This is a genomic window from Flavobacterium terrae (assembly GCF_900142035.1).
Classification (GTDB): Bacteria; Bacteroidota; Bacteroidia; order Flavobacteriales; family Flavobacteriaceae; genus Flavobacterium; species Flavobacterium terrae.
Map to the genome: position 1 here is coordinate 1 of NZ_FQZI01000003.1, position 461,373 is coordinate 461,373.

Consider the following 461,373-nt stretch of genomic DNA (forward strand, 5'->3'; position numbering starts at 1 on the left):
GCAGTGAATGTAGGCGCAATGTTATCCAGTACTGTAATAGTTTGCGTTTGTGTAGCGGCTTGATTACCACAATTGTCTACTAATGACCAAGTTCTAGTAATAATGTGAGATCCTTGACAAGCCCCATCGGCTACCGAATCAGTATAAGTTGCTTGTAAACCAGTTGAGCAATTATCTGCTTCATCAGTTACATCGCCCACTACTTGTACCGAAGCATCGTAGTTACATTGTGCGTCTGCATATATTGTAGTATTAGCAGGAGCAGTAAATGTAGGCGCGATGTTATCCAGTACTGTAATAGTTTGCGTTTGTGTAGCGGCTTGATTACCACAATTGTCTACTAAAGCCCAAGTTCTAGTAATAATGTGTGATCCTTGACAAGCCCCATCGGCTACCGAATCAGTATAAGTTGCTTGTAAACCAGTTGAGCAATTATCTGCTTCATCAGTTACATCACCCACTACTTGTACCGAAGCATCGTAGTTACATTGTGCGTCTGCATATATTGTAGTATTAGCAGGAGCAGTAAATGTAGGCGCGATGTTATCCAGTACTGTAATAGTTTGCGTTTGTGTAGCGGCTTGATTACCACAATTGTCTACTAATGACCAAGTTCTAGTAATGATGTGTGATCCTTGACAAGCACCATCGGCTACCGAATCAGTATAAGTTGCTTGTAAACCAGTTGAGCAATTATCTGCTTCATCAGTTACATCGCCCACTACTTGTACCGAAGCATCGTAGTTACATTGTGCGTCTGCATATATTGTAGTATTAGCAGGAGCAGTAAATGTAGGCGCGATGTTATCCAGTACTGTAATAGTTTGCGTTTGTGTAGCGGCTTGATTACCACAATTGTCTACTAAAGCCCAAGTTCTAGTAATAATGTGTGATCCTTGACAAGCACCATCGGCTACCGAATCAGTATAAGTTGCTTGTAAACCAGTTGAGCAATTATCTGCTTCATCAGTTACATCGCCCACTACTTGTACCGAAGCATCGTAATTACATTGTGCGTCTGCATATATTGTAGTATTAGCAGGAGCAGTGAATGTAGGTGGAGTATTGTCGTTAATTTTTATGTTCTGAACACAAGTTTGAAAAGGAACACCATCGTAGTATAATGTATATGTTCTATTAAAGTCAGCTCCATTACCATCTCCACAAACTATTAAATCACCACTATCACTACTAGTTATAGTAGCAATTTTTCCACAAGATTCAAATGTAAATACATCTAGTGGATTAGTAAATGCAGGTGGAATTGAGCAACTATTTGCCACAATTGGAGATAAATTACAAGTTGCAGATGGAACACAACATGATCCAACATTTATTACCTGTGTATTAGTACTTACTGTTGGAGGAGAGTTGCTATCAGTTACTTGTAATGTCACAGAATATGAACCAGCCCCTCCTAAATTTGAAAAATCAAGTGTAAGAAGTGATCCTGAAAAAGGTGATCCTGGTATAGGATTTCCATTTTTGGTAATAATCCAGCTGTAGCTGTATGGAGTTACTCCTCCACTTGTAGTTGAACCATTAAAAACATAGGTTTGAGCAAAATTATTTGGTGGACATGAACCAACAGCTGTGAAATTTACACTCAAAGGAGTAATTACAACAAAGTTGGTATCTATGTTATATTTAAAACAGTGAGGCCCAACATCACAATTTCCGAGGTTACAAACATTATTGCCAGCGGAATTTCCCCATCCAATAAAAATATTTCTTAAAGATAGTGATGTGCCACATGTCCAAGAAATGGGACTGCCAACAAGTGGAATGTAAAGATTATAAGTGCCAGAATTAAAAGTGTTACAAGTTTCGAAATTGATAGGTGAATTATATACCCCATTAACATAGATATCCGCACTTATTTGAATACCATATCGAGTTGTTGCATTTTGATCTAAAGTAACTTTTAAATAGCCATTCATAATATCTCCGCTATTACAAGTACTAGGAAGGGGAAGATAACCCCCATTTCCATCGGATGTCGCAGAAACCAATTCAACTTTCTGTATACTAATATCATTAGAAGAACAGTTGTTACAGTTGTATGGATTTTGCGAAAAAGCAATGGTTGTGCATAATAGCACAAAGAACAGGAAGAAATTTTGCTTGCGGTTTGGTGTCGTTTGCAAAAAAGTAAAATTTTCCATAAACATCGCGTTTTAGTTAAAAAAATAGATAACGAGTCGGTTATAGCTGAAATAAGCTATAACAGAACAAATCAGTAATAAATCTGTAAAGGATTTTGGATTAAAATGAAATTGTAAATTCCGCGATGTGGTATTGTGAATTTACTATTTTAGGAAATCTGTTAAAGCATTTTTATTATCTTTAACAATGCTAAATTATTACTTTAAATAAAATAGTGTTCATCGCTTTTGCTTTTTTCGATAAAATCACAAATATTATCCATGAAGTAACAGTTTTTTTATAAAAGATATATTTATATAGCTTTTTTAAGTGTTTAACTTATAACTATTTAAAGTTAGAGTATGAAATCATTAATTTTAGTTAGACATGCAAAGTCTAGTTGGGAATTTGGAGTGTCAGATAAACAAAGACCCTTAGAAGAAAAAGGAATTATAGCTATTCAAAAAGTGGCACAAGAGGTTGTGGGTATTTTACCTAATGATTTAGTGTTTTGGTCTAGTACAGCTTTAAGAGCATCAAGCACATCAATAATTTTTTGTAAAACAATAAATATAGATACTTCAAAAATCAATTTTATTGATAAGTTATATACATTCGACGAGAGCCAATTAGAATTTGAAATCAAGAAATGTGACGATAAAATAAATAATTTAATTCTTTTTGGACATAATGAGGCTATTACAAATTTTGTCAATAAATTTGGAAATAAATATATTGAGAATGTTCCTACGGCTGGATTTGTATACTTAGAATTTGAGCAAAGTAGTTGGAAAAATATTAACAAAGGAAAAACGATTAAGACAATTTTCCCCAAAGAAATTTAATGAATGTCATTTACGGAAAACCGATATATAGATAGAGAGAAGAGCTGGTTAGCATTTAATTTTAGAGTATTACAAGAAGCTGCAGATGAAAAAGTACCTTTACTTGATAGAATGAGGTTTTTAGGTATTTTTTCAAATAATTTAGATGAATTTTTTAGAGTAAGATATGCTGCAATACGTCGTTTAAATATGACAGGAAATACAAATGAAGATTTGTTAGGAGGTATTTCTTCTCAAAAGCTTTTGAAAGATATTACAGAAACGGTAATTGATCAACAATCTGAAAGTTTACGTATACTAAGCATTATTGAAAAAGAACTAGAAAACGAGGGAATTTATATTATTAACGAAAATGATGTTAATAAGGAGCAACAGATTTTTTTAAAAGAGTTTTTTAATCAAAAAGTAAGTCCAGAGCTAGTTACTATTATCTTGAATGACCTTGATGAATTTCCCTTATTAAAAGACACTTCTGGATACTTGGCAGTAAAACTTGTTATGACTCCAACTGAAAATTCTTCTTTATTAGAGAAAATTAAAGTAAAAAAAGATATACGATATGCTGTTATAGAAATTCCAAAAACAATCAACAGGTTTGTTGTTTTACCTTCTAATAATGATAAACAACATATTATATTGCTTGATGATGTTATTAGATATAATCTACATAAAATCTTTAATATTTTCGATTATGAGAGTATTTCTGCTCACATGATTAAAATTACAAGAGATGCTCAGTTAGAGTTAGATAGTGATTTAAATAAAAGTTTTATCGAAAAAATTTCTTCAAGTGTAAAAGATAGAAGAATTGGAGAGCCTGTGAGATTTATTTATGACCAAACTATAGATAAAGATACACTTAAATTCTTTCTTCGTAAGATGGGAATTGATTCAAAAGATAGTATTATTCCCGGAGGTCGTTATCATAACAGAAGAGATTACATGGACTTTCCTAATCTAGGAAGGTATGACCTGCTTTATAAAGTTAATGCTCCTCTTCCAGTAGATGGATTAAATCTTGATGGTAGTATTCTTAAAATGATTGATAAAAGAGACTATCTTGTCAATGCACCATATCAATCATTTTCTTATATCATCAAGTTTTTGCGTGAAGCAGCTTTAGATCCAAGGGTAACAGCCATTAAGATAACATTATATCGTTTAGCTAAGAACTCTCAAATTGTAAGTTCATTGATAAATGCTGCAAAAAACGGAAAAAAAGTAACTGTACAAATAGAACTCCAAGCCCGTTTTGATGAAGCAAGTAACATTTCTTATGCAGAAATGATGCAAACTGAAGGTATTGAGTTAATTTTTGGCGTGAAAGGATTAAAAGTTCACAGTAAAATATGTTTAATTGAGAGAATTAATGAAGAAGGTAAATTACGCAGATACGGATTTATTTCTACTGGAAATTTTAATGAATCCACTGCAAAAGTATATACCGATGTAACATTATTGACGGCTCATCAGCAAATTTTAAAAGAGGCTTCTAAAGTTTTTGAATTTTTCCAAATCAATTACAGAGTTCATAGATATAAACATTTAATTATATCTCCACACTATACACGTAGTCGTTTTTATAAGTTGATTGATCGCGAGATTTTAAATGCGTCATTGGGTAAGCCAGCGTATATTAAACTTAAAATGAATAGTTTGTCCGATTATAAAATGATCGATAAACTATATGATGCAAGTAGAGCAGGAGTTAAAGTACAGCTTATAATTAGAGGAATTTGTTCTTTAATTCCCGGAGTAAAAGGGATGAGTGAAAATATAGAAGCGATTTCAATTGTCGATGCTTATTTAGAACATTCTAGAGTCTATATTTTCTGCAATAACGATAATCCAGATATTTATATTTCATCGGCAGATTTTATGACAAGAAATTTAGATAGTAGAGTAGAAGTAACTTGTCCAATTTATGATGAAAATATAAGAAAAGAGTTGCTTGAAACTTTTGATATAGGTTGGAAAGCGAATGTGAAAGCACGTTATCATTCAGAAAAATTAGATAACAAGTATAGAGTCCGTGGAGATAATCCAGTTTTTAGAGCACAACACGAAATGTACAAGTACTATCAAAATAAAATTGAAGTTATAACCGAAAAGCAACTGTAGTTTTTTATACGATTAATGATTTATGATTACAATTAAAAAATATGCCGCAATCGATATTGGATCAAATGCAATGCGTTTGTTGGTAACTAATGTTGTTGAACAAGAAGGTAAGGAAACACAGTTTAATAAAAGTGCTTTATTTAGAGTACCTATTCGTCTTGGACAAGATGCTTTCACCGTTGGCGAAATTACAGAAGAGAATATTGATCGTATGATTGATGCGATGAAAGCTTTTAAACTTTTAATGAAAGTATATAAGGTTGAACGTTATATGGCTTGCGCAACTTCTGCTATGAGAGAGGCTTATAATGGAAAAGAAGTTACAGATATTATAAAAAAGAAAGCCGAAATTAAAATTGAGATCATCGACGGAAAAAAAGAAGCGGCAATTATTGCTGCATCAGATTTGAATCATTTTATAAAAACAGATGCAACTTATTTGTATGTTGATGTTGGAGGGGGTAGTACTGAGTTTTCTTTATTTAGTGAAGGAAAAATGATTGCTTCAAAATCATTCAAGAATGGTACAGTTCGTTTATTGAATAATATGGTTAATGATGTGGTCTGGGTTGAAATTGAAAAATGGATAAAAACCCATACTGAAGATTATGACAATATTACTTTAATAGGTTCTGGCGGAAACATCAATAAAATATTCAAATTGTCTGGCAAAATGCAAGATAAGCCTTTGTCTTACATTTATCTTAATACTCAATATCAGTATTTGAATTCTCTAACTTATGAGCAGCGAATTGCTGAATTAGCTCTGAATACTGACCGTGCTGACGTTATTATTCATGCATTACGTATTTATTTGAATGCTATGAAATGGAGTAAAGCAAATAAAATCTATGTTCCTAAAATTGGACTTTCAGACGGTATTGTAAAAGCAATGTATTACGATAAAATATGATGTTTTTCTAATTTGATTTATAAATCCAAATCAAACATTTTTTTAAGAAGTTCTAGAGCGGGATTTATTTCTTTTAAGCGATTGTATTTTTCTTCAACTGTGAATGCTTTTTTGCTTTCAATAGCTTCATTAATAATAATTTCTATTGTAATGTTGTGGTTGTGAAGTTTACCTCTTAAGTAACCTAATAAATCATGCTTTTCACCATCAAAGTCAATTTTTGAGCTTTCATTTGGTAATTCATGGTAAATTGTTGTGCCTTCAAGTTTAGGATCATTTATCAATAACAAAGATTCTAAAATTTTATATCCTTTGTTGCCTAATTTTTGAGCATACTTTATCCATTGCTCCTGCATTTGAGTTTCAGTAAATGGCTCAGTAGGTAAATCTTCGTGATGTTTTTGTTCAGGTTTTAATTGTGCTTCAAGCTCTCTCTTTGCACGAATACTTGATAATGACAGTGCAGAAACCTTTGGCTGATTTGAAACAGGAGCTTGATTTATAGGGGTTTCAACTGGTTTTTGTACAACTTCGTTTTTTGTTGGAATTTCTGATTTTTCATCAACTATTGTAACTTCAGCATTATTTTGAGTTTGTGTTGTTACAGTTGAAGGTTGAGTTTTTACTTCAGTAATTGAATAGCCTGAATTCCTAAAATACGTTGGAGGAATTATAAAGGACTTAGCTTTTTTTTTTCTCCATCAAAAGTGATAGAGGCAAGTTGCATTAAACATAATTCAACTAATAATCGTTGATTTTGTGAAGCTTTATATTTTAAGTCGCAATCGTTTGCTAAATCAATTCCTTGTAATAAAAACTCTTGAGAAGCTTTTTGTGATTGTTCACCATATAATTTTTGAGCATGTTCTCCAGCTTCAAGTAAGGATAAAGTTGCAGGGTTTTTACAAACTAATAAATCTCTAAAGTGTGAAGCTAGTCCTGCAATAAAATGATGTCCATCAAACCCTTTAGCCAAAATATCATTGTAAGCTAAAAGCAAATCAGGTATTTTATTTTCAAGAATTAGATTAGTAACATTTATATAGTAATCAAAATCTAAAACATTTAAATTTTCGGTTACCGCTTGTCTTGTCAAGTTATTACCACAATATGAAACAACTCTATCAAAAATAGATAAAGCATCACGCATTGCACCATCAGCTTTTTGAGCAATAATGTGTAAAGCATCATCTTCAAAAGAAACTCCTTGGCTTTGTGCTACTTCAGCAAGGTGTTCTTTAGCATCTTTAACTGTAATTCTTTTAAAATCAAAAATTTGACAACGTGATAAAATCGTCGGTATAATTTTATGTTTTTCGGTAGTTGCTAATATAAAAATAGCATGTCTTGGTGGTTCTTCTAATGTTTTTAAAAATGCATTAAAAGCAGCTTGAGACAACATATGTACCTCATCAATTATATATACTTTGTATTTACCTGTTTGAGGCGGAATTCTAACTTGATCAATTAGATTTCGAATATCGTCAACAGAGTTATTTGATGCAGCATCTAATTCAAAAACATTAAATGCAAAATCCTCATTTGGATCATCATAACCTTCTTGATTGATTTTACGAGCTAAAATACGTGCGCAAGTTGTTTTTCCAACTCCACGAGGCCCAGTAAATAATAAAGCTTGTGCTAGATGATTGTTTTCAATGGCGTTTAATAAGGTATTGGTAATAGCTTGCTGTCCCACAACATCTTTAAATGTTTGTGGACGGTATTTACGTGCCGATACTATAAACTGTTCCATAAATTGTAATCAAGTACAAATATAGAAGTTGGAATATCAAAACACAAACCGCTATGTAGAAATAAAAGAAAAGTTATTCACAAAAGGAATTTTACTTATTACAATTCTTTTCTCCCTTTTATTGAAAGTCCAATAAGAAATCTAGCTGAATCACATTCTGAATTAGCAGAATATCCAGATACAAAAACTCCTTTTTGCCCAGATTTTGATTTGATCCCATATACAGTAGCCTCATCATCTGCACTTGAATCTCCTTCATATCTAAAAATGTGAACTATCTCAAAATCATGTGGGTTAGATATAAAATCCTTTTTATTTATATTGTAATCTATATCAAAACCTAAAATTTTAAGTTCCTCAAGAGCATTCGAAACACTTTCGTAATTATATGTGTGTATCATAATTTATTGATAATTAATCAAATATAAATTTACGAAAAATATACTGCATGTTATCGTATTTGTAGAAATTAACATTCAAGAATTATTGTACCTTTGACACGCAGACCGCCTTATCGTCCAATCTTTAAGTTTGGGAGGAAAGTCCGGACACCACAGAGTAAGCATAGCGGGTAACGCCCGTCCGTCGTGAGGCGAGGACAAGTGCAACAGAAAGTATGTACAGGTAATGCTGTAGTGAAACCAGGTAAACTCTATGCGGTGAAATGCCATGTATATCAGCAGTTAAGAGTTACTCGCTCGTTGCTGAGGGGTAGGCAGCTCGATCTTACAAGTAATTGTAAGGCTAGATAAATGATAAGGCTACATTTTTATGTAGACAGAATCCGGCTTATAGGTCTGCTTTTTTATTATATTTTTTTTAAATTAGAGCTTTATATTCTTTAATGTTTATGAAGCTGAACTTAGTAGAAATTCCTAGGGTTAAATCCATTTCCAAAGAAGATTTTTATAAAAACTATGTCAAAAAGCAAAAGCCTTTAGTGATTGAAGAGCTTACTGCCGATTGGCCTGCTTTCTACAAATGGAAACTTGAGTATATCAAGGAAATTGCAGGTGATAAAATTGTACCGTTGTACGATGATAGACCAGTTTCTCATAAAGATGGTTTTAATGAAGCGCATGCTCAAATGAAAATGAGTGATTATATCAATTTGCTTCAAAAAGAACCAACGAACTATCGCATTTTTTTATATAATTTAATGAAGGAAGTTCCTATTTTAAGGGATGATTTCAAATGGCCCGATATTGGCTTAAAACTAATAAAACAACTTCCAATGCTTTTTTTTGGAGGAACAAATGCAAAGGTTTTTATTCACTACGATATTGATTATTCTAATATTTTACATTTTCATTTTCACGGCGAAAAGCAATGTGTTTTATTTGGCCCAGACCAAACTCCATATTTATACAAAGTGCCACATTCCTTAATATCTAGAGAAGATATTGATTATGATAATCCTGATTTTGAAAAGTTTCCAGCACTAAAACAAGCACAAGGATTTGTTTGTAATTTAAAACATGGCGAAATGTTATATATGCCTGAAGGATATTGGCATTATATGAAATATATAACGCCAGGATTTTCAATGAGTTTAAGAGCCTACCCTATGCGAATAAGTAGTTTGTTTAAAGCAGGATACAATTTATTGATAATGCGTCATTTTGATGTAATGATGCGAAAATGGAAAGGACAAGCTTGGATTAATTATAAAAACGAAAAAGCTATTACAGATACACACAGAAAAGTTAAAATTTAAATTTCGTTATTTTTCTGAATTGTTAATGGCTCTATTACTTTTTCAGAATTTCCATCTTTTATACTGAATAATATCTTTTCCAAGTTTGAATAATCATAAATTACTTTTATAGTTACTAGAGCTAATGGGATAGATATCATAGTGCTTATCATACTCAATTTGTTACTTTCTAGTAATTCTGGTATTGATTCTGCTTCTATTGTTTTTCTGAAATAAATCCTTCCTAATATGTTTGAAACGATCCAAAGTGTCCACCATGTGCCAACAAAAAAGGAGTAGTATTTCGATTCAATTTCCTTATTATTTTCTTCAATAAAATCAACAGTTTCAACATACAATTCTTTCATTATTTGATAAGGTCTGTATAGATTTACAAATGGAATAAACCAGCTTCCTGCTGCCCACCCTTCACTGTGATTTAAAGGTTCAACTTTTGTGTGTAAGTTATAATATGCTCTTCTAAACCATCTTATAAAAAAGACTGCTGATGTTAGATAAATTATGATATATAATATACCTAAAACAGCTTGTCTTAAATCATTGTTTTCTGCTTCTTCAATAGTATTTATTCCAAAATCAGACGTTAGAAGTAAATATTCTAAATAATCAAAAAGTAAAGAAAATAAGTCTAAAATAAATATTAAAGCAATAAAAACTATTGCATATTTTGCTCTTAAAAAGTTTGGTTTCAATTTGTTTTAGTTAAGGATTTTTATTTTAATCTTCTTCAGTTTCAGCTTCTTCATCATATTCATATTCAAAAAATGAAAAAACAGAACCACCATAGTTTTTAGCATAGGAGAAATTTTCCATATGTTCTAATGAAGTGTATTTTGAATGCTCAATAATCATCATTCCATCTTTTTCTAAAAGCTCATTTTCGCAGATGATTTCTATGATTTTTTCAAAATCTTTTTGATCCATATCATACGGCGGATCAGCAAAAATGATGTCATAACTTCCTTTACTTTTCTCAAGAAATTTAAAAACATCACTTTTTATTGCAGTGATATCAAAATCAAACTCTTTTGCTGTTTTTTTGATAAAGTTTACACAACCCATGTCTCCATCAACACTAATAATAGGTTCACTACCTCTAGAAGCAAATTCATAGCTTATGCTCCCCGTTCCAGAAAATAAATCTAATATTTTTAAGCCAGAAAAATTGAAATTATTGTTTAGAATATTAAATAGCGCTTCTTTACACATATCTGTCGTAGGACGAACAGGTAAGTTCTTAGGAGGATTAATTCTTCTGCCTTTGTATTTACCAGAAATTATTCGCATGCGTGTATAAGAATGAAATTATTTAAATAATCTTGTTGTGATATTTTATTTTCTATGTCGTTATGATCAAAGAACAAACTAACATTGCGTACATATTTGTAGGCAATTTTATATAGTTCATCGTTTTTAGAAATCTTTCCAAAAAGTTTCAATTGAAAAGTTTCGGGATTTAATTGCAATTGTTCTGCTGTAAAAAGTAAATAGTATAAAAAGTCTTCTTTTGTTTGGTATTCAAATGAATTAAACAACAAAAGCTTTTGATTTTTTACTGCAATAATTTGAAAATTATTATCCTGACAATGAACGTATATTTGAGATTCGTCAATGTTCTTACTCAAATCTAATATTTTTTTGGCAAGAATAGAATAGGAATGTTTGTAATTAAAGTTTCCGAAACAATCTATTAATGAATTGTTTAAATTAACAAAGGGAATGTAAACACAATTCATTTCGTAGTTTTGAATTTCATCAAAAGAAATAAAATCGGAACTAAATACTTTTACATTGTATTGCAAATAACTACTCAATAAATTTTCGTCAAATAAAACTTGAGGAACAAATGTGCTCAGGTTATTATTATGTAATACCAACACTTCGTCAAATTTTGACTGAAGTATTGGCGTTTGTTTTATAAAATTAAGAATTGAATTTTCTGTATCAGATAAGTTTGAATTTTTTTCTAACACAAAATTTCCAAGTGTAGAAACCTTGTTTGACAGCGTGTCAACAATACAAAACGAAATTTCAGAGAGTGAAATTTGCAAAATCAGTTTGCTGTATTTTTTGTCTAAAATTGATGCGTTCGAAACTTGCATTGCCTGTTTTTAGGTTATCTGGCAAATCTACAATTTTTTTTCAACTATATTATGTTGCGAACTATTACTACGTATATTTGGCTTTCAATTTCATTCCAAATAAAAAATGAGCTCTCAATTGTTTTACAGTGTTTTACAAAAAAAATTCCCTTTTCAACCTACTGTAAAGCAAGATATTTTTTTTTCTAAAATTGCCGAATTTGTCACAAGTCCTATCCAAAATGAAATTTTTGTCCTTAAAGGATATGCAGGAACTGGTAAAACCACAGTAATTTCCACAATTGTAAATAATCTTGTTGAAGTTAAAAAAAAGTACGTTTTATTAGCTCCAACAGGAAGAGCGGCAAAGGTCATTGCAAATTATTCTGGTAAGACTGCTTTTACTATTCACAAGAAAATTTATTTTCCCAAAAAAGCAAAAGCAGGTGGTGTTAGTTTCACTATGCAAACAAATAAACACACAAATACTATTTTTATAGTTGATGAATCTTCAATGATTTCAGATGTTGATTCGGATTCAAAAATGTATGCTAATGGGTCACTTCTGGATGACTTAATTTCTTATGTTTATTCAGGTAAAAATTGTAAAATGATTTTGTTAGGTGATACGGCTCAATTACCTCCAGTTCAATTGGATATATCTCCAGCATTAAATACAGATACACTTAGTTTGAATTACGACAAAGAAGTGATTTCAATAGAATTTGATGAAGTAATGCGTCAAGAAGAAAACTCTGGAATTCTATTTAACGCAACACAACTTAGAGAGTTATTAAAAGATAGTTTTATAACCGATTTTCAGTTTAAACTAAAAGGATTCAAAGATATTATCAGACTTGTTGATGGTTATGAAATTCAGGATGCGATAAATCAATCGTATAGTAATTATAGTATTGAAGATACTTGTTTTATAGTTCGTTCTAACAAGAGGGCAAATCAATACAACCAACAAATTAGGGCTAAGATATTAGGAAAGGAAAGTGAACTTTCGGCTGGAGACTTATTGATGGTGGTGAAAAACAATTATTTTTGGCTAAAAGAAACAGATGAAGCCGGTTTTATTGCCAATGGTGATATCGTTGAAGTTCTCGAAATTAGATCAATAAAAGAATTATACGGTTTTAGATTTGCTGTAGTAAAAATTAGAATGGTTGATTATCCAAATCAAAGACCTTTTGATACGATTTTGCTATTGGATACTATTACCAGTGAATCTCCATCATTAACATATGAAGAATCTAACAAGTTGTATCAAGAAGTGATGAAAGATTATGATAATGAAACTGCATCTTATCGTAAGTTATTGAAAATAAAAAATAACGAGTATTTCAATGCACTACAGGTCAAGTTTTCATATGCCATAACATGTCATAAATCGCAAGGTGGACAGTGGAATACTGTTTTTATTGAACAACCATATTTACCTAACGGAATTGACAGAGATTACATTAGATGGCTATACACAGCAATCACAAGAGCAAAAGATAAATTATATTTAATAGGTTTTAAAAACGAATATTTTGAAAATTAATTCAATATGGATCTTCAAACTATACTTAGTATTTTCCTAGGAATTGGACTCGCAGCATCTGCTGGGTTTAGAGTTTTTTTGCCTTTGTTTGCGTTAAGCCTTGCTACATATTTTAATATTATTCCATTAAACGAAAGTTGGGCATGGGTTGGTGGTTTTCCTGCATTAATAGCTTTGGGAATTGCCATGATTGCTGAGATATTTGCGTACTATATTCCTTTTGTAGATAATCTGTTAGATGTTATTGCGACACCATTAGCAGCTATTGCAGGAACAGCTGTAATGGCTTCTACATTGATAGATTTAGATCCAATGCTAACTTGGGGATTGGCAATTATTGCTGGAGGAGGTACCGCAACGGCAATGCAAGGAATGACAAGTGTAACTAGATTGGCTTCTTCAGTAAAAACAGGAGGTTTAGGAAATCCTGTAGTCTCAACTGCCGAAACAGGAACAGCAATTACATTGAGTACTTTATCAATATTTGTTCCTATTTTAGCTTTAATCATAGTTGTTTTTATTTTTGTGATTGTTTTTTGGATGTATAGAAAGTTTAGAAAATAAATAAGATATAAATTAATGAAAATAATAGCCGTAATACCAGCACGATACGCCTCAACACGATTTCCAGCGAAGTTAATGCAAGACTTAGGAGGAAAAACAGTCATACTTCGTACTTATGAAGCAGCATTAGAAACTCAATTGTTTGATGATGTTTTTGTGGTTACTGATTCTGATTTGATTTTTGAAGAAATTACATCAAATGGAGGTAAAGCCATCATGAGCATCAAGGAGCATGAAAGTGGTAGTGATCGTATTGCCGAGGCGGTTGAAACTATGGATGTTGATATTGTAATTAATGTGCAAGGAGATGAGCCATTCATCAATAAAAAGCCATTAGAACAAGTTATAGAAATCTTCAAAAATGATACCGATAAGAAAGTTGATTTAGCTTCTTTAATGTTTGAAATAAAAGACAAAGAAGATATAAAAAGTCCTAATAATGTAAAAGTCATAACTGACCAACAAGGTTTTGCGTTGTATTTTTCACGTTCGGTTATCCCGTATCCAAGAGAAGAAAATGTAGGTGTTCGTTATATGAAACACATTGGTATTTATGCTTTTAGGAAAGAAGCTTTGATGGATTTTTACCGTTTACCAATGTTATCTCTTGAAGCTTCGGAAAAACTAGAACAACTTAGGTATTTAGAATACGGAAAACGTATCAAAATGGTTGAAACAGATCATGGAAGTATTGGTATTGATACTCCAGAAGATCTTGAAAAAGCAAGATTATTACTTTAAATATTAGCTTTCGTTATCGTGATCAAAGTATCCTTTCGTTTTCATTTTTGCTGAGAAGAAATTCAAAAACAAGATGATGAAAGATAGAAAGAACATGGATTGAATACTTACTAAAACTTTTCCAAATAATGTTACTGGATAATAATCACCATATCCAATTGAGTTTGAAGTAATGATACTAAAATAAATAGGTTCAAACCAATGATTAAATGATTTGTTCATTTGGCTACCAATTGTATAAAGAACAGAAAAAGCTAATATCATTTCTAAATAATTAAAAAATAACAAAAGCATTGAACGTCTATAAGAGCGAGGTTTTGAAAATGAATCTGAAGCAAAAATTAATGTAGGTATATAAAAGAAAGTTTCAAATAATAAATAGACCATCAAAACAATTAAAAAAGTTGAACCTTGTTGACTATTCAATAAAATTATAAACGGAAAAATCACTTTAGATAAAACATATAAATCCATAGCAATATCATCATATTCTGCTCCAATATTATAGGCTAGTTGTTTTATGTATATCCCTGGAAATAATAGTTGCGAAGAGGAAAGTAATAAACGAACAATTTTTTCTATTCCATTATCATCTTGATGATCATTATTCCAAATAGCTTTAATGTTTAGAATACGCTTTTTTAGAGGACCATGAATTGAACGATCTCTTTTATAATTTTTTCCTAAGAGTAATTTTTTAAAAAATGATTTCATCTCTTATAATAAATAATTCGTTGTTGCCTTCTACTTTGATTATTTTTTTAACATAAGAAAATTGATTCTTCAAATCTAATTCAAGTTTTTTATTTCGTTCATAATCAATGCTTCTTTCAGCTATTGTGTTGAATAAAATAGACCCTCGACTAACTAAGATAAATTTTAATTTGTTGATAAAAGTTTCTTCAAATAAAAAATCAGGCATAATACTATCTTGAAAGACATCAATAATGATTAAATCATATTTGTCTTTTGTTTTAATTACATAATTTTCTGCATCATCATTAATGATGTTAACATTAGTATACTTGTCTAAACCAAAATAAGTGTTGGCAATTTCAATAGTTTTTTTATCTAATTCAATACCGGTTATATTACCAGTAAAATCAAACTCCTCTTTTAGTGTTTTTATCACACTTCCACCAGCTACTCCCAATATTAAAGCCGATTTATAGTTTTTTACTAGATCACTACCAATATGAGCTAAACCAATTCGCATTACTCTTTGTAGGCTACCATAAGAAAAATTTGTATTTTTAGAATCTAAAACTAATTGACCATTATTCCAGGTTACTTCTAAAGATTTATTAATTTCAGAATCAATTTCATACTCTTTAATAGGTATAAAATAACTCAGAATGCGTTTTAAATTCATTGTTCAGATTTTCTATTAGTAAATATAATGCTATTTTTGACCAAATATTTATCATGAAAAAGAAAATTTACCAATTCATATTTTTTAAATTAATGGGGTGGAAGCTCCTAGGGAATTTTGATACTTCGATTAAAAAAAGTGTTGTAATAGTAATTCCTCATACAAGTTGGCATGACTTTTACATTGGCGTTTTTACTAGAGGAGTATTGGGGATAAATATAAATTTTGTTGGTAAAAAGGAATTATTCATTTTTCCATTTGGGTATTATTTTAGATGGATGGGAGGAGCTGCATTAAATAGATTCAAAAATGAAAATAAAGTGGATGCAATTGCAAAAATTTTTGAAGGAAGAGATGAATTTAGATTGGCCATAGCTCCAGAAGGAACTCGTAAGAAAGTAACAGAATTAAGAACGGGATTTTATTACATAGCGATGAAAGCAAATGTGCCAATTATCCCAGTAGCTTTTGATTGGACAAAAAAACAAGTTACTATTTTTCCTGAGTTTTATCCAACAGGAAATAAAGATGCTGATTTCACTATTCTGGAACAAAACTTCGTTGGTATAGAAGGGAAAGTAAAAGAATATGGTTATGATATCGAAAAAAAATAAAAAATTTTAAAACCAAGAGAAAAGATTTTTCGTAAGTAAGTTTTATAACAAAAAAACTAAGCAATATGAAAAATCTTTTTTTAACTCTTTCGGTATTTACACTTACATTGGGAGCTTGTTCAGATGATGACAATAATTCACAAAATAATCCTTCAGCACCTGCAAGTGAATTAAAATTAATCACTGGTAGTAATACTTCCGGTAAAGTATCATTTACAAATTTATTAGAAACTTCTCCAACTGTTAAAAGTTTAACAGTTAGTGGATTAGATTCAGACGGTACTTATTATGATAGTACTAATGATCAGTTAATTGTTGCCTCTCGAACAAATAATAGACTGGAATTGTATACTGGTTTAAAAAATGCCATAGCCAATAATACAGATAATTTAACACTACAATTTTTTAGTACTTCAGATTTTAATAATGCTAGAGAAATAGCTGTAGTAGGAGATAAGGTGATTGTTACTCAAGATCAAAGCGCCGCTAATGGTAATGTAAATAAATTGGTTGTGTATCAAAAAACAGCAACTGGTTTTCAATTGTTGAATAGTTATACAGTAGACTTTAAAGTATGGGGTATTCATGTTGAGGGAACTACTTTCTACGCTGTTGCAGATTTAACTAGTGATATTGTTGTTTTTAATAATTTCTTTGCAAATTCTAATGGAGCAATAACTCCTTCAAAAAGAGTAACAATCGAAGGTTTGGTTAGAACACATGGTATTACAGTTTCAACATTAGATAATAGAATGGTACTTACAGATGTTGGTAGTGCAGCTTCTGATACAGATGGTGGTGTAATCGTAATTAATAATTTTTCTAGTGTGTTAGGTTCAACTGCGAATCTTGGAACGATTGCTTTAAGTAGTCAAGTAAGACTTTACGGGCCTAATTCTAAATTAGGTAATCCGGTTGATGTAGCTTATGATAATGTGACTAAAAATATATATGTTGCAGAAAGATTAAATGCAGGAGGGCAATTGTTAGTATTTGCTAATCCTTCATCAAATGGAGATGCAACGCCAATTAGTTCAAGAGCAGAGTTAGGTGTGGCATCTGTTTTCTTGATTAGAAAATAAGTCTTTTAAAAGAAAATCTTGTTAAATCAAATAGAATTGATTTTGTATTAATTTTTTCAGATGTTTCTAAAATCGCGTATTTGTAATTTTATTTTTAAAATTTTCAAATACGTGATTTTTCAATTTATATTTTTATTGTGAAAAACAGATCATAGGTTACATTTATTATTATTTCCCAATTAATAAAATAGATTCTTAATAATAATAAAACATATCTTATTTACTTTTGTATTGTGAAAAAAGCAATATGGATTTAAATAATATTTACTCAATTTATAAAGAGGTCAGACTAAAAGGAAGATATATAACTAATAAACATATCGAGCCAATTCTTAAAAGTTTACCAGACTTTTTCAACTTATCTGTTATTGGAAAATCAGTAAACGGGAAACCTATTTATTCAGTAAAAATTGGAACAGGAAACACTAAAGTTTTTATGTGGTCTCAAATGCATGGAAATGAATCTACTACCACAAAAGCCTTGTTTGATTTGTTTCTTTTTTTAAATGGTGATTCCAATGAAGCCAATCAAATTAGAAATGATTTTACTTTATTAATAATTCCTATCTTAAATCCTGATGGTGCAGAGGCTTATACTCGAGTTAATGCTAATGAAATAGATTTGAATAGAGATTCTGTGGACTTATCTCAGCCAGAAAGTAAGTTATTGCGTAAAACTTTTGAGGAATTTGAACCAGATTTCTGTTATAATTTACACGATCAAAGAACTATTTTTGCGGCTGGTGATAAAAATTACCCTGCAACTGTCTCATTTCTAGCGCCTTCATATAATAACGAAAAAGAGTACAATAAAAGTAGGCTAAAAGCAGTTAATGTTATTGCCGAAATGAATGAAGAACTTCAAAAATATATACCCAATCAGGTAGGTAGATTTGATGATTCCTTTAATATAAATTGTATAGGTGATATGTTTCAATCTTTAGGAGTTCCTACTATTTTGTTTGAAGCAGGACATTATCAAGACGATTATGAAAGAGAAGAAACAAGAAAATTTATTTTTATATCAATTCTTTCAAGTTTATTAAAAATGAAAGAAATCGATTTTCTTGTTAACAAACTTAACAATTATTTAAAGATTCCGCAAAATAAGATTAATTTTTACGACATCATTTACAAAAAAATCAAAATAAATGATGGTTCTTTAAAAAGAATTACTAATTTTGCCGCCCATTACAAAGAGGTGCTTATTGAAAATGATGTAATTTTTGAAGCGTTTGTAGTGGAAATAGGTGATGAAATAAGCCGATTTGGTCATTTGGAGTATGATTGTGAGGGATTAGAATATTCTGATAATTTTAACAATATTCCTGAAATTGATAGAAAAGCTGATTTTTATTTAGATAAAGACAAAAAATTTGTTAATGGTTTGAATAAAATGTAATATTTTTTCATTACTTTTAATTAAATATTAATTGAGTAAAGTAATTTTATAGAAGTTTTAAATTTAAATAACTAATTATGAGTAAGTTCCGTTTGGATGAAGTTGACCATCAAATCCTTGATATGTTAATTGATAATACGAGAATCCCATTTACAGACATTGCAAAAAAATTATTAATTTCTGCGGGAACGGTACATGTGAGAGTGAAAAAATTAGAAGATGCCGGAATTATTCAAGGGTCATCATTAACATTGGATTATGAAAAATTAGGTTATTCATTTATTGCTTATGTTGGAGTTTTCTTAAATAATACATCACAAACTAAATTCGTGTTAGAAAGAATTAATGAAATTCCTTATGTAACTGTAGCACACGTTACAACTGGAAAATTCAATATCTTTTGTAAAATTAGAGCGCGTGATACAAAACACGCTAAAGATGTAATCTACATGATTGATGATATTGATGGAGTTTACAGAACTGAAACTATGATATCTCTTGATGAAAGTATAAACGACAAAAAGAGATTAATGCATACAATTTTTAGAGAAATGTAACAAAAGAGACCTGATTCAGGTCTTTTTTTATGCTTATATTTGATTATGAAAAATCTGTTAGTAAATGAGTATCCAGAATATTTTGGAACTTACATAAATAAAGTAGAATCTGAAGATTTGATTGAAGCTTTAGAAGTAAATTTAGATGATTTTACAAATTTCATCGAAAATATTGTCCCAGATTCTAAATATGAGTTTCGTTATCAACCTGAAAAATGGTCAATTAAAGAGATTGTTCAGCATATTATTGATGCTGAAAGAATTTTTGCCTACAGAGCACTTCGAATGGCAAGATTTGATAAAACACCTTTGCCTGGTTTTGAAGAAAATGATTACGTGTCTGTTTCGGAATCAGACAAAAGGACTATGGATGATTTGATAAGAGAGTTTGTTTTGGTAAGGAAATCTACTATCGAATTGTTTGAAAGTTTTTCAGATGAAATGATGAAAAGTATAGGAGTTGCTTCAGGTAAAGAAGTATCTGTGAGAGCTATAGGTTATATAATTTCCGGACATTGTATACATCATCAGCAAGTTATAAAGGAAAGATATTTGTAAAATAAAAAGAGCAGCTTAAAGCTGCTCTTTTTATTTAGTAGATATTTTTTTAATTTCTTTCAGTATTGCTTTGTCTTCATAATTGATAACACTCAATTCAATAAACTGATTTTTTTCAGTTTTTCCTTCAATTACATAAAGCTTTCCGTTTTCTTTTTTAACATTACTTCTATCAAAATCAACATCTCCATAAGTTAATGTGTTTTTGATATCTAAGGTATCTATCCAATCTTCGGCTAAAACTTTAGAGGCTTCTGGAGAATAATGAAATGGTTTAGAAATTATATTGTTTAAAACTCTGTCGTTAGGAAAATAACTGCAACGTGTTTGTTTTTTATTTAAAAAGAAGAATAAAAAAACACATCCAAAAAGAAACCCTAATAAATAATAACTTAAGCGTTGATAAAATTTCATTGTAAAATATTTTGGCAAAAATAGGTAGAATAAAACTTAAAACACAATTAAATTAATATCTCTATGTGTTAAATCAAACCATTCGCCTATAGTCTTGTTGGTAAGAATTCCGTGATAAAAATAAACGCCATTTTTTAAACCCGCATCGCATCTTATAGCTGATTCAATTCCACCATCATCAGCAATTTGAAGTAGGTAAGGCGTTATAATGTTACTTATCGATAAAGAAGCTGTTTTAGAATATCTTGACGGTATATTAGGAACGCAATAGTGTATTACTCCATTTTTTACAAAAGTTGGATTCTCATGTGTTGTGATTTCTGATGTTTCAAAGCATCCGCCAGTGTCAATACTAACATCAACAATGATGGCTCCTTTTTTCATATGCGTTATCATGTCTTCGCTAACAACAATAGGAGTGCGGTATTTACCTCGCATAGCTCCAATGGCTACATCACATCTTCTTAATGATTTCAAAAGAGTTTTGTTTTGTATGGTAGAAGTAAATATTCTTTGATTTAAATTATTCTGAAGCCTTCTTAATTTGGTTATCGAATTGTCAAATACTTTTACTGAAGCTCCTAAGCCTAATGCCGTTTTAACTGCATATTCAGCTACAGTTCCAGCACCTAAGATTACTACTTCTGTGGGTCTAACTCCTGTAATATTTCCAAAAAGTAATCCGTTTCCAGAATTGCTTGTTGTCATTAATTCTGCAGCAACAAGTACAGAAGCGGTTCCAGCAATTTCACTTAATGATTTAACTGCTGGGAATGAATTGTCATCGTCTTTGATGTATTCGAAAGCTAGAGCAGTAATTTTTTTCTTTTTTAATGCCTCAAAGTATTCTTTTTTTCTGGTTTTTAATTGAATAGCAGAAATAATAATTGTTTGAGGTTTAATTAACTCAATTTCTGCAATGGTAGGTGGCTCAACTTTTAAAAGCATTGGACACTCAAAAACTTTTTTTGTATCACTAGTAATTTCTGCACCAGCATCGCTATAATCTTTGTCAGAATAGCTAGCGTGTTTTCCAGCACCAGATTCAATTAAAACTCGATGTCCGTGGCTAACAATTGAACTTACGGCATCTGGTGTAAGGCAGATACGACGTTCCTGATATGAAGTTTCTTTAGGAATTCCAATAAAAAGTTCACTTTTATGTTTAGCTACTTCTAGTTTTTCTTCTTGCGGAAGTAACTCTTGCTTGCTAAATGGTGTTATGCCCATGACCGAATTTTAATTGGTCCAAATTACAAAAAAATTTCTCACAATTATTTTAATTCTAACAATCTTTTACCGTTTGAAAGAACTGATATCGTTATGGTTGAATGATTTTCTGGAATTAAATCTTCAATTTTTTCTGCCCATTCAATAAAGCACCAATTTCCTGAATATAAATATTCGTCTATGCCCATGTCAAGAGCTTCATTTTGATTTTTTAACCTATACACATCAAAATGATAAACTAATTGATTGTTAGGTATTTCATATTCATTAACTAAACTAAAAGTTGGACTACTAGTTGGGTTTTCAACACCAAGATATTTGCAAATACTTTTAATGAATGTTGTTTTTCCAGCACCCATTTCTCCATTAAAAAGAATTACTTTTTCAGGATTGGAATCGATAACTTGTTTAGCAACATTATTTATTTCTTCTAAAGAAAATTCAATTTTCATTTCTATTTTTTAGGACTAAATACTAAAAATGGAACAATCATTTCTTCTAACGAAATACCTCCATGTTGGTAGGTATTTCTGTAATAACTCACATAATGATTGTAGTTATTTACATAAGCAAGAAAATAATCATTTTTTGCAAAAATATATGAACTTGTCATGTTTACAATAGGTAAACCAATTTTTTTAGGTTCTTTTACTGCATAAACATCTTTTTGTTCGTAAGTAAGGCTTCGGCCGGTTTTGTAACGCAAATTTAAACTTGTGTTTTTGTCTCCAATTACCTTTGATGGGTTTTTGCAGTTAATTGTGCCATGATCAGTAGTTAGAATTAATTTAAAACCTAACTTTTGTGCTTGCTGAATGATTTCAAGTAACGGAGAATTTTTAAACCAACTTAAGGTTAAAGAACGATAAGCCTTATCGTCAGAAGCTAATTCTTTAACTACTTCCATGTCAGTCTTAGCATGAGATAACATATCAACAAAATTGTAAACTACTGAAACTAGTTTTTTATCCTTCAATGCTTTGAAGTTTTCGGCTAATTTTTTTCCGTTATTAAAATTGGTGATTTTAAAATATTCATGTTGGATGTTAAGTCCTAGTCTTTTTATTTGTGCATCAAGAAATTCGGCTTCATACAGGTTTTTTCCTCCTTCATCGATGTCATTTTTCCAGTATTCTGGATGCATTTTTTCCATATCAAGTGGAGTAAGCCCTGAAAAAAGTGCATTTCTAGCATACTGAGTAGCGGTAGGTAAAATGGCAAAGTATGGAGTTTCTGCTTCCAGTTTGTAATGATTACTTACAACACTTTCAAAGGCTTTCCATTGGTCATAACGTAAGTTGTCGATTACAACGAATAAAACATTTTCTTCACCTTTTAACTCAGGAACTACAAGTTGTTTGAATACTTCATGAGATTGGACAGGCTTGTCAGCTTTTGGTTGGAACCAATCTTCGTAATTTTTTTCAATGAATTTTCCAAATTGAGAATTGGCTTCGGCTTTTTGTGACTCTAGAATTTGAAACATATTTTGATCATCAATATCCTCTAACTCTAATTCCCAAAACATCAGTTTTTTATATAGATCAACCCATTCCTCATAAGAGTTAACCATGGCCATTTCCATAGAGATTTTACGAAACTCTTTTTGATAATCAAGTGTAGTCTTTTCAGAAATTAATCTCGAATGGTCAAGATTTTTCTTTAAACTTAGTAGTATTTGATTCGGATTAACAGGTTTTATAAGATAATCAGCAATTTTAGAACCTATGGCTTCTTCCATAATATATTCTTCCTCACTCTTTGTAATCATGATTACAGGTACAGCTGATCTCTTTTCTTTGATTTCAGATAATGTTTCTAGTCCTGACATACCAGGCATGTTTTCATCTAGAAAAACTACGTCAAAATTTTCTTCCTGAAATAAATCTACAGCATCACGTCCATTGTTACATGTTTTTACAGTGTAATTTTTCTTTTCAAGGAATAATATGTGTGGTTTTAATAAGTCAATTTCGTCATCGACCCAAAGTATCTTAATGCTCATATAATTTGATTTCTGTTGCAATTTACTACTTATTAAACATCAGTTTCATAAAAATATTGTAAAATATTCACGTGTTTTTATTAATAATTTGTTTTCAATATATTTGGCATCAAACAAACTAAATAAAATATGAATTATTATAAAGTTGCACTCCTAGTTGCTGGGATTGCTTTGTTTGCGACAAGTTGCAAAAAAGAACAAGATTTTGATCCAAATGCTCCAGATGTTTTAGTAACAAATAGAGATACTTTAATAAACCCTTCTGATGACTTTTTTAGCCATGCAAATGGTGGATGGTTTAAAAAAAATCCAATCCCTGATTCTGAACGTAGTAATGGTATTTTTAGAACTATTGGAGATACTATCAACAGTCAAATCAAACAAATTTGTGAAAAATCAGCTGCAGAAAATGCTGATAAAGGTACAAATAAGCAAAAAATTGGGGATTTTTATGCCTCTGGTATGGATACGCTAACAATTGATAAGCAAGGTATCAATCCTTTAAAAAATGAGTTAGCAAAAATTGATGCAGTAAAAGATATTCCTACACTTCTTAACACTATTGCATATTTGCATACAATAGGTGCTAGCCCAGCTTTTGGTTTTTATGTTGGTCAAGATGATAAGATAAGTACAAAATATGCTTTGTTTTTTTACCAAGGAGGTTTAGGAATGGGTAATCGAGATTATTATTTCAATACTGATAAAGAAACTGTAGCAATTAGAACAGAGTATGTAAAACACCTTGAGGCAATATCAAAACTTATGGGTAGTGATGTGACATCTGCAAAAAAGAATGCTGAAGTTATTATGAAGCTTGAAACGGAATTGGCAAGTAATTCTAGAAAACTAGAAGCGCTTAGGGATCCTATCAAAAATTACAATAAAATGTCTTTGGCGCAATTTAATGGGACTACACCAAATATTGCTTGGGATAAATTACTCTCTACAATGAATGTTAAAAAAGCTGATACAGTTATTGTGGGCCAGCCAGAATTTTATAAAGCTTTAGATAAAACAATCAAGTCTTATTCAATTAATGATTGGAAAACATACTTGAAATGGGATTTAGTTAATAGTTATTCATCTTATTTAGGTAAAGATTTTGAAAAACAGAATTTTTACTTTTATTCAACAGTAATGAGTGGTGTTAAAGAGCAAAAGCCTCGTTGGAAAAGAGTTGTTGAGCAAACTGATAGTTCTTTAGGGGAATTAATAGGACAAGTTTATGTAGAAGAATATTTACCAAAAGGAACAAAAGAAAAGCTTTTGGAAATAGGAAACAATATTCGTGATGTTTATGCTGAAAGAATTAAAAAGTTGGATTGGATGAGTTCAGAGACAAAAAAGAAAGCGCTTAGTAAGCTTTCTAAAATTGTTATGAAAGTTGGTTACCCTGATAAATGGAAAGATATGTCATCAGTTTCGATAAGTAGAGATACGTATTGTGCTAATGTAATGGCTGTAAATAAATGGAGTTACAATGATATGGCTGCTAAGTTTGGCAAACCAGTTGATAGAACCGAATGGGGAATGTACCCTCAAACGTACAATGCTTATTATAGTCCAAGTAATAATGAAATATGTGTGCCAGCATGTAATATTATAGTGCCAGGATTTGAAGGAAGAATGCCAGATGATGCCATTTTATATGGAATTATTGGAGGTTCAACTTTTGGTCATGAAATTACACATGGATTTGATGATCAAGGTAGTCAGTATGATGAGAATGGAAATTTAAATAATTGGTGGACTGCTGAAGATTTAAAGAAATTCACTGCAAAGACAAAAGCTATTGTAAATCAGTATTCTAAATATGAAGCTTTACCTGGTAAGTTTGTTAATGGTGATGCAACTCAAGGAGAAAATATAGCAGATTTAGGTGGAGTAGTAATGGGTTACGAAGCATTTAAAAAGACAAATCAATTTAAAGAGAATCAAAAAATTGCAGGACTAAGCCCTAATCAGCGTTTCTTTTTAGCGTATGGTTACGCTTGGATGGTAAATATTAAGCCAGAATCTTTAGCTCAACAATTAATGACTGATGTTCATGCACCTGCTAAATATAGAATAAATGGTCCTTTAAGTAATATTGAAGAGTTTTATAAAACATTTAATATTAAAGAAGGAAGCAAAATGTTTATTCCTGCAAAAGACAGAATTGTAATCTGGTAAAAAATGAATTTAAAAGCCCTAATTGATACTTTCTAATTAGGGTTTTTATTTTTAAAATAGTCTTATATTTGTTAGCCTAAATAGTATTTTGTGAGTAATACAAACAAACTAAAAATCTTTAATGATCCTATATATGGTTTTATAACCATACCTAATCCTTTCATTTACGATTTAATACAGCATCAATATTTTCAACGTTTGAGAAGAATTTCTCAAATGGGATTGTCTTATTTGGTTTATCCTGGTGCTAATCATACAAGATTTCATCATGCATTAGGCTGTTTGCATATTATGCAAAAAGCTGTTAACGTATTGAGGTTTAAAAATGTGCAAATTTCAGAACAAGAAGAAAATGCTTTATATGTAGCGATTTTGCTTCACGATATTGGTCATGGTCCTTTTTCTCATGCCATGGAACACAGTATTGTTGAAGATGTTCATCATGAAGAAATTTCACTTCTTTTTATGAATAAACTAAATAAAGAGTTTGATGGACAATTAAGTTTGGCAATTCAGATTTTCAAAGGAGAGTATCACAGAAAATTCATGCTTCAGTTAATTTCTAGTCAATTAGACATGGATAGAATGGATTACCTAAAACGCGATAGCTTTTATAGCGGGGTGGAAGAAGGTAAAATTAATTCTGACCGATTAATTCAGATGATGAATGTTGTCGATGATGTTCTTGTTATTGAAGAGAAAGGAATTTATTCTGTAGAAAAATTTTTAATGGCCAGACGATTAATGTATTGGCAAGTGTATTTGCACAAGACAAGTTTAGTTGCCGAAGAAATTTTAACCAGAATCTTAAAAAGAGCAAAAGAATTATACCAAAAGGGTTTCGATGTTGATTGTAGTAAGCCTTTGCACTTCTTTATAGAAAATAAAATCACCTTTGATCAGTTTAACGATGAAATATTAGATGAATTTGCAAAATTAGATGATACAGATATAATTGGCGCTATCAAAAATTGGCAATATCATGAAGATTTTACGTTATCAACTTTAAGCAAAATGATCATTAATAGAGATTTACTTAAAATCAAAATGAGTAATGAAAAATTTACATCAGAAGAAATTCAAAATCTTTTAGATCAATTTTCTAAAGAAAGTAAATTGACAGCATTAGAATCAAAATATTTTGTTTTTAAGGGGAAAATTAAAAATCAAGCTTACAGCAAAATTGCTGAACCAATAAGAATTTTACAAAAAGATGGTGGTTTAGAAGACGTTGCGATATTATCGGATCAATTGTCATTGAATACATTGTCAAAACATGTAACGAAATACTACTTGTGTTATCCAAAACAACTTAATAAAAGTTAAAATTCACAAAAAATTTATACTTTTGCAAGAATATGAAATTTACGGCCGAGCAAATAGCAGGTATTTTAGAAGGAGAAGTAGTAGGTAATCCTAACGCAGAAGTTTCTAAGTTATCAAAAATTGAAGAAGGTACAGAAGGTTCGCTAACATTTTTAGCAAACCCTAAGTATGTCAATTATATATATGAAACAAAGGCAACAATTGCCATTGTGAATAAAACCTTTGTACCAGAAAACCCTGTACAAATTACTCTTATCAAAGTTGAAGATGCTTACAAAGCTTTTTCAAAACTACTAGAGTTTTATAATCAAATTAAATTAAATAAAACTGGAATTGAAGTACCTTGTGTATTGTCTGAAACTGCAATACATGGAGATAATTTTTATTTAGGAGCATTTAGTTATATTGGAGACAATGTTGTTATTGGGAAAAATGTAAAAATTTATCCTAATAGTTTTGTAGGAGATAATGTAGTTATTGGAGACAATACTATGATATTTGCTGGGGCTAAAATCTATTCAGAAACTATAATTGGTAGTAATTGTACTATTCACTCTGGTGCCATTGTTGGAGCCGATGGATTTGGTTTTGCTCCAAATGAAAATGGTGAGTATAGTAAAGTGCCACAAATTGGTAATGTTATTATTGAAGATAATGTTGATGTAGGAGCGGGAACTACAATAGATAGAGCTACTCTAGGATCAACAATAATACGTAAAGGAGTAAAGTTGGATAATCAAATTCAAATAGCTCACAATGTTGAAATAGGTGAAAATACAGTAATAGCTGCTCAAACAGGAGTTGCAGGATCTACTAAAATTGGTAAAAACTGTATGATTGGGGGCCAAGTAGGTATTGCAGGCCATTTAGTAGTAGGTAACAATGTACGTATACAGGCTCAAACAGGAGTTGGTAGAAATATTAAAGATAACGAAACATTACAGGGAAGCCCTGCATTGGGTTATAGTGATTACAACAAATCGTATGTACACTTTAAAAACCTTCCAAAAATTGTAGTTGAATTAGAAGAACTTAAAAAGAAAAATAATTAAATCATGGTTAAGCAAAAAACCATCAAATCAGAAATTACTCTTACTGGTGTAGGACTTCACACTGGAAGAGAAGTAACAATGACTTTTAAACCAGCACCTGTAAACAACGGTTTTACTTTTGTGCGTGTAGATTTAGAAGGACAACCTATAATCGAAGCAGATGCTGCTTATGTGGTAACAACACAGCGAGGGACTAATCTTGAAAAGTTAGGAGTTATGATTCAAACTCCTGAACATGTATTAGCGGCTATTGTAGGTTGTGATTTAGATAACGTAATTATAGAATTAAATGCTTCTGAATTGCCAATCATGGATGGTTCATCTAAGTATTTTGTTGAAGCAATCGAAAAAGTTGGTGTAGTTGAACAAGAGGCAGAAAGATGTGTCTTTGTAGTAAAAGATGTTATTTCTTATATTGATGAATCAACAGGAAGTGAAATAACAGTAATTCCTTCAGATGATTATCAAGTTACAGCAATGGTTGATTTTGGTACTAAAGTTTTAGGTACTCAAAATGCTAGCATGAAAAATATTTCTGAGTTTAAAAATGAAATTGCTGCCTGTCGTACATTCAGCTTTTTGCATGAACTAGAAATGCTGCTTGAAAATGGATTAATTAAAGGAGGTGATTTAAATAATGCTATTGTTTATGTTGATAAAGAACTATCCGCAGAAACAATGGAAAAATTAAAAGTTGCTTTTGGTAAAGATAAAATATCAGTAACTCCAAACGGAGTTTTAGATAACCTTACATTGCATTTTCCTAATGAAGCTGCTCGTCATAAACTACTTGATGTAGTTGGAGATTTAGCTTTAATAGGTACAAAAATTAAAGGTAAAGTTATTGCGAATAAACCAGGACATTTTGTGAATACTCAGTTTGCAAAAAAAATGTCTAAAATCATCAAGAATGAGCAACGCAATAACGTTCCTGTTTATGATTTAAATAAGGAACCGTTAATGGACATTCATAAAATTATGTCTATGTTGCCACATCGTCCACCTTTTTTATTGGTTGACAGAATTTTAGAAATGACGGATACTCAAGTAGTAGGACTTAAAAATGTAACTATGAATGAAGATTTCTTCGTAGGACATTTTCCTGGAGCTCCAGTTATGCCAGGAGTTTTAATTGTTGAAGCAATGGCACAAACGGGAGGTATTTTAATTTTAAGTACTGTTCCAGATCCAGAAAACTATTTGACTTATTTTATGAAAATCGATAATGTGAAATTCAAGCATAAAGTATTACCTGGAGACACATTAATTTTTAAATTAGATTTACTATCACCAATTCGTAGAGGTATTTGTCATATGCAAGCAAGCGCTTATGCAAATGGTAAATTAGTAGCCGAAGCAGAATTAATGGCTCAAATAGTAAAAAAACAATAAGAAAAGCATGAATCAACCTTTAGCATATGTTCACCCAGGAGCAAAAATTGCCAAAAATGTGGTGATTGAGCCTTTTACAACTATTCATAATAATGTTGTTATTGGTGACGGTACTTGGATAGGCTCTAACGTAACTATTATGGAAGGAGCTAGAATTGGCAAAAACTGTAATATTTTCCCCGGAGCTGTAATTTCAGCTGTGCCGCAAGATTTAAAATTTGGTGGTGAAGAATCACTTGCTGTAATAGGTGATAATACAACTATACGTGAGTGTGTTACAATAAATAGAGGAACTGTTGCTTCAGGGCAAACGGTTATTGGAAATAATTGTTTAATTATGGCTACAGCACACATTGCACACGATTGTCATATAGGTAATAATGCTATCGTTGTTAATGGAGTTGCATTAGCTGGACATGTTACTGTAGGAGACTTCGCTATTATTGGAGGTTTGGCAGCAGTTCATCAATTCATTTCGATAGGAGATCATGCAATGGTTTCTGGGGGATCTTTAGTAAGAAAAGATGTGCCACCTTTTACAAAAGCGGCAAAAGAACCTCTATCATATGTTGGGATTAATTCGGTTGGATTAAGAAGAAGAGGTTTCTCAACTGAAAAAATTAAAGAAATTCAAGACATATATAGAATTTTATACCAAAAAAATTATAATACATCACAAGCAATGGCTATTATCGAAGCTGAAATGCAAGCAACACCAGAGCGTGATGAAATTCTAGATTTTATCAGAAATTCATCAAGAGGTATTATGAAAGGTTATACAGGAGTTTAATTTTAAAGAATAAATAAATTATATAAAAATGGCAAGTACGGCAGACATTAGAAACGGATTATGTATTAAGTTTAATCATGATATCTACAAAATTGTAGAATTTTTACATGTTAAACCTGGGAAAGGTCCTGCTTTCGTTAGAACAAAATTAAAAAGTTTAACATCAGGAAAAGTTTTAGATAATACTTTCTCTGCAGGTCACAAGATAGACGTTGTTCGTGTTGAAACTCATACTTTTCAGTTTTTATATGCAGAAGGAAATGATTTCCACTTTATGAATTCTGAATCTTTTGAACAAATTACATTAAACAAAGACGTTCTTGATGCTCCAGATTTATTAAAAGAAGGAACTAATGTAATGGTTCAAATCAATACAGAAACAGATTTGCCATTAGCTGTAGATATGCCTGCTTCAATAGTTCTTGAAGTTACTTATGCTGAACCAGGGGTTAAAGGAAATACGGCTACAAATGCTACTAAACCTGCAACTGTAGAAACAGGTGCTACTGTAAATGTTCCTTTATTTATTAATGAGGGCGACAAAATCAAAATTGATACCGCTACTGGTAAATACATGGAAAGAGTATAATATGAAGTTTCCTCAAACACATAACCTAAAGCAAATAGCAGAAATAATAAACTGCAAATTTGTTGGAAATGAAGAATTTCCAGTTCTGGGTATGAACGAAATTCACGTTGTTGAACCTGGAGATATTGTGTTTGTTGATCATCCTAAATATTACGATAAAGCTTTGCAATCTGCGGCAACTATTATTTTGATTAACAAAGAAGTTGATTGCCCAGTAGGTAAAGCTTTATTGATTTCTGATGATCCTTTCAGAGATTTTAATAAGCTTACAAAGCATTTTAAACCTTTTCAACATTCTTCAAAATCTATATCAGATTCTGCAAAAATAGGAGAGGGTACAATTATACAACCAAATACTTTTGTTGGTAATAATGTAATAATAGGAAAGAATTGTTTAATTCATTCTAATGTTTCAATTTATGACAATACAGTTATTGGTGACAATGTAATTATACATTCAGGAACTATTTTAGGTGCGGATGCCTTTTATTACAAAAAGCGCCCAGAAGGTTTTGATCAATTACTGTCTGGCGGTAGAGTGGTCATTGAGGATAATGTAGGAATAGGTGCGCTTTGTACCATAGATAAAGGAGTAACAGGAGATACTACTATTGGTGAAGGAACTAAAATAGACAACCAAGTTCATGTGGGACACGATACCATAATTGGGAAAAAATGTTTAATTGCTTCACAAACTGGAATTGCTGGATGTGTGATAATAGAAGATGAAGTAACACTTTGGGGTCAAGTAGGTACCACTAGTGGAATTAAAATCGGTACAAAAGCTGTAGTAATGGGACAGACTGGAGTTACTAAATCTATTGAAGGAGGAAAGACTTATTTTGGAACTCCTGTAGAAGAATCACGTGAAAAACTTAAGCAATTAGCAAATCTTAAAAAAATCCCTGAAATACTTAATAAACTGAATCAAAATGAAGGTTAGAAAATTTATCAGAGAACTTTACGAATCTGATGCTTTATACAATGCCGATGTATTAGAGCAATTTATTCATCCTGAAATTACATTAGAGTGGTATAGTAGTAAAGGACTTCTTCAATTAAAAAAGAAAGAAATTTTATTATTAGCCAAAGAATTAGAACGAACTTACAAATCAATGCGTTCTGAAATTTATGATGTTTTGAAAGATGAAAATAAAGTAACAGTTCGTTATAAGCATTTTGGTAAAACTATCGAAAATCCTTTTGAAGAAACTTTATTAGCTTCATTTATAGTGATTTGGGAAATTAGAGATGAAAAACTTTTTAGAGGCTATCAAATGAGCCAATTATATTAAAAAAGTTTACTCAAAATCTAAACTCTTTTCATTACTTTTGCATCACAAATATTAAAAAATAACAAACAATACACATAATCATGAGTGTTTTAGTAAATAAAGATTCAAAAATTATCGTACAAGGTTTCACAGGAAGTGAAGGAACATTTCACGCATCTCAAATGATTGAGTACGGAACAAACGTAGTAGGTGGTGTAACGCCAGGAAAAGGTGGTACAACTCACTTAGATCGTCCAGTTTTCAATACAGTAAAAGATGCTGTTGTTCAAGCTGGTGCAGATACATCAATCATTTTCGTACCACCTGCATTTGCAGCTGATGCTATCATGGAAGCTGCTGATGCTGGAATCAAAGTAATCATTTGTATTACTGAAGGTATCCCTGTAGCTGATATGATTAAAGCATACGATTTCATTAAAGAAAAAGATTGTCGTTTAGTAGGTCCTAACTGTCCAGGTGTAATCACTCCAGAAGAAGCTAAAGTTGGTATTATGCCAGGTTTCGTTTTCAAAAAAGGAAAAGTAGGTATTGTTTCTAAATCAGGTACTTTAACATATGAAGCTGCTGATCAAGTAGTTCGTCAAGGTTTTGGTATTACTACGGCTATTGGAATTGGTGGAGACCCAATCATTGGAACTACTACTAAGGAAGCTGTTGAATTATTAATGAATGATCCAGAAACTGAATGTATCATCATGATTGGTGAAATTGGAGGTCAATTAGAAGCTGATGCTGCAAAATGGATCAAAGCTGATGGTAACCGTAAACCAGTTGTAGGTTTCATCGCTGGTGAAACTGCTCCAAAAGGACGTACAATGGGCCATGCTGGTGCTATTGTTGGTGGTGCTGATGATACTGCTGAGGCTAAAAAACGTATCATGAGAGAAAACGGAATTCACGTTGTAGATTCTCCAGCTGAAATTGGTAAAAAAGTAAAAGAAGTTTTAGGTTAATTCCTTATACTTTAAATATAAAATAAAAGCCTGCTAATCTAAGCAGGCTTTTTCATTAATGCTCTTAGTATTCTATGAGTATATTTTAGATAGTGATTGCATATTTAAAACATTATTTTTGTGTTATGATGAGTAAATGTCTTACTATTTAATGAATTTATACGTTTTTCTGTTTATAAAAAGTATCGATTGATTTTCGACACCTTGTTATTAAATAACTCACAAACTTTATTACTAACTAAATGAAAAATTTTTTCAACCTATTTGATTTATCTCAAAAAGTTAATCATAAAACTGAAATTTTAGCTGGTTTAACAGTAGCGATGACAATGATACCAGAATCTTTATCATTTGCAATTTTGGCCGGATTACCGCCGCTAGTAGGTTTGTATGGAGCTTTTTTAATGGGATTGATTACTGCAATTTTTGGAGGCAGGCCTGGTTTAATATCTGGTGGAGCAGGAGCAACAGTTATTGTGTTAATTGCTTTAATGAAATCACACGGTATAGAATATGTTTTTGCTGCAGTAGCATTAGCTGGGGTTGTTCAAATATTAGTTGGGCTATTTAAACTTGGAAAGTTTATAAGATTAGTTCCTCAACCCGTTATGTTTGGTTTTGTAAACGGATTAGCGATAATAATTTTTATGTCGCAAATTGAACAATTTAAAACTGTTATCAATGGTCAACCAGAATGGTTAAGTGGTACACCTTTTTTAATTATGACTGGTTTAGTGTTACTAACCATTGCTATAGTAGTCTTATTTCCTAAAATAACTAAAGTGGTACCTTCTTCGTTAATAGCAATTTTAGTTGTTTTTGGATTAGTAATGATTTTCAATATTGATACTAAACAAGTAGAAGATATAGCTTCTATTAGTGGTAGCCTACCACCTTTTCATATTCCAAATATTCCTTTAAATGTTAACTCAATCCAAATTATTTTTCCATATGCTTTAATTATGGCAGCAGTAGGTTTAACAGAAGGTTTGTTAACCTTGAACTTAGTTGATGAAATTACAGCCACAAAAGGAAATAGTAATAGAGAATGTTTAGCCCAAGGAAGCGCAAATCTTGTAAATGGTTTTTTCTTTGGAATGGGAGGATGTCCTATGATTGCACAAACATTAGTAAATCTTTCAGCTGGTTCTAGAGCAAGACTTTCGGGAATTGTAGCAGCATTAACCATTTTAGTAATTATTTTAGTTGGTGCTCCAGTAATTGGGAAATTGCCAATTGCTGCATTAACTGGTGTTATGATTATGGTCGCTATTGGAACTTTTGAATGGGCTAGCTTAAGAATTTTCAAGCGAATGCCTAAGTCAGATATCATTGTGATGATTATAGTTATGTTAATAACTGTTTTTCTTCACAACTTAGCCCTTGCAGTTTTTGTAGGTGTTATTATATCGGCATTGGTTTTTGCCTGGGATAATGCTAAGAGGATAAGAGCAAGAAAGCATATTGATGAAAACGGTGTGAAACATTATGAGATTTATGGACCTTTGTTTTTTGGATCTGTAAGCGGTTTTGCTGAAAAATTTGATGTTTTTAATGATCCAAAGGAAGTGATTATTGATTTTGCAGAAAGTAGAGTAGTGGATATGTCTGCTATCGAAGCTTTAAATGCAATTACGCATCGTTATCATAAAGAAGGGAAAATAGTTCATTTGAGACATTTAAGTCAAGATTGTAGAACACTACTTAAAAATGCTGAGGCTATAATTGATGTAAATATTATGGAAGACCCAATGTATTTAGTTGCTGATAAGCAGTAAAAAAATCATCTTACATTTATATTAACCCCTTTTAGGTATTTTGAATACTAATTTCAATTTTATTATTTAGTCAAGAGTAATATTAAGAAGTTCTATTATTTATTGAAATTATTAATTTTTCTTTTGTTTTTCTTCTAGTTCTGGAAGTTGCTTTTTATATTCTTTGGCATTCCAAATTATATTCCATCGTTTTACATAGTCAGCAAGTAAGCCAAGTCCCACATCAGCTCTTCGTTTGTCAACATTATCGGGGTCTTCAAGTGGTAAAACATAATTTGAATTTGTTACATTGTCGTAACCAATTTGACTACCGTAAATTTGTCTTTTTCCTTCTCTAAGAGCAATTCTGTCTTCAAGTAGTGCTAATGAACTTCCACTTGCATTATTGATTTTAACAGCATCTCTCATCATAGAAAGATATTTTTGTTGCTTTTTTAAATCAGAATGTTGAATCACTAAAAACAACGTTTGATTGGCTTGACCTCCAACTTTGTCAGGCCCAACCCATCCATATTTGTCTAAAATTTCAGTAACCTTTATCAGATTAATACTGTCTTTATATATCATAATTTTGCCCAAACTATCAACTTGTTTGCTCTGATATCCAAATTCTTTCTGAGCAGAAATGTATTGTTGTCTAATTGGTTGGTCGTCTTCAAATATTGCTAATAACTTAGCTTGCAATGGTTTGTCATAGTTTGCTTCTTTTTTATCAATTATAGATTGAAGTTCAGAAACGAGTTTGTTCCAATTCTTGTCTGTATGTAATGATGTTAAGTCTGTATCTTTTTTTAAATGTGTAATATTAGACCAACCATTTTTTATAGCTAGATGTAACCATGTAAAAGCTAATTTGTTTTCTCCTAATAACGCTGCAGAACAACCTGCATTATAAAAATCACTTCCGCTTTTTTGTTCAATTTTAAAGGCTTCTTTATACTTTTCTACAGATTCTTTATATTGCTTGTTGTCGTAAAAAGCACTAGCTTCAGCAATAGTAGATTTGTAATTTTGTCCAAAAGTAAATGTGCAGATAAATAATAATAATGTAGTGAAGGATAATCGCATTGTAATTGTTGTTTAAATTTAAACCAATGTTTAAAGGTCTTGTTAAGACAAATTTTTGATATTGTTTGAAGCAAATATATTGAAAAGAATATAAGAAAAAACTTCTTTTTTAAATAAGAAATACAAGTATTAAACATTCTAAAAAAACACCACCCCCAATTTCTTAAAAGCCGATGTTATAGTCTGGTTCTTTTTATTTTATCATCTATTAACATAATAATTTTTACATACGAATCTTCTCCAATTTCTTCATTTCCTAGTACGCATGATAATTGATTTCCTACATTTAAATCGAGGAAAATATTATCTTCAATTATTCGGTATGATTTAAATGCATCCCAATTATGCTTTCGTTGATAAAAACTCATGAATAGAATGAATGTCTAATTTAGACTTGTCAGTTGAAATGCAAAATTGATCTTTGTATGTAGTAAATTCTTTCATAGAAAGTTAGCCAAAAATTTTAGCGGGTGTTATGAGCTAGCTTGATTTTTTAGTTTTTTATATTCTCTGATTAACTCTTTAAGTTGTCGATTTGAGTTAACATCGATCTGTTTATCTGATAGAAAATGTTTGAATCTGAATTTACTATTATAATTTTTTGAAATTATTTCTTGGTCAACAACAAAGAGCTCATTTCTTAAATGTTGTTTTTGATTTTCGAGACTTTCCAAACTCACAAACTTATCTTTTAAATCTCTACGAAAAGTATTTGTATTGAAAGGAATAGAGTTTAAAATTTGCATTTGTTTTTTAGATTTAAAATCTAAACTCGCGATAATCTTAATAGCAATTTCTTCAATATCATTTTTTGATAAAGTGTCAATTTTTTTAGGAAGAAAAGATTCTAGTTTAGATTTTTTGGTTGTCATGTTTTTAGATAATTTTTTTAAGTTGACTCATAGTATTTGAACCCTTGGAGTAGTGTGTTATTAAGTGAAAGATTTATTTCCTGCTAAGATAAGATTTTCAAGAGGGAAATTAAACGTGAAATTAAGGTAAATGCAGTTATTGAACTAAACCTCTGTTGCCTACAGTGCGTTTTTCTTATTCAAGTCTAATATTACTTTCAATTTTTTGGACAAGCTCTGCCAATTTCTTAGGAAATCCATTATGATTTTCTCCACATAAAATACATTGAGGTTTTTCTGATTCGGCATTTATGTAAGGAAGCACGAATGAATCTAAATGAAATTTTATTAGTTCATTGAAATATTGTTTATCATTCGAATCAATGTTTACTTTGTTAAGTTGTTCAATAAATAAATTTTCCAGTCTAAAAATTGCGTTTAGTTCTGCCATTTTCCCTTTATCATATAAGGAATCATCATGAGCAAACTTTCTGTCAAGATTTGCTAGCTCTCTTGATAATTTTATAATACCGCCGTTTCCTTTTGCTTTATCATATTCAAAACTCTCAACTGTTTGAAGAAAATATTTATATAAATCAGAAATGTATGTTAATTGCTTTTTTGCTTTTTCATCTTTTTTCTGATCATCTATTTGTTCTTGAATGATTTCATTTGCACGTATTTGCGCTTTCAGTGCTAAATAAACTAATATTGAACCAATCAAACTTGTAATTGGTGCAGTTGTCCCGCCAATAGTATCACCAATTTGCCCTGTTGTCGTAAATTCTAATGTTCCGTTTCTTGTAAACAGGAAAGGAGCAATTAGAACTAATAATATTCCAATTATCAAAATTATTAGTGCTACTCGTGATAACTTCATGTTCTGTAATAGTTTGCTTAGCATTGCAGATAACTTATAAATAAACACAGTACGAATACTGTTAATTTTATAGTTTTCTTTATTTATGACTAATATAAGAAAAACAATACAAAAAGTACAATACGTATTTTTGAATTGTTTTCAATATAAAAAAACCTCCAGTTTTCTGGAGGCTTTATTTTTAAAAGTTAGGTGATAAATTGTATTTTTTGTAGAAGTTGTCAAGGGCTTCAACCACTTCTTCTTCGGTATCTACAATTTGTATCAAATCCATATCGCCTGGGCTTACGGTCTTTTCTTGATTAATCATGATTTCTTTTACCCAATCAATCAATCCTTTCCAAAACTGGCTTCCTACCAAGATAATAGGGAATTTGCCAATTTTTTTGGTTTGAATTAAAGTAATCGCTTCAAACAATTCATCTAAAGTTCCAAAGCCTCCTGGCATTACCACAAATCCTTGCGAGTATTTTACAAACATTACTTTACGCACAAAGAAGTAATCAAAGTTTAGGTTTTTATCTTTGTCAATATATGGGTTAAAGTGTTGCTCAAAAGGTAATTCAATGTTTAAGCCAACAGAAGTTCCTTCGCCACGATGCGCTCCTTTGTTACCAGCTTCCATGATTCCAGGACCACCACCAGTAATAACTCCATATCCAGCTTTACTAATTTTATAAGCAATTCGTTCTGCTAACTGGTAGTATTTATCTTCAGGTTTTGTTCTTGCCGAACCAAAAATGGAAACACATGGACCAATACGCGCCATAGTTTCATATCCGTTTACAAACTCAGACATGATTTTAAAAATCGCCCACGAGTCATTGGTTCTTATTTCGTTCCAAGTTTTTTGTTTTAACTTATCTTGAATTCTTTCGTCTTCATTTATAAATTCTTCTTTCATTCTATTCTAAGGTTATTATATGTTTTTTATAAATTTATTTATGCGATTCATTTTTCGTCAGTTCGAGTGATTTTCGTAGAAAATGGTATCGAGAACAAGAAAAATTCAATTGAAAACTATTCTCGATACTTTTTTATTACATAAAAAACTCGAATTGACGTTTTCAATTCCGCTTAGGCTTAAAAAAATCAGCCGACTAAAATAGTTCTTTTTTTAGAAATTGAGCGGTATAGCTCTTTTTATTTTTAATTAATTCCTCAGGAGTTCCTTTGGCAATGATTTCTCCACCGCCTTTTCCACCTTCATATCCTACATCAATGATATAATCGGCAAGTTTGATTACATCCATGTTGTGTTCGATAATCAAGACTGTATTTCCTTTGTCAACCAGCTTGTTAATCACATCCATTAACACACGAATATCTTCAAAATGCAAACCTGTGGTAGGTTCGTCCATGATGTAAAATGTATTTCCGGTGTCTTTTTTAGAAAGTTCAGTCGCTAGTTTAATACGTTGCGCTTCACCACCAGAAAGGGTAGTGCTTTGTTGTCCCAAAGTAATATAACCTAAACCTACATCTTGTATGGTTTTTATTTTTCGGTGTATTTTAGGGATATTTTCAAAAAATTCCACACCTTCGTCAACGGTCATATTCAATACATCCGAAATTGATTTTCCTTTGTAGCGAATCTCTAAAGTTTCTCTATTAAAACGTTTCCCTTGACACGTTTCACATTCTACATAGACATCAGGTAAGAAACTCATCTCGATAGTTCTCACACCACTTCCTTCACAAGTTTCACAGCGACCACCAGCCACATTAAAACTAAAGCGACCTGGTTTGTAACCACGAATTTGCGCCTCTGGTGTTTGAGTAAACAAACTTCTTATTTCCGAGAAAACTTCGGTATAAGTAGCAGGATTTGATCTTGGTGTACGTCCAATAGGACTCTGATCGATATCAATTACCTTATCGATATGTTCTAAGCCTTCAATTTTTTTATAGGGCTGTGGTTTTTTTACCGCGTTGAAGAAATGTTGGTTCAAAATAGGATAGAGGGTTTCGTTAATCAGAGTTGATTTCCCTGAACCTGAAACTCCCGTCACACAGATTAATTTTCCTAAAGGAAATTCTGCCGAAACATTTTTTAAGTTATTTCCAGTAGCACCCGAAATTTTCATCGTTTTTCCGTTTCCTTCGCGACGTTTTTTAGGAATTTCAATTTTCATTTTACCACTCATAAACTGAGCAGTAATAGTGTTTTCTTGAAGTAAAGCTTTAGGTGTTCCTTGACTAATTATTTGGCCTCCATACTTACCTGCTTTAGGTCCAATATCAATCACGTGATCAGCACGTTCAATCATATCTTTATCGTGTTCTACTACTAAAACGGAGTTTCCGATATCTCGTAGACTTTCCAGTGATTTGATTAATCGCTCGTTGTCTCTTTGATGTAAACCAATACTAGGTTCGTCCAAAATATAAAGCACACCAACCAATTGCGAACCAATTTGCGTAGCCAAGCGAATACGTTGGGCTTCTCCACCCGAAAGTGATTTTGAATTTCGGCTTAACGAAAGGTAATTCAACCCTACATCAACTAAAAATTGAAGGCGAGCTTTGATTTCTTTAACAACTTCACTGGCAATAACCTTTTGCTTTTCGGTTAAATTATTTTCTAATTCATTAAACCAAATACTCAAATCAGAAACATCGGTATTCGATAATTCTTGAATGTTTTTTTCATTGATTTTAAAGTATAATGCTTCTTTTTTTAAGCGTGATCCCCCACAAACAGGACAATCTACTTCATCCATAAAATCTTTTGCCCAACGCTTTATCGAAGTCGATTCGGTTTCATCGTGTTGGGTTTTGATGAAATTGGCAATTCCTTCAAATTCAATTTTATATTCTTTGGTTACACCAGCAGCTTTTGAACTAACGGCAAACTTTTCGTTACCACCATTTAAAATCATATCCATGGCTTCGGCAGAAATCTTTTCGATTGGATCAGTTAACTTGAAACCAAATTTTTCACCAATAGTTTCTAACTGTTTGAAAATCCATGATGATTTGTATTCGCCAATGGCCACAATTCCACCATTTTTGATGGAAACTTTAGGATCAGGAATAATTTTTTGAAGATTAATTTCATTGACAGTTCCTAATCCGTTGCAATTGTCACAAGCCCCTTTTGGCGAATTGAACGAAAATAAATTGGGTTCTGGATTTTGATACGAAATACCTGTTGAAGGACACATTAAATTACGACTGAAGTAGCGTACTTCGTTTGTATCTTGATCTAAAATCATCAATACATTTTCACCATGATACATAGCTGTTTTGATGCTTTCAGTAAGACGTTTTTCACTATCTTCTGAACTATCTATGGCTAAACGATCAATCACAATTTCGATATCATGCGTTTTGTAGCGATCGAGTTTCATTCCAACAACAATATCTTGAACTTCACCATTGACTCTAACCTTTAAAAAACCTTGCTTGGCAATTTGTTGGAACAATTCGGCATAATGTCCTTTACGTGCACGAATAACAGGAGCCAGAATATTAATTCGCTTGTCTTTGAAATTCTCGATAATTAAATCTTTGATTTGCTCATCAGAATACGAAACCATTTTCTCACCCGTATTGTAACTGTATGCATCGGCAGCACGCGCAAACAATAAACGAAGGAAATCGTAAATTTCAGTTATGGTTCCAACGGTTGAGCGAGGACTTTTGCTGGTTGTTTTTTGCTCAATAGCAATTACTGGAGAAAGTCCGTCGATTTTATCAACATCCGGACGTTCTAAGCCACCTAAAAACTGACGCGCATACGCAGAAAACGTTTCGATGTAACGACGCTGACCTTCGGCATAAATAGTGTCAAAAGCCAAGGATGATTTTCCTGAACCTGATAAACCTGTGATAACCACCAGTTTTTCACGCGGAATAGAAAGATCTATGTTTTTAAGATTATGAGCGCGAGCGCCTATGATTTCGATAGTTTCGTCAGTATGTTGCATAAATTTTGAGCAAAATACAAAGGTATTGTTTTTTTGGTGAAAAGTGATTAGTGAAAAGTTAAGAGTATTTGTAATACGGGAAAGAACTTATCACTAATTACTCGTTACTAATTACTTATTATCAATATCCAAGTCTCTAAATTTTGGCGAAGCAAAAGCAGTAGTTCCAACCACAACAAGTGTCATAATTCCTCCGAAAACCACAGCGTTTACTGTTCCCATTAATTTAGAAGTGAATCCGCTTTCGAAAGCCCCTAATTCGTTAGAAGATCCCACAAATATTGAATTCACTGAAGATACACGACCACGCATATTGTCAGGCGTATACAATTGTAAAATTGTTGAACGAATTACTACCGAAATTCCATCAGTCACACCACTCATAAATAAGGCAATTACTGAAATCCAAAAGTTAGTTGATAATCCAAAAATGATAATACAAATTCCGAAACCAAACACAGCAAATAGTAATTTTCTTCCTGCTTGATGATTTAAGTCAAAATGCGTTGCTACAACCATGGTTATTAATCCTCCTATTGCTGGTGCAGCACGCAAAATTCCAAACCCTTCCGAACCCACTTTTAGAATATCTTGAGCGAAAATAGGAAGTAACGCAACGGCTCCTCCAAATAAAACTGCAAACATATCTAATGAAATGGCATTTAAAATAGTTTTGTTTTCAAAAACAAAATTTATCCCACGTTTTAAACTTTGAAAAATAGGTTCGCCTAAATCTGGATTTAAAATAGGTTTCGGTTTTATTTGCATTAAAAAGAAGATACCAACTATTATTGCAAAGGTTACCAAGCACATAGAACCAAAAACACTAATCCAACCTATCAAAAAACCAGCTAATGCAGGACCAATAACTACAGCCACTTGCCATGTTGAACTACTCCAGGCAGCAGCATTTGGTTTTTCATTATTAGGAACAATTAATCCAAGTAAACTAAATATAGAGGGAATAATAAAGGCACGGATAATGCCACCTAAAAAAACTAATGCATAAAAACCTTTGACAATTAATGATTTTGATAAAGTATCATGAACAGCTGGGTATGTTAACACGCACATGCTTCCGCTAATTAATACTAGACCTATAAAGCATTTAATAAGCATCGATCGCTTTTCATTTTGGTCTACAAAATGACCTGCAAATAGAGCCATGCTTATGGCTGGAATTACTTCCATTAATCCAATTAAACCCAACGATAATGGATCTTTAGTTAACCTATATACTTCCCATTCAATTAATACAAATTGCATTGACCATGCAAGAACTATGGCAAGTCTCATGGCTAAAAACCAACGAAATTCTATTATTTTTAAAGATGAATACGGATCTTTTTTTACTATTTCATTCATTTTTCTAAGCTTTTAAATCTCTCATTTGAAGTTGGATAGTTGTATTTCCGTTCCACTCATTTTCTTCAATAGAGTAAACTAAATCAAAAGGTTTTCTGTCTCTTGCTATTTCAATTTTTTTACCAAGTCCAAAACCAATTGTTCCAAATCCTTCAGACTGTTCTTGTTTAACGAATAGTCTCAAATGTTCATTATCACTTCCTAACTGTTTTGGATAACCAGAATCGAAAACATTTTTAGTTAGAAAAATGGGTGTCATATTTTCTGGCCCAAAAGGTTCAAACTGTTTTAAAATTCGAAGTAATTTAGGATTTATGTCATCAAAATTTATTTCTAAATCAATAGAAATCTCTGGAGTTAATAAATCAGGATGTATAGTTTTTTGTACGAATTCTTCAAAAGCTTGCTTGAACGCTTGTAGATTTTCTTCTTTTATTGTCATACCTGCCGCATACATATGACCTCCAAATTGTTCTAGATGTTCTGCACATGCTTCTAAGGCATTGTAAATGTCAAAATCTTTAACAGATCGAGCAGAAGCAGCTAGTTTTTCACCGCTTTTTGTGAAGACTATTGTTGGGCGATAATAGTTTTCGACTAATCTAGAAGCTACGATACCAATAACACCTTTGTGCCAATCTTCTTGATATACTACTGTTGAAAATCTATCTTCTTCATTATTGTCAATAATTTGTGATAAGGCTTCTTTTGTAATTTGCTTATCCAAATTTTTTCTATCAGCATTAAAAGTTTCTATTTCTGCAGCAAATTGAATTACTTGACTTAAATCAAATTCAGTAAGTAATTCAACAGCATAATTTCCGTGTTTAATTCTTCCAGCGGCATTTATACGTGGAGCGATAATAAATACTACATCGGTAATAGATAATGTTGCCTTTTTTACGTTTTTTATCAATGCTTTTATTCCTGCTCTTGGGTTTGAATTGATTACTTCTAAACCAAATTTTGCTAAAACCCTGTTTTCACCTGTAATAGGAACAATATCAGCTGCAATAGCAGTAGCTACTAAATCAAGGTAAGGAACTAAATCATCAACAGATTGATTTTTTGTAGAAGCTAAAGCTTGTATTAATTTGAAACCTACACCACAACCACATAATTCTTTATAAGGATAATTGCAATCTTCTTGTTTAGGATCAAGAACAGCAACTGCATTTGGAACAGTATCGCCAGGTCTATGGTGGTCACAGATGATGAAGTCGATTCCTTTTTGTTTAGCGTAGTCAATATGTTCAATGGATTTAATTCCGCAGTCCAGAGCTATAATTAAGGAGAAATCATTATCATCTGCAAAGTCAATTCCGATATAAGAAATTCCATAACCCTCATTATATCTATCAGGAATATAAGTTGCAACGTTTGGATAAAAGCTTTTTAAATAACTTGAAACTAAAGAAACAGCAGTTGTCCCATCTACGTCATAATCTCCAAAAACCAATATGTTTTCTTGATTTTCAATTGCAGTTAGAATTCGTTTAACGGCTTTATCCATATCCTTCATTAGAAATGGATCATGCAAATCATCTAGTGTTGGTCTAAAAAATGTTTTAGCATCTTCATAGGATTCTATGCCTCTTTGAAGAAGTAATGTAGCTACAATTTCATCTATTTGTAATGCGTTTTGTAAAGTTTTTATTTTTTGATTATCTGGTTTAGATTTTAAATTCCAACGCATTTAATTATGACTATTTGAGGTATATTATAAAGAGTACGAATTTAGTAAAAAACGTTTGTATAGCTAAAAGAAATAATAACAAAACAATCAAAAATAGTTACATTTGAAGGCTAAAAAAAATAGAAATGCAAATTCAAGGTCAAATTGTTGATATCAAAAACAAAAGAATTTACTCTGGTGAAATCACTGTTGAAAATGGTAAAATTGTAAGTATCATTGAAAAAAATCATGACACCAAATCATATATATTACCGGGTTTTATAGATGCTCATATTCATATCGAAAGTTCGATGCTTGTTCCTTCAGAATTTGCAAGATTGGCAGTGCTTCATGGTACAGTAGGAACCATTTCTGATCCTCATGAAATTGCTAATGTTTTAGGTAAGGAAGGTGTTTATTACATGATTGAAAACAGCAAACAAGTTCCTTTAAAATTCCATTTTGGCGCACCTTCATGCGTGCCCGCAACTTCTTTTGAAACGGCTGGGGCTGTTATAGATTCTGAAGATATTAAAGAGTTATTGGCTTCGCCAGATATTCATTATCTAGCCGAAATGATGAATTATCCGGGTGTTTTATTTGATGATGAAGAAGTATTGAAGAAGATTGCTTGGGCAAAGCATTTTAATAAACCTGTTGATGGTCACGCACCTGGATTAAGAGGAGAACCAATAAAAAAATATATTTCCGCAGGAATTACTACCGATCATGAGTGTTTTACGTATGAAGAAGCTAAGGAAAAATTAGACTTAGGTATGAAAGTAATCATTCGTGAAGGAAGTGCAGCTAAAAACTTTAATTCTTTGATTGATTTATTGCCAGAATATTATGAAAACATGATGTTCTGTTCTGACGATAAACATCCCGATGATTTAATTGTAAGTCATATTAATGCATTGTGTGCAAGAGCAATTGCCAAAGGAATGGATTTGTTTAAAGTGCTTCAAGTGGCTTGTGTAAATCCAGTTCACCACTATAATATGAATGTAGGATTATTGAAAGAAAATGATGCGGCCGATTTTATTGTTGTAGAAGACTTAGTAGATTTCAAAGTAAAGAAAACCTTTATTGATGGAATTTTAGTTGCCGATAATGGAAAATCGTTGGTAGAAAAAATTTCTTTTGAAACACCCAACAACTTTAATACTGAAAAGAAAAGTGCTTCCGATTTTGAAGTTGTAAGTACTGCTCAAAACATTCGAGTAATTGAAGCATTAGAAGGCCAATTGATAACCAACGAAATTCATTGTAAATCATTAAAAAGTTCAGGAAAATTAGTGTCTGATGTTGAAAATGATGTGTTGAAAATGGCTGTAGTTAATAGATACAGTAATGAAAAACCAGCTGTAGCATTTATTAAAAATTTTGGTTTAAAACACGGAGCTATTGCCAGTTCTGTTGCTCATGATTGTCACAATATTGTAGTTGTAGGAACTTCTGATGAAGAGATTTGCAAGGCTGTAAATGTTTTGATTGAAAATAGAGGAGGAGTTTGCGCGGTGAATGGTAACCAATTTAAATCATTAGCTTTACCTGTTGCTGGAATTATGAGCGATCAAGACGGATGGACTGCCGGAAAATTATACCAAGAAATTGATGAAATGGCAAAACAGTTAGGCAGTGGCTTAAAAGCTCCATTTATGACTTTATCATTCATGGCTTTATTAGTAATTCCAGACCTTAAATTATCTGATAAAGGATTGTTTAGTGGTAAAAGTTTTGAATTTGTAAACCTACAATTAGATTGATTGTAAAGCTTCGCCATCAAATATAATTCCGTCCCAACCAAACTGCATGAAGTTGCGAATATTTTGATGATCCGTTGCTTCGGGTGTTTTTAAGACATCTTGGTAATGCTCACAAAAAAGTAACAGTGTTTCCTCTTTGGATAGATTATTCAATTTTGCAAAAGAAAACACTTTGCAAGAACCATTGTTTTGACCTGCTTCATTGTACTGATTCCCGTTTTTAAAACTGGTAGGAGTGAAGTGGTAGTTTTCGTCAATGAAAGCGATTACATCTTGAAAGGAAGGATTATTTAGAAGATGTTTCATATTTTGTTTTTTAATCAATTATCTTTTAAATTGGCTAATACTTTTAGAAATTATTCAAATTTTATTATTGGGAAATAAGGTTTCCAAACATTACCTAATTCTTTTTGACTAACCGCAAAACCAATATCACTAATTTTATTTTCTAACAATAAATTCATAAATCTTTCAGAAACATAAGTTCCCCATGAATAAAAAGGAATTTTAAACATATCAATTGAAGAATCAAAATTGTTATTAAAAGTTATAGATTTTGTCTCAAAAAAAAACGTCTTAAGATTTTTAGTTTTTTCTCTTTTTTCTTTGTCTGAAATTTTTAATGAATGAATCTCATTTATTTGTTTTGAAATTTTTTTGTTTTCTTCAATGTAAATAAATAATTCTTCATGAGATGATAAATTACAAACTTCAATACCATCTTTTAAAACTTTTATTTCACTTTTATTGAAATTAATCCAATTATAGCAAACTAAATCTTTAGGTTCAAGTAATGAAACTTTAAAGTATTCATATGATTTTGTAGTCTTTATTGGTCCAAGAATTTTTTCTTTTCTTTTCACAATGGCAGGAAATAAGTCATATGGAATAATATTACTTTTCTGAAACAGTTTTAAAGTTTTTTCATTTACTACGTATTCATCAGTTGTATGAAGAATATCATTTAATGAATTAAATTCTACATCATCGTATATTTTACAAATATGTGTTTTTTGACCATTAATTATTTTTTCATCATAATCTTCAATAGCACCTGAATCTTTAATATGTAAAGTATAATATTTCATTTTATAATTGAATATTGGAAGCTTATTTTTATTTTGAAGACTTCCCTGCCACACATATCACAATTTCTCCTTTAGGAGGTTTTGCTTCGAAGTGTTTTAAAACCTCATCTGCGGTACCACGAACGGTTTCTTCATGTAGTTTTGATAATTCTCTAGAAACAGAAACTTGTCTATCGGCACCAAAGTATTGTACAAATTCACCAAGTGTCTTAACCAATTTATGAGGAGAAACATATAAAATCATAGTACGTGTTTCTTCAGCTAAAGATAAATAACGAGTTTGGCGACCTTTTTTATCAGGTAGAAAACCTTCAAAAACAAACTTATCGTTAGGTAATCCGCTGTTTACAAGTGCTGGAACAAAGGCTGTAGCTCCTGGTAAACATTCTACATCAATTCCATTTTCGACACATGCACGAGTCAATAAAAATCCAGGATCAGAAATTGCTGGAGTTCCCGCATCACTAATTAAAGCAATAGTTTCACCAGCTTGTAAACGTTTAATAAGACCTTCAACAGTTTTATGTTCGTTATGCATGTGATGACTTTGCATGTGTGTAGCAATTTCGAAGTGTTTTAATAACTTTCCGCTATTGCGAGTATCCTCAGCAAGAATTAAATCAACTTCTTTAAGGACTTTAATGGCTCTAAAAGTCATGTCTTCGAGGTTTCCAATAGGAGTAGGGACAATGTATAATTTACCCATTTACGCAAATTTACCTTCAACAAGTTCCATAAATCGAGACACAAATTCGTCTTTACCTTCCCAGTTGTTATAATCTGGTTTTACCATTTCATCGATAAAGTTTTTAGCATCTTCTAAACTGTCTAAGGTGTTTAATTGAGAAATAACACGATTTAAGTCTTCACTGCTTCCGCCAAAAAGGTTTTTTTCAAAAGCAATTCTATCGTTTAACCCAATATTGAAGCCTTTGATTAGTTTGTCATTTAAGTTAGCGGCAGGTTTAGGTTCTTTTTTAGAAGCGGTACTTTTATCTTCAAAAGCAGTTTCAAGAACTGGCTCAGGTTTGATTTCAGTTTCTTTTTTTGCTTGTACTTTATCTATACGCTCAAAAATAGGTTCTGGTTGAATACCTCCTAATAATTCTTCAAATGAAATTTGTTTTTTATCAGTTTTTGGGGCTTCTTCAATTACAGCTTCATTTTTTGCTTTAACTTCAGTAATAGCCTCAGGTTCGATTACTGTTTCTTGTTGTGTTTCCACTGCAATTTCTTCTTGAGTTTCTATAACTTCTTCTTCAGCTTTTACCTCTTCAGTAGGAGTTTCTTCTTGTAGAATTTCTTCTTCTACAGAAGTTTCTTCTATAGGTTTTACATCAGTTTTAGTTTCAACAGATAATTCGTGATTTTCATCTTCTTTAATCTCAGCAACAACTATTTTTTCGTCAAAATCAAATGCTTTTTCCAATTTTGCTTCAATGTCATGTAGTCCAATAGTTGGCTTAACCTCATCAAAATTTTCTTCAACAAATAATAAAACCGATAATTTTTCATATAATTTTTGCGCTTCATGATGCAATTCCTTAACGTCATCTTTATTTTTCATTTTTAAGATTCGGTGGGCAATGCTAATTAATTCGGCTTCTAATTTCTTTTTCATTTGGTTACAGATATTATTTGATGTGACTTTAAAATTATTTATAACTTTTATTATTATAGTAACTAAAGCGTTTGTTTTTTAATAAATTTGTTCTGTTACAAAGTAATAAAAACTATTCTTTTTTATCGTTATAAAAATAAAAAATGTTTCTTGAAAATACAGTAAACCATAAAGAACAATTTGGCTGGATTGAAGTAATCTGTGGGTCAATGTTTTCTGGTAAAACAGAAGAATTAATACGCAGACTAAAAAGGGCTCAATTTGCTAAACAAAAGGTAGAAATCTTTAAACCATCTATAGATACTCGATATGACGACGAGATGGTAGTTTCTCATAATAAAAATGAAATACGATCTACTCCAGTTCCCGCTGCAGCAAATATTAGAATATTAGCGCAAGGTTGTGATGTGGTAGGTATTGATGAAGCTCAGTTTTTTGATGACGAGATAGTTTCTATTTGTAATGACTTGGCTAATTCAGGAATTAGAGTAATTGTGGCAGGTTTAGATATGGATTTTAAAGGCAACCCTTTTGGACCTATGCCAGCTCTTATGGCAACTGCCGAATATGTTACCAAAGTGCACGCGGTATGTACCAGAACAGGAAATTTGGCCAATTATAGTTTTAGAAAAACACAGAATGAAAACTTAGTTCTATTAGGTGAAACCGAGGAATATGAGCCTTTAAGCCGTGCAGCATACTACAATGCCATGAAAAAATTAGAAGAAGAAAAACAACAAAAAAGAAAATAAAAGAGTTGAGTATTCCAATACAAAATATTATTCCTGTTATAGAAGCTAAAGCTACTATTGAGTTAGTAGATGAAATTATAGAAAATGTTTCAATCGATAGCCGATCGCAACAAAATAATAATAAAACGTTGTTTTTTGCCCTAGTAGGGCCTAATCATGATGCTCATATTTACATTAATGATTTGATTGATAAAGGTGTAAATAACTTTGTCGTAAATTATATTCCAGACAACATCAATGATAAAGCAAATTTTTTAGTTGTTGACAACACACTTTTTGCTTTACAAAATTTTGCTTCATATTACAGAGCTCTATTTTCTTTTCCAGTGATAGGAGTTACAGGGAGTAACGGGAAGACAATAGTTAAAGAATGGCTTAATTTTTTATTAAGTCCTGATTACAATATTATAAGAAGTCCTAAGAGTTATAACTCACAAGTAGGAGTGCCATTATCTGTAATTGCAATAAATGAGCATCATAATCTTGGAATTTTTGAAGCAGGAATTTCGACAATTGGAGAAATGGTTCGATTGCAAAAAGTCATTCAGCCGACTATTGGAATTTTAACCAATATTGGTTCTGCACACGATGAAGGTTTTGTAGATATTTCTCAAAAAATAAAAGAAAAGTTAAAGCTGTTCTCAGATGTTGAAGTTTTAATACTTCATAAAAATAAAACAATTGAGGCATTTTTAAAATCAGAGATAAAAACTTTTACTTGGAGCTCCCAAGATCGCAGTGCTGATGTTTATTACCAAAAAAAATCTTTTGACAATCACTCAGTACTGAATATAACCTATAAAAATTTATGCTTTTCAATTTCGATTCCGTTTACTGATGATGCTTCTTTAGAAAACTGTATGCATTGTGTTTTAACAATGTTGTATATGGGTTACAATGATGAGATAATTCAATCTAGAGTTTCTGAACTTTTCCCTGTAGAAATGCGTTTAAAAGTCAAAAACGGAATCAATAATTGTACTTTAATTGATGATAGTTATAGTTCAGATTTTCAGTCACTTAAAATTGCTTTAGATTTTCTTGAACATCAAAAACAACATAAAAAAAGAACACTGATATTATCAGATATATTTCAGTCTGGTTTGTCAGATGATGAACTGTACGCTCGTGTTTCTCAGTTAATTATTTCGTATAAAATTAAAAGAGTAATATGTATAGGTGATACAGTTGTAAAGTTTAAACACAAATTTTTAAACTCTATTTCATTTCAATCAACTAAGGATTTTATTAAAGCATTTGAAAGTTTAGATTTTGATAATGAAACTATTCTCATTAAAGGTTCAAGACAATTTGAATTTGAAAATATTGTTTCATTACTAGAAGAAAAAACACACGAGACAGTTTTAGAGATTAACCTGAATTCCATAAGTCATAATTTAAACTATTTTAAATCAAAACTGAAGCCTAAAACCAAAGTAATGGTTATGGTTAAAGCTTTTGGCTATGGTAGCGGAAGCTATGAAATTGCGAGGTTATTAGCACATCATAAAGTAGATTATTTAGGCGTAGCGTTTGCTGATGAAGGAATTGAATTAAGAAAAGCAGGGATTGACTTGCCCATTATGGTCTTGAATCCAGAAATGACAAGCTTTAGTTCTATGATTCAGTACAATTTAGAACCTGAAATTTATAGTATTAGGCAATTGAAAGCTTTTTTAAAGATAGCTGATCAAAAAGAATTAACTAACTATCCTATTCATGTCAAAATCAATACAGGTATGAATCGTTTAGGTTTTGATACCGAGATTTTGCCTGAATTAGTTTCTATTTTGAAAGGGTTAACTTCTATAAAAGTTAAGAGTATTTTATCTCATTTAGCTTCAAGTGATGTACTTTCACATAATGAGTTTACATTAAAACAAATTTCAGATTTTGAAAAAGATTCTTCATTTCTAATGAAAGAGTTAAAAATAAATCCTATCCGTCATATATGTAATACTTCTGGTATTAGTAATTATCCAGAAGCGCAATATGATATGGTAAGGTTAGGAATTGGACTATATGGTGTTTCAAATGATGAGGATGAAATACATCTTCTAGAAAACGTAGGAACGCTAAAATCAGTCATTTCACAAATTAGAGAAATACATGAAGGTGAAAGCGTAGGCTACAGCAGAAGATTTATGGCTGAGGGAAAAACTAAAGTTGCTACGATTCCCATTGGCTATGCTGATGGTATTTCAAGAGCATGGGGAAATGGAGTAGGATATGTAGTTGTAAATAACCAACAAGCTCCAATCATAGGAAGTATATGTATGGACATGTTGATGGTTGATGTTACAGGGATTAATTGTACCGAAGGAACTTCAGTAATTATTTTTGGAAAAGATCCATCTGTTGTTACTATTGCAAAAGGTATCAAAACTATTCCTTATGAAATCCTTACGAGTATTTCTGAAAGAGTTAAAAGAGTTTTTTATAGAGAATAATTTGCACAATTTGTTTTTTCTGAATAAAATGTTAAATTAGCTTTTATTAGTAACTAAAATTAACTAAAAAACAAAATTATGGGATTTTTATCTGAGTTTAAAGAGTTTGCAATGAAAGGCAATTTAGTCGATATGGCAATTGCTTTTGTTATGGGGGGAGCATTTGGTAAAGTAGTAACTGCTTTTGTCGAGAAAATGTTTGCTCCTGTTGTTGGTCTATTAATGGGAGGTATTGACTTAAATGATAAAAAAGTAGTTATAGTTGATGCAGTCGCTGAAGTTAAAGATGCCTCAGGTACAGTTACTTCACCAGCAGTTGCTGAAGTAGCGATTCAATGGGGAGCATTTTTAACAGCTCTAATTGACTTTATCATTGTAGCTTTTGTTATGTTTTTGATTATTAAAGCTATAAATAAGATGAAAAAGCCTGAGCCAGTAGCTCCACCAGCAGGGCCAACTCAAGAAGAATTGCTAACACAAATTAGGGATTTATTAAAAAAATAATAGAAAAAGGAGAGTTTTAACTCTCCTTTTTTGTTTCTTCAAATATGAACCAGCTTTTTAAAGTGTTAGGAATTCCTAATGTGATGAGTAAAACTAATGGTAAACTCCAGTTGGCAGACCTTTCGATGAATTCAATAAATTCCATACCTGAAATAGGACGACTTAAAGCTGTTATAAATGCCCAAAAGAAAGCCCAAAATACTACAATTCTAATAGGAAAAATTAAAACAAAGAATGCTACAATAATATCTAATATCCCTATGTAAGGCATTATTGTTATGGCTTGTTCTTCCGAAAAACCAAAGCATGTAATTAATGGTATCCATTTTGGATTAATTCCAAGGGCTAGAATGCCATGTCCCAGAAATGTGCCAAAAACTCCTATTCTGGCACATTTTTCTACTATCTTTTTGCTGTAATTATTCACGAACTATGATTGAACTGTCTTTTTGATTGTCTATTTGTATTTCAAAAACATAAATTCCTTTTTGTAATGCTGATCCTGTATACTGATAAGTAAAATCAGTTTTAGTTTTTTCAGCCTTATCTGTCAATACTAAATTTCCTTTAATATCATAGATTTTTATTATTGCATTGCCAGTATTAGGTGAACTGTATTCGACTTTAAATGTCTCTTTTATAGGGTTTGGATATACTTTAATTGGATAAAAAATTTGTTTCTGTTGTTTTGTATTTAAATAAGGCTTGTCAATACAAAAATTATCAATCATCACATTTGTATCATCGTATACTTTTCCGCAAAGAGAAGTAGCAGTTACATCAAAAATAACATAATGGTAATCAGATTTAAAAGTTTGTAAAAGTGATGAACTTCCTGCTGTGTATAATGGAGCGCCAGCTCCACCACAAACAACTTGACATCTTCCTTCTGTTGGCAAACTTCCATAATTTGCAACAGAATTTGTTGTACTTACATTTCTATTAATAGGCTTGAATCTTTCATACATGTGATCATGACCTGTTAAAATTAAATCAACACCATAATCATCAAAAGCTTTAAACCAAGTGTTCCAATACGAATTCATTTCTCCAGCGTGAGGTCCCACGGTGTAAAATGGTTTATGGAAAGAAATAATCTTCCATTTTTTATTAGAATTTGCTGCTAATGTTGATTTTAGCCAATTGTATTGATTAACATCTCCAGGAGTTTCAGAATTTAAACAAATAAAAACGGCTTCTCCATATTCTACAGAATAATATAATTCAGTTTGGGCAGTATTGTTTTTTGGTAAGTCAAAAATATTTTGATAATAAGATGCTGAAGCCACATCATGATTCCCTTGTGCGTGTAGTATTAGTTTATTACTTACTAAATTTGTTCCATTGTCAAACCATGAATTCCATTGAGATGCAGAGCTGCCAGTATCGACAATATCTCCGTTAAAAACAACAAAAGCTGGATTTCTATTGTTTGTTAAAGTTGATATGTTATTCCAAACATTAACATTTGTTCTACTATCACCTATAGCCGCAAAAGTGAATGTATTAGTATTTAGTGCTGGTGTCGTTGTATATGTTTTTTGAGCACTCCATACACCCGAAACGGAATCGTATAGAGAATAATAAATAGTTGAGTTAGCGTTTAAAACACCTGGAAATGTAAAACTAAAAAATTTGTTCGTAGAAGATGAATATCCAGCTCTAGATGACACATTACTTGTTCCTTTTTCGTAAGATGTTGTATAACCCCATTTAATTTGATCAGTGGTTGCAGAAGTTGAGTTTGTCCAAGAAATAGTAAGTCCTTCTAAAGGATTTTTAGTTGTACCCCAACGAATGTGTTTTTGCGTAGTTGAAGCAGGAGCAGAAGTATTTCCAATTAATTCAAGATCAAAGCTAATGTCAGAACTATTTCCTGCGTTTTGATGTATTTCTACTGCGATTGTATTGTTTCCTGTTACAAAAGTATTTGCTGGCAAAGTTGTAGTTTGAAATGTACTACCATCATCACTTGCTAGTGAAGCTAAAGTAGTATAAGTGGCATTTGCTGCTAGATTATTTCTGTATACTTCATTTCCGTTCACATAGACAGCTACTCCGTCATCTCTTTTTACTTTTAGAGTGTAATTTAAATATTGTGAAGCGTTGGTGATTGAGAATGTTTTTCTAAAATAAGTTGTAACATATTTGTTAGATGAGCTAGAACCGTAACTTACTACAGTTGTTTCGTCTCCATCACCATATCCTAATTGTGCGTTGCCTTGTAACCAACCTGTTTCATTTATTGTAGTTGATTTCCATGTTGTTCCTTGATTTGACCCGTTGTCAAGATATTTCCAACTTGATCCAGCATTAATCAATGTGGTTTGAGCAAATAGCATTGTGGATATGCTTATACCCAGTAAAGTAAATAAAATTTTTTTCATAGTTTTTAGTTTAATAGGGACAAAAATATACAAATAAGAATTTTCTTATGTTTATGCTTAAGTTATTATTTTGTAAATCATCAGTTGATATTTTCGATTTATGTTAACTTATTGTTTATTAGTTATTTATTTTATTAAAATTTATTTTTATAACAATTTGTTAAATTTTGTAATTACGTATTTATAATGCAAATATTAATTACTTTTGTGGAGTCAAAATTTAAACACACACATTTAAGATGAAAGTAGCCGTAGTAGGTGCTACCGGTATGGTAGGTGAAGTAATGCTTCAAGTTTTAGCAGAAAGAAATTTTCCAATTACAGAATTAATTCCTGTTGCTTCTGAAAGATCTGTAGGGAATGAAATTGAATTTAAGGGAAATAAATATAAGGTCGTAGGAATGCAAACAGCTATAGATATGAAGCCTGCTATTGCAATTTTTTCAGCTGGTGGAGATACTTCTAAGGAATGGGCTCCAAAATTTGCAGAAGTAGGTACTACTGTAATTGATAATTCTTCAGCATGGAGAATGGATCCAACAAAAAAATTAGTAGTTCCAGAAATTAACGCTTCAGTTTTGACAATAGAAGATAAGATTATTGCAAACCCAAACTGTTCTACAATTCAAATGGTAATGGTTTTAGCGCCGTTGCACAAAGAATTTGATATAAAAAGAGTGGTGGTTTCGACCTATCAATCTATTACTGGTACAGGTGTAAAAGCGGTTCGACAATTAGAAAATGAATATCAAGGAGCTAAGGGTGAGATGGCTTATAAATATCAAATTCACCGCAATGCTATTCCTCAATGTGATGTCTTTGAAGAAAATGATTACACTAAAGAGGAAATGAAATTAGTGCGTGAAACACAAAAAATACTTGATGATAGAACAATTGCAGTTACTGCTACAGCTGTAAGAATTCCAGTTGTGGGAGGGCATAGTGAAGCAGTTAATGTAGAATTTGAAAAAGATTTTGAAGTGAGTACTATTCGCCAAATTTTGCATCAGACTCAAGGAGTGACTGTTCAAGATAATGTTGATACGTTTACTTTTCCAATGCCATTATATGCTCAAGGTAAAGACGATGTTTTTGTTGGAAGAATCCGTCGTGATGAAAGTCAGCCTAATACATTAAATATGTGGATTGTTGCTGATAATTTGCGTAAAGGAGCTGCTACAAATGCTGTTCAAATAGCTGAATATATAGTTGCTAATAATTTAGTTTAAAAAAATCATCTTAATTATATTAATCCGTTATGCTGTAGTATAACGGATTTCTTTTTTATATTTGTTACAAATGAAAAAGAAATTAATACTTCTTAACTACTCCCTGCTTGGCGCAATATTGTTTGCAGTATTGTTTCAATCTGGGCATTCATTTGAACATTTAGTAAAGCAGCTCACTACAGAGCATTGTCATCACAAGTACAATAAAGATAAAACCGAATTTTCTCACGCACACAATGATTTTGACGATTGTTTTGTTTGTGAGTATTCTTTTAGTAATTATTTACCAACAAAATTCTATTCATTTGAATTTAAAAATTTTGTTGTTAACTCTGACATAATATTTGGTTATAAAAAAGTAGAAATTAATTGTAATTCTACGGTTTATTATCTCAGAGGACCTCCCGTAAATGTTTAATATCCTGAATACATTGTATTACTATTATTAAACATTAAAATTTAACCAATGAAATATTTTTTTGTAACCCTATTTATAGGGTTTTCAATATTTACCCATGCACAAACATCACTAAAAGGAACAATTACTGATAAAAACAAAAATAAAATTAATGATGTTACTGTTTTAATTCCTGATTTACATAAAGAAGTTAAGTCAGATCAATCAGGGAATTATCAATTTAATAATCTTCCATCAGGAAATTTTACAATTATTTTTTCACATCCAGAATTTGATGCAGTTACTTCAACTATTACTTTAAATTCTTCTGAAGTTGTTCATGATGTAATTTTATCTGAAGAGCATTCACATCATATTGATGAAGTCATAGTGTCTACAGTTTTCAATAAAATTCAATCACAAAATGTAATGAAAGTTGAAAACAAAAAAATTAAAGAATTACAGCAATCTGGTGCAGCAACTTTAGCCGAAGGATTATCAAAAATACCTGGTGTCTCAAACATTTCAACAGGGACATCAATAGGGAAACCCGTGATTAGAGGTCTAAGCGGTAATAGAGTTTTAGTTTATTCACAAGGTGTTCGATTAGAAAATCAACAGTTTGGTGAAGAGCATGGATTAGGGCTTAATGATAGTGGAGTTGAAAGTGTTGAAGTTATCAAAGGTCCAGCCTCATTGCTTTATGGATCGGATGCTTTAGGAGGTGTACTTTATTTTAATCCTGAAAAATTTGCAAAATCAAATTCTTATTCAAGTGATTTCAGCCAAAAGTTCTTTTCAAATACCTTAGGAAGCAATACAAGCTTTGGGTTAAAAAGCTCCTCTGAAAACTGGAAATTTCTTTTAAGAGGCGGATATAATTTGCATTCAGATTATAAAATACCTGATGGTAATCGAGTAACAAATACTCGTTTTGAAGAGACAGATTTTAAAGCAGGTATAGGCTATAGTAATAATTCATTTTCAACAATTTTTCGCTATAACTTAAATAATCTAAATTTAGGTTTGCCAGAAGAAATAGGAGACAACACTATTAAAAAAGATCCAGATTACCCTAGGCAAGGAGTTCTAAATCATATTGCTAGTTTAGATAATACTATGTTCTTTAAAAATTCTAAACTAGATTTTGACTTAGGGTTTATTGCAAATGATAGAAATGAATATGAAGATTCTCAAATTCCAATATTAAAAATGGATTTGCAAACCTTTAATTATGATGTTAAGTATTACTTTCCTAAGTTTAAAAAAATTGAAACAATAATTGGTGTTCAAGGAATGAGTCAAACCAATAAAAACTATGGAGAAGAAATATTAATCCCTAACGCAAAAACTAATGATCTAGGTTTTTTAATTACATCTAATTATGAGTTTGGTAAAAATGTGCTTCAAGCAGGATTACGTTTTGATAATAGAAGTATAGAAACAGAAACACATGGAGAAATAGGAGAGGAAGGCTATTTTGAAGCAATTAATAAAAAGTTTCAAAGCTTCAATGCATCATTAGGTTATAAAACAAGTTTAATAGATAAGGTAACTTTAAGAGCTAATCTAGCTTCAGGTTTTAGAGCACCAAATCTAGCAGAATTAACTTCTAATGGAGTCCATGAAGGGAGTAATCGTTATGAGATAGGGAATTCAAATCTTAAAAATGAGCAAAACATTCAGGTCGATTTGAATATTGAATATGGGAATTCACATTTTGAATTCTTTGTAAACGGATTTTACAATCACATCAATAATTATATTTTTATTTCTCCAACTTCTGATTATATAGATGATAATTTAGTATTTAATTACACACAAGCAAATAGTGCTTTATATGGTGGAGAAGCTGGTATTCATTTGCATCCCCATCCTCTGGACTGGTTACATTTTACAAGTAGTTTTGAAAGTGTTACAGGGAAAATTGAAAACGGCGACAATTTGCCCTTAATTCCTGCTAATAAACTAAATAATACATTAAGGCTTGAGGTTAATTCTTTTGAATGGCTTAAAAAAATGTACTTTTCACTTAATTTAGAAACCTATTTAAAGCAAAATAAGATTAGTTCATTTGAAACAGCAACTAATGACTATTCATTATTAAATTTTGGATTAGGGGGAAATATTAATTTAAGTAAGATTAAATTTGAGCTTGTTGTAAGTGGAAACAATATATTAAATAAAGAGTATGTATCTCATTTATCTAGATTAAAGAATGATGGAATTCCTAATATTGGAAGAAATATAATGGTAGGAATTAATTTTAATCTTTAACATAAAAAAGCCTCTTTAAAAAGAGGCTTTTTTATTCAAGAAATCTAGCTTTTATCTCTGGGGTAGGCATCATGCATGATTCTTTTTTGCTTCTATCCTTGAAAATTAAAATGTAAAGTAAATCACTTGAACAATTCAAAACAATAATTAGAGGGTTTTGCGTGTATTGGCATTGCATAAATTGAATCTAATGCAGTTCGTATTTGATCTTCAGAATCATAGATTGAAACTTGTTCTCTTTTCCAATCAAATTGAGGCAATAACGGGTTTTGCAATTTATAATAACTTGTTGCAACTGCTAGTAACTTGGTTCTATTGTCAACTAATTCTTGGGTGTAGATATGTTCATTTAAAACTTGCTTAGCCGACAAAAATTCGAAATAAATGACACGTCTTTTTTTATTCTTTTGCAAAATATCTGAGCAATGTGCCAACATCATATCGTGAATAAGAATATCTCCTCGTTTCATAGGAACTTCTAAAGCTTCTTCTTGAGCTAGTTCACAAATCGTTTTTTTACTCAAATGACTTTTAGGTATTACTTTAAGAGCACCATCACCAGCATTAGCATCATCAATATAAATACCTACTGTAAAATTATTTCCTGTTTGTTCGTTTACCATATCTTGATGCCACAAAACAGGTAATTGATCACCAGAGTTTTTAATTACTGCAAATTCCTGTATAGCAAAAAAATCTTTTCCGCAAATGGTTTGAGCAATGTTTAGCAATAAAGGAGCCCCCAATAACTCTAAACAAGCTAAATTGTTTTTATAACACAACAACTCAATATTGGTAACAAACTTTTGCTCTCCAACAGTAATGGTTACCTTTTGATTATCCTCTTCATCAGCTATTACTTCATCAAAATAGACTTGTAATTTATTTAATAATTCAGCAGATATACAATTGGTTAATTTTAAAAAGCCTTCTTTATAAAACCCTTCTAACTGTGTTGCTGTTATAAATGAATTCATTTTCTAAATGTGGTCAATGTTAGTTACTTTCGTCCAAAAACTTCTTTTTCAACTCAGGAGTAGGAATCATGCACGACTCTTTTTTACCATACCATTTGTATCGGTTTTTGGCAACATAATCATAAATAAAATCGCGTAAAAATGAAGGGATTATTTTAAAAATGATTGCATAAGCATAAAATCCGCCTAAATTTTTAGCAATTTTTAGCGCAGCATGTGACTTATAATAATAAGCTTTTCCCGGCTCGTAAAAAACAATGCTATCAATATTTCTTTCTGAAATCCCTAAGTGTTTTAAAATTTTTTGACCTAACTCAGTCTGAATAGGGACAAATCTAAAAATATCATTTTTATCACGTTTAATAATATATTGAACGGTCGAATCACATAAATTACAGACACCGTCAAATAATATTATTTTTTTATTTTGCGGTACACCTTCCATATTATTTGGGTTGAATATATTCCAATTGATCTAAACTCACTTTTGATGTAAAAATACCATAATTTACGGTAGCTTTATTTTTTTCAATCGAATCAATTGTACCTATAGATTTACCATCTATCATTCTAACTCGGTCACCAACTTTAAGTATTACTTTAGGTTTATTTTCTTCTTCGATTTTTGCTTTAAGTTTTTTTTCTTTTTTCTCTTTTCGAATTTCTTCAACTTTAACTTTTACCTCTTCAATAACTTCTTTGACAATAATCTCTTTTTCCTTTTTCTCTTTGGCAGTAATCTTTTTTCTTTTTGAATTTTCAATCTCTACCATTTTTAAAAATTCACCAATGAGCTCTTTCTTATTTTTATTGTTGAAGTATTTTTCAGAAATATCATCAATTTTTTGTCCCATATAAACCAAACGTTGATTTGCGTCATATAATTCTTGGTAGCGTTCTAGTTTATCTTGAATTTTAGCATTAATGTTTTCAAGTTTTTTACTTTCTTCTCTGGCTTTAGTTTCTTCTTCTTTAAGGTTTTGAGAAGTTTTTTCAAGCTTAGAGCGTTCTTTTTGAAGATTTGCAATGGTTTTATCGAAACGTACTTTGCCACCCTCAATTTTCTTTTTAGCTCGGTTGATTAATCCATAAGGAATTCCGTTTTTTTGAGCTACTTCAAATGTAAAAGAACTACCAGCTTGTCCAAGAACTAATTTGTACATTGGTTCCAATGATTTTTCATCAAAAAGCATATTAGCATTCGTTGCAGAAGGTAACTCGTTGGCTAACATTTTTAAGTTAGAATAATGAGTGGTAATAATTCCGAATGCTTCTCTTTGATAAAATTCTTCAAGAAATACTTCTGCTAAAGCACCACCAAGTTCAGGGTCTGATCCTGTTCCAAATTCATCTATTAAAAATAAGGTTTTTGAATTACATTTTTTCAAAAAGTAATTCATGTTTTTTAATCTATAACTATATGTGCTTAAATGATTTTCAATAGATTGATTATCTCCTATATCGGTCATGATTCGATCAAATAAGCACGTTTCACTACGCTCATGAACAGGTATAAGCATTCCAGACTGAAGCATTAGTTGTAATAATCCAACAGTTTTCATGGATATTGTTTTCCCTCCAGCATTAGGTCCAGAAATTACAACAATCCTATTGTCATTATTAAAATCAAATGTTTGTGGATAAGTGATTTCTTTCTTCGCTTTATTTGTTAAATATAAAATAGGATGGTAAGCATCTCTGAAATATATTTTTCTTTCTTCGGTGATATTTGGTAATAAACCATTTATTTTTCGAGCATATTTAGCCTTAGCTGCAATTACATCTACATCACTTAAAAACTCTTGGTACTGTATAAGAAGCGGTAAAAAAGGTCTTATAGAATTGGTGAGTGTTTTCAAAATCTTAATGATTTCCTCTCGTTCTTCATATTCTAAATTAGCCAATTCTCTAGAGTAATGTAAAGTAGATTCGGGTTCTATGTAAGCAATACTTCCTGTTTTTGAGCTACCTAAAATTGAACCTTTTACTTTTCGGCGATACATAGCTAAAACCGCTAAAACTCTACGATTTTCAACAACAGTTTCTTTGATTTCGTCTAAGTATCCTAATCCGTTGTATTGACTTAAGGCCAATCCAAAGCTTTGATTTACTTTTCCTCGAACCGAGTTCATGTTTCTACGAATATCAAGTAAAGTTGGTGTAGCATCATCTTTTACTTCTCCATATTTGTCTAACACACTATCGATAAGTTTAGTTATCTCTTTAGTAATTTCAATTTCACTAGATTTCAAATACAAAGCAGGGTAGTAGTCTTGAAATTTTTTCAAGAATTGAAGTAAAATATTTGTGTTTTCAGAAATAGAATGGATTTTTTTGAAACTTTGTAATTCCAGAAAACTATCTTCTATACCTAAAAATTTTATTTCATTAGTTATTGGTTCAAACCCATGATTAGGCAAAGCGTTGTTATTGTCAAATGAGGCTCTATACTCAGAAGTTTGTAGTAAAGCTTGCATCAATTCCTCTTGATTTTTAAAAGGTTTGATGTTTAATGTTTTTTCGTTACCAATTTCAGTAACACAAAGTTCTGAAATGGTTTCTAAAACAGTTTGGAATTGTAAATCTTGTTGCGTTTTAGTATTTATTGAAATCATTTTTATTTTGCAAAAGCCCAAAGTTACAAAGATTCAAAGTAGCAAAGAATCAAAGTGATTATATTTGTATAAAAAACAAATAAATGCAATTAAATATTCATCCATCTTGGCAACCTTTTTTTGATTTGGAGACATCTAAGTCATATTTTACGGAACTTAATAAACAGGTTGATGAAGAATACCAAAATTTTATTTGTTTTCCTCCAAAAGATTTGATTTTTAATGCTTTTGACAAATGCTCCTTGCAAGAAGTAAAAGTGGTAATCATTGGTCAAGATCCTTATCATGGAGTAGGTGAGGCAAATGGTTTGTGTTTTTCGGTTAATGATGGTATTGCAATTCCCCCATCTTTAAAAAATATTTTAATTGAAATCAATAATGAATACGATCGAGTGTTTTTTTCAACTTCGGGAAATTTAGAACACTGGGCGAAACAAGGAGTTTTATTATTGAATGCTTCTTTAACAGTACGTAAAGATTTAGCCAATAGTCATAAGCATTTAAAGTGGAATGTTTTCACAGATTCAGTTATTCAATACATATCTGAAAATACTGAAAATGTTGTGTTCTTACTTTGGGGAAGTTTTGCTCAAAAAAAAGGAGCTAAAATCAATAGAGAAAAGCATTTGGTTCTAGAAAGTGGTCATCCTTCACCACTAAGTGCCAATAGAGGTTTTTGGTTTGGAAATAATCACTTTTTGAAAACGAATGAGTATTTGAAAAGTGTTAATAAAGAAATTATTGAGTGGTAGTTAATTATAAAGAGTCAACTCCCCAAGAATTTTTTCACTCATAAATTTTCCTCCAGGATAATATCCGGTATAATCTAGGTTCAGCCATATTTGACCATGTTCGTCAATATGATAATGAATGTCTTTGTTTTTGCTTTCTTCAACAAAAAGAACTTTTTTTATTAGAAAAATAATATTTTCTAAATCTCTTTTGTCTCCAATTAGCATTTCAGGATAGACATGCGCATCGGTATGTATAAGTCTAGGTGTTCCGCCTACAGCTTTAACACAAGCAGCCATAAGTACAGCATGATCATCACAATCACCTGAAAAATGTTCTAATGTTTCTGAAGCTGATGCTATATAATTGTTCCCAATAGGATCACTAACATAATTCCATCTAGATTTTATTTCTTTAAATACAGCGAAGCATTGGATTGTGGTTCTATAATAGCTATAGCCTTTTAGTTTTTTAGCTTCAGCAAAATGCTTTGTAGTGGCAAGCAATGCGAAGTTTCTCACTTTTGGATTTTGAAAATCAATAGAGCGTATAATCTTTGTTTTATTTGGAAAAGGTAATAGTTTGCTAACGATTAGATCTTGAGGATGGGCAGAATCTCCCATAGTATACATCATTGATCTATAATCATCATAAACACGATAAAAACTATACTCGCCAAATATGGTACCGTAGGTGAGGAAAAGAATATATACAAAAACAGAAATTAAAACTGTTTTTCTTAGTTTGAATAAAATAAACTGAAAAAGACCTAAGAGACCTAAGAATATTAGTATTCTATCAATGGGAACTTTGAGGTCTAATTCTTGAACATTTTGATGAATGATGATAAATACAGGAATTGTAAATAATATATTCAATAAAAAAATCACAATACTATCCCAAGGCTTTGGTAAAGAAAGCTTGTCTTTATAGGTGGTATAGTAATTTTTTAGGGCTGAAAACATTTTTATTAAAACGATAAAAATAACGAATTATTTAACTACCGCTTCAAAGGAAATTTTATTTTCAATTAAATTTAACTCATGTAGTTGATCTTGTACTTTTTCAAAAGTATTTTTATCTAATTTCTTTTGAGACCAACGAGTCAATTTTAACCATTCTTGTATATCTTTTAATTTTTGATTGTATCTAGAAGCAAGTGTTCTATCTATACTGGGGATTGATTTAAATTCAATGGTAGTATTATTTATAATTTCTAGGATTAATTCAACAGTTGAAACATTTTTTTCTAAAAATTCATTTCTTACTGCAATTACAAAACATGGCCAGGGAGTAGGACAGTCGGCAATTTTTCTGAAAGTTCCATTGTCTACTAATGGTTTGGTCATGAATCTTTCCCACATAAAATAATCGGCACTATTGTTTTTTAGAGCTTCAACAGCTCCATCAATGGTATTTACAATTTCAAATTTTAACTGAGATATATTCCAATTTTGCTGCTTCGCATTTACAAAACTCATTAAATGAGAACCTGAACCAATTCTTGAAATAGCAGATGTAGTATTTTCTAAATCAGTAAGTTGATTAAATTTAGAATTAGCATCAACATGAATTCCCCAGATTAATGGTGATTGTACATAAATCTGAACAATTGATGAATTATTTCCTGCTGATATATCTTTAATAATACCCTCTGTAAGAATTACGGCAATATCAGTTTCGTTATTTCGAAGCATTTGACACATTTTTCCTGTTCCTTCCGCAACATCAGTCCATTGTAAATCAATCCCAACTTCGTCAAATTCTCCATTTTCAATACATAATTGCCAAGGCAAATTAAAATGTTCGGGTACTCCTGCTATTTTTACAGTTTTCATTTTTAAACTTTGGATTATTATTTTTTAGCTTGCCACCAATTCCATTTTACGCCATCTTCGGCAGTGTATTCTTCCATGAAATTAAAGCCAACTTTCTTCAGCACTTGATTTGAAGCGCTATTTTCATAGTGTGTATATGCGTTCAGATTATCTACTTTCATTTCGTTTAAACCATAGTCTACCCAAAATTTTGTAGCTTCAGTTGCGTAACCTTTATTCCAAAATCTTTCATCAAGTCTATAACCATAATCAAAGAAATTAGTATTACCGTTTTCAACATGATCGTCTACAAATTTGATTCCCGTCCACCCAATAAAATCACCAGAATCTTTTAGAATAGTAGCAAAACGACCAATATGGTTTCTATTGTATTGGTCATTTACATAATTAATAACTTTTATTACCTCGTCAATTTCTTGAACTGGTTTTTGCCATAAATATTTATGAACAGAAGGATTTTTGTCCATTATAAACATTGCTTCTGCATCGCTAAGTTCAAGTGGTCTGAGAATTAGACGTTCTGTTTCAAATTTTAGATTCATGTTTGTTTTCTAATTGATACCAATTGTGTAAAGTGTTATTTACTAAGTAAGAATTAATGAATTGAAACCCTAATAGCTTAAGTAAATTGTTTGATGGAATATTTTCAGTTTCGGCACAAGCGTGGATTATTTTAAGTTGCATTTTGTTGAAACCATATTCAATCCATGCCGAAGCTGCTTCTTTTGCGTAACCTTTTCTCCAATATTCTTTAGAAAGACGATATCCGATGTCATAAAAATTTGCATAACCATTTTCTTCATTAGCTCTAAACTTCAGACCTGAAAACCCAATTAACTTGTTGTTTTCTTTTAGAATAACTCCAAATCTACCAATACCATTTTTTACGTATTCTGCTCTTATTTTTTTAATATAATTTTCAACATCCAACTTGTTAAGTAAAGGATTTCTCAAATACCTATTCACATTTGGATTGTTATTCATTTCAAAGAAATCGTCAATATCTTTGATCTCTAAGGGGCGAAGTATTAGACGTTCTGTTTCAAGAATCACTTTACTTTATTTTTTTTAAATCTCTAATTGTAAAAATCATAGAAGCAATAAGTAGAATATTGGATACTATACCTGAATAATTATTTTTACTTAAATCATTAAAATCTAAATTAATGATATTAATAATCATTAATAAAAAACTAACAATTAAAATTAGATAAGCAGCATTTATTCTTTTCATACTTTATTCTGTTAGCTTTTTCAATGTATAAGCAATTAATTCATCAACTGCCTTGTAAGGATCTGAACTAAAAGTACCATTTGCACGATTAGCAATGATGGCATTTAATGATAATGTTTCATGGCCTAATAATTTTCCAAGACCATAAATAGCGGCAGTTTCCATTTCAAGATTAGTCATTTGAGTACCGTTGAAATTGAAAGCATCCATTTTGCTATTTAAGTTTTCATCCTGGATGTTTAAACGTAATACACGACCTTGAGGTCCGTAGAATCCACCAGCAGTACCTGTAAAACCTTTATGAATTTGATCACTTTCTATAAATTTTTCTAATTTTTCTGAACAAGCTACAACATACGGTCTTCCTTTGCGTAAGTCCCAATTTGTTTGCGATATGAAAACTTCTTCAATATCTTTTTCAGAAATATCATCAATCAAATACGATCGTAACATATTGTCTAGGCCTAAACCATATTTAGACATTACAAAACTATCAACCGGAATATCTGCTTGCAGAGATCCTGAAGTTCCAATACGTATAATATTCAATTTTGTTAATGTTTCTTTTGGTTGACGCGTTTCTAAATCGATGTTTACTAAAGCATCAAGTTCATTCATCACAATATCAATATTATCAGGGCCAATTCCTGTTGACATTACAGTGATGCGCTTTCCTTTTAGTGTTCCTGTTTGTGTTTTAAACTCTCTTTTTTGAGTAGAGAATTCAACTGAGTCGAAGAATTTTGTGATTTTTTCTACTCTATTTTGATCACCTACAAAAATTATATCATGTGCAATATGCTCTGGTTTCAGATTTAAGTGATATACACTTCCATCAGGGTTCAGAATTAATTCTGAAGATTTTATTTCACTCATTTTATAAATATTTATCCGCCTACGCGTTTTACTTTAAATCCTTTTTCTTTTAAAATTGTCATAATCTTGTCACGATAATCACCTTGAATAATGATTTCTCCGTCTTTAAAACTACCGCCGACAGCTAGTTTGTTTTTAATTTCTTTGGCTAATAATTTAAAATCTTCGTCTTCACCTTCATATCCTGCGATAATTGTGGTTGGTTTTCCTTTTCTTTTTTCATACTTACAAATCATAGGTTCTTTTTGAACATATAACTCGTGTTCTGTTTCTTCTATTTCTTCAGGTTCATTAGAAGGAATATGATCAGGGAATAAGTTTTTTAATTGGTCTTGTAAATCCATGTCTGTAAAATTACAAAAAAAGAAAAAATCCCAAATTCCAATATTTCATGGAACTTGGAATTTTATATAATATAATAGAATTACTTCTTAATTAATCCTAAATCAACTAAACGTTCATATAAGAATTCCCCAGCTGTAATATCTTCATATAATTTAGGGTTATTCTCATCAATACATTCAGGTAAACAGTTAAGTGACATGTCACTTACTGGATGCATAAAGAAAGGAATTGAGTAACGAGAAGTTCCCCATAATTCTCTAGGTGGGTTTACCACTTGGTGAATGGTTGATTTTAATTTATTATTTGTGTGACGAGATAACATATCTCCCACATTAATCACTAATTCGTCTGGTTCTGCAATAGCATCAATCCATTGTCCATCATGATTTTGAACTTGCAATCCTTTTCCTTGAGCTCCCATTAATAAGGTAATCAAGTTAATGTCACCATGAGCAGCAGCTCTTACGGCTCCATCTTCAGGTTCACTAGTAATAGGAGGGTAGTGAATTGGTCTTAAAATACTGTTTCCATGATTAGCATATTGATCAAAATAAAACTCATCAAGTCCAATGTAAAGTGCTAAAGCTCTTAAAACATAAATACCTGTTTTTTCAAGCATTTGATAAGCTTCTTTTCCTACTTCATTAAAATGAGGTAATTCTTCCACAGTAACATTGGCAGGATATTCTGATGCATATTTAGAATCGGCATCAACATATTGGCCAAAATGCCAAAATTCTTTTAAATCTCCGGCTGAACGACCTTTAGCATGTTCTTTTCCAAAAGAAATGTAGCCTCTTTGTCCTCCAATTCCTGGAATTTCGTATTTCTCTTTAACTTCAAGTGGAAGTGAAAAGAAGTTACGAACTTCTGAATATAAGTCTTCAACTAATTTGTCATCTAAAAAATGACCTTTTAATGCTACGAAGCCTATTTCTTCGTATGCTTTTCCGATTTCATTTACAAATTTTTGTTTACGTACCGGGTCACCCGATAGGAAATCACGTAAGTCAACACTTGGAATGTTTTGCATTGTACTTAGTTTTTGTTAATAACTTAATTTCAAGGGAATGCCTTGATTTTACAAATGTATATATAAATTTAAATATTTAATTTCAAAAGTTATTAACATTTTAAAAAAATATAACAAAGCAAAGAGTTTCTGTTATTTTTTATTAATTTTGAAATCGATTTAAAAAACCATTTAGTAATGAATTTCGAAAGAAGGAACTTAACCAACGAACAGCTTTTAGATTTATATAAAAAGTTATTAAAACCTAGATTAATTGAAGAAAAAATGTTGATCCTTATCCGTCAAGGAAAAGTTTCTAAATGGTTTTCAGGAATTGGTCAAGAAGCAATATCTGTAGGTATTACATCCGTTTTAGATAAAGACGAATATATTTTACCAATGCACCGTAACTTAGGTGTCTTTACAACAAGAGAAATTCCATTACATCGTCTATTTTCTCAATGGCAAGGAAAAAGAAATGGATTTACAAAAGGACGCGATCGTTCATTCCATTTTGGAACTCAAGAATATAATATTATAGGAATGATTTCACATTTGGGTCCGCAGCTAGGAATAGCTGACGGAATCGCATTAGCCAATAAACTAAAACAAAACGGAAAAGTTACTGCTGTATTTACAGGAGAAGGTGCAACTTCGGAAGGAGATTTCCATGAGGCATTAAATGTTGCTTCTGTATGGGATTTACCAGTTTTATTTGTGATTGAAAATAATGGTTACGGATTGTCGACGCCAACTAACGAGCAATATCGTTGTAAGCAATTAGCTGATAGAGGTGTAGGTTACGGAATGGAAAGTCACGTAGTTGATGGTAATAATATTTTAGATGTTTATAATTTAATATCAGAATTAAAAGCCTCTATGATTGAAAATCCACGTCCGGTTTTACTTGAGTTTATGACTTTCCGTATGCGTGGTCATGAAGAGGCTAGTGGAACAAAGTACGTTCCTCAAGAGTTAATGGACATGTGGGCAATTAAAGATCCCGTTGAGAATTACAGAAATTATTTGAAAGCTACGGCCGTTTTATCTGATGAAGAAGATGAAGCTATTCGCGCTGAAATTAAAAAAGAGATTGACACTGATTGGGCAAAAGTGCAAGAGGAACCTGCTATTGTTGCAGATTTAGATGAAGAATTGAACGATGTATATTGCCCATGGGAATATGAGCAAATTGACCATTTTGATGAATTTGAAAACATCCGTGTGATTGATGCTATTTCGCAAGGATTAAGTCAATCTATGGAACGTCATCCTAACTTAGTGATTATGGGGCAAGATATTGCCGAATATGGAGGTGCTTTTAAAATCACTGATGGATTTGTAGATAAGTTTGGTAAAGACCGAGTTCGTAATACACCAATTTGCGAAAGCGTAATTGTTTCTGCTGCTAATGGATTATCTATTAATGGTCATAAAGCTGTAGTTGAAATGCAGTTTGCTGATTTTGTGTCGACTGGTTTCAATCCAATTGTTAACTTATTAGCAAAGCAACACTACCGTTGGCAAGAGAAATCAGATGTGGTAGTGCGTATGCCTTGTGGAGGTGGTACTCAAGCAGGACCTTTTCATTCGCAAACCAATGAAGCTTGGTTCACTAAAACTCCTGGATTAAAAGTGGTTTATCCAGCATTTCCGTATGATGCTAAAGGATTATTAAATACAGCGATTAATGATCCAAATCCTGTTATGTTCTTTGAACATAAACAATTGTATCGTAGTGTTTATCAGGATGTGCCTAAAGATTATTACACTTTGCCACTAGGTAAAGCTTCATTGCTTAAAGAAGGTAACGATGTAACTATTATTTCTTTTGGAGCTGGAGTACACTGGGCATTGGAAACATTGGCTAAAAATCAAGAAATTTCTGCTGATTTGTTAGACTTACGTTCATTGCAACCATTAGACTGGGAAGCAATCTATGCTTCAGTTAAAAAGACGAGTAGAGTTATTATCCTTCAAGAAGATACTTTATTTGGTGGAGTGGCAAGTGATATTTCGTCAATGATTATGGAAAATTGTTTTGAATATTTAGATGCTCCAGTAAAACGAGTAGGAAGTTTAGAATCTGCAATTCCATTTATGAAATCGCTAGAAGATCAATATTTACCAAAACAGCGTTTTGAAACTGAATTGTTAGAATTATTAAAATACTAAGTTAAAAATCCCCAGTATAAACTGGGGATTTTTTATAAAGAGGTTAAGTTTTAAAACTTTATTTTCTTAAAATCTTTTCCATAGATTTACCTTTTGCTAATTCATCAATTAATTTATCTAAGTAACGAACTTGTTGCATAATGGTGTCTTGAATATCTTCAACTCTGTAACCACAAATGACACCAGTAATTTTCGAAACATTGGGATTAATTAAAGGAGCTTTGGTAAAAAAATCTTCAAAATTGGTTTTGTTTTCTAGAATTTGGTGTAAATCAGTTTTGTTATAACCGGTTAGCCAAAAAATAATTTGATGTACTTCATCTTTTGTTCTTCCTTTCTTTTCTGCCTTTGTAATATAATGAGGATAAACGCTGGCAAAAGACATTTTATAAACTCGAGTGTTGTCCATATTTTTAAATTGAATTGTAAAGTTAAATAAATTTTAAAAAAGCATATTTGATTGTATTCATAACTTTAAAATAATGCAGTATTATTAAATCCAGTATTTCTACGCATTTTTATCTTTTTGAATTGGATTACATTTGGTAAACAAGCTTTATTTTGCTTTGTATAAGTGATGAAAAATAAGTTAAACAAAGTGGTGTTTTTATTTCTGCTTTTGTGGTCCATTGTTTTGTTTTCGCAAAATGAGCAATTAATCATTGGAAGAACAACAGGTACTTTGTCCATAAACAATAAAAAAAGCATCCGCACTTTTGGCTTTGTAAAATCTCTCTCTGGACAAGTTAAATTACCAGGCTGTACTATCAATGGTAAGGTTGGAGACAGTATACATCTTGATTTTTGGAATATTTCGCAAGGAAATCCTGTATCCTTGCATTGTAAGGAAATTGATTTTGTTCAAAAAGACATTAACCAAGAAGTAGTTTTAAAAAATGAACCAATACATCATATGGAACATGGCTATTATTCATTTATAGCTAAAAAACCAGGAACGTATTTGTATTATAGTCCCGAAAATTATCCTTTTAATCTTCAAGCTGGAATGTTTGGAATTATGATTATAAAGCCTCAAAGTATTGATTTACAGTTTAAAAAAACTATTGATGAGTTGCTTTGGTGTAGCCATGAAATAGATACTAAATGGCATACTGACTCACTCATGGGTACTGATTATAATCCTTCAAATAAACCAATTTCTATTCCTGATTATTTGCCAGATATTTTTTGTGTCAATGGAGAAAATATTAATAACCTAAAAGGATTGCAATCTAAAAAAAATAAAGAAAAAACAATTTTACTTCGTTTAGTAAATGCTGGTTTATATATACATGTAATAAATTTTCCTGCTAAAGTAAAACTTGAAGTGAATAATGATATTGGGTCAATTTACAAGATTAAAATTAAAGATAATATAGTTAGTCTTGCTACTGGAGAAACTATAGAATTGTTGGTCAATTTAGAAGATGTCACTGCCAAAGAAAGAATGATTTACCAATTTATAGAACCAAAAACTAAAAAACCAGCCTTTAAAACAACAATCCCGATTTTGTATAACTAAATGCCCAACAAGATTATGAAGACAAATTATTTTTACATGCTATTACTTTTTTCATTTGCAAGTTGTTTTGCGCAACAGTCACCTACTTTTTCGATAATAGGCAGCGATACCAATAAAGAAGTTTTGAAAAAAAATATGCGATTAGATATTTCTAAAATTAAAGTAGAAAATATTTCTAATAAACCTATTTATTTGGTTTGGGAAACTGTCTCGAATACCTTCCCTAAAGAATGGGATTGTTCTATGTGTCAGCATGGCGCTTGCCAAATAGGTATACCCAAAGGATCCTCTTTTAGTAAACTTAATCCTGATCAACAAGGTTTTATTGCTATTCATGTGATACCTGAAAATAAAACAGGAAACGGTATTGTTAAGTTTAAAATCTATGACAAGAATAATCCAAGTTATTTCAAGATTATGACTTTTGAAGTTCAAGTACTCTAAACAAATTAAACAATCAAATACTAACTAAAAACAAAACTAATAATGAAAAAAATCTTTCTTTTTTGTGCTTCAATTTTAATTGCAAGTACAAGTACAAGTTTTGCTCAAGACAAAACATTTGCAAAATACGTGCGACGTAATGCAAATTCACCTGAAGCAAAAGCCGATTTAGATGCAATGAACGTAGCATTTAAAAAAATGCGTGATATGGGATGTGATAAAGGCCTAGCATGGTATTACCAAGGAGCCATTCATAACATTCCCGGAGTTATTAATGGACAAAATAAATTATGTTCTCAGTACCAAACTAGTAAAGATAAATTATGGGCTTGGGGAGATTGTACGCACAATAGTTCTCAAAATGCGTCTATGAACTTTTTGTTTTGGCATAGAATGTACATTTGGTATTTAGAAAAAATTGTAAGAGACTTATCTGGTAAACAAGATTTTGCTTTGCCTTATTGGAATTATGGTAGCAAAGACGTTAATAATAATATTATGGCAGAAGCAATACGACTTAAAGATGGCTCATTGTTTGAACAGGCTCGTTGGAGTATTCTGAATGCTGGACAGCCAATTCCTTCAGAGCAGGTTGACCAAATTCAATTAGCAATTGAGGAATTAAAAACAAATCCTTCATTTGCAGGAAAAGCTGGATTCAGTAAGAGTTTAGAAATTGCACCACACGGTTTTATGCATGACTTAATTGGGGGAGAATATGCAGAACCAGCAGAAACGTATTATAATTCTATATATCAAACATACATGTCTGGTCTTATGGCAAATGTACCATCAGCAGGATTTGATCCAGTGTTTTGGTTGCATCACAGTATGATTGATAGAATTTGGGAATCTTGGGATCTTTCAACCTATGGACAGCGTCCAAGTTTAGATGATTTAAAAGCTAATCCTTGGCCATATGAATTTATTGCTCCTAATGGCGATAAAATTACTTATACTATGGAAGAAATGTATAACATTGTATTTAATTTAGATTATAAATACGATACATTGTTATACGGCTCTGATACTCCAGTTTTAGCTTCTAATGAAAATAAGGAAAAATCGATAAGTATTTCACAAGAAAAAAAAGAAAAAGTAATTTGGGAACAAAAAGTTGGAAAAGTAATTGGTGAAGATTCGTTTGTACATAAAGTAACCAAAAAACTTGCAGTTAATACTAATAAGTCTTTAAAGAGTCAACCCAATGCAAAAATGATTCTTAATTTAGAAGTAGCTGTTTATAAGGAACCTAAAGACTATTATACAGTATATCTTCGTTACCCAGGTCAAAACGACCAATATGTTGGTATCATGACTTTCTTTGGAGTAGCACATGATCATGGAACAGGCGAAAATCACGAAATAGGAGAGAGCGGTGTTCAATTGAAATATTCCTATTATATCTCTGATGATTTAATAAATACAGATTCAAATTTTGAAATAATTTTGAAAAAGAAAGGTATTGGTGATACTAAAGTAACCTTAGAAAAAATTAGCGTCATTCAATTAAATTAATGAATATAAATATAAAAGCGACATTCAATAAATGTCGCTTTTATATTTCATATATCTAGTAGGTAATTGTGGAGCTTAAAAAAATTATTTAGTATTTATGAGTTTTTCATTGTATAGTAAAGAAGTTCTGTTAATGATGGATTTAATTCGCTGTCTTAAACGTTCAGGTTTTAATACCTCTACACTTTCACCAAATCCTAAAATGATTCGTTCTAATTCGAAATTTTCAATTAAAAATAAATTAATAATGATACTTCCGTCTTCATTTTGTTGTATAATGCGTTGCGTATTGTGAATCGGTTTGGTAATAACATAAGGTGCATTATAGGCATCTACCCAAAGTTGAATTACTCTAGGTTGCATCCCATCATTGATAGTAACTCCAACCACATTTTTATAGTATTCTTCTGCATTGAAATTATGTTCTAGTGCAGGTGTATTGAAATCATAATCAATTTTTATAATTCGGTCCAATGCAAGATTACTTATAGGTTGACTACCTTTTTTTTTACCCACAACAAACCATCTATTATTAAATTCCTTTAAAATAAAAGGATGAAAATTAAAAGTTTGCTCATCTCTAGATTTGAATGACTTATAGGTAATTACTAAAACTACTTTTTTAATTATAGCTTGATAGATTTCGTCCAAAAAATGCAGTCCTTTTAGATTTTCATTTTTATCTAAATGAATTACAGGTTGTGTGTGTGATTTCTCTGCATAGATTTTATCTTCCAATCGCTGCAAAATATCTGAAACATCATTAAACAAAGAAAAATCCTTGAATTGCTTCAACATGGAAACCGTCTCTGTTAAAACATTAATATCGGTCTCTGTCAACGGAATATCAGTAATAGAGAAATCTTCTTCTGTATAATGATAGTATTTTTTATCGTAGACTTCAATAGGCGCATTATATCCTAATTTATCACTACGCATCATTTGGATATCCAATTGAATAGTACGCTTGCTTACAGAAGTCTCTTTTCCTTCGTATTCATTCAACGCTTGTGAACAAGCTTCGATTAGGTCTTCCAATGTCCATTGACGGTATTTATTTTGCAAACATTTGTCTATGGTTTTATAGCGGATGAGAGCGTTTTTGTTTTGAGCCACTTTTTAAATAAGATTTTTATAATAAATTGATTTCTTTTTGAATATTAGTTCTTGCGACTTCCTCATATAAACTTCTAAAAGTTTCAGTTTGATAAATATGTTCATCCTTCAAAAAATGTTCTAAAGCCTTTTTTCTACCAGGATTGTAGAGGAAATCGGGATAGATTTTATATTCTTTTCTAATTTGTTGATAATAGGATTTGTATTCTTCCCAATCTTTGGAAAGAATTTTTAAATCAAAATCGATTAACCAATTACAATCTACGTTTTCGTTGTGTTGGTGAAATTGTGTAGCCAGAATTAATTCAAAAACAAGTTGTTTGTTGAGTGGATGATTTGGTTTTAATAGTGCAATTGCGTGTTCAGCGCTTTTCAATTCGTTGTCTTTTCGCGTGACTTTGTACACATAATCGTGGTAAAAAATACTGTATAACACTTCGTTTGGTTGTTGAAGTTGCTCTTTGTATTTAAAGAACCAAAACACCATTTCTTTCAAATGGGTAAGATTGTGATAGTATCTTGATTTTTTGGAGTATGCTTTTTCTAAATCCAACCATAAACTATTGATTTCATCGACAGTAAAGCCTATTTCAAGCAATAGGTTTGAATATATTTCTTTGAGATTCATAAGCAGAATTTACTCAAAAATACAATTCCTTTTTTAGTACGCAAAATAATTGCGTAGAACTATAAAACCTTTGCTTCATCAAACAAAGGGAAATAAGCTGATGTATCGTTGGACATGCGTCAGGCAATCGAAAGAAATGAAATTCAAAAAAAATATAAATTTAACGTCATGGAAACTAAAATTAATGGAACCGATTTATTAGCATTAGGATATCCTGAAGGAAGCTTAATTGGAATTGCTTTAAAAACAAATATGAAAAGAACAGGCTTTTCTAAAGAAGAAATGTTATCTAATTATGTCTTGGTATTAGAAAATCCAGAAGTATTTTTAGAACATAAAATCTTTGGAAATTTAGCAAATGCTATTATAGAAAAAGCAAATGAAAAACCAGAAGATTTCATTTCTTTAAATCCAAATCCGTCAGAGTTTGCTTTGTATGGAGCTGATAAAATTGAAGAAGGTGCTATTAAACAAATGCAAGTTGCCATGCAATTGCCAGTTACTGTTGCTGGCGCTTTAATGCCTGATGCACATCAAGGTTATGGATTACCAATTGGTGGTGTTTTAGCTACGAATAATGCGGTGATTCCTTTTGGTGTTGGTATGGATATTGGATGCAGAATGGCATTGTCAATTTATGATATTCCAGAATTGTTCTATTATGAGAATGAAGCAAAATTCAAAAGAGAATTGGTTGCGCATTCTAAATTTGGAGCTGGACAAGGATTTCATGGACAATACAAATCGAATCATGAGGTTTTGGATAGAAATGAGTTTACAGAACACACTTTTATTAAAAACTTAAAAGATAAAGCTTGGTCGCAATTAGGTTCTTCTGGAGGTGGAAATCACTTTGTGGAATTTGGTATTATAGAATTTGCAACCGATGATGCTGCATTAAACATTCCGAAAGGAAAATATGTGGCTTTGTTAACGCATTCAGGTTCGAGAGGATTTGGAGCTACCATTGCAGGACATTATACTAAAATCGCTAAAGAAACTTGTAAACTTCCAGAAGTAGCTAGAAATTTAGCGTATTTGGATTTAGGTTCTGATTTAGGTCAAGAATATTGGATTGCGATGAATTTGGCAGGTGATTATGCTTCGGCTTGCCATGAAATTATTCATGCAAAAATGGAAAGAGCTTTGGGAGCAACTGTTTTAGCCAAAGTAGAAAACCATCATAATTTTGCTTGGAAAGAAATGTATAATGGAGAAGAAGTAATTGTGCATAGAAAAGGAGCTACTCCTGCAGCTAAAGGAGTGATGGGAATTATTCCAGGAAGTATGACAGCACCTGGATTTTTAGTGCGAGGAAAAGGAGAGGAGAACGCTATTAACTCAGCTTCACATGGAGCTGGAAGACAAATGAGTAGAACTCAAGCCATAAAAACCATTACTAAAAATGAAATGAAAGCTATTTTAAAAGATCATGGTGTAACGCTTATTGGCGCAGGAAAAGACGAAGCACCAATGGCTTACAAAGATATATATCAAGTAATGGCTGCTCAAGGTGAATTGGTTGACGTAGTCGCCAAGTTTACTCCAAAAATGGTGCGAATGGCAGATGATGGAAGTAGAGAGGATTAACTAAAAGACAGATTAAAGTCTGTCTTTTTCAGTTAAATCAATTTAAATACAAAATTTTAAAATCTTATTTGATTAGATTATTAATAATTTACATGAACAGCATTTTTCTTGTTAAAAAGCTGTTAAGTATAGTAGCTATTCTAATAGCAAGAGTAAATTTGTTGTAGAATCTTAATCAGTAAGATTAAATTTGAATAAACTAAACTTAAAAATGAAGAAATTTTTTTTACTATCGTTTGTAGCGATAGGGATGCATGTCTCGGCACAGAAAAAATCTACTTTTGCAGTAGAGAAACCACAATTTATTGGTTCCACTGAAGGAATAAAAGAATACAGCTTAAAAAATGGCCTAAAAATTCTTTTACTACCAGATGCAAGTCAAAGTAATATGATTGTAAATATTGTTTACAACGTTGGATCTAGACACGAAGGGTATGGAGAAAAAGGGATGGCACATTTATTAGAACATATGTTGTTTAAAAGCACCAAAAAGTTAGGAGATATCAAAAAGGAATTATCTTCAAAAGGAGGTCGTGCTAACGGTACTACTTGGCTTGATAGAACAAATTATTACGAAATTTTCCCTTCTTCAGACGAAAATCTAAAATGGAGCTTACAAATGGAGGCTGACAGAATGATAAATGCTACCATTTTACAAGAAGATTTAGACAAAGAATTTTCTGTAGTAAGAAATGAATTTGAAATTGGTGAAAATTCACCTGATGGAGTTCTTACAGAAAGACTAGTATCAACTGCTTTTTTATGGCATAACTATGGTAACAGTACTATTGGTTCTAAAGAAGATATCGAAAGAGTTAAAGCCAATACACTAAGAGTATTTTATGAAAAATATTATCAGCCAGATAATGCAACATTAATTGTTGGTGGTAATTTTAATACAGATAAAGCTTTAGAATATATTGCAACGTATTTTTCGACAATTAAAAGACCAACTCGTGCATTAGCTAAAACGTATACTGTTGAGCCTGCTCAAGATGGTGAGCGTTATGTAGAATTAAAAAGAAATGGTGATGTTCAATCGTTACAGGCTGTTTACCATACTGTTCCTTATGCACATAACGATTATGCAGCAATCGATGCTTTAGTAGAAATTCTAACAGCAGATCCTTCAGGTTATTTATATAAAGCTTTAGTTGAAAGCCAAAAAGCTTCTAGTTTATATGCTTACCAACCTCAAGTAAGAGATGCAAGTTATTTGTTGTTTAATGTTTCTGTGCCAAAAGATAAAAGCATGGCCGAAGCAAAAACAACTTTTTTATCTGAACTTGATAACATTAAAAATAAAACCTTTACACAAGCAGATGTTGAGAGAGCTAAAGCTAAAATTTTAAAAGCTTTAGAAAATGTTCAAAATAACACTGTTGATTTTACTATCTATTTAACAGAGATTATTGGTGCTGGTGATTACCGTCTTGGGTTTTTATACCGTGATGCTATTGAAAAACTTACATTAGCTGATATTGAAAGAGTAGCTAAAAAATACTTTGCTACAAATAATCGTACTTATGGTGTTTTTATTCCTTCAAAAGAAGAAGAGCGTGTAAAACCTGTTGAAATATCAGATAATTCAATTGCTGAATTAACAAAAACATATAAAGGTAAAACTGTGACAGAAGATAATGCCACTTTTGAAGCGTCAATATCTAATGTTAAAAATAATTTGATCGAGTATAAATTATCAACAGGTTTAAAATATGCAATCTTAAAAAAACCTATCAAAGGGAAAAAAGTAGTTGCTTCTTTTAAATTTATGGTAAGTAATGCTAAAGATTTAGCTGGTAAAGCATCTGTTGGACAAGTTGTAGCAAGAATGCTAAAATCGGGAACAAAAACGAGAACTAATGAACAAATCCAAGATGAATTAGACAAAATGAAAAGTGATGTTTCATTCTTCTTTACTGGACAAATGTTAATTGCCCGTATCAATACGTATGAAGAAAGCATCAAACCTACATTTGAGTTAATTCAAGATTTAATCACTAATTCAGTATTCCCTGAAGCCGAATTAACTAAAATAATTACTGAAGAGAAAACTCAAATCGAAGCTTACAGAAACGATCCTCAAAATGTTGCTTTTGAAGAAATAGAAAGAAGAGCAAATAAATATCCAAAAGATCATATCTTTTATTTGCCATCTGCAGATGAAAGAATTGCGGGCTTAAACGCTGTGAAAAGAGACCAATTAGTTGAATTTTACAATACTATTTTAGGAGCTAATAACGGACACGGAACGATTGTAGGTAATTTAAACAATACTGAAGTTAGTGATCTAGTAAGTAAAACTTTTGGCAATTGGATTTCTAAATCTGAGTATGCAAAAGTGAATCCAATACATTTTGAATTAGCAAAAGGGAATGATAAAATTGTTATAAAAGATAAAGAAAATGCTGCTGTAGTAGGTAGAATTAACTTTAAAATGGACAATAAAAACCCAGATTATCCAGCAATGGTAATGGCAAACGAAATGTTTGGTGGCGGATTTTTAACTTCAAGAATCCCTATGCGATTAAGAGAAAAAGAAGGAATTTCATACGGTGCAGGTTCTTATATTAATATCCCTACAGACAATGAAGTGGCTCAAATGGGTTTCTATGCCTTTTTTAATCCAACTAAATTAGCTAAAGTTGAGGAGGCTATGAATGATGAAATTCAAAAAGCAGTTTCAACTAATGGTTTCACACCAGCTGAATTACAAAGCGCAATTGTTACTTGGAAAAATTCAAGAAAAACAAGCTTAGGGACCGAAAATTATTTGATGAACTTAATCAACAACAAGCTTAATTTTGGTACTCCGCTTGAGGATTTTGATGCACTAGAGTCTAAAGTAGATCAATTAAAAGTTGAACAGATTAATGAAATAATCAAAAAGTACATAACATTAGACAAAGCAATGTTTATTTACTCAGGTGATTTTAAAAATTAATATAGACTACCATTTTATAAAGAGCTGCCATAGTGCAGCTCTTTTTATTTTAAAAAAAATCCCCAATAGTTTTATCTATTGAGGACTGCATACTAATAGAATATCTATTACATATCTGCTGCGCAAAATTGACCTATCACTTCCTCGCATGAGTTACCATGAGCAATAACTCTAGAGCCGTCAGGACAAGTACATGCTAATAAATCACCGCCTTTTCCTTTAATTTCTTTTTGTTCGTTTTTTGAAAGTGTACTAGCGCCTTCTAGTTTTAAAATTTTGTTTAACATAATTGTAAAGTTTAAAAGTTTGTTATTTAAAATAAATACCAAAGTACAAACATTCATCAAGATAATTAATTCATTTTGTGTTAAAATTCTTATATTTTTAAGAATGTAAATTGTAGAATTAATAACAATAATAGCATTACGCAAATTAATTGCGTATTGTATTTATTAATTTGAAATCAGGTATTTATACGGGGTTATAAATAAAACAATTTATTAAATTTGAGAAAGCATGAAACAAAACATACTAAACCAACTTAAACACATAGAACAAACTAAGGAAGTAGAGGTACTTTACGCTGTAGAATCAGGCAGTCGTGCGTGGGGATTTGCATCGCCAGATAGCGATTACGACATACGTTTTATCTACAAGCACGAGTTAGACTACTATCTTTCGTTATGGGATAAGCCTGATACTATCGAGTTCATGACCACAGACGATTTAGACGGTAGCGGTTGGGACTTACGGAAAACCCTAAAACTATTAGCAAAATCTAACGCACCTTTACTGGAATGGTTGTATTCCCCTGTGGTGTATTATGAAAACGAAACTTTTGCTACACAAATGCGTGCCTTGGCAAAAGACTGTTTTTCACCCATAGCGACACTACACCATTACTTAGGTACTACCAAAAAGTTTATGGAAGCATGCCAAGCTGATGAAGTAAAACTAAAAAGTTATTTCTATGCCCTGCGAACTGCACTAGCAGGCAAATGGATCATAGAAAGCAATAGTTTTCCTCCGGTAGATTTTATGAAATTGTTACCCATAGCACCACAAAACATACAAGAAAAAGTTATTGAACTTATGGCAATAAAGGCAAACCAAGACGAAAACTATTTACACCCAAAAGAGGAAATGATAACGAGTTTTTTAGAAGAAACAGTTACTTTTAATGAGCAACATGCGAGTGGGTTAGGGAGTGGAAAAAAAATGAATAAGGAGTTGGATGAGTTTTTTATGGAATTAATAAAATTATAAATTATGAATATTTTTAATCATACAGTAATTCAATTAGATAAGAAAGTAACACTCAACTTCATAAATGTTGAAAATTATTCAAAGGATTTTGTTAAATTAATTGAAGAAGAGATTGGTTTTATTAGAAATGGAATTGTAAATGATGAAGATATTAAGGACATAAAGAAAAGAATTAAGATATGGATTGATAGAAAAAAAAAGGATGAAAGAGCTAAGAATGGATTTGTTGCAGAATTTATTTGCCATTTATATTTACGATCTAGAAAATTTGAGCAATATTCTCTATTTAAAAACTTAGAAGAAAGAGGACCAAAGAAAGGATTTGATGGGCTATATATGCTGGATAATGAGATGTGGTTAGTAGAAAGTAAATCAACCACAGTACTAAAAAACACACACTTTAGTGAAATTAATAAAGCCTATTCTGATATTAAAATGAAAATAGAATCTAGTGAAGAAAATCTTGAAATAAATGATCCTTGGGAAAATGCAAAACATCATATTCAAATAGCAAATCCTAATAAAACTTTAACAGAGAATATGAAAAAATTAAGTTCGGATTTTATCAACAATAAAAAACATAAAATTAAAGAGTTTAATATAATACCATGTTCAACAATTTATCTTAAAGGAAGTTGGAAAAAAATTGACGATGATGAACTTAAAAAGATATTCGAAAAAGAAATAGTTAAAAAAGATGCTAAAAAATTAAATGTATTGTGTGTTAATAAAAAGAGTGTTGATGATTTTATAAAGTTTATAAATAATTAATAGTGGAAAAAGATATTGAACAATTACGTAGATTAAAAAATAATAAAAAGTTTAGAGACAATTTTGAAAATTTATGTCTAAACAGAGAATTATCTTTTGATGAAATCCAATTTCTTTTAAGTTGTTCTATATTGTTTTTTAAATTATATGATTCAGACAAAAGATATACCTCTTACTTTAAAATTGGTTATTATATTATTTTAAAGTATTCATTTTCTTATAATAAATATCAAGCATTATATGATATATCTATGCAATTAGGTTTTTATCCGCTTGTAGAATTTATACTTCGAAAAGAATTACTAAAATTAAATACAAAAAATATTATTGTAGATGCTTTTGCTTATAGTTTGTTCAAAAAGGGCTATGAAATTCGACAGGGTTATGTTGAATCATTGGAGCAAAATAATTCTAGAAAAAAGATCATAAGTTTTGAAGGAAATGAGATAGCCTATATTGCTCCAACTTCGTATGGAAAAAGTTCCATAGTTAAAGATTTTATTAAAATAAATAAGCCAAATAAAATTGCTGTTATTGTACCTACAAAATCATTATTAATTCAAACTTATCTAGATTTAAAAGAATTGTCAGGTGATTATAAGTTAGTTTTACATGATGAAATGTATTCAAATGAAAATAAATTTATTGGAATTTTAACACAAGAAAGGGCAACACGAATTTTAAATAGTAATAAAAAAAATTATTATGATGTTTTATTTGTGGATGAAGCTCATAATATTTTTAAAAGAGATTCAAGAAGTTTTATTTTAGCTAGATTATTACAATTAAATTACAAAAGAAATAATAATCAAAGAATTATTTACTTATCTCCATTAATTGGGGCAGTTCAAAACTTGAAATTAAAAAAAACTTTTCAAGGGGAAATTTCTGTTAAGAAAGTTAATCATGATTTTAAAAGTTTTGAAGCTTATTATTTTAATAATAACAAAAGCTATTTTTTTAATAGGTTTTCAGGAGAGACTTATCCTATAGATTTAAAAATCAAATACTTTGATTATATTACTGATAATTTAAAATCAAAGAATTTCTTTTACCAGAATAAGCCACCAATAATTGAGCTCTTTGCAGAAAGATTATATTATAATTTGAGAGATTCAAAAGAAGATAATTCGGAAATAAAAAAAATAATTTCTGTATTAAAAAAAGAAGTTCATAAAGATTTTAAGCTTGCTAAATTTCTAAGTAAAGGTGTTGTCTACTTGCATGGTAAAATACCAAACATAGTAAAAGAATATATAGAAAGTAAATATAGAGAAATTGATGAAATTAAATATTTGGTAGCAAATAAGGTTGTACTTGAAGGAATCAATATGCCAATTGAAACAATTTTTATTACAAATAATAGAGTTGGAAAAAGGAATATTTCTTATAATGATTTAATTAATTTAATAGGTAGAGCAAACAGATTAAATTTTATTTTTAATGATAAATCTTTGGATAGATTAATTTCAAAAATTCATTTTCTAGATCATGAAATATTTCAGGGAAAGAGATCAATGAAGAGCACAATGGAAAAGCTTAATCGTGAAAATGTAAAAGACATTATTGAAAATCCAATTGCTGAAAGCTATAATGTTGAGGAATTGAATCTTGCAAATGACGAAACAATCAAAAAACAAAGGCTGGAAGATAAAAAGATAAACGATTTCTCTGATTTTATTTTGGAAGAACCAAAAAATGAATTCGATAAAATTAAGAGATATTGTATTGAGAATTCTATCAGTAATTATTTTGAAAATTTAGAATTGGCTATTCAGATTATAATTGAAAATGTTAAAAAATATGTTTTCAACGAAAATGATAAAATTGTTGATATCATTAATGAAATTTTCGTCAACAACCAAGTTGATAATATAACTGATTTTGAAATTTCTCGTTTAAGCGAAGTAAAAGCTAGAAATTATTACAATAATTTTATTGAAGTAGTGCAACATATGCATTTGAATCAAAGAATAATCTCGACTAAGGAATATTTTGATAAAAAAGCAAAGACAGATGATCCATATTTATTTATTGGAACAAGTTATGGTCAATTAACGTCAAAAGAAGCAGGTAAAAAATCAAAATATGATGAGAATACTAAAAAATATGATAGTAAAGTTTATATTGATTTATCAGATAGTCAAGTAGATTTAATAAATATTGCAATAGTTAAATTAAAAATAGAAGAAGATTTTATTGGATATAAAATAACTCAATTGATTTCATTTCTTCATGATTTTGAAATTATTTCAAGAGATTATTATCTTCAAATAGTTTATGGAACAACTAATAATTCTATAATTGATTTAGTTCGATTTGGTTTAAGTGTAAGTACAATTTCTGAGCTTAAAAAAGATAATCAAATTTCAAATATTGAATTAGATAAAAATGGAAATCTAAAGGCTAAAAACAAAAAGAATTTTGAAATTTATTTAAAAACTAAACCTGAATTATTCAAATTTGAAATAGAAAAGTATCTAATTGATTAATAAAATTAGCCCCAATAGCTTGGATTTATAACCTGCTACGCAAAGTCTCCTGACTTTGTGTGATTCCAATAGCGCGGATTTACTTCGTCAGTTCGCTTCGCTCGGGTGTAAATCCGTGCTTAGCATTAAAATAAATAGCTAGTAACCATGCTAAAAATTAAATAATGGAAAAACTGGATTATCTAATAAGAAGACAATTTGAGAAAAGAGGATACATGGCTGGGCTTTCATTTTCTATAAAAACAACAGATAACCAAAGCAAAATCATATTTGAAGATAAAAACGCATTGAAGTATTATGTAGATATTGTGCAAAATGCTTTTACGAACTTTCAAAGAAATGTTTTTGATAAAAACAGTATATATTTCGAGATTATAATTCACGAAATTCATTGGTTTCCTGTTGATACAACTCCCGAGCTAATGAAATATACCGTCATTAGAATTTTAAGCAACTGTTTTTCATTAGATTTTTATCAATTCTTGAGTAAAGATGAGGCTAAACAATTTTATTTTTTAAATGATTTAAGTTTTGAACAGCTCGAAAAGAATCGCTATTTTTTACGTTAAATATCTTTATAAGTAAATGAAATCCAAACTTCGTACCATAACCATAGGAAACATTACCTACAAATATGTTGTAGAGATGTTTTCTTTAAAAATATTTAATCCTGCTAAAAATTCTAATAACGAGTTTGTTAAGGTCAGTTTTGATACCCGTGATGATTTATATGTTGGGAGTTTGATTTTTTCAGGTCATTTTAAAACCTACAAAAACGATGAAGAAATTATCCTTAATATCAATACGCCAAGTTTTGTTAAAGAAATAATTATTGCTATAAGTATGGAAAAATTTGATTTCACTATTCAAAAGCAATATCAAATTGATAATGGGCTTCAAATCCTTGAAGAATTTGGTTACGAAGTAACAGGATTAGAAAATAAGGTAAGAAAAAAAGGGTACTTGGAAGAAGATTTAAAACCAGAAACCGTTAATGAAGTTTTGCTTGCTTTAAAACAAAATCAAATGCCATTGGCTACGGCTTTAGTTTATGATAATTTAGATTGTACTTTATTAGATGCTAAACGTATCGCAGAAAATTTGAAAAGGAGAGTGTTATAACTTAAAAAGAGTGGCAGATTACTGATTACTTGATGAATTTTACTACTTTGCAGTTCTTTATACACAATTCATTTTCAATCTATTAATAAGAAATACACAACAACGCAAAATAATTGCGTAGCATCTTTTAAATTTTGTATCTTGAAATAGTAACGCAATCAAGATGACGATACAAGATTTAAAAAATAACAGCCTAATCCTTTTCGAAGTAGTCTCTGGAAGTAAATCTTTTGGGTTAGATACGCCAACATCGGATACAGATATAAAAGGGGTGTTTTACTTGCCCAAAGATCAGTTTTATGGTTTAGAGTACATACCGCAAATCAGCAATGAAACTAATGATGAAGTCTATTATGAAATTGGTCGTTTTGTAGAGCTATTGCTAAAAAACAATCCTAATATTTTAGAAATACTGGCAACTCCACAGGATTGTATTTTGTACAAGCATCCCATAATGGAACAATTGCGCTTAGAAGATTTTTTATCAAAGTTGTGTAAAGATACATTTGCTGGTTATGCCGTAACACAAATCAAAAAGGCTAGGGGACTCAAAAAGAAAATTGTAAACCCAATGGAAAAAGAACGCAAGTCTTTACTTGATTTTTGTTATATTTTACAAGGGCACAATGCAATTGAGTTAAAGCAATGGTTTAAGTTAAATAATTACCTTCAGGAAAATTGTGGCTTGGTTAATATTCCACATTCAAAAGGAATGTACGCTTTGTTTTATGTTGCCTCAAATAGCTTAAAGTACAAAGGCATAATCAAAAACGAAAACTCAAACGAAGTTTCACTTTCATCAATTCCAAAAGGAGAGAAGGAGTTGGCCTATCTTTTTTGCAACCAAGAAGCGTATTCAAGTTATTGTAAAGACTATAAGGAATATTGGGATTGGATAGAAAAACGTAACGAAGAACGTTTTAATACCAATCAGCAACATGGAAAAAACTATGATAGCAAAAACATGATGCATACCATAAGGTTGTTGCAATCGGCGCATCAAATAATAATAGAAGGCAAACTAGACATAAAAGTCAAAAATCGTGAAGAGTTATTATCTATAAAAGCTGGAGTAATGGATTATGATGCCCTATTAGAAAAAGCAGAAAATTTAATAGCCTGTATCGAGCATGAATACTTAAGTTCAACATTACCCGATTTTCCTAATAAACAAGAAGCTGAATTGCTATTGATAGAAATCAGGAAAGAATTGTATGATATCTAAGAATAATTTTATCTAAATTATCTGTTTTTCAGTTTGTTTTTCTATTTAAGAGAACAATAAAAAAAGGCCAATTTACTAATTGGCCTTGTTCTTTTTAACTGAATATAATTCCCCAATCTAATTCCAGTTTAAATTTCAACGGTTTTTTAAAACTTTTATTGCTTCATTTTTTTATTTTATATAAAAAATTAAAAACGCCCTATAAAAGGGCGTTCATAATCAATGTTTTAAAGTTTTACTTTAAGTTATTTTTTTGGTTTTTCACCAACACGTTGCGGTGGAGTAGGAAGTCCTTTTAATAATCCACTATATATATGACTTAAGTCGTCTGGTTTTAAACCATTATTATTTGAGTGACAAGAAAAACATGAACCAAAGGCATTGTATTTCTCTCCATTTTGAGCATAAGTTTCCATTGTTGAGTTGGCCAACTGACTAGCTCCAATAGCAACACCGTTCACTTTTAACGAATCTACTTTAGGGTTATAGCTATATCCATTAGGTCCTGTTCCGCTATTTGTCCAAGTTGCCCCAATGAATATATAGTTTTTGCGTACATCTTTTCCTTTAAGTTTAGACATGATCGCATTATTTATAGCTATGATTTCGCTATTTGATGCTGCAGGAGAAGCGTCTTCGGCATTAGGTTGAACATCTACTGCACTTCCCCAAGGTTTTGTTCTTACCGTATTACTAGGAGATATTGTAAATCCTTTATTGGCTTTGATAGAATCACCAGAAAATGTCATGTGTGAAACATTTGCTGTATCTTTAATATCTTTGTTTAATAGCCAATCATTTCCTTGATCAGCCAAAACTGTTTCAACTGAACCGTCTTTAGTAACATATTGATAAGCTGCATTAGGAGTATTTCTTTTGTGTTCAAAAGTTGCCCAAATTAATTCAGGATGTCCATTTGCACTTCCCACAATATGCATACCTACTAAAGCAAGTTTTGCTTTACGTTCGCCATTAATTGTCCACAATTGGTCACTTACTTTATTGTAAACAGGAATGGTTGCATCGATTACTACAAATTCATCAGTATTTTCAAATTTTGAAACATCTACCCAAGATGTTTTAATTTCTAAAGCTAAGGCATCAGGATTTTTAAGTGTAATGCCATTTTGTTTAGCAAATGCAAAAATACTGTCTCTTTCCGCTTTTGTAGTTGGGAACGTATTTCCAGGCATTTTCTTTTGGTTAACAGCATTTAAAAATTCTACATAAACATCATTTACCATAGAAATATAATACACTAAATTTCCATTGGCGTCCATTAAAACATCATCTGTTGCTTGACCTTCTTCACTAATGATTTTTCCTGTTTTATCAACGTTAGCAAAGGCTCTAAGTAATTGTCCTTCTTTGTGCGGAATTAAATTTCTTTGGCCATTAACTTTAGGAGAAACAGTATAAAATTCAGGTGATTCAAAAACCGTTTGATTACCTTCTTTAGAAGTCATCCATAAAAACATACGTTCAGACCATTTGTAAAAATCACAATTATTTTTATGACCAAAGTCTACACTATTAGCTGGAGTTACTTGGCCATTTTCTGTAACTGATCCATCTTTAAACCAAGTTGCAAATTCAGCATCGGTTACTTCACAAGTGGTTGCAACGTCTTTAGGTAATTTCCCATTTTCTAATTTACAGCTCACGGTAAGCGAACCCATAATTGCCAATAAAAGAAATTTTGTTACTGTTCTTTTTCTCATAATTGAAAGTTATTTTAGTTTGTTTTTAGATAAAGTAAAAATATACTTTTTATGAGTATTTTCCTTCGAGTAGAAATACCTGTTTTTAATATAAGTTGAAAAATATTCTAACCTCTTTGCTAGTTATAATAAAAGAATGTATATTGAAGATACTATTATTTAGTATAACTGTAAATAGAAAGTTATGAATGAGGCAAAAAACAATTTTGGAAGAAAACCGATAACTCCTAAAACAAAAAAACTGCATCCAAGAGTAGATCTAACCGCTATGGTTAGCGTTTCTTTTTTGTTAATAATCTTTTTTATGTTGACCTCTTTTTTGTCACGTTCTAATATGATGAATTTAGGAATGCCTGATAACACAAGATGCAGAGGTTATGGAGGTTCTAGTGGATGTATAGATGGTAGTAGGGTTTTAACAATTTTAATTGGAAAGAATAATAAAACGGTTGTTTATTCTGGAGAGCCAATATATTCATCTTTGCCTCCAAAAGTTTTAGGTTCTGAAAAATTAGCTTTGCGTAAAGAATTAATTAAAAAAAGTAATCAAATTTTAGAAGCAACTGGAGATCCTAAAAAAGGATTAATTGTAATCATCAAGCCAAGTAAAGATTCTAATTATGGTGATTTAGTTAATGTTTTAGACGAAATGGCTATAGTTAAAGTGCCAACGTATGCTGTTGTCGATATCACTCCAGAAGAAGAAGCACTATTGTCTAAATTATCTATGACGTAATAATTATTAAAAAATTTTTCTGTTCTATAAGAAATATCTTATTTATAATTTTCTCCTTTTAAAGGGCTTTTATTCATTAAAAAATGAATTTAAGTCCTTTTTTTTTGTTTTATATATAAATATAAATACTTGTTTTTCAATTATTTATGATTGAAAAACACTGTAAAATTTAAAAACAGGTAGTTTCACCTATAAACCCACTTTTCATTTTGTCTACTTTTGGATTGGTAGTACTACACAAACAAATTACAATTGTGAGATAAGCTTTAATCATAAGTGTAATTAATCAAATTTTGGGTAAAACTAGAGACGTCTATACTTTATCCATTTTTAAAAACAACAATCGAAGTTTATACTTCGGCAAGCAATCAATATTAATAACTAACAAATTAAAAAATGAGTACAACAGATATTTCTACAGCGGATGGAAAATTATTTTTTTCAAATCCACCTCATCCTGATAGTGCATTTCAACCACAAATGAAAGATTTAAACGACTTGACGGATTTTAAAATTGATACTTCTGCAGCAAAAGCAAGTAAATCTATGGCAGCTTTACCTCAAGTAGCTGTTTATACAGTAGCAGCCGATGTTGTTGTAACACCAGCTAATCCATTAATTATCTCTGGAAGTGGGCCAGTTCAGGTAAGTTATAATAAAGTGACTATTCAACCTGGGGGACAAATCAAAGTATTAACTACTGCAGATATTAGAATTGCTGAGTTAATCAAACAGTAATCAAATACATTAACAAACTAAAAAAAAGAAATCATGAGTGTTTTAAACGGAGATATTATAATTTCAGGTGCAGATGGCGTTGACGGAATTAATGGTCAAGGCTTTAATTCGCCAGCACCAAGTGGCAATAATGGGACTAATGCAAACTGTGACTGGGATTCAGTGTGCAGACCCAATTCAACTGCAGGAACTTCAGGAGGTAACGGAGCTGATGCTGGTAATGGAGCATCAGGAGGTAATGGCACAGATTGTCCTTCGGCTACAATTACTATTGGTCAGTTAACAGGTTCATTACTAGTTGCTGCTGCTGCTGGCGCAGGAGGTAATGGAGGTAATGGAGGTAATGGACAAACTGGTGGTAACGGTGGTGATGGAGGTAGAGCTTCTAGCTGTCCAGCTGGTTCTGATTGTTCTGGAAGTAATGGTGGTGCTGCAGGTAATGGTGGTAACGGCGGAAAAGGTGGTAATGGAGGTAACGGTGGTAATGGTAATACTATTGTTATACAGTATCACGGAGGAAATGTTATGACATCTACTCCAATCCCTAAAGGTGGTAATCCTGGAGTTGGTGGATCGGGAGGTAGTGCAGGTAAAGCAGGATCTCCAGGAGGAGCACCAGGTTCAGGAGGAAAATCTGATACTTCTTCTGCTGTCGGAGGAAATAATGGAACTCAAGCTCAAATTATTTTACAACAAGTATAGTAATGTAATGCTATGAATACGACTAAAGATTCAATTTTGTCAAACGTAGCAAAACTTTCCTCTTATGCATCCACACTTAGTTTGGCTTCGGCCAAACAAGTGCTGGATTTAAGAGATGAGTTGCTTGCTTTACCTGAAGAAAATGAAGTAACATTAGGAGGGAGGTCTGGTTTAAATATAGACGGTAGTCCTTTACAATATTGTATTAGTTCTTCAAGTGACGGTTTACATTCACGTTTTATAAGCGATCCTTCTTGTATAGCTGGTTCACCAGAAGAACGATTTAAATACAGTTATCAAGCTTTGCAAAAATTATACATTACAACGCAAACTGAAGAAATAAAGAGTGTTTGTGAGGAAATGTTAGATTTTCATTTGCCAGAATCTAAGGAAAACATGGAGGATTATCCTGATGGCGTTTTTTGGTTAGGTGCATCACCTGATAGTAAAGGTATGGCAATTTATATAGATGGTAGAAGAGGAGGAAAAGAGGAGTCTTGGGAAAGATTTAGAACATGGTTAAACCACTTAATGCCAAACAATACTGAAGTGGACAATTTTGTCAAAACCTTAAGTCCTTATGCTAATATAATGAGTATTGGTTTAGAAGGAAGTTCTTTAAAAAATTTAAGAGCTAAAATCTATTTTAGACTAACACATAAGCTTACAATCGAAGATTTAAAAGTACCTATATTACTCAACGAATCCGTTTCAAATTTCATGAACGATGTCATTGGTAATAAAGATGTAAACTTAGCAGGAATTGTTTTTAACGTTGGTTTTCACATTGCAAGTTCTAAATTATTTGATGCAAAAATTGATGTATGTGCCTGTCCTTCTTATGTAGAATTAAATCCTAGTGAATGGGTGAGTTTATTGGATCAAACAGCTTCTAAAAATAATGTTGTCAAATTCCCAATTACAGAGGAAACGTTGGAAAATGATTGTGCTGTTTCCTATTATGGATTAGGGATTGATATTATGGGGAACAAAAGACTTAATCTTTATTTGAAAAATAAAACTATATCTAATTAACTATTGATTATCAATATTTTGGATTTAGCTCCTCAATCCTTTTAACTAATTACGTATTACTCAAAATTACTATTGCAGAATGCTCATTGCATGCTGCGCTAAATCTTTATTACCTAATTCCTATGAAACAGAGTATAATTATTCCTAAGAATAAAATAGCTATTTATTATCAAGGGTATTGCGCAAAGTGTAGATTTTTATCTAAGATGGTGGTTGTTTTATCCATGTATATCATTGACAGAATACCTCTTGAGGTAGACGAAAGTATTCAGCTTTTTTTTGAAGATTATCCTAAAGCAAAGGGTTATCCCATACTATTTCTTGGGCAAACACCTATTTATAATTATTGGGTATTTCCAGCTGTTCCATTTGCAATTGTCTTGTCTTGGTTTTATAAACTGCAGACTTTGTTTACTCAAGACAATTGATTAATGTCTAATCATTTTATAAAATAATATGAGAAATGTTTTTAAAGATCCTATTCTCCAAAGAGAGTTTGAAGAAAAGGGATATGTAGTGATTGATTTTTTAAACCCTTCAGAGGTTGAATTATTACAACAATTATACAATCAATTAAATGCTCAACCTAAAGAAAGAGGTTTTTCGACATCTAATATGAGCATGGATGCTAATTATAGAAAAAATGTATCCGATGGCATCACAAATACTTTTGCAAAAGCTGTTGCTTCTCACTTAGATAATTTTAAGCTATTTTTTGGAATATTCACATCAAAACAACCCAATCAATCGGAAAGTATTTGTTCAATCCATCAAGATCCTGCTTACGTTGATGAATCAAAATACCAAGGTATTACTTTATGGGTACCACTTATAGATACTAATAAAATGAATGGAGCACTTGAAGTTATTGATGGAAGCCAAAAATTAAATGATGGTCCAAGAAGTACACTTCCAAAATTCCCATACAATGAATTAAGTCCTTATTTGATAGAAAATTATTTTAAACGCTTAGATATTAAAGCAGGTCAAGCTTACATAGGTAGTTCAAAGGTTTTTCATTGGTCACCATCTAATTATAGTGATACCGAAAGAGTAGCTGCTTTAGCATGGTTAGCAGAAGAAGAAAGTCAAATGCGCTGTTATTACCAAGATTTCAGAAATCCAACTGATGTGATGGAAGTGTTTGAATTAGAGCCAGACTATTATATAGAAACTCCGCTTTTTAGTAGACCAGATGAATCAAGAGCTAAAAAAATAGGAGAAGTAACATATCATTTTGATGTTCTTAATGAAGAAAAGATCAGACTGATTCTTGGAGAGTCAAGAAAAGAAAGTAATCAACCTGTTTAATGAAATCAACATATAAATACAGAGCACTTTTTAAAAATCCTGAACATCAATATTCTTTTGATAGAAACGGGTATGTAGTGGTTGACTTTTTAAGTTTGAAAGAAGTTAATTCACTTAAAATTACTTACGATGCTCTCGAAGGCGATCTTGGAGAGGCAGCTTTTGCTTCAACAATTATGAGTAAGAATGTAGTTTTTAGAAATGAAGTCTCAAAAGTGATTGATGAGTATTTTAAAACTGCAATGGAAAATATCTTTCATGACGTTACTTTCTTTTGGGGAAATTTTAATGTCAAATACCCAAGTACAAGTATTGGAACAGTACCGCTACATCAAGATCCTTCATTTTTAGACGAGCAATTTTTTCAACCTTTAGGTCTTTGGGTTCCGCTTATAGATACTAATGAAATAAATGGTGGATTGCAAGTGATTCCAGGAAGTCAGCATTTTTTAAACTTTCCACGATGTGGAGGTGAACCGTTTCCATATATAAGCTTACAAGAAGAACTTTTAGAAAAGTTTGGCGAATTACTATATATGAAAGCAGGTCAAGCTTACATAGGAAATCCAGCTGTATTTCATGCTTCACCAACAAATAAAAGTGAAGAGGCTAGAATTGTAGCTGCAGGTTTAGCAGGCCCTAAAGAATCTCTTTTACGATACCATTATCATAATACTTCTACTAAAACTGCAGAGGTATTTAATGTTGATCAAAAATATTATTTATCAGAACCTCTTTTTAGTAAGCCAAATCTAGAAGAATACAAACTTATTGAAACTATAAGCCTTGAGAAAGAAATAGAATCAAAAGAAAAACTATTTAATTATTTAAGCCAATTTAAAAAAGATTGTCATGTCACAAGTTTCTAGAGAAATAACAGATATTGATTTTTCAACTCAAAATAGCAAATTCTTTTGGAAAGAGCTCTTTGAAAAGGGTATTCAGCATTTACTTGATGAACAAAAAAAAGGGTTTAAAAACACCAAACACTCAATGGTCTTTTCAAAAGAAATTTTTCGGGTTGAAGAGGAATTACAGGTGACAGATATTTTTCAAAGAGCTTTAATACTTGATACTTTTATCTATGCAAATCAAAAAACTAATTTAAATCTTGATACTATTATTATTTCTGAATTAGACTATTTATATAATTCAAGAAGAAAAGACGAAATAGGTGCATGGAGTTATTTTCCAGATTTAATGGAATTGCCAGCAGATGTTGATGATTTAGCACAAATTTTACAAGCATATTGTCATTATTATCCTAAATCATTTTTCGATGATTTATTTGAAATTCCAATTCAAACTACTTTAAAACAACAAGCCAATGAAGATTTTGGTTGGGAATCTTGGATTCTACCAAAAGAGAATTTAACAAAAGAGCAACAATTACAATGCGAATGGATCCATAAAGGTTGGGGAACAGGGTCTGATGTAGATGTAGTTGCTAATTTTTTATATGCTTTGAATTTGTATGATAAAGAACGATTTGAAAATGATATTCAAAAAGGCTTACAATTTTTATACAATAAACAAGACCAAGGAGCCTGGGGAAGCACTTGGTATCATGGACTCAACTATGGAACTTTTATTAGTATAAAAGCAATAGCTCAAAATAATGGAAATAAAGAAGTTATAAATAATGCTTTAAACTTTTTATTTAAGTCAAGAAGACCTGACGGTGGATGGGGATTAGAAGATCAAGAATCAGATTCTTTACAAACTGCTTTAGCTTTACTTGGCGTTTCAATTGCTTCTAATTATTTGGAAAAAGAAATTGATTCTAAATGGCTAGACAAAAGCTTACAATTTCTAGCTAAACGATATACAGAAAACGAAGGATGGGAATCTTGCCCATTTATTAAAATGCCCATGGGAAGGCCTATTGGCTTTATACATACCATACTTACTTATGAAAGTCCACCAATAACCACAAGCTTTGTAACAAGAGCATGTGCTGCTTTCTTCTAAAAAACTAATAATCAAATAAACTACTAAAATGAACTCAAATAATGCAACTAATAATGACCAGAGTAAACCTCAGGTCACGACCTTTCAGTTTAATAACAAAACGGTAGGTCAAATAAAAGAAAGTGTCAATTTATTTACTGGTACTGCTAATATTCCAATCAATATAGCCACTTTTCAGGGGAGAAAAGGACTAGATGTAGATGTGAATATCATGTACACTAGTAATATAAAAAACTCTGTAGAAAACTGGAACCTTACAAATCCAACTGGAATTTTAGGTTTGGGATGGGACATGTCATTTGATAAAATTGTTGTTAATAAAAATGGCAGTGGCACTTCGTCATCTGATGATTATTTTTTAATAGAAAATGGTAGTTCAAATCCTTTGATTCAAGATGGTTTATTACCGGAAAATCCAGCAAGTTTATTATTGTTTCAACTTAGAAATTTTGAATTTTGGGACATACAATATGATCCATATAATGAAAAATGGACCATTATTAAAGAAGATGGAACCATCTATATTTATGGTGATAAAAATAGTGGTAGAAACACCGTGCAGCATGGAGTTCAGTGGGGTAACTGGATGGGGACTTCTAATGTTACAACTGGACAAGAAAACTATGTGACTGCTTGGAATCTATCTGAAGTTCGAAATACTTGGGATCAATCTGTTTTATATAAATACGATAACGTAAATGTTCCTGTAGGCAACTCAAATGGTTTAGTTCATACTCAAGCTTCTTATCTAAAACAAATTAAAGATAGTTTTCAAAGAACAATTACATTCTTTTATGGTGAAAAATATGGAGCTAATAATCCTAGTTCACAAAATATAGTAGAGTATCAAGCAATGCATACTAATCAAGTCGCTCCCAATGCATATCAGGATGGCTATGAAACACGCTTTTTAGACTATATCGAAGTAAGAAATAAGTTGAATCTATTACAGTTTAGTATTGTTTTTGAATATGATTTCATCAATTTAGGTTCTAATAGCCAAACAACAGTTTACCCACTAATGTGGAAAAGAGTTTTAAAAAGCTTTTGGCAAGTACAACCTAAAGGGAATACTTTGCCTGGAATGGAGTTTGAGTACTATGATAAAATGCAAGATACAAATGCGGGTGCCTTAAAAAGTATTTTATATCCGCAAGGTGCAAAAGCTATCTATACTTATAAAAATGAACCTTTAAATAGTTCTCGAAATATTAAAGTAACTAGTCCAATGACTAACGCCATACCAAGAGTGTGGTTTGGTACAGATTATACAGTAATAACATGGTATGATAAAGTCAATAAGAAATTAGTAGCAAAAGTACATTCATGGTCAGGAAATTGGTCGACTTATGAATTAAATTCAGATGTTCCTACAACACCATATTTTACGAATGTTGATTTTGATATCGATTCATTGGGCGTTATTGCAAAATCGGATTATATAGCACTTTATTTTACTGAAAAAACTAAAAAACAACTTCAGCTATTTTTATACAGAAGAAATCCAGAGAAGTTTGGAACGTTTAATTTGACTAATGGTGTTCAAAATTTTCCTTTAAAATCGGATACTTCAAAAGTTGGAGTAGAGTCTGGAAGAGATTTTGTAATAGTTTCAAGTAAAGAAATTACAACTACTCCAGTAACTATTTTTCAATGGAACTGGAAACAAAGAACATGGAATAGTTCTGCAAATCCTGTACAGGGAGGTATTTCTATATTAACTCCGTTACCTTCAGATATCGCAAATGCTTCTAATATTTTACTAAAAGCAAAAGATAATTATTACATCGCTTCTTTTTATAACTACAATACAAAAGTCTTACAGTTTCAATTATTTTATCATAACGGAAACAATATATGGACAAAGAGTAATCTTTACAGTACTTCAAATGTCAGTATTTATAAAGATTCAGACACTAATGATTTTCCTTTTAGCTTAACTTTAAGTAATTCTTTTGCCGTAGCAACCTATATTACTGCTCAAACTAATGATAAAATAAACTATAGTCTCAGAGTTCTACAATGGGATAAAAACTTCAATTTACTAGATGCAGGAAATCCTTTTGTTAAAAATTATGAAACACCAATTGTAGAGGGCAAATCACAATATCAATTATTTTCAACGATTTTAACTGATGCAATGGTTACTAATAATCCATTTGCAAATAGATATTTAGGAGGTATTGGAACTAGTAATAATGTTCAAAATTGGAAATCAACTGCATTCACAACAAAACCCGATGATAAAGTAAGCTTTGCAACGGGTATTGATGTGATTACAATGTCAAAAGTACAAGGGAATTCAAACATTAATCAATATTTTCAATTTAATCCAAATACAGGGGCTTGGGGTTCAATTCAGAATTTAGCTTCTTCTGATAAAAATATTACGTTTAGCGGTAATTACATGACTGTTGGTAAAGATGTGTATTACTTAAATACTAATGGAAGTTGGATAAAATTATCGCAGCAATTAAATAATCTTAATGCGCCCAATACTGTCCAAAATAGAGCCTCATCATACATAGCTTATCAAGACAATACAGATAGTAACGCACAAACCTATTTTGTAAATCCAAACAACGGAAATATCGATACACCCATAAAGCTTCCTATCACAGCAGAGGGCATTGGTCAAAAAATCGTTGTTGATTCAGAAAATATAAAACCTGGAACTTCACTAGCTGGTGCTGATACATTTGTTACTTATCCTTCAAATCAAGAGTTTGATAGTTGCAATTCTTTAGCTATTTATAAAGTTGTAGATGGAAAAGCAACTGATTCTGTAACCATAACTCCAATTTCTTATATCACAATTACAGATGAAGTAAATGAAGAACAAGCATATTATCAATCGTATGATTATGCTCGTTCAGCACAGTCAATAATTACTTATGATGGTCGTTCTGGCTTAGCTCAATTTCCCAAAGTAACTACATTTTTTGGAACTAAAATTCCAGATGTAAGCAAAACCACTAGTGGTATTTCGATTAGTTATTTTTCTAATGGTGTTTCGGCTCAAAACGAAATTCCTTATGATACCAATTGGATTTATAACTATAGTGCTTTATTAAATGGCGCATTATTGCAAAAGTTGCAATTTGACATAGAGGGTAAATTAGTCACTAAAGAAGTTAACTATTGGCAAATTTTCACAAATAATGTCAATCAAAAAAATTATTTGTATGGTGCATTTTATAGAATTAACAAGGTCTTATCACAACAAGATCGAGTTTCACAGCTCTCAACTGTAAATTATTATCAAGATTTAGGTTTACCAATGTCATCAGTTACATCGTATTATGATTCTGATGGAACATTAAAAACTCTTACAAACGAAAAAAAATATGCAATACAAATCGCAGAATATCAATCTGCTATGAAACAAAAGCATTTACTTAATGCTATTGCTCAGGAGTCAGTGTTTGTGAGTGATAAAAATAATCCTAAAAATTATGTTAGTGCTAAAGTTGTCACATGGAAAAATTGGTCAGAGAATAATGCTTGGAGATGGTCTCCATTTCAAAATTTTGAATGGTTAGGAAATGAAAACAATCAGCCTTCTTTTGATTTTACTTCTTCTCAAAACAATGAAGATTGGCTAAAAAAACAAGAAGTTGTTACTCGTGGAGAATTTGATACAATAAATGAGATGATGAATGTAGAAGGCGTACACTCTTCTTATATTTATAGTAATGATGCTCAATTTCAAATTGCCGAGTTTTTAACTGCAAGTAAATTAGGTAATGAAGTTTCATTTTATAGTTTCGAGTCTTATGAAAACGCTAATGGTTGGGTAATAACCTCTCATGCATCTATTATTCCTAATGAAAATGATGCTACTATAGATGCAAAATTTGGACAGTCTTCTTTAAAAATAAATAATGGAGTAGGTTTACAAAATAGCTTTACACCTCAAAATCAAGAACAGGACTACGTGTTTTCTAGCTATATAAAACTACCCGAAGGTTTTGATATAAGTAAAGGAAATGCAAAATGGATTTTATCATTTGTTCAAAACGGTAATCCAGTTGGGCAGGAAATTGTTTTACCATTTGGTGAGATAGTGGGTAGTTGGATTTATCTTTTTAAAGTGTTTAATTTGAGAGACATTGGTCTTACTAGTAATAGTATAACTTCAGTTGTTATTAAAGCTCAAAATGATAATACACAAAGCCTTGCTTTAATTGATTGTGTCCGATTTTCACCATTGCAAAGCATGATTTCATCAGTTTCAATTAATCAAGAAATTGATGTTGTAGAATCAACTTTAGGAAGTAACGGAGAAATCCAAACTAAGTTTTTTGATGATTATCAAAGAGTTGTAGCCAATACTAGTTTTGCAGATAAAACAGCAGCAATAGCAACAAATTATTTCTCAAGAACTGGAAATAATAATGCCTTTTCTTCCGAAGATCCTAATAGTAAATTAAAACTGTTAGCTGTTGATGGAGGTGATGCTATTCGTTTTACTCAAGGGAATGAATGGAAACAATATTGGACACCAATTCAAGAATCAGATTGGCAAGTTCAAAATGGAGCTTTAAATTATACTACTTCAAATAAAGAGGGAATCCTTGAATACAAAAGCGATAAACTCAATAATTACGGATTATTAGTACAATTAAGTCCTAAAGAAATAATCTCTAATTCATTGGGAATAAGAATAGGGGATATGCTATCAATTCAATGGAATCCTTCGACTAATCAATGGGAATTATTGGATAATAAAAGCCAAGTAATTACAAGTAAAAAACAAACTGTTGAATTAGATGAAACTACCCAAAAAAATAATGGACAGAGTAAATTATTAAGAAGAGGTTTGTATTCTAAAGTAATTAAAGAAGCAATTAAATCAAATCAAAAAGCAGTTTACGAATCAGAATTCGATAAATTTTACAATGTCAATTATAATACAAGAGAAGTAGAGGTTGGTAATCTTGCTGATCAATGGCTAGTCCTTGTTAATGAAAATAGTCTGTTGTTTTTTGCCGATGGAATGTTAATTTTCAATTATTGCTCTTCGGAAATCATATCAGGTAAACCAAGCTTATTTACAAGTAATAAGATTAGTATTGATTATTTATTGACTGCTTTTAGTACAATGGTAACGCAAACCTTTGTAAATGCTACAGGTAATGATTTGCAATCTCAGTTGTTAGATAATACTCGAATGACTGTGATGCAAAACATATTTAATACTCAAGGAAATGTAATTGCAAGTACGAAACCAGCTTTTATAGAAGCATCTTCAACTAATGAGCTTTTTAAGTTTTTACCAAATTTTGCTATTTATGATTGGCAGAGCCAACAAATGAGTGGTTTAATTTCTGAAAATTATCCTGATGATAACGGTTATCCATTTTTTGGATATTTATATGAAGCATCTCCATTGTCTAGAATTATTGAAAAATCAATGCCTGGTGTTGACTACAAACTAGGAGCTAATACGCAAAAATTCTATTACAATAGTAATAATGGTGATTTTGATTTACCTAAAGGTGAGTACTATCAATTGACTGTTGAAGATCAAAATGGTAATAAAACAACAACAATTTCTAATAAAAGAAATCAAGAAGTTCGAAAAATAAGTCAAAAAACACCAACTCAAAATATTGTTTCTGCTGTTTTTTATAATGATTTAGGTTATCCAATAAGAGCTTTGTCGCCCAATTATGTTGAAGGAGATGAAAATAATGAGAATTGGGTAAGTTATCAATCTTATAATTTCTTGGGACAATTAATGTCAACGACTTCTGCTAATGGAGGAACCACTGAAATGATTTATGATAAAGCAGATCGCTTACGTTTCCGTCAGGACGCTGAGGCAAAAAATCAAGGAACGTATCAGTATTACAAATACGATCTTTCAGGTAGAATAATAGAAAGTGGCTATGTATTGGGTACATGGAATAGAGACGCATTACAAGAAAAAGCCAACAATCAACCTAATTATCCAGAAAGTGTAAACACTTGGCGTTTAAAAACATATTATGATTTTGATGGATCAAATTTACCAAATCAAATTGGTCAGGTTGTTAGGACAGAAAACAACCATTCGGATAATGGTCAAGCTGATGTAATTGAAAATTTCGCATACGATGTTTACGGAAATGTAATTCAAAGAATACAAAAAGTAATCAATTTCGACTCTGAAGAATACACAACAGGTTTTCATTATAATAATTTAGGAGGAATTATCCAGATAGATTATCCTGTTCAAAAGAATTCTTCATCATATTCAGTGTATTACACGTATAATGTAATTGGCCAAATTGCAACCATTGGAACTGAAAAGGGGTTAAATGATATTGCTTCATATTCTTACAATCCAACTGGGAAATTGTTAGAGGAAACACTAAACCCAAATGCCACAAGTATAATTCGTAATTATGGCTATGATTCACCAGTTTGGTTAAATAATATGACTGATGTGAAACAGCAAGACAAGTCAGTTGTTTTTGAAGAAAATATTAAAACAGCTATTCCTAATGGTCAAGCGTATTATAACGGTCAGCCAGCGTCTATCAGTTTTGATTATCCTTCTGCTATGGATGCAGGTTCAACATTTGCTAATACGTATAATTCATTAAATGCTTTAGAAAATGTTACAGAAACAAAAGATCAACTAGTTAATAATAAAGCTTATCAGTTTGATAACAATGGAAACTTTGATACTATAACTATAAATTCTAAAACATATCAATTTGAAGCAGAATCAGGTAAAGGAGATCGACTTCAAAAAGTTGTAAATTCTGGTAATCAAAATCCTTTATTTAATTTTCAATACAATTTAAATGGATCTATAGGAAATTACCAAGCTACAGAAGAAGATGGTTATGCTGCTCAAAATCTACAATTTTCGTACGATTCTGGTACTCAAATGACAAATATGATTGATGATTTGACTCTAGATAAACAATATAAGTTTTTTTACAGTAGTTCAAGCGATCGAGTATTAAAGCAACAATTTTCTGGTGATTTACTTCAAGAAAGCACATTATACGTGAAAAGTCTGTCAGGAAATCCATTAGTACAAATTATGAAAACTGAAAATTCTGAAAACACTATCTATTTTGTATATGGACCTGTTGGTATTGTCTCATTTGTCAAAAATGAAAAGTCTTATTATACACTCAAAGATCATTTAGGTTCAATTAGAGTTATAATGGATAATAATGCAGAACCTGTGGCAGCTTATGAATATGATGTTTATGGTAATGTAAAAATCATAGCACAACCTGAAGCAGACTTTTTTCCTTATTTATTTACTAGTCAAGAATATGATTACGAATTAGGAATATATAATTATAAAGCAAGATTCTATTTCAGCCGAATTGGAAGATTTGGAGTTATGGATAGTTACAATCAATTCTTTAGTCCTTATATCTATGCAGGAAATAATCCTTTTGTATATATAGATCCATCTGGACATTTCTCTATTGGCAATTTCTTTTCGGCCATTGGAGGAGCAATAATTGGAGCAATCGAGATTCTTATAGGTGTTGTTATTGATGTTGTTGCAGGTGTTTTAGAGGTTGTAACAGGAGGACTCTCAACTCCAGCAAGCGTTGGACTTGCTTCTTTAGCTGGTGCATTTATAGGTGCAGGTGTTAGTGCAGTAACTTATTCTGCGGTCAGTTTAGTAACCAATGAATTTAGCTGGAAAGAATATGGTATCAATACAGCAGTAGGATTTGTTGCAGGTGCTATAACTGCTGGTTTTGGAGCTGCTGGATCTATTGCTGCCGAAGCTGCTACAGGAGTTAAAGCAGCGGCTGAAGCTGGTCAAGCAGTGAGCACATTAGCAAAAGTGGCCAATGCTGGTATTAAAGGAGCATTCGCTATTGGTGGAGCCGAATTAGCAGCTACTACTTCAAGTTTAATAGATAACGCTGCACACGGTAATAATTTGAGCGCAGGATTGGATGAAGCTTTAGTAAAAGGTGTTTTAAGTTCAACATTATCATGGGCAATACCGGGTATCGATTACAAATCGGGTTGGGGCAATTTATTTGCTAGAATGTCAGCTAGTGTTGCAAAATCAGAAGCCATAGATATTTCTATTCAGTTAGGTTCAAATGCCATTAACGGAAATAGCTTAGATACTGGAATATTGAATACTGTTGTTGGTGGAGTTGTAGGAGGAAGCATTGGAGGATTAGAAACCAATTCTTTTGCTCAAGAGAGAACAAAGCAAGAACTGAATTTTATGAATGTTCCAGTTGCTCAAAATCCAATGCCGGCTGACGGAATCATAAGGTTATAAACAAACATTAAAATTAATTTATGGAAACTACAAATAATCAAATTTTGGAAGGTTTTCCTCCAAATATTACCATTAAACAAGAAACATTTTCAAACTGGGCCAATGCTATAGTTGTCCCTAATGTTTGGACTTGTATTCCAGCAAATGAGGAAGATGTTATTGCAGTTAGCAATTGGGGAGCCACTAATGGTTGGACAGTTCGTGCTCGAGGGATTATGCATAATTGGTCTCCATTGGCTATTACACCTAATTTATCATCGTACGATAAAGTATTACTCATTGATACGACAGTGTCATTAAATCAAATGGAATTTATCTCTGATTTTGAAGGAAAAGGACCAGCTGTAAAAGTAAAAACAGGAGCTACGATGGGCAATCTTTTACAGTATTTAGAAAATGTTTCTGGTGGTAATGGTGCTGCTAGCGGATATAGTTTTCCACATGTTCCAGCTCCAGATCATTTGACAATAGGTGGCGTAATAACAATAAATGCTCATGGTACTGCTGTTCCAACAAGTCCAAATGACGACTTTAAAACTACATATGGTTCAATGAGTAATCGAATTTTATCTTTAACTGCAGTTGTTACTGATCCTGATAGTGAAAGTCCAAATAGTTATCAACTAAAAACTTTCAAGAGAGGTGATAAAGAAATGAATGCTTTAATGACTCAATTGGGACGTAGTCTAATTACCGAAGTAACTTTTCAAGTTGTAGAAAACTATAATTTAAGATGTCTCTCAATTACAGATATTGATGCTAAAACTTTATTTGTTCCATATACAGGTACAAATCCTCCTTTAAATAGTTGTGGTGATTTTCTGAACAAAAATGGTAGAATAGAGATTATTTGGTTTCCCTTTACAAATTATCCCTGGTTAAAAGTATGGACAGTAGAGCAAACAAAACCTTCAACTTCTAGAAAAGTAGACCAACCTAATAATTATCCTTTCTCTGATAATTTACCAGATTTTGTGGTAAAGATGATTGATATGATAATGAGTGTTGCTCCAAGTCTAACACCTGATTTCGGAAAATTAATGTACAAAATGACAAATGAAGGACTTGATGGAAAAATTTTAGGATTCCCAATTTATGATCAATCAAGAGATATTTGGGGACCATCAAAAAACACTCTTTTTTATGTTAAGGATACTACTTTAAGAGTGACTGCAAATGGATATGCAGTTTTAATGAACAAAAATAATGTGCAGCAAGCAATCTCAGATTTTGCAAAACAATTTGAAACTATGTTGGAGAAGTATAAGCAACAAGATAAGTTTCCTATTAATTCACCTCTAGAAATAAGAGTAACTGGTTTAGATAGCGGAGATAATATGCCTTCTTTTTCAAATAATCCAGCGGGAAGACCTGTCATATCAAGCTTGGCTACAGATGGAGAAACAGTTAAAAACGGATGGGATGTTGCTTTATGGTTAGATGTTTTAACTATTCCAGGAACAAACTATTCAGATGAGTTTTATACAGAATTAGAACAATGGTTCCTAGAACATTTTAAAGGCTCAAATGCAAAAGTAGTTCCTGAATGGTCTAAAGGTTGGGCCTATACCAATTCTGGAGCTTGGGCCAATACTGATTTTATGAACAAAGTTAAGTCAGGATTTACTATTTCAAGAGCTAGTGATGATAACTGGGACTGGGAAACTTCAGTTTTGGCAAAATATGATGCTCATAATATTTATCAAAGTAAACTAACAGAACAATTATTTAATAATTAATCATTTAAACACTAAAATTATGTCAAAATCAAAAACTTTCGAGAATGTTACTCCCGCTATTTGGGAATGTGTTAAAGCAACAAGTCTTAAAGAACATGGAACAGTTTATGCACCTCCAGGCGCTAATCAAGGAACAGCAACTACAAATTCAATTGTTGGAGATGTAGTCTTAAATTTTACTTTCAATCCAACAAACAATACTGTTGATTATACAATTACTAAAAAGCCTGGAATTGTATCTGAAAATCAAATTTGGAGTGGAATTTCAAGTACTATTAAAGGTTGTTCCAAGTAATTTAATTTAGTATAAAATATTTTATACTTTTGCATAGTAATGAAAATGACAAAACAACATATAGCATTAGAAAATAAATCTCAATCTCTAAGAGGTCGAGATAGTTTCCCTATGTCAAAAAATGGATGTTTTGTACTAAGTAATACAATGTTTATACGATTTTAAACTATAAATAGTAACAATAATAGCAAAGCGTCCTTCCAAAAAGGGCGCTTTTTTTTGTTTTTATAGAAATTTTTAAACAAAAAAATCAATCAATTGAATAGAAAAAAAGATCATAAATTAAATTTTTAGAAAAAAATAAAAAAATGTTTAATGCATAACCAAAATAGAATTTAAATAACCTTGAAAGTTAATCGAATGAGAGACAGTCATTTGACAAAATAGAGAGTATCCGTTGTAAACGGACAGGATTTTTACTGCCTGAATTTTATTTTAACTTACTGATAATCAATAATTTATTTTTAAAAAATATTTGGAAGTTATTTTTTTTTGACTTTATCTTTGCCATCGAAATAATGACTGAAAACAATCAGACAAAACATTTAAATAAAAATATAATGAAAGTACAATTTCAACATAAAGCACAATTAAGAAATGATCTAGTAATAACTAGACAAGATTTTCGCTCACTGCCGAGTGTGGATTACTATTGTACAATCAAGGGTGTAAATATTAGCAGGCATATATAATTATATATAGCAATTAGTATAACAGGCACCCACTAGGGTGCTTTTTTTATGCCCAAAAAATAGGAGAGTAGGGTTTATTTATCAATAACCATTAGTTATGTAAAGTGTTCAATTTTCTTACTCTCTTTTAAGATCTAATAGCTCAACTGGATAGAGTATTCGCCTACGAAGCGAAGGGTTTCAGGTTCGAATCCTGATTGGATCACAAAATAAGGTTCTATAATTCAATGGATAGAATGGCTGTCTTCTAAACAGCAGATACAAGTTCGAATCTTGTTAGAACCTCATATAAAGTTCTTTAGAAAGGGAACTGGCTCATTGTGGTAAAGGTTAACCTTCCCGACTGTCTCTCGGGAGCTACGAGTTCGATTCTCGTATGAGCCGCTAAATGGTGTTTTTAGTTTAATGGGTAAAACCTCAGAGTGTGAATCTGAAGAACAGGGTTCGAATCCCGAAAACACCCTAACACTGGGAAGATAACGATTGGTTGTTTGTCCTGCATTGGAGGCAGGAGGTTGCAGGTTCGAGCCCTGCTTCCCAGACATTTGATAATAAGAGGAGGATTGCCAGTGGCAGTAAGGTATAAAATGAATTGACAAATGATTTTCATTCTATATCTGATTCGATTCACTTAGTATAGGTTGGTACTCTATTTAAAAATAAAATTGATTTGTGATGTAATTGGTTAGCATAAGAGACTTTGACTCTCTTTGTTTAGGTTCGAGTCCTAACAAATCAACAATTGCAGGAATGGCGAAATGGTAAACGCGTCAGATTTAGAATCTGAATTTTGAGAATTTGAAATGCTTTGCATTCGTGAACACCTTTAAAAATCTATTTAAAAAAGGTGAACAATCTCTCTTTCCGTACAATGGATTAGTGGCGTACATGGTGTGCACGCCTGTCTGAAGAACAGGAGGTATTCGTTCGAGTCGAATCTAGTCCACAAGAGTAATAACAATTAAATTAATAATTATGAGACCAGACATTTTAAAAAGGTTTTTAACGAACACCGATGAGACAGGAAGATTTATTATGAAATCCCGTATAACTGGCATCACGTATTTTGTTGAGCCAATTTACAATGGCAAAACACCTGCCTGGGGCGACGTTGATCCAGCCACTAAGAAGTTAACAGGTAATTATGGCTCAAAATACACAGGTGCAGTGACTAAAAAGGAATCGCTTATTACCGAAGAAAACGGATTTAAAAATATAGGATTTTTCAAAGGTAGTCCTTTTGGAGCGATTGATGTTAGAGATAAAGAACATCAACTTAAGATGGGAATTATCGAATAAAAAAATCAATTCATCTATCAGGTTTTAAATACTTGATAGTTTAAAAAAAGAAAACATGGAATTTAGAAAATACAACTCAATAGAAAATACGTACCAAAAAACAGTTTTGGAACAAATTATCAAACACGAATTTGATGCGGTAGAATATGTCGTGCAAGAAAAAGTACACGGTGCCAACTTTGCTTTTTATACCAATGATATCCAAGTGAAAATAGCTAAACGTTCAGATTTTATTGAAGAAAACGATACGTTTTATAACGCTCATAAAGTAGCTCAAAAATACCATGCAAAAGTAAAGTCATTATTTTATGAAGTAAAAGAATTATTTCCAAATGTACAGTTTATTGCAGTCTTTGGTGAATTGTTTGGAGGTCATTACAACCATCCAGAAGTACCAACTGTTCAAGGCGCAATTAAGGTTCAAAAAGGTATTCATTACAGTCCAGAAAATGATTTTTACGCTTTTGATATTAAAGTGGACAATTCACACTATTTGAATGTTGACTTAGCTAATAAATTGTTTGAAAAAACAGACTTTTTCTATGCAAAGACCTTATTTAAAGGTAGTTTGGCTGATTGTTTGAAATACCCAAATGACTTTAATAGTTTAATTCCAGAATGGTTAGACTTACCTACTTTGGAAACCAACATTGTAGAAGGCGTGATTATTAGACCAGTTGAGGCTTTATTCTTTGGTAATGGAAGTCGTGTTTTGTTAAAAAACAAAAACGAAAAATGGGCTGAAAAAGCAAAATGTGATAAGTCTAAAAAAGATCTTGCACTAGTTGATTTCCCAATAGAGGCCAAACCCGTTTGGTCAAAGATTAAGGATTATGTAACCGTAAACCGTTTGTACAATGTATTGAGCAAAGAGGGCGAATTTTACCCAAAAATCATTGGCAAGTTAACGGGTTGGATGTCTCAAGATGTAATTAACGATTTCAAAAAAGAAAATCCTTCAGAGTTGGATACTTTGGAAAAGGAAAGTCAGAGAGCCATTAACAAACGATTAAACACAATGGTTATTAAGTTAATCAAAGAGGAATTTATGACTTTTGAAGTGTAATTTACATACTGCGTAAATTAATTGCGCAGTATGTTTTGAATCTTTGTTCAAGAAAAATAAGTTCATTGAATTATAAAATATCAAACAAGTCCTGTTGGGTGTTTCTGTATAGCACTTATGTAGTGAGGGTTACGCAAAAGGCGTGTTACAACTTACTATGCAACTTGATTTGATGGTTTTAGGTTATTTCCAAAAAATAATCACCAAGTACGCAGGTTCGAATCCTGCTATGCCGTTAAGGCGTATGGCGGAGTGGTTAAACGCGCAAGATTAGGGATCTTGTTACTATTTGAAAGCATCGGTTCGAGTCCGATATGCAATTTCCATTTGCATTAGCTCAGTTGGTTAGAGCACTACACTGTTAATGTAGCTTTTATTGAAAGAGTTGAGTCTCTCTTTAAAAAGATTCACCAAAAAGATTGAAAACGTAAGGAACTTTTCGGGTTTTATTAACAGATTCATTTTGTTTCGGCAAAATAATTCTTGACATAAAACACTCCTGAAAAAGCCTGAAAAAAGAAGCTGTTTGTAAAACTATTTCTTTGCTTTCGCATTTGATTGTTTCGACTTTGATTTAATAAAAGGAGAAATAAGATATAATGTAAAACCATTTTTATACTTCTATAAACTCACTTTTATCCGTTTTTGAAAGAGCGATAAAGGGACTTACGTTTTTTTAAAAAAGAAATTAAAAATTTAAGATATGTTGAAAAGAATTACAATAGAAACTTTCCAAGTTGGTTTGGTTTTTAAAGAGAAGAAATTGATTCGGGTTTTGACCGAAGGTACATACATTTTGTTTGGCAATAATAAAGATATTGAATACTTCTCAATGAAGGAAGCTTTCAAACCAAACCAAGATTTAGATGTATTGTTGAAAAATGAAACATTGGCTGGAATGTTACAAGTTGTTGAAGTCCCAGAATATCAAGTTGCATTAAAGTTTGTGAATAAATCGTTTAAAGAAGTATTGACAGCTGGTAAATATGCTTTTTGGAAAAATGTTGATGATATTCAGTTTTCATTTGCTAATATGACCATTCAGTTTATGCCACCAACTAACTTGGATATTATGTTGCAAAATGAAACTTTAGCAACTATGTTGGATGTAATTGAAGTAGCAGATAATGAAATTGCTTTGCAATATGTAAATGGAAATTTTAAAGAAATATACACAGCTGGTCGTTATGCGTTTTGGAAAGGAGTTTTGAATTATAAGTTTGTTACTATCGATTTGAATGATTTGAATATTTCAGAAGCAATTGATAAATCTATATTGGAATACCCAAAATTAAAAGCATTTGTGAGACGCTATGAAGTATTGAACTATGAAAAAGGTTTGTTATTTATTAATGGTGAGTTTATCAAAATAGTTGAGCCTGGTGTTTATAACTTTTGGAATAATGCAAATCGAGTAGAGATTAAAGCTGCCGATTTAAGACAACAGCAAATGGAAATTTCAGGTCAAGAATTGTTGACTAAGGATAAAGCCAATTTACGTATCAACTTTTTTGTTAAATACCAAGTAACTGACATTCAAAAAGCGTTAACAGAAAATAAAGATTACGAGAAACAATTGTACATCTTGATGCAATTGGCATTAAGAGCTTATGTTGGCGGATTTACTTTAGATGAATTGTTGACCAAAAAAGATGATATCGCTCAAGCTATTTTAGCTGAAACTAAAGTTAAAGTTGCACAATTAGGTGTAGAAGTTTTTGACGCTGGTATAAGAGATATTATTTTGCCTGGTGATATGAAAGAAATCATGAACCAAGTTTTGGTAGCTGAGAAAAAGGCGCAAGCTAATACCATTATGCGACGTGAGGAAACAGCTTCGATGAGAAGTATGTTGAATACTGCCAAATTGATGGAAGAAAACGAAATGTTGTGGAAATTGAAAGAAATGGAATATGTTGAAAAAATCGCTGATCGTATTGGTGAAATTACCATTTCAGGAAGTGGAAACATTATTGGACAGTTGAAAGAAATTTTCGTCAAATAACTATGAAATAAAGAGCTATGCTAGATAGCTCTTTATTATTTTTTACGAATATTAAACTTTTAATATTCCTCTAAAGCCTCTTGCTGCATAATAAGATTCTGCTCCATTATGATATACAAAGACCGCATCATATCTTCGATCACAAAACAAAGCACCTCCTAATTTTCGAATGCTTTCAGGTGTTTGAATCCAACTAGAAGTTTTTAAATCGAACTTGCCTAATTGCTGTAATTCACGATATTGGGTTTCGGTTAATACATCAATTCCTATTTCATCTGCTAAAGCTTCGACACTATTTTGTGGTTTATGTTCTTTTCTTGACTCTAAGGCCGAATGGTCGTAGCAAAGACTTCTTCTTCCTTTAGGACTTTCTACAGAACAATCACAAAAAATGTATTGATTAGTTTCAATGTCAAATCCAATTACATCAGGTTCGCCTCCAGTTTCTTCCATTAAATTTAAGGACCAAAGCTTTTCAGGATTTGCATTTAGTTTTTTTAGAATTTCATTCCATTGTAAATTTTTGTGGCGTGTAGTGTTGTCCTCAAATCTTCTTTCTAAAATACTTAAGATATTTTGTTCTTGAGAAACAGATAATGCTTTATTCATCAGTAAATTAAGTATATAATAAAAATTATTGATTTAATTTAAAAGTAACATTTATTTTAGTATTAAGTAATTTAGAAATTGGACAATTAGTTTCAGCATCTCGAACTAATTCTTCAAATTTAGAATTATCAATATCTGGAACTTTAGCTGTTAAATTCAAATTTGAAGCTACAATACTTCCATCTTCAAAAACTATCTCACAATCCGTTTTTAATTCTTCAGCAGTAAAACCAGCGGCTTGCAAATTAAAAGCCAATTTCATAGTAAAACAACCTGAATGTGCAGCACCAATTAGTTCTTCAGGATTAGTACCAACTCCTTCCTCAAATCTTGAACTAAAGGAGTATTGTGTATTATTTAAGACTGTGCTTTGTGTGGTTAAGTGACCTTTCCCATCTTTTCCTGAGCCATTCCAAACGGCTGTTGCTTTTCTTTTCATGTGTTTATTTTTAGTAGTTTTTATTGAAATCTAAATTTACGAAATTTGTCCAAGCAAAATATATAAAAAAAGACCTCATTGAGGTCTTTAAATATTATAATAGTTGCAGATTAATATTTCCCGCTTAGCAATTCACCTCCAATAGGTGCTTTAGCTTCGATTCCTAATTTTTTCATCATTTCGTATGTTGTACAAACTGCAGCTGAAGTTACTGGAATACCAATTTCTTTCTGAATTAAATCAATCGCTTCCAATGAAGGCATTTGCACACATGCCGAAGCTACTAAAACATCAACTCCAGTTAAATCTAGTCTTTTATAAATTTCCAGTAAACTCATTGGGTCTTGAGCGGCTACTTCTAAATTATCAGGGATTTCCAATGCAATTGAATCAACTACTTCAAATCCTTGATGTTCAATATAATCCACAACTAAATCAGTCAACGGACGCATATATGGAGTGATAACCGCCACTTTTTTAGCCTCTAAAACTTTCAATCCATTAATCAAAGCTCCAGCCGAAGTTACAATAGGAGTAGGGAAGTCGTTTGCAACAGTTTCTTGATGTAAATTCACTTCCGAGACACAATGATAACCACGTCCCATACTCATAATCGCTACTAAACATGCATAACCCATAACATCTACATGCGCATCTGAAAGTTCTTGCGCACATTTTAAACTCATGGCATCCATTGCTTCCAATTCTTCTTTGGTTACTTTTTTCATTCGCATTCTACTACTATGAAATGTAAAACGCTCCAGCAAAATAGTCTCGCGTGAACGGAAAACAGCTGGAATTTCGGTTTCCATGGTAACATTTGAAGAAGGAACTATTTGTCCTATTCTATATTTTTTCATTTTATTTTTTTGCAATTAGTATTAAATCTGTTGTTTCAGTTCCATTATGCTCTGGGAACTTTTTGTGCTGTAAAGCTATTATTGAAAAACCATTTTGAATCAAAGATTCCGTTAAATAATCTTCTTGGTGATAATGAATAAAAATTTCGTCACCAGTACTTCCTTTTTTTAATCCTGATTTGCTGTAGTCATCTTCCATTGTACTTAAATATAAAATACCATTAGAATTTAGACATGCTGAAGCGTCTTTAATCAATTGTATAGCATCTTCTTTTGAGAGATAAGGCAATCCAAAGCCACACATAATGCCGTCAAAAGTCTTATTCATTTTTAAAAAATCACGACAGTCTAATAACTGAAAAGTCGCTGACGGGTTGTTCTTTTGGGCTAATTCAATCATGTTCGGTGCCAAATCTATTCCTAAAACCTCAAAATCGGGACGTTTCTGTAAAAGATATTTAGTTATATTTCCAGGACCACAAGCAAGTTCTAAAACTGATGGATTTTCTTTTTGAATTGAATCACAAAATAAGTCAAAAGTATCGTTGTACAAATCAAAATCCATGAATCTATCTTGGTAAAGACTTGCACATTTATCGAAAACTTCGACCGCTTTTTGTGTCTTATTCACTTTAAGAATTATTATATTTCCTTGATAGTGTTGACAATAGTTCCGATGCCTTCTACTGTAGCCTCAACTACATCACCATCATACATCCATTCTTGAGGATCACGACCAGCACCAACACCAGCTGGTGTTCCTGTCGCAATGATATCCCCTGGTTCCAAAGTGAAAACGATACTCAAATCTTCAATCAAATCATTGATATTAAAGAGCATGAACTTGGTATTCGAATTTTGTTTTTCAATACCATTCACTTTCAACGATAAATTCAAATTATGAGGATTTTCAATTTCATCTTTAGTAACTAAAATTGGTCCCATAGGAGCGAAAGTATCTTGACCTTTAGAAACAATCCATTGACCTTCACGACGACAATCGCGTGCAGAAATGTCATTAATTACAGTATAACCAAAAACATAATCTAATGCATCTTGTTTAGTTACATATTTTCCTTTTTTACTAATAACAACTGCTAATTCACATTCCCAATCTAGTTGTGAAGTCAATTTTGTGTTTTTAATGATATTTGTATTTGTTGCCGTAACCGTTGTTGGTGGTTTCGAGAAAATGATTGGTTTTGTTGGTAATTTCCCAGTTGTGTCTAATGTTCTCGCACTTTCTGCAACATGTTCTGTGTAATTTAATCCAATTCCAATGATATTTTTTCTAGGCTTTGGTATTGGTGCCAAAAAAGTCACTTCATTTATATCATAAGCAATTTCATCAAATTGTTTTTCACTTGTATCAGCAATTAAATCATTAATTTCAGCAATAACGTCAAAGCCCATGTCGATTAGTTCCAACATAGTTTTTGGCAATGGAAAGTTGGAAACATCTCCAAAATCTTCCATGTCAATTACTTGGTTGTTGTGAATAAAGCCTAATCTTGGTTCTGAACCTTCAATTGAATAAGTAAGTAATTTCATTATATTATAAGTATGTTTTATTCTAAAATTTGATTTCCATTATTGTCTGAATACACTCTTTCCTGATACAATCCTAATCCTTCGATTACAGGTAAATCATTAAAAGAAAACAAGCAAGCGTCTTCGGTATTTGAAGCATTATGATGCTCATGCCAAGCCCATGATGGTACACAAAAAATGTCTCTTTCTTTCCAATCAAATCGTTTTCCGTTAATTATGGAATAACCACTTCCTTTTGCACATTGATATACAAAAGAACCAGTATGTTTATGTGCTTTACCTTTAAAACCAGCAGGTAACAACTGCATTGAAGCACCCATGGTTTGCATTACATGACCACCTGTCAACGGGTTTGAATACTGCATGATAATTCCGTCGAAAGTCGAACCTTCATTAACCTTAGTAGCTTCTAATAAAGCTGGATACACTTGCTTCCAAGAATACTTGAATAATGGAGAATAGGGCTTATCCCAAACTTTATCTGCTGGAATAATCCCAGCACCACCATACGATAATGGCAAATAATTAGTTGGTGCTTGCAAGGGTTGTTTTCCATCATAAACGGCATAATCATTCGCTTCTAAAGCATTTACTAATGGAATATCTAAGCCATCTTGCCAAACACAAGTTTTACCATTTTCTGCAACACCATGTTCGTGCCAAGCAGAATTTGGTGTAATTACAAAATCGTTTACTTCAAAAGTTACTTTATTTCCATCCACAACAGTATAACCACCTTCACCTTCCATAATGAAACGTAGGGCAGAAGCTCTATGACGATGTGCTGATGTACTTTCGCCAGGACGTGTTACCTGAATTCCAGTATACAACCACCCAACTGCAGCAGAAACATCTTTACGCTTATCATTTACTAAATACACTACACGTCTTCCGGCTTGTTCAGGAGTAACCAAATCAGATGATTTTAAGACCAATTCTCTTAAGTTTTCATACTTCCAGAGCATAGGAACCGAAGAAGTTCTTGGTTCCCAAGGTTCAATATCGTTAGCTACTGTCCATAATGCACCAGCTCCTAAACCTTCTAATTCTTTATAATAAGCTTCCAGTTCTGGAGTATCTTGCACTCGTGCACGACCAATTACGTCGTCGCTATATTTATTTTCCATATCTATTTTTCAAAACATTAGTCGTAAAATTACGATTTATCTTCTAACTTTTTAGGTGATTATTCTTTATTTGATTTGATTCTGAGTGCTAAAAAAACGGGATACGAAAGTAAAGTGATGGTACCAATGATAAGAAAACTTTTACTATCGCTGTAAGCAAAACCTATAAACAAAGCAAGGGAAAATAAGATCATCAATATTGATGTATATGGATAACCCCAAGATTTATATGGCCTTTCTAAATTAGGTTCAGAAAAACGCAATTTTATCAACGAAATATAAGTCAATCCCCAAACAGTGATGGCCATAAAAGTTGATAATGAAAACAAAATTTCGAAGGTACCGATGCAAATTAGACCAAAAGCAAATAGTGAAGAAACTAGCAACGTAACTATTGGAGTTCCACTATCATTGATTAAAGTTCCTTTTTGAATAAAAAAACCATCTCGACTCATTCCATACAAAATTCGTGAAGGCATCATCATATAAGCATTTAGAATACTGATAATAGAAAAAACAGCAATAACAGTAACCACTAAAGAGCCTTTTTCTCCAAAAACAACTTTAGCAACATCTGAAGCCGCTAAAGGTGAATTAGCAATGTTAGATATTGGTAAGACATCCAAAAATGCCATATTGATAATTATATATATAGTAATCACAACAAACGCACCTAAATACATTGATTTCGGGATATTTTTACCTGGATTTTCATCTTCTTCAGCAAAAAAAGAGGCTGCATTCCAACCATCATAAGTTCCCAAAACCAGTTGTAACGATTTAAAAAAAGAAATAATAACACTAGCTTCTAATAGTCCAGATGTTTTTTTTATTGGTTCAATTTTAATACCTGTATAAGTAAAGCAAGCAATAATTAATATGACAAACAATATCACTTTGATAATACTAGAGATTTGTTGTACAATGCTTCCGTTTTTAATTCCGGTCGAATGAAGCAGTGTAAAACCTACTAGGAATGCAATCGCAATAACAGTTGTCCTGTTTTGCCATTCCGGAATGAGAATTACGATATACTCACTAATAACAATACAAAAAAATGCAGGCGCAATTGCATTGGAAAAATAGTCAAACCAACCCGTTATAAATCCAGCATAATTACCAAAAGCACGCTTCACATAATTATAAGAACCACCAGCTTTGGGCAACATTGTGGCTAATTCTGCATAAGTTCCAATGCCAATCAAAACGTAAATACCACCCAATAACCAGCAAGTAATGATGAGCCAATAGTCATTTAACATTCCAGCAATTGTTCCTGGAGTTCTTAATATACCTACACCTATTGTTCCACCAATTAGAATAGCAATTCCGAAACTAACACCAAGTATTTTTTTTAGTTGATTTGGGGAATTGTTCTCCATAAGTGTGTTTCGGTTTAATTTTTATTAAACTCTTCGTGATTATCAATAAATGTTATTTTTCGTGTTGGAGCAATATTTACTCTTAAATCGAAAATATCAAAACGGTTGTAATGTCCTAAAATGTCGTGCATTTGTTTCGGTTGGATGCATTTTGCCAAATCAATATCGGCGTACACAATTCCTTCGTCGTCAATCAAAGGCTCACCGATTACAGCACCATTTGGCCCAATAAAACCTGAAAACGCAGAATTTTTACGTGTTAGTAATTCTTCAATATTAGGAACATCATCTTTCAATGCATCCATAATTTCTTTTGAAATGGTCGAACAAGAAACAATAGTAAATAATTTACCTTCAAAAGAATGCGCAGCAGCACGGATCTTAATGGCTTCCGCCATATTGTAATCTGGTGGTGCAACTGGTAGGGAAATGTAATTCGCTATGTGTATCAATTCACCTTGAGAAAGCAATGTAAAACGTGCTAATGTATTGGTGTTTTCACCACAAGCCAACGTTCCAATTGGACCAATTTCGGTATCATATACTTTTAAAGAAGAACCGTCACCCGAAGTCCAGGTTAGTTTTTCTGCCCATGTAGGAACCAATTTACGGTGTATTCCAATTAAATTTCCGTTGTTGTCAATGATTAAATTGGTATTGTAAATTTCACCGTAACTATTGCCACGTTCATTAACTCCAATGACAATGTGAATATCGTTGTCTTTGGCTGCCTGATACAATCCTAACATGTCGGCATCTTCAGTGGTTACGGAACTTTTATACAATTCTTCGTACCATTTGCTTCCCTGAACCGGTGTCATGACCCAATTCCAATATGGATAACCAGCAACGAAAACTTCCGGAAAAGCAATAAGTTTAGCACCATTAGCCGCAGCTTCCTGAACAAAGGTAATGGCCTTGTCAATTGTTTTTTCAACATTTAAAAAAACGGGCGACGTTTGAACAGTTGCGGCTTTAAATTTTTTAAATTCCATTGGGTTTTATTAAGACATTAAATAGAAAGCAATTTTGTTTCGGGTTTCATCGTTGAATGGTTCCGATTTAATCGTTTTTCGATCGGGTTCAATGGTTACATTTACCAGAGTAACTTCTCCTTCCAAAATAGTTTCGTTATCCTGATTTTTAAATAGAAAGCCACAAAGCAGGGAAGAAGAACGCAATTCCTTAACCCATAATTCCTTCGTTAACGTTTCACCAAGTCTGGCCGCTTTTTTAAATTGAACTTTTAAATCAACAGTTGGAATACCATTCGATTCATGCATTTTATGAAATGGGCGGTGCAAAGCTTCTTCAAACCAATCTTCCACTAAAGCATTTAGCATTTCTAAAAATCTTGGATAGAACACAATTCCTGCAAAATCAATATGTTGGAATCGTACTTTTTCTTGTTTAATGAAATAATTCATAGTATATATTTTTTAAAATTGATTGGCAGATGCTTTCTTCCAAAAGTACAAATATTCTTTGGGAACTGTACTTTCGTTTAGTAAACAACCTGTTACAATTTCAGGATACATTTCATAATAGGTTTCAATTTTGGTACTTCCTGTTCGAGCACTAATAACAGTTCTGTCTACTTCATCTGGATGGCGTAATCCTGCTGAAGCCATCAACTCCATAGCGCTTTTAACGGTTTCATGTTGAAAGCGAGCTACACGAATACTTTTCTCTTCCGGAACTAAACCTTTTGTTAAACTAGGATCTTGTGTTGCAATACCTGTTGGACAAGTATTTTTATGACATTCTAATGCCTGGATACAGCCTAATGCAAACATCATTCCGCGAGCAGAATTGCAAACATCAGCACCAATTGATAAACATTTAATTATATCGAAGCCAGTAATTACTTTTCCGCTAGCTATAATCTTGATTTCATCTTTAATACCAAACCCATTCAAACAATCGTAAACAAAGGCTAATGCTTCACGCAACGGCATGCCCACATGATCGGAATATTCCTGTGGTGCTGCTCCAGTTCCGCCTTCACCACCATCAACGGTAATGAAATCAAAATACGTTTTTGTTTCCACCATTGCTTTACAAATGGATATAAACTCTGATTTGTTTCCTATACAAAGTTTCATTCCTATAGGTTTTCCTCCAGAACCCTGACGTAATAATTTTATGAATTCCATTAATTCCAGTGGAGTAGAGAAAGCCGAATGACGGGGTGGCGAAATAATGTCATTTCCCTTATTAACCAAACGAATGGTTGCAATTTCATCAGTAACTTTTTCTTTTGGTAAAATTCCACCATGACCTGGTTTTGCACCTTGGGAGAATTTCAACTCAATCATTTTTACATTATCTAAAGTGGCGCGTTTTGTATATTCATCATATGAAAACTTACCTTCTTTATCGCGACAACTAAAATAACCTGTTCCGATATTCCAAACAACATCACCACCTTGTAAATGATAAGGAGAAAGACCTCCTTCACCAGTATTATGATAAAAACCACCTTCTTTTGCACCATTGTTCAAGGCTATTATGGCATTCTTACTTAAAGAACCATAACTCATTGCACTTATATTGAACAAACTCGCCATATAGGGTTTTTCACATTGCGAAGAGCCTATCTTTACTTTTGGATTGGCGTCTATTTCTGCAAATGGTATAGCTTTAATACTATGATTGATCCATTTGTAACCAGTTTCATAAAGATTCAATTGAGTTCCAAAAGGCATCGTATCAATTTCTTTCTTACTTCTTTGATAAACAATACTTCTTTGCAAACGATTAAATGGCTTTCCATCTGTATCGGTTTCTATAAAGTATTGACGCATTTCTGGACCAATTGATTCTAACAAATAACGCATTCTTCCAAGTAATGGAAAATTACGGCGAATCGTTTGCTTGGCTTGATACATATCGTAAATGCCCATGATTACTAAAGGGACAAATGTTAGAAGTAATAAGCTAAACTTCCAGTTTACAAAAATTAGCATTGCCGTTAAAGACAAGATTGTAAAACTTATTACTAAAAATGCTTTTCTCATAACTATTGTTTTAATTTAAATCGTTGAATTTTTCCCGTTTCCGTTTTAGGCAAAACATCGATAAAATTTATTATTCTTGGATATTTATATGGTGCAGCTACTTCCTTGAACCATTGCTGAATAGATTTTGCTAATTCATCTGTTGCTTTATCTTTTTCTTTCAAAACAATGTGAGCGCACACCAGCATCCCACGCTCTTCATCAGGCAATCCAACAACTGCACATTCTTGAACTTCTTCATGTGTTAAAAGTACACTTTCTACTTCAATTGCTGCAATATTATACCCAGATGAAATAATCATATCATCACCACGAGCAACAAACCAAAAGTAACCTTCTTCATCTTGACGAAAAATATCACCAGTTAGGTTCCAGCCGTTTTCTACATATTCACGTTGTTTTTCTTCTCGATTAAGATATTTACATCCAGTAATCCCTCTAACGGCTAATCGTCCGGATTCATTTCTTGGAACTTCATTACCTTGAGTATCGATAATTTTAGCTTCGTATCCTGTTATGGCAACTCCTGTTGAACCAGGTTTCATATTCGATTCATTGGAAGAAATAAAAATATGAAGCATTTCGGTAGCGCCGATGCCATCAATAATTTTTAATCCTGTAGTATGATACCAGTCTTCCCAAACCTTTAATGGCAAGGTTTCTCCAGCTGACACACATTTGCGTAAACTTGAAATATCAAAATCATTTGCTTTAGAAGTTAAAACTCTCCAAGCTGTTGGTGCTGTAAAACAAGTTGTTACTTTATAATCTTGAATTGCCTGTAACAGTAAATCCGGAGTTGGTTTTTCAATTAAAAAAGTTGAAGCTCCAAAATACATAGGAAACAATACTAAACCACCCAAACCAAAAGTAAACCCTAGAGGTGGACTTCCTGTAAAAATATCATTTGGAGTAGGTTGTAACGAATATTGTGGAAAAGCTTCGCAAATATTCAACACATCTTTATGAAAATGTGCTGTCATTTTTGGCAATCCTGTTGTTCCGGAAGTAAAGCCAATTAAAGCAATACTATCGGATTTTGTATGATAATTGGAGTAGGATTTTGGTTTGTTTTGCATCAAATCTTCCAACTCTGCATTTTTGTAATAACAGGTTTTCTTTAAAAATGGAGATTTTACCAATTCCATTTCTTCTGCTAAAGAACTGTCACATAAAACATGAGAGATTTTCGCACAGTCGATAATGGTTGTCAGTTCTTTGGAACGTAGTAAAGGCATAGTAGCCACCACAATTCCGCCAGCTTTTAGGATCGCATACCAACAAGCAACCATCATAGGATTGTTTGCTGAACGAATTAAAACGCGATTTCCTGATTTTAGTCCTAAATCTTCCGTCAAAACATGAGCAATCTGATTCGCTTTCTCAAACAAATCATTATAGGTCCAGCGTTCTTCAAAAGTCTGAATACAAACCGCGTCGCCGTGACCATTTTGAATATGATAATCCAACAAGCGCTCCACGCAGTTAAGCATTTCCGGGCGGTTGAATTGTGGTAAATCCAAAAAAGCATAATCCGGTTGTAAAGCCAGATTTGGTAAACTATTGTGAGCGAAATTATCTTCGTAATGTTTCATTGTTGCTAAGTTGAAATCTTCTAAACTATGCTTTTTTATGACTCTCCGGTTTTAAAGCTTTTTTCATGCCTTCAACCATTTTGCGTTCTGATGCTTGTAACGGGTACAAATGCGTGGTTCCAGCCATATATTGTTGTGGAATATCTGTAGGTCTGAAATTCTCGTAGGCTTGCGCATTTCTAACAAAATAAGGATCCAGTAACAATGGTCTTCCTAAAGAAACCAAATCGGCGCGTCCGTTTAATAAGATGGTATTGATTTGGTCAATATCCTGAATGTAGCCGGCTGTTATTGTTGGAATATGAACCGTATTTCTCACCATGTCGGAGAACGGCGTTTGCCACATTCTTCCTGTTTGTGGTTTTTGATTTGCTACGGTATTTCCGGTTGAAACGCTAATAATGTCTGCTCCAGCTGCTTTGAATGCTTCGGAAATTGCGATAACATCTTCTTCTGAAATTCCGTTTTCTGCCCAATCTGAGGCGGAGATTCGAACGGACATCGGTTTGTTTTGCGGAAGGGCTTCTCGCATTGCCGAAAATACGCGAATTGGGAATTTTAAACGGTTTTCTACACTTCCACCAAATTCATCGGTTCTAATATTGGTTAACGGAGAAAGGAAAGAAGCTAATAAAAAGCCATGGTGGGCTTGTAACTCAATCATGTCGAAACCGGCTGCATCTGCATTTTTGGTTGCCTGAACGAATTCAGAAATAATCTGATTCATATCGTCCAAAGTCATTTCTTTTGGAGTTGCCAGTTTTTCGTTGAATGGAATAGGAGAGGCGGAAAGCAATTGCCAAGGATTCCCAATCGGCTCTGAACCACCTTCCCAAGGTTTGTTTGTAGCTCCTTTTCTTCCGGAATGTCCTAATTGAATTCCTATTTTGGTTTGTGTATTTTGATGGATAAAATCAGTAATTCGTTTCCAGCTAACTATCTGTTCTTGTGAATATAAACCTGCACAACTTGGAGTAATTCTTCCAGTCTCAGATATTGCAGTCATCTCGGTAATTATTAATCCAACACCGCCAATGGCTCGGCTGGTATAATGTTGAAAATGCCAATCGTTCACAATACCATTTTCAGCGGAATATTGTCCCATTGGTGACATTACAATTCGGTTTTGCAGTGTCATTTCTCTTAGTTGGAAAGGGGTAAAAGCTGCAGGAGTTTTAGCATCAATACCAATTTTCGCATTGAATTCCGACAATACTTTTGCAGGATAGGAAGTATCGCGAATCGCTAAATTTTCAAAGGTAACTTTCTTAGAACGAGTCATCACCCCAAAAGCAAATTGCTGAAAATCGTGCTGAACGTGACGATCCATATGTTCAAACCAATCTAAGGAAACGTTAGCGGCGTGCTGAATCATTTCCACACGGTTTCTTCGGGATTGCTCGTATTGTTCAAAAGCGGCTGAAACGTTATTTTGATTCGCCACCACAGCATCTGATAATGCAATTGCACATTCCATCGCTAATTTAGTTCCAGAACCAATTGAATAATGCGCTGTAGCTTTTGAGTCGCCTAACAAAACAATATTGTCTTTCGACCATTTTTCGTTGGTAACATGTGGAAACTGGCGCCAATGTGATTTATTGGTAATTAACGGATGTCCGTCCAATTCTTCTTTAAATATTTGGGCGATTTTTTCAATGGTATCTTGTTCGTTGGTTACTTCAAAACTAGCTTTTTCCCATGTTTCGTTCGAACATTCGAAAATCCAGGTACTCATTCCTGCTTCGTATTGATAGGTGTGCGCTACAAAAGTTCCGAATTCTGTTGTTCTGAAGAAATAGGTAAATGCGTCCAGTGGTTTCGTTGAACCCAACCAAACAAAACGGTTTTTCTGAAGTGCAACTTTAGTGCCGAAATCTGCAGCAAATTGCGTTCGGATAGCACTTCCGATTCCGTCTGAAGCTACAATAATATCGCTGTCTTTAAATTGTGACAAATCAGTAACATCGGCTTCAAAATGAAGATTTACACCTTCTTCCGTACAACGTTGCTGTAACAACTGTAATAAAGTTTTACGGGAACAACCGCAGAATCCGTTACCGAAAACACTAACGTTTTCGCCGTCGCGAGCCACTACAATATCGTCCCAATAGGCGAACTTGCTTCTGATTAATTCGTACGATTCGGTGTCGCGAGTAAGGAATTCTCCTAAAGTTTCATCGGAAAACACTACACCAAAACCGAAACTGTCATCGGCTTTATTGCGTTCGTAAACATCAATTTGACAGTTAGGAATTGCTTTTTTGGTTAATATGGAAAAGTAGAGACCTCCTGGGCCGCCACCGATTACTGTTATTTTCATTTTTTAAAAGAACGCAGATCTTACAGAGTCACAGATGTGAAACGCGGATGCCACGAATTTTTATTATTTGTTCATAAAATCAAAGGAACCTTTTCTAAGGTTGATTCCGTATTCTAAATAAGTTTTCAAACAAGCTAAAAAGTTTGACCAGCCAAACGAATTGCCTGATAACCATTTTAAACCGGTTTCGTCGTTTTCCATGTCTTTTTCGGAAATGGAAACTAAGGTTGAATTGTTTAAACTTTCTGACAAAGTGATTTCCACCAATAATTCTTTACCTGAGTTCTCCCAGTAATAGGAGATGTAGTTGTCTTTTTCAATTTTCCCCACGCGAACAGGACATTCGAAATCGAATTCTGGGAACTTCCATATTAGATTTTTACCTTCTTCCATTCGTCCGGTGCTTTCTGAAATGAAATAATGGGTCATTTTTTCAGGTTTGACAATCGCTTCAAATACCTCGTTCATTGGTTTTTGAATTTGCATTGCTACATTGATTTCTAATTTTTGCTGACTCATGATTATCCTCTTTTTATGGAAAATATTTCTCCTAATTTTGAATAATTTGATCCTGCCAAACGCGCTACAGGTTTGAAGGTTTCAAGGTTAATTCGGTCGTTTTCCATCAGAATAGAATCGTCAATATGCATGGCCAGAATTTTTCCGATTACGACTACAGCGCCACCATTTTTATGATCTTCCAGAAAATAATAATGTACCATTTCGCATTCAAAATGCACCAAACTTTCCTTAACTCTTTTAGGTTTTACGTAGATTGAATCAATAGGAGTGAGCCCGGCAAGTTCAAATTCATCGATATTTGGGTCAACTTGCTGTGCAGTTATATTCATTTTTTCAACGACATCTTCGGTTACCAGATTAACAACAAATTGGTTGTTGTTTAGTACATTGTTAAGTGTGTCTTTGTTTTTATCACCTGTTCGCACAGTTGAGAACATAACATGCGGTGGATCTTCACCTACAGCATTAAAAAAAGAAAATGGCGCCAGATTATTTACATCATTACCATCAACAGTAGAAATCCATCCAATCGGTCTTGGAATTACAGTTCCGGTTAGTAGTTTATACAAGGTTGAAGCATCCGTATTTTTGGTATCGAATTGCATTGTTTTGTTTAGTTGGTTTTCTACAAATTAACTAAAAAAATATCCAATTTGAAATAGATATATGTTGAAGTTCTTTTTAAATTTACCGAATATCAAAAACATTTACCATGAGTTACTATAGAATTGAAAATCTAGAGCATTATTTTAAAATGTATAAGAAGTCAGTACGAGAACCCCGTAAATTTTGGGACAAAGTGGCTGATGAAAACTTTACATGGTATCAAAAATGGGACAAAGTTTTTGATTTTGATATGCAAGAAGCTCAATTTAAGTGGTTTTTAGATGCCAAAGTAAATATTACTAAAAATTGCATTGACCGTCATTTAGCTCGAAAAGGAGAAAAAACAGCGATAATTTTTGAACCTAATAATCCTGATGAAGAAGCTCTACATATAACATATAATGAATTATATAAAAGAGTTTCTAAAATGGCTAATGTACTACGCGATCAAGGGATTAAAAAAGGAGATAGAGTTTGTATCTATCTACCTATGATACCTGAATTAGCTGTTGCAGTTTTAGCTTGCGCTAGAATTGGTGCAATACACTCTGTAATTTTTGCTGGATTTTCAGCATCAGCGGTAACAGCTAGAATAAATGATTGTGAATGTAAAATGGTTATAACTTCAGATGGAGGATATAGAGGAAATAAGACTATAAACCTTAAATCAATTGTTGATGAAGCATTAGATAAATGTCCTTCAGTTGATAAAGTTTTAGTTGTTAAAAGAACAAATGAGGAAGTCGAAATGAAACCTGGTAGAGACATTTGGTTACAACCATTATTAAATGAAGCTCTAGATACTAATATTGCGGAAATCATGGATTCTGAAGATCCTTTATTTATTTTATATACTTCAGGATCGACTGGTAAACCTAAGGGAATGCTACATACTACGGCTGGTTATATGGTATATACGGGCTATACTTTTAAAAATGTTTTTAACTACGAAGAAAATGATGTTTTTTGGTGTACGGCTGATATAGGTTGGATTACGGGTCACTCTTATATTTTATACGGACCATTATTGAATGGTGCTACTACTGTAATTTTTGAAGGAATTCCATCATATCCAGATTTTAGTCGTTTTTGGGAAGTAATAGAAAAACATAAAGTAACTCAGTTTTACACAGCGCCAACAGCCATTAGATCTTTAGCAAAAGAAAGTATTGATTATGTTCAAAAATTCCCAATGAAATCATTGAAAGTAATTGGATCGGTTGGAGAACCAATTAACGATGAAGCATGGCATTGGTATAATGATCATGTAGGAGGGAAGCGATGTCCATTAGTAGATACTTGGTGGCAAACTGAAACTGGAGGAATTATGTTATCACCTATTCCTTTTGTAACACCTACAAAACCTACATATGCGACCTTACCATTACCAGGAATTCAACCTGTTTTGATGGATGAATTGAGAAATGAAATTGAAGGTAATCAAGTTGTGGGAAGTTTATGCATTAAGTTTCCATGGCCAAGTATTGCAAGGACTATTTGGGGAGATCATCAACGTTATAAAGAAACTTACTTCTCAGCTTATCCTGGTAAATACTTTACAGGTGATGGAGCATTAAGAGATGAAGTAGGTTACTACAGAATTACTGGTAGGGTAGATGATGTAATAATTGTTTCGGGACATAATTTAGGTACAGCTCCTATTGAAGATTCGATTAACGAACATCCAGCAATTGCAGAAAGCGCCATTGTAGGATTTCCTCATGATATAAAAGGTAATGCTCTTTATGGTTTTATTATCCTAAAAGAAACAGGAGAAACTAGAGACCGTGATAACTTATCAAAAGAAATTAATCAGATTATTACAGATCAAATAGGACCAATTGCAAAATTAGATAAAATTCAATTTGTAAGTGGTTTGCCTAAAACGCGTTCTGGTAAAATTATGCGAAGAATACTTCGTAAAATAGCAGAAGGAGATTTTTCTAATTTTGGTGATACATCAACACTTTTAAATCCTGAAGTAATTGATGAAATTAAAGACAATAGAATTTAATAAAAAAGCCCTTTTGAAGGGCTTTTTTATTCTATATTAAGACGAGATTTAAGCTTTAAAAAAAGTAATGCAATTGTAAAGGCATCATCAGCATTTGAGTTCTTATCAGCTTGAGTTATTTTATAATTTGATACAATCTCATTTAAAGATATTGGCTTATCTTCATGAATGTCAAAGAATTTTTTATGCATAATCTCAATATCCAATGCTTCATTTTTCAATCGGCCACAATTAATTTTACTTAAAGATTCATTAATCATTTCAACATCTAAATAAATGCGATGTCCAATTAAAGTTGCATTTCCAATGTATTCTATAAATTTTTGAATAGCATCAGCTTCAGTTTCAAAATCATTCATCGAAAACTCTAAATGATCATTGACTATAATATTTTGATCTACAATTCCTATAGCTGCAAAAGATAGTATTACATTTTTCTTAGGATTTGTTCCTGATGTCTCTAAAGTTAGAGCTACATATCTTTTTGATTTTTCTTCAAATAATGAAATGTATTCTTTCCAAAAATCAGGATAGTCTTTACCAATATGTTTTAACCAATCAAGCATTGTTTATGAAAATTGTGTTAACTGAAAACGATCTTTAATAATTTCTTCTAAATTATCCATGGCGTGTAGAGCTTGTTTTAGCTTTTCTTTATCAGATTTTGATAGTTCATCTATGTCTATAAAACTTCCGTCACTATCATTTTTTAAACCTTCAATAGTTCTAATTCTTGATAAGAATAAAAACGATTCAGCACATTCAAGATAAATTTCTGCATGTGCTTCATCTGTAATGGCTAGTTGTTTAAATCTTAGGTATGTATTATTTATACCTTTTATTCCCATATTCATTACAAACAATCTTGCACCATCAATTAAAGGCATAAGAGCTTTTGTTTTTATGTTAAATTTACCCTTATGTTCACCTTCTTCTTCTAAATTAAATTTTTTGAAAAAGTTTAAAGGAGCTGGTTTTTTTAAAGCATCATTTCCTAAATAATCATAGAAAAGAACACTGTTTTTAGCATTTTTAAAGATATTTTCTGTAATTTCAGTTTCTATTTTTGGATCACCAAAAGCCAATTCATAGTCAAAATAAATAGTGAAAATTTCATTTGATGTTTCGCCAGGTGTATTGATCCAACTATTATATTGTTTAATCCATTCAGATAATGATTTACATAAATTAGGATTACTAGCTACATGACCATAAGCACTATGTTTGTATCCAGCTTGTTCAAGCATAGTTGAAGATTTTTTAGCTAATTGCACAAAATAATCTTTTACATCTCTATATTTTTCAGCTTCAACATCCTGGAAAACTAGAATACTATTATGATCTGTATATAATAATTGTTCCTTTCTTCCTTCACTTCCAGTACTTAAAAAAGCAAATGGGACAGGAGGGGAGCCTAATTCTAAAATAGCGATTTCAACACTTCTTCTGACAATTGATAAAATAACTTCACCAGCAATGGCATTAATATGGTTAAGAGGAATGTTTTTAGATATAGAAGTGTTTATAATTTCATCTAAATTTTGCCTTACATTTTTTAATTCATTACCCGAAATAGCTCTTTTGATTTCTTTTAAAAGCACACCAGGATTATTGGCCTGTGCGTTAATTAAATCTTTTTGAGATATAATTCCTTTTACAAGAGTTGAAGTAGTTCCATCTTCTGTAACACATAAATGATTCAAATTATGAGTAATCATAACCAGTTGCGCTTCTGCAAGAGAAATATTTTCAGGTACAGTAAGTACTGGGAAACTCATTATATTTTCAATATTTGATTGAATACCATGCTTTCCAGTTGCTACTTTCATTCTAAAATCTGCATCAGTTACAATACCTTTAACTAAATCATTTTCAACGATTAAAGCACTTTCTAGTAAATTATCACTCATTAAAATAGCAACTTCCTTTATAGAAGTTTGGGCATTAACTTTTAAAGGGCTTTTATTATAAGAAAGTGTTTGAAAAAAAGAAACATCAGCTTGATTTTCATTCGGATTTGAATAGGAAACTATTCTGTTGGTGTTCTCTTTATCATTACGAGAGTTAGTTGCGAAACTTTCCAATAAAAAATTTAAAACATCTTGATTTTGAGATACAAAAGGTTTAAAAGAATCTATAGGAATCGCGTATATGATACTTTCTTCACGAGCTTTTGCAGTCATTTGATAATTATTTTTGGAGAAAAACGGACGTAAACCAAAAATATCTCCTGAATAACATTTATTTAGTAAAGCTTCTTCAGCATCTGAAATAACCGTAAGATGAACAACACCTTGATTAACTACATAAAAACATTCATGTAAAACTTCATCAATTTTAAATAAAGTTTTTTCTTTTTCTAAACTTAATACACGTATAGATTCAGCTATTTTTTTTAATTCCTCAAAACTTAAGTAATTGAATGGCTTAAAATCTTTTAAAAAAAGTGCTATATGTTCAGCAATTGAATTCTTCATGGAATATAAATTATCAGGTAGTGTAAAAATAAACACATTTTTTATAAGAACGAAGGTATCTTTAAAATATTCTATTTTACATAATATAAATTATAGTTCAAAAGTATGTGTTTAAATTAATCAGCCATGCTGAACAATTTCTCTCTCAATTTACGACCAATGGCTATTTGAAGATTCTTTCTATATTCTTCCATTAACCAGTCTCTGTAATTCTTCGTAGAATTAGCCAAACATCTGCAGAAAACTTTTACGCGATAATTTGCTGATTCTTCTAAATATTTAGCCAATTTTTTTGCTTCATTTAAATCTTCAGAATTTTCAACACACATTATCGCATGTTGATCAATTGATTCATCAATTACAAATTTTGGTCTTAAGTTTTTAGATAATGCTTTTTTAAATTCTTCTTCAACATCAAAATCAACATTCAATGAATTTTTGAATTTTTCTCTAATTTCGGGTGGCATTTCGTATTTAAAATGCATTTCAATTTCTGCATCTTCACGAAGATTATCTAAATAATATTCTGGAGATTTAAATATATGCTGCCAGTCAACCGGCTCATTCCATAAACCAAATCTAGCAGCGTTGTTACCTAAATCGATTATTGAAAATTCTTTCTTATTTGGCAACAACCTTGAACCACGACCAATCATTTGAAAATAAAGTGTCAATGATTTTGTGGCACGATTTATAATAATAGTTTCTACCGAAGGTTCGTCGAATCCAGTAGTCAAAATCCCAACAGATGTTAAAATTGCATCTGGAGTATGTTTAAACCATCTTAAAATTTCTTTTCTTTCTTCGGCTGGTGTTGTATTATCAAGATGTCGTATTGTATATCCAGCTTCACGAAAAGTATCATGGACATACAATGATGTATGAATACCGTTATTAAAAATTAATGTTTTTTTTCCTTTAGATTGTTCTTCATATGCCGCTAATAATTTGCTTTGCATATCTAACTGAGAATACAATTCATCTGAAGATTTTACTGTGTAATCTCCATTAATTCCCACTTTTAAACTAGACAATCCTACATCATAACTATAAGTATTTGCTTTTGCCAGAAATCCGTTTTGAATTAATTTATTGATAGGATCTCCAACTATAAGCTCTTTATAGTTTTCATACATTGGTAGCTTAATATTCGAACTCAATGGTGTTGCCGTAACACCTAGAATAAAAGAGTTTTTAAAAGAATTTAATAGTTTTCTAAAAGAATTATAATGAGCCTCATCTATAATAACTAATCCAACATTATCTATTTGAAGTTTTTCATCATTTAATCTATTCTTAAGGGTTTCTACCATAGCCACAAAACATGAATAATCATGCTGATCAGGTAGTTCTTTTACCTTAGAATTGATAATTTTATTTTTAACGCCAAAACTACTAAGCATTTTTGAGGTTTGCTTACATAATTCTATACGATGAGTTAAAACAACAACTTTTTTGTTGTGATTTTCTAGATATCGCCTTACAATTTCAGAGAAAATTACTGTCTTTCCTCCTCCTGTGGGCAATTGATAAAGTAAATGATAATTTTGAGGAACATTATCCATCTTATCAAAAATCGAATTTATGTCGCGTTTTTGATAATCATAAAGTTCTTTTTTCCCTTCAATTATGTCTTCAAAGGAGTCGTGTTGCATTGTTGTTTTTTTCAATTTTTGCAAAAGTACTGCTAAAAAAGTGTTATTCAGTACTTTTTCTAATAAATTTAATATTTATATAATTTTTAACTCATTTTAAAAGGTCAGTAAAGAATGACTTAATAAAAGATTTCGTTATTTTGCAAAATCAAATTTCCCTTATTATATTATGTTAAACTTATTTAGAAAAGTTGCCTTACTCGAAGGAGTTTCATATTTAGCTTTATTTGCGAATATGTTATTAATAAAACCAAATAACTTAGCCTTATACAAACAAATTCTTTTTCCTTTAGGAATGGCTCATGGGGTTTTGTTTATGGGTTATATTTTGCTCGCAATTTTGCTTAAAAAACCACAGAAATGGAATTTTAAAACCCTTGGAATAATATTAATAGCCTCACTTCTACCTTTTGGTACGTTTTACATAGAGAAGAAATATTTAAGAAATGCTTAAATTCACTGAGAAAATATTTGGTTGGTGCTTCAAATTACTGATGAAGTTAGACTTTAATGAGACATTAGCAGCTTATACTAGCTTAGTTGTTAATATCATAATTTTAGGTTTTATTTCATATTTAGTTTATATGGTTTCAAGATTTTTTCTTGTGACTATTATGGCAATTGTTGCTAAAAAAACCAAGACAAAATTTGATGACTTATTAGTTTCTAACGAAACTGCCAAGTATATTTCTCATTTGATTCCGCTTATTTACATCTATAAATCTGTTCCTGTTATTTTAGATGATTTTACTTCATGGGAAGCTATATTTTCTAGACTAGTTGCTGTTTATATAGTTGTTTTAACACTTTGGGTTATAAATTCGATATTAAAAGCTATACGTGACCATTTAAAAACCAAAAGTGAATATAGTGACAAGCCAATAGATAGTTATGTTCAAGTAATCATGATCTTATTATGGATACTTGGAATTACTATAATTGTTGCAAAAATATTTGATGTAGACCCTAATACTTTATTTAAAACAATTGGAGCTGTATCGGCAATTATTATATTGATTTTCAGAGATTCAATTTTAGGGTTTGTAGCTAGTGTGCAAGTATCTGTTAATGATATGATACGCATTGGCGATTGGATTACGATGGATAAATTTGGTGCCGATGGAGATGTTATTGAAATCAATCTATCAACTGTAAAGGTTAGAAACTTTGATCATACAACTACTACTATACCCACATACAGCCTAATATCAGATAGTTTTAGAAACTGGAGAGGAATGATTTCTTCTGATGGAAGAAGAATAAAACGTCATATATCAATTAAAACAAGTTCAATCAAATTTTTAAAAGAAGAGGAATTAGAAGCCTTTAAAAAAATTCATTTGTTAAAGAATTATATTGAAAAGAAGGAAAAAGACATAAACACCCATAATAAGACTCATAACATTGATAAGTCATTAGCAATCAATGGTAGAAATCTCACTAATTTAGGTTTGTTTAGAAAATATCTTACTGCTTATCTTGAAAACTACCCTGGTTTAAATAAAGATATGTTATTAATGGTAAGACACTTACAACCAACAGATAAAGGTATTCCTATTGAAATTTACGCTTTCTCTAAAGATAAGCGTTGGTTGAATTATGAGTACATCATGAGTGATATTTTTGATCATGTCATTGCATCTGTAAAATATTTTGACTTAGAAGTTTTTGAAATGCCTTCAGGTAAAAATGGTTTTAGTGAGGCTTGATATATATGAAGCTATTAGCAAAATACTTGATTATTCTTATTGCTTTTTTATTTTCCTTATTTTATGTACTTCAATACAAAGAGAATGTAAAAAAAGAAAACGAATCTCATTTAATTAAAACTGAAAAAGAAAATTTTAACAAAAGAATTAGTTTTGAGGCTAATAAAGTAAAAAAGCTTACTTCAAATAACGAATCATATAATCAAAAAATAATATTTCTGGTTGATATGAAAATACCTTCAAATAAAAATCGATTTTTTGTTTATAATTTAGAAAAAAACAAAATTTTAAACGAAGGCTTAGTAGCACATGGATCTGGTTCAGAAAAAAAGAAGAATTCTAAAGGTGAATTATTTTTTAGTAATGTAAATAATTCACTTTGCACTTCTCTTGGAAAATACGAAATCTTAAATAGTTATTCAGGTGAGTTTGGAAAAGCTTATAAATTAAAAGGATTAGATGAAACTAACAACAATGCTTATTTAAGAAACATTGTATTACATAAGTATAACAAAGTACCATTTGAAGAACAAAATACACCAATATGTCTTAGCTATGGTTGTCCAATGGTCAATGAGAAATTCTTTACGATACTTGAAAAGCTTATAGACAAATCTGATAAAAAGATTATACTAAATATTTATTATTAAGTATTCTGAATCCTATCTTTTACATATTCTACCTTAATTTTGCCATGTGCTTTAGGTTTTCCATCTTCTCCTAAGCTGACCATTGTGATGGTATCTATGGTAATGATGGTTTCTCGAGTCATCATATTGCGAACTTCACATTTTAAAATCAAAGAAGAGTTTCCAAATTTTACGACATCCAAACCAATTTCAACAATATCGCCTTGCTTTGCTGAACTTATGAAATTAATTTCCGACATATGTTTTGTCACAACTCTCGGGTTTTCTAGTTGAACAATAGAATACAACGCAGCTTCTTCATCTATCCATGCTAAAAGTTTACCTCCAAAAAGTGAATGGTTAGGGTTTAAATCTTCGGGTTTTACCCATTTTCTTGTGTGAAATCTCATATTTTATTTTTTTAATACTTTTTCAATTATTTCTTGATGATCAAATGCTAATTCAGGTAAATCGTTCATAGAAAACCAATATGCTTCTTTAGCATCATCTGCAGCGATTGCAATAGTGTTTTCAGGGACTTCTCCATAATAAGCTATCGATACAGTATGGCTACGAGGATCTCTAAATGGTTTTCCAAAAGCACCTATTTGAGTTAATTTATCAACTTTAACGGAAGTTTCTTCCAAGAGTTCTCTTTTAGCTGCATCTTCAAGATCTTCATTTTCATCAACAAAACCTCCTGGCAAAGCCCAACAATCTTTAAAAGGATCTTTCAAACGTTTAATTAGTAAAATTTTTGAGCTTTTGCATAAGACAATATCAACGGTGACGAATATTTTTGAGGTGTACATAATCAAGGTTTTCAACACTAATTTACTAATAACTTTTGAAAGTGAAATCTGATTCTGAAAGGATTTTTACTAAATTTAATAAAAAACAAAAAATGGATACCCGTGATGAAAAACTCCTAATTTTAAGGGGTGAAATTTTAGGAAATGTAAATGCACAATCGTCTTCTGAAGAGGCATTTCAAAATAAAACGATTCGTCCAATTTTAAAATTGCAAAACGACTTGTTTGTTCAAGTTTTTATTAATTATGCTGTTAAACAAAAGAATGTTTTTTTTAAACTAGCTCCGGAAAAAAAATTGGCTTACATAGAAAATGTGATTCAAAAAGACATCAAATTTCGTAATTCACTAAAAGGAATGATTATTGCTTTATTTACAATCGATGAATATACAGAATACATAAAAAATTCATCAAACTTGAATAAAAGAATGATGAATTTATTAATTGAACGATTGAAAAGCAATGTTCAAATATTAGAGGAAATAAATTAATAAATAGGTTCGCCGTTTAAATTTGTTCCAAGTACATCGCTCATGTAATCGAAAAATGAACGCATAGCTGCAAAAGTGACCAGTGCTTCTTCTTTAAAATTGGGACTAGTTACTTCTTTATCTGTAAAACGACGATAAACTAAATATTGCTTTTTTCGGATTAGATCTATGGCAGGATGTTCTTTGTCAAAATCCTTAGGGGCAGTTTTTAATTCAGCACCTTGTAAAGAACCAAAATACTTTTGAAAATTTTCTTCAGAGATAATGGAACGTATTTGAGTATCATCCAATTCAAATTCTTTTCTTATACGTTTCAAATCTTCTGTATTTGGTTCCCAAAATCCACCACCTATAAAGCTACCTCCAGGTTGAATGTGCAAATAATAGCCACCACGTAAATAAGGCTTTGCCCGATCATAACTCACACTGAAATTATTTTTATATGGTGTTTTATCTTTAGAAAATCGGATGTCTCTATAAATACGATGAATTTGCATTTTCTCCAGTTTGTCTTTCGCTGATAATCCGAGATTAATATCCTGAAAAAGTGATTTGATCACTTCCTGATGTTTTTCAAACTTTTTTTTGTTTTCATTAAACCAATCTCTATTATTATTATGGGCCAATTCAGATAGAAAATCCAATTCTGCTTTTGAAATCATTTTTTATTTTTAAAAATACCAAAATTCCATCAGTATCTCCAAAATTATTTAGTTCTTTGCTTCAAAACTTTGATGACATCCTCTAGTTTAAATCCTTTGGCTTGTAAAAGAATTAAGTAATGAAAAAGCAAGTCGGCACTTTCATTTAAAAAAAGAGTATCATTATTGTCTTTTGCCTCAATCACAACCTCTACAGCTTCCTCTCCTACTTTTTGTGCTATTTTATTAATTCCTTTTTCAAATAAAGAAGCTACATAGCTTTTATCTGCATTGAAATTATTTTTACGGTCTTCAATTACCGCTTCCAATGTGGTTAAAAACCCAAAAACATTTTTATTTTTTTCCTGCCAGCACGTATCCGCTCCCGTATGGCATGTTGGTCCAACAGGCTTTACTTTAATAAGCAAAGTATCTTCATCACAATCATTTAGAATGGTAACCAATTCAAGAAAATTACCACTCTCCTCCCCTTTTGTCCATAATCTGTTTTTAGAACGCGAAAAGAAAGTTACTTTTTTAGTCTCCAATGTTTTGTCTATTGCTTCCTGATTCATATAACCAAGCATCAAAACAGTTTTTGTTTCATTATCCTGAATTATTGCCGGTATCAATCCGTTTGTATATTTTGTAAAATCGAGGTTCATTTAGTTATAAATTATGAGTTATAAGTGATTTAAAGTCTCATTAAAATATTATTTGTTTTTAGATATTTTTTCAACGTTGGAATTTGAATTTCATCAAAATGAAAAACACTGGCTGCCAAAGCTGCATCAGCTTTTCCTCTTATAAATGTATCAAGAAAATGTTCTTTAGTTCCGGCACCACCTGAAGCAATAATTGGTATGTTAACTAAATCAGATAGTTTTGCTAAAGCATCGTTGGCAAAACCGTCATTTGTTCCGTCATTGTTCATGGAAGTAAAAAGAATTTCACCTGCACCACGTTGTTCAGCTTCTTTGGCCCAATCAAATAGGTTGATTGAAGTAGGCTGCTTGCCTCCTACCAAATGAACCATCCATTCTGCGTTTACTTTTTTTGCATCTATAGCCACTACAATGCACTGGCTTCCAAATTTAGCAGCCAACTCGTTGATGAGGCTTGGATTCTTGACTGCTGACGAATTTATGGAAACTTTGTCGGCTCCATTTTTTAAAAGAAGTTCAACATCTTCTATTGATGCAATGCCACCGCCAACAGTAAATGGGATATTAACCGCTTTAGCCACTTCTTTAACTAAAGGAATAAGCGTTTTTCTTCTTTCTTCTGTAGCAGAAATATCTAAAAAAACGAGTTCATCAGCGCCTTCCAATGAATATTTTTTAGCCAATTCAACAGGATCACCGGCATCACGAAGACCCACGAAATTGACTCCTTTTACAGTTCTTCCGTTTTTAATATCCAAACAAGGGATTATTCTTTTAGTGAGCATTTTAATTGGTTTTTAAAATGAATTGTTCTAATTCTCTTAAACTGATTCTTCCTTCGTAAATAGCTTTTCCAATAATGGTTGCTTCACATCCTAATTCTGCCAATTGTGGTAATTCCTCAAATTTAGAAATTCCTCCTGAAGCAATCAATTTGATATTTTCGCATTCAGCCAAAATCTTTTTGTATAAATCAAAACTTGGCCCCTGTAACATTCCGTCTTTAGCAATATCAGTGCTAATTACATATTCAATGCCTTTAGCCTGATAGGATTGAATAAATGGAATAGCTTCATTTTCACTTTCTTCTAACCAACCCGAAACCGCAATTTTTTCATTTTTGATATCTGCACCCAAAATGATTTTTTCAGCACCATATTTTTGAATCCAATCCTGAAAAACTTCAGGATTTTTGACAGCAATACTTCCACCTGTAATTTGGTTTGCACCACATTCAAAGGCAATTCGCAAATCATCATCCGATTTTAAGCCTCCGCCAAAATCAATTTTTAGATTCGTTTTTGAAGCGATTTGTTCCAAAACTTTATGATTGATAATTTTGCTGGATTTTGCACCGTCTAAATCTACTAAATGCAAATACTCAATTCCGTGATCTTGAAATGCTAATGCAACTTCCAATGGATTTTCGTTGTAAATTTTCTTGGTATCGTAATCACCTTTTGATAAACGAACACATTTTCCTTCAATGATGTCTATGGCTGGTAATATTCTCATTTTAATTATAGATTTAAAAAGTTCTTTAAAATTTGTTCTCCTACATTTCCGCTTTTTTCAGGGTGAAATTGTACTCCATAGAAATTATCTTTTTGAATAGCTGTAGCATATTCGATACCATAATTTGTAGTTGCTATTGAGTATGCATTAAGTGGTGCATAATAACTGTGAACTAAATACATAAATTCATTTTCACTAATACCATCAAATAATTGTGATTTTAAATTATAAATGTTATTCCAGCCCATTTGCGGAACTTTAACTTGATTAGAAAAACGTTTGATTTCTAGATCAAAAACGCCAATACCATTTGCATTTCCTTCTTCTGATGATTTACACAATAACTGCATTCCCAAACAAATTCCTAAAATAGGTTGTTTCAATTGAAGTATTACTTTAACTAAATCTTTATCATGTAGCATTTTTATTGCACTACTCGCTTCTCCTACGCCAGGAAAAATAACTTTATCAGCATTTTTGATTTCTTCAGCATCAGAAGTTACTTTTCCGGTAAATCCAATTCTTTCTAAAGCAAAAAGCACACTTTGTACATTTCCTGCTCCATAATCTATAATTGCAATATTCATTATAACATTCCTTTAGTTGAAGGTAAAATCATTTTTTCTACATCTCTTTTTACAGCCATTTTGATCGCTTTTGCGAATGCTTTGAAAATGGCTTCAATTTTATGATGTTCATTAGTGCCTTCGGCTTTAACATTCAAATTACATTTGGCTCCATCTGTAAATGACTTGAAGAAGTGAAAAAACATTTCTGTTGGCATTTCACCAATCTTTTCACGTTTAAAGTCAGCTTCCCAAACCAACCAGTTTCTTCCTCCAAAGTCTATAGCTACTTGAGCCAAACAATCATCCATTGGTAATTTAAAACCATAACGTTCAATGCCTAGTTTAGTTCCTAAGGCTTGATTGAAAACTTCACCTAAAGCAATGGCTGTATCTTCAATCGTATGGTGTTCATCTACTTCTAAATCACCATTAACTTTAATTTCCAAATCCATTTGTCCGTGGCGTGCAATTTGGTCCAACATATGATCAAAAAAGGCTAAACCAGTTTTAATGTTACTTTTACCAGTTCCATCAAGATTTAAATTGATTTGAATATCCGTTTCATTTGTTTTTCTTGTAGTAGAAGCAGTTCTGTTTTCTAATTTTAAAAACTCATAAATTTTTTCCCAATCGTTAGTTTCTAGAGCAATGTAAGGTTGCAATTCCTCTTGTTTAACAGAAATTTCACCAGTACCTAAATTGGTATTATCTTGAATGAAAATCCCTTTAGAACCTAGATTCTTTGCTAATTCAACATCAGTCAAACGATCTCCAATGACAAATGATTTTTCTAAATCATAATCTGATGTAAAATAATCTGTTAATAATCCAGTTCCAGGTTTGCGTGTATTTGCATTTTCGTAAGGAAAAGTTCTGTCAATAAATACTTTATCAAATACAACCCCTTCATTTTCGTAGGTTTTCATTATGAAATTGTGCACTGGCCAAAAAGTTTCTTCTGGGAATGAAATTGTACCTAAACCGTCTTGATTAGTAATCATAACCAATTCATAATCCAATTCTTTAGCGATTTTGCTTAGAAACGGAATGCACTTTGGGTAAAATATCATTTTTTCAAAAGCATCGATTTGCTCATCCACAGTTTCTTTAATAATGGTTCCGTCACGATCTATAAATAAGACTTTTTTAGGCATCAGGTAATAATTTAAGTGTGTTTAGTAATTTGTTGTTTTCTTCTGGTGTTCCAATAGTAATTCTAAGACAGTTATCACATAACGGCTGATTACTTCTATTTCGAACTACAATTCCTTCTTTAACTAATTGATTATATCTAAGCTCTGCATTATCAACTCTTATCAATATAAAGTTAGCATCGGATTCATAAATCTTATTAATAAATTTAACCTCAAGTAATTGTTTAAGTAAGTATTCTTTAAACTCTTTTATTAAAGCAATTTCATTTTTAAATACATCAAGTTTAGCCAATCTTTCAATAGCTTTTGATTGTGTTAGTAGATTGATGTTATAAGGAGGCTTTATTTTATTCAAAATAGCTATTATTTCTTTAGAACCATAAATAATTCCTAAACGAATACCAGCCATACCATAAGCTTTAGAAAGCGTTTGTGTAATAACTAAGTTAGGATAATCATTTAATTCTTCTAACCAACTTTCTTTATCTGAAAAATCGATATATGCTTCATCTATAACTACTAAACCATTAAAGTTTTTTAATAAAGTTACAATACTTTCATCTGAAAAAGAATTGCCTGTTGGATTGTTTGGAGAACATAAAAATATGATTTTCGTCCTTTCACTAACAGATTTCATGATTTTCTCAATATCTGGCTGAAAATCATCTTTAAGAATGATTTCCCTATTTTCAATGGCATTTAAATTGGCCAAAACACCATACATTCCATACGTTGGTGGCAAAGTGATGACATTATCCTGATTAGGTTCACAAAATGCTCTAAACAACAAATCCAGTACTTCATCACTTCCGTTTCCTAATAAAATTTGATTTTCAGAAATCTTATTTATTTTAGAAAGTATTGCTTTGACCGATTTTTGTTGTGGGTCAGGATAACGATTCACCCCATTCTCATAAGGATTTTCGTTAGCATCAAGAAAAACCATTTCTTTTTCAAAATCTTCAAATTCATCTCTGGCTGATGAATACGGTTTCATTGTCTTGATATTACTTCTAATTAAATTTTCAATTTTCATTTTCTAACGCTTTTAATCTGATTGACACCGCATTTTTGTGAGCTTGTAATCCTTCGGCTTCAGCCATAATTTCAATTGTTTTTCCTAAATTTCGTAAGCCATCCTTGCTAATTCTTTGAAAAGTAATTGATTTTAAAAAGCTATCTAAACTTACGCCACTGTAATTTTTTGCATAACCATTGGTAGGCAAAGTGTGATTTGTTCCCGATGCATAATCTCCTGCACTTTCTGGAGTATAATTCCCTATGAAAACAGAACCTGCGTTACTAATGTTTTCAATAAAATATTCTTCGTATTTACTACAAACAATAAAGTGCTCTGGAGCATATTCATTTATAAAATCAATTGCTTCCGTTTTGTCTTTAACTAAAATTAATTTAGAATTTTCGATAGCTTTCGATGCTATGTTTTGTCTTGGTAATTGCTTTAATTGCGATTCAACTTCTTCTTTTACTGATTTTAAAATGGACTTAGAGGTGGTTACCAAAATTACTTGACTATCAGAGCCATGTTCTGCCTGACTCAATAAATCAGAAGCAACAAAAGATGGAATAGCAGTTTCATCTGCAAAAACTAAAAGTTCGCTTGGTCCTGCTGGCATATCTATAGCTACACCATATTGCGTTGCGACTTGTTTTGCCACAGTAACAAATTGATTTCCTGGACCAAAAATTTTAGAAACTTTAGGTATGGTATCAGTTCCAAATGTTAGTCCGGCAATTGCTTGAATTCCGCCAACTTTTAAGATTTTAGTAACACCACATAATTGAGCAGTATAAAGGATTGCAGGATTAATTTTGCCGTTTTTATCTGGCGGTGAACATAAAACAATTTCTTTGCAACCAGCAATTTGAGCAGGTATAGCTAACATCAAAACCGTTGAAAATAAAGGAGCTGTTCCTCCAGGAATGTATAATCCTACTTTTTCGATAGGACGTTTTTCCATCCAACAATTTACACCATTTGTTGTTTCTACTTCAATTTTTGATCGCTTTTGAAGCATGTGGAATTTGGTAATATTTGCCTTTGCGTTTGCAATTGCTTCTTTAAGTTCGGGGGTAATTATTTGTATCGCTTGTTTAATTTCTTCTTCAGAAACCAAAATATCATTAATCAAAACCCCATCAAATAGTGATGTATATTTCTTTAGAGCGTTTTCTCCTTTTTGTTGCACTTCTTTAAAAATCCCTTTTACAGTTTCTTCAATATCAGCGAAACTTTGAGTTGGCCTTTGTGTTAAAATTTGCCAATCCGATTTTTGTGGATAAATATATTTTTTCATAATTTTTTAAATTACCATTTTTTCAATTGGACAAACTAAAATATCCTCTGCACCAGCTTCTTTAAGCTTATCTATAACATCCCAAAATTGTTCTTCATCAATAACCGATTGAACACTGCACCATCCAACTTGATCTAATGGAACAATTGTAGGACTTTTTAAAACTGGCAATATTTGGCTTACTTCTTTAATTTTTTCATTAGGCACATTCATTAAAATATACTTCGCTTTACGAGCTCTTAGGACCGCTTGAATTCTGAATTTTAATTTATCAAGTAACACTTTCTTATCATCAGTGATTTTTGGAGAAACTGCTAAAACGGCTTCACTTTTCATAATCACAGCAACCTCTTTTAAATTATTTTTAAAAAGAGTACTTCCGGTAGAAACAATATCAACTATAGCATCAGCTAATCCAATATTTGGAGCAATTTCAACCGAACCTGAAATTTGGTGTAAATCCACTTTTATCAATTGACTTTTAAAAAATTGAAGTGTTGTATTTGGGTAAGATGTTGCAATTCTAGCTTTTTTCAAATCATTCATTGATTTAAACTCAAATGATTTAGGAACTGCAACTGAAACACGACATTTTGAAAATCCAAGTTTCTCCACAATTTTAATATTTCCACCTTTTTCTACTAAAATATTATCTCCTACAATGGCAATATCTACAACTCCATCAATTAGGTATTGAGGAATGTCAGAATTGCGGAGAAACAATACATCAAGCGGAAAATTTGAAGCAGAAGCTTTAAGTTGGTCATTTCCGTTATCAACAGAAATTCCACAATCTTTTAGAATTTTAAGACTATCTTCATTAAGACGTCCAGATTTTTGAATGGCAATTTTTAAAATACTCATTTTGTTTAGAATTTATGAGTATACCAGCGAAGCTTTTAAAAAGAAAAAACCCGTTTGATATACTCAAACGGGTTAATAGTTTATATGATCTTACACAATATCATTACTACCTCGCTTGAGCGTGGGAATAATGATGATGATGTAATTGATTTAAAAACATGATTTCTACGTATTGTTTTGCAAATGTATGGAGTTTATTTTTTAAAAAACAAATCTTTTTGAAAAATTTATGAAATGTTTACCCCAAAAAGATGCCCAACTAAAGCTGTTAACCCCATAGCAATTGTGCCCCAGAAAGTGATTCTAGTTATGGCTTTTAGTATTCGTGAACCACCTGTTTTTGCAGCTATTGCTCCCAATATTGCTAAGAATAAAATAGCTAATCCATAAAGAGAATATTCCATGTTTTTTATAGGAAAAAACAATGTTACCAAAAAGGGTAAGATCCCCCCAAAAATAAAGGCAGCTCCAGAAGCTAATGCAGCTTGTAAAGGATTTGCTTGAGAAATTTCATTTAAGCCTAACTCGTCGCGAACGTGAGTCCCTAAAGCATCAAATTCAGTAAGTTCTTTTGCAACTTGTAAAGCAGTATCTTTTTTTAAACCTCGTTTTTCATAGATTTGAGCTAAGATTTGTAATTCGACTTCAGGCATTTCTTCCAACTCTCTTTTTTCTCTCTCAATATCAGATTTTTCGACATCGGTTTGCGAACTTACAGAAACATATTCACCAGCTGCCATTGATAAAGCTCCTGCTACTAATCCAGCTAAAGTTGCTAAAACAATAGCTTCTCTAGTATCACTCGCTGCCGCAACACCAATAGCAATACTTGATATGGACAAAATCCCATCATTTGCGCCTAAAACAGCTGCTCTTAACCAATTACTACGGTGTATGTAATGTGAATCAAGGTAATTATCAAAATTTACATTTGCCATATTTAATCTTCATTTTCTTCTTTTGAAATATTATTTGGGATGCCATTTCCATTATTTTCTCGAATTTCAGTATGGCGAATTTCACCACCTGAAGTACCCACAGGTTTCGCTAAAACAGCACCAACAATACTAATTATAAAAATTAAGTAAGACAATAATAATGCTTTATTGTGTTTTTTTGTATTAGCAAAAAGACCAAAAAAAGATACTAATCCAAGTAGGTACATGACTTTCATAAATCCCTCAGCCAACTCTTCGTGATTATGTATTACATTTCTAGAAATGCCTAAATTTTCGACAACATCTTCAGCTTTATCACCAGTAAACATTGACACTTTTCCCATTATCATACAAAAAACAAAAATTACATATGCAATATTGATGATTTGTGGATTCTTTTTTAAAATTCCAAAAGCCAAAATTGCTATCCCGAAAAATAAACCAATAATAGGAAAATGGTTTACTACCATATGTAAGTGAGCATCATTCATATATCTCTTTTTTAATTATCTCAAATGTAAGCATTTGGCTTAAATTTTTAACGTGACTTTTGGCACATAATAATCCGATTCTTTTTTATAAATTCGATGAAAATTTCATTTATGCATTTTTTTAAAAAATACTCCCCATTTTTACAATTACTTAAATTGTATGTAGCAGTTAGTTTTATACTTAGAATAGTGTTATTATTTCACCCTATAACAACTGCAAATTTTAGTTGGCAAGAAATCATTAAAATATTTATAAGTGGTTTAGCATCAGACATACTAATTTTTATTATTGGAAGTGGAATATTATGGTTGTATTTATTGTTTCTTTCCAATTCGAAATATGATAAACCATGGGGTTATATTATTTTTGGCTCATTAGTATCTTTATTAGTATATATCTCTTTTTTTAATACTATTTTGAATGAATATGGTGGAGCTTTACCTGAAATAGGAATTAGTTTTATTGCTTTAAAAACTATATTATTTGGATTACTATTATTTTTTCCTAAATATCGAAGTAAAATTAGATTAGTATTATTTTCAATAGCTATTTTCATATTTGTTTTAGTTATTGTACAAAATGCTTTAAGTGAGTTTTTCTTTTGGAATGAATTTGGAGTTCGTTATAATTTTATTGCTGTTGATTATTTGGTTTATACTAATGAAGTGATTAAGAATATAATGGAATCATATCCTGTTATACCTTTATTTACAGGTGTTGGATTAATAACTGGCTTCATAACTTATTTAATAGTAAAACAATCTAATCCTTTTTTAGAAAATTTGCCTTCTTTTTCAGATAAAATCAAAGGATTTAGCATTTATCTAGTTTTGTTCTTTTCAGCATTATTTCTTACCCCTATTTTGGCTAAACAGGAAACTTCTGCTAATGTATTTAGTAATGAATTACAAGCTAATGGTATGTATAGGTTTTATCTAGCTTTTATGAATAGTGAATTAGATTATGATAAATTTTACAAGACCATGCCTGAAAAAGAGGCTTTTGCTTTGTTAAAAGTTCAAATTCCTGAAATAAAAGATTTATCTACTATTAGAGAAATTAAATCAGACAAACCAGAAGTACATAAAAATGTTGTTTTGATTACTATTGAAAGTTTAAGCGCTGAATTTATGAAGTGTTATGGTAACGATAGAAACATTACACCTTTTTTAGATAGTCTAGCAACAAAAAGCACAATGTTTACCAACTTATATGCAGTAGGTAACAGAACAATTAGAGGACTAGAAGCGGTTACATTATGTCTTCCTCCTTCTCCTGGTGAAAGTATTGTAAAACGTAAGGATAATAAAAATAAATTTTCAACTGGTAGCATATTCAAAGAAAAAGGTTATCAAGTAAAATATCTTTATGGAGGTGATGCTTATTTTGATAACATGGAAGATTTTTTTAGTGGAAATGGTTATGATATTGTTGACAAAAAAACTATGAAACCAGAAGAAATAACTTTTTCTAATGTTTGGGGAGTATGTGATGAGGATATGGCAAAAAAAGCCATCAAAGTAATGAACCAAGAATCAAAAACTGGTAAACCATTTTTCAATCACTGGATGACGGTTAGCAACCATAGACCTTTTACCTACCCTTCCGGCAAAATTGATATACCAAATGATGTCAAATCTCGTGATGGAGGAGTAAAATATACAGATTATGCTTTGAAACAATTTTTCAATATGGCAAAAAAACAATCTTGGTACAACAATACTGTATTTGTTATTTTAGCTGATCACTGTGCTTCAAGTGCTGGAAAAACAGAATTACCTATAGATAAATATCATATTCCTGCAATGATTTTTGATCCAAATACTTCTGGAAAAATTAACCCTGTTTTAATGTCTCAAATTGACATAATGCCAACTCTTTTTGGGATGTTAAATTTTGATTATAAAAGTAAATTCTATGGTCAAGATGTAAATGCTCCTTATTTTGAACAAAGAGCTTTAATTGCAACTTACCAAGACTTAGGACTTATCGAACAGAATAAGTTAACTATTATTTCTCCAAAACAAAAAGCAAAACAATTTGACTTAATTCCTCAAAAAAATGAAACCAATTCACAATTTAGTCTTATATATGAGGAAAAACCAGTTAAAAAAATTGATAAAATTTTAGTTGAAGAGGCTATAGCTTTTTATCAGACAGCTTCAATTCAATTAAAGCATAAAAAATATCAAAAAGAAAAATTATAATAGACCATTATATTTTCTTGTAAACCATTCACTAGCAAGAAGTATAGCAAGTAATACAAGTCCCCATATCCAATCAATTAATGGGGATTTTTTTATGACTTCTTTCTGTATAGGTTTGTAGTTTTCTGTTTCCCCCAGAAATTTGACTAAATCATTTATTTGATTTACAAAATATGCTTTTCCTTGTGTATTACTTGCTAGTTGAAGTAAACGATTCTTATCTGCGTTAACAAATTGTTTTTCAGCATCAAAATGAACAATATGAAAACTTCCCGTATACTGAGATCCTGACTGGTTTTCTTTTACAATAAAACTATAATTTCCAGATGATAAACCGTCAAGTGTAACCGAATAATCATTAGATCCTTTTACAAAATCGTAAACTCTAGTAGTATTATCTTCTTTATTTTTAAGTTGAATAGTCAATTGAGCATTTTCATCAAATTCATAATTCTTATTAAAGTATTGAGCCGAAATGGTTACATTCTCTCCAGAATTGTAGAAATTTTCATGATTGACTACTAAGTTTTTCTTTTTTGCATTTGCAGCTAAATATTGAATTATTTTATCAAAAAATACATCAAATTTTTCAAATGATTTTTCTCTCAAGTGAGTTTCCATTCTCCATGTCCATATATTCTCTCCAAATAAATAGGCATTTCTATTGACTCCAAACTCTGTGAATGCTAATAACGGATTTTCAGTTTTTACGGTTCTAATTCTAGAGTATAATAATGTATTCACATTATTTTTGGGAGTAATTGAACCAAAAGGATTTTCAAGAGGAGGAAATTGTTCAAAACCAAAATCATCTATGGCAAAAGAATTAAAATTTGCATTAAAATCGGCAGAATAATCTTCTTTTTGAGCTGACATTTTAAAATCAAAATGATTTTGATATTGTCTTAAAAAATTAAAATCCGTATTCAAGCCTGTAATAATCAAACTGTTAGTTTTAAGATTTTTATTTTGGCTAAAAACAGATTTAAATTCTGATGTTGGTTGATAAAAAATCAATACATTATAATCAGATAAGTTCTTGATTTCATTTGTTTTAACTAAAGCTACTTTACGTTGTGCATTAGATTCTATAGCTCTTTTAATAGCGCCTAAATCAGGGTGAATAATATTTGAAATTAACGCAACTTCTGTGCGTTGATCAATAATTTCAACGGCAAAGTTTTTTACATTATTGAATTTATTTTTCTCATTTTCAGCTGATGAAAGAACTGCTTTGTAGGTATGAACCCCAACTTTGTCTGCATTCAATAAAATAGAAATAACTTCAGACTTTTTATTAGAAGAAAAAGAAACATTTTGTTTATAAACAGAAGTATTTCCTGATTGAATATTTAAAATTGCATTAACAGGTTTAGAACCTGTGTAATTCAAAAAAACTTCAACTGGAAATTTATTTTTTAAAAAAGCATATTTATTTGCATTGAGTTGACTTATTTTTAAATCTAAGTGTTCTATCGTATCACCAAGAACAATAGGATATACATTTGCATTTTGCTGAATATTAAACACATAATCACTTCCTTGTGTTTGATTTCCATCGGTCAATAATACAACCGGATGATTTTGAGTACGGTAGAGTTGTTTTAAATTCTCAAATACCTTAAAAATATTAGATTGCTTACCTTTAAAATCAACCTGTCTATCAGAATTAAACTCTTCATCAAAAGAGTAAAGTTGAATTTGGTATTTTTCTTGAAGCTTTGGATTTTCAGCTAAAATCTTAGATAATTCAGTTGCATTTTTATCTTGATTTAAAAAAGCTATTGATTCAGAATTATCAACAACAATAGGCAAAGGCGTTTTTTGCGTTTCGTAAGTTTTTCTAGATATTATCGGATTAATTAATAACAATAAAACCAAAAATATTGAAGCAAAACGCAAAAAAGCCAATAACAAATACATATACGATTTGTTATTGGCTTTATATAAATATTGATAAAATGCAATTCCAGCAGATACAATTAAAGCTAATAGTAAGAGTAAAATTGTGTTTATCGACATTTTTTAGTGATTAGTGATAAGTCAAGAGTGAGTGGTTAAACCAAATACTATTCACTTTTCAGTATTTATCTTTTTAAGTCAACATACCTCCGTCAACATTCATTACTTGACCAGTAACATAGGCACTCATGTCTGATCCTAAAAACACACATGCATTAGCAACATCTTCTGGAGTACCACCTCTTCTTAGAGGAATAGAATCTCTCCAACCTTGAACAACATCATCATTTAATTTTGCAGTCATTTCAGTTTCAATAAAACCAGGAGCAATAGCATTACAACGAATATTTCTTGAACCTAATTCTAAAGCAACAGATTTTGTAAACCCAATTACCCCAGCTTTCGATGCTGCATAATTAGTTTGTCCTGCATTACCTTTTACACCAACAACAGAACTCATATTAATGATAGATCCTGCACGATTTTTAAGCATGATTTTCTGAACTGCTTTTGTCATATTGAAAACCGATTTAAGATTTACATTGATAACTTGATCAAAATCTTCTTCGGAAATACGCATTAACAGATTATCTTTAGTAATTCCTGCATTATTTATTAAGATATCAACAGTGCCAAATGTTGCAATAACATCATCAACTAATTTTTGTGCTTCATTAAAATCAGCTGCATTCGATTGATATCCTTTTGCTTTTACTCCTAAAGCAATTAATTCATTTTCTAACTCTTGAGCTGCAGAAGCAGACGAACTATACGTAAAAGCTACATTTGCACCTTGTTGTGCAAATACAACAGCAATACCTCTTCCAATACCACGACTAGCACCAGTAATAATTGCTGTTTTTCCTTCTAATAATTTCATATCTAAAGATTAATATTTTAAAGTAGCCAAATATATCACTATTTTAAAACAAAAAAAATTGATTTGTTAATTAAACCTTTTGAAATAAGTAATGTCATAGTATTAACATTAAACCAAACCACATGAAAGCATTACTCAAAAGACTATCCTTTATCATTTTAGCATTTATTATTTTATCGTGTTCAAATAGTAATGAAAGTGATTATCAATCAATTCCTACTGAAGAGTTCCCTAATGTTAATGCTACTTTTGGAACTAAACTAGATTTGGCAAATCTTTACAATTATGCTAATCAAACAATACCAAATTACATTACAAAAAATAATTCAGGATCAAATCTTATAACAGACAAAGGAGCCACATTAGGAAGAGTATTGTTTTATGACAAAAATCTTTCTTCAAATAACACAATCTCTTGTGCTAGTTGTCATCAACAATCCAATGCTTTTAGTGATTCTAATGATGTAAGTAATGGTGTAAATGGAACTACTGATAGACACTCTATGCGCTTAGTTAATAATAGATTTGCTTTAGAATCTAAATTTTTCTGGGATAAAAGAGCGGCCTCTCTTGAAATACAAACAACACAACCCATACAAAATCATATCGAAATGGGGTTTAGTGGAACAAATGGAGATCAAAATTTTACAGCACTAATTTCAAAATTAAATGGCATATCATACTATAAAGAGTTATTTAAATTTGCTTACGGATCTGAAGAAATAACCCAAAGTAAAATTCAATTAGCATTAGCGCAATTCGTAAAAAGCATTCAATCATTTGATTCTAAATATGATATAGGCAGAGCTCAAGTGGTAACAGATAATCAACCTTTTCCAAATTTTACGCAACAGGAAAACAGTGGTAAGAACTTATTTATAACTCCCCCAGTATTTGACTCAACAGGAAATAGAACTAGTGGAGGTTTAGGGTGTGCAGGATGTCATAAAGCTCCTGAATTTGATATTGATCCAAACTCTAGAAACAATGGCATTATAGGAACAGTTTCAGGTACTGGAATTGACATATCTATAACCAGAGTACCTTCACTTAGAGATTTAGTAAAACAAGATGGTACGTTAAATGGCAATATGATGCATACTGCTGTTATTACTAGTCTACAAGCAGCAATTGGACATTATGGAACAATTAATATCGCACCTGGAAACACAAATTTAGACCCTAGATTGACCCCTAACGGTTTTGGACAACAACTCCATTTAACAGCAACCGAAGTAAATGCTGTGATAGCTTTTTTAAAAACACTTTCAGGATCAAATGTGTATGTAGATCCTAAATGGTCTACACCATTTCCTAATTAATACTCAGCTATGAATGTTTTTTGTTGAAAAATACTTTTAAAAAGTATATAACTTTTTTCATACTCCAAATGCAATAACTATCTTTGCAGTTCTGAAAAAATTACGTTAAAAACAAATGAAAATTTCATATAACTGGTTAAAGCAATTTATTAAAACTGATTGGGATTCTGAAAAAACTGGGGCAATGCTAACCGACCTTGGTTTAGAAGTTGAAGGAATAGAAAAATATCAATCTGTAAAAGGTGGATTAGAAGGTATTGTAGTAGGTCATGTTTTGACTTGTGAACAACATCCAAATGCAGATAAACTAAAAATAACTACTGTTGATATTGGAGGGGAATCTCCATTGCAAATTGTTTGTGGAGCAAGTAATGTCGCAGTAGGACAAAAAGTTCCAGTAGCAACAATTAGCACCAAACTTTATGACAAGGAAGGTAAAGAATTCGAAATCAAGAAAGGTAAAATCAGAGGTGAAGAAAGCCACGGAATGATTTGTGCCGAAGACGAATTAGGATTAGGAGATAGTCATGATGGAATTATGATTCTTGATGAAAAGTTAATTCCAGGAACTCCAGGATCACAAGTCTTTAATATAGAAAATGACGAAGTTTTTGAAATTGGATTAACTCCAAATCGTGCAGATGCAATGAGTCATTGGGGTGTAGCCAGAGATTTAAGAGCTGGTATGCTTCAAAACGGAGAACATGTCGAATTAATAACTCCTTCTGTAACCTCATATAAAGTAGAAAAGAGAACTTTAAAAATCGATGTAAATGTCGATGATAATAAGTTAGTCCCTAGATATTGTGGGGTTACTATTTCTGATATTAAAGTTGCTCCATCACCTGCATGGCTACAAAACAGATTAAAAGCTATAGGAATAACTCCAAAAAACAATGTTGTAGACGTTACAAATTATGTTTTACATGAATTAGGTCAACCATTGCATGCTTTTGACGCTTCAAAAATTAATGGAAAAATAATCGTTAAAAATGCTGAGCAAGGCACCAAATTTATCACTCTTGATGATGTAGAAAGAACTTTAAGTTCTGATGATATTATGATTAATGACGAAAAAGGACCTTTATGTATTGCTGGTGTGTTAGGTGGTAAAAACTCGGGTGTTACTAACGAAACGACTTCTATATTTTTAGAAAGTGCATACTTCAATCCTATTTCTGTTCGTAAAACTGCCAAGAGACATGGAATAAATACAGATGCTTCTTTCCGTTTTGAAAGAGGAATAGATCCAAGTATAACAGAATACGCATTAAAACGTGCTGCAATTTTAATCAAAGAAGTAGCTGGAGGAGAAATGACTTCTGATATTATTGATGTATATCCTAAGAAAATTGAAGATCACCAAGTATTATTAAACCTAGAAAAAGTTAATAAGCTTATTGGTGAATCGATTTCTGATGATGTTATCAAAAAAATATTGGTATCATTAGATATAAAAGTAAATAGCATATCAAAAGTTGGATTAGGTCTAATTGTACCGGCTTATAGAGTTGATGTTACTAGAGAAATAGATGTCATTGAAGAAATATTGAGAGTATACGGATATAACAACATCAATTTTACTCAAAAATTAAATGCTTCAACTTCACATTCTCCAAGAACTGAGGATTACAAAATTCAAAATATTGTAGCAAATATTTTAGTAGGAAACGGTTTTAACGAAATGATGGCTAATTCACTAACGACTCCATCCTATTCAAAACTAAGTAGTAATATTAATGAAACAAATAATGTTTTGATGCTAAATCCGTTAAGTAGTGATTTATCAGCAATGCGTCAATCATTATTATTTTCAGCATTGGAAGCAGTTTCTTTTAATATTAATCGCCGTAATTCAAATTTAAAGTTATTCGAATTTGGGAAGTCATACCATAAATTACTTTCTGGATATCAAGAAAATACACACTTAACCTTAACTGTTACTGGAGATAGAACAAATGAAAGTTGGACTCATCCACAAAAACCTTCAGATTTCTTTTTATTCAAAGGATATGTTTTAGGAATTTTAGAAAGATTAGGGTTAAATAAATCATTAGTGGCAACGCCTTTAAAAACAGATGTTTTTGCTGAAGGATTAGTTTACGAATTAGGAAGTTCTACTTTAGTTGAATTTGGTACGATCAAAAAAACAGTTCTAAAACATTTCGATATTAAACAAGAGGTTTTCTTTGCTGATTTTAATTGGAATGCCATTTTAAAACATGTATCAGCTAACAATATAAAATTCTCTGAAATTTCTAAATACCCTGAAGTTAGAAGAGATTTAGCCTTATTATTAGATCAAAAAGTTGAATTTGCTAAAATTTTTGATTTAGCTAAATCGACTGAAAAGAATTTATTGAAGAAAGTAGATTTGTTTGACGTTTATGAAGGTAAAAACCTTCCTCAAGGAAAAAAATCTTACGCAGTAAGTTTCACTTTACAAGATAATTCAAAAACGCTAACTGATTCACAAATTGATAAAGTAATGAGTAAACTAACTCAAACTTTTGAAACGGAATTAGGAGCAAGTTTAAGGTAGACAAAAGTTAAAATTATACATCTTTTTGTAGCACAATCTGTAAATCACTAACTTAGTGGTAATCAGATTGTGCTATGTTTTTTAAAAGGGTTGATATAGAAGAAGTCCTGATTAAGGAAAAATTAAAATCCGGTTCAAAAACCGACCTACTTGCTTTTACTCAAAAAGTAATAGATAATATTGAGCATTCAAATCAATTCACTGCTGTCAATAAACTATACTTAGACAAACTAGATTCCAATGCTATTTATCATATTTCGGAAATTAAAAAAATATGTATTGAATATAGACTTCGCTTTTTAGACAAATCCTATTATAAATTAAACCTACCAAATGAAGCAACTGAGAAAATTGAAGTTTTAAATAACATCCACAATACAAATCTTCATAGTTTAATGATTATAGCACCAGCAAAATCTTTAAAGCTAGAAAACTATGATGACCCATTATTATTTGCACCAATAGGAAATGACTATTATTATTTAATTCACAAATGGGGAAATGATTTACATCCTTTAAGAAAATGGTTTTCTTGGCCAATGAAAAATTTGAGTAATTTACTCATTACAATATTCTTAATCAGCTTACTTACCACAATAGTAATACCTATTAAAAAGTTTGACAATACAAATTCCTCCTCTGTCGCATTAATAACCTTTCTATTCGTTTTTAAATCTTATTGTGGAATCATTCTATATTTTTTTATTTGGAAAGGAAAGCAATTCAGTACAAATAATTGGAACAATAAATATTTCAACTAAAATTCTTTTCTTAATCTACATTAAGCATACTCGATGAAATTGAGTGTAAATTTGTGTATTAACTTAAATAATCACAACAATGGCAATAAAAAACATAGAATTGGTTGCAGAACCAAAAACACCTCATTTTGTAGGCAATGGCTTTAGAGTTCATAATTTTATACCTAGTGGATATCGATTGGATATGGAGCGAATGAGCCCATTTATTATGCTAGACTATAATTCAAAATACAACTTCCCTCCTTCTCAAATCCCTAAAGGAGTTGGAGTTCACCCTCATCGTGGATTTGAAACAGTTACCATTGCATATAAAGGTAAAGTTGCTCATCATGATAGTGCGGGTGGTGGCGGAATCATTGGTGAAGGTGATGTACAATGGATGACAGCAGCTTCTGGTGTTTTACACAAAGAATACCATGAGGAAGAATTCAGTAAAACTGGTGGTGAATTTCAAATGGTTCAACTTTGGGTTAATCTACCTGCAAAAGATAAAATGAGTCAACCAAAATATCAAGCAATTGAAAACAGTAAAATGGGACGTTATAAACTTCCAGATGATAATGGTTTTATTGAAATAATTGCAGGAGAATATAAAGGAATAAAAGGTCCAGCCTATACTTTTACTCCAGTCAATATGCAAAATACAAAACTAAATAAAGGAGGAAAAGCTGAATTTTCATTTCCTGCAAATTACAACACAGCAGCATTAGTAATTGAAGGAAGTATAAAAGTAAATAATTCTGAAATCGTTCCTACCGATCATTTTGTATTGTTTGAAAATGAAGGAGAAAATTTTACTATTGAAGCACTTGAAAATGCAGTTGTTTTAGTATTGAGCGGTGAACCCATTAACGAACCTATTTTTCCTCATGGTCCATTTGTAATGAATACTCGTGAAGAAATTGTTCAGGCGATTGAAGATTTCAATAATGGAAAATTTGGTCATCTTGAAGATTAATAAATTTGAGAAAACAGTAATCGAAATAATTACTGTTTTTTTTGTATTTTAAACAAACTTAAAACTATGAAACCTGAATTTGAAAAAATACCTCTCGATAAAAATGAAAACAATCATCGTTTTGAAATATCATTTGAAGGACATAAAGCCTTTATTGATTACAAAGAAAGACCAGAAAAAATAACTCTAATTCATACCGAAGTTGAGCCTGAACTTGAAGGGAAAGGAGCTGCAACAGCAGTTATAGAAAAAACATTAGATTATATAGAACAAAACAAATTCAAACTGATTCCACTTTGTCCCTTAGTCTTTGCATATATCAAAAGACATACTGAATGGAAACGTATAGTCGATGAAAACTTTAAAGGATTTGAAGAATAAAACATTATCAGAATCATGTCAAACGTACAATTAATAATAGAAGAGCGTTCAGCAGATATAGGAAACTTTATGGTTGGCCGCCTACTCCCCTTTCGTGAAAAAAGAACTGTTGGTCCTTTTGCATTTATTGATCATATGGGGCCAGCATATTTAAAAGACTATCAAAACTTAGATGTTCCACCACATCCACACATTGGGCTTTCAACACTAACCTATTTATTTGAAGGAAGTATGATGCATCGTGATAGTTTAGGAACTGAAATAGAAATTCAACCTGGTGCTGTAAATTGGATGACAGCAGGAAAAGGAATTGTACATTCAGAACGAACTCCTGACTATTTAAGAACTTCTGATAAATCTTTACATGGTTTACAAATTTGGGTTGCCCTTCCAAAAGAATTAGAAGAAATGGAGCCAAGCTTTACTCATATTGAAAAAGAAGATTTACCTAGTTGGGAACAAAATGATGTTTCTATAAAACTAATTGCAGGAGAAGCTTTTGGCAGAAAATCACCTGTCCCTGTACACAGTCCACTTTACTTTCTAGAACTTAAATCAACATCAACTCAAACTGTAAAAATTGGTAATGATTTATTTGGCGAAAGTGCTTTGTATATTTTGGAAGGAAGCATCACAGATGGCAACAATACTTTTGGACCCAAACAAATTCTTATTGCAAAAGACAGTAAGCTTTGTGAATTTGAAATGGCTGAAAACACTACAATTTATATTTTTGGAGGAGAAGCTTTCCCAGAAGAACGTTTTATCTTTTGGAATTTTGTTTCTTCTCGAAAAGAACGTATAGAACTAGCCAAAACCGATTGGGAAAATCAAAATTTTCCTAAAGTTCCAAACGAAACAGAATTTGTCCCATTACCACCAGCATTAAAAAATTTTAAATAATGGAAAAAATAACCGCACACTTAGGAACACAAAATTATAAGACTGAAGTAAAAACAGCGACAAATTCTATAATTGTTGATGAACCTTTTGACTTGGGAGGTGAAGATTTAGGTTTTAATCCTCATGAATTATTAGCTGCTTCTCTAGGTACATGTACAGTTATAACTTTAAAAATGTATGCCAATCATAAAGGCTGGGACTTGAAAGATGTAAATATTGAAGTAACCTTTGACTGGATTAAAGAGAAAAATAAATCAATTTTTAATAGAAATATTGAATTAATTGGGAACTTAGATGATACACAAAAAGAACGTCTTTTAAAAATAGCCAACAGTTGTCCTGTCCACAAAGCATTGATAAATCCAACAGAAATTACTACATCTTTATTATAAAAAAATCCCGCATTAAAGCGGGATTTATATTTTTAAGAATACATTTTCTTTCTCATTTCTTGAATTTTTTCATCCTCAAGATATTCGTCAAATGTCATATATCTATCAATTACTCCGTTTGGTGTAATTTCTAAAACTCTATTAGCAACGGTCTGAGCAAACTCGTGGTCATGCGTTGTAAACAATACTGAACCTTTGAAGTTTTTTAACGAATTATTGAAAGCAGTAATCGATTCCAAATCCAAGTGATTCGTAGGTTCATCTAACATTAAAACGTTAGCACGCAACATCATCATTCTTGACAACATACAACGTACTTTTTCACCTCCTGATAAAACACGACCAGTTTTTAAAGCTTCCTCACCAGAAAAAATCATTTTTCCTAAGAAACCACGAACATAAACTTCGTCTCTTTCTTCTTCTGTTTTAGCCCATTGACGTAACCAATCTACTAAAGTTAAATCATTTTCAAAGAAACTATGATTGTCACCAGGTAAATACGATTGATTTGTTGTAATTCCCCAATCAAAAGTACCTGAATCTGGCGTTAAGTTACCATTTAAAACTTCATAGAAAGCAGTAGTAGCACGAGAATCTCTAGAAAAAACAACAATCTTATCCCCTTTAGCCATATTCAAATCTACATTTTTGAATAAAACTTCACCATCTAAAGATGCCGATAAGTTTTGTACATTCAAAATTTGATCTCCAGCTTCACGCTCCTGATCAAAAATAATGGCAGGATAACGACGGCTAGAAGGTTTAATTTCTCCAATATTCAATTTCTCAATCATTTTTTTACGAGAAGTAGCTTGTTTTGATTTTGCTACGTTCGCAGAGAAACGACGGATAAATTCTTCTAACTCAGCTTTTTTCTCTTCAGCTTTTTTGTTTTGTTGTGCTCTTTGTTTCGCTGCTAATTGAGACGATTCATACCAGAATGTATAGTTACCTGAATAATGGTTTATTTTTCCGAAGTCAATATCTGATACATGTGTACACACTGCATCTAAGAAATGACGGTCGTGCGAAACTACCAATACTGTGTTTTCATAATTTGCAAGGAAATTTTCTAACCAACCAATAGTCTCAAAGTCTAAGTCGTTAGTAGGCTCATCCATGATTAATACATCGGGATTTCCAAATAAAGCTTGTGCTAATAACACACGTACTTTTAATTTTCCTTCCATCTCACTCATTAAAGTATAGTGATAATCGGCTGAAATTCCTAAGTTTGATAACATTGCACCAGCATCAGATTCTGCATTCCATCCGTTCATTTCGTCAAATTGCATTTGCAACTCTCCTATTCGGTCTGCATTTTTATCATCATAATCAGCATACAAATCATCCATTTCTTTTTTAATAGCAAACAAAGTTTTGTTTCCCATTAAAACAGTTTCTAAAACTGTATGCTCATCAAACATATTGTGGTTCTGATTTAAAACCGACATACGTTTTCCAGGCTCAAGAATAACACGTCCTGAAGTAGGATCAATATCTCCTGATAATATTTTTAAGAAAGTTGATTTTCCTGCACCATTTGCACCAATAATTCCGTAACAGTTACCTTGCGTAAAGGTTACGTTTACTTCATCAAATAAAATTCTTTTACCAAATTGAACCGATAAATTTGAAACTGTAAGCATTTATTTATTTTTTTTAAAAGTGTTGCAAAAGTAGTAAAAATAGTGGAGTTTTACCTTAATCAAATAATCAAAATGACAATACCTTTCGATAATGCATCAACTATTCACTTAATAATGGAAACTCTTGCCTTTTTTATAGGTATTAGACTCTATTATTTTTTAAGAAAAGGGATTCAAGATCCTATTTCTGATATGAATAGACTGTGGATTTTATTAGGAGCAATGGTTGGAGCACTCATTGGATCAAGAGTCATTGCAATGTTTGAGAATCCAAGTTTAATTTTAAATCAAACGTGGTTAACTTTTTATCAAAATAAAACTGTTGCTGGTGGTTTTTTTGGAGGATTATTTGGTGTAGAATTAAGCAAAAAAATCATCGGTGTAAAAATAGCTTCAGGTGATATCTATGTAATCCCTATTCTTACAGCGATTATAATAGGAAGGATTGGTTGTTTTGGAATGGGAGTTTTAGAACCCACTTACGGAATAGAAACTTCATTTTTAACGGGAATGAATTTAGGAGATAACAAACTAAGACATCCTGTCGCTTTGTATGAAATTTTCACAATGTTATTTCTAATAATTTTCTTTATCTACATTAGAAAAATAGATTTACAAAATGGTGATCGTTTCAAAATGTTTATGATAGCCTATTTTTTATATAGATTTTTAGTTGAATTTATTAAACCATTCCAACCATTATTTTTAGGATTAAGTATTATTCATTGGATTTCTATCTTTATATTTATTTACTATTACAAATTCTATCTTAGAATTTTAAAACCAAAAATTATAAATGCCTAACAGAGATTATATATACTACGATTATACAAAAAGTTTGTGTCCAGAATGTTTACATCTTGTAGATGCAAAAATTATTTTTCAGGATGAAAAAGTTTGGATGCTTAAGCACTGTAAAACGCATGGCGATTCTAAAGTTATGATTGCTGATGATGTAGAGTATTACCGCCAAATAAGAAATTACAACAAACAGTCTGAAATCCCTTTAAAGTTCAATACAAAAGTTCATTATGGTTGCCCTTATGATTGCGGATTGTGTACTGATCATGAGCAACATTCGTGTCTTTCAATTGTGGAAGTAACTGATAGATGTAATTTAGCTTGTCCAACTTGTTATGCAAGTTCAGGCCCTAATTATGGCAATCACAGAACATTGGAAGAAATAGAAAAAATGTTTGATGTAATTGTTGCCAATGAAGGTGAACCTGATGTGGTGCAAATATCGGGTGGAGAACCTACAGTACATCCTCAATTCTTTGAAATACTCGATATTGCCAAAAGCAAACCTATCCGACATTTGATGTTAAACACCAATGGAATCCGTATTGCTAAAGATGTGAATTTTGTGGAAAAACTAGCATCTTATATGCCTGATTTCGAGATTTACCTGCAGTTTGATAGCTTTAAACCAGAAGTATTAGAAAAATTAAGAGGAGAAGATTTGACTGAAGTTCGTAGAAAAGCCATTGAAAATCTGAATAAATTCAACTTATCTACTACACTAGTTATTACTTTACAAAAAGGAGAAAACGATGATGAAATAGGTAAGATTTTAGAATATGCTTTACAACAAAAGTGTGTTCGTGGTGTAACGTTCCAGCCTACACAAGTTGCTGGAAGAAATGATAATTATGATGATAACGCTGGAAGAATTACTTTAACAGAAGTTCGTCGTAAAATATATGAACAGTTCCCAACTTTTACTCCACAAGATTTAATTCCGGTTCCTTGTAATCCAGATGCTTTGTGCATGGCTTATGCTCTTAAAATTGATGGAGATGTTTTACCAATGACACATTTGATTAACCCTGAAGATTTATTAAATAATTCTAAGAATACTATTGTATTTGAAAATGATGAAAAATTAAAAGATCATATGCTAAATTTGTTTAGTACTGGAATATCAGTTGACTGTGCTGAAGAAGAATTTGGTGAATTAATGTGTTGTTTACCAAGAGTAAAATCGGATTCGTTGCATTATGAAAACTTATTTAGAATCATCATAATGAATTTCATGGATGCTCATGATTTTGATGTTAGAGCGGTGAAAAAATCTTGTGTTCACATTGTAGATAAAAGAGGTAAAATGGTTCCTTTTGAGACTATGAATTTATTTTACAGAGATAACACTATCGAAGAAATTAGAAAAGTTTTAAATTAACACTATGGATTCAGATATTTTAGCAAGTATAGGAGCAATTATAGCATGTATAGCCCCAATTGTCTTTTTAGTAGGCTTGATTATGGCAATTATATCTAAAACAAATAGAAGAACAGCTGTGAAAATGATGATTATTTCAGTAATTGCTTTTGTTATTGGTTTTGGAACTTGTTTAGCTAACTTATCTTTAGGCTCAATGCATTAATACTTTAATTTTATGGATAATTTATTTTTTATCATTTCATTTATACTTTTAATTAGTGTTGTTGTTTTTATTGTTGGTTTGATTATGCTTATTGTAGCAAAATCAGAAGAAAGTAAAAAAACTGCGACAAAAATGATAATTTCTTCAGTAATTGCATTCATTATTGGCTTTGGTTCTTGTTTTGGACTCATATTTTTTGGCAATTAGTCAGTTTTAACTGTACATTAACAACCTTGTATTGTTTATAAAAATATATTTGCTTTATCATAAATAAGTTAGAATGTTTGCCTATTTCAAAAAACTACAATTTTTAACTCTATTAGTGAATGTTATTGCCTTAAGTTCTTGTGAAAAAGGATTTAAAGAAGATGATTATTCTGCATACTTTGGAGGTGAGATAATAAACCCTAACTCTAGGGTTATCTACCTATGTAAAAACAATGAAGTTATTGATACTATTCAGTTAGACAAAAACAATAGGTTTTTTACTAAATATGATTCACTCGCACCTGGAATGTATACTTTTAAGCATGACCCAGAATATCAATACATTTATTTTGATAAAAATGACAGTTTGATGATTCGTTTAAACACCAATGAATTTGACAACTCACTTACTTTTTGCGGACGTGGTGATGAAAAAAACAATTTCTTAATTGAAATGTTTTTGAAAAATGAGGATGACAACAATGCTTCTTTTGATATTTATGATTACGATTTAAAGAAATTTGATAAAAAAATAGATTCCGATTTTAAAATCAAGAATGCTTTTTATGAAAGAAGAAAAAAGGATATAAATTGGGATGAGGATTTTGATATTTATGCAAAATCTATGTTAGAAATGCCTCATCTTGCAAAAAAAGAAATGTATCCTTTAGCTCATAAATTTAGAACAAACCAAGATGTTTGTTCAAGACTTCCTAAAGATTATTATGATTACAGAAAAGAGATTGATTTCAATAACGAAAAGTTAACCAACTTTGCTCCTTTTGTTCGTTATTTAACATCAATGTTGAGCAACATAACTTGTAGAAAAGACGTTACAGGAAAATCTATTGAAAATAACATCCATAAGTTAAAAGTTGCTGATTCAATTTTCAAAAATCAAAAAATAAAAAATGCTGTTTTGAATAACATTGCATTTATGTATTTACTGGAAGATCAAAACATTGAAAATAATAAAAGGTTCCTAGGGGAATATTTAAAACTTTCTACAGATAAGGAGCGTCAAAAAGAGATCAAGAAAATTGGTGATGCAATTCAAAATCTAGCTCAGAAAAAAAGACTTGAAGATGTTGAGCTAATTGATGCAAATTCGAATCCAGTTAACATAAACAAAATTGTTAAGAAAAAAACTGTTCTTTTCTTTTGGACTTCTGAAGCAAAATCACATATGGAATTGGTTCACAAGCGTGCTTCAGAACTTCAACAAAAACATCCAGATTGGGATTTTATAGCAGTCAACATTGATGATTCTTCTGAAAATTGGATGGAGAATTTGAAAAAATATAATTTCAAAAATAGTACTGAGCTACATTCTACAAACTTTAACTCAATAAAAGATAAATGGGTAATTACCAAAATTCATAGAACAATGCTTCTAAATGCAGATGGAACTATAAAAAATGGTTTCGTTAGTATTTTTGATGCAAACTTAGAAGAATACTTAAAATAAACTAATCCTCAAACCAAACGAAAAAGCGGTATCAAATATTTGATACCGCTTTTTCAATTTTATATAGTTAAGACTATTTATTTCCTTTTTCGAAATCTGCAACGAATTGCGCAATTCCGATATCTGTTAATGGATGTTTTAATAATCCAGTAATTGCAGATAAAGGTCCTGTCATTACATCTGCACCAATTTTTGCACAGTTTACAATATGCATTGTATGACGAACAGATGCTGCTAAAATTTGAGTTTCGAAACCGTAGTTGTCATAGATGTCACGAATTTCTTGGATTAAATTTAAACCATCTGTAGAAACATCATCTAAACGACCTAAGAACGGAGAAACATAAGTAGCTCCTGCTTTAGCTGCTAATAATGCCTGACCAGCAGAAAATACTAAAGTCACATTTGTTTTAATTCCTCTGTCAGAAAAATATTTACATGCTTTTACACCTTCTTTAGTCATTGGTAATTTAACTACGATTTGTTCGTGTAATTCTGCCAACTCCTCACCTTCTTTTACCATTCCTTCAAAGTCAAGCGCATTTACTTCAGCACTTACATCTCCCTCAACAATATTACAGATATCAACATAATGTTTTAAAATATTGTTTGTTCCTGTAATTCCTTCTTTTGCCATTAATGATGGGTTTGTTGTTACTCCATCAAGGATTCCCAAAGCTTGTGCTTCTTTGATTTGCTCTAAATTGGCTGTGTCAATAAAAAATTTCATTTGTATGTATTTAAAATAGTTGTGTTTAAGGTTATACGATTAACTTGGTTGATTTTTCTTATGAGAAGAAAGTGCAAAATTACAATTTATAATGATTCATAAGCATTTTTTCATATACTTTATCTGGTAAAGTTCTTTTTAAAATCACTGAGAATTTTTGCATAAAAGCACCTACTTTATAATGAATTTTTGGTTTTGGAGTATTGATTATTACATAAACTGCTTGTGCCATTTCTATAGGATTACTGCCTGAATCAACATGTGTATTCATTTCTGCCAATGTGTTTCCATATACTTTTTCATAAGCAGATCCTTTTATTACTGGTGCATGATAACGACCAGCAGCAATATTAGTAGCAAAATCACCAGGAGCAATGTTTGTAATTTCAATTCCAAATTGTTTTGTTTCCATTCGAAGCGCCTCAGTTACTAATTCTAATGCTCCTTTTGAAGCTGAATAAATACCTCGGTAAGGCAATCCCATATAACCCGCAATTGATGTAATATTGATGATTAATCCTGATTTTTGACTTCTCATTTGAGGTAAAACGGCTTTCATTACTTCAATTGGTCCAAAGAAATTGGTTTCAAAATTATTGCGCATTTCATCAGTTGGTATTTCTTCAATTGGTCCAGTAATACCAACTCCAGCATTATTGATTAAAACATCAATTCTTCCTGATTTTGCAATAACTTCTCCAATCGCTTTATAAATAGATTCGCTATCTCTAACATCCAATGCTACTAATGGAATTTTAGAATTTTGAACTTTTTCAGGATTACGGCTTGTGCCATAAACTGTATAGCCTTTATCTTGCAAGAACTCTCCTATTGATTTTCCAATTCCTGATGAACCACCAGTTATTATTACAACTTTACTCATTATTAATTCGTTTATTTAATTAATTCAATTCCCAAACCTGGTTTGTCTGATAATTGAATTTTTCCGTTTATTACTTTACTTCCTATAGCAATATCTTTAGCTATTAAATTGGCTCCGTCCAAATCGCAATAATCCACTAAAGGCGCTAAAACCGCTCCAGCCGAAATACCTACAGTAGATTCAGTCATACAACCAATCATTATTTTATAATCTAATTTTCTAGCTTCCTTTATAATCTCCAACGCTGGCGTTAAACCTCCGCATTTAACCAATTTAATATTTAAACTCTTGTAATGTGAAAGTAGAGAAACTAAATTATTACTGTTTTGAAAATCTTCATCGGCCATCCAATTTGCATATTTATCTCTTGACAAATTAGTATAATTTTTCACTTGCATTGGTTGTTCCAAATAAGTAAACTTTGATGCTAATTCATTATTTTCAATCCAATGACAATCTTCAATAGTGAAACTTGCATTAGAATCGAGCGCTATATTTCTGTTTAAACCAGCTAATTTTATGAAAGATTCTTTATCTAGCCCTTTACATTTTACTTTAAACTTATTCCAATCGGAATTTTCAATTTTCTTTATTTGACTTTCAATATCATCAATACTTATGGTTATAGAAGATTCAGGAATTGCTTTTAAATCAATTGAATTAATTTCTAAAAAGCTTTTATTTTCAAGTTTTCCAAATAAATCCCAATACGCACAATCTAATGCCGAAGTCACAAATGAACTTAAATGTAAATTTTTTATAAAAGAATAAAACAATTGAGGAGTAGTAATTTGTTGATTCTCAATTAAAGTTTTACTTGATATTAATTGATTAACTAAATCATCTAAATTTATTCCATAATAATCTATAACAGTACACTCACCATAGCCCGAAAGCCCTTTGTGATTTAATTTGATAATTAAAGCTTCCCTAAAGGAATAATCACCATAGGATATAGAAAAAGTTTCTTTAAGAGGAAGTTTGACCTTTTGCCAAGCAAGTTGCATTCTGGAATAATTTGGTCTAAAAATAAAAAATCCCGAACAATCGGGACCACAAAATTCAAATTAAATTCAATAAAAAATGGCAAGCGACCTACATCGCACCGCTACAACCGCATACCTTTGCTGTGTTCCCACCCTGGAGGAGTCTGCAGGAGCTGGTCGTGTAGGACTTGCCAGTGCAAATATACAATCTTTTTGTATTTTTACAAGCAAATTTGATTAGGTAAAAACCTTTTGTATATTGTATTCTCAAATATTTAAACAATGATAAAACATAAACTTCTAGCTATCACCTCGTTACTTCTTTTAGGTGCAAGCTGTGCGGGTGATAAAAAAAATTTATTTTCTATAGATGATTCTAAATTTAAGCTTTTATATCATCAAGACGACAACGTTTCATTGTCTGTTACCAATAAAAAAGATAAATCAATTGACTCAATAGCTTACTTTAATGGAGATAAAAGAATAGGTTCTGTAAAAGGAAATTCAGCGTTCAATTATAGCTTGAAAGACCAAAAACTAGGTTATCAAAATTTAAAAGCGGTAGTCTATTTTGAAGGAGATTCTACAAAGACTGAATCAAGAATTGAATTGGTTTCTCATATTGAGCCAAAATTATTGACATACACCATTCTTAATACTTATCCTCATGATCTTAAAGCATACACTCAAGGATTAGAATTTCACAATGATATTTTATTTGAAGGAACCGGCAACGGTGCTGGTAATGGAACTGGAGAACGTGGTGTTTCCAGTTTAAGAAAAGTTGATTATAAAACTGGTAAAGTTTTGAAAAAAGTAGAACTTGGTTCAGATTATTTTGGAGAAGGAATTACTGTTTTAAACAATAAAGTATACCAATTAACTTGGTTAAACAATGAAGGTTATGTTTATGATGCTGAAACTTTCAAAAAAGAAAAAACCTTCAAATATTTCAAAAAAATGGAAGGATGGGGTTTAACTAACGATGGTAAAAATCTTTATCAAAGTGATGGAACTGAAAGAATTACTCTTTTAAACCCAGAAACATTTCAACAAGTTGATTTTATAAATGTTTATACAGCTCAAAATAAAATTAAGGCTGTTAATGAATTAGAATGGATTGACGGAAAAATCTATGCTAACATTTATCAAATGGATGCATTAGCAATTATAGACCCTAAATCAGGTTCTGTAGAAGCTGTAATTGATTTATCTGCTTTAAAGAAAAAAGTTACTCAACATCCTGATATTGATGTATTGAACGGAATTGCTTATAATCCTAAGACAAAAACAATTTTTGTAACAGGAAAAAACTGGGATAAAATGTTTGAGATAAAAATAAATCATTAATTTTTTACTTCTCTCCCAACCTTTTATAAAGAAATGGTCTCTATGTATATATAGACCATTTTTTTATTTTATATAGTTATGAGAAAATTACAACTTACAATACCAGAACCATGTCATGAAGACTGGAATAAAATGACTCCAGTGCAAAAAGGAAGATTTTGCTCATCATGCGAAAAAAATGTTTTTGATTTCACTAGATCAACTGATTTACAAATCATTGAAATGTATAATAAAAATAATTCTATCTGTGGACGATTTTTACCTTCACAATTGGATAGAGAATTATTTTATCCTAAAAAGAAGAAATCTGTTTGGTTAGCTGCAGTGTTTTTTGGAATGATTACGTTTTTTAATACAAAAGTATCTGCACAGGAAAAACCAAAAACAGAACAAACAGAAACGCCACATATTATTGTTGGAAAAGTTGCCTATAATCTAGAAAATCAGGATGAAGAAATCGCAATATCTGGAATTGTTAGCGATGCTTCTGGACCACTACCAGGAGTTAATGTTATTGTTAAAGGAACAACTAATGGAACACAAACTGGTTTCGATGGGCTTTATAATATAAAAGCTAAAAAAGGAGATATTTTAATTTTTTCATTTATGGGAATGAAAGTGATAGAAAGAACTATTTCAATTTCAAGAATAATTAATGTTAAAATGGAAGATTCTCCTGTAATGTTAGGAGGTGCAGTTATTAAATCCTTGAGATAAATTTGATTAAAAAAAGCGAAGTTTAGGACTTCGCTTTTTTATATACTATTGAAATAATTATTTTTTTACAGGTTCGTACCTTGAAGATTTTTCATTATATGCATACTTTGTTGAAGATGTCTTATTACTTAAAGTGAAATCTCCGTTTCCAAGTAAAGTAAACTGATAACCTTCATTACGCTTTTTATAAACTGTTTGAGAAGCAGTTTTTAATTTATCTAAATATTCAACCTCTTGAACTTCTACAGCTTTTTGTGTATTTCCAACCAAGAGTGTTTTAGTAGCTGGATTCCATAATTGATTTTCAGTAACTGCAGCAGTTTCTTTTTTAGCTTTTGTATCCGTTTTTACTGTTTCATTCCAAGTCACACAATAAAAAGTATTTGTCTTAACTTTTACAGGAGCTACTTTTACATTTGTTGGAGCAAAGTTTGATTTACTTTTAGTTAAAACCATACTGTCTTTAGCAACAACTAAAACCAAATCATTTTTTTTATTAAACAATACAGATGCATCACCTTCTTTAGCTAGAACACCAGATGGTGCCTTTGCTTTTACTTTTGAAGATGAAGATCTTTTTTTCTTTTGACCGTAAGAAAAACTAACAGATAGTACCAATAATAGTAGTGCAATTTTTTTCATATTTAAGTAGTTTATGGTTCGCCAATATATAAAAAATATCATTCCAAAAAACAAAAATCGCGCCATGAAGCGCGATAATTTTTATTGGGCAATTGCATTGAGCAAAAGCTGTGCAGTAGCCTCGTTTGTAGCTAAAGGAACATTATGAACATCGCATATTCTAATTAGCATATTGATATCTGGCTCATGAGGATGACTACTCATAGGATCCTTAAAAAATAAAACCATTTTGCATTTTCCTTCTGCAACTCTAGCCGCTATTTGAGCATCACCTCCAAGTGGACCACTTAAAAGTTTTTTTACTTTAATGCCTGTAGCTTCCGCTTTACTCCCTTTCGTTCCGGTCGCTATGATTTTGATATTTTCTTGATGTAAAATATCGATATTCTTATTTAGAAACTGAACCATGTCAGCTTTTTTACCATCATGTGCAATTATAGCGATTTCCATGACTATTTATTTAAAACGTGGTATTCTATCAAACCATCTATTGGACGTCGCAATACATTTCCTAACTTAATTCCATGTTTCTCTAAAACACTTTTTAATTCATCTTTTAAGTAGAAAGCAATCGATCCAATGAAATGCACGGGTACTTCTTTATAATTATCAAATTGTTTAATGTAATTATCTACAAAAGCTTCCATTTCTTCAAAAATGTACTGACGACAAAAATCAGTATCCTTATGCTTGATTAAAAATTTCGCAAATGTTGCTAAATAGGCATTAGGATTAGGTTCTTTATAAAGATTATGCTTTACGGGATCAGGCTCAACATTATAGGTTGTTTCAAATTCTTGAGCTAAGTCTTTTGGCATTTTATTAAAATAATAACCACGTAATAAATGCCTTCCAAAACGATTTCCAGAACAGTCATCCATTGCAATATAGCCTAAAGATTGTACTTTTTGATGCAAAACTTGACCATCAAAATAACTACAATTTGAACCTGTTCCTAAAATACTTACGATTGCTTTTTCTCCTTTTGGTGTCGTTGCATAAACTGCAGCGTATGTATCTTCATGAACAGTTACTTTTGCAGATTTAAAATATTCCTGAAATACTTCAGTTAAAAAGTTTTTCATTCGATCTGTTCCGCAACCTGCTCCATAAAAAAACAAATTAGTTACATGTTCTTTATTATGAGAAATATCAAATCGATCATCTAATCTATTTATAACTTCTTCTTTAGATAAAACTTCTGGGTTTAATCCTAATGATTGTGTAGTAAACAATACTTTTCCTGCATCATCTATAGCAATCCAATCGGCCTTTGTAGAACCGCTATCTACTAGTAATTTCATTACTTTTTAGTTTGGTTTTTAATTTATGTTTTTTGGTAATTAGCCCTGATGGCAGCGGCATCCTTTTTTAATGTTGTCTTCGAGAACCTCAGACAACATTAAAAAAAATATAGCGAACAGCAGGAATGGCTCCAAATAAAAAATCCCGCTAATGATGATTAACGGGATGATAAATATAGAGAATTATTTTAAACCTGATACGTGAACAGCTAAATCAATTAATTTACTTGAATAACCGTATTCGTTGTCGTACCAAGACACTAACTTAAAGAATGTAGAGTTTAATCCAATACCTGCTTTTGCATCTACAATTGATGTAAGTGTCTCTCCAACAAAATCTTGAGAAACAACATCATCTTCTGTAAATCCTAAAACTCCCTTCATTGAGGTTTCTGAAGCATTTTTAAGCACAGCCATGATTTCTTCATAAGTAGTTTCTTTAGCCAATTTTACAGTTAAATCAACTACAGAAACATCTACTGTAGGTACGCGGAATGACATTCCAGTAAGTTTTCCATTTAATGAAGGAATAACTTTTCCAACTGCTTTTGCTGCACCTGTTGAGGAAGGAATAATATTTACTGAAGCTGCACGACCACCTCTCCAATCTTTTCTTGATGGACCATCGGCAACCATTTGAGTAGCAGTTGAAGCATGAACCGTTGTCATTAATCCTTCAACTATTCCGAAATTATCATTAATAACCTTAGCTAAAGGAGCTAAACAGTTAGTTGTACATGATGCATTAGAAACTATTTTATCTGTAGCTTTTGCTTCGGTATGATTAACTCCCATTACAAACATAGGAGCATCTGCAGATGGAGCTGAAATAACAACTTTTTTTGCACCACCATCTAAATGTGCTTGAGCCGTTTCTAATGTTGTGAAAATTCCCGTACATTCTGCAACTACATCAACATCAACTGTTGCATCATCCCATTTAATTAACTTAGGATCTTTTTCTGCAGTAACACGAATGTATCTGTCGTTCACATATAATTTACCTTCTTTTACTTCTACTTTTCCATTGAAACGTCCGTGAACTGAATCATATTTTAATAAATAAGCCAAATGATCAACATCTAATAAATCATTGATGGCAACAACTTCTACGTTATCTCTATTGAATGTTTCTCTAAAAACTATACGGCCTATACGACCAAAACCATTAATTCCTAATCTTACTTTCATATTCATTTTGCTATAGGCTTAAAGAGCGTTCTTTAAGCGATTTATATTACGTTTATTGTATTTGGGTTTGTTTTAATTATGTAGTCATTATGTCAGAAACTCTCAATAATTCTTCATCTATTTTAGAGCTTCCTTTTATGGCTTGTTCTAATGGTGTTAAAGCCACTTTATCCTGAATTAATCCTACCATGTAATTTGATTTACCTTCTAAGATGGACTCAACAGCTTTTACACCTAATCGTGATGCTAAAACTCTATCAAAGCATGATGGAGAACCTCCTCGCTGCATGTGCCCTAAAACAGATACACGAACATCATATTCTGGCATATGCTCTTCTACATACTCTTTTAATTCGAAGACATTTTTACCTATTTTATCACCTTCGGATACTACTACTATACTTGAGGATTTTCCTGAAGCTTTACTTTTTTGGAGCGATTCTAAAAGGCGTTCTAATCCTAAGTCTTCCTCAGGTATTAAGATCTCCTCTGCTCCTGCTCCAATTCCAGCATTTAATGCTATGTGTCCAGCATCACGTCCCATTACTTCAACAAAAAATAAACGATTGTGAGAACTGGCAGTATCACGAATTTTATCTATACACTCTACAACAGTATTTAAAGCTGTATCATAACCTAATGTATGACTGGTACCATAAATATCATTATCGATAGTTCCTGGAATTCCCATTACTGGATATCCAAATTCATTATTAAAGAGTTCAGCTCCCGTAAATGTTCCGTCACCACCAATAACTACTAGTGCATCAATACCCGCATTGACTAAATTTTCGTGAGCTTTTTTGCGACCCTCTGGTGTTTTAAATTCTAATGAACGAGCCGATTTTAAAATTGTACCACCTTTATTAACTATATTATTAACAGAACGGGGCCCCATTTCTTTAAAATCTCCTTCAATCATTCCTTGATAGCCTCTATAAATTCCGATACATTCGATATTATGATAAGCGCAAGTACGAACAACCGATCTTATGGCTGCATTCATTCCAGGAGAATCTCCTCCAGAGGTTAAAACCCCTATTTTTTTAATGTTTTTTGACATTTCAAAACGTTTGATATTGTAAAGTTAGGAAAGAAAATTATTAATTTCTCAGTTAAATGTTAAAAAACCGAGGTTGCTGAAATTTTCAAACGTTTTCGTTAATAAGTTTTCAAAAAACACCCCAAATCAGTTTGGATCTGGCGGCATTTCATCATATGTTTTTGGCTTTTCAGTAGACTTTTTCTGACGTTGTTCAGTAAATTGAATGAAATCAGGAGATAAATCAGAATCAGGAACATCATGAGGAGACTGATCTTCTTGTTTGTTTTTCTTTGAATTAAATATTTTTGTTAATAATTCTTTGAAAGTGTTAAAATCCACCTCATATGAAATACCAACTCCTTGAGTATAACCTATACCCTCTCCTATGTAATTGATATCATTTTCGCGATTAAAAAAACGAGCTTTTAAAGAACCGTCTTCATTCAAACGTAATTGTATTTCTACATCACCAACTACTGCAGTTTCTGTAACACCTCCTACAGGAACTCCAAGTCTTCCGTTTATAGTGATTTTATCATTTATTTGTGTAGACACTGTAAAACCCAATCTTCCATCAGTTTCTACACCTTGATTAGTTTTACTTCCTTGTACAAAATTTGGTCTAACTTTTAATTTTGAGTCATCATCAGCAAAAATATCATCAAACAAACTATTTGCTCTTTCCAATAAATTTCCTGTGATTGCATTTTCAGCAACTCCTTTATCACTTAGAAAACTACCTGATGATAATAAATAAATGGCTTGAGTTTGTCTGGTGTCATTGTCACTAAGTTTATAATCCAATTCAGAACGAAGCACCGAACTCAAAGTAGGAAAGTTAATAGATATATCTGGTACTGGGTTCGTTAACTTATCTGTCAATTTAATAACTACCTCTGTTGGAATCTTTTTGTTAAACGAAGGATTTTCTAATAAAACAGCTGGATTGGCTTCCGTTTTATAAACTGCTTCCATATTAAGTGTTGCATTTAATGGATCACCATCCCAGGAAATTGAACCACCCTTTTTAAGTTGGAATTTCTTATCAATTATTCCACCGTATTTAAAATTATAAGTTCCTTCATAGGCTTGAAAATCTCCCCACATATTAAACTTACCCAATGTATTAATCTCCATTAATAAACTTCCAAAACCACGTCCTTTTAATCCATGTCCTGTATTTTTATTAATTATTACTTCAATTTCTGCATCTGGAGTAATGTCTAACTCAAAGTTTAATTCTATTCCATCATATTTTTTAGATTTAGAACCTTTTTTATTTGCTTCGGCTAATTTTTCTTTTGCAGAAGTAAACTTAATATAATCCCTTTCCGAAGATGTTTCTGAATCACTAATCGGGATTTTTATCGATGTCCCTTTTTCTGATTTTGCGTTTACATTAATCACCAATCCATTTAATGGCCCACGTATAGATGCATCTCCATTAATAAATGCAGTTCCATAATACAATGCGTCATCAGAATCTTTAGTATTAAGTGCTAACAATCTTTTTGAATCTATGTTCAAATCCAAAAACCAATCCGAAAACTTAGTATGTCGTATTGATCCACTTAATACTCCTTTTGTGCTAAATTTAGTATCTGTTAAGTCAATATTTCGAAATGTAAACTGATTTTCAGTTATGTCTACAATAGCATTATTTTCGAAATTATAATCAACATTTAGATATGGAATCTTAAGTCCTGCTTTATTTAAATAGAGTCTTCCTGTTATATCTGGATTTTCAAAGTCTCCTTCAAATTTAGCTGTACCTGATGCAAGACCTCTGATATTAGTTATTACACTTCCTCCCAAAGGACTAAACGCGCCCATATTAAATTCGTCAAGCCTTAAATCAAGATCAAGGGTTGTTTTTTTATCTTCAATATAAACAAAGCCTTCAGCTTTAAATGATTCTAATCCCTCATTTCTAAGAACCGAATTAACCTCAAAATTCTTGAATGTATTATCACCTTTTACACTTAAGTCAAGTTTACCTAATGAATAATTATTAATTCCTAAACTATCAATTGTTACTAACGCCGTAGGTTCATAAATTGATTTTCTTTGTTTAAAGGCTATCATTCCGTTAACATTACCTTTCAACTTCAAGCTATCAATTGAAGGTGTAATTTTATCTAAATGTACATTATTGAAAGTAAGTTTAAGGTCTTTATAGGTAGAATCTTTTATTACTCCCATTAAATCAACCATTTGATTTTCATGAGACATTGAAATTTTCTCAATATCAAATTCTGTTAACTTTTTATTGAAAACAATTTTATTGTCTTTAGATTCATCTTCATTTAAAAACCATAAAATATCCTTGAAATTTACTTCCGATTTTTTTATACCAACTACACTTTTTTTATCTTCATTAATAGTATGGTATAAGTTTAGGTTGTAATAATCTTCTGCTTTGCTCCCTCCTTTAAATTCAGTTCTAAAAAACAAAGTATCATTTGCAGTAACATTAATCAAATTTAAATCTGAAACTTTGTAGTGTTTTGTTTTAACACTATCCATTTCAATATATGCATTGTATAATGGATTTTTATTATCTAACTCGATGTTAATATTATCAAATTGATTCCCATAAGCAGTAATGTTTGGTGATTTAAAATTAAATTTAAATTCACCATTATCTGAATTTATATAACCTTTAGCAAAGGTATTTTCCGCAAGTGAAACATCTGGATAAAAAATCTCAATCAGCTTACTATAAACGTTAAAATCAAATTTTATATATTGCCCTTTTTTGACTTTGTTTGGGGAGTAATTTGCATAAAGACTCCCTAGTGAGTTCTCAACTAATTTCATTAATTGATTGAACTGAAATTTGCCTTCAATTTTTCCATCAATAATATCTGGAGAATTAACCGTTATGGTACGAACTCTATTTTTATCAAATGATGATTTTACCATAAAATCATCAAAGAAGTAAGTGTCTTTATTATTCTCATATGATGTTTTATTTATATAAACATCACCGTATAGATTATCAATAGAATTACCATGCAAATTCATTAGAACATCACCTCTAAATACCGAAACTGAGTCTGCTGTATAAATTTTTAACTTTTCAAGATTTGCATATTCTACTTTTGCATGAAAATCATATTTATTTTCCCTCTTACTTAAATCCAGATTACCATCAAATTCCATTACTAGGTTAGGATCGTTTGCAGTAATATTCCCTTTAAAAACTGATTTTTTCATAGTCCCGTCTACTACAATATTGTTGTAATTATAATTATTGTAGTAAACATTATGCACTTTACCTTTAAGATTTGTGTCTAAAAATTCTTCTGTAAAACCTTTACCATCTACGTCTAAATCTAAACTTACAGCACCAATATCATCACGAGACAAAAATTTCCCTAAATCAAAATTATCTAACTTTATATTTCCTATATATGTTGCATTATCAATGTTATTGATATTAGTCATACTTAAATTAGATTGCGCATTACCTAATTCGGTCTTTAGTAATATATCAGCTTTAACTGTTTTTAATGTAACTTCTGTAGTACCTGATAAAGTAAAAACTCCAAACTTTTTAAATGTTGAAGGTAAATTGTCACCTAAGACTCTTGGTAATAATGCGTCTAAATTATTATAGGTAGATGAAATTTTTGAGAAATCTCCTTTCATATAAAAAGCATCTTTTTGCTTTGAAAACAAATTTTTAAATCTAAAATTCCCAACAATAATTGAATTGTTCTTATCCCTTAGACGAATATTTTTAGTTGTAAAATCATTTAATGTTCCTAAAATTTTTCCTTTAAGATCAAATCGTTGATTTTTACCAAATTCTCCATAAAAAAGATTTAATTCATTTGTAGAAACCGAAGCTTTTTTAATTTTAACATCAAACAAAACTTTATTGTTAAAATCTGAAAAATCTTCCCTTTTATAACGAAGTTCAACATCACCTATTAAATTAGATTCATTGGTTTTTAAATCTAAATTTTCTAAATGAATGTTTTTCTTGGTATAAGTAAAATCAGAATTTAGATTATCAATAATTAAACCTCGATGATCTAAAAAATTCATCTCATTGATTTTAGTAGTAACATCAGGCCCATAAACCTTAAAATTTGAAGTATGAGCATTTAACTTCGTGAAATCTAAAATTTTTGGTGTTTTTAAATTTTCGTCAATGTATGAAAAATGTCCATTAAGAAGATGAATGTCTCTTGCTGTCAATAAAAACTTCTTAGTACTCTTCTTAGTTGATTTATCTTTATCAAAAAGGTCTATAAACTTATCTAAGTTAGTATCACGGTCTCCTTTATAATTTTTTAGATGAAAATCTATACCATGAAGTCTAATTTCACCAAAATGCAAATCACCATCATATAGTTTTTTAAAATCTAAAATATTAGTCTTTAAAATCTGGATATAAAAAAGTGTGTCTTTTTTATAATCTTTAATTAAAACATTTTTCAATTTTACACCTCCGAAAATGGAAGCATTAGCGTTTTCAATAGTTATATCTGTTTCAAAATCTTCATTTAATTTCTCAGTGATATATTGAGCAATCTTTGTTTGAACTGAAGGTAAGCATAAAAGAATACCTAGGGTAAGTAAAAGCACAATTAACCCTAACAGGAAAAACAAAACAATTTTTCTAAGTTTTTTTAAGCCCGTATTTTTTTTAGTTTCTTCCAAGAATTTATTTTCGAAAAGTGAAGCGTTTCAATAAGGTACAATTTCAATAAAAATCTTTATTTTTGGGCTTCGATGTAAAATTAATTATTTTATATTGGTTTTTCAAAATATAACACAAATTCTGTGCCCTTATTATGTCTAAATCTCCTATTTATATTTTAGCTATTGAAAGTTCATGTGATGATACTGCTGCCGCAGTGCTCAAAGATAGTAAAGTGTTGTCTAATGTGGTAGCAAGACAAGGAATTCATGAAGAGTATGGAGGTGTTGTTCCAGAATTAGCATCAAGAGCACATCAGCAAAACATTGTACCAGTAGTAGATGTTGCTTTAAAAAAAGCTGGTATTGACAAATCTGAACTATCTGGTATTGCTTTTACTCAAGGCCCAGGGTTAATGGGGTCGTTATTAGTAGGTAGTTCTTTTGCCAAATCATTAGCTATGTCTCTTAATATCCCGCTTATATCTGTTCACCACATGCACGCTCATGTTTTAGCACATTTTATAGATGAGGAAGGTTATGACAAACCTGAATTTCCATTTTTAGCAATGACAATCTCTGGAGGACATACCCAAATTATAAAAGTGAACAGCTTTTTTGACATGCAAATCATTGGTGAAACTACAGATGATGCAGTAGGAGAAGCATTTGATAAAAGCGCTAAAATACTAGGACTTCCCTATCCAGGAGGACCTTTAATAGATAAATATGCACAACTGGGTAATCCCAAAGCATATCAATTTACGAAGCCAAAAGTTGATGGACTAAACTTTAGCTTCAGCGGATTAAAAACTCAAATTCTTTATTTCATTCAAAAAAACGTAAAAGAAAACCCTAATTTTATTGAAGAAAATACGAATGACATTTGTGCTTCTATTCAAAATATTATCATTCAGATTTTGATGGACAAAATTAAAATGGCAGTTGAAGAAACTGGAATAAAACAAATTGCAATAGGTGGTGGTGTATCTGCCAATTCTGGAATTAGAAATACCTTAAAAGAGGCAGAAAGTAAATATGGTTGGAAAACTTTTGTTCCAAAATTCGAATATACAACAGATAATGCAGCAATGATTGGAATTGTTGGATATCAAAAATATTTAGAAAATAAATTTGAAGATTATTCAGTAACTTCTAAAGCTAGAATAGAATTTTAATTATGCAATTATTTTATAATCCTGAAATAAATTTAAATGACACTGCATTTTCTTTTGACAAAGAAGAAAGTAAGCATATAACTAAAGTATTACGTAAAAAAGAAGGTGATATTTTATTTGTTACTAATGGATTAGGAGTTCTATTTGATTGTGAAATAATTTTAGCTTCTGAAAAAAAGTGTACTGTAAAAATAGTTAAAACTAAAAGTCAAAATCCTACATCATTTTACACACACATAGCTGTTGCTCCCACAAAAATGAATGACAGGTATGAATGGTTTTTAGAAAAGGCAACAGAAATAGGAATTCACGAAATCACTCCCATTATTTGCGATCATTCAGAAAGGAAATCAATCAAAACTGATCGTTTTGATAAAATAATTCAATCTGCAATGAAACAATCAAATCAATTATATTTACCTAAATTGAATGATTCTATTTCATTTAAAGATTTCATAAATAAAGACTTCGATGGTATTTTGTGTATAGCTCATTGCGAAGAAACAAACAAAACCTTGCTTAAAGAAGTTGTAAAACCAAACCAAAAACATATAATTTTGATTGGCCCAGAAGGAGATTTTTCCTCAAAAGAAATAGAATTAGCCATTAAAAACAAGTATATTCCAGTATCATTAGGAAATACACGTTTGAGAACTGAAACAGCTGCGCTAGTAGCTTGCCATAGTATTGTTTTTAGTAACGAATAATATGAAAAAAATATTTTTACTTACAATATTGTTCTTTTTTAACTTGGGATTTTCGCAAGAAATTGCTTTGTTGAAATATAATGGTGGAGGTGATTGGTACGCCAACCCAACGGCATTGCCAAACCTAATTAAATTTTGTAATTCAAACATAAACACTAGAATAAAAAACAAAGTTGCTACCGTTGCACCTGGAAGTCCAGACATTTTTTCATATCCATTTATACATATGACAGGTCATGGAAATGTGATTTTTAATGCTCAAGAAATTGAAAATTTAAGAAACTATTTGTCTAGTGGAGGTTTTTTGCATATTGATGACAATTATGGTATGGATAAATATATAAGGAGTGAAATAAAAAAACTCTTTCCTAATAATGAATTAGTTGAACTTCCATCAACTCATTCTATTTTTCAAAAACCATTTTCTTTTCCAAGTGGATTACCCAAAATTCATGAGCATGAAGCTAAAAGACCACAGGCTTTTGGTATCTTTCTAAACAACAAACTTGTTCTTCTTTACACATTCGAATGCGACCTAGGCGATGGATGGGAAGATTATGAGGTTCATAATGATCCTAAAGAAGTTCGTGATAAGGCTCTTAAAATGGGAGCCAATATAATTAACTATACTTTTCAAAATTAATCAATAGAAAAGAGTTCATTCACATGATTAGGAATGATTTTTTTCTTATACTTTTTGGCAGCTACAGATTGCCATACGTGCTGATTTTATTAATAATTTAAAAAAAATAAAAAAATTAACACTTTTTACACAATAAAAAAAATACATAAAATTTAATTTTTTTTGGTTTTTTCATAAAAAAAAATTAGTATTGCTAAATCAATTAACAAAAAATTAATAATTTATTAACCAAACTAAACAAATTATGAAAAAATTGTTATTATCAGCATCTGTAGCATTATTGATGTTTTCATGTCAAAAAGACAATGAAGTTGTAACAGAAGATCAAACAACAACTTCTAGTTCTATTACGCACAGAGGGTGTGCTTCACATGAAGTTCTTGAACAACAATTAAGAGAAAATCCAGGATTAGCTCAAAAAATGGAAGAGATTGAAAGTAAAACACGAAGTTTTTTATCTTCAAGTACAGGACGCCTTGTTAATGGGAGAATTGAAATTCCAGTTGTTGTTAATGTTTTGTATAGAACAGCCGCTGAAAACATTTCTTTAACTCAAATCCAATCCCAAATTGATGTCTTAAACAAAGATTTTAATGCTCAAAATAGTGATTATAATCAAGTTCCATCTTTATTCTCTGGTGTTAAAGCAAATGTTGGAATTTCTTTTGTACTTGATCAAGTAATTAGAAAATCAACAACCAAATCTTCTTGGGGAACAAGAGATGCAATGAAAAAATCTAAACAAGGAGGTATAAACCCTACATCTCCAACAACAAAACTAAATTTATGGGTAGCAACAATTGGTGGTGGAATTTTAGGATATGCTCAATTTCCTGGAGGATCAACAGCTACTGATGGTGTAGTTATCGATTCTAAATATTTCGGTGTAACAAGTAACTCTGGATCAAGCTATCCTTATAATTTAGGAAGAACTGCTACACACGAAGTTGGACACTGGATGAATTTACGTCATATTTGGGGAGATGCTACATGTGGATCAGATTTAGTTTCTGATACTCCTGTACACAACACTGCTAACTACGGTGTACCAGCATATCCTCATTACAGTACTTGTTCAGGTACTCCAGTTGAAATGACAATGAACTACATGGATTACACTGATGATAGAGGTATGTATATGTTCTCATTAGGTCAAAAAGCTAGAATGGATGCTATATTTGCTTCTGGCGGAGCTAGAAATTCATTTGCTCAACCTTAATATACAAATTCATATAAAGAAATTGAACTCGCTCAATGAGCGAGTTTTTTTATTTTCAGCTAGTTAAGACTAAAATTTGGTTTAAAAAACGGGTTTTTCTTACAAAAGTTATTAACAATAAAACGTTTTAAACTACTTATATTTCCTGATATAAACATAATTATTAACAATTTTTAATATATCAAACTATACAACATTAAAATAATAATATCATTATTTTTTTGTTAAATAAACTTAAAATATATAGTATTGCATCGAAATTAATAAAAAAACCAAATTATTAACCAAACCAAAAAAACTATGAAAAAATTATTATTGACTGCCTCTGCAGCTTTATTAATGTTCTCTTGTCAAAATGACAATGAATCAGCAACAACTGAAACAACAAATGTTGATGCTACTGCACACAGAGGCTGTGCTTCTCACGAAGTTCTTGAAGCACAATTAAGAGCTAATCCAGCTTTAGCTAAAAAAATGGCTGAAATCGAAGCTCAAACTCAAAATACTTTAGAAACTGGAAGAATAGTAAATGGGGTAATGGAAATTCCAGTAGTATTTAACGTACTATACAGAACTTCAGCTGAAAACATTTCTTTAGCTCAATTACAATCACAAATTGATGTTTTAAACAAAGATTTCTCTGCTACAAACTCTGATTACAATACTTCTAACAACCCTTATTCATCAGTGCGCAGTGGTAATACAAATATTAGATTTGTACTAGATCAAGTAATTCGTAAATCAACAACTAAAACTTCTTGGGGTACTAATGATGCAATGAAAAAATCAACTCAAGGAGGTTTAAATCCAACTTCTCCAACAACTAAATTAAACTTATGGGTTTGTACAATAGGCGGAGGAATATTAGGTTATGCTCAATTCCCTGGAGGTTCATCTTCTACTGATGGTGTTGTTATTGATTCTAAATATTTAGGAACAACTGGTACAGCAACTTATCCATTTAATTTAGGAAGAACTGCAACTCACGAAGTTGGTCACTGGTTAAACTTACGTCACATTTGGGGAGACGCTACTTGTGGATCAGATTTAGTATCTGACACTCCAGTTCATAACACAGCAAATTATGGTGTTCCTGCTGTAGGTCACAGATCAACTTGTTCAGGTACTCCACTTGAAATGTACATGAACTATATGGATTATACTGATGATAGAGGAATGTATATGTTCTCTGTAGGTCAAAAAACTAGAATGAACGCTGTATTTGCTGTAGGAGCAGCTAGAGCTTCTTTTAGATAATAATCTATAAATATAATATTACAAAACTCGCTCTTAGTAGCGAGTTTTTTTTTATATTCGTTTTCAAAAGACTCAACAATGAATTCAAAAACTATTGCAAATGGAATTGTACGTGGTGTTTTAACTCTTGCCTTAATTTTACTTATCCTTTATTTTTTATATAAAATTCAACTGGTAATAGTCTACATATTGGTCTCTGTAATATTAGCTATGATTGGAACTCCAATTGTAGATTTTTTAAGGAAAAAATTAAAATTCAAATTAACAACTGCTGTAATTTTTACGTTACTGTTTTATGGACTTATAATTTTTGGTTTTATAATGATGTTTATTCCTTTAATAACCACTCAAGGTCAAAAATTATCACTTCTAGATTCAAATGCACTACAAAATCAAATTACAGAATTAACTGTTCAGATTAAGAACTTTTTGGATCAACGTGGATTTAATAGTAGTAAAATGATGAAGGAATATAACTTGGTTTCAAAATTAAATTTTAATTTTCTTTCAGATTTTTTAAATAACACTTTAAATACAATTAGTAATATTGGAATGGGATTGGCTTCAGTATTTTTTATTACTTTTTTCTTTTTAAAAGAAAGAGTGATTTTTTTAAAAATATTTAGATATATACTCCCAGATGAACATGAAGAAAAAATTTTAAATTCTGTTACTCAAATTAATGAACTACTTTCAAGGTATTTCTTAGGAATTTTACTTCAATTGTTTATTGTCTTCATTCTATATTTAATAGTTCTTCTAATTTTTGGAGTAGAAAACGCTTTCATTATTGCCTTTTTATGTGCTTTTTTAAACATTATACCCTATATAGGACCTTTAATTGGGACAGTTTTAGCAGTTACATTAACTCTTTTAGGAAATTTCAATGGAGCATTTACTCATGAAATGTTAATGACTACTATTTATGTAATGATAGGATTTTTTGTAGTTCAGTTTATAGACAATAATATTAGTCAACCTTATATTTTTTCTAATAGTACAAAATCCCATCCCCTTGAAATCTTTTTAATAATACTTATTTTTGGTTTTTTATTTGGAATACTCGGGATGATAATTGCTATTCCTGTATATACAATTTTAAAAGTAGTAGGAAAAGAATTCTTACCTAACAATAGAATTATACAATCATTAACCAAAGATTTATAAAATTGAATCAAGATTTACTTAATATTGAAGTACAAAAATTCATCAATGAATCACTTGAAATAAATTTTTCAAAAATAGCTTTATTAAAAAATCCTTTTCCGGAAATTTCATGGACAGATATTTTAACTCAAATTGCATCCAAAGCAAAAGCAAAAACTAAACTTCCTACATGGTTTAATACTGATGCTATTTTATATCCAAGTAAACTTTCTATTGAACAAACTTCTTCTGAAAAAACTGCAAATTACAAAGCAAATTTGATTTCAGGAGAATCAATAATTGATTTAACTGGTGGATTTGGTGTAGATGATTATTATTTTTCAAAAATATTTTCAAGAGTAGTACATTGTGAATTAAAAAAAGATCTTCACGAAATTGTAAAACACAATCTTTCATCACTTTCTGTTAAAAACATTGAATGTTTTTTAGGCGATAGTAGTACTATTATTAAAGAAATCAATTCAAAATTTGATTGGATTTATATTGATCCATCAAGAAGAAACGATGCCAAAGGCAAAGTTTTTTTGCTCAAAGATTGTTTGCCAGATGTTCCTTCAAATTTAGATTTTTACTTCAATTTTACGGACAACATATTAATAAAAACGGCTCCATTATTAGATATTTCAGCAGGATTATCTGAATTGAAAAATGTTCGCGAAATACATATTGTAGCTATCAACAATGAAGTTAAAGAACTCCTTTGGATCTTACAAAAAGATTTTAAAGAAAGCTGTAAAATTAAAACAATAAATATTTCAAAAGAAAATGAAGAATTATTTGAATTTAACTTAAATGATAATACTTATTTATCCCTGTTTTCTGAACCAAAAAAATACTTATACGAACCAAACAGTGCTATACTTAAATCAGGAGGGTTTAACAATGTAGCAAAGTTTTATAAAGTTGAAAAACTTCAACAACATTCACATTTATATACATCAGACCAAGAAATTGATTTTCCAGGAAGAAAATTTATAGTAAACAAAGTCTTTGAGTATAACAAAACAAATATGAAACATCATTTAGCAAACTCAAAAGCAAACATAACAACACGAAATTTTTCAGAAACAGTTGAAGAAATAAGAAAGAAGTGGAAAATAAAAGATGGAGGAGATTTGTATTCTTTTTTTACAACTGACAAAAGTAATCACAAAATTGTTTTAATTTGCCAAAAAATATAACAAAATGCGTTTTTACATTATTGCTTTACTTACACTTGCTCAATTCATAACGTTTGCACAAAAACAACCTTGTAAATTTGAAATAAATACAACCGATTCACTTGGTGTATACAAAGAAACACCCAGTCATTTAGTCTATGAAAAAGTATTTGGAAATTCTTCTCAGTTGGTATTTTTATCGATAGGCTCGGACAATAGTACACCATTTTTAAAATTACAAATAATTCAGAAAAGCAAAGATTTTATTATTCCAAAATGCATTGATAAAAATTCTAGAATTTACTTTCAATTAACTAATGGTAAAATTTATACTTTAGTTAATGCATCAAACGATAAATGTGACAATTTAATTTTTAACGAAACAGACAAAGAAAACAATAGATTACTTGACTGTACTTTTTTATTTTTAAAAAATGATTTTGAAGACTTGAAAAAGTTTCCAATAATGCTAATGAAAATTAAGCTTGCTTCAGATGAAAAGGAGTATATTATATCTAAAGAATTAATTTCAGAAAAAATAAATACCAAATCAAACCCTGAAAGCTTTTTTATCGATAATCTTCATTGTATCATGAACTAATTACAGTTCCATGAAAAATTTGAAAGTGCATCTTTTTTAGCATCTTTTAAATTATAATGCCACCACTCTGAATCGAGTGATTCAAAGCCATTTTTAATCATTATTTTTTTTAATAATTTCCTGTTTTTAATTACATCGGAAGATAATTTTGTAAATAAATGAGAGGATTCTGGACCAAAATGATCAAATTTTGTTCCCATATCTAGCTCATTACCTTGTTTATCAACTATAGTAATATCAACAGCCCCTCCTCTATTGTGTATAGAACCTCTTTTGGGATTTGCAACATAAGTTGCGTTAGGCACAATTTTCCACATTTTTTTTTGCACGTCCAAGGGACGATAACAATCAAAAAGCTTAATCCTATATCCTTTTTTCAAAAATTCTTCGTTTGCTTTTATTAAAGATTTAATTGTTTTAATTCTTAAATAACAAGATGCGCAATCATAAACTTTAGAATTAAGAAAATTATCATTTGTAGCGTATTTCATTTCAAGAATAAAATCTTTGCTATGATCTGTCAGATTTTCAAAAACTGTATCAGAAACAGATATTGTTTGTTTCTTTTCGTTAGTTTTTATGGAAGCTATATTATTTGAATTTATAGTATTGCTATTAGCCGTTTTACATGAAAAAACAGATAATAATATAGAAGTGTAAAAGATACTTTTAAAAAGCTTCATTGATTATTTTTTTATGAAAATACGTAGAAAATACCAATAAAAAAAGCCTCACGATTGTGAGGCTTAAGTGATCCAATCAGGATTCGAACCTGAGACCTACTGCTTAGAAGGCAGTTGCTCTATCCAGCTGAGCTATTGGACCTCATTTTAGTAAACTAAAACAATTTATCATCTTGTCGGGGTGGCAGGATTCGAACCTGCGACCTCCTGGTCCCAAACCAGGCGCGATGACCGGGCTACGCTACACCCCGAGTACAAAAAAAGCGGAGAGACAGGGACTCGAACCCTGGCGACAGTTACCCGTCGACAGATTAGCAATCTGCTCCGTTACCACTCCGGCACCTCTCCTATTGCAAAGAACTTGACCTTTTTTGCGGTTGCAAATGTAACGCATCATTCCTTTATTACCAACTTTTTTTACGACTTTTTTAAGATATTTTGAAAGGTTTTTTTAAAGTATTTAAGAATCAACACAGTACGTTCTAATTTTTTTTCAATGATACAACTTAAAATCCAATAATCACAGTTAATAATATTTAAAAAAGACTATTATATAATGTCTTAAATTAGTAAATTCGCAAATAATTTTTGAAAAACCAAAAAATGAAAAAAGTTGTAATCGTTTCGGCTGTACGTACACCAATAGGAAGCTTTATGGGTTCTTTATCTAGTGTTTCAGCTCCACAATTAGGCGCTACTGCAATAAAAGGTGCTTTAAATAAAATCAATTTAGATCCTGCTTTAATTAATGAAGTATATATGGGACATGTTGTTCAAGCTGGTACTGGACAAGCTCCTGCAAGACAGGCTGCAATATTTGCAGGCTTACCTGATAGTGTTATTTGTACTACTGTAAATAAAGTTTGTGCCTCTGGAATGAAGTCTGTTACTATGGGAGCTCAAGCTATCATGTGTGGTGATGCTGAGATTGTAGTTGCTGGTGGTATGGAAAATATGAGCTTAATTCCTCATTATGTTCACATGAGAAATGGAGCAAAATTTGGTCCAGCAACTTTATTAGATGGTATGCAAAAAGATGGACTTGTTGATGCATATGATCAACAAGCAATGGGTGTCTTTGCTGATTTATGCGCAACAGAACACAAAATTACACGTGAAGAACAAGATGCATTTGCAGTTCAATCTTATGAACGTTCTGCTAAAGCATGGGAAGCTGGTAAATTTGACAACGAAATAGTTCCTGTAAGTATTCCACAAAGAAAAGGAGACCCAATTATATTTGCTAAAGACGAAGAATATACAAATGTTCGTTTAGATAAGATACCTACATTAAATGCTGTATTTACAAAAGAAGGAACTGTAACAGCTGCAAATGCCTCTACAATTAATGATGGTGCTGCCGCTTTAGTTTTAATGAGTGAAGAAAAAGCAAACGAACTTGGCTTAAAACCATTAGCATATATTAAAAGTTATGCTGATGCTGAACAAGAGCCAAAATGGTTTACAACTGCACCAGCTAAAGCATTACCAATTGCTTTAAAAAAAGCTGGAATTTCAACTTCTGATGTTGATTTCTTTGAATTTAACGAAGCTTTTTCAGTTGTTGGATTAGCTAATTCTAAAATTTTAGGTCTAGATAACAATAAAGTAAATGTTAATGGTGGAGCTGTTTCCTTAGGTCACCCTCTAGGTTGTTCAGGTGCAAGAATCATTGTAACTTTACTAAATGTTTTAGAACAAAATAACGCAAAAATTGGAGCTGCTGCGATTTGTAACGGTGGTGGTGGTGCTTCTGCAATTGTTATTGAAAGAGCTTAAAATAATTATAAGTTATGAGTTATGAGTTATACTTTTTTGTATGACTCATAATTTATAACTCTTAACTCATAATTAAAATAAATGTTTGGTATTTGTAATCTAGCCAATATTCCTTTACGATTTGAACCTAGTGATAGAAGTGAACTTGTTTCACAAGTCCTTTTTGGAGAACATTTTCAAATCTTAGAACAAAATCAAAAATGGTCTAAAATAAAATTAGCCTATGATCATTACGAAGGATGGATTGACAACAAACAATTCAAAGATATAACTGAGGAGCAATACAATTTATTATCAACAGACAGTATAGTCTTAAATGCTGATTTAATTGAGTGTGTGACTTCACAGGATAATTTATTAATGCCAATTCCATTAGGAGCATCATTGTCTTTTTTAAATTATGATTCAATAAATACGGAGTGTCTAACTTTTGAAGGAATTAAAGTGAGTGGTATTAAATCCAAATCGCAAATTCTTGACACAGCTTTTATGTATTTAAATGCCCCGTATTTATGGGGTGGCAAAACGCCTTTTGGAATTGACTGCTCTGGCTTTACACAAATGGTATATAAACTCAATGGTTATAAGTTATTGAGAGATGCTTCACAACAGGCAACTCAAGGATTAGCTTTAAGCTTTATTGAAGAAAGTGAACCAGGAGATTTAGCTTTTTTTGACAATGAAGAAGGAAATATTGTTCATGTTGGAATCATAATGGAAAATAATTACATTATTCATGCAAGTGGTAAAGTTAGAATAGATCGCCTAGACCATTTAGGTATTTATAATGCCGAAATTAACAGACATACTCACAAACTTAGAGTCATTAAAAAAGTTATATAACAATAAAAAAGCCCCTTAAAGGGGCTTTTTTATTTACATTTTATTAAAACTAAATTAATTTTTAGCCTTTAAAGCTTTATATTTTTCAGTCATATCTAAAGCATTGTACATGTTTAAAAGAGTTGATTTAATGGCTGCATCTCCAACAAATAATTCATAAGCTTTTTCTAAATGAGGTATAGCCGATTTGTATATAGCTTCTCTTTTAGCTTTAAGAATTTCGTACTTCTTGTTATCAGCAGGTGAAGTCCCTAATTTATTCATAGCATCAACTATTTCTTTTTCACCATCTAATTTTAACACCGCCAAATTCATATATGCGTTTCTGTATTTTGGATCGATCTGAATAGCTTTTAAATAATATCCTTCTGCATCAATTTTTGCCTGATTGTCTTTAGATTGAGCAGATATAACACCTAAATTATAGTACAAATCTGCATTATTAGGGTCTTTAGCTAATACTTCAGAAATTAAATTTTTATAAGTTGTGTAATCGTTTGTTTTTAAATAAAGATCAGCTTCAGACATAATAAGTGAAATGTCATCAGGATTAGCTTTTCTTGCATCAATTATAGCTTTTTTAGCAGCGGCAACATCATTCTTTTCAATATAAATCAAAGAAATATTTTTATAAATCTCTCCTCTTTTAGATGGCTCATTTTCATCCCTAGGAAAAGCGTGAGAACCTAATCTCACAGCCTGATCTCTTGTCGATTTATCAGGGAATGTCTCCTCTTTATCATTAACTTTACTTTTTGCTAAATAATTAACCTTTTTTCCAGAATAATTCAATTGCTTTAGTTTATTGTAATAGTTTAAAGCTAAATCATAATCCTGAGCATTAATAGCAGATCCTGCTGCATAATACAACATACTTGTGTCTTTTGGCTCAAGAGTATACACTTGATATAATTTTAAAGCACTTTCTTTAAATTTTTTCGCATCACTATCAGCAATTGCGCTATTAGTCAACTCTCTTTTTAATTCAACTAACGAAGATTGAGCTTGAGAAGAATATTTTGATTTTCCTGTTTTTTTCTCAATAGAAAGTAGTTCATTATATGCCTTTGCTGCCTCCGTATAATTTGCATCAGCATCAATATTTTTCTTAGCTAAATCAAAATAAGTATTTCCTTTAAGGAAAAAATATTGAGCTTTTTGATTATCATCAGCATTAGCTATTAATGATTCCGCTTGACTTAAAGCTGATTTAGCTTCATTAGGATTTCCAGCTTTTAATGCTTTTTCAGCTGCTTTTAATTCTTCTTTTTGAGCAAATGAAACTACTGAACTTAATAATATAGTTGCAATTGCTAAATTTTTAATTTTCATTCTTTTAATTTTTAATTATTCTTGTGTTTCTGCTTCTGAAGAAGTTTCATTAGTTATATCATCATTCAAATCTTCTAAATTTTCATCAGATTCCTCGTCTTCACGCATTACTTTACAAACTGCAGCAATAGAGTCATTACCTTTAATATTAATTAAACGAACTCCTTGCGTTGCACGTCCCATAACACGTAAATCAGATACTCGCATTCTGATAGTCAATCCAGATTTATTGATAATCATTAAATCGTCTTCATCAGTTACATTATTTATAGCAATAAGTGAGCCAGTTTTTTCAGTGATATTTAAAGTTTTAACTCCTTTACCACCTCTGTTTGTGATTCTGTAAACATCTTCACCATCGTCATCAACTAATTTAGTACGCTTACCATAACCATTTTCTGTAACAACTAATATTTGAGAATCGTTAACATGATCTCTGTCAATAGACACCATTCCGATTACTTCATCTTTTTCATCAGCTAATGTAATTCCACGAACACCAGAAGCTGTTCTACCCATTGGACGTGTTTTCTCTTCTTCGAAACGCACTAATTTACCAGACTTAGATGCAACTAATACTTGGCTATTACCTGTTGTTAATTTTGCTTCTAATAATTCGTCACCTTCTTTAATTGTAATAGCAGCAACACCATTAGTTCTTGGACGAGAATAAGATTCAAGAGAAGTTTTCTTCACTTGCCCTTCTTTAGTAACCATTATTACATAATGACTGTTGATATACTCTTGATCTTTTAAATCTTGAGTACAGATAAATGCTTTTACCTTATCATCTTGCTCGATGTTAATCAAGTTTTGAATAGCACGTCCTTTAGCTGTTTTACTTCCTTCAGGTATTTCATAAACACGCATCCAGAAACATTTTCCTTTTTGCGTAAAGAACAACATATACTGATGATTTGTTGCCACATACATATGTTCCAAGAAATCTTGATCACGAGTTCCTGCAGATTTTTGTCCAACTCCTCCTCTATTCTGTGTTTTATATTCTGTTAGAGGGGTACGTTTTATGTATCCTGCATGCGAAATTGTAATTACTACTTGTTCATCAGCAATTAAATCTTCGATACTAACATCTCCACCTGAATATTCAATAGTTGAACGACGCTCATCACCATATTTATCTTTAATTTCTGCCAACTCATCTTTAATTACCCCCATACGCATTTCTTTGCTTGCAAGTAATTCTTTTAAGTAATTGATCGTTTTCATGATCTCTTCATACTCAGCTCTCAACTTATCTTGCTCAAGACCAGTCAACTGACGTAAACGCATTTCTACAATGGCACGTGCTTGTATTTCAGATAAATTAAAACGTTCAATTAACTTAGTTCTAGCTTCATCACCATCTTTAGAAGCTCTAATTAATTGAATTACTTCATCAATATTGTCTGAAGCAATAATTAAACCTTCTAATATATGCGCTCTTTCTTCGGCTTTACGTAAATCAAATTGTGCTCTACGAGTTACAACTTCATGTCTGTGTTCAACAAAATGATGAATCAAATCTTTTAAATTCAACATTTGAGGACGACCTTTTACTAATGCAATATTATTTACACTAAAAGAAGATTGCAATTGAGTATACTTATATAATGTATTAAGAACTACATTAGGTACTGCATCTCTTTTTAAGATATAAACGATACGCATACCATTTCTATCCGATTCATCACGAATAGTAGAAATACCTTCAATTTTCTTTTCGTTAACTAAATCAGCCGTTTTCTTAATCATTTCGGCTTTGTTAACTTGATAAGGAATTTCAGTTACAATGATAGCTTCGCGTCCATCTACTTCTTCGAAGCCAACTTTTGCTCTAATCACAACACGCCCACGTCCTGTTTTGAATGCTTCACGCACTCCATCCATTCCATAGATAACACCTCCTGTAGGGAAATCTGGTGCTTTGATATAGGTAGTTAACTCATCTATCTCAATATCATTATTATCTATATATGCTAAAGTACCATTAACAACCTCAGTTAAGTTATGAGGGGCCATGTTGGTAGCCATACCAACAGCAATACCAGACGCTCCATTAACTAATAAGTTTGGAACTTTAGTTGGCATTACTTTTGGTTCTTCAAGGGTATCGTCAAAGTTTAATTGAAAATCAACAGTTTCTTTTTCAATATCTGCCAACATTTCTTCTGAGAACTTTTTCATTCTAGCTTCAGTATAACGCATTGCTGCAGGACTGTCACCATCAATTGAACCAAAGTTACCTTGACCATCTACCATTAAATAACGTAAACTCCAATCTTGAGCCATACGTACCATGGCATCATACACTGATGAATCTCCATGTGGGTGATATTTACCTAATACCTCCCCTACAATTCTTGCTGATTTTTTATGCGCTCTATTTGAATATACACCTAATTCATGCATTCCAAATAAAACTCTACGATGAACTGGTTTCAAACCATCTCTAACATCAGGTAATGCACGCGACACAATAACAGACATCGAATAATCGATGTATGCTGATTTCATTTCGTCTTCAATGTTAATTGGAATTAACTTTTCTCCGTCAGACATAAGTATTTATGTTATTAATTTAATTTATTTACAAAACGCGCTAATATACGATATTTTGAGCTTATTTTTTAGTTCAACAAAAACATATTTTAACGATTTATCAACAAAAAAAAGTTAGTTTTTGTTTAATAAATTATGTTATTATTAACGTTGTTTTTAAATATTTTTTTGTCACTTAGCTGTCAGGACCCCATATAAGGAACGATTTTTGCAATTAGCCTTATAAATCATTAAATTTACATTCAAATCCTTTTTAGTTATGGATGATAATTTTTCACCAAGAGTAAAAGATGTTATTACCTACAGCAAAGAAGAGGCCTTACGTTTAGGTCACGACTTCATTGGTACTGAACATCTTATGCTTGGAATTTTAAGAGATGGTAACGGAACTGCCATTAATATTTTAAACAACCTATCTGTTGACTTAGATCATTTAAGAAAAAAAGTAGAAATATTAAGCCCTGCAAATCCTAACCCTTTAAGCGGAAACGACAAAAAGAACCTACATCTTACACGCCAAGCAGAAAGAGCTTTAAAAACCACTTTTTTAGAAGCTAAGGTTTTTCAAAGTAGCACTATAAGTACTGGACACCTATTGTTATGTATATTACGTAATGAGAACGACCCAACTACGAAATTATTAAACAAGCTGAAAATCGATTACGATACAGCAAAAGAACAATATTTAACTATGATGCCAAACGAAGAAGACTTTCAAGATAATTTTCCGAAAAATGAATCTCAGTATGGAGATGATTCGGGACAAGATGACAGCTTAAGAGAAGGGACATTTAACAACCCTGCCAATAAGTCAAATAAAAAATCTAAAACCCCAGTTTTAGATAACTTTGGTCGTGATTTAACAGAAATGGCCGAAGAAGGTAAATTAGATCCAGTAGTTGGTCGTGAAAAAGAAATTGAACGCGTATCACAGATTTTAAGTCGAAGAAAGAAAAACAACCCACTCCTAATAGGAGAACCTGGAGTTGGTAAATCTGCCATTGCTGAAGGATTAGCTTTAAGGATTATTCAGAAAAAAGTATCAAGAATTCTTTACAATAAACGTGTGGTCACTTTAGATCTAGCTTCATTAGTGGCTGGTACAAAATACCGCGGTCAGTTCGAAGAACGCATGAAAGCTGTAATGAATGAATTAGAAAAAAATGATGACATCATTCTTTTTATTGATGAAATTCATACTATTGTTGGTGCTGGTGGAGCCACAGGATCATTAGATGCTTCAAACATATTTAAACCTGCTCTTGCAAGAGGTGAAATACAATGTATTGGTGCCACAACATTAGATGAATACCGTCAATACATTGAAAAAGATGGAGCTTTAGAGCGCCGTTTTCAAAAAGTCATTGTTGATCCTACCACAATTGAAGAAACAATCACTATCCTTAATAACATAAAAGGTAAATACGAAGATCATCATAATGTAATTTATACTCCAGAAGCAGTTGAAGCTTGTGTTAAGTTAACAGAGCGTTACATGTCTGAACGATTCTTACCAGACAAGGCAATTGATGCGATGGATGAAGCAGGCTCAAGAGTTCATATTACCAATATTGATGTTCCTAAACAAATCCTTGATTTAGAACGTCAATTAGAAGAAGTGCGTGAACTTAAAAATTCTGTAGTAAAAAGACAGAAATATGAAGAAGCGGCAAAACTTCGTGACGATGAAAAAAGGCTTGAAAAAGAGTTAGCTATTGCGCAAGAACAATGGGAAGAAGATTCTAAAAACAATAGAATTCAAGTAACTGAAGATAATGTTGCAGATGTAGTTTCTATGATGACTGGAATTCCAGTAAATCGTATTGCTCAAACTGAAAGCAATAAATTAGCTAAACTACCAGAACTTATTGAAAATAAAGTAATTGGACAAAAAGATGCTGTTCAAAAAATTGCTCGAGCAATTCAAAGAAATCGCGCAGGTTTAAAAGACCCTAACAAACCTATTGGTTCATTTATTTTCTTAGGTCAAACAGGTGTTGGTAAAACTCAGTTGGCCAAAGTTTTAGCTAAAGAATTATTTGATTCAGAAGATGCGCTTATCCGCATTGACATGAGCGAGTACATGGAAAAATTTGCAATTTCAAGATTAGTTGGAGCACCTCCAGGATATGTTGGATACGAAGAAGGTGGACAGTTAACTGAAAAAGTACGTCGTAAACCTTATTGTGTTGTTTTACTTGATGAGATTGAAAAAGCACATCCTGATGTATTCAATATGATGCTTCAAGTTTTAGATGATGGTTACTTAACAGATAGCTTAGGTCGTAAAATTGATTTTAGAAATACTATTATTATTATGACATCTAATGTTGGTGCCCGTCAATTAAAAGATTTTGGTACAGGTGTTGGATTTGGAACAGCTGCAAAAACAGCTCAAGCTGATGAACATTCTAAAGGTGTAATTGAAAATGCTTTAAAGAAAACATTTGCTCCAGAGTTTTTAAATAGAATTGATGACGTTATTGTTTTCAACGCTTTAGAAAAAGAAGACATTGACTTGATCATAGAAATTGAATTAAAAAAATTATACGGTAGAATTAAAGACTTAGGCTATAACCTTAAATTGTCTGATGAAGCCAAAGCATTTATAGCTGAGAAAGGTTTTGACAAACAATTTGGAGCACGACCTTTAAAAAGAGCCATTCAAAAATACGTTGAAGACGCTCTAGCAGAAGAAATAATCACCTCGAAAATCCACGAAGGTGACACCATCGAAATGGATTTAGACAAGGATTCACAAGAGCTCAAAGTCAAAATAAAAAAAGCACAAAAACCTACTAATTAGTAGGTTTTTTTATTTCAAATAATATACTAACTTAGTTTTTTAATTAAACCCTTCTCTTATGTCACAAAGTAAAGTGATTATCGGAAGCGAAGAATGGTGCTCGTTTCCTGAATTACAAATTCCTTATATAAAAGCCCGTGTAGATTCGGGTGCAAAAACATCAGCTTTACATGCCGTAAACATTACTCCTTTTTTACGAAATAATGAAAATTGGGTACAATTTGAAGTTAATCCGCTTCAAAATAATACTAAAATAACTAAACGTTGTGAAGCGCGTTTAATAGACAAAAGAATTGTTAAAAGCTCAAGTGGATTTAGAGAACAACGTTACGTTATACAAACACAATTACAGCTTGGAGAAAAAACTTGGACTGTAGAAGTTACGCTTACCAATCGTGACTCAATGGGTTTTAGAATGCTTTTAGGACGTGAAGCGATGATGGGCAGAGTAATTGTAGACCCTGAAGAAAAGTATCAATTAGGACAAGCCTCATTTGATGAAATAAAAAATTACTATAAGTCTTCTGAAATAGTAAAAAATGGTTTGCGTATAGGAGTTCTTGCAAGTAATCCTGAATTATATAGTAATCGTAGAATCATGGAAGCTGGAGAGCTGCGCGGACACGAAATGCATTTCTTGAACATTAAAGAATGTTATATGAAACTTGATGCCACTACACCAGAAATTCATTATCGTGGTGGTCGTGTCCTAAATGATTTTGACGCCATTATCCCTCGTATTAGACCAAGTATTACTTTTTATGGATGTGCTTTAACTAGGCAGTTTGAAGCTTTGAAAGTATTCACTTTAAATTCAGCAGCATCAATAACACAATCCAGAGATAAATTATTTTCATTACAATTGCTTTTAAACCATGGTGTAGATATTCCTACAACAGGATTTGCTAATTCTCCTTTAGATACTGATGATTTGATTAAAATGGTTGGTGGTTCGCCTTTGATTGTAAAGCTTTTAGAAGGAACACAAGGAAAAGGTGTTGTTTTAGCAGAAACAAAAAAAGCTGCTGAATCTGTTATTAATGCGTTCAAAAGTTTAAATGCTAATATTCTTGTTCAAGAGTTTATTAAAGAAGCTAATGGTAAAGACTTACGCTTATTTGTTGTAGATGGCAAAGTGGTTGCTGCTATGCAACGTGAAGCAGCACCTGGAGAGTTTAGAGCAAACATTCATATGGGAGGAACAGCTTCTGTCGTGAAAGTAACTGCTGCCGAGAAAAAAATTGCTATTAAAGCTGCAAAAGCTATGGATTTAAAAGTAGCTGGAGTTGATATTATCCGTTCTTCTAAAGGTCCATTACTACTTGAAGTTAACTCTTCTCCCGGATTAGAAGGAATTGAAGGTGCAACTCATAAAGATATTGCTGGTGAAATGATTAAAGCAATTGAGAAAAACTTTAAGTTAAAATAATGAATTTGTATCTTGACATAGTACTGCGAAGTATTGCCGTGTATTTTTTTATGGTAATTGCATTACGTGTGTTTGGAAAAAAAGAACTTTCTCAATTAAATACAGCCGATATTATTTTGATATTACTAATCAGTAATTCAGTTCAAAATGCAATGGTTGGAAGTGACTCATCGCTTTTAGGAGGAATTATTGCTGCGTTTGTTTTATTTTTTATTAATTTTCTGTTTAAGAAAATTATGCTAAAGTCTTCTTTTATCAAAGAACTAGTTCAAGACAAACCAGAAATATTAATACATGATGGTAAAACTGATTATAAAACATTAGCCCGTTTAGGAATCACTTCTGATGAACTTGAAGAAGCTATGCGTGAACATGGAATTATGCATCACAATGAAGTGAAACTAGCCATGTTTGAAATTGACGGAAATATAAGCATTATTAGTGGTAACGATGAATTAAAGCAAACAAAACATAAAAGAAGAGCACATAAGTCATTGAGTTAGAAATCACATTTTTTACTTATAATTATCGAATATGAAAATTCTCTACATAATAGGAAATGGATTTGATATAAATCTTGGTTTAAAAACAAGATATACTAATTTTTACGAATATTACATAAAATCTCATTCAAATTCGGTAACGGTTAATACCTTAAAAAATCATATAGATAAAAATTTTGAAAATTGGTCAGATTTAGAGCTAGCTATAGGAACATATACTGAACAATTTAGCACCGTTGATGAATTTATTGAAGTATATGAAGATATAGGAGATAATCTAGGGGATTATTTAAAAGATCAAGAAACTTCATTTGATTTTTCAAAAATTAATATCTCTAAATTAAAAGATTATCTTGCATATCCAGAAAAATCTTTACCCAAGGCAGATGAGGAAATATTAATAAGTTTTAAAAATAATTGGCCTTCAGTAAATTGGGAGATAAACATAATAACTTTAAATTATACTAATTCTTTAGAAAAAATTTTTGATAATAAATACACCAATTTAATTTTAGGAACACATCATAGATCAAATATCATTTTAAAAGGAATGGAGCATATTCATGGTTATTGTGAAGATAGAATGATTATGGGAGTAAATGACATTTCACAGATTAAAAACCAAAGTTTTCATAACAATCAAGATATTTTAGACGCATTAGTAAAACCAAATTGCAATAAAGCTAATAAGCATACAATTGATAATCTTTGCGATTTACAAATTTCTCAAGCAAATCTAATTTGCATTTTCGGCTCTTCAATTGGAGATACTGATAACTATTGGTGGCAAGCAATTGGAGAACAACTTAAAAAAGGAGCTAAACTTATAATATTCACACGTGGTAAAGAAATAAGCAAAAGATGGAGTTATAAAAGGGCTAAATCAGAAAGAGAAATGAAGAATTATTTCTTAAACAAAACTAATCTAAATGATATCGAAAAAGAAGATTTTCGTGATAATATTTTTGTTGCAGTCAATACTGGGATGTTTAGTAATTTAATTAATGAGGAATTATGAACAAAAATAGACTTGAAGCATTTAGCGATGGAGTTTTAGCTATCATCATTACTATAATGGTTTTAGAACTCAAAACTCCTGAAGAATCTAATTTAAAATCGCTTTTAAATCTAATTCCTATTTTTATCAGTTATGTTTTAAGTTTTATCTATGTTGGCATTTACTGGAATAATCATCATCATATGATGCATACGGTAAAACAAGTTACAGGAGCAATACTTTGGGCAAATCTACATTTACTTTTTTGGCTTTCATTAGTACCATTTGCAACGGCTTGGATTGGAGAACATCATTTTGCCCCATTCCCAATGCTTTTCTATGGTTTTATTCTTCTTATGTGTGGAATTGCTTACAACATTCTTCAAAATCAAATTATAAAAACACAAGGAGAAAATTCAATTTTATCTAAAGCTATTGGCAAAGATTTGAAAGGAAAAGCTTCTCCTATTTTATATATAGTTGCTATTTTTTCTACGTATTTTCACGAAGCTATTTCGGCAGTAATCTATATTTTAGTAGCTTTAATGTGGTTAATTCCTGATAAGAGAATTGAAAAAGTATTTAAACCCGAAAAAGAAAGTTAATTATGAATACTATTTACCACGATTTTTATATTAACAAGCCTATAGAAAGAGTATTCGAAGTTGTGAGTTTTCCCAATGAAATTAACAACTGGTGGACAAAACGATGCAGTGGCAAATGTGAATTAGGAGCTGTCTATAATTTATATTTTTCGGAAGAGTACAATTGGCTTGCCGAAATAGTTAAATTAAAACACAACGAAGAAATTGAATTCAAAATGACCAAGGCTATGGATGATTGGATGCCTACAAGTTTTGGATTTATTTTAAAAGAAGAACAACCAAATGTAACATCAGTACAATTTTACCATAAAGACTGGACAGAAATAAGTAAAGAATTTAGAGTAGCCAGTTACTGTTGGGCTAATTTACTAAGACAAATGAAACAGTACATAGAAAACGGAACAATAACACCCTTTGAAGAAAGAAATTAATTATGAGTATTATAGCAAAAATTATTATTGGATTTGTAGCTTTTATCCACATTTACATTGTTTGGTTAGAAATGTTTGCCTGGACAACAAAAGCCCCAAAAGTATTTAAAACGATCCCGAAAGATTTATTTGAACCCACAAAAGTGTTAGCTGCCAACCAAGGATTATACAATGGTTTTTTAGTGGCAGGATTAATTTGGTCACTAATAATTTGCGACTTAGCGTGGTCAAAAAATGTAGCGCTATTTTTTTTAGGATGTGTCGCTGTTGCAGGAATTTATGGAGCAATTACAGCTTCTAAAAGAATTTTATACGTACAGACTTTTCCAGCAGTTTTAGGAATATTAGCTGTATTATTTCTTTAATATGAAGAGCGAAACTTCCGAACAATACAAAGTTGTATTATTTAAAAAAACTCATTGATAAAGATTTTTACCAATGAGTTTTTTTCTTTTTAATTCGATTTCTTTTATATTTTACAATGCTTTTGTATTTATCTTATCTTTATAACTTCAACATTAAAAAAAGAAGCTATACCTTTTGCAAATTCATCTGCTTCTTTACTAGATAATGCTTTTTTAAGAATAAAATCTTGATGTATATAAAATTCAATATATACTAGCCAGCCTTGATTTGTTGATGCACCATTATAGTCTATAACAATTTTTTTTATCTGATGATAATCAATTATTTTTTTATTGTTAATGTAAAGAAAGTTGTCTTTATTTTCGATTAGTCTTCTTCCATTTTGTTTCCATTCTATGTATGACTCAAAACTTTTATACATAAATATTCCAAAAACAATCAAATAACCTATAAAGAATGAATAATCTACACTATGCCAGTTAACAAAAAATAATATTCCAATTAAAAAAATAATTGCAAAAACAGCTTTTACAATTGACCAAGTCAAATCAAAAGAAAACTTATAAAAAAATGTATTATTTTCTTTAAGAAAAGTAAAAGACATCACTTACTATTCTAACCCTTCTACAAAAAAACTATTTAAGAAAGCAATAGATTTTTCAATGTCATAATGTAAAATTCTATCTTCATTTACAAGTGGAACATCTTCACGATATGTTTTCAAAAAACTTTCTACAAAGTCACTTGATTTTAATGGACGACGGAATTCGATAGCTTGTGATGCATTCATTAGCTCAATTGCCAAAATTCGCTCAAGGTTTTCCATAATTTTCAAGCATTTTGTAGCGGCATTTGCACCCATACTCACATGATCTTCCTGACCATTTGAAGAAACAATACTATCAATACTTGCAGGGGTTGCCAATTGTTTATTCTGACTCACAATGCTAGCGGCTGTATACTGCGGAATCATGAATCCTGAATTCAATCCTGGATCACTAACCAAGAATGCTGGTAATTCTCTTAATCCAGAAATCAACTGATAGGTTCTTCTCTCTGAAATGCTTCCCAATTCTGCTAAAGCTAATCCTAAAAAGTCTAAGGCTAATGCTAAAGGCTGTCCGTGGAAATTTCCACCGGAAATAATTAAATCTTCTTCAACAAAAATATTTGGATTATCAGTTACCGAATTGATTTCAGTTTTAAACACCTTTTTTACATAATCGATAGTGTCTTTTGAAGCACCATGAACTTGTGGTATACATCTAAAAGAATAAGGATCTTGAACATGCTTTTTAGCTTGCTTTATAATTTCACTTCCTTCAAGTAATTCATTAAAACGTTGTGCAGTTATAATTTGTCCCTTGTGAGGTCTAACTAAATGTATTAACTCGTTGAAAGGTTCAATTCTTCCATCAAATCCTTCTAACGAAATTGCTCCGATAACATCAGCCAAATAGGAAAATTTCATCGCTTTAAGCAAAGTATAACATCCATAAGCACTCATAAACTGAGTACCATTAAGTAGTGCTAGCCCTTCTTTTGATTTTAAAATAATTGGTTGCCATCCCATTTTTTCCAAAACCTTTGATGCAGGCTGACGGAAACCATCAACATAAACTTCTCCTTCCCCAATTAATGGCAAACACAAATGTGCCAAAGGAGCTAAATCACCTGAAGCTCCTAAAGAACCTTGAGTGTAAACTATTGGCAAGATATCATTGTTGTAAAAATCTATTAGTCGCTCTACAGTTTGCAATTGAACTCCAGAATTACCATAGCTTAAAGACTTTATTTTTAAAAGCAACATTATTTTCACCACTTCATGCGGCACTTCATCTCCAGTACCACACGCATGCGATTTCATTAAATTTTCTTGAAGCTTTGAAAGATTTTCGTTTGAAATTTTTATGTTATACAAAGAGCCAAAACCAGTATTAATTCCATAGATTGGTTCTTTTTGAGTTTCCATCTTCTTATCAAGATAAGCTCTACATTTTTCAATGTTTAATCTTGCTTCTTCTGATAATTGTAAAGTATAATTTTGAGAGATTATTTCTTGAAGTAATTCTAATGAAAACACATCAGAACTAATATAATGCACTGTATCCATTTTGGTTGTTTATTTGGATGCCAAAATTCCACAAAATGCCACTAAAAAACAAGTTAATATTAGTATTTCTTTATGATTAATTTTTAAATCGTTTCAGTACATTTGAGAATCTTAAAAATAACAACCAACTTATGAAACAGAGTATTTATAGTTTAGTTTTAATACTTACTAATTTTTTAGCGTTTTCGACAGAAACCATACCGCTTACTGGGAAAATAACAAATTCATCTACTGATAAGCTTATTGTTAGAGGTGAATTGTTTGAGAAAGAAATTGCTCTAAAACCTGATGGAACATTTTCTACAACTTTACCAATTGAATATGATGGTGTCTACTTAATAGCAACAAAAAATAATCGTGCTGCGATGTATTTAACAAAAAACAGCAAGTTAAATATTTCGGCAGATGATGCAAACTTCTACAATACCATCAAATTTGAAGGTACAGGAAGTGCTGAAAATAATTATTGGCAACAAAAAAGTGCTATTTTAATCAAAGAAATGTCTAACCCACAGGAATTTTATTCAAATGAAGAATCACTTTATTTAAATAGAATTAAAGAAATGAAAAACAACATATTAACACTATTAAACAATACTAGATTATTAGACAAATCTTTTAAAGAAAACGAAAAGAAAAGTTTAGATTATTTTGAGCAATTGCAAATTTTAGTTTACGAAAGATATCACTCACACTATGCGAAAAAAGAAGGTTTTAAAACTTCTGATAACTTTCCAAAAGTGGATCCTTTAATAAATTATGACAATGAAGTTGATTATCGTTTCTCTAGTCATTACAAACAATTAGTAAATGCTAATTTCAACAACTATTTAACTTCAAAGATAGAAAGTGGAGACGAGTACACATACAAAGTAGCTTTACCAGAAATTAAAAAAATCAAAAGTAAATCAATTAAAAATGCTTTAGTTCAAAATTTAGCTTACGAAGTTATTGCTGGAAATCCAGATTCTGAAATGCTTTATAATGAAATCATGGCACTTTCTGATAATAATAAACTTAAAGAATCTCTAACTGCAAAATATAATAAAATTAAAACAATGGCAGTTGGAAAAGCTTCTCCAACATTTGAATATGAAAACTTTAAAGGTGGTAAAACATCATTAGAAAGTTTAAAAGGAAAATATGTTTATATAGATGTTTGGGCAACTTGGTGTGGACCATGCAGAAAAGAAATTCCAAGTTTACAAAAAATTGAAGAAGACTATCATGGTAAAAACATTGAGTTTGTTAGTTTATCAATTGATGCAAAAAAAGACTACGAAAAATGGAGAAAATTTGTGGAAGAGAAAAAACTCGGAGGAATACAACTTTTTGCAGATAATGATTGGAATTCAAAATTTGTAACTGATTATGCTATAGAAGGAATACCAAGATTCATTTTAGTTGATCCAAATGGAAACATTGTTTCTGCAGATGCTCCTCGCCCATCTGATCCTAAATTAGTTGCGAAGTTTGAAGAATTAGGAATTAAATAATAAAAAAGGCTGTTTTTAACAGCCTTTTTTATTTCTCTAAAGTCAAAAATGCTTTCCCTAAATAATGTATTATATCTGAAGCTGTAAATGAATTACAACCCGTCTCAGGTACTGCTAAGTCAGCTGTTAAACCATGTAGATAAACCCCTAAAATAGAAGCATCAACCTCTTCATATCCTTGCGCTAGTAAACCTGTGATTATTCCAGTTAAAACATCACCACTCCCAGCAGTAGCTAAAGCTTGATTTCCTGTTGAGTTTATATAAACCATGGTTTTGTACACAATCATCGTTGGCGCTCCTTTTACAACAATGACAATATCATAATCATTTGAAAACGATTTAACCTTTTCAATCATTTCCTCTTCTGTACTCCAATTACCAATTAAACGCTCCAATTCCTTTCTATGAGGAGTTAAAACTGCTTTTGAAGCTAAATTTTCTAGCCAAGATTTGTTTTCCGAAAGTATATTTAATCCATCTGCATCAATTACCATTGGCAAATCATTCATTTTTAAAAACTGAAGAAAAGCTTGTTGTGTTTCTTTATGAACACCCATGCCCATTCCTATTCCAATAGATTGAATTGATAAATTATGATAAACTGACGTTATATAATCATGACATTCATCTGTAATAACCATAACTTCAGGGTTTAGAACTTGTATAATATCATAACCACATTTAGGAATATATGCAGTAACCAATCCAGCTCCCGATTTCAAACAAGCCTTTGAAGAAAGACTAACAGATCCTATTTTTCCATAGCTACCACCGATAATTAAGGCGTGACCTTGAATTCCTTTATGAGCCTTTTTTTCAATAGGTCTAAATTTACTTTTAACTAGTTCAATATCTACATTAACATACTTTTTCATCACATAAATTTAAGAAATACATTTTAAAATTTATTTTATAAAAAATGATTTTGAATAACAAAAAAATGTAGATTTGTATTATGTTGATTAACAATAACGGATATAGCATTAAAACTACAACCAATTCTTCGGTTGCGTTTTTTGCTACAGTTACATCAACAACTACTACAACTACCCCTCTAGGGGTATAATCATTTCATATAATCCTTTTGTATACGTGTATTTTTTTACACGCTACTAGTTGTTTTTTCAACTCACTTATTCTATTAATCAAATTAAAATCTGTTGTCACAATAAAACAATCAGATTTACTAAAATATATTTATCATGAAAGTTTTAAAGTTTGGTGGAACTTCGGTTGCCAACCCTCAAAACATATTACAATGCATTTCTGTAATCAATAATATTCCAGGCAAAAAAATAGTTATTGTATCTGCTTTAGGAGGAATAACAGATGCATTAATAAATGCTTTAATCAAGGCTCAAAATAAAGACATGAGCTATAAAATAGAATTAGAAGAAATTAAAAAAAGGCATCTTCAAACTGCTAATGATCTTCTAAAACAAGAGAATCAAAAAGAGATTTTTACTTATATAGATCAATCTTTTTTACATATTAGTAATATATTAGAAGGATGTTTCCTTCTTGGTGAAATTTCAAACAAATCAAAAGATGTATTACTTTCCTATGGAGAACTTCTTGCTTCTAAAATAATTTACGAAAAGCTTAAACATGTTTGCAAAAAAGTAAGTTACATAGACAGTCGAAGGCTACTAACTTCTGATTCTAATTACGGAAATGCTAGTGTCAATTTCGAAATTACTGATTATTCTATTCAATATTATTTTGATAAAAATCAAGCGGAAATAACAATACTTCCAGGTTTTATTGCAGAAGACAGTAACGGAGATACTACTACTTTAGGTAGAGGTGGTTCCGATTACACTGCGGCCATTATTGCTGCTGCTCTAGATGCAGAAAGGCTAGAAATTTGGACTGATGTAAGCGGAATGTTTACAGCTAATCCAAAAGTTGTAAAACAAGCCAAACCAATCACGAATATTTCCTATAAAGAAGCGATGGAATTGTCTCATTTTGGAGCCAAAGTTTTGTATGCACCCACTATTCAGCCCGTTTTAAACAAAAACATTCCGATTCTAATTAAAAACACTTTTGAACCTGAAGCTCAAGGAACACTTATTTCTAGTGAAAATTTTCCAAATCTTAATCCTGTGAAAGGCATAAGTCATATCGATAATATTGCTTTGATTACTTTAGAAGGTACTGGATTGATTGGCATTTACGGTGCTTCTAAAAGACTCTTCGGTGCCATTGCAAAGGAAAAAATAAACATTGTTTTTATCACTCAAGCTTCTTCAGAACATTCCATTTGCATTGGCATTACTGAAAATGAAGCTCAAAAAGCAAAACAAGCCATAAATGAAGAATTTGCTTATGAAATAAAACTATTTAAAATTAAGCCGGCCTTAGTTGAAACCGGATTAAGCATCATTGCCATTGTTGGGGAAAATATGAAAAGCCATCAAGGATTGAGTGGTAAAATGTTTAGTGCTTTAGGTAAAAATAATGTGAACATTAGAGCCATTGCACAAGGCGCTTCCGAGCGTAATATTTCGGCAGTTATCAACAATAAAGATGTAAAAAAAGCACTCAACACTTTACATGAAAAATTCTTTGAAGATCAAGTTAAGCAAGTCAATCTTTTCATTGGGGGTGTAGGCAATGTTGGTAGTAAATTTATTGAGCAAATCCAGCAGCAAAGAAAATACTTGAAAGACAATCTTAAGTTAAACGTTCGGGTGATTGCACTTTCCAATTCCCAAAAAATGCATTTTAACGAAGACGGTATTTCGCTTGAGAACTGGAAAGAAGTTCTAGAAAATGGAGAAAAAGCATGCATTAATAAATTCATTTCCATTGCAGAACAACTAAATTTACGCAACAGTATTTTTATAGATAATACTGCAAATGAAAATATTGCAGCAGTTTATGACAGATTCTTAAAACAAAATATTTCGGTAGTGACTTGCAACAAAATTGCATGCTCTTCTAATTATGAAAATTACAAGAACTTAAAATTACTTTCTAAAAAATACAATGCTCCTTTTTTATTTGAAACTAATGTGGGTGCTGGTTTACCAATTATTGACACACTCAAAAACTTAGTTGCATCTGGTGATAAAGTTCATAAAATCCAAGCGGTTTTATCTGGAAGTTTGAATTTTATTTTCAATAATTTCGATAGCGATTATAGCTTTCATGATGTGGTAAAACAAGCTGGAATTGAAGGCTACACTGAACCTGACCCGAAAATTGATTTAAGTGGAATTGATGTAATGCGTAAAATTTTAATTCTGATTCGAGAAAGTGGTTATGAAATGGAAATCGATCAAATTCAAAATGAATCCTTTTTACCCAAAGAAGTTTTGAATGCCAAATCCATATCAGAATTTTTTAGCAATCTAAAAAAACACGAATCTCATTTTAATGATTTGTACCAACAAGCCGTAACTCAAAACTGTCGATTAAAATATGTTGCTGAATTTGAAACCGGTAAAGCTAAAGTTGGTTTACAACTTATTAATAAAGAGCACCCTTTTTACAATTTAGAAGGCAAAGATAACATCGTTTTGTTTTATACTGACCGTTATAGCGATCAACCGTTATTGATAAAAGGAGCTGGAGCAGGTGCTGCAGTCACAGCTTCAGGAATTTTTGCAGATGTAATTAGAATTGGAAACAACTAAATTTAAAAAAATGAACAAAATAAAACTATTTTGCCCTGCAACAGTAGCTAATATTTGTTGTGGATTTGACGTTTTAGGACTCTGTTTGAGCACCATAGGCGATGAAATGATTATTCATAAATCGTCAAAAAAAGGCATACGAATCACCAAAATAACCGGAGCTGATTTACCATTTGAAACAGAGAAAAATGTTGCAGGTGTTGCCGCCTTAGCGCTCCTCAAAGATCTTGATATCGACTTTGGCTTCGACATTGAAATTCATAAAAAAATTAAAGCCGGTAGCGGAATCGGAAGTTCTGCGGCTAGTGCTGCTGGTGCCGTTTTTGGAATTAATGAGTTACTAGGTCAGCCCTATTCTAGAAAAGAATTGGTGGAATTTGCTATGAAAGGAGAAGCTTTAGCTAGTGGCAGTGAGCATGCAGACAATGTTGCTCCGGCTCTTTTGGGCGGATTTACTCTAGTTCGTGGTTACAATCCATTGGATGTGATTCGAATTGAAAGTCCTGCCGAGTTATATGTTACGGTTGTTCATCCTCAAATTGAATTGAAAACTTCAGAAATGCGCGCTGTTTTAAAACCAGAAATCACTCTAAAAAGTGCTATCACTCAATGGGGAAATCTTGGAGGATTAATTGCTGGATTATACACCGAAGATTATGAGCTTATAAAGCGTTCTTTACACGATGAAATTGTAGAACCACTGCGAAGTCCATTTATTCCTAACTTTGATTTAGTTAAGAATAGCGCTTTGAAAAACAATGCTTTAGGATGTGGGATTTCGGGTTCAGGACCATCAATTTTTACTTTAAATAAAGGAATTAAAATAGCTAATAATATTGCTGTTATAATGAAAGATATATACTCAAAAACCAATATACCTTTTGAAATTCATATTTCAAAAATCGATTCACAAGGTATTCGTATTATCAACTAAGAAAATAAAAAAATGAAGTATTACAGTCTAAATAAAAAACAGCATAAAGTTACTTTTCAGAAAGCTTTAATTAGCAGTTTGGCTCCTGATAATGGTTTGTACTTTCCTAAAAAAATAACACCACTTCCCTACTCTTTTTTCGAGACTATTGAACAGCTAAGTAATGAAGAAATCGCTTTTGCAGCAATACAGCAATTCATAGGAGATGAAATTCCTGAAACCAATTTAAAACAAATTATTAAAGAAACCTTATGCTTTGAATTTCCGATTGTTCTAATTAACGAAACCTGTTATTCCCTCGAGTTATTTCACGGACCTACTATGGCGTTTAAAGACGTTGGTGCGCGATTTATGTCTCGATGCTTAAGTTATTTCAATCAGCATAATGCAAAAACAACAACTATTTTAGTTGCTACTTCCGGAGACACTGGCGGTGCGGTCGCCAATGGTTTTTTTAATACAGAAAATGTCAATGTAGTAATTCTTTACCCTAGTGGAAAAGTAAGTGATTTTCAGGAATTGCAATTAACAACACTTGGAGAAAACATTTCTGCGCTTAAAGTAAATGGTACTTTTGACGATTGTCAAGCAATGGTGAAAAAAGCTTTTTCAGATATTGATTTGAAGTATAAAAATTTAACTTCTGCAAATTCTATAAATATTGCGCGTTGGCTTCCGCAAATGTTTTATTTTTTCTTTGCTTATCGCGAATTAAAAAAACATAACAAATCAATTGTATTATCTTGTCCAAGTGGTAATTTCGGAAATCTGTGTGCTGGAATATTAGCAAAAAAACTTGGCTTACCCATTTCTCATTTCATTGCAGCCACCAATGCTAATGATACCGTTCCAAGATTTCTTGTTCATGGAGAGTTTCAACCAAAACAGACTATTGCTACAATATCTAATGCTATGGATGTAAGTAATCCGAGTAATTTTATCAGAATCCAGGAATTATATAATCATGATTTAAATACTTTTAAAAAAGATTTTTCAGCCTATTCTTTTACTGACGAAGAAACAAAAGATGCTATGCAACTTTTATACAAAAACTATCACTATGTATCTGAGCCACATGGCGCAATTGGCTACTTAGGACTTCAAGAAGAATTGAAAAAGAAATCTGATTCAATTGGTGTATTTCTAGAAACCGCCCATCCAATTAAATTTTCAGAAATTGTAGAATCAACTTTACAAATCAATTTAGCAGTACCAGAACAAATTGAAAGTATAATGAATAAAGAAAAAAAGAGTATTCAAATTGCCACATATGATCAACTTAAAGATTATTTACTATCCTAATTTCCTTTTTTAACCACTTTGCAACTCGATAAAAAATAGGTACATTAGCGCTCGAAAATAATTTTACAACACAATATGAAAAATACAGCATTAACGCACATTCACGAAAGTTTAGGAGCTAAAATGGTTCCATTTGCAGGTTACAATATGCCTGTTCAATACGAAGGAGTTAACATAGAACATGAAACTGTTCGTAATGGCGTGGGAGTTTTTGATGTTTCACATATGGGAGAATTCTTTTTGAAAGGTGAAAATGCTTTAGCTTTAATTCAGAAAGTAACTTCTAACGATGCTTCAAAATTAGTTGATGGAAAAGCACAATACTCATGCCTGCCAAATAACGAAGGCGGAATTGTTGATGATTTAATTGTATACAAAATTGCTGACAATCACTATATGTTGGTTGTAAATGCTTCAAACATTGAAAAAGACTGGAATTGGATTTCATCTCACAACGACTTAGGAGTTGAAATGATTGATAACTCTGATGCATATTCGTTATTAGCAATTCAAGGCCCTAAAGCTGCTGAAGCTATGCAATCGCTAACGTCTATTGATTTAGTTAACATGCCTTATTATTCATTCCAAATTGGAGAATTTGCTGGTGTAAACGATGTGATTGTTTCGGCTACAGGTTATACAGGTTCTGGAGGATTTGAAATTTATTTCAAAAATGAAGATGCGGCAACTATCTGGGCTAGAGTTTTTGAAGCTGGTGCTGCTTTCGGAATCAAACCAATTGGTTTAGCAGCTCGTGATACATTACGTTTAGAAATGGGCTTCTGTTTATACGGAAACGATATCAATGATACAACTTCACCATTAGAAGCTGGCTTAGGTTGGATTACAAAATTTGACAAAGAGTTTACTAATTCAGTTAATCTTAAGAAACAAAAAGAAGAAGGAGTTACTCGTAAACTAGTTGCTTTTGAATTAATAGAAAGAGGAATTCCTCGTCACGATTATGAAATTGTTGATGCTAATGGAAATATTATAGGAATTGTTACCTCTGGTACTCAATCACCTTCAATGAATAAAGGTATTGGATTAGGGTATGTTCCAACAGCATTTTCAACAGTAGATTCTGAAATTTTCATTAGAATCAGAAATAAAGACATTGCTGCTAAAGTGGTTAAATTACCATTCTACAAAAAATAATTTCAAAAGGAGGCTCTAAAGAACCTCCTTTTTTGGCAAAATGCATTAATAGTTTTATTTTTGCACTCTAATTTATAGAAACTTAGAAACTAAAATATATTCTTAGAAATGGGAAGAGCGTTCGAATTTAGAAAAGCACGTAAAATGAAGCGTTGGTCAGCAATGGCAAAAACGTTTACAAAAATTGGTAAAGATATTGTAATGGCAGTTAAAGAAGGAGGTCCAAATCCTGAAACTAACTCACGTTTAAGAGCAGTAATACAAAATGCAAAAGCTGCCAACATGCCAAAAGACAATGTTGATCGTGCGATAAAAAAAGCATCAGATAAAGATACAGCAAACTATAAAGAAGTATTGTTCGAAGGATATGCACCTCATGGAATTGCAATTTTAATCGAAACTGCTACTGATAACAATAATAGAACTGTTGCCAACATAAGAAGTTATTTCAACAAATGTAATGGACAATTAGGCACACAAGGTTCTGTTGAATTTATGTTTGATCATACATGTAACTTTAGAATTCCAGCTGAAGGACAAGATGTTGAAGAATTAGAATTAGAAATGATTGATTTTGGAGTAGAAGAAATTTTCGCTGACGAAGATGGAATTGTAATGTATGCTCCTTTTGAAAGTTTTGGTGCTATTCAAAAAGAATTAGAAAACCGTGGTATAGAAGTTTTGTCATCAGGTTTTGAAAGAATTCCACAAATCACTAAAGAACTAACAGCTGAGCAAGTTGCTGATGTTGAGAAGTTATTAGAAAAAATTGAAGAGGATGACGACGTAATGAACGTTTTCCATACAATGCAAGAATAATTTATCCAATTATATATTAAAAACTCCTGAAAATTCAGGAGTTTTTTTATTTATATGAGAATTATATAATTCTTAATAGAAATCATGTAAAGCGTTTTGCCTGTGCCGAATCTAAATTTGTAATGTATAATAACAAAAACAACAAAGTTATGAAAACTACAATTTTAGGAATGCTTGCAGTAGTATTTACATTAAATATCCAAGCGCAGAACAAAAACTTACAAACAGAAGTAAAGACAACAGTAACAACCATTAAAGATTCTGATGGTGAAAAAAGATTAGTTAAATCGGAAGTTACAAAAGAAGTGCAAAAAGTAGGAGTCGAAGTTGAAAAAGAACGATCAGATTCTAAAAATATTCCAATGGCTAATAATCCTGTTGAAGTAACTAGCACAACTACAGTAAACCATAATGGTGTAGCAAAAGTTGTAGATATTGAAAAATCTACATATTACATGCTTGATGGTATGAAATACCAATTAAAATCTGAAGATGGAGAATCATACACCATGTATACTGATAAAAATAAACCACGTGGAAAAATGAGAAAAACATCAAACAACAACTATATTTACTATAATAAAAATAAGTTCTCTGTTGGTTATTTTGACTCTGAAGGAAACTTTATCTTAGAAACTTACAATAATAAATCTGATAAAATAACTACCGAGAAATTTCTTGTACAGAAATAATAACAAAATTATTTACATAAAAAAAACTCCGAATCGTTGATTCGAAGTTTTTTTTATAAGGAAATTATACTATTTTATAAATTCAATTTTTTGAGCTTCTTCAGCATTTACACTATCAAAAAATCCTTGAGCATTCATCCACTCATCACTAAATACTTTACTCATGTATCTAGAGCCGTGATCAGGAAAAATAGCTATCACATTACTATTTTCGTCAAACTCACCTTCTTCTGCATATTGCTTGATAGCTTGCATAACTGCTCCAGATGTATAACCTACAAATAAACCTTCGGTCTTTGCAATATTACGTGTCATGTGAGCACTATCTTCATCAGTGACTTTAACAAACTTATCTATCAAATCGAAATCTGTAGCAGTAGGAATTAAATTCTTACCTAATCCTTCGATTCTATATGGATAAATTTCTTCAGCATCAAATTCTCTTGTTTCATGGTATTTTTTTAATACCGATCCATAAGCATCAACACCTAAAATTCTAATATTTGGATTTTTCTCTTTTAAAAATTTAGCAGCACCTGATAATGTTCCTCCTGTACCTGTACAAGCCACAACATGTGTTACTTTTCCATTGGTTTGATCCCAAATCTCAGGGCCTGTTGTTTTGTAATGTGCCTCAATATTTAACTCGTTAAAGTATTGATTGATATATACTGAACCCTTAGTTTCTTCATGTAATCTTTTGGCAACATTGTAATATGATCTTTCGTCATCTGCAGAAACGTGGGCTGGACAAACATAGACCTTAGCTCCCATACTGCGTAGCATATCTATTTTGTCTGGAGATGATTTTGAACTAACCGCAAGAATACATTCATATCCTTTAATGATACTTACCATTGCTAAACTAAATCCTGTATTACCAGATGTAGTTTCAATAATAGTATCTCCTGGCTTGATGATTCCTTGTCTTTCAGCTTCCTCAATAATGTATAATGCGATACGGTCTTTTGTAGAGTGACCAGGATTAAAGGCTTCTACCTTGGCATAAAAATTTCCTTTAATTTCTTCAGTAATCTTATTGATTTTAATTAGCGGAGTATTCCCTATTAATTCCAATACATTATTGTAAGCTTGTATATCTTGTCCCATATATTTTATAATCGAGGCTTTTTATTTTGGGATTTTAACAACACCAAAACTTTGCAAATCTATAAAAAAAATTTTATTAATGTTTAATTCCTTCTAAATCTAATAAAAAAGAAAACTCTTTAGCGACTTCTTTTAAGGCTTCAAACCTTCCGGAAGCACCGCCATGTCCAGTATCCATATTAGTATCTAAATATAATAGTTTTTTATTACTTTTCAAAGTCCTAAGTTTAGCAACCCACTTCGCTGGTTCCCAATATTGCACCTGAGAATCATGTAATCCTGTAGTTACTAACATATTAGGATACTCTTGCTCTACAATATTATCATAAGGAGAATATGACTTCATATAATTATAATATTTTTTTTCGTTTGGATTTCCCCATTCGTCATACTCACCAGTTGTTAAAGGAATAGATTCATCTAACATAGTAGTTACAACATCTACAAAAGGTACAGCCGCTATAACCCCATTATACAAATGTGGTGCCATATTTATTACAGCTCCCATTAAAAGTCCTCCAGCAGAACCTCCTTCAGCATATAAATGTTGTGGAGATGTATATTTTTGATCAATCAAAAATTTAGAACAATCAATAAAATCTGTAAAAGTATTTTTCTTTTTTAATAATTTTCCGTCCTCATACCAAGGTCTTCCTAAATCTTCTCCACCACGAATGTGTGCAATCGCATAAATAAATCCTCTATCCAACAAACTTAAACGTGTAGTTGAAAAAGTACAATCCATTGAATAACCGTAAGAACCGTAAGCATATTGTAACAAAGGATTGTTTCCGTCCAATTTAATTCCTTTTCGATACACTAAAGAGACAGGAACCTTTACTCCATCCTGAGCAGTAGCCCAAATTCTTTTCTCTTCGTAATTATTCTTGTCAAATTTACCTCCTAAAACTTCTTGCTCTTTCTTAATTTCTTTAGTCTTATCCTTCATATTAAAATCAATGATAGATGAAGGTGTTGTTAAAGACTGGTAACCATAACGCAATATATCCGTGTCAAAGTCTACATTCGTTGAAGTATATGCTGTATAGGTTTCACTTTCAAATGGAAGATAATACTCCCCTTCTCCATTCCAAGGCATAATTCGTAACTTGGTTAATCCGTTATCTCGCTCTTCTACAACCAAATAATCCTTAAAAATTTCGATATCTTCTAACAAAACGTTATCTCTGTGAGGAATTAGATCTTTCCAATTTTCTTTTGAAGTACTATTTTCAGGAGTCTTCATCAACTTGAAGTTAGTCGCCTTATCCTTATTGGTCAAAATATAAAAACTGTCGTTATAATGCGAAATACTATACTCTAAACCTCTTGTCCTTTTTTGAAATACTTTAAAAGAATCATTGGGAGAATCTGCTTCAACTATTTGATATTCTGTAGTCATTGTACTTTGAGATCCAATGACAATATATTTTTTAGACTTCTCTTTGTAAATGAAAACACTAAAAGTATCATCTTTCTCTTCAAAGACTAAAACGTCTTCAGAAGTATTTGTTCCTAATTTATGACGGAAAACTTTATCTGATCGAAGTGTTACAGGATCTTTAGTAACATAAAAAATAGTCTCATTGTCATTTGCCCAAACTGAACCTCCCGTACAATTTTCTATTTTATCTGAAAGAATTTCACCTGTTTCTAAATTTTTAACTTGAATAGTATAAATTCTTCTGCTGACTAAGTCTACTCCAAAAGTTGCAAACTTATTGTTAGGACTTACACTCACTCCAGACAATTGAAAATATGCATGATTTTTTGCCAATTCATTACAATCAAACATAATTTCTTCTTGAGCATCTAAACTTCCTTTTTTTCTTGAATAAATAGGATAATCCCCGCCAGTTATAAACTTAGAGATATAATAATATCCGTTATACAAATAAGGAACAGATTGATCATCTTCTTTGATTCTAGATTTCATCTCTGCAAACAAACTATTTTGAAAATCTTTTGTGTGAGCAGTCATTTCTTCATAATACTTATTTTCAGCATTTAAATAATCTATAACTTCTTTATTATCTCGATCATTTAGCCAATAATAATTATCTATTCTTATATCATTATGTTTTTCTAATGTGTGTGGAATTATTTTAGCAATGGGTGGCTGTATATTTTTTGACATTTTATATTGAGCAGTTATTTTATTAATTGAAGATGCAAAAATAAGACTTACCAAGCTTATTTTAACTAATTTATTCATAATAGTTTGTTGTGTTTGTGCATGGCAATTTAGTATTTTTGTCCTGGAATTAAAAAATTATTACAATGTTTGGAGATATTATGGGTATGATGGGTAAGCTAAAAGAGACCCAGCAAAAAGTAGAAGAAACTAAAAAAAGACTTGATTTTGTTTTAGTTGACGAACAAAGCTCAGATGGTTTATTAAAAACCACTTTAACAGCAAACCGAAAAATCAAATCTATTTCTATCGATGATTCTTTGCTTGAAGATAAAGAACAATTAGAAGACTATTTAATATTAGTATTAAACAAAGCTATCGAAAAAGCAACTAATGTTCATGAAGCAGAGTTAGGTGCAGTTGCAAAAGAAGGGATGCCTAACATTCCTGGAATGGATGGTTTATTCAAATAAATAAAAACCCGAAGCTTATTACTTCGGGTTTTTATTTATAATCGCTTTATAAATTACATTGCAATTTTAGGCAAGATATTCATTACATATTCATGCATAACTTGGCGATAATCTAAGTGAGTAACTATACGAAGTTTACCATGCCCCATAGAACTGATATGAATTCCTTTTTCTTTTAGCTTATCGATTATTACTTTTTCATTCAAATAACTTTGTACAGAAAAAATTAAAATATTAGTCTCAACAGGTTCTACTGAGGCTACCCAAGGCAACTGCTGTAAAATATGAGCTAATTCTTTTGCTCGCCTGTGATCATCTTCTAAACGCCCTACATGATGGTCTAAAGCATAAATTCCAGCCGCAGCAAGATATCCTGCTTGACGCATTCCTCCTCCAAGAATTTTTCTTACTCTTAATGCTTTTTTAATTGTTTTAGCATCAGAAATCAAAACTGATCCAACAGGCGCTCCAAGTCCTTTACTTAAACAGACAGAAATGGTATCGAACAATTGTCCAAATTGTCTTGGTGATTGACGTTTTGCCACTAAAGCATTCCAAATTCGAGCACCATCTAAATGATACTTCAAATTATTTTGAACACAAACTTGTTTTATTTCTGCTAATGTTTCTATTTCATAACAAGCTCCACCTCCTTTATTTGTAGTATTTTCAATACTAACTAATTTGCTCAAAGGGGCATGGTAAAACTCAGGATCGTTAATCGAATTTTTTACTATAGAAGCATTAATCATCCCTCTAGTTCCATCAACTAAATTACATGAAACTCCGCTATTAAAAGAAGCTCCACCACCTTCATAATGATATATATGCGACCATTTGTCACATATAACTTGGTCGCCAGGATTTGTATGTAGCTTTATTGCTGTTTGATTTGCCATTGTTCCCGAAGGAAAAAACAATGCAGCTTCCATTCCAAAAATAGTAGCGACTTTTTCTTCTAAAGCATTTACTGAGGGGTCTTGTTTATAAACATCATCTCCTACTTTTGCGCTAAACATAGCGTGCAACATTTCTTGTGTAGGCTTGGTTACGGTATCACTTACCAGGTTTATTTCCATATTGATAAAAAATCAATCTATTTGTAAGAATTAAATTGTTCTGAACTCACTATTTTTGGGGAGAAAAAATATTTTTAGTATCTTTCCCAAGTATTTCAAACATATCACTTTTAAACCGTAACGGCTAATTATAGAAATACGTATAAAAACCTAAAAAATAGAAATCAAAAGTATAAAATTATTATGACAAATGCCGACCAAATTAAAGGTATTGTAGAACGCCTTGGTGCGTTGAGGAGGTATCTTTGACATTGATGCCAAATTAATCGAAATTGCTAACGAAGAAGAGAAAACTTTTGCTCCTGATTTTTGGAATAATGCAAAAGAAGCTGAAGTAATTGTAAAAAACCTTCGCTCAAAGAAAAAATGGGTTGAAGATTATGAAAAAGCTATTAATCTATCAGACGAACTTCAAATAGCCTATGACTTTTTCAAAGAAGGAGATCTAAGCGAAACTGAACTTGACGAATTATACGAAGCAACTAATTCTCACATAGAAAATATTGAATTTAAAAACATGCTTTCTGATGAGGGAGATAGTATGAGCGCTGTGCTCCAAATTACCGCTGGCGCTGGAGGTACAGAAAGTTGTGATTGGGCAAGTATGCTTATGCGTATGTATTTAATGTGGGGTGAGAAAAATGGTTATAAAGTAAAAGAATTAAACTTTCAAGAAGGAGATGTAGCTGGTATTAAAACGGTGACTCTAGAATTTGAAGGAGATTATTCTTTTGGTTACTTAAAAGGCGAAAATGGTGTACATCGCTTAGTAAGAATTTCGCCTTTTGATAGTAATGCAAAAAGACACACTTCGTTCGCTTCTGTATATGTTTATCCATTAGTTGATGATAGTATCGAAATTGATATTAACCCTGCTGATATAGAAATCACAACATCGCGTTCTAGTGGTGCTGGTGGTCAAAATGTAAACAAGGTAGAAACAAAAGTTCAATTATATCATAAGCCAACAGGAATTCAAATTCAATGTTCTGAAACAAGATCTCAACAAGATAATAGACAAAGAGCAATGCAAATGCTACGTTCTCAATTGTATGAAATCGAGTTAAAAAAACGTATGGAACAAAGAGCTGATATTGAGGCTAATAAAATGAAAATTGAATGGGGCTCACAAATACGCAACTACGTTATGCATCCTTATAAGTTAATTAAAGATGTAAGAACGCAACATGAAACTAGTGATGTTGAAGGCGTAATGAATGGAAACCTAGATGACTTCTTGAAAGCTTATCTTATGATGATGGGACAAAAAGAAAGTTAAATTGTTTAATTAATAGTTTTTCTATGTATTTAAAAAGATATTATGACGAAGAAATTTGGAAAGAAGTTGAGTTAAAATCTCCTTTTAAAGAAAAATTCAAACTATTTGTTTCCAACTATGGAAACTTGAGAAAATTAACTCTTGAAACTAATTTAGAAATTTCTATAAAGCCTTCTTTAACTGAAGGGTATCCTTCTTTTAATTTAAGTGTTTTTAGTGACCAAAGTGAATCTGACAAAGAATATTTATTTGATGCCAGGAATAAAATTTTAGATTTTAAAAATGAAATTAGAGCACTTAACAAACAATTAAAAGAATGTGATGGTAAAAATGCAGATTATTATAGAATATTAAAAGAAATAGAAATTAAAGAAAATTTACTTGATTCGTTCAAAAAAACATATCAAAAGAAATATAGAAAAATAGAAAATAATCGCAGACATATTTTTGGAACTTTAGTACATAGATTAGTAGCTATTTCTTTTGTTGAAAAACCAACAAACGAGCATAAATTTGTAGCTCATCTTGATTTTGATAAATTAAATAATCATCATTCAAATTTAAAGTGGATGACTAGTGATGAAAATATCAAACATCAACAAAATAGTCCATACGTAATTAAAGCTAAAGCAATTGCTAATATTAATAGGCCTGTAAGAATTACTCGATCAAAACTAACAATTCATCAAGTAATGCTTATTAAGAAACAAATTAATGAAGATGTACCTTTACGAAAATTAGCCAAAAGATATAAAGTTTCAGAAACTCAGCTTTTGAGAATCAAAAGAGGAATTAACTGGTCAAATATAGCACCAGCTAAATAATAAAAAAGAGCCATTTTTAATGGCTCTTTTTTATTCATATATTTTTACTTTTTTACTGTTGCATCTTAAAATAATAATCTGCTGAGTGTTTACCACTTCCATAGAAAAGAAAGAAAATACAAATTGCAAAAAGTAAAAATGATAATATCATATTTCCTACATTCATTTCTCCAATAAAATTAACTAGAAAAGCCCCAAGCAAAATTGGTAACTGTGCCATAATTGCCCAGCGAGTAAGCAAACCAACTATAATCATTATTCCTCCCATCATGTGTGCAGCTACAACGTAATGCACAATTAACATCCCTCCTCCTAAATTTTTGATAGGATCTGCAAGTTGATTATAATATTCAGTGTTTGTTATAAAGGATACTCCTTTCCAAAAAAGAAAAACACCAACAATAATTCGCAAAATATCTAATGAATAATACGTATGAGCGTTAGCCCATTTGTTTAAACTTTTAACGGTTTCCATAATGCTTCAGTTTAAAATTAGTTATCTAATTTAATAAAGATTACAAAAATAACCTACTACAAATCAGTATTTTATATAAAAATCAGTTTTTATAGGCTGAATGTCATTAATCGATTTTACACTTTCTGTGAAGACTTTCCAAGAAGTACTGGCTTCTAATCGAATCTTTTTCCCTTTAATCATCACATCAATTGGCATAACAAAATTTGGAGCTTCCGCATTCCATTTATATTCAATCACTTTTCCGCTTTTTCTAAATTCTAGTTCAGGAATTGATGTGTAACGAAGATATTGATCGAAAATTGGAGTCAAATCTCTACCAGATTCTTTATTGAAAAAATCAATAACATCTTGTGTTTTTATAATTTGCTTTTTAAATGTTTCAGAGTATTTCAAAAGCATTCTCCACCATTTTGAATCATTATCAACAATATGACGGATTGTATTTATCATTAATGCTCCTTTAGGATACATATCACCACTACCCTCTTTATTTACACCATAATGTCCTATTATTGGTCTATCATTAGTAACTGCATTACGTAAACCATAAGCATACTGCATGGCTTTATCATATCCATACTGACATTCAATATAAACTATTTCTGAGTACATAGTAAACCCTTCATGAATCCACATGTCTGCAATATCTTTACTTGTAATACTGTTACCAAACCATTCATGACCAGATTCATGTATGATAATATAATCGAAAAGTGTACCTACACCTGTACCAGACAAATCATTCCCCATGTAACCTTTCATATAATGATTCCCATAAGCAACAGCGCTTTGATGCTCCATTCCTAAATATGGAGTTTCTACTAATTTATACCCATCGTCACTAAAAGGATATTTTCCAAATTTCTCTTGAAAACAATCCATCATAGGTTTTACTTCCTCAAAATGTTTCCTAGCTTTTTTCTCATTAGCTCTTAAAACATAATAATCCAAATCTAATCCTTTGTGATTGTCATGTATATGAACATAGTCGGCAATATTAACAGTAATATCATAGGTATTTATAGGATTTTTTACTTCCCAATCCCAGCGAGTGTATCCATTTTTTAGATTTTCCATTCCCATGAATCGTCCATTTGATACGTTCATCAAACCATTAGGAACGGCAACTTTAATTGTTGCTCCATTATCTGGTTCGTCACTTTGTGAATCCTTCACTGGAAACCAACAACTAGCTCCAAAACCTTGACAAGCTACACCAACCCATGGTTTTCCATCTTTATCTTTACTAAACACAAAACCACCATCCCATGGTGCTCTTTTAGCAATTACAGGATTACCAGAATAATAAAAACGAATCACACTTTGTGTATCCTTTTGAAGTTCTTGAGGAAAATGAATAAAAGTGGCTAATTCTTCTCTCTTGTAATCTAACTTTTTGTCATTATAAATAATACTATCAACATTCATATTTTCAAATAAATCTATTTGAATTTTTGAAGTATTCTCTACAACTTTAAATGTTATATCATTATAACCAACAATGTGTTTTTGATTAGGGCTAATTTTAATATTCAAATCATAATGCAATACATCAAAACTTGTTCGCTCTGGTCTTAATCCTCCTTGCAAGGTATCACGACGAGTAAAAGTTTCTTTAGGTACCGTTAATTGTGCATTAGCTTGAAATAAGCTCACAAAAAAAGTAAAAATAAATAAAGTGTTTTTCATGGATTTGGGGTTTATTCAATAAAAAAACTACCACGTAAAGTTAGTGGTAGTTTTTAACATATTGTTACATTTAAGAAAATTTTAATTTTTAAATTTAGATTTTACGAACTTGAATATTACATATAAATAGCTAAATCAAATACAATAAATGCTAAAATTTTCAAATACTTCATAAAATTAAACTTGAATAACCCCTAAATTAAACTGCTTTTCAATTGGTGCATGGTTAGCCGCTTCGATACCCATTGAAATCCAAGTTCTGGTTTCTAATGGATCAATAATAGCGTCTGTCCATAATCGAGATGCTGCATAGTAAGGAGATACCTGCTCATCATAACGAGCTTTGATTTTATCAAATAACTCTTGTTCTTTATGTGCATCAACTTCTTCACCTTTTGCTTTTAAAGAAGCCGCTTCAATTTGCATTAATACTTTTGCTGCCTGTGCCCCTCCCATTACCGCAAGTTCTGCACTTGGCCATGCAAAGATTAGTCTTGGATCATAAGCCTTTCCACACATGGCATAATTTCCAGCTCCATATGAATTTCCTACTACAACAGTAAATTTAGGAACTACTGAATTTGCAACGGCATTCACCATTTTTGCTCCATCTTTAATAATACCTCCATGCTCTGACTTAGATCCTACCATGAATCCAGTTACATCATGAACAAATACTAAAGGAATCTTCTTTTGGTTACAATTCGCAATAAATCGTGTGGCTTTATCTGCTGAGTCTGAATAAATAACTCCACCAAATTGCATTTCACTTGGTTTTGTTTTTGCTCCAGTTGTTTTCGCGATCAAACGTTGGTTGGCCACTATACCCACAGCCCAACCATCAATACGAGCATAACCCGTTATAATTGTCTGTCCATAACCTGCTTTATATTCATCAAATTCTGAATTATCAACTAAACGTTTGATAATCTCCATCATATCATATTGTTCCGCACGAGATTTAGGTAAAATACCATAAATATCTTCTGGATTTAAAGCAGGTTTTTCAGATTTCACTCTGTTATAACCAGCTTTATCAAAATCACCCATTTTCCCAACAATGCTCTTGATTCTATCTAAAGCAGCGGCATCATCTTTTGCTTTAAAATCGGTTACTCCTGAAATTTCGCAATGCGTTGTTGCTCCACCTAGAGTTTCGTTATCTATTGTTTCCCCAATAGCAGCTTTAACCAAGTAACTTCCAGCAAGGAAAATACTTCCTGTTTTATCTACAATCAGTGCTTCATCACTCATAATAGGTAAATATGCGCCACCAGCAACACAACTACCCATTACGGCAGCAATTTGTGTAATTCCCATACTGCTCATTATTGCATTGTTACGGAAAATACGCCCAAAATGTTCTTTATCAGGAAAAATTTCATCTTGCATAGGTAAATACACTCCAGCAGAGTCTACTAAATAAATTATTGGCAATCTATTTTCTATTGCAATTTCCTGTGCTCTTAAATTCTTTTTTGCAGTTATAGGAAACCAAGCACCTGCTTTTACAGTAGCATCATTTGCTACAACAATACATTGCTTTCCTTGAATATATCCTATTTTCACTACTACTCCACCACTTGGACATCCACCATGTTCTTTATACATGCCATCACCAACAAAAGCACCAATCTCTATAGACTTTTCATCATTATCTAATAAATAATCTATGCGTTCTCTAGCGGTCATTTTGCCTTCTGCATGTAGTTTTTCAATTCTTTTCTCACCTCCTCCTAATTTAACTTTTGCAAAGCGTTGTCTTAATTCTGAAAGCAAAAGTTTGTTGTGATCTTCGTTTTTATTGAAGTTTAAGTCCATGATAAATTTATAGTTGTGAAATTATTTTGTTTATTTGATGGCTAAAATACAAAAAGCAATTCAATCAAACTGCTTCATATTACCTTAAATATTTCTTTACAATGTTAATATGTTTTTCACTATTTGTTAATGATTTCTTAACATTGAGAAGCTACTTTTGCCGGATAAAAATTTAATAACATGAACCTAAACAGTATCTTTCAATTTTTAGTACCAAAAGACACGAAATTCTTCCCTTTGTTTGAGCAAGCAAGTAGTTCACTAGTTGTTTTAGCTGAAACTTTACACGAAGCTGTAAATGCTCCAAAAGAAGAAAGAGAAAGTTATTTTCAAAAAATTGAAGAATTAGAAAATAAAATTGAAGGTATTGCTCACAAAACTCAATTAGAATTAAGCAAAAACTTCATTACTCCATTTGATAGAGAAGACATTAATGCATTAATTAAATCTATTGATAATGTAGCAGATAATATGCATGGTGCTGCAAGTAGAATGCGTTTGTATCAAGTTGAAAAAATTACCAAATCAATACGTAAATTAACTGAAATTAATTTAGAAGCTTGTCAATTAATTGACAAAGCAGTTAAAGAATTGAAGGACTTAAAAAATCATCAATCCATTAAAAGTTTATGCAAACGTATTAACAAATTAGAAAGCAAAGGAGATGTAGTTTTTGATAAAGCAGTAGCTGATATATTTGAAAACGAGACCGACGCTATAAAAATTATCAAGTATAAAGAAGTTCTTTCTGCACTTGAAATGGCATCAGACAGATGTAAAGGCGTTTCAAACGTTATTGAACAAATATCAGTAAAACACTCTTAATTACCGATTTTCGGTTTTAATTATGACATTATTAATTATCATTATCATATTAGCCTTAATATTTGATTATATTAATGGTTTTCATGATGCAGCAAACTCAATTGCTACGATTGTTGCAACTAAAGTTTTGACACCATTTCAAGCGGTACTTTGGGCTGCATTTTTTAACTTCCTTGCCTACTGGGTTTTTGGTTTTGGTGTTGCAGACACTGTAGCTAAAACAGCTAAAACTTCTAGTATAGATTTAGTGGTTATACTTGCTGGTATTATAGCAGCAATCATTTGGAACTTATTCACTTGGTGGAAAGGAATTCCATCATCATCATCGCATACACTTATAGGAGGTTTTGCTGGAGCAGCATTAGCACATGGTTTTTCAGGAAAAGTAACAGATCCAAGTCATTATGGTTTTGGAATCGTAAACTGGTTTAAAGCTGCCAAAGAAGGAGAATTACTTCCAAGTGGTGTTTTGGTTATAATCGCTTTTATAGCTTTAGCTCCTATTGTAGGTATGATTATATCCTATTGTGTCTCATTATGGTTCATGCATTCAGCTAAAAAAAGTATCTATCCTAAAATATTTACAGTAGCTTTCTTAGCATCAACAGTTTGGTTTTTATCAACCGTGATGAAAGGATACAGCGAAATTAAAAAACCTCGTTTTCAATCTGAATTTTGGAGTGTAGTTGGTGAACCTGAAAATATTAAATGGCTCTTGGTAGGATTTATCGTTTTTGCACTTGGAACAATATGCTTATTATTTAGTAGTTTTTCAGCTGGTAAAGCAGAATCAATTCTAAAAAAGACACAATTATTATCATCTGCTGCATTCAGTTTAGGTCACGGTGGTAATGATTCTCAAAAAGTAATGGGTATTATTGCTGCAGCTGTAGCTGTTTATATCAACACATCTGGAGTTGACGTAATGCAAATGCCAGAATGGTTACAAGTAGTTTTACCTAATGAAGAAAAAGGAATCAAAGCACATATGCCTGAATGGATACCATTGGCTTGTTATACTGTTATTGGACTTGGAACTTTAAGTGGTGGATGGAAAATTGTTAAAACAATGGGATCTAAGATTACTAAAGTGACTGCTTTTGAAGGAGTTGTTGCAGAATCTGCTGGAGCTCTAACATTATTTATCACTGAGCATTTTAAAATCCCTGTCTCAACTACACATACAATCACTGGTTCAATCATTGGTGTTGGAGTTACTAAGCGTGTTTCTGCTGTTCGATGGGGAGTAACCGTAAATCTTTTGTGGGCATGGATACTAACAATTCCTGTTTCTGCAGTTCTGGCAACAATAACATATTTTATTTTAAGAATTTTTATTTAATAAAAAACACTCTAAAAAAGAGACTAATATTTAGTCTCTTTTTTTTAAACCTATTTTGAAAAAAATAACCTTTTCATATACAACACACAACTTTTACTTAACAACAAAACCGTATAACTACATTATAATAATGAAAAGAATAATTCTGATTTTATTAATATCAATCTTTTCCAACACAAATTTAAGCGCACAAAACGAGGAACACCTTTCAGGTTTTACAACTTTTTCATTAACTTATAAATTCAATAAAAAATGGTACTCTTATCTTGAATTACAAGGTCGCTCAATTGCAGAATTTTCAAAAATTGATTACTACGAGATAAAAGGTGGTTCAGGATACAATATCAACGGAAACAACCAAGCTTTTATTGGCTTAGGTAGATATGTGAATTACAAAAATAGTAAACTATCTAGGGAAGAATTGCGATTTTGGTTACAATATACTTTTAGTAAAAACATATCTAGAATTAAATTTGAAAATAGATTTAGAGCTGAAAAAAGGTTTTTTCACAATCCTGTTACAGATGCTAATACAAATACTGAGAGATACAGATATAGATTAAACATTTTAGTTCCTATAAACAAAGAAAAGTTTGAAGCTAAAACAATTTTCTTGAATACTTTTGACGAACTTTTTATTGGTCCTGAAAAACCAACAATTAATAGAAACAGAATATTCTTAGGGGGCGGGTATCAAGCAACTAAATCATTTGGTGTATCATTAGGATACTTATTTCAAAGAGAATTTACTGCAAACACAAATACTAACTTACATTTTTTATTTTGTGGATTAAACTTTGCCATTGACGGTTCAAAATCGGATATACCATATCAAGCCCCTTCACCAGACCATGATTAACCTACTTATAATAAAAAAGCAACTTTGTGAGTTGCTTTTTTTATTTAAGACATTTTATTGTTTCTTTTCTTTTTATCTTTCCTGTTTCAGTTTCTAAAAATTTGTTAACGAAAAATATTTGTTTAGGCCTTTCATATTTATCTAATTCTTCAAAAATTGAAGGATCTAATTTAAATTCTCCACCTTCAATAAACAGAACTAATTTCTCATTGAAAACATCATCGGGAATACCTGCAACAAAAAAACGCCTTTGAATTTTACTAATTAGCTTACTCTCAATTTGCTCAGGAAAGAGCTTAATCCCACCACTATTAACTACATTGTCAAATCTTCCTTTCCATACAAACTCAGTATCTGAAATTAAATCAACTATGTCATTTGTTTTTAGTTCTTCTGGAATTAATTGTGGAGCATAGATAACTAAACAATCTCTATTATCTGTCTTGATTTTTACATTAGGTAAAACTTTAAAACCCTTATCCCCTACTTTTCTTAGAGCAACATGAGTTACAGTTTCGGTCATACTGTAGGATTCATAAGCATTGTAATTAATTTCGATTAACTTAGTAGTCAATTGTTGATTTAAAGGTGCACCACCTATGAGTAATGTTTTAATTTTATCTAGTTGATTAATTGAGTTTTCAACTTGAAGTGGAACCATAGCCACAAAATCATAAACTTTTGAAATATCTTTCAAAGGACTTGCTGATGGTTCAACTACATCAATCTTCCACCCTAAAACCATTGCTCTAACAAACATCATCTTACCTGCAATATACTTTACAGGAAGACAACAGAGAGCAATAGTATTTTCATATATTTCAAAAAAAGCACTAGTAGCTAAAGCAGAATTAATCATTGCTGATTTTTCAATCTTAATTTCTTTAGATTTACCAGTTGTTCCAGAGGTTTTTACAATTATGAAGGAATCCTGATTGAACCATTGTTTTAAAAAAAATCCCAAATCTTTAAGATTATCTATTGTCGATAAAGTAAACTCTTCGGATTTTAAAAGTAATTCTGCCTTATCAAGGCTTAAATCATTTAATTGAAATGAAGGATGAATATTGAAAGTAAAATTCTCCACTTATCTATAGTTTTATTCAATTAATTTGCCAGTAAGTTTTTCTTTCCAATTGGTCCAATTGTATTTTTTGCTGAATAAAAATAATAAAATAGGATATACAATAAAAACTGGCAGGACAACCTCGAAACCAGCTCCTGGTTCTGAAACATCTTTAAAAACTGAATCAGTTTGAAAAGCAGACCAATCTGAAGTAACCAACAAAGCTCCAATTAGATTATTAGCCGCATGGAATCCCATAGAGAGTTCCATTCCTTCATCCATAAGTGTTATTATACCTAAGAAAAGTCCTGTTCCTATATAATAAATCATCACAATATTGCCTAATTTATCAACTTCAGGATTAGCAAAGTGTAAAAGACCAAAACTTACTGAAGTAACCAGTAGTGGAACCCATTTGTTTTTGGCTAACAACCCAAATCCTTGCATAAAATAGCCTCTGAAAATTAATTCTTCAACACTTGTTTGAATAGTAACCATTACAACTGCAATTACAAGAAGCATTAAAAAAGGCATCAAATTAAAGTTCCATAGAAAATCCTGTGGTGAAGTAAAATAACCAACTATAGTTGTAATAATTTGAAAAATGGCCCAAATCGAAAAAGCAAAAATGAAACGACTCCAATCAATCCTCATTCTTGAAGTTATTATGTCTTTAATCTTTTGATCATGAATTTTTACAACAAAATAAATTCCAACTAAAGCAACAGCAAAAGACAAAAGCAGTAAAAAAAATGTCAGATTTTTATTTAAAACATTCATGAAATCAGAGGTAACAACAGGCATAGGTTTATCTTCTGCAAAACATTTTACCATTACAGCTACCAATAAAGGGACTTGACCGATTACATTAGCAATAAAAATTAATAAACCACCTAAAATATATTTCCAAAATTTATTACCGGGCAAAAAGGCTTGTTGTAAAAACATAAAAACAAATTAAAAAGTATAAGTAAGTTCTTTTAATTTTGTGTGAACTTAACAAAAGATAAAAATAACAAAAAATGATTACAATTTATCACAATAACCGTTGTTCAAAATCAAGAGAAGGTTTATGTTTTTTAGAAGATGCAAAGGTTGAAATTGAGATTGTAAACTATTTAGAAAAATCTCCCAAAAAAAGAGAAATTAAATCATTACTTAAAAAGTTAAAATACAAACCCTTAGAACTAGTAAGGCAAAAAGAAACCATTTGGATACAAAACTTTAAAGGGAAAGATTTAAACGATGAGGAAATCATTGATGCCATGGTCAAATATCCAACTCTAATTGAAAGACCAATTATAGTCAATGGTAACAAAGCTGTTATAGCTAGACCAAAAGAAAGAATACTAGAAATATTGTAGAGAATAACCATTTAACAATACTTTGGCAAAAATTATAATTTTCAATTTTATTTTTGTGGCTTAATTTAAAGTCATGAAGTTTTTTAAAATACTTACTTTTTTATCTGTTCTCATCTCTACTTTTTCATTTGCACAGCAAGGAAATAAAGTTACTTTATCTGGAAAAATTATAGAAAAGACTAGCGGTCTACCTTTAGAATATGCTACGGTAACAATTATCAATCCATCTACTAGTAAACCTGTTTCAGGTGGTGTTACAGATAGTAAAGGTGAATTTAAAATTGATGTATCACAAGGTAGCTATAACATCAAATACGAATACATTTCCTTTAAGACTATTGAAATAAAAGGAAAAAACATTTCATCAAACACAAATCTTGGAACTATAGCTTTAGAAGATGAAGCCCAACAATTAGACGCAGTAGAAATACGAGTAGAAAAAACGGCTGTTGATATTAAGTTAGACAAAAAAGTATATAGTGTAGGAAAAGATATCATGGTTAGAGGTGGAACTGTTAGTGACGTGTTAGATAATGTTCCATCAGTTTCTGTAGATTCAGACGGTACAGTTTCACTAAGAGGAAATGAAAGCGTTCGTATTCTAATTGATGGAAAACCATCAAATATGGGTAATATTAATGATGCTTTAAAACTAATTCCTGCAGAAACAATTGATAAAGTGGAAATTGTAACAAATCCATCAGCTCGTTATGATGCTGAAGGAGGTGGAGGAATCATTAACATCATTCTTAAAAAAGGTAAAAACCAAGGTATAAACGGAACATTTGTTGCTTCTGTTGGAGATCCAAGAAACACAGGAGTTTCTGCAAACTTAAACTTTAAACAAGAACATTCAAACTTCTTTACTTCAATTGGTTACAACAACAGAAGTAATCCAGGAAATACTAAAATTGATCAGCAAAATTTTGACCAAAATGGAGCTCTAAAATCAATTTTGAATGAAAGGAGAAAAAACAATCGTTTTGGTGAAGGATTGAATGCAAATTTTGGAATTGAATTATTATTGAATAAATCAACTTCATGGACAAACTCTTTGAATGTAAGAAGCAATAAAGGAGGTAATAAAGAAAATGTACTTTATTACAACTACGATGCGTTAAATCAATATTTAAATACCAGACAACGTTATAATGATTTACAATCAACAAGTGAAAATGTCGATTATTCATCAAACTTCGTGAAGAACTTTAAAAAAGATGGACATAAATTAACTGCAGATATTTCGATTTCACAAAATAGTGACAATGACAATTCTACTATTGAAGGTATAATCTTAGACAATAATGAATTTGTTTCTTCTGAGAGAACTCGTAAAAATGACAAACAACAAAGAAATTTATTTCAAGTTGATTATGTACTTCCTATTGGCAAAAAGTCACAATTTGAAGCTGGTTTTAGAGGAAATTATGTAAAAAATATAACAGATTATCAAGTTGAAGAACGAAAAACAGCTTCTAGTCCATTTACTAATATTGATGAATTTACCAACATTTTAGAATATAATGAAAATGTAACAGCGGTTTATACGCAATTTGGGTCAAAAATCAATAAATTTTCTTATTTGGCTGGACTACGTTTTGAAGACTCTAAAATTGAAGTTAATCAGTTGACATCTACTATTTTTAAAACAAAAAAATACAACAACTTATTTCCTAGTTTATTTTTAACTTATGAAATAAATGACCAAAGCAGCATATCTTTAAATTATAGTAAAAGAATTTCTAGACCTAGAGATCGTTTCATTAATCCATTTGCGTCATATACTAGTAACGTAAACTTATTTCAAGGAAATCCTGATATAAACCCTGCTTACTCAGATGCTTTTGATTTAGGCTATCTAAAAAAATGGGAGAAACTAACATTAAGTACATCGCTGTATTACAATCACACTACAGATTCTTTTGAAATGGTTAGAAAAGAAAGAGGAGATTTTGTTTTTACACCTGTTGGAACCCCAGATGTTATTGTCAATGGAGAAATTGTTACTGTAAACGATGGAGAAGACATTAAAACTCCTGTTATTGTTAATACTTTTTTTAATTTAGGTCAAAATGATCGTTTTGGATTTGAATTTACTTTAAACTATAACTTTAAAAAATGGTGGAAACTTAATGGAAACTTCAATTTCTTTAATAGTCAAAATACAGGCAGCTATACTTATATAAATAGTAAAAATGAAGAAGTTTTTCAAAGTTTTAATAGAAACGCAACTACTTGGTTCACAAGAATTACATCAAAAGTAACATTGCCTTACAAAATTGAATGGCAAACCAATGCAACTTACAATGCAGCTCAAAAAACTGCTCAAGGGTCTAACAAGGCTATTGCAGCGATGAATCTAGCATTTAGCAAAGATGTTCTTAAAGATATGGGAACTATTTCTTTCAACATTAGTGATGTATTTAATTCACGTAAAAGAATACAAGACATACAACTTCCTAATACCAATTCTCACAGTGAAATGCAATGGCGTAGAAGAGCATTTACACTTTCATTTACCTATCGTTTTAATAAAAAGAAAACTGACAGAGATCAGAAACCAAAACAAAATAATAATGGTAATGGTGATGATGAGTTCATGGGATAACATAAAAAAAGGTACGCAATGCGTACCTTTTATTTTTTAAACAAATCAATTAAGCTTGTTCATTTTCTGCTAGTCTATTAGCTCTTTTTTCTTTCCACATTTCCCACATAGCTCCTCCTATCCAGTAGAATACGAAGTTAATTAAGAAAATCATTAACCAAAAACCCATGGTTAATATTGTTAAGAAAAGTAAGAAACCTAAATACTGTTGAAATTCAAACATGTTTTCCGGAATTTTTGAATACCCTACAAATGTAAATGTATTTATTGGGTTAACCAATAATAAAACGAATTTTATTTTAAACTAAAATTAAGTTGTGATTAATCAATCAAAACCATTTTCTAAGTTTGAAATATATTATCATTCCAATAGTAATGATAAACATAATCGCAATAGTAATGAAATATCCATTTTCAGACTTCAATTCGGGCATATTTTCAAAATTCATCCCGTAAACTCCAGCTATAAAAGTAAGTGGAATAAAAATTGCAGAGACAATTGTTAGTGTTTTCATGATCTCATTCATTTTATGACTTTGTGCCGAAAAGAAAAAATGAGTTGCACTATCAAGCGTTGCCATATCATCTTCAATCTGCTCTAATAACTCAAGACTTTTTTGATATAAACGAGAGAAAAAACTATAGTTTTGAGATTCAATAGCATTAAAAACATTATCGTCTTTAATACTAATTATGGTATGTAATGAATCTCTTAGTGGGATGATGGCTCTTTTTAAAAAACTATAATTGTCTTTATGTCTTTCTATTTTTTCGATGGTTCTTGGGTTCACATCAATTTTTGAGAGATTTAGCAACTCATCAACTTTATTTTCCTCATTTTCAATTGTGATATAGAAATTTTCCATCACTGCGTCAAGTAAAATATAAAGCAAATAATCCGCTTTTTTGGTTCTCACTATTCCAGAATGAGTTCTTATTCTTTCCCTGATATGTGTAAAAAAATCACTTCTTTTTTCCTGAAAAGAAACTAAAACTCCATCCTTAAGCAAAAAACTAATTTGCTCAACATTTAATTGGAAAGATTCGTTATTTGGTAAAAGTGATTTAATATTAAAAAATAAAGTATCGTGGTATTCTTCTACCTTAGTCCTCTTAGTAGTATTGAGTATATCTCCCAACATGAAATTATCAATTTTAAAAAAATCTCCAATTTCTTGTATGACTTTCATATCGTTTAAACCATGAATGTTCAGCCAATTAATTTTTTCAAAATCAATACTAGATAAGATATCATGACACTTTAAATTTTCACATTCAGTAAGTTCATCATTATTGTAAACAAACAATTGTATCTCCGTTTCAACGTTTTTGTAATGCCCTGTATACTCTAAAAAAATCGGTTGAATTTTGCGTCCTTTTTTATATTTAATCTTTCGCACTGCAATAGCTTTTAAGAGTAATATTACAAAACTTCTGTAAAATAAAAAAAGCTCTTTGAATAAAATCCAAACAGCTTTTCTTGAATTAATATAACTAACCTCTATTTCGTTTTTTATAAACGTACTGCAGAATCTCGAAAACTTTAGGATTAACTTCTGCAATAACATTTTATCAAATAAAGCCACAAATTTTACTTTACTTAATTATCTCAAATTTAACAAATTATATTCTATTTACATACTAAAATTTATTTTTTTTAGAAATAAATTTAGCTTAAAAGTTAATTTGATTGTGTTAATGAATTTATTAAACATAAAATAGAAATAAAAAAAAACTACATTATTTTTACATAAAATAGTTTACATGAAAACCTTAATAATAAACATTAAAGAATTACTTCAAGTACGAGAAAATAACATAGATAAAGTATCGGGGAAAGACATGGCAATACTTCCTAAAATCGAGAATGCTTATTTATTAATTGAAGACAATTTAATTGCTGATTATGGTTTAATGGATAACTGTCCTAAAATTGATATTGATAAAACAATTGATGCTCAAGGAAAAGTTGTATTGCCTTCTTGGTGTGATAGTCATACTCATATTGTTTATGCAGGCAATAGAGTTCAAGAGTTTGTTGATAGAATAAATGGTTTAAGTTATGAAGAAATAGCCAATCGTGGTGGTGGTATTCTAAACTCTGCAAAAAGAGTTAATGAAACTTCAGAAGAAATCATTTACAATGAATCGAAAGCTAGACTTGAAGAAATAATAAAGCAAGGCACTGGAGCTGTAGAAATAAAATCTGGATATGGCTTAACGGTTGATGACGAAATAAAAATGCTAAGGGTAATTAAAAAGCTTTCCGAAAATTATCCCATTATGATTAAATCTACTTTTTTGGGAGCTCACGCCTTCCCTACTGAGTATAAAGAAAATCATTCGGCTTATATTGACTTGATTATAAATGAAATGCTTCCTAAAATCGCTGAAGAAAATTTAGCTGATTATATAGATGCGTTTTTAGAAACTGGTTATTTTTCTGTTGAGGAAACAGAGAGAATTATGATTGCAGGAAAGAAATATGGATTAACTCCAAAAATACACGTAAACCAGTTTACTGCAATTGACGGAATCAAAGCTTGTGTAAAACATGAAGCTCTTAGTGTAGATCATTTAGAAATTGTTACCGATGAAGATATTGAAACTTTAAAAGATAGTATAACAATGCCTGTGGCTTTGCCTAGCTGCTCATATTTTATAAGCATTCCTTACACACCAGCCCGTAAAATGATGGAAGCAGGATTACCATTAGCTTTAGCTACTGATTATAACCCTGGCACTACTCCATCAGGAAACATGAATTTTGTTGTAGCAACTGCCTGTATAAAAATGAAGATGACACCAGAAGAGGCTATCAATGCAGCTACTATAAATGGAGCATATGCAATGGGCATTTCTCAAACACACGGTAGTATAACAAGGGGGAAAAGAGCAAATTTAATTATTACAAAACCGATTGTTTCCTTTTATCAGTTACCTTATGAATTTGGAAGTAATTTGATTGAAAATGTTATTGTTGAAGGGAAAATGATTTAAATGTTTTTTCAATCTATTACAATGATTTGTAAAATTCTTTATTTTTAAATACTTCTTGAAAGGATTTTACAGTTGCCTGTAATATAGGAATAAAAAAAGCTTCATTACCTCTAAAATTTAACGTATAACTGTATTTATCTCCTTTTTTTAGAGTTTTTAAAGCTTTGTCTAAATCTTTCTTGAATTGCTTTTTATCTTCTTTTTGCTCATTGAAATAAATATCAATATCTTCCTTTACATCTATATTACTAGAAAACATTGAGGCTATCAAAAAAGCATAAGCTTCGTCTTTTTTTTCAGCTTTATAGGCATTTTTAGCTAAATCATATATGATTCTGTCGACGTCTTTTTTAACATTTGTCCAGCTTAATTCTATTAATGGATTTGTAAAAATAGCTTTTGTATAAAATTCTTTAGCAAGTTGATAATTCCCTTGAGAAAAGTAAATATCACCTAAACTATGTGTTGATAAATGCAAAATATTTTCAACTTCATATTCTCCACGCGGAATCGCGTCAAAATGTTCTTTTAAAAAACTCTCGCTAATTTTTAAATCACTAAAATAAGCAAGCTCTTTTACATAATTTCGGATGCTGAATCGGTCCAGCTTTTCATTTAATTTGTTGGCATAATTGAGTAATTCCTTATTCGATTTATAAGGTTCATGTTCTAAAAGTTATTTTAAACCTTCACGTAAATCGTCTATCCTGAAATCGTGATATAGAGGGAACATTTTACGGTCTTCTTCATGCTTAGATAGCTTTTTTTCTTTCCTCTTTTCAGTATTTTCTAGAGAATCATTTAAGTTAAAAATATTTTTACCTGATATAGAATTTTTAAAACAGTACACTATAATCCTAGGATTTGTTAAATTTTTATAATCATCATCAATAGAAATAATATACATCCAATTGTCCTTTTCGCGTATAAATGAAATTGTATTAGGCTCATTTACTACATACTCTGTTTTATTTTCTATGAAAGTACCTTCAGTTTCAATTTTCTTTAAGATAAGTTTTTGAAATAATTCAGTACCACCTATGCTTTCAATTTCAGTAAGGTATTTTTGTACATATTCTTTCATATAATCGGGTAACTCATTGGGATTTTGAGGACCAATTGCTGAAATGTTTATTTTTTCTTCGTAAAAAGTATATTTTGCAGGTGAAATTATTAAATCTGGATTATCTTCTGAAAGTATGATACAAATACCTACATTATCCTTTTTTAAATCCTTTAATTCAATTTTTTTGGATTCATTGAAATTTGAAATAATGGTATTTAAATACTTATTTGTTTTACCTTCTCTTTTATATATTTGAATATATTCTTCAATGTTTTTCTTTACATTTTGATAGTTCTCTTGTGCTGTCAACTGTAAAGAGATGAGCAGTAAGATTTGTACATATTTTATTGTGTTATTCATCACATTCTTAAAATTTCAAACTATACTAAAACAATATTTACTTTTGAAACCATTTTCACTTAATTAATTTGAAATTTGTATGTATTTCACAGCATTAACAACTCCTATTTCACTTACATGAAAACCATCAGTACTACCCAATTCGTTAATATCTCGTAACATTTCTACGGATAAATTGCGCTCAGAAATTATTCTTGACCATTCCTTAGAATCTCCAGGTGGTTCATAACTTTCTCCTTCTATATTTAAGCCTTTTACAGTTTTAAACCAATTGTCATAACCCATTTTACTAAAATCTACAGTATGACCATTGTAGGTAAACATTCCTTTATACTCTTGTTTTGGAGCATTGTTGTAAACTAAATCAGTATTTTCAAGCTCTTCTTTTGAAATTTCTTTTGTCTTACTGTAATGAAGTGTATGTAGATAAATACAATTTATTTCATCCTTTTCAGTCACATAAACTTCTATACCTAGTTTATCCCAAACATGGTATTTACGAATATCTAGAGGTATTTTATCTTCTTTATATTCATCAAAATTTCCAAGCACTTTTACAGCTTCATCTATATTGTTGTATTCTTTTTCAATTTTTGGATTATCAATATTTAGATTGTAAACTTCAACTTTTTTTCTCTTATTCAAAAAAGCATAAAATCCTGACTTATTCCATTTCCATGATTTATTAGTATTACCTCCTGATGAATCAATTACAATTCTATCAGCTTTCCCTATAATATCCACAAAATCTTTTATTGGTCCTACAATATTAAACTTTTGTCCATTATAGTAAGTTAATGAGTCCTGAATGTAAAAACCTAGGGAATTTGAAATTTGCTTAGGTTGAGATTTATTTTGACAACTTACTAGATTTGAAACGATTAAAAATCCTAAAATCAATTTAGATATATTACCAAGAATCTTATTAATCATTTTGCAATAATTATTAGAAGTCCTAATTATTCTTCTTTCCGTAACTAAATATATTTATTGAAGAAATAACATCAATTTTTGGAGATGTCTCGTTTGTAGTTTTATATCTATTAAAAATAGCATACAAATCATCGCTTGCTCTTATTTCTCTACTCCAGCCTTTTGAATCTCCTGGGGGATCAAACTTACTATCTGTAATATCTAATTCTTTAATAAAATTTTCCCATTCCAAATTCTTCAAACTTTTAAGATTTACAGTTTTCTCATTATAAGTAAATTCTCCTGAATACAATTTCTTAGGAAAAGATGCTTTAAATTCTGGGTCTTCATCTTCAAAAAGAAATCCTCTAAAAATTGCTGGTGGTAGCAAAGTAATATTCACTTGTACAACTCTTGTTTTCTCTACCCATATTGAAATACCTAGATTATCCCAAACATAAAATTGACGTATTTCAAGCTCATCCTTCTCATTTTGATATTCATCAAATTGACCTAATTCTTTCACAGCATCTCCGATTGTATTGAATTGCTTATCAACATAATCATTGTTTTGTTTAGCAGCAGAAACAATGATTTTATGCTCATAATTCTCAAATGCTTCGTAACGATTCTTCCATTTCCATGACTTGTCAAAATGTACTTTTTCAGAATCAGTAATTATTCTATCGGGTTTTCCTATTACTTTAACAAAATGATCAATAGATTCATTAATTGTAATTTTATTTCCATTGTAATAAAACAATGAATCTTTTATAACAAAACCTTTATCATATATTGAATTACTCATTTTTTCCTGACAGCTTACCAAATTTGACATTATTAAAAAACTTAAAAATAATTTAAAAAAAATCATTCTATTTACCATAACCACTTTCTTCTAAATGTTCTTTGTGTGTTTCATCAGCATCTTTCAATTTCAAGGAACCTAACCCTTGCTTTTCCCATAATTTTTTAAATCTTTCATGGCCTTTGTGCCATCTTTCACTCATACCTGCTATAGCTGAATCAAATTGTTTTTTTTGATCATCTGTTAAACTAAAATCACGTATTATACTTATTTCATGAGACAATTCCGCAATTTCTTGATAAGCATGTCTTATACCAAAAAGCACAATACTTGCCTGATGTGCATTTTTTACTCTTATTTTATTTTCATTGCACCATTTTATAACTTCTTCATCCATAAAATCACTATACATTGGATGAACAAATAAATTTGTGTTGGCAAAAGCAATTATACCCGCAATATCATTTTTCCTAAATAGCCTACCTACTTCTTTTACACTCTTTTTCCCTAAAGTTACTGCAAGATGATGTAAAGGCTGTATTCCATTATCTTTAGCCAATTGTGTATGCGAGGGTCCATAAGAATTAACTTTCCACGTTCCGTTTTCTAACAAAGTAAGTTCATTTTCTAAATACGTTTGATAATCGTCTATTAAGTTGATAGCTGCTAAACTTAAAAAATGATTACGAATGTTAGCTATCACATTTATATATTGTGTAACAAATTCAAATATACCAAATACATTGGTAACATCTTTAAACGAATAACCAAGAACTCTTTCTTTAACCATGAAATCTCTAAATTGCAAGTATTTTAAAAATACATCAGCATAAACACCATCATTTGTCCCCTGATAATTACTATTAGTCTCTTTAGTATCGTTTGCTTGAGCATTGGAAACGTCTTTTAATAACTCATAAATAAGTGCATCATTAAAAGTACGCTCCCCTTCTTTCATTTTTTCTTGATCTTCAATATGTATCGAAAAAATTTTATTATTTATTTTTGGAGCAATACTAGCAATAGTATCAAGTAATCCAAAACTTCCTGTTTGTACAATGGCTGCTTCTCCCATTGAATAATACAATCCCTTATTTGTTGTTGTTGTTGTACTTCCCAATGAAGCGTAATAATCACTAGCTTTTTTTGTTGGATTTGCTCTTAAATAATTAGCCACTGCATTACTATGTAAATCTGGATTTGAAGCAGTATTGAATTTTATTTTACTACGATCTAATAAATTATTTTTTATAAAACTATTAGATGTAATATCAGCCTTGTGCTTTTTTAATTGATCTTGTGGTGCAGATACTGAAATATTATCCCATGGAAAAACTTCGGGATCATAAACTTTCATTACAGCTAGCTCACAAAAATTACTGTGTGCATAATAGTCTTCTATAATATGTAAAGCTGCTCCAAAATTAATACGTCCTTGAACTGTATTAGGATTTGCTTTACTTATAAATTTAACAAAACAATCATAAGCACTCTCGAAAGGTTCAGGTCCGTTTCCACGAATATAATTTTTTGTTCCGAAAGCTTTATTATTATCCCATTGTGAATCAATAGGATCTTTTACAAAGTCAGGATCTAATTTATTATTAAAATCAGGGGGTGGGCATTTCAAACCCTTTTTTTTGTTTGCTTCACAAATAAATTTGGGATGTAATGCCAAAGGATTATCTATATGTTCCTGTGGTTTATAAACCCCTAAAAGTTCAGGTGTTATTTTTGCAAAGCTGACTCTAAAATCGGAGAGATACTTCATGAAATTTTGTGGTTTACCTTCTTTATTGTCAGCTTCTACCTTTAGTTTTCCAAATTCTTTAATACCTAAAAGCTCAACAAGAGTAGTAATTGCTTCACGACTTAACTTAACAGGAGCAATTGTTGTTGGCTCCCATTTTATTTGAGCTTCAAAACCTTTTAATGAAAATCCAGTAGGCACGCTAAACCCTCCAACTTTTTGATAATTCAAATTAATATCAGGTCGTTGGATTTCAATATTTACTGGAAGTCGAAAAGTTCTTCTGTCTAAATAAGTTAATCTATTTTCTTCCATTAATTTTCCTAAATCGTTAATAACACTATTAAACTCTTTAGGATTATTATTTTTGTCTTTATACTCTTCACTTAACATATCCAAGGCATTTGCCATAGGGCGAACAACCATGGGATCTACAAACTGAGAAAAATCACGTAACCAGTTTCCGAAATAAACTTGAAGATATTCATTTTCTGAAAATAGTCCTGAATCAAAAAGAGAAGCTTTTTCAATAGACTGATGGCCTAATCCGTGTAAAGAGTCACCTAATCCAGCACCAAAAAACTCATAACCAGCAAAATAGTGATCATCTTTTTCTATTCTATTCTCAACAAAAGCCGCTAGTTTTTCATGTAAATCAGTAAAATCCCAAACAAGTTTTTTTTCTTCTCCATTAATTATAGCTGTTGCATAATGCTGATTTTTATCTTTAAATGGATCTATTATGTATTTTTTATACCTTTTATTCATTCTACTAGAATAAAGGGCTCCATCATCTCCCGGAGCATCACCTTTTACTGAAGAATATTCATTTCTTAAAAGATAATCAATGTGATGACCAAATTCTTCAACCAAGGCTAAAAGAAGTGATTTTTGATATTCATTACTTACAAGGGCATTATCTATAAAACCTTGTGAAATAACAATGTGATTGGCGTATTCTGATTTTTTATCAAATCTATAGGCAGCTCCATACCCAGGAACATCTAATGCTACAACAATTTTAGGATTTATACTTTCCTTTTTATCACTTGCATCTTCATAGAATTTTTCATACGCTTCTAAAGGAATATCTGCTCCAAAAATTTCTGAAGCCCAAAAACAAAACATTGCTTTGCTGTCTTTCTTTGCAAATGCAAAAAGTTGTTCTAAAGCAAATTTACTTTCGAGTTCATACGTACTCTTTTCTATTTTAAACTCTGGATGTGATATTTTGGGTTCACCATAGGTTACTCCTTTTTCTTCTCCTTTTTCAGAAACAACTTTTCCTGAATGAAATACTATATTTTCTTCTGCATACATATTGTGTTTACCAACTGTATGTTTTGCAATTGTTCCACCAACAATACGTATTCTACTCATATCCTAATATGATTTTGATTTTTCTGCACTATTATTTTGCACTTCTTTATTAGAATTCTTTGCAATTACATCATCACTTGTTATTTGAATTCCTTTCATACTAGATTCTTGCCTTTGTTTTTCTGAATGAGAATCTAGATTTCCTTGAATAAATTCCATCATATTACCCGTAACACTTAATGTACTGTTACCTCCAACAAAAGTGTTTGACATCATACCAACTGTTGACATTCTGTCAACACCAACGGTTTCATTCATATTTACTCCAACTGAAGTAGTCATATTATTTCCAACATTAATATTGAAATTTTTGCCCACAGTAATATTCATATCATTAGGCGCATTCACGCTAATATTTCCTTGTCCATCCATAAGCCAAGTGTTGCCACTTGGGTCTTCGATGAAGATGCTTCCTTGTGCATCGTTAAAAATCATCTTGGTACCTGAACGGGTATGGATGACTTTCTGATCATTTCCTGCAGTGTTGTATCCTGAGATTTCTTGTCCGTTGTATTGGGTTCCTATGATGAATGGCTTTTCTGGATTGCCTCCTTCGAAGGAAACAAAGACTTCTTCTCCAATTTCGGGAATAAAATAAAATCCTTTGCCTGAACCTGCATGTGGTGTTACCAGTCGAGTCCAATCGCTTTCGTGTCCCCAAAAGAATTGTACTCTAACCCTTCCCATACCTTGTGGATCATTGTTATCGGTTACTACGGCACCTTGAGTTTCTGCTTTTGGATATACTAATGGATTCGTGTATGGTGGCACTTTAACATCTCTTGGTATGGATTCAAACTGACACTCGTAATGTCCAAATCCTTTCGAATAATGTTGCACACCTGTCGCTATAAAATCTCCTGATATCCCATCTTTACTCACACTAAACATACCTCCTATTTGCAATGGAATTTTACTCAGTCCTGAGTAGGTAAGCACATTGGCTTCGATGGCTTGTTGGTTTAGCTCTTGTATTCTTTTGATATCTTGTGAATCATTTGCATTACTGGCAAAGGAATGATTGATATTACTTCTGTCAAACACACTACTCGAGGCTTGTTGTGCATTTTGAGAAATATAACTTTGGGTATTGTTTTGAGGTTCTAAATTTTGAGAACTAATCTCTGAAGCTATGTTATAATCATAGCCTTTATAAGAAACTTTTTGAGATTGTAAACGACTAGTCACTTTGAAGTGGTGTAAGTTTACACCGTTTTCTAATGCCGCTTTTGAGGTTTTTAATTCTCCAAATCGTAAATAATCTCCATCGTAAAACATCCATTCGCCATATTGAACAGCTAGACGTTTTAAAAACTGAAAATCGGTTTCGTTGTATTGCACTATATAAGGCAATACGGTTTGGCACTTTGGATTAATGTCCATACCTGTCAAAACTCCTTTTACTATGCTCTCATCTATTTTATGCACAATTTCATTGAGCATACTTGAGAAATGGGTTTGACTTTGTTTGATTTCATCCAATAGTATAGTAGGGCTTTTTCCAACTATTTGGAACCCTTTTGAAGCGCCATCATTATCCAAGACTTCCATCTCAGAAATAATGCCCTTAAAGTAAACATTCTCCCCACGAGCAGCATCCTTAAGCGTGATAACCACTTTGGCTCCCATATATTTTTTAATGAAATCCGCCTGACTCTTAAAATCCATTACCACATCTCCTATCCTCCAGGTAAAACTAAAAGAATGATGTCCTAGTAATTGCTGATTAATCACTAAATTATAATAGACAACCGGTTGCGAAAAGCTTCCTATTTGAATGCTAACCTTGTCAACCATTGCATCAGTAACTTTTTTAATAAGGCTATTAACGGTACTCATGGGCTTATGTTTTTATATGATTGTAAAGCCAAAAACTATTTTGACTCGTGTATTTTTCTAATTTTGGAGTGATTATAAATCCAATGACCACGGTTTTCTTAATACCGCTCCACTAAAATCTATATCTTTAGCTGATAGAAGGATCTCTATTTGCATAGGTACTTCATTGCTAGAACGAAAGCTCTCATGAAAATTGATACAAAAGGCTTTCTCAAATTTCAATTCTTTCATTTTTGACATCGCATCGCGTCTAAAAAACGTGATTTTACCGTTTTTTGTCTGCGTACTGCTAATCATCCACTTCATAAAATCGACACTCTTAGTAGATTCAACAACTAATCTAATATTACCTCCTTGAGCTATGGTTTGAGGCTTACCGTTATGATCGACTTCTTGTGTTATATGAAGGTCAAACTCTAATACATTATAGGTTTCCCCATCTAATTCCAATTTTGCTAAAAAAGACATACTAATTTCGATTTAGGTGATTGTTGATAAAATTTGTCGAAACAACGGGATAAAGTTTGGGGCCTTTATCCCAGTGTATTCCGACATCACAAATAAGAACTTATTAATTTATAATCCCTTGACAGATTATACCCATTCGTTTTCGTAAACTCCTGTTCCCATTTCAATCTTTCTTGCTGAAATAGTGAACGATTCTGTTAATGGATTTACTCCTGTAGAATCAAAGTTTTCTCTGTGTTTTACTAAGTAACCTTCAGTGAATTTTAATTCTTTTAAGGTAGCATCGCTATCTCTTTTGAAGAATTTAACGCTTCCATCTTTACGCTCAAAACTGTTTGTCATCCACTCGAATAACTCTGTTGAGCCTGTACCTTCGATTGTTAATTCAATTTTACCACCTCTTGTTACTGTGGATGGACGACCTGTTGCATCTGTTTCTTGAAATAAACCATAGTTTACATTCAATACGTTGAATTCTTTTCCCCCAACGCTTAATCTTGCTTTAAATGACATAATAAAAAATATTTAAATAATTAATAAATAAAGACAATACAATTCCGCAAAGCATACAACAATGCCTTGACACTAATGATGGTTAAATCACGATTTTTGAAATACTATTTTTTTCCTGAAAATTAAATAACCGAAAGATTATCGGTTACCCTAAAGTGAGAAGTCTTGCAATGCTATTCATCTGTACTTGAATTTAATGTGAAATAAATAATATACCAATCAGATCATAAATATCACTACAATTGTAAGAATTATATTTCAAATAAAAAAATATTATGTAGATTTTTTCTTACTTTTTAATATTTCCTTAAGCACTGAATATCTTCATTAATTTGTTTGGCAGTTTTATTATCAACTCTAAACTCATAATCTTTTTGATATGTATGAATCATAAAGCCTTTGATAAGACTCTTTTTAATATACTTAATATCATATCCTCTCAACTCAACAACAATATAACCTTCACAATTAACTTGATATTTATTGATAAGTTCATATTTATCTTCATTTACAAAAGTTAACTCTACAACATCATCCTTTTTAATACAAGCGTTAAAAGAAAAAAGTTTTATATAAAGAAAAACCTTAGATCCTTTACGCTTTCCTAATTGAAAAGAAATATAATCCGGATCAGTGTTATACACTTTAAAATAATAAGGCTCTGTGTATGCATAAGCTTTTTTATCAAGAAAATTTTCTTTGCTTCTAGCAACCTTTACTCTGTTTTTACATCGAATACGTAATGAATCTTTGTGAGACATTTGAGCATTTGATTCGAGAGAAAAAAATACTAAAAAAAAGAAAAGAAAAAATTTAAGTATATGATTTTGCATAACTTTTAAAGATTAATAAAAAAGGGATTTTTCAATCCCTTTTTCAAGTAACAATAAATTATTTTTGTTCGTATTCAGTATCCCAATCAGTACCATCGTCTCCTTTTTGACCTTCCATTTTAATCATAAAGTTTTTAGCTGGAAAATATGGTTTCATATGAATATCAAGATAAATTCTATCTTTTTGAATAGGATCTTGCTCAAATCTTCTGATTTCGAAGTTTTCAATTAATTTATCTGGCCCAGTGATACCATCTAAAAATTGAACAATTTGACCCATAATTTCTTTTCTTGTTTTTGCCGTAAAGTTTTCAAAAGCTCTTCTGTTTAAGAAGTCCATTAAAACCTTAGTAACATAATCAAAAACACGTACAACTGAGTAAGTTTGTAACCCTAAATTATCTCCGTTAAATAATGTTTTTCCAGAGAAAGCCATTACTTTACCATACTCATTAACCATAGGAATTAATCCCATGTTTTCTAAGTTAGCGATTTCACTTTTCTTTAAGTCAAAACGAACTCCGTCTACCTCATTAATACCTCCAAACTTTTTACCAGCAGTAACTTGAGACATCAAAGTTTTGTAAATTTTTCCAGCAAGTGCAGCTGATGGTGGAATGAATAAATCTTCAGACTCACCTACAACATCAAACTTACCTCTTCCAACTAACCAGTTACATGTCATTAAAACATTTGAACGATAAATATCACCTCCAGTTAAGTAAGCTGCATCAAACATTTCCATTACATCATCTGGTTCGTCTAGATGAGCAAAGTCAGTTACTAACATAACTTTGTTCTCATGAGCAATTTTAGCCCATTTTTCAACAACTTTATTGCTTCCTAAATAACCCGGAACTACTAATAATCCGTAGTTATTTTTTAAATCTAAACGATCGTAATTATCAACCAATTCATTGTGAATAGCATCTATAAAACGTGTATTATCTAAATCTTGCAATTGCTCTAATTCAGCATTAACAATAGTTACATTTTTAACTTTGTCAGTTTCTGTATTTTTGTAGAACAAACCAATAGTTCTATATGATTGTTCTAGTTCTTTAGTTTCGTGAATTGCAATTGCTAAATTTTTAAGTAGAGTTTCTTCAGCAACTTTGCTTTTATCTTCACATTGAGCAACCATATCTGTTAATGATTCGTTTTCTTTTAAAACGTTAGCCCACATTTCAAGTGTTTTTTTAAGAGTTTCTCTCTCCCCTTCTTTGTTAGCTTCGCTCATAAAAATTTGACGGCGAGCTTTTCTATCAGGGTTCATATTTTGAGCACCTTCTATTGAAGTTTCTAACAAATCAAAACCTCCATATTTAGCAAGTTTTTCTGCACTTATTTTAACCCCAACCTCTTTCTTTTTTGGCTCTAATACAGCTGCATCTGCATTTTGAGCTTGTAGTTGTTCTTTAGACATAATGTTTATTTTTTAGTGTTTTGTTATTCTTATTTTAATTCAGAAATTAATTCTTCAATAGTTTCTAAAAGAGCCTTTTTTGCATCAGGATTTTCTAATGCACTCTTAAGGATTTTATTAGTTTTTAACTGCTTGATAATTTTTTGATACTGATCTTTTTCAGTTTCCATGTTAGTTAAGAATTTACTTTGAGCAGTAATTCCTTTAACACCAAAATCACCAAGGTTATTAAATTTTAATTCCTCATTTTTAGTTGCTCCATCAGCATCTTCAAAAGAAACTTTTGCAGTTGGTTTATAATGAGCAAACACTTGTTCTACATTAGTTAAACCTTCAACTAGCTCAGGTTTTACTGGAGAATCTCCTGTAAGTTTTTGAGCAATTAAAGTTCTGTTTTGAGGGATTTCTAGAATTGCTTCGCTAGCATCTAATTTTACCTCATTTCCTCCAATTCCGTAATTTGATAACATAAGATTTAATTTGTTTATTGTTAATACTATTTAATTTGCTTTGTTTATCTGACGACAAACTTCTAGGTCACGCTTTACTATTTCTAGTTCACTTTTGTATGTTTCTATTTGCTGTAAAAGCTTATCCATTTCTTCTTTACTTTCTCCCATCATCTGAATGCTTTTCTTAGCATCAATAAGTTGTCTGTTTGTAAGTATAATGTTGTCATACATATTATCTCTCATCAAGCTATCCTTTGTTGGTATAGATTGTTGCATGCTTATAATAGTAGAAATTGCTTTTTGCTGATTGTAATAAAAATCTTGACCAGGCGCATTTAATGAATCAATAGAAGATTTTAAATCTTCCATATTTTTTGCAAATTCTTCTTGAAACATAAATTCTCTGCTCATTAAATCATTTTCTTTTTTAAGCTCGCTGTTTTCTTTCCATGGTAAATAATAATCAAAGAAAATTGCTCCAATAATTACTGCCATTGTAATTCCAAACACACATAAAAAGGCTAAAAAAGATTTCGCTCTTTCTTTTTTATTTAAAACTTCCATAATTGTTTAATCTTCTAAAAATGTTCTATTGCGTTTTGAAGTATCTAATGCAACGCTTTCTAATTCTAATCTTTCTTTAACAAAAATTCCATTGTCTTTACGTTTACCTATATAATCTAAGTGATTAAGAGTTGTAAACAATTCACTAATTACATTGACAAAGTGTAATGTTTTCTTAGCCGTTTTATCAATTTGCACATGGTTGTATCCTACGTTTACTAAATCTGTAAACATCACTTCAAAATCACCTTGGCTAATGCCACACCATTCAGCTATATAATTCAAAAGTTCTTCCTTTCCAGCACCCGATTTTGAATCAATGTAGTTTTTCATTATTCTGGCTAAAGCAATAACAGTGTCAAACATATATGCTGGTGGCTGAGAAATAGTAAACCATCTAAACGAATTGATATTATTACCTAAGTAGGTTATAATTTTTTGACATAAATCAAGAATGATTATCGCAAGCTCATTTGATTGATTTTTACGATTAATTTTTTGAGATATCTGTACTGAATAAAGCTCTAATTGGCCAAAAAAACGATCAATTTTAGTATGTATATCAATAAGCTTTTGATGACTTGTTACTGAAGTACATGGCGGAATATAATCTGCCATCAAATAACTTTCTGTTCTGTTGATAATAATTTTTCCTAAAGTTAAATGGTAGCCTCCTTGCGTGTTATCAACATTTTTTTCAGGCACAAGATTAAGATTAAAGGTAGGAATGACATTAGGATACCTTGGTGGATTTTCATTAGGATCTGGATCACCAAACGGTCTTTTATCAAATAAGTTAACCGAAACATTTGCTAACAAAACCATGTCTTGATCATAATCTAACTCATAAACAGCTTCTGGATATGGCATTTCCAGATTTAACATATGAGCATTATTAGAACTAATATCTATTCTACATCCATTAGGAGTAATAGCATGACACTCTTCTACCTTTACTCTTAACAACTTATGATTATCAATAACCAATGAAATTTTAACTGATTCCCCAGAGTTTCCAAAAGGAAGCAATCCATAATTTAATGGGGTCATTTGTGTTCCTAAAGCATCTCTTACAACATCACTCATGTGATCTTGCATCGCTATAAAATGGGATTTGTTGATTTTCATTCCGTCTACCCAGTTGACAGGAAAATGATTTAACTTTTCTAACATAACTCTCTTCTTACTTGTGATTAACTATTTTGAGGAACTAACAATTCTTGTTGCCAATTTGCTTCATCAATAGGTCTGGTTCTTAAACATATGACAGTACTGTCCTCTTGAATTCCATTCATGTACATTGTCAAGTCAGGATCAATATATTTTGAAACTCCATACCAATTTGGTTTTAGATAAAAAACCCAATGTTGTGGATTTCCAAGCTCATCCAATAATTCTATCGGACTATCTGAATTTCTAGTATTGTAATCATTGACAAAATGATAAAACAAACGTCCAAAATCCATACGAATTGGGGATTTTGCTCTAAACTCTGTTCGAATACTTGAATGAGGATTTTTGTAGAACACAAATGTTATGACAACCATATCTCTAAATTCGTCATCTTTAGGTTCTGAAAAAGTTCCAAATTCAGGAAAAGGCCAAGTTTTGTATATTTTGGCAGGAATTGAAATTGATGATTTAAATGTTGAATAAATCCATGTTGGCACTAAAAACATTACTATACTTGAAACAATACTAAAGGAATAAGTTATTCCATTCATGTATGTATATAGTAATAAGAAAGGTATTGTCCCAAAAATAGCTATTAGCAAATTATAGATACCTTCCAACCAAATGTTATCTAATTCATACTTTCCTAGATAGGTTCTGTAAACAATGCAGTGTAAAACTCCTAAACTAAATAACAATACTTGATAAAACACAAATTCATCAAATAATGAATTAATCGTTTTTGATTGTCCTAGAAAAGAAACTAAAGTAAATACCAAAATTGCCGAAAACAAGTAGATATAATACCTAGTCTTAAATTCGCTTTTGAAATTTTTTACTTTATCTGTAAAAAACATAGTTAGAATTGCTCCTAGCAACAATAAAATTGCTACTACAATTAACAAACTTGGATCTATTAATTCTTTAAAATTGGGTCTAAATGTTGGTCTCATTTTATATTCTAGTAGTAATTCCTAAAACAGGCTGTTGATCTTTAAAATTGAATGATTCTACTTCCTCTGATAATAAAATTGTTGTCTTGACATCAATTTCTACAGGCAAAAAGTATTCGTAAAAAAGGGTGATAACTTTCTTTATTCCACCATCATGAATATATTCGTGAAAAGGGCTATTTTTTAGAGATCCTATCTTAAATTCTAGATTTAAAGAATAATCCATGTAGGAAGCTCCTGAAATCATATCGAGCCCAAGACAACAATCATTTAATCGTACATTTTGTTGACTTTCGGCTAATTCTTGATATCCTATCTCTACAATTTCAACCTCTTCATCCAAAATATATTGCAAACAGTAAGCAGTATGATTTAGCTTACCAACAATTTTATGAACAAAAGGAAGTAACCTAATGAATTTTGACATCAAAATTTCAGGATATGACTTATCTAAATCCCAGAAATCGTATAGAAAATCAATTTGCTTTCCATCATTAAGTTTAAACAGGAAATCCTTTTCTGCTTTTTCTCGTTGCAATCCTGCAAGAAAAAATTCATTTTCAAAAGGCAAAAAAAACTGACGAGCTTCTTCTTCTTCTTTTTGTTGAAGACGATACTCCTTAGTCATATCATCAACACCTTGGTTTATTTTTTGTGATTTAGGATAATGAAAAATTCCCTCAGGCAAAGCATCATAAATTCCATCTCTAGAAATATTTATTTTTAAGAATTGAGTAGAATCATAATCGTAATCAATTACTTCACAGCCTAAAACATCTGTACTGTAAGGTCTTTTAAATTGACCCTCATAATTTATAATAAAATCAGATCCATCCTTCTTAAAAGATTCTAAAACAGAAGAAAGAACAACTTCTGCTTTAATATCGTAAGGGATAGAATTAATCTTATTCTTTATATCAAAAATCTCTTCCATACTTCTACTTATTGTTTTTCCTCATCTTCTTTTATTCTTCCTGAAGCAAAGTATCTTGTTTGAAAATAATCGTCATTAAAATTAAAAACTCTTAAACCAGAGGATTTCGTAGTTGCTAGTATTCTATCATTTTTAAGATAAATAGCAACATCCGAAATGGGGTTGTCTTTATTATATCGTAAGAATATAAAATCACCTTCTTCCAAATCTACTCTTGACAAGAAAAGTTCAATATCTTTTGATTTGAAAATTCCTAAAGCTGTTCTAGGCAAACTTTTTTTATAAGCCTTACTATATAAAGCCTGAACAAATGGCACCATTGCTAAACTATCTTTCGAAAATGATCTTGCTCCATAAGGTGTGCCAAGCCATTTATCAATGTATTGATAGAAATCATAGCGTTTAATTTCATCTGGTCTTACACTTAAGAGTACTGCATATTTTTCTTTAACTCTAATTTGTTCATCTGTTAAGCCTTCTTCATACTGATCTACTAAACGTTGATTATTTTGATTTTCTTTAATTCCTAAGGTCTTTTTGATTTTTGCTTCATCATACTTTAATTTCAAAGGAACTTCTTCAATATATTTAGGTGCGCCACAAGAGACAACAATGATTAATATTAAAATAATTGGAAATATTTTTTTCAAAGCAATAAATATTTATAAGTAATTACTTACAAAAATATAATTTTTATGAAAAAAACAAATTTTAAAAGGATAAATTTTGTGTGAAGAAAAAAATATTTTGCAAGAAATTTAGTTAATTAACTGAAAATCAACATGTAAAAAATATCTTACATTTTCAAATCTACACAAAAAATTTAATTGTAAGAAATTTTTCATAAAAAATTAGTAGAGACTGCATTTTTTTTTTAAGTTCGTGACAAAAAAAACATGAATCGCGGTTTAAGAAGCCTACAAAATCTACTCATAAACTTTGATTATAGAATATTAGCATTGTTTATTTCATTGATGATAATAGGATCTATTTTCTTTTTTACAAAGGCTATCAATACAGTTGATTGTGAAAACTCTACGTTTTATGTAGTAGCAAAAAATAGATTAGAAGGAGAAACTATAGAATTTTTTAACGAAACACCAAACGCAAGTACTTGGAAATGGGATTTTGGTGATGGATCAAAAAATGCTTTTGATAAAAACACAACTCACATATACAAAAAATCGGGAAAGTATAGAGTTACTTTAACAATAAACGACAACTGTATTACTTATAAAGATGTAGTAATAAAATCTGTTGGTGATTTATCCAAAAGAATTAGAGTCCCTGAAATTATAGCTCCAACAGTTGTAAGGGTTGGAGAAGAAGTAATATTCGACTATTACTATAACGGAACAGATATTTTTTCTTGGGAATGGAGCTTTGGTGAATCATCTAGACTTGATAATACCGATAGTAACCCTACTCATATTTATCGAACACCTGGAGTTAAAAAAATTACATTAATAATCAATGGAAATATTAATAGTATAACTTCAAAAACAATACTAGTAAAACCTAAAGAACAGGCATTAACTCAAGCATATGCTGAAGATGTTGAAATAAAACCATTAAAATTAAGACGTGGTCCTGCTCAAATTGATCCCGCAGAAGAGTTTGCCATGACATTACCGGTTGTACCTCCATCATCAAAAAAGAAACATAAAGAGTCTCAAAAAAATAATAACACTGCACCTTCCATTTCAGAAGAACAATTTGAATTGTTACTTCATCAAGTAGCAAAACAAAGTAAAACCAAAGATGATTTTGGAAATTTTTTATGTGAAGATTATAAAATACCGGTTCTTATAAACGATTCTAAAATTATGCCTTTCGATGAATTTTGTAAAAAACTAATTGGTAAGACATTAAAAATATCAAAAATAAGACTGACGACAAATGACAATAATTGTATTATAAATGTTGAAATAACATATAAAATAAAAAAACACCTCATTTGGATTAATGATTAATTATCAATTAATGATATGAAAAAAAGCAAAAATAGTTTTAAGCTGGTCTTCTCAAATTTTGAAACAAAAATTATATCTCTATTCGTTTTATTATTAATAGTGAGTGTTATAATATTTAGTTTTAAATATAAAAAACATGTCGATTGTGACACTTCTGATTTTTACATTGTAGCGGAAAACTACTCCGTAGGTGAAGTAATTGAATTCCATAACGAGACACCTAATGCTACTAATTGGAAATGGGATTTTGGAGACGGAAGTCCTCGTGAAACTAAAAATCATGTATTACATAAATATACAGAACCCGGAATTTATACTATAACTTTAGTTATAAATGGTTTTTGTTTGAAAGAAAAAAAAATACAAATAAAAGATCATGGAGAAATCATTGATAGAACAAAATTACCAGTGATAATAGCTCCAAAAATAGCTGCTGTAGGGCAAAAAGTAAATTTTACCTATAAATATTACACAAACGAAACCTTCTCATGGGAATGGAGTTTTGGTGAAACTGGACAAATAGATAATACAAATGAATTTCCAAACTATAGTTTTAGAACTCCTGGCCCTAAAACCGTTACATTAATTGTAAACGGAGAATATAAATTTAAAACTTCAAAAATAATCTACATCAAACCACGTCCTGCATTTAAAAAAGAAAGTGAAATGATGCTAGAAGAAGGATATACGTATGAAAAACCTGTTGAAGCTTTTTACAAACCAAAAGGAAATCCAAAACCTGATGCTTCTGATAAAATTCTTAAAACAATTCCAACACGCTCTCGCGAAAGACATATAAGTGAATTTGCTCCTGATATATCTGAAAATCAATTTGAATTACTGCTTCATCAAGTTGCAAATCAAACTAAAGAGAAAGAAGATTTCAGCAAATACATCTGTGGCAATTATCAAATTCCAGTAATTAAAAACGGAGATCAGGTAATATCCTTCGAGGAGTTTTGCAAAAGAATAAAAGGAAAAGAAATTAAAATAGAATCATTCAGACTTACAAAAGACAACTTAAACTGTATTGATGGATTTAGCATCACTTATAAAGTAAAAGGTCTTATAGGTTGGACAGAAGATTAATTATAAAAGAGAAAAGATGATTACAGAAAATATAATTTTCCATGAGGAGCTTCAATCTGCTCTTGAAATAGCTAAAAGAATTGCTCGTGAAGCAAAACAAAACCATTATACTGCTGCGCATTTACTAAAAGCAATTTTACATCGCGATTTAACCTTGCTAAAAGAGTTAGAATCGATGGGTAAAGATGTTTTCTTTATTGAAGAATGGGCAGAAGTAAGAATCGATGAATTTCCAAAAACCAACAAACCAACAGAAGTTGAAGCGCATGAAAGTATTGACGATATCATCGCAGAAGCTGATGCTGTCCGCGATATTCTTGGGAAGGAAGAAATAGATCTATTTGCAACCATGGTTGCCTTAGCAACACCTGGAGTTGGTTTCAACTTTGATCAAATGAAAAGTTTTCCTGTGACTCGCTCTGAATTACTTACAGAAAGAGAAGATGGAAAATTGAACTCCGAATTAATGAATCTTCCTTCAGAAAGATCTATTTCTAAATACATTCACAAATATTGTTCGAATAAAACGGCAAAGCTTAAAAAGAATAAAATTGAGATTGTTGGTAGAGATAAAGAAATAAAAGAGATTACAGAAATTTTATGTCGCTTTTCAAAGCCCAATGTTCTTCTCAATGGTTATCCAGGAGTTGGAAAATCGTCTGTTATTAATGGTTTTACAAATGCAATTCTAAACAATCAAGTTCCAGAAAAACTATTAAATACAGAAATTTTTGAATTGGATTTAGCTACTCTAATAGCAGGAGCTTCTTATAAAGGAGAGATTGAGGACAGACTGAAAAAATTGATTCAAGAATTAAAATCATATCCCAAAGCTATTTTAGTCATTGACGGAATTCATGTCCTATTAGATAAGAATAGTGATAACGCCGGAATATCAAGTATTTTAAAAAGTGAATTATCAAAAGGGCTTACCTTAATTGCAACCACAACTGTTGATGAGTTCACCAAAAAAATAGAAAAAGACGAAGTCTTATCTGGAATGTTTGAAATGATAAAAATTGAAGAACCAGATGACGAAAATGCTTTCAGAATCATCAAAACAGCTTTAAAATCTTATAACGAGCATCATAAAATTAAAACTAATGATGAGACAATTAGAGAATCAATTCGTTTGTCTAAACGTTACTTAAAAGAAAAAAGCCTTCCTGAATCGGCACTTAACTTATTAGACAGAACAATGTCTGTAATTAAAACTGCAGGAGAATCATTTCTTTCTGAGAAAGAGGTTTTATCAACTAAAATTGAAAAAATTAAAGAATTAAATGATGAAGCTAAATTACAAGAGGCAAAATGGTTATATGAAGACATTAAACGTAAAACACATTATCTACTAACTCAGGAGCAGCACATTGAAGATGAAAATTTAACTGATATTGATGCTGACACTTTAATTTCAAAATTAGAGAACCTTTTAGAAAGGCTTACTCCTATCGCTCAAAGTAAAAAAGAACATATTGAACCTATTGACTTAGGAGCTATTGTTGCGCAAAAAACAAATATTCCTCTGGGAAAATTACAAACAGAAGAAAAAGATCGTTTGCAAAACATGGAGGAAATCTTAAAGAAAAGAGTGGTTGGCCAAGATTTAGCCATCGAAATTGTTTCTGAATCTGTTTTAGAATCCAGATCTGGATTAAGTAAAGCTGGTCAACCAATAGGATCATTTTTCTTTCTTGGTCCAACTGGAACTGGTAAAACAGAATTAGCAAAATCATTAGCTGATTTTCTTTTTCAAGATGAAAGTGCTATTATCCGTTTTGATATGTCGGAGTTTAAAGAAGAACATTCGGCGGCCTTATTATATGGAGCACCTCCAGGATATGTTGGTTATGAAGACGGAGGATTACTTGTGAATAAAATTAGACAAAAGCCCTACTCTATTGTACTTTTTGATGAAATTGAAAAAGCACACCCTTCTGTTTTTGACGTTTTTTTACAAATTATGGATGAAGGAAAACTTCACGATCGCTTAGGTAAAGAAGGTGATTTTTCTAACGCTTTAATCTTATTTACTTCAAATATTGGTTCACAATTTATTGTTGAATCAATTACAAATGGAAGCGGTTATCCATCATCAAATCAATTGATGGAAATTATGACTAAACATTTTAGACCAGAATTCTTAGGTCGTTTGACAGAAATCATTCCTTTTGCACCAATTTCTAAAGAAAACGCTCTTGGTATTTTTGAAATTCATCTTAAAAAAGAGTTATACGATTTACTTAAATCACTAGAAATTTCAATCACAATTTCTGAAGAAGCAAAGTCTTTTTTAGTAGACAATGGTTTTAATGCAACTTATGGAGCAAGACCTTTAAAAGGAATTATACGATCTGAACTGAGAAGACCATTAGCTAAAAAAATAATTGCTAATGAAGTACTTGAAGGAAGTAATGTAACTGTCAGTTTAAAAGACAACGATTTAATTTGGGATATCAAATAACAAAAAGGAGCTTAAAAAGCTCCTTTTTTATTAATTTACAATGAGTCTGTATGGATAAATGTTTGATGAAACTTGATCCAATTTATGCATTAAATTGTCACACAAATAATTCCATTCATTATCAGAAAACTGAATGTCTTCATCAGTATTTTTATAAACTTTAATATCAATTGTTCTTACAAATCCTGTGTTTAATGATGGATCAATTTTAGTTCCCTTATCTACTTCTATTTTAGAAATTGTGTGTCCAAAATGCTTTAAACAGAATGTCTTAATATCAGCAAATGTCACTATTCTTCCATGAGATAATAAAGCTTCTCTATAAGATAATATTTTTTCTCTTGAAGTAAGTCTTGTCTTCCCTCCTACACTTGGCTCAACTAAATACATGGAATTCCCTATAAAATCTGAACCAAAAGGTAGCTCTAATTTTGTTCCAGGTTTTATATCGTTAGCATCTTCTCCACATGTAGACCAAAAGTTGACAAAAAAGGTATCATTCTCCGTTCTATCATCTAATAATTTAGATTTAATAACTACATATGGAAAATTAGATTTTAGAAATGAACTTTCTTTTGTTTGCTGTTCAAGCGTAGCAATAAGTTGATTCATTTCACCAATAATACTTCTCACAAAATCACCACCTAAAACAGAAAAAGAAGCACTCTCATCTTTTAATAGTTCTAAAAGATATTGCATCATTTCGGATGCATTACGTTCATCAAATCTATTTACACCATTACTTCTTAAACTCGCATGACCTGCTTCTAATGCTTTATTTGAAAAATCTTTTAAATGATAATCAAAACCTCTAGAATCTGTTATATCTTCTAGATCTAAAAAGTGATCAGTATTTATTAATGGAATATAATTGATATAAGGATCTATTCTTTGAGCTAAATTTATTAGTCTTTTATTAATAACTGGAAAACAGTTTAGAGCAAAATTTATATTTTCAAAAATTGCACTATTAATCACTTCAGGAAACTCAATACGTAACCACAAAACATCTTTTAAAGCGCTAATTTTATCATTATCAAATACTTCTAATATTTCTTTTGGTGCTTTGAAAATAGAATCGCTTAGTGCAATATCTTCAGTTAAATGAAAAAATTTGTCAAAATAAAAAGTATTTACTTCAGAATAAATTTGATTAATTCGATTGTAATTTTTTGTTACAATTGCATCGACATCTAATTCTTTTGTTATAGCATTATATCCTTCTTTGAATTTAAGTTCTTCATCTCCTAAAAATATTCTTGCTTGTTTTAAGTAATGGTAAAATACTTCTCTTTGATGTGTATTTTTCACATCAACAAAAAACATCAATTGCTTTAAAATTTCATTTGGCTCAAGACATTTGATTCCAAGCCATAAATTAGATTGTGGCAATGATGAATTATTAGACTTCAATAAAAACTCTTTGTGAACACCTTTATTAAAAGTATATAATGATTTATCAAATGCCATTAATTCCACTTCAGCGCTGGAAAGCATAAAATTACCAGTTGGACCAAAATAAACTTCTTTTATAATCGGTTTTATTGGATCATAAATATTAGGAATACTTTTTTTGCAATGGAACTGATGCTCTAACATCAATTTATAATTGTTTTCTGAAGGAGTGGCGTGAATAATTGTTCTTGAAGGAAGTGCTCCAGTATTTGACGCTGGAGACATTATTTCGAGCAATCGTTCGATTATTCTTGCATCTGAATTATTAAGTTCAACAGATAGTTTTTCTAATTCTGAAGCACAAGCTTCTAATAACATTGCAACAATAGGATCAAAGGATGTTTCTAACTCACTATCACTATAACCCCAAACCCTGGCTGCTCTTTTTAAAATTCTATCTTTAATACGTTCTTGAATTTCCATAAATTTTAAATGTATGATAGTGGTCCCACAAAAAAGTAACCAAAAAAGTTAAAGTCTCTATTTGTTTTTTTAACGTTACCCATTACAGTAACATTAACTTTTTTCTTCATACGAAGATTATTGTTATATGAAACTGCTTTAGCTTCAGTAATATTAACTTCAATATCAGTTACATCAAGTCTATATTCATAAGTTTTAATTGCCACTTTTAAAGCATCACGAATTTTATCTTTAAGAGTGTTCTGGTCTGAAAGCAAATCGAAATCCATTTCCCAAATTTTACAACCAAACATTTCATCAAACTTACATTCACCAAAAGATGTTGTAGCTACTAAATTGATATATTGAGCTATTGAATGCTCTAAATTAGTTTTATCGATTTCTTTTTTTGCCATTAAGTCTTTAAAGCTTATTGGCGTTTTATAATAAACTCCGTACATTATATGTAGACAATTTTATTTACTTTACCAGATTTATCAATTTCAATTTCTTTAATTGTCTTATTTCTTTTCATAACCTGAATTTCAACATTTGGAATAGTTTTTATGAACTTTTCTCTATATCTAATGTCACCTATAAATCTTTGTCCATCACTATTATCAATTACACAGAAAAAATTTTCATTTTTAGTTTCCTTGAAAATATTTTCTGGTAATTGACCAGCGACTAAATGAGCTACTGTGATACCTTTTTTCAAACTATAAGACATATAATTATCCCTCATAGTTCTATACCTTGAGACTTCAAAATAATCAATGGCAGTTTTTAAAGGTTCATAAGAAATTGAGGGCAAATTTGAAATTTGTCTTTTAAACCATTCTATTCCCAAGAATTTGAATTTACTAATCGATTTGTTTTTGATTTCTTTTAAAAGAAGAGTATCTCTAGTAACCTCATAAAAGTTAGTCTCGTTTGTTTTATCATCTGTGATACTCATTTTGTAAGTAACCAATTCTACATCGGAAGTTTTAGTTCCTTTTTTTAGACTAACATTTACTTTACCAACTTCTTCGTCAGTAATTACAATAGTAATAGTGTGTTTAGTTAATGCCGAGTCAAAAGTAGTTATGAGTTCTCTTTGACCTACACCAGCATATAATGGAGATCCTTCATTATCAGTAATTGACATAGAAAGACCTAATTGAGGTAATGACATATTCTTTCTTTTGGGATAAATGTAAGAAAAATATGTCAATTAAAAAGTGTTTTTGTTTTTTGACTTTTAATTAATGTTTATAAAGAATTTCAATTTCAGCAAATTAAAAAAATAAAAAAGTTGAAAGTTATAATGTAAAGAAAAAAGGCTCTAATTTTTTTATCGCCTTGTTTAAATAAACTACTTTCAATTCCTCTACATCATTAATATAATTATCATCAGAAATGCTATTATTAAATGCATCAATTCTTAAATGAAGTTTAAGTTCTTGACTAACATAATCGCAACATTTATCGTAAAAAACTTCAACCATTTTTCTTTCATCAAGATAACTAAGGAAATTTTTATTGCTTTCTTCTAATCTATGTAAGAAAAATGATTTATCAATATTATGAAATTTTTCCATTACTCAAGCTTTTATATATTAAACTTAAATGCAATATGTTTTATTATTTACATGAGAAAAGTTATTTCATCTTATTTATAATTAAGTTGATGACGGTCAATGATTTATAAAATAATTTTATTTTATTCTTTACTCTGAGAAAGTTTAGTTAAAGAGTAAAAATCAGTTCTTCTATCTTTTAAATTTCTTACACTTCCATAAGAATGTAATTCATCTAGGAGTTTTAAATCGACATCGGCTATTAAAATCATTTCTGTGTTAGCAGTTGCTTCACTTTTAATTCCATTAGATGGAAATGAAAAATCACAAGGTGTTAAAACTGCTGATTGAGAGTAATGCAAATCAAAATTTTCTACTTTAGGTAAATTACCTACACTCCCTGTTATAGCAACAAAACATTCATTCTCAATTGCTCTTGCTTGTGCACATAACCTAACTCTCATATAAGCATTTTGGGTATCTGTAAGATACGGAACGAATAAAATTTGCATTCCTTCATTAGCCAATAATCTGGATAGCTCAGGAAATTCAACATCATAGCAAATTAATATTCCTATTTTTCCAGCATCTGTATCATAAGTTTTCAATAAATCACCTCCTGATAATCCCCAAAATTTAATTTCATCTGGAGTAATATGAATCTTTTCATAAATATCAATATTTCCATTTCTATGACATAAGAATCCAACATTTTTTAAGACTCCATCCTCATACATAGGCATACTACCCGCAATTATGTTTACATTATAACTTACTGCGTATTCTGAAAATTTTTCTTTTATTATATCAGTAAACTCACTCATAGCACGCATGGAGTCAGCTTCGTTCATGTGGTTAAACTGCTGCATCAAAGGAGCATTAAAATACTCAGGAAAAACAGCAAAATCAGATTTGTAAGCTGAAATCGCATCAATAAAATATTCTGCTTGTTGAAACATCTCTTCAATGGATTGAAACAATCTCATTTTCCATTGTATTAGACCTATACGAACATTTTTTCGACTTTTTTGATCTTTATTGCTTTTCGAAACATAATATACATTATCCCATTGAAGTAAGGTTGCATATTCCTGACTTTGAACATCTTCTGGTAAATAATTTTTAAGTATTTTTTTTACGTGAAAATCATTACTAAGTTGAAAACTTAAAACAGGATCAAATATCTCTTTATGTTTTACTTTTTGGATATATTCTTTGGGACTTAACTGATCCGAGAATTTATAGTAATTAGGAATTCTACCTCCAAAGACAATCGCCTTTAAATTTAATTTTTCACATAAATTTTTTCTCTCATCATACAATCTGCGCCCTAAACGAAGTCCTCTGTAATCAGGATGTATAAATATTTCTAATCCATACAGTACGTTACCATCGTAACTATGTGTTTTAAAAGTATAACTACTTATAATTTCATCATATGTGTGGTTGTCGTCAAAATCTTTATAATTAACTATTATAGATAAAGCACATCCAACTAATTTGTCATCTGCAAAAATGGCAAGTTGTCCCTCAGGAAATATCGAAATTAATTTTTCTATTGTTTTTTCTTTCCATAGATCTCCTTGCCAATTTTTATAAGCCTCTTGCATTGCCTTGTAAAATTGATTGTAGTGATTTAAATCTAGTTTTTCGATGTGAATATTAAAACTCATTTTTTGTTGTTTTTTTATTAAACAATAAACCAAACATCATCACTAATAAGGTTAACAATATTACCTGAATTAATAAAGATTGATTTATAATTTCTGTTTGTTTATTGACTGGTATTGATATAAATAATACAACTGTTATTAATCCTCTTGGAACCATAAATAGTAATGGCATTAAGTTTTCCTTAATAATTAATAAATGTATTATTCTAAATAAATAAATTATAGATACGATGATCAATGCCACGGGCAAAGTTTCAGTATTAAGTACCTCGTTAGTTTGAATTGTATATCCTAATAAAAGGAAAAATATTGTTCGCACTAAAAAAGTAATTTCAGTTACTAATTTTGAAAATCTTTGTACTTCTAAATTTAATTTTTCGGGTTCTAATTTTTTAATAAAATCTATTCTATTTAATTCATCAAGATTATTTAAAAATATCCCAAAGATTAATATAAACATTAAGGCTGGTAAATGATAAATCTTAGATAAAGCATAAATAAGAACAACCATTATTGTTATTGGAATAAACTTTACATTATGATCAATTTTTTTAATAAAGAATGCAAGAGCAATACTTGCAATAAGTGAAATTATAAGTATTATAATCAAATTATAAAAGAATACGAAAAAACTTGAAGCATTAATAATTTCATTAGCAATCATAAAGTTAAACAAGATAACTCCGAAAATATCGGACATACTTGTCTCATAGATTACAAATTCTTTATTTTTTTTACTAAAATTTGCAGCACTAGGTATAGCAATAGCGCTACTGATGACACAAAAAGGTATTGCGTTTAAAAAACTAATATTTAAGTTAATTCCTAACCAGTAATGAAATGTACAACCAATAATAATATAAAGAGCAAAAAGTGAAATTAAAGCCGATAAAATAGGTTTCTTTATAAATGCAATTTTACTTTTATTTATTTCAAGTTCTAAGCCTCCTTCAAGTACAATTAGAATAAGACCTAATGTTCCAAAAAGAGGAAGTAATAATGTTAAATCTGGTATCCTAATTCCAGACCTTAAAGTAACCTGATTAATTGCCCAACCCATAATTAATAAAAAAATTACTGTTGGAATTTTAGTTTTTCTAGAACTAATATCAAAAAGATAAGCAATAAGAACTAGAACACAAAGGGCAATTATTAAATGTATTTCCATAAGACTTAAAATATAATTCAGCTGTAATATTACAAAACATTAACATGTTTTTGACTACAATGCATGAATGTTTAATGGCATATAATCAATATTTTTTTCAGTTCTTAAGTCTAAAAGATTTTCTAAGTCATTTATAAGTAATTTTGATTTTATATTTAGTATTGGAATTTTAGCCTTATTTACTATCTCTTCAGTAAAACTATTTCCTTTGAAAATATGATACCATTTTTTATCAAAGGTGGTATTTATCACAATCAAATCAGATTGAAATTCTTCTGATTTTTCTAAAATTATTTTCTCTATACCATGACAAGGCGTTAAATCATAACTGACTTCAGAGTCATTTGATTGAGCAAGATATCTTATTTCATCTATTTTTTCTGACAGTTCATTTACTTGGTCAACTTTTTCGAACTCATAAACCCCAAGTATTTGAAGTTTAGATTTATTTTTTTGTAATATTGGTTTTACATATTCGTATTTTTCAACATTTCCTTCTACTACTCTAACAGAATATAAAATTTTTTCAAATACTTTTTTTGTAAAAAAAGGAGAAATAGATAAAACAGGAACATTTGATTTTTCGATGATTCTTATAGCATTACTCCCAGAAAAAAAATCATAATAACCTGATTTACCATGAGTCCCTATTACTGTTAAACTTATATTGTTTTCATCTTCATATCTAGCAACACCATCGGCAACACCATCAAGAAACACATTTGCTTTCACCTTAAGAGTAGTAGATTTTTCAATAAGATTTGCTTGATAAGCAATATTTTTCTTTGCTTTTAAAATCATTTTCTTTTGAACATTTATTATTTTTCCATGAATATTAGCAAACTTTCCTAAAATTAATGGTTCAATAACATGTAAAAGATGTAAAGTAGCATTATGACGTTCTGCAACAGCAATAGCAATTGTTAAAGCGTTATCAGCTGATTCAGAAAAATCTGTTGGTACTAAAATATTTTCAATTGAATATTCCATATAAAAGATGAATCATAATTCTATAAATAAGTTATGTTAACCAATTATTGAAAATAATTGTATACTTTGAACTTAATAACTTGCTCAAAAAAAAATCAGTTTTACTTTGAAAAATCTATATTGAAGGGAGTAATTAGTTTTTCAATACATTTATTTTGAGTCTTTATTTTTTGCAAAAAAACTTAAAGTAATTAAAAATATCTTACAGAACTTTTGTTTAACAAATTTATTAAAACTCTATATTTTAAACATTGACCATGGTCAATTAACCTTAAATAATTATACATCAAATACGATATAAATCTTTAATATTCATAAAAAGGTTAGATTCAGTTAACATTAAATATTTTAAAAAAAGAAAGCTCCTGTCTCAATAACAGAAGCTTTTATTATGATTAAAATTTTATCTAAACCATTTTCCACCATTCTGAAAAAACTTGGTTTTCTATTCCCAAAATAACTTGCTCACCTATCATAGGTGTTAAAAGCATGAAATTAAACTCCCCTTCCTTATAAAATTTAGACACTTTTTCCAAAGGCTCATCCCATGGATGCATTGCCAGTTTAAATTTAGAAGAATGCATTGGTATTAATTGTTTTGCTCTTAAATCGGTAGCAGCTTTTAGAACTTGATTTGGTAATAAATGTATGGCTTCCCAAGCATCATTATATTGTCCATTTTCTAAAAGAACTAAATCAAAAGGACCAAATTTATCTCCAATTATTTTAAAATGACTATCATATCCACTATCACCTCCTAAAAATATTTTTTGATTTGAAGTTTCTAATACAAATGATAGCCAAAGTGTATTGTTTCTCTTTAATGCTCTTCCAGAAAAATGTCTTGCTGGTGTCGTATGCAACTTTATTCCTCTATCCAAATCTATAGTTTCATTCCAATCTTTTTCAACAATCATATGCTTATTAAATCCCCAATATTCAAAATGAGAACCAACTCCTAAGCCACAAACAATAAGTTTCACCTTACCTTTTAATTCCTTTATTGTTTTATAATCTAAATGATCATAATGATCATGAGTTATCAATAAATAATCAATATCTGGTAAATCTGAAACTTGATAATTGTTACTTCCATCAAATGAAGAAACAACTCCTGGTATAGGTGATGCATTACCGCTAAAAACTGGATCAATTAAAAATCTGACCCCTTCAATTTGAAAAAAGTAAGACGAATGTCCAAACCAAACAAAAACTTCATCTTCAGGTTTTAACTCTTTCAAATTAGTCTTTACCGATGGAATTTTGACCGATGGACTTGTATTAGGATTATTACCAAATAATTGCTTATAAAGTATCCCTAACATGGAATGTCCTTGAGTTAATGCAGGCGTATAAGAAATGTTTTCAAATTTACCATTCTTAAATTGAGGAGATTTTTTTATTTTCTCTAGTCTTTGATCTGAAGGTTCTTTTCCAAATTGTGGTTGTTTTAAGAAAAGTATTGTAAAAGCTATTATTAAAGCTATTAGAGTTGTTATTGTAAAATACATCATGAATTTATATTTTTTTTAAATTTTACTTTAATATGTCAATTCAAGATTAGTTAACCAACGTTTATTGTATTGCTCTTTATAAATATGTTTCCATCTTTTGTGACTCCATAGATAATTTTCTGGATTATGAATGATTGCATCTTCAAGCTTATGGGTAAAAATACTCGTAATTTTCCCTAAATGATACTCTTCGTCAAAATTGAAAATTGGAGAAACCTCAAACTTGTACTTTCCTCTTTTTATGCGAACTATTTTAGCAAAAAAAGTAGGTGTATTTTTTGATGCTGAATAAAGCTCAGAACCGCTTATGAAACTTGTTGGCCGTGATAAAAATGATGTCCAAAAACTCTTATCAGGTGTTTTAGGATTTTGATCAGCAACCATTATTAATATGTGCTCATTAACTTTTAAATCTTCAATTTCCTTTTTCATATTTTTAGAAGAAACCATCTTGGATCCAAATCTACTTCTCAATTTAAGCATAAATCCATTAAATGATTTATTTCTTAAAGGCTTATATGCAACAACAATATTTACATTTTTTAATACAGATGCAATATGAGCATTTGCCCATTCCCAGTTAAACTGATGTCCTAAGTAAATATGAATATTTTGTTTATTTTCAATTAGTTGTTTTAAATTAGAATAATCAAATTCAATCCTAGAATGCAACTCATTTTTGGTCATTGACAACAATTTTATAGTCTCAAAAAAGTTATCACAAAAATTAGTATAAAACTCCCTTTCAATTTTTAATCTATCGTTTTCATTTAAATTTTGAAATGATTTTTTAATATTCTCTTCCACTACATTTCTCCTATATCTTATTATGTAGAATAAAATAAAAGAAGTCAAATCAGAAAAAAAATATAAAACTCTAAAAGGAAGTAATGATATCAAATACAAAAATGCATAAATCATGATTCATCAATATTATCAAATCAAATAAACTAAACTCATCGAGGCAATTGCTATAAAAGCAACAACAATCACAAGGTTTAAAATAAAATCTTCAAGGTCTTTTGTTTGGTTATTTTTCATGTTTCTTTATTTTTTAATAAATTGATAATCAATTAATTCCAACCACCACCTAAAGCTCTATATAAATCAACATTAGCTGATAGCAAATCTTTTTTAATCGTTACAAATTCTAACTCAGCTTGTAACAAATTACTTTGTGCAATTATCACTTCTAGATAAGTAGTTAATCCACTTTTAAATAACATCGTTGCGCTTTTTAGAGCACTTTTTAATTTTAGTTGTCTTTCATTAGCTAATTCATATTGCAATTTTAACTTATCAATACTGACTAAGGCATTGCTTACCTCTCCTACTGCAACCATTACGGTTTGTCTAAATTGATCAACCGCTTGATCTCTTTCTAACTTTGAAATTTCGTATTGAGTTCTGATTTTTTTGTTATTAAGAATAGGCGCTGTTAAACTACCAGCTAGATTAGCAAACAATGATGCTGGTATAGTAAACCAATTATCTGCTTCAAAAGAATTCACCCCTCCAATAGCTGTAATATTTAATGTTGGGTAAAAATTAGATTTTGTAATACCAACTTTTGCATTTGCGGCGTCTAATGCTAATTCTGCACTTTTTACATCAGGTCTTTTTTCAAGCAACTGAGACGGAATACCTACTGATGAATTTGTTTCAGTTATAATTGTATTCAAATTTTCAATTCTCGCTTTTTCAGAAGGAAAACTTCCTGATAAAATACTTAACGTATTTTCTTGAATTTGAATATTTTGCTCAATTTGCAGAACTAATTTTGCAGCAATCAAACGTTGTGCTTCTGTTTGTTCTTTAGCCAATAAACTAGTCATTCCTGACTCATATTGTAGTGTCACAAAACGAGAAATACTATCATTTAACTGTAACGTTTTTTTAGCTATTTCTAACTGAGCATCTAACATTAATAAATTATAATAACTTTTAGAAACATTAGCAACTACAGTGGTTTGAAGAGTTTTTTTGGCTTCTGAAGATTGTAAATATTGGGCTAAGGCTCTTTTTTTCTGATTCTTTACTTTACCCCAAATTCCTATCTCCCAAGAAAGATTTAAACCTGCTGAGAAATCTTCAATATGATTTTGTCCCAAAAATAAATTGGTACTAACACCACTCAAACTATTTTCAGACAATCTATTCGATGATGCATTGACAAAAGCATTTATTTGCGGGACATTACCCCATTTAGTCTGTTTGTACTGAAGATTAGCAATTGATATGTTTTTTTCAACTATCAACAAATCATTATTCTTTTTTAAGGCCTCATCAATCAATTGAATAAGTTCCTTTTCTTTAAAATAATCCTTCCATTTTATTGACGCAATAGAAGTTGTATCAGAAGTTGAAACATTTCTATATACTAATGGCACTTCTACCTTATTTTTATTTTGAGCTAAAGCTCCCGCACTTATAAAAAGTGCGAGAACTATATGTATGTTTAATTTTAAAAATTTCATAGTAATCAATTATAAATTAGTTTGATTGTTTTTCTTCATTATGAATTACAGCTAATGGCTTACCAGAAACTCTTTCATGTAAATATTGAAACATGATGAACAATACAGGAATAATAAATATTCCCAAAAGAACACCAGTAACCATCCCGCCTGCAGCTCCAATACTTATAGAATGATTTCCTAAAGCTGAAGGTCCAGTTGCTCTCATCATAGGAATCAATCCAACTACAAATGCAAAAGAGGTCATAATAATTGGTCTCAAACGTAATTTGGCTGCTTCTAATGCCGAGGCCAATAGTGATTTTCCAGCATTCCTTCTTTGAACTGCATATTCTACAATTAGAATGGCATTTTTAGCTAATAATCCTATTAACATTATCAATGCAACTTGGACATAAATGTTATTTTCAATTCCAGCAAAACCTATGGCTAAAAACACTCCTAAAATACCTGTTGGGATAGATAATAAAACGGCAGCAGGTAAAATATAACTTTCGTATTGTGCTGCTAACAAGAAGAATACAAAAAGTAAACTCAATCCAAAAATTATTGCCGATTGTCCAGAAGAAGTTATTTCTTCATTGGTCAATCCAGAAAATTCAATAGTGTAACCTTTTGGTAATTTTGTTTCTGCTACTTCTTGAACAGCTTTGATTGCTGCACCAGAACTAAATCCAGGTTTTGCTATTGCATTTACTCCTATTGAGTTAAAAAGATTATATCTTGAAGCCGTTTCTGAACCATTTACAGATTTTAATTTCACTAATGAATTCACTGGAACCATCTCTCCTGTTCTGTTCTTTACAAAGATGTTATTCATTGTTTCAGGAGTATTTCTAGAAGCGGCTTCTGCTTGAACCATAACACGATAATATTTTCCGAAACGGTTAAAATCTGAAGCTTGTGCACTACCATAATAAGTTTGCATGGCTTGAAGAATATCTCTAACACTTACTCCTAATTGTTCTGCTTTCACATCATCAACTTCCATTTCCAATTGTGGATAATCCGCTTTGAAACTGGTAAAAGCAAATGCAATTTCAGGTCTTTTCATTAACTCACCAATAAACTGAGTACTGATACCACTAAACTTACTGATACTTCCTCCAGTTTTGTCTTTCAACACAATATCCAATGCATCGACATTACTAAAACCAGGCACTGTTGGAAACGTAAATACAAAGAAATTGGCTCCTTTTATACCTGATAACCTTCCGCGTACATCATTCATGATGTCATTAATATCTTGAACATCTCCACGTTCTTTTGCTGGTTTTAATAATATAAAAGCTACTCCAGCCGAAGAACTGGTAGATGAAGTAAGCATATTAAATCCTGAAATAACATTCAATACTTTCTTTGATGGAAGATTTCCCAATGTTCCTTCTACTTCTTTCATTACATCTTGCGTTCTTTCTAAAGAAGCTCCAGCAGGCATTGAAAGTGAAATTGCAATAAATCCTTGATCTTCTGATGGAATAAAACCTGTCGGTGTTGTTTTTACCATGTAAAATGTTGCCGCTATAACCACAGCCAATCCGCCCAAGCTCAACCATTTATTTTTAATTAAAAACTGAAGGCTTTTTACATATTTATTCGTCAGTTTAGTAAACCCGGTATTAAATCCGATGAAGAATTTTTCCTTAAAGCTTTTTGGCTTTTCAACCTCATGAGTATGGTCATCATGTGGTAAATCTTTTAAAAATAATGCCGCTAAAGCTGGGCTTAATGTTAAAGCATTTATTGCTGAAATTACAATGGCTATTGCTAAAGTAAAGGCAAATTGTCGATAAAAAACTCCTGTTGAGCCTTCCATAAAGCCTACTGGTAAGAATACAGCTGACATTACTAAAGTAATCGATATAATCGCACCAGTAATTTCACTCATTGCAGATGTTGTAGCTGATTTTGCACTCAGTTTCTTGCTATGCATTTTCTCATGAACAGCTTCAACTACAACAATTGCATCATCTACAACTATACCAATAGCTAATACTAAAGCAAAAAGAGTTAATAAATTAACTGAGAATCCAAATATTTGCATGAAAAAGAACGTTCCTAAAATCGAAACCGGAACTGCAATTGCAGGAATTAAAGTTGCTCTGAAATCTTGAAGAAATAAGAATACAACGATAAATACTAATATGAAAGCTTCAATTAAAGTCGATTTTACCTGAGAAATTGACATATCCAAAGAATCTTTGGTATTATATAAAATCAAATGTTTCACATCTTTAGGGAAATCTTTTGAAGCTTTTTCCATCATTGCTTTAATTGCAATTTGAACATCACTTGAATTAGATCCTGGTAATTGGAAAATTCCAATATTTAAACCTGATTTACCATCAATTCTAGTGCTACTAGCATAAGTGTAAGAACCTAATTCAACACGAGCAACATCTTTTAAACGTAGCACAGAACCATCAGCATTAGAATGAATTACAATATTTTCGTATTCCCCCGGATTGTTTAATTTTCCTTTGTATTTGATAACATATTCAAAAGCTTCTTTGCTAGCTTCACCAAATCTTCCTGGAGCCGCTTCAAGGTTTTTATCCTGAATTGCACCCATAACTTCTTTTGGTGTCAAATTATAAGCAGCCATCTTTGCAGGATTCAACCAAACACGCATTGAATAATCCTTGTTGCCTCCAAAAGTTACCACCTGACCCACACCCGGTATTCTTTTAAGATCAGGTATGATATTTATTTGCGCATAATTAGCTAAGAAAGTTTGATCGTATTGTTTTTCATTTTCAGTATATAAATCCACGACCATTAAAAGACTATTTTGCTTTTTGGTCGTAGAAATTCCTGCTTGAACTACTTCGGCTGGCAATTGACTCGTAGCTTGAGAAACTCTGTTTTGAACGTTTACCGAAGCTTGGTCTGGATCTGTTCCTAGTTTGAAATTTACCGTAATAACCAATGATCCATCATTACTAGCAGTTGAACTCATATAGCTCATGTTTTCTACTCCATTAATTGCCTCTTCTAATGACGGCGCAACAGAACGAAGCACAGTTTCTGCATTTGCACCTGGATACAACGCAACTACTTGAACAGCTGGTGGTGCAATATCTGGAAATTGCTGTAAAGGAAGTGTCGATAATCCTATACTTCCTAGGATAACTATAAGTATAGCGATGACTGTTGATAGTACTGGCCTATCAATAAATTTTTGTAACATATTGAATTTGTTGAATTTAGAAATTAAAGTTTAGCTACTTCTTTTTTAGTGTTTTCCGGAATTATTTTTGCACCATCAGGTAAGTTTTCAAAACCTTTTAATACAATTCTGTCACCTGTTTTGATTCCTTCTTCTACTAAATAATTGGTTCCGCTTTTACCAGAAACTATAATTGGTTGTCGCATAACACTATTATTATTATCCAATAAAAAGACATATACTTTGTCTTGTATTTCAATTGTAGCCTCCTGAGGAACCACTATTGCATTGGCATGATTTACATTTATTTTCACTTTTCCTGTATTACCTGAACGTAATAACCCATTGTTGTTTGGGAATTTTGCTCTTAAAGTAATTGCTCCTGTGGTTTTATCAAATTGGCCATCTACCATATCCACATTTCCTTTATGTTCATATTCAGTATTATCAGATAATACTAATGAAACTGCTGGCATTTTTTTTATTTTTTGAGCGATTGAACTTCCTTCATATTGCTTTTTAAAGTTTAAAAAATCATTTTCGCTTAAAGAGAAATAAGCATATACTTCTTTAATATCGGATAATTTTGTTAATGCCTCAGGATCTTGAGGACCAACAAGACTCCCTTGTTTTCTTGGTAGTCTACCTATAAAACCATTAATAGGTGCATGTATTAAAGTGTAATCCAAATTAATTTGAGCATTATTTAAAACTGATTTAGCTTGTTCAACATTTGATTTGGCAATGCTTAAGTTTGATTTAGCAGTTCTTAATTGATACTCAGAATACATTTTATTTTGCACCAATGGAATTAATTTATCCACTTCAATTTGAGCATTGATTAATGAAGCTTCAGCTGCTCTTAAACTTGCTTTGGCATTATTGAATTGTTGACGATACGCATTATCATTAATTTTAAACAAAGGTTGTCCTTTAGTAACATAAGCACCTTCATCAACAAAGATTTTTTCTAAGGTACCGTTCACCTGTGGTCTTACTTCTATATCTGCTTTTCCTTGAATTGCTACAGGAAATTCTGTTGAAGTTAGAGCATCAGACTTTACTATATTTAAAACAGGTAATGTTGGCGGTGCTGCTGGAGGCATTTCATTGTTTTTTCCTGAGCAACTAATTAATAGTATAGACAATACACTAAATACTATAATCTTTTTCATAGTCGTTTTTTTATTTGTTTTAGTTAAGTTATTGGATTCGTTATTATTTATTTTTGAAATAATCGTTTCAGAATTCATGCTGCTTTTTATATTTAAAAAGGTTAGTAATTATTATTAATTTTGGAATAATCGTTTCAGAATTAAATCTGTAATTTATTGTATTTTATGCATTTAGGTTACTTTTTCTGGAATAATCGTTTCAGAAAAAAGTAAAAAAAACTATGGTAAAATAGTCTTGATTAAAAACTCAGACATCTTTTTGATTCGAATTGGATTTCTTTCTAATATGTAAGATTGCTTCCATCCAGTAAACGAAGTCACAATGTACTCTGCAATTAATTTGGCGTCTGAAGTTCCATCTAATTCTTTGTTATCAATTGCTTTCTGCACAACTTCTGACAAAAAAAGAAGGTAAATTTCATTATTCTTTTGCATCTGATTTCTAACTTGTAAATCTTCAGGTGCAATTTCAAAAATTGTTTTCATTCCCAAGCATCCTTTTTCACAATCTACTATCCAAGAAACTTTATCTCTAATAATATTAATAAGTGCCTGTTTAGCAGATTTCTCAAGAGCTACTTTTTCTTTTAATTCTAACATAGCATTATCAAAATATATACTCAAACATTTTAAAAAAAGATTGTGTTTATCTCCAAATGTATTGTATAAACTACTTCGATTGATCTGCATAGCATCTACAAGATCTTGCATAGATGTACCATTATATCCTTTTTCCCAAAAGACATTCATCGCTTTATCTATTTTTTCTTTCTCGTTAAATTCTACACAACGTGCCATGTAATCTAAATTTCAATGCAAATATAGTTATATTTTGGAATAATCGTTTCAGAATTTTAAAATTAACAAAAAATTAAAATTTTATGCAAAGATTAATAACAAATAAAAAGTCCTTCAAATATGATTTAAAGGACTTTTAGAAATATATTTTTTAATGATTATGTTCACCTCCTCCTTTTGATTCTGCCAATAAGTAATAAGCTCCTTTAATTACAATTTTGGCTTCTGTAGGTATATCTTCAATTAATTTTAATTCAGTATAACCTAAATCAGTTGTTCCTACTGCTACCTCAACGGCTTTAAAGTGAATTTCTTTCCGGTTTTCTTCAGCTTCATTGTGTTCGTGTTCTTCAGCTTCTTTTTTCGGTGTTTCTTCGTGTCCTTCTTCCTGAATGTAGATAAAGTATTTATCACCATTTCTAACAACCGCATCTTTTGGAAGTGCTGGAACAGTTTGATTTAAGATATTTATATTGGCTGCTACATACATTCCAGAAATCAAATCTTTAGTGCTACTCGTAATTTTAGCGTGCACTGCCACTGTTTTACTTTCATTGGAGAAAGATTTATTGATTCCGAAGATTTTTCCTCTGATTGATTTATTGGATTGGTTAGTCAACACAAAATCAACTTCCTGACCTACTGAAATTTTGCTTAAGTCTTTTTCAAATACATTTAGGTCGAGGTGCATTTGTGTATTATCTACAACTTCAAAAAGAGTCATACCAGTTTCAGCAAATACTCCTTTGGTAATACTTATTTTACCAACATAACCGCTTATAGGAGAAACTATAGGAACTAAAGACGTACTCCCCTTAGGACTTACATTCAAAGCCTGTAACTTATTTTTAGCTGCTTGGGCTTTAGCTCTTTCTGAAGCTAATTTTGATTTTACTTCCTGAAATGCTTTTCTGGGATTTACATTTTCATCAGTTAAGGTTTTTTGACGTTTATATTCCTGTTCTAAATATTCAATGTTGGCAACAGCTGATTGATATTCTTCCTGCATTTCTGAAACCTCTAGATTTTGAATTGTAGCCAAAGTTTTTCCTTTAGTTACAAATGTACCTTCCAAAACAAAAATATCTTTTACAACACCACCAATAAGCGTAGAAACATCAGCCCTATTTTGTGGAGGAACTGCTGTATAGCCATTGGCTTTAATTATAGTGTTGAGGTTCTTCATTTCAATACTTCCTGTTTCAATTCCGATAGTCTTGGTTTGAACTTCTGTCAATACTACTTCTGTTTCTGATTTCTCTACTTCATTAGCTTCTGTAACTTCTTTTTTGCCACATGAAACGATTAGAAATAGTGAAATTGAAAGTATAAATAGTGATAATTTATTAAAGATTATATTTTTACTCATGATTTTAATGTTTTTATATTTTGGAATTCGTGAATCTTCGATTTCATTTTACCTAAAATTAATTGTTAAGGATTACTTCGTCAGTTCGCTTAGCTCGAGTGATGGGAATTGTAACTGAATAGCACTTTGATTGTACAGATTAACAGCTTCTGCATTTTGTTTTTTAATATCAATAGCCTGATTTAAGAAGCTGATATATGACCAATAACTCATATCACCATTCGCATAGCTTTTTTGTGCAGTATTGATGATTTGATTAGCATATTCCAAGCCTTCATTTTTATAGTAATCAAGAGCCTTTTTCTGTTTATCAAACTCACTTTGCAATTCCTCTTTTTTCAGCTTCAGGATTACTTTATTCCTCTCAAGCATTATTTGTGATTGGGAAACACTTATTTCTGAGGCTTTAACTTTGGCTGTATTAGCTCCACCAAACAAAGGAATTTGTAAACCGGCTGTAAATCCCTGAAATAAAGATTTGGTATCAATAGTTTGGGCAAAATATCCTAATCCTAACTTGGGTATCCTTTGAGCTTTGAAAACATTTGTTTCCTTTTGATTCACCAAAACTTGTTGGGAATAAAAATCGTTCATCAAACCATCAACTTTTGAATTATCAGCTCCTAATGCGACTTTATATTGCAATGCTGAAGTAGTATCAGGAATTATAGCTTCATCGCTTTGTACAAAGTATTGCAACTGTTTCTGATTAATAGCCAAATCATATTCAATCTGAGCTTTGATGGTTTCTATTTCTTTTACCTTAGCTTTGGCACTGATAACTTCGATTTTTCCGCTTTCTCCGGTTTCAAAACGTAATTCAGCATTTTTGAGAAACTTAGTATAAATCTCATTCAATTCATTGTTTAGTTTTTTCAACTCAAACCCAAACAAATACTGATAAAATGATAATGTTACAGCTTTTTCAATTTCAAATTCAGATAATGCTTTTCTTTTTTCAGCCAATTTTGCCAATTCATCCTGTAACTGCCTGTTTGCTTTAGTTATTTTTCCGATTGGGAAATACTGCTGAACCGAAACATTATGGTCATAAGCATCACTGTTGAATTGTCCTCCTTGATATTGAATTTGTAATGGATCAACTTGAAAAGCACCTTTTTTAAGTATTTTTTGTTTCTCAATTTCTTTATCGACAATTTTCAAGATGCTGTTATTCTTCTTAGCTAATTCAACTGCTTGCTCTAATGTTACTGTTTGTGAATTTTGAGCAAATGAAAATGTACTTAATAGTAATACTACTGTTGTTATTACTGAAGCTTTCATATTTTTTCTTCTTTTGATTCCTTTTTCAAATAATAAATAAATTATAGGTAGAACAATCAAGGTTAATAATGTTGCAGAAAGTAAACCACCTATTACAACAGTTGCCAAAGGTTTTTGAACCTCAGCTCCACCACTTGTAGATAATGCCATTGGCATAAACCCTAATGATGCCACAGCTGCTGTCATTAAGACAGGTCTTAACCTTGTTTTAGTACCTAATAAAACTCGTTGTAATGGATCTGTAATTCCTTCTGATTTTAGCTGGTTAAAATAAGATATAAGTACTATTCCATTTAATACAGCAATACCAAACAAAGCAATAAAACCTATGCCTGCAGAAATACTGAATGGCATGCCTCTAAGCCATAAAGCAAAAACACCGCCAATGGCAGAAAGAGGAATAGCAGTAAAAATCAATAAAGATTGTTTAATGCTACCAAATGTGAAGTACAGTAATACTAAAATTAACCCAAAAGCAATAGGAAGCGCAACCGATAATCTTTTATTAGCCTCGATGAGATTTTGAAATTGACCGCCATAAGTAATATAATAACCAGCAGGAAGTTTGAAGCTTTTATCTAATTTAGATTGGATTTCTTCAACTACGCTTTTGACATCTTTTCCACGAACATTTAAGCCAACAGTAATTCTTCGTTTTCCATCTTCACGCACAACCTGAACCGCGCCTTGTTCATAGGTTATTGTGGCTACCTGTGAAAGTGGGATTTGCTGTCCATTGGGAAGAGGTATAAACAAATTACTAACATCAGAAATATCAGTCCTATTATCGCTATTCAAACGAACAACAACATCAAAGCGTTTGGCTTCTTCGTAAATCTTACCGGCGGTTTCTCCGGCAAATGAAGAACGTATGATTTGATTGATATCACTAATATTCAGCCCATAAAGAGCTATTTTATCATAGTCATATTTCACTGTTATTTGTGGCAAACCTGCAACCTTATCCGCTTTCAAATCGCCAATACCATCAATAGATTTAATTTTACCTATTAACTCTTTAGCTTTATTGTCCAATACTTCTAAATCATCACCAAAAATCTTAATGGCTACATCGCTTCGACTTCCGGTCATAAGCTCGTTAAAGCGCATTTGTATTGGTTGCGAAATCTCAATCGTTGCGCCAGGAATCGATTCCATTTCTTCTTTCATCATATTGGCTAAATCTTCCCAATTATCAGCTGAAACCCATTCACTTTTATCTTTCAGCACAATAATTAAATCACCACTTTCGATTGGCATTGGGTCAGTTGGGATTTCCCCACTTCCTATTTTTGATACAATGGTTTTGATTTCAGGAAATTTTGCTTTTAATATTTTCTCATACTTGGTTGTCGTTTCCACCATTTGACTTAAAGAACTTCCGGTCATTATAGTAGCATTAATGGCTAAGTCACCTTCTTCAATAGTAGGAATGAATTCACCACCCATATTCTGAAAAGTAAATAATGCTAAAGCAAACAATCCAATAGAAACTAAAATAACGGTTCTTTTTATTTCCAATGCTTTGTTAAGTAATGGTGTGTATTTACTCTCAAACCAAGCCATCATTTTATCACTAAAATTGGCTTTATGCTCAGTATTTTTCGATAGAAACATTGCACTCATCATAGGTACATAAGTCAAAGACATTATAAAAGCTCCGATAACTGCAAAACCTACCGTCATTGCCATTGGCTTAAACATTTTACCTTCTGTTCCTACCAAAGCTAAGATTGGTAAATAAACAATTAGAATAATAATTTCACCAAAAGCTGCACTGTTTCTTATTTTGGAAGCAGATAGATAAACCTCACTATCCATTTCAGCTTGTGTCAATTTCTTTTTCCTTTTGAGTCTTGCTAAATGGTGCATTGTAGCTTCCACAATAATTACAGCGCCATCGACGATAATCCCAAAATCAATCGCTCCTAAACTCATAAGATTACCACTTACCCCAAAATAATTCATCAGGATAACAGCAAAAAGCATTGATAGTGGAATTACAGAAGCTACAATAAGCCCCGCACGAAGATTTCCAAGAAACAGAATCAATACAAATATTACGATTAATGCTCCTTCGATGAGGTTTTTAGTAACTGTCCCAATAGCATTATCAACCAATTTACCTCTATCAATAAATGGTTCTGCAACAACGCCTTCAGGTAAACTTTTATTGATTTGCTCCATTCGCTCTTTTACCCTGTCAACAACTGCACTTGAGTTTTCACCTTTAAGCATCAGCGCTAATCCACTAACAATTTCTCCTTTACCATCTTTGGTGGATGCACCATAGCGCAAAGCAATACCTTCACGAACTGTTGCAACATCACGAACCAAAACAGGTGCGCCATTTCGGTTTTTGATAACCACATTTTGCAAATCTTTTATTCCTGTTGCCATTCCCACACCACGTATAAAGTAAGCATATTGGTCTTTCTCTATATAAGCACCACCAGTATTTTGATTATTCTTTTCTAAAGCGTCAAAAATCTCAGTAATTGTAACACCCAAACTGTTTAGGGTATTTGGATTAACAGCAATTTCATATTGCTTTAATTTTCCACCCCAACTTGTAACTTCAGCAACTCCTTCAACACCTTGTAACTGAGGGATAATTATCCAATCCTGAATTGTTCTTAGCTTTATAGCATCATACTTATCTTCATAACCTTTTTTGGCATAAACATCATATTGGTATATCTCACCAAGTCCGGTAGAAATAGGAGCTAATTCAGGTGAACCAGCATATTTTGGGATGTTTTCTTCAGCATCTTTAATTCTTTGGAAAATCTGCTCTCTTGCCCAATAAATATCCACATCATCTTTAAAAACAACAGTTACAACCGAAAGTCCAAAGCGTGAAATACTTCGTAACTCTATTACTTTAGGAATGGTTTTTACAGATTGTTCTAATGGATAAGTGATTAACTGCTCTACTTCTTGACTGGCTAAAGTAGGAGCAGTTGTAATAATTTGCACCTGATTATTAGTTACATCAGGTAAAGCATCAAGCGGTAATTGTTTAATGGAATAGCTACCCCAAGCTAAAAGCACAAGGGTAAAAAGTAGTATAACGAACTTATTCTTTATACTAAATTGTATAATCTTGTCTAACATTGAAAAATATATAATGAATTAGAAAATCAGCAAATAAGAAATACTTGCCATTCTTCGTGCTAACGCACAACTTTCTAACCCGAAATTACTCGGGCATCATTATACTATTTGAGGAGGTTGCCAAATACTTCCGTAGAAATTGGAATGAAAAACTGAAGTGTAAAATGAATTTGAAGTTTTTATTTCTTCAAATTGAACTTGAAAATCATATATGATTACAGGTGCATAAGTTAAAGTAACCTGTCCACAACAATTGCAAATACAAAAAGGGGAACACAGGTCATTACTCTTATTGTGCGAATGATTGTCTTTATCTGATGAATGATTAACTGTCGCATGAGCAATACTGTTAATCTCTATATCTGCACAAGGAACAGTAGAGAGAACAAAAATGTAAAAGGATAGTATGACAGATATAAATTTCACATTGTAAATTTAAGAAGATAATATTTATATTCTAATTTTCAAGAAAAATTTATAAACTAAAATAATTTAAAAGAGAGAGGATTGTCAACTATACTGTCAACTAAAAAACAAAAGCCCCGATATTCGGGGCTTTATAACCATTTTCGCGGAGAAAGAGGGATTCGAACCCCCGGACCTGTTACAGTCAACAGTTTTCAAGACTGCCGCATTCGACCACTCTGCCATTTCTCCAGTATGTATCGCTCTACTTCCGTATTGCGAGTGCAAATATAGCACTGTTTTTTATATCTCCAAACGTTTTTAAAAGAAAAAAACGAAAAAATTACAACTTATTTTTTAACTGTTTCATTACGTTGAAATTACAGAAAAAAATATTTTTTTCAATAAGTTACATATTCAACTATTTCTAGACCATAACCTATCATTCCAACACGCTTCCCTACTTCTGTATTAGATACTAATCTAATTTTAGAAATATCCAAATCATGTAAAATTTGTGCTCCTATTCCATAATCTTTGCTATCAATAACAATTTTAGGAGCTTTCATTTCACCTTGCTGTTGTAATTCTTTCAATTCGGCAATACGATTTAGTAAACTCACCGATTGCATATCTTGGTTAACAAAAACAACTGCTCCCTGCCCCTGCTCATTAATAACTCTAAACATATCATCCAACTGTTTATCGGCGTTATTAGTCAGCGTTCCCAACAAATCATTATTTACTTGTGAAGAATTTATACGAGTTAATACTGCTTCACCCGAATTCCAAGTCCCTTTTGTTAAAGCAATATGGATTTGCTTATTGGTAGTTTGTTCATAGGCACGCATTCTAAATGTTCCAAAACGTGTTTCAATATCAAAATCTTCTTTTTTAACAATCAAACTATCATGTTGCATTCTGTAAGCTACTAATGCTTCAATTGAAACTAATTTCAAGTCGAATTTTTTAGCTACTTCTACCAACTGAGGTAAACGTGCCATCGAACCGTCTTCGTTCATGATTTCTACAATAACTCCAGCTGGTTTAAAACCTGCTAATCGTGCAAAATCAATTGCAGCTTCTGTATGACCTGTTCGTCGCAAAACACCTCCTTGTTTGGCAATTAATGGAAAAATATGTCCTGGTCTTGCTAAATCAAATGGTTTAGTGTTTGGATCAATTAAAGCTTGTACTGTTTTAGCTCTATCTGATGCCGAAATTCCAGTTGTCACTCCATGCCCTTTTAAATCCACTGAAACGGTAAATGCCGTTTCCATATGATCTGTATTATTTGTTACCATTGGACGAAGTCCTAACTCTTTACAGCGGCTTTCAGTAAGAGGAGCGCAAATAAGCCCTCTACCATGAGTTGCCATAAAGTTGATCATTTCAGGAGTAATTTTTTCTGCAGCAGCAAGGAAATCGCCTTCATTTTCTCTATCTTCATCATCCACAACAATAATGACTTTTCCTTGTCTAATATCTTCTATTGCTTCTTCAATTGTGTTTAATTTAATGGTGTTAGTCTCCATTTTCTTGTATTGTGTTGTTGTTATTGTTTAATTTTTTGGTGAAGAAATCATACAGTTTTCTAAAAGGTTCTGAAATGAAATCGAAATTTACATCACCATTATCGTTTATTGCTTTTTTTGTTAGATATATTGCCAATGGAGTTAATACCATTGAGGAAATCCAAGCTCCCATAAATGGAGTAGTTCCTGATTCTTGAGCAAGTTTTTTTCCAAAAGTATTCAAGAAATGAAATGTTATAAAAATCAACATTGCAAATACAATAGGCAATCCCAAACCTCCTTTTCGTATGATTGCGCCTAATGGAGCGCCTATGAAAAACATAAGTAAACAAGCATAAGCTATTACAAATTTCTCATACATGGAAAGCCAGTGATTATTTATATCTTTCTTTTTAGCTAAAAAGGTCATTTCATTCATCTCTAAATTTTGCTTTGAACTCAAAGCATCACTATTGGCGATTTCAAGAATTTTTGATTTTAAAGTATTATCTAAAAAACTTGTCAATTCAGGTGTTTTAGTATTTTTGATCGAATCGAATTGAGCCATATTGTAATTAAATCCAAATCTTTGGTAAACATTATCGGAAACTGACAATACTTCTTTATTATAACTTGTTGAAAGTGAATCTGCCGTATATTTTAATTCACTTAAACTAAGCATATTGTTAGTATTGGTGATTTGTGACTTATCTTCTTCGGTCGAATTTAACTTCGATAAATCAATATTAATGTTGTATTTTTTAAAATAGACTTTTGCAAAAGGCATCTTAGGTCTGTCTTTGTAATCTTTTGGCGTAATGTCTTCGTAATAATATCCATCAATTAATATTAATTGAAGTAAATTAGATTCCTCGCTACTTAATAAATGACCCTTTTTAGACTTAATAACGGTTTTTGCTCCTTCACCTAAATTTGATTTTTTATGAATGGTAACATTTTCTAAAAACTCACCTTTTTCCCCCGTTTTTTTATCAACTTTGATATTAATATTTCCAATATTACTAAACTGACCTTCGGCTATGGCAAGTGCTGGTTTTACTTGGGCAATGTTTTTACGGAAATTTATGAATTTATATTCTGCATAGGGAATTACATTGTTTGCAAAGAAAAAAGCACAAAAAGATAATAGTATAATAAAAATTGACAAACCTTTCATGGTTCTTTGAAAAGAAATTCCAGCCGATTTCATTGCTGCGAATTCATAGTTTTCAGCTAAATCACCAAAAGTCATAATTGATGATAACAAAACTGAAAGTGGTAAAACCATTGGTACTAATTTTGGCGAAGCAAAAAGAAGAAACTTAATGATCATGAATAAATCTAAGTCCTTACCTGCTAATTCTGAAATAAATAGCCAAACTGTTTGTAGTATGAATATAAAAAACAAGATTACAAATACCGAAGTAAATGTAATCAAGTAAGTTTTTAATAAGTATCTGTCAAGAATTTTCATTCAATAGTATTAATCCAAATTATTAATGTAGTAGTTTGGATATTTTGCTTTTACAAAGGTAAAATGATTTTTCGCTAATGGAATATTTGTTTTAAAAGAATTAACAGTTAATGTTATTGTTGTTCCATTTCTACCCGTTGTAATCGTATTATACACATTATTTGTTGCTACATCGACACCAACAAGAATTTGTTTTCTTTCGTCTTTTGAACTTATCGGTGTTAATTTAATGTACTGTATCTTTTTTCCTTTTATAGTTTGTGCAATATCCCATGAGTATTTGAATCCTTTATTAAAAAAAGTAAGCATTTTTGCTGGTGTATCTGCATCATCTTCACCTCCAACATTAGCAATACTAATTTCTTCATCTTCTTTAGATATTGTATAGATTTTTTTACCGTCGCACATTTTAGTAACTCCTAAAAAATTCAACAAGTATTGATTGCCTTGTAAAGTTACTTTACCTTTATTGGTTTGATTTACTCTTTCTTTAGTATTTTGAAGGTTGTAATTAAAATCTAACTCGATAGTTTTATATGATTTTACTTTAGCTGAAACTTTATCCAATAAAGCTTTAGCTTTGGTTGCATCTTGAGCATGTACTGTTAACCCCGCAAATAATACTAATAATGCAATTATCTTTTTCATACTAATTATTTTTTTGTTCATTCATAAAAAATTGTTCCAAAGAAACCAAGTCAGGAATATTAACTGATCTAGCTTTACTTCCTTCAAAAGGACCAACAATACCAGCAGCTTCTAATTGATCTATCAATCTACCTGCTCTATTGTAGCCTAATTTTAGCTTTCTTTGAATTAAAGAAGCTGATCCTTGTTGCGCAGTCACAATAACTTCTGCTGCTTCTCTAAACAATGAATCTCTTTCTGATATATCTATATCAAGACTTATGCCACTATCTTCACCAATAAATTCTGGTAACATATAAGCTGTTGGATATGCTTTTTGTGAACCAATGAAATCACATATTTTTTCTACCTCTGGAGTATCTACAAAAGCACACTGAACACGCACTAAATCATTTCCATTAGTATATAGTAAATCTCCACGCCCAATAAGCTGATCTGCTCCTTGTGTATCTAAAATAGTTCTAGAGTCAATTTTTGAAGTTACTCTGAACGCAATACGCGCTGGGAAATTGGCCTTAATAATACCAGTAATTACGTTTACAGAAGGTCTTTGTGTAGCAATAATTAAATGAATTCCAATTGCACGAGCTAACTGTGCTAAACGAGCAATAGGCGTCTCAACTTCTTTACCAGCAGTCATAATCAAATCAGCAAACTCATCGACCACTAAAACGATGTATGGCAAAAATCTATGCCCTGCTTCAGGATTTAATTTTCGTTGTTTAAACTTCTCGTTATACTCTTTAATATTTCGAACCATTGCATCCTTTAACAAAGAATAGCGGTTATCCATTTCAACACATAAAGAGTTCAACGTAGTAATTACTTTAGAATTATCTGTAATAATCGCATCCTCCACATCTGGAAGTTTAGCTAGATAATGTCTTTCGATTTTATTAAAAAGTGTTAGCTCAACTTTCTTTGGATCCACCAAGACAAATTTTACTTCCGCTGGATGCTTTTTGTATAATAATGATGTTAAAACAGCATTTAATCCAACTGATTTACCTTGACCAGTAGCACCTGCCATTAGTAAGTGAGGCATTTTAGCCAAATCAACCACAAAAGTTTCGTTTGAAATTGTTTTACCTAAAGCAATTGGCAATTCCATTTCAGCTTCTTGGAATTTTGCCGAAGCAATGACTCCTTTCATAGGAACCATAGTTGGATTTTTATTAGGCACCTCTATACCAATTGTTCCTTTTCCAGGAATTGGTGCAATAATACGAATTCCCAATGCAGCTAATGATAATGCAATATCGTCTTCTAAGCTTTTAATTTTTGAAATACGAATACCTGCTTCTGGCACAATCTCATATAAGGTAACCGAAGGTCCAACTGTTGCTTTAATTTGAGCAATGTCAATTTTATAATTACGAAGTGTTTCAACAATTCTGTTTTTATTCTCTTCTAATTCCTCCTGATTAATGGTAATTCCCACAGTACCATATTCTTTTAGCAAGTCAATAGTTGGGAATTTGTAATTTGACAATTCTAGTGTTGGATCAAATTCTCCAAAATGAGAAACCAATTTAGCTGCCAAATTTTCTTCAACAATATCTTCTTCTTCAACCTTTTCAATTACAAAATCATTTTCTTCTGATTTTACATCATCGATTGGTTTTACAACTTCATTTTTAATTGTTGGTTCTAACGATAATTCTGATGCAGTTCCAATAGTTGGTTTTAAGGCGTCTTTGTTTATTTCAAATTGCGAAGGCATTGTTGGAGTAGTTTTTAAAACTATTTCTCCTAATTCTTCTTCATCTTCCTCAAAATCGTTTTTATTTGGCGTAGTGATTAAATTCTCTTTCAAATCAGACACTTGAAATTCTTCATCATCATTAACCGCAAATTCTTCTAAATTATAAGCTCCAGAAGTATTCTCGCTATCTCTAAAAGCTAAATCTTCGTTTAATTTCTTTTTAGTATTTTCAAATATTCCCTTAATCTTATCGGGAGAAACTTTTACTTTAAAGATTAAGTAAATTACAATTCCAAATATTAAAACCAATAATGTTCCAGTCTTTCCTATATAATCTTGAGAAAAGATATTCATTTCATATCCAATTACTCCTCCTAATTCTGGTAAAAAATCACCAAAGAATCCAAATAAAATTGAGAGAATAATAATTACGAAAATATCCCAAAACCAAGTTTTTTTAAGTTTAGAAACCGCTAAATCTAAAACTAAATAGGCTCCAGTCAAGAAAAGTAGTCTAACAAATAAAAAAGAAGCAACTCCAAATCCTTTGTAAATAAAGAAATCTGATAAAAAGGCACCAAATTTTCCTAACCAATTTTGCACATGGGCATCTCTATTAGAAAATTCACCCAACTCACTTTGATCAAATTTTCCGTTAACAAAATAGGAAACAAAAGAAACAGCTAAAGCAACTGCCAGTAGTACCAAAAGTACTCCAATTGTTATCTTATGCTGTTTTGTTGGATTAAATCTACTAAATAAATTAGTTTCTTCAGGCTCTAAATTAGATTTCTCTTTTTTATTAGACTTGGCCATTAATTTGCTCTTTTTAAACAAAAATAATCAATATTAATAATTAAACTAATCGAGGTAAATAAATAAAAAGTCCAATTGTAATTGCTGTCATAGCAGCAAAAAAAACTGCACCAGCGGCAATATCTTTAATAAAACCTATACGCTCGTGATAATCTGGGTGAATAAAATCTGCTATTTTCTCTACTGCAGTATTTAATCCTTCTATACTCAAAACTAAACCGAATGCAAAAATTTGAAACATCCACTCTGTTTTAGTTATTTCAAAATAAAATCCAGCAATAATCATGGCCACTGCCAATGAAGACTGTACCATTACACTATGTTCAGTAGTAATTAATTTAACAGCTCCTTTAAAAGCAAAAACCATACTCTTTAACCTACCTGTAAAAAGTGTCTCGTCTTTTTGAAATTTCATTTTATAACGAAGCTAAAGCTGCCTCATAATTAGGCTCATCAACAATCTCAGGAACTAACTCCGTGTATTTAACTACTCCGTTCTCATCTAGTACGATAACTGCACGTGAATGCAAACCAGCTAGAGGACCATCTACAATAGACAAACCATAACTGTTACCGAAAGAATTATCTTTAAAATCTGATAAATTCACCACATTTTCTAAACCCTCTGCTCCGCAGAAACGATTTTGCGCAAATGGCAAATCTCTTGAAATGCACAGAACTTTTGTGTTATCTAACGAACTAGCCTTTTCATTAAATTTTCTAACTGAAGTAGCACAAGTACTAGTATCAACACTTGGAAAAATATTTAAAACAACTCGACTACCTTTGTAATCTGCAAGAGATGATACTGATAAATCAGTTTTTACTAATTGAAAATCTTTTGCTTGAGTACCTACTTGTGGTAACTCACCTACTGTATTTATTGGGTTTCCTTTTAATGTAATTTGTGCCATTTTTTAAAATTTTAGAATTTCAAAAGTAATCAAAAAAAACAAAATGATTTAGAATAAAAGAAATCTTAAATTATTACTTTTTAAAAGGCAAAAAGAAAAACAATAAAACAAAAAATTATAATTAAAAAATGAAAAACACTAAAATATTAAGAATTTTATTGCATTTTTTTCAGTAACTTTGATAGGAACATAAAAAACATCTATCATGAAAATCGCTACCATTATTATAAGAGTCTTGCTCGGACTTTTATTTGTCTACGCTTCTGCTAATTTTTTTCTAAAATTATCCCCTGAACCTGAAACTACTGGTGCTTTTAAAGCTTTTCAATCTGGTATTGTTGCCTCAACTTACATTTTACCTCTAGCAAAATTGTTAGAACTTTTGTGTGGTTTTTCTTTTTTAACTGGAAAATTTGTAACCCTTGCTAATATTGTTATTCTTCCAGTTACTATAAATATTTTTATGATTCACCTTTTTATGAGTCCTGAGAATCTTCCTATCGCTATAGCAATTATACTTGGTAATGCATTTTTAATATTCAGATATTGGGATAACTATAAATCGTTATTTACTCCATGATATATAAATAAAAAAGCTCTCATTGTGAGAGCTTTTTTATTTGTCAATCGAGCCTAAAACTCGTTTCATAAAATTGTTTAAGGCTTCTTTTTTATCAATTCCTTCTTTCACCATTTTATTAACCTCTAGAGCACCATACATGTTAGAAATTAATTCACCAATCACATCTAGTTCTTCATCTTTTAGAGAAGAAACCTCTGTAAGAGCTTCAAGAACTTCAATTGTCTCAACTAAATAGTCTTGATCATTTTCCTCAATAAATTGAGTTAAATGTTTTATAACTGGTAATTTCATAATTAAATGATTTCGTGAACCAATTCAGTTAAAACTTCTGCTTTATTTGTTTGTGTTTCGTTTACCAATTTTCCATTCACAAATGTGGCAAAAGTTGGTAAATTTGAAACATTAGCCAACTTTCTTGATTCAGGAGAGTTTTCAGCATCAACAATTACAAAAGTTATATTTTCATTTTCAGTAGCCAATTTTTTAAATTTTGGTTTCATAATTCGGCAATTACCACACCATGAAGCTGAAAATTGAACTACAACTTTATCGTTTGATTCAACTATATTTTGTAAAGTATCTTCGTTTAATTCTAATAACATATCTTATAAATTTAAATAGCAATAGCAATGTCAATTTCCAGTTTCTTGAAAAAACATTGCTATTGTTCTTTGTTATTGATTTTGAAGTAAATTAGTTTTGGCTTAAGTAAGCAGCAGTACTTAATCTATCAGCGTTCATAGCCTCTTTACCTTGCTCCCAGTTTGCAGGACAAACTTCACCTTTAGTTTGAACATGAGTATAAGCATCGATTAATCGTAAGTACTCATTCACATTTCTTCCTAATGGCATATCGTTTACACTTTCGTGGAAAATTTTTCCTGTTTCATCAACTAAATAAGTAGCACGGAAAGTTACATTTGAACCTTCTACTAAAATATCATTTGACTCTTCATCATATACTTCTTGAGCATCAAGAATATCTAAAGCTTTAGATAAATTACGAGTAGTATCTGCTAATAAAGGGTAAGTAACACCTTCAATACCACCATTATTTTTTGCTGTATTTAACCATGCAAAGTGAACTTCGTTTGTATCACAAGAAGCTCCAATTACGATTGTATTTCTTTGTTCAAATTCTGGTAAAGCAGCTTGAAAAGCGTGCAATTCAGTAGGGCATACAAAAGTAAAGTCTTTTGGATACCAAAATAATAATACTTTTTTGTTGTTTTTTGTCGCTTCTTCTAAAACGTTGATTCTTAAGTTATCTCCCATTTCAGAGATTGCATCTACGGTAATGTTCGGGAATTTTTTTCCTACTAAAGACATAAGTTTGAATTTATTTGAATTATTTAAATTTTTTGCGAAGGTAATCGTAAAATCATAAATATTTAAATCATGCAGATTATATTTTATTATCCATTTATAGAATGTCTTTATACAGGTATAAAAACTACAATATCTTTATCAAATACTCAGTTACTTTATTAAAAAAATATAAAATCAACCAATAAAAAAATAAATACTTAAATATTTTTTAAAACTGATTTTATTTTCATCTCAACATTATTAGTAACTTTATTACATAAGATAAGTCAGTTAAACTATAATTTTTATCTATCATAAAAGCATTTTATGATAGATTTTTTAAAATAATTTTACACTTACGAAAAAAATACAAATCAAAATAAATTATGGAAAACTACACAAATTCAAATCACAACTCTGGTAATGGAGAAAGCAAATGCCCATTTAATCATGGACAAATGAAACAAACTGCTGGCACTGGTGCATCAAACAAAGATTGGTGGCCTAATCGTTTAAATCTAGACATTCTTAGACAGCATTCTTCCTTATCTGACCCAATGGACAAAGGCTTTAATTATGCTGAGGAATTTAAAAAATTAGATTTAACAATAGTTAAAAAAGATATATTCGAATTAATGACAACTTCTCAAGACTGGTGGCCAGCAGATTACGGACATTACGGTCCTTTATTTATAAGAATGGCTTGGCATAGTGCTGGAACATACCGCATTTGGGATGGTCGTGGTGGCGCAAGTACCGGAAATCAAAGATTTGCTCCAGTCAATAGCTGGCCAGATAATGGAAACTTGGATAAAGCTCGCTTTTTACTTTGGCCTATTAAACAAAAGTATGGCAACAAACTTTCATGGGCAGATTTAATGATTCTAGCCGGTAACTGTGCTTTAGAATCGATGGGATTTAAAACTTTTGGTTTTGCTGGAGGACGTGAAGATATTTGGGAGCCAGAACAAGATATTAATTGGGGAAATGAAAAAGAATGGCTAGCAACTAGCGAAAAACCAAATAGCCGTTATTCTGGTGATCGTCAATTAGACAATCCACTGGCTGCAGTGCAGATGGGATTAATTTATGTTAATCCTGAAGGTCCAGACGGTAATCCAGATCCTTTGGCCTCTGCTAGAGACATCAGAGAAACCTTTGCCAGAATGGCTATGAATGATGAAGAAACTGTAGCTTTAGTTGCAGGTGGTCACACATTCGGAAAAGCGCATGGAGCTGGTGATGCAGCTCTTGTGGGAGTAAATCCTGAAGGTTCAAGTATTGAGGATATGGGAATAGGATGGAAAAATGCGCACGGAACTGGTAAAGGTGGTGATACCATTACAAGTGGAATTGAAGGAGCTTGGAAACCCAACCCAACCACATGGGACAATGGATACTTTGAAACACTTTTTAAATACGATTGGAAATTAACTAAAAGTCCAGCAGGAGCTCACCAATGGGTGCCAACAGATCCAGCTGCAGAAACTCTAGTTGAAGATGCACATGACCCAACAAAACGTCACGCTCCTATGATGACCACTGCCGATTTAGCTTTAAAAATGGATCCTGATTACGAACGTATTTCTAGAGACTACTATGAAAACTTCGATAATTTTGCAGATGCTTTTGCTAGAGCTTGGTACAAATTAACACATCGTGATATGGGACCTATTACTCGTTACTTAGGTGCTGAAGTTCCTAGTAAAGTGTTAATTTGGCAAGATCCAGTTCCTACTGGAAACAAAAATTTGAGTAATGAAGATATTGAATCGTTAAAAGTTAAAATCTTAAATTCGGGCTTAACAATTTCTCAATTAGTTTCAACTGCATGGGCTTCTGCATCAACATTTAGAAATAGTGATAAACGTGGTGGAGCTAATGGTGCTCGAATTAGACTTGAACCACAAATTAATTGGGAAGTAAATAATCCATCACAATTAAAAAATGTATTATCAACTTTAGAAAATATTCAAAAAGATTTCAATTCATCTGGCAAAAATGTTTCACTTGCCGATTTGATTGTATTAGGTGGTTCTGCTGCTATTGAAAAAGCTGCAGGAAACGCAGTTAAAGTTCCTTTTTCTCCAGGAAGAGGTGACGCAACATTAGAACAAACCGATGTGGATTCATTTGCTGTACTAGAACCAAAAGCTGATGGATTTAGAAATTATAAAAGCTCAACAGCTTCAAGTATAACAGAAGAAATGCTTATAGACAAAGCGCAATTATTATCATTAACTGCTCCTGAAATGACTGCATTACTGGGTGGTTTGAGAGTATTGGGTGCAAATTATGATGGTTCAAAACACGGTGTATTTACTAAAAACGAAGGAACTTTAAGTAATGATTTCTTCGTAAATTTATTAGATCTTGGAACTGTTTGGAAAGCAACTAACGATTCAGGTGAAATTTTTGTTGGTTCAGATAGAACTTCGGGTGTACCAAAATGGACTGCTACTCGTGCTGATTTAATCTTTGGTTCAAATTCAGAACTACGTGCTATTGCAGAAATTTATGCTTCAAGTGATTCTAAAGATAAATTTGTAAGAGACTTTGTTGCTGCTTGGAACAAAGTGATGAATTTAGACCGATTTGATTTGTAAAAATTCTTAATAATTTTAAAGATAAAGGTGACTCAAATGGGTCACCTTTCTTGTTTAATTTATCAACATTCCCCTTAATTCCCAATTGGTTTTATATATTTGTTGGCTTAACAAACAAACCAAACAAAAAAATTAATATGTCATTTTTAAATTTATTTAGAAAAAAACCACTAACAACAATATTACAACAAGGAGGAGACGGTGAACATTCTGGACTAAACAAAGTGCTGACTGTAAAAGACTTAACTTTTTTTGGTATTGCAGCTATCATTGGAGGCGGGACTTTTTCTGCTATAGGAAACGCCTGTTTTTCGGGTGGCCCTGGAGTAATTTTATTATATGTAATGTGTGCCATCGCTTGTGGATTTACAGCTATGTGTTATGCAGAATTCGCATCAAGAGTACCTGTTTCTGGTAGTGCATATACTTATGCTTATGTATCCTTTGGGGAAATATTTGCTTGGATTATTGGCTGGGCATTATTAATGGAATATTCTATTGGTAACATTTACATTGCTTTTTCATGGAGTGGTTACTTTACGAATCTTTTAGAAACCTTCAACATTCACTTACCAGAATGGTTAACCATAAATTACAAATCAGCACATGCAGCATTTATAGAAAACAAAGCAGGTGAAGGGTTATTAGCTTGGACTAATGCTCCTGAAATTGGAGGCTTAAAAATTATTTTTGATATGCCAGCTGTAGTAATTAATATCTTAATTACTTACTTAATTTACAAAGGAACAAAAGAGTCTAAGAACTTAAGTAATGCAATGGTATATGTGAAATTAGTAATCATTTTATTAGTAATCATTGTTGGAGCTTTTTATATTGATATTGAAAACTGGACACCTTTTATGCCAAATGGTTTTGGCGGAGTTATGGCAGGAGTATCTGCAGTATTTTTTGCTTATATTGGTTTCGATGCAGTTTCTACATTAGCTGAAGAAAGTAAAAACCCACAACGTGATTTACCAAAAGGTATGATTTACTCATTAGTAATTTGTACAGTTGTTTATATCATTTTAGCTTTAGTATTAACAGGAATGGTGTCTTACAACCTATTAGGAGTAAGTGATCCATTAGCTGAGATTTTTGCTTTAAAAGGAGTTAAATGGATGCTTTTCATTGTATCTATTGCTGCTGTTGTGGCTATGACAAGTGTAATGTTAGTGTTCCAAATGGGTCAACCTCGTATCTGGATGACTATGAGCCGAGATGGATTAATGCCTAAAAAGTTTGCTGAAATTCACCCTAAACACAAAACACCAGGATTTGCTACCATCGTTACAGGTTTAGTAGTAGGGCTTCCTATTTTCTTTACAGATGAAAACTTTGTATTAGATTTTACCAGCATTGGTACTCTATTTGCTTTCGTATTAGTTTGTGGAGGAGTTTTAATGTTATCACCTCAAAACGAAGCCGAACTAGCCGAAAGAGCAACAAAAGGTAAATTTAGAATTCCATACATTAATTCAAAATTTGTTTTTCCTGCTATCGTAGCTCTTACAATTGCATTATTAGTGGTTTATGTGCCTAATTTCTTTACTGATACTCTTGATTTCTCAGAAGATAAACTAGCCACTAACCTACCCATGATTGCCTTTTTTATTTTAACGGCAGTTATGACAGTATTAGCCTTTGTTAAAAACTTATCATTAATTCCATTATTAGGATTAGTTTCTTGTTGTTATTTACTAACTGGTATGGCAGTTTCTAACTGGAAGTGGTTTGGGGTTTGGCTGGTTATAGGATTAGTGATATACTTCTGTTATGGTTTTAGAAATAGTAAACTAAACAAAAACAGAATCGAAGCCACTATAGAAGATTAAAAATATAAATCCTGAGCAAAACACTTGGGATTTTTTTTATATAAAAGTAATTACAAACGATTATATCCATTTGTTTTAGTTTGTAATTGGAACTTGCGTATATTTGTGAGTTATGCGAAATGCTAAATACTATATGGAAACAATAACTTCTAAATTTCGAAACTTATATATTGTAAAACTATTTTGCGGCTATTTAGCTGCTATCTTTTGTATTTGCATTTGCCTAAAATTCTGCGATGGAACATATCCAACAAAAGAAAAAATAGCATTTTTCTTTATTATAGTTATAATTTGTTTTACAATGGCGGGTTCATTTGATTTTTTAAAACTTACAAAAATAATTTTAAGAAAAAATGATTTAGAAATACAAGCTTTTTTAGGAATTAGAAATAGGATTATTAAGTATAACGAAATTGTAAATATTGAGAGACATAAAATCATTCAACAAGGAAAAGCTGGGCAGATAAGTGATGGTTTTCATCTGAGTGAAATTATTTTATCTGATGAGAGTTCATTTATTTTATCTCCAGATAAATTTGAAAACTATAATGAATTAATAATTTTTCTTAGAAGCAATTTAAACAATCAGCACTCCGCATAACAGCGGTTTTGCGCTATTGCTGCATTTGTTGTAAAAGCTCGTTTTTATTTTCATAATTTCGTTTCGTCCAGCCGAGCGAACTCAGTTCCAATTTCCGCAACAGTCGCAAAGCCACAGGACGTTATGGGCAACCAATAAAAAACTCAAATCAGAATTATGGACGTATACGAATTTGAAAATAGCATTTGTGAACTAATTAAAATTGAAGAAATTGATAAAGCAATTGAATTAACAGAAGTAGAATTATTAAAGATTCCAAAAAATGATTTTCATAAAATAATTGGTCGAAATTTATTTCACCTAATTGATGATGCTAACGAATTTTTAAATGCAGTTTTCGAAAAATCTACTGAGGAAATTGTTAATGTAAAATCCATTTATTGTGAAATGAATGGATTTACAATAAACCCTGATTTATGGTTTGTCATGGGTATGTCATTTACTTTCTGTAATGATTTGACTGATACTGATTGGCTTGCTGATTATGATTACTTTTTTGAGATGGCTTTAGTAATAGAAGGCTATGAAGATTTACAAAAAATATATGAAGATTATGTACAAAATGAAAAATGGGAATATGAAGATTCAGCTGAACTTTGTGCAATAATTATCACTTTGAGACTCTTAGAACTCTTCAGAGAAACCTATAAAAGATTTAAAGACAAATCTGAATGGACAAAAATTCCTGTATTTGTAACTTCACACGATAGTGAACTCATTTTTAAAACAAAATAAAGTTTGGCTGCCCATAACCGCCGTTTGGCTCAATTGCTGGTTTTTCTTAAAATTGAAACTATCAATTCACGCAGAAAATTTTATCTTAACCGAAAATAATCAACACGCATTGGCCACTACTGACGCGAAGCCGTGAAACGTTACCAGTAACTTAACCAAAATTGTTTAAAATAACAGTATGCACAGAATTTTTGAATATATGATGGGAATTATTGCATGGCTTCAAATTGTTGCTTCGCCACTTATAATTGGATTGGGAATCGGAGCATTTATATATTTTCCAAATCCAACTGTAACAAGACTTTCTATCGCAATCATTATTTCTGTTTTAGGTTTAATTATCGGAATAGTTTGGGCTAACAGAATATGGAAACTAAAGGAACGATGTGGTTTATTTCTCAAGTTAGCGCAACACCAGACTTGGACAATTTAATTGAAAACGAAGCCAAAAAGAATAAAGACAGCAACTAACAGCGTTTTTCAGCAATAGTTGCATCCGATTTTCCGTACCAGGAAAATCGAAAGGCAAGTTTCATTATCTTTACATCTATTAATTTAAAATCCCGTTACTTCGCTAAGCCACGAAACGTTAGCAGTAAAGTGCTAGAAAAAATCAAATGATAATAACTGAATTAAAAAAAATAGAAAACTTACTTTTTAAGGAAGTTAACTTAAAAATCTCTAACGTAATTGAAGACAAAGAAAGTCAAGAATATTTTGGCTACAACTTTCAAACAGAGAAATTGAATTTCAAATTTAGAAAAGCGAAAATAACACCTAAAAAAGTTGGTCAATTTGTAACTTTATGGAAACGTAACTCTCAAAATATAACTGAGCCTTTCAACGAAACGGATGCATTTGATTTTTATATTATCGCAACTGAAGAAATTGAAAAATTTGGGTTCTTTTTATTTCCTAAAACTGAATTAATTAAACGAAACATACTAAGTACAAAGCTCAAAGAAGGAAAACGTGGCTTTAGAGTTTATCCAAGTTGGACAAAAACAGAAAATAAACAAGCTGAAAAAACTCAATTTTGGCAAATAGAGTTCTTCATTGATTTTACAAAAAATGACAATGAAATTTCCGAAAAAATAGGTTCAATACTTAATAATAAACAATTCACAAAACCACTATTATAAAGATTTCCAATAAATTGTAGTTTTTAGGTATTTAATCAATTAGATTTTATAAAAGAATTTTCTCAACATCCTTAAAAGCTACTACTAACAGCGGTTTGCAATATTCTAGCTAAATCTTCTAGAAAGTAATCCTAAGCTTTCTTTATTTTTCTGTAATTTTACTTCTACCATAACTGATTAAGTCAAATTAATTAAATCAAAAAAAAAATAAACCATGCAAAAACTACAATTTAAAAAAGAAATAAAAGCATCGGCTCAAAAGGTTTATGAAACGATGCTTGGATTAAAAAGCAAATCTACTTACGAATACTGGACTGCAGCTTTTAACCCTACTTCTACCTATGAAGGAAGTTGGGAGAAAGGAAGTAAAATCCTTTTTGTAGGAGAAGATGAAAACGGTAAAAAAGGAGGAATGGTTTCGGAAATCGTTGAACATAAACCAGCCAGTTTTGTTTCTATTCGTCATTACGGTTTTTTAGATGGTGACACTGAAATAACAACAGGAGAACAAGTAGAACAATGGGCCGGCGGACATGAAAATTATAATTTTCAAGAAAATAATGGCATAACAACTGTAATTGTTGACATGGATAGTATTGACGATTACTTAGACTATTTTAATAACTCTTATCCTAAAGCATTAGATAAATTAAAAGAAATTTCAGAGCAATAAATTCAAAATGAAAAGTATCAACTATTTTGATACTTATTTAAAAAAATAAAAAGTGTTCAAATGATTCTAAACAATTCATCTTTAAAACATATTACTGCAATAATAGGATTGTGCTTAGTATTGTTTGCTCTTTATTACAATCGTAGTTTTTGTTTAAAAAGAAAAGAATTATTGGAAGTAATAATAAAAAATCAAAAAAAAAGGATTGTTGAGAAAAAATTTATTAGCAAAAATGATAAAGCCTATATAAAATTAAAATATCAATTACCTTATGTAGAAAACAACAATGAGATATGGAAATTAATACAAATTGGTGATTCAATAAACCATGAAAAAAATTCAACAATAATAAAAATCTATAGAAAGAAAATAATATATAAAATAGATCTCAACAAAATATACGAATGTGAAAACAGTAATCTTCATTTTATCAGTAAAAAATGGATAAAACCTTGATATAATAAGTTTGAATTATTTATCAATCTTAATAAAGAATATTATTTTATTCCTGAGCTCAAAATTATACTTAATATTTCTAAAGCGATTAATTTCTTGCTTGGTAAAGACAAATTTGTAGGTAGAGAAAAACCTTGATTTAAAACTCGGCTTTCACTTCAATTCTCATTTCTTCGTTGGTCAAAGGATGTTTGAAAGTAATTACTTTTGCATGCAAATGTAACCTGTTTGCTTTTGCACCATATAAATCATCACCTACAATTGGAGTATGCAAACCCAATTCGTGTGAAGCATGAACTCGCAATTGATGTGTTCGACCTGTGATAGGATAAAAATGAACTCTAGTTTTACCGTTTTCAACAGCAATGACATCCCATTTAGTTTGCGCTGGTTTTCCGTATTCATAACAAACCAATTGTCTGGGACGATCGTCTAAATCTACACGTAAAGGCAAGTCAATAAAACCTTCTTCGTCATCAACTATACCGTCAAGCAAAGCTTCATAGCATTTTTTTACGGTACGTTTTATAAACTGACTTTGCAAATTCAAATAAGCTTCTTCTGTTTTAGCAATAAGCATAATTCCAGAAGTTGACATATCCAATCGATGCACAATTAAAGGTCCTGTAGCTTTGGGATATCTTGCTTTCATTCTCGCATATACCGAGTCAGAGATTTGTTTTCCCGGAACCGATAAAAATTCAGCTGGTTTGTTAACCACGGCTATTGAATCATCTTCATAGATAATTTCAATTTCTTTTCCTTGAGCAGGGTTGATTTCAAAAGGATTTTCATCCATTTCAATTCCTTCCAACATATGTCCTAATAATATAGGTTCACATTTACTTTTACATGATGGATAAAATTGCTGATGTTTGCGCACTTCGCTTTTAGGCGATTGACCCCACCAGAATTCGGCCATACAAATAGGTTTTAAATGATTTTGAAAAGCATAATGTAACAATTTAGGTGCTGCGCACTCCCCTGCTCCTGCGGGTGGATTATTGTCGAAAATTTCTCCCAAACTTCTAGTCTCACCTTTTAAATTCAAAAACGCATATTCGGCAAATAATCTTTGTTGCAAAGCGTTCGATTTTTGCTTGCGAAGTTCTTTTAATTCATTAATTTTTGACTCAAAGTCATCTACAATTTTTTGGGAATCAGTAATCTTATAATTCCAATAAGCAGTCATTTTCTTGAGTAAAATTCCTTCCTGCTGGCTTTCTTCTTTTAGTTCTTCTATTAGAAGTTGAAAAGCCTCTGTATCTTGTACCTTTTCTGCATCAGTTCTTTTAAGAAGTCTTACTTTTTTTTGCTGTTTAATATGGTCTTTATGACGAAGTATGTCTTGTTCTGCTTCAACTTTAGTCGATTCTAAATTTGCTAAAGCATCTTTATATTCTTGTTGTAATTCTAAATCTTCAATTTCACGATTTATAGTATTAATGATTTCTTGCTCTTGATTGAAGAAGCCATTTTCTTCCAACATATCAAAAACGGTTGGAACAAAATAATCCAAATGATTTTGCTCTGCTAATTTTCCAGAAAACGCCCACAGATAGCCCAATTCACCTTGCTTATTCTGACAAACTAAAACTCCAAACATTTTTCCAATTACCAATCCTTCTTGTTCATCATTTAAACCAAAATTATGTTCAAAATCATTTTGAGTTTCAAGATATGATTGTAATTCTTGAGTTGCAATTTTGCTCAACTCATGTGGTTCGTAATAAAATGGAAACGTAAATTTATCAGGCAATGAAATCCCTGAAATATTTACTTTAAAGTTCTGAAATAAAGATTTAGGCATGGCGCAAAGATAGCTAAATACATTGAGCCCATTTTTATTTATTTAAACACAAATGAGCTTAGTTTTAGTATAAAAAAATCCGTCTCTAAAAAAGAAACGGATTTTAAGTATTAAAGTTCTTAAACTTTCAATTAGAAATTTGCGTTATCTCTTGTATTCTTTTGAACAGCAATAGCTCCAAACATGGCTAAAAGAAAAGCAAATGCATAAAATCCTTTTTCACTGGGTAAAAGAGTAGCATTCCAAAGACCTATAATTAATAAAACTATCGCTAACAAAGTTGTAAACCAACAAAGTCCATAGTAAATATCAGTTACAGGTATATTTTCTAACTTGTCCCTTACGGCTTTTTGAAGAGATATAACAGCAAATAATCCAAACATTAAAATAGAAAAATAGTAACCTTTTTCATTTAATAACATTTCGGCTCTAGCTAGTCCTACTAAATATCCAATCATGCCAACACCAAGAGCTACCCAAGAAGCAGCTATAAAAGCATTAGAAGTTTTTTGTTGTGCCATATTTTAATTATTTTTCTTTAAATATACATCAAAATAATCTGCAATTTTAGCATACATATGAATACGATCTCTTCCTCCTACATTATGTTCGTGATTAGGATATAAGAAATAATCAACTTGTTTGCCTGCTTTGATGCAAGACTCAATAAAGTTCATACTGTTTTGTTGCACAACTACAGGATCTTGCGCTCCGTGAATGATTAACAATCTTCCTTTTAAGTTTTTAGCTTTATCTAACAATGAAGCTTTTGCATAACCTTCTGGATTTTCTTGTGGAGTATCCATATAGCGTTCTCCGTACATGATTTCATAATATTTCCAATCGATTACTGGTCCACCAGCTACACCAACTTTAAACGTATCAGCTTGAGAAGTCATCAAAGTAGTTGTCATAAATCCACCAAAACTCCATCCAAAAACTCCAATTTTATCTTGGTCAACAAAAGATTTTGATTTTAAGAATTTAACGCCTTCCATTTGATCAGCCATTTCGTTAACTCCCAGTTGACGGTGGTTTACATCACAGAATTTTTTTCCACGAGCATCACTTCCTCTATTATCTAAAGTAAATACCACATACCCTTGCTGAGCCATATAGTAGTCAAAATAACCACCTCCACCTAACCAACGGTTAGTTACTAATTGTGCGTGTGAACCTCCATAAACATACACCATTACAGGATATTTTTTCGTAGCATCGAAATCGGCTGGATAAATGATTCGCCCGTTTAGTGGTGTTTTTCCATCAGCAGATGTCAAAGTCACTAATTCCATTTTAGGCATATCAATTTTTCCAGTAAAAGGATTATCTGCTTTTACTAATTGCTTAGCTTTTTTAGATTTTATATCAATAATTGAAATTTCATTTGGTGTTGTCACATTACTGTATTGGTCTAAAACCATTGTTCCATCAGAAGAAACAGAAGCAATATGTGTTCCAGAAACTGTTGTCAACTGAATTGTTTTTCCTGATTTTAAATCTACTTGATACAATTGACGATCTAAACCATTATTTGCAGTTCCTATGTAGTTGATTTTAGTCCTTTTGGTATCAAAACCTAACATGTCCTTTACAACAACGTCATTAAAACCTAAGTTTTTTAATAATTTCCCATCTGTATTATATAAATACATTTGATTGTATCCATTAAAATCTGTTTGATAAATAAATTGTGTTGGATTATTTGGAACAAAAGTCAACGGGTGTTGTGGCTCTACCCATGTAGATGCTTTTTCTTCAAATAATGTTTTTACAAAAGCACCTGTTTGCGCATCATATTTGTTGAACTTTAGGTGATTTTGTTCTCTATTTAAAATTCCTATAAAAATATTTTTACCAGTTGGTTCCCATGAAACCATTGTTAAATATTGCTCTTTTGGTTCACCAGTTTGAATCGTTACTTTTTTACCCGATGCTACATCATAAACTACCAATGTTACATTTTCACTAGTCATTCCAGCCATTGGGTATTTGATATCGTTGTTTACTGCCTCTCGCTCGTTCCAATTGATAATAGGATAATTCCCAACCATAGTTTCGTCTTTACGATAATAAGCAAGTTGTGTTCCTGCTTCATTCCACCACATTCCTTGGTCGATACCAAATTCCTGACGGTGTACATAATCGGATCCATTTACAATACCTTTATCAGTATCATTAGTAACATCTACAACATTACCTGAAGCAGTAGTAATTTTAATATTATTTTCTTTTAACCAAGATACGTTTCCGTTATTAGCAAACTTTGCTTGCTGAGCATCAATTGGATAACTTTTTATATTACTTATTTGCTTTGAAACAATATCATAGGTAACATTGTAAATTTTGCTTTTACCCGCAGCCAGAGTTTCAAAAGTATTTTTCGATTTCCAATCGATTACCAAAGGAAATACTTTCATGGTAAACTCATCGGAAGTAATTTTTGATTTTACTGCATTTTCAAAATCGGTTTTCGTAGCCAAAATTATTTCTTTCCATCCATTAGAAGCACTTTTTTCTAACAAATTTGAGTAATCACTACTTAAATAAGTAATTGATTTTGAATCCTTACGCCACTGTTGAGCAGTTTGCGTTGTTGGGGCATACTTACGTCCACCGGTTACAGTTTCTTCTATAGTAAGTTTTTGAGCAAATGAAATACTTCCTACTAATAAAAAACTAAATATAAATTTTCTCATAATTATTGTTTAGACCGCTAATTTAGTAAATGATGATATTGAAATTGTTAAAGAATTTAAAAAATCTTCCCATTTCTTAATTATAATATAACCCAAAAATATTTTTTACTTTGTAAGTAAAAGACTACTTTAGTATTTTAAATAAACAAAAATTAAAAAAATGAAAACTAAACTTTTAAAAATTAACGGTGTTGAAACATTGTCAAAAGAAAATCAAAAATTAATAAATGGTGGTGGCCCAATTGTTGGAGCATGCCATTGTATTTGTGGAAAACCACTTCCTCCCTATTGTTCTCCTTGTTTTATAGATCCATGTGCTGGACAAGATTCTTAATTTAAAAATTATTTTAAAACATATCATTATGAAATCAAGACTTTTAAACATTCAAGGAGCAGAATTATTATCTAGAGATGCTCAAAAAACGATAGTTGGTTCAGGAAAAGGAAATCCTGATTTATCACTTTGCGGATGTGATTGCGCTGGTTCCGTAACAGGTCCATGGTATTGCTCAAATTACATCGCATGTCCCCAAGTATACACTTGTCAAGACGAAATTTAATTAAATAAAAGCCCTGAACTATTTCAGGGCTTTTTATTTGGAAATCTTTCTGTTTATATTTTATTAAAAGACAATTCCTTCTAAACAAAATTCACTAATTTTGCAGTTGATTTTTTAAAAACAACATAAAATATATACTATGAGTTCATTTGACGTAGTTATAATTGGTTCAGGACCTGGTGGATATGTGGCAGCTATTCGTTGTGCACAACTAGGAATGAAAACTGCTATTATTGAAAAATATTCTACACTTGGAGGTACTTGCTTAAATGTAGGATGTATACCTTCTAAGGCTTTATTAGCCTCTTCTCATCATTATGAAGAATTACAACACTTTGCTGATCATGGAATTGAAGTATCTGGTGAAGTAAAGGTAAATCTTCAAAAAATGATTGACCGCAAACAAGCTGTGGTAGATCAAACAAGTGGTGGAGTTAAATTTTTAATGGACAAAAACAATATCACTGTTTTTAATGGTGTAGGTTCTTTTGAAAGTGCTAATTTAATTGCTGTAACTAAAGCTGATGGTTCAGTTGAAAAAATTGAGGCAAAGAATACTATTATTGCAACAGGATCAAAACCTTCATCATTACCATTCATCTCAATTGACAAAGAAAGAATAATCACTTCGACTGAAGCTTTAAAATTACCAGAAGTTCCTAAACACTTAATCATTATTGGTGGTGGAGTTATTGGTTTAGAATTAGGTCAAGTGTATTTACGTTTAGGAGCTCAAGTATCTGTTGTTGAGTTTATGGATAGAATCATTCCAGGAATGGATGGTGCTTTGTCAAAAGAATTGACTAAAGTATTGAAAAAACAAGGAATGAAATTTTACACTTCACACAAAGTGAAAGAAGTTACTCGTAACGGAAATGCAGTTGTTGTAAAAGCAGATAATGCTAAAGGTGAGGAAATTGTACTTGACGGAGATTATGCATTAGTTGCTGTAGGTCGTCGTCCTTACACTGATGGTTTAAATGCTGAAAAGGCTGGTGTTAAATTAACAGACAGAGGACAAGTTGAAGTAAACGATCATTTACAAACTTCAGCTTCGAATATTTATGCTATTGGTGATGTGGTTCGTGGTGCAATGTTAGCTCACAAAGCGGAAGAAGAAGGTGTTTTAGTTGCTGAATATTTAGCTGGTCAAAAACCACATATTGATTATAACTTAATTCCTGGAGTAGTTTATACTTGGCCAGAAGTTTCTGCTGTTGGTAAAACTGAAGAACAATTAAAAGCTGAAGGAAGAAATTACAAAGTAGGTAACTTCCCATTCAAAGCATTAGGTCGTGCTCGTGCAAGTGCTGATACTGATGGATTCATCAAAATTTTAGCGGATGCTACTACTGATGAAGTACTTGGTATACATATGATTGGTGCTCGTGCTGCCGATTTAATCGCAGAAGCAGTAACCGCTATGGAATTCCGTGCAAGTGCTGAAGACATTTCAAGAATGTCACATGCTCACCCAACATTTGCTGAGGCTATAAAAGAAGCCGCTTTAGATGCAACTGGAAAAAGAGCTTTACATGTATAAAATGTAATTAATAATAATAAAAAGCCGTTCTAATGAACGGCTTTTTATTTATGGTTTAAGTACTTCTTTATAACTTTCCCAATATCTATAAATCATAAATAGATTTCCAATAAATAAAAAAGCTCCAGCACCAATATTCTTTGGATCCAAACAAAAATGCACTAATACAATATTTACAGATATAGGTAGCAAAACCAAATTTGCTAAACGAATAAATTTCCCTGAAATAAAAGCTAAGCCACATAGTAATTCTAAACCTTTTACAAGGTTCATTAGATAACCAGAGGCCGTTAATCCCTCGTTAAAGGTTTTGAGGTTTCCAGTTAAAGTTGGTTCAGGAAATAATTTTAAAAAATAAACGACAGAACCAAATAACAATAAGGCACCAATCAGAACTCTTACAACAATTGTCGCGATTTTCATAAATATTTGATTTAAAAGGTTTGTTAATCAAATATAAGAAAAAGATTACTATTTGATTCTCGACGTAGTTATTTTTACATCTGCATATGCCCAAGCTTCTTTAATAAGTCTATCCATTTCAGCTACTTTAGATTTATTGTCTAACTTTTCGTAAGCTAATTTCATTCCTTGATATGACCATCCGTTTTTAGGAAATTGTTTTAAATCTTCAGCATAAACTTTAATTGCTTCATTATATTTTCCAGCTTCAATTAAGACCGCTCCAAGATGATGACGTGTAGAAAAAAACCAATCTGGAGGTTCATTATAGTTTAGACCATCTTCAATTTCAACCGCTTTATGGAGAAGATTAATACTTTGAACATAATTTTTTTCTGATGCTAAAATTTCAGCTTTCAACACTTTATCTGCAATGTTTACTATCGAACTCATAGAATTGATTTGCCATATCGTCATTTTTTCTAAAGACTTATCATTGGCTAAAACATCTAATAGTAATGATTCTTCTTTAGCCATTACAAAATTTTTTTTTCCTAAATATGCTATGCCTTTAGCGTAATGCGAAATAGCTTTGGGATATTTTAAAGTATCCGAAACTAATTTCATTTGCAAAATATCATCCCATTTACCAAACTTAACAGCTACAAAATAAGGAATAACATAATAATGTTGTAATGTTTCTAAACCGGGAAGAATCATATTTTTAGGATGCACCAATTTTGAAGTTTCATAGGCACCAACCATGGCCCATTTTGAATTCCCTTCAAGTGTAGCAGTTCCGGCCATAAAATGATAATTATGTGGATAATAAGCTAAAGGATAAGCTCCTTGAGCGTGACACATGGTAACATAAGTACTATCAATTTTACTTGCGTTTATATTAGCCAATGTGCCTTTATGGTAATCTCCTGTTCTAATATAAATATGAGAGGACATATGTATTAAATGACCAAAAGATTTAGCGTTACCTTCATCAAAAAAATTAGCAGAATCATAAGCTCGCTGAGGGCTACTAGACGCTTCTACTGCATGAATGTAAAAATGATTTGCTCCTATATGCTTAGGATTCTTTTTAAGTATTTTTTCGAAAAGAGAAACTATTTCAGGTGTCCAAGGTTTAGGCTTTCCATTTTTTTCATACAAATCCCATGGATGCAAATCCATTACTGATTCAGCATATAGAGCATTGATATCAATATCATTGGGAAACCTATTATTAACTTCTTTCATCGCCTCTGAATAAGTAATATCAAGCTGTTTTCTATCTTCGACTGGTTTTTCAACGTAACGTTTGGAAAGTGCTTGAATCAAAGCTTTTTCACTATCGGTGGCATTATTGCTTAATTTCAATGCTGTCTGAATAGCTTTGTAAGCTCTTTCATAATTATCAGGCTCCATGCCTGCATTATAGTTTGGACCTAAAACATACGCAAAACCCCAATAACACATGGCACAATTTGGATCAAGTTTTGTGGCATAATAAAAGGAACGGGCAGCTTCGGCGTGATTAAAAGCATAGGCTAAAGCGAGACCTTGATTAAAATATTTTTGAGCTTCTGGATTATTGGTAGAAATTTTATAATTGATAACATCCATACCTTTAAAAAGCGGAGCTTTATTGTCAGATGCATACCAAGCTGCATCAACAACAGGTGGAGCGCAACCTAAACTATTCATTCCAAGAATTGGTATTTGCTTTTTAGAGACTTCTTCTTTACAAGAAAAAAAAGCAAAGGAAATAATCAAGAAAAAAATAACAAATGATCTCATAGAATTCATAATTAACTGAAAATCAATATAAAGTTACTTAAAATTATTCATTCCATTTAGTCTATTCCGTAAATCAATAGATATTATAAAAAACTAATCTATTAATAGATTATTCGATTTTATATATTAAACTAGAGTCAAAAATTAAGAATATTTAATATTTTTACATCCAAACTTAATTTTTTAAACAAAATTCACTATTTAGCCCAAAAATCATGAAAAAAAAATTAACCTTACTTTGTTTCCTATTATTAGGTTTATTCGTTTTTGCACAAACACCTTGCTCAGGAGGAACAGCAGGAGGATTCCAATGTAATAATGTTGATTTACTTTCTGTAATGAGTTTTTCACAAATTGGAGGAACAACATCAACTCAAGGAAATGATTGTTGGGGGTGGACAGATCCATTAACAAATAAAGAATATGCAATAATAGGTTGTACTAGTCATACATCTTTTATTGATATATCTAATCCTGTTGCACCAGTTTATTTAGGTAAAGTTATGTCACATAATAATGTAAATAGTATATGGAGAGACATTAAAGTGTACAACAACTATGCTTTTATTGTAAGTGAAGCAACAGGGCATGGTATGCAAGTATTTGACTTAACAAGACTTAGAGGTGTAGTTACTCCTCAAACTTTTACACCTGATGCACACTATGCCGGTTTTGGAAAATGCCATAATATAGCAATTAATGAAGCTACTGGATATGCCTATTGCATTGGATCTAACACCTATTCTGGAGGACCTCATGTTGTTAATATTCAAAACCCTTTAAACCCAACTTTTTCATTTGGATATAGTGCCCAAAATTATTGTCATGACGCACAAATCGTAATTTATGATGGTCCAGACACGCAACATACAGGAAAAGAAATATTTTTTGGGGCTAATGAAACAAAAGTTGTTATCATGGACGTTACTAATAAGTCCAATCCTATTCTACTTTCAACTTTTACATACCAAAATACAGCATATACACATCAAGGATGGTTAACTCCAAACAAAAAATACTGGATTTTAGGTGATGAAATCGATGAAACAAATTTTGGTTTTAACACAAAATCGGTAATTATTGATTTAACAGATTTAGATAATCCTGTATTAAAAGGAAATTATTTTGGAACTACACCTGCAATCGATCATAATGGATACACTTTAGGAAATCATTTTTATTTAGCAAACTACAGGGCTGGTTTGAGAATCTTGGATATCTCTAATATAGATGCATCAAATACTATGAATGAAGTGGGGTATTTTGATACTTTTCCTACGAGTGATTCAGCAAATTATAACGGAGCATGGAGTGTTTATCCATATTTTCCAAGCGGTAATGTAATCATTAGTGATATTGAAAGAGGACTTTTTGTTGTTAAAAAAAGTGGTTCTTTAAGCACTCAAGAATACGAACTTAAAAAAGTTGCTCTTAGTCCAAATCCTGCAAATTCAATAGTTACTATAAAAGCAAAAGAGAACATCGAAAAGGTTTATATTTTTGATACAGTTGGTAAAATTGTTAAAGAATTTACTGGAATTTTAGCCAATGAGTTTAACTTTAATGTTAGCGATTTAAATGCTGGTCTTTACTTAGTAAAACTTGATAATGGAAGTACTAAAAAGCTAATCGTAAAATGAAAAAATTAGTCTATTTTTTATTATCACTTTCACTTTTTTCATGTAATAATGAAAATGAACCTTCTAATGAAAATGAAAAAGTAAAAGGTGAATTATCTTGGAGCAAAACTTATGGTGGCACTCAAGATGAATACATGACAGGAGTTGTTAAGACTAATGATGGTGGTTTTATTGTTTTAGGTTATACTCAAAGCAATAATGGAGATATTATTAAATCAAATAGCATGGTAGATATTTGGTTGTCAAAATACAATTCTTCTGGAAATTTAGTGTGGAGTAAAACAATTGGAGGATCAAATAACGATTATGGCACCAGTATAATTCCAACAAAAGATGGAAACTTTGTTGTAGCAGGCTATTCAGCAAGTAGTGATGGAGATGTACCAGGTAATTTAGGAATGCATGATTTTTATGTATGTAAAATAAATAACAACGGAGATATTTTATGGAGTAAAAATTATGGTTTTATGAGTCATGATCATGCTCATAAAATTATTGAAACTCAAGATGGAGGCTTCTTTGTTGGCGGATATGCTGACTATGCAGGTATAGAAGGAACACCTGGTGATGGCAATCATGGCGAAGGGCATTCGTTAAAAGGAAACAAATCATCTGCTAAACACGGAGTCGGAGAATATTTTGGCATTCGTCTTGATAGCAATGGAAATTTCAAGTGGTATCGCTATTTTGGGGGAACACAAAACGATAGAATTAATGATATTGTAGAGGCAAATGATGGTGGATTTATTCTTGTTGGTTATTCAGAAAGTGTAGATTTTGATATCACTAACAATAAAGGGAGCTATGATTATTGGATTCTTAAATTAGATGCTTCTGGTCACTTACATTGGAAGAAAAATTTCGGTGGAAGTGGTATTGATCAAGCAAATAGTGTAGCGAAAACGGACAACAATTCATACATGATTGTTGGGAGATCCAATAGTACTGATGGAGACATCTCAAAAAATACAGGAAATTTTGATGCTTGGGTAATTCATGTCAATGATCATGGAGAATTACTTTGGGAAAAATCATTTGGAAGTCCTGAATTTGACGCAGCAAATACTATAAAAAAATTAAAAAATGGATCATTTGGTATCGTAGGAAGTTCAAGAGGCAACATTGATGGTACGACTAATAAAGGTCAAAATGATTATTGGATATTTGAAATAGACAACAGACCAAATACCGGTATTCATTGGCAAAAAACTGTTGGTGGAAACCAAATTGATATTGCTAATGATTTTATTCAAACTGAAGATGGCTTTGTCATTATAGGTGATACTCAAAGCAACACTAATGATGTTCCATCAAATAAAGGGGCTAACGATTTATGGATGGTAAAAATCCAATAACAATATAGCATAATTGAATTAAAAAGTTATTTACAACATATCGATTTTCTTTGTTCACTTTAGTGTTAAATGCTACTTTTACACAATAAAAAGAATTTGAGAACATCTATTTTTAAATCTATTTCAAATGTTGACCAATTCAAAATGCTATTATTGAATTGGTCTCAACAATTTCGTGAAATTGTCTATTTGGATAGTAACAACTACCCTCAAAAGTATTCGAGCTACAATGCTGTGTTAGCTGTTGATGCCTTTACATCTATAAAAACAGATTATCATAATGCCTTTGAAGATTTAAAACAATACCAACAACAAACAAAAGACTGGCTTTTTGGTTATTTATCCTATGATTTAAAAAATGATACTGAAAAGCTAAAGTCTAATAACTTTGATGGGTTACAATTTCCTGATTTATTTTTCTTTCAGCCCAAAAAATTATTTTTCTTGAAAGATAATCAATTGGAAATTTCGTATTTGGCAATGTGTGATGATGAAATTGATTCTGATTTTGAAGAGATTTTAAACTTCAATATTGAAGAAGAATCACATAAAACAAATATTAACGTAAAACAGCGTATTTCTAAAGAAAAATATATTGAAAAAGTACAAGAAATGTTGACTCATATTCATCGTGGAGATATTTATGAAGCTAATTTCTGTATGGAATTTTATGCCGAAAATATTATAGATACAGTAAAAATTTTTAAAAGACTTGATGAAATATCTGAACCTCCTTTTGCCTGCTATTTTAAAAACAACAAACATTACCTACTCTCTGCATCACCAGAGAGATATTTAAGAAAAGAAAATACGAAAATCATTTCACAACCTATAAAAGGAACTTCTAAACGATTTGAAGATGCTACATTAGATAGACAATCAAAAACCGAATTAGCTCAAAACCCCAAAGAACGTTCTGAAAATATTATGATTGTGGATTTAGTTCGCAATGATTTATCACATACAGCTTCAAAAGGATCAGTTAATGTAGAAGAATTATGTGAAATTTATACTTTCAAACAAGTTCATCAAATGATCTCAACTATCACTTCTGAGGTCGAAATTAATACATCTCCTGTAGAAATTTTAAAAACAACATTCCCAATGGGTAGCATGACTGGAGCTCCTAAAATTTCTGCCATGCAAATCATTGAAGAATTAGAAGAAACCAAACGTGGATTGTACAGTGGCGCTATGGGTTACTTTACTCCTACTGGTGATTTTGATTTTAATGTAGTTATTAGAAGTATTTTATATAATGCCGAAGAGAAATACATTTCTTTCTCAGTTGGTAGCGCCATTACTGCACTTTCTGAACCTGAAAAAGAATATGAAGAATGCCTTTTAAAAGCAAAAGCTATGCATGATGTTCTAGTGAGTTAAATTTCATACTTTTGAAAATGCTTCAATATTTAAAACAACACATTGAAAAGAACTTGTCATTCATAACTGGTAAAAATCTACTTCTAGCAGTTAGTGGTGGTATTGACAGTATGGTTTTAGTCGATTTATTTTCAAAACTTGACTTTAAATTAGGTATTGCACATTGCAATTTTCAACTAAGAGAAGAAGAAAGTAATGGAGATGAAGAGTTTGTCAAAACACAATCAAAAAAGTATACTATCAAAGGGCATTACAAATCATTTGACACAAAAAATTATTCAGAAGAAAAAAAAATCTCTATCCAACAAGCAGCTAGGGAATTACGATACAATTGGTTTAATGAATTATTAGAAAAAGAAGGTTATGATTTCCTATTAACTGCTCATCATTTAGATGATTCTTTAGAAACCTTTTTAATCAATTTCACAAGAGGAACAGGGATTGAAGGATTAACTGGAATTCCAGAAGTGAACAGGAATGTTATCCGTCCCCTATTGATTTTTTCAAGAGATGAAATTGAAAATTACGCCAAAGAAAATAAGATAGAATGGCGCGAAGATTCAAGTAATGCTTCCGATAAGTATTTCAGAAATAAAATTAGACATCATGTTATTCCTATATTAAAAGAACTAAACCCAAGTTTATTAGAATCATTTGAAAATACTATTAAAAATATTTCTGGAACTAATACATTAGTTAAAGATGCATTAAATACTAATTTTAAAGTGATTGCTACTCAAAAAAATAGCGAGACCTACTTTGATATTGAAAAATTAGTCCAACTCGAAAACTATAAATCATACTTATATGAATGGTTAAAATCATTTGGTTTTTCTGACTGGCAATCGATATACGAATTGATTCACAGTCAATCTGGAAAACAAATCTTTTCAGAAAATTACCGTCTACTAAAAGATAGAAATCAACTTATACTTTCAGAAATAGGAATCAACAATAATGAGGAATCTTTTTCAATAAATGAAAACGAAAATTCTATAGTAAAACCAATAAATTTATCTATTTGTAACCAAAGTTACATTTCTGAACCTACTAAGTCATGTATTTTTGTCAATAAAGAAAAGTTAAAATTTCCACTAAAAATAAGAAAATGGCAAGAAGGTGATTATTTTTACCCTTCGGGAATGCAAGGGAAAAAGAAAGTAAGCAAATACTTCAAGGATGAGAAGTTTTCATTAATTGACAAAGAAAATACTTGGCTATTATGCTCAAACAACGAAGTGATTTGGATTATAAACCATCGTGCAGACCAACGATTTTTAGCAAATAATAACACACAACAAATATTAAAAATAGAATTACAGTAATGAAAAAACTATTCGCCTCAATTCTTCTAGTTTTATTAAGCTTTATAGGAAACGCTCAAATATTAGATCCAGTATCTTGGAAAACTTCGGTAGAAAAAAAGTCTGATACAGAATTTGTGTTGGTTTTAGATGCCACAATAGAACATGAATGGCATATGTTCTCACAGTTTACACCTGATGAAGCTTCTTTACCAACAGTTATTCAATATAAAAATGCTAAAGGAAATTATACTTTAGTTGGAAAAACAAAAGAGAGCCCTTACAAAAAAGTGTACAGTGATATTTTTGAAGTAGATGAATATTTGTTTGAAAATAAAGCACAATTTCGTCAAACTATAAAAATTACGAATCCAAAAGTAACTTCAGCAAAAGTATATATTGAATATCAAGTATGTAAAGAAGCATGTATTCAACAAGACAAAACGTTTGATATTAAATTACCAATTAGCAGTATAGAGGAATCTAAAGCTGAAAAATCTGTTGTTAAAGACACGCTAGTAAAAGATACTAGTGAGGTAATCGCTGTACCATTAATCACAGACGAAAATCGACCAGTAGGTCTTAAATCCGAAGAAATTAACCAAAAACTATATGGCCTAAATGTATCTGATGTAAAACAAATTCAATCAACCTCTGATACAAAAGAAAATGAAGTTATTACTGAAAAGAGTAGTCTTTGGAAAATTTTTGGTTTAGGATTCATAGGAGGATTACTAGCTTTATTAACACCTTGTGTCTTTCCAATGATTCCCTTAACAGTTAGTTTTTTTACAAAAAGTAGTGGGTCAAGTAAATCTGGAGGAATTGGTAAAGCATTATTATATGGAGCATTTATCTTAGCCGTATATTTATTATTAAGTGTACCATTCCATTTATTAGATAGTGTGAATCCTGACATTCTTAATGAAATTTCAACTAATGTTTGGTTAAATATTTTCTTTTTTGTGATTTTCATCTTTTTTGCATTTTCATTTTTTGGATATTATGAATTGACTCTACCTTCAAGCTGGATGAATAAAACTACACAAGGAGAAAACATAGGTGGCGTTTTAGGAATATTCTTCATGGCTTTGACATTAGCTCTTGTTTCTTTTTCATGTACTGGGCCAATTTTGGGTTCATTATTGGCTGGCTCATTAACTGCTGATGGAGGTGCATGGCAATTAACTGCAGGAATGGCTGGTTTTGGATTTGCTTTAGGTTTACCTTTTGCTTTATTTGCTATGTTTCCAAATATGATGAATTCCTTACCTAAGTCAGGTGGTTGGTTGAATACAACAAAAGTAATTCTAGGTTTTCTAGAATTGGCTCTTGCATTTAAATTTTTATCTAACGCAGATTTAGTAAAACATTGGGGGATTTTAAAAATTGAACCTTTCTTAATTTTATGGATTATTATTTTTACGGGATTGGCTCTATATTTATTAGGAAAAATAAAATTTCCACATGATTCACCAATACAAAAACTATCTACTTTCAGAATTATCTTTGGAGTTGTTACAGCACTTTTCGTTGGATACTTAACTTCAGGTTTTAGAGTAAATGAGGAAACAAAAACTTTTACCCCTTTAAGTTTGTTGAGTGGATTGGCACCACCTGTTGGCTATAGTATTTTCTACCCTAATGATTGTCCAAATAATTTAAATTGTTTTAAGGATTTAAAATCAGGATTAGCATATGCAAAGGAAAAAAACAAACCAGTATTGATTGATTTTTCAGGTTATGCATGTGTAAATTGTCGTAAAATGGAGGAACATGTTTGGTCAAAACCTGAAATTGATAAAATATTAAGAAATGATGTTGTTTTAATTTCTCTTTATGTTGATGATAAAAAACAATTATCGGAAGAAGAACAATTAGAAGTAATAAAATCAGATGGAGGAACAAGAATTCTTGAAAATTACGGCCACAAATGGGCACATTTTCAAACTGAATTTTTTAAATCAAACTCCCAACCTTTTTATGTGCTATTTAATCCTAAAACAAGTGAAGTTTTAAATACTCCAGTAGCTTATATGCCAGAAGCTTCAGAATATAAAACTTGGTTAGAAAACGGAATTAAAAACTTTAAATAAATTAAAAAGCCCTCTAAACGAGGGCTTTTTTTATTGATTATATTTTTCTTTATACTTTTTATACAATTCTGTTTGATGCGATTCTAAAACTATATCACGTCCTTGAATAAAAGCTTTTGAAATTTGATTTGTTCTCATATCTAAGGCATCACCAAATGATATAAAAAGTGTTGCATCCTTTCCTACTTCTAGTGAACCTACTTGCTTATCTATTCCTAAAATTTTAGCTGTATTTAATGTTATTGTTTTTAGAGCGTCTTCTTTTGTTAGCCCATACGCTACTGTAGTACCTGCTTGAAATGGTAAATTACGAACATTCATTCGCTCCATATCACCACTATTTTCTAATCCAACTAAAATACCTAAATCAGTTAATGATTTTGCTAATTTAAAAGGCTGATCAATATCATCTTGATCTAGTCTAGGCAATTCGTGGACTCTTCCTATTAAGACTCCTATTTGATTAGCCTTTAATAAATCTACCACTTTAACTGCTTGATACCCTCCAATTACGACCATTCTTTTTACTCCATTCTCTTTGCCTATACGAATTGCATCTATTAATTGTTTTTCTTCATTAGCATTAATATACAAAATTTGGCTCCCATCAAACAATCCTTTCATCGATTCATAAATCAAATTTTTAACAGATGATGGCTCTGCCAAGTAAACCCTTGACTTTCCAAAAAACGAGTTAATTTCATCAACTTGTTTCGTATAATCTTTATTACTTTCTATAGTTCCTGGTTCTGCCCACCATCCAGAACGTTTAAAAGTAGTAGGGAAATTTAAATGTATACCATCGTTTTCTTTAATTATTGCATCCTCCCATGTCCAAGCATCGAAATGAACAATAGATGATGTTCCAGTTATTCTACCTCCTCTAGGGGTAATTTGTGCTAATAAAACGCCATTTAAACGTGCAGTTTCAATTATTCTAGACTCTGAATTATAAGCTATAAGACTTCTTACGTTAGGAGTCATTCCTCCTATTTCTCTTTCGTCATCAGAAGCTTTTACAGCATCAATCTCAACCAAACCTATTGTTGAATTAGGAGCTATAAATCCCGGATAAACATGTTTTCCTTTGGCATCAATAACATTTTCATAGGCTGACATATCTAAACGAATAGTAGTTGCATCTGCAACTATTGTTAATTTTCCTTCTTTAAAACCTATTACAGAATTTTCAATAACCTCTCCATTTCCTAAATGTGCAGTAGCATTTAGTATTAATGTTGGTTTAGCTTGCTTTGATGCAGGTATTTGTTGCGCTTTCATACTCACACAAGAGAGTATTATAAAAGCTAATTTTATATATTTTTTCATAAACTATTCTTCTAAAGTGTCACAATGATAATGTACTTTTTCCTTTTTTGAGGCTGGTTGTGTAGCCATACCTTGGTTTTTTTCTTGTAGCAATTGTGTAATTATTTCAGCTCTTTCTTTTGCAATTTCATCACGTTTAAGAACATCTAAATCTTTGTCAAAATAAACAACTCCTTCAATTAACGTTTTCTCTGCTTTGGCATAAATAGATAATGGATTATCACTCCACAAAACAACATCTGCATCTTTTCCTACTTTGATACTCCCCACTTTATCATCTAAATGTAATAGTTTAGCTGGATTCAATGTTACCATTTTCCAAGCTTCTTCTTCTGAAACTCCACCATATTTTACAGTTTTAGCTGCTTCTTGATTTAAACGTCGAGACATCTCAGCATCATCAGAATTTATTGCAACAATTAAACCTTGTTTATGCATTAAAGCTGCATTATAAGGTATAGCATCATTTACTTCAAATTTGTATGCCCACCAATCTGAAAAAGTTGAAGCTCCAACTCCATGTTTTTTCATTTCATCAGCTACTTTATAACCCTCAAGAATGTGTGTAAATGTATTTACATTAAAGTTGAATTTTTCTGCCACTCTCATCAATCCTAAAATTTCTGATTGCACATATGAATGACAAGAGATAAATCTTTTTTTATTAATAATTTCAGCTAATGTTTGTAATTCTAAATCTACTCTTGGCTTTTTTAAATTACCCATTTTTCCTTGAGAGTTATACTCTTTCCATAATCTATCATACTCTTGTGCTCTGGTAAAATAGTCTATAAAAACTTGTTCAACTCCCATTCGAGACTGAGGAAATCTTGTTGGATTTTGAATTCCCCAATTCGATTGCTTTACATTTTCCCCTAATGCAAACTTGATAAACTTGGGAGAATTTTGAAAAATCATCTCTTCTGGAGCTAATCCCCATTTCCATCTAACAATTGCAGATCGGCCGCCAATAGGGTTTGCCGAACCATGCAATAATTGAGAAGTTGTAACTCCACCAGCTAAATTTCTGTATATATTAATATCATCAGAATTTACTACATCCTCGATAGTTACTTCTGCAGAAGAATTATGTCCGCTTTCATTTACTCCTCTTGAAATAGCAATATGGGAATGTTCATCAATTATACCACTTGTTAAATGCTTCCCTTTGCCATCAACAACAAGAGCTAATGGATCGGCTAAATTTTTACCAACTGAAGCTATTTTACCATTTTTTATTAAAACATCAGTCTCAGTAAGAACACCTTCTTTTTCATTTGTCCAAACAGTTACATTCTTAAATAAAATAGTCTTTTGATTTGGTTTTTGAACATTACCATATGGCAAATTAGGGTATGTCACCGGAAAAACTTTATTTATTTCACTTTTCTTTTCTTCTTCCTTTTTAGTTTCTGCTGAAACTGGAACTTTTTTTGCTGACCAAAGAGTTTCAATTCCATTAGCTAAAACGGCTTTACCAGAAATTATATTTGTATCAGAAACAAAGGCTGTTAAACGATGAAACTCTGTTTTTGTAGTATCTGCTGTCTTTAAAAGCAAATTCAACCAATTGTTTGCCAATGTTAATTTAGAATTAACCTTTTTATCATTTGCTAATTTCACATCTGCTTTTAGTGAATTTATCTCTCCATCTATTTTCAGCTTATAATTATCATTCCCAATAGTTAACAGGTATTCAGCTCTTATGTCTTTTAGGTTCATATCATTGATAATAAACTTATTTCCTTGAACCCAATTTTCATAAATTATCGTTTTAGAATCAAAAATATCCCCAGAAGTAATTAAGAAATTTCCAATGTTTCCTTTTTTGAGACTGCCTATTTCATCAGACTTACCTAATAATGAAGCTGGAATGGTAGTCAAAGATTCTAAAGCTTTGGTTTTGTCAAAACCATATTTTATTGCTTTTAAAAGATTTGTCCTAAAGTCATCAAGCTTTTTTAACTTATCAGTTGTAAGAGCGAAAATTATTCCGTTTTCTGACAAAGATTTAGGGTTTGTAGGCGCTTGATTCCAAAAACGTAAATCTGCTAACTCCATTTGATTTGCTTGGTAAGGATCAGAAACATCATAACCATCAGGGAAGTTAATAGGAATAATAAATTTTGCATTAGTTTTTTTAATTTCGTCTATACGCTCAAACTCATTTCCTGATCCTTTTAAAATATAATTTATTCCAAATTCTTTTCCTAATTTAGCAACTCTTAAGCTATTTAATTTATCTTCTGAAGCGAAAATTTGTACAATTTTTTCATTTTTGATCAATGCTTCTAACGAAGCATCTCTATAATCTGAATTACCTTCTTTATACCATTTTGCATCATGATACATCTGCTTCAATAATGCCAACATCCCCATTAATGATGATGGATAAGCTTGATTTGAAAACTGACTTTTAGTAAATGCAAAATGATTAGTTGTTACTGTTGACAAAAACTTATTAGTCTCTTTATCATTATTTAATAATACCAATGCACCTGTTCCTCTGGCAATTCCATCAGGTACATGAGTTCCCACAACTCCAAAACCAGCTTTTAAAAATTCTTCGGCTTTAATTTGATCAAATTTAAAACTATCACTAGCATTCACTTCAGTTTTAATGTGCTCATTCCAATAATATCCTTTCCTTTTTGTATCATATAAAGGATTATTATTCCCTTCACTTCTAGAAGTTTTAGGCACTTCTATACCAAAATTTGTATACATATCAATAAATGAAGGGTAAATGTACTTTCCCTCTAAATTTATCTGCATTGCATTTTTAGGAACTAAAACTGAAGTACCAACAGCGATGACTTTCCCATCTTTTATTAGCAATGTTCCTCTTTCAATTACCTCTGAAGGAGAAACATGTATTTTTGCGTTTGTGAAAGCTATAAAAACGGAGGATTTACTTTTTGTACTCTCATTATTAGGAAAGTACTCTTGGGCATTAATATTGGATGTTAAAAAAACACTCCAAAATAATAGTAAAAAGATTCTTTTCATTTTGTTTTTGGTTGATTAGTCGTCTAAAAATACTTATATTATTTTATCAAAATATAGCAATCCTATTCTCTTTAACATTTTTTTATGAAAAATAGTAAATAATTTTTTGTAAAATTTTATTTACTATTTTTACCCAATAATAGCCATTAAAATATTACAAGCCATGTTAGTGAAAGTCTTTGGGAGCGCCATTTTTGGTGTAGATGCCACAATTATTACTGTTGAAGTCAATGTCGAAAAAGGTATAGGTTATCACTTAGTTGGACTTCCAGATAATACCATAAAGGAGAGCAATTACCGCATTGCTGCCGCTCTTAAAAACAACAACTACAATTTCCCTGGTAAAAAAATTACTGTAAACATGGCTCCTGCCGATTTACGCAAAGAGGGTTCTGCATATGACTTAACCATTGCTATAGGTATTTTAGCCGCATCAGGTCAAATAAAATCTGAAGAAGTAGACAAGTACATTATCATGGGAGAACTATCTCTTGATGGAGGTCTACAACCTATAAAAGGAGCTTTATCTATAGCGATTAAAGCCAAAGAAGAAGGTTTCAAAGGATTTTTCTTGCCAGAGCAAAATGTAAAAGAAGCTGCCATAGTAAGCGGAATAGATGTCTATGGTGTTGAAAACATATCTCAAGTAATTGATTTTTTTGAAGAAAAAGGGACATTACAACCCACTACAATAAACACAAGGGAGGAATTTTATAAGAATTTAGATTTTCCTGAATTTGATTTTGCAGAAGTACGAGGACAAGAATCTATAAAGCGTTGTATGGAAATTGCTGCGGCTGGAGGACATAATATTATTTTAATTGGCCCACCAGGTGCTGGAAAAACAATGTTAGCAAAACGATTGCCTAGCATCTTGCCTCCCATGACACTCAGAGAAGCATTAGAAACCACAAAAATTCATAGTGTTGCAGGAAAAGTAAAAGATACTGGATTAATGAATCAGCGGCCATTTAGAAGTCCGCATCATTCTGCGTCCAGTGTTTCACTAGTGGGTGGTGGGAGTTATCCTCAACCAGGTGAAATTTCATTAGCACACAATGGTGTACTTTTTCTAGATGAATTACCAGAATTTAAAAGAGAAGTACTAGAAGTAATGAGACAACCTCTAGAAGATCGAGAAGTAACTATTTCGAGAGCTAAATTCACCATTACCTACCCTTCCTCTTTTATGTTGGTCGCAAGTATGAATCCAAGTCCTGGAGGCTATTTTAATGACCCAAATGCTCCTGTAAGCTCCTCTCCTAACGAAATGCAACGCTATTTGAGTAAAATTTCAGGACCATTATTAGATAGAATTGATATTCATATTGAAGTTACTCCTGTCCCATTCGAAAAACTCTCAGATACAAGGAATGGTGAAAGTAGTGTAGAAATAAGAAAACGCGTAACACAAGCTCGAGAAATACAGTCACAACGTTTTGCTATGTCTGAAGCTATCCATTACAATGCGCAAATGACTACAAAACAAATTAGAGAATATTGCAAACTAGACGATACTTCGTTACAACTTTTAAAAACAGCTATGGAACGTTTAAATCTATCTGCAAGGGCCTATGATAGAATCCTTAAAGTCTCTAGAACCATTGCCGATTTAGAAGCATCGGATACAGTAAATTCAAACCATATTGCCGAAGCAATACAGTATAGAAGTTTAGACAGAGAGGGCTGGTTGGGATAATTAGTAATATCTATAATATCTAGCTCCAACAAGGTTAGGATTAGAATTTTCAATAGACTCTAATCCAAATTCATTTTTAGGCGATAACACAGATTCCTTCTTTGCTTTTTTATGCAGACTGATATATGTTTCGAAATCAATCTCTTTTGCGTTATCTATTGTTTCGAAAAGATTTAGGTTTGTAAAGACTTGTTTCCAAGATTGTTCTACATGCCCTTCAAAAACTTTTGCTTTAGAACCACTTCCATAAGCAATAAAACCAAAGGTTTTATCAGTAATTTCATTGTTTTGTTTAAAATGATAACTTAATGTAGAAAGTAAACCTAAAAAGATGGATCCTGTATACATATTACCAATTTTTGAAGATGCGATTTCGGCAGGATATAAAGCTTTTTGAACAAAATTAGTATACTCCTCACTCTTAGATAAAGATTTTATAAAATCCTTAGTATTGACTTCTTCAACCGTTTTTGTTTCATTGGCATAAATTGAAACAAAAGTTCTCCTTCCTTGAAAACAATAAGGCAAATGCATTATAATGTTCTCCCATTTTTTAAAAACCGCGTCGTTTCTATTTGACACTTTTTTATAATGAGCATAAGCTTCTGTTATTCTACTGATGTAACATTCGTTAGAATATTGACCATCAAAAACAGGTTGCTCTTTATAAATAGATAGTTCATTTTCTTCTACATTCAATAAAGAAAAATCGACACCAGCTTCTTCTTTTGAAAAATATCTTCTGGGTTTAAAAAAATCAAAAACTCCTTGAGATGAAACTCCAACTTCTTTAGTAAATGAAATAAGTCTAGGATTGGCAGCAATTAGAATTGCAATAGCACCTGCGCCTTGTGTATATTCGCCAGAAGAATTAAGATCATACTTTGCATTATCTGTAGCAATTACAATTGCTTTTTTGTCAGGATTTAATCTAACAAAATCCAAACAAATTTGAAGTGCATCGATCGCTCCAATACAAGCAAAAGTCATATCTAAAGTATCACAATTTTTAAAAGTATTTTCTCCTAATTTTTGTTCCAATAATTGCGTAACATATGAAGCAACTGGTTTTGAAGAATCTACTCCACTCTCTGTGCCCACATAAATTCTATCAATTTCGGCAGGTGAAATAGTATTATCCTCTATTAATTTTAAAGTAGCATTTGCCGCAAAAGTTACAACATCTTGATGGACATCAGGAAAACTCATTTTCTCTAGTCCTAAGCCAAGATTTAATTTTTCAAATTCAATATTTCTGTTTTCTGCTAGTGTTCTTATTGGCAAATATATTTTTGGCAAATCAAAAGCGATTGCATCTATTCCTACTTTCATGAAAAGTTTAGTTAAAATGGTTTGTAAAAATATCGATAAAATTGAAAAAATTTAGAATAGGATTAATTTTTATTTGCAGCAATATTTTTGATCATTCCTTCAAAAATAAAAAAATGAAAAGGCAACATACTGTACCAGTATAGCCTTCCAAAAATACCTCGAGGACGAAATGTTGCTATTTGGTGTAAAACATTTTCTTCATCAATTTTAAATTCGAGCCAAGCTTCACCTGGCACTTTCATTTCTGCAAAGAGAAGTAATCTTTTTTTTTCTTTGTCTGCCATTAAAACCCTCCAAAAGTCAAGTGAATCACCATCATCTAAATGTGTTGGACTAGTACGTCCTCTTCGCAAACCAACTCCTCCAAAAAGCTTGTCAATAAAACCTCTTATTTCCCACATCCAAGTACCATAATACCACCCTTTTTCACCTCCTATTGACCAAATATTTTCTAAGGCAATTGAATCATTGTTCAATTGTACTTTTTTATAATCTTTCAAACATCCATATTTTGGCACCTCAATATAGTTTTTCAAATGGGCTTTAAAATTACTACTGGACAAACTGTCTTTCCAACTGGATAATACTAGATTTTGCTCAATTTTTTTAAAAGCTAGTTTAATTGCATCTGTATAAGATATGGGTTTAATATTTAAGATTCTTTGTAATTGATTGTCTTTACAAATCACTTCAACTTTCATACTATCAACTAAGTTTTGTGCCAATTTATAAGAAGTAGAAGTCACAAAATACAACCAATACGAAGATAATTTAGGTGTCATAAATGGAACCGTAATCATAACTATTTTAAACCCTCTTACTTTTGCATAAAGCTGCATCATTTGTTTATACGTTAACACATTAGGTCCACCAATATCAAATGATTTGTTGTAGCATTCTTTTTTATTAACAACACCTATCAAATACTTTATAACATCACGAATAGCAATAGGTTGTGATTTAGTTAAAACCCATTTTGGGGTAATCATTACAGGTAATTTTTCACATAAATCTCTAATAATTTCAAAAGAGGAACTGCCTGAGCCAACAATTATACCTGCACGCAAAACAGTCAAATTAAAGTTTCCTTTGTATAAAATATTTTCAACATTACTTCTAGAGTGCATGTGTTTGGAAAGATTAGGATCATTAACAATTCCGCTCAGATAAATGACTTGTTTTACATTCATCTTATCCATGTAGAGATTAAAGTGAGTTGCAGAATTGGCTTCCATTTCAACAAAATTTTGCGTTGAATTAGCCATAGAGTGGATTAAATAATAAGCCACATCAATTTCTTGTGGAAGATTATCAAAATTAGGCTCTTCAATAAAATCAACTTCCCAAATAACAACTTTATTTAGCGTTTCTGCTTCTAAACCAAGACGAGATTTATCACGAACACAACAAATCACTTCATGACCACTAGCTAATAACTCAGGTAAAAGCCTTCTACCCACATATCCATTCGCACCTGTTAATAAAACTCTCATCTTACATTATTTGTGGTTATCCATTTTTTTCGATACTCACCATTTTTATCGTATTCTGAGGCTTGCTTTTCTGTATCAAAATATCGTGAAGATCTAGGATCATTACCAACCCCTGCAAGATATGCCCAATTTCCCCAATTATTTGACACATCATAATCTATCAATTCTTGCTCAAAGTATGATGCCCCATAGCGCCAATCGACTTTCAAATCATTAATTAAATAACTCGCTACAACTTGACGCCCTCTGTTACTCATAAAACCTGTAGCTTTGAGTTCTTGCATATTAGCATCAACAAAATCATTTCCGGTTTCTCCTTTTATCCAAGAGTCTAATTTATCAAGATTTGTATTTTTTTGGTGTTTAACAGTTTTAGATAATCCATTCAAGAGAAACAGTTTATCATTGTGCTTTTTAAACATAAACCTGAAAAAATCTCGCCATAATAGCTCAAATATTAACCAATATGTTGATTCGTTTTCTCCAAATTCTGCTTCAAAATCTTTAATCTTAGCATAAATATAGCGAGGAGAAATAGAACCCATAGCTAGCCACGGCGAGAGTTTTGTAGAATAATCACTACCCAATAAACCGTTACGTGTTTGCTTGTAGTTTAAAATTAGTTTTTTATCAAACAAATAATAATTTAGCCTTTTAATAGCATTTGCCTCCCCTCCTTCAAAGTTTAAAACACTTCTGTCATCAAATTCTAACGTATTAACATCTATTAAATGAGAGAGAAGAGGCAAATTAAATTCGGGCAAAAAAGGTGATTTTATTTCATTAGGAACATTATAAATTGGTCTAACAGTCGATTCTTTCTCTACCTTCTTTCTAAAATCAGTAAAAACATCTGGTATATCTTTAATAGAAAAAGGTAAATCTTCAGGATGATATAATGTACTGGTACTAAAAATAGAAACGTCACAATTAATTTTGGAGACTTCTTTTTGAACTTTCTCTAGCGTATTTTTTTCAATGTAGGCTACTTCTTTTTTTGTGTAGATTTTTGTTGCTCCATATTTCAAAACAATTTTAGGAATTTCAATTTCAGGTTTGCCTTTGAGTATTATTAAACCTGAGCCTCTTTTTTTTAATTCATTATTTAAATCTTGCAAGGATTCTAATAAAAATTTAGTTCTGAATTTACCTGTTCTCTTAAACCCAAAAGGTCCTTGATCAAAATCATTTACATCAAGACAATAAACTGGAATTATCTCTTTATTATTCTGTATGGCTTTAAACAATACTTCATTGTCGTTTAAGCGTAAATCTGTTTTAAACCAAACTATAACTCGTTGCATTTTTTAACCTTTTAAGTTTCCCATTCCACCATCTACCGAAAATATTTGACCAGTAACCCAACTTGATTTTTCACTTAATAAAAAAGAAATCATATTTGCAATATCTTCTGGCTGTCCTATTTTTTGCATTGGATTACGTTTCTGCATCGCTTCAATTTTTTCATCGTTTGTTAAAAATTTTGCACTTAGTGGCGTATCAACCAATGATGGAGCGATAGCATTTACTCGTATTGTTGGTGCAAATTCTGAAGCTAGTGATCTTGTTAAGCCTTCTATTGCGCCTTTTGCCATAGCTATTGAAGAATGAAATGGCATCCCAATTCCAACAGCAACTGAGCTTATTAAGACAATAGATGCATTAGATGATTGCTTTAAATTGGGTAAGTATTTTTGAATTACATTTACTGCTCCAAGCGCATTAATTCTGAAATCATTAATGAACTCTTCATCCTTATACCTATGAAAAGGTTTTAAATTTATAGTTCCAGGATAGTAAACAATGCCATCTAATGATACTTCTAGTTGAGGTAAGTTTTCTACAGAATAATCTATCACTGAAAAAGATGAATCATAATCACTAATTTCTCCTTTAGTACTCAGTCCAATAACATCATAAAACTCATTTTGTAATATAGTTTTAGCTGAGATTGCTATTGCGCTTGATGCTCCTGCAAATAAAACTGTTTTTCTCATCGTTATGCTATTTTTTATTTGATACTATTTTTAAAGTAATTTCATGAAATAGTCATCATACTCTAAGTTGCAAAAATTTTGTTTAATTTTTATTACATAAAGTTAAACAAAAATAAATTTACAAAACAGATTAAGCTCAAATTTTTGCAAAAAAAAAGCCAACATTACGTTGGCTCTATTTAGATATAAATTTTATTTTAATTTAGTTCTGCGAATGTATCTCCTTGACGGATATCACCCGTTTTGAATCCTCTCATAAACCAATACTTTCTTTGCTCTGAAGTACCATGAGTAAATGATTCGGGTACAACATGTCCTTGCATTCTTTCCTGAATTGCATCATCACCTACAGCTTGTGCTGCACTTAATGCTTCATCAATATCATCAGCATCAAGGTTTTCTTGGTTATATTTAGCCCAAACTCCTGCATAAAAATCAGCCTGTAGTTCTAAAGCTACTGAAAGTTTGTTTGCTTCAACTTGATTCATTCTTGATTGTAACTGACGAACTTTATTTGAAGTTCCTAATACCGTTTGAATATGATGACCTACTTCATGAGCAATTACATATGCAATTGCAAAATCACCGCCTTTTGCTCCAAAACGAGTTTGTAATTCGTTAAAAAAAGCTAAATCCATATATACTTTTTCATCTCCTGGACAATAAAAAGGTCCAGACGCAGCTGAAGCACTTCCACATGCTGTTTCTACTGCATCAGTAAACATTACCATTTTAGGAAAACGATACTTCATATTGTTTTCTTGAAATATTTTTTGCCAAGTATCTTCATTATCCGCAAACATTGTTGAAACGAATTCACCAACTACTTTCTCTTCTTTAGTCAATTCTCTTTGTTCAGTTTGAGTTGTAGTTTGTCCTTGATTCATTTGCTCTAACATAGGGGCTAATGTTTGACCAGTTTCACCCCCAAACAAATTAAGTAATAGAATAATAATTCCTAGAGCACCACCTCCAGCAACAACTTTACCTCCTGTTGACATTCCTCTCCTATCTTCTACGTTTTCACTTTGACGTCTACCTTGCCATTTCATAATTTTAAAAAGTTTAGTTTATAGTTTATTTTTTTGCAACCATTTGAACAACATGCTCTCAAAAACATCCTTATCAATTGGTTTAGATATATAATCGTTCATACCAGACTCTATACATTTCTCTTTTTCGCCTTTAATTGTTCCTGCAGTTAGAGCAATAATAGGTACATTAGGATTAAATTTCCTAATATCAATGGCAGCTTCATAACCATTCATCACTGGCATTTGAATATCTAAAAGTACTAAATCAGGATTTACTTCACTACATTTTTCAACACCAATTTTTCCATTGCTTGCTTCGTAAATAATTGCCTCTGGAATAATTTTCTTAATCATAGTTCGTGCCAAAAGCATATTGATTTTATTATCCTCGACAACTAATATTTTTTTAGACACGCTAAAAATTGATTTCTTATGATATAAACTAATGTCTTCATAACTCACTTCTATTTCTTTTACATCAAAATCATATTCTGTCTCTAATACCTCTGGATAGTATTTTGTATTTAACTCAAAATAAAAAGTACTTCCTTTATTTAATTCACTCTCTAAATTTAATTCACTGTTCATTAATTTCAGAATTTTATTCGAAATTGCTAATCCTAATCCAGTTCCACCGTACTTTCTGGTTGTCGAATTATCTTCCTGCGAAAATGGCTCGAATATTTTTTCCTGATTTGCTTTTTTAATACCTATTCCACTATCTATTACAACAAACTTGAGTGTTACATCTTTATCATTTTTACGAACAACATCAATTTGGAATTGAACCTTTCCTTTATTTGTAAACTTAACAGCATTAGACAATAAATTCAATAAAACTTGCTTTACTCTTAGTGAATCTATCAAAATGTATTTTGGTACATCTTTATCTATATTTAAAGAAAGTGCAATGTTTTTTTGTTCGGAATCAAATCTAATTATATCTATAATTTGATGGCAAAGCTCATGCAGGTTGGTTTTTTTGAATTCTAGTTCTAATTTACCAGTTTCAATTTTAGAAAAATCAAGTATATCATTAACTACTTCTAACAAAATGTCTGCAGAATGGTTTACTGTTGCTAAATATTCCTGCTGAGCACTATCCAGCTCAGTCTCTTTTAATATACTTGAAAACCCAATTATTGCATTTAAAGGAGTTCTAATTTCATGGCTCATATTTGCTAAGAATTCAGATTTTGCCTTATTAGATGCTTCAGCATATTCACGAGCTTTGATTTCTGTTTCGATTTCTTTTTTGGCAGTAATATCGAATAAAATTCCTTCAATGAAAGCTATTTTACCATCTTTTAAAATAACATCTCCAAATTCCTCAACCCATATATAATCACCATTACTTTTTCTTAACCTATAAACTACATGGAAAGGGATATGATTTTTGATACAATCGTTAGTGTAGTCTTTTAAATTTTCTCTATCATCAGGATGAACAAAATCAATCAGAGAGGCTTTTTTGTTTAAAAACACAGATTTTTTATATCCAGTAAGTACTTCAATTTGATCATTTAGAAAAACTTTTGTCCATTTTTCATCATATTCAGAAAGGTAAACTGTTCCAGGTATACTATTGGTTAATAACTTAAATCGTTGCTCACTTTCCTGAAGTAATTCTTCATTTTGGACTCTTTCTATAGTTGTAGATATATTGTTAGCTAAAATTTGGAGTACACCAATTTCATCATCAGACCATTTTCTGCCATTTGTGCAATCATCAAAACCAATAGATCCGTAAAATTGATTTTTTACAAAAATTGGAAAAATTAAAATAGTCAAAATACCCTGATCTTGCCAACGTTTTTTTATCTCAGGATTTTTAACTTCACTAACTATAGCATTGTACACTTTATTTTGAGCTAAAAATTCTAAAAATTCTTGACAACTTTCATAAGGCATATTTTGCAATATAGGATTATGAAATTGAACAGAAATATCAGTGTTTACCCACTCATTTTTTTGACTTAAAGTTTTAGCAACTGCATTGTTTTGAAAATAATAAACCCTATCTACTTTTGAAGCATTACCAATAATTGGGAATATGTCATCAAAAATTGTAGCTAGGTCTTTTCCTTTTAATAGCTTTTCTGTAGAAACAGCAATTGCTGATAAAATCTCGGTTTTAATTTTTAATTTACCTTCTGTTTCTAAACGTTTCTGTGACTCAATTGCAATTGCTATAACATCTGATACTGAACGCGCAAAATTAATATCATCATTATCCCAATTTCTATATTCTTTAGTTATTTCAAGACATAAAATGGCCTCAATTTCTCCATTAAAAATAATTGGTACATCTAACATTGATTTTATACCATTATCAGGCAAATAATCTTTTACAAACTCCTTTACACTTTGAGTATTATAAACATCTGATGCTATTATAATATTGTCATTTTCAAGAGCTTTAAAATAATTAGGGCATTCTGAAAGGTTAGTAACAAAATTACCAGTATAATTATCTTCATTTAACGTATACAGCACTAAGCATTCTAATTCAGACTTTTTATAATTCCAATAACTAATCCTATCAATATTAGCCCCTCTTGCCGCAGATTTTAAAATTTCTTTCAAAATATCTACAAAACTAGTTTCCTCTGGATAAATCTTTGTTACAAGCTTATTAATTGTTTTATTGAACAATTCATTCTTTTCTTGTCTGTACTTTTGTTCTTTTTCAATATTCTTCAATATTGTAATATCACGTGCAATGGCTGCATAACCTATAACTTTACCATCTGTATTACGAGATAAAGATACTTTTTGTGAAACCCACAATTTCTCTCCCGTCTTTTTAACAACAGGAAACTCTAAAAAAGGTATATCATCAACATCTAATGAGTTAGTTTTATAAAACAATTCTACTTTTGCGGCATAATCGGGATGAATAAATGAAGTAAAATGTTTTCCTATGTAATCTTCTCGAGAGAAACCTAATAATTTTTCTGTGAACTTATTTATAAACGTAAAATATCCTCTAATATCCGTTTCATAAATCATGTCAGAAGCTGATTCGATGAGCTTTTTATATTGATTTTGAACCTCCACTTGCTCAGTAACATCTTGTCCAATACCTACATATAAATCATCTGAATATTTAGAATCTTTCCATTGAATAAATTTATAACTGCCGTCTTTACATTTTAGTTTTCTTATGTAAAGTGTTTCACTTATTTTATAATTAACAGTTGAAAATTCAGCATCTTCTGTCAATGTCCAATAATTCATTCCCTTAACTTCATCAACATTATAACCTAATATTTGTTGAATTGTTTCACTACAATAGACAACTTCCCCTTTTTTATTAACTGCCAATACCAATGAAGTTCCCTTATTAACAATGTTATCTGCAAATAAGAACTTATCCTTTGCATTTAAATTAACAATATATCTAACTTGATTAAGAATAGCGATAATAAAACAACTATATAAGAATGCAACCATTACTTCTCTTGTTATAGCGTTTGAAGTATAAAGTGCTATTATTATACCAAATACCATAAAAACATATAGCCAATAGTATCGTATTGATCTAAAAACACTATAGGATAAGAAAAATGCGACTAAAAAATCAAGAAAAGAAGCTATGTGATTAGGAAATAATATCATTTTCCTAACTGTTTCAACAGCATAAATTAAAAGGAATATTGCAAATAAGTTTCTTAAATTATTTTGTACAATTTTAAAATTTTTACTTAACAAGTATACTCCAATGAGAATGATACCAACAAATATGTTAAATTGTAACGACTCTACCGCCCTTACATTTGTAATTTCTATTATAAAGTCAATGAGTGGGATTAAAATACCTAAAAAAAGAAAATATAGACCAAATTGTTCATTTGAAGAATCAGCTTCAGCATAATTTTTGACAAAATCTTTATTATACTTAGCAGTCTTGCTAAAAATTAAAGAAATAACTAAATAAATAATAGTAATTCCTCCTAAAATAAACCACCAACTCAAATAAAAAGGTTTATCAACTCTAAAAGAATAGCTGGCCACTGGACTAATAGGACGCCCAATATTGTCTACAACTCTAACCTTGAAAACATATTTACCAAAACTTAGGTTAGAATAGTTAATTGATCTTTGAGGTGTAGGTTTTGACCATTGGGCTTTTTCTAATCCTTCAAGTTTATAGGAATATAAAGCATTTTTCGAAACATTATTATTGATAGTTAAATAACTAAAAGTCAAATTATTCTCATCAACTTTGAATACATGATTTGCTTGAGGTAAATTGTCCCAATGATTTTTTAAGTTTTCCCATCTTTTTGATTCATTAAAAAGAGTTAAGCCTGTAATTCTAACTTTAATGTTTTCTTTATAATTAGTTTTATAACTTCCTAAACATTGATACAATCCTTTTACAGTTGCTAGATAAATATCTCCATATTCATCTTTATACTGAGCTCTCATATTTGTCTCTAATCCAGTAAATCCGTTTTTAGAATTGTAATTATTGATATTTATAATTTTGCCCTCTTCATTCACTTTTACTTTAGCCAATCCAAAATTTGTTCCTATTAAAAGATCTCCTTCATTATTTGCTATTAGAGTATATATTAAAGTTGAAACTAAACCATTCTTTTCGGTGTAAAACCTTTTTCTAAATTTTTCGTCAACTAAAATCAATTTTTTATTACCCGAGAACCAAAAATTACCATAACTATCTTTAGTTCCAACTGATATAACTTCTGAAACAATTCTTCTAGATAAATAAAACTTACCTTTATTTTTTTTAAGAATAAACAAGCCATCACTTGTACCTACATACCAACTTTGATTGCTTAATTCTATAATTACAGAAACATAATCGCTAAAATTTCTTTTACCTTTAATTCTGTTTAAAAACTTGAAATTTTTATCTAATACAAATAGGCCATAACCAAAAGTCCCTATAAAATATTGCCCATCTTTATTTTGAAATAATGATGTAACTTTTAAATTTTCGTTGTCAGCATATTTTCTTATATCAACTTTTTTTATTCTACCTTTTTCTAGAATAGAAAGCCCCTGACTACAACCAAAAACAATGTTTTTATTGTTATCAATAATCCCAACGTTCGAATTTTCTATTGGAAGTTTTCTTAAAAGTCTAATGTCGTCAGAACTATTAAAAAGTACCTCATTAACTGAATTATTATCCTCACTAAAATATAATTTATCATCACTCTTTAAAACACAAAAAGCTGTTGGCGAGTTCAACGATTCAACATTAGCAAAACTTATGAACTGCTGAGGTAATGTGATAAAAAGACCAGTTGCACTAGTAGCTATATATAAGTTTTTAGTATTGTCTTGAAAAAAGGAATTAACATAATCTCCGTTAAACCCATTAGATTTATCAAAGAAAACATTAAAACTTCCATGACTTAAGCAAACACCTTTCGTGTCGTAACTGCTGAGCCATTTACTTCCTCTTTTAGTAACATAAATATTTTTGAGTGAGAAAAGTTTTCCAGAATCATCTTTTATAATTTCTGGATTTGATAGTTTTCCATTTTCATAAGTAAAAAGTTCTGCTTTGTCTGTACCAATGAATACCTTTCCTTTTTCACTTTTACTAACAGTTGTTCTACCATTAATTATTTTTGAAAAAAAAGGAGATATATTTCCATTTTTAAAGTTTAAAACCCCATCATTAGTAGCTAATAATATACTGCTGTCAATCAACTCTATAGCTGCATTAATTTGATTTATTGGTTTATCAAATTTTAATAGAAGTTTTAAATCATAATTTGCTGAAATCTGAAAAATTTCATTTGAAGTAATTGCAACAACTCCTTGTTTTGTTTTTAAAGTTTTAAAAACAAGATTTGTAGTTATTTCGTTTTTGTTGTTTTTAAAATTAAATTCTTTAAAAAAACTCAAACCGTCATAAACATAAATACCACTATAGCGAGTAGAAATTATTAGATTTCCATTTTGATCTTCAATTATATCAGTAATAAACTCGCCAGGCAAGCCTTTACTTTGATCAAAAATTTCATAACTAATTCCATCGTATTTAACTAATCCTCCTCCTTCAGTACCAATCCACAAATAATCTCTGCTGTCTTGAAAAACAACATTTATATTAGCTGATGGCAAACCATCTTCTTGATCAATACGCCTAAAATCATATATCTGACCCGATACATGAATAGTAATAAAATACAGTAATATAAAGTAAAAGTACTTTTTAAGCATCTACGTATTTTTGATAGAATAATTACAGCCAATGCTTAAAGTTATATAGAAATTTGCTAAAAAACTATACTTTTAAAAAAATAATCATTTCTTACTCTTTTCTTCTATCCATTTTGACATAAATTTTGTCGAAGCAAATTGATTTTGAATTAAAAGATTGCCAATAAAATTATTTTTTCGATGCTCTATTAAACTATCATTAATTGAATAAATTTTATTCTCAAAATTAGATACATACTCATTTTTGGTGAATTTTTTAGCAAGAATTGCTCTTGATTTAATTTGCTTTTCTTGCCAGATTTCACCATTCAAATAAAGATCAATTGCATTTTGCATAAATTTAGACATATCATCATTAACGAACCCATTCCAATCCATATTATTCACTATTCCTTCAGATCCAATAGATGTTGTTACAGAAGGTGTTCCTACCTGCATTGCTTCTAAAAGCTTTCCTTTAATCCCTGCTCCAAAACGTAAAGGAGCCAATAAGACTTTTGCATCCTCAATGACTTTCAAAGCATCATCTGCCCTACCTTTAATCAAAAAACCTTCTTTTTCATTATGCAATTGTTCTATTTTTTGAGAGGAGTAGGCCCCATAAATATTCAAATTAGCATCCAGAGTATTTCTTTTAATTTCTTTCCAAATTTTTTTCAACTGTAAAACTGTATCATAATTGGGTTCATGCAGAAAATTTCCAATAAAAACATAATCTTTCCTTTCATTAAAAGACTTAAAATCATCTTTTGGATTGAAAAACATTGGCAGATAAAACAACAAAGAATTATCAATTTTAAAAATGGTATTTAAGACATCCATTTCAAAATCAGAAACCATGAGTGATAAATCACAACGATAGATACTTGCTATTTCTCTCTTTGCAGATTCTTCTTCCAATAAATTTTCTTGTTTAAAAACTGAATTATTTTTTATTGCTTTTTGCCTAGCATACCTCAAACAATGTAGATCTTCAGTATCTAGAATCCGAATAGCATTAGGACAATTTTCTATTACTCTCCAACCAAATTGTTCTTCTGATATAAACCTGTCAAATAACACAATATCAGGATTTAATTCATTTATATATAAATCAAAACTTGAACTATTCAATTCAATGTTTTTCTTTTCAACATTAATAAAATTTAAATCAAATGAAAAATCACTTTCTTGAGCAGATGATGCAAAGGTTACTTTGTACCCTTGTTCTTGGAATAATTCAATTAATTGCAACATTCTCGTTCCTGCTGCTGATGATTTGGGTTCTGGAAAAACTAAACCTATAACTAAAAGTGTTTTCAAAGTTTTTTTTAAACAAAAATAGATATAAATCATAAATCACAAATAAAATGTAATTTTGCACTTCAATCTTTGAACTATGTTAGGATTAAAATTAAAAACTGACCCAAGATGGGTAAATATTGCAGAAGATAATTTGGGAGAGATTTTATCAGACCATGCATGGTGTGAACAAAAAGCTGCAACTAATGCAATAAACTTAATAATTAATAACTCTGAGAAAGAAGATCTAGTCACCGAAATGACTAAAATTGCTATTGAGGAAATGGATCATTTTAGAATGGTACATGATATTATCAAAGCAAGAGGTTTTGAATTTACAAGAGAACGCAAAGATGATTACGTAGGTTTGCTAACTAAATTTTTAAAAAAAGATGGTAGTAGAGATCAATCAATGATTGATCGTTTACTTTTTGCGGCCATGATTGAAGCAAGAAGTTGTGAGCGCTTTAAAGTGCTTTCTGAAAATATTAATGATGAGGAATTATCTCAATTTTATAGAGAATTAATGATATCTGAAGCCAATCATTATACAACATTCTTAAATTTTGCTCGAAAATATGGTGAAAGAGAATATGTTGACAATCGATGGAAACAATGGATTGAATATGAAGAAAGTATCATTGTAAATTTTGGCAAAAAAGAAACTATTCATGGATAAAGTTTAAAGCGTTCAAATTTGAACGCTTTTTTTGTAACATTTTTTTTAATTAAAACTCTAATTAGTAAACTTAAAAACTAAAAAAATGCAAGCACATGAAATAGATTACCATATTTATGGTGAAGAAATGCAATATGTAGAAATAGAACTAGACCCACAAGAAGTAGTTGTTGCTGAAGCCGGAAGTTTTATGATGATGGATAACGGAATTAAAATGGAAACCATTTTTGGAGACGGATCTGGACAACAATCAGGAGTTTTAGGAAAACTTTTAAGTGCTGGAAAAAGAATGCTTACAGGGGAAAGCCTTTTTATGACAGCTTATCAAAATCAAGAATCAAACAAGAAAAAAGTTTCTTTTGCTGCTCCATATCCAGGGAAAATTGTTGCCATTGATTTAATGAAATACGGAGGGAGATTTATCTGTCAAAAGGATTCTTTTCTTTGTGCTGCTAAAGGTGTTTCGGTAGGTATAGAATTTTCCAAAAAACTTGGAAGAGGTCTATTTGGCGGAGAAGGATTTATTATGCAAAAAATCGAAGGAGATGGAATGGCTTTTGTACATTCAGGAGGAACCTTAGCCCGCAAAGAATTGCAAGCTGGAGAAGTTTTAAAAGTTGATACAGGATGTATTGTTGGTTTTACTAAAGATGTAGATTATGATATCGAATTCATTGGAGGTATTAAAAACACCCTTTTTGGTGGTGAAGGTATGTTTTACGCAACATTAAGAGGACCAGGAATAGTATATATTCAATCATTGCCGTTTAGTCGTTTAGCAGGAAGAATTATAATGGCTTCAGGAATGACAGGAGGAAAAGAAGAAGGAAGTTTATTAGGAGGATTAGGTAACTTATTGGATGGTGATAATAGATTTTAAATAAAAAAAGCGACCATTTGGTCGCTTTTTTTATTTTCATATAAGATTTAATCTTTTTCCCATTTCCCAACCACTGATGTTGCCAATGCATTTCCAAGTACATTTGTAGCACTTCTAAACATATCACAAAAATGATCAATAGGTAAAATCAAAGCAATACCTTCAATTGGAATGTCAAACATACCACAAGTAGCTGCTACTACAACTAAACTTGCTCTAGGAACTCCTGCAATACCTTTACTAGTTAACATCAATACGATCAACATTGTCATTTGTGTTCCTAAATCTAAATGAACGCCATAAGCTTGTGCAATAAAAATACTAGCAAAAGTCATGTACATCATACTTCCGTCAAGATTAAAAGAATACCCTAAAGGTAGCATGAACGAAACTATTTTATCTTTTACTCCAAAACGCTCTAATTCTTCAGTTAATTTAGGAAAAACAGCTTCACTACTAGTTGTACCAAAAGCAATTACTAAAGGAGATATAATATGTCTTAGGAGCACAGTCATTCTTGATTTTAAAAATAAATAGCCTATCACTAATAGAACCAACCAAAGAGAAGATATTCCCACTAAAAATGATCCAAAATACTTAGCGTATGTTAACAACAATTCTCCTAAATCTCTAATTGCAAAAACTCCTGCTATCGCTCCAAAAACTCCAAGAGGAGCAAACTTCATAACATAAGTCACCATCTTCAAAATGATATGAGATGTTTTATCTAAAGCGTTAACCACTGGTTTAGTGTAATTACCTAAAGATGCAGCTGCTAATCCGAAAAAGATAGAAAAAATTACAATTTGCAAAATTTCATTTGTAGCCATCGCCTCTACAACACTCTTAGGTATAATATGCTCAACAAAATTTTGAGCCGAAAAGTTATGTGTTTTGTCAGTCACCTCAGTTGCTGCAGAAACATCAACTCCACTTAAATTTAATCCTGTTCCTGGTTCCAAAACATTTACCCAAAACATACCTATTAATAAGGAAATTAATGAAGCTGTTAAAAACCAACCAAGTGCCTTACCTCCTATTCTACCTACTGCTCTGATATCACCTAGCTTAGCAATTCCTACAACAAGTGTTGTAAATACTAAGGGCGAAATAATCATTTGTACTAAACGAATAAATATCGTTGCCAACATTTTAATGTAACCACTAAACTCTTTTGCAGCATCTGCAGAGTAATTATTATGAATAAATATCCCAAGTGCAGCACCAAGAATCATGGCAACTAAAATTTGAACCGTTAAATTTGAGAAAAAGGACTTTTTATCGTCTTGTTTATTTGTAATTTCCATTATTTAGTTTGATGAATTTTGTTTAATAAAAAATAGTCTGCGATTACTAGAGCTGACATTGCTTCAACAATAGGAACCGCACGAGGAACAACACATGGGTCATGTCGCCCTTTACCCTGTAGCTCGATTATTTCTCCTTTATTTGTAAGTACTTCTTGTTTTTGAAGCAAAGTTGCTACTGGTTTAAATGCTACTCTAAAATAGATATCCATACCATTACTAATACCTCCTTGAATACCTCCAGAAAGATTTGATTTAGTAGTACCATCAGGGTTAAAAGAATCATTATGCTCACTTCCTTTCATTTTTGCGCTACAAAAACCCTCTCCATATTCAAATCCATGAACAGCATTTATTGAAAGCATTGCTTTACCTAATTCAGCATGCAACTTATCAAAAACAGGTTCTCCAAGACCAATTGGAACATTTTGAATAACACATGTTATTATTCCGCCTACAGTATCTCCTTGCTTTTTAATTTCTTTGATATGGGCTTCCATTTGTTGTGCGATTAGTTCATCTGGACAACGTACAGGATTTGATTCAATTTTAGAAAAATCTAAATCTTGATAAGGTTTATCTATAGCTATTTCTCCAACAGCAGAAACAAAAGCATTTATTTTAATATCAGAAATAACTTGTTTAGCAATTGCACCAGCTACTACTCTACTTGCAGTTTCACGAGCAGAACTACGTCCTCCACCGCGATAATCACGTATTCCATACTTCTTTACATAAACATAATCAGCATGACTTGGTCTAAAAGTATCTTTTATATGTGAATAGTCGTCAGATTTTTGATTTGTATTGGGTATTATAAATCCTATAGGAGTACCTGTTGTTTTACCTTCAAAAAGTCCTGATAAAAATTGAACTTCATCTTCTTCTTTGCGTTGAGTCACTATTGAAGATTGTCCTGGTTTACGACGTTGCATATCATTTTGAATTGCTTCAAAATCTATTGTAATTCCTGCAGGACAACCGTCTATTATTCCGCCTAAAGCTTCTCCATGGGATTCTCCAAAAGTGGTTATTTTAAAAAGGTTTCCGAAACTGTTTCCTGCCATTTTTAGTAGTTTGAAAACAAATGTAAGATTAATGTTTAAAGATTAAAAGTTAAATAATGAAAAGTTGAAGGTTACATTAGTATTTCTTAACAATAAGTTACTTATTAATTAATACTAGTTTTATTTATTTGCTAAACTTCAAATTAAACCTATTTTGAAAAAAAGAAAAGTTGAACTCGTAGTAATATCAGATATACACCTAGGGACTTACGGGTGTCATGCTAAAGAATTATCAAATTATTTATCTACAATAAAACCTAAAACTTTAGTTCTAAACGGTGATATTATTGATATATGGCAGTTTAGAAAATCATACTTCCCTAAAGCTCATTTACAAGTTATTAAAAAGATAATTACAATGGCTTCTAAAGGTACTAAGGTTTATTACATAACAGGAAATCATGATGAAGCTCTAAGAAAGTTTAGTGATACATTTATGGGTAACTTTTCATTATTAGACAAATTAGTTCTTGATTTAGATGGAAAGAAAACCTGGATCTTTCATGGAGATGTTTTTGATGCTTCCGTTCAGCATTCCAAATGGATTGCTAAATTAGGTGGCTTTGGATATGATTATCTTATTTTAATAAACAGATTTATAAATTGGTGTTTACATAAAATGGGTAAAGATTCTTATTCATTCTCTAAAAAAATCAAAGCCAGTGTAAAAAAAGCAGTAAAATTTATAAACGATTTTGAAACTACAGCTACTGATTTGGCCATTGATAAAAAATATGATTATGTTATTTGTGGTCATATTCATGAGCCCAAAATTAAAGAGGTGGAAAATAAATTTGGAAAGACAACTTATTTAAATTCTGGCGATTGGATAGAAAACCTTAGTTGCCTTGAATACAATAATAAAAGATGGAAACTTTTTAAATATCAAGAAAGTACTATTTCAAATATCGAAAATGAAGAAGAACAATTATTTGAAATGGAGCATTTAATAAGCTCTATTCAACTTTAATTAAAAAAAATCTTATTAATCTGTATAATATTTGTATATTTATTTCCGTTAAACGTTAAACAAAATTTTTAACTTATGAAAAAAATACTTTTATCAGTAATTATGATTTTAGGGTTAGTTTTTAACTCTCAAGCTCAAGAAAAAAATGCAATAGGTATTAGATTGGGCGACAACGATGGTTTTGGAGGAGAAGCATCTTATCAAAGATACTTATCAAAATCAAATAGACTAGAACTAGATTTAGGTTTTAGAGGACATAACAATTACTATCGATACAATGGTAACGGTTATTACAGTGGTAAAGTAAATCATAGTGCAGCTAAACTTGTTGGTTTGTACCAATGGGTATGGGATATAGACAAAGGTTTTAAATGGTATGCAGGTCCAGGAGCAGGTGTTGGGATTTGGAATAGTGACAAATATTATTATGGTAACAATGTATATGTAGAAGGTGATTCAGGAGCATTCCTTGTACTTGCTGGTGACATTGGTATTGAATATAATTTTGACTTTCCTTTACAATTATCATTTGATTTTAGACCAGAAATTTATGTAAGTGATGATTATGATAAAATTAGAGATGGTAATTTTGGTCCTGATTTTGGATTAAGTGCTAGATATCGTTTTTAATTTCAAAACAAATAAAAATAAAAAACACCTTAATTATTAAGGTGTTTTTTATTTTGTTTCTTTAGTGCTTTAGAATATAATTCTTCATAAATGGGCACTATTTTCTCTATTGAAAACTGCTTGGCAGTTTCGAAGGCATTATCTTTAAATTTTTGAAGTTCATTATCATCTGAGAGAATCTTTAAAGCATTAACAGCCATATCATCTACATCACCTACATTACTTAAATATCCTGAAATCCCATGGAAATTAACTTCTGGCAAACCTCCTGAGTTACTAGATATAACTGGAACATTACATGCCATAGCTTCTAATGCAGCTAAACCAAAACTTTCTGTTTCGGATGGAAGTAAAAACAAATCAGAATAGCTTAGTATTTGATTTACCTCTGTACTATTACCAAAAAATATTACTTTATCCGTAATACCTAATTCATCACATAATTGCTCCGCTTTTATCTTTTCTGGACCATCACCAACCATCATTAACTTAGCAGGAATTTTTTGTTGAATTTTATAAAACACTTTAACTACATCAGGAATATTCTTTACTTTTCTGAAGTTACTAATATGAGTAATAATTTTCTCATCAGGTCTTGCCATAACCGACCTTTTACAATGAATATTATCAACAATACGGTTATCTAATTCAATAAAATTTGGTATTACTTTTATATCATTTTTAATCTTAAACAATCTGAGGGTGTCGTCTTTTAAACTTTGAGAAACTGATGTAACCACATCAGACTTATTGATACTAAAAGTAACAGCAGGTTTGTAAAAAGGATGATTACCAACTAATGTAATATCTGTCCCATGAAGTGTTGTTACCATTGGAATTTTAATTCCTTCCCCTTTAAGCATTTGTTTTGCCATATATCCAGCATAAGCATGAGGAATAGCATAATGTACATGTAATAAATCTATTTTATGTAGCTTAACCATATCAACTAATTTACTAGATAAAGCTAGTTCATAAGGTTGATAATGAAATAATGGATATTCTGGAACATTTACTTCATGATAGTGCACATTTGGATTTAAAAGTGCCAAACGCACTGGTTGACGATAAGTAATGAAATGAATTTCGTGACCTCTTCTTGCTAATTCGAGACCTAACTCTGTGGCTACCACACCACTACCTCCAAAAGTTGGATAACAAACAATCGCTATTTTCATACTACTAAAATACTTAAAAACAAAGAATATTAGCAGTCACTTTTAGACAAAATTAACTATTAGTTTATTATCGCTTCGTAAATAATTTTTTGAATATCCTCTCTAATATTTTCTTTAGAAAGTTTGTTTGAAGCATTGCTATCTGGATAAGTTCTATTTGAAAGAAAAACGTATACAATTTCTGTTTCAGGATCTGCCCAAGTCATTGTACCAGTAAATCCGGTATGTCCAAAACTAGTTATGGAAGCACAGCCACAAGTTGGCCCTGAAGTTCCTGCTAATTGAGGTTTATCAAAGCCTAAACCTCTTCTATTTCCTTCTTGACAGAAATAACATGTGTTAAAATCATTCAACGTTTTTTCAGAGAAAAATTGAATTCCTCCATAGTTGCCTTTTTGCAAGTACAATTGCATCATTTTAGCAACATCCATACTATTGGAAAATAAACCTGCATGACCTGCTACACCACCCTGCATTGCTGCCCCCATATCGTGTACATATCCTTGAATAACTTGATATCTAAAATATTTATCCTTTTCAGTAGGAGGAATAATATCTTGCTCAAATTTTCTTAAAGGGTTATAAGCAGTATTAGTCATTCCTAACTTAGAGAAAAAGTTTTCCTGAGCTAAAACATCTAATGTTTTTTTATGATGTTTCTCTAAATACTCTTTCAATAAGATAAAAGTAAAATCACTATACTTATATTCCTTTTTAGGTAACAATTTACTCTTCATTATTTTAGTAATAATAGTATCATTATAACTATTAATAATAAATAAATTTTCTGCTACTTGTGTTGTAAAACCTTTAAGACTTGTTTTTCTATAGTATTTTTTTGACGGCTGTTTAGTAAGCGAATCTAATGTACTTTTATAAAATGGTTCCCAGGCTTGTAAACGAGCATAATGAGAAAGCAAATCTTTAAAAGTAATTGAATCTTTGTCAGTGCCTTTAGCTTTATGAACCATCTCTCCTAAACGAGTATTTAAATTGATTTTTTGATGATCATAATCTATCATTACATTGGGTAAAGTACCAATTATTTTTGATAGTGATGCAATATCATACACATCTGAATTTTTGACTTTTACACCATTTCTGTAAGTATGATATCCAAACGATTTTTGGTAAATAACTTTTCCTTTTCTAGCAACTAACACTTGAGCACCCGGAGTCATTCCACCATCAATTGCTTTTTTTACAATCCCATCAATTTTTGATAAAATTTGAGAACTCATGCCTACTGATTCAGGATTAGCAAAACCTAGTCTATTTATTTTTCCTGTAGGTAAACCGTCTCCAACTTTAAAATTATCATTTATAGAAACTGGTAATTTACCTTTAGCTTGAACGGAACCAAATATTATTTCTGCAGATATTTCCTGAGGAATATCTCCATTTTGATAGGATACAATTATACTTTTAAATTTATCAAAATCATTTATGGGCAATAAAACGTAAGGTTTAGAAAAAACATCTAAGATGACATCGTTTTTATCAGCTACTTTATTAACTAATTCAAGCTCTTTTGAAGTGAATTCATGTTTTTTCCACCAAGTTTTATCTGAAACATGATATCCAATAATTACTTTATCATAATTTTTAAGCTCTTGATTTAAACTATCTAAATTTTTGTGATAAACCTCAGTTACATCGCCATATTTCTTTAAAGTTGATAAAAACTTTGAATTAGTATCGTCACCAATTTTTACATAGGCGAATTTTGATTTTGCCAAATCTTTGATTGGTAATATTTCATCATCATTTTTGATGACAGTAATTGCATTTTCATACAATTTATATTGTAAAGACGTATTTTCAGGTTTGTTAATATCATCATACAAACCTTCTATTTGTATAGGTTTGTATTTATTTAAACCAGCTTTGTATTTGTATTTCAAAATTTTCTTTACAGAAAATTCTATTCTTTCATCAGTAATTTTAGGAATTGAATCGGTATAAGCTTGCTTGAATTTTTCAACTGCTGTTGGAACATCTTCAGGAAAAAGTAAAATATCATTTCCAGCCATGAAAGCTTCAAAGTCGATATCACCAGGTTTTTTAAAATTACTAGCGCCTTTCATATTCAAAGCATCAGTAAAAATCAAACCTTTAAATTTTAATTGTTCTTTCAAAATATCATTTACAACATGATAAGATATTGAAGTTGGATAATTCTCTCTAGGCTCTAAACTTGGAACATTCAAATGAGCTACCATTACAGAAGCCAAACCTAGATGAAACATTTTTTTGTAAGGATACAATTCAACTTCGTTTATTCGCTCTTCAGAAAAATTAACAACTGGTAGTGTATGATGTGAATCCGTTTCGGTATCGCCATGTCCTGGAAAATGTTTTCCAGTAGCAAAAACACCACCATTTTGAATTCCTTTCATTAAGGCAACTGCATGCTTGGTTACTTCTTCTTTGTTTTCACCAAATGATCTATTTCCAATGATAGGATTATTAGGATTCGTATTAATATCTAGTACTGGAGCAAAATTAAACTGAAGTCCTAGTCTTTTGGCTTCTTTTGCCATTTGCCCCCCTAATTGTTCAATAAGTTTCATATCCTGAACAGCTCCTAGAGTCATATTCCATGGATATTTATAAGTAGAGTCTAATCGCATGCTTAATCCCCATTCGGCATCATTCCCTATAAACAAAGGAACTTTAGAATTCGATTGAAATCGATTAGTTAATTTTGCTTGTCTAACCGGGCCTCCTTGAAAGAAAATTAAGCCTCCAATTTTATAGTTTTTAACTAATTTATCAATGGCGTTAAAGTGCACAGTATCTTTATTAGAATAGGCTGCCACCATAAATAATTGTCCAATTTTTTCTTCAAAAGACAACGTTGAGTAAACACTATCAACCCATTTTTTTTCTGCTGGGGAATCTTCAAACAAATTAAATCCTTCTAATGAAGGATCTTTAAATTTTTCGATATTGATATTTTCGGTAACAGCTAGTTCTTCTTTTTTTTCAGGGAGTTTTTTCTTCACAGAACAATTTACTGTAAAGGCAATTAAACTTAAAAAGAAAGAAATATTTAAACCGATGTTTTTCATTGTATTTTTTTAAAAGAAACGACTATGCCAGCTATCTTCAGCAGGAACTTCCCAAGCTTCATTAAATTCCTGAATTGTGTTTACTAGATTATTAAAGACAATAGTAGTATTAGAAACGGCTTTTTCTTTGGCCATTTTTTTAAAATCTATTAAAGATTTATGGGCAATAAATTCACCATTCTTGAATGTTACATTCATTTTATCAAGTAAATCTACACTGTATTTTTTTTCTAATTCTTGGATAAAAACTACTGATGAGTCAATCGAGCATCCGGTTGCGGCTTGCTCATCTTGATTAACAGCAAGAATTATAAATCTGTTATATTTTGTTATGAATGAGGCTTCAAGACTTGTACCATGAGCAGACCAATTTTCAACAAAATTTTTAACAGAATCTTCAATTTCTGTCATTTCTTCATCAGTGAATTTTCTATTGGATTGGTAAATCCAAATTCTAGACTGTTCTGGTAATTCTTCAAAAGGAAGATACATAATTAATTTTTTAAATTTTTGAAACTAAACAAAACCCAACCTCTTTATTGTTATAATAAGGGAGTAGTGAAATTTTTGATTTCTCTGAATTCTCCTTAAAAAAAACTCTATTAATAGCTGGATATAATAAGTACGCAATTTTAGTACTTAAAATTCCGATCCCAGCTCCAGCCGCTACGTCACTGAACCAATGTCTATTATTATACATTCTAAAAAAACCTGTTGCCGTTGCTACTGCATAACCCGAAACACTATACCAGATCGATTTATCTTTATACTCTTGATGCAATAATTCTGCACCCATAAATGCTGTTGCTGTATGTCCTGATGGAAAAGAATTATTAGAAGTCCTGTCAGGTCTTTGAGAAACAGTAGTACCTTTTATCGTATTAACAACCGCCCCCATAATTAAATAAGATGTTGCCGATATTATAGCTTTATCTCTAAAATTATGCTTACTTTTTATTCCCAATCCGTCAAGTGCATAAATTGACACTAATGGTGCATATTGAGAAAAATCATCTAATGTTAGTTTCTCATCAATATGTTCTCTTAATTCTTCTTTAACTTCAGCATTAAAAGATAGAAGTTGATGGCTTTCTAATCCAACTGCACCATATACAATTAATGCAGATGGTATAATGAACTGCTTATAATTTATTTTCTTTTTATCTAAAAAAACAGAATCTTTTGATTTTACAATCTCATTATCTTGTGCAAACAAAGAAAAACTTAGAAACAGTAATCCGACTGAGAATAATGCTTTCCTTTTTAGCATATTTTTTTTACAAATCTTGAGCATTAGCAATTAATTCAGCCACATCAAGCACTTTTACATCATGTTCGCGATGTTTAGCTTTAGTTCCGTCGGTAAGCATCGTGTTACAGAAAGGACAACCTGCTGCAATAATCTCAGCATTTGTTTCTAAAGCATCTTCTGTTCTTTCAACATTAATATCTTTATCTCCATTTTCAGGCTCTTTAAACATTTGTGCTCCACCTGCTCCACAACAAAGACCATTTGCTTTTGAACGCTTCATTTCAACTAATTCAGCATCTAATTTTTGAATTAATTCACGAGGCGCTTCGTATATTTTATTAGCACGACCTAAATAACATGGATCATGAAAAGTAATTTTTTTGCCTTTAAACTGACCACCTTCGATAGTAAGTCTACCTGCATCAAGTAATTCTTTTAAAAATTGAGTATGATGAACAACTTCAAAATTACCACCTAATTCAGGATATTCATTTTTTAAAGTATTAAAACAATGTGGACAAGCTGTTACAATTTTCTTTGTTTCATATGCTTTTAGTACTTCAATATTCATGAAAGCTTGCATTTGAAATAAAAATTCGTTCCCAGCTCTTTTTGCAGGATCACCAGTACAACCCTCTTCGGTTCCTAATACTGCAAACTCAACATTGGCTTTATTTAAAATACGTACAAAAGCTTTAGTTATTTTTTTTGCTCTATCATCAAAACTTCCAGAACATCCTACCCAAAATAACACTTCTGGTTGTTTGCCTTGAGCTAACATTTCGGCCATAGTAGGCACTACTAAATTTTCTGACATAATCTATATGTTTATTCGTTGGTCTTGTTAGTTTTTAAATAATATCTTTTTCGTCATCAAATACTTCGATAGTAACTTGTTTCTCGATTAAATCAGTAAACTTTCCTCTATATCGAGTCGCTTTTACTAAATGGTTGTCAATCCAATGGTAATTTCCACCTCTTGGTTTTCCCATAATCATTCCGTGGTATTTAAAACCATGCTTTTTTAACCAAATCTCTGTATACTCTCTATGCGCTTCGGTTCTTGACGTGAAAAAGAAAATTATATGTCCTTCATCATACCATTTATTCAAAGTAGCTAATGCATCAGGATATACTTCTGCTGTTAGCATACGTTCTGGCTCTTCATTTGGGATATCATCACAAATAGTTCCATCTATATCTATTAAATAGTTTTTAATACCTGGAGGAAGTATAGGACTAATTGTATGGCCGTCTTCAGTAGCAGCAATTAATTTTTTATCTAAATCTTTATTTTCCATTATTGCTCGTCTTTCCAGTTTAATCTATCTAATTGGTTATATTGCCATGGTGCACTATTATTTTCAATATTAGTCATCATTGCATTTAATGATTGTGGTGCAGCACTTTGTTCCATTACTAAGTAACGACGCATATCCATAATAATAGATAGTGGACTAATATTTACAGGACATTCTTCTACACAAGCGTTGCATGAAGTACATGCCCAAAGTTCTTCTTGTGTGATATAATCGTTTAATAATGATTTTCCATCAGGAACAAAAACACCATTATTTTTATCAATATTATCACCTACTTCTACTAGACGGTCACGAGTGTCCATCATAATTTTTCGAGGAGATAATTTTTTACCCGTTTGATTTGCAGGGCAAGATGAAGTACAACGACCGCATTCTGTACATGTGTAAGCATTTAATAACTGAACCCAATTAAGATCTTGAACATCTGAAGCACCAAATTTACTTGGCGCTGCATCTGCATCTGGAGCAGGTGCTGCAAATGGATCAGCGTTAGGATCTAACATTAATTTTACTTCATTTGTAACACTTTCTAAATTATCAAATTGTCCTAATGGATTTAAATCAGCAAAATAAGTGTTAGGAAAAGCAAGAATAATATGTAAGTGTTTTGAATAATATAAGTAATTCAAAAATGCCATAACCATCATGAAGTGACCCCACCATCCTATTCTTTCCAATATATGTAAAGCTCCTTCAGACATTCCTCCAAATAAAGCTGGTCCAACATGTTGAGATACAGTAAAACCGAAAGAACCTTGACCTTCAAAATGTGATTTACCCATATTATAAAGGACTTCATCAGTTCCATTCATTGTAAAAATGCAACAAACTAAAATGATTTCCATAATTAAAATCAAATTAGCATCTTTTTTTGGCCAACCTAATAATTCAGCTTTGTTCAAGCGAGGTAGCTTTAATAAATTTCTTCTAGCCAAAAAGATAACAGTCGCTGTTAATGCAAGAACTGATAGAATTTCGATGAAGCTGATTAAAAAAGTGTAAAAACCTCCTAATCCAGGTTTAAAGAAACGGTGTGTTCCAAAAATTCCATCCACAAGAATTTCTAACAATTCGATTTGTGTGATGATAAAAGCAGCGTATAATGCAAAGTGAAGCACTGCGGGTATTGGTCTTGTAAACATTTTCTTTTGACCTAAAGCTACTAGAGCCATATTACTCCATCTTTCGGATGATCGATCAAAACGATTTACATCTTTCCCCAATTTAATGTTGCGGATAATTTTTTTGACATTTTTAGCAAAAAAACCTCCTCCTACTGCAAGAATAACAAGAAATAGTATACTGCTTAAATAATTCATAATGGTTATAATTGGTTGATTTGTTTGAAAATTTATTTTTGTTCAGGTGATATGTATGGCTTTTCTTTTTTTCCAAAGAGAGAAACATTAACATAGCGTGTAGGGTGTAATCTTAAATCTTGTAATAAAAGTTCTAATTCTTTTGAAGCTTTTGCGAAGTTGTTATACATCGTTTCATCTTTCATAAGTTTACCCATTGTACCTTTTCCAGACTCAATATCAGTCATTATTTTATTGACATTAGCAAGAGTAGTTTCTAATGTTTTTACTGTTTGTCCTAATTGTGCTTTTTCTAAATCAGAAGAGATTTTAGAAAAGTTTTGAGTCGTTTTGTCTAGATTTGCAACCGCGCTTCCTAATTTATCTTTATTTTGTAATAAAAGTTGATCTAATTCTGCAGAAACTTTAGTGAAGTTAGAGAGTGTTTTATTTAACTCATTTATCGCTTTTTTAAGATTTGCCTGAGTTTCCCTATCAAGAACATTATTAACATTTGTCAAAAGTCCATCAGCACTAACTAGAACTTTATCTAATCTATGTTGCAAAGGTGTAAGTTTTTCACCTAAAGAAGATGTTAAACCTAATTTTACTCCAGCAACTAATTTATCTCCTGAAACCGCTATAGATTTATCTCTATAGTTAGGTACTATAGCAATTTGTTTACCACCAATAAAACCAGGCTCATATATTTCGGCAACACTTGTTTTAGAAATTGGAAAATCTTCTTCATTAATTTGAAGTTCAACTAGTAATTTTCCACTTGGCGCTAATTCAATTTTATCAACCTTTCCTATTATTTTACCGCTAATTGTTACAGGTGCAGAAACAGCTAAGCCTTCTACGTTATCATATTCAACAAAAAGTCTTTTATGATCGTTAAAAAGATTTGATCCTTTTAAAAAACTATAACCCCAAATAAATAATAATAATGAAGCAATAACAAGTATGGCCGTTTTAATTTCTCTAGTAATTTTCAAAATGTGTGGTTTTTAATAAACAAAAATACTAATTTAAAAGATATATAAGTAAATTACTTACTCTTTAAAGCTTCATTTAAACTAATTTTTTGACCATTTTTAAAGGGTACTATAAATGCAGAATCATAACCTCTTGTTTTAGCTTCAAGTAACTGCATTTTAGCTTCGTTATAATCATTAGTCTCACCATACATATATTTGTAGTAACCTTTTTCAGATATGAATGAGATTTTACTTAATCCATTAAAATTTTCTGGTTTAGTTTCCACATGGCTTGAACTAGCCTTAACTTGAACTTTATAAACAACTTTTGTAGTATCAACAGGCTTATTGTCTGAAGTTTTAGAAGTTTCTTTGGATGAAGTTTTAACTGTATCTTTTTTTACGGTTGTTTTCTCTGATTTTTGAATTTCAATTACAGGCATACTTCCTCCAAAATGCTCCACTTTCATTCTAAAAATTGCATCAGCAATTGATTTTGCCACATTTAATTGTCCTTCTTCAGAATTCAAATAAGCTCCTTCTTCTTTATTAGAAATAAAGCCCATCTCTATTAAAACTCTTGGCATAAATGCTTTATGCAAAACCATGAAAGGTGCTTGCTTAACACCTCTTACTTTTCTGTTTAATTTAACATCAAAATTATCTTGAATTCTACTAGCAAATTCAATACTTTGATCTAAATATTCTTCTTGAGCTAATGTTGCACTAATAAGTGATTCAGGTGAATTAGGATTATATCCAGCATATTTTGTTTTATAATCCTTCTCCATTTGAATTACTTCATTTTCTTTTTTTGCAACTTCAAGACTTGAAGCACTTTTTGAAAGACCCATAACATATGTTTCTGTTCCATAGGCTTCTTGATTTTTATTTGCATTACAATGAATCGAAACAAATAAATTTGCATTTGCTCTATTGGCAATATTAGCTCTTTCAACTAAATCTATAAAACTATCATTCTTTCTTGTGTATATAACTTGAATAGTTGGATCCTGTTCTAATATTTTACCTACTTTTAAAACAACACCAAGAGCAATATTTTTTTCAATAAAGCCATGATATGTTGCACCAAAATCATGATCTCCATGACCCGCATCCAATGTAACTTTAAATTTACCTGAACTTTGAGCCAACATGGATGATACAATAAATAATAATACTAAAACAAAAACTTCTTTAATTTTAAGGGATAACTTCATGTTAATTATTTTTATAAAGACCAAAAGGTTATAATTTTACTAAATGCTTAATTATTTTTAAAAATAGATGTAAGTTTGTCACTTCAAAAATTAAGCCATATTTTTACAAAAATAGTATTTATAGCGTTGCGTACAAACTTATTTCATATCGTTTTACTGCCTTTTTTTCTAACTCTTAGCAGTTTAAAAACTTTTTCGCAGGAGTTACCAAAAAAGAATATTTCAATATCTGCTGACAAACAAGAAGATAGAATTTTAATAAGTAAAAATAATACTACAAAAACACAAGACAGCACTAAAACCGATACTGTTAAGAAAAAAAAGTCGCTTTTAGATGGAAAAATACATTATAAGTCTAAAGAATACGCAAAAATAAATCAAAAAAAGAAGCAAATTACACTTCATGACGAAGCAGAAGTGTACTATAAAGACATTGAATTAAAGTCTGGAGTCATAGTTATTGATTATGAAAAAGACGAAGTCTATGCTGGAAGAATTAAAGATACTTCAGGAGCATATACGCAATACCCTGTTTTTAAACAAGGGGCAAATGTGGTTGAGCCGGACTCTATTAGATTCAACTTTAAAACAAAAAAAGCGCTTATCTGGAATTCTAGGACAGATCAAGGTGAGTTTAAAGTAAAAGGTGAAATAACCAAAAGAGAGAATGACTCTGTGTACTTTATTAAAAATGCTCGATTTACAACATCAAAAAACATAGAGAAACCGGAATACTATTTTATAGCCAGAAAAATAAAACTTGTTCCTCAAAAGAAAGTAGTCACTGGTCTTACTAATATGGTTATTGCTGATGTTCCAACACCTATTGGTGTACCATTTGCTTTTTTTCCAATGACAGAAGAAAGTACTTCAGGAATAATCTTGCCTACTTTTGGACAAACCAATGCACAAGGATATTTTCTTCAAAACGGTGGTTATTACTTTGCTCTTAGTAAAAATTATGATCTAGCTCTTTTGGGTGATTATTATACAAATGGTAGTTATGCATTTAGAGCAGAAACAAGCTATGCAAAAATATATAAGTTCAGAGGGAATTTTAATTTTAGATATGAAAATCAAATAACAGGAGAAAGAGGACTTCCGGGGTATGGTAAAACTAATTTATACAATATTCAATGGACTCACTCTCCAGACGCAAAGGCAACTCCTAATTCGAGATTCTCAGCTTCAGTTAATTTGGGAAGTTCAAAATATTATCAAAGTTCATTCAATCAACTTAATACTGCGAATTTTTTAAATAACACTTTAAGTTCATCTATTTCATATAGCAAAACATTCAACAGTATTCCGCAAGTGAATATGTCATTAACTGCATCACATTCGCAAAATACTAATACTGGGGCAATAAATATGACCCTTCCAACTCTTCAAGCAAGTGTTGACAGAGTATTTCCTTTCGCTTCTAAAAACGGCACAAAAAAGGGTTTTATTAAAAATATTAATTTTCAATATAATTTAAGAGGTGAAAATCGTTTTACAACAAACGATTCTATATTTTTTAAATCAGAAATGTTTAAACAAGCACAAAATGGATTACAACATACAATTCCATTAAGTACAAACTTTAAAATATTCAAACACTTTAGTGTATCTGCTGCCACAAATTATATTGAAACTTGGTATCTAAAAACTATAGAAAAAAAATACAATTCATTAATAAATAAAGTTGAAGATATTGAAAAACCTGGTTTTGATGCATTTAGAACTTACAATTTTTCTTCAGGGATAGGTACAACAATATATGGTACTTTCAATATTAGTAAAGATAAAAAAATTCAAGCCATTAGACATGTCATTAGGCCAAATGTATCCTATTCATATACTCCTAGTTTTGAAAAGTACTACGATACTTATGCAGCAGATGGAAGTGGAAGAATGGAAACTTATTCTCGTTTTGAAAAAGGGATTTTTGGCTCACCAAGTAGACAAAATAGTAATATTTTAAGTTTTAATATAAATAATACATTTGAAGCAAAAGTTAGGGATAAAGATTCAACTAAGGTGGAACCAAAAAAAATAATTCTTCTAAATAATTTTAACTTTTCTACAAGTTATAACATTAGTTCAGATTCATTACGTTGGGCTCCTTTAAGAGTAAGTGGAGGTACAAATTTACTAAAAGACAAAATGAATGTGAATTTTGGTATGACTTTAAATCCTTATGCGATAAATAATAAAGGACAAATGGTCGATGTTTTTAACATCAACAATGGAGGTAGTCTTTTTAGAATGACAAGTGCTAATATGACCATTAACTATTCTTTTTCTAGCAAAGAATTCAATGGAAATCAGAATGGCAACGAAAATTCACTCAATAACAAAGGCTTAAGAAATGGTGGTCGAGCAGACGATTTATTTGGCACATCTACAGATTTTAGTGACAGACAAAAAAGTCAATTTGAAGATAAAGATGACACAAAATTTGATAAATTCTTTAATACCAAATTACCTTGGGATTTAAATCTTGCATATTCATTAACTTATACTAATAATAATAGAGAAAATAAAATAAGTCAAAGTTCATTAATGTTTTCAGGGAACGTCGATATTTCTCCTATGTGGAAAGCTGGAATTTCCTCTGGATATGATTTTGTTCAAAATGGTGTTACATATACTCAATTAAGATTTTCAAGAGATTTGTTAAGTTGGCGCATGGATTTTAATTGGAATCCAATTGGTGATAGAGCATCTTGGTATTTTTTCATAGGAATTAGCTCTTCTGTACTAAGCGACATCAAGTGGGACAAACGCAGTTTACCAGATAGGAGACTTTAATTTTAACTATTTACTACGAGATATATAATGAAAAAAATAATTTTTACAGACAAAGCCCCTGCTCCTATTGGCCCATACAATCAAGCTGTACTAGCTGATAACACACTTTATATTTCTGGACAAGTTGCTTTTATTCCAGGTACAGATAATCTAGTTTTAGACAATATTGAAGTGGAAACAGAGCAAGTTATGCAAAATTTGAAAGCCATATTAGAAGCAGCAGATATGACTTTTGAAAATGTTGTTAAATCAACAATTTTCATCATGAATATGGGAGATTTTGCTCGAATTAATTCTGTATATGGAAAGTATTTTAATGAAGTAACGGCACCAGCTCGCGAAACAGTTCAAGTGGCTACATTACCTAAAAATGTAAATATTGAAATTTCGATGATCGCAATTAAATAATACAAAAAACACTTCCTAAAATAGAAGTCTATTTAGGAAGTGTTTCAATCAAGAATTATTTAGCCTAGGTTAGTAAATTGCTTGAATTTTAAATTTAAATTCAATTCTACTAGCTTCATGTCTGCACATTAAACTTACTTCTTCTTTATCTGACAATTCACTAATTTTTGCACTCCAAAGATTTTCTTCAAAATTATCATCAGCACTTGTGCTATCATACTCAGTTAGATCTACTCTTATTGCAATTTTTGCTTCAGGATCATTTATAGGAACGTTAAAATCGATAGATTTATTAACTTTCCATAATTCGCTTTGAGCCAATTCTAGTGGATTATTTTTACTACCTTCTGTAAAAGTCCAAGGCGCGGGTGCAATTTTCTTTACACTTTGAGGGAGTTCATCCCACTCAGCAAGTGGCTTATTTTTTTTATCAATATCAAGAATTGATTTTCCATCTCCAAATGCTCTAATTCTTGCCACTGCTTTTATTTCAGATGCATTTCCAGGGTCATCATTAACCACGTTTCTTATATTTTCCCAAATCACTCTATATCTTGTAGCTCTAGGTGAACATTCTCTAGAAGTGTAGTTTGTAATAACTCTTGCTCCTACAGTAGCTTGATCTAAAGTTGCAAGAGTATATCCAATTTTAACTTCGTCATTTTTATCACTAAGAAGACTATCAATTCTTTGTTGAAAAGCTTTAAATGAATTTGCATTCAATAATGGAGCTACTTTTTCTGGTTTACCACCTGCACAAGCAATAGTTACTCTTGTTTCTTTAAGAATTTCTTTTTGTCTTTCATTAAGTCCTAATTCACCATTTGCAAATCCAAAATATGCATACATATTAACATCTATATCATGTTCTTCAAACGAATAATCAGATTCATAAACTATATACAAAATACGGCCATATGATACACTATCAACATAAACCCAATTAGGATCAACATCTTTATCCTCTATTGCTTGAGTATTATCAGATTCACTTTTGAGGTAAAAATAATCGCCTGGTTCATTTACACTACTATCTACATGAACTGTATAATAAATTTGATAAAGTTCTACTACATATTTATTTGATTTTTCATTAGTCTTGTAGGTAAAATCATGATTTCCGCCAAACCCTAAGTAGTTTCCACTGCCTGAAGTACGTATAAAAAGTTCTTGTTCAGAATTCATTTTAAATTTTGCTCCGTGAGTTATACCTCCTGCATGTACCCCTGATGCTCTAAGCTTGCGAACTGCTTCTTCTATATTACTTGAAGATGGTGAACTCACAGTTGTTTTAGTCAAATTAGTACCTTCACTAGAAATGGTAATAGGCTTTCTAGAAAAAGGAACTGTATTATATTGACCGCTTGCGATATTTTTCATATCGTATACTCCACCTACGAATATCTTATAAAACTGTGGATTTAATAGAAAACCATTATAATTAAGATCTGTTATCTTTACATCTTTAATATTACAGGTCCAATTTCCTTGATTTTCTCTTTTGGATGAAATGGCGTTAGATTCAGCTAATTTTTCTAAATCAGATTTACGTCCAAAGCTTAATTCAACCTTTCCAGTTTTTAAATTGTGAGTAGTGCTAAAAATAGAATCTTTTTTAGCAATTTTGAAATTGAAACTTGAAGGTTTGTGGGTTATTCTTTTAACTCCTAATCTAGAAATTACTCCCGGTTTTAAAGCAAATGAATTTTTATCAACCACTATTTTTTTTCTGTCTTTATCAACCGGTTCATTTTTACTAAGTTTTACTTTAGCATTTTCTGATATTTTAATTTTTGTTGCATCATTTTTTACAACTTTTACTACTTTCCCCATAATCTTTTATTTTAAATTAATATTTGATTTCTAATTTTTAATTCAAATTATTTTTACGACTTGGGTTATAAATCTTAGATATCAAAAGTATACTAACATTTAAATAAAGCACAGGGGATTTTCTTGGTAATTCAGATAGTGTTTTTCCTGATTTTCAATAAATTAGAAAACATTCAATAATTGACAACATAAAAAAGGCTGTCTATTTTAGACAGCCTTTTTAATAAGAATATAAAATTTATTTTACTTCTTCAAACTCTACATCTTGAGTTGAATCGCCACTAGCGTCTGCTTGAGGTTGAGCCTCTTGAGATTGACCTTCAGCTTGAGCTTTATACATTTCTTCAGAAGCATTTTTCCAAGCTTCGTTAATTTTATCTAAAGCTGGAGTAATTGCTGAAATTTCTTTTGTTTCGTAAGCTGCTTTTAATTCATTTAAAGCTGCTTCAATTGCTGATTTATTACCTTCAGATAATTTATCACCAAATTCAGACAATTGCTTTTCAGTTTGGAAAATCATACTGTCAGCTTCATTTAATTTAGAAGCTTTTTCCATAGCAATCTTATCAGCTTCAGCATTCATCTCAGCCTCTTTCTTCATTTTTTCGATTTCTTCTGGAGTTAATCCTGAAGAAGCTTCAATACGAATATCGTGAGATTTACCAGTTCCTTTATCAACTGCTGTTACATGAATAATACCATTAGCATCAATATCAAAGATAACTTCAATTTGAGGAACTCCTCTTGGTGCAGGTGGAATACCGTCTAAGTGGAAACGGCCAATCGTTTTGTTATCTCCTGCCATAGGGCGCTCTCCTTGCAACACATGAATTTCAACACTTGGTTGGTTATCTACAGCTGTTGAGAAAACTTGTGATTTTTTCGTTGGAATAGTTGTGTTAGATTCAATTAATTTAGTCATTACACTTCCCATTGTTTCAATACCTAATGAAAGTGGTGTAACATCTAATAATAATACATCTTTAACATCTCCAGTTAATACACCACCTTGAATAGCAGCTCCAATAGCCACAACTTCATCTGGATTAACACCTTTAGATGGTTTTTTACCAAAGAATTTCTCTACTTGTTCTTGAATAACAGGGATACGTGTAGAACCTCCAACTAAAATTACTTCATCAATTTCAGATGTTGATAAACCTGCATCTTTTAATGCTTTTGCTACTGGTTCCATTGAACGTTTCACTAAAGAATCTGCCAATTGTTCAAACTTAGCACGAGTTAATGTTTGCACCAAGTGCTTAGGCCCTGAAGCCGTAGCTGTAACATATGGTAAATTAATCTCTGTTTGTGCAGAAGAAGACAATTCAATTTTTGCCTTTTCAGCAGCTTCTTTTAAACGTTGCAAAGCCATTGGATCTTTACGTAAATCAACTCCTTCAGCAGCATTAAAATCATTTGCTAACCAGTCAATAATTACTTGGTCAAAATCATCACCACCTAAATGAGTGTCACCATTTGTTGATAATACCTCAAAAACTCCATCTCCTAATTCAAGGATAGAAATATCAAAAGTTCCTCCTCCTAAATCGTATACCGCAATTTTTTTGTCATGTCCTGCTTTATCCAAACCATAAGCTAAAGCTGCAGCTGTTGGTTCATTGATAATACGCATAACTTTAAGACCTGCAATTTCTCCTGCTTCCTTAGTAGCTTGACGTTGTGCATCATTAAAATATGCTGGTACAGTAATAACTGCCTCTGTCACTGAATGTCCTAAATAATCTTCAGCAGTTTTTTTCATTTTTTGAAGTGTCATTGCTGACAATTCTTGCGGAGTGTACAAACGTCCATCGATATCTACACGTGGTGTATCGTTATCTCCTTTTACTACTTTATAAGCAACTGTTGATGCCTCTTTAGCACTCTCAGAATACTTATTACCCATAAAACGCTTAATTGAAGCGATAGTTTTTGTAGGGTTAGTTACTGCCTGACGTTTTGCAGCATCTCCTACTTTAATCTCTCCACCTTCAACAAATGCAATTACAGATGGTGTAGTTCTTCTACCTTCAGCATTCGCGATTACAACTGGCTCTCCACCCTCCATAACCGAAACACATGAATTGGTTGTTCCTAAATCGATTCCAATAATCTTACTCATAATATAATTCTCCTTAATTTTTATTTATTTTAATTACTCCTCTACGAGTGAGTAGTGTTTTGCAACACGTTGAGCTTAATGACAAGGATTGTGCCAATAGAAAATTTAAAATAAATTGTCAGTATTTCTAAAAACATATATGACAAAATGGCAATAATTAATAAAAAAACCACCCCGTGGGGTGGTTTAGAAACTTAAATTTATTGTTAGCAATTAATATTACTCTAAGTTGAAGTATTCCTCATCAGACATTTGTCCAGTTTGAATTCTTTTTAACTCATCCATGTGAATCATCATTAATTCATGACCTTCTTGAGTCATACCTTCTGGTTTAGCAAAACCTGTTTTATAAGAACCACTCAATACACCACTGTAGTAGTAGAAGAAATTATAATCAAATTGCGATGCCGACAATTTTGCATTTGCCGGATCTGCCAATAAAAATCCTAAACGAACTGCTGAACGACGCTGTGCAGGAGTCCCATGATGACCTGAGCTAGTAGTTGAATAATCTCCAATTGAATAAGCAAATTCATAACCAGTAGCAATCGATGAGAATGTTGATTTACCATACCCTCTACGTAAATAGTAACCAGCCATACCGTCAGCTTCTAACTCATTAGGTCTTGCAGTAGATTCTCTTACAGAAGGTAAATTGAATGCGTATTGCAATTGGTGTCCATACTCATGAGCTAAAATCATTACATTAATTAAATTCGAAGCATCCTTAGATTTTGCATCTCTAAAAATTCCTTCACCATAATAAATTTTTCCGTTGCTGTATGAAATAGCATTGTAAGTTGAGTTCCAATTAGTTCCATTTCTTACAAATCTGAATGTTGGTGCAGATACTGAACTTCCTCTCCAAAAAGTTTTAATAGCTGTGTTTTGATTAGTCATTAATGTTACATCTGAAGATGTTCCAGCCCCTGAAGTTAATGTTGTTGATAAAGTTGCTGATGAAGGCCAATTACCATCTACATACATACATTCTCTCTCAATTCCTTTTGCTTGATCAATGTTTGTTGCTTCAACTTCTGCAACATTTTCTTCATCTTTGTTACATGAAAAAATCACAGCTAATGACAACATACTTAGTGCAATAGCACCTTTTTTAATTTGTTTCATAATTAATAGTTTGGTTAAATGGTTTAATAATTTGCCAAATTTATAAAGTTTGTTAATACAAAATTAAACAAGAATTAACCTACAAATAAGAAATAATTAAAAAGTGCATTTCATCGATAAAAAACAACACTTAATCGATAATTTTAACAATATTTATAATTAAAAATAACAAAAAAAGTAAAAAACAACTTTTTTAAAACAACTGGAAATCAATGCTTTAAATAGCAATTTTTTTTAAAGATATAGCGTTCGTTAAAAATTAAAATCGCTAGTAAAATCAAGACATAAGCAATAATTTGCATTGTGTTTACATTCTCTTTATAAAAGAAAAATGCAAGGAAGAAATTTATTAATGGATTCGTATACATTAGAACTCCAACAGTTGCAGAATCCATTCCTTTTAAAGCAAATAAATTTAAAAACAAAGGTATGATCGTAAACAATACAACTATCATTGTAATCAAAATCCAAAATAAAGAAGCTACAGGTGTTGCAGCCTTATATACAGGGAAAAAAGGAATTAAAACAATAGATGCAATTACTAGTTGAATTGTTAGCACTACGAATCTATCAAATTGATTATTTTTTCTTTGGCTAATTAAATACAAGGCAAAACTAAAAGCTATGATTAATGAATATGCTAAATCTTTAATATGGCCATAAGACAATATGGCACAACTGATAACAAAAATAAAAACTGACAACCACTGCCATCTACTTAATTGTTCATTTAGGATGAAAAAGGCTAAAACTGTTGTAATAATTGGACAGATTAAATATGCTAATGATGCAGATTGAACACTTACATGATTTACGCAGTAAATAAAAAGAAACCAATTAAAAACCAATAAAAATCCACCCAAAATAGTAAGTGTAAGTATTTTTGTTTTTTCTTTTCTATCAAATCCATTGAAAACTTTTAAATCTTTCTTTATTTTTTCTTTTCTAAAAAATAAATTGATAACTAAAAGTAAAACTGTAGCGTAAAACACCCTATAAAAAAGAATATCTAACGATCGATAATTATGCAACGGTTTTAAAGCTAAACTAAAAAATCCCCAAATAAAGAAAGCAGAAAAGGCAGACAAAAAGTATTTATTAATTTGCATTGAGATTATATTTATATATAGTTGGGAAATTAATTTTCGATTCGTTTAAATTGAATTTTCCGTCATAAAAACTCCAAGGAGAATTACCAATAAAGTAAAAGACATTACCTTTAATTATTCCATTGGTTGGTTCAATCATTTCTGTTCTATTACAATCTATAATTTTACTATCTACGATTAAACCATTACTTAGATATAATTGAATTACTCTATGTGGCTTTACTCCATTTTGAATTACAATTAATGAATTATTAGAATACAAGAATCCATCAATTCCTTTTTTTGACACATCGTTAGGAAGTTTTAACCAATTTCTTTCAGAAGGATTTTGAACATTAATTTTCAATATTCCTTTCAAATAATCAGCAATAAATAATTCATTTTCATCTTTACCGAATGTTATTCCTTGCAAATTGAAAGCTTCTTTTTTTAAGTCTAACCAAATGGATAATTCATCATTTTTAATTTGATAAATCATTGCCTCTCCACTATCTGAAAGAAAAATATCGCCATTCTTATTTATAACTAAATCACCAAAAACATGATTCCCTTGAACTGGAAATCTTTTTACAATACTCTTAGTTTCAATATCTACTTTTAAAATTTCTGATTTTCCTTCTAAGTCTTTACTATAGCCTTTCATTTCAGGAATTGCAGAGGTTGTAATCCATAAAAATCTTTCATTTTTATCTGCTTTCATCGCAAAAACAGAAAATAGTTTTTCATCAGTTAACCAATCAATACATTTACCAGATTTTTCATCAAACGATACTATTTTTTTATTTCTAATGCTATTGATTAGCCACGTCTTCGTTTTTTTTAAATTCAATAAGCTCTCAGGATGCAAATCTTTTTCAGACAATTCAATAAACTTTTCAGAAGTAGTTATACGTTCGTTAAGTTTAACTTTTAAATCAACTAACTGTTTAAATTCATCAGTATCAAAAAGGATTTTAAAATCTGGTTCTTTTTCAAACGAAATTCCAGCATTTGCTAATAAGCATTCTTTGAGTTTGAAAACTGCTTTATCTAACTTATTATTCAAAGCATAAGCACAAGCTAGATTATATGAAAAAGTAGGATGTGAAGGTCGTAAACTGTCTAATTGATTCGAAAGCTTTAAAAAAGTTGCATAATCCTTATTTTCGTATGCTTTTGTACTTGCTAGATAAATTTCTTTTTGAGATTGTGCCAATAAACCAAAAGAAAATAGTAAAAAGTATATATGCTTCATCTCAATAAAAATTAAATCGGGATAAAAGTACTTAATTCCTTTCATCCCGATTATTATATTAATATTTCTTTAAGATTTAATGTCCACCCGATACTTTTTTATCAAAATCAATTCCTTGACTTTTCAAAATACCTGAAACTTTCCAAGCATAAAAAGCTAAATACGCAAAGCATAAAACTCCAACGATATAACTTGATTGAATTGTAAATACATCAGCCACATAACCTTGTAATAGACTCACAAATCCACCTCCCATAATCATCATAATCAAAAAGCTACTTCCTTGACTAGTATGTTTTCCAAGACCAGAAACTGCTAGAGTAAAAATACATGGCCATAAAGTACTACAAAATAATCCAACACTTGTAAATGCATAAACACTAACCATTCCGCTAGTAGACATTCCAATAATTAATGCTAAAATGCCCAATACTGAAAACAACAATAACATTCTAGCAGGATTTCCTTTACTTGCCATATCAGCAAAAATCAAAACTAAAATTATTAAAGCATAAACATAAAAAGGAGTTAAATCGTGTTTTGCAACAGAATTTACAAATAAGAAAACACCAAAAGCTAAATAAGGTGCTATAAAACGTAATATTTTTTGAGTTGACATATTATCTGTAAAAGCTTCAACAGCCCCTGTCCATCTTCCTATCATCAAACTCGCCCAGTATAAAGAAATATAAGGCGCAATATCTTTTGTCATAAAACCTAAATGTTTTTCCATATAAGCTGGTAAGTTACTAGCTGTAGACACTTCCACACCAACATATACAAAAATACCAATCATCCCTAAAATCAATTGTGGGTATTTTAAAGCTGAACTTCTTGATGTTTCTGCTCCATCTTCAGAAGCTACTACAGCTTGTGGTTTATCTGGAAGAGATGAAAATTTCAATAAAATTGCCACCAATAAAAAAGCTGCTCCAAGAACCAAATAAGGGATTTTTACACTTTCGATACTCATGTCTGTAGATCCAGATACAGCAGAACCAAAAATTGCAAAACTTACAATTAATGGACCAATTGTAGTTCCTAAATTATTAATTCCTCCTGCCATTGTGAGACGCTGAGAACCAGTTGTAATTGGACCAAGTGCTATAGCTAATGGATTAGCAACGGTTTGCTGCAAAGAAAAACCTAAAGCTACAATAAATAATCCCGAAAGCATTAATGTAAATGAACCAGTATTTGCAGCTGGGTAAAACAATAAAGTTCCCAATGCTGAAATACCTAGACCTAAAGCCAAACTATTTTTATATCCTAATCTATTGATTAAGTCTCCTTTTGTCAAATAAGAAATTAACAAATACAACAAAGATCCAACGGTATATGCTATATAAAAGGCAAGAGATACTAATTGACTTTGAACTTGTGTTAAATCAAATGCTTTTTTGAATACTGGAATTAAAATATCATTACTAGCTGCAACGAATCCCCAAAAGAAAAATACTGTAACTAATGGAATGAATTGAGCCCAATTTGTTTTTTGTGATTCTAAACTCATAAATTTGGTTTTGGTTATTGAATTGGTTTTTTGTTTGGTTAAAAATACTTTTTTAAAACTATGAAAAAATGGCATTTAAAAATAAGTTATTAACGAAAACGTTATAGTAAACATATTGTCAATTCTAAAAAGTAATTTTTAAAATAATTCAAATTATTAATAACAAATACTATTTTTGCTAAAATTTAAATGACATGAAATATTTTTGGACAGTTTTGTTGAGTTTAATGATTATTACCTCTTGTGATGATGGAGACATCATAGAGGATACATTTAATTTTGAAAGCGCAACAATTCAAAAATGTTCAAATTCAAATGTTCTATATAAGATTAATGATAAAGAGTCCTTAATTTTTAATGCTCCTGAAACCTATTTTTCTAACGAAGTTCAAACTCAAACTTACACAATTGGCTCAAGCAATTCATTGATGTACAGAAAATTTGTAAGCGCAACATCTGCATCAAATATTTGCGAGACACCTACTTTGCAAGTTGTTGGTGAATGGAATGCTATAGGAGGAACAATAGAAATTGTGAGTACTGAAATTCTTAGTGGAATAACCGTTGTAGCTTATAATCACAACATTACTTTCAAAAACGTTACATTTCAAGCCTCTGACAAGCAAGTAGTTTATGATTCCTATTTTTATGGAAGCTACAGAACAGATGTAATTGATTTAGATTTTGATTATGCCTTACCTGAAGAAGTAATAGAATGTCCAAGTAACAATTTATTATTTAAGTATAACCAGAACAATGTGTTACTATTTGATATTGACAAAGCTGCTTTATTTCAAAACTCAGTAACAACTCCTGGTAATCCAAGAACAGCATTAATTACTACTACTACTAATAAAGTTATATACCGTGTTTACAGTGGTGGTTTAAATGAAAATTATTTTTGCAGTGCAATAACTCCTTCAACACCTACTTTAACCGAAGAATGGATTGCTGATAATGGTGTTGACAATGTAAGTGGTATTATAAGAGTTGTAACTGAAACGACATCTACTCCAGGTGAATTTAAGCACTCAGTTTATTTGTACAAAACAACTTTTAGAAAAGGATTCCAATACTACAGTCCAAATCCTGATGGAGATTATCTATTTGGAACCTATTATACTACTTTATAGTGTTTTCTTTTGAATAAAATAAACTTCGGTTGCTCCTAAACCATACTTTTGGTAATTAGCATCTTGAAAAGTTAAATTGTCATATCTGCCGAGAAAAAAATCAAGCTCAGCTTTTAGAACACCTTCTCCTACTCCGTGGATAAAAACAATTTTTGGAATTCTGTTTCTCATTGCGAATTCCAATTGTCTTTTAGCAGTGTCCATTTGGAGGGTCAAAATATCATAGTTATTCATTCCTTTTTTATTAGGAACTAACTTTTCGATGTGAAGATCTATTTCAAGAACAAATTCGTCTTTCTTAGATTTTTTTTCTTTTGCAAAACTTCTTGGAGCAGGAATTTCTTTTTCTTTTTTTACAGAAGAAAAATTGGTCATAGCGATGTTGTTCATCAAATCACCAGAAGATTTTATTAGTATCAATTCTTTTTCATTAAAAGTCAATTCAAAACCTTCATCTGTATCAATAGTTACTTGATTGGAAACAATTTTAATAACAACTCCATTAATATTATCATCTAATACCGAAACTTTATCCCCTTTTGCAAACATTATTCTTCGTCTTGTTCTTGATTCTTACTTGGTACTTTTCTACTCAAACGCATCATTCCATAAAAAAGTAATACAAATCCCATTACTTGTACCCAAATATTAGGCTGTTCTGAATTAAGTTGCCAAAATAATACACCAACAACTATTAACATCAAAATAAACAGAATAACTTTTTTCATAGAATTTCTTTTTTCAAAAGTAAGAACTTTCATCCTTTTATATTTTTAAATGAATATAATATTTTGTAAAATTGACTAAAAATAAAAACAATGCCAGCCGAAGATTATATGTTACCCTGCATGAATAAATCACTTTTTGGAGTTGATTGTATGGGTTGTGGAACACAAAGAGCGCTTATTTTACTCTCTAAAGGAGAATTTAAAGAGGCTTTTTATATGTTTCCAGCTATTTATACTACAGTTTTATTATTCTTATTTTTAGGATTGCATTTTATTGACAAGTCAAGAAACTATCATAAATTAATCATTACCATGGCAATACTTAATGCCGTGATAATGGTTATTTCATACATTTACAAACAAACTAATTTTTAATCAAATCAAACATGGAAAAACAAAAATTGCCCAACGGTACTACCGTTTTAGTTTTAGGAATTTTATCAATCGTAACTTGCTGTTGCTATGGCATTATTAGTATTGTATTAGGAGGTGTAGGTGTGTATCTTGCAGGAAAAGATATGGCATTGTACAAAGAGAATCCTGAATTATACTCTAATTATAATAATGTTAATACTGGTAGAATTTTAAGCATCATTGGAATTGTGCTAGGAGTTATTTATCTAATTTATATGATTTGGATTATTGCAACCTTTGGATTTGAAAATCTTCAAAACCCTGAAGTCATGCAAGAAAAAATTAGACAAATGATGGGACAATAATCTCAAAATATAATAATAAAAAAACCGAGCAAATTGCTCGGTTTTTTATTTATTTAATACTTCTAATAGTTTGCGGCTGCAAATATACCAGCAAAAATAGCTATAACAAATAGTAGAGCATAAATTGATAATAAAACTAACATCATAATACCTAAAAACTTATGATGAGATTTTAATTTTTCTAATCCAGCCTCAAGTAATTCTGAATCATTTGATACCAACGCTTTTTTTGTGTCTGTTGCATATTTGTACAAATAATATACAGGCAAATAATAAATTCCAGCCATTAATAAATACAAAATTGTAAAAATTCCAGAAGGAAAAGAACGCATTGCTGAAACTTCAGGAGACACGAAAGTAGCAATTATTCCCATAAAAAATGCAATTACAACCATAATTCCAATCCCAACAAATCCAATTATTGCTAATATTTTAGACCATTTTGCACTTTCTTGTAAATATTCTTTAGCATCAACACTAACTACTAAAGTATCATTTCTATTTTCCATTAATTTTAAATATTCTTTTTACTTGTTATTACTTTTCAAATTGTTTTAGAGTAGAAATGATTATCGATATACAATCTCTCAACTGCTCTTCGTTCATTACTAATGGTGGTGCAAAACGAATAATATTTCCATGTGTAGGTTTTGCCAATAAACCATTTTCAGCTAGTTTCATACAAATGTTCCAAGCTGTATCACTTTCTTCAGCATCATTAATCACAACAGCGTTTAATAACCCTTTACCACGAACTAAAGTAGCAATGCTTGAAGTAGCAATATAATTAGCTAATTCTTGACGGAATATTTTACCTAAACACTCAGAATTTTCAGCCAATTGTTCATCTTTTACAACTTCTAATGCTTCAATAGCTACTGCAGCAGCAACTGGATTTCCACCAAAAGTTGAACCATGTTGACCAGGCTTAATCACATTCATAATTGAATCGTTAGCCAAAACAGCAGATACTGGATAAGCACCTCCAGATAAAGCTTTTCCTAAAATCAAGATATCTGGTTGCACATTTTCATGGTGAACTGCTAATAATTTTCCTGTACGAGCAACTCCTGTTTGTACTTCATCGGCAATAAATAAAACATTATGTTTTTCACACAATTCTTTTGCTTTTGCCAAATATCCTTCGGCAGGAACATATACCCCAGCTTCTCCTTGAATAGGTTCAACAAGGAAACCAGCAATATTTGGTGATGAAGTAATTGCTTTTTCTAATGCATCGATATCATCATAAGCAATTTTTATAAACCCTGCTGTATAAGGTCCAAAATTTTTACGAGCATTTTCGTCATTAGAAAACGAAATAATTGTAGTAGTTCTTCCGTGGAAGTTATTTTCACAAACAATTATTTGAGCTTCATTTTCATTAATACCTTTTTTCTCATATGCCCATTTTCTACAAAGTTTTAAAGCTGTTTCAACCGCCTCAGCTCCTGTATTCATTGGCAAAACCTTATCAAAACCAAAATAGTTAGTTATGTATTGCTCGTAAACTCCTAACTTGTCATTATAAAATGCCCTTGAAGTTAATGTCAATGTTTGTGCTTGTTGCATCATTGCACCAACAATTCTTGGATGACAATGCCCTTGATTTACTGCCGAATAGGCAGACAAAAAATCATAATATTTTTTTCCTTCTACATCCCAAACATAAACACCCTCTCCTCTACTTAAAACTACTGGAAGTGGATGATAATTGTGTGCTCCATGTTTGTCCTCTAATGCAATGGCTTCTGCTGAACTTAATTTTTCTAAAACTGCCATGATAATAATTTGTTATTGATTGGTAAAATCGCAATTCCTTCTTGCTGGTGAGAAATCAACCATATTTGCTACAAATTTATAAATTAAACTCAAAGAATATTATTTATTAAGTTGTGATTTAATATCTTCTAAAAGTTTTGTCTGTTTATTCTGAATTACAATCAACTCATGGTGCTGATGTTCTAAAATATGATCTAATTTTTTCTGAAGAATTCTTATTTCTTGTTCAGCTTTTAAATTGATTTGGAAATCCTTTTTAGCTCTTTCTCTATCTTTTTCCTCTTGACGATTTTGACTCATCATTATTATAGGTGCTTGCAAGGCTGCTATACAAGATAAAATAAGATTTAAAAGAATAAAAGGATAAGGGTCAAAACCTTTATTAAGTAAAAAATAGGCGTTGGTGATGATCCAAGCTATTAAAAAAAATAAAAATGAGAGAATGAAAGTCCAACTTCCACCAAAATCAGCTACTTTGTCAGCCACTCGTTGACCCAAAGTTCTTTTATCATTATTGTCCTCAAGTTCGGCAATACTATTTATTTCTTTATTTGTCATAATAATTTAAAAAAAGATGAGTATCAAAAGTACAAATTTAAGACCGCTAAAAGCTAACTTAAAAACCAGATATTTTTTTTCAAAACATCACTAATAATGAATAAGCACTAAACTTTACAATTTTATTACATAACTTAATTTTATTAACCTTTTCTTACATTTTTAAAAATATTCTGATTAAATTTTCCTAACAATAGGATTCTATGTTTGCATCGAAATCAAAATTAACTACAAATGAAAACTTTAAACGTTTTGATGAGTGCAGCTTTATTAGGATCTTTTATTGCTTGTAACTCTGATGATGACAACACAACAAACAACGAAACAAACAATCCTGTTGTTTTAAAAAATCATTCAACAACTCCTGCATTTTTAAATGCAAAGTCTGAATTCAGCACAATTCAATTATTCTCTCTTTTCTCTAGTGAAGATACTTTTTCGGAAACTCCTGAATATGTATTTGCTGGTTCAGCTGATGGTTCTGGATTATTTAAAAACTCAGATGATACTTATTCATTCTTGGTAAACAACGAAGATAATTTTGCTGTTTCAAAAATTAAATTTGATGCTTCATTCAAACCAGTTGCCGGAGAATATATTTTAAACTCAAATGGAGCTGGGACTAGACTATGTTCTGCTTCATTAGCAACTCCAGAAATTCATGGTTTTGGTCCATTATTTTTAACAGCTGGAGAAAGTGATAGTGAATCACAAGTTCACGGTTTAACTCCATATGATACAAAAGCAAACAATAGTACACCTAGACCAATCTTAGGTTTTGGAAGATGGTGCGCAGAGAATGCAGTACCATTATCAAAAAATGCTTTTTCTGGGCAAACAATTGTTCTTTTAGGAGATGATGACTCTGGAACTTACGGAGGACAATTAGTGATGTATAAATCTACTAAAGGAGATTTAAATAATGGAAAGGTATATGTTATCAAAAGAACAGATAATGTTATTAATGAAAGAACTATGACAGAAAACGGAACCTATCCTGTTGAATTTGTTGAAATTACAAATGCAAAAACCAATACTGGTTTACAAAATAATCAAGCTGCACAAGCTGCAAATGCTATCGCTTTTGGTCGTGTAGAAGACATAGATTATAATAAAACAGAAGGTAAAGAGAGAGAAATTTATTTTAATGTAACTGGACAAAACAACTCTGGTGCTAATGCCGATAATTCTCGTTCAAAATACGGTCGTGTTTACAAATTGGTTCTAGATGCTAATAATCCGTTAAGTGGTCAACTAACACTAGTTTTAGATGGTGATGACAGATCAGGAAAAGCAAAACAATTTCAAAATGTTGATAATATTTGTGTGACTAAAAACTATGTTTATCTTCAAGAAGATGCTAACGGTTATGGAGATGAAACACATGATGCATACATATATCAATACAATATTGCTACAAAAGAATTAAAAGTAGTATTTGAATTAGATCACAAAAGAAACGAACCTGGTGACAAATACTTAAGTGCATCATCTTCTAAAGGGTCATGGGAATATGGAGCTTTGATTGATGTATCTGAAACTATAGGAGTTCCTGACACTTTTATGTTGTCAATTCAACCACACTCTTGGAAAAAAGAAGCTTTTAAAGGAAAAGATGGAGGAACTTTACGTCCTAATGAAAACCAAGGAAGCCAAGTAGTTTTAATCAAAGGTTTACCTAGATAATTCATAACCAAATCATTACAAACAATTAGGAGTACATCAAGTTGTACTCCTAATTTTTAATTTTAATACTAGATGAAAAAAATAATTTTTCTCATTTCGATCATTTTAACTTATCCATGTCAGGATACCACTTATAAAAATCTAGCTCCAATTGAAAAAACAAAAGAGTTAATTCTTTCTGACTATTCTTCTTTGGTAAAAAAATCAAATCAATTAACTAGTTTGATAAAACCCGATTTTAATAAAAAAATTGTTATAAATAGTTTTAAAGAAACTCGATTAGCTTATAAAAAAGTGGAATCCTTTATTGCATTTTATCTTCCTGAAACTTCCACTAAAATTAATGGTGCTGCTATAGACAAAAATGATACTCAAGAAACAAGTAGAAAAATAGAAGAGGCAACCGGTTTTCAAAAAGTAGAAGAACTATTGTTTTCAGAAAAAATAGAATTAGAAGAATTAAAAAAACAAGTAAATATTTTAAATGGTTATATTGTAAGCTGCAAATCAAATCTTGAAAACCTTCAACTTAGTGATTCAAATATTTTTGAAACTCAAAAACTTCAAATGATTCGCATTATGAGTCTTGGAATATCAGGTTTTGATTCGCCAATTGCTTTACAATCTTTACCTGAAGCAAAAGCATCTATTGAAGGGATCCTATCAGTCATTTTCAATTTTAAAGAAGATAGTGTTTTAAAAGATTTAGTCCAAAAATCTATTACATTCATTAGTAATAACAACGATTTCAATACTTTCGACAGGGCTGATTTCATTATAAAATATTGCATTCCAATTTCTAAAAGAATTCAGGAAATACAAACAGAACTTGGAGTTAAGAATAATCCTAATTTTGGGCCAATCAACTTTGATTATGCTACAGTTTTTGAAGAAGGTGCTTTTAATGTGAGTCATTTTGCTCCTTCTTATAATAAGAATCCCACTTCGGGACAAATTACATTAGGAGAAAAATTATTTACAGATACGATTTTGAGTGGTGATAATTCGGTTTCATGTATTACTTGTCATATTCCATCTGAAGGGTACGCTGATCACAAAACTAAGGCAGTTAAAAACGCTGCTATATCAAGAAACACTCCTACTCTTTTAAACTCTGGTTTGCAAAACACTTTATTCTTAGATGGTAGAGTAAATTATTTAGAAGATCAAGCAAAAGCGGTGATCAATAATAAAGATGAGATGCATGGCAGCTTTTCTAAAGCCCTTGAAAAGATTAAAAACAATAAAACATATCAGACTGAATTCAAGAAGGCTTTCCCTAATGATTTAGAAATTACTGAACAAAATCTATTAAAATCAATTGCAAGTTATGTACGTTCTTTGTCAAAATTAAATTCAAAATTTGATGAATATCTTAGAGGAAAAGCAAAATTATCTATTACTGAAAAAAGAGGTTTCAATGTATTTATGGGAAAAGGAAAATGTGCAACATGTCATTTTTTTCCTTTATTCAATGGAAGCGTTCCGCCAATGTATAATGAACTAGAAAGTGAGGTTTTAGGTGTTCCTAATCAAAAAGAAATGAAAAACGCAAAGATTGATTCAGATTTAGGAGAATATGAAATAACTAAAGCTCCTTTAAAGAAATATGCTTTTAAAACTCCAACAGTTCGCAATAGTGCTATTACCTATCCTTATATGCACAATGGTGTTTATAACTCGCTAGATGAAGTGATTGATTTTTATAACAGAGGCGGTGGTGCAGGAATAGGAATTCAACTTGAAAATCAAACATTACCAACAGATGAATTACATCTTACTCAAACTGATATAAAAGATCTTATTGCTTTTCTTAAAACGTTAAACAACAAATATTAATTATTCATTATACATTTCTAAAAGTTTGGTAACGGTATTCCAATTACGCATGGTTGCCGTTACATTAAGTTTTTTCTCTATATACTTTTGGTCAAAACGGGTCTTTCCAGCTCCAACAGCATATTTAACGTAGATTCTATTTTTATCGATTACCGCTTCATCAGGTTTTACCTGACTCATTTTTAATTCATGAATACTGCTTTCGTTCAACTCTTTAGAAATGAAAGTAAAATACAATTTCTTAGTATCAGCATCTTTTTCTTTTAGATAAGGATTGTTATTCAAACAAGCTTCTAAATCTTCCTTAGTAACCACTATAATAGGTACATCATAACCCCACTCTTTAAAAATTTCTTGTTTAATTCTAAACCCAAGAGTTGCTCCATGTTCTTCATCGCTATCCACAAAAACATTACCCGACTGTATATAGGTTCTAACATTCTGAAAACCCATACGTTCCAATAAAACTTTTAGATCATCCATTTTAATCATGTTATGACCAGAGACATTAATACCACGAAGAAGTGCTAAATGTGTATACATAGGATTAATGAAAATTAATTAAGAGTATAGGAAAATTTTCCGTTCAATAGATAATTAGCTCCAACAGGTGTGTCACAAAAAATTATGGTTAAGAGGTTGTTTTCATTTTTAACATAAAACTTAGTCCCTGCCGCTGCAGTTGCACCTCCCCAACCTGATCCGTAATCCTGAATAAAAAGTTTTGCTTTTCCTGTAGACAAATCCACGTTATTTCCAAATTCTCCAACAACTACAGTATATTCGCCTGACATAGGAGGCTGACTATTATTTTCATTAAACTGTACAAATATTCTAGCTGTTGAGCTATAACTAGAAGTGGCAAATTCAATATTTCCTTCATTAAAAGCCCAACTTGGATATGACTTTTCAACATTTGTAATTTGAATTTCACTATACTGATTCATTCGTACACGGTTGCTTACAGTTGGATTACATGGTGCTTCAACTCCTGTTTTAAAAGAATATTCATCTCCATATCCTATACCAATTTCATTTTGAGCATAAAAACGACAATAGTAAGTTGTGTTGGGTTGAAGACCTGAAAAAGTTTCAAAAAACTCCCCAAGACGTTCCCCTCTAACCGCTTTATTATCCTCCTTTGTAGGATTTGGGTTAACACTCCATACAACTCCATATTCGACTACATCTTTACCACCTTCACTTGCAACAGCTCCTCCCATAGAAGCTGAATTAGTCATTACATTTTCGGGTTCGAAAGTAAAAACAATTGGTTCGGTGTAATTATAGTTTTCAATTTCACAGCTGCTAAAGGCGGCAATAAACAACAGTAAAAATATTTTTTTCATATATCAGTAGTCGTATTTTTCGCCAAAAGTATAATTATAATAATATCTTTGCAACCTCATTACTGAAAACAAACCCAATTCATACTAAATGAAACCTATAAATTACCTTTTGATTTTACTATTTTCAACTATGTTTAATAGTATTGGTTATTCTCAACTAGCCGATGGAAGATTTGGAATCACAGCAGGTTATACTAATTACGTACTAGATTCAAATGTTCTTTTTACCAAATCGCAGCCGGGCTTTAGTCTTGGTGTTGTTTCCACCATAGAGCTTGCCGATTATTTGGAACTAATGGTTGAATTAAATTACACACATCATAGGTTGAAAATTATTGGAAGGGAAAATTTCGAATCCAAACCAGAAGAATTGAATTTTAAACTAGAAAACATCAATTTACCTGTTGTACTTAATTATTATTTTTTAAAATTTAAGGATGATGAGTTTAAAATTGGTGCAAATGCTGGTATTATGATTAGTTTACTTCAAAACTATACTTTGACTAAAACTTCTACTTCTAAAGAAGATTATGTTCTCGATCCATTATATCTTGAAACAAGATATTTGAAATTTGATACTGAAAATGAAAAAATTTCATTTAATGCTTATGTTCCTTTAGGAATAAGTGCAGAATATAAAGACATCATGTGCAATATAAAATACAATATGGGAATAACTGATCCATTCAGACAAGCGCCATTTTACAACAATGCATTTGAAACTAAAGCCAAACAAAACTATTATAGTGTATCATTTGTTTACTTTTTTTAATCTAATCGTTTTTTGATTTTGTAATACAAGTACATCATTATGTTTAAAGTCCAATTTGAGTTATTATAGTTACAATCTATTCTACAAAAATATCATTTAAAATTCTCCTTTAAACTCTAGTCTTTTACTAACCAAAAAATCAAATAACTCAATTGAGCTTGTATTATCATTAAAAGATTTAGTTTTATTATCTAATTCACAAAAATTGAGAAATAAATCTATTTCGTCTTCTTTTAATTTCAATTTTGAAACTAACAAATCATTTGAAAATTCATTTTGAATTCGGTTACGAAAACTTATCTGTTTACTTCTATCGTTGTTTTTCTCTTTATTTTTGAAAATCTTGCTTACTTGATTTACTAGAACACTACCAATTTCTATAAAGTCTATACCATTTTGAAACTCACCTGTATATACTCCTGTGACTTTAGGTTGTGATTGTTGTTTTGAAATTTTTGCCATTTTTAATGACTTATAGTCGTTAAAAATTTTCAGGTTTTTTGTTTTATTAATCTCTATTTCATCTAACTCAATAGTATTTTTTTCAAGAATTATTTTGTTGAATGTATTAAGATGTTCATTAGTGACAATTAATTTCATTTTAAGATATCCTGTTAGGAAAATAATAATTTCGTCATTCAATTTCGCATTAATTTGAAATTCTCCTTTGTTATCAATTTTAGCAACAGATTTTTCAGTTGAATTAATTATTTCAACATTAGACAAAGGTATATTTCCGCTTATTACTTTGCCTGTGAATTTTGACTGTGCATTTACAAGATTAAAAAAACTACCTATTAGATATATAAAATAAAGTTTGTTCACCACTTTTAGTTTGTTTACAGCTAAGTTAATTTCAAAGCCGTTTTTTATTACTAATTTTCTGTTAATTGAGTTTTTATTAACGAAACTTAATAACTATAAAAAAAAGTTCTCTTTTCATTATCTTTGCGCCATGGGAAGAAAACAAACAAAAAAAGTCGTATTCGAAAACGTAAAAGTCCTTGATGCTGGTGCAAAAGGCGTTAGTGTAGCAAAAGCCCCAGAAGGCCAAGTAATATTTATCCCGAACGTTGTACCGGGTGATGTAGTAGATGTTCAAACATTCAAAAAACGTAAATCCTATTTTGAAGGAAAAGCAATCAAATTTCATAGCTTTTCTGAACATCGTGTAGATCCTGTTTGTGAACACTTTGGCGTATGTGGTGGTTGTAAATGGCAAAATATGAAGTACAGCCAACAATTACATTACAAACATCAAGAAGTATTCAATAATCTTAAACGCATTGGAAAAGTTGAATTACCAGAATTTGAACCAATATTGGGTTCTGAAAAACAATTTTTCTACAGAAATAAAATGGAGTTTGGTTTTTCTTCTTCTCGTTGGATGACGCAAGAAGAAGTTGAAAGTGGAGCTGAATTAGATAATAAAAATGCAGTGGGTTTCCATATTCCTAAAATGTGGGATAAAATCCTTGACATTCAAAAATGTCATTTGCAACAAGATCCATCTAATGCAATTCGTAATGAGATTAGAAGCTTTGCTAATGCAAATGGTTTATCATTCTTTAACCCAAGAAATCACGAAGGCTTATTAAGAACTTTAATGATTCGTACGGCTTCTACTGGCGAATTAATGGTATTAATTCAATTCTTTGACAACACTAAAAAAGAAATCGAACTGGTAATGAATTTCTTAGCAGAACGTTTTCCAGAAATCACTTCATTACAATATGTGATTAACCAAAAAGCAAATGATACATTATACGATCAAGACATTATTCTCTTCAAAGGAAGAGATTATATCTTAGAAGAAATGGAAGGATTACAGTTTAGCATAAATGCTAAATCGTTCTATCAGACCAATTCTGAACAGGCTTATGAATTGTATTCTATCACTCGTGAATTTGCTGGCTTAACAGGCAATGAATTGGTGTATGATTTATATACTGGAACAGGAACCATAGCTCAATTTGTTTCTAAAAAAGCGAAAAAAGTTATTGGTGTAGAGGCAGTTCCAGAAGCTATTGCCGATGCTAAAGAAAATGCAAAACGCAATAACATTACAAATTGTGAGTTCTTTGTAGGTGATATGAAAAATGTATTTAATGACGAATTCATTGCAACTCATGGTCATCCAGATGTAATTATTACTGATCCACCACGTGATGGAATGCATGCCGATGTTGTAAAACAAATTTTAAGCATAGCTCCAGAAAAAGTAGTATATGTGAGTTGTAATTCGGCTACACAAGCTCGTGACTTAGCTCTAATGGATGAAATGTATAAAGTAACACGTGTACGTCCTGTGGATATGTTCCCGCAAACACATCATGTTGAAAATGTTGTACTTTTAGAAAAAAGAAACTAAGTAAATAGTAAAAAGTGATTAGCTAATGGTTTTCTAATCACTCTTTACTAGTCACTAATTACTAAAAATAATGAAAAAAATACTTTTTGGTTTATTCTCCATCTTATTTGCAATGACAATTTTCAATTGTGAAAAGGACGACATTTGTGAAGAAGGTACTCCTACTACTCCTAGATTGATTGTAGAATTCTACGACAATAATAACCCAACGGTTAAAAAAAATGTTATAAATCTAGCTGTTGTGGGAGAAAACATGACCGATTCATTAAAATTTAATGGGGTTTCAAAAATCGAAATTCCATTAAAAAACAATGCAAATAATTCTAATTTTAGTTTTGTATTCGACTCTGCTAATTCAAATACATCATTAATAAACAATGACAACGTTGAAGTAAATTATCTTCGTAATGATGTTTTTATTTCTAGAGCTTGTGGATATAAAACAGTATTTGAATTAGATAATTCTAACGGAATGAAATTTACACCCGATTCAAATAATTGGATTAAAGAAATTGCAATACAAAATCACAACATTTTAAACGAAAACGAAGTTCATGTTAAGATATTCTTTTAATTTTTTATTACTGTTTTTATCAGTTTCAACTTTTGCTCAAAATGCAAAAAAAGATACTGTGAGTAAAAAAACAGAACGCTATGGTCTTCGTGTTGGTGTTGATTTGTCAAAATTAGCCCGTTCTTTTTATGAGAAGGACTATAAAGGGTTAGAAATTGTTGGTGATTATAGATTGACAAAGAAAATTTACATTGCTGGAGAAATTGGTAATGAAGATAAAACTGTTGAAGATGACAGAGTAAATTTTACTACAAAAGGAACCTATTTTAAAGTTGGTTTTGATTCTAATGCTTACCAAAACTGGCTAGACATGGAAAATATGATTCACATAGGTTTAAGATATGGTGTGAGTTCGTTTAGCCAAGAATTAAATAGCTATAAAATATACGACACTTCAAATTATTATCCTTTACCTGCCGATGTAGTTTCTGGAAAAAAATATGATGGACTATCTGCGCATTGGGCCGAAGTGGTTGCTGGTGTAAAAGCAGAATTATTTAATAATTTTTACGCAGGTATTAGCGTTCGTCTTAATTATCTAGTTACACAAAAAGAACCTGACAACTTTGCTAACTTATACATTCCTGGTTTTAACAAAACTTATGATGGGAAATTTGGTGTAGGATGGAATTATACAATCTCTTATTTCATACCACTTTACAAAAAGAAAAAGTAAAATAAAAAAAGCCTTCAATTTTGAAGGCTTTTTTTATTTTATCTCTTTAATTCCTTTAATAAAAATCCATTGCATAAAAAGCTTTTCACCATCTTTTGTATTGACAGCTTGAAATTTAGGAGCTAAAATAAGACCAACAGCGAATGCGGTTATAGGAATCCACCACCCTTCAAGGTTAGTATACGTATCCACTAAATATCTTGTTCCAAAGAAGAACACTGCAAAACCAATAAAATTAAATAAGAAGGCTTTTGTTTTTTTACTCATACTATTTAGTCATTATTTGATTCTTGAAATTTAGTTCTTTTACTTCCTGCGTACATCTCATATTTCACCAAACGGGCTTCCAACTTACCGTTGAACAATTTGATTTTACGTGAAGGCTTTAAGCCTACAAATTTCAACGCTTCTAAATTAGCAGTAATAAACCAAGCATTGGTATTTGGGTAACTTTGTTTCAAGGTATCTCCTACCTCTCTATAAAAACGCTCTAAATGAATATCTAAACGCTCTCCATACGGTGGGTTGAATACCATGTGTAATGGGCCTTGATTTTCTTTTTCGGTATCAAAAAAATTACGCTCAGAAATTTTTACATATTCGTCAAGATTTGCATTACGAATATTGTCTTTTGCTTTCATCACAGCACTTGGTGCTTTATCGTAACCAGTAATTGTATAATGGAATTCTTTTACTTTTTTCATCAATGAATCCATAATCTGGTCAAACAAATCGTTATCCCAGTCGTTCCATTTTTCGAAAGCAAACTCTTTACGGTTAATGTTTGGTGGAATATTACAAGCAATCATAGCTGCTTCGGCCAAAATAGTTCCTGAACCACACATTGGATCCATAAAATCACAACTTCCGTCCCAACCCGATAATAATAACATACCTGCAGCTAGAACTTCGTTGATAGGAGCAATATTTGTAGCCGTTTTATAACCTCTTTGATGCAACGAAGCACCAGAAGAATCTAATGAAACTGAACATTGATCTCTGTCGATATGAATGTTAATTCGTAAATCTGGATAATCTTTATCAATACTTGGACGAGAACCAAATTTTTCTTTAAACTGATCCACAATAGCATCTTTACATTTTTGAGCCACAAATTGTGAATGTTTAAAATTATCAGAATGAACTGTTGTGTCTATTACAAATGTTTGATTGGAGTTCATGTATTTTGACCAATCGATACCTTGAATTCCTTTGTATAAACTTGCTTCGTTAAAAGCTCTGAAATTATAAATTGGCTTTAAAATTTTCAATGCTGTTCGTAAAGCTAAATTGGATTTATACATAAAACCTTTGTCTCCAACAAAGCTTACCATTCGGGTTCCAATTTCTATATTTTGAGCACCCAATTGGTGTAATTCTTTTGCTAATATTTCTTCAAAACCAAATAAAGTTTTGGCAATCATTTTAAAGTTTTCCATAAACTCTTCTCTTTCCAACTAATAATTTGCTAATTCCAATGAATCTTTAAATTTCAAATTGGAACAGGTTCGCAAAATTACTGTAAATTTGCAAGTAAATACGAATAAATGTCAGAAAACAATACTTCACAAGAAAACAATTGGTTCGAAACTTGGTTCGACTCTCCATATTATCATATTTTATACAAAGATCGTAATGATACCGAAGCCCAATTGTTCATGGATAACCTTACACATTACCTAAATTTACCAGAAGAAGCTAAAATTTTAGATCTTGCTTGTGGCAAAGGACGTCATGCTATTTACTTGAATCAATTAGGATATGATGTAACAGGTGTTGATTTATCAGAAAACAGTATTAAAGAAGCTTCAAAGTCAAGCAACGACACATTACATTTTAAAGTACACGATATGCGTGTGCAAACAGAGGAAAAATACGATGCGGTTTTTAATTTATTTACCAGTTTTGGTTATTTTGAAAATGAAGAAGATAATTTTAAAACATTAGCTGCTATCAAAAACAGTTTAACCGAATATGGTTTTGCTGTAATTGATTTTATGAATGCAAATTATGTTATTGATAATTTAGTTCCAGAAGAAGTAAAAACTGTTAATGGAATTGATTTTAATATCAAACGTTATCTTACTGATGGTCATATTTATAAAGAAATTGATTTTGAAGATAAAGGACAGAAATTCCATTTCACAGAAAAAGTAAGAGCTTTGACTTTACAAGATTTTGAACAAATGATGGAAAAAGCCGACATTTATTTGTTGGACATTTTTGGAGATTACAAACTTCGAAAATTCTACAAAAACGATTCTGAACGATTGATTATGGTTTTTAAATAGTTAAATACCGCATAACTCATAATTAATTTATGATATACATCATTCCATTTTTATCAGTAGTATTAGGATATATAATTGCTACTTTTTTACAACCTAAAAACAAAAAGAATCTAAAACTTTTACTGGCTTTTAGTGGATCTTTCCTTTTAGCATTAACGGTTTCACATTTATTGCCTGAAATATATTCTGGATACAATGTTTCACAAAGTGCGGAACATACGCATAACAATACTGGGATTTTTATCATGGTTGGAATTGTATTCCAGATCATTTTGGAATATTTCTCACAAGGTGCCGAACACGGTCACGTGCATGGTCATGATAAAATGAATCACATTCCTTGGGCATTATTCATCAGTTTGTGTTTACATGCTCTTTTAGAAGGAATGCCTGTAAGTCAGCATCATCATTTGGCTTGGGGAATTTCGATTCACCACTTCCCTATTGCCATCATTTTGACAACATTTTTAATGCAATCCCACTTAAATAAAGTTTCAAGATTAATTTTTATGATTGTTTTTGCTTTAATGACTCCACTAGGAACATTAATAGCAACAGATTCGACTGCATTACTACGATTTCAAACTGAAATCACCGCCTTTGTTATTGGTATTTTATTCCACATATCGTCTACTATCATTTTTGAAAGTAGCGAAGGACACAAATTCAATATGGCTAAACTTACAGCTATCATTTTAGGAATTGTGTTGGCTTATTTTATGTAAGTTATGAGAAAAATATTTTTACTTTTAATTAATTTAATAAGCCTTAACTTTTGTTTTTCACAAAATACAAATCTCGTTTTAATGGTAAATGACCAACTTTTAAATGGAGAAATAACAAATCTTTATTTAAAATTTGAGAATGAAAATGAAACAAAAAAAATATATGTAAATTATTATCCTGGAGATTTGATTTTAAATTCAGAAACTTTAGAGCTTATAAATTCTGACAAAACGAATAAAATATATTTACATTTTGACTATAAAACTTTTAAAAAAGAAAAACATCTTATTTCAAATTTTGATATTGAATTAAAGAAGATTATGTTTCAACAGCCTTACTTAATTATTAATGTATTCGATTTTACAGACAAAAAGTATCGAAAATGGTATCAATACTTGACTAATGAAAACTATCTACCACAAATTATTTTTCCAAATAGTGGAATTTATGTGAGAATGAAATAAACACTTTTTACTGATTTTTCCATTCTAAAATCTTCTTAACTTTGAAACTCTGTCACATTACACTAATAAAAAATGACTTTCACAAAAACCACAGAGCAATCCTCAAAATACGAGCATTTAGAACAAATGCCTCTTCATGATTTATTGACCAATATTAACAATGAAGATAAAACCGTACCATTAGCCGTTGAAAAAGCTTTACCTCAAATTGAAATTTTGGTAACAAAAGTGGTAGAACAAATGAAAAAAGGCGGTCGCTTGTTTTACATTGGAGCAGGTACTTCAGGTCGTTTGGGAATTGTAGATGCTTCAGAGTGTCCTCCAACTTTTGGAGTGCCTTTCGATTTGGTAATTGGAATCATTGCTGGAGGCGATACTGCCATTAGAAAGGCTGTAGAATTTGCAGAAGACGATAAGGAACAAGCATGGAAAGATCTTCAAGAATGGAATATCAATGAAAATGATGTGGTTATTGGAATTGCAGCATCAGGAACAACTCCTTATGTAATAGGAGGTTTAGAAAAATGTAACGAAAATAATATTACAACTGGTTGTATTACTTGCAACCAAGGAAGTCCTTTGGCACAAACTGCCCTTCTTCCAATTGAAGTAGTTGTAGGTCCTGAATTTGTAACTGGAAGTAGCCGAATGAAGGCAGGAACAGCTCAAAAATTGGTTCTAAACATGATTTCGACAGCTACCATGATTCAGTTGGGGCGTGTAAAAGGAAACAAAATGGTCGATATGCAACTTAGCAATGTTAAGTTAATTGACCGTGGTGTTCGAATGATTATGGGAGAAATTCCTGTAACTTATGAAGAAGCTGAAAAGCTTTTAAAAGAACACGGAAGCGTGAGAAAAGCTGTGGAAAGTTATCAATCTAAATAAGAGAAAATGTCTACCAACAAAGAAGTTTTATACAAAGGAATTAAATTTTTAAGTTTTGCCTTGCCGTTAATGTTCATTGGACCTTCGGTGATTTTTAGTTCTTTTAAAAATCAGAACCACCCTTTTTATATTCCTATTTTAGGGATTGGTATTATTTTGTGCTTACTAGCAATTTTTCTTATCTTTAAAGGAATTCAAACCATAATGAGAAGTCTTTTTAATGGAAACTAAAAACATATACTTAGAAAGCGTAAAAAAACAAATGCTTTACTACAAAACTATTGCAGATAAAGCAATAGACCAATTAGATGAAGACCAATTATTCTTCAGTACAAACGAAGACACCAACAGTATTGCAGTAATCATGAAACATATGGCAGGAAATATGCTTTCTCGTTGGACAGATTTTCTAACAACCGATGGAGAAAAAGAATGGCGTAAACGTGATGAAGAATTTGAAAATAACACATCAACTAAAGCCGAATTAATAACTCTTTGGACAAAAGGTTGGAATTGTTTTTTTAATGCTATTAATTCGCTTCAACCTGAACAATTATCACAAATAATTTATATCAGAAACGAAGGTCAAACAGCCTTAGATGCCATCAACCGTCAATTAGCACATTACCCTTATCATATTGGTCAAATTGTGTTTTGTGCCAAAATGCTTAAGAAAACAGAATGGAATAGTTTATCAATTCCGAAAAACAAATCAAAAGACTATAATGCAGACAAATTTTCGAAAGAAAAAAGTCTAAAGCATTTTACGGATGATGAAATGAATAAATTGAAATAATTAATGGCTGGTTTTTATAATCTTGCTGGCGGATTTTTATGGTGGGTTTTAATAAAATTTTGCTCAACAAATCTTTCTGAAGAACAATCAGATATATTTAATAAAAGGAATCAATGGTTTTTCTATTTAATACAAATCTTTGCTTGTCTTTTAATTATTTACATTATTATATATGTTAATAACATAGCCCTGATAGAAGCGGCATCCTTTTAAAAGGACATTTCGAGAACCTCAATGTCCTTTTAAAAGATATAGCGTATAGCAGGAAATAGCTCCTAAAAAAATGAAAAAAATAATTGCATTACTTACTCTTTCATTGTTTTCATGTTACGAACAAGAACAAAAATGCGAAGATTTTAAAACTGGAAAATTTCAGTTTACACAAGAAATTGAAGGTAAAAAAATGACTTCGGTTTTTGAGCGAAATGATTCGTTACAAATAGAAACTTTTAATGGTAAAACAGATACGGCTAGTGTTCGCTGGGTAAATGATTGTGAATATGTTTTACAAAAGTTACATCCTAAAAACATGCAAGAAAAAAAAGCAATTAACATTAAAATACTGAGTACCAAAGAGAATGAATATCAATTTGAATATTCTTTTGTTGGCGAAGCAAAAAAAGAAAAAGGAACTGTAACAAAAATCAATTAGAACCGTATAACTCCCGTAAACATAATTAAACAAAATGGAAACATTAATGAACCCTGATGCATGGATTGCATTACTGACTTTAACTTTTTTAGAAATTATTTTAGGTATCGATAACATAGTTTTCTTATCGATTGTATCTGGAAAATTAAGAGCCGAAGATCAACCAAAAGCGAGAAGAATAGGTCTTTTATTAGCGATGGCTTTTAGAATTATACTTCTTTTTGGAATCACATGGGTTATGAGCTTAAAAAAATCATTTTTTGATTTTGATTTTGGTTTTGTTTCAGGAGGTATTTCAGGGCAGAGCTTGATCGTATTTGCTGGAGGTTTATTTCTACTTTATAAATCGGTTTCTGAAATTCATCATAAACTAGAAGGCGAAGAAGAGTCAGCTGCTGGAAAAGCAAGTAATTCATTAAGTGGTGCTATTATACAAATTGCTTTGTTAAACATAGTTTTCTCTTTTGATAGTATCTTAACTGCGGTTGGATTAGTAAGTTCAGCTGAACCACCTACAGGTTTTGGTCCGGCTGGGGCATTAGAAATTATGGTTGGTGCAATCATTATTTCAATTATTATTATGTTGATTTTTGCTGGTCCAGTTTCTAAATTCGTTAACGAACATCCTACAATTCAAATTTTAGGGTTATCATTCCTTATTTTGATTGGGGTAATGTTGTTAGCAGAAGGTTCACATTTAGCTGACTTAAAATTCTTTGGTGGTACAGAAGTTCACAGTATTCCAAAAGGTTATTTATACTTTGCTATTTTCTTCTCTTTGTTTGTGGAATTCCTAAATTTAAGAATGAAGAAAAAAGGTACACCTGTACAATTACACAATAATAAAATCTTGGATGAGAAGTTAACAGATAACGATTTAACTAATTAATCTTAAAAAAAAGCCCTGAAATTTTCAGGGCTTTTTTATTTAATAATTCAAAGTTAATCCGAATCCGAATCCCATATCACTATCATAATGTGTTGATAAGGCAGAATAACGGTTCATAATATATTTAAATCCTCCCATATATTCTTTATCCGTATTAATCATGAAAGCCATACGCAGGCGTTTTGATAAAGGAATATCTTCACGCATCAATTGAAAACGCACATTACCATCACTAAATACTTCTCCTTGAACCGTTGCAAGAAAAGGTAAAACATAACTAGCTCCTGCACTCACAACGGCGCGTTTATCTTTAGTGTTAGTTTGACCAAAAAGATTCTTTTCAATTTCATCATGTCCCATTTTACGGTAGCGCCAATCAAAACCAATGAAAGGCATAAACCATTGCATTTTTCCAATATATCTCCCAATGTGAGTTTCGGTTTCATAGCCATGCATATCGTTATACCCCAAACGCCATTCTGTGCCTATACTCCATCGTGTATTTTGCAACATAAACATACCATCGTTTCCATTGGTTGCAAAATCATTTTCGGCCATAAAATGAAATTCACGATCGTCAGCTTTCAGCATTTTATAAGCTTTTTTAGGATCAGGTAATTCTGGATTTGGTTTTTGATTTTCATACGAAAAGATTCTGCCCATACCACTCATCATATGGTATAAAATATGACAGTGAAAAAACCAATCTCCTTCTTCATTAGCTAGAAATTCAATAGTATCAGTTTCCATTGGCATAATATCCACAACGTTTTTTAAAGGAGCATAATCTCCTTGACCATTGATCAAACGGAAATCATGTCCGTGTAAATGCATTGGGTGACGCATCATTGAACCATTATAAAGAGTAATACGTAATATTTCTCCTTTCTTAACCAAAATTTTATCCGTTTCTGAAATCACTTTATTATCTAGACTCCAAACGTAACGATTCATATTACCTGTAAGTTCAAATCGTAATTCTTTAACTGGAGCATTAGAAGGCAAAACTGTTTTAGTAGGTGACTTCAGCATTGCATAATTTAAAGTCACTATACTTGATAGTTTATTTGCATTATATTGATGTTCTGAATGTTCATTAGACATTACTTTTTTTTCATTCTTTTTACCAGTAATTTCGGGATACATAACCGTATTCATGTCCATTTGGTTCAAACTCATTTTCATCCCCATATCATTCAATTCTCCGTTCATTTTCATCATATCGTTCATCATCTTCATCCCTTCAAAATACTTTAATTTAGGCAATGGTGAAACCAATTGCTTTATTCCATTTCCTAAAAAAAGTGATGCCGATTTTGTTCTGTCTTCCGGGGTTGCTAAAAACTCATAAGCGGTTTCATCAGCAGGAATATCAACCACAACATCATAGGTTTCTGATACAGCGATAAGTAAACGATCTACTTCTACAGGTTCAACATCATTACCATCATTAGCCACAACTGTTATTTTTCCTCCAGCATATGTAAGCCAAAAATTAGTTGACGCACCACCATTTGAAATTCTTAACCTCACCTTTTCGCCGCCTCTAATCCCTGTAATTTGATTTTCTGGTTTACCATTTACAAAGAACTTTTCATAATATACATCACTCACATCCATGGCTAACATTCGTTTCCATTCGTTAGTTAGTTTGGTTTTTAAATGACCTTCTTTGATTGCTTCAGCATAACTTTGAGTAGTCCCTTTTTTTATAGCAAACCAATCGGAAGCATTGTGCAGCATTCGATGCACATTTTTAGGATCAGTGTTAGTCCATTCACTTAAAATTACTGGATAAGTAGGCAAATCATCAATCCCTTTTCGAAAAGTTGAATCATCACTTCTTTTATTGAAAATCATGGAACCATACATTCCTATTTGCTCTTGCAATCCTGAATGACTATGGTACCAATGCGTTCCGTTTTGTTTTATAGGAAACTGATAAATATATGTACTACCTGGTTTTATAGGCATTTGGGTTAGATAAGGTACTCCATCTTCTTTATTTGGTAAAAAAACACCATGCCAGTGCATGCTGGTTTCTTCATTTAATTCGTTGTGGACATAAATCTTTGCCATATCACCTTCAGTAAAAGTTAATGTTGGCATAGGAATCTGACCATTGACAGCAATGGCTCTTTTTTCTTTACCAGCATAATTCACAATGGTATCTCGGACATATAAATCATATCTAACGACTTTTTGCGCAAAAGCCGTCGATATGAATAATAATATTATAATTTTAATTAAAAATTTCATCTTTATGTTATAATAATTGAAGAAGCATGTAAGCACTCATAGCTATCATTAATGCATCTTCGATAATGGTTATTGTACTCATAGGCAAATTAAAAACAGCACCCAAACAAGCACATTGAATTCTTTTTTTATTCAAAACTGACTGCAAAACTCCTATGATACTAACTGACATAACCACAAAAGTGATTAGATTAGTTATCATTGGATTAAAATCAATTAGGAAAGCAATTCCCAAACCTAATTCTACAAAAGCATAGATATAAGCCCAAACGGGTACCTTACGTGCAATTACATCATACATGACATAACTTTCTGCAAATCCTTTTAAGTTTAATAACTTGAAAAAAGAAAATACCAAAAAGAAACCTGCCATGAAATGTCTCATCCATATCATAGAATTGAAAGAACTTGTTCGCCATTGAATCAGTAAGGTCACAACTGTAATAAATCCAAAAATCAGTAAAACTGGTTTGTAAGTTTCCAACCAAGATTTAGTTTGGTCAGCTATTTCATTATGTGTCTTCACAGTAATTTTATACTTACTGTCTTTTTCAGTCAATGCCTTTTGCAATTCACTTAACGAAACATGTTTATCCATCGAAATTACTGCTGAATTTGTTTCTTTAGAAACTTCTACATTAGTTATGTTTGCTACAGAGAACAAAGCAGATTTTACTTTAGCCTCACAGCTTGAACATGTCATTCCTGTTATTTGATACTCGTGTGTCATTGTTTAAATTTTTTAAGTGATTTATAATGACAAAGTTCTGAACAGACTACACCAAATTATTTACAATATTTCTGATATGATTTGTAATTTTTATAGGTCTTCAATTTGTTTACGCTTTTTTTCCCTTAGTTGTTTAAAATAAGTTGGAGTAAAACCAGTGATTTTTTTAAACTGATTACTCAAATACGCCACACTACTGTAATTGAGCTGATAAGCAATTTCACTCAAGCTCAACTCATCATAAACCAAAAGTTCTTTTACTTTTTCAATACGTTGTAGTATGTAGTATTTTTCTACTGTTACTCCTTCAACTTCCGAAAAAAGGTTGCTTACATAATTGTAATCTAAGGATAGCTTTTCGCTGATATAATCTGAAAGGTTGGTTTTTATTCCATCTTTGTTGTGATGCACTAATTCAATGATAATCGTTTTGATTTGTTCAATCAAACGGCTTTTTTTATCATCAATCACTTCAAAACCAAATTTTTCTAATTGTTTAACAATTAACTTTTTCCTGTTCTCGTCTAAAGAATCAATGATATCAGCCTCACCTAATTCAACTGAAAGAACGTTAAGTCCGAGTTTTTCCAACTCAGACTTAACTACCAGTTTACAGCGACTGCAAACCATATTCTTGATATAAATCTTCACTATTTCAGGGTTTCAACCGTTTTTCCACAATTTAGCATCATCGAACCATAATATGGATTTTTTACGGCATTTTCATAACTCAACCAATTGGCTCCTTTACCATCATTAGCCATAGGACAAAATTGATAATAAACTGGTTTATTCAACTTTTCGGCTTTCAGTAAAGCATAAACATTTTTAGAAAGTGTCATAAAATGATCTCTTTGATGCTTTAAATCTTTAGTCTCACCAATATGTTCTGCATCTTCTGTAAGATCTTTTAAAACTTTCATCCAAACCATGTGTACTTCATTATCCAATAATTCCATTTTTACTTGACTAATGGCAACTACCATACTTTTTGAAACCTCTGAAGCTTTATTTCCATCAGAACTAACCAAAGCATCTTTTAATTGAAAATAATTTCCATAAACCTTTTCTAATTGATTTTTTTCTTGTTTAACTCCAACAGTTTCAGTTTTAACATGATCTTCATGATTGTGAGCTGTTTCATTTATAGATGCTTTAACAACTTCTTTTTTAAATTCACGTTTGTACTGACAACATTGTGGTAAATTTTTATAAACATCATCTGGTGCCAAAAAAGATTCGCTATCATATCCAGCTAAAGCTATTCTTTTTAAAATTTCCTCTTTATTGGTCTTCTTTTCATCATAACTGATGTTGGCTAATTTTGTGTCTTTGTTCCAATCTATTGAAGCTACTTTTTTTAAATTCCCTGCTTTTTCGATAGTTTCTTCACACATTTCACAGTTTCCGCTGATTTTTACAGTTTCCTTTTTTTCATTTTTAATTTGAGCTTCACAAGAAACAGAAAATAACGCCAGACTTAACAATAAAACTATATTTTGAATTGAATTTTTCATATGTGTATAATTTAATTTTTAGAGGTCACATATGTTATCGCCTTATTTTTAATAAGTGTTTGTTTGCAACAAACATGTTATATGTGGCGATTTCATACATAAACGAATTGTAGCCTGATTAACAAGCTGATAATTACTATAAAATTAGGTAAATAATTACAATTGTAAATTCATCCATTAACGGATAAATACAATTATGGCTAGTCAGAAATTCGTTTAGCTTATTTTTGGCGGAGCCCAAACAGAAAAAAACACCTTGTTTATCAAAGCATTATAAAAGAAATTATCTTCTTTTTTTGTAGTAGATATGAAAGAATAATTGTTAGATTCAATTATCATAGTAAATACCAAGGAAGTACAACTTCCAAAAGAGGTACATTGACATTTTGAATCGTCACAACTTTTACTACATCCTTTATCTTTATTGGGAGAGGATTGTTTATCACAACAATTTTTTGAAGTTAACTTTTTTGAAGTGATTGTTTTATGAGAAGTCAAATTCATTTTCATATTGCATGCATAACCTTGATTAGGCATTAAAAACATGCCTAAAAGAAATACAATTAAATATGAGAATATCTTTGTTTTCATCTGATTGAACAAATATAAAAAAAAGTAACAGTTTGAACTGTTACTTTTTTCTTAAAACTTAATCTAAACTCAAAGTGATTTGACCATCATCTTCAAGCGTTATATTATAATCAGTCAATTCAGTTCCTTCAATCGTTTCTGAATCTCCTTTTTCAATTTCTTCAGGAATTACCTCAATAGGTTCTTCATACGGCAACGGATCCAATAAATTGATTTGTTTTATTTTATCAGTCGTTAGCTGGTTCCCTATGGCTTTTATTCCTTTAACTGCTATAAATTGTTCTAAATCGACCGTTTGATTCTCTTTTTGAACACCTTTGCTTTTTGCAAAAATAACTTCAGCAACCGGACGCCAATCAGTAGAAACAATTTCTAATTGGGACTTTTCGTGTTCTGTAATAAAAATTTCTTCCTTATTTTCATTTTCAATCAAGAAACGTTTGATAAAATAACGTTCTTTCTCTCCATCATAATAAATAGCAGAAATAGGTTTTTTAGGATGCCATTTTTCCAGAACAATCATGTCTTCATCAAAATGCGTCGTCAATTCAGGTATAATTGTTTTTAGTTTACCTGATTGATTGATGATAAGCAAACGATCATTCGGACGGAATTCACCCAATAACTCCCCTCTTCCATCAACATTTAAACGTTGTACGGTATCATCAAACCAAACTTTACGAGGTCGTAACGTTGAAATTCCTTTTTCTTTCAGTTCAATTTTCTTGATAGGATATTTAGAAACTGTGTTTCCTTTTGAAGCACGACCTTTAATCATGATTTCGGCGAAATCAACATCCCATTTCAGTTTTTTCACACTACCTACTTGGCGTAACAAAATGGTTACTGTTTCTGCTTCACCATTGGGGTTCGCTGAAAAATACAATACTTGCGAACCTGCTTTTTCTTGCGTTAAATCATATTCCTTATCACGAGTTACCCCAGAAACATTAAAACGTTTAATAAATGAAGGTCCCGACTTACCATCGCGGTAAATCATATTATAAATGGTTCGCTTATCATTTTTATCGAAAACTGCGATATGGATGATATCTTTACCAATGAACTTTTTCTCATCGACTTTAGTGATGATCATTTTTCCATTACGAAGGAAACAAATCACATCATCAATATCAGAACAATCGGCTACATATTCGTCTTTTTTCAAACCAGTACCAATGAAACCTTCTTCTTTATTTACGTATAACTTAGTATTACGCAACACTACTTTAGTCGCTTCAATCGTATCAAAATTTCTTATCTCAGTTTGTCTTTCACGCCCTTTACCATACTTCTCCTTTAATCGGACAAAGTAATCGATGGCAAAATCAATAAGGTTTGCCAAATGATGCTTCACTTGCTCCATTTCGGATTCCAACTTGGCAATCGCATCATCCGCTTTATCCGAGTCAAATCGTGTAATACGAATCATTGGAATTTGTGTCAAACGTTGTAAATCATCATCATTGATTTCACGAACCAGTAACTTTTTAAACGGTTCGAAACGTTTGTACATATATTCGTATAACGATTCTTTATCTGAATACAATTTGAAATCAATATACATTTCTTCACGAATGAAGATTTTTTCTAAAGTAGAGAAATGCCACTTTTCTTGCAACTCCTTCAGCTGAATTTCAAGCTCCTGACGTAATAAATCAACCGTCCTATTAGTCGAAATCTTTAACATTTCCGAAACACCAATAAACAACGGTTTGTTATCCTCAATTACACATCCTAATGGTGCAATTGAAGTCTCACAAGCGGTGAAAGCATATAAGGCATCTATCGTTTTATCTGGCGATACTCCTGGCGGAAGGTGTATTAAAATTTCAACTTCGGCTGCAGTATTGTCTTCAATTTTTTTGATTTTAATTTTCCCTTTATCATTCGCTTTCAAAATACTATCAATCAATGACGTCGTATTCGTCGAAAAAGGAATTTGGGTAATTACCAAGGTTTGTTTGTCTAACTGTGAAATTTTTGCACGTACGCGTATACGTCCGCCTCGATTTCCATCATTATAATTAGAAACATCGGCAATACCTGCAGTTGGAAAATCTGGATAAAGGGTAAATGGTTTATTCTTTAAGATTTTAATGGACGCATCGATTAACTCATTGAAGTTATGTGGCAAAATTTTAGTCGATAAACCCACTGCAATACCTTCTCCTCCTTGTGCTAACAACAATGGAAACTTTACAGGAAGGTTAATAGGCTCAGCACGACGACCGTCATACGACAATCCCCATTCGGTAATTTTTGGAGAATATAAAACTTCCAACCCGAATTTTGAGATACGGGCTTCAATGTAACGAGAAGCAGCCGCTCCATCACCTGTTAGGATATTTCCCCAGTTTCCTTGACAATCTATCAACAAGTCTTTTTGACCAATTTGTACCATAGCATCACCAATACTCGCATCACCATGTGGGTGATACTGCATCGTATGTCCAACAACATTTGCCACTTTATTGTAACGGCCATCATCCAACTCCTTCATGGAGTGCATGATACGACGTTGTACTGGTTTAAAACCATCTTCTATAGCAGGTACAGCACGTTCTAGAATTACGTAAGACGCATAATCTAAGAACCAATCCTTATACATACCTGTTACTTTAGTAATGGTAGCCTCTGGATTATCTTCGTTGTGATCGTAAAAATGTTCACCTTCAAAATGTCCTTCCTCTGTAGTGTTTTCTTCAGATAAGTTCTCGTCTTGAGGTGTTAATTCTTCTTCGTTTATGTTTTCGTTTTCTTCGCTCATATTTCAGTTAACAGTTTTCAGTTAACAGCTTTTAGTCACCTAAATATTTAACACCAAATTGTTTTAATAATTCTTTAGCTTTTTCCCCCTTTTCAAGGCAAAACTCTGGATATTTATATAATTTTTTTGATCTTTTATCATTTCCACATTCAATGCAAAACTCATAATAAGCACTTAATTTATTCTTTTTAAAAAAAGCAATTAGATGCCTCGGAGCATAGCAGGCTGCAACTGTAGCTTTAATTTTACAATAATCTTCTTTTATAAAATTGACTAAATCTTCAATTTGGCTATTATTTAAAATAATTTTATCTTTTATTTCATCCTCTGATAAAGTTATCTTCCCATTTAGAACAATATCAATATTTTTTATTTCAGATGAAGAGTTTAGACTGTCATCATCTTGTATAGGTGGAGGTGGTGGAGGTGTTCTTGATTCGAAAGAATAAACCACTACTTTATCATAACTGATTCCTTGAAGTTGATTTTCAACATCCTTCTGACAAGATATGCAGAATGAAGTAATAAATCCAATTAAAATATATTTCATAATCAAAACATCTAACTGGTTAATTCTTCAACAGTATCCAACTCCACTTTCAAATTCTTGATAATAAACTCCTGACGATCCGGTGTGTTTTTACCCATATAGAATTCTAACAATGTCTCGATAGAAGTTGCTTTATCCAGCATTACAGGATCTAATCGAATATCTTCTCCAATAAAATGTTTGAACTCATCGGGAGAAATCTCTCCTAATCCTTTGAATCGAGTGATTTCGGGTTTTGGTTTTAATTTATCGATCGCAGCTCTGCGTTCATCATCGCTGTAACAGTAAATAGTTTCTTTCTTATTACGTACACGGAATAATGGTGTTTGCAAAATATACAAATGACCTTCTTTGATGATTTCTGGAAAAAATTGTAAGAAGAACGTAATCAACAGCAAACGAATGTGCATACCATCAACATCGGCATCGGTTGCGATAACAATATTGTTGTAACGCAAATCCTCCATGCTCTCTTCAATGTCCAAAGCGGCTTGCAAAAGATTGAATTCTTCGTTTTCATATACAATCTTCTTGGTCATACCGTAAGTATTCAAGGGCTTACCACGCAAACTAAATACCGCTTGTGTATTCACATCACGTGACTTGGTAATCGAACCAGAAGCCGAATCTCCCTCGGTAATAAACAAAGTACTTTCTAAACTACGTGGGTTCTTAGCATCTGTTAAATGCACACGACAGTCACGCAGTTTTTTATTATGTAAACTTGCTTTTTTAGCACGTTCTTTAGCTAATTTACGAATACCTGAAAGTTCTTTACGTTCACGCTCTGCTTGAAGAATCTTACGAAGCAATAAATCGGCTACTTCAGGATTCTTATGTAGGAAGTTATCTAAATTGGTTTTGATAAAATCGTTTACAAATGTACGTACTGAAGGACCATTTGGACCAATATCTGTCGATCCTAATTTAGTTTTTGTTTGCGATTCGAATACAGGCTCTTCCACCTTAACAGAAATCGCAGATACGATAGACTTACGAATATCGGAAGCTTCAAAAGGTTTATTGTAAAACTCTTTTATTGTTCTAACAATAGCCTCACGGAATGCACCTAAATGCGTACCTCCTTGGGTGGTATTTTGACCATTAACAAACGAATAATACTCTTCAGAATACTGACTTTTACTATGCGTCATTGCAATTTCGATATCATCACCACGAAGATGAATGATAGGATATTGCATGTCTTCTTCAGAAATAGTTTCTTCTAATAAATCTTTTAATCCATTATCAGAATAAAACTTTTCTCCGTTATAAATTATTGTTAGTCCTGTATTTAGATAACAATAGTTTTTCAACATCTTTATGATGTACTCATTTCTGTATTTGTAGTGCTTAAAAATGGTATCATCAGCTACGAAAGAAACTTTTGTTCCTTTACGCTTTGTAGTAGTTATAACATCTTCTTCAAGAGTAAGATTTCCAGCTGAGAATTCGGCAGCTTTTTGTTGGTCATCACGAACAGATTCTACGCGAAAATACGTTGAAAGCGCATTAACTGCTTTGGTACCCACCCCATTCAAACCTACTGATTTTTTGAAGGCTTTAGAATCGTATTTACCTCCCGTATTCATTTTAGAAACCACATCAACCACTTTTCCTAATGGTATACCACGTCCATAATCACGAACTGTTACCATACGGTCTTTAAGTGTGACTTCGATGGTTTTTCCAGCCCCCATTACGAACTCGTCAATACAGTTATCTAGTACCTCTTTTAGTAAGATATATATACCATCATCAGGCGATGAACCGTCTCCTAGTTTTCCTATGTACATACCAGGACGCATACGAATATGTTCCTTCCAGTCGAGAGAACGTATATTGTCTTCGGTATATTGATTTTGCTCAAGCATATAAAAAATCGATTTGGCGCTAATATACTAGAAATGTTATGAAAAAGGAATAGATGAAACAGAAAGTTATTAAGATTATTAATCTAAATTTCATTAACAATGATTACCTTATAAAATGAGAAAAAGTTTCATAAAATTTGTTAAAAAATTAATTACTTTAGCACAAACTAACAAACTTATTATATGAAAAAACTATTAAAATTATCCTTAATTCTATTTTGTGTATCCAATGGATATTCACAAGATCAAGAAAAGGAACAAAGTAAAGAATTAGAAGAAGTAACCATTCAAACAGTTGGTTCAAGAAACTCTAAACGAACAGTAGTAAATTCTGCTGTTCCAATTGATATTATAAATGTAAAAGAAGTAACTACACAAAGTGGTAAAATTGAAATTAACGAATTACTTCAATACGTAGCACCATCTTTTAATGCAAACAAACAATCCGGATCTGATGGGGCAGATCACGTTGATCCTGCATCTTTAAGAGGAATGGGGCCTGATCAAACTTTAGTTTTGATTAATGGAAAAAGAAGACACCAATCGTCACTAATTAATTTATTCGGAACTAGAGGTCGTGGAAATACAGGAACTGATTTAAATGCAATTCCTGCATCAGCGATTAAAAGAATTGAAATTTTACGCGATGGTGCTGCTGCACAATATGGCTCTGACGCAATAGCAGGTGTTATTAACATAGTTCTGAACGACAATGTAAATGAACTTAATGGTGCTGTTACCTATGGAGCATACAACACTGATGCTGAAGGAGATTTTCCTAATGGAACTGCCAATACAAAAGGTTTTAGATTAGATGAAAATGGTTTTGGAAATTCATTTGGAAAAAATAAACGATTAGATGGAAACTCAGTTAAAGTTGGAGCAAATTATGGTGTGTCTCTTGGAAAAAAAGGAGGACTTGTAAATTTTACAACTGAGTTTTTGAAAAAAGAAAAAACATTACGTCCTGGTTTTGATTTTAGAAAAGGTTTTGGAGAAGCAGAAATATTAAGCGCGAATATAATGGCTAATTTATCTATTCCTATTTGTGACAAACTAGACTTTTATGCATTTGGTGGTAGAAATTACAGAGATACAGACGCATATGCTTTTACAAGAAATGATGGTGAAAGAGTTGTAGAATCTATATACCCAGGTGGATTTACACCAAGAATTACTTCAAACATTATTGACAATTCATTTGCTGCTGGTTTTAAAAGAAAATCTGATAGTGGTTGGAAAATGGATTTAAGTAATACATATGGTAAAAACATTTTTGATTACAGAATTAAAGGAACACTTAATGCATCTTTAGAAGGTAATTCTCCTACTGAATTTGATGCAGGAGGACATAGCTTGAGTCAAAACACAATAAATCTTGATTTTTCTAAAAACTATGATTCGGTATTAAAAGGTATGAACTTAGCTTTTGGAGCCGAGTATAGAATCGAAAGATTTGAAATTTTTGCTGGAGAAGTTGGTTCATATGCTACATACGACACCAATGGTGAAGTGATTACTGACCCTTCAACACAATCTGCTCCAATTGATCCAATTTCTGGAAATCCAAGACCTGGAGGCTCTCAAGGTTTCCCAGGATATAGTCCTAAAAACGAAGTTGATAAAACTCGTTCAAATGTTTCGGCATATGCTGATGCAGAATTTGATATCACAGAAAAATTCATGGTTAGTGCTGCTGCCCGTTTTGAAAATTATAGTGATTTTGGAAGTACACTAAATGGTAAAATAGCTTCTAGATTTAAAGTAACAGATAAAATAAATTTAAGAGGATCTGTTAGTACTGGTTTTAGAGCTCCATCATTAGCTCAAATATATTACAACACAAGTTTTACAAACTTTAGTAGTTCAGGTGCATCAGAAATTTTATTAGCCAATAATGAAAGTTCGGTTACAAGAGCGTTTGGTATTGAAAAATTAAATGAAGAAAAAGCCATAAACGCTTCTCTTGGTGTAACTGCTACTTTTGGCTCTTTTACTGCAACTATTGATGGTTATATGATTAATGTTAAAGACAGAATCGTTTTAACTGGTTACTTTGACGCATCTACATTAGGATTAGGAGTTGATCAAGCACAGTTTTTCATAAATGGAGCAGATACAAAAACTAAAGGTATTGATCTAGTTTTATCATGGAAGAAAAAAATTGGAGAATCTAATTTTGGAGCAACATTTGTTGGAAACATTAACGAAATGGAAATTTCAAAAGTAAAGAATCGTAATCTAGACGAGCAAACTTTTTTTGGAGAGCGTGATAAAGCCTTTTTATTAGCATCCGCGCCAAAAAATAAATTTGCATTAAACTTGAATTATGGAAGAAAATGGTTTGATGCTGGTCTTGCGTTTACAAGATTTAGTGAAGTTAAGTTGTTAGACTATCAAGTTTATGAAGATGTTTCTGGTTACGGTTCGTTTGATGAACAAATTAAGGCTGCAACTGATACTTATGATCCTAAAATTGTAACTGATTTAACATTAGGGTTTAAACTTTCTAAAAACTTTAAATTGAGTTTAGGAAGCAATAACTTATTCAATGTGTATCCTGACCAACAAGATGACTGGGTTGAAGCTGGTGGATATTGGGACGCTGTTCAAATGGGCTTTAGCGGAGCGTATTACTACGCTAGATTAGGATTTACATTTTAATTTGATATTTTTACATATAAAAAAATGAAAAAAATAATATTTCTTTTTCTCTTTTTCACAGGAATTAGTTCTTGCTATTCTCAAATAAAAATTACTGGATTTGTACATGATGAGAATAACAAACCATTGTCTGATGTATACATATATGAAAAAGGTACTACTAAAACAATCAAATCTGACAAAGACGGTAAGTTTAGCGTAGAAGTAACAAAACTTGTTGACAATAAATATCTAATAGAGTTTTCTATTGAGGGCTATTACATTACTCAAGTATCTGGAACAAAAGATGAAACCATACTTGATGTAGAGATTGGTAGAAAGGATGAAAAATTAAAAAAACAATAGAATAAAAAGCCGCTTTAAAGCGGCTTTTTATTTATAATGATGAAATAATATTTTTTAGCTGAGTATCAAATTCAGGATTAGAAATTTTCATATTTTCAAAATCAAAATTATCATTAAAACTTGGTAATGAAAAAGTTCCTTTAATATCTGCACCAAAACGAGGAAATGCATTTTTAGCGATTTCAAGAACAGTTGCTCCTCCTCTACCACCTGGTGAAGTAGCCATTAACAACATTGGTTTTTGATGAAAAACTTCTTTTGCTTGTCTTGATGCCCAATCTAATAAGTTTTTAAATGCCGCAGAATAGTTTCCATTATTTTCTGCTAATGAAACAACAAGAAAATCAGCTGAAGCGATTTTATCTAAAAAATCTTTGGCCAATTGAGGTTGCCCTATTTCTTTTTCTAAATCAACACTAAACAATGGTAGTGCAAAATCATTTAAATCGAGAACTTCTGCTGAGGCCTCTTTAAATAAACTTGAAGCATAAGTTGCTAGTTTTTTATTAATTGAGTTTTTACTATTACTTCCTCCAAAGGCTATTATTTTCATATTTTGTAAATTTATTTACAAGGTAAAAAAAATGCGAGATAAATTAAGCCAAAATAAAAACTATTACAATTAATAATGACAAAGTATTCCTGTATCAGTCGCTGTCCATAATGCCGCTTTTTGATTTCCCGCTTTTAAAACATTATTTGCCCAAGTGTTACATGTATGAAATAAACTATAACTCCCTTTTGCTTCATAAAACGCGTCATTTTTTCCATACACTGCATCAGTATCGATTTTTATAAAATCATCTGAAGTATGCTGAAAAGAATCAATTATAAAATCAACTAGATTCATATACTCTGTTTCCGAAACCAATAAAAGTTTGCAATTTGAATTTTCTTTAAGGCTCTTATAAAATGTAGCATGAATTGCCGATGTACTTAATCCTGAAGCTGCTTTAAAGGCAGTTGAAAATTTCAAATCATCCCAGGTTGGTGTTTCTAGATAAAATCCTTTATCACCCCATCCAAAAGCAACCAATTGAGCTGTTGAGTCTTTGGCAATCGTGTTTTCGAATTTTATTTTTTGACTCCAATCATGCAAATCATTTTTGACAGGAAGAACTATATCTGTATGAACTCCATTGGAAAGTATATATACCGGAATCGTTTTACCTTCTGTGGTAACATTAGAATTCACTGGAATCATAGGTAAAAAAAAGACACATAAAACATAGATCAATAGAAACCCTACGAAACCTAGTACCAGTTTTATAGAAAATTTTACAACTTTTTTGATATTCATAGGAATAATTTTCAAGATGAAAATCAAAAATTAAGCCAAAAAGAAAGCGAAACCTTGAGGTTTCGCTTAAACATTTATATATCAAATGATTAATTAAACATTAAATCTAAAGTGCATCACATCACCATCTTTAACAATGTATTCTTTTCCTTCTACACGAAGTTTTCCAGCTTCTTTTACTTTAGCCTCAGAACCATAATTTGAATAATCATCAAAAGCAATAACTTCTGCACGGATAAATCCTTTTTCAAAGTCTGTGTGAATTACTCCAGCAGCTTTTGGTGCGGTATCTCCAATATTGATAGTCCAAGCACGAACTTCTTTTACACCGGCAGTAAAGTAAGTTTGTAGATTTAATAATTTATAAGCTGCACGAATCAAAACTGAAGAACCTGGTTCAGACAACCCCATGTCTTGTAAAAACATTTGGCGCTCTTCATAGCTTTCTAATTCAGTTATATCAGCCTCAGCTCCAACAGAAAGCACAATTACTTCTGCCTTTTCATCTTTAACTAATTCACGAACTTGATCCACATATTTGTTTCCATTTACTGCAGAACCCTCATCAACATTACAAACGTATAAAACTGGTTTTGTAGTAATTAATTGAAAGCTTTCCATCAACTCTTCCTCATCTTGATTTTGAGGTTGAACTGTTCTTGCAGATTTTGCTTGCATTAAAGCATCTTTAATTCTATTTAATAATGATTGTTCTGCTTGAGCTTCTTTATTTCCAGTTTTTGCAGCACGATTTACTTTTTCTAAACGTTTTTCAATCGTTTCTAAATCTTTTAACTGTAATTCAATATCAATAGTTTCTTTATCACGAATAGGATTAACATTCCCATCAACGTGAACAATGTTGTCATTATCAAAACAACGTAAAACGTGAATAATTGCATTACACTCGCGAATATTTCCTAAGAATTGATTTCCTAATCCTTCTCCTTTACTAGCTCCTTTTACCAATCCAGCAATGTCTACAATATCTACTGTAGCCATTTGTACACGCTCTGGCTTTACTAATTCTTCTAAACGATTAATACGAGGATCTGGTACATTTACAACACCTATATTAGGCTCGATAGTACAAAATGGAAAATTTGCACTTTGAGCTTTAGCATTTGATAAACAATTAAAAAGAGTCGATTTTCCTACATTAGGTAATCCTACAATTCCTGCTTTCATTATTTTGATTTTTAAAAGTGTGCAAATATAAGATTTATAAATCTTATTATTAATTTAATTTTCTGCACATAATATTTTGTAAATTTATATTTATTAAAATATTGAAAATCAAATAAATAAAAACAAAACATCATGAAAAAACTAATTTTATTCGCTATTATAATAGCAACAAACGGTATTTTAGCGCAAAACACAAACGTTCAATCAGAAGTTACTACAACTGTTAGAACAATCAAAGATTCTGACGGAGAGAAAAAAGTAGTTAAAAATGAAGTTACAAAAGAGATCCAAAAAATTGAAGTTGGAGATGAAAAAGCAAATTCAAAAGACATGGAAGTTGTAGATACTCCTGTTCAAGTTATTAAATCTACAGAAGTTATTAATCCTGATGGATCAAGAAGAACAGTTCATATTGACAGATCTGCTACTTATGAATCTGAAGGTAAAACTCTAAAACTAGAACTAGATGCGCAGGGCTATAAATTAATTGGCAAAGAAGGTAAACCTTCACAATTATTGCGAAAAACTTCAACCAATGCCTATTTTTATGTTACAAAAGATAAAACTGCAATAGCTTATTTTGATACAACTGGAAATCTTGTCTTAGAGTGGTATGATTCAAAAACTGACTCAGCTACAACCTCGATATTTAAAAAAGTACAATAAAAAAATTATAAATCTTTTATCAGTATAATAAATTAAAAAGCCTGTTCACTTGAACAGGCTTTTTAATTTATTTAATTTTCGGTATAACCAATGTTTGATAGACGCTCAATAACTTCTTTTTCTTCCTTAGTAGAGATAAAACCAGATTCTACATCCCAATAATTATTAAAATACTTTGTCTTTTTACTTATCAAAGATTTATCCTTAAAGATATTATGCTCATTATACTTGAAAAGCTTTTTATCATAATTTGTAATAACCATATGATTATTAACTTCTACTCTATTATTTTTTTTCTTGTATCTTTTTTCAAATCCAATAACTTCTTTAGAATTTGCTAAATAATAAAGACTACCATCTGTTTTGAAGGTGTTTTTATATTCTAATTTAAAAATTTTACTACTTTTTAAAAAAGACTGTCTTAGTTCTCCCAATCTTGATTCTGCAACCATTGAACCTGTCTCCATTATAATCATTTTGTTTCTATCATAAACTATTTTATAATTTGACAAAACACCGTTGGCTTCTTCAAGTGGTGTAATATTAATAACTAAATAATCCTCATTACTATTATATGACATAACTTGAAACTCATATCTTTTTTTTGCACTAGATTCCAAAACTTCATCTAAATACTTAAATTGATAATAATTTTGAATGATATCGTTTAAATCATAACCTAAAAGCTCATTTTTAATATCAATTTCTAGTAAACCAATCGCTCTATTTTGCTCAACCAAAATATCAGTTTTGATATTTTTAGAGTCTCCAAATATTTGAAAATTAATTAGTCCGTCATTAAAAAAAACTATTTTGTTATTTTTTTTGTAAAACTCTCTCAGATAAACCTTTAAATTCACTGGAATAGTTATTTTTTCCAATGAATTTTTAACCAGTTTTTTTAAAATATCTTGAGGATGATCACTAGTCAAAATAATCTCATCTAGTTTTTTAGTATTACTTTCTAAATAAACCTCGTTTACTTTTTTATTTAATTCGGAAAACTTAACAATATAGGTTTTATAAAGAGAATGCTCAAACTGTAAGTCTGAAGCTTTACTTAAATTAATAAAAGCCTCTCCATCTTTGTTTGTTAAAAAACCTTGATTATTCTTTTTTGAAGTAATAGTTGCTTCTTCAATTGGTAAACCTGTTTCAATATCTTTAACTATAACTACAAATTCAAGATTTTGAGAAAAAGCACTAATGCTTAGAAAAAATAAAATAAAAGATAAAAATTTCTTCATCAATGTTGATTTGTATCAAATTTATAAATAAAAAGAGGACTTTTGAAAAAGTCCTCTTTTTATTTATTCATGCTATTATTCGTTATGTAAAAAAGATTGTCTGTTCAATAACGTTTCTTCATCTTCAACATGATTATCATCTGGAACACAACAATCTACAGGACATACTGCTGCACATTGTGGTTCTTCGTGAAATCCTTTACATTCAGTACATTTTCCTGGAACAATATAGTATATATCATCAGAAACTGGAGTTTGAGCAGCGTCGGCATCTACTTCTGTTCCATCTGGTAAAATAATTTTCCCACTTAACCTTGTACCATCTTTCCAGCGCCAGTCATCTGCACCTTCATAAATTGCAGTATTTGGACATTCTGGTTCACAAGCCCCACAATTAATACATTCGTCTGTTATTATAATTGCCATTTTATATTTTGCTTTATGCTGTGAGCTATGTGCCGTCAGCAGTTAAAATAATTTAAAAGTAAAAAGCTTATAGCATATTGCATACGGCTTAACGCTAAATAACTTATTTTTGTGCAAAATTACAACGTAAACCACACATAAGCAAAAAACAAATGCTACAAAAAGACAAAATAAATGCTTTTATTGAATTAGGAAAGTTTTTGAGTCAATTTCAACGCAATAAAAGTGAAAAAATTGAAGGTGTAAAATTAAACGAATTGTACTATGATCGTTTTATTAGTTTAATAGAACTTTCTCAATCCCATAATGGTTGGTTTACCCCTGAACAAGTTTACTTTTCTATTAATTCATGGGCAGCAGCGTTGACTGAAGATAACCTAAACAAATGGATTTCTTCATATGATTTCTCAAAAGTAAACACAAAAACAATTGGTTTAATTCTTGCGGGAAATATTCCACTAGTAGGATTTCATGATTTTTTATCAGTACTAATCTCTGGACACAAAGTTTTAGTAAAATCTTCTTCTAACGATCAGCATCTATTACCATTTCTCGCAAACTATTTAATTGAAATAGCACCTGATTTAAAAGATTACATCACATTTACCGAAGGTAAACTTGAAAATTTTGATGCTGTTATTGCTACAGGAAGTAACAATACTGCTCGCTACTTTGAATATTATTTTAAAGACAAACCGAGTATTATACGTAAAAACAGAAATTCTGTTGCTGTATTAAATGGAAAAGAAACTACTGAAGATTTAGTCAATTTAGGCGAAGATATTTTCCGTTATTTTGGATTAGGATGCCGAAACGTTTCTAAACTTTTTGTTCCTGAAGGGTATGATTTCAAAAATTTCTTTGAAGCTATTTTTGAATATCAAGACATTATTAAATATGAGAAATACGCAAACAACTATGACTATAACAAAGCTGTTTTCTTGATGAGTTTGTTTCAGTTATTAGATAATGGATTCTTGACTATAAAAGAAGATGCTAGTTATGCTTCACCCATTTCTTCTGTATTTTATGAATTCTATAAGGACATTAAAGATATTGAGTCCCGATTGATTAATGATAAAGATTCCATACAATGTATTGTATCCAATAATTTGGTTTCAAATAGCATTCCATTTGGACAAACACAAAAACCAAAGCTTTGGGATTATGCTGACAACATAGATACATTAGACTTTTTGTTACAATTATAAAGTACGAAAACGTTTTCGTTAATAAACTAAAGCCTAATGTTAACAACAATTAGGCTTTTTTGTTATCTATTTCACGAAATTTGTGAAGATTTTAAAAAATCCAATAAACAACACAATAAAAAAATGAAAAAACACAATTACAGCGCCGGTCCATGTATTTTACCACAGGAAGTTTTTGATAAGTCAGCACAAGCAGTGTTGAACTTTAATGGAATGGATTTATCCATTCTTGAAATCTCCCATCGTAGTAAGGAATTTGTATCGGTGATGGAAGAAGCTAGAGCTCTTGTTTTAGAACTTTTAGGTTTAGAAGGCAAAGGATATCAAGCTCTTTTTTTACATGGAGGAGCTAGTTTAGAATTCCTTATGGTTCCTTATAACTTAATGAAAGAAAATGGTAAAGCTGCTTATCTTGATACTGGTACTTGGGCAAGTGGTGCAATTAAAGAAGCTAAACATTTTGGAGAAACAGTTGTTGTTGCATCTTCAAAAGCAGATAATTACAACTATATTCCTAAAGGATATCAAGTACCTGAAGATGCAAATTATTTTCATTGTACAAGCAACAATACTATTTTTGGAACTCAAATGAAATCATTTCCAGAACTGAATATTCCAATTGTTTGTGATATGAGTTCTGATATATTTTCTAGAACATTAGATTTTTCAAAATTTGACTTAATATATGCTGGAGCTCAAAAAAATATGGGACCCGCAGGAGCTACTTTAGTGGTCGTTAAAGAAGAAATTTTAGGAAAAACCGGTAGATACATTCCTTCTATGCTAGATTACCAACAGCATATCGCTAAAGAAAGCATGTACAATACTCCACCAGTGTTTCCGGTATATGCTTCTTTACTAACATTACAATGGTTAAAAAATCTAGGAGGTATCAAAGCTATTGAAAAAGTCAATGAAGCAAAAGCAAATTTACTGTACACCGAAATTGATAGAAATCCTTTGTTTAAAGGAACTGCTGCGTCAGAAGATAGAAGTATTATGAATGCTACTTTTGTTCTAAATGATGAAAATCATACTGAAATTTTTGATAAACTTTGGAAAGAAGCTGGAATCTCCGGATTAACTGGCCATCGTTCAGTTGGTGGATATCGTGCTTCAATGTACAATGCCTTACCACTTAAAAGTGTTCAAGTTTTAGTAGATGTAATGAAAGAATTAGAAAATAAGATATAAATAGCCCCGATGGAAGTGGCATCCTTTTTATTACGTCATTGAGGCTCTCGAAATGACCCATAAAAAGATACAACGAACAGCGGGATTAGCTCCAAAATAAAATAAACACAATGAAAATTTTAGCAAACGACGGGATTTCAAAAAGTGGAATTGCACATTTAGAAAATGCCGGATTTGAAGTTATTACAACAAAAGTGGCTCAAGAACAAGTAGCCAATTATATAAACACGCATCAGGTTGCTGTTCTTTTAGTGAGAAGTGCAACTAAAGTTCGTAAAGACATTATTGATGCATGTCCATCCTTAAAGATTATTGGCCGTGGTGGTGTTGGCATGGATAATATTGATGTTGATTATGCTATATCTAAAGATATACAGGTAATTAACACCCCTGCTTCTTCTTCAAATTCTGTAGCCGAACTAGTTTTTGCACACTTATTTAGTGGTGTTCGTTTTTTACACGATTCTAACAGAAATATGCCGCTTGAAGGTGACAGTAATTTTGATGGGTTGAAAAAAGCCTATGCAAATGGTATAGAGCTAAGAGGTAAAACGATTGGAATTATTGGTTTTGGTAGAATTGGTCAAGCAGTTGCTAAAATGGCTTTAGGATTAGGCATGAAAGTAATCGCTTCAGATAGTTTTGTGGGTAAAGCAATGATTAGAGTTGAATTCTACAACGATCAATTTATAGATCTTGAAATCGCCACAGAACCTGTTGAAGAATTACTAAAACATTCTGATTTTATTACTCTTCATGTACCTTCTCAAGATGGGTATTTAATTTCTAAGAAGGAATTTGATGTAATGAGAGATGGTGTTGGAATCATCAACTGTTCTAGAGGAGGAATTATTAATGAAGTTGATTTAATTGAAGCTTTAGATTCAAAAAAAGTAGCTTTTGCAGGCCTTGACGTTTTTCAAGATGAACCCACACCAGCTGTACAAATTTTAATGCACCCTCAAATATCTTTAACTCCGCATATTGGAGCAGCCACTGTTGAGGCACAAGATAGAATTGGAACAGAATTAGCTGAGCAAATTATAACATTATTGAAACACGAAATCTAAAATTATTTCTTACATTTATGTATTACTAACTTAAATAACAAGAAATTATGGCTGGATTAATGGACCTATTAAATAGTGATTTGGGTAAGCAAATCATATCAAGTGTGGGGCAACAAGCAGGCACCACAGAAGGTGAAACATCATCTGTATTGAGTTCTGCCTTACCTACATTAATAAATGCGATGCAAAACAATGCTTCTTCAGAGCAAGGAGCTGGTGGTCTATTGGGAGCTCTTTTAGGTGGTAAGCATAATGGAAGTCTACTAGATAATCTAGGTGGCCTAATGGGCAGTGGAGGTATTGATACTGAAGATGGAGGAAAAATATTAGGTCATGTCTTAGGAGGAAACCAAGCAAATGTTGAAAATTCTTTAAGTCAAAATACTGGGGTTAGCTCTGATAAAATTAGTATGATTTTAAAAATAGCTGCACCAATTTTAATGGCTTATTTAGCAAATAAAGCTCGAACTAGTAATGTACAAAGTGGTTCAGATTTAGGAGGTCTTCTTGGAAGTCTTTTAGGCGGAGGCCAGACACAACAAGCGCAAGCTCCATCAATGGGTGGTTCAATACTAACTTCTGTTTTAGATCAAGATGGTGACGGTCAATTGGGAGTTGGTGATGCTGTTGCTGCGGTAACAAAAAAAGGAGGCATAGGAGGATTACTCGGAAAACTATTTGGAAAATAAAGATAACCAAACCACGCTTTTTAGCGTGGTTTTAATTTTTAATACAATGAAACAGTTTATGTTATTTCTTTTAGTTTTTGGAACTATCATTAGCTGCAAAACAAAAAGTATTTCAAATCCTAGTTCAATTTCTAACTCTGTGAAAGGAGATACTGTAACAATTGCTAACAAAGATTTAGAATACGAAGTAACAATTATTGATCCAGGATTTACAAGTTGGCTAAATAGTAGAGCCTTTCAGAGGGGGTATCACTCTGAATCTTATTTGGAAAACAAAAATCAATGGTATGTTTCTGAGTGGAACAGAAGAGTACTTCAACCACAACGATATGATCCCAGTTTATATGAAATGCAAATCAATTATGATCCAAGTATCCATTATGGTTATGAAGTAAATTATCTTATTTATAACTATATGATATATTTCCAAAATAAATACAAACAAAAGCTCCTTAGTATTGTTCCTCCAAGGTAATTTTTTATATTTGTTACATGAACAAATTAAAACAACGCTGGGGAATTACATCTAATTGGCAACTAGTCGTAATTTTTATTGTTTTTGCCATTAATGGTTCATTATCTGCTAAAATCTCAGATTATTTGATGGGTCTTTTAGGGCTTACAAAAGAAAACCTACATTGGATTCCCTACTACATAATTCTTTTAGTACTTGTATTGCCTTTATATCCTTTTATGCTTATGGCATTTGGCTACTTATTTGGACAATCAGGTTTCTTTTTTCCTTTTGCTAAAAAAATGCTTAAATCTATTGGTTTAGGATTTATTTTTAAAGCATAAAAAAATCCCGATAAATCGGGACTTTTAAATATTACTTATTTTTCTTTTCTTGAAAATACTCATATAGCCACGTAATGGTGAAGGTTGGAATAAAATCTAAACCAGGTGTTATTTCTTCTATAAAAGCAATAACGCCACTTACCTTTCCTACTGTTCCTTTGTACATCATAGAAATTGCAAAAGCAGCAATGGGAGCCCAAATAATGTCTGTAGCTTCAGCCAATACTGGAACTGCATAAGACAACATTCCAATAGCGTCAAAAAGTAAACCTATAATAAGTTTTCCAGTGGTTGCTTGTGGCTTTTGTTTTAATTCAACTTGTAAATCTTTTGTCATTTTTAAATTAAAATTAGTTTAAATAGTAACAACAAATCTGATGCCAATTATTTTTTTAATTTTTCCTTAAATTGTTTCTTAACCTTTTCTACCTTAGGAGTTATCACATAATAACAATACGATTGCTCTTTGTTTTGGTTGTAATAGTTTTGATGATAATACTCGGCAACAAAAAATTGAGTAGCATCACTAACTTTTGTGACAACATTTTTACCAAATGTATTTTCAGTATTTAATACATTTATGTAATTAGTTGCTAATTCTTTTTGTTCTTGGTTTGTAACAAATATTTCACTTCTGTACTGAGTACCCACATCATTACCTTGTCTGTTTAAAGTAGTAGGATCATGAGTAGCAAAAAAAACTTCTAATAATTCACCATAGCTTATTTTACTCATATCAAAAACAATCCTTATGGCTTCGGCATGACCGGTTAAACCTGTACATATCTCTTTATATGTGGGGTTATTTGTTTTTCCCCCTATATAACCTGGTTCAACACTTTCTACACCGTCCAACTGCAAAAAAACCGCTTCTGTACACCAAAAACATCCACCAGCAAAGATGGCTATATCCTTTCCTTTATCTAAATTCATTTGTTTATTTTCAATATTAGGCATTGTCTTATCTTTTGATTCACAATTCAAACTTAAAAATGACAAAAAAAGAGCAACAACTGTTTTCATAATTATAATGCTTACTCAAATTTAATGAAAAGAGAAACCTAATAAAACAACTTAACAAAACTTTATTTGATGTTCAACAAATTCTTTGTTTCTTTGTGAAAACTGATAGTATGATTACAGCTAAAAACATCCATAAATTTTATGAAAAACTTCATGTATTAAAAGGAGTAAATTTACATATTAAAAAAGGTGAAATAGTTTCTATTGTTGGTGCTTCGGGTGCTGGAAAAACAACTTTATTACAATTGTTAGGCACTTTAGATACTCCTAAATTATCTACAGGCTCAGACATACAAATTAATGGCGAAAGCATATTAAAAATGAACGATGCAACAGTTTCTAAATTTAGAAACCTGAATTTAGGATTTATTTTCCAATTCCATCAATTACTACCAGAATTTACTGCTTTAGAAAATGTTTGTATTCCAGCATTTATTGCAAACAAACCAAAAAATGAAACTGAGACTGAAGCAGAAAGACTTTTGACCTATTTAGGACTTAAAGAAAGAATGCACCACAAACCAAGTGAACTTTCGGGAGGAGAACAGCAAAGAGTTGCCGTAGCAAGAGCTTTAATAAACAGACCCGCAGTAATTTTTGCCGATGAACCATGTGGAAATCTTGATTCACATACAGCTGAAAACTTACATCAACTTTTCTTTAAACTTAGAGATGAATTTGGTCAAACATTTGTTATTGTAACTCACAATGAACAACTTGCAAATATGGCTGATCGAAAACTAGTAATGGTTGATGGCCGTATTAAAGACGAAATTATAAATAGTACATCTGTTTAATATAATGACTCATTTAGAGCTAAAAGAATTTCTTGACGAAAAAGTAGATTTATACAACAATCCAAATTTCATCGAGAGTGATCCTATACAAATACCTCATCAATTTACATTAAAAGAAGATATTGAAATTGCTGGTTTTTTAGCCTCAGTAATCGCATGGGGTAATCGCAAAATGATCATTAAAAATGCTCAAAAAATGATGGAACTCATGGGAAATACTCCTTATGATTTTGTTATGTCGCATACTGAAAACAACCTTGAAAAGATTGAAAGTTTTGTACACAGAACATTCAACAGTCAAGATTTGATTGTTTTTATTAAAGGACTTCAAAATATTTACATTAAACACAAAGGATTAGAAACTGTTTTTGCAAACCATATTTCTAATAATTCAACACAAGAGTCAATTGCAAATTTCAAAAATACGTTCTTCGAAATTCCTCATCTTCAAAGAACAGAAAAACATTTACCTAATCCCTTAGTTGGTTCAGCAGCAAAAAGAATCAATATGTATCTAAGATGGATGGTTAGAAACGATAACAAAGGTGTTGACTTTGGAATATGGAAAAACATATCATCTTCTGCCCTATCATGCCCGTTAGATGTACACTCAGGAAATGTTGCTCGAAAATTAGGATTACTCACTCGTAAACAAAACGATGCTAAAGCATTACTAGAGTTAGATACAAATCTAAGAAATCTTGACCCTAATGATCCTGTAAAATATGATTTTGCATTATTTGGATTAGGTGTTTTCGAAAATTTTTAACTAATCATAGTTAAGAGAAACTTAAATTCAAATTTCTAATACATGCTTATTTAGTACCTTTGAGGTAGTTTTATCAAAAAGCATGAATTTTAGTGAATTCCCTGACAATCCGTTTCAAATAAAAATTTCTTTTCATAAAGTGCTTGAAGCTTTAGAAGAAATTGCTAATTCTGATGTTGATTATCGTTCTAACTATGCTAAGGCATTATTGGAAAAAACAGCACCTTTTCCAGAATTAAGAGATGGCATTACGAGTATGCGACAAATAGATGATAATGCAGTGCTTATTAATCATTTGTTGGCCGATTTGTTCCCAACTGCTTTAACAAACAACGAAATAAAAGCCGTAACCATACCTTTTGTAAACATCACTTTCAATTATACTGAAAGATTTAAAAAAATACTAAAAGATGCTGGAACCGATTTTGATATGAATATTCGTGATTTTGATGAAAATCAATTTTACATTATGTGTTGTTGTCTTATAATCAACATGAGATACAATCAAAATTTTGACTTCAGCAAACCATTATTTTACGATATTCCGGATGCTCAAGGAATTATGAAGCATTATCGCATTCTATATAATGCTGATTTTCTAGAGATATTACCTACTGAAAAATCAATTCCAATAACTCAAGAGGATATTGATTTATTAATGGATAGTTTTGATAACATCGATATCTGGAAAGAAAAATTCCCAGTTGACAGTTGGATACTTAAAGGTTTTGGAATAGTTGTTCTTTTTGACGCTACCACTGAAAATGCTGTTTCTAATCTTAAAAGCACATTATTAAAAGTAAATAATGAAGATGAAGATTTTAATGAAATTTTGAAAGGAATACTAAAATCTATATATAAAATAAAAGATTTACACATTGGCTATACTTCTTTTGCTCAGGATGAAATAAAATTCAGCTCGATGGAGAAAGAAAAGAAAGTGGAGAGTTACTTACTCTGTGGCAATACAGAAATAAAATGCCAAAAAGCGTTAAGTACTAATTTTTACCAATCGTTAATAGAAGAAAAAAAGTATGTGGCCATTTCTAATGTGAATAAATTTGCAATGATTGAAGAAAACGCTTTTTTCGGAAATCACTTGCTTTCACAAAATGTCATGAGTTGTGTATTTGCACCTGTTGTAAAAGATGGAAATTTATTAGGAGTAATTGAATTGGTCTCTTCTAAAGTAGGTGAATTGAACAGTTTGAATGCACACAAGTTGGATATTGTCATGGCTTTTATTGTTGACACAATTGATCGTTATAATTCAGAAGTTGAAAATAAAATTGAGGCTGTCATTCAAAAAGAATATACTACAATACATCCAAGTGTTTATTGGAAGTTTCAAAAAGAAGCCCGTAAATACATTGTAAACGAACACTCAAATCCTGAATACGCATTCAAGGAAATTGTTTTTAAAGATGTGTATCCTTTATATGGACAAATAGACATCAAAGAATCTTCGGATACTAGAAACAGAGCGGCGCAAGATGATATTAAAAATCAGTTAAGTACTTTAATAATTATAATTGAATACTTATGTCAAAGAACAAAACTTCCTATACTAGAACAACGAAAATTTGAGTTAGAAAGTTATCTTAATGATTTATTCACCAACTTAAAAGCAGATACTGAACAACAAATTCAACGTTACATTGAAACAGAAATACATCCTATTCTAAAAAATGAAAGTCAAGAAACTATTATTGAGGATTATTTCAATAGAATTGATGAAAATACTGGGACTTTTTATCAAGAAAGAAAAAAATTCGATGCCACTCTTGCTGCCATTAATAAAAAAATGAGCATCGTAATTGATAACAAACAAAAAGAAGCACAAGATATTTTTCCGCATTATTTCGAACGTTTCAATACAGATGGTGTAGAACATAATTTATACATTGGAAACTCTATAGCGCCTAATGCTAGTTTCAATCTAAATTATCTATACAACATGCGCTTATGGCAGCTTCAGGTTTTGGCTGAAATGGAGAAAGAGCATTATTTATTGAAAGATTCTTTACCATATCAATTAGAAGTTACGTCATTAATACTTGTATTTAGTTCACCTATTACCATTCGTTTCCGTATGGATGAAAAACGTTTTGATGTAGACGGTTCGTACAATGCTCGATACGAAGTAGTCAAAAAACGTATTGACAAAGCTTTAGAAAAAAACACAAATAAACGCATTACTGAAAAAGGTAAGATTACAATTGTTTATTCACATTCTGATGAAGAAAAAGAATACAAAAAGTATATCGAATACCTTCAGTTTCAAAAAGTATTGGAACCTACTGTAGAGTTTCTTGAAGTAGAAGATTTACAAGGTGTTTCTGGATTAAAAGCAATACGTGTTAAAGTGTTACTAAACTAAATACCAGAAGTTTTAAAAGCCCATACAAAAGCAAAAACAGAACAAATAATACCTATCATGAAAACTGTGTAAGTGATACGCAGTAATTTGTATTTACGGTTTAAAACTAATCCGAGGTAATATAAATCTTTAATCATGGAATTGTATAAATATTCCCTGTCTTTCATCAATTCGTTTACTGCCCATTGGTATTCTTCCAGAGGCATTTTATAGAAGTTTCCAAAGAATAAAAGATTTACTTTTTTATCTTCAATATCTTGTCTCGTAAATGTACCACTAGTCACTTTTGGCCTTGTCGACATGATGGCAAAAATGATGGATATTACACTAAACATCAACAAAATAAAAGTTGGAACAATCAAATGTACATTCCCAGGGCTATCCAGTTTTGGTATCAAAGTAGACAACGCAATAGAAATAATAATTGCATTTACAGAAAGAAGAATATTTGCTTTGCTATCTGCTATTTCACTCAACCTTGTATGATTATTAAGCGTGGTTCTAAACATGGTATCTATTCCTCTTTCAGGACGCTCTAGTTTTTCCATTTTCTTTTTTTTGATTTTGCTTTTTGAAATATTTTCAGAACTATCAGACAATTTTTGAATCTCTTTATTCAACAAAATAATGTTTTTATCTTTTACTGCTTGCCAGTTATTTTTAGCAAAGTCCGTAAAATACCTATGACAATTAGTTAAAATTCTTCTATTCTCGGTCATCCATTCCAAATCACTAAAAGATTTGTTTTGAGTTAACCTCCATTCTTCACGCAATAATTCACATGTTGCTAAATAATCATCACTAGCAAAATGACTATAATCAGCATCTTTCATGATTTTCTCTAAAAGGGTTTTAGGTTCATAGTTAACCTCCGTTGCTAGGATTAATGAAGTTACTTTATCTATAAAGTCCTTATCTTTATTAGTATCTAAAAGATATTGTTTGGCTATTTCGGCACTTACCTGTTCATGATTTACTGAACCTTTTGTATATCCAACATCATGAAACCAAGATGCTACTAATATTGCTTCTTCATCAATAGTATCAACTTTCTCGTTCTGAATGAGTTTTTTAGCAGCTGTGACAACTTTTTGGGTGTGGTTAAAATTATGATAAGTATATAGATTAGAAAGATTATCTTTGAATAAGTTGAAAACAAAGTCTTCTGCGTGTTGAATAAAATTCATACAATGATCATTTAATACTACTAAATTATGAAATTGTTTTGGGTAAACGAATCAATCAAACAAAATTATAAGCCTCTATGCTATTTATCACTCTTATTACTTTTATCTGCCTGTGCTACCCACAAAATTCAATTAGGAAAAGACACTTATCATGAAATTGTTGAAGAAGAGCTTGATACTGTTAAAAACAGTCATACTCTTTACTTGATAGGCGATGCTGGAAATGCAGATGAAGAACAAACGCAACAAACACTTTCTATTTTAAAACAAAAATTAGACATAGCTGACAAAAATTCAACATTACTATTTCTGGGAGATAATATTTATCCTTTAGGAATGCCTGCTGAGAAAAACACTCCTGAAAGATCAGCTTCTGAAACCAAACTTACCAACCAACTAAAAATTACGGAAAACTTTAAAGGAAAAACGATTTTCATTCCTGGAAATCACGATTGGTATCACGGTTTAAAAGGACTTAAGGAACAGGAAAACTTTGTTACCGAATATTTAAAAGAAAAGAAATCATTCCTCCCTAGAAAAGGTTGTGCTATAGAAAGCATAAACCTAAGTGATGATGCTGTTTTGATCACTATTGACAGTCAGTGGTATTTAGAAAATTGGGACAATCAGCCTTACATTAATGATGATTGTGAAATAAAAACCCGTGATAAATTCTTTGAAGAATTTGAAAGTCTTGTTAACAAAAATCAGAACAAAACTATTGTTATTGCCATTCATCATCCTTTGTTAACCAATGGACCTCATGGCGGACAATTTTCACTAAAAAAACAAATTTATCCATCAAAGCATCCCATCCCCTTACCTATTCTTGGTTCGTTCATCAATCTATTAAGAAAAACATCTGGTATTAGTCCGCAAGATTTACAAAACAAGCAATATGCAGCATTTGTAAACCGAATTAAACCTATCATTCAGAATAGAAATAACATTGTAGTAGTTTCTGGACACGAACATAACTTACAATTTATTGAACACGAAGGTATCAAGCAAATTGTAAGTGGATCGGCTTCAAAAAGAGAAGCTGCAAGAGCCATTTATCCTAAAAACTTTTCTTTTGGTGGTAATGGGTATGCAGTACTCAACATAAAACAAAACGGTAAAGTAGGTACAACATTTTACAGTACCGAAGACAATCAGGAACGTGAAATATTTCATCAGGAAATCATTAAAGAAGTAAAGGAAACTGAGCTAGTCTATACAGGATTAGCTAATAAAACAGCTCAAGCTCCTATATACCCAACAAAATTGACAAAGAAAAATGCTTTTTACCGTTTCTTATGGGGAAAACATTATCGCAACTATTATGGCATTCCAGTTGAAGCTCCTATTGCTAAGCTCGACACTTTATATGGCGGACTTAAACCAAAAATTTCAGGGGGAGGACATCAATCTCTTTCTTTAAGGCTAAAAGACAAAAATGGAAAAGAATATGTTATGCGAGCTCTTAAAAAAAGTGCTTCTCGCTTCCTCCAAAGCGTTGCTTTTAGAGATCAAAATATCGAAAACGAATTCAATAACACCACAGCCGAAAAATTCATTTTTGATTACTACACCACGGCGCATCCTTATACTCCATTCATCATTGGAGATTTAGCAGATAAAGTTGGCGTATTTCATACTAATCCAAAATTGTTTTATGTTCCAAAACAAAAAGTACTGAGTCAATACAATAACACTTTTGGAGACGAATTATACATGATAGAAGAACGACCAACAGATGAACATAAAGATTTAGAAAACTTCGGTAAACCAGATGCTATTGTGGGATCTGAAGATGTATTGGCTAATTTGAGAAAAGATGAAAAATATAGTGTTGATGAAGAAAGCTACATTAAAGCACGTCTTTTTGATATGCTAATTGGCGATTGGGATCGACATGTAGATCAGTGGCGATGGGCAGAATACAAGCAAGGAGAAAAAGTGATTTACAAACCTATTCCTAGAGACCGTGACCAAGCATTTGCCAAAATTGATGGAAATCTTTTAAAACTACTTACCAATATTCCAGCAGCCCGACACATGAAATCTTTTAAAAAGGAATTCCCAAATTTAAAATGGTTCAATTTTGCTGCTAATGCCCTAGACAGACAGTTTATAAAACAAAATGATCCTGAAGTATGGAAAAAACAAGTGAACTACATTGTAAGCAATCTTACTGACGAATCTATTGATATGGCTTTTGCCAATTTACCCAAAGAAATCAATAACGATAATACAACCCTTGACATTAAAGAAAAACTCAAGTATAGAAAACAACATCTTGAAGCTTATGCTTTGAAATATCAAAACAGATTAGAAAAAAGAATACTTCTTTTAGGTACTGATAAAAAAGACAAATTTGTAGTTACTCGAATGCCTGATGGAAAAACGGAAATAACTATAATACGAATAAAAAAAGAAGGAGAAGTAACTCAATTCAGTAAAGTCTATGATAAAAAGAACACCAAAGAAATATTGATTTATGGTTTGGACGATGAAGATGTTTTTGAAGTAAAAGGCAATACTTCAAATTCTATTTTTATCCGATTAATTGGCGGACAAAACAACGATACCTATCGTATTGAAGATGGAAGTTGTGTAAAAATTCATGACTTTAAATCGAAAGAAAATACAATCGAAAACAAAGGCAAAGCTTGTGTAGCTTTATCGAATGATTATGAACTTAATGATTATTATTATAAAAGACCATTATTTAATGCCTTGATGATTATGCCTTCTATAGGTTCAAATCCAGATGATGGAGTAAAACTTGGAGTGGCACTTGATTATACTAAATACGGATTCAAAAACAATCCGTATCAGCAAAAACACCAGTTTAAAGGAAACTACTACTTTGCTACCGAAGGTTTTGAATTGTTCTATAAAGGCACTTTTACAAAAGCAATTGGCTACTGGGATTTTGTGATGGATGCGAGATACACAACTCCTAACTTTAGTATCAATTATTTTGGTTTTGGTAATGAGGTCAAAAATAATGACGATATCCTAGGAATGGATTATAATAGAGTTAAAATTCAGATTCTAAAAGTAGCCCCATCATTGATTAGAAGAGGAAAAAACGGAAGCACAATACAAATTCAGCCTACTTTTGAGAACATTGAAGTAGAAGAGACCACAGGTAGATACGTAAATCAACTTGGAAGTGTAAATAAAAAAGTTTTCGATTACCAAAAATTTGCTGGAATGAATTTCAAGTACAGTTATGAAAATTATGACAATGTTTCAAACCCAACTATGGGAATGACTTTTTCAGTTTTAGCAAGTTGGAAAACCAATTTATCAGACTCTAACCGCAATTTTCCTTATCTAGAAGGTATTTATGGAATTAGTCATAAAATAACTACCAATGGAAAACTGGTATTGGGCACCTTATTGAAAGCCAAAGCTGTTTTAAATGACAATTATGACTTTTATCAAGGAGCAACTATAGGTGGTGATTACGATTTGAGAGGTTACCGAACAGAGCGTTTCTTAGGAAAACAATCTTTCCTCCAGAGTACCGATTTACGATTAAAACTTGGTAAAATACGTCAAAGTCTTGTACCAATGCAGTACGGAATCTTGGGCGGATACGACTATGGTCGTGTATGGCTTGATGGAGAAGATTCCAATAAATGGCACCAATCTGTTGGAGGTGGTTTATGGCTAAACGGCCTTAACACCATAACCGCTAGACTTACCTACTTTAATGGATCTGATGGAAATAGAATTGCTTTCGGGTTAGGTTTTGGGTTTTAATTCTTTAATTTGAACTCATATATTTTTCCTCCCGATTTCTTTACTTTTTCATCGGCAATTAATAATGTCGAATTATCTTTAAAAGTTATTGCTTCTTTCTGGGAATAATGATTTAAATTCAATTCAGTTATTTTTCCTTCAAAGAAATGATCTTCCTTAAAATCTTCAAATAACCACACTTTGCTGTGACTTAACAATGCTACTTTCTTCTCATCTTTAGTTATCGAAGCTGCAGTGATGGCACAGGTATTAAATTCGGAGCAAGTAATAAAAGAACCTATTTGTTCAGCTGGTTGCTTTCCTGTTCGATTAGGAATTTTGTACAACAACGCTTTTCCATCAGAATTTTTACTTCTGTTTTTAGTAATTAAATAAAAGTGATCCTTGCAAACAATAAAAGCTTCAACATCAAACCATTGTTGTGTTTTTTTAGGAGGAAATTCTTTCTGCTCAGGATAATTAAAAGTAGTTTTCGCTACTGTTTTACATTGCGTCTTCCCTAGTGAATCTTTACTAATTTTATAAATACATAAATCTTTTCTTTCATTGTCATTGTTACCAAAATCTCCTATATAAATATTTCCTTCTTTGTCTGAAGCTAAATCTTCCCAATCAATGTTAGTAGCATCACTAATGGTAATTCTTTTAGTAATATCACCATTTAAATCAATACTATTTAATTCGTTTTCATTACCACTGTCTTCTATTGTCCATAGTTTGTTATTTACCCACTCTATCCCCGAAATTTCTTTTAGAGATTTAGGTAACTTTCCTATTTCTGTAACATCACTTTTTTTCTCACAAGAAAACTGAGCCAAAATTAAAGCAGTAATACCCCAAAAACGCATTGTAAACATAGTCTTGGTTTTTAGTGCTAATTTAGAAAATATATACTTTATGAGTTGATAACTACTCTAGTTTTATAAGCATTAGAATACTTTTATTGTAAACTTTTTACCAGAGCTTTAAACCAACAGCAAATGCTTATCTTTGCAAAAAATTGAATATAATATGATTCCTAATGATACAATTGTTGCTTTAGCTACTCCATCTGGTGCAGGAGCTATTGCTGTGATTAGAATTTCAGGTAAACAAGCTATTGCTATTGCTAGTCAGGTTTTTAAATCGGTACGAAATAAAGACTTAACGAAACAAAAATCACACACATTGCATTTAGGTCATATTATTGACCCTTCTACAGACTCAGGGCAAGAAAAAACTTTAGATCAGGTATTAGTAGCTGTGTTTAAAGGACCTAACTCCTACTCCGGTGAAGATACTGTCGAAATTTCGTGCCACGGTTCTACGTTTATCCAACAACAAATCATACAACTATTACTTCGTAAAGGTTGTCGTATGGCGCAAGCTGGGGAATTCACCCTACGCTCTTTTTTGAATGGAAAAATGGATTTATCACAAGCTGAAGCTGTTGCCGACTTAATTGCTTCAGATAATGAAGCAAGCCATCAAATCGCCATGCAACAAATGCGCGGTGGTTTTAGTAATGAATTAGCTAAACTCCGTGAAGAATTACTAAATTTTGCATCACTAATTGAATTAGAATTAGACTTTGCAGAGGAAGATGTTGAATTTGCAGACAGAAGTCAGTTTGTAGATTTATTGAAGAGAATTGAATTTGTATTGAAACGTTTAATTGACTCTTTTGCAGTTGGGAATGTAATTAAAAACGGAATTCCAGTAGCCATTGTGGGTGAACCCAATGTAGGTAAATCTACTTTATTGAATGCTTTACTAAACGAAGAACGTGCTATCGTTTCTGATATAGCAGGAACAACACGTGATACGATTGAAGATGAATTAGTCATCAACGGCATTGGCTTTAGATTTATTGATACCGCAGGTATTCGTGAGACTAAAGATTATGTTGAAAGCATTGGTATCCAAAAAACATTCGAGAAAATTGAACAGGCACAAGTCGTTTTGTTTCTAGTGGATAGTTCACAATTAACCATTGAAAAAATAGAAGATTTAAAAGTTGAAATTGAGCGAATTAAAAACAAATATCCTCAAAAAACTTTACTAGTATTATTCAACAAAAAAGATTTAATGTCAGCTGACTTGATTACTGCACTTGAAACACAAGTTGAACATTCCTTATTCATTAGTGCTAAAAACAAAGAAGGCATCGAGGAATTGAAAAATGCTTTATTATCGTTTGTGAATACAGGTGCTTTACGTAACAATGAAACCATTATTACTAATACAAGGCATTACGATTCATTGCTTAAAGCTTTAGAAGAAATTCAAAAAGTACAATGGGGCATGCAACAAAACTTATCTTCTGACTTAATGGCAATTGATATTCGTCAAGCTTTGTATTACTTTGGTGAAATTACTGGTGAAGTAACAAATGATGAGTTATTAGGAAATATCTTTGCGAATTTCTGTATTGGGAAATAAAAAAGATACTACCTTCGATAGTATCTTTTGTTTTTACAATTATAAATAATAAAAATTACAATTCCATATCGTAACTCACTGGACCATTTTTGTAATTGGTCAGTTTAAGCCAATCAGAAGAATAACCAATACCAACTGGGGAACTATTTTGAGGTTTAGAAGGTTTTGAGTTGATATAACCATCAGAATATTTAGCAATCAATCTATCAGCTAATTCCCACCATCTACTTACAATACTTTGAGAATTAGCATCACACGATTTAGTTAGTTCTTCAACTGAATTTATTCCATCCCATTCCTTAATAAGATTTATTTGAGCCTCTTCCAATTCCTTTTGCAAAGGTTGAATGTCTACCTGACACATTCTTTGAAAATTTAATCTGGACCAATTGTTTACAAAATCAAATGCCCACCAAGCGGCATCACGACTAAATTTTTGCGGATCGCCAATTTGATAAGTTTGAGGAAGCTGAGCTACCTTAGATGGAAAAGGCACAAAACAAGTTGTATACGACACATCTGGACCAAACCAACACAATCCTTTAGTTAATTCTGGAGCATTTGGTCGGGTTTGTAACACATACGTATATCCTTGATAAAATACTGAAATAGGTCGTTCCCAAGCACCATATAATTTATGATTTCCAATATCATAACTTGTACCGTCATAACTTCCGTAGAAACGTGTCGGATCTCCATAAGGTCCAGCGGCAATACCTTTAGTCATGTCAAATTCGGTGCCTTCGTAATGGTCACGATACAATGCAAAAATATCTTGCACATCCAGTTTTTCCTTTGGTGCAATTGAAAAAGGATAATCTGTAGTATAACCTCCATTGGTTACCCAAGGACTTAAACCTAAATCTGGATTTACTCTGTCAAATACACGCCAAACTCTTCGCAATGAATAATAAGGATGATTGTATTCTCCTTCGCTAATAGCAACCAACCAGTCTATTGGACCTTCTTTAGGAGCCCATCCCAGTTTTTGTAATCCTGGAATTAATCGATCAGAGAAAATTTGATCTTCAGAATTTGGAGTTATCTCACGTATACGAAATTCATTGGCAGCCACAAAAATAGTTCCATCTGGCACTCGTTGTGCTATCCATGCCGAATGGTATTCTTCATCAGGCAAAGCACACATTTCAAAAACCCAAGCTTCTTTTTCATCGGCAACTAATAAGGTTTCACCCGTTGAGAAATAACCGTATTCATCGATAAGTGCTCCCATAACTTGTACCGCTTCACGAGCCAGTTTGCAGCGTTCTAAAGCAATACGAGACAATTCGGCACTGTAAAAAAGACGACAATGCTTTCCGGTTTTCTCCGCTACCTCTTGCGTTACTGGACTTTGAGGCATAAACTTGGCTCCATTTGTACATTCACCAAACATTAAATTATGCTCGTTCATGATTCCGTAGCTTCCATCAAAATATGCATAGGTATGCGCTACTTGAGGAATTTTTCCAATAAGTGGTGTTTCAGGCCATTCAGGAGTATCATAACCTGATCCTCGATCCTTAGTAACTAAACGAGGATATCCATCATTTGTGCCATTAACAATTCCTCTTTCACTCCCTTCTGAATGATCTTGTGCTGGAACATAAATAAAGCGTTGATCTGAAAGTTCGTTATCATCAGAGTGTGTAACTACCATAGAACCATCTTTTGTGGCTCCACAGGTAATAATCATAGTGGTACACATATATTGTATCGTTTATCTGATTAATAATTTAACTTATTCACCTGAACATTTACAAAACCACTGCCCTATTTGAGATGCAATATTAGTAGGATAGTTACTCGCTCCTGCACTACTTCCTGGTGGTGGTGGTTGTTGTGGATATAACTCGTTTTTGTCATTCATGAAAACCAATTGTTTGTCTGGTAAGTTTTGATAAATTACTACAAACGATGAACCTCCATAATGGAACATGCCCATTTCTTGGCCTTTTGTTACAATTGCTCCTTGTTTCATTGTAGCATCAAATTGAACTGTTGAAACTTCACTCATTCCTAAAGGAATACAACAAACATTTCCGTAATCTTCTGTTTCAAAAACAATAATTCCACGTGCATTAGCTTCAGATAAATATGGAGTCGAAGCTGTAGTTGCTCCTCCATAATCTGGTAATACTAATTTGCTAAAGAAACATCCTGGCACAACTAATGGATCAAACAATACTTTTCCATTTACAGGAACCCACCAGCGGTGAAAGTTATAAGGATTAAGATAGGTTTGAAATACATAACCGCCTTCAAACATTTCTCTTAGTTTATATTTTTCGATGACAGCATTTTGCACTGGATCTGATGAACTTAAAATATCATCTAATGAATACGGCATCCCTTTTAACCAAAACACATCTTTTCTTTTTACTTGTGGTTGCCAGCAAAACAGTGAACCATCATTTGGCGAAATAACTACTTGATTACTATCAGGAGCAGCAACAGGGCGTGAAGCTTTTGGATCTAAAAATTCACGAGTGAAAAATGAATCCCATGATTTCCAATACGGTAATGTTTCAGAATCTTTTTTCCAAATAGGAAAATCATATTGTTTTTTTGCTGTATCAGATAACCATTGTTCACCATCGACCATAAATCCAGCTGCTGAAGCTGGTGTCACTAAAAACTTAGCCCAATCATCTAAAATAGCCTTCATTTTTTCGTTAAACATAGGAAGCCGGAACAAAGTACTTCCTCCTAACGTTGCATCTATACCCACTACAAATGCAGAGAAAGGTAATCCCACCAAGTCATTGTTGATATATTGTGGCGGTAAATTTAAAATTGTATTGAAACCATGCAATAAAACTTCCAAATTAGGAATTCTTGGAATTGGTGCTTCTTGTGTGGATTGATTAGCATGAACAATATTATCATTTTGCTGAAAAGCATTATCAGCTAAATATGTTAGTACATCATTCCCTTGAATTAATTCTTTAAGCGCTTGAACACTTGGTGCAAGTTCTTTGGGGTCTGTTTTTAAAATCATTTCAAAAAACATTCTGAAAGATTCACGATTGGGCTCTGGAAGCCAGCCACTCTGTCTATTGAATGGCACAAAATTTTGTGGTAACATTGTTTTTAGTTTTTAGTTGTTTGTTTATTTCTACTTCTAAGTTTTTTCAGATTTCGCCAAACATTAAATTCTGAATGGTTATAATCTAAATTTTTATTCTTCAAACTTTCACAGTTTTGAATGTTATAAATTAACAATATTTTTCTTATAATATGTTTGATTTTAAATTAAAGTTTTGAAAATTATTCAACAATATTAGTCAGAAATTCAAAATTGGAAACCAGTATATTTACGTGATTTTACATTTAAAAAATCAGAATTAACAAAGAAATTTTCTTGATAACTTGTTATGGTTTCTGCTTAAAAGAAGTTTCTTTTTTTTAATTTTAGCAAGAATTAAAAAAAATTAATATGGAAAACGAAAACATCATTGTTGCGCAGGCCAATGACTTAGAGAAAGCACAGTTTTACAAAAAAACGTATTCACATGTAGCTTTAGCTATCTTAGCTTTTATTGTAGTTGAAACTTTACTATTAAATATCCTTCCTATTGAATGGATTATTGGTATGGTAGCACATAAATTTATGTGGTTATTTATCATTGGTTTAATGTGGTTAGGTTCATCATTATCTGAACGATTAACATTTCACCCTTCACGTCAACAACAATACCTTGGTTTAGGAGCTTATGTAATACTTCAAGCTATTGTTTTCTTACCTCTTATTACCATTGCAATGGCAACTGCTGGAACAGAAATTTTATCACAAGCTGCTTTAATTACACTTTTTATGTTTTCGGGATTAACAGCTGTTGTTTTTATCACTAAAGCTGATTTTTCTTTCTTAAGAACTGCTATCACTGTTGGTGGATTTATCGCTCTAGGACTAATTGTTTGTGGAGCCATTTTTGGATTCAACCTAGGACTTTGGTTTTCTGTAGGAATGGTGGTTTTAGCTTCAGCAAGTATATTATATGAAACAAATAAGCTAAAAGAGCAATATAATACAGAACAATATGTAGGAGCAGCTTTACGTCTATTTGCTTCGGTAATGTTATTATTTTGGTATATACTACGCATACTAATGAGTAGAAAAAACTAAACCAAAACTTGAATAAAAACAAAAAACCCTGATTAGTTTCTAATCAGGGTTTTTTGTTTATTGTTTGACAAAATTTCCATCAAAATCAATTGAATACTTTATAGATTCTGTTGCAGTGTTTTTCCCATTTTCTAAAGACTTTTTTGTCACTGTAATTACATAATCTTCATCAATTGAAAAACTTGTTATTTCTTTATAAGAATCGTCGCCAGATTCATGCCATTCTCCCTCTACATAAAGTTTACCAAGAAGCTTGTTTTCAAAAATTGTTGCTAAGTAAAATCTATAATTAAAATCACCACAATCTACAGGAACTAAAATAACTTTTCTGTTTTCAGAATTAGGTAAAGCGATATAGCGCAAAGTACTGCTATCACAAAGCAATTCATCAATTCCTTCAAACTTACAATCTGTAGTATTGTATTTTATTTTGTTAATGTCTATTTTTTAAGAATATGGTAACGCTAGAGTAGATTTTAATAGGCATTCATTTTCAGGTGTTGCAGATGCTTCAACTATAGAATCTTTAGATTCCACAGTACCAACAGTATTTATTTTTGCAATTTCATTTTCTTTACAACTAAGGAAAGATACAAATAGAATTATAGCAATTGATTTTAAATTTTCAACAATCATAAAATTAACATGAAGTATTCAATACTAATAAGATAGAACTTTGTAATTATTGTCTATTTTAAAATATTTTGTTTCTTCACCAATGCTTCCAATTTCATTGAATGATGAGAACTTATTATCTAAAATTGTTATCAACACAAAATATTCTGAATCTCCTCTTGCGATTGAGGCTATAATTTTCTTTGATTTATCATCTGTATTTAAAAAGAAACATTTATAGGTTTCACCCTCATATCCTTTTGATACTAAATAATCAATTAACTTTGATGTTGGTGTATAACTATTTTTAATTTCATTAGGCAGATTTTTTATGTAGCTTTTTAAATCGAAAGGAACAGAAATTAAATTATATGGAGCTTTTTCAGTAACAACTTCTAAATTATTAGATGTATTTTGATTTACTATTCCTTTTGGGAATAGTTCAATACCTACTTTCGACAATTCGCTTTTTAATAGTGAATCATCATCATTTAAAATATTCAGAGCATCGGAATTTAAATGAATACTCTTTAGTAATTCATTGCCGTCATTTTCGAAAACATAAGTTTCGAAATATTCATCTTGAGGATTTTCATTAATATACTGTGTAACATTATATTTTATTTCAACTGAATTTTTATTCTTCTTTCTAGAAACTTCATTATAAGTCATAGCACAACCTGAACCACAATCGATAGTAAAAGAAGTTATTGATTGATTTAAATCCTTATTTTCAAAAATAATCTTGGCATGCATTTTTCCATTTTGTAATGAATCCAATACAAAATCCTTATTATTTACAATGTCTTTTTTACAACTAACTAAAGAGAATAATAGGATTGTAATTATTATACCTTTTTGCATTAAGATTATTTACTTTAAAATTTATGTTTTATTAAAACATCCAAAGATTATAGAAACTTATTCCATACCTGGATAAGCTACACCACCAGTCTTAGTTTCTTCATAAATACTTTGAAAATCTTTAATATTGTAATAATTTTTACTTTCGAATTCTTTTTGAAATTCTTCACTTGATACGGAAGGGAAAAAATTATAATAATCATTAGATTGATTATCTACAATTTTTGTAAGATGATAAGCTAATTTTCCCATAATTTCAGCTTTTTGAGAAAAAGCTAAATCACTATCATTACTATTATATAAATATCTCAAATAATTTTCAACAGGTTCTATATATTTTTGGGGGGAATCTTTTATTATTTTGACAATCTCTTCATTAAAATGAAGTTTTCCATCACATGTTTTAGTCCAAATAACTTTACCAAACTCTTCATCATCTTTAAGATTTTTATCTAAAACAAATTTTGTGAGTTCTTTATCTTCTACATACCCAAAAGTTTTCACTAAAATTTCTAAGAATTCTACATCATTAGTTTTTAACCAGGTAAGACTTGCCTTGTCATCATTAAATAAAAATTTATTGCGATTCATTATTTTTTGAATATTTGATTGACGTTGGTTTGATAAATCACTTATGTCTTTCCAAAATTCAATCGAACATTCAGTTCCGTTTTCATTCTTGATTTTACTTGATAAACTATTTTCAATTTTAGCAACCTCTTGATAATCATTTTGATAATTAACTAACTCGGGAATAAAATAAAAATCAGTTATAAATTTTTCGTTTTTTATTATATAAGTGCCATAAAAGTCAATTTTATTAGAAGGTAGCATTGAAAATTCTTTATTACATTTATCTAAAAAACTGATGTACAGATATTTATTTCGCGAATTAAAGTCAATTATTCTTTTAAAAATTTTCTCTATTCTATTTTTGAATTCATCTTCAGATATTACTCTATAGCCATTAAGATTCAATTTTTCCTTAACTATTTGCACAACAGCATCTAATTCGATGCTTTCAAACTCTTTTTTGGGTATTTCTACACCAGCCTCGCTTATGTACTGATTTGCTCCCTCTTTTAATTGTTTTTTTAGAACTTCACTTATCATATTTTTATCATTTTCAGTGACAATGTTTTCATTTTTAGAATTGATTTCATTTTTGCAACTCATATTTGATAACAATATCAAAAGAGTAATACTTTTAAAAAAAATACTTTTCATATAATTTATTTTATCTAGAACTAGAATTTGAGTTTTCAGAATCAACATCATATTTAGGTAATTTTTTTTCTTCATCTTTTGGTTTATAATTTGAAGGTTTCATAATTGCAAAGATATCTTTACTAGTTTTAGATACAGTACCTAAACATATTTTTTGCCCACCAGTTACTTTTGAACCTTGATTCCCACCTAAATATACATACTTATCTCCAGCTGAGTTCTCACCCACAATTATTGCTACATGAGAAAAAGAAAAAACGATTATTGCTCCAACAAAAACCTCAGATTTTTCACCGTTAATCCATCCATCTTTTGACTTATTTCCTTTTATCTTAGAATTGTCCTTTTCAGCCCAATCAAAAGCCCCCACATTACCTTTTACATTTGTATCTTTATAATCTTTTGTGTTTTGAAAACACCAAAAAATAAAAGTAGCACACCATGCATCTGTGTATTTTAGACTAGGGCTACCTGACAGTTTAAAATATTCAGATATCCTTTCTTTTAAAGGACTTTCTTTCTCTGTTAATCCTTTATAAGTTTCAAATTCCTCAAAAGCGACATCAACCCAAGGAGCTCTTCCTTTTTGTTGTTTTTTCTCTTCTTTTACATTTTTACATTCACCACGAAAAATATTTCCTTTTCCTTTATTATAATGTTCATTTTTTAAAACTTTTGCAACTTCGCCAACTGTAGTTTTACCATTAACAAAACCAGCTCTTTGTTCATATGCTTGTCGGGTATATACCCATTTTTTTCTTTTAGTTTTTTCATCTGGCTCAGTCATAAAACTAGGATTTGAAGCATAGCCATATTTTGTAACCCAAGGTTCTACTTGTATATTTTTTTTCCTTTGTTCAGTACTTGTTTTACTTCCATCTCCATCAGGTACTGAAATACTTTCATCAAACAAAACATATCCTGAATTATTACCTTGTCCTACAGCATTGGGTTTGAGTACCATTAAATATAAATCAGTCATTGTATTCAATTGACCTTTTTTCTTTTCCAAGTACTTTTTAACATAATCCATTTGTTCTATAAATGTCATTTTTTTTAATTGTGACCTTGTCGTACCAATAGATTTTGCTGCTCCATCACTAAACTGAATTAATCCAGAATAACCAGCACCATTGTCAGAAGATGGGCTAAAACTATTCGCAGTTTCTAAATGCATTACAGACATTAATTCACTCGCTTTTTCTTTCTTTTTACTTTCACCCCAAATAGATGCACAAACTTCCAAAACTTTTTTCCTTTGATCACAAGTAAGTCTATCACTCCAATAAAATTGATTTTCTTCTTGTTTACAAAAACATACGTTTGTAGATTCTTTCTTAGTAGTTTTAGAATCAGCCACTTTTGCCACAGTAGTACTCTCAGCTACATCAACAACTATTGAGGAAATATCTGCTTGCAAACTTTTACTAAAAATATGTGAAGGTACATTCATTACTTTTGCCCGAGCAAATAATTCTTGAGAACTACCTTCTCCTATCTCGTATTCATTTCCTTTGTTTTGCATTGCTTTTGTAAGCTTTATGTTTTCGTAACATAAATCTGAGGTAATAACAATATCTTTAGAATACAATTCGTCATTAGGATCAAATGTATCCTTTTCATACAACCACAATCGAACCTTTTTATTTTTCAGCCCCTTTGAAGCTATATAAACTCTAATGTTATTCCCGAAAGTACTTTTAGTTAATTTAGCACCTTTATCATTTGCAATGTAAATAGCACTTATTCCTACTTGACTGGATTGAGTAGGCTTAGGTTCTTCTTTCTTAACAGGCCCTTTATAATCTGGTGCAGATGGTTTGGGTTTACTCCCTTTTAAATGATCTTGAATTTCTTCTTTTCGCTTTTCTTTGTAGTCTGGATTTCGTATGTTAAAGTTTGCACTTGCTTTTGAATCGCCCGAAGCATGAGCTATGGCATAATATTCATGTGTTTTTCCTTCATTTGAGTCTCCCTTAGACAAATGAGCATTTGCAATTTTTTTAAAATCAGGATTTAACGTAAATATCGCATGGGCTACTCCTTTTTCACCAACTAAAGCCTTCTCCTTAACACCTACTTGGTTGTATTTGTTGGCTTCATCATGTCCTTCTCCATTAGCATCATCTTCCCAAAGGGTTATGTAGATGTATTCACCCTTCATACCCGTTGTAGTAACATGAACGTTGATTTTTTCGCCGTAAGCTAATGGACCATTAATAGGTTTATTGTTGCTATCGCTAATTTTAATGCTTAGAATTTCCTTTTTTTCTGAAGCTTCAACCTCTATTAATAAAGCACTACCATCATTTAAATTGGGTTCATCAAGATAAGCAACCACTTTATATTTGTTTCCTACTGCTTTATCTTGAAAACGAATTTTACCTTCCTCTTTTTGAAGAATAAGTTCTGGTTTTGTACCATTTTGCATGTAATACAAATCCCACTTTACTTTTTCTTCGTTTCTGTCTTCCTCTGGTGTTCCTTCGTACCAATCAGTAACTTCATAATCTTCCCATACTCCAACTTTAACTGTACTTTTCCCTTTAATAATCTTTACTCCTTTTTTATCTTTTTCTTCATTATAAAAAGGAATATTTAGCACATCACCTGGTTTAATATCTAATTTATATTTTTGAGAGCTAAATAGAGAGCCTCCATAGGATGCAAGTGAAATATGAGGATTAGCTTGAACTAAATCACTTTCAGAAATATTATTTGCCAAGCAAATATCTTGCACTGTTTCGTTTCCACTTACAGTATATGTCTTAAAGTCGTTGTACTTTGTATTCATTATTCTGCGTGATTAGTTTGTTCTTGTTCCTGCTCTGTCTGGTATTGCTCTGTATCTACAGCTGGGTTCAACTGATTAGTAGCTACGGGATCTGCTTTTCTAGCTTGTTGCTGGCTCGGTTTTGCTTTTTGTCCATGATCTGTGATTGTTATACAATCTGGACCGCCTATAGGACAAGTTGCTTTACTCGACTCCATAAGTGCCTTTCCACCATTTTCATCAAGTGTAATTTTTTCATAAAAACCAGTCCATTGCGTTACTTGAGCTTGGCAGGTTTTGTATCCTCCTGGTATGGGTTGTTGTTTACAAGGACCAAAAGTGTTTTTCTCAAATGTTTGACCAATATCTTTATTGGTTGCCATTAGCTTTTCGCTCCCTTCAGGATCATTGATAAAAGTCTTTTTTTGGGTTTTAACTTTCAACTTATCGGGTGTATTTCCAAATTTACATTGGCAAATCGCCCCTTGACAAACTAGATGCTTTTCTGACATGGCTCTTACTAAAAATTAAACATTATTACCATTAATTTTGTGATACTTCTGCTTGTTTTGTTATGAAAGACAATTCAATGGTTGTATCATTATCCTGAACAATAGACGCTTTACAAGAATCGATGCTCTTATTTTTTTCATCAAACGTATACTGGGCTTTAATCTTAATAAATGGTGAGTCAGATTGCAACATTAAATCTCCAGCGTTACTATTTTCTGGCACAATATTCATCAATATATCGCCATCAAAATCCATAAAAGGGGCTGTTTTCCAAATAGCAGAACCTTTCTGTTCGATTTGTCTTTTATCTATTGGATTAAAAAAGAAATAGTGAAACAACTGGTTTTTGAATAATTTCTTCAATGACTCGATATTCTTTAAATTCCTATCGTTGCATTGTATATAATTCACTGCCATATCACCTTCATAATAATTAAGCAATTGGTTTTTAATCGCTTCCCATCGCTCAATTAATCTAGGATATTCATAAACTTGAACAACATCTCCTTTTTCATCTATAGAAAATCGAACTGGATAGAGTGCATTACCACACGCTAAGGCCAAACTATCAAAAACCCCAGTAGGTTCTTCATTATCTATCAACAGATTTTTACGATCAATTTCGTAACCTTTAATCAATGCCGTTACATGACCTAATAATATCACTTCCATTTCATATTGTAACGATTTGTTCAACAAACCACTAACATATTGTTTGTGAATTACTTCAAAAACTTTTTTCCCTACAAGAGGATTTTCTGAAACTTTTTTATCTGATGAAAACGATAAATTCATAGCTAATTTTTGAATAGGCCAATGTAATACAATTCTTATATTTTACAAAAAATACACAATAGTATTTTTCTTATGTTTCTGTAATTATTAGTCAAAGAGTATCAACTAAAATAAGTTGAGTAAAAAATAGAGAAGATTATTTTTATACTTTTATTAATCTTGATAGGAATCCCTAAATCGTAAATGACTATTGGGATAAATACGAATACTATCTACTTCTATTGGTTTACCATTTAAATCAATACTGAGTTCACTGTTATCCTCTTTAATTTTAATATTAAAAAAATTGTCTTGAATTCCTGAAGCTTTAAGCTTTTCATTGGTTTTATCCCAGTTGAAAAAAATTCGGCTGATGTAACGCTCATTTTTTCCAGTTTCCCAGTAAATATTTAAAATCTCAGGAATAGCTCTCTTTTTAACTTCAGGATTTGAAACAAAAGGCCTATATAAAGATTCAAATTCTCCATTATACGAATCATTGTCTAGAGCAAGAAATCTGAAATTATGATTAGTTGAGGTCACATTAAAACTCCAATCATACTTGATTCTATAGTTTTCCCATGGCTGTGGTGAAGCTTTAGGAATACTCATTGATTCAATTAATTCTTTGTGAGTTTCAGGTTCTATTCGGTATGTGCTTAACAATTTAGCTTCACATTCTTTAATTTTCTTTTCATCATTTAACTCATGAGCCGTATAGCGTCCAACTTCAATAGAAATATTGGCGTAGCATATCCAAACTACTACCATTCCTTTTGGAGCAAAACCAAAAACCAAAGTACTAAAAGGACTATACGTATTTCTATACTCTTCATAACTATTATTATAATCTTGCAAAGTAATAAACTCGTTAAGGGCTCCTTCACCTTTATCAGAAATAGGATAACATCTTGTTGTCATCTCTTTCATATAATCATGTTCAAGGTCTTGTTGTATCTCATAATACTTATTTTCATAATAAGAATAATAAGTAATTCCAAAACCTATAGGTGTACCTTTTTGTTTAGTCCACATTTTACCTGAAGATCCCCATTGCCCACTAGTACTTCCATATGGTAAACTTGCAGGAGTTCCTTCTAGTGTGGTTATATAATCCATAACTGGTGTTACTTCATAATTGTTGTTAGGATGACAAATTTCAGTATTGAATTCTGGTAAATTAGCTTTCATTTGACAATGCAAATTAAATTGTGATAGAACAATTAAAATAAATAATCTTCTTAAATAGCTAAACATATTGTATTTAAATTGCTCATTATATTATTTCAAAGTTTATAAGTCTAAAACTTAAAAATCTTTTAATAATTTGATTAGTAAATCTTTTAACGAATCCTTTTTTAGCTTAAACTCATCAAAGTATTCATTTCTTTTGTCTGTATTGTTAAAAAATCTTGTAAAAACTTCATAATTCTCCTTAAGTTGGCCAATTAGATATAAAAAAGCGTCTAATTTCTCTTTTTTAATATTATTTTCTAATTCAGGAAAGACCTTTTCAAAATTCATAACGTTCTCCCAAAATAAATAGGCATCAGATTCTAAATTTTGAATTTCAGAATCAGCATTTGTTTTTAGAAAAGCTGAACCATCTTTTTCGATTTTTTCTAAAATATAATATTGCTTTACTAAAAAATCAACTCCTTCTCTATTTTCTTTTTTAGGATCTGTTTTTAAAAAAGAATTATACATCTCATTTAAGTTTGCTTTTGAGCTTTGAGAAAACATAACAATCGAAGGGAAAAGAATTAAAATAATTTTAAATATTTTATCCATGATGTATTTCTCTTTTACGTTTATTTTGAGGTAAAGCACCCTCATCTCTTGCTGATAATCCAAACAGATTACTCTTTACTGACCAATGCAGATACTCATTCCTCAATTTTTTTAAATCAGCTTCATTAATATAGTTTGTGTAATGTTCCTTTTTAATGTCTTCAATGCAAACTCTTGAAAAAATTTCGAAATCTTTTTTGCTTTTGTTGTATGTCCCAACATACTTGTTTCGTATCGAAGCGCAAGCATTGAAATAACCTAAAATTTGGCTATAAACACTGTTTATAAAATTGTCTTTTATTTCGTATTTTTTTAAAGAAGATTCTTTGTAAACTACGTCAAAACTTTTGGACTGATCTGTCATCAATTTTAAAGGAATCTTATCATACTTATTATAAAGCATTCTTTTACCAACAAGCCCATAATTAAATTGATTTTCATACCAACTCGTCGAAGGATCAAACTCTTTTTCGTAAAAGAATTGTTTATTAATTTGAGGGTCTTTAAACCAACCTTCATCTACAACATAGGCTTTAAATTTATCAAACTCTTTGCTTTTGTTATTTGTAGCCATTTCTCTATGTTCAGGAGTATCTGGTATTTGAATATTGTCAATCACAGAAATTTCTTTAATATTATCAAGATAAGAACCCCCTATATCAGAGTGAACTCCAGGTAATGTTAATTCCAAACCTCTCAAACCAGCTGAATTAATATCTGATAAATCAAAATTTTCTCTATATTCATCATCTGATGCTAAATGAAATACATATCTAGCTTTTTGAATACTATCTAATTTAAGATCACTCACATCATTGCCATGATATACTCCAAAAGAAGCAACTGTATCATAAACCCCTACAAAATTGAACCTTATTTCCTTGATTTTCATACCTGAATTCAACAAACAAGCTCCAAAATAACCATACTTATCTATAAATTCAGTATTTTCTAGAGTTAGATAAAAGGTATAAGATCTATCATTAAAAGCATAATCTGGATAAACTTGATATTTAAACTTCTTATCTCCTACTCTTTGCATTAAAAGGTAATTGGCCATTTTACTGGCAACATAAACAAAATGTCTTGCTGCGGCTGCTCCACGGCTAAATCCATAAACATTTACATGAAGTATATCAATCTCTTTAGACTGATATCCCTTTCGTTCCATTTGCTTTACCGCATCCATACAGCCTTTAGTAACTTTTGCAGGAACCCCTGTGTCACCTTGACCCAATGCTACCCCAGGAAATGTAGTATCTCCTTTTAAATTTTCGGTTCCAATACCTTCGATATATACAGCAATCTGATTTTCAGCATCTGAATCAATTGCATCAAAACCTCTAGCAACATTCGTATAGTCATTTTCAAAACTATCATCATTTTTATTCCCTTTTTTGATATAGGCTTGATGATTACTTGAACTAGTATTTCTTGCTTCAGTATTCGTTTTATTATTTTGAGTACCATCAAAGAAGAGGTTCAAATTCACATTGATGGAATTTGACAAAGTATCCTCTTTATTAGAAGCCTCATAATCAGACTCGACCACACCTTCACCTTCGCCCTTCCATTGATTTTTCATTGGAGTTTGAAACTCATAATTACCTGAATTTGCCGTCAAATTCATGGCGGTAGACGTGTTAATCAAATCTCCTTCTACAATTCTTGTGATACTCATAGTTTAGTATGAATTAGATTTCTCTCCGCTTTTTTTCACTACTTTTTGAGATGCATTCACCACAATACTTTTCTCAGTAGTACTCAGTTGAGCCGATTTGGCAATTTCAGTTCGTTCTGACGTTTCGGACTCTCTATTTCCTTTAACTATTTCTAATAAGCTACCCATCACGTTAATTAAATAGTTTTTACCTACTGAAACATTATGAAACGCACCTGCTATTAAATTTTTATTAGATCCAGCTGTTTCTGTTATATCATTTCCGGCAGAGATAGATATATTTTGTCCCGCATCAATTCTCATATTTTTACCAGCCGTTATACTTATATCATTAGGCGCATTCACGCTAATATTTCCTTGTCCATCCATAAGCCAAGTGTTGCCGCTTGGGTCTTCGATGAAGATGCTTCCTTGTGCATCGTTAAAAATCATCTTGGTACCTGAACGGGTATGGATGACTTTCTGGTCGTTTCCTGCAGTGTTGTATCCTGAGATTTCTTGTCCGTTGTATTGGGTTCCTATGATGAATGGCTTTTCTGGATTGCCGCCTTCAAAGGAAACAAAGACTTCTTCTCCAATCTCGGGAATAAAATAAAATCCTTTGCCCGAGCCTGCATGTGGTGTTACCAGTCGAGTCCAATCGCTTTCGTGTCCCCAAAAGAATTGTACTCTAACCCTTCCCATACCTTGTGGATCATTGTTATCGGTTACTACGGCACCTTGAGTTTCTGCTTTTGGATATACTAATGGATTCGTGTATGGTGGCACTTTAACATCTCTTGGTATAGATTCAAACTGACACTCGTAATGTCCAAATCCTTTAGAATAATGTTGGACCCCTGTTGCTATAAAATCTCCTGATATGCCATCTTTACTCACACTAAACATACCTCCTATTTGCAATGGAATTTTACTCAGTCCTGAGTAGGTAAGCACATTGGCTTCGATGGCTTGTTGGTTTAGCTCTTGTATTCTTTTGATATCTTGTGAATCATTTGCATTACTGGCAAAGGAATGATTGATATTACTCCTGTCAAACACACTACTCGAGGCTTGTTGTGCATTTTGAGAAATATAACTTTGGGTATTGTTTTGAGGTTCTAAATTTTGAGAACTAATCTCTGAAGCTATGTTATAATCATAGCCTTTATAAGAAACTTTTTGAGATTGTAAACGACTAGTCACTTTGAAGTGGTGTAAGTTTACACCGTTTTCTAATGCCGCTTTTGAGGTTTTTAATTCTCCAAATCGTAAATAATCTCCATCGTAAAACATCCATTCGCCATATTGAACAGCTAGACGTTTTAAAAACTGAAAATCGGTTTCGTTGTATTGCACTATATAAGGCAATACGGTTTGGCACTTTGGATTAATGTCCATACCTGTCAAAACTCCTTTTACTATGCTCTCATCTATTTTATGCACAATTTCATTGAGCATACTTGAGAAATGGGTTTGACTTTGTTTGATTTCATCCAATAGTATAGTAGGGCTTTTTCCAACTATTTGGAACCCTTTTGAAGCGCCATCATTATCCAAGACTTCCATCTCAGAAATAATGCCCTTAAAGTAAACATTCTCCCCACGAGCAGCATCCTTAAGCGTGATAACCACTTTGGCTCCCATATATTTTTTAATGAAATCCGCCTGACTCTTAAAATCCATTACCACATCTCCTATCCTCCAGGTAAAACTAAAAGAATGATGTCCTAGTAATTGCTGATTAATCACTAAATTATAATAGACAACCGGTTGCGAAAAGCTTCCTATTTGAATGCTAACCTTGTCAACCATTGCATCAGTAACTTTTTTAATAAGGCTATTAACGGTACTCATGGGCTTATGTTTTTATATGATTGTAAAGCCAAAAACTATTTTGACTCGTGTATTTTTCTAATTTTGGAGTGATTATAAATCCAATGACCACGGTTTTCTTAATACCGCTCCACTAAAATCTATATCTTTAGCTGATAGAAGGATCTCTATTTGCATAGGTACTTCATTGCTAGAACGAAAGCTCTCATGAAAATTGATACAAAAGGCTTTCTCAAATTTCAATTCTTTCATTTTTGACATCGCATCGCGTCTAAAAAACGTGATTTTACCGTTTTTTGTCTGCGTACTGCTAATCATCCACTTCATAAAATCGACACTCTTAGTAGATTCAACAACTAATCTAATATTACCTCCTTGAGCTATGGTTTGAGGCTTACCGTTATGATCGACTTCTTGTGTTATATGAAGGTCAAACTCTAATACATTATAGGTTTCCCCATCTAATTCCAATTTTGCTAAAAAAGACATACTAATTTCGATTTAGGTGATTGTTGATAAAATTTGTCGAAACAACGGGATAAAGTTTGGGGCCTTTATCCCAGTGTATTCCGACATCACAAATAAGAACTTATTAATTTATAATCCCTTGACAGATTATACCCATTCGTTTTCGTAAACTCCTGTTCCCATTTCAATCTTTCTTGCTGAAATAGTGAACGATTCTGTTAATGGATTTACTCCTGTAGAATCAAAGTTTTCTCTGTGTTTTACTAAGTAACCTTCAGTGAATTTTAATTCTTTTAAGGTAGCATCGCTATCTCTTTTGAAGAATTTAACGCTTCCATCTTTACGCTCAAAACTGTTTGTCATCCACTCGAATAACTCTGTTGAGCCTGTGCCTTCGATTGTTAATTCAATTTTACCACCTCTTGTTACTGTGGATGGACGACCTGTTGCATCTGTTTCTTGAAATAAACCATAGTTTACATTCAATACGTTGAATTCTTTTCCCCCAACGCTTAATCTTGCTTTAAATGACATAATAAAAAATATTTAAATAATTAATAAATAAAGACAATACAATTCCGCAAAGCATACAACAATGCCTTGACACTAATGATGGTTAAATCACGATTTTTGAAATACTATTTTTTTCCTGAAAATTAAATAACCGAAAGATTATCGGTTACCCTAAAGTGAGAAGTCCTGCAATCCTATTCATCTGTACTTGAATTTAATGTGAAATAAATAATATACCAATCAGATCATAAATATCACTACAATTGTAAGAATTATATTTCAAATAAAAAAATATTATGTAGATTTTTTCTTACTTTTTAATAAAATTAATTTTAAAGCATTGTTTTTACAGAGTTTTTACAACTCATCAAATGCTTCAAATCTTTAAGATATTCAAATATTGGTAACCCATAACTCATAATTCATAACTCATAATTCATAACTCATAATTCATAATTCATAACCCATAACTTATAAGTAAAAATGGCTTGGTAAAAAGTAATAGATGTGATTTAAAAAAAAGAAATTAAGTAAGTCGTTTGTTTATATAAAAACAATGATAAAAGGTATTATAGGATTTATTTTTAGTAATACATTCTAAAACCCATGGCCCTACAAAGAGCATATTGCTTTTCAAATAAAACCTCAACAAGATCCACATTTTCATCATACTCTTCGCTAAGCGCAAAGTACAAATTGTCTAAAACAGTACTTAATATAGGTGCAGGATTACCATAACCCGAAATAGCTTTGGCACCAGTAACATCTAGAAAGTATTGAAACGTTTCATCTTCTAAATCCAATTGAAAGGTGTTCGCAAAATGAATAATTTTTCCCTTAAGCTTTCCCTCAAATAACTCGGCAATCTCTTCAAAGCTATAGTAGTAATTGTCAATTTTCAATTCGTTATCACGACCTTCAAATACTAAATAGATAAAAGCATAATCCTTATAATGTTTGTCTTCATAAACGAGTGTTCCTATACTTTCTTCAAAGCTTTCAATACTATCACACGTATTATACACATTAGTAATTCCGTAGCCCAATGCTAAAGTCTCAAGCGCAGGTACAATAACACTTTTGTGTAGCACAGTAGCATCAGGGACAGATTCTAAACAATAGATATATTTATTTAAAGACATAAACAGTTAATATACTTTAGACTATAATCACAAAGAATAAATCTTCATTTTTTGCTAAAAGTAACCAATTAAAGGCATTATTAAAAAATTTATCTCCCATAAATTGGGTATAAAATCAAAGTGTTTTTCTTATTTATTTATAGGAATAGTCCTAATAAAAATAATTCTACTTCATTACATCTTTGCAAAGTAAGCTTACAAACTAAAATACTAAAAACACTAAAAAATGAGAAAAATTATTTTTACAAAAGTACTATTACTTTTTTGCGTACTTATAAACGCACAATGTGTAATCAACAACGGAACATTAAACAGTAGCTGCATTGGAGATGGTTACAACACATCAAATCAATGTGTATCCAACTGGTTAGCAACTCATGGAACACCTACTGCTATGGGAACCGTAGGAGGAAACACATGGGTTTGGCTTTGGTCTCATAGTAATACAGGAGAAGGAATCAGAACAAGTTATAATTTTCAATCAGGAAAAACTTACTTGATTTCGTTTCGAGTTAGAGCCACTACAAATATCAGTAATCCAAACTCGACAGTCTTAAATTCAAGGCTTAATGTTAGAGCTGCTTCTGGTCTAAGTAGTACAAATGCTACTGGAATACCTAATCCTACAAACGTACAAACTATCTGGAGCGAAACGGTAGCCAATGTAGGTTCGACATGGAGAACCATTTCGTTATTCTATACACCCACAAGTAACTTTTCACAATTATGGTTATATCCTTTAATGACTGCCGATTCAGGTGCTAATAACAGCGCGCAAATCCAAATGGAAGTCGATGACATAACGGTAAATTCAGCTATAAATGCTTCATTATTTTTTCAAAATGCTGCTGGAACTCGTAAAACCGACTTTTGTCCAGGTGAAGATGTATACATGAATGGGACCAATTCGATTGATGAAACACAATACTATATAGACATTTGGAGAAGACCAATAGGTTCTACAGGAGCATTCCAATGGCAAACACAATTAGGTACAAACGGATGGACTTTAGGGCAAGTAGGTGTTTTAAATCTATCTAACCTATTTGCAGCGCAAAACTATTTTTTTGTGGATGGATTTGAATACCAAGTAAAATTAGCTGTAGGGAATTCATGTGTTCCGTGGGTAGAAGCTACAAGAACATTTAGAGTGCTTTCAAACAATGCATCACCAGCATTTACATTTGTTAGTTCTTGCGCTCCTAATGGAACTATAAGTGTAACAGCAAATGCAACAGATACAACTACAGGTCTTAACCACTGGTGGGCATTAATGGAATCAAATGCGCAGGGTGCTACATCAGATGCGGCAACAATTGGTCAAGTAGGACTTACTCAAAGTGGCAATACAGTAACTTTCACAGGTCTTAGCCGTACAAAATTTTATTACATCAAACATGGGGTGTATAGTACATGTGTAAACTGGACAGAACAACGCACTGCTTTACCACAAAATGTAAGTTGGTCAAACTATACTACTAACTTTAACTTAGCGCCTAGTAGTAATTTAAATGGTAATGTAACAGTAACAGCCGCTGCTCATAACAATCCCGTATTTGTAAATCACCACTGGTCTATTTTTTATGCACCTAATGGTTCTACAACTGGTAATAGCAATGTCCCTGGAAATCCAGATCAATGTTGTACAAATGCCTCTGCAACGTTTAGTGCTAATTTAGTGGTGAACCAATGGTATTATATCAAACACGGTGTTTGGAACGATTGCATGCCATGGAATGAAACCCGTAAAGCGTTTAGAGTAGTCATTCAAGGATTATTAGCAGACGGATCTCCTAACTATGCAATAGAAGAATCATTAACTGATGAAAAAACTAAAGCAAGACAAGCTAACGAAACAGTTACTCAAGAAGAAACTGTACTCTATCCTAACCCAGTTACAGTTGGCGAAAAACTTACGTTTACCACTGCTGGTTATGAAGTAACTGAAGTAAAAACGATTGATTATACTGGAAACACTCGTATTTTACCTTTTAGTAAAACTAATGATAAAGCTATCGAAATGAGTGTATCAAATCAGTACAAACCTGGTATTTACACCTTAAAATTATCTTGTAAAGAAGGCAAAGTAATTACTAAAAAATTAGTGATTAAGTAAGTAGAGTTCTTCTATTATAAATCCTTTCTGAGTCAATTACTTAGAAAGGATTTTTTAGTTTAAAATTTACGGTTTTTCCGTAAATAAAAAGGGTGATTTTCCCGTACCTTTTGTAAGAAAAAACAACTTACTTTAACCATCAATAAACAAACTAAAAAACGACATGTTATGAAAAATTTTGCAACTAAAATAGCCTTAGTTTTATCCACGGCTATCTTTTTTCTTTCCTGCGATAAAGCAGAAGAAGAACAACTAATCACCACCAACAAAACAGAAAGTCAGAAACAACAAGAAGTGATCTCGCAAGCCTTAGCACCTTGTTCGACAGTGTACGCCTTAGTATTATCAGGCTCGAGCGGTTCGCCCGTTCCTGCTGGATTCGCCTCTACAATCTTTAAAGTCGACTTGTGTGCAAGCCCTACGGCTTACAATTTTGTATCACAAATTACTGTTGGTGGTGTATTAGTTCGTTCAGTAACAGGACTATGTGACATGCCTGGCGTACCAGATTTTGCTTGGGCCGTTACAGGTATGAACTCAAACTTTCCAAGTAAATTATTGCGTGTACAAATCTCTACAGGTGCCGCTAGTGTAGTAGCTACTACAACAGTACCGCTACAGGATATCGAAAACTATGGAAACACTGGATTATTTGTAGCCATTAAAGAAGGCACTTCGCAATTAATGAAAGTGTCTGTACCAGGTGGTGTATGTAGTGTATTTGCGCCTCCGGGTCCTACTTCACAATACAACGGATTAACAGTAGTTGGCAATAAATTTCATGCCATTTCAGGTACAACCAACTTGATTTGCAGTCCAACTCTTGGTGATATTTTTGAATACACTACGGCAGGCGGACCTTACGTTGCTAAATATTCGTATAAAAATCTAACGGCTAATTCAAATTGGACTATGAAAGAGTTAGGATTTCATTTTGATGCATGCTGTGGTAAACGATGGACAGTGGGGAGTTCATCAGGACGTATTTCACACAACACAAACATTACACCATGTGTATTGCCTAATCCTACCTTCTTGTTAAATACGACCACTACAGGTCAAAACTACTGGTATATTTACGATTTTATGGCGAAGATTTAATGTGATCTACAACCAATTAAAAACATCCTAACCTAGTTTGATCTCACTACGTTAGGATGTTTCTTTTTTTATAAATCAAAACAGAATTATTCAGTATATTCTGCTACAACCTCAGCATCAAACTCCATGTGGTCTTCCACCTCAGTGGCTGACTCTGGTTTAGAATTTTTAAGGGCATTAAACTTTTCGATTTGTTCTAACCCGTCTTCTTCCCCACTAAAGTAAGGGAAAACATCCATAATAGGAGATTCCGAAATTGAAGGTATTGTATAATCCCCCATTGTATTCTTCATCGCATACATAGTATTATCAAAAGCTTCTTTAATATCATTGGCTTGAACTAGCAAATAAATATTTGTTTTGCGTTCCTTCCCACTCTCTTCGTCATACGCTGTTAAAGCTACTTTAGAACGAAACCAACGGTCCGAATTCTCAAACGGATGAATCTCATTGTAATTGGCCACCTTGATATTGGTAATCTTAAATTCTTCGCTTACATAGCTCATCATTTCCTGCGTAATCCTTGACTCGGCTTCTGTGTACGATAAGGCATCTACCAGATAAGGCTCTGTGGTTACCTTTTGTACACCGTTTTCATCTACTTTTCTAAATTTAACTTTACATTCATACCAAGTTGCACTCATAATTATTTTTTTAAGGAGGGCAAATGTAATTTTTTTAGAAAAAGAATGGACTACTTTTTAGAAAGAGATATTCACAAAATACGAGTTAAACTAACCCCAAAAGCGGTCAAAGACCCTTTTGGCGGTTAAGACCTTTTGGCGGTTAACCACATCATTCAATGATAATACTTTCTATCTGGTTAAAATGCTGCATTTGACTATGATAATATTTGAAATTTTCCAAGTCTCCATATACCTTAATAACCTCACCTCTATTCAACTTCGTTTCTTTAGTTGAAGTCACTGTAAGATACGAACTCCAAGGATACTCGATCATCGAATCAACTAAACCATGGTGCACTGGATTGTTATGAATATAAAAAATTAATTTTTGGAAGTACTTTTCTGAGTCAACCAGTTTTCTTTCAAATGTCGATTCAAATAAACTACCTGTTCTTTTATAGCGTTTATTAATGGCTTGTGTATAGGCATTAAACAAATGACCAAACTGCCGTGACGGATTTAAAATTCTAGGATTATCTAAATTCCCTTTTTTTAAGGTAATCTTGGCAACTTCTTCTTTGTCCTTGATACGAACTAAAAAATGAAAATGATTCTTAAGCAAACACCAAGCATATGTCTCTGCTATTGGGTCGATATATTTATCGTATAATCTTAAGAAATGATTATAATTATCCGTTTCAAAAAATATATCATTCCTGTTATTCCCTCGATTGTAAATATGATAATACTGACCATATTCGATCGTCTGTTTTAATTGTGGCATTGTTAACTATTTTAATCATGGCTTTTACTAATGACCAATTTAAGGTTTTTTATTGAATATTTTTTTCTTTTCAACTCCGATAGCAGTTGAAGACTCTATCGGCAGTTAATCTTTCCGAACGAGCCCCAAAAGCGGTCGAAGAACCCCAAAAGCGGTCAAAGACCCTTTTGGCGGTTATCCCTACCCTTAACCGCTTTCTAAATCAACCAACTGATTAAAAGATTGACTTCTGGCTACCTATTCTCAAAAGCGGTCAAAGAACCCCAAAAGCGGTCAAAGACCCTTTTGGCGGTTATCCCTACCCTTAACCGCTTTCAAAGTCTACCGACTACTGAAAGGGTTCGGCAATTGCTGAAAGATTTCCGTGACGTTGAAGATCACTCACTATTATAAACCCTAAGATTCCCTCAAGGTCGATCTTAGGGGTGTAACAAACAACAAGCCCCTTAGATTTTCACCTAAGGGGCTTACTTTTAGCTTTTACTTAAAACACAGAGTCTGAAAGCTAAAATAGTACTACTTAATTAATGCCTGAGCAAAGTAAAGGTCAGTGTTTCCATAACCCCTATTGTAACAAATACTGATACCTCCCTGAAGCTTCCAACCTTGCTTTAATAAAGCTGCAATCTCTTCTTCTAGTTTAGACTCATAAGTCGCAGTAATAATCTTGTATTCCATAGCAATTACTTTTTAGGAGTATTACCTCTACGTGGTCCAGATGGCATTCCTAGTTTTTTACTAGGATAGTTAGGATTAGTTTTTGGAGATGGAGTACTCGATGGAGTGGCTGGTTTACTTCCTGACTTCACTGCAGAATTTGTGCTTTTCATTCTAAATAATTTTTTAAGTTCACACAAAGCTTATGCTTTGATGATTCAAATGTTTACTTTTTAGGCGAGATAGCACAATGTTGGGAAATATCAGCCGTAGCAGAATAACAAAACCGAAAACTATAGTAACAAGAGCGGTTATTTTAGGATTTTTTTGAGCGCAGAAATATAATTTTCAGAAACTGGAAGATGCCTTACCACAGGCAAATTTTGAACTCCATCAAAAATTTCTACTGCAAGGGTTTCTCTTTTTTTATCAAAACTTTTAATGTGATGCTTGTTTACACGATACGATTTATGAATGGTGACAAACTGCGATTTTTGCAATCCTATTTCCTCCATTCGCGTAAACGAAAAGTCAATTAGCTTTTCTGGTTTTTGATGGGTAAAATGAATCATCTTATTATTCGACTCCGACCCATTTTCTTTATCCGAAGACAAATAAACTATACTATTCGTTGCAATTTTTGTCCTCCCCTTTTTACCCAAATGCAAATGCACATAATCGATAGCACCAAAAAACTGAATCTCTTTAAAAAAACGACTCATGGTTTTGATGAATTCATCACTAGTAAATGGTTTGGTAATGTGCTCTACACACAAGCCAAACTCTCTTTTTAGAGTTTCAATCTCTTTAATGTATTGGGGTACATTACTACTGGCAAATAGTACAGGTAGCTTTAACTCATAGGCCACCTCCATACCCGTCATGTACGAATCTCCTAAATTCAAATCCAGCACCAGTACCTCAGGCATCGTTTTTTTTACTTCCTCCATAAAGATTTTTGCACTGGTACACGCAGTAACAACCATAGTGCTATCTACGCTTTTTAAGTAATTGCAATTGCTTTGCAATTGTTCAGGATTGTCGTCGAGTAAAGCTATTTTATTCATTTTTTGAAGTTTCAAACCATTTAAGAATCGTATTTCCTATTTCTTCATCTAATCTACCCTCTTTGAAAATAGAAATCTTACCTAAACTACACTGATGATGGTCTTTCACATTTGGAGTTTCCTGAAATGCAACAAAATCTTTTTCGTTTATCTCACTCGAGATAGCGTTTGTAGGATAGAGCAACATTGCTTTTTTACTGTTCCAATATTCATTGTACACATACATTTGGCGTAAATCTTGTGTGGATGGTTTGGATTGATCGATATTCTTCCACTTGGTGTCAATGATATAGTTTTCGTTTTCTCCTTTTGATAAAACTATATCTGGGCGAATGGCAATATTTTGCCAAAAAGGTTTGGAATTTTGCCCTATGATCGTAAAACCTTTTTTCTCTTGGGCACGTTGCAACCGCACCAAAATGTATTGCTCCCATAAGACATTCATATCAAAAAGTAGTGCCAACATATTTTCGGAGCCTGTTTTGACGTTTGGTGCGAAATTCAGGATGATGATCCGAGCAATTGCCAATGCCGTTTCATACGGTGCTGTTTTCCTGTCGTGAGGGATTTGCTCAAAGGTTTTAGCGCTTACCTTGATTGTTTTTACTTCAGGAAAATCCAGTTGGACTTTTTTACATGTACTGTACAAATAACTCCCCTTAGTGAGCGAAGCAATAATCTCTAAAGCGCAAAACAACACCTGATGCAATAAATGGTCCTTATCATATACTTGGTGAGTGGCATAAAACCGTTCTTTATGCACCACATTTTTTGCGATATGCCCCGCAAATTCGAGTTTGCCTTTTAAGGCTTTTACCTGACTGGTTTCTTTATAATATTGTTTGATGAGTCCCTGATGGATGAGTTTTTGGACCTCAGCTAAAAACCACTCAAAGTAAATATCTAGCAAATGTTTCGATTGTGTGGCTACCGATGCCTCATCCTTTTCTTTAATCTTCAAACGCTTAGTTACTCGAAGCATCTCTATCAATGCCGCTTGCCATTTTATTTTGCTACTTTCCGAATCCGATTCGTATTGATCTATTTTGGGTAAAATTTCAATGACTAAACCATCCACTTGTAGAACACCCACATAGTTTTTGAAGGTAATTTTATTTACTCCTATGGTAAAATAATTGCCTTTATGAATCTCATTCAATTTGACCAAGGCATTAAAATGCGCTTTTTTAAAATGATGTCCATTATATTCCTGCCCACAAATTAAGGTGGAATATTCAAAAACTTGTATGCTTTTAGGTTTACTCATTTGAACCTAATAAATTGATTGCTTTTTGTATATCAAAACCCTTTTTAACAGCAAATTCCGTTTGAAGTTCTGGTTGCTCTAGTCCCACCGACAATTTTGCAAACTTGACTTGATTGTCCTGTGGCCTCTTAATCTCCACAAACCCCTCGCCTAATACCAGCGCTATTTTTTCGTAATCGTTATAAAAATATTCTTGCAATAATGGGATAATATTATTTTTGAAGGTATTCTCTAAATCTTCTAAGGAATTTACATTGATAAAATACGAATGCCCTATGGTATGATCACGGTCTAAAAGTAGTTCGATGCGCTTATTTATAGTTTTTAAAATCTTCGATAAATCTAAAGAAAAACTAAAATCTTTAAAATAATCCAATTTAGTCTTATCGTCAGATTCCTTCATAGTTTCCCAAATATCATTTTTCTTTATATTAAAATCATCAGGGCAACCAAAAACCTCAAAAAAGGACTTCTCTTTTTCCATAAACTCCTTATTCTCCCAACGAACATCTTTATATTCCCATAACAATTTACAATACAAAGCTGAGGGAGTTAGCAATTCTGTTTGTGGCATCATTTCCTCAAAACTAAAACGTCTTCTGAGTGCTGTATCTAAAGCTTCTACACTTCTATCAGCAGTGTTCATCGTACCAATGATATACAAATTAGGTGGCACTCCAAATAGATCTTTACTGTAAGGCAAGGTTACTTCTAGCGCTTCATCATTGCCTAAGCGCTTGCTTTCTTCAATAAGCGTAATCAATTCGCCAAAGATTTGAGAGACATTACCACGGTTAATTTCGTCGATGATAAGAACGTAGTTTTTGTTATTTTCACTCTCCCCCTTAACTAATTTGTAATTTGAAGTTAAATAATGTAGTATCCCTCTAATATAAGTTGGATTGTATAACTTATCGTAATTATTAGTTTCAAATGCAATTTGCATATTACTAATGTTTACAGGATACCAAGGATTATCCTTTGATGAGTTATGAGGTTGTACATAAAAAACATTTGTTCCTCTATAAATCACATCAAAAGAAGAGTTTGGAGCATTTATTGTTAGAGCTTGCTTACCATCTATTTCTGAAATATCTTTTTTAAAGGTTTCAATCACAGCATCAAAATTGCCATTTTTGGTTCTAGCTTTATGACAAATTTGTTTAAATAGACCATCTTCGATTTCGTAATGTACTGTATTGTTAACTGTTTTAGGCTTTATCCCCTCAATAAAATCTTCATACGACATACTTTGATGAAAGGTCGTAAAAACGATTTGCTCTTCTTTTACCAACCTATCAAACTCATCTTTCAAAACTTTACGGTCGTGCTCAAGATTAAAACTAGGATTACAAATTTCAATTGCTTTGTTAATGGTGTGATAAGTTTTACCTGTTCCTGGAGGACCGTATAAGATTTGATTTAGCATTTTGTTTAGAGTTTTAGGTATAATATTTTGAGAGCTATCTATTGAAATAGGTAATAAAGTTTTTTTAATGGCTAATATTCTTTTTAAATCTTTTTGAAATTCATTTTCACTTATTAGATATTTGTCTTTAATATCAAAATCTTCAATCAATTTCAAAGCATAATTTCTAAAATCAGTTATATAATAATTTAAATTATTCCAAATGTCATTTTGATTATCAAAAACTTTTTGCCCGTTATTTTTACTATTTAATTTGAGATTTAAAAATTTAGCAAGCATTCTATGGAATTCTTTCTCTTCGAAAGTTGTTATTCCATCTTTAAATGAAATTTCTATATAATTGTTAAGCGAACCATCTTTTTTAAAACTAATAACAAATCCAATTGTTTTAATTTTTCGAGCATTGTCACCTCGGTAAAATAGTGGAACATATATATAATGAGATCCTTGAAACCATTGACCAGTAGCTAGTCTTTTCACTCCCTTAGATTGCGCGCTATCTCTTTTTCTTAAAGAAAAAGTAAAATCGGGATTGTTTTTTTTAAATTCTAAAAGATAATCCAAAATCTCATTTGATAGCTTAAGAATTTTATTTTGTAGTTCAGACATTATCAAATATTATTTTATTTCAAATCTTTTTTTCTTCTTTCTTCACTCATTTTAAAACCAGTAGGAACTGGTTTAAAAGGCTTATTGGGTGATCTATAAAATCTTTGAAATTCTCTTAAAGCAGTTGCGTTAACTGATGATACAACAAAATAATCAAGTTCACCGCCCCTAACTCTTGCGACATCTCTTTCATAAGATTCTTTTAAAGGACCTCTTAATCTCGTGTCTCCATATTTTCTATTGTTCACTTGAGCTACATAACAATGTAAATCATTACTTGTAGCCGAAATTATATGATTATACATATCGATATCTTGATTCCATTCAACTACAAAAAGAGTATCAATTTCACCTCTAAGTACTTGTCTATAATCAATATTTAATAAATCATTACATATTAATCCGCCGAAAAAGAAATTGTTATGTTCAATTATATACTTTAAATTGTTTTTTGGATTCAGCCTCATTCCTCCTACATTGAATAATTCCGATTCTTCATGTATTGCTGGTATAGTTTTCTCTTGAATAATTGCTATTTGATCATTATACTTCCCATTGTTCACATTCAAAATATATAGCAACTGATTAGATACATTGCCTACATAATTATTCTGAATTGATTGAGAATACTCTTTTTCGTACTCAACACCAGTGATTAAAGATATTCCCTTAGATTTTAATTTTTTTGCAATATCTAATATACTTTGTCTCGGCATAGAAAGTTCTGGTAAAACAATATAATCGACATTAATCTTTGATCTACTACACTCCTTTAAAATATCATTAATAATTCTATTTATTCTTGTAAAACGTGAACTATCTGGTTCAAAGTTATCACCTCTTACATTCGATTTCCATGATTCGTCTGTAGTTAAAAAATTCGTTAATACCAGTTTTGGATTTTCAGTATTGATTTTTGTTGGAAATTTAATTAAATTGAACTTTGAATCAGATACATTACTATCAATATAACTGTCATTAATTTCTAAGCTAATATTAGGTATATTAAACAAATTAAAATAACTTTTAAAGTTTGTTGAATACTTATCTTTATCAATAGACCATTGAGAGTATATCATACTAAGTTCTAAAGCATTTAATTTTCTCGTTGAAAAATAAATTGCATTTGGGAGAATTTTAGAATCGTTTGTTTCTGATGAAAATTTTTGATTTATATTTTTAAAAAAATCTCTATAAGTTTTAATGTCAATAGTATTACAATTTTCACCTAAAACATTTAACATGTAAAAATTAGTCGCTTTGTTGGAGTGATTTCTTTTTTGCCAATCATTTTCAAACAAACTATTCTTAAATGGTTTTTGATGTAAGTCACATAAGAAAAGCATCAAAGGATATGCTTGCAATTTTTGAAAGTTGCTTCTTGATGATGTAGTAGATTTTAAAAAGTAATCATAAATTAAAAAGTCAAAATTCGATAATTTTATAGGAATGTTTGACAGTATAGACTCTTTAATTTTTAGGTTTAAAAAAGATTCTGATTTTTTTAAAATTTCATTCCTTTCTTTTGTTTTATGTAATATTTCCCAAGAATTTAGATAACTTTTTAAAAGTTTTAAATAAAGTTCATTAGTATTAGTTGAAACAGTAAGACCAAATATTCTTGGAATGTATTTTAAGTAAGTAGCAATATTCTCAGGTGTTATTATAAAATCAGAACATATTGCAATAAAGTCTTCTAATCCTTTCTTCCATTCTTTTTTAGGAGCAGTACTTGTGAAGTTTTCAAAATTTCTTAATCGCAATGCAAACTTCATTCTTTTAATGCTAACTCCATCAGCTTGCCTTAGATTACTAGATATCTCTTTTATATCATTGCTACTCGATGTTACTTCTTTATTTAGATTCAAAAGATCATCTTCAGAGTCTGGCAATAAGCGCCATTCGCTACTATTTTCATTCATGGTATCTTTTATTGTTTCGATAAAAGTTTTGCCAGAAAGTCCATGTAAGATGAATAGTTTTTCTTTATCCGAATTAAGTGTTATTGTTTTTTCAAAATTCCAATAAGTGTCTATATTAAAGTTTATCTTTTTATCATTTAAATTTTCTAATTGCAACTTAAAAATCTTGCTTTTAAAAAAATCCCAAAAGTCTTGACTATTTTTAAAACCTAATTTATCTTCAATAACTATAATTAAATCATCGACATATCTACCATAATAAAGAGGATTTAAATTATTTTCAATTTCTTTATCAAGATCATGCAAAAATAAATTTGCTATAACTTTAGAAGCGCTTAAACCTATTGGTATTCCTATGTGCTTTTCAGCTATATCAAACCCTAAATTTTTAATTTTCTCATAGTTAAATTCACTCCACAATTGTAAACAATTACAAAAAATTAAATTCAAATTTGAATGTTTAAAAATTTGTTCTTCATTACTTGTTTCAAAAAATTCTTTTAAAAAAAATGGATCTATTGAATGATAAAAACCTTTAATATCTGTTGTTAAAACAGCAATTTTTTTATTCTCATCTAAAGACTTTTCAATTTGGGTTAAGCTATTTTCTTGCCAACGCTTGTAATCCAAAAAATATGGTCTAAAATGACTATCTAATTTTTTATAATCCTTTTCAGAATATCTAATTAAATTATCAACAAACTCATTTTCCTTTTGAAAAGGTCTATCTAATCTACAACCATAACTATTTTTAGATACATTTTTTTCTAAATGAACACCTATTTTATCTATCCATAATGAGCCCAAAATTTGAAATTCAATTGAATTATCTCCAATATATCGATATTTAATTTTATTTGGTACTAGAGAATCTTCAAAATGATTTGAAAAATAAATTCCTGAATCATTCCTGTCTGAATTTGTAATTTCAGTTGATTTTAAACAAACATTAAAGCCTCCAAAAAAATCAGGAGAACTAAAATATTGTTCATTATAATTATTAAGATTTTCTAATAAAACTTCAAGGTTTTCAATCAAATATTTTTCAAAATCAACAATCTTAAATATTGATATATTGCTCTTATCATGATAGATATCATTTTTAACTTTTTTATAGGCTATTATAAGATCTTCTAAAGTATAGTTCATTGTGTTGTTTGTTTTTATTAATCCTCAACCACCATCCCCAAAACCTCATCCTATTTAGAATACGATTTCAAGTTTTTGGTAGCTTCTTTCTTCGTTTTACTTTTTACTTTCCTTCCCCTTCACAAACAATCCAGCTGTGTATTTCTCATACAATTCAAATAAAAACACCATTCTATTTGCTTCACTCGTAAAGGCTTGACTTCTATATGTGAGGTCAACCGCTTTATCTAATTCATTATGCGCTTTTACTAATGCGGGAGGCATAGTTAGCGGGTCGTATAAATCGGCTAATGAACTATTAGGAAACTCGGCTCTTGCATCTAAAACCTTTTGCGCTTTTTCTTCTACTGCTTTTATTTGTTTATCAGTTGGGTTTTCCGGCCACGGGAAATTATTATAAACAATATCTTTCGAATATCTATAATCACTTTTCAATCTTCCACAAGTAGTTTTTACCCAAGCCATGTGCATTGTTGACATTAATACTCCGAAATGAAATAAAGTGCCATTTGGAATTGACATACAAGTATCACTTACAATTGAATTCTTATCAAAAAATCCCATTGGAATATACTTTCTGTTTTCCGAAGAAACTCTTGGGACGACAATAAAAGTATCAGGTCTATTTTTATCTCTAAATAAAGTCGGGGTCAATGCAAATTTTTGAGTAGATGGAGCAACACTACTTAAACGGAATTGCTTAACTAATTCAACTCTTTTTAAAACCTCTGGCATTTGTTTTAATTCGTTTGGTTCTGCATTAACAAGCCATAAGCACCAGCGTTTATGACCATTTAAAAATTCGTAAGCCGATATAAGAGGTAAAATATATTTTTCCGCTTTGGGTTCTTTAATTAAAAACTCATTTTTTTCTTCGTCTGTCAAAAGTAAGTTTCCTCCATCTAACGGCATATTCCCAAAACTCATTTTTGGAATTGGACAAATAGGAGTTGTTCTCTTTTCAATTAAAACGTCTTTTGCGTCAACTAAATAAGGGTTTATATTTTTCGCTTTTATTTCATGCGCTTCACCCCTAATGTCATCGTATTCAAAAATGGTTTTATTAGTAGTATCATAATTAGCAAATCCTACTATCACACAAAATACCGCCGCATTGCCTTTTGCTTCATTACTCCATTTAAAGGTGCGATGTGCAAAATAAATTTTTACACCATACTTGTTTAACATTTGCCCCCACAAAATACTTGTTTGTTCGCCTTGAACTATTGAATTTGTTGAAACAAAAGCCGCCTTTATTTTGGTTCCCTGAATATACTTTGCGCTTTTAAGATACCAGCCCGAAACATAATCTAAAACTCCGCTTCCCTGAATGTTATCAAATTCTTTTACAATTTGATTTCGTTGTATTTGGCTCATAATCTTGGAACCAATAAAAGGCGGGTTCCCGATAATGAATGATAGTTTATCTTTTGAAACAACTTCTTCCCAATCGACTTCCAACGCATCGCCATGAACTATTTTAGCCGATTTCTTTAATGGTAGTCGGGCGTAATATTGTCCGAACTCATTACTAATCAACATATTCATTTGATGGTCGATTAACCACATTGCAACTTCGGCAATACGAGCGGGGAATTCTTCATATTCAATTCCGCACATCATATCGACATTCAACCAAATAATATCTCCGATGTCTAAAACACCTTGTCCGGATTTATAAGTTGCTCTTAAAATTTCAATTTCCAATAAGCGCAATTCACGATAAGTAATAACAAGGAAATTTCCGCAACCACAAGCAGGGTCAAGGAATTTAAGTTCGCTTATTTTCTTATGGAATTCGTGAAGTTTATTTTTATTTCCTTTTACACTTTCAAACTCTTTCCAAAGGTCGTCAAGAAACAAAGGTTTAATTAATTTTAGAATATTAGTTTCACTTGTATAATGCGCTCCAAGATTTCTTCTTTCTTTTGGGTTCATTACACTTTGGAACATCGACCCGAATATTGCGGGAGAAATTTTACTCCAATTAATACGGCAACAATCTATTAACGCTCGACGCATCTTGCTGTCAAAACTCGCCATTGGTAAAATTTCCTCAAATAACTTTCCGTTTACATAAGGAAACTCGTTTAGTTGCTCGTCAAGGTTTTTAAATCTTTTGTCGTTCGGAGTGTTTAATACCTGGAATAGTTCTTGAAGTTTCGGAGCAAGGTCGCTTCCGTCTTCATTGGTTCTAAACTCAATATAATCTTGAAATTGTTGTAGTGTAAAAATCGTTGTGTCTTCGGCAAACAAACAAAACAAAATACGAACCAAATACACTTCTAACGAATGTCCGGTATAACCTATTTCTTCTAATCGGTCGTGTAGTTTACCCATTAATTCAGCCGCTTTTATATTGGCTGGATCTTGTTCTTTGTAAACCTTTTTTTGATAGCCAATAAGATAGCCGAAGTGCTGAACATTATTAATTAAATCGTTCAGTTTAAATTCGATGAGGTTGTCGTCTTCTAAATCGTAAAGTCTAAAAACCTCAAAATCGGAGATAAGAATGTATTTGGGTAATTCGTGTTGTTTTAATCCGTGAAGATAATCTCTTGCTTGTTGGTAGGCTCGGTCAAGGTTCTTGCCTCGACTTTTCATTTCGATTAAGATAGTTCCCTTCCAAAGTAAATCAATGTAGCCGTCCTTTTCATCAAGTTTTTTTACTCGATGCTCGAAGGTTGCAACCTTTTTGCTGTTTATTCCGAAAACATTAAAAAACTCGACTAAAAAAGGTTTTGCGTCTGCTTCCTCATTGTGTGTATCTTCCCATTCTTTTGAAAATCTTACTGCTCTATCTTTAATCTCATTCCAACTTAAAGCCATAATTCTTTAAAATTTGTTTCTTTCAAACATAACTATAAAAAAAGACTTACACAATCACCAATATTTGTGACTTTGAGGTTTTACTAAAACTAAACGAGCAATTAATTTGTGCTTATAAATAAATGCACTGAATAATTACTAACCTCTCATATTTAGCCATTTAAAACTATGATTGAAGTAATTATCCTGTTTGATAAAAAATGTGCCTAAATAATTTTTAATTTTAAAAAAATCACAATGTTGTGCTAAAATTATTTTTCATAAAAAAATTGGCACGATATTGTGCCTAAATTAAATTTTGAAATAAATAATCACAAACATTTTGCATTTAGTATGAATCTTCGAAAATTATTAGGTATCACTCAGGAAGAGGCTGCTGTACTGTTAGGTATTCCTAAAGCACAAATTTCTATGTATGAAGTTGGCCAGCGGGATTTACCCACTCATGCTCTAGTTAAACTGGCCACTTTGTCGAATCATGTGAGTGATGCCATGAATAAAAGAAAGGATGCTGGTACAGATAAAAAAGCGTTACAAAAAGCATCGGTCACCACTATTGAGGAGATGCTTGCCAAACATGAATTAAAAAAGAAGCAACTGGAACGCAAGCTAAAAACAATGATCGCCAATGAGCAAAAGGCATTTGCGGCGATGCAAGTGGCTATCTACGAAAAAGAAAACAACAAAGAAGCTCGCAAAAATGAACTAGATCACTTATTATCGCAAGCCGAAAAGAAATTGGCACGGAACAATTGGCAGGAACAGTTGGCCTGTCAGTATGAAATAGTGGCATTAGATGGCATGATTAGTGCGCTTAGCGCTCATAAGAGCAAGCTGATGTAACGCTCCACCAGAAGGTTTAGTATAAAAATTAACGTAGATTTAGGCTTTGATTCTGGTCTTGTTAATCTTGTGCTAAAAGATAGTTTTGTAAGAATTTTTGGACTGAATTTTGTTTTGATTGCTGGTATAACATTTAAACATTTTATATCATGTATTCAATTGAAAAACTGACACAGGTATCTGATTGCGACGCTGTGTTAACTTGGGCTCAAACTGAGAAAGAGAATTTAGAATTAAAAAAGCTAAACGAGAGTAAACTGACTCGAAATTATGCTAATACTTCTTTGAGTATCGAAACTGAACTACAGTCGGTCATCACGCAAATGAACACGATTAATGCTATTTTACCAACGCTTCCTGAGGGTAGTATCAAGGAGGAAAATTTAAAGAAGCTCCGCAAACTGGATTACAGAAAGTTTCTTCTGGAAGATCGTAGAATCAATTATGGTGTGGTAGCTTTGCTGGAAAAGGAGTTGGACGTAGAACGTATCTCGAAGGAGATTGTCGAGATTGATGCGTTTATGACTTCAGTAACGCAGAAGAAAGCAACGTTGTAGTTTTCTTTTTAGGTCATTGAAACCCCAAAGGTGTTAGCTTTTGGGGTTTTGTTGTTTTCCCTTCGACTACGCTCAGGGAACATTGAGAAAGTGTTGTGACTTCGACTACGCTCAGTCACCAAATACCCTCAGTCACCAAATACAATTACCAACCATAAAAAACGTTAGCCTAACGGAGATTGAGCGGAGTCGAAATCGTAGTGTGGCTTTGCCCTTCGACAGGCTCAGGGTTCAGCTCAAGCAACAAGACATATTAAGGCAACTATAGAATTGATTCGGGGTCTGAGTCTGTCGAAGGACGAAATCGGAGTGTGGCTTCGAGAACCTCAGCCACCGTAACCCTAAAACGTCCTCTTGGTGGCTGAGACTGTAGTTGTTGCCTGAGGCCCTCGAAGGCAACATAACGTGATTCTTGAAGGCAAAGCTGAACTGTGACTTCGGCTACGCTCAGCCACCCTAGAAGAATGTTATTTAACGGAGATTGAGCGGAGTCGAAATCGTAGTGTGACTTCGGCTACGCTCAGTCACCAAGTATGCTCAGTCACCATTCTTAAACGGTGGTTGAGCGGAGTCGAAACCACCTTTATAATTCTGAAAATGGGTTTCATTAATACATTGAGCGGCTTCTTTCAATGATTTTTCACAAGATGCTATCAACGCCTCTTTCTTTTTCCTACTCCAGCCTTGTATTTGTTTTTCTCTGTGAAAGGCTTCGTCTATACGTTCGTATTCTTCGCAATAGACTAAGGAAACGGGTAGTCGTTTTTTAGTGTGGTTTGCTCCTTCCCCGTTTTGATGTTCTTGTAATCGTCGTTCTAAATCTATGGTACTTCCTGTGTAATAACTTCCGTCTGAACATTCTAAAATGTACATATATCCTTTCATGGCGTGTAATTCATTTTAGATAAAAATACTATTTTCTGCATAAATTAAAACCATGTTCCCTTCGACTCCGCTCAGGGAACGATATTTAAAAATTAAATAGCAATTCAATAAAAAAGGGCATCAAATGATGCCTTTTTTATATTCGTAAACAAATTTTAAAAACCCTTAATTTTCGTTAGTCAATGTGACATTTTTAGCTACGGTTTGAATTACTTGTGTTTCTTCTGGTTTTTGTTGCTGTACGCCATTTGGTTTAAGGTATTTAGCCTGTATTGATTTGTCATGCCAAAAAAGTGAAGCTTTCTTTTCTTCTCCGTTAACTTTAAAAACAATAGGTTTAAAAGGAACTCGCATTTCATCCACCCCATATTCTCCATTTACAGTCCCAGCCAAAATTAATTCTTGTTCTGGTGCTAACTTAATTAAGTTTAGCATATTCGCAATTTGAGCTACACCAGCAGCAGCACCTATCAACAAATAAATAGGACACTTTGTACTAAAAACAGGATCCATCAACATGGCATGAAGTGGACTAGGACTTACAGAAGCATTATACTTTATTTTATTAGGTTTTATTTTTAGAATTAAATTTTCACCTTCACTTTCCGAATTAATTCCAACTCTCAAAGTATTGTTAGGTATATTAACACTTACATTACTATTAGTATTTTTTTCATAAGATGTAAAACAAAAAAACACATGTCCTAAATCTATAGGAATCAATTCTATATTGGAATCTAATGCTCCATTAACATTTCCAGAAAATTTTAAATTAATCTCAGATAGTGTTTGACTAAATTGTAAGGAATCAAAATTAATGATAGCTTTAGCATTTCCTGACACACTCCCCTTAAATCTCCCTAGTGCTAAAAAATCTAAAGTCTCCCTCCATACGTTACAAGCAGCTACTTTTGCTTCATTCTCTACTTGATGAGCAATACGAGCTGTCTCACGAGCTGCCTGCCATACAATTCTCTCTGCTTCAACCCTTAGTCTACAAGCTCTTCTACTTGCTGCACAAGCAGGATCTTCGATGCGAACTCTTCTACAAAATGGACACACACCAATTGTTACTGTACGCATACAATTCCAATCACAGCTATCACCATTAAAATCTGGATAACTAAATGGCGTTCTTACTTTTTGGCAGTCTATATCACCCCTTTTTACTTCTAACTTTTCATTAAACGTAGATTTAGGAATCTCAAAACTTTGTTTTAAAGTTATGGGCTTTGAAAAAGCTGTATTCAAAATAGTTGCTATTTCGCTTTTACTAATATTCACTGTAGTTAAAGAAGCGACATCAATAGGTTCGTATACTTGTGACCAAATGCTATCAAATTTTTTATTGTATTCTTTAAACAACTTATTCAATTCAGAATTAGTTCTACCTTGTCTAGAATTTCCTTTTATCAAGTCTAGAGTAGGCTTACTGCTTTGCAATTCGGCCATTAAAGAAATTCCTTCTGATTTAACACGAATAGAAGTTTTTTTTACAAATCTGGAAACTACAATAGAATCTATACTTACCTCTGTATTTTGATCTTTAAATATCTCTTTCAATTTAAGTTTATAAACTTCTCCCCATCCTATATTAATAACTGTTGGTTTTTTAAAAATTTCTCCATTTGCGTTATCTATAAAATGTTTAAGAATTGGTGTTATTAATTTTGCCAATGCTTTTCCTGAAAGTTTTGGTCTTTTTAGGAATTTAACATTGCTAACTTTTAAAGATTGTATTGCATTTCGTAAATACAATGAATCTTTTACTGTAGATATAGCTGTAACGCCGCTAAAAGTACCTTTAACATCTGCATTGTATTTAGGGATGTTAAGCAAGAAATCTGCTTCAACAAAAATACCTTGTCTATCAAACGATAGTTTGGGTTCTATACTTTTTAGAATTACATCTTCACTTTTTACTGCTTCTGCTGCTTTTTTTAATTCTTTAGGTAGATATTGATTAATTACATCTTTATCTATGTGAACTCCTATGTGGGAATTAAAATCGTTAAGTTCTTTTAAATTTACATCTGTCGATGCATATTGTTGATCTATTGTTGAAAGAGGTGGAAACTCCCTATTCACATACATTTTGACAGGTTTGCAACCACACAAATTTAGTGCAGTCACAACCATAATCATGGTTTTAAAAAATAGTTTCATAGTGTTTTATTTAAGTTGTTTATTTGAGTGAAATCTCTAAATTGATTTATTTAGAAGTGGTATTGAGTGGTTTAAAAATCCCAATATCCTTTAAGTTGAATGCTTTAGACAAAGTAGCTCCAAAAAAGGGCCTTGGATTCTTAGACGTATTTGTGACTTCAGCTTGAAGCGTTATACCAGTAACAGGTTCTGTAATCCAAACTCTACCTGAAAAGAAAATATCATGACTTCTTGTAGTAACTGTAGTATTAGTAGTCATCGATTGTGTAGGATAAAAATTTGAAGAATATCCAGTAGATGCATGCATTCTAACACTTATGGCACTATTTTCTAATGCTACAAATAATCCTGCTAAGCCAGCATTAAATGAATACTCATTGAACTGTCTATTACTGTTTGAATCGAATACCATCGAGCCTGGAATTATGCCACTGACCATAGTTGAATCTTGCAAAATAGGATCTTTAAACTGCTGATTAATTTTAGTTCTTCTCCAAACAAATTCTAAAGACGGTGAGTAATAGACTTTTAAGTCACTCTTTTCATTTTTGTTAAAAAAGGGAACTAAAAGGTTAATATGAGCCCCAATATTGTCAGACACTCTAGTAGTGATCATTTTACTTTGCTCAGTATATTTTAAATAAGTACTATCTGTTTGCTTAATCATTTTTGAAGTTCTTCTAACGTTTCCTGTAGAATCTATATCACTCATGGTTCTATTACCATATAAGCTTAGATAAAATCCGTAACGATTTTTATTTTTAACTGGAGGAATAAAAACATTAGTTGCAAAAAACAGATTCTTAGGCTCAGTACCATTCACTAAGTCAAAGTTTGTTCCTGCATAGGATAAGTAGGAATAATTACTAAATGCCTTTTCCTCTTTCTTTATGCCTTTCACTATGATTTCAATCTTTTGATTATCGGCTAGATTCATTTTAGTTACCGATTTTTTATTCTTATCAAAAACATCTATTGATAAAAACAATTTACGATCACTAGTTTCTAAAGAGTCTTTCAAAATAGTTAGATAAATAACATCTTCAGCTTTTGTACTAGTCAATAATCTTTCTTTAAAATCAAGAATATATTCTGAAGCTGATAAGGTAGACTTCATAGAGTCCACTTTAATTCTCAAAGAATAATCATTTAAGTTTTCAGGCAAAGCCTGTTTAACTTTCAATTTAATTTTTTCTATTTTATCGTCTTTGGCGCTTTTTGAAAAGGTTATTGACTTACTTTCAAAAGCTACACTATATACTTCTTGCCCATAACTGTTTAAGCACAGACTTATAAGAAATAAAATGAGTAAGGTGTTGCGTTTCGTTTTCATACTATTAGTTTTAAAATTGTCTTGGTACTTTTATTGTATAAGTCAAATTTAAATTGGTTAAATAGGTTAACTCTTATGGTAAACCCTACTTAAAATAGTTCTTTCCCTATTTCTTAATTCATAGGCATCAAGGTCTTTTTATTAAGAAAAAAGTGATATTTTAGCAAGAATCAAGGCATTAGGGATATCTTACTCACGAAATAGGGTTTTCCCTAGTTTGATAAAAAACAGAATGAACAAACTTTGTAAAACAATTAACCTAACACACTACATTATGAAAAAAACGGTACTTATTATGCTCTTTTCTGTTGCTATCATAGGATGCAAGAAAGAAAAACAAGTTGATGATTCAGGTGAAAACATTCAAGTTGAGGCAAAAATTGATTCACTATGTAACAATACTTTAGTAGAAGAACTTCTTAAACAAGAAGGAGATTCTGCTAAACAAGATTGGTTAAAAAAACATGGAGCCGAATTATGCGCTCTTGATTTACAAGATTGCATGCTATCACTGCACGATATCAAAGATGCTGAAACCTTTGAAAAATTTGCAAAAGCTCATACTGAAAACAGTAACTCTATCCGTTATTATGACAAACCATGGAAAGAAATTAAAGAGACTATTGCAAATGACTCTTGCTATAACTCTTATGTAAGCTTTGATATGTCTAGTACAACATTAAAACTTAAAAAAGTGAGCTTATTTTCTACCAATGAAACTTGCTATTCGATTCCTTTTTTCTTGAATCTTGAGAAGAAATATGAATTAACTGATAATGATACTATCCATTTCACTAAAGCTATGATTAATGTAAAAGTTGAAAATGGAGAAAAAGTAAAGGAAAAAGTAATCTTCAAGATAACTAAAAAAGGAATGGAGGCTGGTTATTATGATTTATCTGATTTCCCTGGTGGGGTTAAAGATATTATAGTTTCTAGTGGTTTCTAATTAATATTGAGTTCTGTTCTTTAAAACGAAATAGTATGATAGATTTTTTTATTCAATCAATTAATTTCATAAAAATTTATGTGATTATTACATTGATTTATGCAATGACATTAGGTTTTCAAAAAACGAACTATCGAATTTTGATTACTATACTATTAATCAGTTTTGGAACAGAACTCATAAACTCTGCGCTATTATTCACAAATAAAACAATTGGGTTTTCCTCGACTATAAATGTAATTTTGCATAATGGTCTTTGGTTACTACTTCTTTTAAAAAACAGCAAGTCTAAAAAAGTAATGGAAGCTGTTACTATCATTTTTTTTAGTTATGCTTTCTTGAATTTGTTCTTACTAGAAGGTACTGATAAATTCAATTATATCACTTTTATTGTTGGAGCTTTATTATATATAGGGGCCTTTATATGGGAAAGTTTCCATCATCTTAAACTGGAAAACTTTAGTTTCTTTACTGCAAACAAATATCTATTATTAGCTGCTCCTGTCCTTTTCTTTTTTGGATTAAGCTTTGTATTTGGGTTTAAAAGTAAAGAGTTGGCATCAACAATTGTTTTTGGGAACATCAAACTATATGCTCTAATTATGACTGTTGTTAATGTCATCTATTACACTTTGTTGAACATCTATATTTTTAGAGAAAAAAGAGCACAACATGTATAGTATCGCTTTTGGTATCATAATCAGTTTGCTTTTTGTACTATTGTTGGTACTGTTTTGTATACTCATTATTAAATTATACATAAACAAAGTAAAAAACTACACCAAGCTTATTTATCAAAAGGACATTGATTTTCAAAAAGCACTCAATCAAACCATTATTGAAACACAAGAGCAGGTACTCAACAACATCGCTCAAGATTTGCACGATGATGTAGGCCAACAACTTACTTATATTAACTTCCAGATAGAAAACCTAAAACTTGATAACGACGCTTTTAAATCTAGTTTAGAGCCTCTATCAGAATCTGTTGGAAACCTATCACACTCTATTAGAAGTGTAAGCCACTCTTTGAGCAATCAGTTAATAGTACAACAAGATTTACTAAAAGCCATTACAAATGAAGTAAAGCGCTTGCAAAAAAATACCAAGATTAAAATTGAATCAAACATTGAAGAAACTTCAAGAAAAGAATATTCTATTAATGAAAAAATAGTCGTTTATCGTATCTTTCAGGAGATTATTAATAATTGCTTTAAACATGCAAAGGCAAGTAAAATTAGCATCAACATTAATACATTGCCTAACTTTAGCATGACAATAAGCGATAACGGTAAAGGATTTGATAATGCCAAAATAACTAACAAAGCTACGCTAGGCATACATAATATGAAGAATCGCGCAGCAATTATTAATTATCATTTTGATATAAAAACAAGTATTGGAGAAGGTACAACTATTGTCCTTTCAGAAAAAGTATAAACGTATGACTGCACAAAAAGCAACGATTTGTATTATTGATGACCACGCCATCGTTAGACAAGGTTTAAAAGAGCTTTTGCACAAGCTAGGTACTTATGAGGTAATACATGAATTTGATAATGGGGAGGAGTTTTTAGAAAGTCTTCCTTTACAACCTAAACCAGAGGTTTATATATTAGACTACTCGATGCCAAATATGAATGGTATTGAAGTCTTACAAGCACTTGAAGATAAAGAAGAAGAGTACAAAGTGTTATTATTGACTCAACATTTTGATGAAAACATTATTAACAGTAGTTACCACCATGGCGCAAGAGGCTTTTTACATAAAAACTGTAGCGCTGCCGATTTACAATTTGCCATAGATAACATCATCAAAATAGGCTACAATAATATCACTGATATCCTTAAACGGATTAAAAACTATAATGCTCCCCCAACTTCAGAAAAAATAGATATAGTCCTTTCTGAACGAGAACTGACTTTTTTAAAGTTGGTTTGTGATGCCAATGAATTTACTTATGATCAAATGGCAGATATGATGAATTTGTCTATTAAATCTATCGAAGCGTATCGAACCGCTCTTTTTGAGCGTTTTAATATTAAATCGAAAGTAGGACTGGTTTTGTTTTCACACAAATACAAACTTACCGAGCCATTTGTTTAGATTAGAAATCTTTTTTTCGGAATTTAGCAATTCCATTTTGAATATTACAATCCTTTTAAATGCTAAACAAAATACTACTTTTTCCGCTTATATTTTTAGTACGTATTTATCAATATATACTTTCGCCACTAATGCCAGCAACCTGTAGATACCAACCTACTTGTTCCAGTTACATGATAGAAGCCTTAAAAAAACATGGCCCATTTAAAGGCTTATTCCTAGGGCTTAAAAGAATTGGACGTTGTCATCCTTGGGGAGGAAGTGGCTATGATCCTGTACCTTAAAATATTCCTAAAATCATAAAAAGAATTATTGTCGTAGCAATTATTATTGTTATTTTTGAAACACTTTGAAAAAAATATAATATGACACACCCTCTTTACTTTGTTTGGAATCCATCTGAAGGAATACAAATAGGCTCTTTTACAATTCGTTTTTACAGCTTAATGTTTGTAGTCGCTTTTTCTTTAGGCTTTTACATTATGAAAAAAATATTTGAAAGAGAAAAAGAACCTATTGAAAAGTTAGACAATATGTTTGTATGGATGGTCATATCTGTTTTACTTGGTGCCCGTTTAGGACATGTTATATTTTATCAACCAGAATTATTTAAAGAAGATTTTTTTAGCATCTTTTTACCTTTCCGTTTCAAACCTGAATTTGAATTTACAGGTTTTCAAGGATTAGCAAGTCATGGAGCCGCAATATCTGTTATTATTTTTATGTATTTTTTCTCTAAAAAGGTAATGAAAAAACCAGTTTTATGGGTACTAGACAGAGTGGTTATACCAGTAGCAAGTGGGGCTATTTTTGTTCGTTTAGGAAACTTTTTCAATTCTGAAATTGTTGGCCATGAAACAACATCTTCTTTTGGCATCAAATTCATTCAAGATACAATGCGTCCTAACGAAGCAATGCAAAAAACAAATATCCCAAATCCAAAGGAAGCTTATAACGCAATTGCTACAAATCCAAAATTTGCTTATATCTTAGATCAAATACCTGCTAAACACCCTTCACAATTATATGAAGCCTTTGGTTATATTTTCGTTTTTGCCTTATTATTTTTCTTATACTGGAAAACTAATGCTCGCTTAAAACAAGGTTATCTTTTTGGAATGTTTTTAGTAACGCTTTTTACTGTTAGAATTATTGTAGAATCTGTTAAGGAAAGCCAAGGTGGATTTGAAAATGTACTAGGAATGTTGTCAACAGGTCAATGGTTAAGTATTCCGTTTATACTCGCAGGGCTTTATTTGATTTTTACTGCCAAATTAAAAACAGAAGAAGTATAAAAATAAAAAAACCATTCTTAAAGAATGGCTTTTTTATTTATTGAAATTCATCAACACTATTTTCTTGTTGCTTTGGTTTTTCTTGAATTACGTGCTTTACAGGTTCTGCAGTCACTTCAACAGATTGCACAGGTTGTGCAGATGCTGTAACTCTAGCAGATTTACTAAAAGCTTCATATCTCTTTTCTGCTACTTCCCAATTAATTACACTAAAAAATGTATTCGCATATTCTCTTTTTCTATTCTGAAATTTTAGATAATAAGCATGTTCCCACATATCAAGATTTAAAATAGGAATTCCTGAAATACCTAAATTCTTCATTAAAGGGTTATCATTATTTGCAGAAGTTACAATTTTAAGCTTACCTGTTTTATCAGATACTAACCAAGTCCAACCAGAACCAGTTAATCTATTTGAAGTTTCAACAAACTGTCTTCTAAACTCATCAAAAGAGCCAAAATCCTTATTAATAGATTCTAACAAGCTTCCTGAAGGTTCTCCTCCAGATTTAGGCGCTAATGCTTCGAAGAAAAAATTATGATTGTAAACACCACCCGCATTATCTCTAATAGCTGCGTCAGATAAGTTTAAATTTCTTAAGATAGGGTCTAGCTCTAAAATTTCATATTTAGTCCCCACAATGAACTTATTTAAGCTATTAACATAACCTAAATAGTGTTTGGAATAATGTAACTCCATTGTTGCTGCATCAAAGTCTGGTTCAAGAGCATTGTAATCAAAAGGTAATACATAAAGACTAAAAGCACCCTCAATTGCTTTAATATCTGAAGGTTTCCCTCCTTTTTGTTCAATTTTGACAATTGGAGTATCTGGTACATCAACCACTTCAACCAAAGTATCTTTTTTACAAGAAATCAAAAGTAAAGCTGTTGCAAAGCTTACATATAAAATTTTATTATTTTTCATTCTTCCCTTCAAGAATTTCGTTAACTAAATCAATATAACGTCTCTTAGCTTCTTCTTCTGAAACATTACTAACTTGAAGCCAAGCATTTGTTTTAAAAGCATCTCTTACATCTTGACCATTGAAGTAATTAAAACTATTGTTATTACCAATAGAACCATGAGTTGCTTGTTTATAATATGCATAAAGACGCAACATAGTATCTTGTGGAAGTGAGTCTTGTTCCATACAAGAAGCTTTTTCAAATGCTTCTTTAAATAAAATATCTAAATCTTTTTCAGACATACAATTTATCCAATTGCAATAACTGTTTTATTCCCTGTAGCTTTTTCGTTAAGCTTTACATTCACTTTAGTACCTAAAGGTAAATACAAATCTACTCTAGAACCAAATTTAATAAAACCTGCATCTGTTCCTTGAACTACTTGAGTTCCTTCTTCTGCATAATTAACAATTCGTTTAGCAAGTGCACCAGCAATTTGACGATACATAATTTCACCAAAAACTTTGTTTTCAATTACAACAGATGTACGTTCGTTTTCTGTACTTGCCTTAGGATGCCAAGCAACTAAATATTTTCCAGGGTGATATTTACTATATTTTACTAAACCTGAAACTGCGTATCTAGTAACATGCACATTTATTGGCGACATGAAAATAGACACCATTAATCTTTTATCTTTAAAATACTCCTCTTCGTAAACTTCTTCAATTACAACCACTTTACCATCTACTGGTGCAACAATTTGATTATCTAAAGGTGAAATATTTCTATTTGGATTTCTAAAAAACTGCAAAATCATTATGTAAAAAAACAATGCAATAATTTGAATAGACATTCTTAACCAAGAAATGTCAATAAATTCACCGGCTAGTAAAATTGAAAAAATGAAAATTACTGTTGCAACTAAAATGATTTTTGAACCTTCTTTATGAAACATAAGTTATGATTTTATAAAATAAAAATAAAAATGGAGCTACAAATATAATACTATCTAATCTATCTAAAATACCTCCATGTCCAGGCATGATATTACCACTATCTTTAACATTAGCTAGTCTTTTAAATTTTGATTCAATTAAATCACCAATCGTCCCAAAAAAACTAACAATAAAAGCTGTAACAATCCAAATAGCTACAGAAGCATTTAAATAATACTTGGCAATAAAAAAAGATGCGATTCCTGCAAAAACTACTCCACCTATAAATCCTTCGATGGTTTTTTTAGGGGATACTCTTTCCAACAACTTGTTTTTTCCAATGGATTTACCAACAATGTAGGCAAATGTATCATTTGTCCAAATAAGTATAAAGATAGCAATAATAATTGAAGGTGTAAATTGATTTTGAGTGTAAGGAATTTTTACAATAAAAATAAAAGGTAAGGTAATATAACCAATTAATTTAACCCATTTTGATTGAATATCTTGATGTTGTAATTTCTCAGAAAAAAGCCAAAAAATTAACTGGACAGAAACAAACATTGAGGCTAAAATTAAGCCAAAATCAATAAAAAAACTCGTTTTATCAAACAATGCAAACAACAAATACAATAGGCCAGAAACAACTATTGCAGGAGTTTTTGGAAAGCTTATTAAATCAGAAAATTCACGGACAGTTTGCAGTAAAAAAACACCAAAAAGAATCAAGAAAGTCTCTCTGGAAAAAAGCGTTGCTGATATCAGTAGAAAAATATAAACTAAACCTGATAATGAACGTATAACATTTTCATTCATTCTATAAATCCTCTAGCAATAACAAATATAAGTTTTTTGGAGAACTTCCGTAATGTAAAAAGTCCTCTTCCTTAACTTTTTCGAAGTATTTTATACTTGTGATATTTGTAGGATAATCAGTAGTATATCGTTTTTTAATTTCTCTTAAACCGTCACTTTTACTTAAGATTATCTGACTCGTAGTAGCAATTAAAACAATATTATCAGGTAATTGATTCGGTTTATTTTGTTTTATTTGAATAGATGAAAAAAGAATTGATCCATCTTCTGCAATTAAATTTTCACAACTAGCAAATAAAAATCTTGGAACAGTAACATTTTGATACTTAATATTATTTTCTTCTAACATTTTAAACAATCTTGGCTCTAAACACATTGCTTCAGATTCGAACCAATCATTTTCTTCTAAAATATTTTCAAATTGTTCATTTAATTCAGCCACATTCTCACAATACAAAAACTTTCCACCGTTTTTCTTAAAATTATGAGTGAACTGTTCGTCTATTGGTAATTGAGAATGCAAATCTTGAAACGGATTATAATCACTTTCATTACCATCATTAGCGGCATCATTTCCTGAACCAAATATTTTTCTAAATATACTCATACTATGAGAAACCAAGGTATTTAATTGCTATTTGTACCAAAGATAAAAAATCTTAACCCATTTTTTTTAAATAGGCTAAGATTTTAAAGCTTTTTATTAACTAAGTTTTAAACAATTTCTTCATGTAAAGCCTTGTCAAAAGGTCTTTTACCAAAAATTGTCTCTAAGTCATCTTTAAATATTACTTCTTTTTCAATTAAAATATCGGCTAATTGGTTTAGCTTATCTTTATTTTCTTGAAGAATTTGAATAGCTCTTTGATATTGTTTTTCAATTATCACTGAAATTTCTTGATCAATTGTACGAGCTGTCTCTTCAGAATAAGGTTTTGAAAAGTTATAATCAGTTTGTCCAGATGAATCGTAATATGTTATATTTCCTAGTTTATCGTTTAGTCCATAAACCGTAACCATTGCTCGAGCTTGTTTTGTTACTTTTTCAAGATCACTTAAAGCCCCTGTAGAAATTTTATCAAAAATTACTTTTTCGGCAGCTCGACCTCCCATTGTAGCACACATTTCATCAAGCATTTGATCTGGACGAACAATCTGTCTTTCTTCAGGCAAATACCAAGCAGCACCTAAACTTTGACCTCTAGGAACAATTGTAACTTTTACTAACGGAGCAGCATGTTCTAACATCCAACTTACCGTTGCGTGACCTGCTTCGTGAATTGCAATTGCTTTTTTCTCGTCTGCAGTTATAATCTTATTTTTCTTTTCTAAACCTCCAACGATTCTATCAACAGCATCTAAAAAGTCTTGTTTATCTACTGCTGTTTTATTGTTACGAGCTGCAATAAGAGCCGCTTCATTACAAACATTAGCAATATCTGCTCCAGAGAATCCTGGTGTTTGTTTTGCTAAGAAGTCTGTATCTAGATTTTCAACCTTTTTTAGTGGTGCTAAATGTACTTCAAAAATTTCTTTACGCTCTCTAATATCTGGTAAATCAACATAAATTTGACGATCAAAACGACCAGCACGCATTAAAGCTTTATCAAGAACATCTGCGCGGTTAGTTGCAGCTAATACAATTACACTTGTATCTGTTCCAAAACCGTCCATCTCTGTCAATAACTGATTTAGCGTGTTTTCACGTTCGTCATTTGAACCTGAAAAATTATTTTTTCCACG

Annotated in this window: 410 protein-coding genes, 11 tRNA genes, 2 other RNA genes and 1 pseudogene (1 of these 424 only partly in view); 185 read left to right on the forward strand and 239 right to left on the reverse strand. The window is 31.3% G+C overall.

The window, feature by feature from the left end:
• Positions 1 to 2,165 (reverse strand): annotated as a pseudogene (locus BUC09_RS07970) (hypothetical protein); the annotation flags it as partial.
• 342 nt (positions 2,166 to 2,507) lie between these two features.
• Here BUC09_RS07970 and BUC09_RS07975 point away from each other — a divergent pair.
• From BUC09_RS07975 to BUC09_RS07985, 3 genes are read left to right on the forward strand one after another with little or no spacing between them, the layout of a single operon-like run.
• Positions 2,508 to 2,990 (forward strand): SixA phosphatase family protein, encoded by a 483-nt coding sequence (locus BUC09_RS07975; RefSeq protein ID WP_073310420.1) that lies wholly within the window; start codon positions 2,508 to 2,510, stop codon positions 2,988 to 2,990.
• A 3-nt stretch (positions 2,991 to 2,993) separates the two neighbouring features.
• Positions 2,994 to 5,111 carry a polyphosphate kinase 1 gene (gene ppk1 / locus BUC09_RS07980; RefSeq protein ID WP_073310422.1) on the forward strand — a complete coding sequence of 706 codons (2,118 nt, stop codon included), beginning with the start codon at positions 2,994 to 2,996 and terminating at the stop codon, positions 5,109 to 5,111.
• Positions 5,112 to 5,133: 22 nt separating this feature from the next.
• The gene (locus BUC09_RS07985) at positions 5,134 to 6,024 is read left to right on the forward strand and encodes a Ppx/GppA phosphatase family protein (RefSeq protein ID WP_073310424.1); all 891 of its coding nucleotides are present in this window, start codon (positions 5,134 to 5,136) and stop codon (positions 6,022 to 6,024) included.
• Positions 6,025 to 6,041: 17 nt separating this feature from the next.
• On the opposite strand, the gene BUC09_RS07990 is transcribed toward BUC09_RS07985, so the two are convergent.
• The 3 genes from BUC09_RS07990 to BUC09_RS08000 all read right to left on the reverse strand — a co-directional run bounded on the left by BUC09_RS07990 (position 6,042) and on the right by BUC09_RS08000 (position 8,181).
• The gene (locus BUC09_RS07990) at positions 6,042 to 6,380 is read right to left on the reverse strand and encodes a DNA polymerase III (RefSeq protein ID WP_234972534.1); all 339 of its coding nucleotides are present in this window, start codon (positions 6,378 to 6,380) and stop codon (positions 6,042 to 6,044) included.
• Positions 6,381 to 6,694: 314 nt separating this feature from the next.
• Positions 6,695 to 7,780 (reverse strand): DNA polymerase III subunit gamma/tau, encoded by a 1,086-nt coding sequence (gene dnaX / locus BUC09_RS07995; RefSeq protein ID WP_073310428.1) that lies wholly within the window; start codon positions 7,778 to 7,780, stop codon positions 6,695 to 6,697.
• 98 nt (positions 7,781 to 7,878) lie between these two features.
• Positions 7,879 to 8,181: a hypothetical protein gene (locus BUC09_RS08000; RefSeq protein ID WP_073310430.1), complete on the reverse strand. Its 303-nt coding sequence runs from the start codon at positions 8,179 to 8,181 to the stop codon at positions 7,879 to 7,881.
• 97 nt (positions 8,182 to 8,278) lie between these two features.
• Here BUC09_RS08000 and rnpB point away from each other — a divergent pair.
• Both rnpB and BUC09_RS08010 read left to right on the forward strand, forming a co-directional pair.
• Positions 8,279 to 8,588: RNase P RNA component class A (gene rnpB, locus BUC09_RS08005), an RNA gene on the forward strand.
• A 42-nt stretch (positions 8,589 to 8,630) separates the two neighbouring features.
• Positions 8,631 to 9,497: a cupin-like domain-containing protein gene (locus tag BUC09_RS08010; protein WP_073310431.1), complete on the forward strand. Its 867-nt coding sequence runs from the start codon at positions 8,631 to 8,633 to the stop codon at positions 9,495 to 9,497.
• On the opposite strand, the gene BUC09_RS08015 is transcribed toward BUC09_RS08010, so the two are convergent.
• Genes BUC09_RS08015 through BUC09_RS08025 form a run of 3 tightly spaced genes read right to left on the reverse strand, consistent with a single transcriptional unit; the run spans position 9,494 to position 11,599 of the window.
• The gene (locus BUC09_RS08015; protein WP_073310433.1) at positions 9,494 to 10,189 is read right to left on the reverse strand and encodes a DUF4328 domain-containing protein; all 696 of its coding nucleotides are present in this window, start codon (positions 10,187 to 10,189) and stop codon (positions 9,494 to 9,496) included. The two genes, BUC09_RS08010 and BUC09_RS08015, sit on opposite strands and share 4 nt — an antisense overlap.
• Positions 10,190 to 10,214: 25 nt before the next feature.
• The gene (rsmD, locus tag BUC09_RS08020; RefSeq protein WP_073310435.1) at positions 10,215 to 10,784 is read right to left on the reverse strand and encodes a 16S rRNA (guanine(966)-N(2))-methyltransferase RsmD; all 570 of its coding nucleotides are present in this window, start codon (positions 10,782 to 10,784) and stop codon (positions 10,215 to 10,217) included.
• A complete protein-coding gene (locus BUC09_RS08025; RefSeq protein WP_073310436.1) occupies positions 10,775 to 11,599 on the reverse strand; it encodes a DUF3822 family protein in 825 nt (274 codons plus the stop codon). The genes rsmD and BUC09_RS08025 overlap by 10 nt, the downstream gene beginning before the upstream one ends.
• A 106-nt stretch (positions 11,600 to 11,705) precedes the next feature.
• Between BUC09_RS08025 and BUC09_RS08030 the strand changes: the two genes are divergently transcribed.
• The 3 genes from BUC09_RS08030 to kdsB are packed head-to-tail and all read left to right on the forward strand — an operon-like array spanning position 11,706 to position 14,435.
• A complete protein-coding gene (locus BUC09_RS08030; RefSeq protein WP_073310438.1) occupies positions 11,706 to 13,130 on the forward strand; it encodes an ATP-dependent DNA helicase in 1,425 nt (474 codons plus the stop codon).
• A 6-nt stretch (positions 13,131 to 13,136) separates the two neighbouring features.
• Entirely contained in the window at positions 13,137 to 13,694 is a 558-nt protein-coding gene (locus BUC09_RS08035; protein ID WP_073310440.1) for a DUF4126 domain-containing protein, read from the forward strand.
• Positions 13,695 to 13,709: 15 nt separating this feature from the next.
• Positions 13,710 to 14,435: a 3-deoxy-manno-octulosonate cytidylyltransferase gene (gene kdsB, locus BUC09_RS08040; protein WP_073310442.1), complete on the forward strand. Its 726-nt coding sequence runs from the start codon at positions 13,710 to 13,712 to the stop codon at positions 14,433 to 14,435.
• A 3-nt stretch (positions 14,436 to 14,438) separates the two neighbouring features.
• Here kdsB and BUC09_RS14635 read toward each other — a convergent pair whose 3' ends face one another.
• Together BUC09_RS14635 and BUC09_RS08050 are read right to left on the reverse strand one after the other, a co-directional pair.
• The gene (locus tag BUC09_RS14635) at positions 14,439 to 15,149 is read right to left on the reverse strand and encodes a potassium channel family protein (RefSeq protein ID WP_084127154.1); all 711 of its coding nucleotides are present in this window, start codon (positions 15,147 to 15,149) and stop codon (positions 14,439 to 14,441) included.
• Entirely contained in the window at positions 15,133 to 15,807 is a 675-nt protein-coding gene (locus tag BUC09_RS08050) for a spermidine synthase (protein WP_073310444.1), read from the reverse strand. Before BUC09_RS08050 ends, BUC09_RS14635 begins: the two co-directional genes overlap by 17 nt.
• Before the next feature lie 53 nt (positions 15,808 to 15,860).
• Between BUC09_RS08050 and BUC09_RS08055 the strand changes: the two genes are divergently transcribed.
• From BUC09_RS08055 to BUC09_RS08075, 5 genes are all read left to right on the forward strand, one after another.
• Positions 15,861 to 16,421: a 1-acyl-sn-glycerol-3-phosphate acyltransferase gene (locus BUC09_RS08055; RefSeq protein ID WP_073310446.1), complete on the forward strand. Its 561-nt coding sequence runs from the start codon at positions 15,861 to 15,863 to the stop codon at positions 16,419 to 16,421.
• A gap of 65 nt (positions 16,422 to 16,486) precedes the next feature.
• Positions 16,487 to 17,503, forward strand: coding sequence for a hypothetical protein (locus BUC09_RS08060; RefSeq protein ID WP_073310448.1), 1,017 nt, complete (start codon positions 16,487 to 16,489; stop codon positions 17,501 to 17,503).
• 247 nt (positions 17,504 to 17,750) lie between these two features.
• On the forward strand, positions 17,751 to 18,905 hold the full coding sequence (locus tag BUC09_RS08065) for a M14 family metallopeptidase (protein ID WP_073310449.1): 1,155 nt from the start codon (positions 17,751 to 17,753) through the stop codon (positions 18,903 to 18,905).
• 77 nt (positions 18,906 to 18,982) lie between these two features.
• The gene (locus tag BUC09_RS08070) at positions 18,983 to 19,462 is read left to right on the forward strand and encodes an Lrp/AsnC family transcriptional regulator (RefSeq protein ID WP_073310450.1); all 480 of its coding nucleotides are present in this window, start codon (positions 18,983 to 18,985) and stop codon (positions 19,460 to 19,462) included.
• Positions 19,463 to 19,507: 45 nt separating this feature from the next.
• On the forward strand, positions 19,508 to 20,020 hold the full coding sequence (locus tag BUC09_RS08075; protein ID WP_073310451.1) for a DinB family protein: 513 nt from the start codon (positions 19,508 to 19,510) through the stop codon (positions 20,018 to 20,020).
• A gap of 30 nt (positions 20,021 to 20,050) precedes the next feature.
• Here BUC09_RS08075 and BUC09_RS08080 read toward each other — a convergent pair whose 3' ends face one another.
• From BUC09_RS08080 to porX, 4 genes are read right to left on the reverse strand one after another with little or no spacing between them, the layout of a single operon-like run.
• Positions 20,051 to 20,434, reverse strand: coding sequence for a DUF4258 domain-containing protein (locus BUC09_RS08080; RefSeq protein WP_073310453.1), 384 nt, complete (start codon positions 20,432 to 20,434; stop codon positions 20,051 to 20,053).
• 36 nt (positions 20,435 to 20,470) lie between these two features.
• Positions 20,471 to 21,664: an alanine dehydrogenase gene (locus BUC09_RS08085; protein WP_073310455.1), complete on the reverse strand. Its 1,194-nt coding sequence runs from the start codon at positions 21,662 to 21,664 to the stop codon at positions 20,471 to 20,473.
• 44 nt (positions 21,665 to 21,708) lie between these two features.
• The gene (tsaE, locus tag BUC09_RS08090; RefSeq protein ID WP_073310456.1) at positions 21,709 to 22,116 is read right to left on the reverse strand and encodes a tRNA (adenosine(37)-N6)-threonylcarbamoyltransferase complex ATPase subunit type 1 TsaE; all 408 of its coding nucleotides are present in this window, start codon (positions 22,114 to 22,116) and stop codon (positions 21,709 to 21,711) included.
• A gap of 2 nt (positions 22,117 to 22,118) precedes the next feature.
• Positions 22,119 to 23,669: a T9SS response regulator signal transducer PorX gene (gene porX, locus BUC09_RS08095; protein WP_073310458.1), complete on the reverse strand. Its 1,551-nt coding sequence runs from the start codon at positions 23,667 to 23,669 to the stop codon at positions 22,119 to 22,121.
• 129 nt (positions 23,670 to 23,798) lie between these two features.
• Between porX and BUC09_RS08100 the strand changes: the two genes are divergently transcribed.
• From BUC09_RS08100 to BUC09_RS08145, 10 genes are all read left to right on the forward strand, one after another.
• A complete protein-coding gene (locus BUC09_RS08100; RefSeq protein ID WP_073310460.1) occupies positions 23,799 to 25,844 on the forward strand; it encodes a M13 family metallopeptidase in 2,046 nt (681 codons plus the stop codon).
• 90 nt (positions 25,845 to 25,934) lie between these two features.
• Positions 25,935 to 27,170, forward strand: coding sequence for an HD domain-containing protein (locus BUC09_RS08105; RefSeq protein ID WP_073310461.1), 1,236 nt, complete (start codon positions 25,935 to 25,937; stop codon positions 27,168 to 27,170).
• Positions 27,171 to 27,202: 32 nt separating this feature from the next.
• Entirely contained in the window at positions 27,203 to 28,222 is a 1,020-nt protein-coding gene (lpxD, locus tag BUC09_RS08110) for a UDP-3-O-(3-hydroxymyristoyl)glucosamine N-acyltransferase (RefSeq protein ID WP_073310463.1), read from the forward strand.
• A 3-nt stretch (positions 28,223 to 28,225) separates the two neighbouring features.
• Positions 28,226 to 29,614, forward strand: coding sequence for a bifunctional UDP-3-O-[3-hydroxymyristoyl] N-acetylglucosamine deacetylase/3-hydroxyacyl-ACP dehydratase (locus tag BUC09_RS08115; protein WP_073310465.1), 1,389 nt, complete (start codon positions 28,226 to 28,228; stop codon positions 29,612 to 29,614).
• 7 nt (positions 29,615 to 29,621) lie between these two features.
• Positions 29,622 to 30,404, forward strand: coding sequence for an acyl-ACP--UDP-N-acetylglucosamine O-acyltransferase (gene lpxA, locus BUC09_RS08120; protein WP_073310466.1), 783 nt, complete (start codon positions 29,622 to 29,624; stop codon positions 30,402 to 30,404).
• 28 nt (positions 30,405 to 30,432) lie between these two features.
• Positions 30,433 to 30,993 (forward strand): elongation factor P, encoded by a 561-nt coding sequence (gene efp, locus BUC09_RS08125; protein WP_073310468.1) that lies wholly within the window; start codon positions 30,433 to 30,435, stop codon positions 30,991 to 30,993.
• 1 nt (position 30,994) lies between these two features.
• A complete protein-coding gene (locus BUC09_RS08130; RefSeq protein WP_073310470.1) occupies positions 30,995 to 31,936 on the forward strand; it encodes a UDP-3-O-(3-hydroxymyristoyl)glucosamine N-acyltransferase in 942 nt (313 codons plus the stop codon).
• Complete coding sequence (locus BUC09_RS08135) at positions 31,926 to 32,288, forward strand: hypothetical protein (RefSeq protein ID WP_073310471.1); 363 nt, start codon at positions 31,926 to 31,928, stop codon at positions 32,286 to 32,288. Before BUC09_RS08130 ends, BUC09_RS08135 begins: the two co-directional genes overlap by 11 nt.
• Positions 32,289 to 32,368: 80 nt before the next feature.
• Positions 32,369 to 33,241 carry a succinate--CoA ligase subunit alpha gene (sucD, locus tag BUC09_RS08140; RefSeq protein ID WP_073310473.1) on the forward strand — a complete coding sequence of 291 codons (873 nt, stop codon included), beginning with the start codon at positions 32,369 to 32,371 and terminating at the stop codon, positions 33,239 to 33,241.
• Between the two features lie 242 nt (positions 33,242 to 33,483).
• Positions 33,484 to 35,019, forward strand: coding sequence for a SulP family inorganic anion transporter (locus BUC09_RS08145; RefSeq protein WP_073310475.1), 1,536 nt, complete (start codon positions 33,484 to 33,486; stop codon positions 35,017 to 35,019).
• Positions 35,020 to 35,130: 111 nt separating this feature from the next.
• Here BUC09_RS08145 and BUC09_RS08150 read toward each other — a convergent pair whose 3' ends face one another.
• From BUC09_RS08150 to recJ, 8 genes are all read right to left on the reverse strand, one after another.
• The gene (locus BUC09_RS08150; RefSeq protein WP_073310477.1) at positions 35,131 to 36,087 is read right to left on the reverse strand and encodes a DUF6624 domain-containing protein; all 957 of its coding nucleotides are present in this window, start codon (positions 36,085 to 36,087) and stop codon (positions 35,131 to 35,133) included.
• A gap of 176 nt (positions 36,088 to 36,263) precedes the next feature.
• Entirely contained in the window at positions 36,264 to 36,455 is a 192-nt protein-coding gene (locus BUC09_RS14790; protein ID WP_073310479.1) for a hypothetical protein, read from the reverse strand.
• Between the two features lie 105 nt (positions 36,456 to 36,560).
• A complete protein-coding gene (locus BUC09_RS08160) occupies positions 36,561 to 36,959 on the reverse strand; it encodes a hypothetical protein (RefSeq protein WP_073310481.1) in 399 nt (132 codons plus the stop codon).
• Between the two features lie 175 nt (positions 36,960 to 37,134).
• Positions 37,135 to 37,818: a hypothetical protein gene (locus tag BUC09_RS08165; RefSeq protein ID WP_073310482.1), complete on the reverse strand. Its 684-nt coding sequence runs from the start codon at positions 37,816 to 37,818 to the stop codon at positions 37,135 to 37,137.
• Positions 37,819 to 37,999: 181 nt separating this feature from the next.
• Positions 38,000 to 38,722, reverse strand: coding sequence for an LOG family protein (locus tag BUC09_RS08170; protein ID WP_073310484.1), 723 nt, complete (start codon positions 38,720 to 38,722; stop codon positions 38,000 to 38,002).
• Positions 38,723 to 38,918: 196 nt separating this feature from the next.
• Positions 38,919 to 41,750 carry an excinuclease ABC subunit UvrA gene (uvrA, locus tag BUC09_RS08175; RefSeq protein WP_073310486.1) on the reverse strand — a complete coding sequence of 944 codons (2,832 nt, stop codon included), beginning with the start codon at positions 41,748 to 41,750 and terminating at the stop codon, positions 38,919 to 38,921.
• 111 nt (positions 41,751 to 41,861) lie between these two features.
• Complete coding sequence (locus tag BUC09_RS08180; protein WP_073310488.1) at positions 41,862 to 43,115, reverse strand: MFS transporter; 1,254 nt, start codon at positions 43,113 to 43,115, stop codon at positions 41,862 to 41,864.
• Between the two features lie 4 nt (positions 43,116 to 43,119).
• Positions 43,120 to 44,811 (reverse strand): single-stranded-DNA-specific exonuclease RecJ, encoded by a 1,692-nt coding sequence (recJ, locus tag BUC09_RS08185; RefSeq protein WP_073310490.1) that lies wholly within the window; start codon positions 44,809 to 44,811, stop codon positions 43,120 to 43,122.
• 125 nt (positions 44,812 to 44,936) lie between these two features.
• On the opposite strand from recJ, the gene ade reads away from it, so the two are divergent.
• On the forward strand, positions 44,937 to 46,559 hold the full coding sequence (ade, locus tag BUC09_RS08190; protein WP_073310492.1) for an adenine deaminase: 1,623 nt from the start codon (positions 44,937 to 44,939) through the stop codon (positions 46,557 to 46,559).
• Here the strand turns inward: ade and BUC09_RS08195 are convergent.
• From BUC09_RS08195 to BUC09_RS08210, 4 genes are read right to left on the reverse strand one after another with little or no spacing between them, the layout of a single operon-like run.
• Complete coding sequence (locus BUC09_RS08195; protein WP_073310494.1) at positions 46,551 to 46,865, reverse strand: HopJ type III effector protein; 315 nt, start codon at positions 46,863 to 46,865, stop codon at positions 46,551 to 46,553. The genes ade and BUC09_RS08195 overlap by 9 nt on opposite strands.
• Positions 46,866 to 46,915: 50 nt before the next feature.
• Positions 46,916 to 47,647, reverse strand: a complete 732-nt coding sequence (locus tag BUC09_RS08200) for a hypothetical protein (protein WP_073310496.1) — start codon at positions 47,645 to 47,647, stop codon at positions 46,916 to 46,918.
• A gap of 28 nt (positions 47,648 to 47,675) precedes the next feature.
• Positions 47,676 to 48,353 (reverse strand): 16S rRNA (cytidine(1402)-2'-O)-methyltransferase, encoded by a 678-nt coding sequence (gene rsmI / locus BUC09_RS08205; RefSeq protein ID WP_073310498.1) that lies wholly within the window; start codon positions 48,351 to 48,353, stop codon positions 47,676 to 47,678.
• Positions 48,354 to 49,268, reverse strand: coding sequence for a hypothetical protein (locus tag BUC09_RS08210; protein ID WP_073310500.1), 915 nt, complete (start codon positions 49,266 to 49,268; stop codon positions 48,354 to 48,356). It abuts the gene before it with no gap.
• A 143-nt stretch (positions 49,269 to 49,411) separates the two neighbouring features.
• On the opposite strand from BUC09_RS08210, the gene BUC09_RS08215 reads away from it, so the two are divergent.
• The 3 genes from BUC09_RS08215 (at position 49,412) to mscL (ending at position 52,974) form a co-directional block, all read left to right on the forward strand.
• Entirely contained in the window at positions 49,412 to 50,020 is a 609-nt protein-coding gene (locus BUC09_RS08215) for a thymidine kinase (RefSeq protein ID WP_073310502.1), read from the forward strand.
• Between the two features lie 5 nt (positions 50,021 to 50,025).
• Positions 50,026 to 52,470, forward strand: a complete 2,445-nt coding sequence (locus BUC09_RS08220; protein ID WP_073310504.1) for a bifunctional UDP-N-acetylmuramoyl-tripeptide:D-alanyl-D-alanine ligase/alanine racemase — start codon at positions 50,026 to 50,028, stop codon at positions 52,468 to 52,470.
• A 78-nt stretch (positions 52,471 to 52,548) separates the two neighbouring features.
• The gene (mscL, locus tag BUC09_RS08225) at positions 52,549 to 52,974 is read left to right on the forward strand and encodes a large conductance mechanosensitive channel protein MscL (RefSeq protein WP_073310506.1); all 426 of its coding nucleotides are present in this window, start codon (positions 52,549 to 52,551) and stop codon (positions 52,972 to 52,974) included.
• A gap of 16 nt (positions 52,975 to 52,990) precedes the next feature.
• Here the strand turns inward: mscL and BUC09_RS08230 are convergent, their stop codons facing one another.
• Both BUC09_RS08230 and BUC09_RS08235 read right to left on the reverse strand, forming a co-directional pair.
• Positions 52,991 to 53,401 (reverse strand): hypothetical protein, encoded by a 411-nt coding sequence (locus tag BUC09_RS08230; protein WP_073310508.1) that lies wholly within the window; start codon positions 53,399 to 53,401, stop codon positions 52,991 to 52,993.
• Positions 53,394 to 55,361, reverse strand: a complete 1,968-nt coding sequence (locus tag BUC09_RS08235) for a metallophosphoesterase (protein WP_073310510.1) — start codon at positions 55,359 to 55,361, stop codon at positions 53,394 to 53,396. The genes BUC09_RS08230 and BUC09_RS08235 overlap by 8 nt, the downstream gene beginning before the upstream one ends.
• 239 nt (positions 55,362 to 55,600) lie before the next feature.
• Here BUC09_RS08235 and BUC09_RS08240 point away from each other — a divergent pair, with 239 nt between their 5' ends.
• From BUC09_RS08240 to BUC09_RS08250, 3 genes are all read left to right on the forward strand, one after another.
• Entirely contained in the window at positions 55,601 to 56,590 is a 990-nt protein-coding gene (locus BUC09_RS08240) for an aspartate-semialdehyde dehydrogenase (RefSeq protein WP_073310511.1), read from the forward strand.
• A 70-nt stretch (positions 56,591 to 56,660) separates the two neighbouring features.
• Positions 56,661 to 57,008, forward strand: coding sequence for a hypothetical protein (locus BUC09_RS08245; RefSeq protein ID WP_143161889.1), 348 nt, complete (start codon positions 56,661 to 56,663; stop codon positions 57,006 to 57,008).
• A gap of 48 nt (positions 57,009 to 57,056) precedes the next feature.
• Positions 57,057 to 59,264 (forward strand): TonB-dependent receptor, encoded by a 2,208-nt coding sequence (locus BUC09_RS08250; protein ID WP_073310515.1) that lies wholly within the window; start codon positions 57,057 to 57,059, stop codon positions 59,262 to 59,264.
• Positions 59,265 to 59,386: 122 nt separating this feature from the next.
• On the opposite strand, the gene BUC09_RS08255 is transcribed toward BUC09_RS08250, so the two are convergent.
• Genes BUC09_RS08255 through BUC09_RS08265 form a run of 3 tightly spaced genes read right to left on the reverse strand, consistent with a single transcriptional unit; the run spans position 59,387 to position 62,856 of the window.
• Positions 59,387 to 60,241 carry a phytanoyl-CoA dioxygenase family protein gene (locus BUC09_RS08255; RefSeq protein WP_073310517.1) on the reverse strand — a complete coding sequence of 285 codons (855 nt, stop codon included), beginning with the start codon at positions 60,239 to 60,241 and terminating at the stop codon, positions 59,387 to 59,389.
• A gap of 19 nt (positions 60,242 to 60,260) precedes the next feature.
• Entirely contained in the window at positions 60,261 to 60,686 is a 426-nt protein-coding gene (locus tag BUC09_RS08260; RefSeq protein ID WP_073310518.1) for a thiol-disulfide oxidoreductase DCC family protein, read from the reverse strand.
• A gap of 1 nt (position 60,687) precedes the next feature.
• The gene (locus BUC09_RS08265) at positions 60,688 to 62,856 is read right to left on the reverse strand and encodes an endonuclease MutS2 (protein ID WP_073310520.1); all 2,169 of its coding nucleotides are present in this window, start codon (positions 62,854 to 62,856) and stop codon (positions 60,688 to 60,690) included.
• Positions 62,857 to 62,939: 83 nt separating this feature from the next.
• Between BUC09_RS08265 and BUC09_RS08270 the strand changes: the two genes are divergently transcribed.
• A complete protein-coding gene (locus BUC09_RS08270; RefSeq protein ID WP_073310522.1) occupies positions 62,940 to 63,608 on the forward strand; it encodes a uracil-DNA glycosylase in 669 nt (222 codons plus the stop codon).
• Here BUC09_RS08270 and BUC09_RS08275 read toward each other — a convergent pair whose 3' ends face one another.
• The 8 genes from BUC09_RS08275 to BUC09_RS08310 form a co-directional block, all read right to left on the reverse strand.
• Entirely contained in the window at positions 63,609 to 64,553 is a 945-nt protein-coding gene (locus BUC09_RS08275; RefSeq protein ID WP_073310524.1) for a transglutaminase-like domain-containing protein, read from the reverse strand. It lies immediately after the preceding gene.
• A gap of 27 nt (positions 64,554 to 64,580) precedes the next feature.
• Positions 64,581 to 65,426 (reverse strand): substrate-binding domain-containing protein, encoded by an 846-nt coding sequence (locus BUC09_RS08280; protein WP_073310526.1) that lies wholly within the window; start codon positions 65,424 to 65,426, stop codon positions 64,581 to 64,583.
• 17 nt (positions 65,427 to 65,443) lie between these two features.
• Positions 65,444 to 65,968: a GNAT family N-acetyltransferase gene (locus BUC09_RS08285; protein ID WP_073310528.1), complete on the reverse strand. Its 525-nt coding sequence runs from the start codon at positions 65,966 to 65,968 to the stop codon at positions 65,444 to 65,446.
• Entirely contained in the window at positions 65,952 to 66,479 is a 528-nt protein-coding gene (locus tag BUC09_RS08290; RefSeq protein WP_073310530.1) for a GNAT family N-acetyltransferase, read from the reverse strand. Before BUC09_RS08290 ends, BUC09_RS08285 begins: the two co-directional genes overlap by 17 nt.
• 1 nt (position 66,480) lies before the next feature.
• Complete coding sequence (locus BUC09_RS08295; protein ID WP_073310532.1) at positions 66,481 to 66,660, reverse strand: hypothetical protein; 180 nt, start codon at positions 66,658 to 66,660, stop codon at positions 66,481 to 66,483.
• Between the two features lie 3 nt (positions 66,661 to 66,663).
• Positions 66,664 to 67,536: a nucleoside phosphorylase gene (locus tag BUC09_RS08300; RefSeq protein WP_073310534.1), complete on the reverse strand. Its 873-nt coding sequence runs from the start codon at positions 67,534 to 67,536 to the stop codon at positions 66,664 to 66,666.
• Between the two features lie 11 nt (positions 67,537 to 67,547).
• On the reverse strand, positions 67,548 to 67,880 hold the full coding sequence (locus BUC09_RS08305) for a translation initiation factor (protein ID WP_073310536.1): 333 nt from the start codon (positions 67,878 to 67,880) through the stop codon (positions 67,548 to 67,550).
• Positions 67,881 to 67,960: 80 nt separating this feature from the next.
• A complete protein-coding gene (locus BUC09_RS08310; RefSeq protein ID WP_073310538.1) occupies positions 67,961 to 68,914 on the reverse strand; it encodes an isopenicillin N synthase family dioxygenase in 954 nt (317 codons plus the stop codon).
• Between the two features lie 177 nt (positions 68,915 to 69,091).
• Between BUC09_RS08310 and BUC09_RS08315 the strand changes: the two genes are divergently transcribed.
• Positions 69,092 to 71,068 (forward strand): alpha-ketoacid dehydrogenase subunit alpha/beta, encoded by a 1,977-nt coding sequence (locus BUC09_RS08315; protein WP_073310540.1) that lies wholly within the window; start codon positions 69,092 to 69,094, stop codon positions 71,066 to 71,068.
• A gap of 58 nt (positions 71,069 to 71,126) precedes the next feature.
• On the opposite strand, the gene BUC09_RS08320 is transcribed toward BUC09_RS08315, so the two are convergent.
• On the reverse strand, positions 71,127 to 71,477 hold the full coding sequence (locus tag BUC09_RS08320; protein ID WP_073310542.1) for a DUF2200 domain-containing protein: 351 nt from the start codon (positions 71,475 to 71,477) through the stop codon (positions 71,127 to 71,129).
• Positions 71,478 to 71,645: 168 nt separating this feature from the next.
• Between BUC09_RS08320 and BUC09_RS08325 the strand changes: the two genes are divergently transcribed.
• From BUC09_RS08325 to BUC09_RS08335, 3 genes are read left to right on the forward strand one after another with little or no spacing between them, the layout of a single operon-like run.
• Positions 71,646 to 72,590: a multicopper oxidase domain-containing protein gene (locus BUC09_RS08325; protein ID WP_084127156.1), complete on the forward strand. Its 945-nt coding sequence runs from the start codon at positions 71,646 to 71,648 to the stop codon at positions 72,588 to 72,590.
• A 36-nt stretch (positions 72,591 to 72,626) separates the two neighbouring features.
• Entirely contained in the window at positions 72,627 to 73,034 is a 408-nt protein-coding gene (locus BUC09_RS08330; RefSeq protein ID WP_234972535.1) for a hypothetical protein, read from the forward strand.
• A 42-nt stretch (positions 73,035 to 73,076) separates the two neighbouring features.
• On the forward strand, positions 73,077 to 74,552 hold the full coding sequence (locus BUC09_RS08335) for a tyrosinase family protein (RefSeq protein WP_073310544.1): 1,476 nt from the start codon (positions 73,077 to 73,079) through the stop codon (positions 74,550 to 74,552).
• A gap of 84 nt (positions 74,553 to 74,636) precedes the next feature.
• Here the strand turns inward: BUC09_RS08335 and BUC09_RS08340 are convergent, their stop codons facing one another.
• Positions 74,637 to 75,668: a helix-turn-helix transcriptional regulator gene (locus BUC09_RS08340; RefSeq protein WP_073310546.1), complete on the reverse strand. Its 1,032-nt coding sequence runs from the start codon at positions 75,666 to 75,668 to the stop codon at positions 74,637 to 74,639.
• A 16-nt stretch (positions 75,669 to 75,684) separates the two neighbouring features.
• Positions 75,685 to 76,296 carry an HD domain-containing protein gene (locus tag BUC09_RS08345; RefSeq protein WP_073310548.1) on the reverse strand — a complete coding sequence of 204 codons (612 nt, stop codon included), beginning with the start codon at positions 76,294 to 76,296 and terminating at the stop codon, positions 75,685 to 75,687.
• A 168-nt stretch (positions 76,297 to 76,464) separates the two neighbouring features.
• Between BUC09_RS08345 and BUC09_RS08350 the strand changes: the two genes are divergently transcribed.
• Both BUC09_RS08350 and BUC09_RS08355 read left to right on the forward strand, forming a co-directional pair.
• The gene (locus BUC09_RS08350) at positions 76,465 to 77,886 is read left to right on the forward strand and encodes an RtcB family protein (RefSeq protein ID WP_073311305.1); all 1,422 of its coding nucleotides are present in this window, start codon (positions 76,465 to 76,467) and stop codon (positions 77,884 to 77,886) included.
• Between the two features lie 250 nt (positions 77,887 to 78,136).
• Positions 78,137 to 80,830, forward strand: a complete 2,694-nt coding sequence (locus BUC09_RS08355; protein ID WP_449404148.1) for a M16 family metallopeptidase — start codon at positions 78,137 to 78,139, stop codon at positions 80,828 to 80,830.
• A gap of 107 nt (positions 80,831 to 80,937) precedes the next feature.
• On the opposite strand, the gene BUC09_RS14670 is transcribed toward BUC09_RS08355, so the two are convergent.
• Complete coding sequence (locus BUC09_RS14670) at positions 80,938 to 81,117, reverse strand: hypothetical protein (protein ID WP_143161890.1); 180 nt, start codon at positions 81,115 to 81,117, stop codon at positions 80,938 to 80,940.
• Positions 81,118 to 81,346: 229 nt separating this feature from the next.
• Between BUC09_RS14670 and BUC09_RS08365 the strand changes: the two genes are divergently transcribed.
• From BUC09_RS08365 to BUC09_RS08390, 6 genes are all read left to right on the forward strand, one after another.
• Positions 81,347 to 82,096 (forward strand): nucleotidyltransferase domain-containing protein, encoded by a 750-nt coding sequence (locus BUC09_RS08365; RefSeq protein WP_073310554.1) that lies wholly within the window; start codon positions 81,347 to 81,349, stop codon positions 82,094 to 82,096.
• Between the two features lie 3 nt (positions 82,097 to 82,099).
• Positions 82,100 to 82,867 (forward strand): hypothetical protein, encoded by a 768-nt coding sequence (locus BUC09_RS08370; protein WP_073310556.1) that lies wholly within the window; start codon positions 82,100 to 82,102, stop codon positions 82,865 to 82,867.
• A 2-nt stretch (positions 82,868 to 82,869) separates the two neighbouring features.
• A complete protein-coding gene (locus BUC09_RS08375) occupies positions 82,870 to 85,359 on the forward strand; it encodes a DEAD/DEAH box helicase (protein ID WP_073310558.1) in 2,490 nt (829 codons plus the stop codon).
• Positions 85,360 to 85,523: 164 nt separating this feature from the next.
• Positions 85,524 to 85,928 (forward strand): hypothetical protein, encoded by a 405-nt coding sequence (locus tag BUC09_RS08380; RefSeq protein WP_143161891.1) that lies wholly within the window; start codon positions 85,524 to 85,526, stop codon positions 85,926 to 85,928.
• Between the two features lie 16 nt (positions 85,929 to 85,944).
• Positions 85,945 to 86,481 carry a hypothetical protein gene (locus tag BUC09_RS08385; protein ID WP_073310561.1) on the forward strand — a complete coding sequence of 179 codons (537 nt, stop codon included), beginning with the start codon at positions 85,945 to 85,947 and terminating at the stop codon, positions 86,479 to 86,481.
• 163 nt (positions 86,482 to 86,644) lie between these two features.
• Positions 86,645 to 87,706 carry a nucleotidyltransferase domain-containing protein gene (locus BUC09_RS08390; protein ID WP_073310563.1) on the forward strand — a complete coding sequence of 354 codons (1,062 nt, stop codon included), beginning with the start codon at positions 86,645 to 86,647 and terminating at the stop codon, positions 87,704 to 87,706.
• A 245-nt stretch (positions 87,707 to 87,951) separates the two neighbouring features.
• Here the strand turns inward: BUC09_RS08390 and BUC09_RS08395 are convergent, their stop codons facing one another.
• Positions 87,952 to 89,427 (reverse strand): hypothetical protein, encoded by a 1,476-nt coding sequence (locus BUC09_RS08395; RefSeq protein ID WP_073310565.1) that lies wholly within the window; start codon positions 89,425 to 89,427, stop codon positions 87,952 to 87,954.
• A 184-nt stretch (positions 89,428 to 89,611) separates the two neighbouring features.
• On the opposite strand from BUC09_RS08395, the gene BUC09_RS08400 reads away from it, so the two are divergent.
• The 21 genes from BUC09_RS08400 to BUC09_RS08485 all read left to right on the forward strand — a co-directional run bounded on the left by BUC09_RS08400 (position 89,612) and on the right by BUC09_RS08485 (position 111,285).
• Positions 89,612 to 90,163 carry an ExbD/TolR family protein gene (locus tag BUC09_RS08400; protein WP_073310567.1) on the forward strand — a complete coding sequence of 184 codons (552 nt, stop codon included), beginning with the start codon at positions 89,612 to 89,614 and terminating at the stop codon, positions 90,161 to 90,163.
• A gap of 396 nt (positions 90,164 to 90,559) precedes the next feature.
• Entirely contained in the window at positions 90,560 to 90,901 is a 342-nt protein-coding gene (locus tag BUC09_RS08405; RefSeq protein ID WP_073310568.1) for a hypothetical protein, read from the forward strand.
• Positions 90,902 to 90,934: 33 nt separating this feature from the next.
• Positions 90,935 to 91,603: a hypothetical protein gene (locus BUC09_RS08410; RefSeq protein ID WP_073310570.1), complete on the forward strand. Its 669-nt coding sequence runs from the start codon at positions 90,935 to 90,937 to the stop codon at positions 91,601 to 91,603.
• A 12-nt stretch (positions 91,604 to 91,615) separates the two neighbouring features.
• Positions 91,616 to 92,638 (forward strand): hypothetical protein, encoded by a 1,023-nt coding sequence (locus BUC09_RS08415; protein WP_073310572.1) that lies wholly within the window; start codon positions 91,616 to 91,618, stop codon positions 92,636 to 92,638.
• A 122-nt stretch (positions 92,639 to 92,760) separates the two neighbouring features.
• Positions 92,761 to 93,066: a hypothetical protein gene (locus BUC09_RS08420; protein ID WP_073310574.1), complete on the forward strand. Its 306-nt coding sequence runs from the start codon at positions 92,761 to 92,763 to the stop codon at positions 93,064 to 93,066.
• Between the two features lie 28 nt (positions 93,067 to 93,094).
• Entirely contained in the window at positions 93,095 to 93,949 is an 855-nt protein-coding gene (locus tag BUC09_RS08425) for a phytanoyl-CoA dioxygenase family protein (protein ID WP_073310575.1), read from the forward strand.
• Positions 93,949 to 94,818, forward strand: a complete 870-nt coding sequence (locus BUC09_RS08430; protein WP_073310577.1) for a phytanoyl-CoA dioxygenase family protein — start codon at positions 93,949 to 93,951, stop codon at positions 94,816 to 94,818. Before BUC09_RS08425 ends, BUC09_RS08430 begins: the two co-directional genes overlap by 1 nt.
• Entirely contained in the window at positions 94,802 to 95,920 is a 1,119-nt protein-coding gene (locus BUC09_RS08435) for a prenyltransferase/squalene oxidase repeat-containing protein (RefSeq protein WP_073310579.1), read from the forward strand. Before BUC09_RS08430 ends, BUC09_RS08435 begins: the two co-directional genes overlap by 17 nt.
• Positions 95,921 to 95,948: 28 nt before the next feature.
• Positions 95,949 to 104,189, forward strand: a complete 8,241-nt coding sequence (locus BUC09_RS08440) for an RHS repeat-associated core domain-containing protein (protein ID WP_073310581.1) — start codon at positions 95,949 to 95,951, stop codon at positions 104,187 to 104,189.
• A gap of 20 nt (positions 104,190 to 104,209) precedes the next feature.
• Entirely contained in the window at positions 104,210 to 105,928 is a 1,719-nt protein-coding gene (locus BUC09_RS08445) for a cholesterol oxidase substrate-binding domain-containing protein (protein ID WP_073310583.1), read from the forward strand.
• 19 nt (positions 105,929 to 105,947) lie between these two features.
• Positions 105,948 to 106,223, forward strand: a complete 276-nt coding sequence (locus tag BUC09_RS08450) for a hypothetical protein (RefSeq protein WP_073310585.1) — start codon at positions 105,948 to 105,950, stop codon at positions 106,221 to 106,223.
• A gap of 823 nt (positions 106,224 to 107,046) precedes the next feature.
• Positions 107,047 to 107,120: transfer RNA gene (locus BUC09_RS08455), tRNA-Arg, on the forward strand.
• An 8-nt stretch (positions 107,121 to 107,128) separates the two neighbouring features.
• A tRNA-Arg gene (locus BUC09_RS08460) sits at positions 107,129 to 107,200 on the forward strand.
• Between the two features lie 27 nt (positions 107,201 to 107,227).
• Positions 107,228 to 107,299, forward strand: a tRNA-Asp gene (locus BUC09_RS14795).
• Positions 107,300 to 107,306: 7 nt separating this feature from the next.
• Positions 107,307 to 107,377, forward strand: a tRNA-His gene (locus BUC09_RS14800).
• A gap of 6 nt (positions 107,378 to 107,383) precedes the next feature.
• A tRNA-Pro gene (locus BUC09_RS14805) sits at positions 107,384 to 107,457 on the forward strand.
• Between the two features lie 202 nt (positions 107,458 to 107,659).
• Positions 107,660 to 107,784 (forward strand) — tRNA-Leu (locus BUC09_RS14810).
• A 4-nt stretch (positions 107,785 to 107,788) separates the two neighbouring features.
• Positions 107,789 to 107,861 (forward strand) — tRNA-Phe (locus tag BUC09_RS08465).
• Positions 107,862 to 107,890: 29 nt separating this feature from the next.
• The gene (locus BUC09_RS08470) at positions 107,891 to 108,214 is read left to right on the forward strand and encodes a hypothetical protein (protein WP_073310587.1); all 324 of its coding nucleotides are present in this window, start codon (positions 107,891 to 107,893) and stop codon (positions 108,212 to 108,214) included.
• Between the two features lie 55 nt (positions 108,215 to 108,269).
• Entirely contained in the window at positions 108,270 to 109,280 is a 1,011-nt protein-coding gene (locus tag BUC09_RS08475; RefSeq protein ID WP_073310589.1) for an RNA ligase family protein, read from the forward strand.
• 703 nt (positions 109,281 to 109,983) lie between these two features.
• Positions 109,984 to 111,285, forward strand: coding sequence for a slipin family protein (locus BUC09_RS08485; RefSeq protein ID WP_234972536.1), 1,302 nt, complete (start codon positions 109,984 to 109,986; stop codon positions 111,283 to 111,285).
• A gap of 51 nt (positions 111,286 to 111,336) precedes the next feature.
• Here BUC09_RS08485 and BUC09_RS08490 read toward each other — a convergent pair whose 3' ends face one another.
• The 14 genes from BUC09_RS08490 to BUC09_RS08555 form a co-directional block, all read right to left on the reverse strand.
• Positions 111,337 to 111,894: a DUF4256 domain-containing protein gene (locus BUC09_RS08490; protein ID WP_073310591.1), complete on the reverse strand. Its 558-nt coding sequence runs from the start codon at positions 111,892 to 111,894 to the stop codon at positions 111,337 to 111,339.
• 25 nt (positions 111,895 to 111,919) lie between these two features.
• Complete coding sequence (locus tag BUC09_RS08495; RefSeq protein ID WP_073310593.1) at positions 111,920 to 112,333, reverse strand: OsmC family protein; 414 nt, start codon at positions 112,331 to 112,333, stop codon at positions 111,920 to 111,922.
• Between the two features lie 110 nt (positions 112,334 to 112,443).
• Entirely contained in the window at positions 112,444 to 113,193 is a 750-nt protein-coding gene (locus BUC09_RS08500; RefSeq protein WP_073310595.1) for a maleate cis-trans isomerase family protein, read from the reverse strand.
• 1 nt (position 113,194) lies between these two features.
• Complete coding sequence (locus BUC09_RS08505) at positions 113,195 to 113,824, reverse strand: class I SAM-dependent methyltransferase (protein ID WP_073310597.1); 630 nt, start codon at positions 113,822 to 113,824, stop codon at positions 113,195 to 113,197.
• Positions 113,825 to 113,835: 11 nt separating this feature from the next.
• Positions 113,836 to 114,744: a fumarylacetoacetate hydrolase family protein gene (locus BUC09_RS08510; protein ID WP_073310599.1), complete on the reverse strand. Its 909-nt coding sequence runs from the start codon at positions 114,742 to 114,744 to the stop codon at positions 113,836 to 113,838.
• A gap of 17 nt (positions 114,745 to 114,761) precedes the next feature.
• A complete protein-coding gene (locus BUC09_RS08515; RefSeq protein ID WP_073310601.1) occupies positions 114,762 to 115,871 on the reverse strand; it encodes a cupin domain-containing protein in 1,110 nt (369 codons plus the stop codon).
• Positions 115,872 to 115,930: 59 nt separating this feature from the next.
• Positions 115,931 to 117,253 (reverse strand): APC family permease, encoded by a 1,323-nt coding sequence (locus BUC09_RS08520; RefSeq protein ID WP_073310602.1) that lies wholly within the window; start codon positions 117,251 to 117,253, stop codon positions 115,931 to 115,933.
• A 14-nt stretch (positions 117,254 to 117,267) separates the two neighbouring features.
• The gene (locus BUC09_RS08525) at positions 117,268 to 118,248 is read right to left on the reverse strand and encodes a carbon-nitrogen hydrolase family protein (protein ID WP_073310604.1); all 981 of its coding nucleotides are present in this window, start codon (positions 118,246 to 118,248) and stop codon (positions 117,268 to 117,270) included.
• Positions 118,249 to 118,257: 9 nt separating this feature from the next.
• The gene (locus BUC09_RS08530; RefSeq protein ID WP_073310606.1) at positions 118,258 to 118,680 is read right to left on the reverse strand and encodes an acyl-CoA thioesterase; all 423 of its coding nucleotides are present in this window, start codon (positions 118,678 to 118,680) and stop codon (positions 118,258 to 118,260) included.
• 12 nt (positions 118,681 to 118,692) lie between these two features.
• Entirely contained in the window at positions 118,693 to 120,273 is a 1,581-nt protein-coding gene (locus BUC09_RS08535; RefSeq protein ID WP_073310608.1) for an FMN-binding glutamate synthase family protein, read from the reverse strand.
• Positions 120,274 to 120,275: 2 nt separating this feature from the next.
• Positions 120,276 to 121,868 (reverse strand): AMP-binding protein, encoded by a 1,593-nt coding sequence (locus BUC09_RS08540; protein ID WP_073310610.1) that lies wholly within the window; start codon positions 121,866 to 121,868, stop codon positions 120,276 to 120,278.
• 25 nt (positions 121,869 to 121,893) lie between these two features.
• On the reverse strand, positions 121,894 to 123,888 hold the full coding sequence (locus BUC09_RS08545; RefSeq protein ID WP_234972537.1) for an oxidoreductase: 1,995 nt from the start codon (positions 123,886 to 123,888) through the stop codon (positions 121,894 to 121,896).
• 366 nt (positions 123,889 to 124,254) lie between these two features.
• Positions 124,255 to 124,710 (reverse strand): SRPBCC domain-containing protein, encoded by a 456-nt coding sequence (locus BUC09_RS08550; RefSeq protein ID WP_073310614.1) that lies wholly within the window; start codon positions 124,708 to 124,710, stop codon positions 124,255 to 124,257.
• Positions 124,711 to 124,712: 2 nt separating this feature from the next.
• Positions 124,713 to 125,318: a flavin reductase family protein gene (locus tag BUC09_RS08555; RefSeq protein WP_073310616.1), complete on the reverse strand. Its 606-nt coding sequence runs from the start codon at positions 125,316 to 125,318 to the stop codon at positions 124,713 to 124,715.
• Positions 125,319 to 125,425: 107 nt separating this feature from the next.
• Between BUC09_RS08555 and acs the strand changes: the two genes are divergently transcribed.
• A complete protein-coding gene (gene acs, locus BUC09_RS08560; protein WP_073310618.1) occupies positions 125,426 to 127,333 on the forward strand; it encodes an acetate--CoA ligase in 1,908 nt (635 codons plus the stop codon).
• A 26-nt stretch (positions 127,334 to 127,359) separates the two neighbouring features.
• On the opposite strand, the gene BUC09_RS08565 is transcribed toward acs, so the two are convergent.
• The 3 genes from BUC09_RS08565 to BUC09_RS08575 form a co-directional block, all read right to left on the reverse strand.
• Positions 127,360 to 127,899 carry a 3'-5' exonuclease family protein gene (locus BUC09_RS08565; RefSeq protein ID WP_073310620.1) on the reverse strand — a complete coding sequence of 180 codons (540 nt, stop codon included), beginning with the start codon at positions 127,897 to 127,899 and terminating at the stop codon, positions 127,360 to 127,362.
• 3 nt (positions 127,900 to 127,902) lie between these two features.
• Entirely contained in the window at positions 127,903 to 129,810 is a 1,908-nt protein-coding gene (locus BUC09_RS08570) for a DUF294 nucleotidyltransferase-like domain-containing protein (protein ID WP_073310622.1), read from the reverse strand.
• A gap of 116 nt (positions 129,811 to 129,926) precedes the next feature.
• Complete coding sequence (locus tag BUC09_RS08575; protein ID WP_073310624.1) at positions 129,927 to 131,465, reverse strand: DEAD/DEAH box helicase; 1,539 nt, start codon at positions 131,463 to 131,465, stop codon at positions 129,927 to 129,929.
• Positions 131,466 to 131,634: 169 nt separating this feature from the next.
• Here BUC09_RS08575 and BUC09_RS08580 point away from each other — a divergent pair, with 169 nt between their 5' ends.
• Genes BUC09_RS08580 through BUC09_RS08590 form a run of 3 tightly spaced genes read left to right on the forward strand, consistent with a single transcriptional unit; the run spans position 131,635 to position 133,824 of the window.
• Positions 131,635 to 131,919: a DUF3817 domain-containing protein gene (locus tag BUC09_RS08580; protein WP_073310626.1), complete on the forward strand. Its 285-nt coding sequence runs from the start codon at positions 131,635 to 131,637 to the stop codon at positions 131,917 to 131,919.
• Complete coding sequence (locus BUC09_RS08585) at positions 131,912 to 133,174, forward strand: mechanosensitive ion channel family protein (RefSeq protein ID WP_073310628.1); 1,263 nt, start codon at positions 131,912 to 131,914, stop codon at positions 133,172 to 133,174. The genes BUC09_RS08580 and BUC09_RS08585 overlap by 8 nt, the downstream gene beginning before the upstream one ends.
• 5 nt (positions 133,175 to 133,179) lie before the next feature.
• Entirely contained in the window at positions 133,180 to 133,824 is a 645-nt protein-coding gene (locus BUC09_RS08590) for a murein L,D-transpeptidase catalytic domain-containing protein (RefSeq protein ID WP_073310630.1), read from the forward strand.
• Here BUC09_RS08590 and BUC09_RS08595 read toward each other — a convergent pair.
• Together BUC09_RS08595 and BUC09_RS08600 are read right to left on the reverse strand one after the other, a co-directional pair.
• Complete coding sequence (locus BUC09_RS08595) at positions 133,821 to 134,213, reverse strand: acyl-CoA thioesterase (RefSeq protein ID WP_073310632.1); 393 nt, start codon at positions 134,211 to 134,213, stop codon at positions 133,821 to 133,823. The genes BUC09_RS08590 and BUC09_RS08595 overlap by 4 nt on opposite strands.
• Positions 134,214 to 134,216: 3 nt before the next feature.
• Positions 134,217 to 134,618 (reverse strand): NUDIX domain-containing protein, encoded by a 402-nt coding sequence (locus tag BUC09_RS08600; protein WP_073311307.1) that lies wholly within the window; start codon positions 134,616 to 134,618, stop codon positions 134,217 to 134,219.
• 89 nt (positions 134,619 to 134,707) lie between these two features.
• Here BUC09_RS08600 and BUC09_RS08605 point away from each other — a divergent pair, with 89 nt between their 5' ends.
• Positions 134,708 to 135,106, forward strand: coding sequence for a glyoxalase (locus tag BUC09_RS08605; RefSeq protein ID WP_073311308.1), 399 nt, complete (start codon positions 134,708 to 134,710; stop codon positions 135,104 to 135,106).
• Here BUC09_RS08605 and BUC09_RS08610 read toward each other — a convergent pair.
• The 11 genes from BUC09_RS08610 to BUC09_RS08660 all read right to left on the reverse strand — a co-directional run bounded on the left by BUC09_RS08610 (position 135,103) and on the right by BUC09_RS08660 (position 144,261).
• Positions 135,103 to 135,768 (reverse strand): DUF2461 domain-containing protein, encoded by a 666-nt coding sequence (locus BUC09_RS08610; RefSeq protein WP_073310634.1) that lies wholly within the window; start codon positions 135,766 to 135,768, stop codon positions 135,103 to 135,105. The two genes, BUC09_RS08605 and BUC09_RS08610, sit on opposite strands and share 4 nt — an antisense overlap.
• A gap of 44 nt (positions 135,769 to 135,812) precedes the next feature.
• Positions 135,813 to 136,412 (reverse strand): bifunctional phosphoribosyl-AMP cyclohydrolase/phosphoribosyl-ATP diphosphatase HisIE, encoded by a 600-nt coding sequence (gene hisIE / locus BUC09_RS08615; protein WP_073310636.1) that lies wholly within the window; start codon positions 136,410 to 136,412, stop codon positions 135,813 to 135,815.
• A gap of 29 nt (positions 136,413 to 136,441) precedes the next feature.
• Complete coding sequence (gene hisF, locus BUC09_RS08620) at positions 136,442 to 137,197, reverse strand: imidazole glycerol phosphate synthase subunit HisF (RefSeq protein WP_073310638.1); 756 nt, start codon at positions 137,195 to 137,197, stop codon at positions 136,442 to 136,444.
• Position 137,198: 1 nt separating this feature from the next.
• Positions 137,199 to 137,927, reverse strand: coding sequence for a 1-(5-phosphoribosyl)-5-[(5-phosphoribosylamino)methylideneamino]imidazole-4-carboxamide isomerase (hisA, locus tag BUC09_RS08625; protein WP_073310640.1), 729 nt, complete (start codon positions 137,925 to 137,927; stop codon positions 137,199 to 137,201).
• 5 nt (positions 137,928 to 137,932) lie between these two features.
• Entirely contained in the window at positions 137,933 to 138,514 is a 582-nt protein-coding gene (hisH, locus tag BUC09_RS08630) for an imidazole glycerol phosphate synthase subunit HisH (RefSeq protein ID WP_073310641.1), read from the reverse strand.
• Positions 138,514 to 139,650 (reverse strand): bifunctional histidinol-phosphatase/imidazoleglycerol-phosphate dehydratase HisB, encoded by a 1,137-nt coding sequence (gene hisB / locus BUC09_RS08635; RefSeq protein ID WP_073310644.1) that lies wholly within the window; start codon positions 139,648 to 139,650, stop codon positions 138,514 to 138,516. The genes hisH and hisB overlap by 1 nt, the downstream gene beginning before the upstream one ends.
• Positions 139,643 to 140,686, reverse strand: coding sequence for a histidinol-phosphate transaminase (gene hisC / locus BUC09_RS08640; RefSeq protein ID WP_073310646.1), 1,044 nt, complete (start codon positions 140,684 to 140,686; stop codon positions 139,643 to 139,645). Before hisC ends, hisB begins: the two co-directional genes overlap by 8 nt.
• Positions 140,676 to 141,968 (reverse strand): histidinol dehydrogenase, encoded by a 1,293-nt coding sequence (hisD, locus tag BUC09_RS08645; RefSeq protein ID WP_073310648.1) that lies wholly within the window; start codon positions 141,966 to 141,968, stop codon positions 140,676 to 140,678. Before hisD ends, hisC begins: the two co-directional genes overlap by 11 nt.
• Before the next feature lie 6 nt (positions 141,969 to 141,974).
• Complete coding sequence (hisG, locus tag BUC09_RS08650; RefSeq protein ID WP_073310649.1) at positions 141,975 to 142,832, reverse strand: ATP phosphoribosyltransferase; 858 nt, start codon at positions 142,830 to 142,832, stop codon at positions 141,975 to 141,977.
• Between the two features lie 227 nt (positions 142,833 to 143,059).
• Positions 143,060 to 143,770: a VIT1/CCC1 transporter family protein gene (locus tag BUC09_RS08655; protein ID WP_073310651.1), complete on the reverse strand. Its 711-nt coding sequence runs from the start codon at positions 143,768 to 143,770 to the stop codon at positions 143,060 to 143,062.
• A gap of 2 nt (positions 143,771 to 143,772) precedes the next feature.
• Positions 143,773 to 144,261, reverse strand: a complete 489-nt coding sequence (locus tag BUC09_RS08660; RefSeq protein WP_073310653.1) for a hypothetical protein — start codon at positions 144,259 to 144,261, stop codon at positions 143,773 to 143,775.
• 111 nt (positions 144,262 to 144,372) lie between these two features.
• On the opposite strand from BUC09_RS08660, the gene BUC09_RS08665 reads away from it, so the two are divergent.
• A complete protein-coding gene (locus BUC09_RS08665; protein ID WP_073311309.1) occupies positions 144,373 to 146,469 on the forward strand; it encodes an alkaline phosphatase family protein in 2,097 nt (698 codons plus the stop codon).
• Here the strand turns inward: BUC09_RS08665 and BUC09_RS08670 are convergent.
• Both BUC09_RS08670 and fabG read right to left on the reverse strand, forming a co-directional pair.
• Positions 146,464 to 148,491, reverse strand: coding sequence for a hypothetical protein (locus tag BUC09_RS08670; protein ID WP_073310655.1), 2,028 nt, complete (start codon positions 148,489 to 148,491; stop codon positions 146,464 to 146,466). The genes BUC09_RS08665 and BUC09_RS08670 overlap by 6 nt on opposite strands.
• 73 nt (positions 148,492 to 148,564) lie before the next feature.
• Entirely contained in the window at positions 148,565 to 149,311 is a 747-nt protein-coding gene (gene fabG / locus BUC09_RS08675) for a 3-oxoacyl-[acyl-carrier-protein] reductase (RefSeq protein WP_073310657.1), read from the reverse strand.
• Positions 149,312 to 149,433: 122 nt separating this feature from the next.
• Between fabG and BUC09_RS08680 the strand changes: the two genes are divergently transcribed.
• The 7 genes from BUC09_RS08680 (at position 149,434) to BUC09_RS08710 (ending at position 156,570) form a co-directional block, all read left to right on the forward strand.
• Complete coding sequence (locus BUC09_RS08680; protein ID WP_073310659.1) at positions 149,434 to 150,633, forward strand: cytochrome-c peroxidase; 1,200 nt, start codon at positions 149,434 to 149,436, stop codon at positions 150,631 to 150,633.
• Between the two features lie 115 nt (positions 150,634 to 150,748).
• Entirely contained in the window at positions 150,749 to 153,175 is a 2,427-nt protein-coding gene (gene pheT / locus BUC09_RS08685) for a phenylalanine--tRNA ligase subunit beta (RefSeq protein ID WP_073310661.1), read from the forward strand.
• A 74-nt stretch (positions 153,176 to 153,249) separates the two neighbouring features.
• Positions 153,250 to 153,936: a hypothetical protein gene (locus BUC09_RS08690; RefSeq protein ID WP_073310662.1), complete on the forward strand. Its 687-nt coding sequence runs from the start codon at positions 153,250 to 153,252 to the stop codon at positions 153,934 to 153,936.
• A 79-nt stretch (positions 153,937 to 154,015) separates the two neighbouring features.
• On the forward strand, positions 154,016 to 154,894 hold the full coding sequence (locus BUC09_RS08695) for a pirin family protein (protein ID WP_073310664.1): 879 nt from the start codon (positions 154,016 to 154,018) through the stop codon (positions 154,892 to 154,894).
• A 66-nt stretch (positions 154,895 to 154,960) separates the two neighbouring features.
• On the forward strand, positions 154,961 to 155,275 hold the full coding sequence (locus BUC09_RS08700; protein WP_073310666.1) for a GNAT family N-acetyltransferase: 315 nt from the start codon (positions 154,961 to 154,963) through the stop codon (positions 155,273 to 155,275).
• Positions 155,276 to 155,290: 15 nt separating this feature from the next.
• Positions 155,291 to 156,178, forward strand: coding sequence for a pirin family protein (locus BUC09_RS08705; RefSeq protein ID WP_073310668.1), 888 nt, complete (start codon positions 155,291 to 155,293; stop codon positions 156,176 to 156,178).
• A complete protein-coding gene (locus tag BUC09_RS08710) occupies positions 156,178 to 156,570 on the forward strand; it encodes an OsmC family protein (RefSeq protein ID WP_073310670.1) in 393 nt (130 codons plus the stop codon). The genes BUC09_RS08705 and BUC09_RS08710 overlap by 1 nt, the downstream gene beginning before the upstream one ends.
• 32 nt (positions 156,571 to 156,602) lie before the next feature.
• On the opposite strand, the gene BUC09_RS08715 is transcribed toward BUC09_RS08710, so the two are convergent.
• Entirely contained in the window at positions 156,603 to 158,219 is a 1,617-nt protein-coding gene (locus BUC09_RS08715) for an ABC-F family ATP-binding cassette domain-containing protein (RefSeq protein ID WP_073310672.1), read from the reverse strand.
• A 72-nt stretch (positions 158,220 to 158,291) separates the two neighbouring features.
• On the opposite strand from BUC09_RS08715, the gene BUC09_RS08720 reads away from it, so the two are divergent.
• Genes BUC09_RS08720 through BUC09_RS08730 form a run of 3 tightly spaced genes read left to right on the forward strand, consistent with a single transcriptional unit; the run spans position 158,292 to position 160,606 of the window.
• A complete protein-coding gene (locus BUC09_RS08720) occupies positions 158,292 to 159,023 on the forward strand; it encodes a prolipoprotein diacylglyceryl transferase (protein ID WP_073310674.1) in 732 nt (243 codons plus the stop codon).
• The gene (locus BUC09_RS08725) at positions 159,016 to 160,401 is read left to right on the forward strand and encodes a radical SAM protein (protein WP_073310676.1); all 1,386 of its coding nucleotides are present in this window, start codon (positions 159,016 to 159,018) and stop codon (positions 160,399 to 160,401) included. The genes BUC09_RS08720 and BUC09_RS08725 overlap by 8 nt, the downstream gene beginning before the upstream one ends.
• Before the next feature lie 4 nt (positions 160,402 to 160,405).
• Positions 160,406 to 160,606 carry a hypothetical protein gene (locus tag BUC09_RS08730; protein WP_073310678.1) on the forward strand — a complete coding sequence of 67 codons (201 nt, stop codon included), beginning with the start codon at positions 160,406 to 160,408 and terminating at the stop codon, positions 160,604 to 160,606.
• Here BUC09_RS08730 and BUC09_RS14675 read toward each other — a convergent pair.
• Entirely contained in the window at positions 160,603 to 160,797 is a 195-nt protein-coding gene (locus tag BUC09_RS14675; protein WP_143161894.1) for a hypothetical protein, read from the reverse strand. The genes BUC09_RS08730 and BUC09_RS14675 overlap by 4 nt on opposite strands.
• 89 nt (positions 160,798 to 160,886) lie before the next feature.
• Between BUC09_RS14675 and BUC09_RS08740 the strand changes: the two genes are divergently transcribed.
• Positions 160,887 to 162,281, forward strand: coding sequence for a TlpA family protein disulfide reductase (locus BUC09_RS08740; RefSeq protein ID WP_073310682.1), 1,395 nt, complete (start codon positions 160,887 to 160,889; stop codon positions 162,279 to 162,281).
• Between the two features lie 73 nt (positions 162,282 to 162,354).
• Here the strand turns inward: BUC09_RS08740 and fsa are convergent, their stop codons facing one another.
• The 4 genes from fsa to ffs form a co-directional block, all read right to left on the reverse strand.
• Entirely contained in the window at positions 162,355 to 163,011 is a 657-nt protein-coding gene (fsa, locus tag BUC09_RS08745; RefSeq protein WP_073310684.1) for a fructose-6-phosphate aldolase, read from the reverse strand.
• A gap of 79 nt (positions 163,012 to 163,090) precedes the next feature.
• Complete coding sequence (locus BUC09_RS08750; protein WP_073310686.1) at positions 163,091 to 163,894, reverse strand: SDR family oxidoreductase; 804 nt, start codon at positions 163,892 to 163,894, stop codon at positions 163,091 to 163,093.
• Between the two features lie 11 nt (positions 163,895 to 163,905).
• The gene (locus BUC09_RS08755; RefSeq protein ID WP_073310688.1) at positions 163,906 to 164,901 is read right to left on the reverse strand and encodes an enolase C-terminal domain-like protein; all 996 of its coding nucleotides are present in this window, start codon (positions 164,899 to 164,901) and stop codon (positions 163,906 to 163,908) included.
• A gap of 74 nt (positions 164,902 to 164,975) precedes the next feature.
• Positions 164,976 to 165,074, reverse strand: an RNA gene (ffs, locus tag BUC09_RS08760) — signal recognition particle sRNA small type.
• Between the two features lie 88 nt (positions 165,075 to 165,162).
• Between ffs and BUC09_RS08765 the strand changes: the two genes are divergently transcribed.
• Both BUC09_RS08765 and BUC09_RS08770 read left to right on the forward strand, forming a co-directional pair.
• Positions 165,163 to 166,230, forward strand: coding sequence for a glutaminyl-peptide cyclotransferase (locus tag BUC09_RS08765; protein ID WP_073310690.1), 1,068 nt, complete (start codon positions 165,163 to 165,165; stop codon positions 166,228 to 166,230).
• A 78-nt stretch (positions 166,231 to 166,308) separates the two neighbouring features.
• Complete coding sequence (locus BUC09_RS08770) at positions 166,309 to 166,947, forward strand: carboxypeptidase-like regulatory domain-containing protein (protein WP_073310692.1); 639 nt, start codon at positions 166,309 to 166,311, stop codon at positions 166,945 to 166,947.
• Between the two features lie 57 nt (positions 166,948 to 167,004).
• Here the strand turns inward: BUC09_RS08770 and BUC09_RS08775 are convergent, their stop codons facing one another.
• From BUC09_RS08775 to BUC09_RS08800, 6 genes are all read right to left on the reverse strand, one after another.
• Positions 167,005 to 167,589 carry a hypothetical protein gene (locus tag BUC09_RS08775; RefSeq protein WP_073310694.1) on the reverse strand — a complete coding sequence of 195 codons (585 nt, stop codon included), beginning with the start codon at positions 167,587 to 167,589 and terminating at the stop codon, positions 167,005 to 167,007.
• Between the two features lie 81 nt (positions 167,590 to 167,670).
• The gene (locus tag BUC09_RS08780; protein ID WP_073310696.1) at positions 167,671 to 168,039 is read right to left on the reverse strand and encodes a methylglyoxal synthase; all 369 of its coding nucleotides are present in this window, start codon (positions 168,037 to 168,039) and stop codon (positions 167,671 to 167,673) included.
• A gap of 2 nt (positions 168,040 to 168,041) precedes the next feature.
• On the reverse strand, positions 168,042 to 168,893 hold the full coding sequence (locus BUC09_RS08785) for a BadF/BadG/BcrA/BcrD ATPase family protein (protein ID WP_073310698.1): 852 nt from the start codon (positions 168,891 to 168,893) through the stop codon (positions 168,042 to 168,044).
• Positions 168,894 to 169,076: 183 nt separating this feature from the next.
• Positions 169,077 to 170,084, reverse strand: a complete 1,008-nt coding sequence (gene gap, locus BUC09_RS08790) for a type I glyceraldehyde-3-phosphate dehydrogenase (RefSeq protein ID WP_073310700.1) — start codon at positions 170,082 to 170,084, stop codon at positions 169,077 to 169,079.
• A 76-nt stretch (positions 170,085 to 170,160) separates the two neighbouring features.
• Entirely contained in the window at positions 170,161 to 171,147 is a 987-nt protein-coding gene (pfkA, locus tag BUC09_RS08795) for a 6-phosphofructokinase (RefSeq protein ID WP_073310702.1), read from the reverse strand.
• Between the two features lie 126 nt (positions 171,148 to 171,273).
• Entirely contained in the window at positions 171,274 to 175,803 is a 4,530-nt protein-coding gene (locus BUC09_RS08800) for a translocation/assembly module TamB domain-containing protein (protein WP_084127163.1), read from the reverse strand.
• A 134-nt stretch (positions 175,804 to 175,937) separates the two neighbouring features.
• Here BUC09_RS08800 and tsaD point away from each other — a divergent pair, with 134 nt between their 5' ends.
• The 8 genes from tsaD to BUC09_RS08840 all read left to right on the forward strand — a co-directional run bounded on the left by tsaD (position 175,938) and on the right by BUC09_RS08840 (position 183,714).
• Positions 175,938 to 176,960 carry a tRNA (adenosine(37)-N6)-threonylcarbamoyltransferase complex transferase subunit TsaD gene (gene tsaD / locus BUC09_RS08805; RefSeq protein ID WP_073310704.1) on the forward strand — a complete coding sequence of 341 codons (1,023 nt, stop codon included), beginning with the start codon at positions 175,938 to 175,940 and terminating at the stop codon, positions 176,958 to 176,960.
• 2 nt (positions 176,961 to 176,962) lie between these two features.
• Positions 176,963 to 177,667: a 16S rRNA (uracil(1498)-N(3))-methyltransferase gene (locus BUC09_RS08810; RefSeq protein ID WP_073310706.1), complete on the forward strand. Its 705-nt coding sequence runs from the start codon at positions 176,963 to 176,965 to the stop codon at positions 177,665 to 177,667.
• A 1-nt stretch (position 177,668) separates the two neighbouring features.
• Positions 177,669 to 178,310 (forward strand): DUF4159 domain-containing protein, encoded by a 642-nt coding sequence (locus tag BUC09_RS08815; protein ID WP_073310708.1) that lies wholly within the window; start codon positions 177,669 to 177,671, stop codon positions 178,308 to 178,310.
• Between the two features lie 244 nt (positions 178,311 to 178,554).
• Positions 178,555 to 179,529 carry a zinc metalloprotease gene (locus tag BUC09_RS08820; protein ID WP_073310711.1) on the forward strand — a complete coding sequence of 325 codons (975 nt, stop codon included), beginning with the start codon at positions 178,555 to 178,557 and terminating at the stop codon, positions 179,527 to 179,529.
• Positions 179,530 to 179,829: 300 nt separating this feature from the next.
• Positions 179,830 to 180,786, forward strand: a complete 957-nt coding sequence (locus BUC09_RS08825; RefSeq protein WP_073310713.1) for a zinc metalloprotease — start codon at positions 179,830 to 179,832, stop codon at positions 180,784 to 180,786.
• A 78-nt stretch (positions 180,787 to 180,864) separates the two neighbouring features.
• Entirely contained in the window at positions 180,865 to 181,953 is a 1,089-nt protein-coding gene (locus tag BUC09_RS08830) for an AI-2E family transporter (protein WP_073310715.1), read from the forward strand.
• Positions 181,954 to 181,955: 2 nt separating this feature from the next.
• Complete coding sequence (locus BUC09_RS08835) at positions 181,956 to 183,134, forward strand: THUMP-like domain-containing protein (protein WP_073310717.1); 1,179 nt, start codon at positions 181,956 to 181,958, stop codon at positions 183,132 to 183,134.
• Between the two features lie 4 nt (positions 183,135 to 183,138).
• Complete coding sequence (locus tag BUC09_RS08840) at positions 183,139 to 183,714, forward strand: hypothetical protein (protein WP_073310719.1); 576 nt, start codon at positions 183,139 to 183,141, stop codon at positions 183,712 to 183,714.
• Here BUC09_RS08840 and BUC09_RS08845 read toward each other — a convergent pair.
• The 4 genes from BUC09_RS08845 to BUC09_RS08860 form a co-directional block, all read right to left on the reverse strand.
• Complete coding sequence (locus tag BUC09_RS08845; RefSeq protein WP_084127165.1) at positions 183,711 to 184,397, reverse strand: M15 family metallopeptidase; 687 nt, start codon at positions 184,395 to 184,397, stop codon at positions 183,711 to 183,713. The two genes, BUC09_RS08840 and BUC09_RS08845, sit on opposite strands and share 4 nt — an antisense overlap.
• Before the next feature lie 68 nt (positions 184,398 to 184,465).
• Positions 184,466 to 184,539: transfer RNA gene (locus BUC09_RS08850), tRNA-Arg, on the reverse strand.
• Positions 184,540 to 184,573: 34 nt separating this feature from the next.
• Positions 184,574 to 184,648: transfer RNA gene (locus tag BUC09_RS08855), tRNA-Pro, on the reverse strand.
• A 13-nt stretch (positions 184,649 to 184,661) separates the two neighbouring features.
• Positions 184,662 to 184,745, reverse strand: a tRNA-Ser gene (locus tag BUC09_RS08860).
• 255 nt (positions 184,746 to 185,000) lie between these two features.
• Between BUC09_RS08860 and BUC09_RS08865 the strand changes: the two genes are divergently transcribed.
• Entirely contained in the window at positions 185,001 to 186,176 is a 1,176-nt protein-coding gene (locus tag BUC09_RS08865) for an acetyl-CoA C-acyltransferase (RefSeq protein ID WP_073310721.1), read from the forward strand.
• Between the two features lie 81 nt (positions 186,177 to 186,257).
• Positions 186,258 to 187,019: a C40 family peptidase gene (locus tag BUC09_RS08870; protein ID WP_073310723.1), complete on the forward strand. Its 762-nt coding sequence runs from the start codon at positions 186,258 to 186,260 to the stop codon at positions 187,017 to 187,019.
• A gap of 54 nt (positions 187,020 to 187,073) precedes the next feature.
• Here BUC09_RS08870 and BUC09_RS08875 read toward each other — a convergent pair whose 3' ends face one another.
• A complete protein-coding gene (locus BUC09_RS08875) occupies positions 187,074 to 188,351 on the reverse strand; it encodes a tetratricopeptide repeat protein (RefSeq protein WP_073310725.1) in 1,278 nt (425 codons plus the stop codon).
• A gap of 15 nt (positions 188,352 to 188,366) precedes the next feature.
• A complete protein-coding gene (gene gyrA / locus BUC09_RS08880) occupies positions 188,367 to 190,913 on the reverse strand; it encodes a DNA gyrase subunit A (RefSeq protein ID WP_073310727.1) in 2,547 nt (848 codons plus the stop codon).
• 259 nt (positions 190,914 to 191,172) lie between these two features.
• Here gyrA and BUC09_RS08885 point away from each other — a divergent pair, with 259 nt between their 5' ends.
• The 7 genes from BUC09_RS08885 to BUC09_RS08915 are packed head-to-tail and all read left to right on the forward strand — an operon-like array spanning position 191,173 to position 198,049.
• A complete protein-coding gene (locus tag BUC09_RS08885; protein WP_073310729.1) occupies positions 191,173 to 193,719 on the forward strand; it encodes an ATP-dependent Clp protease ATP-binding subunit in 2,547 nt (848 codons plus the stop codon).
• A 58-nt stretch (positions 193,720 to 193,777) separates the two neighbouring features.
• Positions 193,778 to 195,148, forward strand: coding sequence for a 30S ribosomal protein S6--L-glutamate ligase (gene rimK, locus BUC09_RS08890; protein WP_073310731.1), 1,371 nt, complete (start codon positions 193,778 to 193,780; stop codon positions 195,146 to 195,148).
• A complete protein-coding gene (locus BUC09_RS08895) occupies positions 195,148 to 195,651 on the forward strand; it encodes a DUF421 domain-containing protein (RefSeq protein ID WP_073310733.1) in 504 nt (167 codons plus the stop codon). The genes rimK and BUC09_RS08895 overlap by 1 nt, the downstream gene beginning before the upstream one ends.
• A gap of 31 nt (positions 195,652 to 195,682) precedes the next feature.
• Complete coding sequence (locus BUC09_RS08900; RefSeq protein WP_073310735.1) at positions 195,683 to 196,669, forward strand: AbiH family protein; 987 nt, start codon at positions 195,683 to 195,685, stop codon at positions 196,667 to 196,669.
• Positions 196,666 to 197,253 (forward strand): TMEM175 family protein, encoded by a 588-nt coding sequence (locus BUC09_RS08905; RefSeq protein ID WP_073310737.1) that lies wholly within the window; start codon positions 196,666 to 196,668, stop codon positions 197,251 to 197,253. The genes BUC09_RS08900 and BUC09_RS08905 overlap by 4 nt, the downstream gene beginning before the upstream one ends.
• A gap of 2 nt (positions 197,254 to 197,255) precedes the next feature.
• Positions 197,256 to 197,684, forward strand: coding sequence for an SRPBCC family protein (locus BUC09_RS08910; RefSeq protein WP_084127167.1), 429 nt, complete (start codon positions 197,256 to 197,258; stop codon positions 197,682 to 197,684).
• Positions 197,685 to 197,686: 2 nt separating this feature from the next.
• Positions 197,687 to 198,049, forward strand: coding sequence for a DUF1304 domain-containing protein (locus BUC09_RS08915; protein WP_073310741.1), 363 nt, complete (start codon positions 197,687 to 197,689; stop codon positions 198,047 to 198,049).
• 128 nt (positions 198,050 to 198,177) lie between these two features.
• Here BUC09_RS08915 and BUC09_RS08920 read toward each other — a convergent pair whose 3' ends face one another.
• Positions 198,178 to 198,654: a hypothetical protein gene (locus tag BUC09_RS08920; RefSeq protein WP_073310743.1), complete on the reverse strand. Its 477-nt coding sequence runs from the start codon at positions 198,652 to 198,654 to the stop codon at positions 198,178 to 198,180.
• 6 nt (positions 198,655 to 198,660) lie between these two features.
• Positions 198,661 to 200,163 carry a histidine ammonia-lyase gene (hutH, locus tag BUC09_RS08925; RefSeq protein ID WP_073310745.1) on the reverse strand — a complete coding sequence of 501 codons (1,503 nt, stop codon included), beginning with the start codon at positions 200,161 to 200,163 and terminating at the stop codon, positions 198,661 to 198,663.
• A gap of 131 nt (positions 200,164 to 200,294) precedes the next feature.
• Here hutH and BUC09_RS08930 point away from each other — a divergent pair, with 131 nt between their 5' ends.
• Positions 200,295 to 201,659 carry a TlpA family protein disulfide reductase gene (locus BUC09_RS08930; RefSeq protein ID WP_073310747.1) on the forward strand — a complete coding sequence of 455 codons (1,365 nt, stop codon included), beginning with the start codon at positions 200,295 to 200,297 and terminating at the stop codon, positions 201,657 to 201,659.
• A gap of 28 nt (positions 201,660 to 201,687) precedes the next feature.
• Here BUC09_RS08930 and BUC09_RS08935 read toward each other — a convergent pair whose 3' ends face one another.
• Positions 201,688 to 202,536, reverse strand: coding sequence for an NAD(P)H-hydrate dehydratase (locus BUC09_RS08935; protein ID WP_073310749.1), 849 nt, complete (start codon positions 202,534 to 202,536; stop codon positions 201,688 to 201,690).
• A gap of 327 nt (positions 202,537 to 202,863) precedes the next feature.
• Here BUC09_RS08935 and thrA point away from each other — a divergent pair, with 327 nt between their 5' ends.
• The 6 genes from thrA to BUC09_RS08965 all read left to right on the forward strand — a co-directional run bounded on the left by thrA (position 202,864) and on the right by BUC09_RS08965 (position 210,210).
• Positions 202,864 to 205,305 carry a bifunctional aspartate kinase/homoserine dehydrogenase I gene (gene thrA / locus BUC09_RS08940; protein WP_073310751.1) on the forward strand — a complete coding sequence of 814 codons (2,442 nt, stop codon included), beginning with the start codon at positions 202,864 to 202,866 and terminating at the stop codon, positions 205,303 to 205,305.
• Between the two features lie 10 nt (positions 205,306 to 205,315).
• On the forward strand, positions 205,316 to 206,239 hold the full coding sequence (locus BUC09_RS08945) for a homoserine kinase (protein WP_073311313.1): 924 nt from the start codon (positions 205,316 to 205,318) through the stop codon (positions 206,237 to 206,239).
• Between the two features lie 12 nt (positions 206,240 to 206,251).
• Positions 206,252 to 207,541: a threonine synthase gene (thrC, locus tag BUC09_RS08950; protein ID WP_073310752.1), complete on the forward strand. Its 1,290-nt coding sequence runs from the start codon at positions 206,252 to 206,254 to the stop codon at positions 207,539 to 207,541.
• 75 nt (positions 207,542 to 207,616) lie between these two features.
• Positions 207,617 to 208,699, forward strand: coding sequence for a glycine cleavage system aminomethyltransferase GcvT (gcvT, locus tag BUC09_RS08955; RefSeq protein WP_073310754.1), 1,083 nt, complete (start codon positions 207,617 to 207,619; stop codon positions 208,697 to 208,699).
• A gap of 108 nt (positions 208,700 to 208,807) precedes the next feature.
• Entirely contained in the window at positions 208,808 to 209,518 is a 711-nt protein-coding gene (locus BUC09_RS08960) for a YebC/PmpR family DNA-binding transcriptional regulator (protein ID WP_073310756.1), read from the forward strand.
• A gap of 149 nt (positions 209,519 to 209,667) precedes the next feature.
• On the forward strand, positions 209,668 to 210,210 hold the full coding sequence (locus BUC09_RS08965) for a hypothetical protein (RefSeq protein WP_073311314.1): 543 nt from the start codon (positions 209,668 to 209,670) through the stop codon (positions 210,208 to 210,210).
• Positions 210,211 to 210,279: 69 nt separating this feature from the next.
• On the opposite strand, the gene BUC09_RS08970 is transcribed toward BUC09_RS08965, so the two are convergent.
• Positions 210,280 to 211,320, reverse strand: a complete 1,041-nt coding sequence (locus tag BUC09_RS08970; RefSeq protein ID WP_073310758.1) for a cysteate synthase — start codon at positions 211,318 to 211,320, stop codon at positions 210,280 to 210,282.
• A gap of 76 nt (positions 211,321 to 211,396) precedes the next feature.
• The gene (locus BUC09_RS08975) at positions 211,397 to 213,535 is read right to left on the reverse strand and encodes a S9 family peptidase (protein ID WP_073310760.1); all 2,139 of its coding nucleotides are present in this window, start codon (positions 213,533 to 213,535) and stop codon (positions 211,397 to 211,399) included.
• Between the two features lie 65 nt (positions 213,536 to 213,600).
• Between BUC09_RS08975 and BUC09_RS08980 the strand changes: the two genes are divergently transcribed.
• Positions 213,601 to 213,927, forward strand: a complete 327-nt coding sequence (locus BUC09_RS08980; protein WP_073310762.1) for a YbaB/EbfC family nucleoid-associated protein — start codon at positions 213,601 to 213,603, stop codon at positions 213,925 to 213,927.
• 53 nt (positions 213,928 to 213,980) lie between these two features.
• On the opposite strand, the gene BUC09_RS08985 is transcribed toward BUC09_RS08980, so the two are convergent.
• Positions 213,981 to 215,006 carry a threonine aldolase family protein gene (locus BUC09_RS08985; RefSeq protein ID WP_073310764.1) on the reverse strand — a complete coding sequence of 342 codons (1,026 nt, stop codon included), beginning with the start codon at positions 215,004 to 215,006 and terminating at the stop codon, positions 213,981 to 213,983.
• 183 nt (positions 215,007 to 215,189) lie between these two features.
• Between BUC09_RS08985 and prfB the strand changes: the two genes are divergently transcribed.
• Both prfB and BUC09_RS08995 read left to right on the forward strand, forming a co-directional pair.
• Positions 215,190 to 216,285, forward strand: a protein-coding gene (prfB, locus tag BUC09_RS08990) for a peptide chain release factor 2 (RefSeq protein ID WP_143161895.1) whose coding sequence is annotated in 2 segments (ribosomal slippage) — positions 215,190 to 215,252 and positions 215,254 to 216,285 — 1,095 coding nt in all. Because the reading frame shifts where the segments join, the coding sequence is not laid out codon by codon here.
• A 23-nt stretch (positions 216,286 to 216,308) separates the two neighbouring features.
• Complete coding sequence (locus tag BUC09_RS08995; RefSeq protein WP_073310767.1) at positions 216,309 to 217,109, forward strand: HNH endonuclease family protein; 801 nt, start codon at positions 216,309 to 216,311, stop codon at positions 217,107 to 217,109.
• 52 nt (positions 217,110 to 217,161) lie between these two features.
• On the opposite strand, the gene BUC09_RS09000 is transcribed toward BUC09_RS08995, so the two are convergent.
• From BUC09_RS09000 to BUC09_RS09010, 3 genes are all read right to left on the reverse strand, one after another.
• Complete coding sequence (locus tag BUC09_RS09000) at positions 217,162 to 217,584, reverse strand: DoxX family protein (protein ID WP_073310768.1); 423 nt, start codon at positions 217,582 to 217,584, stop codon at positions 217,162 to 217,164.
• A 63-nt stretch (positions 217,585 to 217,647) separates the two neighbouring features.
• Positions 217,648 to 219,276: a M1 family metallopeptidase gene (locus tag BUC09_RS09005; protein ID WP_073310770.1), complete on the reverse strand. Its 1,629-nt coding sequence runs from the start codon at positions 219,274 to 219,276 to the stop codon at positions 217,648 to 217,650.
• Positions 219,277 to 219,453: 177 nt separating this feature from the next.
• Positions 219,454 to 221,097, reverse strand: coding sequence for an acyl-CoA carboxylase subunit beta (locus BUC09_RS09010; protein WP_073310772.1), 1,644 nt, complete (start codon positions 221,095 to 221,097; stop codon positions 219,454 to 219,456).
• Positions 221,098 to 221,277: 180 nt separating this feature from the next.
• Here BUC09_RS09010 and BUC09_RS09015 point away from each other — a divergent pair, with 180 nt between their 5' ends.
• The 3 genes from BUC09_RS09015 (at position 221,278) to BUC09_RS09025 (ending at position 224,123) form a co-directional block, all read left to right on the forward strand.
• Positions 221,278 to 221,922: a DUF47 domain-containing protein gene (locus BUC09_RS09015; RefSeq protein ID WP_073310775.1), complete on the forward strand. Its 645-nt coding sequence runs from the start codon at positions 221,278 to 221,280 to the stop codon at positions 221,920 to 221,922.
• A gap of 22 nt (positions 221,923 to 221,944) precedes the next feature.
• Positions 221,945 to 223,264: an inorganic phosphate transporter gene (locus BUC09_RS09020; protein WP_073310776.1), complete on the forward strand. Its 1,320-nt coding sequence runs from the start codon at positions 221,945 to 221,947 to the stop codon at positions 223,262 to 223,264.
• Between the two features lie 130 nt (positions 223,265 to 223,394).
• On the forward strand, positions 223,395 to 224,123 hold the full coding sequence (locus tag BUC09_RS09025) for a DUF2490 domain-containing protein (protein WP_073310778.1): 729 nt from the start codon (positions 223,395 to 223,397) through the stop codon (positions 224,121 to 224,123).
• 40 nt (positions 224,124 to 224,163) lie between these two features.
• Here BUC09_RS09025 and BUC09_RS14680 read toward each other — a convergent pair whose 3' ends face one another.
• Both BUC09_RS14680 and BUC09_RS14685 read right to left on the reverse strand, forming a co-directional pair.
• Positions 224,164 to 225,210 (reverse strand): AMP-binding protein, encoded by a 1,047-nt coding sequence (locus tag BUC09_RS14680; RefSeq protein WP_073310780.1) that lies wholly within the window; start codon positions 225,208 to 225,210, stop codon positions 224,164 to 224,166.
• Between the two features lie 12 nt (positions 225,211 to 225,222).
• Positions 225,223 to 226,137, reverse strand: a complete 915-nt coding sequence (locus BUC09_RS14685; protein WP_073310782.1) for a CPBP family intramembrane glutamic endopeptidase — start codon at positions 226,135 to 226,137, stop codon at positions 225,223 to 225,225.
• 74 nt (positions 226,138 to 226,211) lie between these two features.
• On the opposite strand from BUC09_RS14685, the gene arsC reads away from it, so the two are divergent.
• Positions 226,212 to 226,553: an arsenate reductase (glutaredoxin) gene (gene arsC, locus BUC09_RS09040; RefSeq protein WP_073310784.1), complete on the forward strand. Its 342-nt coding sequence runs from the start codon at positions 226,212 to 226,214 to the stop codon at positions 226,551 to 226,553.
• Between the two features lie 73 nt (positions 226,554 to 226,626).
• Positions 226,627 to 229,161 carry an outer membrane beta-barrel family protein gene (locus tag BUC09_RS09045; RefSeq protein ID WP_073310786.1) on the forward strand — a complete coding sequence of 845 codons (2,535 nt, stop codon included), beginning with the start codon at positions 226,627 to 226,629 and terminating at the stop codon, positions 229,159 to 229,161.
• Positions 229,162 to 229,210: 49 nt separating this feature from the next.
• On the opposite strand, the gene BUC09_RS14845 is transcribed toward BUC09_RS09045, so the two are convergent.
• Both BUC09_RS14845 and corA read right to left on the reverse strand, forming a co-directional pair.
• On the reverse strand, positions 229,211 to 229,384 hold the full coding sequence (locus BUC09_RS14845) for a hypothetical protein (protein WP_200778483.1): 174 nt from the start codon (positions 229,382 to 229,384) through the stop codon (positions 229,211 to 229,213).
• Positions 229,385 to 229,490: 106 nt separating this feature from the next.
• Positions 229,491 to 230,561 (reverse strand): magnesium/cobalt transporter CorA, encoded by a 1,071-nt coding sequence (gene corA / locus BUC09_RS09050; protein ID WP_073311316.1) that lies wholly within the window; start codon positions 230,559 to 230,561, stop codon positions 229,491 to 229,493.
• 364 nt (positions 230,562 to 230,925) lie between these two features.
• Between corA and hutI the strand changes: the two genes are divergently transcribed.
• Entirely contained in the window at positions 230,926 to 232,161 is a 1,236-nt protein-coding gene (gene hutI, locus BUC09_RS09055) for an imidazolonepropionase (RefSeq protein ID WP_073310788.1), read from the forward strand.
• Between the two features lie 16 nt (positions 232,162 to 232,177).
• On the opposite strand, the gene BUC09_RS09060 is transcribed toward hutI, so the two are convergent.
• The 16 genes from BUC09_RS09060 to BUC09_RS09135 all read right to left on the reverse strand — a co-directional run bounded on the left by BUC09_RS09060 (position 232,178) and on the right by BUC09_RS09135 (position 248,242).
• The gene (locus BUC09_RS09060; RefSeq protein ID WP_073310789.1) at positions 232,178 to 232,639 is read right to left on the reverse strand and encodes a tetratricopeptide repeat protein; all 462 of its coding nucleotides are present in this window, start codon (positions 232,637 to 232,639) and stop codon (positions 232,178 to 232,180) included.
• 198 nt (positions 232,640 to 232,837) lie between these two features.
• Positions 232,838 to 233,587, reverse strand: a complete 750-nt coding sequence (locus BUC09_RS09065) for a hypothetical protein (protein WP_073310791.1) — start codon at positions 233,585 to 233,587, stop codon at positions 232,838 to 232,840.
• Between the two features lie 63 nt (positions 233,588 to 233,650).
• A complete protein-coding gene (locus BUC09_RS09070) occupies positions 233,651 to 234,520 on the reverse strand; it encodes a DUF7738 domain-containing protein (protein ID WP_073310793.1) in 870 nt (289 codons plus the stop codon).
• Between the two features lie 22 nt (positions 234,521 to 234,542).
• Complete coding sequence (locus BUC09_RS09075) at positions 234,543 to 235,307, reverse strand: DUF7738 domain-containing protein (protein WP_143161896.1); 765 nt, start codon at positions 235,305 to 235,307, stop codon at positions 234,543 to 234,545.
• 67 nt (positions 235,308 to 235,374) lie between these two features.
• A complete protein-coding gene (locus tag BUC09_RS09080; RefSeq protein ID WP_073310796.1) occupies positions 235,375 to 238,437 on the reverse strand; it encodes an HET-C-related protein in 3,063 nt (1,020 codons plus the stop codon).
• 3 nt (positions 238,438 to 238,440) lie between these two features.
• Complete coding sequence (locus tag BUC09_RS09085; RefSeq protein WP_084127169.1) at positions 238,441 to 240,276, reverse strand: type VI secretion system Vgr family protein; 1,836 nt, start codon at positions 240,274 to 240,276, stop codon at positions 238,441 to 238,443.
• 72 nt (positions 240,277 to 240,348) lie between these two features.
• Entirely contained in the window at positions 240,349 to 240,744 is a 396-nt protein-coding gene (gene tssD / locus BUC09_RS09090) for a type VI secretion system tube protein TssD (protein WP_073310798.1), read from the reverse strand.
• A gap of 126 nt (positions 240,745 to 240,870) precedes the next feature.
• A complete protein-coding gene (gene tssD, locus BUC09_RS09095) occupies positions 240,871 to 241,257 on the reverse strand; it encodes a type VI secretion system tube protein TssD (RefSeq protein ID WP_073310800.1) in 387 nt (128 codons plus the stop codon).
• Between the two features lie 296 nt (positions 241,258 to 241,553).
• Positions 241,554 to 242,018: a hypothetical protein gene (locus BUC09_RS09100; RefSeq protein WP_143161897.1), complete on the reverse strand. Its 465-nt coding sequence runs from the start codon at positions 242,016 to 242,018 to the stop codon at positions 241,554 to 241,556.
• A 130-nt stretch (positions 242,019 to 242,148) separates the two neighbouring features.
• Positions 242,149 to 243,516: a DUF5458 family protein gene (locus tag BUC09_RS09105; protein WP_073310804.1), complete on the reverse strand. Its 1,368-nt coding sequence runs from the start codon at positions 243,514 to 243,516 to the stop codon at positions 242,149 to 242,151.
• Between the two features lie 29 nt (positions 243,517 to 243,545).
• Positions 243,546 to 243,986, reverse strand: a complete 441-nt coding sequence (locus BUC09_RS09110) for a hypothetical protein (protein ID WP_073310806.1) — start codon at positions 243,984 to 243,986, stop codon at positions 243,546 to 243,548.
• Positions 243,987 to 244,016: 30 nt separating this feature from the next.
• The gene (tssO, locus tag BUC09_RS09115; protein WP_073310808.1) at positions 244,017 to 244,532 is read right to left on the reverse strand and encodes a type VI secretion system TssO; all 516 of its coding nucleotides are present in this window, start codon (positions 244,530 to 244,532) and stop codon (positions 244,017 to 244,019) included.
• A gap of 6 nt (positions 244,533 to 244,538) precedes the next feature.
• The gene (locus BUC09_RS09120) at positions 244,539 to 245,705 is read right to left on the reverse strand and encodes a hypothetical protein (RefSeq protein WP_073310809.1); all 1,167 of its coding nucleotides are present in this window, start codon (positions 245,703 to 245,705) and stop codon (positions 244,539 to 244,541) included.
• Positions 245,706 to 245,725: 20 nt separating this feature from the next.
• Complete coding sequence (locus BUC09_RS09125; RefSeq protein ID WP_073310811.1) at positions 245,726 to 246,658, reverse strand: TssN family type VI secretion system protein; 933 nt, start codon at positions 246,656 to 246,658, stop codon at positions 245,726 to 245,728.
• A 1-nt stretch (position 246,659) separates the two neighbouring features.
• Positions 246,660 to 247,592, reverse strand: a complete 933-nt coding sequence (locus BUC09_RS09130) for a hypothetical protein (protein WP_073310813.1) — start codon at positions 247,590 to 247,592, stop codon at positions 246,660 to 246,662.
• A gap of 8 nt (positions 247,593 to 247,600) precedes the next feature.
• On the reverse strand, positions 247,601 to 248,242 hold the full coding sequence (locus BUC09_RS09135; RefSeq protein ID WP_084127171.1) for a C40 family peptidase: 642 nt from the start codon (positions 248,240 to 248,242) through the stop codon (positions 247,601 to 247,603).
• A 246-nt stretch (positions 248,243 to 248,488) separates the two neighbouring features.
• Between BUC09_RS09135 and BUC09_RS09140 the strand changes: the two genes are divergently transcribed.
• From BUC09_RS09140 to BUC09_RS09150, 3 genes are all read left to right on the forward strand, one after another.
• Positions 248,489 to 249,565: a PKD domain-containing protein gene (locus tag BUC09_RS09140; RefSeq protein ID WP_073310816.1), complete on the forward strand. Its 1,077-nt coding sequence runs from the start codon at positions 248,489 to 248,491 to the stop codon at positions 249,563 to 249,565.
• Positions 249,566 to 249,664: 99 nt separating this feature from the next.
• Positions 249,665 to 250,654 (forward strand): PKD domain-containing protein, encoded by a 990-nt coding sequence (locus tag BUC09_RS09145; RefSeq protein ID WP_159432945.1) that lies wholly within the window; start codon positions 249,665 to 249,667, stop codon positions 250,652 to 250,654.
• A 16-nt stretch (positions 250,655 to 250,670) separates the two neighbouring features.
• Complete coding sequence (locus tag BUC09_RS09150) at positions 250,671 to 253,118, forward strand: AAA family ATPase (protein ID WP_073310820.1); 2,448 nt, start codon at positions 250,671 to 250,673, stop codon at positions 253,116 to 253,118.
• A 30-nt stretch (positions 253,119 to 253,148) separates the two neighbouring features.
• Here BUC09_RS09150 and BUC09_RS09155 read toward each other — a convergent pair whose 3' ends face one another.
• From BUC09_RS09155 to tpx, 23 genes are all read right to left on the reverse strand, one after another.
• Positions 253,149 to 254,996, reverse strand: coding sequence for a type VI secretion system baseplate subunit TssF (locus BUC09_RS09155; RefSeq protein WP_073310822.1), 1,848 nt, complete (start codon positions 254,994 to 254,996; stop codon positions 253,149 to 253,151).
• Positions 254,997 to 255,001: 5 nt separating this feature from the next.
• The gene (locus BUC09_RS09160) at positions 255,002 to 255,391 is read right to left on the reverse strand and encodes a GPW/gp25 family protein (RefSeq protein WP_234972538.1); all 390 of its coding nucleotides are present in this window, start codon (positions 255,389 to 255,391) and stop codon (positions 255,002 to 255,004) included.
• 44 nt (positions 255,392 to 255,435) lie between these two features.
• A complete protein-coding gene (locus BUC09_RS09165) occupies positions 255,436 to 256,152 on the reverse strand; it encodes a hypothetical protein (RefSeq protein ID WP_073310826.1) in 717 nt (238 codons plus the stop codon).
• Between the two features lie 127 nt (positions 256,153 to 256,279).
• Complete coding sequence (locus BUC09_RS09170; RefSeq protein WP_073310828.1) at positions 256,280 to 256,558, reverse strand: hypothetical protein; 279 nt, start codon at positions 256,556 to 256,558, stop codon at positions 256,280 to 256,282.
• Positions 256,559 to 256,680: 122 nt separating this feature from the next.
• Positions 256,681 to 258,210 carry a carbon-nitrogen hydrolase family protein gene (locus BUC09_RS09175; RefSeq protein ID WP_073311320.1) on the reverse strand — a complete coding sequence of 510 codons (1,530 nt, stop codon included), beginning with the start codon at positions 258,208 to 258,210 and terminating at the stop codon, positions 256,681 to 256,683.
• Positions 258,200 to 259,378 (reverse strand): cation:proton antiporter domain-containing protein, encoded by a 1,179-nt coding sequence (locus tag BUC09_RS09180; protein WP_073310830.1) that lies wholly within the window; start codon positions 259,376 to 259,378, stop codon positions 258,200 to 258,202. Before BUC09_RS09180 ends, BUC09_RS09175 begins: the two co-directional genes overlap by 11 nt.
• A gap of 54 nt (positions 259,379 to 259,432) precedes the next feature.
• Positions 259,433 to 260,368: a universal stress protein gene (locus tag BUC09_RS09185; RefSeq protein ID WP_073310831.1), complete on the reverse strand. Its 936-nt coding sequence runs from the start codon at positions 260,366 to 260,368 to the stop codon at positions 259,433 to 259,435.
• Positions 260,369 to 260,775: 407 nt separating this feature from the next.
• Positions 260,776 to 261,882, reverse strand: coding sequence for an MBL fold metallo-hydrolase (locus tag BUC09_RS09190; protein WP_073310833.1), 1,107 nt, complete (start codon positions 261,880 to 261,882; stop codon positions 260,776 to 260,778).
• 27 nt (positions 261,883 to 261,909) lie between these two features.
• Positions 261,910 to 262,803, reverse strand: a complete 894-nt coding sequence (locus tag BUC09_RS09195) for a lysophospholipid acyltransferase family protein (protein ID WP_073310835.1) — start codon at positions 262,801 to 262,803, stop codon at positions 261,910 to 261,912.
• A 152-nt stretch (positions 262,804 to 262,955) separates the two neighbouring features.
• Positions 262,956 to 264,359, reverse strand: coding sequence for a TolC family protein (locus tag BUC09_RS09200; RefSeq protein ID WP_073310837.1), 1,404 nt, complete (start codon positions 264,357 to 264,359; stop codon positions 262,956 to 262,958).
• A 16-nt stretch (positions 264,360 to 264,375) separates the two neighbouring features.
• Positions 264,376 to 267,549 (reverse strand): efflux RND transporter permease subunit, encoded by a 3,174-nt coding sequence (locus BUC09_RS09205; RefSeq protein WP_073310839.1) that lies wholly within the window; start codon positions 267,547 to 267,549, stop codon positions 264,376 to 264,378.
• Positions 267,550 to 267,572: 23 nt separating this feature from the next.
• On the reverse strand, positions 267,573 to 268,703 hold the full coding sequence (locus tag BUC09_RS09210; RefSeq protein WP_073311322.1) for an efflux RND transporter periplasmic adaptor subunit: 1,131 nt from the start codon (positions 268,701 to 268,703) through the stop codon (positions 267,573 to 267,575).
• A 219-nt stretch (positions 268,704 to 268,922) separates the two neighbouring features.
• Complete coding sequence (locus BUC09_RS09215; RefSeq protein ID WP_073310841.1) at positions 268,923 to 269,501, reverse strand: TetR/AcrR family transcriptional regulator; 579 nt, start codon at positions 269,499 to 269,501, stop codon at positions 268,923 to 268,925.
• Positions 269,502 to 269,652: 151 nt separating this feature from the next.
• Positions 269,653 to 270,870 carry an efflux RND transporter periplasmic adaptor subunit gene (locus BUC09_RS09220; RefSeq protein WP_073310842.1) on the reverse strand — a complete coding sequence of 406 codons (1,218 nt, stop codon included), beginning with the start codon at positions 270,868 to 270,870 and terminating at the stop codon, positions 269,653 to 269,655.
• Between the two features lie 72 nt (positions 270,871 to 270,942).
• Entirely contained in the window at positions 270,943 to 275,271 is a 4,329-nt protein-coding gene (locus BUC09_RS09225; protein ID WP_073310844.1) for a CusA/CzcA family heavy metal efflux RND transporter, read from the reverse strand.
• 99 nt (positions 275,272 to 275,370) lie between these two features.
• A complete protein-coding gene (locus tag BUC09_RS09230) occupies positions 275,371 to 275,697 on the reverse strand; it encodes a DUF6660 family protein (protein ID WP_073310846.1) in 327 nt (108 codons plus the stop codon).
• Between the two features lie 146 nt (positions 275,698 to 275,843).
• A tRNA-Ser gene (locus tag BUC09_RS09235) sits at positions 275,844 to 275,928 on the reverse strand.
• A gap of 149 nt (positions 275,929 to 276,077) precedes the next feature.
• Positions 276,078 to 277,211 carry a 3,4-dihydroxy-2-butanone-4-phosphate synthase gene (gene ribB / locus BUC09_RS09240; protein WP_073310848.1) on the reverse strand — a complete coding sequence of 378 codons (1,134 nt, stop codon included), beginning with the start codon at positions 277,209 to 277,211 and terminating at the stop codon, positions 276,078 to 276,080.
• Positions 277,201 to 278,664, reverse strand: a complete 1,464-nt coding sequence (locus BUC09_RS09245; RefSeq protein ID WP_073310850.1) for an LptF/LptG family permease — start codon at positions 278,662 to 278,664, stop codon at positions 277,201 to 277,203. Before BUC09_RS09245 ends, ribB begins: the two co-directional genes overlap by 11 nt.
• 9 nt (positions 278,665 to 278,673) lie before the next feature.
• Positions 278,674 to 279,312 carry an outer membrane lipoprotein periplasmic chaperone LolA1 gene (locus BUC09_RS09250; RefSeq protein ID WP_143161899.1) on the reverse strand — a complete coding sequence of 213 codons (639 nt, stop codon included), beginning with the start codon at positions 279,310 to 279,312 and terminating at the stop codon, positions 278,674 to 278,676.
• Between the two features lies 1 nt (position 279,313).
• The gene (locus BUC09_RS09255) at positions 279,314 to 281,833 is read right to left on the reverse strand and encodes a DNA translocase FtsK (protein ID WP_073310854.1); all 2,520 of its coding nucleotides are present in this window, start codon (positions 281,831 to 281,833) and stop codon (positions 279,314 to 279,316) included.
• Positions 281,834 to 281,873: 40 nt separating this feature from the next.
• Positions 281,874 to 282,248, reverse strand: a complete 375-nt coding sequence (locus tag BUC09_RS09260; protein ID WP_073310856.1) for a diacylglycerol kinase family protein — start codon at positions 282,246 to 282,248, stop codon at positions 281,874 to 281,876.
• A 1-nt stretch (position 282,249) separates the two neighbouring features.
• A complete protein-coding gene (gene tpx / locus BUC09_RS09265) occupies positions 282,250 to 282,747 on the reverse strand; it encodes a thiol peroxidase (protein WP_073310857.1) in 498 nt (165 codons plus the stop codon).
• A gap of 205 nt (positions 282,748 to 282,952) precedes the next feature.
• Here tpx and BUC09_RS09270 point away from each other — a divergent pair, with 205 nt between their 5' ends.
• The gene (locus tag BUC09_RS09270; protein ID WP_073310859.1) at positions 282,953 to 283,327 is read left to right on the forward strand and encodes a DoxX family membrane protein; all 375 of its coding nucleotides are present in this window, start codon (positions 282,953 to 282,955) and stop codon (positions 283,325 to 283,327) included.
• Between the two features lie 36 nt (positions 283,328 to 283,363).
• Here BUC09_RS09270 and BUC09_RS09275 read toward each other — a convergent pair whose 3' ends face one another.
• The 3 genes from BUC09_RS09275 to BUC09_RS09285 all read right to left on the reverse strand — a co-directional run bounded on the left by BUC09_RS09275 (position 283,364) and on the right by BUC09_RS09285 (position 284,659).
• On the reverse strand, positions 283,364 to 283,621 hold the full coding sequence (locus BUC09_RS09275) for a DUF6952 family protein (RefSeq protein ID WP_073310861.1): 258 nt from the start codon (positions 283,619 to 283,621) through the stop codon (positions 283,364 to 283,366).
• A gap of 2 nt (positions 283,622 to 283,623) precedes the next feature.
• Complete coding sequence (locus tag BUC09_RS09280) at positions 283,624 to 283,932, reverse strand: thioredoxin family protein (RefSeq protein ID WP_073310863.1); 309 nt, start codon at positions 283,930 to 283,932, stop codon at positions 283,624 to 283,626.
• Between the two features lie 91 nt (positions 283,933 to 284,023).
• The gene (locus BUC09_RS09285; RefSeq protein WP_073310865.1) at positions 284,024 to 284,659 is read right to left on the reverse strand and encodes a peroxiredoxin; all 636 of its coding nucleotides are present in this window, start codon (positions 284,657 to 284,659) and stop codon (positions 284,024 to 284,026) included.
• A 365-nt stretch (positions 284,660 to 285,024) separates the two neighbouring features.
• Here BUC09_RS09285 and katG point away from each other — a divergent pair, with 365 nt between their 5' ends.
• From katG to BUC09_RS09325, 8 genes are all read left to right on the forward strand, one after another.
• A complete protein-coding gene (katG, locus tag BUC09_RS09290; RefSeq protein WP_073310867.1) occupies positions 285,025 to 287,244 on the forward strand; it encodes a catalase/peroxidase HPI in 2,220 nt (739 codons plus the stop codon).
• Between the two features lie 137 nt (positions 287,245 to 287,381).
• On the forward strand, positions 287,382 to 289,079 hold the full coding sequence (locus BUC09_RS09295; protein WP_084127173.1) for an amino acid permease: 1,698 nt from the start codon (positions 287,382 to 287,384) through the stop codon (positions 289,077 to 289,079).
• A 301-nt stretch (positions 289,080 to 289,380) separates the two neighbouring features.
• Complete coding sequence (locus BUC09_RS14690) at positions 289,381 to 289,680, forward strand: hypothetical protein (protein WP_143161900.1); 300 nt, start codon at positions 289,381 to 289,383, stop codon at positions 289,678 to 289,680.
• Between the two features lie 156 nt (positions 289,681 to 289,836).
• Positions 289,837 to 290,415 (forward strand): hypothetical protein, encoded by a 579-nt coding sequence (locus tag BUC09_RS09305; RefSeq protein ID WP_073310870.1) that lies wholly within the window; start codon positions 289,837 to 289,839, stop codon positions 290,413 to 290,415.
• 178 nt (positions 290,416 to 290,593) lie between these two features.
• Positions 290,594 to 290,848 carry a hypothetical protein gene (locus tag BUC09_RS09310; RefSeq protein ID WP_143161901.1) on the forward strand — a complete coding sequence of 85 codons (255 nt, stop codon included), beginning with the start codon at positions 290,594 to 290,596 and terminating at the stop codon, positions 290,846 to 290,848.
• A 184-nt stretch (positions 290,849 to 291,032) separates the two neighbouring features.
• Positions 291,033 to 291,557, forward strand: coding sequence for a MepB family protein (locus tag BUC09_RS09315; protein ID WP_073310872.1), 525 nt, complete (start codon positions 291,033 to 291,035; stop codon positions 291,555 to 291,557).
• Between the two features lie 214 nt (positions 291,558 to 291,771).
• Positions 291,772 to 292,230 carry a tungsten formylmethanofuran dehydrogenase gene (locus BUC09_RS09320; RefSeq protein ID WP_073310873.1) on the forward strand — a complete coding sequence of 153 codons (459 nt, stop codon included), beginning with the start codon at positions 291,772 to 291,774 and terminating at the stop codon, positions 292,228 to 292,230.
• A 60-nt stretch (positions 292,231 to 292,290) separates the two neighbouring features.
• Complete coding sequence (locus BUC09_RS09325; protein ID WP_073310874.1) at positions 292,291 to 292,686, forward strand: hypothetical protein; 396 nt, start codon at positions 292,291 to 292,293, stop codon at positions 292,684 to 292,686.
• A 139-nt stretch (positions 292,687 to 292,825) separates the two neighbouring features.
• Here the strand turns inward: BUC09_RS09325 and BUC09_RS09330 are convergent, their stop codons facing one another.
• From BUC09_RS09330 to BUC09_RS09340, 3 genes are all read right to left on the reverse strand, one after another.
• The gene (locus BUC09_RS09330; protein ID WP_073310876.1) at positions 292,826 to 294,496 is read right to left on the reverse strand and encodes an RluA family pseudouridine synthase; all 1,671 of its coding nucleotides are present in this window, start codon (positions 294,494 to 294,496) and stop codon (positions 292,826 to 292,828) included.
• 131 nt (positions 294,497 to 294,627) lie between these two features.
• Positions 294,628 to 295,017, reverse strand: coding sequence for an inner membrane protein YiaA (gene yiaA, locus BUC09_RS09335; RefSeq protein ID WP_073310878.1), 390 nt, complete (start codon positions 295,015 to 295,017; stop codon positions 294,628 to 294,630).
• 3 nt (positions 295,018 to 295,020) lie between these two features.
• Positions 295,021 to 297,195, reverse strand: coding sequence for a S9 family peptidase (locus tag BUC09_RS09340; protein ID WP_073310880.1), 2,175 nt, complete (start codon positions 297,193 to 297,195; stop codon positions 295,021 to 295,023).
• 160 nt (positions 297,196 to 297,355) lie between these two features.
• Between BUC09_RS09340 and BUC09_RS14815 the strand changes: the two genes are divergently transcribed.
• From BUC09_RS14815 to lpdA, 3 genes are all read left to right on the forward strand, one after another.
• Positions 297,356 to 297,529, forward strand: coding sequence for a hypothetical protein (locus tag BUC09_RS14815; RefSeq protein ID WP_159432946.1), 174 nt, complete (start codon positions 297,356 to 297,358; stop codon positions 297,527 to 297,529).
• 28 nt (positions 297,530 to 297,557) lie between these two features.
• Positions 297,558 to 297,755: a hypothetical protein gene (locus BUC09_RS09345; RefSeq protein WP_073310882.1), complete on the forward strand. Its 198-nt coding sequence runs from the start codon at positions 297,558 to 297,560 to the stop codon at positions 297,753 to 297,755.
• Between the two features lie 139 nt (positions 297,756 to 297,894).
• Positions 297,895 to 299,298 (forward strand): dihydrolipoyl dehydrogenase, encoded by a 1,404-nt coding sequence (lpdA, locus tag BUC09_RS09350; RefSeq protein WP_073310884.1) that lies wholly within the window; start codon positions 297,895 to 297,897, stop codon positions 299,296 to 299,298.
• 48 nt (positions 299,299 to 299,346) lie between these two features.
• On the opposite strand, the gene BUC09_RS09355 is transcribed toward lpdA, so the two are convergent.
• Both BUC09_RS09355 and BUC09_RS09360 read right to left on the reverse strand, forming a co-directional pair.
• Complete coding sequence (locus BUC09_RS09355) at positions 299,347 to 299,721, reverse strand: DoxX family protein (protein WP_073310886.1); 375 nt, start codon at positions 299,719 to 299,721, stop codon at positions 299,347 to 299,349.
• Positions 299,722 to 299,769: 48 nt separating this feature from the next.
• The gene (locus BUC09_RS09360; protein ID WP_073310888.1) at positions 299,770 to 301,491 is read right to left on the reverse strand and encodes a tetratricopeptide repeat protein; all 1,722 of its coding nucleotides are present in this window, start codon (positions 301,489 to 301,491) and stop codon (positions 299,770 to 299,772) included.
• Between the two features lie 215 nt (positions 301,492 to 301,706).
• Between BUC09_RS09360 and BUC09_RS09365 the strand changes: the two genes are divergently transcribed.
• The 5 genes from BUC09_RS09365 to BUC09_RS09385 all read left to right on the forward strand — a co-directional run bounded on the left by BUC09_RS09365 (position 301,707) and on the right by BUC09_RS09385 (position 309,269).
• Positions 301,707 to 303,131 (forward strand): choice-of-anchor B family protein, encoded by a 1,425-nt coding sequence (locus BUC09_RS09365; RefSeq protein WP_073310890.1) that lies wholly within the window; start codon positions 301,707 to 301,709, stop codon positions 303,129 to 303,131.
• Positions 303,128 to 304,486 (forward strand): hypothetical protein, encoded by a 1,359-nt coding sequence (locus tag BUC09_RS09370; RefSeq protein ID WP_073310892.1) that lies wholly within the window; start codon positions 303,128 to 303,130, stop codon positions 304,484 to 304,486. The genes BUC09_RS09365 and BUC09_RS09370 overlap by 4 nt, the downstream gene beginning before the upstream one ends.
• A 96-nt stretch (positions 304,487 to 304,582) precedes the next feature.
• A complete protein-coding gene (locus BUC09_RS09375) occupies positions 304,583 to 305,869 on the forward strand; it encodes an anthranilate synthase component I family protein (protein ID WP_073311326.1) in 1,287 nt (428 codons plus the stop codon).
• A 17-nt stretch (positions 305,870 to 305,886) separates the two neighbouring features.
• Positions 305,887 to 307,194, forward strand: coding sequence for a tRNA lysidine(34) synthetase TilS (gene tilS / locus BUC09_RS09380; RefSeq protein WP_073310894.1), 1,308 nt, complete (start codon positions 305,887 to 305,889; stop codon positions 307,192 to 307,194).
• Positions 307,194 to 309,269: a protein-disulfide reductase DsbD family protein gene (locus BUC09_RS09385; protein ID WP_073310896.1), complete on the forward strand. Its 2,076-nt coding sequence runs from the start codon at positions 307,194 to 307,196 to the stop codon at positions 309,267 to 309,269. The genes tilS and BUC09_RS09385 overlap by 1 nt, the downstream gene beginning before the upstream one ends.
• A gap of 30 nt (positions 309,270 to 309,299) precedes the next feature.
• Here BUC09_RS09385 and BUC09_RS09390 read toward each other — a convergent pair whose 3' ends face one another.
• Positions 309,300 to 310,598 (reverse strand): amidohydrolase family protein, encoded by a 1,299-nt coding sequence (locus BUC09_RS09390; RefSeq protein WP_073310898.1) that lies wholly within the window; start codon positions 310,596 to 310,598, stop codon positions 309,300 to 309,302.
• 3 nt (positions 310,599 to 310,601) lie between these two features.
• On the reverse strand, positions 310,602 to 313,607 hold the full coding sequence (locus BUC09_RS09395) for an amidohydrolase family protein (protein WP_073310900.1): 3,006 nt from the start codon (positions 313,605 to 313,607) through the stop codon (positions 310,602 to 310,604).
• A gap of 163 nt (positions 313,608 to 313,770) precedes the next feature.
• Between BUC09_RS09395 and BUC09_RS09400 the strand changes: the two genes are divergently transcribed.
• Complete coding sequence (locus BUC09_RS09400) at positions 313,771 to 315,306, forward strand: YifB family Mg chelatase-like AAA ATPase (RefSeq protein WP_073310901.1); 1,536 nt, start codon at positions 313,771 to 313,773, stop codon at positions 315,304 to 315,306.
• On the opposite strand, the gene BUC09_RS09405 is transcribed toward BUC09_RS09400, so the two are convergent.
• The 7 genes from BUC09_RS09405 to BUC09_RS09435 form a co-directional block, all read right to left on the reverse strand.
• Positions 315,307 to 316,638 (reverse strand): hydroxymethylglutaryl-CoA synthase family protein, encoded by a 1,332-nt coding sequence (locus tag BUC09_RS09405; RefSeq protein ID WP_073310903.1) that lies wholly within the window; start codon positions 316,636 to 316,638, stop codon positions 315,307 to 315,309.
• 62 nt (positions 316,639 to 316,700) lie between these two features.
• Positions 316,701 to 318,131: an SDR family oxidoreductase gene (locus BUC09_RS09410; RefSeq protein WP_073310905.1), complete on the reverse strand. Its 1,431-nt coding sequence runs from the start codon at positions 318,129 to 318,131 to the stop codon at positions 316,701 to 316,703.
• Entirely contained in the window at positions 318,128 to 319,435 is a 1,308-nt protein-coding gene (locus BUC09_RS09415; RefSeq protein ID WP_073310907.1) for a DASH family cryptochrome, read from the reverse strand. The genes BUC09_RS09410 and BUC09_RS09415 overlap by 4 nt, the downstream gene beginning before the upstream one ends.
• A 3-nt stretch (positions 319,436 to 319,438) precedes the next feature.
• On the reverse strand, positions 319,439 to 320,128 hold the full coding sequence (locus tag BUC09_RS09420; protein ID WP_073310909.1) for an SDR family NAD(P)-dependent oxidoreductase: 690 nt from the start codon (positions 320,126 to 320,128) through the stop codon (positions 319,439 to 319,441).
• A gap of 197 nt (positions 320,129 to 320,325) precedes the next feature.
• On the reverse strand, positions 320,326 to 321,180 hold the full coding sequence (ypfJ, locus tag BUC09_RS09425) for a KPN_02809 family neutral zinc metallopeptidase (protein WP_073310911.1): 855 nt from the start codon (positions 321,178 to 321,180) through the stop codon (positions 320,326 to 320,328).
• 18 nt (positions 321,181 to 321,198) lie between these two features.
• Complete coding sequence (locus BUC09_RS09430; protein WP_073310912.1) at positions 321,199 to 327,369, reverse strand: PAS domain S-box protein; 6,171 nt, start codon at positions 327,367 to 327,369, stop codon at positions 321,199 to 321,201.
• Positions 327,370 to 327,453: 84 nt separating this feature from the next.
• Complete coding sequence (locus tag BUC09_RS09435; RefSeq protein ID WP_234972539.1) at positions 327,454 to 328,671, reverse strand: glycosyltransferase family 4 protein; 1,218 nt, start codon at positions 328,669 to 328,671, stop codon at positions 327,454 to 327,456.
• 76 nt (positions 328,672 to 328,747) lie between these two features.
• Between BUC09_RS09435 and miaE the strand changes: the two genes are divergently transcribed.
• On the forward strand, positions 328,748 to 329,329 hold the full coding sequence (gene miaE, locus BUC09_RS09440) for a MiaE family protein (protein ID WP_073310916.1): 582 nt from the start codon (positions 328,748 to 328,750) through the stop codon (positions 329,327 to 329,329).
• A gap of 85 nt (positions 329,330 to 329,414) precedes the next feature.
• Entirely contained in the window at positions 329,415 to 330,209 is a 795-nt protein-coding gene (locus BUC09_RS09445) for a TIGR00266 family protein (RefSeq protein WP_073310918.1), read from the forward strand.
• Between the two features lie 47 nt (positions 330,210 to 330,256).
• Here BUC09_RS09445 and BUC09_RS09450 read toward each other — a convergent pair whose 3' ends face one another.
• Both BUC09_RS09450 and aroC read right to left on the reverse strand, forming a co-directional pair.
• A complete protein-coding gene (locus tag BUC09_RS09450; protein ID WP_073310920.1) occupies positions 330,257 to 331,516 on the reverse strand; it encodes a dicarboxylate/amino acid:cation symporter in 1,260 nt (419 codons plus the stop codon).
• Positions 331,516 to 332,583: a chorismate synthase gene (aroC, locus tag BUC09_RS09455; protein ID WP_073310922.1), complete on the reverse strand. Its 1,068-nt coding sequence runs from the start codon at positions 332,581 to 332,583 to the stop codon at positions 331,516 to 331,518. Before aroC ends, BUC09_RS09450 begins: the two co-directional genes overlap by 1 nt.
• Positions 332,584 to 332,737: 154 nt before the next feature.
• Between aroC and BUC09_RS09460 the strand changes: the two genes are divergently transcribed.
• Both BUC09_RS09460 and BUC09_RS09465 read left to right on the forward strand, forming a co-directional pair.
• Positions 332,738 to 333,553, forward strand: a complete 816-nt coding sequence (locus BUC09_RS09460; protein WP_073310924.1) for a UDP-2,3-diacylglucosamine diphosphatase — start codon at positions 332,738 to 332,740, stop codon at positions 333,551 to 333,553.
• Between the two features lie 75 nt (positions 333,554 to 333,628).
• The gene (locus BUC09_RS09465; protein ID WP_073310926.1) at positions 333,629 to 334,183 is read left to right on the forward strand and encodes a hypothetical protein; all 555 of its coding nucleotides are present in this window, start codon (positions 333,629 to 333,631) and stop codon (positions 334,181 to 334,183) included.
• Between the two features lie 29 nt (positions 334,184 to 334,212).
• On the opposite strand, the gene bshA is transcribed toward BUC09_RS09465, so the two are convergent.
• Genes bshA through BUC09_RS09510 form a run of 9 tightly spaced genes read right to left on the reverse strand, consistent with a single transcriptional unit; the run spans position 334,213 to position 344,507 of the window.
• Positions 334,213 to 335,361 carry an N-acetyl-alpha-D-glucosaminyl L-malate synthase BshA gene (gene bshA / locus BUC09_RS09470; RefSeq protein WP_073310928.1) on the reverse strand — a complete coding sequence of 383 codons (1,149 nt, stop codon included), beginning with the start codon at positions 335,359 to 335,361 and terminating at the stop codon, positions 334,213 to 334,215.
• Between the two features lie 59 nt (positions 335,362 to 335,420).
• Positions 335,421 to 338,435, reverse strand: a complete 3,015-nt coding sequence (locus tag BUC09_RS09475; protein WP_073310930.1) for a serine hydrolase domain-containing protein — start codon at positions 338,433 to 338,435, stop codon at positions 335,421 to 335,423.
• Between the two features lie 9 nt (positions 338,436 to 338,444).
• The gene (locus BUC09_RS09480; protein WP_073310932.1) at positions 338,445 to 338,927 is read right to left on the reverse strand and encodes an ABC transporter ATPase; all 483 of its coding nucleotides are present in this window, start codon (positions 338,925 to 338,927) and stop codon (positions 338,445 to 338,447) included.
• Positions 338,928 to 338,937: 10 nt separating this feature from the next.
• Positions 338,938 to 339,705: a phosphatase PAP2 family protein gene (locus BUC09_RS09485; RefSeq protein WP_073310933.1), complete on the reverse strand. Its 768-nt coding sequence runs from the start codon at positions 339,703 to 339,705 to the stop codon at positions 338,938 to 338,940.
• A 7-nt stretch (positions 339,706 to 339,712) separates the two neighbouring features.
• A complete protein-coding gene (locus tag BUC09_RS09490; RefSeq protein WP_073310935.1) occupies positions 339,713 to 340,504 on the reverse strand; it encodes a (Fe-S)-binding protein in 792 nt (263 codons plus the stop codon).
• 34 nt (positions 340,505 to 340,538) lie between these two features.
• Positions 340,539 to 340,988: an LNS2 domain-containing protein gene (locus BUC09_RS09495; protein WP_073310937.1), complete on the reverse strand. Its 450-nt coding sequence runs from the start codon at positions 340,986 to 340,988 to the stop codon at positions 340,539 to 340,541.
• A complete protein-coding gene (locus BUC09_RS09500) occupies positions 340,988 to 342,328 on the reverse strand; it encodes a 4Fe-4S dicluster domain-containing protein (RefSeq protein WP_073310939.1) in 1,341 nt (446 codons plus the stop codon). Before BUC09_RS09500 ends, BUC09_RS09495 begins: the two co-directional genes overlap by 1 nt.
• A gap of 32 nt (positions 342,329 to 342,360) precedes the next feature.
• Complete coding sequence (locus BUC09_RS09505; RefSeq protein WP_073310941.1) at positions 342,361 to 343,305, reverse strand: MlaD family protein; 945 nt, start codon at positions 343,303 to 343,305, stop codon at positions 342,361 to 342,363.
• Positions 343,306 to 343,358: 53 nt separating this feature from the next.
• A complete protein-coding gene (locus BUC09_RS09510; RefSeq protein ID WP_143161902.1) occupies positions 343,359 to 344,507 on the reverse strand; it encodes an N-acetylmuramoyl-L-alanine amidase family protein in 1,149 nt (382 codons plus the stop codon).
• Positions 344,508 to 344,582: 75 nt separating this feature from the next.
• On the opposite strand from BUC09_RS09510, the gene BUC09_RS09515 reads away from it, so the two are divergent.
• On the forward strand, positions 344,583 to 347,303 hold the full coding sequence (locus tag BUC09_RS09515; protein ID WP_073310943.1) for a putative LPS assembly protein LptD: 2,721 nt from the start codon (positions 344,583 to 344,585) through the stop codon (positions 347,301 to 347,303).
• 27 nt (positions 347,304 to 347,330) lie between these two features.
• Positions 347,331 to 347,711, forward strand: coding sequence for a Rid family detoxifying hydrolase (locus BUC09_RS09520; RefSeq protein ID WP_073310945.1), 381 nt, complete (start codon positions 347,331 to 347,333; stop codon positions 347,709 to 347,711).
• A gap of 69 nt (positions 347,712 to 347,780) precedes the next feature.
• Here the strand turns inward: BUC09_RS09520 and BUC09_RS09525 are convergent, their stop codons facing one another.
• The 6 genes from BUC09_RS09525 to BUC09_RS09550 form a co-directional block, all read right to left on the reverse strand.
• Positions 347,781 to 349,544 carry a thiol-activated cytolysin family protein gene (locus BUC09_RS09525; protein WP_073310947.1) on the reverse strand — a complete coding sequence of 588 codons (1,764 nt, stop codon included), beginning with the start codon at positions 349,542 to 349,544 and terminating at the stop codon, positions 347,781 to 347,783.
• Positions 349,545 to 349,782: 238 nt separating this feature from the next.
• On the reverse strand, positions 349,783 to 351,669 hold the full coding sequence (gene dnaK / locus BUC09_RS09530) for a molecular chaperone DnaK (RefSeq protein WP_073310949.1): 1,887 nt from the start codon (positions 351,667 to 351,669) through the stop codon (positions 349,783 to 349,785).
• A 219-nt stretch (positions 351,670 to 351,888) separates the two neighbouring features.
• Positions 351,889 to 352,797: a metalloprotease gene (locus tag BUC09_RS09535; protein WP_084127177.1), complete on the reverse strand. Its 909-nt coding sequence runs from the start codon at positions 352,795 to 352,797 to the stop codon at positions 351,889 to 351,891.
• Positions 352,798 to 353,006: 209 nt separating this feature from the next.
• Entirely contained in the window at positions 353,007 to 353,906 is a 900-nt protein-coding gene (locus BUC09_RS09540; protein ID WP_073310951.1) for an EamA family transporter, read from the reverse strand.
• Positions 353,896 to 355,140: a TPR end-of-group domain-containing protein gene (locus tag BUC09_RS09545; protein WP_143161903.1), complete on the reverse strand. Its 1,245-nt coding sequence runs from the start codon at positions 355,138 to 355,140 to the stop codon at positions 353,896 to 353,898. The genes BUC09_RS09540 and BUC09_RS09545 overlap by 11 nt, the downstream gene beginning before the upstream one ends.
• Positions 355,141 to 355,216: 76 nt before the next feature.
• Entirely contained in the window at positions 355,217 to 356,653 is a 1,437-nt protein-coding gene (locus BUC09_RS09550) for an MFS transporter (protein WP_073311331.1), read from the reverse strand.
• A 194-nt stretch (positions 356,654 to 356,847) separates the two neighbouring features.
• Here BUC09_RS09550 and BUC09_RS09555 point away from each other — a divergent pair, with 194 nt between their 5' ends.
• Entirely contained in the window at positions 356,848 to 357,786 is a 939-nt protein-coding gene (locus tag BUC09_RS09555; protein ID WP_073310954.1) for a hypothetical protein, read from the forward strand.
• Here the strand turns inward: BUC09_RS09555 and BUC09_RS09560 are convergent.
• Positions 357,781 to 358,335 carry a Smr/MutS family protein gene (locus BUC09_RS09560; RefSeq protein ID WP_073310956.1) on the reverse strand — a complete coding sequence of 185 codons (555 nt, stop codon included), beginning with the start codon at positions 358,333 to 358,335 and terminating at the stop codon, positions 357,781 to 357,783. The two genes, BUC09_RS09555 and BUC09_RS09560, sit on opposite strands and share 6 nt — an antisense overlap.
• Positions 358,335 to 358,547: a hypothetical protein gene (locus tag BUC09_RS09565; RefSeq protein ID WP_084127179.1), complete on the reverse strand. Its 213-nt coding sequence runs from the start codon at positions 358,545 to 358,547 to the stop codon at positions 358,335 to 358,337. The genes BUC09_RS09560 and BUC09_RS09565 overlap by 1 nt, the downstream gene beginning before the upstream one ends.
• A 57-nt stretch (positions 358,548 to 358,604) precedes the next feature.
• Between BUC09_RS09565 and BUC09_RS09570 the strand changes: the two genes are divergently transcribed.
• Together BUC09_RS09570 and BUC09_RS09575 are read left to right on the forward strand one after the other, a co-directional pair.
• Complete coding sequence (locus tag BUC09_RS09570) at positions 358,605 to 358,889, forward strand: DUF2752 domain-containing protein (protein ID WP_073310958.1); 285 nt, start codon at positions 358,605 to 358,607, stop codon at positions 358,887 to 358,889.
• Positions 358,890 to 358,900: 11 nt separating this feature from the next.
• Positions 358,901 to 359,233 carry a CCC motif membrane protein gene (locus BUC09_RS09575; RefSeq protein WP_073310960.1) on the forward strand — a complete coding sequence of 111 codons (333 nt, stop codon included), beginning with the start codon at positions 358,901 to 358,903 and terminating at the stop codon, positions 359,231 to 359,233.
• A gap of 62 nt (positions 359,234 to 359,295) precedes the next feature.
• On the opposite strand, the gene BUC09_RS09580 is transcribed toward BUC09_RS09575, so the two are convergent.
• From BUC09_RS09580 to BUC09_RS09590, 3 genes are all read right to left on the reverse strand, one after another.
• Positions 359,296 to 359,742, reverse strand: coding sequence for a DUF5362 family protein (locus tag BUC09_RS09580; protein ID WP_073310961.1), 447 nt, complete (start codon positions 359,740 to 359,742; stop codon positions 359,296 to 359,298).
• Positions 359,743 to 359,770: 28 nt separating this feature from the next.
• Entirely contained in the window at positions 359,771 to 361,015 is a 1,245-nt protein-coding gene (gene rocD, locus BUC09_RS09585) for an ornithine--oxo-acid transaminase (RefSeq protein ID WP_073310963.1), read from the reverse strand.
• A 99-nt stretch (positions 361,016 to 361,114) separates the two neighbouring features.
• Complete coding sequence (locus BUC09_RS09590) at positions 361,115 to 361,573, reverse strand: DUF1003 domain-containing protein (RefSeq protein ID WP_084127181.1); 459 nt, start codon at positions 361,571 to 361,573, stop codon at positions 361,115 to 361,117.
• A 234-nt stretch (positions 361,574 to 361,807) separates the two neighbouring features.
• Here BUC09_RS09590 and BUC09_RS09595 point away from each other — a divergent pair, with 234 nt between their 5' ends.
• The gene (locus BUC09_RS09595; RefSeq protein WP_073310967.1) at positions 361,808 to 363,259 is read left to right on the forward strand and encodes a PhoX family protein; all 1,452 of its coding nucleotides are present in this window, start codon (positions 361,808 to 361,810) and stop codon (positions 363,257 to 363,259) included.
• Positions 363,260 to 363,331: 72 nt separating this feature from the next.
• Entirely contained in the window at positions 363,332 to 365,098 is a 1,767-nt protein-coding gene (locus tag BUC09_RS09600; RefSeq protein ID WP_073310969.1) for a cytochrome-c peroxidase, read from the forward strand.
• Here the strand turns inward: BUC09_RS09600 and BUC09_RS09605 are convergent, their stop codons facing one another.
• Together BUC09_RS09605 and BUC09_RS09610 are read right to left on the reverse strand one after the other, a co-directional pair.
• A complete protein-coding gene (locus BUC09_RS09605) occupies positions 365,099 to 365,641 on the reverse strand; it encodes a DUF1697 domain-containing protein (RefSeq protein WP_073310971.1) in 543 nt (180 codons plus the stop codon).
• Positions 365,642 to 365,655: 14 nt separating this feature from the next.
• Positions 365,656 to 366,447: a fibronectin type III domain-containing protein gene (locus BUC09_RS09610; RefSeq protein ID WP_073310973.1), complete on the reverse strand. Its 792-nt coding sequence runs from the start codon at positions 366,445 to 366,447 to the stop codon at positions 365,656 to 365,658.
• A gap of 88 nt (positions 366,448 to 366,535) precedes the next feature.
• Here BUC09_RS09610 and BUC09_RS09615 point away from each other — a divergent pair, with 88 nt between their 5' ends.
• Positions 366,536 to 367,219, forward strand: a complete 684-nt coding sequence (locus BUC09_RS09615) for an outer membrane beta-barrel protein (RefSeq protein WP_084127184.1) — start codon at positions 366,536 to 366,538, stop codon at positions 367,217 to 367,219.
• Between the two features lie 96 nt (positions 367,220 to 367,315).
• Here BUC09_RS09615 and BUC09_RS09620 read toward each other — a convergent pair whose 3' ends face one another.
• Positions 367,316 to 368,044, reverse strand: a complete 729-nt coding sequence (locus BUC09_RS09620) for a hypothetical protein (RefSeq protein WP_073310977.1) — start codon at positions 368,042 to 368,044, stop codon at positions 367,316 to 367,318.
• A gap of 130 nt (positions 368,045 to 368,174) precedes the next feature.
• Here BUC09_RS09620 and rlmD point away from each other — a divergent pair, with 130 nt between their 5' ends.
• From rlmD to BUC09_RS09635, 3 genes are all read left to right on the forward strand, one after another.
• Positions 368,175 to 369,590, forward strand: coding sequence for a 23S rRNA (uracil(1939)-C(5))-methyltransferase RlmD (rlmD, locus tag BUC09_RS09625; RefSeq protein ID WP_073310979.1), 1,416 nt, complete (start codon positions 368,175 to 368,177; stop codon positions 369,588 to 369,590).
• A 70-nt stretch (positions 369,591 to 369,660) separates the two neighbouring features.
• The gene (locus tag BUC09_RS09630) at positions 369,661 to 370,164 is read left to right on the forward strand and encodes a DUF6452 family protein (protein WP_073310981.1); all 504 of its coding nucleotides are present in this window, start codon (positions 369,661 to 369,663) and stop codon (positions 370,162 to 370,164) included.
• Positions 370,145 to 370,840 carry a DUF6048 family protein gene (locus tag BUC09_RS09635; RefSeq protein ID WP_073310983.1) on the forward strand — a complete coding sequence of 232 codons (696 nt, stop codon included), beginning with the start codon at positions 370,145 to 370,147 and terminating at the stop codon, positions 370,838 to 370,840. Before BUC09_RS09630 ends, BUC09_RS09635 begins: the two co-directional genes overlap by 20 nt.
• A 33-nt stretch (positions 370,841 to 370,873) precedes the next feature.
• On the opposite strand, the gene BUC09_RS09640 is transcribed toward BUC09_RS09635, so the two are convergent.
• Both BUC09_RS09640 and BUC09_RS09645 read right to left on the reverse strand, forming a co-directional pair.
• Positions 370,874 to 371,107 carry a hypothetical protein gene (locus BUC09_RS09640; protein WP_073310985.1) on the reverse strand — a complete coding sequence of 78 codons (234 nt, stop codon included), beginning with the start codon at positions 371,105 to 371,107 and terminating at the stop codon, positions 370,874 to 370,876.
• Positions 371,108 to 371,112: 5 nt separating this feature from the next.
• Entirely contained in the window at positions 371,113 to 372,279 is a 1,167-nt protein-coding gene (locus BUC09_RS09645; protein ID WP_073310987.1) for a THUMP domain-containing class I SAM-dependent RNA methyltransferase, read from the reverse strand.
• 108 nt (positions 372,280 to 372,387) lie between these two features.
• Here BUC09_RS09645 and BUC09_RS09650 point away from each other — a divergent pair, with 108 nt between their 5' ends.
• The 8 genes from BUC09_RS09650 (at position 372,388) to BUC09_RS09690 (ending at position 377,546) form a co-directional block, all read left to right on the forward strand.
• Positions 372,388 to 373,131 (forward strand): SAM-dependent methyltransferase, encoded by a 744-nt coding sequence (locus BUC09_RS09650; protein ID WP_073310989.1) that lies wholly within the window; start codon positions 372,388 to 372,390, stop codon positions 373,129 to 373,131.
• A gap of 29 nt (positions 373,132 to 373,160) precedes the next feature.
• Positions 373,161 to 373,856, forward strand: a complete 696-nt coding sequence (locus tag BUC09_RS09655; protein ID WP_073310991.1) for a ZIP family metal transporter — start codon at positions 373,161 to 373,163, stop codon at positions 373,854 to 373,856.
• Between the two features lie 81 nt (positions 373,857 to 373,937).
• A complete protein-coding gene (locus BUC09_RS09660) occupies positions 373,938 to 374,321 on the forward strand; it encodes a hypothetical protein (protein WP_073310993.1) in 384 nt (127 codons plus the stop codon).
• 72 nt (positions 374,322 to 374,393) lie between these two features.
• Positions 374,394 to 375,209, forward strand: a complete 816-nt coding sequence (gene murQ / locus BUC09_RS09665; protein ID WP_073310995.1) for an N-acetylmuramic acid 6-phosphate etherase — start codon at positions 374,394 to 374,396, stop codon at positions 375,207 to 375,209.
• Positions 375,210 to 375,215: 6 nt separating this feature from the next.
• Complete coding sequence (locus BUC09_RS09670) at positions 375,216 to 375,440, forward strand: DUF6095 family protein (RefSeq protein ID WP_073310997.1); 225 nt, start codon at positions 375,216 to 375,218, stop codon at positions 375,438 to 375,440.
• The gene (locus BUC09_RS09675; protein ID WP_073310999.1) at positions 375,430 to 376,005 is read left to right on the forward strand and encodes a DUF1572 family protein; all 576 of its coding nucleotides are present in this window, start codon (positions 375,430 to 375,432) and stop codon (positions 376,003 to 376,005) included. Before BUC09_RS09670 ends, BUC09_RS09675 begins: the two co-directional genes overlap by 11 nt.
• A gap of 283 nt (positions 376,006 to 376,288) precedes the next feature.
• Complete coding sequence (locus tag BUC09_RS09685; RefSeq protein WP_073311002.1) at positions 376,289 to 376,657, forward strand: DNA topoisomerase IV; 369 nt, start codon at positions 376,289 to 376,291, stop codon at positions 376,655 to 376,657.
• Positions 376,658 to 376,691: 34 nt separating this feature from the next.
• Positions 376,692 to 377,546 (forward strand): TerC family protein, encoded by an 855-nt coding sequence (locus tag BUC09_RS09690; RefSeq protein WP_073311004.1) that lies wholly within the window; start codon positions 376,692 to 376,694, stop codon positions 377,544 to 377,546.
• Positions 377,547 to 377,585: 39 nt separating this feature from the next.
• Here BUC09_RS09690 and BUC09_RS09695 read toward each other — a convergent pair whose 3' ends face one another.
• The 8 genes from BUC09_RS09695 to BUC09_RS09730 all read right to left on the reverse strand — a co-directional run bounded on the left by BUC09_RS09695 (position 377,586) and on the right by BUC09_RS09730 (position 387,837).
• Positions 377,586 to 379,805 (reverse strand): multicopper oxidase family protein, encoded by a 2,220-nt coding sequence (locus BUC09_RS09695; protein ID WP_073311006.1) that lies wholly within the window; start codon positions 379,803 to 379,805, stop codon positions 377,586 to 377,588.
• Between the two features lie 7 nt (positions 379,806 to 379,812).
• Positions 379,813 to 380,535 (reverse strand): heavy-metal-associated domain-containing protein, encoded by a 723-nt coding sequence (locus tag BUC09_RS09700; protein ID WP_073311008.1) that lies wholly within the window; start codon positions 380,533 to 380,535, stop codon positions 379,813 to 379,815.
• Positions 380,536 to 380,625: 90 nt separating this feature from the next.
• Positions 380,626 to 381,186 carry a helix-turn-helix domain-containing protein gene (locus tag BUC09_RS09705; protein WP_234972540.1) on the reverse strand — a complete coding sequence of 187 codons (561 nt, stop codon included), beginning with the start codon at positions 381,184 to 381,186 and terminating at the stop codon, positions 380,626 to 380,628.
• Entirely contained in the window at positions 381,186 to 382,052 is an 867-nt protein-coding gene (locus BUC09_RS09710; RefSeq protein ID WP_073311011.1) for a DUF3347 domain-containing protein, read from the reverse strand. The genes BUC09_RS09705 and BUC09_RS09710 overlap by 1 nt, the downstream gene beginning before the upstream one ends.
• Positions 382,053 to 382,268: 216 nt before the next feature.
• Complete coding sequence (locus tag BUC09_RS09715; RefSeq protein WP_073311013.1) at positions 382,269 to 382,643, reverse strand: hypothetical protein; 375 nt, start codon at positions 382,641 to 382,643, stop codon at positions 382,269 to 382,271.
• 58 nt (positions 382,644 to 382,701) lie between these two features.
• On the reverse strand, positions 382,702 to 385,413 hold the full coding sequence (locus tag BUC09_RS09720; RefSeq protein WP_073311015.1) for a DNA gyrase/topoisomerase IV subunit A: 2,712 nt from the start codon (positions 385,411 to 385,413) through the stop codon (positions 382,702 to 382,704).
• A 31-nt stretch (positions 385,414 to 385,444) separates the two neighbouring features.
• Positions 385,445 to 385,963, reverse strand: a complete 519-nt coding sequence (locus BUC09_RS09725) for a hypothetical protein (RefSeq protein ID WP_073311016.1) — start codon at positions 385,961 to 385,963, stop codon at positions 385,445 to 385,447.
• An 11-nt stretch (positions 385,964 to 385,974) separates the two neighbouring features.
• Positions 385,975 to 387,837 carry a DNA topoisomerase IV subunit B gene (locus BUC09_RS09730; RefSeq protein WP_073311018.1) on the reverse strand — a complete coding sequence of 621 codons (1,863 nt, stop codon included), beginning with the start codon at positions 387,835 to 387,837 and terminating at the stop codon, positions 385,975 to 385,977.
• Between the two features lie 183 nt (positions 387,838 to 388,020).
• Between BUC09_RS09730 and BUC09_RS09735 the strand changes: the two genes are divergently transcribed.
• A complete protein-coding gene (locus BUC09_RS09735) occupies positions 388,021 to 390,501 on the forward strand; it encodes a TonB-dependent receptor plug domain-containing protein (RefSeq protein ID WP_084127186.1) in 2,481 nt (826 codons plus the stop codon).
• 24 nt (positions 390,502 to 390,525) lie between these two features.
• Positions 390,526 to 390,846, forward strand: a complete 321-nt coding sequence (locus BUC09_RS09740; RefSeq protein WP_073311020.1) for a carboxypeptidase-like regulatory domain-containing protein — start codon at positions 390,526 to 390,528, stop codon at positions 390,844 to 390,846.
• A gap of 31 nt (positions 390,847 to 390,877) precedes the next feature.
• Here BUC09_RS09740 and BUC09_RS09745 read toward each other — a convergent pair whose 3' ends face one another.
• From BUC09_RS09745 to ychF, 3 genes are all read right to left on the reverse strand, one after another.
• Positions 390,878 to 391,399, reverse strand: a complete 522-nt coding sequence (locus tag BUC09_RS09745; protein ID WP_073311022.1) for an NADPH-dependent FMN reductase — start codon at positions 391,397 to 391,399, stop codon at positions 390,878 to 390,880.
• A gap of 69 nt (positions 391,400 to 391,468) precedes the next feature.
• On the reverse strand, positions 391,469 to 392,146 hold the full coding sequence (locus tag BUC09_RS09750) for a TIGR02117 family protein (protein WP_200778484.1): 678 nt from the start codon (positions 392,144 to 392,146) through the stop codon (positions 391,469 to 391,471).
• A gap of 93 nt (positions 392,147 to 392,239) precedes the next feature.
• Positions 392,240 to 393,334: a redox-regulated ATPase YchF gene (ychF, locus tag BUC09_RS09755; RefSeq protein WP_073311024.1), complete on the reverse strand. Its 1,095-nt coding sequence runs from the start codon at positions 393,332 to 393,334 to the stop codon at positions 392,240 to 392,242.
• Positions 393,335 to 393,466: 132 nt separating this feature from the next.
• Here ychF and BUC09_RS09760 point away from each other — a divergent pair, with 132 nt between their 5' ends.
• Positions 393,467 to 394,000: a hypothetical protein gene (locus tag BUC09_RS09760; protein ID WP_073311026.1), complete on the forward strand. Its 534-nt coding sequence runs from the start codon at positions 393,467 to 393,469 to the stop codon at positions 393,998 to 394,000.
• Between the two features lie 71 nt (positions 394,001 to 394,071).
• Here BUC09_RS09760 and BUC09_RS09765 read toward each other — a convergent pair whose 3' ends face one another.
• Complete coding sequence (locus BUC09_RS09765; protein ID WP_073311028.1) at positions 394,072 to 395,247, reverse strand: hypothetical protein; 1,176 nt, start codon at positions 395,245 to 395,247, stop codon at positions 394,072 to 394,074.
• Between the two features lie 75 nt (positions 395,248 to 395,322).
• Positions 395,323 to 395,673, reverse strand: coding sequence for a 4Fe-4S dicluster domain-containing protein (locus BUC09_RS09770; RefSeq protein ID WP_073311030.1), 351 nt, complete (start codon positions 395,671 to 395,673; stop codon positions 395,323 to 395,325).
• A gap of 152 nt (positions 395,674 to 395,825) precedes the next feature.
• Here BUC09_RS09770 and BUC09_RS09775 point away from each other — a divergent pair, with 152 nt between their 5' ends.
• The 6 genes from BUC09_RS09775 to BUC09_RS09800 all read left to right on the forward strand — a co-directional run bounded on the left by BUC09_RS09775 (position 395,826) and on the right by BUC09_RS09800 (position 400,635).
• Positions 395,826 to 396,884 carry an acyl-CoA reductase gene (locus BUC09_RS09775; protein ID WP_073311032.1) on the forward strand — a complete coding sequence of 353 codons (1,059 nt, stop codon included), beginning with the start codon at positions 395,826 to 395,828 and terminating at the stop codon, positions 396,882 to 396,884.
• A gap of 123 nt (positions 396,885 to 397,007) precedes the next feature.
• A complete protein-coding gene (gene serC / locus BUC09_RS09780; RefSeq protein WP_073311337.1) occupies positions 397,008 to 398,078 on the forward strand; it encodes a 3-phosphoserine/phosphohydroxythreonine transaminase in 1,071 nt (356 codons plus the stop codon).
• A gap of 110 nt (positions 398,079 to 398,188) precedes the next feature.
• Positions 398,189 to 399,148: a D-2-hydroxyacid dehydrogenase gene (locus BUC09_RS09785; protein WP_073311034.1), complete on the forward strand. Its 960-nt coding sequence runs from the start codon at positions 398,189 to 398,191 to the stop codon at positions 399,146 to 399,148.
• 47 nt (positions 399,149 to 399,195) lie between these two features.
• On the forward strand, positions 399,196 to 399,837 hold the full coding sequence (locus tag BUC09_RS09790) for a DUF937 domain-containing protein (protein ID WP_073311036.1): 642 nt from the start codon (positions 399,196 to 399,198) through the stop codon (positions 399,835 to 399,837).
• 46 nt (positions 399,838 to 399,883) lie between these two features.
• Positions 399,884 to 400,312, forward strand: a complete 429-nt coding sequence (locus BUC09_RS09795) for a DUF6146 family protein (protein WP_073311038.1) — start codon at positions 399,884 to 399,886, stop codon at positions 400,310 to 400,312.
• 17 nt (positions 400,313 to 400,329) lie between these two features.
• Entirely contained in the window at positions 400,330 to 400,635 is a 306-nt protein-coding gene (locus tag BUC09_RS09800; RefSeq protein WP_073311040.1) for a DUF6787 family protein, read from the forward strand.
• A gap of 31 nt (positions 400,636 to 400,666) precedes the next feature.
• Here the strand turns inward: BUC09_RS09800 and BUC09_RS09805 are convergent, their stop codons facing one another.
• Both BUC09_RS09805 and msrA read right to left on the reverse strand, forming a co-directional pair.
• Positions 400,667 to 400,972: a hypothetical protein gene (locus BUC09_RS09805; protein WP_073311042.1), complete on the reverse strand. Its 306-nt coding sequence runs from the start codon at positions 400,970 to 400,972 to the stop codon at positions 400,667 to 400,669.
• Positions 400,973 to 401,019: 47 nt separating this feature from the next.
• Positions 401,020 to 401,592 (reverse strand): peptide-methionine (S)-S-oxide reductase MsrA, encoded by a 573-nt coding sequence (gene msrA, locus BUC09_RS09810; RefSeq protein WP_234972541.1) that lies wholly within the window; start codon positions 401,590 to 401,592, stop codon positions 401,020 to 401,022.
• A gap of 176 nt (positions 401,593 to 401,768) precedes the next feature.
• Here msrA and BUC09_RS09815 point away from each other — a divergent pair, with 176 nt between their 5' ends.
• The 3 genes from BUC09_RS09815 (at position 401,769) to BUC09_RS09825 (ending at position 405,604) form a co-directional block, all read left to right on the forward strand.
• On the forward strand, positions 401,769 to 402,455 hold the full coding sequence (locus tag BUC09_RS09815; protein WP_073311044.1) for an ABC transporter ATP-binding protein: 687 nt from the start codon (positions 401,769 to 401,771) through the stop codon (positions 402,453 to 402,455).
• Between the two features lie 4 nt (positions 402,456 to 402,459).
• Positions 402,460 to 403,224, forward strand: a complete 765-nt coding sequence (locus tag BUC09_RS09820) for a TIGR02757 family protein (RefSeq protein WP_073311046.1) — start codon at positions 402,460 to 402,462, stop codon at positions 403,222 to 403,224.
• 82 nt (positions 403,225 to 403,306) lie between these two features.
• Positions 403,307 to 405,604: a GAF domain-containing protein gene (locus BUC09_RS09825; RefSeq protein WP_073311048.1), complete on the forward strand. Its 2,298-nt coding sequence runs from the start codon at positions 403,307 to 403,309 to the stop codon at positions 405,602 to 405,604.
• Here BUC09_RS09825 and BUC09_RS09830 read toward each other — a convergent pair.
• Positions 405,601 to 406,791 carry a Pycsar system effector family protein gene (locus tag BUC09_RS09830; RefSeq protein WP_073311050.1) on the reverse strand — a complete coding sequence of 397 codons (1,191 nt, stop codon included), beginning with the start codon at positions 406,789 to 406,791 and terminating at the stop codon, positions 405,601 to 405,603. The two genes, BUC09_RS09825 and BUC09_RS09830, sit on opposite strands and share 4 nt — an antisense overlap.
• 27 nt (positions 406,792 to 406,818) lie before the next feature.
• Here BUC09_RS09830 and BUC09_RS09835 point away from each other — a divergent pair, with 27 nt between their 5' ends.
• On the forward strand, positions 406,819 to 410,550 hold the full coding sequence (locus BUC09_RS09835) for a metallophosphoesterase (protein WP_073311062.1): 3,732 nt from the start codon (positions 406,819 to 406,821) through the stop codon (positions 410,548 to 410,550).
• Here BUC09_RS09835 and BUC09_RS09840 read toward each other — a convergent pair.
• A complete protein-coding gene (locus BUC09_RS09840; RefSeq protein ID WP_317041198.1) occupies positions 410,547 to 411,407 on the reverse strand; it encodes a hypothetical protein in 861 nt (286 codons plus the stop codon). The genes BUC09_RS09835 and BUC09_RS09840 overlap by 4 nt on opposite strands.
• A 154-nt stretch (positions 411,408 to 411,561) precedes the next feature.
• On the opposite strand from BUC09_RS09840, the gene mnmE reads away from it, so the two are divergent.
• Complete coding sequence (mnmE, locus tag BUC09_RS09845; protein ID WP_073311064.1) at positions 411,562 to 412,971, forward strand: tRNA uridine-5-carboxymethylaminomethyl(34) synthesis GTPase MnmE; 1,410 nt, start codon at positions 411,562 to 411,564, stop codon at positions 412,969 to 412,971.
• A gap of 55 nt (positions 412,972 to 413,026) precedes the next feature.
• Here the strand turns inward: mnmE and BUC09_RS09850 are convergent, their stop codons facing one another.
• Together BUC09_RS09850 and BUC09_RS09855 are read right to left on the reverse strand one after the other, a co-directional pair.
• Entirely contained in the window at positions 413,027 to 414,667 is a 1,641-nt protein-coding gene (locus BUC09_RS09850) for a dipeptidase (protein ID WP_234972542.1), read from the reverse strand.
• A gap of 45 nt (positions 414,668 to 414,712) precedes the next feature.
• Complete coding sequence (locus BUC09_RS09855) at positions 414,713 to 416,059, reverse strand: phosphatidylserine decarboxylase family protein (protein WP_200778485.1); 1,347 nt, start codon at positions 416,057 to 416,059, stop codon at positions 414,713 to 414,715.
• 351 nt (positions 416,060 to 416,410) lie between these two features.
• On the opposite strand from BUC09_RS09855, the gene BUC09_RS09860 reads away from it, so the two are divergent.
• On the forward strand, positions 416,411 to 417,100 hold the full coding sequence (locus BUC09_RS09860) for a Bax inhibitor-1/YccA family protein (RefSeq protein ID WP_073311068.1): 690 nt from the start codon (positions 416,411 to 416,413) through the stop codon (positions 417,098 to 417,100).
• 57 nt (positions 417,101 to 417,157) lie between these two features.
• Here BUC09_RS09860 and BUC09_RS09865 read toward each other — a convergent pair whose 3' ends face one another.
• The 13 genes from BUC09_RS09865 to BUC09_RS09930 all read right to left on the reverse strand — a co-directional run bounded on the left by BUC09_RS09865 (position 417,158) and on the right by BUC09_RS09930 (position 431,276).
• Positions 417,158 to 417,463: a hypothetical protein gene (locus tag BUC09_RS09865; RefSeq protein ID WP_073311070.1), complete on the reverse strand. Its 306-nt coding sequence runs from the start codon at positions 417,461 to 417,463 to the stop codon at positions 417,158 to 417,160.
• Positions 417,464 to 417,760: 297 nt separating this feature from the next.
• The gene (locus BUC09_RS09875; protein ID WP_073311074.1) at positions 417,761 to 418,579 is read right to left on the reverse strand and encodes a hypothetical protein; all 819 of its coding nucleotides are present in this window, start codon (positions 418,577 to 418,579) and stop codon (positions 417,761 to 417,763) included.
• Positions 418,580 to 418,636: 57 nt separating this feature from the next.
• Positions 418,637 to 419,755 carry a hypothetical protein gene (locus tag BUC09_RS09880; protein WP_143161905.1) on the reverse strand — a complete coding sequence of 373 codons (1,119 nt, stop codon included), beginning with the start codon at positions 419,753 to 419,755 and terminating at the stop codon, positions 418,637 to 418,639.
• A 61-nt stretch (positions 419,756 to 419,816) separates the two neighbouring features.
• Entirely contained in the window at positions 419,817 to 422,600 is a 2,784-nt protein-coding gene (locus BUC09_RS09885) for a C40 family peptidase (protein ID WP_073311078.1), read from the reverse strand.
• Positions 422,600 to 423,091: a DUF4280 domain-containing protein gene (locus BUC09_RS09890; RefSeq protein WP_073311080.1), complete on the reverse strand. Its 492-nt coding sequence runs from the start codon at positions 423,089 to 423,091 to the stop codon at positions 422,600 to 422,602. Before BUC09_RS09890 ends, BUC09_RS09885 begins: the two co-directional genes overlap by 1 nt.
• 31 nt (positions 423,092 to 423,122) lie before the next feature.
• Positions 423,123 to 423,887 carry a hypothetical protein gene (locus BUC09_RS09895; protein WP_073311082.1) on the reverse strand — a complete coding sequence of 255 codons (765 nt, stop codon included), beginning with the start codon at positions 423,885 to 423,887 and terminating at the stop codon, positions 423,123 to 423,125.
• A gap of 153 nt (positions 423,888 to 424,040) precedes the next feature.
• Positions 424,041 to 425,057 carry a DUF2931 family protein gene (locus tag BUC09_RS09900; protein WP_159432947.1) on the reverse strand — a complete coding sequence of 339 codons (1,017 nt, stop codon included), beginning with the start codon at positions 425,055 to 425,057 and terminating at the stop codon, positions 424,041 to 424,043.
• A gap of 117 nt (positions 425,058 to 425,174) precedes the next feature.
• Positions 425,175 to 425,657 (reverse strand): hypothetical protein, encoded by a 483-nt coding sequence (locus tag BUC09_RS09905; RefSeq protein ID WP_073311086.1) that lies wholly within the window; start codon positions 425,655 to 425,657, stop codon positions 425,175 to 425,177.
• The gene (locus BUC09_RS09910) at positions 425,650 to 427,338 is read right to left on the reverse strand and encodes a T6SS phospholipase effector Tle1-like catalytic domain-containing protein (protein WP_073311089.1); all 1,689 of its coding nucleotides are present in this window, start codon (positions 427,336 to 427,338) and stop codon (positions 425,650 to 425,652) included. Before BUC09_RS09910 ends, BUC09_RS09905 begins: the two co-directional genes overlap by 8 nt.
• Positions 427,339 to 427,341: 3 nt before the next feature.
• The gene (locus tag BUC09_RS09915; RefSeq protein WP_084127190.1) at positions 427,342 to 429,174 is read right to left on the reverse strand and encodes a type VI secretion system Vgr family protein; all 1,833 of its coding nucleotides are present in this window, start codon (positions 429,172 to 429,174) and stop codon (positions 427,342 to 427,344) included.
• Positions 429,175 to 429,246: 72 nt separating this feature from the next.
• Positions 429,247 to 429,642, reverse strand: coding sequence for a type VI secretion system tube protein TssD (tssD, locus tag BUC09_RS09920; protein WP_073310798.1), 396 nt, complete (start codon positions 429,640 to 429,642; stop codon positions 429,247 to 429,249).
• 126 nt (positions 429,643 to 429,768) lie between these two features.
• Positions 429,769 to 430,155: a type VI secretion system tube protein TssD gene (tssD, locus tag BUC09_RS09925; RefSeq protein WP_073310800.1), complete on the reverse strand. Its 387-nt coding sequence runs from the start codon at positions 430,153 to 430,155 to the stop codon at positions 429,769 to 429,771.
• A gap of 563 nt (positions 430,156 to 430,718) precedes the next feature.
• Positions 430,719 to 431,276: a DUF6642 family protein gene (locus BUC09_RS09930; RefSeq protein WP_073311090.1), complete on the reverse strand. Its 558-nt coding sequence runs from the start codon at positions 431,274 to 431,276 to the stop codon at positions 430,719 to 430,721.
• A 226-nt stretch (positions 431,277 to 431,502) separates the two neighbouring features.
• On the opposite strand from BUC09_RS09930, the gene BUC09_RS09935 reads away from it, so the two are divergent.
• Positions 431,503 to 433,392, forward strand: a complete 1,890-nt coding sequence (locus BUC09_RS09935) for a T9SS type A sorting domain-containing protein (protein WP_073311092.1) — start codon at positions 431,503 to 431,505, stop codon at positions 433,390 to 433,392.
• A gap of 168 nt (positions 433,393 to 433,560) precedes the next feature.
• Positions 433,561 to 434,493: a hypothetical protein gene (locus BUC09_RS09940; protein WP_073311094.1), complete on the forward strand. Its 933-nt coding sequence runs from the start codon at positions 433,561 to 433,563 to the stop codon at positions 434,491 to 434,493.
• 86 nt (positions 434,494 to 434,579) lie between these two features.
• Here BUC09_RS09940 and BUC09_RS09945 read toward each other — a convergent pair whose 3' ends face one another.
• The 9 genes from BUC09_RS09945 to BUC09_RS09980 all read right to left on the reverse strand — a co-directional run bounded on the left by BUC09_RS09945 (position 434,580) and on the right by BUC09_RS09980 (position 446,832).
• Positions 434,580 to 435,137, reverse strand: a complete 558-nt coding sequence (locus BUC09_RS09945) for a DUF4494 domain-containing protein (protein ID WP_073311096.1) — start codon at positions 435,135 to 435,137, stop codon at positions 434,580 to 434,582.
• A 151-nt stretch (positions 435,138 to 435,288) separates the two neighbouring features.
• Positions 435,289 to 435,903 carry a transposase gene (locus BUC09_RS09950; protein ID WP_073311099.1) on the reverse strand — a complete coding sequence of 205 codons (615 nt, stop codon included), beginning with the start codon at positions 435,901 to 435,903 and terminating at the stop codon, positions 435,289 to 435,291.
• Positions 435,904 to 436,419: 516 nt separating this feature from the next.
• Complete coding sequence (locus tag BUC09_RS09955; protein ID WP_084127192.1) at positions 436,420 to 436,581, reverse strand: DUF1737 domain-containing protein; 162 nt, start codon at positions 436,579 to 436,581, stop codon at positions 436,420 to 436,422.
• Between the two features lie 5 nt (positions 436,582 to 436,586).
• Positions 436,587 to 436,733, reverse strand: a complete 147-nt coding sequence (locus tag BUC09_RS14850) for a hypothetical protein (RefSeq protein ID WP_200778486.1) — start codon at positions 436,731 to 436,733, stop codon at positions 436,587 to 436,589.
• A gap of 138 nt (positions 436,734 to 436,871) precedes the next feature.
• The gene (locus tag BUC09_RS09960; RefSeq protein WP_073311101.1) at positions 436,872 to 437,627 is read right to left on the reverse strand and encodes a LytR/AlgR family response regulator transcription factor; all 756 of its coding nucleotides are present in this window, start codon (positions 437,625 to 437,627) and stop codon (positions 436,872 to 436,874) included.
• A complete protein-coding gene (locus BUC09_RS09965) occupies positions 437,620 to 438,894 on the reverse strand; it encodes an McrC family protein (protein ID WP_073311103.1) in 1,275 nt (424 codons plus the stop codon). Before BUC09_RS09965 ends, BUC09_RS09960 begins: the two co-directional genes overlap by 8 nt.
• Positions 438,887 to 440,932 (reverse strand): McrB family protein, encoded by a 2,046-nt coding sequence (locus BUC09_RS09970; RefSeq protein WP_073311105.1) that lies wholly within the window; start codon positions 440,930 to 440,932, stop codon positions 438,887 to 438,889. Before BUC09_RS09970 ends, BUC09_RS09965 begins: the two co-directional genes overlap by 8 nt.
• A 14-nt stretch (positions 440,933 to 440,946) precedes the next feature.
• Positions 440,947 to 444,003 carry an RNA-directed DNA polymerase gene (locus BUC09_RS09975; RefSeq protein ID WP_073311116.1) on the reverse strand — a complete coding sequence of 1,019 codons (3,057 nt, stop codon included), beginning with the start codon at positions 444,001 to 444,003 and terminating at the stop codon, positions 440,947 to 440,949.
• 96 nt (positions 444,004 to 444,099) lie between these two features.
• Positions 444,100 to 446,832 (reverse strand): class I SAM-dependent DNA methyltransferase, encoded by a 2,733-nt coding sequence (locus tag BUC09_RS09980; RefSeq protein WP_073311118.1) that lies wholly within the window; start codon positions 446,830 to 446,832, stop codon positions 444,100 to 444,102.
• Positions 446,833 to 447,114: 282 nt separating this feature from the next.
• On the opposite strand from BUC09_RS09980, the gene BUC09_RS09985 reads away from it, so the two are divergent.
• Both BUC09_RS09985 and BUC09_RS09990 read left to right on the forward strand, forming a co-directional pair.
• Positions 447,115 to 447,675 (forward strand): helix-turn-helix domain-containing protein, encoded by a 561-nt coding sequence (locus BUC09_RS09985; RefSeq protein ID WP_234972548.1) that lies wholly within the window; start codon positions 447,115 to 447,117, stop codon positions 447,673 to 447,675.
• Between the two features lie 149 nt (positions 447,676 to 447,824).
• A complete protein-coding gene (locus tag BUC09_RS09990; RefSeq protein WP_073311122.1) occupies positions 447,825 to 448,232 on the forward strand; it encodes a hypothetical protein in 408 nt (135 codons plus the stop codon).
• A gap of 537 nt (positions 448,233 to 448,769) precedes the next feature.
• Here BUC09_RS09990 and BUC09_RS09995 read toward each other — a convergent pair.
• From BUC09_RS09995 to BUC09_RS10005, 3 genes are all read right to left on the reverse strand, one after another.
• Positions 448,770 to 449,117, reverse strand: coding sequence for a GIY-YIG nuclease family protein (locus tag BUC09_RS09995; RefSeq protein ID WP_073311124.1), 348 nt, complete (start codon positions 449,115 to 449,117; stop codon positions 448,770 to 448,772).
• Positions 449,118 to 449,282: 165 nt separating this feature from the next.
• Entirely contained in the window at positions 449,283 to 451,283 is a 2,001-nt protein-coding gene (locus tag BUC09_RS10000; RefSeq protein ID WP_143161906.1) for a hypothetical protein, read from the reverse strand.
• Between the two features lie 46 nt (positions 451,284 to 451,329).
• On the reverse strand, positions 451,330 to 452,616 hold the full coding sequence (locus BUC09_RS10005) for a hypothetical protein (RefSeq protein ID WP_073311128.1): 1,287 nt from the start codon (positions 452,614 to 452,616) through the stop codon (positions 451,330 to 451,332).
• A gap of 274 nt (positions 452,617 to 452,890) precedes the next feature.
• Between BUC09_RS10005 and BUC09_RS10010 the strand changes: the two genes are divergently transcribed.
• The 6 genes from BUC09_RS10010 (at position 452,891) to lgt (ending at position 456,967) form a co-directional block, all read left to right on the forward strand.
• Complete coding sequence (locus tag BUC09_RS10010; protein WP_073311130.1) at positions 452,891 to 453,565, forward strand: hypothetical protein; 675 nt, start codon at positions 452,891 to 452,893, stop codon at positions 453,563 to 453,565.
• A 35-nt stretch (positions 453,566 to 453,600) separates the two neighbouring features.
• A complete protein-coding gene (locus BUC09_RS10015; protein WP_073311132.1) occupies positions 453,601 to 454,245 on the forward strand; it encodes a hypothetical protein in 645 nt (214 codons plus the stop codon).
• Positions 454,238 to 455,005, forward strand: coding sequence for a sensor histidine kinase (locus BUC09_RS10020; protein WP_073311134.1), 768 nt, complete (start codon positions 454,238 to 454,240; stop codon positions 455,003 to 455,005). The genes BUC09_RS10015 and BUC09_RS10020 overlap by 8 nt, the downstream gene beginning before the upstream one ends.
• A 4-nt stretch (positions 455,006 to 455,009) precedes the next feature.
• A complete protein-coding gene (locus tag BUC09_RS10025; RefSeq protein ID WP_073311347.1) occupies positions 455,010 to 455,672 on the forward strand; it encodes a response regulator transcription factor in 663 nt (220 codons plus the stop codon).
• 59 nt (positions 455,673 to 455,731) lie between these two features.
• A complete protein-coding gene (gene yidD, locus BUC09_RS10030) occupies positions 455,732 to 455,956 on the forward strand; it encodes a membrane protein insertion efficiency factor YidD (protein ID WP_073311136.1) in 225 nt (74 codons plus the stop codon).
• A gap of 81 nt (positions 455,957 to 456,037) precedes the next feature.
• Positions 456,038 to 456,967, forward strand: coding sequence for a prolipoprotein diacylglyceryl transferase (gene lgt / locus BUC09_RS10035; RefSeq protein ID WP_073311138.1), 930 nt, complete (start codon positions 456,038 to 456,040; stop codon positions 456,965 to 456,967).
• 37 nt (positions 456,968 to 457,004) lie between these two features.
• Here the strand turns inward: lgt and BUC09_RS10040 are convergent, their stop codons facing one another.
• The 6 genes from BUC09_RS10040 to ftsH form a co-directional block, all read right to left on the reverse strand.
• Positions 457,005 to 457,895, reverse strand: a complete 891-nt coding sequence (locus BUC09_RS10040; RefSeq protein WP_073311140.1) for a superoxide dismutase — start codon at positions 457,893 to 457,895, stop codon at positions 457,005 to 457,007.
• Positions 457,885 to 458,178, reverse strand: coding sequence for an acyl-CoA-binding protein (locus BUC09_RS10045; RefSeq protein ID WP_073311142.1), 294 nt, complete (start codon positions 458,176 to 458,178; stop codon positions 457,885 to 457,887). Before BUC09_RS10045 ends, BUC09_RS10040 begins: the two co-directional genes overlap by 11 nt.
• 5 nt (positions 458,179 to 458,183) lie before the next feature.
• Positions 458,184 to 458,834, reverse strand: coding sequence for a phosphatidylserine decarboxylase family protein (locus BUC09_RS10050; protein WP_073311144.1), 651 nt, complete (start codon positions 458,832 to 458,834; stop codon positions 458,184 to 458,186).
• Positions 458,824 to 459,630 carry a phosphatidate cytidylyltransferase gene (locus BUC09_RS10055; protein WP_073311146.1) on the reverse strand — a complete coding sequence of 269 codons (807 nt, stop codon included), beginning with the start codon at positions 459,628 to 459,630 and terminating at the stop codon, positions 458,824 to 458,826. Before BUC09_RS10055 ends, BUC09_RS10050 begins: the two co-directional genes overlap by 11 nt.
• Position 459,631: 1 nt before the next feature.
• The gene (locus BUC09_RS10060; protein ID WP_073311148.1) at positions 459,632 to 460,237 is read right to left on the reverse strand and encodes a lactate utilization protein B/C; all 606 of its coding nucleotides are present in this window, start codon (positions 460,235 to 460,237) and stop codon (positions 459,632 to 459,634) included.
• A 107-nt stretch (positions 460,238 to 460,344) separates the two neighbouring features.
• A protein-coding gene (ftsH, locus tag BUC09_RS10065; RefSeq protein WP_073311150.1) for an ATP-dependent zinc metalloprotease FtsH crosses the window boundary here: on the reverse strand, positions 460,345 to 461,373 show its 3' portion. Its footprint extends 894 nt past the window's final position; 1,029 of the gene's 1,923 nt are visible here — the last part of the coding sequence; its start codon lies off the right edge, out of view; it ends in the stop codon at positions 460,345 to 460,347.

What these genes read in the sequence shown, in the direction of transcription:
- gyrA (WP_073310727.1), bottom strand. Translation starts at nt 190,913, where the DNA reads ATGTCTGACGGAGAAAAGTTAATTCCAATTAACATTGAAGACGAAATG.
- BUC09_RS08810 (WP_073310706.1), top strand. Translation starts at nt 176,963, where the DNA reads ATGCAATTATTTTATAATCCTGAAATAAATTTAAATGACACTGCATTT.
- BUC09_RS09540 (WP_073310951.1), bottom strand. Translation starts at nt 353,906, where the DNA reads ATGCAAATTAATAAATACTTTTTGTCTGCCTTTTCTGCTTTCTTTATT.
- BUC09_RS08160 (WP_073310481.1), bottom strand. Translation starts at nt 36,959, where the DNA reads ATGACAACCAAAAAATCTAAACTAGAATCTTTTCTTCCTAAAAAAATT.
- BUC09_RS09655 (WP_073310991.1), top strand. Translation starts at nt 373,161, where the DNA reads ATGATATACATCATTCCATTTTTATCAGTAGTATTAGGATATATAATT.
- BUC09_RS09560 (WP_073310956.1), bottom strand. Translation starts at nt 358,335, where the DNA reads ATGTTTGCAAAAGGGGATAAAGTTTCGGTATTAGATGATAATATTAAT.
- BUC09_RS08335 (WP_073310544.1), top strand. Translation starts at nt 73,077, where the DNA reads ATGAAAAAAATCTTTCTTTTTTGTGCTTCAATTTTAATTGCAAGTACA.
- BUC09_RS09310 (WP_143161901.1), top strand. Translation starts at nt 290,594, where the DNA reads ATGCACAGAATTTTTGAATATATGATGGGAATTATTGCATGGCTTCAA.
- BUC09_RS09980 (WP_073311118.1), bottom strand. Translation starts at nt 446,832, where the DNA reads ATGGCTTTAAGTTGGAATGAGATTAAAGATAGAGCAGTAAGATTTTCA.
- BUC09_RS08345 (WP_073310548.1), bottom strand. Translation starts at nt 76,296, where the DNA reads ATGAATCTCAAAGAAATATATTCAAACCTATTGCTTGAAATAGGCTTT.
- BUC09_RS08025 (WP_073310436.1), bottom strand. Translation starts at nt 11,599, where the DNA reads ATGCAAGTTTCGAACGCATCAATTTTAGACAAAAAATACAGCAAACTG.
- BUC09_RS08280 (WP_073310526.1), bottom strand. Translation starts at nt 65,426, where the DNA reads ATGAAAACTGTAAAAATAGCAGGAGTACCCGAACATTTTAATTTGCCT.
- BUC09_RS08715 (WP_073310672.1), bottom strand. Translation starts at nt 158,219, where the DNA reads ATGCTTACAGTTTCAAATTTATCGGTTCAATTTGGTAAAAGAATTTTA.
- BUC09_RS08910 (WP_084127167.1), top strand. Translation starts at nt 197,256, where the DNA reads ATGAATACTATTTACCACGATTTTTATATTAACAAGCCTATAGAAAGA.
- hisH (WP_073310641.1), bottom strand. Translation starts at nt 138,514, where the DNA reads ATGAATATTGCAATTATAGATTATGGAGCAGGAAATGTACAAAGTGTG.
- tssD (WP_073310800.1), bottom strand. Translation starts at nt 430,155, where the DNA reads ATGTCATTTAAAGCAAGATTAAGCGTTGGGGGAAAAGAATTCAACGTA.
- BUC09_RS08080 (WP_073310453.1), bottom strand. Translation starts at nt 20,434, where the DNA reads ATGAAATTTTATCAACGCTTAAGTTATTATTTATTAGGGTTTCTTTTT.
- BUC09_RS09775 (WP_073311032.1), top strand. Translation starts at nt 395,826, where the DNA reads ATGCTACAAAAAGACAAAATAAATGCTTTTATTGAATTAGGAAAGTTT.
- ade (WP_073310492.1), top strand. Translation starts at nt 44,937, where the DNA reads ATGCAAATTCAAGGTCAAATTGTTGATATCAAAAACAAAAGAATTTAC.
- BUC09_RS08370 (WP_073310556.1), top strand. Translation starts at nt 82,100, where the DNA reads ATGAATATTTTTAATCATACAGTAATTCAATTAGATAAGAAAGTAACA.
- BUC09_RS09795 (WP_073311038.1), top strand. Translation starts at nt 399,884, where the DNA reads ATGAAACAGTTTATGTTATTTCTTTTAGTTTTTGGAACTATCATTAGC.
- BUC09_RS09155 (WP_073310822.1), bottom strand. Translation starts at nt 254,996, where the DNA reads ATGGAAATTCAAGAACGTATTAAAGATAGAATTTTAAAAAGAGCAGCC.
- BUC09_RS08520 (WP_073310602.1), bottom strand. Translation starts at nt 117,253, where the DNA reads ATGGAGAACAATTCCCCAAATCAACTAAAAAAAATACTTGGTGTTAGT.
- BUC09_RS09175 (WP_073311320.1), bottom strand. Translation starts at nt 258,210, where the DNA reads ATGAGTTTTAATATTCACATCGAAAAACTAGATTTAAATCACTACAAT.
- BUC09_RS09930 (WP_073311090.1), bottom strand. Translation starts at nt 431,276, where the DNA reads ATGTCTTTAAATAAATATATCTATTGTTTAGAATCTGTCCCTGATGCT.
- BUC09_RS08825 (WP_073310713.1), top strand. Translation starts at nt 179,830, where the DNA reads ATGAAAAAATTATTATTGACTGCCTCTGCAGCTTTATTAATGTTCTCT.
- BUC09_RS10010 (WP_073311130.1), top strand. Translation starts at nt 452,891, where the DNA reads ATGAAAAAAACGGTACTTATTATGCTCTTTTCTGTTGCTATCATAGGA.
- BUC09_RS09215 (WP_073310841.1), bottom strand. Translation starts at nt 269,501, where the DNA reads ATGGCACGTTGTGTAGAATTTAACGAGAAAGAAAAAATAGATAAAGCG.
- BUC09_RS08985 (WP_073310764.1), bottom strand. Translation starts at nt 215,006, where the DNA reads ATGGAAATAAACCTGGTAAGTGATACCGTAACCAAGCCTACACAAGAA.
- BUC09_RS09880 (WP_143161905.1), bottom strand. Translation starts at nt 419,755, where the DNA reads ATGAGTTGCAAAAATGAAATCAATTCTAAAAATGAAAACATTGTCACT.
- BUC09_RS08775 (WP_073310694.1), bottom strand. Translation starts at nt 167,589, where the DNA reads ATGAAAAAAATTGCACTACTATTATTGGTACTATCTGTTAGTTTTTCT.
- BUC09_RS08295 (WP_073310532.1), bottom strand. Translation starts at nt 66,660, where the DNA reads ATGAAAAGAATAAATGCTGCTTATCTAATTTTAATTGTTAGTTTTTTA.
- BUC09_RS08780 (WP_073310696.1), bottom strand. Translation starts at nt 168,039, where the DNA reads ATGGAAATCGCTATAATTGCACATGATGGTAAAAAAGCTGACATGGTT.
- BUC09_RS08310 (WP_073310538.1), bottom strand. Translation starts at nt 68,914, where the DNA reads ATGCAAAACATTCCAAGTGTTGACTTACGTGATTTCCTATCGGGTGAC.
- BUC09_RS09570 (WP_073310958.1), top strand. Translation starts at nt 358,605, where the DNA reads ATGCCAGCCGAAGATTATATGTTACCCTGCATGAATAAATCACTTTTT.
- BUC09_RS14790 (WP_073310479.1), bottom strand. Translation starts at nt 36,455, where the DNA reads ATGAGTTTTTATCAACGAAAGCATAATTGGGATGCATTTAAATCATAC.
- BUC09_RS09370 (WP_073310892.1), top strand. Translation starts at nt 303,128, where the DNA reads ATGAAAAAATTAGTCTATTTTTTATTATCACTTTCACTTTTTTCATGT.
- BUC09_RS08540 (WP_073310610.1), bottom strand. Translation starts at nt 121,868, where the DNA reads ATGAAACATTACGAAGATAATTTCGCTCACAATAGTTTACCAAATCTG.
- thrC (WP_073310752.1), top strand. Translation starts at nt 206,252, where the DNA reads ATGAAGTATTACAGTCTAAATAAAAAACAGCATAAAGTTACTTTTCAG.
- BUC09_RS09220 (WP_073310842.1), bottom strand. Translation starts at nt 270,870, where the DNA reads ATGAGTAAAAATATAATCTTTAATAAATTATCACTATTTATACTTTCA.
- BUC09_RS09750 (WP_200778484.1), bottom strand. Translation starts at nt 392,146, where the DNA reads ATGAATATCAAAAAAGTTGTAAAATTTTCTATAAAACTGGTACTAGGT.
- BUC09_RS08070 (WP_073310450.1), top strand. Translation starts at nt 18,983, where the DNA reads ATGAGTAAGTTCCGTTTGGATGAAGTTGACCATCAAATCCTTGATATG.
- BUC09_RS09360 (WP_073310888.1), bottom strand. Translation starts at nt 301,491, where the DNA reads ATGAGATCATTTGTTATTTTTTTCTTGATTATTTCCTTTGCTTTTTTT.
- BUC09_RS10005 (WP_073311128.1), bottom strand. Translation starts at nt 452,616, where the DNA reads ATGAAAACGAAACGCAACACCTTACTCATTTTATTTCTTATAAGTCTG.
- BUC09_RS09510 (WP_143161902.1), bottom strand. Translation starts at nt 344,507, where the DNA reads ATGAAGTTATCCCTTAAAATTAAAGAAGTTTTTGTTTTAGTATTATTA.
- BUC09_RS08945 (WP_073311313.1), top strand. Translation starts at nt 205,316, where the DNA reads ATGAACAAAATAAAACTATTTTGCCCTGCAACAGTAGCTAATATTTGT.
- hisC (WP_073310646.1), bottom strand. Translation starts at nt 140,686, where the DNA reads ATGAAAATTGAAAATTTAATTAGAAGTAATATCAAGACAATGAAACCG.
- BUC09_RS08390 (WP_073310563.1), top strand. Translation starts at nt 86,645, where the DNA reads ATGACGATACAAGATTTAAAAAATAACAGCCTAATCCTTTTCGAAGTA.
- BUC09_RS09200 (WP_073310837.1), bottom strand. Translation starts at nt 264,359, where the DNA reads ATGAAATTTTTAAAATTAAACATACATATAGTTCTCGCACTTTTTATA.
- BUC09_RS14675 (WP_143161894.1), bottom strand. Translation starts at nt 160,797, where the DNA reads ATGAGTCCAAAACAAGAACCAAAGCCAATAATGAATGCAATTACTGAA.
- BUC09_RS08815 (WP_073310708.1), top strand. Translation starts at nt 177,669, where the DNA reads ATGAAAAAAATATTTTTACTTACAATATTGTTCTTTTTTAACTTGGGA.
- pheT (WP_073310661.1), top strand. Translation starts at nt 150,749, where the DNA reads ATGAAAATTTCATATAACTGGTTAAAGCAATTTATTAAAACTGATTGG.
- BUC09_RS08210 (WP_073310500.1), bottom strand. Translation starts at nt 49,268, where the DNA reads ATGAAAAAGAAATTAGAAGCCGAATTAATTAGCATTGCCCACCGAATC.
- BUC09_RS08830 (WP_073310715.1), top strand. Translation starts at nt 180,865, where the DNA reads ATGAATTCAAAAACTATTGCAAATGGAATTGTACGTGGTGTTTTAACT.
- BUC09_RS09270 (WP_073310859.1), top strand. Translation starts at nt 282,953, where the DNA reads ATGAAAATCGCTACCATTATTATAAGAGTCTTGCTCGGACTTTTATTT.
- BUC09_RS09800 (WP_073311040.1), top strand. Translation starts at nt 400,330, where the DNA reads ATGAACAAATTAAAACAACGCTGGGGAATTACATCTAATTGGCAACTA.
- BUC09_RS09550 (WP_073311331.1), bottom strand. Translation starts at nt 356,653, where the DNA reads ATGAGTTTAGAATCACAAAAAACAAATTGGGCTCAATTCATTCCATTA.
- BUC09_RS09475 (WP_073310930.1), bottom strand. Translation starts at nt 338,435, where the DNA reads ATGAAAAACATCGGTTTAAATATTTCTTTCTTTTTAAGTTTAATTGCC.
- BUC09_RS08055 (WP_073310446.1), top strand. Translation starts at nt 15,861, where the DNA reads ATGAAAAAGAAAATTTACCAATTCATATTTTTTAAATTAATGGGGTGG.
- BUC09_RS09365 (WP_073310890.1), top strand. Translation starts at nt 301,707, where the DNA reads ATGAAAAAAAAATTAACCTTACTTTGTTTCCTATTATTAGGTTTATTC.
- BUC09_RS08395 (WP_073310565.1), bottom strand. Translation starts at nt 89,427, where the DNA reads ATGAGAAAAAGAACAGTAACAAAATTTCTTTTATTGGCAATTATGGGT.
- BUC09_RS09210 (WP_073311322.1), bottom strand. Translation starts at nt 268,703, where the DNA reads ATGAAAAAGATTATAGTATTTAGTGTATTGTCTATACTATTAATTAGT.
- BUC09_RS09740 (WP_073311020.1), top strand. Translation starts at nt 390,526, where the DNA reads ATGAAAAAAATAATATTTCTTTTTCTCTTTTTCACAGGAATTAGTTCT.
- pfkA (WP_073310702.1), bottom strand. Translation starts at nt 171,147, where the DNA reads ATGTCAAAAAACATTAAAAAAATAGGGGTTTTAACCTCTGGAGGAGAT.
- BUC09_RS09005 (WP_073310770.1), bottom strand. Translation starts at nt 219,276, where the DNA reads ATGAAAAACACTTTATTTATTTTTACTTTTTTTGTGAGCTTATTTCAA.
- hisB (WP_073310644.1), bottom strand. Translation starts at nt 139,650, where the DNA reads ATGCCTAAAAAAGTCTTATTTATAGATCGTGACGGAACCATTATTAAA.
- BUC09_RS09015 (WP_073310775.1), top strand. Translation starts at nt 221,278, where the DNA reads ATGAACCTAAACAGTATCTTTCAATTTTTAGTACCAAAAGACACGAAA.
- BUC09_RS08285 (WP_073310528.1), bottom strand. Translation starts at nt 65,968, where the DNA reads ATGAATCTAAAATTTGAAACAGAACGTCTAATTCTCAGACCACTTGAA.
- gap (WP_073310700.1), bottom strand. Translation starts at nt 170,084, where the DNA reads ATGAAAGTAAGATTAGGAATTAATGGTTTTGGTCGTATAGGCCGTATA.
- BUC09_RS14670 (WP_143161890.1), bottom strand. Translation starts at nt 81,117, where the DNA reads ATGTTAAACAAAATTTTAAAACTAGAAGGCGCTAGTACACTTTCAAAA.
- yidD (WP_073311136.1), top strand. Translation starts at nt 455,732, where the DNA reads ATGCTAAACAAAATACTACTTTTTCCGCTTATATTTTTAGTACGTATT.
- BUC09_RS08515 (WP_073310601.1), bottom strand. Translation starts at nt 115,871, where the DNA reads ATGGAAAATAAATATAGCGACGACGTAATTGGTCGTGCACGAGTGCAA.
- BUC09_RS08525 (WP_073310604.1), bottom strand. Translation starts at nt 118,248, where the DNA reads ATGGAATTTAAAAAATTTAAAGCCGCAACTGTTCAAACGTCGCCCGTT.
- BUC09_RS09500 (WP_073310939.1), bottom strand. Translation starts at nt 342,328, where the DNA reads ATGAATTATTTAAGCAGTATACTATTTCTTGTTATTCTTGCAGTAGGA.
- BUC09_RS08845 (WP_084127165.1), bottom strand. Translation starts at nt 184,397, where the DNA reads ATGAAGCTTTTTAAAAGTATCTTTTACACTTCTATATTATTATCTGTT.
- BUC09_RS08840 (WP_073310719.1), top strand. Translation starts at nt 183,139, where the DNA reads ATGCGTTTTTACATTATTGCTTTACTTACACTTGCTCAATTCATAACG.
- BUC09_RS09320 (WP_073310873.1), top strand. Translation starts at nt 291,772, where the DNA reads ATGCAAAAACTACAATTTAAAAAAGAAATAAAAGCATCGGCTCAAAAG.
- BUC09_RS09660 (WP_073310993.1), top strand. Translation starts at nt 373,938, where the DNA reads ATGGTAAATGACCAACTTTTAAATGGAGAAATAACAAATCTTTATTTA.
- BUC09_RS09720 (WP_073311015.1), bottom strand. Translation starts at nt 385,413, where the DNA reads ATGAGCGAAGAAAACGAAAACATAAACGAAGAAGAATTAACACCTCAA.
- BUC09_RS09950 (WP_073311099.1), bottom strand. Translation starts at nt 435,903, where the DNA reads ATGCCACAATTAAAACAGACGATCGAATATGGTCAGTATTATCATATT.
- uvrA (WP_073310486.1), bottom strand. Translation starts at nt 41,750, where the DNA reads ATGCAACATACTGACGAAACTATCGAAATCATAGGCGCTCGCGCTCAT.
- BUC09_RS10050 (WP_073311144.1), bottom strand. Translation starts at nt 458,834, where the DNA reads ATGTTTCATAAAGAAGGTTCAAAAATCATTTTAGTTGCAACAGTAATT.
- BUC09_RS08965 (WP_073311314.1), top strand. Translation starts at nt 209,668, where the DNA reads ATGAAAACTACAATTTTAGGAATGCTTGCAGTAGTATTTACATTAAAT.
- hisA (WP_073310640.1), bottom strand. Translation starts at nt 137,927, where the DNA reads ATGAGAATATTACCAGCCATAGACATCATTGAAGGAAAATGTGTTCGT.
- BUC09_RS09410 (WP_073310905.1), bottom strand. Translation starts at nt 318,131, where the DNA reads ATGAGAGTTTTATTAACAGGTGCGAATGGATATGTGGGTAGAAGGCTT.
- BUC09_RS08555 (WP_073310616.1), bottom strand. Translation starts at nt 125,318, where the DNA reads ATGCAATTCGATACCAAAAATACGGATGCTTCAACCTTGTATAAACTA.
- BUC09_RS09390 (WP_073310898.1), bottom strand. Translation starts at nt 310,598, where the DNA reads ATGAAAAAATATATAAAATTAGCTTTTATAATACTCTCTTGTGTGAGT.
- BUC09_RS08435 (WP_073310579.1), top strand. Translation starts at nt 94,802, where the DNA reads ATGTCACAAGTTTCTAGAGAAATAACAGATATTGATTTTTCAACTCAA.
- BUC09_RS09600 (WP_073310969.1), top strand. Translation starts at nt 363,332, where the DNA reads ATGAAAAAAATAATTTTTCTCATTTCGATCATTTTAACTTATCCATGT.
- BUC09_RS08930 (WP_073310747.1), top strand. Translation starts at nt 200,295, where the DNA reads ATGAAACAGAGTATTTATAGTTTAGTTTTAATACTTACTAATTTTTTA.
- BUC09_RS10020 (WP_073311134.1), top strand. Translation starts at nt 454,238, where the DNA reads ATGTATAGTATCGCTTTTGGTATCATAATCAGTTTGCTTTTTGTACTA.
- BUC09_RS09205 (WP_073310839.1), bottom strand. Translation starts at nt 267,549, where the DNA reads ATGTTACAAAAATTTATTGATAGGCCAGTACTATCAACAGTCATCGCT.
- BUC09_RS08255 (WP_073310517.1), bottom strand. Translation starts at nt 60,241, where the DNA reads ATGAATTCATTTATAACAGCAACACAGTTAGAAGGGTTTTATAAAGAA.
- BUC09_RS08410 (WP_073310570.1), top strand. Translation starts at nt 90,935, where the DNA reads ATGAGTGTTTTAAACGGAGATATTATAATTTCAGGTGCAGATGGCGTT.
- BUC09_RS09345 (WP_073310882.1), top strand. Translation starts at nt 297,558, where the DNA reads ATGAAATCAAGACTTTTAAACATTCAAGGAGCAGAATTATTATCTAGA.
- BUC09_RS09630 (WP_073310981.1), top strand. Translation starts at nt 369,661, where the DNA reads ATGAAAAAAATACTTTTTGGTTTATTCTCCATCTTATTTGCAATGACA.
- serC (WP_073311337.1), top strand. Translation starts at nt 397,008, where the DNA reads ATGAAAAAACACAATTACAGCGCCGGTCCATGTATTTTACCACAGGAA.
- BUC09_RS09025 (WP_073310778.1), top strand. Translation starts at nt 223,395, where the DNA reads ATGAAAAGAATAATTCTGATTTTATTAATATCAATCTTTTCCAACACA.
- BUC09_RS09590 (WP_084127181.1), bottom strand. Translation starts at nt 361,573, where the DNA reads ATGACAAATAAAGAAATAAATAGTATTGCCGAACTTGAGGACAATAAT.
- BUC09_RS08705 (WP_073310668.1), top strand. Translation starts at nt 155,291, where the DNA reads ATGTCAAACGTACAATTAATAATAGAAGAGCGTTCAGCAGATATAGGA.
- BUC09_RS09185 (WP_073310831.1), bottom strand. Translation starts at nt 260,368, where the DNA reads ATGGAATATTCAATTGAAAATATTTTAGTACCAACAGATTTTTCTGAA.
- BUC09_RS08100 (WP_073310460.1), top strand. Translation starts at nt 23,799, where the DNA reads ATGAATTATTATAAAGTTGCACTCCTAGTTGCTGGGATTGCTTTGTTT.
- BUC09_RS09975 (WP_073311116.1), bottom strand. Translation starts at nt 444,003, where the DNA reads ATGAACTATACTTTAGAAGATCTTATAATAGCCTATAAAAAAGTTAAA.
- BUC09_RS08365 (WP_073310554.1), top strand. Translation starts at nt 81,347, where the DNA reads ATGAAACAAAACATACTAAACCAACTTAAACACATAGAACAAACTAAG.
- BUC09_RS09160 (WP_234972538.1), bottom strand. Translation starts at nt 255,391, where the DNA reads ATGGCAAAAAAAGAAATCGATAAAACTAATTTAGAGCATTCAATAGCT.
- BUC09_RS09640 (WP_073310985.1), bottom strand. Translation starts at nt 371,107, where the DNA reads ATGAGTAAAAAAACAAAAGCCTTCTTATTTAATTTTATTGGTTTTGCA.
- lpxD (WP_073310463.1), top strand. Translation starts at nt 27,203, where the DNA reads ATGAAATTTACGGCCGAGCAAATAGCAGGTATTTTAGAAGGAGAAGTA.
- BUC09_RS08135 (WP_073310471.1), top strand. Translation starts at nt 31,926, where the DNA reads ATGAAGGTTAGAAAATTTATCAGAGAACTTTACGAATCTGATGCTTTA.
- rsmI (WP_073310498.1), bottom strand. Translation starts at nt 48,353, where the DNA reads ATGGGTAAATTATACATTGTCCCTACTCCTATTGGAAACCTCGAAGAC.
- BUC09_RS08065 (WP_073310449.1), top strand. Translation starts at nt 17,751, where the DNA reads ATGGATTTAAATAATATTTACTCAATTTATAAAGAGGTCAGACTAAAA.
- bshA (WP_073310928.1), bottom strand. Translation starts at nt 335,361, where the DNA reads ATGAAAATAGCGATTGTTTGTTATCCAACTTTTGGAGGTAGTGGTGTG.
- msrA (WP_234972541.1), bottom strand. Translation starts at nt 401,592, where the DNA reads ATGCCTAATATTGAAAATAAACAAATGAATTTAGATAAAGGAAAGGAT.
- BUC09_RS09555 (WP_073310954.1), top strand. Translation starts at nt 356,848, where the DNA reads ATGAAATATTTTTGGACAGTTTTGTTGAGTTTAATGATTATTACCTCT.
- BUC09_RS08260 (WP_073310518.1), bottom strand. Translation starts at nt 60,686, where the DNA reads ATGGAAGGTGTACCGCAAAATAAAAAAATAATATTATTTGACGGTGTC.
- BUC09_RS08730 (WP_073310678.1), top strand. Translation starts at nt 160,406, where the DNA reads ATGGATTCAGATATTTTAGCAAGTATAGGAGCAATTATAGCATGTATA.
- BUC09_RS08695 (WP_073310664.1), top strand. Translation starts at nt 154,016, where the DNA reads ATGGCAATAAAAAACATAGAATTGGTTGCAGAACCAAAAACACCTCAT.
- BUC09_RS08400 (WP_073310567.1), top strand. Translation starts at nt 89,612, where the DNA reads ATGAATGAGGCAAAAAACAATTTTGGAAGAAAACCGATAACTCCTAAA.
- BUC09_RS08475 (WP_073310589.1), top strand. Translation starts at nt 108,270, where the DNA reads ATGGAATTTAGAAAATACAACTCAATAGAAAATACGTACCAAAAAACA.
- tssD (WP_073310798.1), bottom strand. Translation starts at nt 429,642, where the DNA reads ATGTCTTTTTTAGCAAAATTGGAATTAGATGGGGAAACCTATAATGTA.
- BUC09_RS09535 (WP_084127177.1), bottom strand. Translation starts at nt 352,797, where the DNA reads ATGAAACAAATTAAAAAAGGTGCTATTGCACTAAGTATGTTGTCATTA.
- efp (WP_073310468.1), top strand. Translation starts at nt 30,433, where the DNA reads ATGGCAAGTACGGCAGACATTAGAAACGGATTATGTATTAAGTTTAAT.
- BUC09_RS14815 (WP_159432946.1), top strand. Translation starts at nt 297,356, where the DNA reads ATGAAAACTAAACTTTTAAAAATTAACGGTGTTGAAACATTGTCAAAA.
- BUC09_RS09735 (WP_084127186.1), top strand. Translation starts at nt 388,021, where the DNA reads ATGAAAAAACTATTAAAATTATCCTTAATTCTATTTTGTGTATCCAAT.
- BUC09_RS09285 (WP_073310865.1), bottom strand. Translation starts at nt 284,659, where the DNA reads ATGTCTTTAGTAGGAAAAAAATTCCCGAACATTACCGTAGATGCAATC.
- BUC09_RS08870 (WP_073310723.1), top strand. Translation starts at nt 186,258, where the DNA reads ATGTTTGGTATTTGTAATCTAGCCAATATTCCTTTACGATTTGAACCT.
- BUC09_RS09855 (WP_200778485.1), bottom strand. Translation starts at nt 416,059, where the DNA reads ATGTTACCACAAAATTTTGTGCCATTCAATAGACAGAGTGGCTGGCTT.
- BUC09_RS08010 (WP_073310431.1), top strand. Translation starts at nt 8,631, where the DNA reads ATGAAGCTGAACTTAGTAGAAATTCCTAGGGTTAAATCCATTTCCAAA.
- BUC09_RS09405 (WP_073310903.1), bottom strand. Translation starts at nt 316,638, where the DNA reads ATGAAAGTAGGAATAGATGCAATCGCTTTTGATTTGCCAAAAATATAT.
- BUC09_RS08700 (WP_073310666.1), top strand. Translation starts at nt 154,961, where the DNA reads ATGAAACCTGAATTTGAAAAAATACCTCTCGATAAAAATGAAAACAAT.
- BUC09_RS09905 (WP_073311086.1), bottom strand. Translation starts at nt 425,657, where the DNA reads ATGGATAAAATATTTAAAATTATTTTAATTCTTTTCCCTTCGATTGTT.
- BUC09_RS08245 (WP_143161889.1), top strand. Translation starts at nt 56,661, where the DNA reads ATGAAAAAGAAATTAATACTTCTTAACTACTCCCTGCTTGGCGCAATA.
- ychF (WP_073311024.1), bottom strand. Translation starts at nt 393,334, where the DNA reads ATGAAAGCAGGAATTGTAGGATTACCTAATGTAGGAAAATCGACTCTT.
- BUC09_RS09960 (WP_073311101.1), bottom strand. Translation starts at nt 437,627, where the DNA reads ATGAATAAAATAGCTTTACTCGACGACAATCCTGAACAATTGCAAAGC.
- BUC09_RS08415 (WP_073310572.1), top strand. Translation starts at nt 91,616, where the DNA reads ATGAATACGACTAAAGATTCAATTTTGTCAAACGTAGCAAAACTTTCC.
- BUC09_RS08355 (WP_449404148.1), top strand. Translation starts at nt 78,137, where the DNA reads ATGCATGTCTCGGCACAGAAAAAATCTACTTTTGCAGTAGAGAAACCA.
- BUC09_RS10040 (WP_073311140.1), bottom strand. Translation starts at nt 457,895, where the DNA reads ATGAAAAATAATAAAATTTTATATGTAAGCTTTGCAACAGCTTTACTT.
- BUC09_RS10025 (WP_073311347.1), top strand. Translation starts at nt 455,010, where the DNA reads ATGACTGCACAAAAAGCAACGATTTGTATTATTGATGACCACGCCATC.
- BUC09_RS09850 (WP_234972542.1), bottom strand. Translation starts at nt 414,667, where the DNA reads ATGATTATTACCTGTGGAGCCACAAAAGATGGTTCTATGGTAGTTACA.
- BUC09_RS08585 (WP_073310628.1), top strand. Translation starts at nt 131,912, where the DNA reads ATGCTTAAATTCACTGAGAAAATATTTGGTTGGTGCTTCAAATTACTG.
- hisG (WP_073310649.1), bottom strand. Translation starts at nt 142,832, where the DNA reads ATGAGTATTTTAAAAATTGCCATTCAAAAATCTGGACGTCTTAATGAA.
- rlmD (WP_073310979.1), top strand. Translation starts at nt 368,175, where the DNA reads ATGGGAAGAAAACAAACAAAAAAAGTCGTATTCGAAAACGTAAAAGTC.
- rsmD (WP_073310435.1), bottom strand. Translation starts at nt 10,784, where the DNA reads ATGCGAATAATTTCTGGTAAATACAAAGGCAGAAGAATTAATCCTCCT.
- BUC09_RS09415 (WP_073310907.1), bottom strand. Translation starts at nt 319,435, where the DNA reads ATGCAACGAGTTATAGTTTGGTTTAAAACAGATTTACGCTTAAACGAC.
- BUC09_RS09170 (WP_073310828.1), bottom strand. Translation starts at nt 256,558, where the DNA reads ATGGAAAAATTTCATAATATTGATAAATCATTTTTCTTACATAGATTA.
- BUC09_RS09815 (WP_073311044.1), top strand. Translation starts at nt 401,769, where the DNA reads ATGATTACAGCTAAAAACATCCATAAATTTTATGAAAAACTTCATGTA.
- BUC09_RS09825 (WP_073311048.1), top strand. Translation starts at nt 403,307, where the DNA reads ATGAATTTTAGTGAATTCCCTGACAATCCGTTTCAAATAAAAATTTCT.
- BUC09_RS09715 (WP_073311013.1), bottom strand. Translation starts at nt 382,643, where the DNA reads ATGAAAACAAAGATATTCTCATATTTAATTGTATTTCTTTTAGGCATG.
- BUC09_RS08970 (WP_073310758.1), bottom strand. Translation starts at nt 211,320, where the DNA reads ATGGGACAAGATATACAAGCTTACAATAATGTATTGGAATTAATAGGG.
- BUC09_RS08215 (WP_073310502.1), top strand. Translation starts at nt 49,412, where the DNA reads ATGTTTCTTGAAAATACAGTAAACCATAAAGAACAATTTGGCTGGATT.
- fabG (WP_073310657.1), bottom strand. Translation starts at nt 149,311, where the DNA reads ATGAAATTATTAGAAGGAAAAACAGCAATTATTACTGGTGCTAGTCGT.
- ppk1 (WP_073310422.1), top strand. Translation starts at nt 2,994, where the DNA reads ATGTCATTTACGGAAAACCGATATATAGATAGAGAGAAGAGCTGGTTA.
- BUC09_RS09610 (WP_073310973.1), bottom strand. Translation starts at nt 366,447, where the DNA reads ATGAAAAAAATATTTTTACTGTTGTTTATTGCCGCCTTTAGCAGCTGT.
- BUC09_RS08680 (WP_073310659.1), top strand. Translation starts at nt 149,434, where the DNA reads ATGAAAGCATTACTCAAAAGACTATCCTTTATCATTTTAGCATTTATT.
- lpxA (WP_073310466.1), top strand. Translation starts at nt 29,622, where the DNA reads ATGAATCAACCTTTAGCATATGTTCACCCAGGAGCAAAAATTGCCAAA.
- BUC09_RS08405 (WP_073310568.1), top strand. Translation starts at nt 90,560, where the DNA reads ATGAGTACAACAGATATTTCTACAGCGGATGGAAAATTATTTTTTTCA.
- BUC09_RS09295 (WP_084127173.1), top strand. Translation starts at nt 287,382, where the DNA reads ATGTCATTTTTAAATTTATTTAGAAAAAAACCACTAACAACAATATTA.
- BUC09_RS09860 (WP_073311068.1), top strand. Translation starts at nt 416,411, where the DNA reads ATGGAAAACGAAAACATCATTGTTGCGCAGGCCAATGACTTAGAGAAA.
- BUC09_RS08350 (WP_073311305.1), top strand. Translation starts at nt 76,465, where the DNA reads ATGGAAACTAAAATTAATGGAACCGATTTATTAGCATTAGGATATCCT.
- thrA (WP_073310751.1), top strand. Translation starts at nt 202,864, where the DNA reads ATGAAAGTTTTAAAGTTTGGTGGAACTTCGGTTGCCAACCCTCAAAAC.
- gcvT (WP_073310754.1), top strand. Translation starts at nt 207,617, where the DNA reads ATGAAAAATACAGCATTAACGCACATTCACGAAAGTTTAGGAGCTAAA.
- BUC09_RS08235 (WP_073310510.1), bottom strand. Translation starts at nt 55,361, where the DNA reads ATGAAAAAAATTTTATTTACTTTACTGGGTATAAGCATATCCACAATG.
- BUC09_RS09100 (WP_143161897.1), bottom strand. Translation starts at nt 242,018, where the DNA reads ATGTCTCACAAAGATTCATTACGTATTCGATGTAAAAACAGAGTAAAG.
- BUC09_RS08905 (WP_073310737.1), top strand. Translation starts at nt 196,666, where the DNA reads ATGAACAAAAATAGACTTGAAGCATTTAGCGATGGAGTTTTAGCTATC.
- BUC09_RS09635 (WP_073310983.1), top strand. Translation starts at nt 370,145, where the DNA reads ATGTTAAGATATTCTTTTAATTTTTTATTACTGTTTTTATCAGTTTCA.
- BUC09_RS08270 (WP_073310522.1), top strand. Translation starts at nt 62,940, where the DNA reads ATGCAATTAAATATTCATCCATCTTGGCAACCTTTTTTTGATTTGGAG.
- BUC09_RS09355 (WP_073310886.1), bottom strand. Translation starts at nt 299,721, where the DNA reads ATGAAAATCGCGACAATTGTTGTAAGAGTTCTGATTGGTGCCTTATTG.
- BUC09_RS09275 (WP_073310861.1), bottom strand. Translation starts at nt 283,621, where the DNA reads ATGAAATTACCAGTTATAAAACATTTAACTCAATTTATTGAGGAAAAT.
- hutH (WP_073310745.1), bottom strand. Translation starts at nt 200,163, where the DNA reads ATGGATACAGTGCATTATATTAGTTCTGATGTGTTTTCATTAGAATTA.
- BUC09_RS09940 (WP_073311094.1), top strand. Translation starts at nt 433,561, where the DNA reads ATGAAAAATTTTGCAACTAAAATAGCCTTAGTTTTATCCACGGCTATC.
- tssO (WP_073310808.1), bottom strand. Translation starts at nt 244,532, where the DNA reads ATGGAAGTTTTAAATAAAAAAGAAAGAGCGAAATCTTTTTTAGCCTTT.
- BUC09_RS09180 (WP_073310830.1), bottom strand. Translation starts at nt 259,378, where the DNA reads ATGGAAATACATTTAATAATTGCCCTTTGTGTTCTAGTTCTTATTGCT.
- BUC09_RS09580 (WP_073310961.1), bottom strand. Translation starts at nt 359,742, where the DNA reads ATGGAAAATAGAAATGATACTTTAGTAGTTAGTGTTGATGCTAAAGAA.
- acs (WP_073310618.1), top strand. Translation starts at nt 125,426, where the DNA reads ATGAGTTACTATAGAATTGAAAATCTAGAGCATTATTTTAAAATGTAT.
- BUC09_RS08035 (WP_073310440.1), top strand. Translation starts at nt 13,137, where the DNA reads ATGGATCTTCAAACTATACTTAGTATTTTCCTAGGAATTGGACTCGCA.
- BUC09_RS08315 (WP_073310540.1), top strand. Translation starts at nt 69,092, where the DNA reads ATGAATTTCGAAAGAAGGAACTTAACCAACGAACAGCTTTTAGATTTA.
- BUC09_RS09565 (WP_084127179.1), bottom strand. Translation starts at nt 358,547, where the DNA reads ATGAAAGTTCTTACTTTTGAAAAAAGAAATTCTATGAAAAAAGTTATT.
- BUC09_RS09820 (WP_073311046.1), top strand. Translation starts at nt 402,460, where the DNA reads ATGACTCATTTAGAGCTAAAAGAATTTCTTGACGAAAAAGTAGATTTA.
- BUC09_RS08325 (WP_084127156.1), top strand. Translation starts at nt 71,646, where the DNA reads ATGAAAAATAAGTTAAACAAAGTGGTGTTTTTATTTCTGCTTTTGTGG.
- BUC09_RS08915 (WP_073310741.1), top strand. Translation starts at nt 197,687, where the DNA reads ATGAGTATTATAGCAAAAATTATTATTGGATTTGTAGCTTTTATCCAC.
- BUC09_RS08330 (WP_234972535.1), top strand. Translation starts at nt 72,627, where the DNA reads ATGCTATTACTTTTTTCATTTGCAAGTTGTTTTGCGCAACAGTCACCT.
- BUC09_RS08470 (WP_073310587.1), top strand. Translation starts at nt 107,891, where the DNA reads ATGAGACCAGACATTTTAAAAAGGTTTTTAACGAACACCGATGAGACA.
- BUC09_RS14690 (WP_143161900.1), top strand. Translation starts at nt 289,381, where the DNA reads ATGGCGGGTTCATTTGATTTTTTAAAACTTACAAAAATAATTTTAAGA.
- BUC09_RS09305 (WP_073310870.1), top strand. Translation starts at nt 289,837, where the DNA reads ATGGACGTATACGAATTTGAAAATAGCATTTGTGAACTAATTAAAATT.
- BUC09_RS08660 (WP_073310653.1), bottom strand. Translation starts at nt 144,261, where the DNA reads ATGAATGATGCTCACTTACATATGGTAGTAAACCATTTTCCTATTATT.
- BUC09_RS08575 (WP_073310624.1), bottom strand. Translation starts at nt 131,465, where the DNA reads ATGCAACACGACTCCTTTGAAGACATAATTGAAGGGAAAAAAGAACTT.
- BUC09_RS10060 (WP_073311148.1), bottom strand. Translation starts at nt 460,237, where the DNA reads ATGAGTATATTTAGAAAAATATTTGGTTCAGGAAATGATGCCGCTAAT.
- BUC09_RS08275 (WP_073310524.1), bottom strand. Translation starts at nt 64,553, where the DNA reads ATGTTTTCAGCCCTAAAAAATTACTATACCACCTATAAAGACAAGCTT.
- BUC09_RS09250 (WP_143161899.1), bottom strand. Translation starts at nt 279,312, where the DNA reads ATGAAAAAGATAATTGCATTATTAGTATTATTTGCGGGGTTAACAGTA.
- BUC09_RS09490 (WP_073310935.1), bottom strand. Translation starts at nt 340,504, where the DNA reads ATGTCAGAAAATTTAGTAGTGCCTACTATGGCCGAAATGTTAGCTCAA.
- BUC09_RS08445 (WP_073310583.1), top strand. Translation starts at nt 104,210, where the DNA reads ATGGAAACTACAAATAATCAAATTTTGGAAGGTTTTCCTCCAAATATT.
- BUC09_RS08265 (WP_073310520.1), bottom strand. Translation starts at nt 62,856, where the DNA reads ATGATTTCAATAAATACTAAAACGCAACAAGATTTACAATTCCAAACT.
- BUC09_RS08320 (WP_073310542.1), bottom strand. Translation starts at nt 71,477, where the DNA reads ATGGACAACACTCGAGTTTATAAAATGTCTTTTGCCAGCGTTTATCCT.
- BUC09_RS08030 (WP_073310438.1), top strand. Translation starts at nt 11,706, where the DNA reads ATGAGCTCTCAATTGTTTTACAGTGTTTTACAAAAAAAATTCCCTTTT.
- BUC09_RS09595 (WP_073310967.1), top strand. Translation starts at nt 361,808, where the DNA reads ATGAAAACTTTAAACGTTTTGATGAGTGCAGCTTTATTAGGATCTTTT.
- BUC09_RS09615 (WP_084127184.1), top strand. Translation starts at nt 366,536, where the DNA reads ATGAAACCTATAAATTACCTTTTGATTTTACTATTTTCAACTATGTTT.
- BUC09_RS08935 (WP_073310749.1), bottom strand. Translation starts at nt 202,536, where the DNA reads ATGAAAAAGTATGTTAATGTAGATATTGAACTAGTTAAAAGTAAATTT.
- BUC09_RS09945 (WP_073311096.1), bottom strand. Translation starts at nt 435,137, where the DNA reads ATGAGTGCAACTTGGTATGAATGTAAAGTTAAATTTAGAAAAGTAGAT.
- BUC09_RS09020 (WP_073310776.1), top strand. Translation starts at nt 221,945, where the DNA reads ATGACATTATTAATTATCATTATCATATTAGCCTTAATATTTGATTAT.
- BUC09_RS08975 (WP_073310760.1), bottom strand. Translation starts at nt 213,535, where the DNA reads ATGAATAAATTAGTTAAAATAAGCTTGGTAAGTCTTATTTTTGCATCT.
- BUC09_RS09445 (WP_073310918.1), top strand. Translation starts at nt 329,415, where the DNA reads ATGCAAGCACATGAAATAGATTACCATATTTATGGTGAAGAAATGCAA.
- BUC09_RS09280 (WP_073310863.1), bottom strand. Translation starts at nt 283,932, where the DNA reads ATGTTATTAGAATTAAACGAAGATACTTTACAAAATATAGTTGAATCA.
- BUC09_RS09700 (WP_073311008.1), bottom strand. Translation starts at nt 380,535, where the DNA reads ATGACACACGAGTATCAAATAACAGGAATGACATGTTCAAGCTGTGAG.
- hutI (WP_073310788.1), top strand. Translation starts at nt 230,926, where the DNA reads ATGAAAACCTTAATAATAAACATTAAAGAATTACTTCAAGTACGAGAA.
- BUC09_RS09995 (WP_073311124.1), bottom strand. Translation starts at nt 449,117, where the DNA reads ATGAAAGGATATATGTACATTTTAGAATGTTCAGACGGAAGTTATTAC.
- BUC09_RS08085 (WP_073310455.1), bottom strand. Translation starts at nt 21,664, where the DNA reads ATGGGCATAACACCATTTAGCAAGCAAGAGTTACTTCCGCAAGAAGAA.
- yiaA (WP_073310878.1), bottom strand. Translation starts at nt 295,017, where the DNA reads ATGGCACAACAAAAAACTTCTAATGCTTTTATAGCTGCTTCTTGGGTA.
- BUC09_RS08550 (WP_073310614.1), bottom strand. Translation starts at nt 124,710, where the DNA reads ATGAGTCAGCAAAAATTAGAAATCAATGTAGCAATGCAAATTCAAAAA.
- BUC09_RS09225 (WP_073310844.1), bottom strand. Translation starts at nt 275,271, where the DNA reads ATGTTAGACAAGATTATACAATTTAGTATAAAGAATAAGTTCGTTATA.
- BUC09_RS08050 (WP_073310444.1), bottom strand. Translation starts at nt 15,807, where the DNA reads ATGAATTTAAAACGCATTCTGAGTTATTTTATACCTATTAAAGAGTAT.
- miaE (WP_073310916.1), top strand. Translation starts at nt 328,748, where the DNA reads ATGTTAGGATTAAAATTAAAAACTGACCCAAGATGGGTAAATATTGCA.
- BUC09_RS08655 (WP_073310651.1), bottom strand. Translation starts at nt 143,770, where the DNA reads ATGGCAAATGTAAATTTTGATAATTACCTTGATTCACATTACATACAC.
- BUC09_RS08430 (WP_073310577.1), top strand. Translation starts at nt 93,949, where the DNA reads ATGAAATCAACATATAAATACAGAGCACTTTTTAAAAATCCTGAACAT.
- BUC09_RS09045 (WP_073310786.1), top strand. Translation starts at nt 226,627, where the DNA reads ATGAAGTTTTTTAAAATACTTACTTTTTTATCTGTTCTCATCTCTACT.
- BUC09_RS08500 (WP_073310595.1), bottom strand. Translation starts at nt 113,193, where the DNA reads ATGAAAAAATATAGAATAGGACAAATAGTTCCTTCTTCAAATGTTACC.
- rimK (WP_073310731.1), top strand. Translation starts at nt 193,778, where the DNA reads ATGTCACAAAGTAAAGTGATTATCGGAAGCGAAGAATGGTGCTCGTTT.
- BUC09_RS08590 (WP_073310630.1), top strand. Translation starts at nt 133,180, where the DNA reads ATGAAGCTATTAGCAAAATACTTGATTATTCTTATTGCTTTTTTATTT.
- ribB (WP_073310848.1), bottom strand. Translation starts at nt 277,211, where the DNA reads ATGGAGACTAACACCATTAAATTAAACACAATTGAAGAAGCAATAGAA.
- BUC09_RS09430 (WP_073310912.1), bottom strand. Translation starts at nt 327,369, where the DNA reads ATGCTTAAAAAGTACTTTTACTTTATATTACTGTATTTTATTACTATT.
- BUC09_RS08000 (WP_073310430.1), bottom strand. Translation starts at nt 8,181, where the DNA reads ATGATACACACATATAATTACGAAAGTGTTTCGAATGCTCTTGAGGAA.
- BUC09_RS09495 (WP_073310937.1), bottom strand. Translation starts at nt 340,988, where the DNA reads ATGGAAAATAAAGATTTAGATAAAAAATTAATTGCTGCTACTGAAGAC.
- BUC09_RS08195 (WP_073310494.1), bottom strand. Translation starts at nt 46,865, where the DNA reads ATGAAACATCTTCTAAATAATCCTTCCTTTCAAGATGTAATCGCTTTC.
- BUC09_RS08450 (WP_073310585.1), top strand. Translation starts at nt 105,948, where the DNA reads ATGTCAAAATCAAAAACTTTCGAGAATGTTACTCCCGCTATTTGGGAA.
- BUC09_RS09915 (WP_084127190.1), bottom strand. Translation starts at nt 429,174, where the DNA reads ATGAGTACCGTTAATAGCCTTATTAAAAAAGTTACTGATGCAATGGTT.
- BUC09_RS09885 (WP_073311078.1), bottom strand. Translation starts at nt 422,600, where the DNA reads ATGAATACAAAGTACAACGACTTTAAGACATATACTGTAAGTGGAAAC.
- BUC09_RS09000 (WP_073310768.1), bottom strand. Translation starts at nt 217,584, where the DNA reads ATGGAAACCGTTAAAAGTTTAAACAAATGGGCTAACGCTCATACGTAT.
- BUC09_RS08755 (WP_073310688.1), bottom strand. Translation starts at nt 164,901, where the DNA reads ATGCAACTTGCTTGGCAAAAGGTCAAACTTCCTCTTAAAGAAACTTTT.
- BUC09_RS09080 (WP_073310796.1), bottom strand. Translation starts at nt 238,437, where the DNA reads ATGAGTAGAATACGTATTGTTGGTGGAACAATTGCAAAACATACAGTT.
- BUC09_RS09130 (WP_073310813.1), bottom strand. Translation starts at nt 247,592, where the DNA reads ATGGAAGAGATTTTTGATATAAAGAATAAGATTAATTCTATCCCTTAC.
- BUC09_RS09195 (WP_073310835.1), bottom strand. Translation starts at nt 262,803, where the DNA reads ATGATTTATGCATTTTTGTATTTGATATCATTACTTCCTTTTAGAGTT.
- BUC09_RS09805 (WP_073311042.1), bottom strand. Translation starts at nt 400,972, where the DNA reads ATGACAAAAGATTTACAAGTTGAATTAAAACAAAAGCCACAAGCAACC.
- BUC09_RS07990 (WP_234972534.1), bottom strand. Translation starts at nt 6,380, where the DNA reads ATGCAGGAGCAATGGATAAAGTATGCTCAAAAATTAGGCAACAAAGGA.
- BUC09_RS09075 (WP_143161896.1), bottom strand. Translation starts at nt 235,307, where the DNA reads ATGAGTAATTCAATATATGATAAAGGTTTTGTTATAAAAGATTCATTG.
- BUC09_RS10055 (WP_073311146.1), bottom strand. Translation starts at nt 459,630, where the DNA reads ATGAATGAAAATGTTATACGTTCATTATCAGGTTTAGTTTATATTTTT.
- BUC09_RS09525 (WP_073310947.1), bottom strand. Translation starts at nt 349,544, where the DNA reads ATGGGGAAAGTAGTAAAAGTTGTAAAAAATGATGCAACAAAAATTAAA.
- BUC09_RS09955 (WP_084127192.1), bottom strand. Translation starts at nt 436,581, where the DNA reads ATGGAATACAAGATTATTACTGCGACTTATGAGTCTAAACTAGAAGAA.
- lpdA (WP_073310884.1), top strand. Translation starts at nt 297,895, where the DNA reads ATGAGTTCATTTGACGTAGTTATAATTGGTTCAGGACCTGGTGGATAT.
- BUC09_RS09190 (WP_073310833.1), bottom strand. Translation starts at nt 261,882, where the DNA reads ATGATGTATTTTACAATAACAACTCTAATAGCTTTAATAATAGCTTTT.
- BUC09_RS09420 (WP_073310909.1), bottom strand. Translation starts at nt 320,128, where the DNA reads ATGAGAAAAACAGTTTTATTTGCAGGAGCATCAAGCGCAATAGCAATC.
- BUC09_RS08115 (WP_073310465.1), top strand. Translation starts at nt 28,226, where the DNA reads ATGGTTAAGCAAAAAACCATCAAATCAGAAATTACTCTTACTGGTGTA.
- BUC09_RS09770 (WP_073311030.1), bottom strand. Translation starts at nt 395,673, where the DNA reads ATGGCAATTATAATAACAGACGAATGTATTAATTGTGGGGCTTGTGAA.
- BUC09_RS09685 (WP_073311002.1), top strand. Translation starts at nt 376,289, where the DNA reads ATGAAAAAAATAATTGCATTACTTACTCTTTCATTGTTTTCATGTTAC.
- BUC09_RS09150 (WP_073310820.1), top strand. Translation starts at nt 250,671, where the DNA reads ATGATTACAGAAAATATAATTTTCCATGAGGAGCTTCAATCTGCTCTT.
- BUC09_RS09245 (WP_073310850.1), bottom strand. Translation starts at nt 278,664, where the DNA reads ATGAAAATTCTTGACAGATACTTATTAAAAACTTACTTGATTACATTT.
- BUC09_RS09480 (WP_073310932.1), bottom strand. Translation starts at nt 338,927, where the DNA reads ATGTATCTTCCTTTTGAAGAATTACCAGAACAGTCTAGAATTTGGATT.
- BUC09_RS09695 (WP_073311006.1), bottom strand. Translation starts at nt 379,805, where the DNA reads ATGAAATTTTTAATTAAAATTATAATATTATTATTCATATCGACGGCT.
- BUC09_RS08610 (WP_073310634.1), bottom strand. Translation starts at nt 135,768, where the DNA reads ATGATTTCAAAAGCAGAATTGGATTTTCTATCTGAATTGGCCCATAAT.
- BUC09_RS10015 (WP_073311132.1), top strand. Translation starts at nt 453,601, where the DNA reads ATGATAGATTTTTTTATTCAATCAATTAATTTCATAAAAATTTATGTG.
- BUC09_RS08440 (WP_073310581.1), top strand. Translation starts at nt 95,949, where the DNA reads ATGAACTCAAATAATGCAACTAATAATGACCAGAGTAAACCTCAGGTC.
- BUC09_RS08490 (WP_073310591.1), bottom strand. Translation starts at nt 111,894, where the DNA reads ATGAATAAAGCATTATCTGTTTCTCAAGAACAAAATATCTTAAGTATT.
- BUC09_RS09785 (WP_073311034.1), top strand. Translation starts at nt 398,189, where the DNA reads ATGAAAATTTTAGCAAACGACGGGATTTCAAAAAGTGGAATTGCACAT.
- BUC09_RS08305 (WP_073310536.1), bottom strand. Translation starts at nt 67,880, where the DNA reads ATGGATTTACAAGACCAATTAAAAAACTTATTCCCTGATCATATTCCT.
- BUC09_RS14685 (WP_073310782.1), bottom strand. Translation starts at nt 226,137, where the DNA reads ATGTTTTTACAACAAGCCTTTTTGCCCGGTAATAAATTTTGGAAATAT.
- BUC09_RS08720 (WP_073310674.1), top strand. Translation starts at nt 158,292, where the DNA reads ATGACAATACCTTTCGATAATGCATCAACTATTCACTTAATAATGGAA.
- BUC09_RS08170 (WP_073310484.1), bottom strand. Translation starts at nt 38,722, where the DNA reads ATGAAAGAAGAATTTATAAATGAAGACGAAAGAATTCAAGATAAGTTA.
- BUC09_RS09450 (WP_073310920.1), bottom strand. Translation starts at nt 331,516, where the DNA reads ATGGAAATTACAAATAAACAAGACGATAAAAAGTCCTTTTTCTCAAAT.
- BUC09_RS09520 (WP_073310945.1), top strand. Translation starts at nt 347,331, where the DNA reads ATGAAAAAAATAATTTTTACAGACAAAGCCCCTGCTCCTATTGGCCCA.
- lgt (WP_073311138.1), top strand. Translation starts at nt 456,038, where the DNA reads ATGACACACCCTCTTTACTTTGTTTGGAATCCATCTGAAGGAATACAA.
- BUC09_RS14850 (WP_200778486.1), bottom strand. Translation starts at nt 436,733, where the DNA reads ATGAAAAGCACAAATTCTGCAGTGAAGTCAGGAAGTAAACCAGCCACT.
- BUC09_RS08380 (WP_143161891.1), top strand. Translation starts at nt 85,524, where the DNA reads ATGGAAAAACTGGATTATCTAATAAGAAGACAATTTGAGAAAAGAGGA.
- BUC09_RS08785 (WP_073310698.1), bottom strand. Translation starts at nt 168,893, where the DNA reads ATGAAATTACTAGTAGATAGCGGTTCTACAAAGGCCGATTGGATTGCT.
- BUC09_RS10000 (WP_143161906.1), bottom strand. Translation starts at nt 451,283, where the DNA reads ATGAAACTATTTTTTAAAACCATGATTATGGTTGTGACTGCACTAAAT.
- arsC (WP_073310784.1), top strand. Translation starts at nt 226,212, where the DNA reads ATGATTACAATTTATCACAATAACCGTTGTTCAAAATCAAGAGAAGGT.
- BUC09_RS09670 (WP_073310997.1), top strand. Translation starts at nt 375,216, where the DNA reads ATGTCTACCAACAAAGAAGTTTTATACAAAGGAATTAAATTTTTAAGT.
- BUC09_RS09325 (WP_073310874.1), top strand. Translation starts at nt 292,291, where the DNA reads ATGATTCTAAACAATTCATCTTTAAAACATATTACTGCAATAATAGGA.
- BUC09_RS08495 (WP_073310593.1), bottom strand. Translation starts at nt 112,333, where the DNA reads ATGAAAAGAAAAGCAACAGCCGTTTGGAATGGCTCAGGAAAAGATGGG.
- BUC09_RS09065 (WP_073310791.1), bottom strand. Translation starts at nt 233,587, where the DNA reads ATGAATAACACAATAAAATATGTACAAATCTTACTGCTCATCTCTTTA.
- BUC09_RS08425 (WP_073310575.1), top strand. Translation starts at nt 93,095, where the DNA reads ATGAGAAATGTTTTTAAAGATCCTATTCTCCAAAGAGAGTTTGAAGAA.
- kdsB (WP_073310442.1), top strand. Translation starts at nt 13,710, where the DNA reads ATGAAAATAATAGCCGTAATACCAGCACGATACGCCTCAACACGATTT.
- BUC09_RS08485 (WP_234972536.1), top strand. Translation starts at nt 109,984, where the DNA reads ATGTTGAAAAGAATTACAATAGAAACTTTCCAAGTTGGTTTGGTTTTT.
- BUC09_RS08710 (WP_073310670.1), top strand. Translation starts at nt 156,178, where the DNA reads ATGGAAAAAATAACCGCACACTTAGGAACACAAAATTATAAGACTGAA.
- BUC09_RS10045 (WP_073311142.1), bottom strand. Translation starts at nt 458,178, where the DNA reads ATGTCTGAAAAAGATTTAGATATTTTATTTAAAGAAGCATTTGAAAAA.
- BUC09_RS08875 (WP_073310725.1), bottom strand. Translation starts at nt 188,351, where the DNA reads ATGAAAATTAAAAATTTAGCAATTGCAACTATATTATTAAGTTCAGTA.
- BUC09_RS08200 (WP_073310496.1), bottom strand. Translation starts at nt 47,647, where the DNA reads ATGAAATATTATACTTTACATATTAAAGATTCAGGTGCTATTGAAGAT.
- aroC (WP_073310922.1), bottom strand. Translation starts at nt 332,583, where the DNA reads ATGGCAGGAAACAGTTTCGGAAACCTTTTTAAAATAACCACTTTTGGA.
- BUC09_RS07985 (WP_073310424.1), top strand. Translation starts at nt 5,134, where the DNA reads ATGATTACAATTAAAAAATATGCCGCAATCGATATTGGATCAAATGCA.
- BUC09_RS08920 (WP_073310743.1), bottom strand. Translation starts at nt 198,654, where the DNA reads ATGTCTTTTACTTTTCTTAAAGAAAATAATACATTTTTTTATAAGTTT.
- BUC09_RS08510 (WP_073310599.1), bottom strand. Translation starts at nt 114,744, where the DNA reads ATGAAATTACTTACTTATTCAATTGAAGGTTCAGAACCAAGATTAGGC.
- BUC09_RS14635 (WP_084127154.1), bottom strand. Translation starts at nt 15,149, where the DNA reads ATGAAATCATTTTTTAAAAAATTACTCTTAGGAAAAAATTATAAAAGA.
- BUC09_RS09485 (WP_073310933.1), bottom strand. Translation starts at nt 339,705, where the DNA reads ATGCTAAAAAGGAAAGCATTATTCTCAGTCGGATTACTGTTTCTAAGT.
- BUC09_RS08250 (WP_073310515.1), top strand. Translation starts at nt 57,057, where the DNA reads ATGAAATATTTTTTTGTAACCCTATTTATAGGGTTTTCAATATTTACC.
- BUC09_RS08150 (WP_073310477.1), bottom strand. Translation starts at nt 36,087, where the DNA reads ATGCGATTATCCTTCACTACATTATTATTATTTATCTGCACATTTACT.
- BUC09_RS08900 (WP_073310735.1), top strand. Translation starts at nt 195,683, where the DNA reads ATGAAAATTCTCTACATAATAGGAAATGGATTTGATATAAATCTTGGT.
- BUC09_RS08165 (WP_073310482.1), bottom strand. Translation starts at nt 37,818, where the DNA reads ATGAAGTTATCACGAGTAGCACTAATAATTTTGATAATTGGAATATTA.
- BUC09_RS09830 (WP_073311050.1), bottom strand. Translation starts at nt 406,791, where the DNA reads ATGAATTTTATTCAACACGCAGAAGACTTTGTTTTCAACTTATTCAAA.
- BUC09_RS09875 (WP_073311074.1), bottom strand. Translation starts at nt 418,579, where the DNA reads ATGCAAAAAGGTATAATAATTACAATCCTATTATTCTCTTTAGTTAGT.
- BUC09_RS08670 (WP_073310655.1), bottom strand. Translation starts at nt 148,491, where the DNA reads ATGTCGATAAACACAATTTTACTCTTACTATTAGCTTTAATTGTATCT.
- BUC09_RS07975 (WP_073310420.1), top strand. Translation starts at nt 2,508, where the DNA reads ATGAAATCATTAATTTTAGTTAGACATGCAAAGTCTAGTTGGGAATTT.
- BUC09_RS08865 (WP_073310721.1), top strand. Translation starts at nt 185,001, where the DNA reads ATGAAAAAAGTTGTAATCGTTTCGGCTGTACGTACACCAATAGGAAGC.
- BUC09_RS08995 (WP_073310767.1), top strand. Translation starts at nt 216,309, where the DNA reads ATGTATTTAAAAAGATATTATGACGAAGAAATTTGGAAAGAAGTTGAG.
- BUC09_RS09895 (WP_073311082.1), bottom strand. Translation starts at nt 423,887, where the DNA reads ATGAATTTATCGTTTTCATCAGATAAAAAAGTTTCAGAAAATCCTCTT.
- tpx (WP_073310857.1), bottom strand. Translation starts at nt 282,747, where the DNA reads ATGGCACAAATTACATTAAAAGGAAACCCAATAAATACAGTAGGTGAG.
- BUC09_RS08420 (WP_073310574.1), top strand. Translation starts at nt 92,761, where the DNA reads ATGAAACAGAGTATAATTATTCCTAAGAATAAAATAGCTATTTATTAT.
- BUC09_RS08565 (WP_073310620.1), bottom strand. Translation starts at nt 127,899, where the DNA reads ATGCTTGATTGGTTAAAACATATTGGTAAAGACTATCCTGATTTTTGG.
- BUC09_RS09650 (WP_073310989.1), top strand. Translation starts at nt 372,388, where the DNA reads ATGTCAGAAAACAATACTTCACAAGAAAACAATTGGTTCGAAACTTGG.
- BUC09_RS09835 (WP_073311062.1), top strand. Translation starts at nt 406,819, where the DNA reads ATGAAATTGTTTTGGGTAAACGAATCAATCAAACAAAATTATAAGCCT.
- tsaE (WP_073310456.1), bottom strand. Translation starts at nt 22,116, where the DNA reads ATGAAAATTGAATTTTCTTTAGAAGAAATAAATAATGTTGCTAAACAA.
- BUC09_RS09645 (WP_073310987.1), bottom strand. Translation starts at nt 372,279, where the DNA reads ATGGAAAACTTTAAAATGATTGCCAAAACTTTATTTGGTTTTGAAGAA.
- rocD (WP_073310963.1), bottom strand. Translation starts at nt 361,015, where the DNA reads ATGGCAGTTTTAGAAAAATTAAGTTCAGCAGAAGCCATTGCATTAGAG.
- BUC09_RS09120 (WP_073310809.1), bottom strand. Translation starts at nt 245,705, where the DNA reads ATGTTAGAAAAGTTAAATCATTTTCCTGTCAACTGGGTAGACGGAATG.
- tssD (WP_073310798.1), bottom strand. Translation starts at nt 240,744, where the DNA reads ATGTCTTTTTTAGCAAAATTGGAATTAGATGGGGAAACCTATAATGTA.
- BUC09_RS09710 (WP_073311011.1), bottom strand. Translation starts at nt 382,052, where the DNA reads ATGAAAAATTCAATTCAAAATATAGTTTTATTGTTAAGTCTGGCGTTA.
- dnaK (WP_073310949.1), bottom strand. Translation starts at nt 351,669, where the DNA reads ATGAGTAAGATTATTGGAATCGATTTAGGAACAACCAATTCATGTGTT.
- BUC09_RS09340 (WP_073310880.1), bottom strand. Translation starts at nt 297,195, where the DNA reads ATGAGAAAATTTATATTTAGTTTTTTATTAGTAGGAAGTATTTCATTT.
- BUC09_RS08145 (WP_073310475.1), top strand. Translation starts at nt 33,484, where the DNA reads ATGAAAAATTTTTTCAACCTATTTGATTTATCTCAAAAAGTTAATCAT.
- BUC09_RS09395 (WP_073310900.1), bottom strand. Translation starts at nt 313,607, where the DNA reads ATGAAAAGAATCTTTTTACTATTATTTTGGAGTGTTTTTTTAACATCC.
- BUC09_RS08885 (WP_073310729.1), top strand. Translation starts at nt 191,173, where the DNA reads ATGGATGATAATTTTTCACCAAGAGTAAAAGATGTTATTACCTACAGC.
- BUC09_RS09105 (WP_073310804.1), bottom strand. Translation starts at nt 243,516, where the DNA reads ATGTCTAAAGAACAACTACAAGCTCAAAATGCAGATGCAGCTGTATTA.
- BUC09_RS09575 (WP_073310960.1), top strand. Translation starts at nt 358,901, where the DNA reads ATGGAAAAACAAAAATTGCCCAACGGTACTACCGTTTTAGTTTTAGGA.
- BUC09_RS09315 (WP_073310872.1), top strand. Translation starts at nt 291,033, where the DNA reads ATGATAATAACTGAATTAAAAAAAATAGAAAACTTACTTTTTAAGGAA.
- BUC09_RS09725 (WP_073311016.1), bottom strand. Translation starts at nt 385,963, where the DNA reads ATGAAATATATTTTAATTGGATTTATTACTTCATTCTGCATATCTTGT.
- BUC09_RS08595 (WP_073310632.1), bottom strand. Translation starts at nt 134,213, where the DNA reads ATGAGATTTCACACAAGAAAATGGGTAAAACCCGAAGATTTAAACCCT.
- hisD (WP_073310648.1), bottom strand. Translation starts at nt 141,968, where the DNA reads ATGAAAAAATATATTTATCCACAAAAATCGGATTGGCAAATTTTAACA.
- BUC09_RS09070 (WP_073310793.1), bottom strand. Translation starts at nt 234,520, where the DNA reads ATGATTAATAAGATTCTTGGTAATATATCTAAATTGATTTTAGGATTT.
- BUC09_RS08960 (WP_073310756.1), top strand. Translation starts at nt 208,808, where the DNA reads ATGGGAAGAGCGTTCGAATTTAGAAAAGCACGTAAAATGAAGCGTTGG.
- BUC09_RS08740 (WP_073310682.1), top strand. Translation starts at nt 160,887, where the DNA reads ATGTTTGCCTATTTCAAAAAACTACAATTTTTAACTCTATTAGTGAAT.
- BUC09_RS09890 (WP_073311080.1), bottom strand. Translation starts at nt 423,091, where the DNA reads ATGTCAGAAAAGCATCTAGTTTGTCAAGGGGCGATTTGCCAATGTAAA.
- BUC09_RS08895 (WP_073310733.1), top strand. Translation starts at nt 195,148, where the DNA reads ATGAATTTGTATCTTGACATAGTACTGCGAAGTATTGCCGTGTATTTT.
- BUC09_RS08180 (WP_073310488.1), bottom strand. Translation starts at nt 43,115, where the DNA reads ATGAATGAAATAGTAAAAAAAGATCCGTATTCATCTTTAAAAATAATA.
- tssD (WP_073310800.1), bottom strand. Translation starts at nt 241,257, where the DNA reads ATGTCATTTAAAGCAAGATTAAGCGTTGGGGGAAAAGAATTCAACGTA.
- BUC09_RS08530 (WP_073310606.1), bottom strand. Translation starts at nt 118,680, where the DNA reads ATGAATTATTTCATTAAACAAGAAAAAGTACGATTCCAACATATTGAT.
- BUC09_RS09330 (WP_073310876.1), bottom strand. Translation starts at nt 294,496, where the DNA reads ATGCCTAAATCTTTATTTCAGAACTTTAAAGTAAATATTTCAGGGATT.
- BUC09_RS08060 (WP_073310448.1), top strand. Translation starts at nt 16,487, where the DNA reads ATGAAAAATCTTTTTTTAACTCTTTCGGTATTTACACTTACATTGGGA.
- BUC09_RS08820 (WP_073310711.1), top strand. Translation starts at nt 178,555, where the DNA reads ATGAAAAAATTGTTATTATCAGCATCTGTAGCATTATTGATGTTTTCA.
- BUC09_RS08980 (WP_073310762.1), top strand. Translation starts at nt 213,601, where the DNA reads ATGTTTGGAGATATTATGGGTATGATGGGTAAGCTAAAAGAGACCCAG.
- BUC09_RS09385 (WP_073310896.1), top strand. Translation starts at nt 307,194, where the DNA reads ATGAAAAAACTATTCGCCTCAATTCTTCTAGTTTTATTAAGCTTTATA.
- BUC09_RS09760 (WP_073311026.1), top strand. Translation starts at nt 393,467, where the DNA reads ATGAAAAAACTAATTTTATTCGCTATTATAATAGCAACAAACGGTATT.
- porX (WP_073310458.1), bottom strand. Translation starts at nt 23,669, where the DNA reads ATGAGCATTAAGATACTTTGGGTCGATGACGAAATTGACTTATTAAAA.
- BUC09_RS09790 (WP_073311036.1), top strand. Translation starts at nt 399,196, where the DNA reads ATGGCTGGATTAATGGACCTATTAAATAGTGATTTGGGTAAGCAAATC.
- BUC09_RS08770 (WP_073310692.1), top strand. Translation starts at nt 166,309, where the DNA reads ATGAGAAAATTACAACTTACAATACCAGAACCATGTCATGAAGACTGG.
- BUC09_RS09165 (WP_073310826.1), bottom strand. Translation starts at nt 256,152, where the DNA reads ATGTCATTACCTCAATTAGGTCTTTCTATGTCAATTACTGATAATGAA.
- BUC09_RS08765 (WP_073310690.1), top strand. Translation starts at nt 165,163, where the DNA reads ATGATAAAACATAAACTTCTAGCTATCACCTCGTTACTTCTTTTAGGT.
- BUC09_RS09010 (WP_073310772.1), bottom strand. Translation starts at nt 221,097, where the DNA reads ATGGACTTAAACTTCAATAAAAACGAAGATCACAACAAACTTTTGCTT.
- BUC09_RS09545 (WP_143161903.1), bottom strand. Translation starts at nt 355,140, where the DNA reads ATGAAGCATATATACTTTTTACTATTTTCTTTTGGTTTATTGGCACAA.
- BUC09_RS08130 (WP_073310470.1), top strand. Translation starts at nt 30,995, where the DNA reads ATGAAGTTTCCTCAAACACATAACCTAAAGCAAATAGCAGAAATAATA.
- BUC09_RS09125 (WP_073310811.1), bottom strand. Translation starts at nt 246,658, where the DNA reads ATGAGACCAACATTTAGACCCAATTTTAAAGAATTAATAGATCCAAGT.
- BUC09_RS09140 (WP_073310816.1), top strand. Translation starts at nt 248,489, where the DNA reads ATGAATCGCGGTTTAAGAAGCCTACAAAATCTACTCATAAACTTTGAT.
- BUC09_RS08385 (WP_073310561.1), top strand. Translation starts at nt 85,945, where the DNA reads ATGAAATCCAAACTTCGTACCATAACCATAGGAAACATTACCTACAAA.
- BUC09_RS09605 (WP_073310971.1), bottom strand. Translation starts at nt 365,641, where the DNA reads ATGTATACACATTTAGCACTTCTTCGTGGTATTAATGTCTCTGGTCAT.
- BUC09_RS09970 (WP_073311105.1), bottom strand. Translation starts at nt 440,932, where the DNA reads ATGTCTGAACTACAAAATAAAATTCTTAAGCTATCAAATGAGATTTTG.
- BUC09_RS09110 (WP_073310806.1), bottom strand. Translation starts at nt 243,986, where the DNA reads ATGTTATCAAATTACGGAATTGGAGGAAATGAGGTAAAATTAGATGCT.
- fsa (WP_073310684.1), bottom strand. Translation starts at nt 163,011, where the DNA reads ATGAAATTTTTTATTGACACAGCCAATTTAGAGCAAATCAAAGAAGCA.
- BUC09_RS08605 (WP_073311308.1), top strand. Translation starts at nt 134,708, where the DNA reads ATGGATACCCGTGATGAAAAACTCCTAATTTTAAGGGGTGAAATTTTA.
- hisF (WP_073310638.1), bottom strand. Translation starts at nt 137,197, where the DNA reads ATGCTCACTAAAAGAATAATCCCTTGTTTGGATATTAAAAACGGAAGA.
- BUC09_RS09465 (WP_073310926.1), top strand. Translation starts at nt 333,629, where the DNA reads ATGAAAAAAATACTTTTATCAGTAATTATGATTTTAGGGTTAGTTTTT.
- sucD (WP_073310473.1), top strand. Translation starts at nt 32,369, where the DNA reads ATGAGTGTTTTAGTAAATAAAGATTCAAAAATTATCGTACAAGGTTTC.
- tilS (WP_073310894.1), top strand. Translation starts at nt 305,887, where the DNA reads ATGCTTCAATATTTAAAACAACACATTGAAAAGAACTTGTCATTCATA.
- BUC09_RS08570 (WP_073310622.1), bottom strand. Translation starts at nt 129,810, where the DNA reads ATGAAGAATTCAATTGCTGAACATATAGCACTTTTTTTAAAAGATTTT.
- BUC09_RS09840 (WP_317041198.1), bottom strand. Translation starts at nt 411,407, where the DNA reads ATGTTTACAATGCGTTTTTGGGGTATTACTGCTTTAATTTTGGCTCAG.
- katG (WP_073310867.1), top strand. Translation starts at nt 285,025, where the DNA reads ATGGAAAACTACACAAATTCAAATCACAACTCTGGTAATGGAGAAAGC.
- murQ (WP_073310995.1), top strand. Translation starts at nt 374,394, where the DNA reads ATGACTTTCACAAAAACCACAGAGCAATCCTCAAAATACGAGCATTTA.
- BUC09_RS09730 (WP_073311018.1), bottom strand. Translation starts at nt 387,837, where the DNA reads ATGCTTGAGCAAAATCAATATACCGAAGACAATATACGTTCTCTCGAC.
- BUC09_RS09935 (WP_073311092.1), top strand. Translation starts at nt 431,503, where the DNA reads ATGAGAAAAATTATTTTTACAAAAGTACTATTACTTTTTTGCGTACTT.
- BUC09_RS09910 (WP_073311089.1), bottom strand. Translation starts at nt 427,338, where the DNA reads ATGAGTATCACAAGAATTGTAGAAGGAGATTTGATTAACACGTCTACC.
- BUC09_RS14845 (WP_200778483.1), bottom strand. Translation starts at nt 229,384, where the DNA reads ATGTTTGAATTTCAACAGTATTTAGGTTTCTTACTTTTCTTAACAATA.
- BUC09_RS09255 (WP_073310854.1), bottom strand. Translation starts at nt 281,833, where the DNA reads ATGGCCAAGTCTAATAAAAAAGAGAAATCTAATTTAGAGCCTGAAGAA.
- BUC09_RS09675 (WP_073310999.1), top strand. Translation starts at nt 375,430, where the DNA reads ATGGAAACTAAAAACATATACTTAGAAAGCGTAAAAAAACAAATGCTT.
- dnaX (WP_073310428.1), bottom strand. Translation starts at nt 7,780, where the DNA reads ATGGAACAGTTTATAGTATCGGCACGTAAATACCGTCCACAAACATTT.
- BUC09_RS09965 (WP_073311103.1), bottom strand. Translation starts at nt 438,894, where the DNA reads ATGAGTAAACCTAAAAGCATACAAGTTTTTGAATATTCCACCTTAATT.
- BUC09_RS09260 (WP_073310856.1), bottom strand. Translation starts at nt 282,248, where the DNA reads ATGAAATTTCAAAAAGACGAGACACTTTTTACAGGTAGGTTAAAGAGT.
- BUC09_RS08300 (WP_073310534.1), bottom strand. Translation starts at nt 67,536, where the DNA reads ATGAGTGAAATAAAATCTTCAGAATTAATTCTGAACCCTGATGGAAGT.
- BUC09_RS08665 (WP_073311309.1), top strand. Translation starts at nt 144,373, where the DNA reads ATGCATTTTTTTAAAAAATACTCCCCATTTTTACAATTACTTAAATTG.
- BUC09_RS08690 (WP_073310662.1), top strand. Translation starts at nt 153,250, where the DNA reads ATGTTTTTTAAAAGGGTTGATATAGAAGAAGTCCTGATTAAGGAAAAA.
- BUC09_RS08750 (WP_073310686.1), bottom strand. Translation starts at nt 163,894, where the DNA reads ATGAGTAAAGTTGTAATAATAACTGGTGGTTCATCAGGAATTGGAAAA.
- BUC09_RS08240 (WP_073310511.1), top strand. Translation starts at nt 55,601, where the DNA reads ATGAAAGTAGCCGTAGTAGGTGCTACCGGTATGGTAGGTGAAGTAATG.
- recJ (WP_073310490.1), bottom strand. Translation starts at nt 44,811, where the DNA reads ATGCGTTGGAATTTAAAATCTAAACCAGATAATCAAAAAATAAAAACT.
- BUC09_RS09085 (WP_084127169.1), bottom strand. Translation starts at nt 240,276, where the DNA reads ATGAGTACCGTTAATAGCCTTATTAAAAAAGTTACTGATGCAATGGTT.
- tsaD (WP_073310704.1), top strand. Translation starts at nt 175,938, where the DNA reads ATGTCTAAATCTCCTATTTATATTTTAGCTATTGAAAGTTCATGTGAT.
- BUC09_RS08580 (WP_073310626.1), top strand. Translation starts at nt 131,635, where the DNA reads ATGTTAAACTTATTTAGAAAAGTTGCCTTACTCGAAGGAGTTTCATAT.
- BUC09_RS09765 (WP_073311028.1), bottom strand. Translation starts at nt 395,247, where the DNA reads ATGAAGAAATTTTTATCTTTTATTTTATTTTTTCTAAGCATTAGTGCT.
- ypfJ (WP_073310911.1), bottom strand. Translation starts at nt 321,180, where the DNA reads ATGAAATGGCAAGGTAGACGTCAAAGTGAAAACGTAGAAGATAGGAGA.
- BUC09_RS09690 (WP_073311004.1), top strand. Translation starts at nt 376,692, where the DNA reads ATGGAAACATTAATGAACCCTGATGCATGGATTGCATTACTGACTTTA.
- BUC09_RS08725 (WP_073310676.1), top strand. Translation starts at nt 159,016, where the DNA reads ATGCCTAACAGAGATTATATATACTACGATTATACAAAAAGTTTGTGT.
- BUC09_RS09400 (WP_073310901.1), top strand. Translation starts at nt 313,771, where the DNA reads ATGTTAGTGAAAGTCTTTGGGAGCGCCATTTTTGGTGTAGATGCCACA.
- BUC09_RS08075 (WP_073310451.1), top strand. Translation starts at nt 19,508, where the DNA reads ATGAAAAATCTGTTAGTAAATGAGTATCCAGAATATTTTGGAACTTAC.
- BUC09_RS08535 (WP_073310608.1), bottom strand. Translation starts at nt 120,273, where the DNA reads ATGAGAAAAGCATTTTTAGTAATAAGTTTTACAATCTTGTCTTTAACG.
- hisIE (WP_073310636.1), bottom strand. Translation starts at nt 136,412, where the DNA reads ATGAACCTCGATTTTACAAAATATACAAACGGATTGATACCGGCAATA.
- mnmE (WP_073311064.1), top strand. Translation starts at nt 411,562, where the DNA reads ATGATTCCTAATGATACAATTGTTGCTTTAGCTACTCCATCTGGTGCA.
- BUC09_RS09745 (WP_073311022.1), bottom strand. Translation starts at nt 391,399, where the DNA reads ATGAAAATAATAGCCTTTGGAGGAAGTAATAGTAAAAACTCAATTAAT.
- BUC09_RS09990 (WP_073311122.1), top strand. Translation starts at nt 447,825, where the DNA reads ATGTATTCAATTGAAAAACTGACACAGGTATCTGATTGCGACGCTGTG.
- BUC09_RS09900 (WP_159432947.1), bottom strand. Translation starts at nt 425,057, where the DNA reads ATGAAAGCTAATTTACCAGAATTCAATACTGAAATTTGTCATCCTAAC.
- mscL (WP_073310506.1), top strand. Translation starts at nt 52,549, where the DNA reads ATGGGATTTTTATCTGAGTTTAAAGAGTTTGCAATGAAAGGCAATTTA.